Consider the following 424,090-nt stretch of genomic DNA (forward strand, 5'->3'; position numbering starts at 1 on the left):
CGACGATGCAGAGGTAGGCGTCGATCTCCCCTTTTTGCAAACGCTCGGGGGCGAGAGCCGTGGACTTCTCGGTGATGATCACCTCCCCCGGGTTGAGCCCCGACATCTGCAGAAACGCACCTGCGAAAGTGTTGTCGATGGAGCCGGGTGCGCCTATGCCGAGCCGCTTCCCCTTCAGGTCGGAAACGCTTCTTATACCGCTGTCAACCGCGGCGACGATGGTGACCGTCGCAGGATAGAGTCCCAGCACGGCACGCAGGTTTCCCCTTGATTTACCTTCCCATGGGCGCACCCCGGCAGCGGCACGCTTCAATAGTTCGGTCTCCGCGATGCCGAAGTCGGCCTTCCCCTCGGCTACGGCATCTACGTCGGCGACGGAACCGGCCGAAGCGGTGTTGGCCAGTCTGAAGCCGTACACCCTCGCCTTTTTGTCGAATACCTTTGCGACCGCGCTGGCGGCAGCGTAGTAGGAACTGGTGGTGGTACCTGAAGAGATGGTCAGGGACTGAAGCGGTGCGGCAAGAAGCCTTGCGGGTGAGAGCAGGAAAAACATTGCGGCAACTGCGAGGAGCGCCAGATTGGGCGCAGGCGGCCGGCGGAAATCCATGGGTCCCTCCTCCTTTGAGCCGGAAATCGGCAACAAGGCATAGTTATACCATCTTTTCGCTCCGCCACACGCGGACTCAGGCAGCTTGTGCGGTTAGGTACTTGCACTATCAAAATTGAACCGCTTCCAACTCTCCCCCTCCCTTGACGGGAGGGGGGCGGGAGGTGGGTGACGTTGCCATCAGCTCAAAATGGGGCGCCTCCCCCCACCCCCTAGCCCCCTCCCGCAAGGGGAGGGGGAATTTTTCGGCCATTGCGACATCCTAACCGGACAACGCTGGACTCAGGCCATGGTTCCGATCGTTTTGCGGAAACGGGAGAGCGATATGGCAAAGAGCACGCACCCGATGAGAAAGAGAGCGGCGAACTGGGGCCACACCACCTCGAAACCGGCGCCCCGGTAGAGGATCGCCTGGGCGAGCATGACGAAGTGCGTGTTCGGGGCGGCGAGCATGACGCCGCGCACCGGCGCAGGCATGCTCTCGCGGGGCGTCGTGCCTCCCGAGAGGATCTGCAGCGGCAGCAGCACCAGCATGGTCAGAAGGCCGAACTGCGGCATGCTGCGCGCCACGGTCCCCAGGAAGATGCCGAGCGAGGTGGTGGCGAAGAGGTGCAGCGCGGTCCCCGCGAGAAAGAGCGGCACCGATCCCTCTACCGGCACACCGAGCGCCCCCTCGACGACCAGGTATAGCGATGCGGTGGTGGCGCAAAGTACCACGAGGGCCATGGCCCACACCTTCGCCGTCATGATCTCGAAGGGGGTTACCGGCATGACCAGGAGGTGCTCGACGGTGCCGTGCTCGCGCTCGCGGATCAGCGCGGCGCCGGTCAGGATGATGGATAAAAGGGTTATGTTGTCGATGATCTTCATGACCGCACCGAACCAGGACTTGTTCAGCTCCGGGTTGAAGCGCGCCCTGAGCGCGAGATCCACCTGCTGTCCGGCGTCGGGGCGGTAGCGCCTCAGGAAGGTGCCGATCTCGTTGGAGACTATCGTCTGGATGTGGCTGTTGCCGGTGAAGGCCTGGCTCATCCTGGTGGCATCGATGTTCAGCTGGATCTCGGCCTGGCGCCCGGCGAGGAGGTCGCGCTGGAAATCGGGCGGGATGGCGAGTGCGAAGGTGTCGAGCCCCGCGTCCATCCGCGCGTCCATCTCCTCCCGGGTGATCAGCGACGGCGGGGAGAACTGCGGCGGATAGAAGGCGTCGACGATGCGGGTGGAGAGCTGGGAGCGGTCCTCGTCCACCACGGCGATGGGCGCCTTGTGGAGCGTTTCCGGCATCGCGGTCGCTGCCGCGTAGATGGCGAGCGAGAAGGCGTAGACGATCAACACCAGCATGACCGGATCGCGCAGCAGGCTGAAGAGCTCCTTCACACCGAGGTGTAAGACGTTCGCCATGCGCATGGTCAGGACTCCTGTTTTTTAAGGAGGGCGGTCCCGAGCAGGATGAGGAGCGGGACGGCAAGCGCCAGGGGGATGAAGAAGAGCTTCAGCTCTTCGAAACCGAGTCCCTTGCCGAAGGTACCGCGCGAGATCAGAAGGAAGTACGTGGTGGGATAGACCCTGCCGATCAGCGCCCCCACCCCCTCCAGCGAACGGACCGGCTCCAGCATGCCGCAGAACTCGACGGCCGGGAGGATGGTGAGCAGCGCGGTGCCGAAGAGCGCCGCGATCTGGCTTTTCATGAAAGTGGAGATGACCAGGCCAAGCCCGGTGGCGGTGCCGACGTAGAGGAGCCCCCCGAGAGAGAAGGCGGCGAAGCTCCCCTTCATCGGAACGCGGAAGATGAAGACCGCCTGGAGGGTTAAAAGCAGAAAGCTCGCCATGGACAGGAGCAGGTACGGCATCTGCTTTCCGAGCAGGAACTCGAGCCTCGTCACCGGGGTCACGTAGAGGTTCACGATGGAGCCGAGCTCCTTTTCGCGCACCACGGAAAGGGCGGTGACGATGGCCGGGATCATCATCAAAAGAAGCGGGATCACTGCGGGAACCATGGCCGGAAGACTCTTCACGTCGGGGTTGTAACGGTAGCGGGTCTCGATGCGCACCAGGGAAGCCGCGGGTGGCGAGGTGAGACGCTGCCGCGCCAGGGAGGCGAGCCAGTGCGCGTGCATCCCCTGGACGTAGCCGCTCACCGTCTCGGCGCGGGAGGGCATCGCTCCGTCGATCCAGGCCCCGACGCTGACCGGCCTGCCGTGCTGCAGGTCTTTAGCGAACCCGGGAGGAATCTCGATGGCGAGGGAGATCTCGCTTGCGCGCATGCGGCGGTCGAGTTCCCGGTAGTCGTGCAGCGGCGGGCGCTCGCTGAAGTAGCGCGAGCCGGAGAGGTTCAGCGCGTAGTCGCGGCTCAGGACGCTCTGGTCCCGGTCCAGGACCGCGAAGCTCAGGTCCTCCACGTCCATGGTGATGCCGTACCCCATGACGAACATGAGTATGACGCAGCCAAGAAGCGCCAGGCAGAGGCGGACCGGGTCGCGGATGAGTTCGAGGGACTCGCGGTGCGCGTAGCTTAGCAGGCGGCGCAGGCTGAAGTTCCCTGGGGGGGAGGCGCCGTGCTCTCCCTCATCCCCGATACCCGGGTCGCTCGCAGCACCGGGTGCGAAGGCGCCGTCCGCGGCGGCGGGCTCAACGGAAGCCTCTTCCAGGTAGGCGATGAAGGCATCCTCGAGGTTGGCGGCTCCCTTTTTTTCCACCAGGCGTGCCGGGGCGTCGCTCACGAGAACCCGCCCGGCATGCATCAGGGAGATCCTGTCGCAGCGCTCCGCTTCGTTCATGAAGTGCGTCGAGATGAAGATGGTGACCTGATCGAGACGGGCCAGATCCACCATGATCTGCCAGAAGGCGTCCCGTGCCACCGGGTCCACGCCCGAGGTCGGCTCGTCCAGGATCAGAAGCTCCGGGCCGTGGATCATGGCGACCGCCAGGGAGAGGCGCTGGCGCACCCCGAGCGGAAGCGACTCGGGAAGGGCGTCCATCACCTCGTCCAGCCCGAAACGCCGCGCCATCTCGGCGACGCGCGGCGGGATCGCCTTTTCCGGGAGGCGGAAGAGCCGCGCATGGAGCACGAGGTTCTGGCGCACGGAGAGTTCGGTGTAGAGCGAGAAAGACTGGGTCATGTATCCCACGCGGCGCCTGACGTCGAGGTCTCCGGGATCGACGGGTCGGCCGAAGAGGCTCGCCTCCCCTTCCGTCGCGGGAAGCAGCCCGGTGAGCATCTTCATCGTGGTGGTCTTGCCGCAGCCGTTGGAGCCGAGAAAACCGAAGATCTCCCCCTTGCCGATCTTGAAGCTGACCCGGTCCACCGCGGTGAAGTCGCCGAAACGCATGGTGAGCCCGGAGGCCTCGATGGCGGTTTCCGCGGCGGACTCTCCCTCCCTTTTGGGGATCCGCACCGGGCGGTACCCCGCGCGCTGCGACGGGGGGAGAAGCGCTATGAAGGCCTCCTCGAGCGACCGGCTCCCGGTCCCGGCGAGCAGTTCCGCCGGCGTCCCTGTAGCGAGGACGCGCCCCGCGTTCAGCGCCACCAGCCAGTCGAAGCGGGCCGCCTCCTCCATGTAGGCGGTGGCGACCAGCACGCTCATGCCGCGCCGGCGCTCGCGGATCCTTTCGATCAGTTCCCAGAACTGGCGCCGCGACAGCGGATCGACCCCGGTGGTCGGCTCGTCCAGGATGAGGAGGTCCGGGTCGTGGATCAGCGCGCAGCAAAGCCCCAGTTTCTGCTTCATCCCCCCGGAGAGCTTGCCGGCGGGGCGCCCCGCGAAGGGTTCCAGCCCGGTGGCGCTCAAAAGCTCGCCGATGCGGCGCTCGCGCTCGGTGCGGCCGTGGCCGAAGAGCCTCGCAAAGAAGTCGACGTTCTCGAACACGGAAAGGGTCGGGTAGAGGTTTCGGCCGAGCCCCTGCGGCATGTATGCGATGCGCGGACAGACGCTTCTTCTGTGCGCGGCATCCGCCATGCTTCCGCCCAGCACCTCCACCCTCCCCGTCTGCAGCCTGCGGGAGCCGGCGATGAGCGAGAAGAGGGTCGATTTGCCTACCCCGTCAGGGCCGATGGTCCCAACCATGCGCCCGGCAGGAACGGCAAGGGTGACCGAGTCGAGCGCAATGGTCTTTCCGTAGCGCAGGGTGACGCCATCGACGCTGACGGCGTCCGACCCTTGCGGTTCTTTTGGAGGCGCGGAGCGGTTCACCTGACAACCTTGCCAAGGCGCTCGGGCCAGGGGCGTTTTTCGTCGAGCCTTAGGTAGGCGACTCCCGGGAGACCGGTCTTGACCTGGGTGATGTGTCTTTTGAGCAGGTCGACCGGAAGCTGGGCTCTCACCCTGAACATGAGCTTCTCCCGCTCGCTTGCGGTCTCCACCGTCTTCGGGGTGAACTGGGCCACGTCGGCGATGAAGGAGACCCGTGCCGGGATCACGTACTGCGGCGCCGCGTCGAGCACGAGGCGTACCTCGGTACCGAGCGCCACCCTCCCGGCCGCCGCGGTGGGGAGAAAGAAGGTCATGTAGACGTCGCTTAAGTCGACGAGGCTCAGCACGCGCCCCCCCGCAGCCACCACTTCGCCCGGCTGGGCCACCCGGTACTGCACCCGCCCGTCGCGCGGCGACTTGAGTGCCGCGTCCTTCAGGTCCGCCTCGATGCGCTGCAGCGTGGCAAGCGCCGCCGCCACGTTGGAACGCTCCCCGAGCATCTTCTGCCTGGCGGTGGCCACTGCCGCCTCGGCCGCCGCCACCTGGGCGCGTGCCGCCGCGGTCGATGCCTTCGCGCTCTCCAGGCGGGCGAGGTCGTCGTCGGCCTCCTGCCTCGAGGTGGCCCCCTCGGCGGCGAGGGTGGAGGAACGCGATACCCTTTTCCCGGCGAGGGCGAGCTCCGCCTCCCGCTGCGCAACCATCGCCCGGGCCGCCGCCTTCTCGCTTTCTCGCTGCATCATCTCGCTTTTCGAGGTGAGCACCGCATTTTGCGCCTTGACCAACTGCGCACCGGCCTCCCGGTGCTGGGCTTCGAGCACCTCGGTATCCATGACGGCAAGGGTCTGCCCTGAGCTGACGAAATCCCCCTCGCGCACGCTTATCTCGCGCACCCGGCCGGGACTCTTCGGTCCGACATCGATCTCCACCGCCTCGATGCGCCCGTTGCCGCTCACGATCCCCTCATCCCCGCTGCTGCGGCCGAAGCGCTGCCACAGGATCAGGGCGAAGAGCACCAGTAGAACGCCCGACGCAACGATGAACCTTCCCCTCCCCCACCCTCTCATGGCATGGCCTCCTTCCCGCCCGCAGCACCAGCCGCACCGGGTCTCCCCTCGACGTCCCCCTCACCCCCTCCCCCCAGGGCGGCGTAGAGGTCCACCCCGGCGGAAAGGATGGCGCGCCGCGTCTGCACCAGGGCCTGCTGGGCGGCGAATCGGTCCCTTTCCGCGTCGAGCACCTCCAGGTAGGGAGCCGCCCCGGTGTCGTAGCGAAGGCGCGCAAGTCTCGTCCGCTCCGTCTGGGCCGCGAGGGTCGCCCGCTGCGCCTGTACCTGTTCGCCCAGCCAGCGCCGCTGCGCCAGCGCGTCGGACACCTCGCGAAAGGCGCGCTGCACCACGCGCTCGTATTGGGCGACCGCTTCACCCTCGCGCGCCCGGGCGAGCTCCAGGTTGGCGACGTTGCGCCCCCCCTGGAAGATAGGGACGGAGACGGCAGGGGCGAAGCTCCAGGCGCCGCTTCCCGAGGCGAAGAGCCCGCTTAACGCGCTGCTTGCGGTGCCGAAGTTGCCGGTGAGAGCGATGGTCGGGAAGAAGGCGGCGCGCGCGGCACCTATGGCCGCGTTGGCCGATTTGAGCTCGTGCTCGGCAGCGATGACGTCGGGGCGGTAAAGGAGGAGTTCGGAGGGAAGCCCTGGGGGGATTTCCGCGAGGAACCTCTCCTCCACGGCGGCAAGGGGAAGCGGATCGAGGTGTACCTCCGCTCCGATCAGCAGCCCCAGCGCGTTCAGGTTTAGATCACGCAGGCGCTTGATGGCGCTCAGTTCGGCCCGCGCCTGGTTCAAGAGGGTCTCGGCCTGCACCGCGTCGAGCTTGGAGGCGGAGCCGACCTCGTAGCGGCGCCGTGCGATGCGCCACGATTCCTCGCGGCTCGCGATGGTGGCCTCGGCGAGGGATACCCTTTCCGCCAGCTCGCGCTCCTGCAGGTAGCTCTGGGCGACCTGGCCGGTCAGGCTCACCTGCATGGCGCGGCGGGCCTCTTCCGTGGCGAGGTAATTCTCGAGGGCACCCTCCTTGAGGCTCCTCAAGCGCCCCCAGAAGTCGAGCTCCCAGGCGGTGAGGAAGAGACCGGCACTGAAAACGTCGGTTATCATCGCTCCCCCAGTCACCGAGAGGTCGGCGGGGGTACGCGAACGCTCATACCCCGCGCCCGCGCTGATCGCGGGGAGCAGGTCCGCGCGGCGGATGCCGTAAAGGGCGCGCGCCTCCTCGACCTTGGCGCGCGCGACGCGGAGGTCCCGGTTGTTGACGTGGGCAAGGAAAAGAAGGCGTTTAAGCTCGGGATCGGTGAAGAAGACGCTCCATGAGACGGGGGCGCCGGCGGCCGTACCGCGATCCGATACGCCGGGGTACTGCGGCGGGACAGGAAGCGCGGGGCGCTGGTAGGCGGGCTTTAGGGAACAGCCGGCAAGGACGGCAGCGGTAACGATAGCGGCCAGTGCGAAAAAGATACGGCGGGGGCGCATCGAGGTATTCGAAGCGTGCGGCGTGCGGGGGAGGCGGACGAGCGGCTGCGGGAGCCGCAGAGGAGGTTCAGGCTCCCGTTGGTCGCCCTCTTCTTTCTGTGCCATGAATGTGCTCCTCTGTCACAAGGAATTCTTCACAAGCTACAGCAAGCACCATGGAGCGGGAAAGTCTCTCATAGCCGCAAGAGGGCGCTTAGTTAAAACTATAAACCCAATCTAGTGTTTGAAAAGAAAATGAACCAGATTGATCGGCCAGTCGGGATGAGGCTCCGGTGCCAGGGTGTAATAAGCAACGAACAATGCCACGACGGCGATGATGCAGTAAATGGTGATGCGTAATCTGGACAACTGCGCTCCTTTCCGCAACGGGGGATTCGACACGGTTCGCCCCCCCGCGCGTTACCGCCCCCCCGGGCCGTGACGGCCCGGGGAAACGATGCTGCCTTACTTGCTCCCTCCGCCCAGCACCTTGTAGAGGGTGACCATGTTGTTGAGCCTTGCCAGCCGCGTGGTGATGAGCCCCTGCTGGGCCGCGTAGAGCGAGCGCTGCGCGTCCAGAACGTTCAGGTAGCTGTCCACCCCGGTCTGGTAGCGCGCCTGGGACAGGCGGTAGGTCTCGGAGGTGGCGCCGGTCAGGGACTGCTGTGCCGCCACCTGCTCGTCTATGGTGCCGCGCTGGGCGAGGGCGTCGGCCACTTCGCGGAAGGCGGACTGGATCGCCTTCTCGTACTGGGCTACCGCTATGTCGCGGTCCACCTTTGCCACCTCGAGGTTCGCCTTGTTGCGTCCCCCCTCGAAGATCGGCACCGAGATCCTCGGCGCGAAGTTCCAGGCGAGGTTCCCTCCCTTGAAGAGGCCGGTCAGCTGGTCGCTGCCAAAGCCCACGCTCGTGGTCAGGGTGATGCGCGGGAAGAAGGCGGCGCGCGCGGCACCTATGTTGGCGTTCGCCCCCTTCAGGTTGTATTCCGCCTGCAGGATGTCGGGACGGGAGAGAAGGACGTCGGAGGGAAGTCCCGGTGCGGCGTCCTTCACGGCGGTGAGGTTCTCGGTGAGCGACTTCGGCAAGAGATCCTGCGGCACGTCGGAACCTACCACCAGGGTAAGCGCGTTCAGGTCCTGCGCCACCTGGGTGGTGTAACGGGCGATGTCGACGCGGGCCGAGTCGACGCTCGTCTGGGCCTGCTGCAGGTCGAGCGCCGAGGCGACCCCCGCCTCGAAACGGCTCTTGGAGAGCCGGTAGGATTCCTGCTGGTTCGCCAGGGTCTCCTTGGCGAGTTGCACCCTCTCCAGGTCGGAGCCGAGCGTCAGGTAGGCGGTCGCCACCTGGGAGACCAGGGCGATCTGGACGCTGCGGCGGGCCTGTTCGGTGGCGAGGTACTGCTCCAGCGCCTGGTCCTTCAGGCTTCTCACCCTTCCGAAGAGGTCGAGCTCGTAGGAGCTGATGCCGACGCCGACGTCGTAGGAGTGGCTGACCCCTCCCCTGCCGCCTTGGGAGAGGTCGTCGGCGGTGCGTTTCACCGCGAGGCCGCCGTCCCCGGTGACGCTCGGGAAGAGGTCGGCGCGCTGGATCTGGTAGAGGGCGCGGAAGCGGTCCATGTTGAGGACCGCCACCCTCAGGTCGCGGTTGTTGTCCAGGGAAAGCGCGATCAGCTTCTGCAGTTGCGGCTCGACGAAGAACTCCTGCCAGGGGATCTCGGCAAGCGGCTTTTGCTGCGCCGCGGGCTGCGTCGCCTGGTAAGAGGGGCCTGCAGGCCAGGCGGCGGGAACCGGTGCCGCGGGCTGGCTGTATTTGGGAGCCATGGAGGCGCACCCTGCCAGGAACAGGAACAGGGTGGCGGCCAGGGGTTTAAAGGTCATGCGTGTCATGTCTATTGCACCTCCGAGACGGGTGCGGCAGCGGCCTTGGCCGTTGCGTGCTTTTTGGAGAACGTCTTCGTCACCATGACGAAGAAGAACGGGATGAAGATAAGGTCGATGAAGGTCGCCGACAAAAGGCCGCCGGTGACCGCGGTGCCGATGGCGTTCTGGGCGCCTGCCCCCGCCCCCTTGGTGAGCGCGAGCGGCAGGGTGCCGAAGAAGAAGGCTAGCGAGGTCATGATGACCGGCCTCAGCCTGATCTTCACCGCGGTGAGCGTCGCCTCGACCAGCTCGTGCCCCTGGTGCAACTGATCCTTGATGAACTGGATGATCAGGATCGCGTTCTTCGTGGAGAGGCCGACCGTGGTCAGAAGGCCGATCTGCAGGTAGATGTCGTTCGGGAGCACCCTGAGGGTGACCGCGGTGACCGCGCCGACCAGGCCCAGCGGAAGCATGAGCAGGTTGACGAACGGGATGCTCCAGCTCTCGTAGAGTGCGGCGACGGCCAGGAAGACGACGAGAAGCGAGATGGCGTAAAGGGCCGGGGCCTGCTTGCCGGCGTTCTTCTCCTCGTAGGAGAGACCGGTCCACTCGTAGCTGATCCCCTGCGGGAGCTTGGCGGCCATGGCCTCCATCTCGGCCATCGCCTCGCCGGTCGAGATCCCCTTGGCGGCGTTGCCCATGATCTCGACGCTCGGGATGCCGTTGTAGCGTTCGAGGCGCGGCGAGGCGTGCTGCCATTTCGCCGTCGCGAAGGCAGAGAAGGGAACCATCTCACCCTTGTCGTTTTTCACGTACCACTTGTTGATGTCCTCGGGGACCATGCGGTACGCCGCGTCCGACTGCAGGTACACCTTCTTGACCCTGCCGTTTTGCAGGAAGTCGTTCACGTAGGAGGAGCCCCACGCGGTGGCCAGCGTGTTGTTGATGTCGGCAAGCGAGACGCCGAGCGCACCGGCGCGCACGTCGTCTATGTTCAGCTTGAACTGCGGGGTGTCGTCCTGGCCGTTCGGACGCACCGCCATGAGTTTCTTGTTCTGGCTCGCCATTCCGAGGAGCTGGTTCCTCGCGTCCATGAGCGCCTGGTGGCCGAGGCCGCCCCTGTCCTGCAGCTGGAAGTCGAAGCCGTTCGCCTGACCGAGCTCGACCACGGCGGGGGGGGAGAAGGCGAAGGCCATGCCGTCACGGAACTGGGAGAAGGCGCCCATGGCGCGCCCGGCAACGGCCGGAGCTTTGAGGTCCGGGGTGGGACGCAGCTTCCAGTCCTTGAGCTTCACGAAGGCAAGACCCATGTTCTGGCCGCGGCCGGCGAAGCTGAAGCCCGCGACGGTGATGAGCGAGTCGACCGTTTTCTTTTCGTTCTCGAGGAAGTGCTTCTCCACCTTCTCGAGCACCTTGATGGTGCGCTCCTGGGTGGCGCCTGCGGGGAGCTGGATCTGGCAGATGATGAAGCCCTGGTCCTCGTCCGGGAGAAACGCCGTAGGAAGACGCAGGAAGAAGAACGCCATGGCGGCCACGAGGCAACCGTAGAAGACGAAGTAGCGCAAGGGCTTCCTGAAGGAGTTCCCGACGATGGACTCGTACTTGTGGCGCCCCTTGTCGAACATCTTGTTGAACCAGCGGAAAAAGCCGCAGTACCATCCCGACTCGCAGGGCTCATGCCCCTTGGTGACCGGCTTCAAAAGCGTCGCGCAGAGCGCCGGGGTGAGGATCTGTGCCGTCATTACCGACAGGATCATCGCCGAGACGATGGTGATGGAGAACTGGCGGTAGATGACCCCGGTGGAGCCCCCGAAGAATGCCATCGGGATGAAGACCGCGGAAAGCACCGTCGCGATGCCCCAAAGGGCCGAGGTGATCTGCCCCATGGACTTGACCGTTGCATCATGCGGCGATAGCCCCTCCTCGGTCATGATCCTCTCGACGTTCTCGACCACGACGATGGCGTCGTCGACCAGAAGGCCGATGACGATGACCAGGGCGAACATGGTCAGGGTGTTGATCGAGAAGCCGGCCGCGAAGAGGACGCCCAGGGTACCGAGGAGAACGACCGGCACCGCGATGGTCGGGATCAGGGTTGCGCGGATGTTCTGCAGGAACAGGAACATGATGATGAAGACGAGGAAGACCGCCTCCATCAGGGTCTTCACCACCTCCTCCATGGAGATCTTAACGAAGGGGGTGGTGTCGTACGGGTAGACGACCTTGGCACCGGCGGGGAAGAACTTCTCCAGCTCGGCCATCTTGCTTTTCACGCGGTCCGCGGTGTCGAGCGCGTTGGCGCCCGCGGCAAGCCTCAAGGCCATCGCGGCCACCGGCTTCCCTTTGTAGCGGGCGATCATGTCGTAGTTCTCGGTGCCGACGTCGATCTTCGCCACGTCCCGGAGCTTCACGGTGGAGCCGTCGGGGTTGGTGCGCAGCACGATCTCCTCGAACTGCTCCTGGTTCTGCAGAAGCGTCCGCGCCGTGATGGTGGCGTTCAACTGCTGCCCCTGTGCTGCGGGCATGCCGCCGAACTGGCCCGCGGATACCTGCGCATTCTGGGCCTGGAGGGCGTTGGAGACGTCGTTCGGGGTCAGCTTGTAGTTGTTCAGCTTGTCGGGGTTCATCCAGACGCGCATGGCGTTCTGGGAACCGAAGACGGTCACCTCCCCTACCCCCTCCACGCGGCTCACGAGGTCCTGAACGTTGGACACCATGTAGTCGGTGAGCTGGTAGCGGTTCAACGAGCCATCCTCGGAAACCATGCCGACGATGATCAGGAAGTTACGGGTGGACTTGACCACCTGGATCCCCTGCTTCTGCACCACCTGCGGCAGAAGCGGCGTGGCGAGCTGCAGCTTGTTCTGCACCTGTACCTGGGCGATGTTCGGGTCGGTCCCGGCCCTGAAGGTCAGGTTGATGGAGACCGCACCGGCCGAGTCGCTGGTGGAGGACATGTAGAGCAGGTTGTCGATGCCGTTCATCTTCTGCTCGATCACCTGGGTCACGGTGTCCTGCACCGTCTGGGCGGAGGCGCCCGGGTACATGGCGTTGATCGAGATCTGCGGCGGCGCGATGGGCGGGTACTGCGAGACCGGCAGCGACTTCATGGCCAGAAGGCCGGCCAGCATGACGGCTATGGCGATGACCCAGGCGAAGATGGGTCTGTTTATGAAAAACCTGGACATGGATAAAGCTCCTTAAACTCCGTTCAACGTTCAGCGTTCAGCGTTCAACGTTCGACTTAACGTCAACGGATGTGCCTGTTGTGGTCGTCGCGGCTACTTCTTCTGGGTCTGGGCCGGGGCCGCCGGGGCTGTGGGGGCGGCAGGCTTCGCGCCGGGGGCACCCTGGCCGCCCTGTGCTGCACCGCCGGGGCCGCCGTGACCTTCGGGGGACTGGAACGGCACCACCTTCACCGGAGTGCCGGGGCGCGCCTTCTGGATCCCCTCGAGAATCACCTTGTCGCCGGCCTTCAACCCGCCGCTTACGAGCCAGTTGTCACCCAGGGTGCGGGCCACCTGGACCGGACGCGGCTCCACCTTGTTCTCGGCGCCGACGACCATGACGATGGCCTGTCCGGCCGCATTCCTCGTCACACCACGCTGCGGCACCAGGATGGCCGCCTCGTTCACCCCCTCCTCGAGTACGGCACGTACGAACATGCCGGGGAGCAGGGTCTGCTTCGGGTTCGGGAAGACGGCGCGCACCGTGATCGAGCCGGTGCTCTGGTCCACGGTCACATCGGAGAACTTGAGGGTACCGGTTACCGGGTACTGGGTGCCGTCCTCGAGGAGGAGTTTCACCCGCGCCTCACCGGCCTTGTCGCGCTTCATGAGCCCCTGGGCCAGGCTCTGCTTCAGCTTCAGCATGTCCGAGCTCGACTGGGTCACGTCGACGTACATGGTGGAGAGCTGCTGGATGGTGGCGAGCGGCGCCGCCTGGTTCGCGGTGACCAGTGCACCGTCGGTTACGCTGGAACGCCCGATGCGCCCGGAGATGGGGGCGGTCACCCTCGTGTAGGCGAGGTTGATGCGCGCGCTTTCCACCTGGGCCTTGGCGGAGGCGACGTCGGCTTCGGCCTGCTTGAGGGCCGCGTAGGCGGAGTCGTAGTCCTGCTTGCTGACCGCGTTGATCTTCACGAGCTCACGAAAACGCTCTTCCTTCAGCTTCGCGGGAAGTACGTTCGCCTCGGCCCGCGCCTCGGCGGCCTTGGCGCTCGCGTAAGCCGCCTGGTAGGTGGCCGGATCGATCTGGTACAGCACCTGGCCTGCCTTGACGTCGCTCCCCTCGGTGAAGACGCGCTTCTGGATGATGCCGGTCACCTGGGGACGGACCTCGGCGATCAGGTACGGGGAGGTGCGCCCCGGAAGTTCGGTGGTCAAGGCAACGCGCTGCGGCTGGATCTCGATCACCCCGACTTCGGGGGGGCCCTGCGGCGGCCCGGCGGGCTGCTGCTTTTTGCCGCACCCGGCAAGGACCAGGGAGCCGCCCAACATGAGAACTACGGATAACAACTGTGCCCTGTACGTGATCTGCATATACACCTCGTTTGTTTTTTACTGCCTCGATAAAGGGTCTATGGCGGCTGAGCCACCTTACTTGCGTCTGAAGGAGACGATCAGAACGATGCCGCCCCAGGTCAGGGCGAACAGGATCAGACATAGTTTCATCAACATGACGTCAGTACCTCTTGCGAATGAACGGTCATTCCAAATTAGCGCCGCAGGGCGTCCCAGCAGGCGCCTACCACCTGCTCGATCAGGGCGTCGTCCAGCTTTATGAAGCCCAGGATGTGATCGCGGCAGATGTCGATCAGCGGCCCGAAGAAGAGCGAGAAGAGGATGGCGAGCTCCAGCGGCTTGAAGATCTGTTGCTGAAGCGCCTCCTGGAAAAGTTCGCTGATGACGTCCTTTCTACCCTCGCCGAAGATCTTCTCCCTCCTGTGGTCCACGCCGTACGGGGAGTTGTGGAACTGCTCCACGAAGCGCAGTTGCAAAGGCTCCCTGATCAGGTGGCGCACCAGCGCGGTCCCTATGTGCAGAAGGCGCTCGCGCACCGGACCGTTTTCGGGGTACCCCTGCATCATGACCTCGACGAAGCGCTCCTCTACGTTTTTGTAGATCCAGCGGATCAGGTCGTCCTTGTTCTCGAAGTAGCGGTAGATCGTTCCGGCGCCTACCCCCGCCTTCTCGGCGATCATCGCCATGGGGGCGCCGTGGAACCCCTGCTCGGCGACGAGTTCGAGCGCCGCCTGGATGATGAGCTCACGCTTGTCGCAACACTTCTCTGCCTTCTCACACTTTTCGGTCTTATCCATCGTCTTTCTCCCGCGGAATGAATCTTCATTCCTTATAGACCCGCACCGACGTGCCTGTCAATAAGGCAAAAGGGAAAATACGATTAAAAAGCCGTAAAGATCTGACAGTTGGCGCCCGCGACGCTCAGAGACCAACGGTTTGACTCCGCCTCGCTTTTGGAGTAGATTTGCGCCTTTGTTACAGCGCCACACGCAATGTCGCCTGAAAGGAAGAGCCATGATCGAACTGTTACGCAAACGCCGCAGCATACGGAAGTTTACCAGCGAGAAGGTTTCCGTCGAGGCCGTTGAAACACTCATAGAATCCGCTCTGAGAGCACCCGCCTCGCGCAGCATCAACCCGTGGGAGTTCATCGTCGTGGACGACCCGGAACTGCTTCAGAAGCTTTCCCTCTCCAAGCAGCACGGCTCGGAGTTTGTGGCACGCGCACCGCTTGCCATAGTGGTGTGTGCCGACGAAACCAAGTCCGACGTCTGGGTGGAGGACTGCTCGATCGCCGCGATCCTCATCCAGTGCACCGCCGTCTCGCTCGGCCTCGGAAGCTGTTGGGCCCAGATCCGCAACAGAAAGCACGACGCGCGGCAAAGCGCCGAGGCATACATCCGGGAGCTTCTCGCCCTCCCCGAAACGATCAAGGTCGAGTGCGTCCTGGGCATAGGGCACCCGGCCGAGCACCCGAGGCCGCTGCCGGCCGAAAAGCTGCAGCACGACAAGATCAGACGCAACCGCTGGGCCTGACAACTGCCACGCAAAGGGGGGCGCCGATTTGCGCGCCCCCTTCCTCCACTCCCTTTCCCACCCGAATTAAGAAAATCGCCTACAAGATAATCCGATGCATGCGGGCAGACCTCCAGCCCCCCTTCCTGCTAAATGTGACGCTACCACACATGCAGCAAGTCCTTATCAAGAAGGCGGTTTCGCCTCAGAAAGGGAGGGGTCCGCAGATGCCCGCAATGATTCGCGATCAAAAGGGGTTTACGCTCTTCGAGCTCATCGCCGTCATGCTCATCATAGGCGTTTTGGCCACGCTCGCCATCCCGCAGATGACCGCCTACCGGGAAAAGGCCTTCAACAGCGCCTCGGCGAGCGATTTGAAGAACCTCAAGGTCGGCATGGAGAGCTACGTTTTGGAAAACCAGGAATACCCTGCCGTAGTGGCATACCGGTAGGCCCGGGGAAAGGAGTGTGAGATGAAAAAGAGCATTGCCGTGATCTTTATGCTGTTCCCGTTCACAGCGGCGTACTGCGGCACCATGGGGAACAGCGATTTCAACAGAACCGGACTGACGCTCTACGGCGGCAGGGAAGGATCCACCGCGGACGTTGCCCTGCTGAAAAACTCGACCGGGGTGAAGCCGAGCATCAATACCACCAATGCAGGTTACGCGGCTATCATGCAGCACCAAAACGGTTCGCGTGCCTTCGGCATCGCATCAGACATCCAGACGGTTTACGCGAAGACGGTCGCGAAAGGGGTCTACGAGAAAGACCCTACTACGGCGGACGGTACTTTTTTCACCACCGGTTGTGCGTGGTCCGCAGACTGCAACCTGAAATAGCTCACCAACCAGATGCCCCCCCTTGTGGCGGCGGCCGTAAAAAAGAAAGGGGGGATGCCGCAGGCATCCCCCCTTTTATTGCTTCGAACCGAAAGCGGATCAGCGCCCCCTGAACTTGTAGGGCCACGCCATGATGCCGCCATCCATGAACTTCACGTTGGTGAACCCGGCGGCGTCGAGGATCTTCTGCGCCTCGTACCCCCTGAGGCTTATCTTGCAGAAGGTGACGATCTCCTTGTCCTTTGGGAGCTCCTCCAGCTTCTCGCGCAGCACGCCGAGAGGGATCAGCTTCGCCCCCTCGATGCCGATCTCGCCATGTTCGGCCGGCGAGCGGACGTCGAGCAGGATGAAATCCTCCTCTTCGTCGAGCTTGCGCTTCACCTCGCGGGCCGAAATACCGCGCGCGTGCCCGGAGAGCTTGTTCTTCATGATGTCGGCGGCGACGATAAGGTTGTCCATGGCGGCGCCGTACGGCGGCGCGTAGGCCAGGTCTAGCTGGGAGAGCTGCTCGGCGGTCGCCTTGAAGGTGATGGCGGCAGCAGCCGCGTCGAGGCGCTTGTCAACCGCCCCTTCGCCAGCCGCCTGCAGACCGAGGATACGGCCGGTGCTGCGGTCGGCAACGAGCTTCAGCATGATCGGCTTCGCCCCGGGGAAGAAGTGGGCCCGGTCCGGCGCCGGCGAGAGTACCGTTTCCACGTCGAAACCGTTTGCGCGCGCCTCGGTCTCGGTGAGCCCGGTTTTTCCCGCGTTGAAAGTGAAGACCTTCAAGATGCTGGTCCCGATGACGCCGGCGAAGGTCGCCTCGCCTCCGGCGGCGTTGATGCCGGCGACGCGCCCCTGCTTGTTGGCGGTGCTTCCGAGGGGAACGAAGACTTTCTTGCCGGTCACGAGGTGGGTCGTCTCGCAGCAGTCGCCGCAGGCGTAGATGTCGGGATCGCTCGTGCGCAGCATCTGGTCGACGGCGATCGCCCCGGTGGTGCCGATGGCGAGCCCCGCCTCACGGGCCAGCTGTACGTTCGGAGTGGCGCCTGGTGCCAGGACGACCAAATCGGCCTCGATTTCCCGCTCACCGACCATGACCTTGGCGACGCTACCTTCGCCTGCGAACCCGGTCACGGCGCACCCGGTGAGCACGGTCACCCCCTGCTGTTTCACGTGTTTTTCCACCGACGCGGCGACCTCGGCATCGAGCACACCAGGGAGCAACTGGTCACGCATCTCCACGAGGGTCACCTGCATCCCCTTTTGCCGCAACGCCTCGGCGGTCTCAAGGCCGATGAGCCCCCCACCGACGATGCAGGCAGCACGGCAGGAAAGAGCGCTTTCTTTCAGGAGTTCGGCGTCCTCGATGGACTTAACGGTGAGGATGTTCTTCAGGCCGACGTTTTCGATCTTGGGGACGAAAGGAGAACTGCCTGTAGCGAGGATCAGCTTGTCGTAGGGAAGCGATGTCTCGGCTCCGGCGCCCTCGCGCAGCCGTATCACCTTCGCTTCGCGGTCTATGCCGGTCACCTCGGTGTTGGTCTTGACCGACACCCCCTTCACCTTCTTGAAGAAGTTGGCGTCACGCACCACGCCGACCGGGGTGCTCATGAGTTCCTTCACGTCGGGAACCGTATCGGATACGTAATAAGGGATGCCGCAAGCGCCATAAGATATGAAGCTGCCGCGGTCGATCACGGTGATCTCCGCCCTCGGGTTGATCCTTCTGGCCTTTGCAGCCGCCTTGGCGCCGGCTGCGTTGGCGCCGACCACGACGATTCTCCTCTTCATCCACTTCTCCTTCTTTTACGACAATTCCAGGCCCGGCGATGGAACCGGACAAATCAACTACAGTCTGATGCTTTATGCGTTAGGTCGTAGCACCGCTAAGACGCGCCCCTTTTTCCCTTCAGGTCGATGACGATGCGCGCGAGCAGCAACGCAAACGGCCACGTATGCCAGAACAGGTCGAAAACATCCAGCGGCCTCGACAAGGTCCCTGCAAGAAGCATCCTCACCTTGCCGACCAGGTGCGGCTCCGGATAAAAGGGGGCAAAGCCGAGCAGCAACGCGACGGGAATAAGGGTTCCATAGCCGGGAAGACGCATTTTACGCACCCAAAATCCTCCGGTAAGAGACGGCCACCGTCCGCGGCGCCAGCCATTTTACCCGTTGTTTTGCCAACTCTCCTAGTGGAAATTGCACAATATACATTCGGTTTTCCTCATGTCAACAGATATTTACGGCACCCCCCTCCAAAATGCGCCGTATACGCTCCAGCGTTCGGCGGCCCCAGGAGACGTTGCCCCGGATATGCGAAAAAGGGAGGCCGAAGCCTCCCTTTTCCTTTGCAAATCGTCGCACCGACCGGCGCGATGCATCAGAACCTTCAGCCGCCGCTGAAACACTTGTTGTCCGAGCTCCCGGATGCGGCGAAGACGGACAACGCCTTTTTCACGTCACCGGACCCGCAGGCGGGGCAGTTTTTCTCCTCGACGGCGCTCCCTTTTTCCAGTTTCTCGAACTTCTGACCGCACGCGTTGCAGACGTACTCAAAGATAGGCATTTGCTCACGCTCCTTCTGTATACATTCAAACTTTCGAATATATTATATCCAGGGTAAGCAGGTGTCAAGGGTGATCTTACGAGGTCAGGCGCCGGCAGTCTCTCCAGGTATCGCCCATCGGCACGGTCGCCCCCCTCCGCTGCGCTCTCGTGGCGGCGCATGCGTGCGCAAGCAAAGGCTAGTACAAAACATTATTTTAGCTATGAGATTAATTTTAGTTGACCCAATCATTAAAAATGCTAGCATGGCCGATATTGCAAGGAATCGTGTCACGATAGAACGTTTTATTTCAATGTAATACAGTCACACTACACCCGAAGAGTAAGCTATCGCCAAAACCTAAAGCAGCAGAAAGAGGACCAGCCACTTGTCTTTGCAAATCCTCGTCATAAGCGATAACGATTCGTTCGCTGCTTATCTCTGCGGCCTGCTTCAGAGTGCGGGTCACACCCCACTCCCCGTCTGTCCTGCAGAAGAAGCGTTTCCGGCGGTCAGAAGACGGAAACCCGATCTGATCATCCTTGCGGTGGAGGCCTCAAGCGTCCCCTCGCTCGCGGTGGAACACAGGGTCCAGACCCCGCAAGGGCCGCGCTCGGTCCCGGTCATCGTCATATCAGACTGCCTGAGGCTCGAGGCGGAACTGCTCCAGGTGTTCGACTTCATCCCGACGCCGGTGGACGAGAAGCGCCTGTTCGACGACCTGGCCCTTGTCGCACTCAGAAAGTCCGGGCCCCAACAAGAGGAAGAACTTTCCTCCCGTCTGGCCTGCGCCTTCTCAAGACACATACTGAAGCATACCGGGCTGCACTTCGAGGCGCGCAACCAGGCGGCCCTGGCGCGCGGGCTGCGCAAGCGCATGGCGGCACTGCGCATGTGGAGCTTCGAAGAATACCTGCAGTACCTGAAGCTGCACGGCGAGGACCGTCACGAGCTCCAGCGGCTCCTGCAGTTTCTGACCGTGGGCGAGACGTACTTCTTCCGTTACCCGGCCCATTTCGATGTCTTGAGGGAGCGTCTCGCCCTTTTGAAGGACGCCCCTGCTCCGGTGCGTATCTGGTCGGCCGGTTGCTCCACCGGCGAGGAACCCTACTCCATCGCCATGACCGTGATGGAGGCGCTCCCCGACTGGAGGGAGCGTGACATTCGGATCATCGCCACCGACATCAACAACCGTTCGCTGAAGCGCGCCCGGGAGGGGGTGTACTCCCCGTGGTCGATGAGGATCACGAGACCTGATCAGGTGCAGCGCTACTTCAGGCGGGTCGGCGAGAGTTTTCTGATCCGGGACGAGGTGAAGCAGCTCGTGCAGTTCTCGCACCTGAACCTCTCCGCCCCATGCCACGAGCCGCTTTGCGAGGAGTTGCAGGGACTCGACGCCATCTTCTGTCGCAACGTCCTCATCTATTTCACCACGCAAAGCGCGGAGCAGATGCTGGAGCGCTTTGCCGACGCTCTTGCCCCCGGGGGGCTCCTCTTCCTCGGGCACTCCGAAACGCTCCTGCAGCATGAAGGGCTCCCCTTGAGCCTCAGGCGCCAGGAGCGGAGCTTCTATTACGTGAAGGGGGGGCAGCCGCAAAGGGAGCGCCGCGACCCGGGTACACCGCAGCCGGAGTGGGAGCTGACACCTGAGCAGATGCGGCTTGCCGCGGCCTGGCTTGCTGCGCAGGCGCCGAGCGTAGATACAGGTCCGACAGGTCCGACAGGTCCGACAGATCAGGCCGGTCTTGCGGTGCAGGCGGGGCAGTCACAGGACCAGCCGACAACCGACTCCGACCTCCCTATTCTCCCCCCAGCTTCCGCCATGCGCGACGACTCGGACCTCTGCCGCCAGGCCCGCGAGCTTTTCGACCGGGAGGAGTTCGAAGCCGCCCTGGCGCTACTTGAGCAGCTGCCTCAAGAGAAGCCGGAGTACGCCGAGGCGCTTGTTCTCACCGGGTTCATCCTTGCCGGCAAGGGAGAGCTTCCCCGTGCCATGGATAGCTGCGAGCGCGCCCTGAAGCTCAACGACCTCCTGGCGGAGGCGTACTTTCTCAAGGGGGTGCTCCTGGACGCCGAGGACCGTCTTGCCGAGGCTGCCGCCGAGTACCGAAAGGCGCTTCTTCTGGACCATGACTTCATCATGCCGCGCTACCACATGGGGCGGCTGCACCTGCGCCAAGGACGCGTGAACGACGCGGCCCGCGAGCTCAGAAACAGCATCAGGATCCTCTCCCGGTTGAGCGACGACCAGACCATCCCCTTCTCGGGGGGGCTGACCCGGGCGGTCTGCATGGTGCAGCTGCAAAACGAGCTGGCACGGGTGGCGTGACAAACGGCCGCAAGGCCCCCGCGAGGTAGACGATGGCAACCGGCAACGACAACGGATACGACATCCGCAGCATATTGAACCAGATGCGCGAGGAGTACTGGGAAGCGCTTTCCGAGGAGGAGAGCGAAGCGAAGCAGATGCTCGAATGCCTCGTTTTCACCCTGGGTGGAGAACGCTACGCCTTCGAGACACACTTCGCCTGCGAGGTGATCCGCATCCCGAAGCTCATCCGGGTCCCCGCGGTGCAAAGCCTCGTCACCGGGATTTTCAACCTGCGCGGCGACATCACCGCGGCGATCGACATCCGCCCCATGCTGGGGCTCGCACAGCCGGAGTTAGGCCCCACCGGGAGGATCCTCGTCGTGCGCGGCGACCTCTTCTCGACCGGCATCCTGGTGGAGGCGGCGCACGGGGTGCAGCCCCTCGACCTGGAACAGTTCGAGACCGCGACGGCGGGGCTCTCAGCCGAAAGGAAACAGTTCATCCGGGGGCACTTCAACCTCGAGGAGGGGGCGATCCTGCTCCTCGACATGGAGGCCCTCCTTGCCGCGCCGGAGCTTTTGGTGGGCGAGGCATAACCGCACTGGCTCCCTTTGAGGGGCCGATAAAATACGAGACCGGGGTTCGACATGTCCAACAAGCTATCGGTAAAAATCGTCAGCGTGCTCATCATGGTCATGGTGGTCATCATGACCGCCTTCTCGATCTACTTCGTCCGCTCGCGCCGCGCCAACATGGAGCAGGAGCTTCTCTCCAAGGGACGCATCCTCGCGCAGACCGGCGCGCGCTCCATGGAGCGGATCCTCGAGGAGGCGGTGGCGAACGGCAACCTCACCATGGAGCAGCTCTTCGACGAGCACTACGTGCCGATACCGAACACCGAGCCGCAGAAGTACCACACCCAGTTCGACCGGTTCATGGACCAGGCGGTGCAGCCCCTCGAAGACGAGTTCCTGCACGACGACCAGATCGTCTTCGCCGTCCTCACCGACCGAAACGGCTACATCGCTACTCACAATTCCAAGTACTCGGTGCCGCTTACCGGTGACCGGGAGAAGGACAAGATCAACAACCGCACCAAGCGTATCTTCAGCGACCCTGTGGGGATTGCGGCATCCAAGAACCGGGAGCCTTACTTTAAGCAGGTGTACCAGCGCGACACCGGCGAGACCATGTGGGACCTCTCCTCCCCGGTCTTCGTCAGGGGCAAGCACTGGGGCTCCTTCCGGATCGGCTTCTCCATGGTGAAGACCGAACAGAAAGGGGCCGAGCTCAGAAACCAGATCGTCGGGAGCATGGCGATCCTGCTCGCTGTTGCGAGCGTCACCATCCTCCTCGTGGTGAGCCGCGCGGTGCGGCCCCTTTTGCAGCTCACCGAGAAGGCGCACAAGATAACCGGCGGCGACCTGGACGAGACCATCCCCGTGGAGAGTAACGATGAGATAGGTGAACTCGCCGAGGCCTTCAACGTGATGACCACGGTCATCGTGCGCGACCTGAAAGACGAGATCGGCCGCAGCGGCCGCCTGATCGCCTCGGTCAAGGAGGCGGTGATCCAACTCTCCAGCGCCGCCAACGAGATGATGGCGATCAGCGCCCAACAGGCCTCCGGCTCGACCCAGCAGGCAAGCGCGGTCCAGGAGGTGACCACCACGAGCGAGGAGATCGCCATCACCGCCAAGATGATCACGGCCAACTCGAAGAGCGTGGAGACGGTGGCCGAAGACACCACGAAGAACTGCAACGGCGGTCGCGAAGACGTCGTGAACGCCATCGACGGGATGGGACAGGTGCGAAGCCAGGTGCAGAGCATCGCGAAGAGCATGCTGGAGCTTGGCGAGAACAGCCAGAAGATCGGCGGCATCGTGGAGATCATCGACGAGATCAGCGACCAGACGAACCTCCTCGCCCTGAACGCCGCCATCGAGGCGGCGGGTGCCGGCGAGGCGGGCAAGCGCTTCGCCATCGTGGCCCAGGAGGTGAAGCGGTTGGCCGACCGCACCGTCGATGCGACGCGCCAGATCAAGGGGCTCATCAGCGAAATCCAGCGCGCCACCAACAACACCATCATGGTGACCGAGGAGGGGACCAAGGCGGTCGACGCCGCTTCGCACCTGGTGGACAAGGTGCAGTACTCCTTCGCCACGATCCAGGCGACCGCACAGGAGACGGTGAGGACGGCCAAGGAGATCACCCTCTCCACCCAGCAGCAGACCTCCGCCTGCGAGCAGATGGCGGAGACCATGAGCGAGGTGCGCGACGTGGCGCAGCAGGTGGCGCTCTCCGCACACGAAACCGAGCGTGCCATCGCCGAGATCCTGGAACTCGCCCAGAGGCTCAAGGAGATCACCGAGGAAGAGGCCTAGATGGGAAACCGGTACCTCGAGATCTTCTGCCGGGAGGCGGAGGAACATCTCGCCTCGCTGCAAAGCGGCCTTTTGGTGCTGGAGAAGAACCCGGCGCGGACCGAGCTTTTGCACGAGCTTTTGAGAAACGCGCACACCCTTAAGGGGTCGGCGCGCATGGTGGGGCTTGCCGACATAAGCGCCATCACCCACACCATGGAGGAGCTCCTGAAGGGGATGGAGCAGGGCCTTCGCCGCGTGGATGCCGGGACGATCGACCTTTTGCTGAAGGGTGCCGACGCGGTGGCCCTCATCACCTCGGCTCTCATGCGGGGCGTTCCACCGGACATCGACGTGGAGCGCTTCGTCGCCGAGTACGAGCGGGGAGAATCGGGACGGCTTTTGCCGGCCGAGCCGCTCGAGGCGAAGGCGGAGGGAGCGGTCGCGGATACGGTGCGCGCCGACGTGAAGACCCTCGACAACCTGGTGAACCTGGTCGGCGAGATGATCATCAACAGAAAGCGCCTCGAGGCGAAGCTCGACGGGCTGAAGGAGCTCTGCTACGAGCTCCCCCCCGAGAAGGCGGCCCCCTTCACCGCCTTTCGCGGGGAGTTGGAGGAGGACATCCTCTACCTCGGCTTTTTGATCCAGGACCTGCACGAAAAGGCGATGGGGCTCAGGATGCTGCCGCTAAAGACCATCTCGGACGGTCTCGAACGGCTCGTGCGCGACCTCTCGCTGCAGCTTTCCCGCGAGGTGCAGTTCGAGATCGAGGGGCAGGGAATCGAGATGGACCGGGTGCTCCTCGACGGGCTGAAGCCCATCCTCATCCACCTGCTGACCAACGCCTTAAGCCACGGCATCGAGCCCCCGGAGGCGCGCGAAAAGGCGGGCAAGCCGCGCCGGGGGAGCGTCCTTTTAAGCGCGCGCCACGAAGGGAATTCGGTGCTCGTCGAGGTGCGGGACGACGGGCGCGGCATGGACCCTGCCGCAATCAAGGCCGCCGCGGTATCCCGCGGCGTCATCGAGGCGCGCGAGGCCGAGGGGCTAACCGACGAGGAGGCCCTCTACCTCACCTTCCGCCCGGGCTTTTCCACCGCCGAGATCGTCACCGACATCTCCGGGCGCGGGGTCGGCATGGACGTGGTCAAGAAGAACATCGAGCGCGTCAAGGGTAACGTGACGCTGTCGAGCGAGACCGGCCGGTTCACCCGGGTGACCCTGCAGCTGCCGCTCACCCTCTCGGTGCTGGACGCGCTCATCATCACCTGCGGCGACGAGACCTTCGCCGTCCCCGCCACCTATCTGCAGGAGATACTGAAGGTGCGCCCGTCGGAAATCACCACCATGGGGACGGACGAGGTGATCAAGGTGCGCGGGGCCACCACGCCTCTTTACAGCCTGGCAGGGATGCTGGGACTCCCGGCGCGGCGCGACGCGGGGGACGCCCCGCTGCCGGTCCTGGTGCTCAAGCACTGCGACCAGAGGATCGCCTGCATCGTCGAAAGCCACGTGGGGTACTCCGAGGTGGTGGTCAAGGGGCTCGGCAAGCAGTTCGGAACCGTCCGCTACCTCTTCGGCGCCACCATCATGGGGGACGGCAACCCCGCCCTGATACTGAACGTGCCGGACCTCTTCCAGCCCGGAGGGGGTGCGCCGCGCGCCGTCCTCTCTCCCGAGGAGGAAGCGGCCGCCAGGCGCCGTCCGAAGGTCCTGGTCGTCGACGACTCGATCACCACCCGCACCATGGAGCAGAGCATCCTCGCGGGCCAGGGGTACCACGTGGTGACCGCGGTCTCGGGCGAGGACGCCATGGAGAAGAGCGCGGCCGAATCTTTCGACCTCATCATCTCGGACGTGGAAATGCCGGGGATGAACGGTTTCGAGCTCACCCGGCTCCTGCGCGCCTCGGAGACGTACCAGGAGACCCCGATCATCATCGTGTCGTCGCTGTCGCGTGACGAGGACAAGCGGCAGGCGCTTCAGGCGGGGGCGCAGGCCTATATCGTTAAGGGCGCCTTCGACCAGGGGCTTTTGCTGGAAACGGTGCAGATGCTCATAGGGTGACCGGGAAGGGGCGCGGAAGCGCCCGATGAAAAGGAGCGACATGACCACGAGGATTGTGCTGGCGGACGATTCCCTCCTCGCGCGCCGGCTTTTGAAAGACATGCTGCACGGCGTGGACGGCATCGAGGTGGTGGCCGAGGCGGCCGACGGCGTGCAGGCGGTCGAGCTGACCCAGTCACTCGCCCCGGACCTCGTGGTCATGGACCTGCTCATGCCCGTTCTGGACGGGTTGGACGCCATCGAGGAGATCATGTCCCAGACCCCTACCCCGGTCCTCGTCCTCTCCGGCAACGTCGAGGCGAACGAGGTGGACCGCGCCTTCGCCGCCATCAAGCGGGGCGCCCTGGACGTCATGGAGAAACCGCTTTTGGAGGACGAGGCGTCGCTGGAACTATTCGCCCGGACGCTCAGGGAGAAGATCCTTTTCCTCTCGAGGATCCGAGTGATCCGGCACCCAAGGCGCAGGTTGCGGCTCCCCGAGGCGATCCCTCCCCCGCACGGCGGCGCCGGCCACACCATCCTCGCCATCGGCGCGTCAACCGGGGGACCGAAGGCGGTGATGCGGCTTTTGAAGTCGCTTCCCGCGGGTTTCCCGGGAACCGTCTTCGTGGTGCAGCACATAGCCCCCGGGTTCGCACGGGGCTACGCCAAGTGGCTGGACAGGGAGTGCGCCCTGCCGGTCACCACGGCCCGGGACGGTGCCTCGTGCAGCTCCGGCGAGGTACTGGTCGCGCCCGACGGCAGCCACCTCACCCTCGACAACGGCACGATCCGCCTGGTCGACACCCCCCCGGTGAACTGCTGCCGCCCCTCCATCGACGTCTTCTTCTCGTCGCTCGCCCGGCAGCGCTGCGATCAGGTCGTGGCGGTGCTGCTGACCGGCATGGGAAGAGACGGCGCGCAGGGGATGCTGCGCATCCGTGAGGCGGGGGGGACCACCATCGTGCAGGACGAGCCCTCCTGCGCCGTCTTCGGCATGCCCAAGGCCGCCATCACCCTGGACGCCGTGGATCGGGTGGTCCCGCTGGACCTGATCCCCGCCGTCCTGGAACGACTCTTCGGAGATGTACGCACCGCCCCCTCATCGGGCGCCCCAGCGCCCGTTACCTGACATAAAGGAGCCACCATGAACGAGAAGATCCTCATCATAGACGACAGCGAGCTCGTGCTCGCCATGGCGAAAGACGCGCTGGAGCAGGCAGGATACCTGGTGCTTACCGCCACCAACGGCATCGAGGCGAATCGGTACATCTTCTCCAAGGAGAGGCCGGACCTGATCATCATGGACATCATGATGCCGATGCTGGACGGGAACAAAAAGGCGAAGCTCTTGAAGGAGAACGAGGTGAGCCGCGACATCCCGATCCTGCTCCTCTCCTCGAAGAGCGAAGCGGAGATGCGCGCCTTGATGGCCGAGGCCGGCGCGAACGGTTACATCCTGAAGCCCTTCACCGCGGCGCAGATCACCGACACGGTACGCAGCTGTCTGGCCCAGGCCTGAGGGAGAGTGCGGTCCGGCGCGCGAGAGCTAAAGCGGCGCAGGTTGTAAAAAAACGAACAGTGCATTTTTTTACCCGGCCGCCGCAAAGGTGCGAAAGTGCGCGGTTTAGCAGAAGGGGCACCCTGAAGGTGTAAATTTTTTCACACTCCCGCCGCGCGGCGACCCCACCCGAGTGTCGCCATAACATGCCGTTTCCACATGATTTTTCCCGATCTCCGCCTTGGCATACATATTGGAATAAGGTCCCTGTTGTCGATGCCATCGTTACCGGGAGAGGATCATGGACCAACAGTACAGCATCATCAATCAGTGCCTCCAACTGCTGAAGCAAAGCGACATGCCTACCATAAAGAAGCTGCGGGTGGAGATCCAACTCATCCAGATGAAGAGGCTATTGCTGAACGACGCCCTGACCAACGAGGTAGTCAAGGGCTCCTGCGGCGAGGATGTCTTTGAGGGGCTCTTGAGCCAGATGCGCAGGATTTGCGGTGAAGGGTACCACGGCGATGCACTCACCGACCTGATGGAGCGGATCGGGGGTATGCTGACCGTCCTAGGCGGTGAACACGTCCACCACTAGCAGGAGGCGGCCGGGAGCGTCACGGTGGCGAGGGTCCCCTCGCCCGGGCGAGAAGTAAGCTCCAGACTGCCGCCATGCTCGGCGACGATGTACTGGGAGATGTAGAGCCCGAGGCCGCTGCCGCCGCGCTCAAGCTTCGTCGAATAGAAGGGCTCGAAAAGCCGTTCCATCGTTTCAGGCGCTATGCCGCTGCCGTTGTCACGCACCTCGACCAACACCTCATCTCCCCCCGCCTTGCAGCGGGTGGTAAGGCGGATCTCCCCCTGGCCGCCGGTGAAGGACTGCATGGCGTTCAGGATGAGGTTGATGAGCACCTGCTCGATCTGCTGCTGGCTGCCGGCGACGACCGGCAACCCGGTGCCCAGGGAGGTCTGGAGCTGGATGTCCTTGTTGGTCTGGCAGGCAAGCACCGACAACGCCGCGCCGACCGCCGCGTTCACGTCCAGCTTCTGGTGCTGCCGCACGGTGGAGCCTACCCCGTAGTCCCTCAGCCCCTGCACCACCATGGCGATCCGCTCCGAGTTCTCCACGATCTTTCCCGTGTTTTCAACCAGAACGAGCCGCGCCTTGTGGTACGGCACCCCTCCGAGGTAGAAGTCCCCCTCTTCCTGCCATACCCCGTCCAGAAGCGGCAGCGCATCAGCCAGCATCTTGCCGATCATGTGCCCGGAAAAGCGGATCGAAGCGTTCGGGTTGTTGATCTCGTGCGCCATCGAGGAGAGCAAAAGCCCGAGCGAGGTCATCTTGTTGGTCTGGATAAGCCGCGCCATGACCCGCTTCTTCTCCTCCTGCACCTCGAGTTTCATCGCTTTGAGGAGCTCCTCCTGCAGCGCGAGGTTCTCCAGCTCGCGCAACTCCAGCGACGCGGCCATGGCGTTTATGGCGTTAGCGGCGCGACCGAGTTCGTCGTCGCCATCAAGATCGACGCGTGCCGAAAGCTTCCCCGAGCCGATCTCCTCGATCCCCCCCAGAAGGAGATTGAAGGAACCGGTCACCCGCTTCAGGACGTGGTAGCTCAGCAGCGAGACCGCGACCCAGAAAAGGGTCCCGATACCGAGGGAGGCGCCTACCAGGGTGAGCACCCGCTCGCGCTCCCCGGTGGTATCGAGCCTCAGGCGCACCTCTCCGATGACCCGCTCCTCGTTCCCCTCCCGGTGACCAAGAAGCGCCGACTCGGGAGAAAGACCGCTCGGCAGGCTGATGGGCACCACCATGGTGACGGCGTCGTCCGGGATGCGGTCCGACTTCAACTGCCGTGCGCAGACCCTCCCCTCGCGGTCGCTGATCGAGACGGAGAGCACCGAAGGATAGCGAGCGGTACTCTCGGCAAGCGACTCGAGCGCCTTCACGTTCTCGGCGAAAAGCGGCAGCCGCGCGTTGTGCGCAAGGATAGTGGCAAGGAGTTTTCCCTCGCGTTCCAGGTTACTGCGGTACGCTCCCGCCTCGGTGACAACGTAGAAGGAAACGAAGGCGGCGGTAAGAAGCGCAATGGTCCCGGTGAAGATCAGGTAGAGACGGAAACGAAAGCTCTTCGCGTAGGGAGGGAGCCTGAGTTTTTTCCTCCTCATCTTCATCTCAATGCCCCCCCAGACCGTTTAGCTTCAGCTGGCGCACCACACCGTCGTTGGTCCTGCTCAGCACCTTGCGCGGGGGAACCATCCCGTCTTCCGGCTCTCTCCCCTCGAGCAGGTCACGGGCCATCTCTCCAAGTTGCCTTCCTATGTCGAACCGGTCAATGGTGAGCGCCACCGCCGCCCCCATGGTGAGGTAGACGTCGGCGAAGCTTACGACCGGAACCCTCTCGGACTGCGAGAACAGGAAGTAGGCCTCCGTCGAGGCGGCTGAAACCGCGGTGACGTCCGGAATCATCCAAAGCGCGTCCACTTTTCCCCTGAGCGACTGGAGCATGGCCGGGGTCTCCTTGGGCGCATGAACCTCACGCAGGACGAGACGGAGATGCCCCTTGGAGGCGGCCAGCGCCTTTTTCACATAGAGGCCGCTGCGCCCGGGGTCGTAGAGCACCCCTACCCGTTCGGTACCGAGCGATTGGAAGAGGGCGAGGTACCGGGTCGGATCGAAGAGCATGCTGATGCCGCTCACCGAGCGGCGCGGCTTCACGTTGAGCGCCATCATGCACAAAACGGGGGCATCCCCCTGCCTCTGTGCGAGTTCGAGGGCGCGGTCCCCGACGGCGATAACCACCTTGGGATGCTCCTCCCTCACGATCCTGACGAGGTCGAGGTCGGCGTAGTCGGCGAGGACGATCATGCGGCTTGAGGCGCGGCATTCCTTCCTGAACCCCCGGACCGCCTCCTCGTACCCCTTTTCATGCATGGACTGCAGGATGAGCACATCGTAGGCAAAAGCGGGCAAAGGACTGAGCAGCAACAACAGAAAAAGCAGGGACCTTAAAACTTGCATCTCACCCCCGCTTCGCCCCAACGTCCGGTGTTTCGAAAGATGGGGTCCAAATACTGCCGCCCATCGAATATGTTGCGCACGGAAAGAAAAATCTCGAGGCTGAAGATGTCGGTAGTGGCGATCCACTTTCTCAGGTGCACGTCCCAGATGACGCCCCCGGTACGGGAGTGCCCCGGGTCATTCCAGTCGACCAGGTTGCCGATCAGTTCCGCGTGCAGCTGCTCAGCGACGTCATACTTGAGTCCGATCTTCACGGTGTGCACCGGAATACCATTTAGGACATCACCGGTGGCCTTATCGGTGGCCCTGACATAGGTGTAACCTGCCGAAAGAGAGGTGTTGAGGACCGGGAGGGTTTTCGCCTCCACCTCCACCCCCTGCCTCAGTTGCCGCTGTTTTGGTCCCAATGGCCCATCGGACTGGACGTTACTGGTGTCGTTTCTGAAGAAGGTTCCCTTGAGCCAGAGGTAGGGGACGTCCCCGGTTTCGAAGCCGACCTGGGAAGTCCATACTTTTTCCGTGGAATCGGACCGGTTGAGGGAGGTGAGACTGTACCCTTTGGCGGTATACGCACGCAGCACGCTGTTTTCAGTCAGGGCGTAGGTGAGGCCTAGGCTCGGGCTGAAGTGATCCCCCCCGGATCCGGTCCTGTCGAAGCGGGCACTGGGGGTGATGGCGAAGGAGCCGAGTGTGATGGTGTCGATTGCGTAGACACCGACACGATCGGCGCGCCATACCGCCTCTTCTCCCGCGAGGTCCAGTTTGGCCTTCACGTGGTCGTAATCGACCCCACCGACCAACAGGTGCGTGTCCCCGAGCCACGAGAGTTTCACTCCCCCTCCACGGCTGGTCTCCTTCGTGAGGGTGGACAGGTACTGCAAAGCTTCAGTAGGATCGAGAACGGAGACATGCGACGAGTATCGTCGCCCCTGCAGCGACGCATCAAAGACAAGCCGGTGCGAAAGCGGGTAGCGCAGGGACAGCATCGAGATGACCTGTCGAGAGCCCTGATCTACGTGCACCATATCTGTAGCGGTCTGTCCGCTATCATTTTCGGTGAACCCGGAACTGAGGGTGATCGTTCCGTCTGCCGGCAGCTCGTAGCGTAATTTTCCGTACGAGCTGCCCAGGCTCACATCGTTGTTGGGAAGCAGGCCGTCGGAGCGAAGCTTTCCTGCGGTCAGATAGTAGCCAAAGCGATGTAAGGTCCCACCCGCCTCGACCCTGCCGTCAGCCGTTTCGCGGGTACCGGTGGAGCCGGAAACAAGCCCGCCGAAGGGTCTGTCGTCGTGAGGGTTCTTCGTTATGACGTTGATAACGCCACCCAGGGCGCTCCCCCAAGAAGAGGAGGCGGCCCCCTTCACTATCTCGACCCGCTCGATCATCTGCGCCGGGATGGAGCTTATGTCGGCGAAATTGTCGGCAAGGTTATTGATGGGGATGCCGTCGACGAGAACCAGGACATGGTTGAAGTTTGCGCCCTGCACGCGGGCGATGCTCACCGAGCCAGGCGTCCGGTTCATCTCAACCGGCACCCCGGTCACGATGTAAAGCACGTCGGTCAGGTTGTGCGCGTTTATATCCTCGATTTCCTTGGAGGTCACGACGGTTATGTTTTCGGCGGTCTGCGAGGCGGGGCGCGGCGATCTGCTGCCGGTGACTACGTCGGTATCGGGGCCATTGAAGAGCTCAAGAGAACTGAGATCATCGCTGGCACTTGCGACACCTGCAAACAGTATCAGTAATAGCAGCGCAGCCACCAACAAACCTCCCATATTGGCACAGCACCGCTCATGCAAGTCATTACGATTGCTCAACAGCACCCCCCTTGAATAATTTTTTTTAAAATTAGTTGCAATTAAGCTTAGACGGTGCTAACCTTAGCACGCGCTAACGCAGATTGCAAAACAAATTGACAAAACAAGGAGGGAATGGCAATGGCAAAAGAGAACCTGGCATTGGAAGTCCTCGAAACAGGCACGGACGTAGAAGTTCAATCCGAAGGCGTAAGCTGCTGCTATACGCTGTTTGTGTATTTCTACAACTCGCTGTAAGAACATCGTCTTGCGGCGTGCGCCCTGAATGCAGGGCGCACGCCGCAGCCGCTTTCAAAGCCATTACAGAAAATGCCATGACCACGTCGCAGAATGGAACCCAGCCATGCACATGTCACGCTACCTGAAGATCTACCCCGCTAAAAACCGTCCCGATCACTTCCTTCTCTACTCGACCCTGCGCCTTTCCGCCGCCATCCTCTCCGGCGCCGCCCTCGATCATGCCCGCAAAGGTACCCTTCCGGACACCTTGCGCGACAAGCTCGCGCACCTGGGCATGCTGGTGCCCGATCCAGACAGCGAACGGGAACAGATGCGCGGCTTGCTGGACCGGGTGAACGCGAAAAGCCGACGCTTCACCGCGATGGTGGTGCTGAACCTCGACTGCAACCTGAACTGCGGGTATTGCTACGAGGCGGAGTTTCGCGACGGCCGATATATGAGCGAGGCCACCGCCGACCTCCTGGTCGAGTACCTCTTGCGCGAGCAGATAACCCGGGGCTTCGACGCGGAGCTCAGCTTCTACGGCGGCGAACCCCTCCTGTCGCTCGACCTGATCCGCCGCATCTCCCGGCCCCTCAAGGAGCAAGCGGAGCGCCACGGGGTGGACTACCGGTTCTCCGTGGTCACCAACGGCACGCTTTTGAACCGGCGCTGCGCCGGGGAACTGGCGGAGCTTGGCCTCAAGGGGGCCAAGTTCACCCTGGACGGCCCGCGTCATATCCACGATATCGAACGTCCCTACGCCTCCGGGGCAGGGAGTTTCGACGCCATAGTGGACAACATCGCCGCCATATGGGACCTGGTCCCGATCCAGCTCGGCGGGAACTTCCGCAGCGAGAACTACCTGCACTTCCCGCGCCTGCTCGACCAATTGGTGGAACGCGGCATCACCAAAGAGAAGATCCAAAGCGTCCTCTTCACACCGGTGACGCCGAAGGCGGGATGTTCGGAGCGCAGTTCAGGGTGCGTCAGTTCGAGCGCGCCATGGCTGGTGGAAGCGCAGCTCTACCTGCGCGAAGAGATCCTGAAGAGAGGCTTCAAGACCTCCAAGCCGAAGGTCTCCGCCTGTATCGTGGAACTGGAAAAGAACCTCCTGGTCAACTGCGAGGGGGATTTCTACAAATGCCCGGCCCTCATGGGGTGGGACGGATTCTCCATCGGCAACCTCGCCGAGGGAATCAGGGATTTCCGCGCTTCGCACGCCGTCGGCAACTGGCGGGTGGACGCCTGCCTCGATTGCGCCTACCTTCCGCTTTGCTTCGGCGGTTGCCGCTTTCTGAACCTTTTGCAGGACAAGACGGTGAGCGAGGTCGATTGTCGGCGCGACCACTTCGACGCCGCCCTTGAGCGGATCGTGGAGCAGGACTTGGCGTACACGGGCACATCGGGGGAGGCAAGGAAGGTGCCCACAGCGCGCGGCGTATCCTCCCCCGCCCCTAGTGGCGCTCCTGCTTCAGCCTCTTGTTGAGGGTCGGGCGGGTCACCCCCAGAAGTTCGGCCGCCTGTGTCTGATTGCCGCTGGTAAGCTTCATCGCCTCGGCAATCAGATACTCCTCCACCTGCATGACAGTCGGAAACTTCCCGAAGAGCGCGAAGAGAGGGTTGCCGCAGTCCACCGGCTGCGGGGCACGGGCCGGGGCAGGTGTCACCCCGGGGAAGTCTGCAACCGACAACGGGGACCCGTCGTTGCAGGTGACAGCGTGGTGCACCATGTTGTAGAGTTCGCGAACGTTGCCCGGGAAGCTGCATTGCTGCAGCGCCGCGATCACCGCAGGCGGCACCCTGGGCACCGGCTTTTCCTGCTCGGCCGCGACCTGGCGCACGAAGTAGTCGACGAGCACCTCCAGGTCCTCGAGCCGCTCCCGCAAGGGGGGAACGCGGAACTCGTGGGCGCAAAGGCGGAAGTAGAGGTCGTTTCTGAAGGTTCCTGCGCCCCTTAACGCGGCGAAATCCATGTTGGAGGCGGCAACGATGCGGGCGTCGCTTTTGAGAAGGAGGTCCGACCCCAACCGGTAGTACTCGCGCTCCTGCAAAAGCCTCAAGAGTTTTATCTGCGAGGCGTGGTTCAGGTCGCCGATCTCGTCCAGAAAGAGGGTCCCACCAGCCGCAGCCGCGATCAGGCCGTCGCGCTTGCTGTCCGCACCGGTGAAGGCCCCCTTCTTGTGCCCGAAGAGGGTGTCGGAAAACATGAAATCGTCGAGACCGGCCGCGTTCAGCGAGATGAAGGGTCCCGACACCCCGGAGACCTCGTGGACCGCGCGGGCGAGGAGCTCCTTTCCCACCCCGGTTTCTCCCGTGATGAGCACCGGCAGACGCGAGGAGGCGATCGCCTCGATGTACTGGAAGATGCCGCGCATCTTCTTCGATTCGGTGACGATACCGGCGAAGGCGTCGGGGTTTCCGAGGGTGTCGGCGAGGAGGTAGTCCTTGAGCATCCGGTTCTGCTGCCCGAGTTCGCTCACCTGCATCGCCTTTTTGACGCTCGCCACCAGACGGTTCGGGTCGACCGGCTTGGTCAGAAAGTCGAAGGCCCCCTGGCGCATGCAGGCGACCGCGGTCTCCACGTCACCCATCGCGGTCATCACGATCACCGGGACTTCCGGGTGCTCCACGGTCAGGCTCTGAAGGATCTCCGCCCCCGAGACGTTGGGCATCACCCAGTCGAGAACCACGGCGCTCACCCGGCGCTCCCGCAGGTAAGGAAGCACCTGGCGGCTGTCGGAGATGGTCGCTACCTCGGGGATGTCGCTGGACGAAAGGAGCAGCGAGACCTCGTTGAGGATCCCCGGTTCGTCGTCCACGACAAGCATCTGTTGCTGGGCAACCGTTTTCACTCTCATCACACCACCCGGATAGACACAGTATGCTTAAAGGGCTCACATCATATAATGTTAAGCTTCGTTATTCAACCTTCTTCTCGTCACAGGCGGATATTTTCCTGACGCCAGCCCGCGTCAATCATGTTGCAATGACAGGCGTAATCGGCTTAATCTAGCCCTTGAGCAGGACCATAAACTACGGAGGCTGATATGAATCCCAGAGCGCTCCTGGAAAAATACTTCAACGACAACCCCCAGGGGCTGGAGATAGTGTACCGGCACAGCCGCATGGTGGCCGACAAGGCGCTCGCCATAGCGGAAGGGGTCAAAGGAAGGCAGCTCGACCTGCGCTTCATCGAGGAGGCGGCGCTTCTGCACGACATAGGCGTCTCACGCGTCTACGCGCCCAAGCTCAACTGCTTCGGCAAGGCGCCCTACCTAAGCCACGGCATCATCGGACGCACGATACTCGATGCCGAGGGGCTGCCGCACCACGCCATGGTCTGCGAGCGCCACATAGGCGTCGGGCTCACCGCGCGGGACATCGCGGAGCAAAAGCTAGCCCTTCCCGAGCGCGAGATGTCACCGGTCACCGACTGCGAGCGCATCGTGGCCCTTGCCGACCTCTTCTACTCCAAGAAAGGGGGCGAGCTGGAACGGGAAAAGAGCACCGAGCAGGTGCGCAGCGACCTCGCGCGCTTCAGCCAGGAAAAGGTCCGCATCTTCGAGAACTGGCTCGCCGATTTCGGCCTCGGCACTCCCGCGCCCCCCCTCCCCCTTGCCTAATCCTAATTAGCCTCCGGTCCGCACCGGACCAAGGAATATGCTATACTGCTAAAGGTGCAGCGTCACTGGGCATTTTTAGCGCCCTACCCCCAAGTCGGGTCTGCACCGATCATGTGTCCCTCTCTACAGGTGTTTTCATGGGAAAACCGCTCCGCGTGCTGATTGTGGAAGACTCCGAGGACGACACCCTGCTCCTCACCTTCGAGTTGCGCCGCGGCAACTACGCACCCGTCGCCAGGCGGGTCGAGACCGCGGAGGCGATGCGCCGGGCGCTGGAGGAGGACGAGTGGGACGTGGTGATCTCGGACTACGTCCTCCCCGGCTTCACCGGGCTCGAAGCCCTGCAGGTGCTGCGCGAGTCCGGTCTCGACATCCCCTTCATCATCGTTTCCGGCAAGATCGGCGAGGACACGGCGGTGGGCGCCATGAAGGAGGGGGCCAACGACTACCTGATCAAGGGGCACACCTCCCGCCTGATCCCGGCCATCGAGCGCGAGATGCACGAGGCGGAGGTGCGGCGCAAAAGACGCGAGGCGGAAGCCGCACTGGTCCGAAGCGAGCGGCGCTACAAAAGGCTCGTCGCCGCGGTCACCGACTACATCTACACGGTGAGCCTCAACGACGGCGAGGTGGTGCGCACGACACACGGCCCGGGATGCCTTTCGGTTACCGGGTACAGCAACGAGGAGTACGTCGACAACCCCTTCCTCTGGTACCAGATGATCCACGAGGAGGACCGCGCCGCGGTGACGGGACTCACCGAGGAGGTGAAGGCCGGCAGGGAGGTCCCCTCGCTGGAACACCGGATCCGCCACAAGGACGGCTCGCTGCGCTGGGTCATCAACACCATCGTGCCGCGCTACAGCGAGCGCGGGGAACTGATCGCCTACGACGGCCTCATCTCGGACATCTCGGAACGAAAGCGTGCCGAAGAATCGCTGCAGGTGCAAAGTGCGGCGCTCGAGGCGGCGGCGAACGCCATCGTCATCACCGACAGCTGCGGCATGGTGCTTTCGGTGAACGCCGCATTCACCAGGATGACCGGCTATACCGAGGACGAGGCGCTGGGACGGGATCTCAGCTTCCTGAAATCGGACCGTCACGCCCCCGACTTCTACGAAGACCTCTGGAGCACCATCATGTCCGGCAGGACCTGGCACGGCGAGATGGTGAACCGGCGCAAGAACGGCGAGCTCTACCCCGAGGAGCAGACCATCACGCCGGTGATCGACGAGACCGGGCGGATCAAGCACTTCATCTGCATCAAGCAGGACATCACCGAACGAAAACTCGCCGAGCAGGCGCTGTTGCAGAACACGAGTCTCCACAAGGAAATGGAGATCGCACGGCAGATCCAGCTCTCGCTGCTCCCCGCCTCCCCTCCCCTTTTAAGCGGCATCGACTGCGCCGGGCGCTGCGTCCCGGCAAGTCACATCGGCGGTGACTACTTCGACATCCTCCCCCACGGCGAACGGCTCGACTTGGTCATCGCCGACGTGTCGGGGCACAGCGTGGGAGCCGCACTCATCATGGTCGAGACTAGAAGCGTCCTGCACGCCCAGATGCCGGCCCTGGACGGCCCGGCCCAGGTGGTCGCGGCGCTGAACGAGATCCTCCATGACGACCTGAGCCGCGCGGAACTCTTCATCACCATGTCCTACCTGAGCTACCAGAGGGGCACCGGCAAACTGCGCTACAGCAACGCGGGCCACCCCCCTCCCCTTCTGTTCCGGCCGGCGGAGGAGCGCTTCTTCGAGCTCGACGCCGAGGGGCTCATCCTCGGGGTGCAACGCCGCGTCGCCTTCCACGAAATGGCGATGCAGGTGGAAAAAGGTGACCTGCTTCTCTTGTACACCGACGGCATCACCGAGACGGAAAACGGCGACGGCGAGTTCTTCGGCAAAGAGAGGCTGAAGGGGGTGCTGGCCCGCGAGCACAAAAAGCCCGCCGCAGGCATCATAGAGGCGATCCTCGATGCACTGCGCGCCTTCACCGGCAGCGCCACCTTCAACGACGACATCTCCATGCTCGCCCTCAAGTTCCTCCCCTGACCCCTTGCCCGATTACTTTTCTTGACGATGCACGCCGCGATGGTGTAAACATACGCCATTCAAAAGATTCAGGGGTGTGCATATGGCGAAAAAGATCTTCGTTGCGGCGACCGGACAAAACTGTGGCAAGACGACCATCAGCATTTCGCTCATGCACCAGGCGAGGAAGAAGTACAAGCGGGTCGGATTCGTGAAACCTTTCGGCCCGAAGGTGCTCCTCTACGACGATTTCATGGTGGACATGGACGCCCTCTTGATGGCGAAGGCCTTCGGCATGGAGGAGGACATCGCCCTCATGTCGCCGGTCGCCCTGCACCGCGACTTCACCAAGGACTACCTGGCGGGAAAACTGGACGACCTTTCGCTTTCCGACTGCATCCTCGAGGCGGTGCGGGAGCTCGAGAAGAAGTACGACTTCCTGATCATCGAAGGGGCCGGACATGGCGGCGTGGGTGCGGTGATCGGGCTTTCCAACGCAAAGGTGGCGAAGCTGATCGACGCGCCTGTGGTGATCGTAAGCGAAAGCGGCATCGGCAAGGTGATCGACGCGGTGCACCTGAACCTCGCCCTGTATGAGCGCGAAGGTGCGGACGTGAGGGGGATCATCGTCAACAAGATGATGCCGAGCAAGAAGGAAGTGACCTGCAAGTACCTGAAGCGTGCCTTCGAACCGAAGATAAAGGTGATCGACGGGTTCAACTACTCTCCGATCCTCGCCAACCCTACCCTCAGTCACATCTCCAAACTGTTCGACCTGCCGCTTCAAGGGGATATGACACAGAAGAGCCGGATCATCCACAACATCCAGCTGGGCGCCGCCTCCTCGCAGCGGGTGGTGGACGGACTTCTGGATTCCACCCTGATGATCGTGACGAGCTCGAGGGACGAGCTGGTCGTAACGCTCTCCTCGCTTTACCACATCCCGGCATACAAGGAAAAGATCGCCGGTCTTGTCGTATCCGGCCACGCCCCCGTTTCCGAGGTCACCCAGCAGATCCTCTTCGACTCGGGGATCCCCTTCATCAGGGTGGAGGAGACCACCGCCGACGTCTTCACCGCCCTATCCGACGACGTGGCGAAGATCACTTACGAGGACCAGGAAAAGCTCAACTGGATCATGGCCAACGCCGAGAAGGACGTGGACTTCTCCGCGATAGACGCTCTGCTGTAAAAAAAGAGGCGGGGACAGGTAAATCGATACCAGTCCCCGCCTCAACCTCAACCCGACCTTCCCCTCCCCTCAAAGCTTGGTCCCCGGCGGTTTCGTCGGCACTTCCCGATCCCTTTGACAGTCGATGCAGTACGCCGTAAAAGGCATGAGCTTCAGCCGGTCCAGGCCGATCGGCTCTCCGCACCCCTCGCACTTGCCGTAAGTCCCCGACTCGATGCGCCTTTGCGCCTCTTCCAGCTGGGTCAGTTGCTGCCGCCTGATGTCGGCTACGGCAAGTCCCGCGTCGGAGAGACTGTCGAGGATGCTCTTCTCGCCGGGGTCCTGCGGTATGTCGTACTGCGTGGCGAGATCCGCGCCGGTCTGCGCGAAGATCTCATCCCTCAACTCGGCCCACAGCCTGCGCTTGTGCTCGGCCAAGAGGTTTCTGAATTCCAGCTCGTCGCCTGTCAGCTTTTCCGGCATCTCGTCCTCCTTTGCACCTTGCGTCCACCGGGACGCCATGTACGTGCATGCACAAACGCGCCTCAGGGAAGGTTCTCGACATCGCACAAGGGGCAAAAGAGCTCGCCGCTCTCCTTGTCCCTCTCCAGTTGCGAGCCGCACAGTGCACAGACCTCGGTCCCCTCTTTGATGACGGAGCGGTCCTTCCCTATGTCCTCTTCCGTGCTCACTCTTCTCATATGGCCTCCTTGGCAAGAGCCGTTTTCAAACCAGCACCAGTATACCCCAAAAAGTCGAACCGGCTGGGGGGCGGCGTCCCTGCAGCGTGGGGCCTGCCCTTTACGAGAGAAAACACATAAAAAACACTAATAATAAAATAAGAATCTTCTTGAAACTTGATGTAAAAAATCGAACCGCAATCAATTATAGCAATGAAAGGCAGGAAATGAATCAGACACAAGACTTGATTGGGAAAAGAGAGTTTGTCGAGAGGGAATGGCGGGGTGTAAATACAGTGAAAATTATTTGACAGGAGACATGAAAGGCTGCTATAGATCGATCGTTAGCTGAAATTTATAAAATCAGACACAGGTGAAGCCCGAAGGGCTCGGTCTTAGCGAGCTTCAGTCACAGCGGCAGTGAAAACCGGAATGTGACACTTCCTCAACCGGAAACAGGAAAAGATATAGAGAATTCCCTGCAGCACTGCTATTACGCCCCGGATGCCGGCAGCTTCCGGGGCCATTTTTTGCCTGAACCTCAGCAGACGCGTCCCATCGGGAAGGACGCGCTGATGCACTCGAGAAAGCTCGATACTTCCTGGTCGTCCTTGCGCTCGGCATTTACGATCACGCTGCGCCTGCGCAACTGCTCGAAGCCGGGAACCGAGTGCTCGACGAGCTGGCCCGTTTCCAGCTCTTTGGTCGCAAGGCTGCGTGAAACGAAGGAGACCCCGCCGCCGCTCAACACCGTCTCGAGCGCCAAACGCAGGTCGTCCACTATCACGACCCTTTTAAAGTCCTCGACCCTGTGGCCGTGCCGGGAGAGGTTCACGTCGAGCAGCTTCCGTGAAGTGCAGTCGGGCTTGCGCGCGATGAGACAGTGCTGGAAGAGTTGCTCCAGTTCAACCTCCCTCTCCTGCAGCCCGAGCGCCGGCGAGCTCACGAAGACCAGCTCGTCCCGGGGCAGCTCCACGGTATGGAAACCGCCGACCTCGATCTCGTCGCAGTGCTCGATCACGGCCAGGTCGAACTCGTTTTCCTGCAGCTCCTTGATGGTCTGATCCAGGGAATGGAACATGAAGCGAAGGTCGACGCTGTCGGCCTCGCGGAGCATGAAACGCTCCATGACCTGAGGGAGGAAGGCGACGCCGAAGGTCGGGGTACAGCAGATGGAAAGGCGCAGCTTTTCCCCCTGCTGCTTCAGATCGTTCGAGAGCTGTGCCTCGAGGAGCAGGATCTGTTCGGCGCGGCTCACCACAAGCTTCCCGGCATCGGTTAAGAGCAGCACCTTCCCGCCGCGGTCCACCAGTTGCCGTCCGTAGTAGTCCTCGAGAAACTTGATCCTTTGCGACACCGCGGACTGGGTGATGGACAGATCCGTCGCCGTCTTCGAAAAGCTCCCCACCTGCCCCAGCACCACCAGCGTCTTCAGGTACTCAGTCTGCATTCAAAACACCTTATATATTAAAAATAGAATTTAGCGATTCTTATAGCACGATGGCAAGCACAAGGCAAGAGGTCTCCTGCCCACAGGAATTAACGTAACGCGGACGTAAAAAAAGCCGAATCGCGATTGATCCGGCTTTTGCTCAAGAAGATGCGCGATGCGCAGCTCAGGTTTCCCGGTATTCGATTTCCTCGCCCAGGTAGTTGGTCACCGTCAGGCGCCTGCCGTCCTCGCTGAAGCGCGCGGAAGAGACCTCGACCTTCCCCTTCCCACCCGGCAGGTCGATGACGTAATGCGGCACGGCAAGCCCGGAGGTGTGCCCGCGCAGCGCGGCGACGACCTTCATGCCGTCGGCCACGCGCGTCCTGAAGTGCGCGGTTCCCTGCACGAGGTCCATCTGGTGGATGTAGTAGGGGCGCACGCGGATGGCTAGCAGGCGCCGCATCAGCTCGCGCATTACGAGGGGATCGTCGTTCACCCCTTTCAAGAGGACGGTCTGGTTGCCGAGTTGGATGCCGGCGTCGGCCAGACGCGCGCATGCCTTGGCCGACGCCTCGGTAACCTCGCGCGGATGGTTGAAGTGGGTGTTCACGTAGAGCGGCTGGTAGCGTTTCAGCATGCGCGCGAGCTTCCAGGTGATGCGCTCCGGCAGGGTGACCGGGGTGCGGGTCCCGATCCTGATGATCTCCACGTGGGGGATGCGGTGCAGCGCGGCGAGGATCGCTTCCAGGCGCTCGTCGGAGAGAAGCAGGGGGTCGCCTCCGGACAGGATCACGTCGCGGATCTCGGGGTGCGCCGCGATGTAGGCCACCGCCTCGTCCACCGGGGCGGGGCTCATCCCCTGGCACCCGACGCCGCGCTTTCTCATGCAGAAACGGCAGTAGACGGCGCAGGCGGTGGAAACCAGGAACACGACCCGGTCCGGGTAGCGGTGGATGAGCCCTGGGACCGGAGAGAGGCGCTCCTCGTCAAGGGGATCGGGGGACTGGGCAAGATCGTGCAGCTCCTCCGGGTCCGGGACGCACTGGCGCCAGATCGGGTCCCCCGGCTCGCGGATGAGCCCCAGGTAGTAAGGGGTGATCCGCATCGGGTAGCGGCGCGCCACCTGGCCCAGTTCCTCACCTTGCGCATGAAAAAGCCCGGAAAGCTCCTCCGGGCTGGTGATGCAGTTTCTAAGGCTCTTCTCCCAGGCTTCCATCAGACCTCGAGGGCTCCGATCAGGGAACGGACCGAGGCGATGTCGTGCTCGACGAGATAATCCTCCATCTCGCGGGCGATCCTCTGCGCCGCCGAAGGGTCGAGGAAGCTCGCGGTGCCGACCTGGACCGCGGTGGCGCCTGCTAGCATGAACTCGAGGGCGTCACGGCCGGTCATGATGCCGCCGATGCCGATGATGGGAAGGGAAACCGCCTTCGCCACCTGCCAGACCATCCTGAGCGCAACCGGCTTGATGGCCGGGCCGGAAAGGCCGCCGGTCACGTTGGCAAGCACGGGGCGGCGGCGCTCCAGGTCGATCGCCATGCCGGTCAGGGTGTTGATGAGCGAGAGCGCGTCGGCGCCGGCGTCGGCGCAGGCCTTGGCCATTACCACGACGTCGGTCACGTTGGGGGAGAGCTTCACGATGAGCGGCTTCGAGGTGTTCCTCTTCACCAGGGAAACCACCTCCTGCGCGGCGCAGGGGTCGGTCCCGAAGACGATGCCCCCCTGCTTCACGTTCGGGCAGGAGATGTTCACCTCGATCCCGGCGACACCGGCCAGCCCGTCCAAACGGCTCGCCACCTCGCCGTACTCCTCGAGGGTGTTGCCGTAGAGGTTCGCGATCACCGGGGTGTTCACGTTTTCAAGGTAGGGGAGCTTCTGCTCGATGAAGGCGTCGATGCCGACGTTTTGCAGGCCGATCGCGTTCAGCATCCCGCCGGAGGTCTCCACGATGCGCGGCGTCGGGTTGCCCGCCTTCGGTTTGAGGGAGAGCCCCTTGGTGATCATCGCGCCGATGCTCTCGAGATCGAGGTAATCGGCGAACTCGGCCCCGTAGCCGAAGGTGCCGGAGGCGGTCATCACGGGGTTGCGCATCTCGATCCCGGCTATGGCCACGGACATGTCAGGTCGTTGCATTGTTAACTCCATTGCAGTTCGAAGCTGTCGAAGACGGGACCGTCCTTGCAGACGCAGCGGTAGTCGGGTGTCTCCTCGGTATGGTTCGCCCCCTTCATGACGCAGCCAAGGCAGGCACCGACGCCGCAGGCCATGTACGCCTCCATGGAGACCTGGCAGGGAACGCCGCTTTTCTGCGCCATTTTCGCCACCGCGTTCAGCATGGGGGTCGGGCCGCAGGCGAAGATGCGCGTCCCGGGGGCTAAGTGCGGTTCGAGCACCTGGGTCACGAAGCCGCGCTCGCCGAGGGTCCCGTCGTCGGTCGCCACGTAGGTCTCGACGCCGAGCCGTTCGAATTCCGTGATGCAGAGGATGTCGTCGCGGTTACGCCCCCCCGCGAAGAGGCGCACCTTCTCGCCGCGGCTTTTCAGCTCCTTCGCGAGATAGTAAAGCGGTGCCAGTCCCACGCCGCCTCCGACCAGCACCTTTTCCTCGCCGGCAGGCCCCAGGTCGAATCCCTTGCCGAGCGGGGCCAAAAGGTCCACCAGATCGCCGTGGTGCAGCGCGGAGAGGAGCTTCGTCCCCTTCCCCACCACCTTGTAGAGGATCTCGCAGTAAACCTGTGCGCCGCAGCCGGCGTACTCCGGGAGGAAGCTGCCGACGTCGAAGAGGCCGAAAGGACGCCTCAAGAGCGGGTCGATGGCGTCGTTCACCTTGAGCATGAGAAACTGCCCCGGCGCCGAAGACGCCAACTCCTGCGGAGCGGTCATCCGCATCCGGAAGTAACCGGGCGACAGCTCCACGTTCGAAAGAACCATAGCTTTAAACTGCATCGCACTCCTCTGTTTCACCGATATTCAGATCCATCAAAATGGCGTCGTCGCCGTTTTCATAGTATTTCCGGCGCCGCCCGACCTCGCGAAACCCCATGCTCTCGTAAAGTGAGATCGCCTCGAGGTTGCCGACCCGCACCTCCAGGGCCAGGACGCCCACCGCGTGCTCGCGGCAGAAGGAGGCGGCCCAATTGACCAGTGCGCGCCCGACGCCCCTCCCCCTTGCTCTTAAGTCGACGGCGACATCGAGGATCTCCGCCTCGTCCAGGACCTGCTTCAGACAGAGGTAACCGGCGACCGACATCTCGTCAGTCTCGGCCACCACCGGATGGCTCCCGGAGGCGGAAATTTCGTCCTCGAAGTGCTTTCTTGACCAGGGGCGGGGAAAGGAAGCTGTCTCGATTTGAAGGACACTATCAAGGTCATCGCTACGCATGCGACGCAGCGTTATTTTCTCCCCGGGGCCAGGCACAGCCCGGCATGATAAGCAATGCATAAGGCGAAGTAAACATTTTTTTCACTTTGACTTTTACGGGGATATGAGATAGATTTCTCCTTTAATTTATTGGAGGTTTCACCTTGGAAGAGACGAAAATCACATATAAAGATGCCGGTGTAGACATAGACGCCGGGAACACCTTTGTAAAGATGATCAAGCCGTTGGTCAAAGCCACTTCCCGTCCGGAAGTGCTTGCCGACATCGGCGGTTTTGGCGGGCTGTTCTCACTCAATACCGGCAAGTATAAGCACCCTGTGCTTGTCTCGGGCACCGACGGAGTCGGCACCAAGCTGAAAATCGCCTTCCTTGCCGATCGCCATGACACGATCGGCATCGACCTGGTAGCGATGTGCGTGAACGACATCATCGTGCAGGGCGCCGAGCCGCTCTTCTTCCTCGACTACCTTGCCACCGCGAAGCTCCACCCAGAGAAAGGCGCCTCCATCATCAAGGGTGTATCCGAAGGGTGCGTCCAGGCAGGCTGCGCCCTGATCGGCGGCGAGACCGCCGAAATGCCCGGTTTCTACACCGGCGACGAGTACGACATGGCCGGCTTCGCCGTGGGTGTGGTCGAGCGCGAGAAGATCATCGACGGCTCCTCCATCACCGTGGGAAACAAGCTGATCGGCCTCGCCTCCTCCGGCCTGCACTCCAACGGCTACTCGCTGGCACGCAAGGTGATCCTCGAGCACATGGGGCTCGGCATCAACGACAAGCTCCCGGGGCTCGACAAGACGGTCGCCGACGAACTCCTCACCCCGACCCGCATCTACGTCCGCTCGGTACTGAACCTTTTGCGCGACTTCAACATCTCCGGCCTCGCCCACATCACCGGCGGCGGTCTCCTCGAGAACGTGCCGCGCGTGCTCCCCAACGGCTGCAAGGCGGTGATCAAGAAGGATAGCTGGGAAATCCCGGCCATCTTCCAGACCATCCGCAAGGGTGGCAACATCGAGGAAAACGAGATGTACCGCACCTTCAACTGCGGCATCGGCATGGTACTGGTGGTGCCGGAGCGGGAAGCGGACGACATCATGATCAGGCTCTCCGGCCTGAACGAAACCGCGTACATGATCGGCGAAGTGGTCAAGTGCGATCCGGGCAAGGAGTGCGTGGAGCTGGTCTAGTCCGCGCGAAAGCCGTATGGGAAAAGAGCTTAAAATAGGGGTGCTGATCTCCGGCAGCGGCAGCAACCTGCAGTCCATCCTCGACGCCTGCGCCGCCGGAAAGATCGCCGGACGCGTCGTCTGCGTGATCAGCAACAAGGCGGACGCCTTCGGCCTTGAGCGCGCAAAGAAGGCGGGCATCCCGGCACTGCACCTGGACCACCGCGCCTATTCGGGGCGCGAGGCGTACGACGAGGCACTGGTGGCAAGCCTGCGCGAGTTCGGCGTGGAGCTCGTCGTCCTTGCCGGGTTCATGCGCATCATCACCTCCGTCCTGTTGGAGGCCTTCCCGATGCGGGTGATGAACATCCACCCGGCGCTCCTCCCCTCTTTCCCCGGGCTGCACGCCCAGCGCCAGGCGCTCGACTACGGCGCCAAGGTCGCCGGCTGCACCGTGCACTTCGTCGACTGCGGCTGCGACACCGGCCCCATCATCATCCAGGCCGCCGTTCCCGTCATCGAGGGGGATACCGAGGACACACTCTCGGCCCGCATCCAAAAGGAAGAGCACCGCATCTACCCGGAGGCGATCAGGCTCTTCAGCGAAGGCGCCCTCAAGGTGGACGGCCGAGTGGTAACGGTCGGAGCCTAGCAAAAGACAACCGTCATCAAGACCCCGCCGGACTCCGGCGGGGTCTTTTCGTTTTCCGGCCAGGCTTGATCCGCCGGACAGGTCCACATCCCCTCTCCCTCCGGGAGAGGGTCAGGGTGAGGGCGCTGCTGTCGGTCAAATCGCACTCCGTGGCGACTCCCTCACCCGCCCTCCGGGCACCCTCTCCCGAGGGAGAGGGGTTATCGGACGTCCAACATCTCAAGCAAGGGGGTCGCTGTGAGATCATTCCATTTCCTGCAATCCACGCCGCGCCATCTAGCCTTTAAGGCCCTCCTATTGTTTCTCTTCCTCTTCCTCCTCACCGGCTGTTCCATAAACAAGGCGCTCAAGGTTGAGGACCGGACCGTGGTGGAGGTCCCCGCCATGATCAGCGACGTTTCCGGCGCACGCATCATCTTCGTCGGCGAGGCCCACGATGCCGGGGCACACCACGAGCTGCAACTGCGGGTCCTCGAGGCGCTCAAGGCGCAGGGAAAGCATCTAGCCATCGGCATGGAGATGTTCGAGCAGACGAGCCAGCCGGCGCTTGACGCCTACACGGCGGGAAAGGTCCCCGAGGGAGCCTTCAAGAAGGTGTACGCGCTCAGTTGGCGCTACATCCCCTGGGAGATGTACGCCGACATCTTCCACTTCGCCAAGGACAACCGCATCCCGATCGTCGGCCTGAACGCGCCGCGTGAATTGGTGCAGGCGGTGGCGCGGCACGGTTTCGCAGACCTCACGAAGGAACAGCTGGCCCAACTCCCCCCTGGGACCAATGCCACGGTGAGCGAGAACTACCTCCGCTTCATGCGCGGCTATTCCCCCTCGCACGGAAAGGATGCCGAGGGGTTCCGCAACATAGCCGAGGCGCAGATGCTGAGAAACGTGGTGATGGCGCGGCGCATCGAGACCTACCTTGCCGCCGATCCGGACCGGGTGATGGTGGTGATCGCAGGGGGGGCGCACGTTAGGGGTGTCGGCGGGATTCCTTCGGAGCTGCGCGGCGGGCTTTCGTACCGGATCATCCTGCCTCCCATGCCCCCTTTGAACCAGGGGAACGTCACCAGGGAGGACGCGGACTACCTTTTGATCGAGCCGTTCTGATCGCTCGAATTGAGGCGGGGGGGAAACTTCAAAGGTGCTCGGTTCGCATCCCGGCCAGCCGCTCGTCCATCTGGTAGAGCCAGGCAAGGAGCTCGGCTACGGCCTGGTAGAGCTCGGGCGGGATCTCGGCGTCGAGATCCACCTGCATCAGCATGGAGACGAGTTCCGGGGACTGGTGCACGTAGACCCCGTGCTCGCGCGCGAGCGAAATCATCGCCTCTGCGCTGATGCCGGCCCCTTTGGCTATGACCCTCGGCGCACCCGCCTCGTCGGGGTTGTACACCATGGCCACCGCCCGCTTCATGTCGGACGGTTTCCTAGCCATCTTTCGCCGCCAGCTTGTTCAGGTGAAGTCCCTTCGCTGCGAACGACGAGCGGAGCTCGCCGCTGTTCTCCCGGAGCATCTCGGCCATTCCAGGATTCGCGCAGGCAAGCTCGACCGTGATCCCCTCCGGCGTGAAGCGCAGCTTCGCCTCCACCCCCCCGAGGCGCGGCAGCTCAAGGGAAAGGTTCGCCTCGATCCCCTGCTCCCACTGTTCGGGACTCCCCTCGCCTATGGTGAGCTTCATCTGCTGGCCGGGCCACGCCTCGCCCTGCCAGGCGAGGATGCCGGTGTTCAAAAGGTGGAGCTGCTCCTTTATGAGCGGCAGCGTCCGGCTGTCCGCTATCGCCCCCTGCCCCTCCCCTTCCCGCACGTCATCCCCATCCGACAGAAGCGGCGAGAGCTTTCCCTGTGGCTCTTTCAGGAGCTCCTTCACGGAAAGCCCCCCTACTGCCCACTGGGCCAGGTGCGATTCGTAGAAGAGGCCGTTTTGCGTAAGCCCCGCCTTGAGCTTTCCGGCTAGCTGCGTGGCCGCCTGTTCCGGATGCTCGACGAGAGGCTCCTGCGGAGGAGCGAGCGCCGGCGCGTCCTGCACCACGTCGGAGAGCCATTTCCCCAGCGAGCTCAGTTGTACCGTCTCCGTGTTCGGACGCTGCATCTGGAAAGTGATGCGGGGATCGGCGGTGACGAAGGTCATCTCCAGGGTCTCGCCCGGCTGCACGTTGAGCGGGATCTCCAGCTTGTAAAGCTCTCCCGCGACCCGGGCCATGTAGAGGTTGTTGGGGAGGTTCGCGATGATCTCCGCCTTCACCTGCTGCCCCGGGTTCAGCTGCAGGAGCGAACTCGCACGCTGCTGCACGTCGGCGGTCGGGGTGACCGCCGTCTTCGCCAGTATGGTCAGGACCTGTTTTTGTGATTCGTCGTTGATCAGCATGGTGCGTCCCTAAAGGGTCACTGCTGCGGCACCGGCGCCTTCTTCGCAAAGAGAAGCGCCGCCCTCTCCTTGGCCCGGTCCATGTAGTAGTACACCACCGGCGTGATGTAGAGCGTCAGAAGCTGCGACACCAAGAGCCCCCCGACCACGGCGAGGCCGAGCGGCCTTCTCCCCTCCGAACTGGCGCCGATGGCAAGCGCTATGGGAAGCGTCCCCATGAGCGCCGCCATGGTCGTCATCATGATGGGGCGGAAACGGATCAGGCATCCCTGGTGGATCGCCTCCAGCGGGCTCTTACCCTCGTTGCGCTGCGCCTCGAGCGCGAAGTCGATCATCATGATGGCATTTTTCTTAACGATGCCGACCAGCATGATGATCCCGACGAAGGCGTACAGGTCGAGCTCCTTGTTAAAGAGCATGAGGGTCAAGAGCGCGCCGAGCCCCGCCGCGGGAAGTCCGGAGAGGATGGTCACCGGGTGGATGTAGCTCTCGTAGAGGATGCCGAGCACCAGGTAGATCACCACCACCGCCGCGACGAGGAGCCAAGTGAGCCCGCTCGTCGAGGACTGAAACGCCTGCGCCGCCCCCTGGAAACCGGTGTTGATCGCGGGCGGCAGCGACTCGCGCGCCGTCTTCTCGACCGCCGCCACCGCGTCGCCCAACGGGACGCCGGGCTTCACGTTGAAGGAGACCGTGACGCTCGTGATCTGCCCCAGGTGGTTCACCGACAAAGGCCCGAGCGACTTCGAAAGCGAGGCCATGGTGGAAAGCGGCACCAGCGCCCCGGTCGAGGATCGCACGTAAAGGAGCCCAAGGGCCGAAGGATCGAGCCGGTACTGCGGCTCCAGCTCAAGGATCACCTGGTACTGGTTCGTCGGCGCGTAGATGGTGGAGACCTGTCGCGAGCCGTAGGCGTAGTAGAGGGCGTCCTCCACCTGCTGCTGGGTGACCCCGAGCGCGGTCGCCTTGTCCCGGTCTATCTTCACATCGACCTGCGGATTTTTCAGCTGCAGGTCGCTCGTCACGTCGATCAACTGCGGCACCTGCTTGAGCTTCTGCTCGAAGGCAGCCGCATTGTCGTAGAGAAGCTGCGTGTCCGGGCTCTGCAGGATGAACTGGTACTGGCTCTTCGAGAGCTGCGCCTCCAGCCGGATCGGCGGCGGGTTCTGCATGAAGGCGAGAATCCCCGGCACCTCGGAAAGTTTCGGGCGCAACTGCTGGATCACCTTGTCCACCGAGTCCTTCCTCTCACTTCTCGGCTTGAGCGTAACAAACATGAAGCCGGAATTGGAGCCGACCCGGGAACCGGAAGCGCCGACCGTCGACATGAACCCCTTGATGTTCGGGTTGGCCGCTATCCTCTTGGCGAGTTCCTGCTGGTGCGCGACCATCTCCTCGAAGGAGGCCCCCTGCGCCCCCTCGGTGGTGACGTAGAAGGAATCCAGGTCCTCGCTGGGGAGAAGCCCCATGGGCATCTTCCAGAAGAGATACCCGGTGAGAACCATCATGATCACGGTGAGGGCCAGGGTGGTGCGGCGCAGCCCCAGCACCTTGGTGAGGCTCTTGCTGTAGGCCGCGAGCATGGCATCGAAGAAGCGCTCGAGGAAAAGGTACATGCGGCCGTGGCGCTCCTCGGCGGGAGGGCGCAGGAAGCGGCTGCAAAGCATGGGGGTCAGGGTGAGCGAGACCACGCCGGAGATGAGGATCGCGCAGGTGATGGTGACGGCGAACTCGTGCAGAAGCCTCCCGAGCATCCCCCCCATGAAGAGCACCGGGATGAAGACGGCCACGAGCGATATGGTCATGGAGACGATGGTGAAGCCGATCTCCCTCGACCCCTTGAAGGCCGCCTGCATGGGACTCTCCCCAAGCTCCATGTGGCGCACGATGTTTTCCAGCATGACGATGGCGTCGTCCACGACGAAACCGACCGAAAGGGTGAGCGCCATCAAGGTGATGTTGTTCACCGAGAAGCCCAGAAGGTACATGGCTGCGAAGGTCCCGACGAGTGAAATCGGGAGGGCGAGGCTCGGGATCACCGTGGCGGAGAGGTTGCGCAGAAAGAGGAAGATCACCATGATCACGAGGCCTATGGTGAGCACCAGGGTGAACTTCACGTCCGCCACCGAGTGCCGGATCGCCTGGGAACGGTCGTAGAGCTCGTAGAGGGTGACCGAACCGGGGAGCTGCGCGCGAAAACCCGGGAGGAGCTTCTTGATGGCGTCCACCACCTCTATCGTGTTGGTGCCTGGCTGGCGCTGCACGGCTAAGATGATGGCCCGCTCGTTTCCGTTGAACCACCCCGCGATCTTGTCGTTTTCCACGGAATCGACCACGGTGCCGACATCGGAGAGGCGCACCGGTGCGCCGCCTCGGTAGGCGACGATCAGGGGGCGGTAGGCGGCGGCGTTCAGCAGCTCCCCCTGGGACTGGATGGCGAAGGAGCGGTCGGCGTCCTGAAGCGTCCCGGTGGGGAGGTTCACGTTACCCTTGGCGAGCGCGTCGGAGACCTCGTCGATGCCGATCTTCCTGGCTGCCAGCGCCGTCGGGTTCACCCGCGCGCGCACCGCGTACTTCTGTGCGCCGTACACCTGCACCTGCGCGACACCGGAGACCATGGAGATGCGCTGCCCCATCATGGTGTCGGCGTATTCGTGCACCTGGGAGAGCGGCAGGGTTTTCGAGGAGAGCACCAGGTAGAGGACCGGCTGGTCCGCCGGGTTCACCTTCTGGAAGGAAGGCGGGGCGGGCATGTCCTGCGGGAGCTGCCGCGCCGCCTTGGTGATGGCCGACTGGACGTCCTGCGCAGCGGCGTCGATGTCGCGCTCCAGGGCGAAACGCAGGGTGATCCGGGTCACCCCCTGGCCGCTCGTGGAGTTCATGCTGTCGATCCCCGCGATGGTGGAGAGCTGGCGCTCGAGCGGCGTCGCCACGGCGCTCGCCATGGTTTCCGGACTCGCGCCGGGAAGGTTCGCGGTGATCTGGATGGTCGGATAATCGACGCTCGGAAGATCGTTCACCGGCAGGAGCCGGTACCCCATCACGCCCGCAAGCACGATGGCGAGCATGACCAGGCTGGTCATCACCGGTCGTCTGATGAAGAGGTCCGCAAGGTTCATGCGGGGCGTCCCCCCTTGACCGCCACCTTACCCCCCGGAACGAGTTTCAACTGCCCGTCGGTCACCACCGTGTCGCCCGGGGCGATCCCCTTCTCGATCACGGTGACGCCGTCCTGCGCCGGTCCGACGGTGACCGGACGCACCTCGACGGTCGCATCGGGCTTCACCAGGAAGACGAAATCACCCTGCTGCCCGGTCTGCAGCGCGCGGGTCGGCACGACGACCGCCCCCTTCCTCACGTCGAGGCGGAGCGCCACGTTCACGAACTGGCCGGGCCAGAGTTTGCGCTCACGGTTGGCGAAGGTCCCCTTCACCTTGATGGTGCCGGTGGCGGGGTCGACGCCGTTGTCGAGAAAACTCACCGTCCCCTGCTCGGCGATCGGGCTCCCGGGAACGGTGGCCGTCACCGGGAGTTTGCCCCCCACCCTACCCTTGATGGCGGCGAGATCCTTTTCCGGCAGCGAGAAGGTGACGTAGAGCGGCGTGATCTGGTTGATCGTGACGAGCGGGGTGTCGTTTTCCTTCACGAGGTTTCCGGCATGGGTGGTGAGCCCGCCGGTGCGCCCGGAAAGGGGCGAGCGGATGTAGCAGTAATCGAGCTGGAGCTTCGCACTTTCGACCGCGGCGGATAGGGAGGCGACCGAGGCGGCGAGCGAATCGGCGTTCGCCTGCAACTGGTCGTACTGTTCGCGGGTGACGATCCCCTCCTGCCAGAGGCTCGCATAGCGGCGTGCCTGTTCCTTCGCGTTTTCGGCGCTTGCCCGGTCGCGCGCGAGGTTCGCCTTAGCCTGGGTGAGAGACGCCTGGAAGGGGCGCGGATCAATGGTGAAGAGGAGCGCCCCCTTTGCTACGTCGTCCCCCTCCTTGAAATGGACCGCGGTGATGATGCCGGCAACGCGGGACTTGAGCGCCACGGTGGAGTATGCCTCGACGTTGCCGATGGCCCGCAGTTCCACGGGAACGTCCCTGACCGCAGCCCGTGCCACGGTGACCGGCGCCGGAGCGTTCTGCTTGGTTTTTTCCTTTTCCTTGGCGCACCCCGCGTTTAACAGGCCCGTAACAAGCAAAGGCAGGAACAAAGCCGTGAAACGATGGATAAAGGACGTGGTAAACACTCTGATTCTCTCCTTTTCAGCCGCTGTGGCAGCAAGATTCATAGCACAAACCGCCCCCAAATAGTAGCCAAGAAACCGGGTTCCATATTCTTTCCTTTTTTCATAAAAATACTCGGTGCTGCTAAATATATCGGGAGGGGCGTCCGATAAGGAGGTGAAGGAACATCAGAGAACATATGCATGACGCGAGGTCACAGCCGGATGAAACATCCACTGCGCATCCTGATCGTAGACGATTCTGCCGAAGACGCACTGCTCATCGTGCGCGAGCTGCAGAGGGAGTTCGCTCCCGACTACGAGCGGGTGGAGACTCCCGAAGAGATGGAAGCGGCACTGGATCGCGGCGGCTGGGACGCCGTCATCTCCGACTACGTGATGCCCAGGTTCTCGGGCCTCGCCGCCCTAAAGCTCATGCACGAGCGCAGCATCGATCTCCCCTTCATCATGGTGTCGGGCCAAATGGGCGAGGACGCCGCCGTCGAGGCGATGCGCGCCGGTGCGCACGACTACCTGCTCAAGGACCGGCTTTCACGCCTCATCCCCGCCATCAAGCGCGAGTTGCGCGAAGCGGTGGAAAGACGCGAAAGACGCACGGCCGAGGAGGCCCTTTCCGCGACCGAGGCGCGCTTCCAAAGCCTCGTGGAGCAGTCGCTGGTCGGCATCTTCATGCTCCAGGACGACATCATCATCTACGTGAACCCGAAGTTCGGCGACGTCTTCGGTTACCGTCCCGAGGAGCTGATCGAGAAGAAAAACCTGCTCGAACTCGTGCACGGCGACGACCAGATCGGGGTGATCACGCGCTTTCTCCGCCCGCTCAAGGAAGGGAGCGAACCGCTGCACGTCTTCTTCCGCGGCAAACACCGCAGCGGCGTTACCATCGATCTCGAGGTGAACGGCACGAGAACCGTCATAAACGGTGCGGACGCGGTGATCGGCACCCTGCTCGACATCACGGAGCGCAGGCGGGCCGAAGCCGAGCTCAGCAAGCTGTGGCAGGCCGTGGAGCAAAGCCCGGTATCGGTGGTGATCACCGACCTGCGCGGTCTGATCGAGTACGTAAACCCGAAATTCATCGAGGTGAGCGGCTATTCCGAGGCGGAGCTGATCGGCGAGCGCCCGAGCATCGTCAAGTCGGGCAACATGGAAGACTCCTTCTACCGCGACCTCTGGGACACGATCTGCGCCGGCAAGGAGTGGCACGGCGAACTCCAGAACCGGAAGAAGAACGGCGAACTTTACTGGGAGAGCTGCTCCATCTCGGCAGTCAAGAACCCCGAGGGGGCCATCACCCACTTCGTAGCCCTCAAAGAGGATGTAACCGAGCGGAAGTTCGCCATCGAACAGCTGCGCCAGGTGCAGAAGATGGAGGCGGTCGGCCAGTTGGCAGGCGGTATCGCCCACGACTTCAACAACCTGCTCACCGTGATCAACGGCTACAGCACGCTCCTCATCCGGGCCATGGAGGAGAACTCCCCCATGCGCAAGGAGGCGGAACAGATCCTCAGGGCCGGGGAGCGCGCAGCGGACCTCACCAGACAGTTGCTCGGCTTCAGCCGGCGCCAGATCATGGAGCCCCGGGTGCTCGACGTCAACAAACAGGTGAAGTCGGTGCAGAAGATGCTGGAGCGGCTGATCGGCGAGAACATACGCCTCGCCACCAGCCTCTCCCCCGATACGGGCCTCATCAAGATGGACCCGGGGCAGCTCGAGCAGATCGTGATGAACCTCATCGTGAACGCGCGCGACGCATCCGACACCGGCGGGGTGATCACGGTGGAGACGGCCAACTGCGAACTGGACGATGCGTTCACCGGCACGCATCCCGGTTCGCAGGCGGGGAGCTACGTGAGACTCAGCGTCACCGACCGCGGCCAGGGGATGACCGAAGAGGTCAAGCTGCGGCTCTTCGAACCGTTCTTCACCACCAAGGAGATGGGCCGGGGCACCGGTTTGGGACTTGCCACCGTATACGGCATCGTCAAGCAGTGCGGCGGCTACATCCAGGTGACCAGCGAGCCGGGACAGGGGGCGCGCTTCGACATCTACCTGCCGCGCACCCTTGAGAGCAGAGAGGCGCAGTCAAGGCAGCAGCTCGACGAGACCATCGACACCGACTACACCATCCTGGTAGTCGAGGATGAACCAGGAGTACTGAATCTGGTGGTGCACACGCTCAGGATGCGCGGTTTCAAGGTGCTGGAGAGCACGGACCCCGAACAGGGAATCGCCCTGTTCGACAAGCACGAAGGTGACATAGACATGCTCTTGACCGACGTGGTGATGCCGTTTATGAGCGGCCCCACGCTCGCAGATATACTGCTAGGCAAAAAGCCCGACCTCAAGGTACTCTTTATGTCTGGACACATGGAGAACCGGGCCGGCTTTGAGAAGACACTGGAAAAAGGGATGCAGTTCCTGCCCAAGCCCTTTGCAGGCGACGCTCTCATCAGAAAGGTGCGGGATACGCTGCAGGGAACCGGGACGCAAGAAGCGTCAAGGGCGATTCTAGGAGGTAGCAATTGAAAGGGAACATACTGATAGCCGATGACGAGGATATGATCAGAGAACTGATCAACATCACTCTGTCGAAGGAAGGATTCACCTGCTTCCAGGCGGCAAGCGCGGAAGAAGGTATGGAGATAATCAACAACCAGCAGTTGGACCTCGCCCTGCTCGACATCATGATGCCGGGGCGTTCCGGGATCGACCTTCTTAAGGACATAAAGCAGATCACCCCCGACACCACGGTCCTCATGATAACCGCCATGAACGACATGGATACCGCCCTCTCCTGCATCCACAACGGCGCCGAGGACTACATCACGAAGCCGTTCAACCTGGACCGTGTGCTGCTCACCGTCAAGAACACGCTGGAGAAGCGCCGCCTGATCATAGAGAACAAGGAGTACCAGGCGAACCTCGAGTTGAAGGTACGCGAGCAGACCGAGGTGATCAGGACCGTTATGGGCGAGATCAACCTCGCCTACGAGCACACGCTCTCGGCGCTGATCCGTGCCCTGGACGCGCGCGAGAAGGAGGTAGGCTCCCACTCGGAAAGGGTGATGGCCTACACCTGCCTTTTGGCCGAGAAGGCGGGGATTCCGGAAGAAGAGCGCATCATCATGGGCAAGGGGGCGCTTCTGCACGACATCGGCAAGATCGGCGTATCCGACAACATCCTTCTGAAACCGGCGAAGCTGGACGACGAGGAGTGGAAGGTCATGCGCCAGCACCCGAAGATCGGCTACGACATCCTGGCGGGGATCAAGTACTTCACCGGCGCGGCGGAACTCGTTTTGTACCATCATGAGCGCTATGACGGCGCGGGGTATCCCCATCGCGCTGCCGGAGAACAGATACCGATCAGCGCCCGCATCTTCGCCCTCGTGGACACCCTGGACGCCATGACCTCGGACCGTCCGTACCGCAAGGCGCTCTCCTTCCAGGCGGTGCTCGACGAGGTGATTCGCTGCTCGGGTCAGCAGTTCGACCCGAAACTCGTCGACGTGTTCCTCTCCATTCCCAAGGAGGATTGGGAAAAGGCGGCGGGAAAGAAACTGTAGCAGTAAACCAAAACGACAGGACAACACATATCCCCTCTCCCTTCGGGAGAGGGTGCCCGAAGGGCGGGTGAGGGCGTTGCCATGAAGTGATATATCGCCTATCGCTGCGCCCTCACCCTGGCCCTCTCCCGAGGGGAGAGGGGATGAAATAAGAAGAGCCGGCGGACCATCGGTCCCCGGCTCTTTCTCGTTTCCGTTGCTGTCTGCAGCAGCCTTACGCCTCCGCAGCCATCCCGATCCGGTACTTCTCCAGGCGGTCGCGCAGCGTGTTGCGGCTGATCCCCAGGAGCTTGGCGGCGAAGACCTGGTTGTTGTTGCTCTTCTCCATCGCCATGTGGATGAGCGCCTTCTCGAGCCCCATGTTGACGCTCTCGTAGATGGCCCCCTTGTTCTTCTGGCAGATGCCGTCGAAGACCGGCTCCAGCATGCTCCAGAACACCTCGTAGTAGTCGTCCCCCGCCGCCTCGAGATCGACCTCCTTGAAGCCGGCCTTCGCGGTCAGGAAGGATTCGAAGTCCCCCGGAACGAGGATGTCGCCGCGGCAGAAGACCACGGCCGAGTTGATGACGTTCTTAAGCTCCCTGATGTTCCCCTCGAACTGGTGGGTCATGAGGAGCGCCATGGTCTCAGGCGCCACCCCCTTCACGTTCTTGCCGTACTTCTTGGAGAACTTCTTGACGAAAAGGTCGACCAGAAGCGGTATGTCCTCGGTGCGGTCCTTAAGCGGCGGCAGGAAGAAGTTCACCACGCGCAACCGGTAGAAGAGGTCCATCCGGAAGCTCTTCTCCTTCACGCTGTTCAAGAGGCTGCGGTTGGTAGCGGCGATGACGCGCACGTCCACCTTGATGGTCTCGTTCCCCCCCACCCTCTCGAACTCCTGGTTCTCCAGGACGCGCAGGAACTTCCCCTGGTTGGCGAGGCTCATCTCACCGATCTCATCGAGGAATATGGTGCCGCCGTTGCACTGCTCGAACTTGCCGATGCGGCGGGAATGGGCGTCGGTGAAGGCACCCTTCTCGTGACCGAAAAGTTCGGACTCGAGCAGCGCCTCGGGAAGCGCCGCGCAGTTCACCGCCAGGAAGGGACGGTTTTTGCGCTTCGAGTTGTTGTAGATGGCGCGGGCCAAAAGCTCCTTGCCGGTGCCCGATTCCCCCTGGATGAGAACGGTGGCGTCCGAATCGGCCACGGTCCCGACCATCTTCCAGATCTCGATCATCTCGGGGGAGGAGCCGATCATCAGGTCCTCGGTCAGATCCTCCTCCACCTGGGCGCGTTCCTTCGTGTAGCGCACCTTGCGGCTCAAAAGGTTGCACTCCAGCGCCTTTTTCACCGCCCCCTTCAGCTTGTTCATGTCGAAAGGCTTGGTGACGTAGTCAAAGGCGCCGTGCTTCATGGCCTCGATGGCGTTCTGAGTCGTCTTGTAGCCGGTGGCCATGATGACCGCGAGCCCCGGATCGATCTTCTTGGCCTCCTTGAGCACCTCTATCCCGGACTTCTGCGGGAGGCTGATGTCCATGATGGCCACGTTGGGGCGATCCGCTATGATCCGCTTCAAGGCCCCCTCGCTGTCGCTTTCCAGCAGGAGCTCGTACTCCTCGCCGGAGAAGATCGTCTTCAGCATGAGCAGGATGTCGTGATCGTCATCCAGAATGAGCAGTTTAGCAGTCATGAACAGTCCCCCGATGGGCTATTGTAATCCACCACGCCCAGTTGACAGGGGCGCGCGTGACAGAAATCAGTCGTGTGAATCAGGATGATAGTAAAAGAACCGCCCTTTTTTGGAGAAGCGGTTCTCTTGGTTGCTTCGGGGATTGGCTCCGCAGGTGCCTCTCCCCTTCTAAAGATCAAAGCTGTTACTGCTCGTCGTCTTCGTAATCATCGTCACCGAATGCATCAAGATCGTCGGCATCCTCCTCGCCTTCCTCGTCATACTCGTCGGCCAGGTACTGCGGGCGGTCGTCCTCCTCCTTGATCGCCTCGAAGCGCGCCAGTATGGCGGGGTTGGTGCAGAAACGCCCGTCTTTGCATGTGCAGGTGTCGAGGTCGCACAGATCGAAAAGCTGAATTTCGCTGCACAACCGTTTGGTACCAGTATCCATTCCTTACCTCTGAAAATAACTCGTTAATACAGTTATCGCCATGCTATGCGGCAACTTTAGAAAAAATCGCCGCCGGACGGGCAATAATACAACAAATTGCTAGGCGTTGACAAATGCCGCGTCGCCAGACGCCGCTTTCCCTTCCTCGAGGAAGTCGGTGGCCACCTTGACGTCCTTCTTGCAGCCGATGTAGATCGGCGCCCTCTGATCCAGGGACTCGGGGACGATGTCGAGGATCGGGATATGGCCGTTGCTGGCAGCCCCGCCGGCATGCTCGATGATGAAGGCCATCGGGTTCAGTTCGAACAGCACGCGCAGCTTGCCGTTGGGCGAGCCCTTGAGGGCGGGGTACATGAAGAGCCCCTTCCCTTTCATCAGCACCTGGTTGATGTCGGGAACGAAGCCGCCGGAGTAGCGCAGCTTGCACCCTTTCGCCTCGAGGTGACGGATGAATTTCTCGTCGCCGTCGTTGTACTTGTTCCTGAGACCGCCCGGTGCGTAGATGTTCCCCTCTTCCTGCATGGTGATGTTCTCGCGGGTCAGCGTGAACTCCATCAGGTTGTTCATGGTGAACTCGTGCACGCCGTCGCCCACGGTGTAGACGAGCGATACGCGCGGACCGTACAGGATGTACATCGCGGCCACCTGGTTACGGCCGGGCTGCAGCAGGTCGCAACCGGCGTAGATGCCGACGATGGTGCCGACGGCAAGGTTCACGTCGACAAGCGAAGAGCCGTCGAGGGGATCGTAGGCAACCGAGTAAAGCCCGTCGGCCGAGGCCTGCGCCTGGTAGATCTCGTCCATCTCCTCGGAGGCGATGTTGCAGACCACGCCGGAGTGGATGAGACGCTTCCTCATGATGCGGTCGGAGAGAACGTCGAGGGCTAATTGCTCCTCGCCGTAGAGGTTAGAGGTACCTGCGACGCCGAGGTCGCCGGTGCGCACGGCGTTGATGACGTACTTGCTCGCCTCAGCGATCTCACAAATCAGGTGAACCAGGTTGTCACTGATGTTCTGTCCGCGCAGGTGGCGGCGCAGATCTATCTGGAATTTCGAAGTTCCCGGTGCAGCTGGCATAGCTCCCTCCAAGATTAAATTAAAATTATTTTACGACCCGGTAGAGTAAGTCAAAACAAGCCACAAAGCAAGGAAAAAAAGGGGTGAAACGGTAAACCTGAAGAGGAAGTTGGTAAACAAAATTGACCACATAGTGAGAGCAATAGGTTATGTCTGGCGGCTACTCTTTCCACATCCCCTCTCCCTTCGGGAGAGGGTGCCCGAAGGGCGGGTGAGGGCGTAGCCGAACAGCAATTGTGTTGCTGTTTGCAAGGCCCTCACCCTGCCCTCTCCCGGGGGGAGAGGGAATATGGGCGTCTGAGACATAAAAAAGCGCCTGCACTCATGACAAGTACAGGCGCTAGATTGATCCCCGCCCCCGGAGGGGGAGGGTTAGGGAGGGGGACGCGTAGCGCCTCACTCAAACTGACTTCCCCACTCCCAACCTCCCCCCTCCGGGGGGAGGAGTGGCAGGCTTCACTTCCTTAAGCGACCCAGTCGTCGTCCTCCTCGACCGGTGCGAAGCCGCGACGCATGGTGTTCTCGGTGACCACCCTCGGATCCATGAAGTGCAGCAGGTAGTCGTGCCCACCCGCCTTGGTGCCGACGCCGGACATCTTGGAGCCGCCGAAAGGCTGACGGCCGACCAGGGCGCCGGTGTTGTTGCGGTTCAGGTACAGGTTGCCGACACGGAATTCGCGGCGCGCCTGTGCGAGATGCTCCGGGCTTCTGGAGAAGACGCCGCCGGTGAGGGCGAACTTGGTGGAGTTAGCCCAAGCGATCGCCTGGTCGAAATCCTTCGCGCGCATGACGGCGAGGACCGGTCCGAAGATCTCCTCCTGGGCGATCCTGTGCTCGGGCTTGATGCCGCCGATGATGGTCATCGGGACGTAGTAGCCGCCGTCCGCCGGGACCTTGCTCTCGTAGAGCACGTGCCCTTCTTTTTTGCCGATCTCGGCGTACTCCTTGATGGTCTTCATCGCTTTGTCGTCGGCGACGGCGCCCATGTAGTTGGCCGGGTCCTCGGAAGGACCGACCAGGGTTGCCTGCGCCATGGAGACCAGACGCTCGACGAACTTGTCGTACACAGCATCGAGCACGATGACGCGGGAGCATGCGGAACACTTCTGCCCCTGGAAGCCGAAGGCGGAGTAGAGGACGTGCGGCACCGCCTCGTCGAGGTCGGCGTCGTCGTCGATGATGATGGCGTTCTTGCCCCCCATCTCGCAGACGATCTTCTTGACGTTCTCCTGCCCCGGGTAGACCTTGGCGGCGCGGTCGATGATCCTGAGACCGACCTCCATGGAGCCGGTGAAGGCGATGAGGGAAACGTCCGGGCTGTCGACGAGGTAGTCGCCCATGACCGAGCCGCGCCCCGGCGTGTAGTTGAAGACGCCTTCGGGGAGCCCCGCCTCGCGGAAAAGCTCCACGATGTGGTAGCCGATCACCGAGGTGAGACCGGAGGGCTTGAACACGACGCAGTTACCGGCCACGATGGCGGCGGAGGTCATGCCGAGGCTGATGGCGAGCGGGAAGTTCCACGGCGCGATCACCGCGGCCACCCCTTTCGGTTCGTAGAAGTAGTGGTTCAGCTCGCCCGGTGCATTGCCGACGCGCTTGGGCGTGCCCAGGGTGATCATCTCGCGTGCGTAGTATTCCAAGAAGTCGATCGCCTCGCAGACGTCGGCGTAAGCCTGGTCCCACTGCTTGCCGACTTCGAGTACCTGCCATGCGGAAAGCTCGAAGATGCGACGGCGCGCCACGGCGGCGGCCTTGATCAGGTACTGCGCGCGATCCTTCGGGTCGGTGTCGCGCCATGCCGGGAAGGCCTTCTTGGCGGCGGCGATGGCGTCGCCCACTTCCGCGGTTCCGGCCTGGCAGATCACGCCGATGGTTTCCGACGGTTTATTAGGGTTGACCGACGGGATGGTGTCGGAGGTCTTAACTTCCTTGCCGTTGATGAAGAGCGGATAGGTCTTGCCAAGCTGCTTTCTTACCTCGGCGATTTCTTTCGGGAACGCGGCGCGGTGGTCGGCACGGGTGAAGTCGACCATCGCCTCGTTGTAGAACGGCTTCAGGCCTGCGGGTCCCTTAGCTTCCGGCTTCTTGTTGGCGGCACGTGCCGCACGCTCACGCTGCGCGGTGATCTCCGGGTCTTCGAGCAGGCGCTCGATCTGCGCGTCCTCGGCGAAGCTCTGACGCAGGAAGGACTCGTTCGCGGTGTTCTCCAGCAGACGGCGCACCAGGTAGCCCATGCCCGGCACCATGTCGCCGTACGGGCAGTAAAGGCGGATGCGGCCGGCAACCTTGAGGATGCCCCTTCTGACCGGCTCGGCCATGCCGTAGAGCACCTGGAACTCGTAGCGCTCGTCGGGAACGTTCAGCTCTTTTGCCATCTCCATCACGGCCGAAATGGTCCTGATGTTGTGGGAAGCGCAGGCGAAGTGGCAGATGTCGGAGCTCTCAAGGATCATCTTCGCCTGGCGCTCGTAAGCGGCGTCAGACTCGGCCTTGATGGTCCAGACCGGAATCTCCCAGTCGTTCTGCTTGGCCTTGACGGTCTCCATATCCCAGTAGGCGCCCTTAACGAGGCGGATGGAGATGTTCACCTTGTTCTGGCGCGCCCAGGAAAGAAGTGCCGGGAGGTCCTTGTCGGTGTCGACCAGGTAAGCCTGGAGCACGATGCCGAACTGGTCGTAGTTCGGGAACTCGAGCTTCAGGCGCTTGTACACCTCGATGATGATGTCCTTGTGACGGTAGGACTCCATGTCGATGCAGAGGAAGCCGTCGAGTTCCATGACCTTCTTGGCGATCTTCCTGACGCGGTCGAGGATGGCGACCACAGAGCCTTCGAAGTCCTGCGGGTTGGCGAGGCAGAAGAGCGCGGTCGGCTTGACGGCGACGTTGACCTTCGGAGCATGTCCCCAGTCGAGGTTCGGGTTCCCGCCCTTGCCCGGCAGCGGTTTCCAGTCCTTGTATTCCTTCTTGAGCGAATCGAGGAGCTCAAGGTAGGTGTTCATGTAGATGTCGGCTTCCTTCTCGGAGAGAGTCGCCTCGCCGAGCACGTCCACGACGAACGCGAAGCCGTCCTTTCTCAGGCGCTCCATGTTCTTGATGGCTTCCTTGGTGTTCTCGCCGACGATGAACTGGCGCGCCATCTCCTGGATGTTGGTGGTGAGGAACTTGTTGAGCATCGCCCCGCCGAAGGAGCCGAGCATGCCTGCGACCTTGGCGCCGGTGGAGAGGACCGGCGGCATGTCCTTCTCCTCGCCGAAGTACTCACGGATGTGATCGGTAAGGAGCTTGCCCGTGGTGAGGGACGGGAAGACGTCGACAAAGCGGAACATCTGGATCTTGAAGGTTTCGTTCTGCATGGACCAGTCCATCACCTTGCCCATCCAGGCCCCCTTGTTGAAGAGGGACGGCTTTTCGCCGGAGATGGTGGAGAAGAACTCCTTGCCCCGTGCAATGACTTTGTTGTTCAGTTCGGTGTTGTTCATCCAAAGGCTCCTTTATTACAGGTTGTTCCAAGAGGAAATCATAAACGTGTAAAGCTAGAGCACAAGCTGTGCCATCCGGTATACGATTTCGCTCATGGTGGAGACGCGGAAGCATTTGTCGGGATAGGGACAGGCATCGTAAAGGCGTGTAACTGGGCTAACATCCCGGAAGTATTATAGCAGAGCTGGTGAGAAAGGTAATGGGAGCGGAAGGATTAAATAGAACTGGATAAGGGAGAGACGCTGAAAAGGTAGTATTGGATCAGAGAGAGAAACAAATAAATATGCAAGCATGCATAGCACATCCCCTCCCCCGGAGGGGGAGGGTCAGGGAGGGGGACGCGTAGCGGCTCACTCCGGCTTCCCCCCTCCCAACCTCCCCCCTCCGGGGGGAGGAGCAAGCCGAGCGGCAGGAAGTGTTATGCTATCCCGTGCTTTTTCAACTTCCTCGCGATGGTCGATTGATTCACCCCGAGCGCCTCGGCCATGCGCACCTGGTTGCCGTGCTTTTCCAGCGCCTTTTCGAGAACCGCCTTTTCCACCTTGTCCAGCGTCTCCTGCAGGGTCACCTCGTCGTGCCACACGCCACCCACCCCGGTCGACGTCGCGCCGCCGGAGGCAATTTCGGCAGGCAAATCCTTGACGTCGATGAGATCCGTTTCGGTCATGACGACGAGACGCTCGCAGATGTTCATCAACTGCCGCACGTTGCCGGGGTAATCATAGGCAAGAAGCGCGTCGGAGGCGGCGCGGGTCAGGCGCTTGCGGATCGAATCGCGCGTGCCGAACAAGTCGACGTAATGCCGGACTAGCGGCAGAATGCAGTCCCGCCTTTCCCTGAGAGCGGGCACGTGGATCGGGATCACGTTCAGACGGTAATAAAGGTCGAGCCTGAAGGTCCCATCCTTTACCATCTGCTCGAGGTTGCGGTGCGTTGCCGCGAGTATCCTGACATCCAGCGTCCTCGCCTTGGTGCCGCCTAGCCTCACGACACGACCGTTTTCAAGGAAGCGAAGCAGCTTCACCTGCGCCGCCTGCGGCAGTTCCGCGATCTCGTCGAGGAACAGGATGCCGCCGTCGGCAAGCTCCAGGTACCCCGGTTTTCCGCTCGCCTGCGCGCCGGTGAAGGCGCCCTTCTCGTAACCGAACAGCTCGGATTCGATGAGCGATTCCGGAATCGCGCCGCAGTTGATCTCAATGAGCGGTTTGTCCGCACGGCTTGAATTCTTGTGGATCAGTTCCGCGATGAGCCCCTTGCCGACGCCCGACTCTCCCAGGATCAGCACCGTCGAGTTCACCGCGCTCACCTTGAGCGCCTGCTTGAGCGCGTTGACCATGAGTGGGCTGCGAGCGATGACGCTGCGCGAAGCGAGATCCGCCTGCTGCATCTCAAGCATGTGGCTGCGGAACTGGTCGCGAAGCGCCTCCTGCTCCTCCAGTTCGCGCTGCAAGTTGTCTATCTCGGTCACATCGCGCTCGCTCACCACGACTCGGATCACCCGGCCGTTGCCGTCCAGCACCGGGGTGCCGGTCGAGATGAGCTTGCGTCCCTGGCGGTTTTGCAGCTGGCTCACCACCTTGCCGGTAGTCAGTGCCTCGAGCGCAGCAGAGCGGTCGATGAAGCCCTGGTCCAGTAGTTCGTGCATGTTTTTGCCGATAACTTCCGCGGCAGTGATGTTGTTGATGCGCTCCGATGCCGGATTGATGCGGATGACCACGGCGTCCGCGTCGCAGATCCAGAGTCCGTCCGAAGAGGAATCGATGATCGCGTCGAGCTCACGCGTAATATCCTGGAAAGCGCGCATCTGCCGCGCCATCTCCGCCAGGTCGTGCCCCAAAGCCGCACCGGGAATTGCTTGTGTCATAAAAACCTCCGGCAAAAGTCTAGCCGGCGACCAGTATGCATATTTGCATTCAACTATGCAAGCAGGAATACACTCAACTTCATCAGGGAAAAATTGACGGTCAGGCAGACGTAATGATACCTTTTTCCTACGCTGATAAACGCGATAAATGAGGTGGTTATAAAATGCCTTCTATAAATGAAGAAGAGATTGAAGCGAATGGAATAACTGCACTAGAAGCAGCATTGATGACTGAGACAACTGCCATCATATCAGTTCACGGTAAAGGCCGTTTTGTCGTCATGCACCTAGATCATTTCCTTTACCTTAAAGAGTGCGAATTGGAGGCGGCCTTGGCACAAAATAAGGAGGATATCGCTGCAGGACGATTCGTCATATCCTCCACCGAAGAGCATTTAAAGAGGCTGAAAGAAGGTAATCTGCCGTAATGTACCAAGGGGACGCGTATTACGCCCTCATCGTGCGGTATGCGTGCACCGAGTAGAGCACCAAACCCGCCCAGATGAACATGAAGCTGATCAGGTGCGTGTGGGTGAAGGTCTCGCCGAAGAGTGTTATGGCGAGCAGGAAGTGCATCGTGGGGGTGATGTACTGGAGGAAGCCGATCGTTGCCAGACGCAGCTTCTTTCCGGCCGCGGCAAAGAGCAGCAAAGGAATCGCGGTTACCACGCCCGACATCGGGATCAGGATGTCCAGGGTGAGACCATGGGTGAGGAAGATGCCGGTCCCCTTCTGATTCAACTGCACCAGGTAGAAAAGAGCAATCGGCATGAGAAGCAGCGTCTCTACTGTAAGTCCGACAAGCGGCTCGACGTGCAGCATTTTCCGGATCAGCCCGTAGAGACCGAAGGAGAGCGCAAGCAGCAGGGAAATCCAGGGAATGGCGCCGTACTGGATGGCCAGGTACAAGACACCGGTGGCGGCGAGGCCGAGGCTGATCCATTGCGGGCGCTCAAGCCGCTCGTGCAGGAACAGAAATCCGAGCAGCACGTTCACCAGCGGGTTGATGAAATAGCCGAGGCTCGACTGCAGCACCTCGCCGACGCTGATGGCGTAGATAAAGACAAGCCAGTTGGTGGCGATGAGGATCGTGGTGATGAGTAGCACGCCCAGAGACTTGGGACGCTTGAGCACTTCGATGGTGCCGGGCCAGGCCCCCTTCCAGGTGATGAGCAGCAGCAAAAAGGCGAGCGACCAGACGATCCGGTGCGAGACCATCTCCAGGGGCGGTACGACCTTGACGGATTTGAAGTAGACAGGGAAGAAGCCCCAGCAAAGGTAAGCCGCCAGGCCGTAGATGACGCCCTGGCGGCTTTTTTGCGCGGCGGTGAGCTCGGTATGTTCGGATTTATCGCTCATGTAAGTGGGTCCATGCTCCTCCCCCCGGAGGGGGGAGGCTGGGAGGGGGGAAGACTGAAGCTAAGGACAGCTCCCTTCCCCCTCCCTAGCCCTCCCCCTCCGGGGGAGGGAACTGTTAGATGATCTTCAGCCCGCGCAGCAAAATGACGGTAATGGTAATCGGTGCCACGTATTTCACAAGGAACAGGAAGATGCTGATGATCGGCCCGTTCTGCAGTTGCCCGTCATTGGAAAGCGCCGCCCTCACCTTCTCCTCGCCCCAGACCCAGCCGACGAAGATGCAGATGAAGAGACCGCCTATCGGCATCAGGACGTTCGAAGTGAGGAAATCGTAGAAGTCGAACATGGTCATGCCGAAGAACTTGAAGTTCGCCATGGTGCTGTTGGAAAGCGCCGCGGTGGAACCGATCAGGGCCAGCAGGATCACGGTTAGTGCCGTCGATTTGAAGCGGGACACGCCGAAGCGCTGGTGCAGGTACGCTACGGGCACCTCGAGGATCGAGAGCATGGCGCCGGTGGCGGCGATGGCACCCAAGACGAAGAAGAGCACCACGAAGATGTTGCCGAACGGCATCTGCGAGAAGACGGCCGGGATGGTGATGAAGAGCAGCGACGGCCCAGCCTCGGGCTTGAAGCCGTAGGTGAAGACGGCCGGGAAGATCGCGATGCCCGCCAGGATGGACACGGTCAGGTCGGCAAGCATGACGCGCAGTGCGGTCATCGGGACGTTCTGGTCGTCACGGAAGTAGCTGCCGTAGGTGATCATGGTCCCCATGCCGACGGAAAGCTTGAAGAAGGCAAGGCCCATCGCGGTAAGAACGACGCCGCCGGTGACCTTTGAGAAGTCGGGGCGGAACAGGAACTCGAGGCCTGCGGCGGCGCCGGGGAGCATGAGGCTTCTGACGCCGATCATCACCAGGATGAGGAAGAGCACCGGCATGAGGCGCTTCGTGGTCTTCTCGATCCCCTTGGAAACACCGGCGACGATGATGGCGCCGACGAAGACCAGCACGAGGCACTGCCAGAAGACCGACTGCACCGGATCGGTGATCAGTTTCTCGAACCCCGCGGAGGTCACCTTGGGATCGGACGAAAGCACCGCCCCTGAGGCGGCCTTGAAGATGTAGGCGAAGACCCAGCCGGCGACCTCGGTGTAGAAAGCGAGGATAAGAAAGGCGGAGAGAACGCCCGCGGCGCCGATCAGCGCCCAGGATTCGTTCTTGGGATGCAGCACCTTGAACGTGGTGAGCGCGTCCGACTTGGAACGGCGCCCGAGCATGAGTTCGGCGACCATGACCACGAGGCCGGCCATGAGGGTCGAGAGAAGATAGACGATGATGAACGCAGCCCCGCCGTTAAGGCCGGTCAGCGCCGGGAACTTCCAGATGTTCCCCAACCCCACCGCAGAGCCGAGCGTTGCGGCGATTACTCCCAAACCGGTGGTAAAACTGTCCCGTGCCTTCGTTACTGTTACGTTTTGCATGAGTTCGTGCCCGAATACTTTGGGCTGCTCCCTTTAAAATAGCGGCGAAATTGCCGCGTGGTGTTGAATTGCCGAATCTATGGTAAATCATCTTCGCCCTGCGACACCGGCACTGCAGGCTCCCCCTCTCCCACCGGGAGAGGGTCGGGGTGAGGGCGCTGCAATAGGCGAGATTCTGCTAGCGGCGGCTCCCTCACCCGGCCTCCGGCCACCCTCTCCCAAAGGGAGAGGGAATGGACTGGGCACAGGAGAAGTCCACTATTTCTTAACGTGGGCGACCTGGCCGGATGTTATCTGGCAGAGTTGTTCCGGCGTCAGCGCGAAGACCGCATTCGGAGTGCCGGCTGCGGCCCAGAGCTCCTGGTAGCCGAGCAGGTCCTCGTCGATAAAGGTCGTAAGCGGCGCCGGATGACCGACCGGCGAAACGCCGCCGATGGCGTAACCGGTCTGCTCGCGCACGAAGTCCGGCGTCGCCCGCTCGATCTTCTCCCCGACCATTGCCGCCAGCGCCTTCTCGTTCACCATGTTGGAGCCGCTCGCCACCACGAAGACCGCCTTGCCGCTTTCCTTGCCGCGGAAAACAAGCGACTTCACGATCTGCCCCACCTCGCAACCGACGGCGTTCGCCGCGTCGACCGCGGTACGGGTGCTCTCACCCAGTTCCTTGACACGGCAGTCCACGCCGAAGCTGTTCAGTGCATCCTGTACCCTTTTCGCGCTCGCGCTCAATGCTGAATCCATTCCTGTCTTCCTCCTGCGAAAGTCGTAGAATCGGAAAACCGTTGTCCACGGAGAAAATCTGAGAAAATCGGAGAAAACCTTTAAACGGGTTAAAGCCTCTCTCAGATGTCCTCAGATTGTCTCCGTGGCTAATGGTTTATCGCTTTTAGCCGTAACCCTGGTGAACAGATACAGTCCCGCGAAGATGATCGATCCTCCCACCGTCTGGCGCGGTGTCGGGTTTTCACCTAAAAACACGGCAGCCCAGAGGATCGCTCCCAAAGGCTCGCCAAGTATGCTCACCGATACCACTGAGGCCTGCACGTAGCGGAGCACCCAGTTGAACACGGTATGCCCCAGAATGGTGCAGACCAGCGCCAACGCCACGAAGATGAGCCAGTCCTGCGCGGGATAGGGATAAAAAGCAACGCCGCCGACAGCTGCAGCACTACTCAGAGTCAGCGCGCTCGCGCCGTAGGTAACGAAGGTGTAGCCGGTAAGCGGAACGCCGTGACGCAGCCTGCGGCCGATCAGCAGGTAACCGGAGACCATGACCGCGGCGAAAAGCGCGAGAAGATCCCCGATGAACGCCTGCCGCCCGATCTGAAAATCGGTGGCACCTATGACCACGCTCCCCACGAAGGCGAGGAGACAGCCGTAAAGCGCCTTGCGCGGCACGCTTTCCCGGAAGAAGATCCAGGATCCGAGCACCACGAATAGCGGCTGCGTGGTCACGAGGACCACGGAACTGGCGATGGAGGTGTACTTGAGCGAGATGAACCAGGTGACGAAGTGCAGCGCGAGAAAGACGCCGCTCCCGGCGGAGAGGCCGATCTGGCGCGCGGACATGCCGCGCAGTGCGGGAGCACCTCCCCAAAGGGTGAAGGGCGCAAGAAAGCAGAAGGTGAAGATGAGCCGGTAAGCCGCGATCACCAGGGGGGGAGCCGTGCAGACCCTCACCAGGATTGAGGAGAAGGAGACAGCAAAAACCCCTACCAGGATGGCCAGGTAGGGGTTGATCCAAGGCTTGGTTGCGGCGGTTGGGGACACCCTACTCTCCCAGGTAAGCCTTTCTCACTTCGGGGTTGGACGCCAGTTCCTTGGCGTCGCCCTGCAGCACCACCTCGCCGGTCTCGAGGACGTAGGCGCGGTGGGCGATGGAGAGCGCCATGTTGGCGTTCTGCTCGACCAGAAGGATGGTGGTGCCGCTCGCGTTGATCTCCTGGATGATCTGGAAGATCTGCTCGACCAGCATCGGGGCGAGACCCATGGAGGGCTCGTCGAGAAGGAGCAGTTTCGGGCGGGACATGAGCGCGCGCCCCATGGCCAGCATCTGCTGCTCGCCACCGGAAAGGGTCTTCGCCGGCTGTTTCTTACGCTCGTTCAGACGCGGGAAACGCTGGAAGATCTTCTCCATGTCCGAGGCGACCTCGTTGTCGCTTCTCGTGTAGGCGCCCATCTCCAGGTTCTCGAGCACGCTCATCTTGGCGAAGACGCGGCGCCCTTCCGGTACCTGCGAAATGCCGAGCTTCACGATTTCGTGCGGCTGGAGCTTCGTGATCTCCTTGTCGAGGTAGGTGATCTTGCCTGCCACCGACGGGACGATGTTGGAGATGGTGTTCAGGATGGTCGTCTTGCCCGCGCCGTTGGCACCGATCAGCGCGACGATCTCGCCCTGGTTGATCTGGAAGGAAACGTTTTGCAGCGCCTTGATGGCGCCGTAATTAACGCTGATGTTCTCTACCTTAAGCATCCGCTGCTCCTTTGCCGAGATACGCCTCGATGACCTTCGGGTTCTTCCGGATTTCCTCCGGAGTCCCCTCGGCGATCTTCACCCCGTAATCGAGGACGGCGATGCGGTCCGAGATCCCCATGACGAACTTCATGTCGTGCTCGACCAGGAAGACGGTGACGCCGGTCTTGCTGATGGCTTTGACCATCTCGGCAAGTACCAGTTTCTCCTGCGGGTTCATGCCGGCGGCCGGCTCGTCCAGGAGGATGATCTGCGGCTTGATGGCGAGTGCGCGAGCGATCTCGAGACGGCGCTGTTCGCCGTACGGCAGGTTGCCGGCCAGCTCATACGCCTTGTGGGTCAGGTCCACCTGCTTCAGGCAGGCCATGGCCAGTTCCTTCAGCTCGGCCTCCTGGCGGCGTACCCAGGGCAGAAACTTCAGGGTGGCGCCGGTCAGGTCGAAGGTCCCCTGGGTGTGGGCGCCGATCAGGACGTTCTCCAGAACGGTAAGCTGGGTGAAGAGCCTGATGTTCTGGAAGGTCCTGCCGATGCCGGAACCGGCGATCTTGAAAGCGGGCTTTCCCGAGATGCTCTCGCCCATGAAGGAGATCTGCCCTTCGGTCGGGGTGTAGATGCCGGTGATCAGGTTGAACATGGTGCTCTTGCCGGCACCGTTCGGTCCGATCAGGGCCATGATGCTCCCCTTCTCGACCTCGAGGTTTACCTTGTCTACGGCGACCAGGCCGCCGAAGCGGATGGTGACGTTATCGAGTTTAAGAATGGACATGCTTTACTCTCGTTTCGTGAGTTATTTGTCTTGTTTCTGCTAGGCCTTGCCGGCCGGCTTCTTCCCGATGGCGCGCAGTAAAAGTTCGGTCACGTTCACGCCGCCCAGAAGCCCGTTGGGACGGAAGACCATGAGGAACACGAGAAGCGCGCCGTAGACCAGCATGCGGTACTGCGACATGAAGCGGAGGAACTCAGGCGCCGAGGCCAGAACCGAGGCACCGATCACCGAGCCGGGGACCGACCCCAGGCCGCCAAGAACGACCATGGACAGGATATCGACGGATTTGAGGAAGCCGAAATCCGAGGGGTTGATGTAGCTCAGGAAGTGGGCATAAAGGCCGCCGCCGATACCGGCCATGAAGGAGCCGAGCGCGAAGGCCTGGATCTTGTAACGTGCCGTGTTGATGCCCATGGCGTCGGCGGCGATCTCGTCCTCACGGATCGCCTTCAGCGCGCGTCCGAAGCGGGAGTTCTGCACGAAGGTCACCAGGACGATGGCGAGGATCGCTACGACCCAGACGTAGATCGGCATCGGGATGACGGTCTTGGCAGGAGGAACGGTAAGACCGAGCGCCTTGTTGGTCGGTTCGAAGTTCAGGAAGAAAACCTTCACGATCTCGGCAAAACCAAGGGTGCAGATGGCGAGGTAGTCGCCGGTCAACCTCAGGATCGGGAAACCGATCATGGCGGCGACGATCGCGGTGACCACACCGGTGACGGCAAGGTTGGCGAAGAAAGGAAGGCCGGTCTTGATGGTGACCATGGCGCTCGTGAAAGCACCGATGCTCATGAAGGCGGCGTGCCCCAGGGACAGCTGCCCGGTAAGGCCGGTGATGACGTTGAGCCCCAGCGCCAGCACGATAGCGATGCCGACGTTGACGAGGATCTGCAACATGTACGGGTCGATTGAGCCGACCAGGCTGTTCAGGAAGTCTGCCATCGAATCTATACCTTCTTTGTAATTTTTTGTCCGAGCAGGCCGGTCGGCTTGACAAGGAGGACCAACACCAGGATGGTGAAGGCGATCGCGTCACGGTAGGAGGAGTAGCCGATGGCTACGCCGAAGACCTCGGAGACGCCTAGCAGCAGGCCGCCCAACATCGCGCCGGGAATGGAGCCGATCCCGCCCAGGACCGCGGCGGCGAAGGCCTTGAGGCCGGCCATGAGACCCATGTTGAAGGAAACCGCGTTGAACAGAACCCCTACCAGCACCCCGCCCGCCGCAGCCAGCGCGGAACCGAGAGCGAAGGTGAAGGAGATGACGCGGTTTACGTTGATCCCCATGAGCGCGGAGGTGTTGTAGTCCTCGGAGGTGGCGCGCATCGCCTTGCCGATCTTGGTCTTCTGGACGATGAACTCGAGCCCCATCATGAGCGCAGCGGAAACCCCGATGATGAGGAGCTGCAGCGTCGAGATGTCAGCGGAGCCGACCTTGATCTGCTTGACGGGGAATGCGCCGTCGGGGAATCCTTTCGCGTCGGCGCCGAATACCATCAAGGCGAGCGAGCTTAAGAAGATGGAGACACCGATCGCCGAGATCAGCGCCGACAAGCGGGAGGACTTCCTGAGCGGGCGGTAGGCGATCAGTTCGATGACCACCCCCATGAGCATGCAGAAGACCATGGCGCCGATGATGGCGACGAATACGTTCACCTTGAAAGTGGCGACGAGGAGCAGGCCCACGAAGGCGCCCGCCATGAAGATCTCGCCGTGGGCGAAGTTGATCAGGGTGATGATACCGTAGACCATGGTGTAGCCCAAAGCGATGAGCGCATATACGCTACCTAAGGCCACGCCGTTTACTAACTGTTGTAGGAACATGTCGACTTCCTTCCGACTGGGATTGTTGGAGAGCTTTTCTTGCGGTATGACCAAAGCGGGATAATCCGCGTTCATCACCGGCGATTCACAAAAATAGAACAGCGGAATGCCATGAACGTATACCACAAAGTGCTTGAATTGTGCAAGGCATTGCTGTTCTTAGATCCAGGACGGTTGATGAGCGTTTGCTTAAAATAAAACACGACGCCCCGCACTTCCACTGGTCAGGCAACATGCCGCTGCGAGCGCCGCCGCTAGCTTTAATGAGCAGCGCGGCTCGACAGCGCGACACTTTACAACAGCTCCCCCTGTTTAGTAAAGGCAAACTTTTGATTGAATCGAAAATTGTTTGCATCTGTATCTTGACATCGCGCTTTGCGCCCGTTTTACACCCACTCTTTGTCAACTGCACCCAAAGGACGGTTACAGTCATAGCCATCCCTTGTTTAACCAAATCCAGGTACCACACGAAGCGCTGCACAAGCCTCAGCGTCCCCCCTTTTGCGAAGGTTCATAAGGGAATTCCGGGTAGCCAATGGTGTTACTTGTCTAGCAGAGAGCACGCCCTAACGTCCCCCCCTTTGCGAAGGGTGTATAGACCGGGGACATGGGTGACACATTTGAGATCGTTCCTACGGTCCTCCGTGGGAACGCACGTTAGGGACGCTCCAGCGTCCCTAAGCAGACGCCGGAGCGTCCGAGGCTTTGCGTTCCCACGCTGGAGCGTAGGAACGATGTGAATCTCCCCGTCCCCCCTTTGCGAAGGGGGAGCTCGCCCCCCATAGCCTTGACGAAGGGGGGACAGGGGGGATTTGCCTTTGATAGCTAACCCGATAAAAAAAACGCCGTGACACGAGGAGGTTGTCACGGCGCTAATTGCATTGAAAATGTTAGATTCTGTTTGTTTTACTATTCCGCTTCCGTCTTCTTTTCAAACCACCCGTACACGGCAGGGATGATCATGAGGGTCAGCAGCGTGGATGTGATGAGGCCGCCCACGACGACGGTTGCCAGCGGCTTCTGAATCTCAGAGCCGGTCCCACCGGCCAGGAGCATCGGCACCAGGCTGAAGATCGCGATCGATGCCGTCATAAGCACCGGCCGCAGACGATCGAGGGCGCCCTTTCGCACCGCCTCGTCCACCGAAAGCCCCTCCTCCCGCAACTGCACGATCCGGGAGACCAGCACCAGGCCGTTCAGCACCGCCACGCCGAAGAGCACGATGAAACCGACCGACGCGGGAACGGACAAGTACTGCCCCGAGAGGAACAGCGAGAAGATGCCGCCGATCAGGGCGAAGGGAAGGTTCGCGATCACCAGGAACGCGAGCCGAATGGACCGGAAGGTCACGTAGAGCAGAAGCAGTATGAGCGCCACCGCGACGGGACCTATGATCATGAGCCGGTTCATCGCCCGTTGCTGGTTCTCGAACTGGCCGCCCCAGGTGAGGTAATAGCCCGGCGGCAGCTTAACCTGCGAGCGAATCTTCTCTTTCGCCTCCGCAACGAAACTCCCGATATCCCTGCCGCTTACATTCATCTCGATGCCGATCCGCCGTACACCGTCCTGGCGGCTGATCTGCACCGGTCCTTCCATCATCTTCACTTCCGCCAGTTGCTCGAGCGGCACGTTCAACCCGGACTTGGTGGTGACGAGGAGGTTCCGGATCGCCTCGAGCGAGTTGCGCTTCTCCTCGGGGAGACGTACCGTGATGTCGAAGCTGCGGTTCGCCTCGTAGAAGGTGGAAGCGGCTTTCCCTGCCACGGCGATCTCGATCACCTTCTGCACGTCGCTTATGTTGAGACCGTAGCGTGCGATTTTCGCCCGGTCGATGGTCGCGGTCAGGTACGGCTGTCCCGAGACTTTTTCGGTGTTGAGGTCGGTGCCGCCGCGCACCTTGGCGAGCACCCTGGCGATCTCGGCGGATTTGTCGCGCAAGACGTTCAGATCATCGCCGAAAAGCTTCACGATGAGCTGCGCGCGCGTTCCCGCCACAAGCTCGTCGATGCGGCACTGGATCGGCTGGCTGAACCCGAAGCTGATCCCGGGGATCTTTTCCAGCTCTTCGCGCATCTCGTTGGTCAGCTCCTCCTTAGAGATGTCGCGTTTCCACCGCTCTTTCGGCTTGAAGACGCCTACGTATCCGGTCTTGTCGGGGCCGCGGGTATCGAGCGCCACGCCGGTCTGCCCGATGCGGCCGACCACCACATCGAGTTCCTCGAACTTCTTGAGCTTCTGCGTCGCCTGCTGGTTCACCTCGAGCGCCTTCGCAAGCGAGACGCCCGGGAGCATGGCGATGTCCATATCGAAGGACCCTTCATCCATGATGGGCATGAACTCGGTGCCTAGCCGCGTCACGAGGAAGAGGGAGAAGACGAGGAGTCCACCCGCGACGCCGAGCACCACTTTCCTGCGGTTGAGCGCGTACTCCAGAAGCGGGAGATACTGCTCCTTGGCGTACAGCATGATGCGGCTTTCCTTCTCGAGCTGCGGCTTGAGAAACAGGCTGCAAAGCACCGGGATGATGAAGATCGACAGAAGCAGCGAGGACAAGAGCGCGATGGCGACGGTGATGGCCAGGGGGCCGAACATCTTCCCTTCGATCCCCTCCAGGGTGAGGATCGGGATGAAGGTGAGCGCGATGATCAGCTCGCCGAAGATGCTCGGTTTGCGCACCTCCATCACCGCCTTCAGCACGGTAGCGAGTTTCGGCTGCCGCTCCCCCTCCTCGCTCAGGTGACGCTGCACGTTCTCTACCTGGATGATGGTGGTATCGATGATCATGCCGATGGAGATGGCAAGGCCGCCCAGCGACATGAGGTTCGCCGTGATGCCGGTTAGCTTCATCACGATGAAGGTGACCAGAAGCGACAGCGGCAACGCGAGCAATACGACGATGCTGCCGCGGATGCTGTTCAAGAGGAGGTACAACACGACGAGGACGAGGAGCGCCCCCTCGACGAGCGCCTTGTTCACGGTTCCCACACTCGCCTTCACGATGTCGCTTCTGTCGTAGTACGGCACCATCTTGATGCCGTCGGGAAGCATGTTGCTCTCGTTGATCTCCTTCACCTTGGCCGCGACGCGCGCCACGACGTCGCGGCTGTTCTCGCCCCTGAGCATCATCACGATGCCCCCGACCGCCTCGCCCTGTGCGTCCTTTATCGCGGCTCCCATGCGGACCGCCTCGCCGATTTTCACCTGGGCCACGTCGCGCAGGTAGACCGGCGTCCCCCCCTGCGACTTGAGGACGATGTTCTCGATGTCCGCAGTGGTCTGGATGAGGCCGACGCCGCGCACGATGTATTGGTCGGTGCCGCGCTCGAGGACGTTGCCCCCCACGTTGCTGTTGTTGTTCCCGATGGCGCCGTAGACGTCGTCCACCGTCACGCCGAACTTCAAAAGCTTCTCGGGAGAAACCTCCACTTGGTACTGCTTGAAGTACCCGCCGAACGAGTTGATCTCGTTGACGCCGGCAACCCCTTTCAGTTGCGGGGCGATGACCCATTCCTGGATGGTGCGCAGGTTGGTGAGGTAAGCGCGTTGCCCCTCGGGGGCCTTGGGCATCTTACCCTCGAGGGTGTACTGGTAGATCTCCCCCATCGCGGTGCCGATCGGCCCCATGGAAACCTCGACTCCCTTGGGAACCTGTTCGCGTGCCTCGGCCAGCCGCTCGAAGACGAGCTGCCTGGCGAAATAGATGTCGACGTTGTCCTTGAAGACGACGGTGACGATGGAAAGTCCGAACTTCGTTACCGAGCGGAGCTGTTCGATGTCGGGAAGCCCGCGCATCGCCGTTTCGATGGGATAGGTTACGTTTCTTTCGATCTCCTCCGCCGAAAGCCCGTCGGCGTGGCTCACCACTTCCACCTGGATGTTGGTGACATCCGGGAACGCATCTATGGGTAGTTTCAGATAGGAATAAAAGCCGAAGACGACGATCACCAACGCGAGGAAGATGACCATACCCTTTTGCTTCAGCATGAATGCGACTGTTTTTTCAAGCATGGGTGATGGTCTCCTTAGTGATCGTGCCCCTCGATTTCGCCCTTCTGCAGTTCCGATTTCAGGACGAAGCCGCCTTTCACGGCGAGCTGCTCCCCTTCCTTCAGGCCGGAGACGACCTCGACCATGCCGCCGGAGGCGCGACCGAGCCCAACCGCGCGGGGCTCGAACGCCCCCTCCCCTTCGGCCACGAAGATGAGCTTCTTCCCTTCCAGTTCCTGGACCGCCTCCTCGGGGACCGCAAGTACGGCGGGTGCATCCGCGGCAGTTGCGAGCTCCACCGTGGCGAACATCTCCGGCTTCAGCTTTCGTCCCGGGTTCGCCACTTCAACCCGCGCCTTTATCGTGCGGGTCGCCTCGTCGACCACATCGGCCAGGTAGGTGATCCGGCCGCGGAACTTCGCCGCAGGGAACGCGTTCACCATGACGGTCGCCGCCTGGCCGCGCCGGACCTTGACCAGGTCCTTTTCGTGGATGTCGACCAGCACCCAGACCGAGGAGAGGTCTGCGATGGTGTAAAGGCTCTTGGCGGGATCGGACAACTCGCCCACGATGGCATGCTTTTCCGTGATGACGCCCCCTATGGGGGAGCGGACCGGAAGCAACGGCTTCCTTCCGGCCTTCAGATCACCGGCGGACACGCCGTACAGCGCGAGCCGCTCCTGGTCGGTGTGCAGTTCCGTTTGTGCCGTCTTGAAGTCTGTCTCGGCCTGCAGGATCTCCTTGCGTGCCGCGATCTTCTTGTCCACGAGCGCCTTCACGCGCTCCATGTTCGACTGTGCGAGTGACAATCTGGTTTTGGACTGGTGATAACGGCTCAACGCCTCGCCCAGCTCGACGCTGTCGAGTGTGGCGAGCACCTGCCCCGCGCCGACGCTGTCCCCCAAGGACGCGCGCACGGCGACGATCTTGCCGGAAATGCGCGGCGAGACGTGGGCGATACGGTCCGCGTTGGCCTCAACCTTGCCGGTCGCGCTGATCACGCCGGGCATCTGCAGTTTCTTCGCGGCAGCGACGACCACGCCGTTCTTCTTTTGTATCTCGGCGGTCATCTTGACGAGCTTCTCTGCGTGCCCGTCATGGCCTCCATGCTCCTTATCCTCCTTGCCTTCCGCTTGTCCCTCTTTATTTTCGTCCCCGTGCCCCGCCTCGGCGTGCTCGGCGTGTTCGGCGCGCTCCCCTGCCGCCGGAGAGTTGGCGAGACGATAAGCTACGCCGCCGCCCAAGGCGATGGCGAGGATGAGTCCGATGATGATTCCCTTCTTGTTCACTGCGCACCTCCGTTCATGTCAGCGGCAACCGCCGATTCAAGTTTCGTAATGGCCATCTGCCGTGCATGCAGGGCGGTAAGGTAGCTTTCACTCACTTCGAAAAACTTCTTCTGCTCCTCGATCACCGCAAGGATGCCGACCTCGCCCAACCGGTACGCCTCCTGGGTAAGCTTCAGGTTCTCCTCGAGCTGACGCAGGACGCTGGACTTGTAGAGCGAAACCACCTTTTCCGCGTTGACGAGGCTAGCCCAAGCGCTCTCCACTTCGCGCTCGACACTGGCGACGGCGGCCTTGGCGCGGGTTTCAGCGCCGCTTTGCCTGGCTCTCGCCTCCTGCACCCCGGCGCGATTGCGGTCGAACAACGGAATCGGCATGGAAAACTTGAGGCCCACGGTGTAGGCGGTCTCTCTCCCCTCAACCCCGCTGATTTCCATGGAGCTTGCCTCGCGGGCCAGCGCAATCCCCGCAGTCAGGTTGGGAATCGCCTCGGCTTCGGCGAGCGTCACTTCTGCATCACTTTTAACTGCGGCTGCGCGAGCCGCCTTGAGGTCGGGACGATGGTCGAGGGCCAGACGCTTCAGCTCGGCGAGGGTTCCGATCTGCAGACGATCGTCGTCAAGGCTGCCGCTAAGGGACGGGGATTCCCCCGCAGGGAGAGCGAGCAGGGAGAAGAGCCTCGCGCCGGCTTCGATGAAGGTGCGCTCGGTATCGATGCGCGCGCCTTCGCTGCGGGCGAGTTCCACCTTGACGAGGTACATCTCCAGTTCGGGTATGTCCCCCGCGGCGAGACGGTCCTCGGCGACCTGGAGCAGTTGCTTGTTCAGTTCGATGGATTTATTGGTCAGGACTTGCCGCTCTCCTGCAAGCAGCGCGTCGTAATACGCCCCCTGAACCTGCTCTTTCAGATCGCGTTCGCGCTCGAGCACCTGCCAGCGGTATGCTGCCGCGTCACGCTCGACGACCATGCGGCGCTTGTTCCGCTTGTCGCCAAGCAGGAACTCCTGCGAGACGCCGAGAGAGAGGGTGCTGTCGGCGCGGCTGCCGGTCAGTGCTCCCGTCTCTCCCTCGATCTCAAGGGTCGGGTTGTGAAGAAGTCCGGCGCGCATAATTGAGGCATCGAGAATGCCTGACTCCTTGCGGAAGGAAACGATCTCCGGGTTGTTTTTGGTGGCGATTTCAACGGCCTGGCGCAACGTAAGGGACTGCGTATCGGCCAACACAGGTGCAGCTGCCAAAAGGCATAGGGCTACGGGCAGAAGAAGCCGCGCTCCCCTGAATGCTGTGGTTCCCAAAGGAAAAACCTCCTGGATCAGATTATGTAAAAGGTATGGCTGTGACGAAGCACGGCATGACGGTGCCGGCAAGGACGAGCCTCGGCGCGGGACGCATTACAGCCGCAAAGGGGAATTTAGGCGCGCAACTGAGGGGGGACGAACTTGGAGAGAAAGACTTCGGGAAGATGGACGAAACGATCAGTAGTCCGGATCTCGGAAAGTAGCGGGAGGTAAGCGAAGGAGAAATGTTCGACGTTCACGGAGAGATGACAGGCGCAATCGCAGCAGAGGTCGCAGCCGTCATGGTCGGAGTCTTCGGAGGGGCAAACGGGAGTGTCGCAGTCGCTGTTTTGCGGTGACAGGGATTGCTCGCAGCCCGCTTCGGCGACGCACCGCTGCATGGCATGTGCGCTGTCGAGTACGCCGCCCAGCAGGGTGCTGAAGGTCACGGCGAGAAGTAGTACGGAAAGGAATCTGATGGGGATGAAGGTTCTCATGCAGGGGTGAAAATAGCTAAGGCGCCGGAGCCGTGTCAAGGGAAAAGAAGGGAGGGGGCTGTCCCCTCCCCTGTTCATGTCGCAGGTTCCTCTACTTTATTCGTTATCGAGATGCGGTTCGTGCAGTTTGACCGGCTTGCCGCGCCGCATTCTCAGGTTGAGCATCTCGACCATGACAGAGAACGCCATGGCGAAATAGATGTAACCCTTGGGGATGTGCATCCCGAAGCCTTCGCCGATGAGCGAAACGCCGATCAGCAGCAGGAAGCTGAGGGCGAGCATCTTGATGGTCGGATGTCTTTCGACGAAGGCGCTGATCTTACCGGAAAAAAGCATCATGAATCCGACTGCGATTACCACCGCGGCGACCATGATGAAGAGCTGGCTCGCCATGCCGATCGCGGTGATGATGGAGTCGAGCGAGAAAACGATGTCCAGCAAGAGGATCTGCACGATGACGGCACCGAAGGTGGCGCCGACCTTGGAGGCGTGCACCACCTCTTCGCCTTCCAGCTTCTCGTGGATTTCCATCGTGCTCTTCCAGATAAGAAAGAGACCGCCGCTGATGAGGATCAGGTCGCGACCGGAGATCTCGTTGCCGAAGAGGCTGAAAAGCGGCGTGGTGAGCCCCATGAGCCAGGTAAGCGAGAAGAGAAGCGCCACGCGGATGAACATGGCGAGGCCGAGGCCGGTGAGCCTCGCCTTCTCCTGCAGGGCCGCGGGGAGCTTGCTTGCCTGGATGGAGATGAAGATGATGTTGTCGATGCCGAGCACGATCTCCAGCGCGGTCAGCGTGATGAGAGCCATCCAGACCTGCGGGTCGGTGATCCAATCCATTGTGTCTCCTGAAAAAAATCCTGATTAGCGATGACCTTCCGCTAGTCCCCCTCTCCCGGAGGGAGAGGGTGCCCGTAGGGCGGGTGAGGGCGTTGCGACGAAGTGAGTAGTTGCAACTGCCGATGCCCTCACCCTACCCTCTCCCGGAGGGAGAGGGAATGTGGACGTTGTGCAGCGGAAGATCATAACTAATCACGAAGGAATTGTTCGGACAAAGGAACGTCCCCTTTTATCCCCTCTCCCTGGTGGAAAGGGAGAATAGGCCGCCGTGTTAGCGCCTGACCGCCATCTGTTCGAGCCGCGCGATGCGCTCCTCCATGGGAGGGTGCGTCGAGAAGAGTTCCATCAGACCGCCACCAGTCAAGGGGTTCACGATGAACATGTGAGCCGTCGCGGGACTCGCCTCCTGCATCGGCAACTGGTGCGAAGCCATGTGCAGTTTCCTCAGGGCCGAGGCGAGCGCCAGCGGACGACCACAGATCTCGGCACCGGTGGCGTCGGCGAGGTACTCGCGCGACCTGGAAACGGCCATCTGGATAAGCATCGCGGCGATCGGAGCGATGATCGCCATGGCGAGCGACCCGACCAGACCGGCGATGCCGCCGCCGTCCTCGTCGTCGCTGCGGCCGGCGCCGAACATGGCACCCCACTGCAGCATGTTGCCGATCATGGAAATAGCGCCGGCGAAGGTGGCGGCGATGGTGCCGACCAGGATGTCCCGGTTTTGCACGTGGGCCAATTCGTGCGCCATTACCCCTTCCAGCTCCTCCGGCGAGAGGATGCGCAGGATCCCTTCCGTTGCGGCAACGGCGGCGTTTTGCGGGTTACGGCCGGTCGCGAAGGCGTTGGGGCTGTCGGAAGGTATGATGTACACCTTCGGCATGGGTAGCCCTGCGCGCATGGCGAGGTTACGCACGAGGTTGTAGAAGGTGGGGTGGTCGTGCTCGCCGATCTCCTGCGCGCCGTACATCTTGAGCACGATCTTGTCCGAGAACCAGTAGGAGAAGAAGTTCATGCCAAGGGCGATGACGAAGGCGGTGACCATGCCGGACCGCCCCCCCATGGCGCTACCCATGGTCACCATGAGAACGGTGAGAAGAGCCAGCAGAAATGTAGTTTTGAGTCTTTGCATAGTATTTACCTCTACGATTGAAGATGTCCCGAAGGACTTGTTTCGGCTGAGGGTAAATAAAAAGACCTTTACCCTCGGCATAGCTACCAGGATAAAGGTCTTGTTGACAGGATGTCTGCCCCGGTTCCGGGTCTTGCGACCGTATTGACGAAACTCGGGTCGGCCATGTCTCCGGCCGATAACTACTCCCCTTTAATGGTACGAAATATAATTTTTCCTATGACAGTTGTCAAGAGCAATCGGTAACAACAAAGACAGGGGAAAACCTAAAACCCAAACAAACAGGGATGAAGGGGATAAAGGGGATAAAACCAAAAACCATTTGGGTTTAAAACCCGCACGTATTTAAAGGTTTAAGCCTTTATCCCGTTCATCCCCTTCATCCCTGTTAAATGGTTTCAAGGTTTGTCTTTGCGCCTCCTCGTCTTTGCGTTGAAGATTTTGTTTTTGAGTGAAAAAAAAAGCGGCCCCGCCGAAACGGGGCCGCTTTGTGCTGCAAGGTCAGACGTTAGTCCATCTTGACGGGTACTTTCGCCTTGAGGACGAACTTGCCGTCTTTTACGTACAGGAGGGACAGCGGGCTCTTGATCGGCTCGCGGTTTGCCTGCATGCTGATGGTGCCGGAAACACCTTCGAACTTCTTGGTCTGTGCCAGAGCGGTCTTGAAGGTTTTCGCGTCAACGCTGTTAGCACGCTTCATGGAGTCGACGAGGAGCATCACAGCGTCGTAGCCCTGGGCGTCGAAGAGGCCCGGGAGCTCGCCGTTGTGCTTGGCTTTGAACGCCTCGATGAACTTGGCGGTAGCCGGGGATGCCTGCTCGGTGGAGAAGCCGAGAGCGGACATGGAGCCCTCGACGGCCGGGCCGCCCAGCTCGATGAATTTCGGGGAGAACAGGCCGTCGCCGCCGAACATCGGAGCCTTGAGGCCCTGCTTGCGCGCTTCCTTCATGATGAGGGCGCCTTCGGTGTAGTAGCCGGAGAACAGGATGACGTCCGGCTTCTTAGCCTTGATGTTGGTGATCTGGGCGGAGAAGTCCTTGTCGCCGTCCTTCACTTTCTCGTCAGCTACGATCTTGATGGACGGAACCTTGGCAGCCGCGTCGCGGAAGGTCTGGGAGAGACCCACGGAGTAGTCGTTGTTGTCGGAGGTCACGATGGCAACCTTCTTGAAGCCGAGGTCTTTCGCGAAGTACTCGATGCAGGCGGGAATCGCGATGGAGTCGAGCAGGGTGTCGCGGAAGATGTAGTCGCCTACCTCAACTACGCCCGGGCCGGTAGCGCCGGCGGAGAGGAGGACTACGCCTGCTTTCTGTGCGATCGGAGCGGCAACCTTGGTGATGCCGGTGGTCGGGTCGCCGACGATGGCGGTGACGTTGTCGCGGGAGATGAACTTCTGGGTAACAGAAGCGCCTTCCTGCTTGTCGCCGCGGTTATCAGCCTCGACGATCTCGATCTTCTTGCCGAGAACGCCGCCGGCAGCGTTGACCTCGTCGGCAGCCATCTTCATGCCTTCGAGAGTCGGCTTGCCGAACATGGCGACGTCGCCGGTGAGGGCGCCGAGGAAGCCGATCTTCACGGTGTTGCCGGCCGGCTTAGCAGCCTCGGGTGCAGCGGCCTCTTCCTTCTTCTTGCAGCCGAACGCGCCGACTGCGAGCATTGCGACGAGAAGCAATGCGCTCATCTTCTTAAAGCTCATGCAAGTACCTCCTTAGTTTGGTTGATTACATTGTGCCAAGCTACAGTACGTCAACAGAGTCTAGTAGTCACTATACCTTTGTCAAGACAGTGACATTGAATATTCCCTCCCCGGCACAGGTTGTACCGGGGAGGGATTATGAACTAGAAGCTGTAGTTAACGAGGGCTTTCATGTCCCAGAGGTTGTCGGAGCCTTTAGCGAAGTAATCACCCACGACGAGATAGCCACCGCGTGCACCCAGGGTGACGTTCGGGGAGACCTTGTAGTAGCACTCGGCGTTGAACTCGGTACCGAGGTAGTTGCTGTCGCCTGCATGCCTTGCAACGCCGGTGTCCTTAGCGGTAGCGGCGAAACCGACGTTAGCTGCTGCGGAGACCTTTTCGCTGAAGTCGTAGTCGTAACCGAGGGTGCCCATGATTACGCCTTCGTTGTTGTTGTTCACGTCGTAGATCAGGGCGTTGTCGATGGTGGTCGCCCACTTGTCACGGCCGAGCATGATCATCTCGGAGTCGTAGAACTGGCCGCCCTCGGTAGCAAAGTCCCCACCGTTGGTGGCTACGTAGAAGGCATCCTTGCCGCCGGAAACGTAGAGGAAGTTGGTGCGAGCGGTACCGCCGGCGAGAGCCATTTTAGCGCCCAGGTTGAAGGCATAACCTTTTGCGTCCATGTCAGCAGTGAGGTCGCCGAACTGCTTGGCAGCGAAGCCGCTGAGAGAAACCGGGCCGATCACACCTTCAGCATTGATCCCAAGGGTATGAACCTTGGTGTCGTTTTTGGTGGTCACAGTAGACGCGGGGACGAAGTTGGCGTTGTCGAGGAAAATCGGGTTGCCGTTGGCATCGACACCGGCAACATCGCCAGTGGCGTCGATGGTGGTGGAGTTGGTGCGGTTGTCCTTGATGAAGTAGTAAGCGGCACCGACCTTGAAGTTTTTGCTGACGCTGTACTTGGCGTCGAGGGAGACCATGTCCTCGGTGTTGTCGCCAAGAACGTTGCCTTTATCGTTGAAACGGAAGAAACCGGCAGACACGCTCGCGTTGGAGTAGTCATGCGAAACAAGGATACCAGCCATGTCGGCATCGAACAGAATGCCTTTGAGGGAGTCGGTGTTCGGCATCATACCGATTTTGGCGTTGATGGAGGGGTAGTTCAGGTCCAGATAGATGTTCTTGGTCTCCATGTTGACGGTGTCGGCACCAAGGGCGCCGCCGCCGCCGCGCGCGTTCACGTAGGAGCTGTTGCCCCAGTAGTTGTAGTCGAACTCGAACTTGGTAACCAGTTTGACATGGTCGTCGGCTTTCGCGGTGTAACCCAGACGCATGCGCTGAACGAAAAAGTTTGCGGTATCAGAGTTTTTTTCTACGACCCCGGTGCTGGCAAAGTTGCCGGTGTCGAAGAAGGTGGTGAACGAGCCGGTGAACTGGTTCTCCAGAGCGAGAGCCGGGACTGCGGATGCTGCGGTGAGAGCTGCTGCTACTGCAACTACAAGCTTCTTGTTCTTCATTACTGCCTCCTCGTTGTTTTAGTGAATTGCAATTCCAGCTTGTGAAACGGTGCTACGGTAAGTCAGAAAAAGACCTATCACCCCTTTCCTGTTGCTGAAGTAAATTACACCGGATACAAAAACTGGCCCCTACTGACGCAGGGGCCAGCGAAATTACAATATCTGGCTCAGGAACAACTTGGCGCGCTCGTGCGTTGGCTGCGTGAAGAAGTGCTCTGGCGTCCCCTCCTCCACGATGCGACCGGCGTCCATGAAAATGACGCGGTCCGCCACTTCGCGCGCGAAACCCATCTCGTGCGTCACAACGGCCATGGTCATGCCTTCTTTAGCAAGATCCTTCATGACGTCGAGAACCTCACCGATCATCTCCGGGTCGAGCGCAGAAGTCGGCTCGTCGAAGAGCATCAGTTTCGGCTCCATGGCGAGCGAACGCGCGATAGCAACACGCTGCTGCTGACCGCCCGAGAGCTTGCCCGGGTAGGACTTCGCCTTGGAAGCAAGGCCCACGCGCTCGAGAAGCGCCATCGCCTTCTCCTCCGCCTCATGCCTGGAGCGCTTGCGCACCACGATCTGGGCGAGGGTCAGGTTGTCGAGCACGGTCTTGTGCGGGAACAGGTTGAAGGACTGGAAAACCATCCCCACCTCTTCACGCACCTTGGTGATGTCCGTCTTCGGGTCGTAGAGATCCATGCCGTCGACGACGATGGTGCCGCGGTCGATTTCCTCGAGACGGTTGATGGAACGAAGCAGCGTGGACTTCCCGGACCCGGAAGGGCCGATGATGACCACCTTTTCGCCGTCGTACACATCCAGGGAGACCCGGTCAAGGGCGCGGAACGACCCGTAGACCTTGATGATCTCCTTTGCCTCTACCATTTTCCTGCGGTTATTTGTTGACACTGACACGCTCCTCCATAACGCCGATGATCTTCGAGAAGAACAAGGTGATGATCAGGTAAATCAGCGCGATGACCGTGTAGGTCTCGAAATAGGTGAAGGATTCGGAGGCGTACTCGCGGCCCCGACGCAAAAGGTCGGCAACTGCGATGATGGAGACGAGCGAAGAGTCCTTCAAGAGTGCGATGAACTCGTTGCCCACCGGCGGCAGGATGACCTTGACCGCCTGCGGCAGAATGACATGGATCATGGCCTGACGGCCGTTCATCCCCAGGGAAAGGGCCGCCTCGCGCTGCCCCTTGGCGATCGACTCGATCCCCGCACGGACCACCTCGCCCATATACGCGCCATAGCAAACGGCCATGGCGATAATGGCGGAAAGGATGGCGGGGACCTTCACGATATTGCCTAGTGCATAGTAGATATAGAAGATCTGCACCAAAAGCGGGATCCCGCGGATGATCTCGACATAGAGGGAAGCGATGCCGTTGAAGAAGCGGTTCTTGGAGATCCGGCCCAAACCGGTGATGAGGCCGATGACGATGGCCAGAAGGATCGCCCCGAGGGTCACCTTGAAGGTAACTGCGATGCCGTCGGGAACGAACTTGAGAATCTCGAGGTACGGGTCGGGTTTTGTGTAAGCGAGGTAAGAGATGGTGCCGATGGCGCCAAAGAACGCGATGCGCCACGCGGTGAAGAGGCCGCGGTCGCTCTTACGGGGGATGGCCGCGCCGTCCCCTACATCAATGATCTGCTTCTTTGCTTCAATACTCATGCTTTCTTCTGACCGTCCTGCGCCGGCATATCTTGTCGGCTTGTGTATTTGCTGCTAAGACCCTGCCTACCATTAATCGAAGAAAGCTCCTGCGGAAGCGGCCCAGCCGTGGGCCATTCATTCCGCAGGAGCTTTTGAGGTGTTACTTAAGCTGCCACTTCTTCTTGAGCTGTGCGTCGATTTTCTTCTTCTGGACGGCTGCGATGCCCTTGTTGAGCTGTGCGACCAGTTCCTTGTTGCCTTTCTTCACGACGATACCGTAGGCTTCCTTGGTGAAGGACTTGCCGACGATCTTGAACTTGCTGCTGTACTCTTTCTTCTGCAGCGCGTAGGTGATGGCGGTCGGCTCGTCGCAGACGACACCGGCGATGCGGCCGGCAGCCATGTCCTCAAAAGCCAGGCCGACTTCGTCGTAGGTCTTAAGCTCCACGCCGGCGACCTTCTTGATCTCCATTGCGCCGGTGGTGCCGATCTGGGCGCCGAGCTTCTTGCCCTTCAGGTCAGCGATCTTGGTCCCCTTCTCAGCCTTGGGAACAACGAGGATCTGACCGATCTGTACGTAAGGAATGGTGAAATCGTACTTCGCCTGACGCTCCGGGGTGATGGTGACCGAAGAGATGATGGCGTCGTACTGACCGGCTTCAACACCGGCGAAGATGCCGTCCCAAGCGGTGTTCTTTACGGTAACCTGGAGACCGGCCTCTTTGGCGACGGCGTTGATGAAGTCGATGTCGAAACCAACGACCTTCTTGTTGGCATCAACAAACTCCATCGGCGGCCAGGTCGCGTCGGACGCGACGGTGATCGCCTTCTTGGGAGCGGCGAATGCCGCGGACACAACGCAGAGCCCGAGAGCCAGTACTGCAGTCATAATACGAAGTGATTTCATGTTTCCTCCTTAATCTGGTTTAATATTAGGCGGAGTACACCATTCAGCTTTATCGCCGCATACTTTTAAAGGTATTCCACCCTCTTGTCAACCACTTATTAATTAGGGATTGCGCTGGTTTTAAGCTCATGTTAACTTGTCATACCACAATTAAGTGAATTCAAGGTTTTATGGGGTCAAAATTACTTTGGGATCTGTGAAAAAAATTCGGGCCGGTATACTTCTTTTGATAACGACGTTCTTCTGGGGCGTCACCTTCACTGTGGTGAAGGACGCGATCAGTCAGGTTGACGTATTCGTTTTTCTGGCTCAGCGTTTCCTTTTTGCGACGGCGATCATGCTTCCTCTTGCCTTGTTTCGGGTCAATAAGATCAACTCCAGAACCCTTAGCCATGGCGCCATACTTGGAGTCCTGCTGTTTGCTTCTTACGCCTTCCAGACCGTGGCCCTGAAGTACACCAGTGCATCGAATACCGGCTTTCTTACCGGACTAAGCGTCTTACTCGTGCCGATTTTCGGCGCAGCGATTTTCAGGCATTCCATCGACAGCGGCATCAGATGGGGTGTCGGTCTCGCCACGCCCGGCCTTTTCCTTCTCTGCACCGACGGCAGCCTCAGCTTCAACCGGGGTGACGTCCTAGGCGCCATATGCGGCGCCTGCGTCGCGCTGCACCTGCTTTACACGAGCCACTTCGCCCGGCATGCCGGTAACGACGTCTACCTTCTCACCACCTTGCAGCTCACCGTGGTCGGTCTGCTGAGTCTGGCCTCCGCGTCCTTTCGCGGCCAAGAGGTCTTCATCTGGCACCCGGAACTCCTCTGGACCCTGGTGGTCTGCGTTCTGATCGCCACCATCTTTGCCTTTCTGGTGCAGACCACCATGCAGAAGTTCATCAGCCCGGCCCACACCGCGCTCATCTTCTGCACCGAACCTGTCTTCGCCGCAGCCTACGCCTATTACGCCGCCGGGGAACGGCTCGGGATCTTCGGCATGATCGGAGCGGCCCTCATCCTTGCCGGGATGATCGTTTCGGAACTGCTTCCTGACGGGACCCAGAGCGATGACGCCGTTACGGTTGCCGCAGAAGGGTGAACCGGCACTTGGCTGTTGACAGAGTTTCGCGGTTGTAATAATTCTTTCAATCCGGCCAGACTTTAATCACATGCACGAGCGGCTTTGCCGCGCAAGAAGGGGAAAACATGATCAACTCGGGAGATCACAGCGAGCTCAAGCATCATTTTGCCAGCGATAACTACGCAGGTATCTGCAGCGAAGCGTGGCAGGCGATGGCCGAGGCGAACAGCGGGCTCGCCAGCTCCTACGGGGACGACCGCTGGACCGCACAGGCGTGCGAGAAGATCCGTGAAGTGTTCGAGAAGGACTGCGAGGTCTTTTTCGTTTTCAACGGCACCGCGGCCAACTCTCTCGCCCTTGCCTCTTTGTGCCAGTCATACCACTCCATCGTCTGCCACGAGATGGCGCACATCGAAACCGACGAGTGCGGCGCCACCGAGTTCTTCTCGAACGGCACCAAGGTGCTGCTGGTTCCGGGCGAAAACGGCAAGATCAACCTTGATGCCGTCGAGCATACCATCACGAAACGGAGCGACATCCACTACCCGAAGGCCCGTGCCCTGAGCATCACCCAGGCGACCGAGCTCGGGACGCTCTATTCTCTCGAGGAGCTGCAGGGGATCGGGGAGCTGGCCAAGAAGTACAACCTGAGAGTGCATATGGACGGCGCACGGTTCGCGAACGCCGTGGCGTCCATGAACGTCGCCCCCAAGGAGATCAGCTGGCAGGCAGGGGTCGACGTCCTTACCTTCGGGGGGACCAAGAACGGCTTCGCCGTGGGTGAAGCGGTGGTCTTCTTCAACAAGGAACTCGCCCACGAATTCGATTACCGCTGCAAGCAGGCCGGGCAACTCGCCTCGAAGATGCGCTTTCTCACCGCCCCCTGGATCGGCATGCTCGACAGCGGAGCGTGGCTCAGGAACGCGGCCCACGCCAACAGCTGTGCGAGGCTCCTCGCCAACGAGATCAAGAAGATCCCCCAGGTGCGTATCATGTTCGAAAGCCAGGCCAACTCGGTGTTTCTGGAAATGGCACCGGAAGCGTTGGAAGCCCTGCGCGCCAAGGGTTGGCACTTCTACACCTTCATAGGCTCCGGTGGCGCCCGGTTCATGTGCTCCTGGGACACCAAGGTCGAAGAAGTCGCCCGGCTCGTCGCCGACATCAAGGCCTCGGTCGCCTGATCCTCCATAAAGCCAGAAGGGACGCCGTTTGTTTCGGCGTCCCTTCTTTTGTTCATACACCCCGCAGCGCTTTCCCCTTCATACCGCCCCCTAGCTTAGAAAGAACATCTGCAAAACTGGGACATTTAAGGACGAATCTGTCGAGTTTTGGAAAAAGTTGTCAGATTAGAGCCCAAATCTATCAACTTTTTGGAAAACTCGTCAGATTAGAGCACAAATCTGTCAACTTTTTGGAAAACTCGTCAGATTAGAGCCCGAATCTGTCAGCTTTTTAAAAAACTCGTCAGATTAGAGCCCAAATCTATCAGCTTTTCGAAAAAGTCGTCACATTTCGGTCAAAGCCTATCGTCATCTCAGGGGGCACCGAGTCGAGAGGGAGAGGTACCAGAAAACTAGCTCAACTATCCCCCTGCTCAAAATCCAACTGGTGCGCTCTGGTGAAGTAGCGCCGGTAGCCCTGCAGGACTATAAGGTAGGCGGTTATGGCCACGGCTCCGGTGATGGCGCACATGATCGCAACCTGGTAACGCACCGCCACCATCGGTTCCGTCCCGGAGAGGATCTGCCCTGTCATCATTCCCGGCAGCGAGACGATTCCCATCGCTGCCATGGTGTTGACCGTGGGCATGATAGCCGCCTTGAAGGCGTTTCTAAGCGCAGGCTTCGACGACTGGCGTGCGCTCGCCCCCAGACAGAGGGCGGTCTCGATCTCCTCGCGTCGCTCCCGCATCTCGGCCCCGAGACGCTCCGCCGCGAGGCTCGCCCCGTTCATAGAATTGCCGATAATCATCCCGGCCAGCGGGATAAGGTAGCGCGGGTCGTACCAGGGCGAGTAATGCACCACGAGGGTGCAAAACAGAAAGGTGACGCTGCCGCAGCCGATGAGGAGCGAGACGCCGACCACGCGGTAAAAACGCGGCACCTTCGTTTTGATGCGGCCGCCTATCACCTGCAGGGAGAAGACTCCCATCAGAAGCAGTATGGCGAGAACCGGCAACGGACTCTTCACCGCGAAAATGAAATGCAGCAGATAGCCAACGGCAAGAAGCTGAAAGACCATGCGCAAGGAAGCCCACAGCATCTGCCCTTCCTGCCCTATCCTCTTCAACCGGGCGAGCACCACCGCAACGATGACCAAGCCGTAAGCCGCGAGCAAGTCCAGCAGGCTTAAATTCACCAGTCCCTGATTGTCCATTTACCCCTCCTGATCGAGCGGTTCAGAGAGAAAGGCCCTCAATGCCGCCGTATTCGGGTGAGCCAGGAGTTCGGCGGCCCTTCCCTCTTCAAGGATGCGCCCCGCCTCAAGGTAGAAACAGTAGTCGGCAACCTTTTGCGTCAGACGCAGATCATGCGTCACCATGATCATGGTGATGCTCTTCCCGTGGCTGATTTCTCGCAGGGTAGACGCCAGTTCGTCCGACGTTCTGCGATCGAGTGCACTCGTCGGCTCGTCCAAAAGAATAACTTGAGGTTTGGTGATCAAAGCCCGCGCAACCCCGACCCTTTGCTGCTGCCCAAGGCTCAAGGAACGGGCGTTTCGCTCCAGCAGTCCCGGGTCCAGCTTGGCGGACGACAACACATCCAGCACATCGGCGCTGCCAGCCTCGGGAGGAGTCGTCTGCCGATATTTGAAGGGCATCTGCAGGTTGTCCAGGACCGTCCCGTCGAACATGAAAGGCTTCTGCGGCACGAGAGCAACCAGGCGCCTAAGTTCAAGGGGGTCAAGCGTCGCTATATCCTTTCCGTCAAGTTCGATGCGCCCTTCACCGGGCTCGGTCAGGCGGTTGATCAGGCGGATGAGGGTACTCTTGCCGCCACCGGAAGGGCCGATGATGGCGGTGATTTGGCCGGGCTTCGCGCAAAAGGAAACGGAATCGAGCAACCGCACGCGTCCACCATCGGACCGCCGCCCGAAATACGACACATTTGTCAGTTGAATCGAACAAACGGGGAAACTGTCCACAGCTTTCTCCTTCCTTACAGAAAAAGCACGGAGTGCGGCGCACCGTGCTTTTCAAACCTCATCGTCAATGTCATCTCTCGGTGAGACTACCCGATAGAAGCGAGTTCCAGCCTGCCGCCCCAGCGCAGCATCAACTCTCCACGCAGCCTTTCGTGCCCCGGCATGCTCAGTTCCGGATCGTGTTCCACCAGCGCGAAGGCTTCCTTTCTCGCCTGTTCGAGGACACCGCCGTCACGCAGGATATCCGCCACGCGCAACTCGGGAAGCCCCGCCTGACGCGTTCCAAGGAAATCTCCCGGCCCCCGGATCTGCAGGTCCGCCTCGGCGATGACGAAACCGTCGGAACTCTTCACCATCACCTCGAGCCTCTTCTGCCCATCTTCGGAGAGCCTGTCCCCGGCGAGCAGGATGCAGCGCGAGCGCTCGCTGCCGCGCCCTACCCTGCCGCGCAGCTGATGCAGTTGCGACAGGCCGAAACGCTCGGCGTGCTCGATCACCATCACCGTCGCGTTCGGGACGTCGATCCCTACCTCGATGACCGTGGTGGAGACGAGGATGTCGGTCTCCCCCGCCTTGAATCCCTTCATCACCGCTTCCTTCTCGGCGGCGCTCATCCTTCCGTGCAGGACGGCCACACGCAGGTCAGGAAAAACCTCCTGCGCGAGATGCTCGGCCATCTGCACCGCGGCCTTCAGGTCGATCTTTTCCGACTCCTCGACGAGGGGGTAGATGACGTAGGCCTGCCTACCCTTTTGCACCTCCTCACGTACCAGCGAGTAGACCTCGCGCCGGCGCGATTCGCGCACCATCCGGGTCTCGATCGGGGTCCTGCCCGGCGGGAGTTCGTCGATGACGGAGAGGGAGAGATCGCCGAAAACGGTCATGGAGAGGGTGCGCGGGATGGGGGTCGCGGTCATGACGAGGATGTCGGGGTTGCCACCCTTCTTCTTCAGGAGGGCGCGCTGCACCACGCCGAAGCGGTGCTGTTCGTCGATGACACCGAGCCCCAGCCGGTGAAACTCGACCTTGTCCTGGATCACGGCGTGCGTTCCGACCACGATGCGGGTCTCGCCGGAAGCGATCTTGTCCAGGGTGTCGCTCTTTCCCTTGATGCTGGCGGTCAGAAGTGCGACCGATATGCCTAGCTGCTCGCAGAAGCGGTGGATGTTCAGGTAGTGCTGCTCGGCCAGAAGCTCGGTCGGGGCCATGATGGCCACCTGGTACTCGTTCTCGACGCTGACGAGCGCGGCCATGAGCGCGACCAGCGTTTTGCCGCAGCCGACGTCCCCCTGCACCAGACGGTGCATCGGGTGCGGCGCCATCATGTCCTCCTTGATCTCGGAGAGGACGCGTTTCTGTGCGCCGGTCAGGCTGAAGGGAAGAAGCTTCAAAAGCTCCTTGGTGTAACGATGGGTCACCTTGAAGCTGATGCCGTCCTCAAGTGCGACACCGCGCTTTTTCATGGCGAGCCCAAGCTGCAGGAAGAAAAGCTCGTCGAAGGCGAGTGAGCGGTGCGCCCTGGAGCGTCCGCTGTTCATCTCGGTTATCGCGGCCGAGGGATCGGGCTGGTGCGCCTCACGAAGCGCCACGGGAAGGCTCAAAAGGTGATGCCGGTGCAGCAGCACCTCGGGGAGCGCCTCCTTCACGTAGCGGCTGTAGCGCGGCACCGCCTCGCGCATGATGCGGCGCATCACCTTCTGGCTCACCCCCTCGGTGAGCGGATAGACGGGGAGGATGCGGCCGAAATTCTCGGGGTCGCGCGCCATAACCTGCTCGATCCCCTCCCCCTCCCCGGCCCATTCCACCTCGGGGTGGTGCATCTCGCGCTGGAAACCGAACTGGTGCACGTCGCCGATGAAGATGCCGCGCCGGCCGGGGGTGAACTGCTTTTTCAGGAAGTTGGGCTGGAAATTGAACCACTTGAGCGGCATGCTGCCGGTCTCGTCCCTGACGATCGCCTCGAAGTAGCGCCTCCCCCCCTTGGTGACCTGCGCCTCGGCGGATACCACGGTCGCGAAGAATGCCTCGCTGTTTCCAGGGCGCAGTTCCGCGATCCGCTTCAACTGGCGGCGGTCCTCGTAGCGATGCGGCAGCAGGTAGAGGGCGTCCTCGACCGTCACGATCCCCTTCTTGGCGAAAAGGTCGGCGAGCTTCGGCCCAACCCCCTTGATGGCGGTCATCGGGGTCTTCAACTCTTCCGGTTGTGATACTGCTGCAGGAACGGTTTTCAACGACGTGGCAGGCGCAGCCGTGGAGGCGCTTGCCCTGGATTTTGCAGAGTCCTGGGCGGGAGCGTGCCTGGTAATGTGCAGGGCGCCGTCGACGATCTCGACGCTGACCCGGTCACCCGGACACAGCTTGAGGGAATTCCTGAGCTCTTCCGGAAGTTGGAGTGACCCGTCTGGCGCGAGTGTTATGATCGGCATGGGAGGAAAAGGAAAGCGCCCGGCGGTTGCTTCCGCCGGGCGCCGTTTTGTTAGGCGAAGATCTGGTTGAGGTCGTTGACGATGTCGTCCACGTTGATGCCGTGGGCCGCGCATCCCTGCTCCAGGGACTCGTTCTGAGCGCCCATGCAGCCGATGCAGCCGAGGTTGTATTTGGCAAGCACCTTGACGACGTCCGGGTGCATCCTCATAACTGCGGCAAAAGTCATGTCCTTGGTTACCTGAGCCATGTAAATCCTCCTGTTACGCGCGAAGCGTTTGGTTTGCGTTGCCGACGGGAGCGTCCCGCCCTTTTGGTCAAGCCGTCTGCCGCGCGACGCCACGCTGCGCAGCGCGAGACAGCCGGTCCATCTATTCGTAGCGGATCTCGATGATCTCGTATTCCTTCATGCCGGAGGGGACACTGACGCGGACGGTATCGTCCAGCTTGTGCCCGATGAGCGCCTTGCCTACCGGGGAGGTACAGGAGATCTTGCCCAGTTTGATGTCGGCCTCGTCCTCGCCGACGATCTTGTAGGTGATTTCCTCTTCGGTCGCGGTGTCGTACACGGTGACAGTCGCGCCGAATACCACCTTGTCCGGCTTCAGGTTGGAGAGGTCTACCACATAGGCCCTCGCCAGTTTGTCCTGCAGCTCAAGAATGCGCCCCTCGATGAAGCCCTGACGGTTCTTGGCCGCATCGTACTCCGCATTCTCGGAAAGGTCGCCGTGCGACCTCGCCTCGGCGATATCCTGGATCACCTTCGGGCGTTCTTCCTTAATAAGGCGTTTCAGGTCCTCTTGGAGGGCCTCGTAACTCTCCTTGGTCAATGGAACGGTCTGAGACATCGCTTCTGCTCCTTGATGAACTTATAGGGGGGCCTGGTGGCCCCCCCGTTGCACTGCTAGCTGGATTTGCAAAGGGAGCGTCAACTCGACGCTCCCCGGTCAGTTACTTCAAATAATCCTGAATAGATTTCACTTCCAGCTTGGACTGCGACATCGCGATGATGCCGTCCACCGCGGCCCGTGCCCCGGAGGCTGTCGTGTAGTAGGCGACGTTGTTGATCAGGGTGTTCCTGCGGATCGAGTAGGAATCGGCCACTGCCTGGGCACCGTGAGTGGTGTTGATGACCATGCAGATCTCGTTGTTCTTGATCATGTCGACTATGTGCGGACGACCTTCTACCACCTTGTTCACCACCTGGACCTTTACTCCCCTGTCCTGCAGGTAAGTCGCGGTACCGCGGGTGGCGACCAGATCGAAGCCCTGATCATACAGTCTTTTGGCTGCGGTGACAATATGTTTTTTGTCCGTGTCCTTCACTGATATGAACACTTTACCGGCCGCGGGAAGCTTCACGTTGGCCCCCATCTGCGCCTTGGCGAAGGCCTTGGCGAAAGTCTCGCCGATCCCCATGACCTCGCCGGTAGACTTCATCTCCGGCCCGAGGATGGTGTCGACGCCGGGGAACTTGGCGAAGGGGAAGACCGACTCTTTCACCGAGATGTGCTCGGGGATGATCTCGTCGGTGACACCCAGCTCCGTGAGGGTCTTGCCGGCCATGACGCGGGCGGCGATCTTCGCGAGCGGCCTGCCGGTCGCCTTGGAGACGAAGGGCGAGGTGCGGGAAGCACGCGGGTTGACCTCGATGATGTAGATGTCGTTGTCCTTCACGGCGTACTGGACGTTCATGAGCCCCTTGACGTTGAGTTCCAGCGCCATCACCTTGGTCTGGCGCCTGATCTCGTCAGCGATCTCCTGCGAGATGGAGTAAGGGGGGAGCGAGCAGGCCGAGTCGCCGGAATGAATGCCCGCCTCCTCGATGTGCTCCATGATGCCGCCGATCACGGCGATGTTGCCGTCGCAAAGCGCGTCGACGTCGATCTCGATCGCTTCGTCGAGGAACTTGTCGATGAGGATCGGGTGTTCAGGGGAGGCCTGCACCGCGGTGTGCATGTAGCGGCGCAGGTTGTCCACGTCGTAGACGATCTCCATGGCGCGGCCGCCCAGAACGTAAGAGGGACGCACCACCACCGGGTACCCGATGCGCTCGGCGACCGCCTCCGCCTCCTCGAAGGAGCGCGCGGTGCCGTTTTCCGGCTGACGCAGGTTCAGCTTCTGCAGCATCTCCTGGAAGCGCTCACGGTCCTCGGCGCGGTCGATGGCGTCCGGCGAGGTGCCGATGATGGGAACGCCCGCCTTCTCGAGCGCGACGGCGAGTTTCAGCGGGGTCTGCCCGCCGAACTGCACGATGACGCCCGTCGGCTTCTCGACGTCGACGATGTTGAGCACGTCCTCGTAAGTGAGCGGCTCGAAGTAGAGGCGGTCCGAGGTATCGTAGTCGGTCGAGACGGTCTCGGGGTTGCAGTTGACCATGATGGTCTCGTAGCCGTCCTCGGCGAGGGCGAAGACGCCGTGCACGCAGCAGTAGTCGAACTCGATCCCCTGGCCGATCCGGTTCGGTCCGCCGCCGAGGATGATGATCTTCTTACGGCTCGTTACATCGGCCTCGCACTCCTCCTCGTAGGTCGAGTAGAGATACGGGGTGTGGGCGACGAACTCTGCGGCGCAGGTGTCGACCCGCTTGAAGACCGGCTTCACGCCGAGGGAAAGACGGAGCTCACGCACCTCCCCTTCCGTCACCTTCCAGAGCTGGGCGAGGTACTTGTCCGAGAAGCCGTAGCGCTTGGCGTCCCAGATGGTGTCACGCAGCACGTCACCGGACTTGTCCTTGATGTCGGCCTGCTTCAGGCACTCCTCCATCTCGATGATCTGGCGGATGTTGTGCAGGAACCAGGGATCGATGGCGGTGAGGGCGTAGATCTCGTCCACGGTCATGCCGCAGCGGAAGGCGTCGCCGACATACCAGAGGCGGTCGCAGTTCGGCGTCCTCAGCTTGTCGTTCAGAAGGGTGCGCTCCTTTTCGGAAAGGGCACGGCGGGTGTCGCCGCCGACGCCGAAGAAGCGGGACTCGAAGCCGCAGGAGCCGATCTCCAGGGAGCGGAGCGCCTTCTGGAAGCTCTCCTTGAAGGTACGGCCGATGGACATGACCTCACCCACCGACTTCATCTGGGTGGTGAGGGTCGCGTCCGCCGCCGGGAACTTCTCGAAGGTGAAGCGCGGGATCTTGGTCACCACGTAGTCGATAGTCGGCTCGAAGCAGGCCGGGGTCTCCTTGGTGATGTCGTTGGTGATCTCGTCCAGGGTGTAGCCGACGGCAAGTTTGGCGGCGATCTTCGCGATCGGGAAGCCGGTTGCCTTGGATGCGAGCGCCGAGGAGCGGGAGACGCGCGGGTTCATCTCGATGACGATGAGGCGGCCGTTTTTCGGGTTGATGCCGAACTGGATGTTGGACCCGCCGGTGTCGACGCCGATCTCGCGGATGATCTTGAGCGAGGCGTCGCGCAGGATCTGGTATTCCTTGTCGGTGAGCGTCTGGGCCGGGGCCACGGTGATGGAGTCGCCGGTGTGCACGCCCATGGCGTCGAAGTTCTCGATGGAGCAGATGATGACGACGTTGTCCGCGGTGTCGCGCATGACCTCGAGTTCGTACTCCTTCCAACCGATCAGGGACTCCTCGACCAGGATCTCGTCGGTAGGCGAAGCCTCGATGCCCGCCATGGACATGCGCTCGTACTCTTCCATGTTGTAGGCGATGCCGCCACCGGTGCCGCCCAGGGTGAAGGAGGGGCGGATGATGGCCGGGAAGCCGACGTGCTTGATCACGTCCATCGACTCCTGGTAGTTGTGCGCGAGACCCGACCTCGGGATATCGAGGCCGATCCTCACCATCGCCTCCTTGAACAGGGTGCGGTCCTCGGCCTTTTTGATGGCCGGGAGTTTCGCGCCGATCAGCTCCACCCCGAACTTGTCGAGGGTGCCGTTCTCGGCCACCGCTACCGCCGTGTTTAGTGCGGTCTGCCCGCCGAGGGTCGGCAGCACCGCGTCCGGGCGCTCCTTCTCGATGATCCTTGCGAGGACCTCCGGGGTGACCGGCTCGATGTAGGTTGCGTCGGCGAAGTCCGGGTCGGTCATGATGGTCGCCGGGTTCGAGTTGAGGAGGACAACCTGGTACCCCTCTTCCTTGAGCGCCTTGCAGGCCTGGGTGCCGGAATAGTCGAACTCGCACGCCTGGCCGATGACGATCGGTCCCGCGCCGATGATGAGGATCTTCTTGATGTCTGTGCGTTTCGGCATGTAAATCTCCTATTGAATCTAGTTCTACGTTCTATGTTCTACGTTCTACGTTAAAAACCAAAATCTTTGCATTGCTTTTAACTTAGAACCTAGAACGTAGAACGTAGAACCTGCTTTTAAGGTTCTTCCTGTACCCACCCGTTTTCCAGCTCCAGCTCTTCCAGGGCGTCTACCGCCTCGGTGTACTCTTCGCCGGTGATCCTTCTCTCAATCCCAGGCGTCTGCGCGGCGGCGTGTGCCGGGAAGTACTGACTCATCAGGGCGATGTGGGTTTCGGTCCCTAAGTTCTCCGCGATCCACTCGAGCGTTTCAGGACTCCCCGCCTGCCCCTCCGGCAGCACCAGGTGTCGCACGATCAGGCCGCTTACCGCGATGCCGTCATCGTCACACTGAAGATGGCCAACCTGCCTCAGCATCTCCGGAAGCGCCCGCCGGTTCACCTCGGTGTAACCCTTGGCGCCGGAGAGCCTTACCGCCACCTCGTTCGAGCAGTACTTCATGTCAGGCAGGTAGATATCCACCACGCCGTCCAGAAGCTGAAGTGTCTCAAGACTCTCGTAACCGCTCGTGTTCCACACGATGGGAATCCTGAACCCCTTGCGGATGGCGAGGTAGAGGGCGGCCAGGATCTGCGGCGTGAAGTGGGTCGGCGTGACGAAGTTTATGTTGTGCACGCCCTTTTTCTGCAGCCCCACCATCTTGTCGGCCAGCTGCCCCGCGGTAAGGTCGGTCCCGTTTCTAAGCTGGCTGATCGGGAAGTTCTGGCAGAACTTGCAGTTCAGGGTGCAGCCCGAGAGAAAGATGGTGCCGGAGCCATTGGTCCCCGAGATGGGAGGCTCCTCCCCCCGGTGCACGTTCGCTGAGGCGATACGCACCTCTTTGCCGCTTTCGCAAAGCCCAACTTCCCCGGCCAGACGGTTCACTCCGCAGGCGTGCGGGCAGATGTCGCAGGCGGCGAGACGGCCGTAGGCGGCCTTTATGCGCCGCGCGAGTTCGCCGCTTTCGTATAGTTCCAGGTACTTCATGCCTGCTTTAAACAATGTACACCTTCGACCAACTCTTCAATCTCCCCCTCCCCTCGCTGGAGGGGCAGGGTAACGATTTTCCACTACATGACGTCAGCATTCCCTCTCCCTCCGGGAGAGGGTCAGGGTGAGGGCGTCGGCAGCTACGACTCCTCACTCCGAGGCAGCGCCCTCACCCGCCCGTTGGGCACCCTCTCCCGGGGGGAGAGGGGACTGGGTGAAAGTGCGTCACTGATCGTTGTTATTTATGCTTCTCCATCAACTCCACGAACCTGTTGAACAGGTAGTGGGAGTCGTGCGGCCCGGGGGACGCCTCGGGGTGGTGCTGCACCGAGAAGATCGGCAGCGTCTTGTGCGCCATCCCCTCGACGGTCTGGTCGTTCAGGTTCTCGTGGGCGAGCCCCGCCACGTTCTGCAGCGAGAGGATGTCGACCGAGAAGCCGTGGTTCTGCGCGGTGATCTCAACCTTCTTGGTCGCGATGTCCATGACCGGAAGGTTGGAGCCGTGGTTGCCGAACTTGAGCTTGATGGTGCGCCCGCCAAGGGCCAGGCCGAGCAACTGGTGGCCCAGGCAGATGCCGAAAATCGGCTTCTTGCCCACGAACTTCTTGATGTTCTCGATTACTTCCTTCATCGGCTCCGGGTCGCCAGGGCCGTTGGAGAGGAAGATGCCGTCCGGGTTCATGGCGAGCGCCGATTCGGCCGGGAAGGTGGCAGGCACGACGGTCACGTCGCAGCCGGCGGAAACCAGGCAGCGCAGGATGTTCAGCTTGATGCCGAAGTCATAGGCGACCACCTTGTACTTGAGATCCTTGCGGTCCACCTCGGGGTAGCCGGTCTGCAGGTCCCAAAGGCCCTGGGTCCAGTGGTAGGGCTTGTCGCAGGTAACGCCGGTGGCGAGATCGAGGCCGGACATGGACGGAATGGCGCGCGCCTTTTTCACCAGGCTTTCCGGGTCGAAATCGACGGTTGAGATGATGCCGTTCTGGGCGCCTTTGTCGCGCAGGTGCCGGGTGAGCGCGCGGGTATCGATCCCCTGGATGCCGACCACGCCGTTTTCCTTGAGGTAGGCATCGAGGCTCATGGTGGCGCGGTAGTTCGAGTAGCAGTCGAGGTACTCGCGGACGATGAAGCCGGATAGGTAGAGCTGGTTGCTCTCGATGTCCTCGGGGTTGATCCCGGTGTTGCCGATCTGGGTATAGGTCATGGTGACCATCTGTCCCCTGTACGAGGGGTCGGTGAGCACTTCCTGGTAACCGGACATGGCGGTGTTGAACACCACCTCGCCGCTCGTTTCGCCCGTTGCGCCGAAGGCCTTCCCTTTGAAAATCCGGCCGTCCGCCAGAGCCAGTACTGCTTTCATGTATCTTCTCCCGAATCCGTTATATTTCTGCCGCGCCAAGAGGCGCGTATCTTCTCAATAGCCAGCCCCGCTTGAATCAAGGCCCCGCCCCCGGAGGGGGAGGGACAGGGAGGGGGTGCGCAGCATCTCCTTCCAATCAGCTTCCCCCCTCCCGACCTCCCCCCTCCAGGGGGAGGAGATTGGCTAGGCCTGGTAAACCACCTGTCCCTTGACGACGGTGTAGACCGCCTTCCCTTTCATCTTCCAGCCGATGAACGGGGAGTTCTTCGACTTGCTTTCAAGCTTCGCCGCCTCGACTTCCCACTCTTTCGCCGGATCGATGATGGTGACATCGGCCACCGCGCCGGCCCTCAGAGTGCCGCGGTCGATACCGAGGATTTTGGCGGGGTTGCACGACATTACCGAAACGAGCCCTTTAAGATCCAGCACCCCCTCCTCGACGAGCTTCAGGGAGAGCGGCAGCGAGGTCTCGAGCCCCACGATGCCGTTCAGCGCGAGGTTGAACTCGACGTCCTTCTCGTCCAGGTGATGCGGCGCGTGGTCGGTGGCGATGGCATCGATGGTGCCGTCGGCAAGACCGGCCTTCATCGCGGCGACGTCGGCGTCGCTTCTCAAGGGCGGGTTCATCTTGGCGTCGGTGTTGTAGCCGCGCACCGCCTCGTCGGTCAGGGTGAAGTAGTGCGGCGCCGTCTCGCAGGTCACTTTCACACCGCGCGCCTTGGCGTTTCTGATGATGCGCGCCGAGCCGACGGTGGAAATGTGAGCGATATGGATCGGTGCGCAGGCGAACTCGGCCAGGTACACCTCGCGGGCCACTGCGATGTCTTCGGCTGCCCAGGGGATCCCCTTGAGGCCCAGCTCGGTGGAGACGAACCCTTCGTTCATCACACCTTCGCCGACAAGGGAAAGGTCCTCGGAGTGGGAGATCACGGTGATGCCGATCCCTTTCGCGTATTCGAGGGCGCGGCGCATAAGCTCGGTGCTGCAGACGGGCTTGCCGTCGTCGGAAACCGCGACGCAGCCGGCCTCCTTCAGGTCGCCCATCTCGGCCAGGCTCTCTCCCTTGCTACCCTTGGTGATGGCGCCGACCGGGAAGACGTTCACCAACGCCTCGCTCTTGGCCTTGTTGACGACGTAGCTTGCCACCGCCTTGTTGTCGATCACCGGAGAAGTGTTCGGCATGCAGGCGACCGAGGTGAAACCGCCCGCCGCAGCGGCACGGCTGCCGGTGGCGATGTCCTCTTTGTACTCGAGGCCGGGATCGCGCAGGTGCACGTGCATGTCGATGAGTCCCGGGGTCACCAGGAGGCCGGAAGCGTCGATCACCTGGTACCCTTCCGGGGCGCCGAGCCCCTTGCCCAGTTCCAGGATGACGCCGTCCGCGATGAGGATGTCCATGGTCTCGTCGATCCCCTGCGAAGGATCGATCACCCGCCCGCCTTTTATCAGAAGATTCATCTTTATACCCTCCTAAACCCGTTCAAGGTTCAACGTTCAACGTTCAAGATGCCGCTCTGCCTTTGGCATCTAATACGGAACGGCTGCTTCACTCCAGGAAAGTTAAGATTCAACATCCGGTTCGACTGAGCCTAACGTCGAACGTTGAACGTTGAACGTCCTCTCGGTTCTATTCCACCGGTTCCCCGCCGCAGACGTGGTACAGCATGGCCATACGGACCGCTACGCCGTTTTCCACCTGCTTCAACACGTGCGACTGGTCACAGTCGGCAACGACGGAGGAGAGCTCCACGCCGCGGTTGATCGGGCCGGGATGCATGACGATGGCGTCCTTCTTCGCCAGGGAGAGAACGGCCGGGTTGAGGCCGAAGTAGCGGGCGTATTCACGCATGCTGGGAAGCAGCGTTTTACCCTGCCTCTCCAACTGGATCCTCAGCATCATCACGACGTCGGCCTGGTCGACCGCCTCACGCATGTCCTTGCAGACGGTGACGTTGCCGAGGCGCTCGATGCCGATCGGCATCATGGTCGGGGGGCCGGCGAGGAAAACATGGGCGCCCATGGTGGTGAGCCCGTAGATGTCGGAGCGGGCGACGCGGCTGTGGGTGATGTCGCCGACGATGGCGACCTTGAGCCCTTCGAGCTTGCCGAACTTCTGACGCATGGTGAGCATGTCCAAGAGCCCCTGGGAGGGGTGCTCGTGGGCGCCGTCGCCTGCGTTGATAACTGAGCAGGAGACCCTTTTGGCGAGGTACTCGTGCGCGCCGGAGATGGAGTGGCGCATCACGATGATGTCGGGTTTCATGGCGAGGAGGTTGTTTGCGGTGTCGGAAAGGGTCTCACCCTTGGTGACGGAACTGGTCGACGCGGTGATGTTCACGGCGTCGGCGGAGAGCCTTTTCGCGGCGATCTCGAAGGAGGTGCGGGTCCTGGTGGAAGCCTCGTAGAAGAGGTTGATCACCGTCTTGCCGCGCAAGGTCGGCACCTTCTTGATGTCCCGACGGTTGATCTCGCTGAGACTGTCCGCCGTGTCGAGGAGCAGCTGAATCTCCTCTTTGTTCAGATCCTTCAGGGCAATGATGTCTTTGTGCCGAAAACCCATGGTCCCCCCCAAGAAACAAGTTTTACGCCATGCACCGTGCGAGGCGCGTTGAAACGATCAGACAATCACATACACAGCTCCCCTCCCCCCTTGCGGGGGAGGGCCAGGGTGGGGGGGAAGGTGCCATCACCGTATCAATTGGCAGCTTCACCCACCCCCCTGCCCCTCCCGTCAAGGGAGGGGAGAGGAAATCGTTATTTCTGCAGGATTACTTCGGTCGGCTTGTTGTCGGCGTCGAAGGCAACCATGATGTTCTCGCTGCGGCTGGTCGGCACGTTGCGGCCGACGAAGTCGGCGCGAATCGGCAGATCGCGGTGCCCGCGGTCCACCAGTACGGCCAACTGGATGCAGGAAGGACGCCCCTGGTCGATAATGGCGTCCATGGCGGCCCTTATGGTGCGGCCGGTGAAGAGGACGTCGTCAACGAGGACGACCTTCTTTCCTTCCACGGAGAAGGGAAGCTCGGTCTTGCCCACCGGCAGGTGCTCGTGGTGTCCCTTGATGTCGTCGCGGTACATGGTGATGTCCACGGCGCCGACTGGGACTTCGACTCCCTCGATTTCGTTCAGTCGGTCGCCGAGTTCCTGGGCGAGGTAAATGCCGCCGGTCCTGATGCCGACCAGCACGAGCCCTTCGACGCCCTTGTTCTTTTCCAGCACCTCGTGGGCTATCCTGGTGAGCGCCCTTTTTACGCCGGTGCCGTCCAGTATCACAGTGTTTTCAGCCATAATAACCCCCTGTCATCGGCGTAAGCGCCTGTGGTGAAAGAGTTTGCGCCGGGGCGCGTAATTAAAAAAGAGCCTTTCCGCGCAGGTGGGCGAAAAGGCTCTTTCTTTAGATTGTAAAAGAGTGCTTTAGCTTCACCTTTGCTAACCTCACAGGGCTAATTTAAAAGGCAACGATAAATTTGAGACAAAGTAGCATCGAGGGTCCGCAGAGTCAAGGAAAAGAGGAGGCTTAAAGACGAAGATACAATTAAGTTTCCCTCACCGGCAACCTGGTATGAAATAGCCCAAGCATCGTTCCCACGGGGAGCGTGGGAACGATGCCATAAAACGGCAACCGATGAGGTCACATAGGGGCCACAGAGAAAGCATATGAGAGTGACTTCCTCAGTGTACTCTGTGAGCCTCGGTGTCCTCCGTAGTAATGCTTTTAAGGTGTCCATCCCCCTGCCCTTGCCATAGTCGCGGCAAAATGCTATAAGGCTCGGACCGTATGGGAATTTATTGACTCGTGCAGCCGCTGAGAGCGGCGTCCGCATAGAGGACAAAGGAAGACGTGATGTTGACAGGAAAACAGAAGAGATTTCTCCGGGCGCTCGGACACGGGCTGAAACCGGTGATACAGGTGGGCAAGAGCGACGTGAGCGAGGCGCTGATCCACGAGACGAGCGAGGCGCTGGCGGCTCACGAACTCATCAAGGTAAAGGTGCTGGAGAGCTGCCTCATGGACCGCCATAGCGTCGCGGAGGAGCTGTGCACCGCCTGTGAGGCGGAGCTCGCCCAGGTGCTCGGGCGCACCATGCTCCTTTATAAGCCGGCGAAGGAGCCGAAGCTGGAACTTCCCAAAGGGAAATAGCTTAGGCTGCCCCCCCAAAGAACAAGAAAAAGCCTCCCCGCTCCGGCAGGGAGGCTTTTTTGGTCTGGACGGGAAAAGGCTAGCAGACGCCGCAGGCGTTGAAATGGGAGGAGTACTTCATGTCCGTCCCCTGGATGTGATCCTGCAGCCAGCGCTTGAGGAATTCGAGAATTTCCGCGGTGAAGATGAGCCCGGCATTGTCGACCCTTGCCTGCAGTTCGAGCGCCTTCTCCGCGAATGCGGCATGCTCTTCCTTGTGCTCAGCGAGAGCCGGGTACTGCAGCTTGCGCATGTACTCCTCCTCCGCATCGAAGTGAGTTCTTGCGTAGCTGACCATACTCGAGATGATCTCCTTCTGCGCCTCCTTCCCCATACGCGCCATGTGCGCGTCATGCAGGGAGTTCAACATACCGACAAGTTTTTTGTGCTGTTCGTCGATCTCCTTCACTTTCACACTCAGTGAGTCGGTCCACTCGAAATACGCCATTGCCATCACCTCTGTAATTAGGAATTTTCAGATGGCATTAGATACCATATTTCCTACGAGGTTCAAGCACACTCACACAGTCGAAGCGTTTACACGAACGGCCCGGTCAACGTTTCAGCCTCACCGAAGTTTCCGCACCGCGTCACGCAGCGTGGCCATACTGTACGGCTTCTGTATGAAACCGATCACTTCTTCGCCGGTAAACTTCCTGGCCACCTCCTGCTCGCTGTAACCGCTTGCTATGATCACCTTCACCTCGGGATCAACGGTGTGCAGCTCGCGGTAACACTGCTCCCCGTCCATGCGCGGCATGGTGAGATCGAGGATCACGAAGCTGAAATCCCGGCTTTCGCCGAAACGACGCACAGCCTCCTCCCCGTCGGCAGCGGTGACGACGGTAAAGCCCAGCACTTTCAGGAGCTCGGCCCCTACGCTGCGCACCTCGTCTTCGTCGTCCACAAGCAGCACTTTCCCGTGTCCCTGCCAAAGACCAGCCCCCTCGGCTGGTTCCAAATCCTCGTGAGTTTCATGCGTTGCGGGAAGAAAGATGCGTATCGTGGTCCCCGCTCCCGGTTCACTGTGCACCTTGATACCCCCCCGGTGCCCCCTGACGATCCCCATGACCGCCGCCATCCCCAGTCCCCTGCCGGTGAACTTGGTGCTGAAGAAAGGATCGAACAACCTCCCGACGGTATCTTGGTCCATGCCGCAGCCGTTGTCGGAGACACCTATGAAAACGTAGCGTCCTTCGCCTCCCGGGTGTGCGGGCCAGGCATCCTGAAAAAAGCTGCCGTCACAATGCTGCACCCCGGTGGACAGCTCTATCGCGCCTTCCCTCCCCCCGATGGCTTCGGCGGCATTGCGCACGAGGTTCACGACGACCTGGCGGAGCTGGGTCGGATCCGCATCGACATGGGGAAGGGACGTCGCCAGGTGATAGCTTAGTGCCACCTGCTCCGGCACGGCGTCCCGGATCACTCCCGCCATCTCTTCGATCAGTCCGGAGAGGTCCAGTGACTGAACGACGAACCTTCCCTTGCCCGAATACGCCAGCATCTGTTTGGCCAGGTCGGCAGCCTTCGCGGCGGATTTCTCGATGCGCTGCAGGTTTTCCAGTACCGGAGATTCGGGAGGAAGCTGCATCAGGGCGAGATCGGCGTTGCCGATGATGGAGGTCAGGATGTTGTTGAAATCATGGGCGACACCACCGGCTAGGGTGCCCAAGCTCTCGAGCTTCTGGGCCTGAAGCCTTTGCCGCTCCCGCTCCGCCTGTTTGCGCTCGGCGATGTCCCTTACAAAGGCGCAGTTGAGCTCCTGGGTGTCGAAGTGAACGTAGTTCGCGACGATCTCGATCGGCACGACACGTCCATCTTTCGTTTTCTGCTGCGACTCGAACACCATGGTGCGGCTGCGGCGCAAATCCTCGAAGTGCTTGTTCCAGACTTGCTCGTCGTATTGGGGGTCGAGCTCCCATACCCGCATCCGCATCAGCTCATTGCGCGTATAACCTACGGAGCGGCATGCTGCGGGATTGACGTCTATGATACGGCCGTCGCCGCGGATCCAGTAGATGGCGTCGGAGGCGGCGTCGACGCTGATCCGGATCATCTCGAGCTTCACCTCGACCTCCTTCATCTCGGTCACGTCCCTCGACGCGCCGTACCGCACCAGCTCGCCTTCCGCCTCCCCGGCGACACAACTGCTCGTCTCGGAGATCCAGTGCACCTCCCCTTCTTTGCTGATCATCCTGAACTCTATGACATCCCGCTCCCCGGGGCGCATCGACATCATGTGTGCCATGACCCTTTCGCGATCGTCGGGATGCACCGCCGCCATCCAACAGCCGATCTCGCAGATCTCGCGGGGGGTGTAGCCCGACATGAACTTGAGGCCGCCTCCCGCCCAGGTTACGCGGTAGGGTTCGTCACCGGTCCGGGAACACTTGTAGACGAAGTCGGTGGTGATCTCCGAGATGCAGCGATAGTTCTCCTCACTCTGGGTGAGCTGTTCCTCCACTTCCTTGCGCTCGGTCAGGTCGTACAGAAAGACCACGCGGGTGCCGGTGAAGCTTTCCGGAAGAGAGATGGCGCTGCAGAGTGCGGTGCGGCTGGTGCCGTCCTTGCACGTTATCTTCGCCTCGATCGGAGCGAAAGGACGGCCGGAGGTCTGGACTTCATGAAGTTCACGCTCCCATGCCGACACCACCTGGTTGCGGTAGTCGAGGTCCGGGTATGCGCGGGGCCACCACTGCTCGAGGGTGGGGACGTCCTCGACCGTGTAGCCGAACAAGTCGCTGAAGCATCGGTTCAGGTAAAGGATCTTCCCGTTGTCATCGTTCATGGCGATCGGTATGGGGGCCGATTCGATGACGGCGCGGAACTTGAGGTCGCTGCGATGCAGCGCGTCCTGGACCTCCTTGCGGCGCATGTTCTGCACCCCCTGTTCGGCCAGCATCTGCGCCAGGGCGTGGATGAAGTTCAGGTTATTGTGCAGGTCCGCCTCGCTGAAAAGGGGAACCTTCCGGATCGCCTCCAGGTAGTCCGCTTCGTCAAAGCCGTAGTGCCTCGCCTGTTGGATGAAGCGGGACTCGTCCGGGGGGGAAGTGAAGAGCTGTCCGACGAAAACGTCCCCCAGATGGCGTCCGTCCACGACTATCGGGGCCGCTACATCTACGAGCCCCATCGGGCAGCGGTGCATCAAATGCCCCGCTTTTTGACGTGAAGCCTTCTTGCGCAGCTGTTCCTCGATACAGAACTCGCGCAGTTCTGGGTTCATGCGGTGAAACCTCCGGCATATGTCCTGCCAGGCGATAGAGGTGAGTATGGTGCCTTCAGCGTCGGCCACCGCGGAAGGCATATGGTAGATTTCGTTGAAGGAACGGAGCAGTTCGTGCAACCGCGGGACGTCAAGCAACTCTTTGAGAGAGTAGTCCATGGGTCACTCCATGCTCAATTGGAAGGTCTCAGTATCAGGGAAAGGGGCGGGTGCTTCGAACAAAAGCGTGACACAACACCCGGCATTTGCAAGGCTATCTTTCTGTAGGAACGACTTTTTTGTGTCAGAGCGGGGAATGTGATCAGGAGTAAAAATGGGAGCGATAGAGGCGGCAGCGCTCTCCTTTGACATGGAGAACGCTGCCTGTGACTGTGTGGAAGAGTATCAGACTCTTTCGTAGGGTTCGAAGAGCCTCTTGAACTCGTCCAGAGCGAAGCGATCGGTCATGCCTGCTATGTAGTCGCAGATGACCCGCTCGCGCCCTTCCCGATCCATCTTCAACTGGTGCTTCTGGGGAAGGAGCGTCGGGTGTTTCAGGTAGACCTCGAACAGCTCGGCCAGGTAACGCTCGGCCTTCACCCGCATCCGCTCCACCTTGTAGTGGCGGTATAGGTTCTGGAACAAAAAGCGCTTGAGTGCCGCGTTTCGCTCGGCCATGGCCGGGCTGAAGGAGACAACCTGGAGGTTCACGCGGCGCAGGTCCTCCTGGGTCTTAATACCGAGCTTTTCGATGTTTTGCGCGGTGGTCTCGACGAGATCGAGGATGAGAACGCCGATGAGCGCGCTCACCGTCTGGCAGACGCCGCGCTCGACGTCGATGGCGGGGTACTTCTCGAGGATCCGCTCATGCACCTCGTTCCAGAGGTCGACCTTCTTCAGCTGGTTCAGATTGATGTAACCGGACTTCAAGCCGTCGTCGATGTCGTGGTTGTTGTAGGCGATCTCGTCGGCGAAGTTGATGAGCTGCGCTTCTATGGCGGGTACCACGCCGGGAAGAAACTCGGCATAGGTGGCGCATGGGGTGTCGTACTGCGAAGAGTGCTTCACGATCCCCTCGCGCACCTCCCAGGAGAGGTTCAACCCGTTGAAGCCGGGGTAGCGCTCCTCGAGCTCGTCGACCACCCTAAGCGACTGCAGGTTGTGCTCGAAGCCGCCGCACCCCTCCATGAGCCGGTTCAAGACCTCCTCGCCGGTATGGCCGAAAGGGGTGTGTCCGAGATCGTGGGCAAGGGCCAGGGTCTCGGTCAGCTCCTCGTTTAGACCGAGCCTTCTGGCGATCCCCTTCCCTATCTGGGCCACCTCCAGGGAATGGGTGAGCCTGGTGCGGTAATAGTCCCCCTCGTGGTTCACGAAGACCTGGGTCTTGTACTCCAGACGACGGAACGCCGCGCAGTGAATGATGCGGTCGCGGTCCCTCTCGAAGGCGGGACGGTTGTCCCTGAAATCCTCCTGGTAACGCCGCCCTCGGGATGTGGCGCTCGTAGCCGCATACCCGGCCAGATCGGTGCGTTCCATGGCAATGCCGTCTCTCATCCGCCCCCCTGCTGAATCAGCTAAAAGTACGTAATTTATATACTGGTCGCCGACAGTGTCAACAGCAAAGTTGATTGACGTGGTGGTTGCATCGTGCTAATAGAGCTGCGTGCGACATACTGTCAGAACCGGAAGAAACCTCCGGAACAAAGGTAAGCCGTACCGACGAAAACGCCCGAAGGAGCGGCCATGATGTATCAAGACCAGTGGTGGTCCTCATGCGGGTGATCGCAGGGAGCGCACGCGGGCGTCAGCTGACGGCGCCCAAGAACATGCGGGTGCGGCCGACCGCGGACCGGGTGAAGGAGGCGCTTTTCAGCATCCTTACCAGCCGACTCGGCGATCTCACCGGCATGCGGGTTCTCGACCTCTTCGCCGGCACCGGAAACCTGGGCATCGAGGCGCTCTCCCGCGGCGCAGAGTTCGCCCTTTTCGTCGACGCGCACCGCGAGTCGGCGGAACTGGTCCGCAAGAACCTGGAGCTGACGAGGCTCGCGGAGCACGCGAAGGTCGTGGTGCAGGAAGCCGGCGCCGCGCTCAAGTGGCTCTCGCGCGGGGAGCCCCCGTTCCACCTCGTGTTTCTCGACCCCCCGTACGGCGAGGGACACACGCAGAGGCTTTTGGAGCTGCTCGCACAATCGCCGGTCGTCGACGGCGGCACCACCGTCATCGCCGAGTTCTCCGTAAAAGAGGATGTACCCACGCGCTTCGGCAGGCTGGAAGAAATCGAGCGCCGCATCTACGGCGACACCGCCCTCTCCTTCCTGACCATTACAGACAGAGGTGAAACGTGCCCCTGAGAGTAGCTGTCTATCCCGGTTCATTCGATCCCGTGACCTACGGGCACCTGGACATCATCGACCGGGCCCTCAAGATCTTCGACGGCGTAATCGTCGCCGTGGCCCGCAACTCAGAGAAGAACGCGCTCTTCACCGTGCAGGAGCGGATCGACATGCTCACCGAGATCCTCAAGGACCGCCCCCAGGCCCGGGTGGAGACCTTCGAGGGGCTCTTGGTCGACTACGTGCGCCAGGCAGGCGCCACCGTGGTCATCCGCGGTCTGCGCGCCGTCTCCGACTTCGAATTCGAGTTCCAGCTGGCGCAGATGAACCGCAACATCACCCGCGAAGTGGAAACCCTCTTCATGATGACCTCGGTCCCTTACAGCTACCTCTCCTCCTCCATCGTGAAAGAGGTGAGTCACCTGAACGGCCCCGTGGACAAGCTGGTGCCGCCGCTGGTTAAAAACGCCCTGGACGCGAAGTTCAGGCCGGCGGGTTAGACGGCGGAATCGATACACTTGATAGAGAGGCGTTTGCGTTATGCAGCGCCTTTTTTGTTACCGGGCTTTGCTATCAGCCACAGACCATCGGGAGGAAAACATGATCAGCAAGGAGATGACCATCAGCGATATCCTCAGACGCTACCCGCAGACCCTTCCCGTCTTCGAACGCTACGGCCTGGACTGCTACGACTGCCAGATCGCCGAGTTCGAGCAGCTCGAACATGGTGCGACGGTGCACAAGGTGAACCTGGACGCGCTGCTCGCCGAATTGAACCGCTGCATCTCCTAAGTCCCGTCTCGCTTCGCGACGACACCGCAGCCATCCCCAAAGGAGGCGGAGGATCTCCGCCTCGCCGTATCCGGCGCTCCCGCACCCTCCTGTTCATCATCAATAAACATCATTTTAAATCCCGGTAAACACCACTTCTCCCCTAGACACCACCTACATTGTGATGCCATAATGTCGCCCGCTCCAGTATCGGCGCAACCTTAGCCGAAAGATTAAATTTCCCTACCAGTTCATTATTGAATTGACTTTTTACCAAAACTGAATAATTTTAGCCGAAGTAAAACGCTGGATTATTCTGCAAGAGGAACGGCGAATGTCTGAATACAACATCGGTCCGCGACTTAAGAAACTCCGCCTCGCGAGAAAGCTGACCCTGCAGGCGGTGGCCACGGAGACGGGGTTCTCGCCGGCACTCATCTCGCAGATCGAGAACGATAACGTCTCCCCGCCTATCGCCACGCTCTCAAAGATCGCCAAGTTCTTCGACATCAAGCTGGCGCAGCTTTTCAGCGAGGACGAGGACGACCGCAAATTCGAGGTCGTACGCGCCGGCGAACGGCACATCGTGCCGCGCGTCATCTCCAAGGAGGGTACCAAGCAGGGGTACTTCTACGAATCGCTCTCCTTTTACAAACAGAACAAGAAGATGGACGCCTTCATGGTCACCCTGACCGAAAAGGCGCCCGAGGCGAACACCTACAGTCACGACGGCGAGGAATTCATCTACGTCATGCGTGGGAACGCCGACTTCATCCTCGACGACAACAAGATCACCCTGCACGAGGGGGATTCCCTCTACTTCGAATCGAGCATGGGACACCGGCTCTTGAGCCACGACGGCAAGGAGGTCAAGGTGCTGGTCGTGGTCACCAAGTAGAGGGACAACCGGAAGCAGACCGTTTCAATGGCGGGCATCCGCTCATCCAATGGGTCAAAGGAGAACGTACATGAGCAAGAAGTTAGGGGCACTGGACTATCACTCCAGCGGCAGGAAGGGAAAGATCGAAGTCATCGCCACCAAACCGTGCCAGACCGCGGCGGACCTGTCGCTCGCCTACTCTCCGGGGGTCGCCGAGCCCTGCCTCGCCATCCAGCAGAATCCGGACGACGCCTACAAGTACACCGCCAAGGGGAACCTGGTCGCGGTGGTGTCCAACGGCACCGCGGTGCTGGGGCTTGGTAACCTGGGTGCTCTCGCCGGCAAGCCGGTCATGGAGGGTAAAGGTGTCCTCTTCAAGCGCTTCGCCGACATCGACGTCTTCGACATCGAGCTTAACACGGAGAACCCGGACGAGATCATCAAGGCGTGCCAGCTCCTGGAACCCACCTTCGGCGGCATCAACCTCGAGGACATCAAGGCGCCGGAGTGCTTCTACATCGAGGAGACGCTCAAGAAGACCATGAACATCCCGGTCTTCCACGACGACCAGCACGGCACCGCGATCATCTCCTCGGCGGCCCTTCTGAACGCGCTGCAGTTAACCGGCAAGAAGATCGAGGAGATCAGGATCGTCGTGAACGGCGCGGGCGCCTCGGCGAACTCCTGCGCGAAGCTCGCCATAGCGCTCGGCGTGAAACCCAACAACATGATCATGTGCGACACCAAGGGTGTCATCTACAAGGGGAGAGTCGAGGGGATGAACCCCTACAAGGAGCTCTTCGCCGCCGACACGCCTTTCCGCACCCTGGAAGAGGCGGCGGCAGGGGCGGACGTACTCTTCGGCCTCTCCGCAAAAGGCGCCTTCACCCCTGAGATGATCCGGAGCATGGCGCCCAACCCGATCATCTTCGCCATGGCGAACCCGGACCCGGAGATCACCCCGGAAGAGGCGCACGCGGTGCGCGGCGACGTGATCATGGCGACCGGCAGAAGCGACTACCCGAACCAGGTGAACAACGTGCTCGGCTTCCCGTTCATCTTCCGCGGTGCCCTGGACGTCCGTGCCACCGCGATCAACGAGGAGATGAAGCTGGCCGCGGTACATGCGCTTGCGAAGCTTGCCCGCGAGGAAGTGCCCGATTCGGTCTCCAAGGCCTACGGCAACGAGAAGTTCACCTTCGGGGTCAACTACATCATCCCGAAGCCCTTCGACCCGCGCGTCCTTTTGCACGTGGCTCCGGCGATCGCCCAGGCGGCCATGGACACCGGCGTCGCGCGCCAGCCGATCGAGGACATGGCGAAATACATCGAGCAGCTCGAGTGCTCGCAGGGCAAATCCAAGGAAGTGATGCGCATGATCATCAACAAGGCGAAGAGCGACCCGAAAAAGGTCGTCTTCCCCGAGGGTGACAACGAGAAGATCCTGCGCGCGGCCCAGACCCTGGTCGAGGAGGGGATCGCACAGCCCATCCTCGTCGGTGACAAAAAGAAGATCCAGCAGAAGATGGACGAGCTGAACCTCGACCTCGACGTTCCGATCGTCGACCCGACCGAGAGCGAGCACACCGAGGAGTACGCCCAGGAGCTCTACCGCCGGCGCCAGAGAAAGGGGCTCACCCTCACCGAGTGCCAGCGCATCATGCGCAGGAAGTCCCGCGTCCAGTTCTCCACCATGATGGTGGCTCAGGGGCACGCCGACACGCTTTTGGGCGGCATCGACACCCACTACCCTGAGACGATCCGCCCGGCGCTGCAGGTGCTCGGCAAGCAGGCCGGTCTCTCAAGCGTGCACGGCCTGTACATGATGGTGTTCAAGAAGGAGGTCTACTTCCTGGCCGACACCACGGTGACCATCGACCCGACTGCGGAGGAACTGGCCGAGACCGCCATCCTCGCCGCCGAGAAGGTCGCCATGCTCGGCATCGAGCCCCGGATCGCCATGCTTTCCTTCTCTAACTTCGGCTCGGTGGACCACCCGCAGACGAGGAAAGTGAAGCGCGCCGTCGAACTCGTCAAGGAGCGCGCCCCCGGCCTCATCGTCGAGGGGGAGATGCAGGCGGACACCGCGGTGGTCCCGGAACTCCTCGAAGGGTTCACCTTCTCGAAACTGAAGACCCCGGCGAACGTCCTCATCTTCCCGGACTTGAACTCCGGCAACATCTGTTACAAGCTTTTGCGTCGCCTGGGAGGCGCCGAGGCGATCGGCCCCATCCTCATGGGTATGAACAAGCCGGTGCACGTACTGCAGCGCGGCGACGACGTGAATGACGTGGTCAACATGGCCGCCATCGCCGTGGTCGACGTGCAGAACGTCTAGACACGCACGCCCCCGCCCGTATACCGGGCGGGGGGCTCTTTTCCTTGACTTGCGGGGACTTTGGGCTTAGAAAAGTGTTTTGCACAAACGACAACCAAGGAACCGAAACCAATGTCTCTTCTCGAAAAAGTTCTTAGCCACAACAAGAAGTTCGTCAGACCGGGCGCGTTCCCTCCCCTTCCCAAGGATCCCAAGAAGCAGCTGGCCATCTTCACCTGCATGGACACGAGGCTCGTAGATTTCCTCGAACCCGCCATGGGGATCAAGCGCGGCGACGCCAAGGTGATCAAGAACGCCGGCAACACCCTGGTCGACCCCAACGGCGGCGTGATCCGCAGCCTCGTCGCGGCCGTCTTTCTCCTGGGCGTCGAGGAGATCTTCGTCATCGGCCACAAGGATTGCGGCATGGCGTCGGTGGACGTGGACCTGCTCAAGCAGAAGATGGTGGAGCGCGGCGTCGATCCCGCCGCCATCGAAGCCCTCGACCCGGATCTCGGCCAGTGGGTGGGTGCTTTCAGCTGCCCGGAAGAAAACGTGGAGCGGGTCACCTCGATCATCCGCAACAGCCCCCTCATCCCGAAGGACGTGCCGGTGCACGGCCTGATCTTCTGCCCGAACGACGGGCACCTGGACGTCGTCGTCTCCGGTTACTGAGCCTGACGACGATGCATTGATTGAAAAGACCCGCTCTCTCTCTGAGGGATGCGGGTCTTTCTTTTTGCCCTACGCCGCCCCGGCTTTCATACTCAAAGAGCCGGAAAGGCGCGGTTTTCACGCCTGGCCCCGCCGGTTTTGAGCTTGCAAAAAAAGATAAAACTAAATAAAGTGTTCGGCGTGAAACGAGGAACCCTCCGCATAGCTGCCGTCTTCATACTGATGGTCTCTCTTTTGACCCTGAGCGGCTTGACGGCCACCGCTGCCGCCATGGCGCAGCAGGCCCCGGGGATCACGTGCCTCGACAGCGGCTGCGACGACCACCCCGTTCCCGGTGCAGGGCACGGCGCCTCGCCCGACTGTCACTGCTTCGCCTGCATCACCATGATCCTGCAGACGTCCATCTCCGTCGCCCGCGTTACCGTGGACGCGGCTCCCCTCCCCCTGCTCCCGCCGAAGCGGCATCCCCTGAGCTCCTTTGTGCGCAGCATAGACTACCCACCCGAGGCGGCCTGAACGACGTTAAGTATCGCTTCGGCGCGCACGCAACCAACTTACTCAGGAGAAATGCATGCAAAAGGTAGCAATCACGGCAATATCGGTCCTCCTCGGAGCGGCCTTGATCTTCATGGTGGTAAAGATATTCGATGGAAAGACGATCGGTGTAAACGAGGTGGGTAGCCCGAAAACGCACACCGGGACCATCACCATCACCGGCGTCATGGCCGGCTCCTCCCAGTACGACAAGTCCGTTATCGGCATCATGGACACCAAGGAGGCGGAGTGCAAAAACGGCTGCGAGAAGCTCTACATCCCGGTGAAGTGCCCCGCCGGGGAGCAGCCGGTGGTCGGCGACGAGATCAAGGCGAGCGGCAAGTTCCAGAAACTCCCGGCAGGCTACGTCTTCGTGGCGAGAAAGCTCAAGGTCGTGAAACACCACGAGATCGCGCCGCAGCAGGCTCCCCCCAAGAGCTGATCCTTTCCGGGGAAGCCGCCCGCGCGATCGAACTAATAAAAGCCTGTCCGGTCGCGGACAGGCTTTTATTTTCGTGATTAGTTATGATCTTCCGCTGCACAACGTCCACATCCCCTCTCCCTCCGGGAGAGGGCCAGGGTGAGGGCGTCGGCAGTTGCAACTGCTCACTTCGCGGCAACGCCCTCACCCGCCCTACGGGCACCCTCTCCCGGAGGGAGAGGGGGGCTAGCGGAAGATCATCGCTAATCGGGTTTCTTTTTGGCGACAAGGACGGCGCTTACAGTATGGCGGCGCCGAAGGCCGAGGCGGCAAGCTCGACGGCGATTTTCGCGGTGCGGTTACTGTGATCGAGGATCGGGTTGATCTCGACGATATCCATCGAGCTTAAAAGTCCGGTATCGGCGATGATCTCCATCAACAGCTGCGCCTCCCGGTAGGTTATGCCGCCGGGCGCCGTGGTCCCCACCCCGGGCACCTCGAGGGGATCGAGCCCGTCCAGGTCGAGGCTCACGTGCAGCCGCGTCCTGTGGGCGAGCCTTCCCAGCGCCTCGCGCGCAACCGCCGCCATGCCGCGTTCATCGATGTCGCGCATGGTGTAGGCCATGATGCCGCTTTCGCGCAGGCGCACCCTTTCCTGCGGATCGAGCTCCCGAAGCCCGATGATGATGATGTCGGAGGCGTGAAGTTTCGGCCCGGGGCGCCCCACGTCGACCAGCTCTGGGAACCCCTCGCCCAAAAGTGCGGCGAGCGCCATGCCGTGGATGTTGCCGGTTATCGTGCTTTGCGGCGTGTTGAAATCGGCATGTGCGTCCACCCAGATCACCGCGGCCGGATGCTCGTCGGTGACCCCGCCGATCGACCCTACCGACATGGAATGGTCTCCCCCCATGAAAATGGGAAGATACCCCTGCGCCACGGCACTCGCTCCCGCCCGGTAGACGGTCTCGCAAACCGCCGTGATCGAGGGGAGGTAGCGCTGCTCACGCTCCGCGCCGAGGACGTCCCTGACCGGAACCGGCAGATTCCCCATGTCCTCGACCAGGTACCCAAGCCCCGAGAGGCGCGCCGCAAGGCCCGCGTAGCGAAGGGCACCGGGCCCAAGGTCCACGCCGCGCTGTTCCTGTCCCAGGTCGACCGGGACCCCTATCATCCTGATGCTGTTCTCCATCTTCATTCCTTTACAGGCTATCCCTGCTTTTTCAGGTGGTTCCAGAGGTTCACGACGAAGTCCTGCGCGTTGGTCAAAAGCCCGACCGCCTGCGCCGAGCCCCGGTTCGCCAGCTTGTCCACGGAAAACTCCGTCATATCCACCACGTAGAAGTAAACCGGGCGGACCGACCCGTCCTCCTCGACGCGGTAGCTCGGCACCATGTTCCCGAAGGCGATGGAATGGAGCTGCGTCGCGATGGCGAGCACGGTGGTCGCCTTCCTGGCGTGCACCCGCATGGCGTCCTGGGCCTGGTACGCATCCTGGATCACGCCCGGGAGCGGGCCGTCGTCGCGTATCGAGCCGGCGAGGACGTAGGGTATCCCCTTCCTCGCGCAGGCGCACATGACCCCGTCGTCAAGCCTCAGCTTGTCGATCAGCTGCGGAATCCCTCCCGCCATGCGCGCCTGGTTGATGATGTCGAGGTGGTTGTAGTGCCCCATCGGCATGATCGCCTGGGTGTAGATGTTCTGCCCGAGGCCGGTGCGGAAGCGGGCCGCCTCGAGGTCGTGGGTAGCGAGGGCGTTACCGGCAAGGAGGGCGTGGCAGTATCCCGCTTCGAAGAGCCCCTGCATGGCGTTACGTGAATCCATGTCGAAGGCGACCGCAGGCCCAAGCACCCAGACGATGTAGCCGTGGTCGCGGTCGTGGCGAAGCACCTGGTACAGCTCGTCGTAAGAGCGGGAAAACGGGGTCTCGCGGGTCCCCCGGCTTCGGAAGGAGAACTTGTCTGCGAAGGGCTCGGATAGGTTCAGAAATCCCCCGATGTGCAGGTAGATCCCCTCCTCGCCGTTCTCGGTCCGCCCCACCAACACCTGGTCTCCCTTTTTTACCCGGCGCGGTTCGACCACCTCGAGCCGTCTTCCGGATAGGACGATGACGCAGTCCATGCGGCTTTCCGGGGCGAGAAGCCACTCCCCTCCCCCCATATGCACGTATTCCGGGTGGTTCGAGGTGGCGTGGAAATTCTCCGGCAGGACTCCGTCCGCAGGTGCCGGGACCACCTTCGCCGCAGGTGCCGCTGCGAGCTTCGGACGGCGGAAGTCCGGCGGGTTGTAGGAAGGGATAACGCCACTTCTATCTGACATATGCACGCTCCTTCACTCTCATTTTCGGCAGGCATCTGCCTGGGGAAAACTGTAGCATGCCATTCATCAGTTACAACGGTTGCGGCCCACGGTTATAATAAAACAATACTAATCCCAGATACATTCAAGTATTCAGACGATGCGCCGAAAAGTCCAATAATGGATGTACTGCCGCTACAGAACAAAAATCCTGGCAGTATGAAGGAGCCAAGCATGAAATTCTGGATGGACCTGAAAGTGAAAACTAAGTGTCTCGTACTGGTAACCATCGCTGTGGCCACACTGATAGCCATCGTCGGAGCCGGCCTGCACAAGATGAAGCTCATGGCCGGAAACGAGCACGACATGAGCGATTCGGTGGCCCAGGTGGAGATCATCAACAACCTGAAGAACGATCTCCTAGCCATCAGGCTTGACCTGGTTTACATGATGCTGCTGGAAGACCCGGCCCTGATAAAGGAAAAAGCCGACGACCTTGCGCAACGCAAGAAGAACATCGAGGAGGGACAGGCCAAGTTCCTCAAGTTCAACCTGGAGCCCAAGGAGAAGGAACTGATCCAGCTCTTCAAGCAGGGGTACGAACAGTACCTCGCCCAGGGGAGCAAGCTGCAGCAGATGAGCCAGGATTCCCTGGGTAACGTCGAGGCGCGCAGGGCAACGGTCAAGTTCGCCACGGAGTCGGTGGCGCCGCTTTACAAGAGCCCGGCCGCCGCCGTCTCCGACCTCGTCGCCTTCAACTCCAAGGAGGCCGTGGACACCTACCAGAAAGACCTCGCCGGATACCACGCCTCGCAGGTGTTCCTGGTGGTGCTGACCCTCGCGGCGGCCCTGTTCATGGCGCTGGTCGGGTACCTGATCGCGAACTCGATCAGCGTCCCGCTGAAAAAGGTCTTCGACACCCTGGCGCAGGTGGCTGCGGGCGACCTTACCGCCCGTTCCGACATCAACACACGTGACGAGATGGGGATGCTGGCCGCAGAAGTAAACGAGATGGCCGGGAAACTGAACGACACGCTGACCCGGGTCGTGGAGAACTCGCACGAGGTCGCAGCGGCCGCGAACCAGCTTCACTCGACCTCGGAGCAGATCGCGACCGGCGCGGAAGAAGTGGCGGCGCAGACCGGCACGGTGGCGACCGCGAGCGAAGAGATGGCGGCCACCTCCTCCGAGATCGCGCAGAGCTGCCACATGGCCGCGACGGGAGGTGCGGAGGCGACCGGCCGCGCGCGGGACGGCAGGATGGTCGTCGAGCAGACCGTGCAGGTCATGAACCGGATCGCCACCCAGGTGAAGGCCTCCGCCTCCACGGTGGAGGGGTTGGGTGAGCGCAGCGACCAGATAGGGGCCATCATCGGCACCATCGAGGACATAGCCGATCAGACGAACCTTTTGGCCCTCAACGCGGCCATCGAGGCGGCACGCGCCGGCGAACAGGGCCGCGGCTTCGCCGTCGTAGCGGACGAGGTACGGGCGCTCGCCGAGCGCACCACCCGCGCCACCCGCGAGATCGGCGAGATGATCAAGTCGATCCAGTCCGAGACAAAAGCGGCGGTTTCCGCCATGGAGGAAGGGGTCCGCGAGGTGGAAAGCGGGACCCGCGAGGCGGCGAAATCGGGGCAATCGCTCGAGGAGATCCTGCGGCAGATCAGCGAGGTGACCGAGCAGGTGAACCAGATCGCCACAGCCGCCGAGGAACAGACCGCCACCACCGGGGAAATCACCAACAACATCCTGCAGATCACCGAGGTGGTGCAGGACACCTCCAAGGGCGCCCACACCTGCGCCACCGCGGCGAGCCACCTGGCCGGACTCTCGCAGGACCTGCAGCGCCTGGTGGGTCAGTTCAGGCTCGCCTGATCGGGTTACCAGGGGAAGCCTCCGCACAGGCGGAGGACGACGACACGACAGAAGGCGGCCGGCGCGAAAGCGCGGGCCGCCTTTACTTTACCCTCTCGGGGCGCCGCGCCTTTTTTCCAGCATGATGCTCAACATGGTGTCGTCGGCCCGGGACATGCCGTCGTCGGTGATCCGGCTCAAGTTGCGGATGGTCTCCTCGGCGCTCGCGCCCACGAAACCCTCCTCCTCGGTGATGCCGTGCCCGGACAGGGCCATGTAGGCGGCACGGATCGAGGCATCGGTAGAGCTCACCACCTTCAGGGCGCATCCCCCCTTGGCCCCGTCGCACAGCATCCCGCCGATGTCGCTTATGATGGTATTGACCGCGAGGTTCATCTTCTCTATGTCCGCACCCGCCTGCTGATAGACGATGGCGACGGCCGCGCCGACGCCCGCAGCGATGGCGCAGCCGCAGATGGGGGCCAGGTCCCCGGTGTGGCACTTTATGTAGGCGTTTACCAGGTGCGACAGGGCGATGCTCTTCAGGATGGTCTCTTCGGGGATCCGGAAGAAGAGCCCGACGTTGTAGGGGACGAGGATCGCCACGATCCCCTGGTTGCCGCTGCCGCCGCTGGACATGACGGGAAAGGAGAGCCCGGCCATGCGGGCGTCCGATGCGGAAGCGGTGAGGATCTTGCTCGACGAGACTACGTCGGAGAGCAGAAAGCCCTTCCTTACCAGTTCCTCGACGTAATACCCCACCTTGGTGAGCGCCTTCCCCGCCTCCGCTATGCGCAGGTTCATCTCCACGCCCCGCTTCAAGTAGGCGAGGTCGTCGTCATCCACCTCTTCGAGCAGGGATATGAGGCCGGAGAGGGTCATCTCCTTCAGTTCGGCGCGGTAGCGGTGGTTCTCCTCCCCTGCCGAGTCGCGCTCGACCTGTACGAGGACCTCCCCGTCGCGCTCCAGTCTGACCAGGTTGGTATGCCCACCCGCCAGCACGGCGCGAGCCACGCCGCCACCCTTGTGAACGGTGACGTCGATATAAAGCCCCCCCTCCCCTTCCGCGAGCGAGACGCAGACCTCGCCCCGCTCCACGAGGAGCTTCGCCTGCCGCAGGAGATCCTCGGTGGCGCCGGAGAGAATCTCCATCTTGAGCTCCGGTCGGGCGACGAGCGCTCCCAGTGCCGCGGCGATGACGTTTCCCTTGAGCCCGCCGGTCTCGGGCACGGTGACGGCGAAGCCGTTTTTGAAGACGCCGGGATCGGCGCGCACCGTGACCCGTTCCGGTTCGCCGTCCAGCAGTGCGGCGGCAAGGCTCGCGGCATAAGCCACGGCAATCGGCTCGGTGCACCCGAGCGCCGGAAAAACCTCGTGCTTTATCACCTCACGGTACATCCCCATATCCCCTCCCGAGACTCGATTCGTGGCCGCAACGTCTGCGCCGAACGGCATGGCGACTTGCGTTTTCGCGACGGGACTTTTATACCTTCAGCGGCGGTGGAAAAGCAAAACATTTCCACACGGAGAACGTGGAAATACCGCCGGCGAACAAAGGTTAACGGGCCAGAAATCCCTTTACAATTACAGGTCGCTTCTATATCATTCATGAGTTAATCTCCGCGTGATAAAGGACAATATGGTAATCGAGCATATCCGCAACTTTTCCATCATCGCCCACATCGACCATGGCAAGTCGACCATCGCCGACCGCCTTCTCGAATTCACCGGCACCCTCTCCTCCCGAGAAAAGCAGGACCAGTTCCTGGACAAGATGGACCTGGAACGCGAACGCGGCATCACCATCAAGGCCCAGACCGTCCGGCTCAACTACCGTGCCGATGACGGCAAGGATTACATCCTCAACCTGATCGATACCCCGGGCCACGTGGACTTCACCTACGAGGTCTCCCGCTCCCTCACCGCCTGCGAAGGAGGGCTTCTCGTCGTGGACGCTTCCCAAGGGGTGGAGGCGCAGACCCTCGCGAACGTCTACCTGGCGCTCGACGCAAACCTCGAGGTGTTCGTCGTCCTGAACAAGATCGACCTCCCCGCCGCCGAACCGGACCGCGTGAAGGCGGAGATCGAGGAGATCATCGGTCTCGACACCCATGACGCCGTGCTTGCCAGCGCGAAAGAAGGGATCGGCACCAAGGACATCCTGGAAGAGATCGTCAAGAAGATCCCGCCGCCGCAGGGTGACCCGGGCAAGCCGCTGAAGGCGCTCCTCTTCGACTCCTGGTACGACCAGTACCAAGGCGTCATCATCCTGGTGCGCATCGTGGACGGAACCCTGAAAAAGGGCGACAAGATCCAGCTCATGTCGAACCGCAAGTCCTACGAGGTGCTGAAGGCCGGCGTCTTCGCCCCGGACATGCGCGAGACCCCGGCACTCACCGCGGGCGAGGTAGGCTTCATCATCGCGGGCATCCGCGAGGTCGCCGACGCCAAGGTAGGCGACACGGTGACGCTTCTGCACAACCCCTGCGACGCGGCACTCCCCGGCTACAAGGAAGTGAAGCCGATGGTGTTCTCGGGGCTCTACCCCATCGACACCGCCCAGTACGAGAACCTGCGCGACGCGCTCGCGAAACTCAAGCTGAACGACTCCTCCTTCTCCTACGACCCGGAGACCTCGCTGGCGCTCGGCTTCGGCTTCCGCTGCGGCTTCCTCGGTCTTTTACACATGGAGATCATCCAGGAACGCCTTGAGCGCGAGTTCAACCTGGAGCTCATCACCACCGCCCCTACGGTCGTGTACCGCGTGCACCTGACCGACGGGAGCATGATCAGCATCCAGAGTGCGAACCAGCTCCCGCCGACCCAGGAGATCGCCTACGTCGAGGAGCCCTTCATCCTCGCCTCGATCCACGTCCCGAACGAGTTCGTGGGGGGGATCCTCGCCCTTTGCGAGGAGAAGCGCGGCGTGCAGCGCGAGATCAAGTACCTGACGCCGACCCGCGTCATGGTCGTGTACGAGCTTCCGCTGAACGAGGTTGTGCTCGATTTCTACGACCGTCTGAAGTCGATCACCAAGGGGTACGCGTCGCTCGACTACGAGTTACTCAACTACCGCCAGAGCGAACTGCAGCGCCTGAACATCATGATCAACGGCGAGGTGGTGGACGCGCTCTCGCTCATCATCCACAAGGACAAGGCCTATTACAGAGGCCGCGAGCTCGTCTCCAAGATGAAGGAACTGATCCCGCGCCAGATGTTCGAGATCGCGATCCAGGCTGCGGTGGGGACCAAGGTCATCGCCCGTGAGACGGTCAAGGCGATGAGAAAGGACGTCCTCGCCAAGTGCTACGGCGGCGACATCACGAGGAAGCGGAAACTTTTGGAGAAGCAGAAGGAAGGCAAGAAGCGCATGAAGAACGTCGGGAACGTGGAACTGCCGCAAGAGGCGTTCCTCGCCATCCTGAAAGTCGAAGGGTAGCCACGAAGAGGACGTTTTCGCCCTCCCATCATCCAAAAAGGAAGCAACAGCACATGGAAGATTACAAGAACGTCTGCGAAGAAAAGCCCGCCGAACCTGCAGCGAAACCGGCCAAACCCGTCAAGGCGAAACACGTAGTCCGGGAGTATGCCGAATCCATCATCATCGCGGTCCTTCTCGCCCTGGTGATCCGCACCTTCATCGTGCAGGCGTTTAAGATCCCCTCCGGCTCCATGGAGGACACCCTCGCCATCGGCGATCACCTGCTGGTCAACAAGTTCATCTACGGCACCAAGATCCCCTTCACCGACACGGAGATCCTCAAGCTGCGCGATCCGAAGCAGGGCGACGTCATCGTGTTCCAGTATCCGGAGGATCCGTCCAAGGACTTCATCAAGCGCGTCATCGGCGTTCCGGGCGACGTGGTCGAGGTGAAGAACAAGCGGGTCTACGTGAACGGGAAGCTTTACGCCAACCCGCACGAGGTGCACAAGGAAGCCGACCTCATCCCGAAGGAGATGAACCCGAGGGACTTCAGGGACCCGGTCACCGTCCCCCCCAACTCCTACTTCGTCATGGGTGACAACCGCGACCGTTCCTACGACAGCCGTTTCTGGGGCTTCGTGACGAGGGACAAGATCAAGGGTCTCGCCTTCATCAAGTACTGGTCCTGGGACAGCGAGAAGATGCGCCCGCGCCTGGGGGCGATAGGCAAGCTGATAGACTAAAAGACGTTCAACGTTCAGCGTTCAACGTTCGCAGCCTCAACTCAATAAGGGCCCTCTGCATTCCAGGGGGCCCTTTCTTGTTATACGGAACGATCTCCGGTAACTGGCGCCGGGGAGAGTCCTCATCCCCTCTCCCCTTGGGAGAGGGTGCCCGAAGGGCGGGTGAGGGCCTGGGCACAACGCTACATGTCACAGACAGCATCGCCCTCACCCTGGCCCTCTCCCGGAGGGAGAGGGGATGTGGACGCTTAGACCAGTGAATAAAAAAAGCCCCTGCGCGCAAGCGTCAGGGGCTTTTAAGTTTTAACGTCGAACGTTGAACGTTGAACGTCAGTTAGGTTTTAAGCCAGGTCCTGTGCACCTTTGTAGATGATGTCGAACAGTTCCGGGATGTCCTCCTCGGCGATGCAGGAGAAGGCGATACGGAGGTCGGTCTTGGTGGTGGAGATGGCGCCGACGCCGTACTTCTCGAGCAGGTGCACGCGCAGCTTCTCGGAGTCCACGTGCTTCAGCTTCAGACACATGAAATAGCCGGAGTTGAACGGGTAGTAATCCCAGGCGCTGTCGTACTTGCCGCTGTTGAGCACTTCCTTGGTCTTGAGCGCACGCCCTTTCATGATCTGGAACTTCTCCTCTTTCTGCTTGAGGAAGTCCGGGGAACGCAGCGCCTCGATGACGAAGGTCTGGGACGGATGCGGGCAGTTCGAGATGCGGGCACGGATGATACCCATCGCCTTCTTCTCGAGGGCGTTCATCACCGGTGCGTTCTCATAGTCATTGCCGTCGGCGAAGGTGACGAAACCGGTGCGGAAGCCCCATACGAACTCTTCCTTGGTGGCGCCGTCGAGCTTAACCGCGAGGATGCGCGGGTGGAGGTTGGCCAGCTTGCCGAAGAGCGACTCCTTCAGGCTGTCCTCGTAGAAGAGGCCGAAGTAGGCGTCGTCGGTGATGGCGACCACGTTGCAGCCGGCCTCGGCGACTTCCTTGATGGCGGCGACGAGAGCGTCGCCCTCGGCGACGGTCGGGGTGTAGCCGCTCGGGTTGTTCGGGAAGTTCAGGAGCACGATCACCTTCCCCTTCTCCTCGGCCGAGTTTTTCAGGACGGCCTTGAAGGCGTCGACGTCGTAGCCGCCCGCCGCGGTGAAGGTCGGGTACTTCTTGACGATGGCGCCGGAGCAGGTGCCGAAGGTCAGGTTGTAGTTGCCCCAGAGCATGTCCGGAAGGATCAGGTGGTCACCCTTGTCGACGAACATGTCGGCGACGATGGAGAGACCATGGGTGAGCGCGTTGGTGACGATCGGGTTGCTGAAATGCTTGCCGACCTGGCTCGGGTTCTCGCGCAGCATCTTCTCGCGCCAAAGCGCGCGGAGCTCGGGTTTGCCTGCCGGCGGAGCGTACGGGAAGATGTCCTTCGGATCGAAGGAGGTCAGCTTGTCCTGGATGCAGGAGAGGTACATCGGGCCGCCGTTCTCGGTGGCGATGCCGATGGTGGCATTGAACTTGTGGGCTTTTTCCTTGGCTTCAGCCGACTGGGTAAGGATTCCCTTGGGGAAGAAGAGGTTCTTGCCGAGATCGGACAGCATCTCCAGTACGTGGGGGCTGTGCTGGGCCAGAGACTCGTTTAACTCCGCGGCTAATGGATTCATCAAATTCCTCCTGAAGCTTAATGTGATATCGCCCGGGGGCATGACCGCGGGTCGGGGCGGTCATAGACTCGCCATTAAAACCCGACGCCGGGCGGTTGTCAACGCTTAATGTGAGTAACAGGATCCCCTCCCCCGGAGGGGGAGGGGCAGGGAGGGGGCGCGAAGCGTCTTGCACAGGCTCCCCCCTCCCAACCTCCCCCCTCCGGGGGGAGGAGTGACATCGCTATCTCCTCGAAGGGGTGGGGAGTAGAGCTCGCCGTTTACCGGTTCAGCAACATCTCCATCAGCTTATAGCCGGGGTCGACCTTGACGCCGGTCGCGGAGGCGGATACCTCGTCGTACCCTGCAACGCCTGCTTTCTCCTGTTCTTCACCGGCATAGATCACGAAGGGAACCGCCTCACCGGTGTGGGTCATGAGAGCTACCGGCGTGGGATGGTCTGGAGCGCAGAGGATGCGGTACGCGCCGTACTGCTTCACACCTTCCAGTACCGGGCCGACGATCTTCTCGTCGAAGAGTTCGATCGCCTTGATCTTGTCCGCGAGCTTGCCGGAGTGCGACGCCTCGTCGGGCGCCTCGACGTGCACGAACACGAAATCGCGCTCCTTGAGCGCCTCGACCGCGGCCTGGGCCTTGCCGTCGAAGTTGGTGTCCAGGTAGCCGGTCGCCCCGGGGACGTTGATGATGTCGAGGCCTGCGTAGACGCCGATCCCCTTGATGAGGTCGACGGCCGAGATCACCGCGCCGGAGAGGCCGAAGCGGGTGGTGAACTTGTCCATGGCGGGCGCCTTGCCGTGCCCCCAGAGCCAGATCGAGTTGGCGGGAGTCTCACCCTTCTCGGCGCGGCGCTTGTACTGCGGGTGGTTGTGGAAGACCATCTGCGCTGCGTTCATCAGGTAGATGAGGCGGTCGCTCCCCTCTCCCACCGGCATGTAGCCGGTGATGTCCTGGCCCGAGATGTCGTGCGGCGGGGTCATCTTGATCTGCGTCTTGCCGCCGTGCCACACCATGAGGTGACGGTAGCTGACGCCGGGGTGGAAGGAGAACTCCTCGCTGCCCAGATGGCGCTGCAGCTCCTCCACCAGCTCGCGGCCGTCCGCGGTGGAGATGTGCCCGGCGGAGTAATCCTCCATGATCAGCTTCCCGCCGCGCGGCTCCAGGTGCACCAGGTTGAGACGGAAGGCGACGTCGTCCGGCCCGAGGGATACCCCCATGCTCGCCGCCTCGAGAGGGGAGCGGCCGGTGTAGCAGTCGACCGGGTTGTAGCCGAACATGGCGAGGTTGGCCACGTCGGAGCCGGGGGGATACCCTTCAGGCACGGTCTGCGCGAGCCCGAGCGTTCCCCTTTTGGCCATGAAATCCATGTTGGGGGTCTTTGCCGCCTGCAGCGGCGTTTTTCCTTCCAGTGCACCGACCGGGTGATCCGACATCCCGTCGCCAAGCAATACCACGTACTTCATAGCAGTTACCCTTTTTATCGTTTTTATTTTTTCAGCCAAAGACGGACTTTGTGGACATGGTGGACCTTATGGATCTGGTGGACAACGGGAAGTTACTCCCTTTACTCCTCCGTGCCCTCTGTGTACCTCTGCGACCTCTGTGTTCCGGGTTTCGCCTCATCCCCTGGGATGGATCTTCTCGTGCAGCCTCTTGAGCCTTTCCCGCGTCACGTGGGTGTAGATCTGGGTGCTGGAGAGGTCGGCGTGACCGAGCATGATCTGCACGCTCCTCAGATCGGCACCGTTCTCCAAAAGGTGCGTGGCGAAGGAGTGCCGCAGGGTGTGCGGCGAGATCGCACTTCGCACCCCGGCCTGGAGCGCCCTCTTCTTGATGATGTTCCAGAAGGCCTGCCGGGTCATCCCCTCGCCCAGACGGCTTATGAAAAGAAGGGGCGAACTCTTCTGTTTCAATAGCTCCTGGCGCGCCTGGCCTAGGTACTCGCGCACATGCCGGCATGCGCTCTCCCCCATCGGCACCAGACGCTCCTTGTCCCCTTTTCCAACCGTCATCAGGTAGCCGGCGGAGATGTTGACGTCGCTCGCCTTCAACCCCACCAGTTCGGAAACCCTGAGCCCGGTAGCATAGAGAAGCTCAAGCATCGCCTTGTCGCGCAGTTCGATGGCGCCGGTGTCCAGGGGGGCGGCGAGGAGCGCCTCCACCTCGCGGGCGCTCAGAACCGCCGGGAGCTTCTTCACCCCCTTGGGAGCCTCGATGATGGCGGTCGGGTTCGTCTCGCAGTAACCTTCGCGGACCAGGAAGCGGTGCAGCATCCTGAGCGCCGAAAGGGCCCTCGCCCGGCTTCGCGGCGCGATCCCCTCCCCTTTGAGCCTCGTGAGGTACCCGGTCACGTCGCTTGGGCGGATGTCGCCGGGTTCCCGGTTGCCCAGGTGGGAGAGGTACCGCGTGAGGTCGCGGCTGTACGCCGCCACCGTGTTCGCCGCCGCCCCCTTCTCCACCAGGAGGTAGTGCAGGAAGAGGTCCAGGTAGCGGTCCACTAGCCGTCAACCGCCTCCAGGAGCTCCTTGCGGATCTCCTCGAGCTTCGCCGGGTCCGAGATCTTGTGGCCGAAGATGTCCTTCACGTAGAAGACGTCGGCGACCTGGTCCACCTTGGTGGAGATCTTGGAGACGCCGATGTAAAGCCCCAGGCGCGTCAGCGTACTGGTGATGCTGTACAAAAGCCCCACTTTGTCGTGGGCGTAGATGTCGATGACCGTGTAATCGGAGGAGACCTCGTTGTCGATCTCCACGCGCGCCGGCATGGTCGGCTTCGCCTTCTCGGTGAGGATGCTCGGGCGATGCCGTTTAGCCACAAGCTGCCCGACCCGGACCTTCCCTTCCAGCACCTGCCGCAGATCGGACTCGAAGCGTGCCCAGCGGTTCTCCTCGGTGATCACGAACCCCTGCGGCGAGTTGACCTGCAGGATGTCCAGCACCTTCTCGTTCGTGTTGGTGTGGATCTGCGCGCCGAGGATGTTCATGCCGTTGGCGGCCATCACGCCGGTGATCATCGAGAAAAGGCCGGGGACGTCGTAAGTGCAGACCGTGCAGTTGGTGAATCCCTTCTCCACCTCGTGCGACAGCTTGAGCACCAGCTGCTTCTTGGGCATCTCCAGCAGGATGCGCACATGCCCGGCGATGAGCTCGGGGGTGTAGGAAAGCAGGTGCCGCGTGGAGAGCGCCTGCAGCTCGTCCTTGATGAGCTGTCCCGGATAGTCGTCGGCAAGAAGATCGAATATGGTCCTCTTGACGCGGCGCACGCGTTCCCCGGACGCCTCCAGCTTGAAGTCCCCGCGCTCCAGCACCGTGAACGCCTTCTCGTAGAGTTCCTGCAGCAAAAGCGCCTTCCACTCGGTCCAGACCTCGGGCCCCACGGCCTTAATGTCGGCGTAGGTGAGGAGGTAGAGCATCTTTAAGTTCTCGCTCTTTTCCATCTGGCGCGCGAACTGGATGATCATGCGCTCGTCGTGCAGGTCGCGGCGCTGGGCGATGTGGGCCAAAAGGAGATGCTGACGCACCAGGAACTGCAGCCGTTCCGAATCTTCCTTGATGAGCCCCATGCGCCGGGCGATGGTCTTCGTGAGTTCGGCACCGATCTCAGCGTGTCCTCCCCCTCCCCCTTTCCCGATGTCGTGGAACAGGACGGCCAGGAGCAAAAGCCAGCGCTTGTCGATCTCCATGGCGAGCTGGGTCAGAAGCGGCAGGGTGTCCTTGTGCTCGCCGCGCCACAGCTTCGCGATCTCCTCGACGGCGAACAGGGTGTGGGTGTCGACCGTATAGATGTGGTAGACGTCGTGCTGCACCTTGCAGTAGATGCGCTCGAACTCCGGGATGAAGCGGTTTAAAAAGCCCAGGTGGTGCATCTGCTGCAGGGTGTCGTAGACCTTCTTCTCGGACTGCAGGATGTTGATGAAAGAGGCGTTTACCTCTTTGGAGCGGCGGAACTTGTCGTTGACGAGGTCGAGGTTGTTCCTGATCAGGGTCTTCGTGGCGAGTCCGAGTGCCACCCCCTGCTTCTGGGCGTGCTCGAAGATCTTGATGAGGCGGACCGGGTCCTTGGCGATCACGCTCTCGTCGGGGACCACGAGTTCCCCCTTCATGACGTAGAAGCCGTCGCCGACCGGCCGGCGCGTGAAGTAGCCGAGTATCTTCCGGGTGGAATCGTCGCGCTGACTGCACTTGGTGATGAGAAGCGAGCTGAAGTGTTCGACGCGGTTCGCGTGGAGGTAGAAGTCCTGCATGAACTGCTCTACGGCGAGGGTCTTCCCCTTGTCCTCGTAGCCGAAAAAGCGCGCGATCGAGGTCTGCGCCTCGAAGGTCAACTGGTCGTTCTTGCGGCCGGCCAGGTAATGAAGCTCGTTTCTGATGCGCCAGAGATAGGAGAGCGAGCTGTAGTACATGCCGATCTCCTCTTCGGAGAGGACACCCTTCATCACCAGCTCGCGCGGCTCGTCCACCTTGTACTTGATCTTGGCGACCCACATCGCGGTGTGCAGGTCGCGCAGGCACCCCTCACCCTCCTTGATGTTGGGTTCCAGGATGTAGACGCTCGAGCCGTACTTCTCGCGCCGCTTCCTCAACTCCTCAAGCTTCTCGCCGATGAAGGCGTCGCTTCTTTTGGCGAGCACCTGGGTCACCATCATCTTCTTCAGCTCGCCGAAGAGGTGCTCGCTGCCGGTGAGAAGGCGCGCGTCGAGAAGCGCCGTCTTCACCGTGATGTCGTTGTTCGCCATCTCGACACAGTCGGTGATGGTGCGCACCGAGTAGCCGACGTCCAGGCGCAGGTCCCACAGGAAGTAAAGCAGGCGGTTCGCCGCCTCCTCGACCACCTTGGACTCCTTGCCGCTGTAGAGAAAGAGGAGGTCGAGATCGGAGTACGGGTTCAGTTCGCGCCGGCCGTACCCCCCGACGGCGACCAGGGCCAACTGACCGCTTTTGTGCATCTGCAGGTCGTCCGAGAGCGCGGTGAAAAGCCGCGTCACCAGGGCGTCGGTCATCGCCGTTATCGACTGCACCACGGAAATGCCGTCCTCACCCTCCCGGTGCGAACGCTTGGACTCCTCCCGGAAATGCTCCAAGAACTCGCGCGCTGCCGCAAGGTAGGCGCCGCGCTTCTCCTCGAAGCTCTTGCCGTCTCCCTTCATCGACTCCGAGAGGTATGCGTTTATGTTGAGGCGCATCACTCTTCCTTGGCGATGCGGACCACTTGGAGGACGCCTGGAAACGCCTCGATATCCGCCTCGGGGATATTCTGGGTGTCGCCGATGACGCCTATGATGACCCGGTTTGCTCCGGTGGACTGGTGGATGTCGAAACCGCGTTCGATGAGGTACGACTTGATCTCTTCCTGGGCCCTTTCGTCGGCCGTTTTGCGCATTACGATCAGCACCTGCAAACCTCCCTTTAGTGTTCGCCCCGGGTCATGATCCTTTCCAGGCGACGCGACTCGTCGATCACCCTCTCGAAGAGGCGCACGATGGCCTGGTCGTCCAGGGGGCCGTCGTTCTCCGCCGTCATGCGGGAGAAGATCCGCTTCTCCCTGGCGGGGTCGTAGACCGGCAGATCGAGCCCCTTCTTGATCTCCCCTATCTGCAGGGCAAGTGAGGCGCGCTCGTTGAAGATGCGCAACAGTTCGCTGTCCAGTCGGTCGATACGGTCCCTGATGTCGTCTATGGTCATGGCGGCCTCAGAACTTCTTCTTGATGTAGGTGTCGCGTTTCCAGTTCACGTCGTCGACACCGGGATAGTCGATGTTGTAGTTCAGGCCGCGCGACTCCTTCCTCATCTGCGCGCAGGCGACGATCAACTGGGCCACGGTGGCGATGTTCCTAAGCTCGATGAGATCGGAGGTGACGATGAAGTTCCAGTAGTACTCCTCGATCTCGTCCTGGATGAGTTCGATGCGGCGCATGGCGCGCGCAAGGCGCTTGTCGCTTCTGACGATGCCGACGTAATTCCACATGAAGCGACGGATCTCGTCCCAGTTCTGGGAAACCACCACCATCTCGTCCGAGTTGGTCGCGGTACCGGCATCCCACTCGGGGATCTGGGGGAAGCTGAACTCGCCGTCTTTAAGGACCTGTACCGCGTGCTTGTAGGCGCGCCCCGCGTAGACGGCGGCCTCGAGAAGCGAGTTGCTCGCCAGACGGTTGCCGCCGTGCAGGCCGGTGAAGGCGACCTCGCCGATGGCGTAGAGGTGCTTTATGTCGGTCTCGGCGTTCTTGTCCACCGCGACGCCGCCGCAGAGGTAATGAGCCGCCGGGACGACCGGGATCATATCCTTGGTCATGTCGATGCCGTACTCGAGGCAGGTCTGGTAGATGTTGGGGAAACGCGAGGTGATGTACTCGGCGCCGCGGTGCGTGATGTCGAGGTAGACGCAGTCGTCGCCGTAGGTCTTCATCTCGTTGTCGATGGCGCGGGCCACGATGTCGCGCGGCGCGAGGTCTTTCAGGTGGTGGTACTTCTCCATGAAGGCGGTGCCGTCACGGCGCTTGAGGATGGCACCCTCGCCGCGCACCGCCTCGGAGATGAGGAAGGAACGGGCGTTCGGATGGTAAAGCGTGGTCGGATGGAACTGCATGAATTCCATGTTGGAGATGGTCGCCCCGGCGCGGTAGGCCATGGCGACGCCGTCGCCGGTGGCGACGTCGGGGTTGCAGGTGTAGAGGTAGACCTTGCCCGCGCCGCCCGAGGCAAGAAGCGTGATGCGCGCCGTGAAGGTCCTAACCTCGCCGCTCTTTCTGTCCAGCACGTGAGCGCCCAGGCAGCGGTTTTCCTCGAGGTTCTTCTTGAGCACCTTCGCCTCGGTGACGAGATCGATAGCGATGTGGTCCTCGTAGATGGTGATGTTGTCGTGCTTCAAAACAGCCTGCACCAGGGCGCGCTCGATCTCGCGGCCGGTGATGTCCTCGGCGTGCAGGATGCGCCGCGCGCTGTGGCCGCCCTCGCGGGTCAGGTCGTAGGCGTCGCCGCTTTTGGTGAACTGCACCCCCCAGTCGATCAGGTTGCGGATCACCTGGGGCCCTTCCTCGACCACCAGGCGCACCACGTCCTCATGACAGACACCGGCGCCCGCGACCAACGTGTCCTGCACGTGTGCGTCGAAGGTGTCCTCCTCGGAGGATACGGTGGCGATGCCCCCCTGGGCGTAGTTGGTGGCGGATTCGGAAATGTCCTTCTTGGTGACCAGGGCGACCCTGCCGTGAGCGGCCGCCTGCAGCGCGAAGGAAAGCCCCGCGATGCCGCTGCCGATCACAAGAAAATCAGTTTTCTCTTTCATTACTCCCCCCATAAGCTGGATTGGGCCCACATCGGGCCCGAAGTATGAAACGAAGCCGTGCAGCAGTCGCGAGTACGTAAAGGAAAAGCTTTAGGGGGGCTGGGCGGCAACGTTGGGCCTCGTGCCCTCAAAGGAGATCGCTTCGGGTGCGTCGCGGATACCTTGCGTTCTTCGCATGAACCGGTTCTGGAAAACCCGCAAATTATTGATCCCCCCAAGATTTTTGTCAAGACTTTTGACAGGTTATGCGTCTCTAAGGTTAGATTAGACCTTGAATTATCATGCTTATTAGTCTATATATTTCGGTGGCATAATTTTCTTTCCCATTAAAAAAGGAAGCACATGCTCCATTTGTCGCACCGCATTGCAGTGACGGCCGCCATGACGACGGCAGCCCTGTTGCTCGCCATCTCGGCGCCGGTCCGCGCCGACATATACAAGTACGAGGCTCCCGACGGCACCGTCCACTTCACCGACGCCCCGACCGACAAGCGCTTCAAGATCTTCATGCGGGACATCAAGAAGGACAAGAAGCTGCGCACGGCGTTCAAACTCCCCGGATATGCAAGGAATCCGGCCGAGTTCGAGCCGATCATCAACTCCTGCTCGCGCGAGTACGGCGTAGACAGCTCGCTCATCAAGGCGGTGATCCACGCCGAGAGCGGCTACAACCCCACCGCGGTATCCTCCAAGGGAGCCCAGGGGCTGATGCAGCTCATGCCGAAGACCGCCCAGGGGCTCAAGGTGGCCGATTCCTTCAACCCGCAGGACAACATCCGCGGCGGGGTGCGCTATCTCAGGTTCCTTCTGGACACCTTCAAGGGGAACGAATCGCTGGCCGTCGCCGCCTACAACTGCGGCCTCAACAACGTGGCGAAGTACGGCGGCATCCCCCCCTATCCCGAGACCCAGACCTACGTGGCGAAGGTGCTCAGTTACCGCAACAACTACCGATAGCGCAAAGGCAGACAAGAGCATGCCCTCTACCTCAGCACAGATCATGAACCTCCCGAACATCCTCACCATGGTGCGCATCGCTGCCATTCCGCTTCTGTGCGTCCTGCTGCTTTCGCCGGAGCGGGAGAGCGGTTTCTGGGCCGCGGCCCTCTTTGCCGCCGCCTCGGTGACCGACTGGCTGGACGGCTACCTCGCCAGGAAGATGGGCATCGTCACCGTGTTCGGCAAGTTCCTCGACCCGATCGCCGACAAGCTGATCGTCATGGCCGCGCTCATCATGATCCTCCCCTTCGACCGGGTTCCCGCGTGGATGGTGCTCGTGATCCTCGGGCGCGAGATGATCATCACGGGGCTGCGCGGCATCGCCTCCACCGAGGGGATCGTGATCGCAGCGAGCAACCTCGGGAAGTTCAAAACCATCTTTCAACTGGTTGCCATCATCGGCCTGTTGCTGCACTATGACTATCACTGGTTCTTCGGCATCGATCATCCGCTGCTCGTTGTGAACATGCACAACGTCGGCATGTTCTATCTCTGGATCGCAACCGTGATAACCATCTGGAGCGGTGTGGATTACCTGTACAAATTCGTTCGGGTGATAGCCAAATAAAAATTTCCCATTGACACCGAAGAGGGAATCGGGTTATATACGGGTTCCTTCGATGTACACGGCGGCATGGCCAAGTGGTAAGGCAAAGGACTGCAAATCCTTCATTCATCGGTTCAAATCCGATTGCCGCCTCCAATAAAGAAAAGGGCTTACGATCTCAGGTCGTAGGCCCTTTTTTCATTGCTGCAATTCGTGCCGTAGTGAATCCTTTCCTACTTACCGCGTTCACACCGCAACGAAGCTTCGGCCGATCTCGTTCATCCCTTCCGCCACGGAAACAGTCGGCACTCCAGCCAACGCCCCTCGTTGCTCCAGCTCCAGCGCCCCTCCCCGACAACAGCCCCGCCTTAATGCATCTCTCGTTATTTTTGTTATATTTCCCTGTCTTCGCAAAAAACCACCAACAAGGCCGGTGCGGAAAGGGGGTGAGCCAGGCGGAACGAAGCGGGATAAGCGAAGTTCACCAACGAGAAAAGGAGGCGTCACATGTGCAGAAGGTTCCTGTTTGCAGTTGCGGCTTTGCTGGTGTCCATGTCGCTCGCGGCTTGCGGCGACGATGACGAGCATGCATCGACGACGTATCGCCAGACCAACCTGATATCCAACATACCGGGGCTCGCGGCCACCACCGACGCCAACCTGGTCAACTCCTGGGGGATCGCCCGTTCGTCCACGAGCGGCTGGTGGGTAAGCGACAACGGCACCGGGGTTTCCACGGTCTACAACGGCTCGGGGCAACCGTTCCCCACCGCTACGCCGATCACGGTGACCATTCCGCTGCCGTCAGCTCCCGGCACGGCCACCGCCGCGACTCCTACCGGCGTTGTGTTCAACAACTACTCGGGATTCGACGTGACGCCCGGAGTGAACACCTCGGCGGCACGCTTCATCTTCGTCACCGAGGACGGTACCATCTCGGCCTGGAACACGGGAACCGACGCGACACTCAAGGTCGACAATCCGACTTTCGCGACGGGAACCGGGGCCGTCTACAAGGGAGCGACCCTAGCCACCACCGGTACCGTCAACTACCTCTACGTCGCCAACTTTCGCGCCGGGACCATCGACGTCTTCGACTCCACCTTCACCCCGGTCACCCTGCCGGGCACGCCGTTTATGGTACCCGCACCGCACATCGCGCCTCCTGCCGGTTACTCCCCTTTCAACATCGCCAACATCGGAGGCAAACTCTACGTGAGCTACGCGCTTTTGAACCCAGATACGCTGCTGGATGACGTCCCCGGACAGGGGCATGGCTTCGTCGAGGTTTTCAATCCGGACGGAAGCTACGTGACGAGTCTGCAAAGCGGGACCTGGCTCAACTCCCCCTGGGGCATGGCGCAGGCACCGGCGAATTTCGGCAAGTTCAGCAACATGATCCTCGTCGGGAACTTCGGCAGCGGCCAGATCGCCGCTTTCGATCCGGCGACGGGAGCATTCAAGGGCCTGGTGCGGGACGCGGACAACGCACCGATCGTCATCAACGGGCTGTGGGGCATAGGCTTCGGCAACGGCGGCAATGCCGGACCGGCCAACACCCTGTTTTTCGCTGCGGGTCTGAACGACGAAAACGACGGACTCTTCGGCACCCTGACCCCACGCTGATGCGGGGCCGGAAAGCAAGCCTCCGGAGCAACACCTCAAAGGCGAGAGATAGAGAAAGCCGATGCATTAAATTCAGAAAAACTAATTATTTCGTCTTTACAAAGTAAAACCTCTATGGTATTCACATTATCACCTCGTTGTTGCTTCACCTGGCCCCCCTGAACTACCTCCCAGGGGGGTCTTCTTTTTTTTCGACGTCCCCTCCCTCTTCCGAGCACCCTCTTCGTAACTACAGCCGAATTCCTGAAGGCCGCGAGCTCTCACCATTGTACCCCCACAGGATATCCATCCGCCCCCCCCGATGCACGCGGTGCGCAAATCCCGCAGACCATGGTGTTCAGGGTACGTCTGGATGGTTCCCCTGCGCGGCGTCGTACACATCGAGGCGCAGAAGCAGAGTCTCCTCGGGGAGATCACACGCAACGCCGCGGCGCTGCTGGTCCCGGGAAAGCAATCTGTAACCTCCACTCTCCCCAAAGCAGATCACCGCTGCCACGAGCCGAGGTCCGTATGGTCGATGCAGAATGTCATTCAGCTTGGATGGAGCTCCACATCGTGCGATGTAGCATGACCTTTGGCCTTAACGGAGCAACGTATCGCACGATGTGTCATGACCTATCGCACGATGTGTCATGACCTATCGCGCGATGTGCCACTACCTATCGGACGATATGCCACTACCTATCGGACGATGTGCCACGACCTATCGGACGATGTGCCACGACCTATCGGACGATGTGCCACGACCTATCGGACGATGTGCCACTACCTATCGGACGATGTGCCACTACCTATCGGACGATGTGCCACTACCTATCGGACGATGTGCCACGACCTATCGGACGATGTGCCACGACCTATCGAACGATGTGCCATGACCTATCGGACGATGTGCCACTACCTATCGCACGATGTGCCATGACCTATCGGACGATGTGCCACTACCTATCGCGCGATGTGCCATGCCCCTTCGCCTTAACAGAGGTGCAGCGGCTCAAAGGAATTTAAAAATTTATTAATTTTAATTGACACCACCCATTCATACTTTATACTGCACTACTCCTGCGCAACGAGTCACACGTGCCACGGCACGGAAGGAGTAAATAATGGGAATCTGCATGGACTGCAAAGGTAAAAGGACCGTCACCTGCCCCGAGTGCGGTGGCACCGGAAACAGGTACTATGTCGCGGTCCTCGACATATGGGAATCTGATTGCACTGCCTGTTTCGGCAGCGGGACTATCAGTTGTCAGTCATGCGAGGCGCGCCCCATGGGTTCAGTGATCACGAGGGGACCCGTAGCCTGGACCCCGCCCCCTGCCCCGCCGGGGCTGTAACTTAATAACTTCGATCCGAACAAGAAAGGGCCAGCGCGAAACGCCGGCCCTTTCATTTTGGCTCAGAAGAGTGGACTGGCTCCGCCTTTCAACGTAGAACCTGGAACACAGAACGCAGAACGTGTTTATTGATGTATGGATAGCTTTTTCATCAGGTCGTAGAGCGTAGGACGGCTGACGCCCAGTTCTTCCGCGGCCTTCAGTATGTTCCCCGACTGGCGTTCGATGGCGTTCAGGATCATCTCGCGCTCCATCCGCTCGCGCGCCTCGCGAAGTGACAACCCGTCGTTTGCGGGCACCGGCACCGGGGGGGGCTCGAAATCACAGCCTAGATCGAGGGGACCTATGCTGGTGCCGTCGCACATGATCACGGCGCGCTGGATCCTGTTCTTCAGCTCGCGTACGTTGCCCGGCCAGTCGTGCCGCTTCAAAAACGCGATGGCGGCCGGGGAGAGACGCACCTTCTTCTTGTTCTCCTTGCAGTAAAGACGCAGGAAGTTGTCGGCAAGCAGCAGCACGTCGTCACCGCGCTCCCTCAAGGGGGGAAGCTTGATGGTCACCACCCCGATCCGGTAGTAGAGGTCCTCGCGGAAGCGCCCCTCCTCTATCGCTTTCTGGATGTCGATGTTGGTCGCGCAGGTGGTGCGGGCATCGACCGGGATCTCCTCCCTCCCCCCGACACGCTGGATCAGTCCCTCCTGGAGAAAGCGCAGAAGCTTCACCTGCAGGTTCACCGGCAACTCCCCGATTTCGTCAAGGAACAGGGTCCCCTTGTGCGCGAACTGCAGCTTCCCGCGCACCGCTGTGTGGGCACCGGTGAAGGCCCCCTTCTCATGCCCGAAGAGTTCGCTCTCCAGGAGGTTTTCGGGAATGGCGCCGCAGTTGATCGCCACAAGCGGCCCCTTGCGGCGCTGGCTCGCCTCGTGGATCGCCGCGGCGACCAGTTCCTTGCCGGTACCGCTCTCGCCGGTGATGAGGATCGGTGCGTTTGAGGGGGCAACTTTCCTGATGGTGGTGTAGACCGCCTGCATCTCCGCGCATCGCCCGACCATCCCCCACTGTTCCTCCGGCTCGGCGCCGGAGGAGATGGAGCTGTTTTGCTCCTCCAGGGTGGCGATATGGAAGGCGCGTCCGATCATCACCTTAAGTTCGGTGAGCACGGGGGGCTTGGCGTAGAAGTCGAAAGCCCCCATGCGCATCGCCTTCAGCGCGTTCTCACGCTCGTTGTTTCCCGTTAGCATGATCACCTTGGTCACCGGGTTCAGCCCCAGCATCTCGTCCAGGCAGCGAAACCCCTCTACCGAGCTGTCCGGGTACGGCGGCAGCCCGAGGTCGAGGATCACGACGGCAGGGTGTTCGTTCCGGAAAAGGGAGAGCGCCTCGTGCGCATCTCCGGCGAGCAGCACCTGGTACTCCTGGGTCAGCCCCCACTTGAGCTGCTGCCTGATATCCTCGTTGTCATCGACAATAAGAAGCTTTTTCACAACTCCTCCTCTATGCGGCGGCGCTGCACCCTCTTGCCGGTTCGGCCTGCGCGACCGGAAGGTGCACGGTGAACACCGTCCCTTCCCCCTCGACGCTTGCAACCTCGATCCTGCCGCCATGCGCCGCGACTATTTGCCGCGACTGGTAAAGCCCGATTCCCAAACCGGTCCGTTTCGAGGTGCGGAATGGGACGAACAAATCGTTTCTGATGAAGCGCGGCGACATGCCGCAGCCGCGGTCGGTCACCCTGATGAAGGGGGAGGCGTTGCACCCTACCTCGGCGGTTATGGGGGTCTCCGGCGCGGAGGCCTCCACCGCGTTCAAAAACAGGTTCAAAAGCACCTTCTGCAACTCCTCCGCATCGCCAAGGACCATCTGGCAGCTCCCGGTGACATCTATCGTCCTTCCCGGCACCATCTCGGCGCAGCGCCGGGCGAGCGACAGGATCTCTACGGGACGCCTCTGCAAAAGCTCGCTTTCCCCCAGGTTACGCAGACGGCCGATGAGCCCCTGCATCTTCTTGGTGGTGTTGCCGAGGCTGTTCAGCATGTCCTTCTGGAATTCGGGGTTGTCGATGTGTTCACCCGCGTTTTGCAGGACTAGCGAAATGGTGGCTGCGAGGTTTTTCAGGTCGTGCGCCACGAAGGTGGCGAGGCTTCCGACCGCCTCCATCGCCTTCGCCTGGGTGAGCTGCTCGGAGAGACGCTGGTGCTGCATGGCGACCGAGACCTGACGTGCGATGGTCTTCATCAGGTCGAAGTCCTCGTAGCGGTACTGCTCGTCCGGGACGACCTGCGCACCCAGCACGATGAAGCCGGAGAGGGCCTCCCCTTCAGAAAGGGGGATCACGAAGGAGATGCCGTAGCGAGCAAGCATGGCGCGGTCGGCCTCGCTCAGGTCCGGATTCGCATCGGAGGAGCTGAAGACCCACTGTTTCTCGCGCAACGAGGCGAGGATGGGGCTGTCGTCCTCGATGGTCTCGGCCATCGGCTCCAATTCCAGAAGGCCGCCGACGCAGTACCAGCCGACCCCCTTCTGGTGCTGGTAAAGGGCCGCGCCGCGCACGCCGAAGATCTCGCAGTAGGCCTGGAGCACCCGGTGCACCAGTTCGTCGGCGCTGTCGAAGGTGGCGAGCCTCTGGGTAAGCCCCAGCCACTGCGAGCGGTAGTCGTACTTGCTCTGGTAGAAATGCTTGTGCAGGAAGACCTTGAACTCTCGGTTGGCGCGCTCGGAGAGAAGGAGCAGCAGCAAAAGGATGCCGCCTGCGAAGCAAAGGGCCAGGGTGAGCACCCGGGGGAACTGCGGCCCGAAGTACCTCATCCCTTCCCCCAGAAGCCCCAGCAGGATGAGATAGACGGCGATCACCGAGATGACGACCGATTTAAACAATACCGCCTGGGAAACCTTCACCCGGGCGCTGCCGCGCCAGTGGGTGCGGGCGTAGAGCATCATGAGGGAGGCGACGATGAAAACAAAAGAGCGCAGCGGGACGAGCTCCATGTTGATGGAGCGGTACAAGAGCGCGTTCGAGTAGTAGAACACGAGCACGGATAGCATCGCGAAGAGCGCGACGATGTCGAGCTTCACGCGCCACAGGGCCTCGGACGAGGCGTGCACCAGGGTCGACTCGAAGTTGGTGAGCGCCATCACGAGCAGTAAAAGGATGGCGATGTAGAAGTAGAAACCCGCGTCGGCCAGAAAAAGCAGCGGCTCCACCGGGAAATCCGGGGCGTAGTAAAAGGAGGCGACGGGGAGAAAAGCCGGCACCAACGGGAGCAGACAGCCGCAGACGAGGAGGGCCCGCGTCCGGACGGCGAGCCCGCGCTCCGGGAGCTCACGCGCATAAGTGAGACTCAGAAGGAGCCACAAGGGAGGCAGCAGCGCCTCCACGAATAGCCCCGTCCTTTTCCAGTCCGTCGCGGGCCAAAACGATTCGAGGGCGAACAGGTCGGTAAGCTCGAGGACCGCCAGGGCGAGGACGGGGAAGGCCAGAAAACTGCGGGCGGCGCTTCGCTTCTCCAACTGCACGATGCGCAGTACGGTAACAAGCAGCAACAAAACCGCGATCAGCGAAAGCGCCATGGCATCCCCTCGGCCGGCCGTCCCCTGTTACAACTTCCAGACCCGTATCCCGGCCCCGTTCATGAGCTCCCTGTCGAAGAGCCCCTTCACGTCGATGAGCACCGGGTTTGCCCCCATGAGCCGCGCAAGATCGGCGGGGGTGAGTTCCTGGTATTCGCGGTGTGCCACGGCCGCCACCACCGCGACCGCAGGCTTTAGCTGCGACATCGGCAGGATCCGGACGCCGTACTCGTGCTGCGCCTCTTCGGGGTCCGCCATCGGGTCGCACACCTGTACCTCGACGCCGTAGTCCTCGAACTCCTTAACGATGTCGATGACCTTCGAGTTCCTGAGATCCGGGCAGTTTTCCTTGAAGGTGAGCCCGAGCACGGTGACGCAGGAGCCGAGCACTTGGTGACCCGCCCTGATGATCTCCTTCACCGCGCGTTGCGCCACGAATTTCCCCATGCCGTCGTTGATGCGCCGCCCAGCCAAGATCACCTGCGGGATGTAGCCGTTCTTCTCAGCCTTGTGGGTCAGGTAGTAGGGGTCCACCCCGATGCAGTGCCCGCCGACGAGACCGGGGCGGAAGTTCAGGAAGTTCCACTTGCTACCGGCCGCGGCAAGCACGTCGCCCGTATCGATTCCCATCCGGTCGAAGATGAGGGCGAGCTCGTTCATGAGGGCGATGTTCAAGTCGCGCTGCGTGTTCTCGATCACCTTCGCCGCCTCGGCCACCTTGATCGAGGAGGCGCGAAAGACGCCCGCAGTCACCACGGAGCCGTACACCTGCGCCACGACCTCCAGGGTCTCGGCGTCCTGCCCGGAGACGACCTTCTTGATCTTGGTGAAGGTGTGCTCCCGGTCCCCCGGGTTGATCCGCTCCGGGCTGTAGCCGACCTTGAAGTCAACCCCTCCCCTGAGCCCCGAGACACGCTCGAGGATCGGGAGGCACTCCTCTTCGGTTACGCCGGGATACACCGTCGACTCGTACACCACGATGTCACCCTTTTTCAGGGCACGGCCTACCGTTTCGCTCGCGCGGTACATGAGGGTGAGATCAGGCTGGTTGGCCTCGTCGATGGGGGTGGGGACCGCGACGATGTGGAAGTCCGCCTTTTTGAGGTCTTCGACGCGGTCGGTGAAGAGTATGTCTGCTTCGGCCAGGTCCGCGGCCTCCACCTCGCCGGTGTGGTCGCGTCCCTCGCGCAGTTCCATGATCCTGTTGCGGTTTATATCGAAACCTATGGTGGTACGGCACTTCCCGAAAGCCACTGCGACGGGCAGGCCGACATAGCCCAAGCCCACCACCGAAATAATACGTTCTACCGTCAAGACATCCTCCAGGTAAAGATATAGCGGCATTCACAGAGCCGCACTGAACACAGCTATACCTATACAGCCTCAGGCACAAATTGACAAGTGCTAATTGTTTGTGATAAATCACCGATTAGCTGGGGTAAATTGCAAGCTGGAGGCGGTTAAATGACAGGACCGGCGTCACAAAGACAGAAACAGGATTCCTGCGTTATCAGCAGCATCCCCTTCTTCTCCTCTCTCACCCCTGAACAGGTGGAACAGGTCGAGAAACTGTTCAGGAAAAAGAACTACGAGAAGGAACAGATAGTGCTCTACGAGGAGGACACCTCGAACTACATGTACCTGATCTACTCGGGCAAGGTGCGGGTAGTGAAGATGAACGACGAGGGGAAAGAGCAGATCATCACCATCCACAAGAAAAACGACTTCTTCGGGGAGATGTCGCTTCTGGACAACAAGACCTCGCCGGCGACCATCATCGCGCACGAGGACTCGGTGATCGGGCTTTTGCACAAGGCCGACTTCGAGGAGCACCTGCTGCGTAACGACGAGGTCCGCAAAAAGATCATCGAGCTTCTGTGCAGCCGGCTGCGCGAGTCGTGGGAGATGATCAAGATCCTGAGTTTCAACGCCGAGAACGCACAGGACCGGGTGCTATCCCTGCTGGACCGGTTGGGGGAGCTTTACGGCGTGCGCGACGACCGCGGCGTCATCATCGACGTGAAGATGACGCACCAGCAGATGGCGAGCTACGCCTCGGTGACCCGCGAGACCATGAGCCGGGTTTTGCGCAGCCTGGAGAAGTCTCATGCGATCAGCATCCTGGACGGCAAGGCGATCCTCTTGAACAAGGGTTTCTTCGACGCGAGACAGAACCACAAGAGGCACTAGCGCCCCCTGCCCCACTTAAACTCCCCAAACCTTACTGGATCTGGGTCCCCCCGCCGTCAAAGACCGCCGACACGGCGACGGCGAAATCCCCCGACACCGCTCCGGCAGGAATATTGGTGAAGGAAAGCTTCAGGATCTCGCCGGAGGCAAGGGAGCTGCTGGCGAGTATGACGGCATTGCTGCCGGAGGTGCCGGCGATACCGCTCGCCGCGTAGGGTCCTGAAGTGACGGCACCGGCAAGAGTCGCCCCCGCCGGCATGCTCACCAAGAGATTCACCCCGTATGGAGCCGCCGCCGGGAGCCCGGCAAGAAACACCGTCCCCACCGCCGTGCTGCCGCTTAGCGCGGTGCTCATCGCCGCGTAGATCGGCACGGTTACCGCGACCTCGGCGGAGGTCTGCACGTTGCCGGCGGCGTCGTAGGCCTTTGCGGTCCAGTTGTAGCTCCCCTTGGCGACTCCCGACGGATCCCAGGAAAAGGAGTATGGGGCAGTGGTGGTGCTTCCCTGCAGCGCCCCGTCCAGGTAGAACTCCACCCGCGCAACCCCCACATCGTCGGAGGCCGCGGCCTTTATGAGGGTGACGCCGTGCACCACGGTCCCCTCCGCCGGAACGGTGAGCGCAACACTTGGAGCGGTGCGGTCCTGAGCGCCCGAATCGGCTCCCCCTACCGCACTCCCTCCTCCTCCCCCGCCACCGCAGGCAGCCAGAGTCATCACCATAAGGGCTACCCAAGCCCGCTTAACTAACCGCATCGTTTCCCTCCATAATCCAGTGTCCCCCATCTAGATCCTCCCCGTAAGCAGCGAGAGGATCACCACGATATCGCCGGTATCGATCCTGCCGTTGGGCTGCGACACGCCGTTCACGTAGGGGGCAAGGTCCAGGCGCAAAAGCTCCTCGCTCCCCGGGGCGACCTGGCTGGTGGCGATCTGCAGCGCGAGCTGGGCGTCCGCAATGGTGAGGGGTGCCGAGACCGTTGCCGGCGGGGTCGGGACGCTTGCCTGCGCTGCGTTGTAGACCGAAACGGTGACCGCTTTCGATAACGCCTCGTTGCCGGAGACATCGACGGCCCTGACGGTAAGCTCGTAGATTCCCTTGGCCAGGGAGGCGACGTCCCAGGTGAAGCTGTAGGGGGCCTTGGCCGTTTCGAAGACCGGCACCCCGTTCACCAGGAACTGCACCCTTGCGATGCCGGCGTTGTCGGTGGCCGAAGCGGTGACGGTCACCGTCCCGGAGACCGCATCGTTATCGGCCGGGGAGGTTATGTTGACGGTCGGGGGGAGCGTCTCCGGCACAGAGACGATGTTGGAGTAGACGCTCTCGGCTCCGGAAGAGTTGTAGGCGGTTACCGCGAAATAATAGGAGTTGGCCGGATCCAGCCCGCTTATCGTCGCAGTGGTGCTGTTTCTTCCGTCGACAGGGGCGTTACCCTCGACGGCTCCGGTCCCCTGAAACGGGACGGCGCCGGAGTTCGCCTGGTAATAGATGCGGTAACCCGCGAGGTCGGGGTCGGGGCTTGGGTCCCAGGCTAGCGAGACACTAGTGGCAAGAGAGGTGGCAGGGGCGACGATGAGTAGAATTGCAACAGACAACAAGGCGGAAAGGGCGGAAAAGGTGCTGGCTTTTCCATTTGATAGCATGCTCACTCCCAATGACAGGCCTCGGCCGTACGCCTTTTTCGGAAGGGAGTGATAGGGGAAATGAAAAAAGCCGGGACCGCGACACCAGTACTTGGCATTTCGGCGACCCGGCTGTCTCAGAGAGACCCAGTAGGCTTTCCGTCCCACCCTTGCGGATGGTTTAGTATTATCGTGTACCTGTATTCATTTTAGCTGGATGGGAAACCCACCATCGGGTGCGGATAGTATGTGATTCATAAGAGAAAAGCAACAGCTTTTTGAAGAAAGTGGCTGAAAACCGCGCCCTTAGCGGCGCAGCCTCGCCGGCACTAACGCGACACGCTCATCGCCTTGACCCCCTTGTTTCCGGCGGCATCATAGGCAGCGACCGTGACGGTATGGGATCCGCCGCCCACCTTTGTCGTGGCGCTTATGGAACCGGAGTTGGTCCCCAACAGCAGCACCCCGTCCAGGTAGACCTCCATCCGGACCACGGCCACGTTGTCCTGGGCCGACGCAGCGACCTTCAAACTGGAGCTCTTGAGATACGGAGAGGAAGGCAGGACCAGATTGACGGTCGGAGCAACGACATCGTTGGCGACGTTTACGGTCACGCTGGAGGAGCCCGCGTTTCCTGCGGCATCGGAGGCAATGGCAACCAGGGTGTGACTCCCGTTGCCGGCGGCTACCGTGTTCCAGTTGTAGCTTATGGCGCCCTGGTTCGCCGCGTATATGAGGCTCGAGTTGTCGTAAAGTGCGAAAGATGTGACGCCGATGTTGTCGGTGGCGCCGGCCGTCACGGTGACGGTGCCGCTTACTTGCTTGCTGTTGGCGGGAGCCGAAATGGTGACCGTCGGGACCGACGTATCACCCGCGACGTAGACGACCTTTTCCGTGGTCCCTACGTTGCCGGCGGCATCGTAGGCCTTGGCCGAGAGGGTGTACTGCCCCGGGGGCATGGAGGCGGTCTGCCAGTTGAACGCACAAGGAGCCGTGCTCCCGGTTCCCAGCAGCGTGTTGTCCACGTAGAGTTCCACCTTCGTGACGCCGACGTTGTCGTGAGCGTCGACGCCTACGGAAACCGTACCGCTCAGGGTGGTCGTTGCGGAAGAGACGGCGATATCCACCACGGGAGGGACCATCTCTTTTACCTGGACCACGTTGGAGTACGCACTTTCCGCGCCGCTCGAGTTGTATGCGGTGACCGCGAAATAGTAGGAACTGCCCGGGTCGAGGCCGCTTATGGAGGCGGTGGTGCTGCTGGAGACGTCCACGGGGGCCGCCCCTTCGACGGCACCTCTGCCGGCAAAAGGAAGCGCCGCTGAGTTGGCCTGGTAGTAAACCCGGTAACCGGCGAGGTCAGGATCGGTGGACGGGTCCCACTGAAGGTTCACCGTTGAGGGAAAAGCTGCGGCAGGAATCAAAAGCAGGGGTAGTAGGAGCTGCAGAACGCGCTTGGTTTTCAACACAGACCTCCACGAGAGGCGGAGCCCGTGCTCAAGACACAAAAAAACCGGGCACCGACCTGTAGTGCAGGCATTTCGGCGACCCGGCTGTCTCAGAGAGACCCAATAGGCTTTCCGTCCCACCCTCGCGGATGGTTTAGTATTGTCGTGTACCTTCAGTTGTGCCCAACTTTTATCAGAGCTGCGTGTTTTTTCTTGTGATCCAAATCACACTCAGCAACAGTTATAGCAAATATGTCATTAAAAAATTGACAGACCGTGCCGTATTCCTTCCGCTTGCCCCACCGAAGATCTGGGCTACCCTATAGCGGTGTCCGGTCCGGCAATCCTCCACTTTGGCCCGTCCAGAAGCTGTCCTCCCTGCGGTCCCGGTACCGGGATCAAAGAGAAATGCAGGGACATGAGTGACCGTTTTAAGGCGGACTGTCAATGACACTGGCACAGCAAAGGCTGGTGACTCCGCAGAAGCATTGACGTTTCTCACAAGGCACCCCAGCGCTTTCTAAACCCTTGACAAATAGGGATTAAAGGTCAAGAATTATGTCATTCGCAGGGCGCAAAGACACAATTGTCCCGCTGAAATCACTGTAATCAAGCAGGGAGGGACACCAGCCACAGTCGATTGACGCACTTCAAACCTGCCTAGTTGATCCTGTCCAAGTGTCGACCACAGCCACTGCTGGGATTCAGAATTTCCCGCAGAAAGGAGCTGATCATGCGGAGCTTTTTCAGACGAGCCTTAGGGCAGATCCTGGTAGACGGCAAATTCCTCTCGAAGCGCACCCTCAGCCGGGCGCTGGAAGAGCAAGATAAGACCCACGAACTTCTGGGAGCGGTGCTCGTGCGCATGGGCGTCCTCCGTCCCAGCGACGTAAGCGCGCCCCTTCTGATCCAGGAACACCTGTCGAACATAGAGGACGCGGCCAAACTTGCCGCTGGTCAAAGACAACTCCTTGGTGCGCTCCTGGTTCAATCCGGCAAGATCACGGCAAGACAGCTCGACGAGGCGATAGCGGAACAGCAAAGAAGCGGAGACAAGCTGGGCGAGGTTTTCATCCGCCTCGGCATACTTACACAGATGCAGTTGAAGGGGCTTTTGGAATTGCAGCACAACCAGGAAAGCCCCGCCAGCAACCCGCTGCGCTTGGGCGAATTGCTGGTCGCCACCGGGCAGATCACCAGGGAGCAGCTGGAACGGGCGCTGTCCAGGCAGAAGCAGACTGGCGGTAAACTCGGTGAAGTCCTCGTATCGGAAGGCTTCGCACACAAGCAGCAGATAAACCACGCGGTAAGGCTGCAAAAGCTCTGCGTGAACTCGGTGCTCGCCGCCATCCTCTCCATGGGCGCGCTTACCGCCACCGCCTCCGCCTCCACCGTGTCGCTGCAGTGGGATGCCTCTCCCGATACAGCCGTGACCGGCTACAAAGTCTATTACCAGCCCGATTCGACGGCCACCCCGTTCCAGGGTGCCCCGATGGACGTCCAGAACGTGACCGCCGCGACTGTCAACAACCTGGATCCATCCCACTCCTACAGTTTCGCAGTCACCGCTTACGACGCGACCGGCGCCGAGAGCACTTATTCCAACGTAGTGACGGTACCGGAGATGCAGCCCCCCACCACCGCCGTGACCTACCCGGCCAACGCGGCGACGGTCGCGGGAGTGGTATCCGTCACCGCGGACGCCACCGACAACGTCGGGGTGACCAAGGTGGAGTTCTACGTGAACGGGGCGCTGAAGGCGACCGACACGGGAACCCCCTACGTCTTCTCCTGGGACACCACCGCGCTAACACCAGGCACCTATACATTGACCACGAAGGCCTACGATGCCGCGGGCAACGTCGGGCAGTCGCAGAGCGTGACGGTCACTGTGGCGAACGACCTGCAGGCCCCCACCGTCTCTCTGACCTCCCCCGGCAACAACATCACGGTGAACGGCACGGTCAGCATCGCCGCGAACGCGACCGACAACGTCGGGGTGAGCAGGGTCGAGTTCTATCTCAACAACGCCCTGCTGGGAGCGACCAACATGGCCCCGTACGCCTACAGCTGGAACACGCAGAGCATCGCCAACGGCGTCTACAACGTGACCGCAAAGGCGTACGACTCGGCGGGCAACGTAGGGCTGTCGCAAGTCGTCACCGTCAACGTATCCAACGACGTCACCGCACCCGTCGTCACCCTCACCTCTCCGGCTGGAGGCTCCACGGTGAGCGGCACCGTGTCCCTGACGGCGAGTGCGACGGACAACGTGGGTGTGAGCAAGGTCGAGTTCTACCAGAACAACGCCCTCATCGGCACGAGCAGCACCGCCCCCTACAGCCTAAGCTGGAACACCGCTCTGGTCGCCAACGGCACCTACACCATCACCGCGAAGGCTTACGACGCCGCAGGCAACGTGGGGGCGTCGCAAAGCGCATCGGTCACCGTCTCCAACGCCGCAAGCGACACCATCGCCCCGTCGGCGTGGCTTACCTCGCCGGCCAACAACTCCATCGTCTCCGGCACGGTCACCATCAGCGGGGGCGGGAAAGACAACGTGGGCATCACGAGGATGGAGTTCTATCAAAACGGCAAGCTGATGGGTAGCGACAGCACGGCGCCCTACTCCTACAGTTGGAACACGACAGCGTACCCCGACGGAAGCTACATTCTGACAGCGAAGGCTTACGACGCAGCAGGCAACGTGGGGCAGTCTGCGAACACCTACGTCACGGTACAGAACGCGAAGGGAAAGAAAAAGTAGTACATTCTGCCGTGGCCGGATGCGGCGAAATAGAGGAACTGCTCGAGGCCTTTTATCTGTTTCAAAGGAGATGAAATATGAATCCCACAATCAATGGTGCTGCGAAAAAGATAATACAGCAAAGTTCAGCAGCTTTTTGTCTACTGCTTGTCTATAGCTCTACCGTCCTAGCGCTACCGAGCATTACCTCAGCCCCGCTAACGGCTAAAAACGGTTCGAGTGTGAAAATAGCGGGAAGCGCCTTCGGTGCCAAGGCGACGGCCGCACCGCTACGATTCGATACGTTCAGTACGGCTACCCCGGGTCAAACTATGAGTCAGGCTACTAATTGGTGGAGTGATGGCAACTATCCGTTGTATGTCACCAACCAAAACCCTAGATATAGCGGCAACCAAACTGCAAGGGCTGAGGCTAACGGCCCGTCTTACGGGAATGCCGCCCCTGACCCGGTTTCCCGCACTACGATTGCGTTCAGAAACAACGTCGGTTTTGCAAAGACCAAAAAGGTTTATTTGAATTATTGGTATTATTTCGATGCAAATGAGAAGGGATGCCCCGTAGGGTTTGCTGATGCTGCTGGCACTCCATACTGGCAGATCAAATCAGTGCGCCTTCTGACGGAGTCCCCTCTTGACGGCAACTTCACTGCCGACAACTACCCATCCATCAACTATGCGGTGCAGAACTTCCAGTGCGGCACTGTGAACAACAGCCAGCCAAACAATTATTGGGATCGCCGTTTGTACCTAGGTGGCGGCACTAACCTCTACTTTAACCCGGCTCCCATGGGGCAAACGGGGTGGTACAACCTGGCAATCCAGATCAAGATGGATAGTACCGTCGGGGCTGGAGATGGCGCGATAACGGCCTATATGTCAGCGGCAAATTTAGGTGCACAGTACAAAGTTTCCTCCGTATCCCCAGTTACTGTCATCGATGCTACCAACAAAAATGGTAAAGCCTATTATGACGGTATAAACATCGATAACTACATCGGAAACGTCCCACCTCCTCCTACATTTGATGCAACCAAGGTTGACGGCTACCCTCAGGATTACACTGTGAACTACGGCAGCACATGGTACAAAGCGATTCAAGGAAGTGCGAAGCCTGTAGTCCCAACTGACACTGCTTACTGGACAAAGGCACCCTATGGCTATGAGATTAATACGCATCTACAGTATGGCGACATCTACGTCGACAACTCATGGGCAAGGGTAGAGATCGGTGATGCTTCGACTTATTCAGCATGCACACATAGAGAAATTCAGGTTCCAATCACTTGGGGCACCGATGGTATAGAGTTCAAAGTGAATCAGGGAAGTTTCCCTGATTTGGCCACAGCCTATATTTATGTGGTAGATGAGAATGGATATGTAAGCAATGGAAAAGCTATCCAGTTCGAGAAAAGTGGGGCCGTTACCCCGCCTAAGAACCTGATTCAGATAAAACCCTAGCTCGCTGCGCGATTTGCCTGTCGACTGGCTCAATAACTGTCAAGGATCTGCAGCTGTGAGATTTCAAGCATACAGCCCGAGTCTGTGCAAAGACTACCTGACTTGAGAGCGCCTCCATTTACGACCTCCACAATCCCCTCTCCGTCTCGGAGAGGGGAACCAGCGTAAAATTATCTTTACGAGTAAAGCTCCCTTGGCATCCCTATCCCAAGAGTTGGATGAACAGGAACTGGCAGTGCAATTACTCACCTCGGCGGCCCTCCACAACGAAGTGCACTTTGTCCTTGATAGAACGCGCTTGGCGCACGTGCAGTTGATCAGGATCAGAAAACTAAGAGTTGGGCCAGCGGCCGCTGTTTCCTTATCTGATCAGTACCAATTAAAGCCGCTAGGTCAGGAGTAACGAGAGATGGCTTTGCCAAGATCAAGCGATTTCAGAGAGTCTATTTATGGTTTAAGCGTTACCGCTATCGTCCCGTGCTACAACTCTGCCTCCTACCTTGCGGAAACGCTTAACAGCATAATAGCGCAGAGTTACGAAAACCTCTGCATAATAGCAATAGATGACGGATCATCTGATGACACACGCAGGATACTGGAGAAATTCAGGGAATGCGGGAAAATCAAATTGCTCTGGCATGAGGGAAACTGTAACAGGGGGGTGGCGGCAACCATGAACCTTGGCGTAGAGGCGGCGGAGTCGGACTTGGTTGCCTTCTTAGACCACGACGACCTCTGGTACCCAGACAAGATCAAGAGGCAGGTCGAAGTCTTCTTGCAAAATCCGGAAGTTGATTTGGTCTACACAAATGGTGATGTTATCGATGAGCATGGCAATAGAAAATATGCCATTCTACAGCCCTCGCATATCGAGACGAACCTGCCAGAGCGGTTGCTTTTGGATTGCTATATCAAGAGCTGCTCCATGGTGATGGTCACCAGAAGCGCACTAATGAAGGTTGGATGCTTCAAAGCGCACATATTGACGACCGACCATGACATGTGGCTGCGCCTTCAAGAGAGTACAAATCTGTATTACTTGGAAGACCGCCTTATGGCCTATAGAGTGCACTCGACCCAGAGTTCGCATAAAAGAAGGCTATGGGAAGATGGTTTTCTCATTTTGACAGATGCCATGAAGAGGTTTCCCTATACTAGGTCCATTCGGAGGAAAAGACTAGCCGTGCTGCATTACCGTCTGGCTGAGCACGACCTAAAGAACGGTAAACGTTTTAAAACAGCAGGAAACCTTATTATGTCATGCTTCTACGATCCAGTACGGTCAGTAGATTATGTAATGACTTCTTGCCGAGAAAGCATGAAGCGTTTCTTGAAAAAATATAGGCATGCAAAGGTGCCCCACTCTTAGTTCAGGCGGCGGTCGAGTAGACAAGGGCCTTTGCGTTTCAGGCGCATCTTGATTTCATCTCCCAGGATTTCGAATGCCTGCTGCCACTCACGCTGTATTTTTGCTCTGAACTCTAACACCTCAGTTTCTAACTTCTCCTTTTGTTGAAGGCACAAGAGTATGCTCTCGTGAAGGGACTGGACAGAGTTGTCTGTGTAAACCGCCCCTTTTGTAAAATACAGTCTTAGTACTTCTTTGTCCGACAGGATCATGGCTTTTCCCAAAGCAACGGCCTCGTAGGCTCCGCACGTCAGGGTATTCTCGCTTTTTGTCAATACTATTACAGCATCAGCAGAATGCAGCAGGCTCTGATAATCCTTTTCAGGCAGGAAGCCGGTGAAATGCACGTTGCTCGAGAGGTTCTCTTTTCGGACCTTGTAAACACTGCTTTTACTGTAGTTGCCAGTGATGTACAGATTAATGTCGGAGGGCAATTTCTTCGCCACCTCAAGGATCTCTTCCAATGGCTCGTCTTTGCTGAAAGATGTCACGAAGACCAAGCTTCTGCTCTTCACCCACTCAAGCGGTTCGTACAAAGACAATTCGGGTATCTTGTCCTGAAGCACCATACCATACCCACCTTTGGTAGTTATCAATTCCTTGAGGTTCCTGTTGGTAACTATTGTCACGTCAGCCCTTCGGATGGTGTAGTCACTTATGTAGTTAAATATCGTATCTACAAAAGCGTTGGATGAACCATATCTAAAGTTGGAATGTCGATCAATCACAACCATAAAGCGGAAGGGTTTTTTCAGAATGACAAGCAGTAATGCTAATGCAATTGAGGGATTTTGACCGAAGACTAACCTCGGTTGTTCCCTCCATAAGAATGTTATTGTTGCTATAGATGCATCAATGTAACGCAAAAGCCTAAATGGATATCTTGAGTTGTACAGAAAGAGTTTGGCCGCAAAGGCCTTGGCCAATTCTAGTGATCTTCGCTGATTTTCCCATGTTATCCATACCGCATGCGACATCGTTCAACTCCGGTTTATCAAATTAGACAACACTATTTTTCGTTTTCCTGTTTTATCAAGAGGGATATTGTCAACTTTGTTAAAGTTTATCCTTAAAGCAGGATCACCTTTAGTGTGTATTTCAGCTTCAAGTGAAGCTAGTATTTTATCATCAAAGAAATCATTAGGAACAAATTCAACGGTAATTTTATCTGGATCAGTTTGAATGATCCTAAAATATTCTATGCCTTGATAATATTCGAAAATGCCTGTAAAAAAATGAACAATCAACTTATTGCCGCCCGGCGTGAATATAAAATCAGAATCTCGTCCATGGATTGCTGTCAACATATCGAAACCTCGTCCGCATCCGCATTTCGTTTCGACGGCTAACCTTCCAATGTCTCCTATCTTGTATCTAATCAATGGCATGGCTCCTGGCCGGAGGCGCGTCAAGAGGACGTTGCCCGATTCGCCCCTTTTGACAGGGACACCATCATCGTCAACTATCTCGACCGCAACATGAGGCATGAAGATATGGTATGCGCCCATCTCACACTGAGCAGCAACCTGTATTCCTTCTCCGCAACCATACGTGTCAGTAACCCTGCATCTGAACTGTCCCTCTATTTTCTGGCGATAGTTATGATAGAGGTTGTCACCCCAAGTAACTATACCTTTCATGCCTAAGGAAAAGCCTACTCGCTCAGCTCTATCAGCCAGAGCATAAATGCTGCCGGGATACCCCATCACATACTGGATACCGTGCTGTTCAATTATATTCAAGTAAGAGTCCAGGTTCTTGTCACTCAGATCGTAAGCCGTGACATAATGAACCCCTAGCAGCAGGTCTTTCAACCGCTTCACACCACCACGCTGCAGGCTCATCCCAGTTTGCAAGCACGGATCTTTCAACGTCCACCCGGAGAACTGCGCTCGTAGCAGCATCAAAGCTCGGGCCTCACCCATGGTGAGGCTATCCACTCGAGCGGCAAATGGAGCGCCTGAAGACCCGCTGGTGAAATACTCCCGACTAGGCCAAAAGGTACGCCGCGTGCAGAGGCTCGGATAGGCCCGCTTTAATAAGGACTTAGTTACGATAGGTAATTTCTTAAGGTCATCTACACAGCGTAATTCCGAGGCATTTATGCCTGCAGAACGATAAAGATCCCTATAGAAGGGAACACCTCCACAGGCTGTATGAAGCAATTCGCGCAGCCTATTATTCTGCAGGTCTTGCAGCTTTTCCAAGGGCCACCATTGGCACTCCTGATAAAACCGCAGGTATGAACTGATAGGCTGAAGTGAAATGATGTCTGCCAAGGTGAGAAACGGCTGGGACAGCAAGATGTCTTTCATAATCATACGTCACCGTTTAATACTTTTGCATATAGTGCTTCGATAGCCTCGAATTGGTGTTTGACATCAAACCGAGCCAAAGCACGCTCTCTGAATTTCACAAAAGACTCACGATTATCACTAATCATGAAGTGTTTGATGCCTTTTGCTATCATGGCACTGTCTTTAACCGGAACCACGTATGTTGGTGTCCCCTTTACTACCTCGCGCAGCCCCACACAATCAGTTGCTATTAACGGTGTGCCAACAGCCAACGTCTCCATTGGCAGCAATGGGCAAGCCTCCCACAGCGAAGGCATGACAACCACATCGAGTGCATTTATGGTCTCGGCAACATTTGGTACAAAAGGCAGGAACCGGAAATGTTCCTGCAGCCCTTTCCGTGTTAAAGCATCCTTTTCCTCCCGGACAAAACCTCCCCCCCCGAAAGAAACGACCATAGGTATCGAAGTCAGGTCTTTGTCAGAAAGAAGTCGTTCAATTGCCTCAACTAGATATACGAAGCCTTTCTGGGCCATAAAGCGCCCTAAGAAACCAATCAGGAATACATCTGAACCGACCCCAAGCTCTTGCCTCAACCCGCTTTCCTGAAGCATCTTGAAGCGGCTAGCCTCAATACCGTTGGCAATGACAACGCATTTTGAACTTTTAGACTTTAAGAAGGGAAAAGTATCCAGGAGGTTCTCCAACGCATCGTTGCTCACGCAATGGATAACATCCAGCAATTTGAAGACAACTGCCATAATGCTTCTTCTGCATTTCCCCTTCAATCCTTGGAACTGTTTGGGCGTGAAAACGTCATGAGAAGTCAACAGATGCGGAGTCCTTGTGACTGCGGCAGGCAAAGCTGCACAGAGAGCCGAAGTAAACCCCTGAGAATGTATGAGATCAAATCCCCCCTTAAACAGTAGCTTCGCAGTGACAAAAAGAATTTCGACTGCCGAAGGATTAGGAGAGAGCCGTTTGAATTCAAAGGGTAACCCTGACAGGTCCTTTTCCAGGACATCCATTTCAGCGTGATCCGGCCCAACAACGCAAAACGCATATATTTCAGGATCGAAATTGCGATAGACATACCTGATGAAGGTCCTGATCCCTCCCACAGGCCATCTGACAAGCAGCAGTACTCGGACCTTTCGGGACATCATGACACCTCCGATAGCTCCTCACGCCTTTTCGACGTCAAATTAGCACAAACGGCACATCCCCCAATGAAATACCACTCATAACTTGACAAACCGTAACTTGCAAAACCAAAGAAAAAGGTCGCTACTGCAAGAGCCGCTAGCGCCGCAGATATTTTTCGTGTTGGTATCTCAGCCGTCGTCAGGGCATCTGCCTTGAAGATTTCCCTAAAAACGGCCCGCAGATAGATGACCAGTGCAATCAAACCAATAAGGCCCAGTTCCTGAAAGGTCTCCAGAAAGATGTTGTGGGCAGGCTTAGCCTTGTCCCCGAAATTGGCGTTTGCTTCCGTGGACGTACCTATACCGTGTCCGAACAGAGGCCGCCTCATCCCTACGGCAAAATTATTTTTGAGGCCTGTAAGGCGGCCTTCAACGGTGGCTGAGTTCCGGGAATTGGTATCATATAAGGACCGGTACCGATCCTTCAATCCTTCATTCAGGAAGCTTAATATCAGTATCGCCCCTAGACCTATCAAGATAACGTGGACCATCTTGCGCTTTGAAAGCCATAGCATCGCTGCAGCGATAATTACTAGACCAACAAAACCAGAACGGCTTCCGGTCAACGTCAAGGCATAGAGCGACAACGGCATTATGGCAATGGCGAGCAGTTTGTGGAGTTTTGAAACCTCAAACAACATTATGAGAAAAGGTATGACGGTCAATATGACGTATGCAAGGCCATTAGGATTAATGACATCGTAGGGCGCCCCAGACAACCGCTCCATGAACTCCCAACCTGCTATGGAAGCTCGTGAGCCCCAGTATCCTTCGGTAACATGCAGATAAACAGGCTCAAATATCCTGAAGGACTGGCACAAGACGAAGGTCGTAACCAAAAGCAACAACTGTTTTTGCGTCTTGACGAACCAAATCGTGAAATAGAAGAAGACGATACCCTTAAGGAAATTGATCAACCCGTAATGGACTACGCTGCCAGGCCATTGTGCGAATGGCGTCAAGACTATAACTGTGAAGACCAGAGCCCTAAGTTTCCTGTAAGGCTCGGCTTCTGCATCGCTGGTTCTTTTTTGCAGCATGTGGATCAGAAACAGCAGCAACACCAGCACCAGATCAAATCGTATCGCACCAAGCCATGGGATACGGCTGGTCAAGTGCAGAAACCAGCTAATCATAAACAACAGATACAATGCCAAACCTATCGTATTCATAATGGTACCCTGCAGATGGAGAACCGGTACTTCCCCGAAGGCTCCGGGGGGATCGCCTTTTCCATCTCGTATGAAACGTTGCAGTCGGTGCCGAACACCGACCGGAAATAGGCGGTAAGATCCTGCAGCACCGCCGGATCGAACCCCGCTCCCTGAACCATCTTCACGGTAAGGTGGTCCAGGGTTTCCTGTATGATCTGCATCTGGTCCACGCCAGGGTATCTAGTCAGCGTGTTCTCTATGAGCGAAATCCCCGCGACGCTCTCGCCGTTTTTCTTCCTCAGAAAATCGGCGGTCCGTCCGGCTACCGAAGCCATGAGGGGAAGCCCCCGCCCGCAGGGACATGCGTCCGATGACGGCACCCCGACGTCCCCCACCTCATAGCGGATGAATGGCATCTCCATATTGAGGAGATCGGTCACCACGATCCTGCCGGGTACGCCGTCCCCGGCGTTATCCCCGGTCTCCGTTATGAACTCGACGAAGAGGTGCTCTATGTTGAGGTGCATGCCGTGATGCTCCTCGCATTCCGAGGCTATCAGCGAGACCTCCTCACAGCCGTACCGGTCGGTGACCTTGACGCTGAGCACCTCCTCGATGAACCGCCTTTCGTGCGGTAAAAGCATCATCGAGGTGGAGATGACGCCACGGGGCCTAACCCCGGAGACCCGCATCTCTTTCAGATGCCGGCATAACATGTATATCGAGTGCGCATGACCGAAAAGAAGCGTCGGCTGCACGCGACGCCATTCCGTCACGAACCGGCTCACGCTCTCAGGACCAAGACTCATGGTGTCGAGATAGATGACCGGGGCCAGAAGGGTGTTCCTGAGCCGCTCCTTCCAACCGGTCGGCAGGTGCGGGTTCCCCCATACCGCTGCGACCGGTTCGCCTACTTCCCATCCGGACCACCGGTCGTGACGTCTCGCACATGCGTTGCGCTGCTCACTGCAACGTTCGGTGATGAAGATGTCGAGTGCCCTGCCGGTGGAACCGCCGGTCTTCATGTACATCAGTTTGGCCCTGTCGACGCCGTCGCTGATCATCTCCGCCGTGTTTTGCCGCACCTCCTCCTTCGAGAGGGCCGGGATCATCTGAAAATCGCGAACCGATGCTATCTTTTCGACCTCCACACCGGCCGCGGCGAACCGTTCGCGGTAAAAGCGGTTGTGGCTCGCCGCATACCGCAGAAGTTGCGTGAGCCGTTCCCACTGCATCTTTCTGAGCGTTGCCTGCGGCAGGAACTGGGTGCGCTCCAGTTGCTGCCAATAACTTCTCAGGGGTGAACCGTTCCTCAGGCACGCGAGGGGATCGATGATGTTTCTGCGTAGCGGAGCAATCCACCTTCCCTCAAACATGGTCGCACCTCTCCACGATCTGCCGGTAGTACGTCTCCCACTGTGGCATAACGGTCTCCCATCCCGTTTCGGCCTCTACCCTCGCCTTCGCCGCCGCGCCAAGCCGCCTGCGCAAGGCCGGGTCCCCGGCCATGGTGCAGAGCGCGTCCGCAAGCGCGTCGCGATCCCCGGCCGGAACGACGAAGCCGTTCGTCTCGTCGACCAGTTCGGTGTTCCCTCCAACCTCGGTGACCGCTACGGGGAGGCCGCACCCCATGCACTCCATGAGCGCGTTGGAAAGCCCCTCGTTGTCCGAGCAGAGCACCCCGATGTCGCAAAAGTGGAGGTAGTCCGTCACCTTCTCGACCGCTCCTGGCAGATGCACCACTTCCTGAAGGCCAAGGGCGGCGATACGCGCTTCAAGCTCTGGGCGCAGCCTCCCTTCCCCGAGCACGATGCCCCCGACGCGCCCCTCCGGGAAACGGGCCGCCGCCAGGGCAAAGGCGTCAAGGAACAGGTCGACGCGCTTGATCGGCTTCAGGTTCGCCACCATCACCACCCATACATCGTGGGGGTGCTCCGCGAAGATGGTGGGGCGCTGCGCCGGCTGAGCCGGGATGGACATGCCGTTTCTGATCAGGCGGACCTTGCCGGGAGCCACCCCTGAAGCGACAAGCCACGCGGCTATCGCCCTCGCGTTCACCGCGACGCCGTCGGCTGCGCGGAAGATGAAGCGGTGCAGCCTCTTGAACAGCCGGTGGTAGCCCGGCTCGTCGGCACCGAGCCCCAGGTCCCTCCTGCTCACGACAAGGGCCTGCCCTCCCCCGCCGAGGAGCTTTCCAAAGAACCCCAGGAACATGGCGTCCTCGAAGAAGGTCTGCACGAGGTCGAAGCGGTGCTCTTTCAAAAGCCTCAGGTATCGGCAGATGACCAGGATAATGGAAGGATGCAAAAAGCCACGGTACCCGAGCGACAGGGTCTCGCACGGCTGGTTCAGTCGGGTCATGAACGGCGAGGAGTACAGGCAGACGACGGCGGGGAGAAAGCGGTCGCGGTCGATCCTCTCGATCAGTTGCAACAACTGTTTCTCAGTGCCCGCCTTGTCGGAGCTTATCGTGTCGATCAGGTAGGCTATGCGGATTTTTCCGTCTGATGCGGGCAAGTCGATACTCCTCGATTAGCTATCTACTGACCGTGAGCTTCAGCCCCCCCTGTACAGCATCAGGTCACGGGGTTCGCTCCTGGTTGTCCGCAGGTAGTGTGCGGATATGATCCGCAAACCTGAACTAGATGGCTCTGCTGCAGCGGCTATCAGGGCTAGCGTCCTTCCCTTGTCTGACTGACGCAGAAACGTGAAAACCTTTCAGTTTCCCTCCTGTGATGAGGCATCCTCCTGTGTTTCCAGATGGGTTATGGTGTTGACGACATATTCGCTCGAACCTTTCAACGAGACCACCTCACCCGGAATCCCGACAACGACGCCATTATCAGGCACAGATTTTGTGACAACACAATTAGCCCCTACTGCCGAGTGCCTGCCCAGCGTTATACCTCCGATGATCTTGCTGCCTGGCCCCAAATAAACATTGTCCAGAATCTCTGGAGTCCCTGGGTTCTTCCCACCATAGGCTGCACCAATTGTCACACAATGGTTGATGTTGCAGTTAGGGCCGATTTTTGCACAGGGATTAACGACAATGCCCCCAAAATGCCCGATATAGAGTCCGGGGCCGATGTCCGTATTGTACGGTATGGATATTCCATATTTATATTGATAGTGTGACAAGATAAAGCGTGACACGACATAGAGAGGATACAGTGATGCTCCCTTTGTCTTTAAAAATTTTGCTGTTCGCATATGAAACGAGTACTTGAATCCAGGAGTTATCAAGTAACACCGAACAAACGAGCGAAAACTGTTGTTTCCACTGTATCTAAAAAGATCGCTTTTTACAGCAAAGAGGTATTCACTCACTGTCATCAGTATCACCGTTACAGTATCGATAATAAGTTTTTAACAACTCCCTTATAGGCACCTAACTCAGTGGGATTTTTAAAAACAGCTTTCAAGAAAAATTTAGTCGAGCCCCACTTGTTCTTTGTACGCAGGTACTCACCCCTGCAACAATAAGTGTACGCAAAGGCCCGTCTTATCGTTCTCTTTGATAAAAGATGGCCATACTTTGACAGGAATACATTAGTTATTCGATCTGAGCAGCGGAACCGCTCCTCAAGATTCTTGGACATTTGGCCAGAATGCCCCATTCTGTAATAAAAGAGCTGCTCATCAACGTAGTCGAAGGCATATTTGGTCGATATTTTCAACCACATGTCCCAATCTATACCCATCTTGAGACTCTCATCAAACAGACCAAAAGACTCGATGCATTCCTTCCTCAGCACTACCGACGAAAACTGCACAAAATTGTCGAATATGAGCCAATCTGTGACGGTGCCACGTCTAGGCTGCAGATACCGGCCCGACATCACATACTCGAGCGGGGCGCTATCTGGGTCCAGGTATTTTGCTCTGCAAAAAACTACTCCAACGCTTGAATCGCAAAAGCGGTTCATCTGCTTTTCCAATTTCTCCGGGCACCACTGGTCGTCAGCATCAAGAAATGCAATGAACTCACTCCTGCAATGACTTATACCTACATTTTTAGCAACTGTCTGGCCTCTGTTACTCTGGAAAATGTACTGGATGCGTGGGTCAGGAAGGTACGCCAGCATAACCTCGTGCGTCTCATCAGTAGACCCATCATCAACAACAATGACTTCTATATTTGTATAGGTTTGACTTAAAACACTATCTAAACAACCACACAAGTACTTGCCATAATTGTAACACGTTATAACAACACTGACTTTAGGGTTATTCATTACAGCCCCCGTTTTTGAAACAAGACAAACTTGAGTTACACCACAGAGACCACACTCAGCTTTTGGTCCCTGCAGCGGCTTTAAACCAGTTTGATGACCTGAGCAGTTCCTGATAGGTCCCCTGCCCCACTATCCGTCCGCGCTCCATGAGATATATGACGTTGCACTCCTTCACTGTTGTCAGCCTGTGCGCGATCAGGATCACCGTCTTCGTTCCGGAAAGGGTCTGCAGCGCCTCCATGACAGCATCCTCGGTGACCCCGTCGAGCGCACTCGTCGCCTCGTCCATGATGAGCACCTCGGGGTTCGTGTACAGGGCGCGCGCGATGCCGATGCGCTGCCTCTGCCCGCCGCTAAGTCTCACCCCGCGCTCGCCTATCACGGTGTCGTAGCCTAGCGGCAGTTCGTTTTCCACGAACTGGTGCAGGTTCGCGATGCGGGCGGCACGGTACACCGCCTCCATGTCCATCTCCTGTTCCGGGACGCCGAAGGCGATGTTCCTCGCGATGCTGTCGTCGCTCAAAAAGATGTGCTGCGGCACGTACCCCAGGTTTCTCTGCCAACGCCGCACCAGTTCTCCCTCGATCTCCACGCCGTCCACCATCACCCTCCCCTTCTCCGGGACGAGGAGTCCGAGGATCAGGTCGACGACGGTCGTCTTCCCGGAGCCTGTGGGTCCCACTATCCCTACCGAGGTGTTGGGAAGGATCTCCATGGTGACCCCGTTCAGCACCGTTTCCCTCGCGCCCAGGTAACCGAAGTGGGCCTCGTCGACCTTGAGGAGCGTCCTGAGCGGCAGCGGCGGCACCGGCGCGACTGGCGGCGAAGCGGGCATGGAAGCGCCGCAAAGAAGATCCCCGTGTAGCACCCCGAGCCTTGGCAGTCCGACGCGCACCGTCGAGATGCCGGCGAAGATGGTCTGCAGGGCGGGAAGCAGCCGGTAACCCGCGAAGGCGTAGATGGAGAGGATCGGGACCACTCTGGCCACCTCCTGCTCCGAGCGCAGCGAGGAGAGGACGATGAGCAGGATGCCACCGAAGGCGATGGTCTCCAGTGCGTAACGCGGCAGTTGCGCTATCACTCCGGCGCTCACGTTGGCGGCGCTGTGCAGCCTCGCATGGTCGGAGTAGCGCTCCAGGAAGACCTCCTCCTTGCCGAGTATCTTAAGGTCCTTGATGCCGGAGAGGGCCTCGCCGGCCGCCTTGTACTTCATGGTGTTCGCCGCCACTTGCTGCTCCCCGATCTCGAGCAGACGCCGGCGCGCCAGGAGGTAGACCGCACCGTAGACCCCACCCAGAACCGCCGTGATGGCGAGCGCGATCATCGGGTCCACCACCATGAGAAGGACCAGGATGAAGACGCAGAGCAGCGAACTGGAGAGGACCTGCATCCCGGGGCTCAAAACGCCGATGATGACGTCGCGCACCTCGGCCAGCACGTTCTTCCCGAGTTCGGAACTGTTGCGGTTCAGGAAAAACTCGTAGGGGCGGTACAGGTATCCGCGCAGAAGCCGCCGCCCGAGGGTGTAGTTCAGATGGTTGTCGTACTTGAGGCTCGCCCAGGTGTAGAACGCCTTGAAGAGGTTGTTGAAGACCATGAGGACCAGGACGACCATGCCGAGAAAGAGCAGGTAGCTGTGCAGGCTCGTGAAGCCGAAATAGTCGTAGCTTAGCTTAAGCCACCTGTTTTTGTGCACGACGCCCGGGTTGGAAACTACCGCCATGAAGGGGAGGATCGAGGCGATGCCGACCATCTCGATACCGGCCATGAGGAACAGGGCCAGGAAGAGGAGGTAGAGCCTCGCCTTCTCCCCAGGAGAGAGGAGGTCGAACAGTTTTCCTACCGCTTCAGACATGTCGCTTCGCTCCTTCGCGCATCACTTCCCGGTACACCCCCAGGTATCCCCGTTCCATGGCTTGTACCGAATATCTCTGTGCGATGAGGGCTCGCGCCCGTTTCGCTTTCGCGCCTGCCGCTTCAGCCCCGTTCAGCACCAAGGACATCCCGCGCGCAAGCTCCTCCGGATCGGCGGGGGGCACGAGCACGCCGGTGTCGCCCCCTTGCAGCAGTTCCGGGATCCCCCCGACGCTTGTCGCCACCACGGGGACTCCCGCGGACATCGCCTCCAAAAGCACCATCGGGAGCCCCTCGGTAAGGGAGGAAAGGGCAAAGAGCCGACTGAAGGGGAGAAAGCTGCACAGGTCCGGGCAGTAACCGGGGAACCGCACCCGGTCTGCGAGCCCGAGCGCGGCGGCCCGCCCCTCCAGCGCCATACGCTCCCTCCCCTCCCCGAAAATGACCAGTTGCGAGTCCCCTTCCTCCCTCGAAAGGAGGGAAAAAGCCTCCAGCAGGTGGTGGAACCCCTTCTCCGGGGAGAGCCTGCCGGCGGCGCAGATGGTGGGGCGCTGCATCATGAACCGCGCCAGCACCGGATCGGACGGGGGTGCTGCGGGGAGGCGCTCCGCGATGCCGTTGGGCACGACCCGCACCCTTTCCCGCGCGATGGAGCGAAGCCGCGGGTGCGACGCCGCGGCCTGGGACACCACGACCACCCGGTCGACGAAACGAAGGGCTATAGCGTCCATGAACTCGTACATCCTCATCCTGCTCAAACCGGAGCCTGCGGTCCAGCCGTGCACGGTGGTGACCACCGGGGCCGGCCGCAGCCATCCGGGGATCATGCCGAGGAGGATGTTCCCCTTGTAGCCGTGGGAGTGGATCACCTCGACGCCAGCGCTTCTCGCGTATGAAAGGATGCGGCACGCACCCGGAAGGTTCGGCCCCGCCTGCATCCTGAAGGGGACCACGGTCGTCCCATTGCTGCGCGCTTCCCGCTCGAGCGGCTTTTCCCCGGCCTCGACGGTCCCTATGCTGGCCAGCAAAGGTTCCATACCCTGGCGCAGCTGTTCGGCCATGAGCCCCAGGAGCATCACCTCCGCGCCGTAGAGACCCGCGCTGTCCATCACGTGCAACACCTTCATATTTACCCCTTGCGTGGCTGCCACAGGACCTGCTTCTTCCCCATCAGGAACTTGAGAAAGGCGTGTCCCGCCGCTAGGTTCACCAGGCAAAAGTACCTGCTGAAGATCAATAACCGGCTCACAAGCCCCCCTTCTCCGGCGAAGCGGGCCGCCGTGGCGGCCAGATAGAAGAGGTTCTGCGCCAGAAAGAGCGCGAGGTACCACCCACCCGCGCCGCTCTTGATCGCGCTGGAAAGGTAGGCGAGCACGAGGAAGAGGAACACGAGGTAGCGCAGCACCTTGTGGGAGAAAAGCTGCCAGGCGAAAAGCGGGAACCGCAATGGGTTCAAGAGCCTGCGCATCGCGAACATGGCCCAAAGTGCCCGAAGCGAGACGCGCACCCGCATGCGGTACTCGTCGGCATCCTCCACAAGGGCCTGCTCGAACAAAAGGGCCTGCTGCTCGTACACCACCCGGTACCCCTGGTCCACCACCATGAGCGGGAGGACGAAGTCGGGCAACTGGTCCGGGGCCATGGGGCGGTACAGCGAGCGCCGCACCGCGTCGATGCCGCCGTCCACGCCGACCACCGACCCTATACCGGTCTCCAGAAGGCGCAGCCGGTTCTCGTAGCGCATGTACGCCCCGCACCCTTCGCCTGCGGGTTTGCCGTCCTTTCCCAGGTAGACCATCCGCCCGGTGACATACCCCACCTGCGGGTCGGCGAAGTTCGCCACCAGGGCGCGCAGCGCATCTGGCGCGTAGAGCGAGTTTGCATCGGAGAAGACAACGATCTCCCCCGTCACCGAGGCGAGAGCCAGGTTGAGGGCGCTGGTCTTGCCGGCCCTCGGCTCCTGCCTGATGAGCCGCACGCCGCGTGCGGCGAAACCTTCCACGACGGCGTCGGTACCGTCGCTGGAGCCGTCCGAGACGACGACAATCTCCAGTTTCCCGCCCGGGTAGTCGAGCGCCAGCTTGTTCTCGATGGTGGCGGCGATGACCGGTGCCTCGTTGTAGGCCGCGATGACTACGGAGACGGCCGGCTCCGACTCCCCTTTCCTAACTTCGCGTCGTAAAAGTCCCGCAAGACACGCAACGGCTGCGGGGTAGCCGAGGTAGGCATAAAGGACCAGCAACAGGGACAGGAAAAGGATGGCGTCCATCAGGTCTTTCTCTTTGTTTCCATCTGCTTCACGTAACGCACCAGTTCCGGGTAGAAGTCGTCTATGAAGGTGAAGATGCGCTGCCTGATCGCCTCCGGGGTTTCCGCTCCGACCGGGGCGCTAAGCCTCACGAAGGCGTTCTCCTCGCTGCGCCCCGAGATCCTGTCCATAAGCATGGCGAGCTTTTGGGCGTGGGTGCTCGGCGTGGTCTTGTCGTTCACCTGGAACCAGTAGACGATCACCTGCTTCTCCCCCTGCAGCTCGGCAACCATGGAGGAGTAGGAGACGGAGAATTCCGGGTGCTTTTGCAGCCGGTAGTCGCCGCTTTGACGGCTTCCGACGCTCCACCCCTGTCCCTGGAAGCAGACCAAGGGATCGTGGGCCGCGCCGACCTTCTTCGCGCTGTGATAGTAGCCTATGTACAGGTTCACTTCCCCCTTGTCCCTGCGGTAGGCCTGGTAGACGAAGTCGTCGAGCTTCAACGCCTTGACCACGTCCTCGCTGATGGGGAGGTTCTGGACGCAGCGCCAGGCGCCGACGTTCTGGAAGGCGGCGCTAAGAGGTGGCCGCGTGACACCGCTTTGTGCGGGCTTCGTGCCCCAGTTCGCCCCCAGCGCGGCCAGGGCGAGCGTGATGCTCAGGACGGCGATGCGTACCGGTCTTATCGCTCGCATAAGGAAAGCCCCTTACCGCAAAGTACGAAGAGTCCGAGGGCGGCCACGAAGACGGCGATGCCGAGCGTCGTGTGCGCTCCCCCGACCGACAGGTCGACGCCGGCGTAGTGGAACACGGTCACCAGGACGAAGACGCGCAGGATGTTGACGAGGATCGCGATGGGGACCGCGAGGGCGAAGAGGGTCACCCTTAAAAACGTCGAGCGCAGCGTCATGTAGGAAACCACCGCCCCCAGGGTGAGCAGCGCCATGATGGAGCGCAACCCGCTGCAGGCCTGCACCACCTCGAAGGCCCCGGTCGGGAGATGGATCACGTTTCCCTCGTGGTAGATGGGGACCCCGAAAAGCGAGGCGAGGGTGACGCTCGCCTTGGTTACGATAAGCTGCAGCGGCAGGGTGAGGGCCGCGATCAGTTGCGACGGCGCGGGGATCATGAAAAAGAGGAGGAGTAGCGGGAACAGGCAGAGCCTGAAGACCCGGTAGCCGAAGAGGTAAATGACTCCGCCCCAGATGAAGAGGACCATGGAGAGCGAGGCGGCAGTCTCCATCTCTGCCCTGCGTGCGACCACGTAGCAAAAAAGCGCGCCGATGGAGAGGCAGATCCCCCACGCCCCCCCGGTCCAGTCCACGGCGGCGAACTCGTCGCGTTTTTGCCAGACGAAGTAGAGAGCGATCGGCACGACGGCGAAACCGTGCGAGTAGTCGTCGGACCCGGCCCAGGCGTGCACGAGGCCCGAGACCACCGGGTAGTAGGCCAGGAGGAAGCACGAGGCGAGGATCCCCCAGGAGACGAGGTATGTCACTTCCGTTTTTTTCACCGCGATCGCACCCCTTGCCATGTCTCTCCCCCGGTCTCACCCCGCCACCGTTCGAGCGCGTCCCTTAGGGGGGTGAAGCTGAAGTCTTCCAGCAGCCTCGCGAAGCGCCCCTCGGTCTTGTGAAGGTTCAGGTAATGCCTAAACCGGCTCTTCGCCCCCGCCCCCTCCATCCTCGGCTGCCCTGGATCGAGCTCCCAGGGGTGGAGGTAGAAGATGAACGGGCGCCCCTCTTCACCGTTGATCCGCCCGAGCCCCCACCTGGTGAAGCGGTATGGGAAGAGGCGGAAATATCCCCCTCCCGCGATCGGGAGGCGCCCCCCGAAAAGCCGCAGCGTGGTGATGGGAAACTCCACGAGGGAGTCGCCGTCGTAATAGCCTCCCGGATCGGAGCCCGGCTCCCACCCTTTCCCACCCCGCCGCAGCAGAAACGGGAAGCGGGGCCAGTCCGGTATGCCGTACAGGTCGTGCCGGATCGGGAAGACGCTGGAGTCGTACCGGTAACCGGCGTCGACCAGCTCGTCGAAGGCCCAGAGGGTGGTCGGCGCGATAGAGTAACTGGGCGCGCGGTAACCGAGCACCGCCTCTCCGGTCAGCTCCTCGAGAAGCGCCTTGCTCACCCTCACGTCCTCGCGAAAGGCATGGCGCGAGAGCTGGGTCACCCTCTGGTGGCCGTAGCCGTGACAGGCGACCTCGTGGCCGCGCCGGTGGATCTCGCGGACGAGCTCCGGGCAGCGCCTCGCCACCCAGCCCAGGACGAAGAAGGTCCCCTTCACGCCACGCGCCTCCATGAGGTCCAGGATGCGTCCGGTGTTTTGCTCCACCCTGAGGGGATAGCAATCCCAGCGCTCCCGGTCCACGCAGCGCTCGAAGGCGGAGACTTGGAAGTAGTCCTCCACGTCGACGGTGAGGACGTTCATAACGGTCACAGCGACAGCCTCATCTCCACTATGGCGCGGTTCACCTCGACCGCGCCGCCGGCGCTATCCAGATGGTGCCGGTAACTTATGTGCGTGTAGTTCGCCCCGAGAACCAGGTGTTCGCTCAGCATGTAGTCCATCCCGAAACTGCCCGTCAGGTGGTACGGGTAGGTCACGGTGCCGCCGTTCGAGAGACGGTCGCCGGCAAGCCCGAGCATTAGGGTAAGGTCGGGACGCAGCAGGTAGCGCGCCGAGGCCTCGATGAGGGTCTTGTGCTCCACGTCGCGGATCAGCTGCTGCTTCTCGAACTTCTCGTACGAGCCCCCGAGGCTTGCGAAGCCGCGCGAGAAGACGCGGCTCAAGGTGGCGTAATGCCTCACGTTCCTGGTCGAGAGGGTCTGCGGGTCCTCGGTGTACTGCACCTTGGTGCCAGCTGTGGCGGTCAGGATCCCGAAGTCCCGCGACGCCCCCACGTCCCAGAAGGGGTCGCTCGTGTTCGCGCCGCTGTCGAAGCTCTGCCAGTCGTACCCGAACTTGCCGTAGATGAAGGTGGCGGTTGACCAGTCGTAGCGCAGCCCCAGGTACCCCTCGTGCCGGTCGAGCGCGCTTGCCTCGGAGCTTAGGTGCGCGAAGTTGTACGCGGCGGAGAGGGTGAACCCGGCGGTGAGTTCCCTGCTGTACTCGGCATAGCCGTCGTGCTCGATCTTGTCCAGGCCGTCGCCGCTCCAGTAGCGGGTGTCCCGGTAGCGGTAGCCGGTCTTAAGCGTCGCGGCGCCGGGAAGCCGCCAGTTCAGGTAGGGGGATATGACGGCGTTGTTCTGAAGGAGTTGGTCCACCACGAGGCTCTCGTTCACCACGTCGCGCGCTACGTCTGTCGATACGCGGCTGTAGGAATCGGAGAGGTCTAGATGGAGAAAGTCGTCGAAGAACCGGAAGCTCCCCTTCATTCCGGCGCGGTGGTCGAACTGGTCGCGCCTGGTGCCGTTGGCGAAGTAGCGGTAGTCCAGACCGTAGGTCACGTCGGTGCTGAAGCCCCCCCCCTCGGCACTGAAGGCCACGCCGGGCTGCACACGGGTCACGAAGTCGGTCTTTTGCCGGGAAGCGGTCTGCAGCAGGTTGTCATTGTACTCCTCGCCCAGGGTAAGCGACGGGACCAGGCGGAACTCCGCTGCGAGAGCGGGCGAAAAGGCGGTCAGCAAGACGGCCGAGAAAACGGCGGCGGTGCGCATGGTCCGAACGGGCACGCTCATTTTTTCACCCCCATGTTGCTCACTCCGTCCATTAAGCGGCGCGCGAAGCTCGCGGCGGCCGGACGTCCGGCGGAAGAGAGGACGAGGCTCTCGATGGCGTAGGCTATGGTCTCCACCTGCTCGGAAAGCGCGTCAACCTTTTTTTCGTCCCCATCCAAGCGCCTGGAGAACTCCCCCCGCATCAACTGCATGGTCTCCTCGACGCTCTGCAGGGCCTGGGGAAAGCGCGAGGCGAGGTCGTCCTCGATCTGCTCCAGGCGCCTTTCGATACGTCCCAGCGCCTCCCCACCGTCACCCGCCACGGGAGCTTCCCGCTCTGGGGCGGCAGCGCCGGCCTCGCGCTCACCTCCCCAGTAGGTCCGTTCGAAGTCGAGGTCGTCCGCCACCTCGCGCGTCATCGCGGCGGTCACGGTGCGCGTCTCGTCGGCGTAGGCGGCAAGAAGCAGGAAGTCGCAGATGATGTTGACGAGCCTCGGGATGCCGCGGCTGAACCGGTAGACAAGGTAGAGCGCCTCCTCGGTGAAGAGAACGGCCTCCCGGTTCCCAGCCACCTCCATCCTGTGCAGGATGTAGGCGGCGGCCTCCTCCCGGGCGAGCGCGGTCAGGTGGCAGCTCACGCTGATCCTCTGACGCAGCTGCATGAGGCCCGGACCCGCCATGGTGTCGCGCAGCTCCGGCTGCCCCACGAGGATGATCTGCAACAGCTTGTTGTGGGAGCTCTCGAGATTCGAGAGCATGCGCACCTCCTCGAGGAGCTCAGCGTCCAGGTTCTGCGCCTCGTCGACGATGAGAATCGGTGCGTTCCCCTTCGCGTACTGCTCCAAAAGGAAGTCGTTCAGGTCGCGGATCAGCCCTACCTTGTCCTTGCCGGCGGCTTCAAGGCCGAAGTCGTCGTTGATCATGGCCAAGAGCTGCTCGATGGAGACCCGGGTGTTGAACACCTTGGCGAGGACCACGCGCTCGTACTTCTTGCCGACCAGGTCCCTGATGAGGGTCGTCTTGCCACTACCCACGTCGCCGGTCAAAAGGAGGAAACCCGCCCGCTCCCTGATGCCGTAATCGAGGTAGGTGATCGCCTTCTTGTGCGACCGGGAAAGGAAGATGAAGTCCGGGTCGGGAACGAGCTCGAACGGCTTTCTGGTGAAATTGAAGAATGCCTCGTACATAACCGCTCCCGGACCTACTGTCCCTGCCCCTGGTAGTGCTTGTAGTAGGCGTAGCGCTCGTCATGCCCCGTGTCGCAGGCTGCGTTGTACACGACGCCCAGAAGCCCCGGCCCCTTGACCGCCTCGTACGCCTCCAGCACCTCGTCCTCGCTCGCCAGCCGCTCCATGACGACCAAAAGCACGCCGTCGACGATGTTCGCGAGGGCCCGGCTTTCGGCAAAGGGGAGCAGCGGAGGGGTGTCGAAGATGATGTAACGGTCCGGGTAGCGGTTTTTCAGCTCATCGACCAGGGCGCGCATCTTCTGAGACGAGAAGAGTTCCACCGGGTTGTCCACGTGGCTTCCCGAGCGGATCAGGGAGAGCTTCCCCAGACCAGTCTGCACGATGGTGTCCGGAATGGCGGCCTTGCCCGAGAGGATGTCGGCGAGCCCCGGTCCCTGCTCGATCTCCAGGTACCTGTGCAGCGATGGGCGGCGCAGGTCGGCATCGACCAGAAGCACCGTGTGGTCGAGCCCCTGCGCAAGGCTCGCGGCGAGGTTGAGCGCGGTGAGGCTCTTCCCTTCGCCCGGAACCGAGCTCGTCACCATGACCGCGTTTTTGAACCTTTCCCCGTCGGTGAGCTTCACGAGGACCGACTTCAGCTTTTTGTACTCCTCGGCCGCCGGTGAATGCGGATCGAGGATGTTGACCAGGAAGGGGTGCCTTGGCGTCAGCACCCGCTCCGGCGGGACGACCGGCGGCGCGCCGGTTGCGGGGCGCGCTTCATGCCCGGGCGGCGCCGTAGTGACCTCCTGGGGGGTGCCGGCCTCGACCGCCTCGCGGGGAGCCCCCTCCTCTCTAAGGCGCGCTGCCTTCTCCATCGCCATCTCTATTCTGCTCATAAAAACCTCGCTGCCGCTCTCCCGCACTCGTGCCGGGACGCGGCCGGTTCATCGTCGTTAGTGCAACATCCCGGAGATCCCATGGGTGATCGGGGCCAGGTGGTCCAAGAGCCTGTCCATGTAAGGCAGCTCCAAAAACTCCATGGCCGGGAAGACCATGAGGAGCAGGAAGTAGAGCGCGGCCACCGCGAAGATGCGGTGCGTCCTTCTGCGCAGTCTTAGCGCCTGCTGGGCGTCGAGCATCCTCGGCACGACGGCCAGGACCGGCGCTCCGAGGGTCTTCACAAAGGAGAGCTCCTTCACCGAGCCGTCCAACTGGTCGCGCAGCACGAGGAGGCCCAGACTGCCGGCGAGCCCGGCCAGGATACCCGCAAGCATGATCATGATGCGGTTGGGGCTCGAGGGTTTGAGCGGCAGGACCGCCGGATCGACGATACGGAAGGTGGTCGATTTGTCCTGCACCTCCATCTGTTTGGAGACCTCGGACTGCCCGTGACGCGAGTAGAGTTCATCGTAGAGCTTTTTCTGGTTCTCACGCTCCACCTCGAGCTTCGCGAGTCCCGCCTTCGCTCCGGGGATGCTCTGCAGGATCTCACGGTTCTTCTGGATGTGGCGGTTCAGCCCCTCCTCGACCACCTTGAGGGCCGACACCTCAGCGTCGATCTTCGCCAGCTCCTGCGGGTCGAGCGGCTGCGGCTCTCCACCCTTGCGGGCTTTCAGCTGCTCCTTCACCGTCTCGATGTCCCCCTTCACGGTGATCACCTCGGGATAGCTGTCGGTGTACTGCACCCTCAGGTCGTCGAGCCGCTTCTGCAGGGCGATCAGCTTCACCTGGAGGGGGTCGCCGCTCTTTCTGGTCACCTGGCGCATCCCCTCGAGCTGGCGCCTTCTCAACTGCAGGTCGTAGAGCTTTTGCTGGGCTGTGTTGATCTCCTCAAAGAGTTTCCCCTCGTCTATGGAGATGACCCCTCCCTTTTCGCGCTTGTAGGCGTTCACCTCGCTCTCGGCCTTCTCAAGCTTCGTGTTGAAGGTCTGGATCTGCTCGGCGAGGAATTTCGTGGCGTCGTAGGACTCTCCGCGCTTGGAGGATGTGTTCTGCTCGATGTAGAGCCTCACGAGCGTGTTGACGAAGTCGCGCGAGATCCTGGGATCGCTGTGGGTAAAGGAGATAATGAAGAGGTTGTTCTTCTCCTTCACCTTCACGGTGATGTTCTTCTGCAGGTCCTTGATGAGTTCCTCGTTCCCTTCCTTGCCAAGGTTCATGTCCAGGCTCTCCATCGCCTTGGTCAGAAGGGACCGGCTGGTGATGGCGTAGGTGAGGACGTTGATGGTGTCATCCATGGAAGGGGTCACCGTGATCCCCTTCACCAGTTCGCTGATCACGTTCTTCTCGATGAACACGGTGCTCGATGACTCGTACTTCCTGGGCAGCAGGTAGCTCACCAGAAAGACGAGGGTCATGATCAGCAGGGCCCACAGGACGTAGCGTTCCTTGTGCCTCGCTACGAGCTGCACGTATTTCCTGTACTCGGATTCCTGCACGGCTACCCCCTATGCCTAGAAAAAGGCTTCTTTGACGAGGACGTAGTCCCCGGCCTTCAGATCGATGTTCTGGGAGAGGTCCCCATCCTTGAAAAGCTTCTTCGCCTTGACCTCCAGGGAGCGGGACTTCTCCCCCTCCTTCCTGCGCACCACCACGTCGTTTTGGTCCGCGAAGCGGGTGAAGCCGCCTGCCTCAAGGATCGCCTCCATCACCTTCATCCCCTCCCGGTACTCGATAGCCTTCGGGAGGTTCACCGCACCCAGCACGTACACGCTGCGGTCGGTCAAAAGCGGTACGAACAGGGAGTCGTCAGACTCGAGCTGGAGGTCCTGGCTCGTGTCACCCTGGACGAACAGGCGGTGCAGGTCGACCTTGAGCTTCTCCCCCTTCCTCAGGAGATAGGCGTTGCGCAGGTCGGCCGTCTTCACCTCAGGGAGCGTGCACAGAAGCTGCAAAAGCGTGGTGCGCCTCGAGAGGTCGTAGACGCCGGCCTTCACGCCGGAGCCGAAGATGTACACCTTCGAGTTGGTGATCTCGCGCACCGTGACGGTGACGATCGGGTTCTTAACCAGCTCCTTCAGCCGCCCCCCAAGGTAGCCCTGGAGCTGGCTAGGGGTGCTGCCGCTCGCGGCCACCTCGCCAAGCCCGGGGACGGTGATCTTGCCGTCGGGGCGGACCCTGACCTGGAAGTTCAGGTCCTTCACCCCCCACACCGCGATGTCGAGAAGGTCCCCCTCGCCGATCTGGTAGTCGCCCCCCCAAAGGGCGGCGGGAAGGGAAAAAAGTGCAGCCGTTATCAGTACCAGCAGTCTGAGTCTCATGATGCCTCCTTTTAACTCATCTCCCGCGTCCGAAAAGCACCACCTTGACCGTCTCGAAGATGATCCTGGTGTCGAGGAACACGGAAAGGTTCTTGATGTAGTAGAGGTCGTAACGCAGCTTCTCGATGGCGTCCTGCACCGTGGAGCCGTACGGGTAGCGGACCTGCGCCCACCCGGTCACGCCGGGCTTGATGGTGTGGCGCTTGGAATAGTAGTAGATCTCCTGCCTCAGCTTCTCCACGAACTCCGGACGCTCCGGTCTTGGGCCTATGAAGCTCATCTCGCCGCGCAGCACGTTGAGGAGCTGCGGGATCTCGTCGATGCGCGAGTTGCGCAGGAAGGCCCCGACGCGCGTGATGCGCGCGTCGTTTTTCTGCGCCCAGACCGCACCGTCGCGCTCGGCGTCCTGCCGCATGGAGCGGAACTTGTACAGGGTAAAGGTCTTCTCCCCGAGCCCCACCCGCTTCTGCCTGAAAAAAAGCGGTCCCGGGGAGTCGAGCTTCACGGCGAGGGCTATGAACGGGAACAGGGGGGCGCTCAACACGAGACCGGTCAGCGACAGGAGGATGTCGACGCAGCGCTTGTACACGTTGATGAGGGCGGTGCGGTGGAAGCCGCTGGAGAAGATGATCCAGGATGGGGTCATCTCCTCCAGCAAGAGCTTTCCCTGGACCATCTCGTAGAAGCTCGGCGCGTCCAGGACCTCGATGCCGTTTAGCTTGCAGCGCATCATCTCCTGCAGGGGGAGCACCCCGCGCCGCTCGGCGAGCGCCACCACGATCACCGAGGCCTTGTGTTCGTGTGCGGCCTGCAATAGATCGTCCTGCGCCGGGACGATGAGCGACCGGAAGAGCTCCGGTTCGTGCACCGTCTGTTCCGGGCGATGCCCGGCGTCGCACTCGAGGTAACCAGCAAGGGTGAACGAGCCGCTCTGCGAGGTCAAAAGCCCCCCCAACTGGCAGGCTAGGTCGCCGGTGCCGAGGATCAGGACACGCTGCGAAAAGGGGACCCTGCGGGCGTTGATGTTGGTGAGGGCGTACCAGGAAGACTGGAACAAAACGAAGAAGCCAAGGGCGAAAAAGAGCACGCCGCGTCCTATCATCAGCTCCGGCCAGAGGTAGTAGACCACTGAGAGGAAGAAGAAGGCGGCGCAGCCCCCCTGGGTGCAGGCGGCGAGGATGTCGCGCTTGCGACTCTCTCGGGGGAGCGAGTAGACCTCCATGAGATACGAGGAAAACAGGGTGACCCCCACGAACAGGGCGCCCCCCGTCACCCCTTGCTCCGGGCGCCACTCTTCGTTGAGGACGAAGCCGCCGAACCGGACGCCGGCAGCGAGCAAAAGCGCCGCGAGGGCAAGCACCGCATCGGTGAAGATATAAAAGGCTGCACGCAGATCCATATACTTCCGTATTTCCTTCCCGCCGCGGCAGTCGCGCGGCGCGCATCTATTTTCTCAACTGCGCCAAAAGCGCCTGTGCCGCCTTCCGGTCCGGGTACTCGCCCATGGCGAGCGATTCCTGGAGCGCTTTCTGAGACCGCGCGAGGTCTCCGGTCTGCCGGTAGGCCAGCGCGAGATGATAGCGCACCGTAGGGTTGGCCGGAGCAAGCGTCGCCGCACGCTCGAGCACCTTGACGGCGTCGGCGTTGCGCCCGCTGCGGATAAGGGCGTAGCCTACCGTGTCGATGATCACTGCGTTGCCCGGCTCCAGCCGGTAAGCGGCGAAGGCGTAGCGAAGCGCCTCCTCCTTGCTGCCGTACCCATCGGCGCAGAGGTACGCCAGGTTGTTGAGGGCAGGGGCGAAGCTGCCGTGCTGCTGCACTATGGCGCGGTAGCGCGCGACGGCATCCTCTTTTTTCCCCTGCGTCTCCACGAGGTTGGCAAGGGCGAACTTCGCGGCAGCAGAATCGGGCTGCAGCTTGAGCGCCTCCTGGAAAGCGGCCTGCGCCGCGGGAAAATCCTTCCTGGCGAGGTTTACATCCCCAAGCATGAGGCGCGGCTCGGCACTCTTCGGGTCCGCCTTGACGGCGCGCTGGACCTGAGCCAAGGCCCTGGGGGTGTCGCCGGTCATCTGGTAGACGTTCGCCAGCACCAGGTAGCCTCGTGTCGAGGTGGGGTACCTAGCAATGAGCCTCTGGGCCTGCTCCACCGCCTTCCCCCCCTCCTTCATGGCAAGGTACGCCTTTATCTTCAGGGAGATGCCGCGGTCGGGATCGAGGGCTTCCATCTCTTCGGCCGCCTTAAGCGCCTTTTTGTAATCGCGCTGCTCCAGGAAAAGGCGCGCCTTGGCGTCCAGGGGAGCTGCGGCGCGGGGGTCGAGTCGAATCGCGTCATCGAGCACCTCGAGCGCCTTGCCGGGTGCCCCCTTCTTCTGGTGATATGCGGCGAGGGCGAGGTACGCCTCTGGAGCGCCGGTCTGCTTCGCCTTCTGGTAGTAAGCGAGCGCGTCGTTGTCCCTGCCCGCCAGCTCGCTCAGCGTGGCAAGCCCGAAAAGGGCGCGCAGGTTTCCGGGAACCCTCTGGTGCAAGGCGGAGAGCTCTGCGATCGCCTTTACGTAATCGGCCTGGGCGGCGTAGTAGCCGGCAAGGTTTAGGTAGGCCGCGGCGAAGAGCGGGTCGACGCGCTTCGCATCGGCGAGGCTTTTGGCGGCGCCGTTTCTGTCACGGCGGGCAAGCTGCAGCCCTGCCATGGCGTTGTAAAGAGGTGCGTCCTGCTTGCCGCCCTTGAGCCCCGCGCGCAGCAGTGAAAGGGCCTTGTCCGTGTTCCCCTGACGGTGGTAGAACGTGGCGAGTAAAAGCCGGCTGCTCAGGGAATCGGGAGAGGCACTGACCGCGGAGGCGAGTTCCTCCTCCCCCCGCGAGGTCTTGCCTTCGCTGAAATAGTAGGCCCCTTTTTTCAGATGGGCCTGGACAAGCTTCGGGTCAAGCTTCGTGGCGAGGTCCAGCTCGTGCATCCCCTCTTCGAAGAGTCCCTGCTGGATGTAAGCGGTGCCGAGGATATTGTGGGCTACGGCGTCCGAAGCGTTCGCGGCGATCACTTTCTTGATCTCGGCCACCGCGTCGTCGACGCGCTTTTGCGACAAAAGGACCTGGGCGGTCAGGAGGCGCGCCTGGCGCGAGGTCGGGATGCGGTCCAGGATGATCCTGAACTGGCTGAGCGCGCTCTCGAGATCGCCATTGCCGTAGTAGCTGAGCCCGAGAAACTGGTAGCCGTCCAGACTGGGCGCCAGCTTGATCGACTGTTGCAGCGCCGTGATGGCGTCGACGTAATTCCTGCGGTGGTAGCTGACCACCCCTTTCAAGCGGTACCCCTCGCCCCGCTTGGGGCTTTGCTTGATCATCTGGTCTGCCGTTTTCTCGGCGCGGTCCAGCTGTTTTTGCTCCACGTCGATCATGCCGAGTTTGTACTGGGCGTCCAGGCGCCCCGGGTCGAGTTCCAAGACCCTTTGATAAAGAGCGGCTGCCTTATCGGCGTGACCGGTGTCCTTTTCCACCGAGGCGAGCATGAAAAGGGCCTTGAAGTTCTTCGGCTCGTCCGTGATCACCCGGTTCAGCTGCTCTCTCGCCCGGTCCGTCTGCCCCATCACCACCTGCACGGAGGCGAGCTGGACGCGGCTCGTGCTGCGGTGCGGGTCCGCGGCGAGGGCACGCTCCAGATGATCGACCGCCTCCCGGTATTTTCCCTGTGCGGCAAATGCACCACCCACCGCCTCGAGCCCTTCTGCGCTCCCGGGGTGCCGGGCCAGGTACTTCTGTCCCATGGCATAAGCCTCGTCCCCCTTACTCATGGTGATGTACAGGCGTGCCAGTTCGATAAGGACTTCGTCGTGCTCGGGGCTCTGGGTGAGTACCTTGAGGTACTCCTTTTCCGCCTGTTCGTTCTTGCCAAGCGCCGCATAAGCCTTGGCGAGTTGCAGGCGCGCGTCGTAATAGTTTGCGTCCTTTTCCAGTGCGTTTTTGAAATAGACCACGGCACCGGCCGGGTTGGAGGCCTTCAGCTGCTTGACTCCCTCCTCATAGAGATTTTCCTTTGTCTTGCTGCCGCAGCCCGAAACACTCAGAGCAACCAACAGTAACAGCCAAGCTATCTTCATGGACGACCTCCGCCTCGGGTACATTCTGATGTAAATTTTTTAATTTTTTTCTTCTAACAGAACGGTTTTCTTTTTACAAGCTTTATTCTGGAACTAAGACGAGGATCGCAGTATTTCCGGGTACCCTTGGCACCCTTTTCCCCGATCCTTACGTTGCCAACCACTGCCTCTTCACCGTTTTCATGACCACGCGGTACAACGTGCGAGGCGCCGGAGGAGGCCTCATTGCCGCCCGTGGCTTGGAGCACGCGCCCCTTCTGTCGGACATTCTTACACATTGCATGGCTACTGCAAGTCGGGACCCTCTTTTTGTCCCCTATCCCCCCGTTTTCATGCATGTGGCACCCGTTTTGCTTCTGCTCGATTGTTGTTAAATAATTTTAATTGATTTTCGAAAAGGAGGTTGCAATGCGAAGATTGGTGGCCCTCGCGGCCGGAACCGCGCTGCTATTGGCAGCAGGCAGCGCAATGGCAGGCAGCATAACCCTGAGCACCTCGGAGTTGCTGCTCGCGCACGTGGTAACCAGCAACACCGACGCGTCGAACTGGGGGGATCTCCGCCGCGCCCTCACCACGGACGGCGTGCTCTTCACGCAGAACATGTCAAGGCCCCTCAACAGCACCCCCGACTACGTCTACAGCTATGTAGGGGTCAACGCCGGGGCGATCGGCAAAAGCGACCTGAGCGGCGTTGACAGCTTCCAACTGCAGTTGGCGAACACCAACAACAGCCCCTGGGACCTTGCTCTTTTCGTGCAGGCCGACGACGTCGCCTATTGCAGCGACTACCGCACCGTCCCGAACCAGCAGTCTCCAGTAAGCTTCGAAGGGTTCACCTTCGACCTTTCCTCGCTCGGCACCGGCATCTCAAGCATCGATTACCTCGGGTTCGCCGTACGCAGCACCCTGGACGGAGACCCGAGCAACCCGGACGCCTACCACGTGGTGGCAGCCCCGACACCTGAACCGGGGACTCTCCTTTTGCTGGGGGCCGGGGCCCTCGGGCTCGCGATCTTATTCAAACGCCGTGAAAACTCTTGAAACAGCGGACAACGGTCGGGGGAACGAGAGATGACCGCCGGTCCGGCACCAATGTAAAGGATGCCGACAGGAAGGAAACGGTCACCGGCTCTCCCCCCCTCCCCGCCTGGCCCTTTACGAATTTCCCAATGATACCGGGCAACGTCGCTGATGTCCCGTGCGCCTGGCCGCGCCCGACAAGACGCCTTTGGTGTCGCCATTTTTTACACACCGCCGCAACGCACGGGCACTGCATCCGCCTCAATCGTGTAATCCCGGTGAGTTGCAAGGTTGGCCCCCGTATTGCTTATCGATAACCAGAGCAATGTGGATGCAGACTTAAACGATGTTGGGACGATAAGGGATCAACAAAGGAGGTAAGTCATGAAAGCATTGAGAACGAAATTGACACATCTGACCATGCTCGGGGCCGCGCTTGTTCTGCTTTCCGGGGTAACGACGGCATACGCCGCCATGGTTGATCTGACCACAAAAGGGTCGTCAGGCACCGCTGAAGGCGCTTGGTTTTACCAGATCGACCCGAGGCCCACCGGCACCGGCTACATCGATCCGTTCCTCAGACTTGGCACCGGCAAGGACAACTACGAGCAGGGGTACAACACCAGCGTGAAACCGTTTCAGTACGATCAGAAAGACCCGACCGGGACCTTCGGTTACACCCGTGACCTGTACCTGAGCGAGGTTCCGCAGGTAGACCTCGGCGGTACGCTCTACCGTGAGTTCCTCTTGGACATCAACCAGATCAAGACCGAAGACGGGAGGATGCTCTCCCTTGACGTGCTGCAGATCTATCTGCGTGACGGCGCCTTCACCGCTGCGGACATCACCGGCCAGGGCAACAACCTGGTGTTCCCTAGCCTCGGCACCATGATCTGGAACCTCGACAACCCGGGCCAAAACATCGACAACTACGTGAAGATGAACTACTCGCTCAACACCGGCAGCGGTTCCGGCGACGTAAGGGTGTTGATCCCCGATGCGCTCTTCACCCTGGCCGGCGTACAAAACCCGGCGGTTTACCTCTTCTCCGGCTTCGGCGCGAACTTCGGCGCCAACGACGGCTTCGAAGAATGGTGGATCGGCAAGGCCGAGAACCAGCCGGTTCCCGAACCGGGCACCATGATCCTTCTTGGCGCCGGGTTCCTTGGGCTGGCCATCTACGGCAAACGCCGCAGAAACAACGCCTGACGGCAACATGAATGAGGAGGGAAAAGGCTGGACCGGAAACGGTCCAGCCTTTTTTTGCGCCCGCGGTAAGAGAAAGAGGGCGGATCTTTACGACGGACAGGACGCAAAAAGGGGGAAGTCTAGAACTTCCCCCACATGGGTCCTGTCAACTATCCCGACACGGTCAGAGCGACCGTGTTAAACAAACCGACAGCGCACTTTCAGGCGGCTGCGCTTCCGGGGTGTCTTCTCTCCGGCCCTGGATAGGGCTTCTGGCTCTTGGGTGCACGGACCGGATCGATACCGATCGTCACCCACCCGGAAGAGCGTAGAAATCTGGCAACCACTCCGGCTTCAATGAGACTGTCGAGCATGTAATCCTTCACGTAGTCGTACCTCTTGTTTGTCCAATGCACTTGAACCAGCATGACCGCCCCCCTCGAGTCACATCTTCCGTGACTGCAGGTATAAATGCAGGACTTCTGCCTATAACAGATTTGCAATATTCAGACCTTTGTTTGCAGAAGTTGGCCCGTCCGATGGACAGCACTCAAGAGCTGTGGTAAATACCAGCCACTATGATGGATATCGCCGCCAAAGCTTTGCGTGTGGAGCGCGCCGTTCTAAGCCGCGTCCTGCCGTTCGCCCTTTTCATGGCTTTCATAGCAGTCGAGGAGGGGCTGCGCCTGGCGGTGCAGCAACAGTGGCTTGCCACCCTGCCCGACCAGTACTTCTACCTTTTGTATCCGGTTAAGGCCTTCAGCGTGGCCTTTCTGCTTTATCTTCTGCGCTCGGACTACGGCGAACTGCACTGGCGGGAGCTTTTGCACCTCCCGGCTGCCGCTGCAGCCATCGGCGCGGGAGTGCTGACCTTCGTGCTCTGGATCAACGTGGGAGTCACCCTTCCCATGGTTGGGTCCTCACCCGGCTTCAACCCCATGCTCATTCCCGAGGCGACGGTGAGGCTTTTACTGACCGCAGCGCGGGTTGCGGGGGCCGTGCTCGTCGTTCCGGTGATGGAGGAGCTTTTCTGGCGCTCATTCCTACTGCGCTACCTGGTCCGCGCCGACTTCCAGTCCGTACCGATGGGAACCTTCACCTGGGCGTCCTTCCTGATCACGACCGTCCTGTTCGGGATGGAACACCACTTTTTCCTCGCCGGGATGCTGGCCGGCGCCATCTTCAGCTTCGTTCTTTACCGCACCCGCAGCCTCGCTCAATGCATCCTCGCCCATGCCGTCGCCAATTTTGCCCTCGCCATTTACGTCCTTAGCACCGGGAACTGGTATTTCTGGTAACCGTCCCCCACACTGACGCAGGCTGCAGCTTCTCCAAACGGGTCACGCCTGAACGGATCTAAGCGGACCACATTCATGTTCACCATGGTGCGGTTCGTGCCTGCCGCGAAGCGTCGGCATACTTTACAACTTCCCCCCTCGCGACACTGCCACTAATGTCGGGATCTTTTACACCCAGCACCAGGCGCTAGGTGCAACGTGCCGAATTACCGGCAGCTTCCCATCTTGGCACGTCAAGTGCTTTAATTAAAGCCAAAGTCTTTGCACCCATCATGTTGTACCAGGAGGCCTGTTATGAAGAAACAATTACTTGCGGCTATCGTCTTCGGACTTTTCAGCATCGCCAGCACCGGTTGGAGCTACATGCTCGTAAGCGATTCTACGAACGTGGGTGCCCAGGACACCCTGCTCCAGGCGGCAAAACTAAAAAACAGCGGTGAGGCAACGGAGCTGGCATGGGTCCAGACCTTCTTCCCTGACACGGATTTCATCCTGAAGCAGGACGGCCTCACCGGCACGGAATGGCAAAAGGTCAATTACGGCGATCTTTGGGCGCTGCCGCTGTTATCGGACGCCGACTACTTCCTCGTGAAGACCGGCAACACCGGAACCTTTACCCATTACCTCTTCAAGAACCTCGACGAGCTGTCGTGGGCTGTGATCAGCCTTGCAGACGTCAACATCACAAGCGTCGTCGGTGTTCAGAAAATCAGCCACGTCAGCGAATACGGCGGGGCACCGGTCCCCGAACCGGGAACCTTCCTGCTGCTTGGTACCGGACTGCTGGGGCTCGCCATCTACGGCAAGCGGCGCAGAAATACCTGAAAGAAAAGACTGCAATGCCGCTAACACAAACCGCTAAAACAAGAAGAGGGTGCCCCGCCGGACGCCCTCTTCGCTTATCTGCCCTCCCCCACGGTTTAATCCCCTTCAAACCACAGCGCTCAGCACCTACAGGCCTTTCTTCGATACTCCCCCGAGTCGGTAGAAGTCGGTACAGCTAGAACTGCCCAAGCACGGCGCGCGCCTGTCTTGATGACAGGCTGAGTGGGGTTTGAACTTCTTGCTGGGCCTCGGCAAGACGCAGCATGTTGGCACCCTCGCGCCGGAGGTCGCCGCACGCAGCTCGGCCCGCCACGGAAGGGGCCACTTCTGTCAATGCTGCCGGCTCGGAAGACGAAGCTGACTCGCCGCCCCGCTGCGAACGGCGCTGTTCCCTACAGGATTGCCTGCAGCCCGTTTTTTTCATGTCGGCTCCTTGAAGGATGGGATGGGCGGGACGGCGTGCGCCGCCCCGCCTTCATGGCTAGAACAGCCTGAGGATGGACTGCGCGGCCTGCGAGGAGAGGCTGAGCGAGGTGGTACCGAGCGACTGGCGCGTCTGCAACATCAGCATGTTCGCCCCCTCCTCGTTCATGTCGGCAAGGGTCAGGTTGTCGGCGCCGGTCTGCAGCGTGTTGATCATCTCGTCGGTGAAACTCTGGCGCGTGGTGATGATGTTCAGGTTCGCGGCCAACGCCTGCGTATTGACCCTCAGCGTCGAGATGGCGTTATCCATGTTGGCCGTATCGGTGGTGATGTCCGAGACGGTCTGCCAGTTGCCGCTCGCCGCTGTGAGGCTTAAACCGTCGGAACTGGCCAGGAAGCCGACCACGTCGAGGGTCGAGCTCGCATCCTCGTTGAAGTTCACCGTGAGCGTGTTGATCGAGCTCAGGAGGTTCAAGCCGCGGTACCCGGAGTCGGAGGAGATGTTGTCGATCTGGCTGCGGATGGTGTTGTACTGGGTGGCAAGCTTCGCCTGGACCGTTGTGTCACTCGTGGAGAGGGCGGACTGGGCGACACCCTTGGCGGCGTTGATGAGGCCGGTGATGGCGGTGATGCCCGCGTTGGTCGCACTCACCGTCTGCACCGCTTCGGACATCCCGTCCTTGCGGTCGGAGAGGTCGCTCGCCCTCTGGTTCGCGTTCTGGGCGGCGAAGTAGTTGGTCGGGTTGTCGAGCGCGCTGTTCACCCTTTTCCCCGAGGAGAGTCTCTGCTGGGTACGGTTCAGAAGCTGACTCGTGTTCTGCAGGTACAGAAGGTTGGTCCTCATCCCGGCGGTCAAAGAGATATCACTCACTGTCATGGCGTAGCTCCTTTTCTGGGCGACCCGGCGTTCTGCCGGTGGTTTTCCAACCGATCGTCGTCGCGACGGGAGGATCGCGGAGTGGCCGGTTCCGTGCCGCTTCCGCGCACGACATCTCTCTTTATCGACCGCGGGGAATTATAACTTAAATATTTTTTAATTCGTGAATACAAATAAAAATAGAGGCGGGATGGTGGCGAGGAGCAACCCTGGTGCCCAGGGCGGCTTGCAAGGCGCGGCGAGGGAGAGAACGAAAGCGAGGCGCCGCCCGCAGGTGACGGCACCATAAAGAGCTGAAACTAATAATTGTTTTGGGGCGGGAAACGAACCACCGCCCCGCCCCCCGCTGTAGCCGCGGTCCCCTTGCGGCGGTTGATGCCGCCCGCGAAGTACAGGGAGCCGTACTTCCCGTAGTGGGTTACCTTCGGCGCGTATTGGAGCGCGGCGCGCTCCGATCCCGGGAGAAACAGGGCGACCGTCCCGTTTTCCGGCGCGGCACGCATCAGCACCTGGAAGAGCAGGGAGTCTCCCTCCCCCTCCCCTACCGTGGTCGAAAGATCCGCGCCGGCCGGGATGAGGGACCGATCCGCGGGCATGCCGCAGATGACCAGATCGTGACCCGCCGCCTCGGTCGGCTTCAGGGCGTCCTCGTCGAGGATGGGGGCCGCCCCCTGGGAAAGGGAGGCCAGGAAGGTGCGGAAGGTTTCCGGCCGCGCCCGGCAGTCGCGCGCGACCACGCCCATAAGCCGCGTGGAGCCTTTCACGCTGTTCACCGTGGCGGGGATCTCGTCCTTTGCGAGGATTCGGAACAGCTCCGCGCCGGGATCGAGAAGCAGGCGCCCCGGAGCGGTCGCACTGCTCAGCGTGAACGGGGTCGCCTCACGCGCATCGATCCGAACGACCTCGGTCGTCGCCCCCCCCGCCGACTCGAGGCCAAGCGGAAGCTCCACGGCGAAAAACGGCGCCGACTGCCGCACCACGCCGCTCACCCGCCACCCCTTGCCGTCGCGGCGCAGCGTCACATCCGCCAGCGCGAGACGCGGGCCGCCGGGACGGGTGAGCCAGCTCCTGAAAAAGGAGAGATCGGCCCCGGAGCGCTCCGAGAAGGCGCGCAGGAGGTCGCTCCAGGAGGCATCCCGGTACATCCGCTCCCGGGCCACCTGCCTAAGTCCTGCGAAGAAGGCTTCGTCCCCGATACGGCGCCGGATCATGTGGAACACCATGGCCGCCTTGCCGTAACCGATGGCGCGCGAGGCGGGATCGCTGCGGCCGGCAAAAGAGGTGAGCGGGAAGTCGTTTTGCGGCGTGACCAGCGAGGCGTAGTCGATGAGGAGCTGCCTGCGGTAGTCGCTCCCCTCCGCCGCGGAGCGGCGCTCCTTGAGCAGGTAGTCCGCGAGATAGGTCACGAGCCCCTCGCACCAGTTCCCTTCCGCCGCGTCGACGTCGACGCCGTTGCCCCACCAGCTGTGGGCGATCTCGTGGGGAAGGCTCGTATCGACGATGAAGGGGAGCCTGATCACGGAGCCCCCGAGGAGCGTGAAGGAGGGGAAGCCGTAACCGGTCGGGAAGAAGTTTTCCACCACGGCGTACTTCTCGAAGGGGTATGGGCCGAAGAGTTCCTGGTACATGGGGAGGTACCTGGCGACGGCGTCCAGGTAGCGCGGGGCGAGTGCTGCGTTGTCGCGCGAGAGATAGCTGTAGAGCTTGATCCCTGCGACCTCCCGTTCCTCGATGACGTAGGGTCCGGCGCAGAGGGAAAGGATGCCGACCGGCCGCGCCTCGCGCCAGACGGAGCGGGTCACCCCGCCTAGGGTCTCCCGGGAGAGACGCACGCCGAAGGTGACCGCCTCGATCCCGGCGGGGGCCTCGATCCTAACCGTCCGGCTTTGCGGCACCTGCTCGGGCACCGGGTACCAGAGAGCGCCCCCCCCGAGGAAGGTCCCCTCTTCGCCTATGGACGCGTTCACCCCGTAGCTTGGGTCCTCGGCCGCCGGGTTGCGTGAGACTTCATCGTGGAGGCTCACCCGCCACGAAACGGTAACCGCTTTCGCGCGCCCGGCAAGATCGAGGGTGAGAGAGCCCGAGTCGAAGCGCCAGGGGACCTTCTCTCCCGCGGCGTCCCGTACCGACTCGATGCGCGCCGCCGGGGCGAGGCCGAGCCGGGCCTTTTTCGCCGCGCCGGTAAAGGTCAGCACGGTCGCACCACTCAGTTCGTGCCTTGCCGGGTCGAGGACGACCCTGATCTCCTGGCTCGCGACCTGGGGCGCCGCGTCCTGCGCGCAAAGGGCGAACAGCGGCTGGAACAGCATGACCAAAAGAAAGGAAAGTAACCCGATTCCCCTCACGCTTACCTCCGGGCGCCAGGCGCCGGCCCCTCCGCTGCCGGAGGAGCAATTATGTTTGTGATCTCGCATGCGTTGGTGTAACCTGCAGCGTGCCATTTCACGGGGCAACGCCCCACGGGAGCCGCATCATGTCCAAGTTAGCCGCTTGTCTGCTCTTCATCATCGTTTCACTGGTGCTTCCGGCTGCCGCACCGGCCGGAGAGAACATCACGCGCCTAAGCGACGGGAAGCCGGTCGCCATGCGGCAGGTCGTCGCCCAGGCCGCAAAAGCGGACCTGGTCCTCGTCGGCGAAGTGCACGACAACAAGGCGCATCACGCCCTGCAGCTCGAGGTGCTCCGCGCGATGAAGAAAGAGGGTATCCCCATCGCCATCGCCATCGAGGCGATGCAGGCGGACAGCCAGAAGGATCTGGACGACTTCATCGCCGGGAAGATGAGCGAAGAGCGGTTCAGAGAGGTCTTCGCCCGAAACTGGTCCTACGACTGGGGGCTTTACCGGGACATCTTCATCTTTGCGAAGGAAAACGGGATCCCGATGATCGCGCTCAACCTGCCTAAGGAGCTGGTGGTCAAGGTTTCGCGCCGCGGCTATGCCGCACTCACCGACGAGGAGAAAAAGAGCCTCCCGCAGGGGACGATGTGCGACCTGAACAACCCGCACACCGAGTTTCTCAAAAAATCTTTCGGCGAGGTGTTCAAACACGTCACCAACGGGCGCGTCTTCGAGTACTTCTGCGAGGCCCAGACCCTGCGCAACAGCGGCATGGCGACCAACATCCGCGCTTACCTGAAAAAGGCGCCCAAGACGAAGGTGGTTGCGTTCACCGGGATCTGGCACGCCGTGAAAAACGCCGTCCCGGAGCAGCTTTCCCGCAACGGCTCCCCCCTATCGAGCCTCGTCATCATGCCGGAGATCAACGAATTCAAGGGAGGCGAGGCCTCCCCCGAGGTGATCGACTACCTGGTCAGCTTCACCGCACCGTAACGCGTGCCACATTAAGTCCATTTCCCGCCGATTGCAAGCGCACTTCACAGCAGCTTGTTCCACATGAGCGTGAAGCCGCTGCCGGAGCGCCCCTCGCGCATCACCCCGGATTCGTAACTCCACGCGAGGTAGAGCGAGGAGTTCCACAAAAACGCGCTGTCGAGCGCGACCGTTGCCGCGCCACCCTGGCGGTCCCTGAAGGTCACCCGGTCCACCGCCTCGGCCCGGGAGCGATCCGCCCAGATGTACGACCCCAGGGCGCTCAGGTAGAGGAAAAAGGTGAGCTCACGGCGGTAGCCGGCAGTGGCGGTCGCGTACCCGCGGGCCGGCACCTGGTCGAACACGACCCCTCCGTAGTGCGGCCAGGCGAGGTCGTACTGCTCGCTGGGAAAGGGCGAGCCGTTGATACGGAAGGCGTTGAAGCGGTCGCCCCTCCCCGCACCGGTGATCCCGCCGTAAAGGGCGAAAAGGAACCGGTCCCGTTCCGAAGCTATCCCCGGCACGCCGTAAGCCCCGACCAGGTGCCCGCGAAACTGCGCGTAGTTGCGGTTACCGCTTCCTCCCTCCTCGCCGCGCCAGCGGTCGCGGTGCGTGAAGTCCGCATCGAATCCGGCAGCAAGCCCCTTGTGCGGGAGCTCCAGGAGGTTTCTGCGCAAACCGTCGAAGCGGCAGCGCAGCCTGGCGCCTAGCAGCGCCGTGTCCGGCGGAACCCAGAGCCCGGGGGAGGTGTCCCCCTCACGGTGCGCGTAAAAGTATCCGGCGCGGGCGAGGAGCTGCACCCTGAAGTCGTTGTCCACCTGGAAGGGGGACACGGGGGTCCGGTAGCCTATCCCAGCGGCACCGACGAGGGTGCCGAAGTAAAGCGAGGTCCCCCGCACCTCTTCGCCGTGGTTGATCTCACGCTCAGCCACCGGGAGGGTCTCGTTCTCGAACTGCGCCACCACGTCCAGGCCGCCTGCGTCGCGATCGTACTCGATCTCGTTCACGAAGAGCGCGATCATGGCGCGCGCATGCGAGCGGTCGGTGACGCGCCGGTGAAAGAAGGCGGCGATCGGCAGCGCAGACGTCTGTCCCTGCGGCGGGTCGAGAAGCGATGCGCCGAGGGTGATGGAGTTCATCCTGGCGCGGTCGACCGCCGGGATCTCGATCTCGTGCCCCATGAAGGTGACCCGTCCCGGCTCACCCGCCAGCGGGGTGTGGTACTCCCCGTCCCCGGCGGCGCGGCACGGGGAGGAGAGCGATAAGAGGACGCAGAAAGGGAGCACGCCGCGCAATAAAGCCCCTAGCCGGCTTCCCGACCGCAACGAGCACGCCGCGCCCCGTCCCGCTTCTTCCCCGCCCCCGTTTTCACCACCACTACTCAGACTTATCACCCGTCTCCATGCCCCTTTAGTCTTTCCGTCCACGCTCGTCATGGCAGCCTCCTCATACTCGTGGTTGACCTCCCCCGTACGAACAACCGCTACACTATAATTGGATTTTTCTAACCATCAACGGGACGAGCTTTTCAGTCTTGACAGGGCATGGTTACCATACGGTAAAGTTCTCATCAGATAACCAAGAGTAGGAGGTGGGCCAAATGGAAGAATTGACCTCGCGGCAAAAGGAAGTGCTGGAGATCGTGTCACGGCACATAGAGGAGTACGGCTACCCCCCCACCCTGCGTGAAATCGGTGCGAAGCTCGGGGTGAGCGGCACGCTCGGGGTCTTAAAGCACCTGGACGCCCTGGAGCGCAAGGGGTACCTGCGCCGGCAGGAGGGCAGCACGCGCGGCATCACCCTGAGTCAACAGGGACAAGGGGTGCCCCTTCCCATCGTCGGGCAGGTCCGGGCAGGCACCCTGCACCCGGCCATAGAGGACGTCGAAGGTCACTTCACCATCGACCGCTCACAGATGGACAAGGGGGGGGCCTTCTTCCTGCGCGTCAAGGGGGATTCCATGATCCACGCCCACATCGTGGAGGGGGACCTGGCGCTCGTGCGCCCGCAGCCAAACGCCCACAACAAGGACATCGTGGTCGCCATGGTGGGCGGTGAGGCAACGCTGAAGCGCTTTTACCGGGAAGCGGACCGGATCAGGCTCCAGCCGGAAAACCCGAACTACGACCCGATCATCGTGCGTGAGGGGGATGGCGAAGTCTCCATCGTAGGGAAAGTGGTTGGCATCTACCGGCAGATGGAGTAATTTCATGCAGCGCTTTTGTGAGAGCATCAGGGTGGCCGCGGTCTTCTCCCCGGGGACGCGGGTAAAGCCGGTCTGGTTCGAGTGGCGGCGGCAGCGGCGCGCGGTGACGCGCTGGCCCTACTTCTGGAAAGACACCCTCGGAGGCGCGACGAGGCTGCACTTCGCGGTCTGCGACGACAGCAACCTCTATGAAATCGTGTACGACACCTCGGACCAGAACTGGACCCTCGTGGGGGTCGAGGAGCAGTAAGACGTGGCAGAGCACCGGATCATCCTGCACATCGACATGAACGCGTTCTTCGCCTCGGTGGAGCAGCAGTCCAACCCCGCCCTGCGCGGCAAGCCGGTGGCGGTGATCGGTGCGGCCAAGCGCACCATCATCACCACCTGCTCCTACGAGGCGCGCGCCTACGGGGTGAAGACCGGGATGAACACCTGGGAGGCGCGGCAAAAGTGCAGGGAGCTGATCTTCGTGGTCGGCAACAACCGGAAGTACTCCTACACCTCCAAGCAGATCATCGGCATCATGCGCGAGTACACCCCGCTCGTCGAGGTGTTCTCCATCGACGAGGCGTTTTTGGACGTCACCGGGAGCTTGAGCCTCTTCGGCTCGCCGGAAAACATCGCGCGCCTCATAAAGGAGCAGATCAGGGAGCGTTTCGGCCTCACCTGCTCGGTCGGCATCGCCCCCAACAAGCTCCTCGCGAAGCTCGCCTCCGACATGCAGAAGCCGGACGGGCTCACCATCATCGCACCTGACCAGATAGCACGGGTCATGGATCGGGTCCCGATCCGCGACCTCTGCGGCATAGGGGCGAAGACGCACCAGCAACTCGCCAAGTTCGGCATCAAGACCTGCGGCGAGCTCGGGCGCTTTCCGCTGGAGGTGCTCAGGAAAACCTTCGGGGTGACCGGGGAGAAGCTGCACTACATGGGGCTTGGCGTCGACGACGCACCGGTCGTCGCCGAGGAGGATGCCGAGGAGGTGAAAAGCGTCGGGCACAGCACGACCCTCGACGTCGACATCACCGAGCGCTCCGAAATCCTCCTGTACCTTTTGCAGCTCTCGGAGATGGTGGGGAGAAGGGCCAGAAAGCACGGGGTGGCGGGGAGGACGGTGACCCTCACCGTACGCTACGCGGACTTCACCACCTTTTCCAGGCAGGCAAGCCGCGCCGAGCCTACCAGCAACAGCGACGAGATCTACCGCGACGCGGTGCAGATCCTCGACCAGCTCGACCTTACCCAGCCGGTGCGGCTTCTGGGCGTCAGAATCACCAACCTCACCTACCACACCGAACAGCTGCCGCTTTTCGATTCCGAGCGCAAAAAGGCGCTCGTGGCGAGCGCCATGGACCGCGTCAACAACCGGTACGGGGATTTTTCGGTGACCTTCGGGACCCTTTTGGGCAAGGAGTGCGGCGCGAAAGTGATCTCGCCGGCGTGGAAGCCGGAAGGGGTGCGCAACGTGGATGCGGATTGAGGGAGTCTAGAACCCGGGCACCCCGGTAGGTACCTGGTCCCAGTAGGTGACGGAACCGTTGTGCCAGCGCACGATCTGCACGGTCTCGTCCTGAGAGATCACGACGGCGATGGCCTGGTGCAGCTTCTGGCAGATCCGGTATGCGGCCCGGTGCCTCGTCCCCACCCCCTCGCTGAGTACCGGCTCGCACTTTTCCCCCTCGGTGTCCAGGGCATGCGACACCATGCCGACGCTGTCCAGGTCCCCCGAAATCACCCCGCCGAAACCGAGTAACTCCTGACGTTTGGTGATGACGACCGCACCGTCCACCGCCGAGAGTGCCGCAATGAAGTGCGCCACGTCGAAGATCGCCTCGTCGAGAAGGGCGATCGATTCGTTCTTGCTCGTCACGTACTCGTGCCACCCCACCTTCCGTTCGGGATGTTCAGCGCTGCCGTAGCTTTCGGCCAGGGTGTTCATGATGCGCAGGGTGAGAGAGAGGAAGCGCTGCCTGGAATCGAACTCGAGGAACTGGTACTTGACCGTGAGGTACTGGTTCTCCTGCATGATCTCCTCGGCCATCTCGGGGGGGAGGTAGACGAGCAGCCCCCCGTGGTTCGAGTTCCTGATCACGCTTATGATGCGCCTGAGAGCCTGCTGGCCAATGTTGCTGCCGAAGTCCGGGTCGAGCTCGGCCCAGGGGCGTTCGGCGCGCCTGCACGCGCTTCTGTGCAGCGCGAAGGTCTCCTCGTTCAAGGCGGCAAGGCTCTTTCCGAACCAGCGGGAATTGAAGACGTCGATGGTCGGACAGTTTATCTGCCCGCCGTTTAGGGAGGCGATGATTTCGTCACCGGCGCATACCGAGATCTGCCCCGGCCCGGTGACGTAGACCACCAGGCTCTGCGGCAAGGGCGGAGAGGTTTTCCTTCCGCCGTACACCGCGTGCATCCAGCGGGTCCCGGAATGGAGCAGCCCCCAGATCTGGGCCCCGTGCGCCGGGTCGATGCAGATGCCGATGAGGGTCCGGTAGAAGTCTGCGGCCGGGGCCAGGCGGTGCAACTCGTATTCGTTGAAGGGACGGGTCCTCGAGAAGATGAGCCGATGCATCCCGGTGGGGGGACCCTCGTGGGCGGCGAAGAGGTAGGAGTCCCGGATGATCAGGCGGAACATCACCGGGCGCTCCTCCTCACGCAGAAGGCTTGCCTGGTAACAGGTCGAGATCACCTGTTCGAAAATGCCCCGCGCGGGAAGCGTGAAGCCCCCAGGCTTGGCTTCGGGGCAGATGCGCGCCACGAAGGCCCGGTCCTGCCACCTCTCGAAGACGAAGGCGACGAGATCCTTGGGATAGCTGTGTCCGGCGGTAGGACTGTGGGCTGGGTTCCGTTTCATAGCGCCACCCAGGCTACAGGCACCAGACCCGAATACCGGCCGATGCCATCTGCCGGGCGTCGTAGATCCCCTTCACGTCGATGAGCACCGGGTTTTCCACCATGAGGCTCGCGAATTTCGCCGGCGACCAGTTTTGGTAGGCGTCGTGCGCCACCGCCACGATGACCGCGACCGCAGGCTGCAGCCGCTCAGGCTCTCTCAAGGTGACGCAGTAGGCGCTCTTCGCCTCCTGCGGGTCGGCCATCGGGTCGCAGACCTGCACGTTGAGGCCGTAGTCCCTAAGCTCGCCCAGGATGTCGACCACCTTGGAGTTCCTGAGGTCCGGGCAGTTCTCCTTGAAGGTGAGCCCGAGCACGGTGACGTAGGAGCCGAGCACGTGGTGCCCCGCCTTGATGATCTCCTTCACCGCGCGCTGCGCCACGAACTTCCCCATGCCGTCGTTGATGCGCCGTCCGGCCAGGATCACCTGCGGGATGTAGCCGATCTTCTCCGCCTTGTGGGTCAGGTAGTAAGGGTCGACCCCGATGCAGTGCCCCCCCACGAGCCCGGGCTTGAAGTTCAGGAAGTTCCACTTGCTACCTGCCGCGGCAAGGACCTCCCCCGTGTCGATCCCCATACGGTCGAAGATGAGGGCCAGTTCGTTCATGAGGGCGATGTTCAGGTCGCGCTGCGTGTTTTCGATCACCTTCGCCGCCTCGGCCACCTTGATGGAAGGTGCCCGGTGCACGCCCGGCGTTACCACCTCAGAGTAAACCTGCGCCACGATTTCGAGGGTGGCGGCGTCCTGCCCGGAGACGACTTTCAGTATGTTCGTGAAGGTGTGCTCGCGGTCCCCCGGGTTGATCCGTTCCGGGCTGTACCCCACGGTGAAGTCATCCGGGCTCCTAAGCCCCGACACCCGCTCGAGGATCGGAAGGCAGACCTCCTCGGTGACGCCGGGGTACACCGTCGACTCGTAGACGACCACGTCCCCCTTCTTGAGCGCCCGCCCCACCGTTTCCGAGGCGCTGCAAAGAAGCGAGAGATCCGGCTGGTTCGCCGGGTCGACCGGGGTCGGCACCGCGACGACGTGGAAGTCGGCCTCTTTGAGATCGTCGATCCGGTCGGTGAAGACGATGTCCGTTTCGGCGAGATCCGCCCCCTCGACCTCACCGGTGCGGTCCTTTCCGCAGCTCAGTTCCTCGATCCTCTTCGCGTTGATGTCAAAGCCTATGGTGCGCCGCACTTTCCCGAAGGCTACCGCCACCGGCAGCCCGACATAGCCCAACCCCACCACGGAAACCTTGCGTCCATGTCCCATAAAGCACCTCCCTTGCCGCCGACCGGCTTACCGACTTCGCGACTGCAGCTCCTGCGGCCTTTTTCACGCCGTGCGTGCCACCTATGACGGGCGGACCGCAAACATTAGGCGATTCTAAGTCATGTGAGTCAAAACTCCAGAGACGGGAGGTAAAAAATTCTGCCCCGGTCCCCTTACCACGCGAGGCTCTCGGACATCGGACCGCGCGACTGAGGCTGGTTACCCGGAAACGGACGCAAGCGACACCGGCTTCAAAGGCGAGCCTGCGAAGCTTTACATGGTGCCGCGATTTTGCTAAGATGCCCGCGTTTCTCTTCCCCGAAAAGGTTCCCAAATGTCTGAAATAACACCCATGATGCGGCAGTTCCTCGAGATCAAGGCTGAACATCCCGACGCGATCCTCTTTTTCAGATGCGGCGACTTCTACGAGATGTTTCTCGACGACGCGGTGAAAGCCTCCCGCATCCTCGGCATCACCCTCACCTCGCGCAACAAAAACGCCGACGGTTCCGAAGTCCCGCTTTGCGGCGTCCCCTACCACTCCTGCGCCCCGTACATCGCGAAGCTCGTCGAGGCGGGCGAAAAGGTGGCCATCTGCGAGCAGGCCGAAGACCCGAAACTCGCCAAGGGAATCGTCAAACGCGAGGTGGTGCGGGTCATCACCCCCGGCCTCGTCGTCGAGGACGCCTCGCTCTCCCCCAAGGAAAACAACTACCTCTTGGCCCTTTGCTGCGACGGCGAGTGCTACGGCCTTTCCTACCTGGACCTCTCCACCGGTGAGTTCCGGGTCACCGAACTGGCCGGGCTGCAGGCGGCGCTCGCCGAAGTGGCGTGCATCGCGCCGCGCGAGATCATCCTCCCCGTCACCTTCCGCGATGAGCCGAAGGCGAAGGATGTGGCGCATCTGAAAAACGACCGCAGCCTCACCTACTTCGAGGAATGGGTCTACGACGCCGACTACTGCAAGCGCCTGATCGGCAACCAGTTCAAGGGCGCCACCGCCGAGACGCTCGGGTGCGAGGGGCTCCCCACCGCCCTGCTCGCCGCCGGAGCGATCCTGCACTACCTGGTCGACACCCAGAAGGGAAACGCGCCGCACGTGACCGGGATAACCCCGTACAGCGAGAGCCAGCACCTCCTTCTGGACGAGTCCACGAGGCGCAACCTGGAGCTGACCGCAACCATCTCCGAGGGGAAACGCAAGGGGTCCCTTCTGGGGCTCATGGACCGGACCGTGACCGCGATGGGGGGGAGAAAACTCAAGCAGTGGATCAACTACCCCCTCATGGACCTCGCGAAGATCAGCCTGCGCCAGGATGCGGTGCAGGAACTGATCGAGGCGCCCGGGGTGCGTGCGGAGCTGAAGAATCTCCTTTCCGGGGTCTACGACCTGGAACGGCTGAACGGGCGCATAAGCCTCGCCTCCGCCTCGGCCAAGGATCTCGCCGCCCTCAACGCTTCGCTCTCGAGGCTTCCCGGCATCAAGGAGAAACTTGCCGAATGCGCCGCGCCGTATCTGAAGGAGCTTGACGCCGGCATCGACCCCCTCACCGAGATCTGCGACCTGATCACCCGCGCCATCGTCGAGGATCCTCCTTTCGTGCTGCGCGATGGGGGCATCATCGCCGACGGCTACAACGGCGAACTCGACGAGCTGCGCGCCATAAGCCGCGAGGGGAAAGGGTTCATCGCCCGGCTGGAAGCCCAGGAGAAGGCGCGCACCGGGATCACCTCGCTGAAGATCCGCTACAACAAGGTGTTCGGCTACTACATCGAGGTGACCAAGGCAAACGTCTCGTCGATCCCCGAGGACTACATCAGGAGACAGACCCTCGCCAACGCCGAGCGCTACATCACCCCGGAGCTGAAGGAATACGAGGAGAAGGTCTTGGGCGCCGAGGACAGGATCAAGGATCTCGAGTTCGCCCTGTTCCAGGAGGTGCGCGAGGCCGCGGCAGCCCAGGGTGAACGGATCGCCAGAAGCGCCGACCGCCTCGCCTGCCTGGACGTCATAGCCTCGATCGCCGAACTCGCCCACGACAAGGGGTACTGCCGCCCGGAGGTGCACGAGGGGACCGAGCTGTCCATCACCGAGGGGAGACACCCCGTCATCGAGGATCTCTACGCCGCCGAGCGCTTCGTTCCGAACGACACGCTCCTCGACAACGGCGAGAACCAGCTGATCATCATCACCGGCCCGAACATGGCGGGTAAATCGACCTTCATGCGCCAGGTGGCCCTCATCACCCTGATGGCGCAGATGGGAAGCTTCGTTCCCGCCGAGCGGGCGCGCATCCCGCTCGTGGACCGGATCTTCACCCGCGTCGGCGCCTCGGACAACCTGGCCCGCGGGCACTCGACCTTCATGGTGGAGATGATGGAAAGCGCCGCCATATTGCGGGGAGCCACCGCTAAGAGCCTCGTCATCCTGGACGAGATCGGCCGGGGCACCTCCACCTTCGACGGCGTCTCCATCGCGTGGGCCGTCGCCGAATTTCTGCACGACAACAAGGCGCACGCGGCGAAGACGCTCTTTGCCACCCATTACCATGAGTTGACCGAACTCGCCGTCACGCGCCCCGGCATCAAGAACTTCAACATCGCGGTCCGCGAGTGGAACGAACGCATCATCTTCCTGAGAAAGATCGTTCCCGGCGGCGCCTCGCACTCCTACGGGATCCAGGTCGCGCGCCTGGCCGGTCTGCCGCAGGCGGTGATCGATCGTGCCAAGGAGATCCTCCTGAACCTGGAGAAGGGTGAGTACGGCGAGGGGGGAGTGCCGCGCCTGGCGCGCGGGAAGAAGGCCCCCGCCCCGTCCCCGCAACTCTCGCTTTTCGATGCCGGCGAAGATCTCATCAGGGAAAGACTGAAAGAGGTGGAAGTGGCTCTCTTAACTCCGCTCGAGGCGCTCAACCTCGTGGACGAGCTGAAAAGGATGATGTGAGATGAAACGCAGGGAGTTCGTTAAATACCTGGGGCTTATTCCCCCCTACTACCGCTGGCTCGCCTGCCGGGCGCTGGCGGCCCAGGGTGGCATGCTGCTCTCCCCTTGGCTCGTCGAGGCGGGTGCCGCTTCGCTTAGCGGTCTTATCCCGGTGACCGAACTCAGGCACTGGTCCACTCCGGACTACACCCGCGTCTCCATAGCCGCCGACAAAGAGGTGGCATTCGAGCATCACAAGCTTCCAGGGCGGCTCTACCTGGACCTGCCGGGGACTCACCTGAACCCCGGCGTGAAGGATCTCTCCGTAGGCGACGGCCTTTTGAAAAGCGTCCGCATCGCCCAGTTCGCCCCCTCCACGGTCAGGGTCGTTCTCGACCTGGACAGCATCAAGGAATACAAGGTCTTCACCTTCTCGGATCCCTACCGCATCATCATCGACATCAAGGGAGACCGCAGGCAGGAGATTTCGGCGTCACGGGAGGTGATCGAGAGCGCCCCGGCCGAGCCGAAGCAGGCCGACAAACTCGCCCCGTCCGAGAAACCGCAAAAGGCAAAGGAGCCCAAAAGGTTCAAGCCGGGCAGGATCAGGAGGATCGTGGTCGACCCGGGGCACGGCGGGCACGACCCCGGCGCGGTCAGCCCCTCCGGCACGAGGGAGAAGGACATCGTGCTGCAGATCGGCCTGGACCTGGCGCGCAAGGTCCGCGAGGAACTCGGGATCGATGTCGTGATGACACGCTCCACCGACGTGTTCATCGAACTGCAGGAGAGAACCGCGATCGCCAACAAGGTGGGGGCAGACCTCTTCGTCTCGATCCACGCAAACGCCTCCTTGAACCACGGCGCGAACGGCATCGAGACCTACTACCTGAACCTCGCCAAGACCGAGAAGGTGGCGCAGTTGGCGGCTAAGGAGAACGGCACGAGCCTCGAGAAAGTGAGCACGCTGCAGGCGGTGCTTTTCGACCTGATGGCTAACTACAAGCTGAACGACTCCGCGCATCTCGCGGAGGAGGTGCAGAAGGCGCTGCACAAAAAGGCGCTCACGGCATACCCGACGGTGAAGAACCTCGGGGTGAAGCAGGGTCCCTTCTACGTGCTCGTGGGTGCTACCATGCCGAGCATCCTGGTGGAGACCGCATTTTTGAGCAACGAGCGGGACGAACAAAAGCTCAAGGACCCGCACTACCAGGAGGTGACCGCCGACGGCATCCTGGCCGGCATCAAGGGTTACATCACCGCACTGAACAAGGCACCCGCCTGAGAGAACAAGACACGCTCCAAACGCAAAAAGGCCGGCTTTCAAGCCGGCCTTTTCCATTTATCATCCCATAACCCTTCTACTGCCCGGCAGCCACCGTGGAGCCGACCACCTCGACGCCGAAATCCGCCGCTTCCTTGGGGACGTTGGCGATGGCGACGACGAAGCCGATGGACTGGTCCGGTTTCACCCCGAGGTTCGAAAGGGAGTCGCCGAACTGGTTGTTCATGATCGATTCGATCTTCGCGACGGGGAGCGTACCCAGTTGCTCGTCTGAGAGCCGGTTGCCGCAGTAGGCCGTCTTTTGCAGCAGCACCCTGCCCGATTTATCGAAGAGGCTCACCTTCACCTGGATCGAGGCACGCGCCTTGCGGAAGGAGTTCACCGCCTCGCCGGTCACGACGAAGAGCTCGCCCGCTTCCTTGTTCTGGTGGAAGGAGGCGAGTGGGTTCTTGATGGTGATGCGCCCTTCTTCCGGGACCTCCATGCCGAACCACTTGGCGACGAAGCCGATGCCGAGCTTGTCGAGCTTTTTAAGCGCGTCCGGCCCGCTTTGCAACACGTAAAGCCCTGCGCCGGTAAGGGCGAGCACGACGACCATGCAGATGGTCACGACGGCGATGGTGAGCACCGAGCGCCCCTTGCGCCTGGAAGATATGGAGAGAGGCGGAAGTTCGTCGTCAAAAGCCTCATCGGGAACCGAAGCGGCAAACGATTTATCCCCGAAGCTGAAATCAAGGGACGAGGATTTGGCGGCCGGCTTGGAGGGCTCGTCTTCGGCGGCCGCGGCACCTGCGGGCGCCACGGGCTCGGCAGGAGTCCCCTCCACGGCAGAAGCCTCTTCGGATTTCGCTCCGAAAGAGAACCCGCCCAAGGAAAACTCTCCGGCCGCGGCAGTGGGAGGTGCCGGTTCGGAAACCGCCGGCTGCTGCGGCACGGGGGCCTCCTCTTCAGCCGTGAAGGACTCAAAGCCTGCGGACGAAGGTCCGGCGGGCTCTTGAGCCTCGGCCGCCGCCTGCTCTTCGAAGGAGAAATCGCCGAAGTCGAACGACTCTCCGGCAGGGGCGGCGCTCGCTGCAGGTGCCGGAGCTTCCTCGAAGGAAAACTCCTCGGCATCAGACGCCGCGGCAACCGCAGGAGTTTCCTCCTTGGCAGCGGAAGGGGTCTCGTCGAAAGAGAACTCACCGAAATCGAAATCGTCGGCCGCGGCAGCGGGGGCGGGAGCGGGCTCTTCCTTCGCCGGAGCGGGCGTCTCATCGAACGAGAACTCGCCGAAATCGATCGATGCTCCGGCAGCCTCCGGGGCCTTTTCGGCAGGTGCCGCAGGGGTCTCGTCAAAAGAGAATTCGCCGAAGTCGGCCGAGGTGGACGTCTCCGCCGGGGCTGCCTCCTCTTTCGCCGCAGCGGGCGCCTCGTCGAAGGAGAACTCGCCGAAGTCGACCGATGCGGGAGCCGCCTCAGGAGCAGGCTCCTCTTTCACCGCCGCAGGCGTCTCTTCGAAAGAGAGTTCACCGAAGTCGAGCACGTTGGCTGCGGCAGCGGCAGCCGCCTCCACCCTCGGGGCGGCAGGCGTCTCGTCGAAGGAGAACTCCCCGAAATCCAGGTCCGCTGCAGCAGGGACCTTCGCGGCGGCAGCCACCGGTTCGGCGCTGAACTCGAACTCGTCAAGGGATGGTCCGGCGGCGTCGGCAGCGGGCTCTTCCTTGCCGGCAGGAACCCCGGTCTCGATGTTTATGGAGCCGAAATCCAGGCCGCCTTCATCTTCGGCGGGTTTGGGAGCCTCTGCTGCGGGCTCGCCCCCGGCTTGCGGCGCGGCAGCGGAGACCTCAGCGTCAGCCTCGGCCTGTGACGGCGCTGGAGCGCCCAACCCGGAGAGCAGGGCATCGAAGTCCGATTCTTCCGGCTTCTGCTCCGCTCCGGCAACGAAGACGTGGCGGCACTTGGAACAACGTACCTTCACGCCCCCAGGCTTTAGCTTAGAGTCGTCCAGCCTGAACTTTGTATTGCATTGGTCGCATTGGAGTATCATCGACCCCTCCGAACTTGTTCGCGTTGTGTCACATTAATTTTTCCAACGGTTTCCTATAACAGAAGCAAATTATAGTGTCAATCATTCTGGTCGCTGCTGCACCTTTGTGGTATATATCTCCGATGTGCTAAATCCCTCATATGATGAAGAGGTACCACATGGAATTGCGCCGTATCTTTTACGCCCTTCTTATTAATCTCCTCACCATCACCACGGCCTGGGCCGTACCGGAACTTATCGTCGACCAGGGAAAGTTCAATTTCGGCAGCGTAGCCCAGGGAAGAAAAGTACAGCGTACCTTCAAAATCAAAAACGGCGGTGACGCGCCGTTGCAGATAAAGAAATTGGAGGCATCCTGCGGCTGCACCGCGGTGAAACCGTCCACCACCGTCGTCCCCCCCGGCAAGAGTGCCACCATCGAGGTAACCTTCGATTCCGCCTCGTTTTCCGGGAAAGTGGTCAAGACGGTGGCCCTCACCACCAACGCCGGGAAGAGTCCGAACTACACCTTCATCATGGAAGGGACGGTGACCGAAGAACTGCAGGTGGTCCCGCGCCAGCTGAGTCTCGGGCCGGTGAGCAGCAGCTTCGCAACAAAAGGGGTTCTCAAGGTCACCAACAACGGGACAAGCGCGGTAAAGCTTCTCGCCGTGAACGTCACGTCGTCATCGCTGCAGATCAAGCCGGTGATCAGGAAGGGAGAACTGGATCCCGGAGAGACCGGGACGATAGAAGTTTCGGCACAGGCGAAACCGGAAGCTAAGGTGCTGAGCGGTTACCTGCACATAGTGACCAACAGCACGCAGAAAAAAGAGATCACCGTCCCGGTGTACGGAACGATGACCAAATGATTTTAAACTTTCACCTTGAGTTGGTTCCAGAAATAGTGTAGTAAATAGATCTTTCCCGGGCGGGTAGCTCAGTTGGATAGAGTACTGGCCTCCGAAGCCAGGGGTCATGGGTTCGAATCCCATCCCGCCCACCAATTTTAGTAATATCACAAGGTTATCTCCAAAGAAGTTTGTTGACAACAATTTGTCAACATTCAGAGGGGGTAACCTTTGTGCGTTCATATCCGAAAACGAGGCAAGCAATTCCATTACGTATGCCGGGTACCTTGCGACCTTAAGCACCTATTCCCAACAACGCAACTTACCCGAAGTCTTAAAACTTGCAACGAAAAGGATGCAAAGCTAGCTGCCACAACGATTGAGTACCGAACCCAGAAACTTTTTTTGCAATTGAGGACAGGCATGTTCAGCAAGGAACAAGAAAAACGGCTGGTTGCACTATTCCTTAAGGTCGGCATTGAGGAACTGGACTGCATGTGCTCCGGTGAACTCGATGAAGTCGACGAGGTACTTGACGCCTCAATGAGGTATGTTGCAAAACAGCGAGGCCTACCGCAAACAGAACATGTGGCCTATGCAAGCGACATCATAGCCAGAACCCGGAAAAAAATGCTCGCTGACTGCAACACAATTCTCACAGACGAGGTGGTTGAGCGCATTGCGTATGACCTGTGGAAACAGCAAGGTATACGTCTTTCAGGCCCTGAGAAAAAATCACTTGCGCTCAAGTTGCTTCATGTTGACTTGCAGGTCCAAGAGGCAAAAAGCGCCTTTCTCCGTGGGAACTGGTCCCCGATGGAACTCCTCAGGGAAAAAGTGACTAGGGACCTTGCAACACCCTACTTCGGCCTTGCAACCACCCTCGCCAAATACCAGGAGAACTACCTCTGCTCAAAGCCGAACGTGTCACAGGGGTCAAAAGACGATATGGCGGTTGAATGCCGCACCTTGCTTGAAATATTCGGCAACATAGGCATCACGGAGTTCAACACCATGGAATCCGTGACGAAATTGAAGCAGATCCTGCTAAAGTATCCCAAAAATAAAGTACAGCGGTTTGGCAACAAAACCATCCACAGCATCCTGAAGGGAAATCAGCTTTACGAGGTAATAAGCCCGAAAACAGCGAACCACTTCATTGACCGCGCTAGGGCCGTAGTTCAGTACGCCAACAAATGTCACATGCTTAACGCCGCCAACGTGTACGAGGGAGAACGTTTTAAGACCGAGAACGCCGCAGAGGAAGAGCGTCTTGCCTACGAAACTGCCGACATCAAGCGGCTGATAAACGCCATCTGCACGCACCCCCTGTCAATTAAGAACCCGCCTCACCCTGAGCGGTTTTGGCTGATCCTGATCGCCCTCTTCCACGGCTTTCGATTGGGCAACATAGTCGCCCTAAGAAAAGAGGATATCTGCCAAACCGACAAGGGGACCTGGATTTTCCTCCTCAGAACCGGCAAGACAAAGGCCACCATCAGGCCAGTCGCGATATGCGACTCCCTCTTGCTGCTAGGCTTCCTAGAATGGGTCGAGAACCTGCCCCGGCAGAAACTATTTCAGGACAGCGCCAAAACTTTCAGCGTTTGGTATAACCGAAACGAAATTCAGGCAAACGGAAAACCGAGCCTTGGGTTCGAGGCGAAGTACGTGACAACGGACAAAAGAAAGTGCCTATACTCGTTGCGGCACACCTTTGCTGGTAACGTGTTCGACGTCACCGACGACTTCAAAATCACTGCCGATATGATGGGGCACGCCACCGGCAGCAGCGTCACAGCACGATATACCAAGAGAACAAAGGCCGAAACCCTGAAAGAGATTTCGGAGAAAATGCAATTGCAACACATTGACCTGGACAGCCTGGAAACACGGGCCATCGAGTTGTTTAGCTAGCGCCATGCGTGCATAACTCTTACTGCGAATATTGCTATCATCTTTTTCCAGCTTTCTGCTGGTGTTTTACCGGGGATACGTCCCCTCTCAACAATAAACTGGATTAAATATTTCAACCCGCAATAAAAGGGGCGATCCATCTACACAGACGGATCGCCCTTTTTTTATTCATCCATAATTGGTTCAACATCCTACATTCCAGCATGAATTAATAAAAAGAACCTTCTCGCAGGTAAATAAAGACATAGGTACACGTATTTATTTTAAACTAGCGAGGGGAAAAATGGAAGTTAAAACCGGTATCGACCGATTGCATCTAACAGTTTCTACATCGTATTCACTGGAAACTGTAATATCAACCCTCTTTGAGGGGTTAACCCTTGAGACACATTTTCGAAAGGTGAAAAATAAATTAAATAAATCTGGAACCTGCAAGGGCAGAACAATTTCCTGGTACCGTACCAGCTACTATCTGGAAAACTCAGAAAATAACAAGCTAGTCGCTATCCACACTGACCATGTGTCTAAGTTAGGCAAGCGAAACCTTGTGCAGATCCATGGCCTGACCTTCAGTGAGTCTGCATTGAACTCCCTGCGGCCAATCAACCTAGAGAAACTTATTGGCGGCGCAATCACAATGGACGCCTCCATCAGCGCCTGTGATGTATACCTTGATGTCATCGGCGGAAAGATTCCCATCAACCAAATCCGCGTCCAATCGCTGCCCCACAATTACCGTAGTTTCATACGCAGCCCTTTCATAAGAGACCGAAAAAATGCCCGAACACTGCCCAGACCTATAGGAGACAGCAGCATCTACTATGGCGGGAAAGGCGGCAATATGTGCCAGATTTTGCTGTACCAGAAACATTTAGACCCGCATCAAAAAATCTATTCCGAAGATAACCCGCTGAAGTTCTCGTGGGTCCGCTTTGAACTCCGCCTACGAAAAGCAACCGCCAAGCGTCAAATGGATGTCATTCAGAATTTATTCCCGATATTTCCCGAAGATCAGAAAACCTTGGGGGAGATAGTGGCCGACCTCTTCACCAGATACTTCAATTTCGTAGAACCGACCAGCAACCGAGTTAGTCGTTGTCCTCCTCAGCCTTGGTGGGAAGCCCTGCTTGCCACAGCGAGAACTACCCCCTCTTGTAATACCATTATCTGACTCGCCACCTCAACGCTCTAACACACTGAACCTAAAAGGAGTTTACCGAAATGACAAAAAATAACCCAAAAGACCAAACCACCATCCTCGAATTACTACCTACCCTGCTGGACGACGAATTTGAGGAGATCAGGCAGGTAATCACAGCCATCCAAATATTACGACGAAGCTATGGTTTTTTTGAAATAAACTCGCTTTAACTGCAAAGTCCATTTACCCCGCCCCTTCACGGCCCGCTGCTGGTCCCCCCGCGCCGCATAGCGGAGCGCGGGGGACCAGGACCAGCGAGGGCCTGAAGGAGAGATTTCACCTCCACCTACTTAAAAATAAGCAGCCCGGCACTGCATGTAAATCCAACTAAAGGAAAATACTAAATGAAACCTATCAATGAATGTCACAACTGCCCCCCACGTATAATGAGCGAGAGAGACCATTACTCTTATAGCCAGAAACAGATAGTCGCTGGAGTGATAAAGGTAGCCAAGCGTAGCCGTACCGACTTTTCATTACTTATCATTGAAATACTTCCTGAACTCTCCGAAAATCAGTTATTTATGATGCAAAAATATATTTCTAGATTGTTATCCGAGTGTGCTCCAGAACGTAAACTTAAAAACAGGCAGATATCACATAAACCATGGAGGAGAGATGTATATTGAATCGGAAGATTTTCAAATAGGTAAAATGTACACAGCGCACCACACATCATACATACTGTTGGGCGGAACTGTGATAGCTCCAGAACTTGCCCCGATTAACGCAACGCCCTTAGTATGCCGGGGGAGTCGCGGGCCATCCACACGATGTTACGGGTATTCGCCTGAAATGGGGCTGCCGAAGTATGCCCAAGGGGAGCGCCCGCCCTATAAGCTACTGTCATGCATTGTTTTGTATCTAGACGCCGAGGTGGACATTGATATCGGTGACGAATTATGCCTTTACGCACCGGACGATGAAGATCGCTACACCGTCACAGCGACCAGTGAACCCCGCCCTGGCCTACGGCAGATCTTCGGCGAACTGGCAGACTCCCCCCCAATATGGCATCGGTTCCCGTCCGTCAAAACAGAGAGAGTCAACCGAGAGGACAAACATCAGGAGGTGCAGCAATGACACGCCCTTACTATGGCGCAATGGTAGCTGTGGCACGTGCCAACCTTAATGCCCTTCGACACTGCGGCATTCAGGCCGAGATCCCCGCCAAGGCATTGAAGTTCACTGGTTGGCTCCGTGAGTTGGATCTGCTAATTGTTGCTGATGAAACAGCCCAATTAATCCAGACCGGCGATGTAATTAACCTGGACTTCTACCAGCGGCCCTTCATGGTCACCGGCCCGCCTTCGCACGACTATGGCACCAGAGCTTTGCCGGTCGCTAGAGTAAGCAACTATGGTGTACTCCTAAGATCCGTAGAGACATCCTGCAACCGAATAGAGGGACTTGCTGCAAACACTGAAACAATTCTAGACCGCCTCCCGGTTGTCTGCCGGAATACATACACGTTCTTTGTACCTCCCACAGCCACAGTTCGCCAAGGGGACCTTATCGAGATTAACATGTCCCGCTTTCTGGTGTTGGGGGTGAAGTTACTCAACTCCGAAACTTTGTTACAGTTGCACGTAGCGCAGCAGTAGGAGAAAGCGAAGCGGATCTGGCAATCAACATTCAGCATTCCCGCTATGACAAAGTCCGTACATCGGCAAAATACAGAGCTTGGAGAAAAAGCAGAAGAGGTCCGAGAAATATTTTCCCGGCCCTCTTCTGCTTTTTAACAACAGCTCTTATGTTCCTTAGCGATTCGATACACAGAAGCAACCCCGATCTTCAACTTAGTTGCAATCGCCTCTTTCGTCATGCCCTGACCTAAAAGCTCAATCACCTCTGGGCTCTTTGCCTTGGCAGTAGCTTTTCGACCAATGTACTTACCGGCCTCCTTGGCTTTTGCGATACCGTCGGCTTGCCTTTCAAGCATCATCTCGCGCTCGAAAGTAGCGATTGCCCCCAGCATGGTCAGCATTAGCTTTCCGGTTGGGCTGCTTGTGTCTAGGTCTATGTTCAGCACCTTTAGCGTCACGCCTCTAGCGTTAAGCTTTTCGACAATTGATAGCAGGTGCGCTGTACTCCTGGCAATCCTGTCGAGCTTGCAGGCCACCACAGTGTCCCCCTCGCGCACGTAATCGAGCATCGCGGAAAGCTCAACTCGCTCAACATCTGCCCCACTCGCCTTCTCTGCGTACACCTTATCAACCCCAATCGCTGCGAGTTGGTCGAGTTGCACGTCCAGCTTCTGGTCGGTAGAACTGACTCTAGCGTATCCGATCACCTGCCCCTTCTTGTGCTCTTCCATTTCGCCCCCTCGACACCTATCAATGACATTTAGAGGTTTTGATAATACCATATCAAAAGCCTATTATCAACCCTTATGATAGGCTATTTCAAATGGATATCAAGCTATCACTAGAGCACGCCCTATTGATCCAACACTTCCGTCCTAAAATGAAGGTACAACAGAATCAGCCTTATGCCCTTAGCCGTAGACTTTTCTTATAAAAACATGTATATCCATCAACAAATAAATTCAAATGTCATAGAGATTGAGCAGGAGGATCAATGCAAGATTTTCTCAAAAATATCACATCTACTTCTTGGTGGGTTGGTGTGGTTATTGTTGGAATCGTAATAAACCTTGTGAGTTCATATTTAAAGCCATACCTAGATGAACAAATGTCAAAAATGTCAGCATCAAAAAAAGCTTTATTAGATATGAAATCTCAAGAATTGAAGCTATTAGTACTATCAATTCAAAATGATAAACATACATACATAGTAGAATCATTCAATGATCTAAGACACAGGAATAGAGCGTTGGCATTGTTTATAATGAGTGTCTTGCTATTCGCATTATCGCAACAATTAAAAGCTAACCCTGCTCTATATACTCGACCCTTTAATATTAATCTGGAGCTTTTATTTTCTATTGTAGACACTATTACAATGTTAATGGCATCCATATGCATGATGCTAGGCATTAATCATTATAAAATAGCAAATTATATCACGCGTGCCCTAAATCAAGCTAGAAAAAGTTAGATTAAAAATTTATCAAGCCATTGCAGCTCACCTTACATAAAAACCCTCAATCAAATCAATTATAATTGAAGTTTTATAAGCATCTGCCTGTCATCTCAACTAATCCACCAAGCACTAGCCTTGCTATGATTCTGCACACATGATTAAGGCTAGGCATCCACTCCAACTTCACTATCGACGGTTAGTTGCGCTATTAACCTACATTGAAATATCGCTGCAAAACACAAAGGCAAACTCGACCAAAGAACTCATTTTCAAAAGACACACCAGTAGCACTCAGAGAGACATGTGGTATCATTTATAAGACAGCTCTTACCAACACACAAAAGGAGGCAAGATGACAAGGAATATTAGCCTGTTAGTGTTAGCGTGCTTCATTTTATCTGGGTGTGCAAACAATGTATGGTTTCGCGACAACACAAGTGCGGAACAGGGTCGAAAGGATTTCAATGAGTGCAAGTACGACTCTAATAAGTCGAGCTTTGTACCATTTGGCGATGGCAGGTCTCCGATAAGCGCCGGTATCCAAGAAGGTTTCCAAAGCGCAGATCTCATGAGCCAGTGCATGCGAGCTAGGGGGTATTATCTCGTTAACAGGTATGAGCTTCAAGAAAAGAGGAACAGGAATAAAAAACTTTACGACAGTTACATCGAGGCAATGACTAACAAAAAATACACTGAAGCTTTAATCATAGTAGATTCTGCCCTACTGGCTAATCCAACTTCCTACGATTGGTATTATAGAAAAGCTGAAGTTAACTATGGATTAGGAGAATATACCGACGCAATCAAGGCAACTTCTAAGTCAATTGAACTTGGCAACAAAAATGCGAATGTATACAGCTTGAAAGCAAACTGTTTTTGCAGTCTTGCAGAATACGATATAGCGATTGAAACTGCAAACGAGGGGTTAAAATTAAACAACAATGCCCATCTTTATAATGTTAGAGGATATGCTTATAATATGAAAAATGAGTTTGACAAAGCATTAAACGATTGCAACAAAGCTATATCTATAGATGCTTCGCTTTGCAATGTTTATAAAAATAGAGGTTTAGCCTATGCTGGCATGGGTGAATATGATAAGGCAATTGACCAATTCAACAAATCAATTATGCTTAATTCAAATTATCCACTCTCATATCTTGGACGAGGGGACACATATATGAAGCTTGGTAAAGTAGACAGCGCACTGGCAGATTATAAAAAGGCCTGCGAGTTAGGTGACAAAATGGCGTGCAGCAAGATGAAGTAAGCAATTCAGCTAACAGGCTAGCGGCGGGGGTGGCCGGGTCAGTTTGCCTCAAATAGCCTAACCCTTGCTCACGCTTATGAAGTTACCAGCGTTTAAATAACTATATGACACCGTATTGCTCCGAATAGGATGATGTGGTATTGTGCCAAGGCTTCCTGACAACATTTCGTCAACATTTTAAAAAATACTCAAACGAGATAACCTTGTAATTTCAAATTGTTACAAAATTGGTGGGCGTTCCCATCTCGCCCACCAATCATTTGTAATCGTTAGGTTTTAGTGTTACTTGAAGCATAAGCTGTCAAAAATTGACAGCTTATGCTTCGCACCGGTTTTGACAACTTATGGTTTCATTTTTATCAAAACCGGGATTCCTGAGTAAAAAAGTCGGCTTTTCGCCTCTGCAAATTGGCAAAAGTTGGCTTTCGGGTTCCGCCCAGCACTGGTCATCACCTCCCCTCCAAATAGCATATGCTATTTCTCCTGGAGTTACTACGGCTGCCGGTCTGGCCACAATGTACCCCTGCGCTGCCTTCCAAGTTGCCCCTCTTCGTTCCGCCTCGTGCCAACATAGGTTTTACCATGTTTGAAAAAGTGATCCGCAGAGCAAAACAAAGCGTGACGAAGCTCTTCTGCGTCGGGAAGACAGCCAAGGAGGACGGGGTACGCGACTGGAAAATGCCGAACTTTCCGGCGCCGCCTGATTTGTATGAGGAGTGCTACTACGACCTCGGGCTCATGCCGTGCTGCGGCGCCTCCTTAATTCACAAGGGTGGCCGCGACGGGATCTATAAAAGTATTTATTGCGCACGTTGCGGCACCGGATGGAAAGTGTGCGTTTATGAGGGGGTGCGCTTCATCGAGCGCCTGGTCCCGAAGCCTGTTATCCTACCACTGCCCAAGTTGCAACAACCCGAGCCCGGCCCGGAGCCATCGAAAATGGTCGCCATGCCTGCGCTCGCCCCTATTCCCTTAAATAAGATTCTCACGATCCGAGGCAGATCGCTGCCGTTTCCGGCACCACCCGATCAATACGTCCACTACCTCTTTGAGCTTAATGTCCACCCGTGCTGCGGTGCAGGCGCCTGGGAGGGTGTAGAAGAACCCGAAACGGTGAGATGTATGGCGTGCGGCGCTTATTGGAACGTCTACCTAGACCCCAGGATGGTCGAGTTTCAGGGGTATGCCGCACCGTACAATTCCATTCGAGACTGGAAGAGCCGGATGCGCATGCAGGCGACCGGACGGATGATTTGCAGCTCTGCCACACCGCGGGCTGTTTGCGCAGACTCGGAGCCTCCAATGACTGACATTTAGATCCAGAACGCCTCCAACTTTTTAAGGTTTTCCTTATCGGGCTGCTATGCCCTATAGGTAAACCGCTTATCCAGCTTATCAAAAATTAGTAGCTCGCATAATCAATGCCCCCCATTAGTTGAAAATCGCACCACGGGGCGTAGCGGTGCCAAGCCTACGGTGCGGCACCGGCAAAACTCAGAAAACTTCACCGTTTCCTTTACCGACACCAACGCCACACCTGGTCCAGAAAGGTTCCTGCGAGATACCCTCCCATTCGGCACCTATGTCCCTGGTGTAGCATCGACTACCCACCAACTGAATCTGGCGACGCTAGTGGATAAAATGCGCCGACTGCCCCTCCCCTATCACGTGTTCCGCCGCCGACAGCCGCCACATTGTCCTGAGACAATTAAGGCCTTACGTTTCTAGTCCAATCCCGAAATAAACCCGAGAAAACCTGGTCCCTCCGTCATTTTTCTTTTTTGCGTCTTCCATTGAGCGTATTCCCCAGGTGAAATACGCTAGCAGCCCCAGTGGCGTCAAGTTGGTGCAAGCCTCCCTCGGTCTCCCGGCCCTCTAGAATTAGTAAAATTTACGTAGGGCTGGCTATCACTGCCGCCCTTTCAGAACAGGCCGATGATCCAGTAGAGATACTTTCAGGAACTTGTTCCAATCGACCAGTATCCTCGTAAGCCCCATTCAGTTGTCCCACTTGCGCTCAAATTGGCGGTGGCGTCAGACTCGCCGTATCCTTTTCGGAAACTATTTACCTTTGACAACTTTATTTAAAGATGGCATATTTTCCGCTCATACCTCTTGACACTGCCGAGTTGGATTCCCGTCAAGTGTTTTAATTAACCGTTTACAACCGCTCTCCTTCTAACCTCTGCTGAAGGTGCAATATGGCTATTACGTTAAAACGAGGGAAAGGCTATCTAACTTTGAAAAAGTCTGAAGACCTGATAGCCGTTAGGTCCAAAAATCACTATGATCATATTTCAAACGTGACGAAGTTAAAAAAATCAGGTGGCTTTGATCTTCTAAAGGTGATGGGCAATGCTGAATTGATGGAATCTACACTTAATGAAGCAAGATCAGATAAAGGTGTTGAGACTGGAACTCATGTTTATTTTGCCGATGGGGACTCGCACCCGCTAATCCCCAATGGAGAGCTTACTATCAGATTTACCACTGATGCATCTGATGATGAAAAGGCCAATATATTTTCTAAATATGCGCTGGAAGTGCTCGAAAAGCGTGACACGCCTCGTGAAACTTACATAGTTAAAGTGACCAACACCTCAGTAAACCCAATAAAAACGGCCCTAAATCTTCAAAATGAAAAGTGTATTGATGTTGCGGAGCCTGACCTTATTGTCGGCATCAACAAGTCGACTTTTTCTTTACCATCAGATCCATATTTACAGAAACAATGGTATCTAAAGAATAATGGCGAGGATGCAAATTTGATAAAAGGAGCAGACTCTGGAGTTGTGGATGCCTGGGCCGAGTACAAGGTACTAGGTGCAAATGATTGTATTATTGCCATCATAGATGATGGATTTGATTTAAAACATAAGGATCTATCAGGATCAGATAAGGTGGTGGCACCTTGGGATTTCGAAAATGATGTACCTGACCCCTCTCCTAAAAAGTACCCGCCTGATGGTGAAGATTGGCATGGAACAGCCTGTGCGGGAATAGCAATAGCTAACGCAAATAACTACGGGATTTCGGGCGCAGCCCCAGGCGCAAAGTTTATGCCTTTGCGCTACAGTGGAACCCTTGACGATGCGTCAATAGAAAGGTGGTTCCAATACGCCGCAAAAAATGGCGCATCTATAATTAGTTGCAGTTGGACGCCCGCTTCCGGAAAGTATATTTTATCAACGAGACAAGAAGAGGCAATCAAGGACTGCGCCACACGCGGCAGGAATGGTTTAGGATGCGTGGTCATTTTTGCTGCTGGAAATTCCAATGTAGATATCAATTCAGAATCTTACGTAAATGGCTTTGCCATACACGAAGACGTTATAACCGTAGCAGCATCTACTAGCATCGATACTCGGGCCGAGTACTCCAACTTTGGAAATGAGATTATGATTTGCGCACCTTCAAGTGGTAATGGTGGGAAAGGAATCTTCACCACAGATGTTACTGGAACTTATGAATATAATGGGACTACATTGCCCGCAGGTTACTCTGAAGGTGATTTTACAGAAGACTTTGGCGGAACATCCAGTGCAACACCGCTAGTCGCAGGTGTCGTCGGTTTACTTTTAAGCGTAAATTCAATGCTGACTGCAGCCGAGGTGAAAGAAATACTAAAAAGAACGGCAAGAAAGATAGGAGATCCTTCCCTATACGATCACGCTGGACATTCCATTTTTTTCGGGTATGGATGTATCAATGCTAGAGCTGCAATCAATTATGTTTTAAATAATAGTTTCAGCGGCCATTAAGGCCGAAATTCAAAAGGAGGTCTCAATATGTCAAGAAGAATTTGCATCACTGGCGACGACGCAACATTAGAGCAGTTCAAGAAAAGACTACACACGGACCCCACAATTTTGCAAGAACTTGAAACCGACCCAAAACAGACGTTCGCCAAGTACGGTATAGAAATCGATGACGATACAGCAAATACTATAAAACAGCACCTGCAAAAGAAACCTGGGGGTATCGCCCCTGCATTCGTTGTTGGCCCTACGATTGCAGTAGCTGTTGCAGTAGGCCCAGCAGTTGCTGTGGCAATCTGATTTCGTAGCGGGCAAAACCAAAGAAAAAAGAATTCTTACAGTTTGCCTAGTTGCCTCAACAAAAGTGGCAACTAGGCAAACAATCGGATCATGTGCTATGACTGACTACCGCGAATATTCTACCTCAAAATCGATAGTGGGAGAGGCCATATCCCCCTTTGTCCTGGCTTTTCATCTAACCTACAAATGTCCATTACAGTGCGAGCACTGTTGCTTCAATTGCAACATGAAAAAAAGCCAAAGGATCCATGAAGATATAGTAAAAGATGTTTTGTTGGATATAAATAAGGTCAAAAGCATAAAGTATGTCGCATTCACAGGTGGAGAACCTTTTTTATATGGAATACAGCCACTGGCTGAAATGGTTAACAAGGCAAAAGCTGGTGGCAAGACAACAAGAATTATTACAAGCGGTTTTTGGGCCGGAGTAGATTTATACGCAGAGAATGTATTAGATATATTGGCAAAAGCAGGTTTAGACGAACTTTCCTTATCCTACGACGACTACCACGCTAAATATGTGCCACATCACAACCTTATAAACATAGTCAAATTTTCTCTTGATAAAGGCATAAAGCTTTTTATAAGCACCACGACGACAGAAAACAATATCATTAACAAAAAATTCATAATTGACATACTTAATAAGGAAATTAAAGACATAACTGGCATCATTATTGAGGAAACAGGATTAGCGCATACCGGCAGGGCTTCAAAACTTCAAGAAAAAGTATGTACTGATAGGTATATAGGGCCATGCCCATTCGTCCTCAGGCATCCAACAATCACTCCGTCGCTGAGAGTCCTCCCTTGCTGTGGTACCTTGCCGTATCACAAGCATCATGAAATTGGCAATTTAAAAAAAGATTCCATCTCCAACATAATTGAGCAGTCTTACAATAGTTTGTTCTTTAAGTGGCTCGCTTTTGAGGGTCCAGTTAAACTCATTGAAAGGGTCAATAAAGCATTTGACACCCAATACACGTCTGCACATTCCAGTATATGTGACGCCTGCAATTATATATATTCTGCAAATGGGGTATATGCGGACATACAAAAATATGTCAGTAGCAATCCACAGGTTGTATCAATAGAAGAAATGGTGTTACAATCACTCAATAAATACTCAGGCCCTTCTGAATGGTTTGCGACTCTATGAGCACTGATGTTTTACTTATTGTACCACCGTTCGCCTCGATAACTCGCCCTCCTTTAGGCGTGGGGGTATTACAGGCCGCTCTGCGATCCCACCAAATCACATCAAAGGTTCTCTTTTCAAATATTGACTATTCACAGCGAATAGGTCCTGCTCTATATGAACTTTTATCTGAGCTGAATGTTAGACTTTTAATTGGAGAGTGGCTTTTTTCATCGGCAATGTACGGATTAGCCGATCAGTATCCTGAACTTGATCAATTTGTAAGTAACGACTTTTACGAAAAACTCAAAGAAATAAGAAATGGAATCCCTAAATTTATTTCAGAACAAAGTGAAAAGGTTTTGAGCTTTGACCCTAAGTTTGTGGGCATTTCCTCCATGTTCCAACAAAACATGTCTGCTCTAGCATTAGCGCGTGAAATTAAACTAGTTGCACCTGAAGTCAAAGTATGTTTAGGAGGGGCAAATTGTGAAGCAAACATGGGAAAAGCGTTGTTTGATAAGTTCCATTTTTTAGATTACGTTTTCTCTGGCGAAGCAGAAGAGGCCTTCCCAGAACTGGTAAAAATCAATTTTAATTCTACTTCGTCAACAGAAAGAACCTTTATTGATTGTGGTCCAGTGACCTCATTTTATTCTCCAGACTATAGTGATTTTTTTGAAAATGTAAAATTGAGCGGACTTGACCTATCACTTTCTATTCCATTCGAGACCTCTCGTGGCTGCTGGTGGGCTACTAAAAGGAAATGCAAGTTCTGCGGCTTAAATAGTTCGAATGCTCATTACAGAACTAAAAATAACGATTTAATCATAACCGAACTAATTTCTCAATACGAAAAACACGAAGTTACGAATTTCTCAGCTACTGATAACGTTATAGTACCTTCCAAGGCAATAGACTTCATAAGAACACTAAGGGCTAAGAAATTTGACTTTAGGTATTTTTTTGAGGTACGACCTGATATTTTGCCATCTGATTTGGAAGAGTTGGCAGAGCTTGGCATGGTATGGGTCCAGGCTGGGATTGAAAGCTTAAGCCAACAGGTTCTGAAAAAAATAAATAAAGGAGTCTCTGTTCTCCAGAATATTCAATTCTTAAAACACTGCGAAGAACTAGGTATCAACGTCAGTTGGAACTTTTTGCATGATTTTCCTAGCGATACAACTACTGACTATGAAACTGTAACCTCAATCATTGACCTAATAGAACATCTGCAACCACCTAACGGTTACTACACTTGTAGAATTGATAGATTTAGCGATTACTTTGACATGGCTTTGGATGGCAGGTTAATGGTTAAACCAATTCCAGCCTATGAGCGGATTTACCAAAACTGTGATCAATACGAGATCTCAGAGATGGCATACTTTTTTGATTTAATGCAACCGGACGCCAGCCTTTCCGATATCAACGTAGTTGTGAATGAAGCCGTCGTTAACTGGAAGGCCTCATACACCTCAGATTCTCCTGCAAATCTAGCTATGATTAAAATTGGAAATTCCTCTATTATCAAGGATACCCGACAGATAGCGTCTTGTGGATACAGAGTATTAGGAGAACATGAAACAAAAATCCTAGAGGATGCAACCACCGTAGTGAATTTTGAAGATCTCGCTACAAAGCACCCTGAACAGCTACTACGTAATCTGCTCGAGTATAATTACCTGATGTGCATCGATGAACAGGTAATTTCACTGGTATTAGGTTGCGTCAAAAAAACATTTCCACACTCTGATTATCCCGGGGGGCGCCTAAATACTAGCACAGAAGAATCAATTCCTATTTTGACGTTAGTTAAATGATCAATAACATGAACAACTCATCTAAACAACACGAAGAGGTGCTTTATGTCTCACAGCGAAGGCTAAAAAACCTTTGGCAGAAATATGTCATTTACTCAAATAGAATAGAGCTAAACTGTCTTTTGTGTAAGATTTTAATACCTTTTTCTGATCTTATAACCATAGAATTATTCGGCTCAATTCCATCAGACTTGCTTCACGGAAAAAGGAAAATTCACCATTTTCATCTGGCCCTTAAGCTGGATTTCGCTAGCATGGTTTCACATGTGGAAATATCCAGAAACTCCGGTTGCTTTAAATACATAATATTTGCACCAGATAATCCAACAGAATTTGTCGAGATTGTAACCAAAGCGATAAGCACCATCCCTCATCGCTAATACAGAACACATTTTTATTTTTTTATTTGCTCCTTTGAAAGCGGCTCACCGTGGTCACCTCTTCCAAACTTAAGGGAAACATAATTGAAGCCTGCTTTTTCCAAATGCTGCTAACCACGAGTTTGTTGTCATCCAAAGTGAGAGTATTGGTTTCAGTTGAGTATAATACTTCGCCGGGAGAGGTCCTACTCATTTTGGGCCTTAAATGGACTTCGCCATTGTTACAGTCAAAGTCACCATTTTTCATTGATAGTTGTCTAGAAATCCTTGGTTCCGATTTTCCTTTTTCCAACATTACGACAGTTATTAGATCTAACGTCGGCTGACCGAGTTGAATTTTGTCCCCGATAGATATCTCCTCCGCCTCCCGATAGGGATATGAGGATAATAGATATCTAGCGAGGAATACATCGCCACCGCCTGAATCCATACCCTTATTTTGGTATAGACCAGCAATAAGCGGGCACGAATTTACCTTAGTGTCCTTATTTTCGCTTGTAATTTTTTCTGAGGTTGCTACAGCCGCTTTACAGAAAAAAAACAGCAGCATTAGGCACATAATGTGCGGTCGCCAAGACAATCCCTTTCTAGGCTCACTCTTCATAATCCCTCCCTCTCTGAATGGCACACTCCCTGCGATGCCAATGACTACCAGACACGGTTCATTGAGAGTCAATTGCCAACTTTACGATCTTTCTAGAGCCCCTAGTCAAAGTTGTTTGTCTTTGCAGCGCCTTTTGCCGTTCATGCTGCCCCCCCCCGGTAGTGTAAAGAGTTTTTCGCTTTTTCTGGCAGTGCCCCCGTCGGAATCTAGATCGCCTCGGCCATTGAATGCCTCTGTTCCACTTCCTGTTCCTTGAGAAGGTCGATGTTCAGGTAGCGTTTCGTCCCCCACTGGGTCCCGGCGATGTGCCTGAGCCTTGCAGCGCAGAGCATGAGCGCGGAATGACCATCGGGGAAGGCTCCCACCACCTTCGTTCGCCTGCGGATCTCCTTCATGATCCTTTCCAGCGCGTTGTTGGTGCGGATGCGGATTCTGTGCTCCCGGGGGAAATCGTAGTAGGTCAGCGTCTCCGCGATGGAGTCCTTGACCTTCTTCGCGGCCTCTTTAAGCTTCATCGTTTCGAGCTTCAGGTAGACCGCCTCAGCCTTTTCCAACGCGGCCTTCTTGTCCTCCGAAGCGTGTATGGCCTTCAACATTGCGGCCACTTCCGCCATCTTCTTAGCCGGGGTGACACTGAAGACGTTGCGGTAGAAATGCACGGTGCAGCGCTGCCACTTGGTAGTCGGGTAGAACTCTGCTAACGACTCTACCAGCCCCATGCAGGCATCGGTGACGAACAACCGGACACCTGTCAGGCCCCGCTCCTTCAAGTGGCGGAGGAAACTGGACCAACCGGCTTTGTCCTCCTTGGCACCTTCGCAAACGCCAAGGATCTTGCGGTAGCCCTGGTGATTGACGCCGATCGCTACCAAGACCGACACATTGGTTACTTCGCCGCCCCAGGAGCGCTTAAGGACGATGCCGTCCAGATAAACGTAGGGATAGTCCCCGGTGATCGGGCGGTTGCGCCATTCTTCGATTTTGCTGTAGACCTTCTTGTTGAGGTTACTGATAGTACCAGGGCTGACTTTAGTGCCCCACAACGCCTCGGTGATGTCTTCTACGCGACGAACTGAGACACCAGCCAGGTACATCTCTATCAGCGCCTCCTCAACCGATGCTTCACGCCGGCGGTAGCGCTCGATGATGGCCGTTTCAAACGTCTGCCGGCGAAGCTTAGGAACGTTGAGTGTGACCTCTCCGGCCTTGGTGTGGAGTTTCCGCTGGTAGTGGCCAGCTCGGGTATCGGTCCGGGCCTCGTTTCTCTGGTACTTCTCTGCATTGCATAGTTGGTTTGCTTCGGCATCAAGCATGCGGTTGAGGGTGTCCTCAACGGTGCTGCGGACCATTTCTCCAAGGTGATCGCGAATGGCCCCTTCATTCAGTTGGATGATCTGTGCTTTTGGTGTAGAATCGCTCTCCACGGCAGTGTCCCTCCTTGGGTATGAATTGGTGTTTGGCGACTCAATTCTTAACCGAATGGGGCACTGCCGTGCTAGTTAAAAAAGCGAAAAATATTTTACGTTATCCCCCCCCCACATGACGGAGATGAACGCCTCGCCAGTGAACTGACAGCCATGGTCTCGGTTGAAGATACCAGGGGCAACATGTTGGAGAGGGCCTCCTTCAAATCCTCGACGCAGAACCTTGTATCGAGAGTGTTGAACAGTCGCCAGAACCTTCCTCCTCGCCGCTCGTGGCCCAGTCCATGAGGGCGATCAGGTACATGAAGTCCCTGCTCATCACCTGGCGATGTAGGTTATATCAGTCGCCCACACCTGGGTCGGACGAACAATGGTCAGCCCTCACAGAAGGAATGGATAGGCCGGGTATTTTGGCTGCCATTTGCTCGTTCCTGGCTTTTGGCTCCAGACACTTGATGGTGCGGCCGACCGAATTGCCCCGGTGGCAGTAGCTGGCGCGAGGTACGCCCAGAAGCTGGCAACGGCGTTCCAAAGAGACTTCGGGTTGGCCGATGGCGATCACCTTTTTGTTTTTGCGCCCGGCTGAGTTCAGTCCGGAGAGATTTGACAAAAAATTGTTCTCGAGTTTGAGGTTACCGATCTGCTGGTACAGTTCAGCCACCTCGGCGTGTGGTTCGCCTCTTTCTTCTTCGCCTTGCCGAAGACATCGGGGGCGCTTTGAATCAGCTCCTGTTTCCAGCGGGTGATCTGGGCGGGGTGGACGCCGTTCCAGTGGCGAGTTCGGCCAGAATCTTCGATTCAGGACATAGGGTCAGGCTACCTTGGCGTTGATTTCGCCGCAGTGACGGGTGCGATATTATGGCATCGGACTTCTCCTCTCCCGAAATGGGTAGGCCCATTGCTTATTCACTCTGTCTCAAAAACCGCAACCACTTCAGAATCCCCCGTCATGACCTGTTTTGCGATTTCATCTTCTCTTTGTTTGATCTCCTGTAGCTGCACCCAGAGGCGCTGACAAGTCCCTAAAGACAGCCCAGCAGCAACGATCCTTTCCAAGTCTTCCCTGAGGTCGTCGAAGGACTGGCTGTTTGACATACCCTGCAGGAGTATCGCCAGGACGTCTGTACAGCTCACGGAGAAAACCTGCCCCCCCGATGTCCAAAGACCGACCTGATCAGCGTCCCTATTATACCTCGTGAATTCTGAGTTAACGTCCAACCTCTTCAATTGCCTTGATTCGCATTCAATGGTACCGCAAGCATCAACCCGCAACATCCACTTGCTTTGCCCAATGTGAAAATGCACCCATCGCCCCCTCCACGGCAAGTCCCATCCGGGATCATTGGGTTGAGAACGACGCCTCACCTTCTCGAACACGCAAACCGCACCCTTTCCTCCAGTATGGGTAACACTGTGAGTACGGCCAGCTAGACAAGTGCTACGAAGCAGGTCTAGGATGGTCACCCGTTCAGGCAACAAGGTGATAATTCTGGCATTCATTTTAACCAACGTAGCAACCACTTCTACCTGACGCTGCGGTGCGCTGTCTCTAAGATAGGACGGGAAGTACACTAGGCATCCAAACCCACCGTCCGCCAACAAACGCACTGATGCCTTCGCGAAGTGTTGGCAATACTCTCCGGCCCATGGTGGGTCCGCAAAAACGACATCAAAGGGTCCTAATTGCTCAACGTGGGGGTGCTTCATGATGTCCAAATGAATGCACTGCACACTTTCGCACGTATTGCGCACTGCATCGAGAACCCCAACGTTATAATCAACAAGAAAGACGCTGCAGCGCACACGATGGATATCAAGAAGTGTCGCTATCGATGGAGTGCCCAGGCAACAGATTCTAGACGCACTGGCAAGAGCGAATCCCATCATCCTAACAAGATCACTCGCCGCCTCGAACGTGAACCGCCAGTCACCATCTAGTTGATGCGGAAGCGGAAATAGCGCCAACCGCCGCCAATACTCTGTTTCCACATCGCCTTGGTCCCAATCAACTGGTCCAAAAGCACTCTCCCTATACGCGCCCGCTTCGCATTGCTCAACCCTGCCCGCCGCACTGAGCTCATCTAGCACCAGTCCGATTGCCTTCGAATCGCAGGTTGTGAGCAACATAAGCTGATCAATGGTTGCTGGTCTCGTGGCCAAAATAGACAGAACCTTGTCCACCAACATGGATCCCGATCGACCTCTCAGACGCCCCTCAGCTATATCGGTCAACATTGGTCTCCTTGAGCACTGCGGGGTGATCGTGCCCGCAATTGTGCGAAAAAATATTCCACTGCCTCACGCGCCTGCGAAGTAGACTGACTCACCATGTGCACTCTTGGCGCTGCTTCAGCTGCCCCCAATCGGCCCAGAGCGTAGATCGCACGCACGCGGATTTCGTCTCGTGGATCCGATAAACAAGTGATCAAAATTGCGACCCCCTCCTTACCTCCCAATTCCGCCAGTGCATAGACTACCCGCTCACGAACATCCACACTTACATGGAATGCACATGCCTCAAAATGACTGATTACCTCCCGCCCACCGATTGCAGTGAGTGCAATTATTGCCTCACACACAATGGCAACATCATTAGAACGTAGTAGAGCCGCTATCGATGGAAGGCACATTTCGGCTCTACGCGCCCCCGCTGTCCTAAGAGACGCTAACAGCGTATCGCGGTCCACTTCCGGTGAGCATAGAACCTCATCGAGCGCTGCATTAACATCGTCGTTTAGCGCGTACAACAGCGCCTCAGCTGCAGCGACTCTTAGGCTTGGTGGACCACAACGAAGGTCGCTTATCGCTGTCGCGTGTTCCGGCAACGATTTTGCCGCCGCCATCAGCCGCATTGCTGCCTCTCTGACTTTGGGGGAGGGGTCACGAATTGCGTCCACGACCACAGTAGCGGCCTCAGCTTCTGGTAAAAGGTGCGCAAGTGCATAAATTGCGCTTTCCCGTACGAAGTCCACAGGATCATCAAGAGATTTCATCACCTCAGCCACGCATTTTTCAGACGTTGTTAGATGAGCGAGCACCTCTAAGCAGGCCTCTCGAACGAGAGGAGAATCATCAGAGCGAATCAGATGGAAAAGGGTGTTATCAAATGAGATCTTGCCAATTTCACCAACAGCGAAAACGCCCCGCCGTCGGACTGCCGCCTCTTTGTCCTGAAGGCAAGTATGAATCACTTCGACGCACACATTACCTTTAAGTACCGCTGCCACATCAGCAGCTGCGGCACGAAGGTACCCCTCCTCATTTTGCACACATTCAATCGTGAGGCGTTCGCCGTGTTTCGGGAATCGCCTTGCCACAAGACTCAAGAGCTCAGGTTTAATGGTCCGTGGCGATCGCTCCCAGAGTTTCCCAAGAACCGCACTGTCAATTGGTATCGTTGGTTGTTGAAGAAGAGCCCTTATAATGCACCGAAAAGCCCCCGCTGGAAATCGCCAGGTCTCCATTTCTGAGAGCCAAGCATTGAGCCCGACAGGAGCCGATATAAGGATGGCATCGCCATAATCTGCTTCTTTCCAGTTTGCACCAGGCCCCCCTGCAGCTGCGACAAGCCCTGTCATGGCCGTGGCTAAGGCGCGGGGATCCCCGGTTGCAGCAAGTACGAAGACCTCCTCCGGCCGAAGCGAAGGAGCCCTTCCATGGCGCGTTGCATGTTCAACTACCAATCGTATGATCTGCCGACTATCCGTCTGTGTCAGCGCAGCAACGGCTGCACTTTTCCAGTTTTGGTCGAGGTGTATGCGATCGCGAAAAAGTGACTGCGTAACAAGGAGAAGATGCGGGGTCGGTACACTTTGCTTAAGGTTAGCCTGGTAGTTCGCAGCAACCGCTGCAGGCAGGTATTCATCGCTCGCTCCCCATCGTGTAACTGCACGGTCCAGAAAACGAACCTCCTCCTCGTCCTGGACGGTATGCCTCAGACCAAAGACCGCCGCAGCCAGCGAATCATGTGCAAGCCTGATCTGGCCCGCACGGGGTTCCTCAATGAGCCTGAGGGCCTTCAACAGCCGCGTTATCCTAATTACATCCTCAAGAGGAAAAGCTGGAAGGGACTGCGCTAACTTCTCAAATCTCACCTCACCATCCCGTTGGCAAAGGTCAGAAAGAACATACAGGCCAAAAACAGCATCATCAGCGAATGGGGGGTCGGCGTTGCGAATGGCCGAGGCCACAACGTTGCCAACTATGCCGGATAAGTCACCAAGCGCTTCTAGGTCCCGAACAGAAACAGCCTTCCCACGGGCTTTACTGAGTTCCGCAAGAGGTCTGCAGCAGGCATGAAGGGCAACTGGCCACACTGTCCCCGATATCCCACTCAACCGACGAATGACGGTTGCAAGGAGCTTGTTGGAAAATGCTGCACCGAATCCTTTTAGAGCTACATCAACGAATTTACTTGCGTCTGCAGGTTCAAGGCCGGAAATCGCGACGATTCCAGAAGTAACACTCGGAAACGGTCCAGCGAGTACGATGAGATGGTGTAGGAACTCCTGACGGATCGCTACGGCGGCGCATACGCCGTTACGAGCAGGCGTTGCAGCAGCTCTAACCAGAGTCTCTAGGAGGAGAATTGCACTTCCTGTCTCAGATCCGAAGAACAGGTGCTCAGTCTGGTCGATAAGCAGAGCGAGGCGAGTATTCGCCAGCCGCGCCAACTCATGGAGTGCAGTAGCAGCCTGGAAAGAAGACCATTCCTTCCGGTCCTCGCCCCTGTGGCCAACATGAGCCTGCACAATTGCCACTGTTGAACTGTTCTTTATATACCCAGTACTTTGTTCAATCGTCCGTTGTTGAAGCCCAAGGCGCTCGAGAACACTCGAGACACCCAATCCCAGATCCGTGGCCACCTCAAGAAGCAATTCCTCGGTAGTTAGGTCTGCCGAGGCAACGACTACAACAGGGTGCCAACCCTCGTTCTGCAGGCGCGTCACAAGGGCTCCCCGCAAGAGCGTACTCTTGCCAACACCTATAGCTCCTGCCGCAACGGCAAACCCTGCCTGTGTATTACACAGTCGTTGGACTATCCTATCCACCAGGACCGATCTGTCGGCAGCCACGCCACGCAAATCATCGTTTAAAGGTGAAAAAGGGTTAAATGGATTTTCCATCCGCCACCTCATGTTTCACGCTCGAAGCACCTTCCCTAGCAAAGATGTTTAACACAGCATCAAGACTACTTGCGACTGCCTATCTCCGTTGACCTTCACGAATGCGCCTAGAGATCCTCAAGTAAATCTCACGAAGTTTGTCGCCCGCTAATAAACCCGTTACTCCCAACATCGCTGGTATGCCTATTGCCACAGTGGCCGGATCGCCAACCTGCCATAGGGCGACCGACCCTGAAACAGCGGAAATCATCGTAGCTAGGTCGCGGAAGGTGTGCCGCAGCACACTAGGGATATCTTCTTGTTCTTTTATGGCATTGAGCGAGACCGTGACCTGCTTCAGGGATAGCGGCTCAGCTAGAAGGTCTTCGACCAGAGCAACTGTGTCTCGGGCAAGTGAGGCAGCTTCGCTCTTTGACAAAGACGCTACTTCACGCGAGAGTGAAGCCCCCATTCCAAGAGCGTCCACGAGTACCTCGTCATTACAGAGAATCTGCGCTATCCGTACCCCCTCCGTATTTGTAATCGCACCTACGTCCTGTTCGCTGCTTGTTGTACCTTGGGAAAGAGTAGACGCTTGGGTAACAATGACGTTTTTCGACCCATTTATGTTACCAATACGCTGCTTCATTTAATCACCTCGTTCTTGTAGTTAGGAACTATCTCCGAGTGATTCTCTTGCGTTAGTGGTCCGCGAGTAACAAACATTATGGTACGAGGGACAAAGTAGTCCACGATGCTGGGGCTGACGTCAACGGCTCGCGGCTCCCTCATCTCCATGAGATAAAAACCATTCTTCGCAAAAGTATTAATGTAGGTGGATAACGGTCTATGGTATTCTGTGAGCGCCAGGTCTCCTAGTCTCTTCCCAAAGGTGTGTTCGTCAAAGTAACTCGGCAAAAGTGAGAAGGAAACAGATAGATTTGCTGGCGATATGCATTTTCGCGCTCGCCACTGCGACTCGTTGAACTGAAAGGCAGGGTGAAGAACTGTCCACACTTGCAGTGAGTTCGGGGCACTGCATTTTGCCGCCAACTCGACAACACCCTCGAATTCGTGTGTCGAGTTAAGGACCATGCAGCAGGCTACCAAATCAAATTTGCCTCGGTTTAAATCTGGAGGCAGTGTGGTAAATGAAACGTTGTCCGCGTCGTTTTTCTTCCTCGCAAGATCAATCGCCTCCTCAGATGGATCGTACCCAACGACATTGTCCGCGTACTTTGCCATTGCTTTAGTAAGGTTCCCAGCTCCGCATCCCAAGTCCAGGATATTAAGGAAATGATTCGAGCGTGCAATCTCGAGAATCGGCTCATAAATCAGCTCGGAGCGCAAAGTTTTGGCCCGATCATCATCAGCATGGAATTGCTCGAACGCGGCAATTGGGAAAGCGTTGGGCAGCAAAGGCCCTTTGGCAGGAAGGCATGCTAAATCCCCCGCGTCCCGCTCTCCGAGGTCAGGGATAACAAGGCCATCAAGATTCTCCTCCTCTGTAGAAACGCCCTCCAAGGACACTTCCTCGGTTCTCAAACTTCCCCTCACGTCGCGAGCAGCTGTTATCACACAAGCGACGTGCTTACGCGCTCCGTACCGATCCCGAGCTAACCGCGCAGCTCGTTCGATCGTGCCGCCAGTGCCAGCAACTGGATCCAAGAACAAAATAACCTCAGGTTGAATCCCCTGAGGCAAACTCTCGTAAATAACCTTTCGGCCCTCTCCCTCTCTTGCAATTTGAACTAGACCAACAGCTGCAGATCTGAATACTTTTGCAAAGGCCGGGTACATGAGCAGTCCGCCGCGAAGGATAGGAATCAACAAAACCTTATTTTCCGGGAAGACTCTGAGCTGTTCGTGTAGCCTCAAAGCAAGGTTAGTCGACAATGCTATGACAACATCCCGAACTGCTGCATCACCGAGGTTCGGCTCGCGAAGCAACTGGTACATCGGGTCAATTCCTAGACTTTCGTTCATTGTAAGTCCCTTCCCAAAGCCTGGATAGCTTCTAGCTGTAAATCAGCAAAACTCGCAGCTTGTAACTGGTCTAAGATAACATGCCGCGTCAAAGGATTTGCGAGGCCACTATTTATTAGGGCCTTAAGTGCTATTGCTGTCACGAATCCGCATATTCGAGCGTCAGATAACAGGGTCTCTACAAGAGAGCAGACATCGTTCCTTCGCAACGCATCGGCAACTAAGGAAGGGGCCACGGGTTGCAGGGTTTCACATAACCAGTAGGGTCCTTCTGAAAGCAACACGCGGGTAATTGGATCTCCATAGAACCACTTCAGTGACTCTGCGAATGTATGAGTCCGAATATTGCAGCGCCGATCCGGTGCGGTAGCCGTGAAGACATGCAACGAGCCGTCATAGTCAAGGGTTATGGAAACACCGTCGTACGGGTAGTACTTTGCCTTGACGGCGTCATTGATAGCTCGACTCAAGACCAACCTCTCAGGTGAATCTTCAAATGGGGCGAAGTACTGTTGCAGTGATAGAGTCCGATCGGCGAGTTTCTTCTGCAGTTGTGAGCCTTTTCCTGTGAATCTCAGAACATTGAAAGTGACAGGCAGCGTGACATGCCCAGGCAAAGATATGACCTTGTTGCAGGAATCGCGTGACGAGATGCCACCGCCCAGGGCGTCAGCCAGAGCCTCGACTGACCGGTCATCCTCAAGAATAAGGCCTCGAAAGCCCAACTCGATATGGTCGCGAAAGGGTAACCAAGCGTGAACAAGATTAACATAAGCCTCTAGTGGTACCGGGTTAAACGCGGTCATGTGGAACTTATCAATGCTAGCTCTAATTATCAGGCGGGGAGATGAAGGATTACGACGACTCGCGCTGCAAATTTGTTTAAGAATGCGTTTGGTTACTTCTGACGCCCCAGCCCAGTTCGCTGCCGTGTCGATTTCAATGTACGGACAGTGGGCTTTTTGTAGGAGCTGTAAAAGAGAGTCCAACTCCAAAAAAGGCTCCCCGCCACCGGAGATAGTGATTTTAGCGGGTGTAGAATCTATTATATACTGGAGAGCTAGTTCAATGTCGACGTCTTCGAGACGCATTCTGGCCCCAGAAGTATTTGAGCCATCCGAGGAATACATGCAATGATCGCAGACGACGTCGCATATTCTAGTAAGATGAACATAGAAGTGGGCCCCACGATTGGGCGGCTCGTAAGTGTATGACATCGGCAGAGCGAGCAGTGCCATCCGAAACGATCGGGGGGTGTCAAAACACGATGTCAGGGCGGAAGTCAATTCACCACCTCCTGGAACATGTGAAATCAGAGCAATGGGCTATCCTGCAACAAAATAGAATGCCTATAAGCGTTACTAGAGGAGCCCTTCATCCTCAACAAGGTCATTATTAGAATACACTAGCTCATATATCTGATTGGGCTCCGTCAGTATGTTACTAACCCATGTGATTTCAAAAGCGCGTCCAATTGAGGTGTTACAACTGGGGCCGGCAAATCAAGTTGCCTTACAAGCCGAATGATGCGCCCTTCTCTCGCCTGGGTATTGCTAGCCATGGAAATCATGCCGGTGCCATGTTTTTCTCTCCACCTCGATAAGAAAACTAGTTCTGCAGATGACGATTGCACTAATTCCGCATCAAGGGTGCAGATCAGTTTCAAAACTATCTCCCCAAAACCAACGACACCTCGAAGGCTGATCTTGACGTTGCCATTCGAGGTTTGGGGAACATAGCTTGGTACTTCTTTCACCCCCAACGAGGCAGACGTGAGGGTTAAATACTCTGCCTGAGCGTCCAGGAATGCTGTAGAAGTGGTGCCTCCTGAGTGCACTAAAGCATTTCTTAGCTCTTTAAAGTAACGGTAACACTTAAGGAGGTCCTCAAGATGAGGCTTTGAATACTTCAGGTTCCTGCATAGAACAGGATAAAAAGCTCCAATCATGGTCTGAGACAGCGTTCCATTAATAGAAGCAATACCATACCCAACCCCCTTTGTTGGAGAACCAGCTGTGAGAGTTGTAGGGAATTGAAATGATTTTGCAAGATTGGTTGGTTGTCCCAATTCAACCAAAGCACCTTCACACCATGTTTCATAAAGTGCACAAAATTCTACTAGTAGGAATCTTGCAAATTCCTGCTGTTGATCTTCCCAAGATGTATTCAAACAAGCACGATGAAGATTAGCACCTTTGATGCCACTTCCTGCCACAAACCTTCCAGAGACCTCAGCATGAGAAGCCGACGGATTGACTTGAAGGTAGCCAGTCACTTGCCACCGCAGGTTCCATATTGCTGCTGCAGTGGGCCACACAAAGTCGAAGACATTTGTCAGTCGAGCGGCGACACGCTTCGATGTAAGAAGAAATAGTTTCTCTCTCATCCCGCCCCCAATCTTGAAATAACAGACACATGCCAACGAATCCAAGCTTTTGCGACGCTAAGCCACCGCATGGGGGGTGGTTGAACCGATCCGGATTCGGCTCTCACAGGCCATCCCAAACTTGAGAATTCGTCCGCCGGCTGATAATACTGGGTTTATGAGAGAAATACAATAGGGTGTAGTTCTCAGTTTTGTCCTCCTTTTAGCCGAGGTGCGGGGTCCGTTGGTTTACAAATGCCTACAGGCATCAAAGCACTTAGTATTTAATAATTTATTACTAATCTATTTATGGGATCTGAAGTATGGAGACAGGCAGATCATCGCCTTTTTTAGATTATCTACACTTTCATCGCCTGCATTTGATTGCCGTAGAATTTCAAGTAAATCCTCCTGGTTTGGTTGGCCTAATACCATACGGTAAAGCCTACGCTGCTCTTTGAGGGTTTTTACTCGCTGCACCTCTTCACTCGCCGGTAGAGTAATTACATATCGATTGATCTTCGCACCTTTAGCAATCCACCATGGCGCCATCCCCGACTGGTCCTTCAACTCGGAATCAGCAACTTTAGCCAGACGCTCCCAAGGGCTTGTATTCCTTGTGAGCTGTGGGAAAACGCGGTCTCCCTTGTCGCGCATGATTGCCTTCCTTACGGAGAGGCAGGCAAACCGTTGTATTCTACCCTCGCGCTGCTCCAGATCTACTGGGTTCCGGCACAAATCCCAATGCACGAGGGTGTCGCACCAATAATGGAAGTCTAAACCCTCCTGACCAATGGAGGTCGTGGTCAAAACGTGTGGCCAGAACGGGGAATTAAATGCCTTCCTCAGATCTTCGGTGCGCAGAGGCTTCTCTTCATGAAGAGTGCCCTGAGGGGTCCCACCTTTGACTTCTTCACGCGGTCTTGCCTCTGAGTCGATGAATGGCATGGCGCAGTGAACCCGAAGAGAAAATGTTTTAGCTGTACCTCTTTGGACGGGATGTATAAAGAAATTACCGGCGTGGATCGTCAGACTCTCCAATAAGGAAGAAGCCAGACCTCTGCCTTCAATGCTATTGGTTTTCAGCAACCAAAGATGCTCATCAAGCGTGGCCTCCAGATTTCCCTCTACGACCAAACGCTGAATGGTTTGGGGATATTCCTCCCCCTTCTTTTGAAATCCCTTCTTGAACAGTTTCTGGTCCAAATACCCTCTGAGCCCCTCCCATGCCACAGCAAGGAGCATATCAAGATTATGAGGCTGGAGAGCATCGCTCCAATGCCTTAATAATGCGCGTCCCACCGCTACTGCCGGCGAGGACAACGCGATGCGAGCCAGGGACATCAGATCTGATCGCGACACGACAGTCAGCGTTTTTCGCGACTCCTCATCACATTGATCAAGAAGAGCGGCGATGCCGGCTTCTGCCGATTTTTTCACAATGGACTTTCGCCCGAGTAAGCGCCATGCCACAGCAGTTTCACGCCATCGCCCGGCTTTAGCCTCCAGCCGGACAAGGAGGGACCAAGGCTTGATCGGGTGAATTTTTTTTCCGCTCTTCTTGGAATCGATCTTGATCCCATATCGGATCACAGCTTGCTCTAATTGCCTGTAAATCAGCCGTAAAGCATCCTTGTGAGTGCCACATTGCTGCTCAAGTGGATTGGTGACCTGGATCAGAAAAGGAGATGGAAAAAACAGTTCGAGAGCCGGAGCGCGACTCCCCAAAAGCTTATCTCCAGAGATGCGGCCGTACTTCTCTCCCTTAAGGTGCTGCGATTCAACGTCGTAGCTCAGAAATGCAGAGACTGCCTGTGGCACCGCTCGAAATCGGCTAAAAATTAAGATTTTGGAGGGATCAGGAACCTGGTGCCAAGGCCCTTCTAGTTTCCACCATGGAAGAGTAGGTGGTAACCAAGGTAGTGAAAGCAGCTTGCTGGTGGCTATCTCCTGAAGGCCGCGAAACTTGGGATGTGGAAGAGTGGGAATTCTTGAATAACGGTCCCTATCCTTCTTGCTGAAGGTAAATACGTTTTTCAGAGACACCTTCGGATGATTTTGCCTCCAGGTTTTCCACGCAACATAGCGCGGTCCCATGGTTTGAATCGGCATCGGAATTGATTGCCAGTAGGGAACTGCCGCAGACTGGTGTTTACTATAGCACTCGGCCAAGTGCCTAAAAATCTGTAGATCACTGGGGTGCAGACTTCCTTTTTTCTCATCGAGCACAAATTCGGAGTTGGTAAGTGCATGTGAGATACGCTCTGTTCTGCCAATGACAGGAGACAGCAAAGCTTCTATCTGGTCACGGATCTCGCCAGCTTCTTTTGTTTTCCATTTATTTTTTACGATCTTCTCTTCAAGAATGGAAAGCAAATCCTCGGCTTGCTTCCTGATCCCCTTGCCTTTGGGCCCGTATAAAAACTCAATGAGCTCATGAAATTGGGCGTGATGAGAGATATTATCGCCTCGGCGTGCATAAAGAGTGTATGGAGTAGCTGAAAGCAATAGAAGCTTTACCTTTCCATTTTCTCCTCGGAGCCTATGAACAAGGCGTTCAGATTCTTTCTTCTGGTCAACCTGAACCAGATCTCTAAACCTCTGAAATTCGTCAAAAATTACTAGGTCAGGTTGGATTTTTTCAATTGCTGCCAAGGCCAGGGCATTACGAAACCGAGGAATCAGAGCATGCAACGCTTTTTTAGTCCCTGCTCCAAGAGCCACGGCCAACAAGTCAGACAACTTTCGAGGCATCTGCGCATGATGTCCTATTTCAAATTCCTGAAGAATTCCATGTCTGAATGCCGACACGATATGTTTATTCGCATCCAGATACTTTCTTGAACTAGAAACACTTACCTCCCAAGCATTTAATTTCCTCATTTGGAGAAAACTCCAGTCTATTTGCGGACAAATCCGCTCCAGCAACGCCTGGAGTAAAGCCCTTTCCGGCTTCTTCCCGAAATGTGATCTTGATTTATTCCTGATCGGAATGGAGGTATCTGGTGTCAAAGTATAAAGATGAAACTTCAGATCATTCGGCAAAGCTGGTGCAGTCAGAAGCATGGTGAGTCGATCTTCCGTGCTCTGAGCGGCCTTACGCGCTTTTTCAGGCAAAATTTCCAATAATTTCGTTCGGTTCTGCCTGGCGATGGTAAGGTTGCTGCAGACATAAAAGACAATCAGTGGCTGCCCCCGCTTTTTTCTGGAAGTTCTATCAACCACTTGCTGAGCCACCAGCGTCTTGCCGAGGCCAACCTCATCCGCAACCAAAAAGCGACGCGCTCCTTTCGACAATGCATCAAGAGCTGCGTCTACCGTTGCATGCTGAAAAGGCTTTAGTTTAGATGTCATTTCGTCAGAACCTGTTGAACTATTTCCCATGCCTCGATAAATTCTTTGATAGCACGTGATTCATCTTTAGACACAGGATGCTCGGCCAAACGTGCAAGCATACTTGGAAGATACTTTGAAACCCTCTCTTGTACCGAATTCAGGACACCAGGATTGCGACTCCATGCGCTTAACACCATCTCCAGAGTCGGGGCCCAAATCTGAAAACTGTCGTGGTTGCTGGTGTAGTCATTTCCTCCTCTCTTAGGGCCAAAGTTTTGGTCCTCATCTTCAAAATGGGTTTCTTGCCCCTCCAAAATTGCTCTAATCCACTCTAAGAAGGCCTTTGGTGATAGCAACCGGGCTATGGCCTGCTGATCCCTTTCTTCGCCCAAGGGTGCCTTGAACGGAGTTAGCTGGACCCATTCCAGGTGTTTGCCGAGCAAGGACAGACGGACCTTTACAAACTCCGTCTGTGCATACAACGGAACCGGCGCCAGGATGAGTTCCTTCGTATTCCTCAGCCAGGTGACGTATTCTGTGGAGAGTTGGGCAACCTCCAACTGTATGTTTTCATTGTCCGGGTGCGGCGCAACATTACCGCTAAGTCTATTGCCTTTCTCAAACATTTCATGTACCAGCCGCCATCGGGCTGCCACCTGATTGCGAGCGACTTTCAGTTCCTCCTCTATTGGGTCCGAGTCCGGAGGATCCACGATTTCGGCATCCTTTATAGGCGTACTCAACCCAACCAAGGCATGAATGCCCGCGCCAATCCCGGCTGTAGCACTGAGTTTTACAACTACTTCGAAATTCCGCCCGCCCCAGCCACGAGAAGTGGCGTTTGCACTACCCATCCAAAGTGACTCTCCTTTGGCGTGCCGTGCATAAATCAATTTTGCGTGTAGGCCTCTGGATTCAAGGACTTCATCGTCCGAATCAACAGTATCAAAAGAGGTATCTTCAGAGGACTCTGGCGAACCAAGGTATCCTGCACTGAAGGCATTCAGGCTCCCACCATGCGAACGAACCAATTTGGCGAAGGCCGGCCTGGTAGACAGAATCCATCTTTTTACCCCTCCCCCACCCCAAGTGCCGAATTTATTGACAATCCCCCTATCAAGAAACGGTGAAACAACTACGACTTCCTTCAGACCATCTGGTACTTCGGGGAAATATGACCGGAGGTCAGGGCCAAGCAGGCATACCTCTTCCACTTTTATGCGCGGAGGCACTATCCAATTCACCAGCCCTAGTTCCCGTTTCAGCTGGTTGACTTTCTTTGCGTCGATCCTAGCCTTCTCCATAAAAAAGCAGATTGTCTCGACGAGTCCGGGGATCGAATTCCCTGCTTTGCCCTTTTCCCCTGTAATTACAAGCCCACTATCCCAGGAGATGTCCCTTGTCAGGTTTCTGCTTCCGATCCAAACTCGCCATTCAACCTTTCGCGCTTTATCGTCCGACACATGACGAGCAACAGTGAACTTTGGGTGCCAGGATCTTTTCTCTTCATCACAATCTACCTGGACCATCATTCGGTCCAATAGGGATAACAAAGGGCCGCCGGACCTTGGAAGTGAAATGCGTCCAGATTGTGAGATAACGTGGAACTTTCCACGCAGCTCTTCGTAAGACCGGGCAAACCGCAAACTGGAAAGTTTCTGCCCTTTGTCGTCTACGTTTACGCCCGCCGCGGCCATCAGTGCAGCGGTTACTGCCACCAAATCAGCGGAGTATGTTGCGAGAATCGCCATCTCCACCTTCCATCGGTGCTGAGGTTTCAACAAATCGAGATAGGGAATTCCCGGCCAATGTTTATTCTCCACAGTCATTCGTGTAAGTCCCTCAACATCCTGGTAACGACACTCCAGCGATAATGAAGCGGTTCCCCTGTGGGATCCCCCTTTTCAACGGCCATGGGAACCTGCCATTCACGCCGTTTTTCCTTTCCCGAGAAGGAATCCGAAAGGCGGGAACGTGAAATCGTCTTCCTGCTTCTTTCTGCGTATTCGTATAGAGGCAACAAATCTCTCAGGGGAAAGGGCTTTCTTATCCAATTTTGAGTTTCCCTGAGTACGTTCACGAAATAATCGGCCAAAACACCTATGTCTTCATGAATACCATCTATATCTAAATCAAGGGCCTTTGCTGCGTGCACCCTCCGCACAGCTTCGAGGTGCTCTACACATGAATTGCTTTTGGTAAAACCATCCTCTTGTCGGCGAAGTTCTACCAGTGCATCGTAAACTGCTCTTCCAATCGCCGACATTGCCGACGCTTGCCCTGCTCGGCGTAAAGCCATCTTGTCATTCTTATCTGCATAATTGATTAAATCCCCGCTCCATGGGCTCATTTTACCTTCATCCCAGAAGATGCCCTGATGAACAAGGCGTGACAGAAAGCTATCGGCCCCATCACTGCGAGTCACGCACTTAAGACGTTTCCTTAGGAAGACGCGTTCGTCTAGCGTGAGGGTAAAATTCAAAGGTTCTCGAACATTTTTCCAATCTGGCGGCATCGGTACATCAACAAAAATCGGGTCGACCTCACTAAGAGGGGATTCGTCATCATCAGCCAATCGAGAGCCAATTGCCTGGGACCTGATCATTCCGCTCACAGCAGAACGCGTGGGCACCGATCCATCAAGCCTTCGGTAAAGTAGCCCCCACGTAGAAAGGGCTGTCCAGTAGATGCTTGACGGCGATTGCGCTGTCGGATCAGGCCATTTCTCTTTTCCGATTATGCCTGCACCTGGCGCCATGTTGGCGTCAATCAGACGCTTGGTTAATTTCTTCTCTCCATCCTCAATAGCTGCCGTAACATCACCTAATGCACGGGAGGAACAGATATTTTTATAAATGAGGGGAATAAAGATGGTGTAACGGATGCGGGTATGAAGAACGGATGTGCCTGGAAAAAAGCGATTTGAATAACCTTGATGGAGAAGCAAGAATCCTATTTCATCTCTAACGCCCTGTTCGGAATTAAGTTCTGCCTCAGCTCGTTTTAAAGCATCCCGCGAAAGTAAAGTCCATCCGAGCGAAGAATCCACGGCCCCTCCAATAAAATCAGTAAGTCTGGTAAAACCTACGTTTCGGACAAATCGCCTCCAGATACTGGGGGACTCGTTGCCGATTCAAGTAGGGACACATCACATAAAGAATCGGAATTGGTACGGTACGCTACCTAAGCCTCGCATGCGCTTGACTACGCGTGCTAGTACCTTTGCGTACCCAATTGTCACTGGTAAAGGATCATACAAGGCATCGTTGTTCCAGTTCATTTTCGAGAGCGCAAGAATGGCATGAGCGGTTTCATCCCACGGTCCGTGACCAGCGTGTCGAACCAATCGCAAAGGCCGAGGGGTGCTTCGCCCTCCCTGAAAAAAGGCTCCACGATCACTTATGCCTCGCACATCGCCATGCACCCACAGTAGCGATTCACGGGGGCTTAAACTTACAACGGTGCCACGGGAGACAGGATAAGCTGCAGGTTTGCCTTTTTGGGTTTCCTTATCCTTGTCTAATCGGGTGCCACGCCACCCTACATCTTCAACAACCTGGACCAAATCAACCGTTTCACACAGGGGAAGGGCTTCCATGCAACCGTCAACCTCCTCCCGTTTGAACTCGGTCGTTTTGTGCACCATTACGCGACGTGGGGAGCGCCCCGCATGCCGACGACGGTACAGATCCATTGAACGTGTGATAACGCGAAACATCTCAGTGCGTGAGAGAAACGGATTGTCTCTCTGAACTTCCACCTCATGGGCATCGTAAGCGACAAACTCGAGACCAGAACCCTCAGCGTCGAAAACTTGACTGCAGCATGTCACGAAACGAGCCCCTTCAGACTCAGGCGAACGGACAGCGTAAGAGATACCTATGTAGGCTGTCTCGGGATCTACCTCAGCCAATTTCCAGGGGACACCTCCGGCTTTTGTATATAGTGCCAGCCCAATACGCCACATAACACTAGCCCTATGTGGATAAGCCAAAGCCTTGTCCTCACGTACCAACTGGATGGGGAGTCGCCGTGCTGCTGTGGCGGCCTTCAGATGGTCGTGAAGATCGAAGTCATCACCTACCCCTCCAAAGTAGCCCGGCATCCAACGATGGGGAATGTATATGAACAAGACATCGAATTTGGACCGTTGCGCTTCGAGTCCCTGTATTGCACGAGTGATGCGATCAGCTAGGACTATGTGCGGAGATGGTGAGTCCCTGAATTCCGTCTCTAGTTCTTTGTCGAGCTCGATATGACAGCCAGCGCCAGCGCCACCCATATGGAGCCCAAAAACACTGTGAAATCCTGGCCAATCAGGGAGATAATCGGCACGTTCGGTTGCCTTAGCTTCTGTCTTCAATTCCTTAAGAAAACCGTAGAGGAGTTTTCCCTCACCAGCAGGAGCAATTGTGGCGACCCGGATTGGATCGGGAACCAGCCCTCGTGAGTAAGGGCCAAATCTCAGAAGGCCACGCAGGGGGTGTACGTCCTGGTCTGAGTTGCGGTCAGGATGGAAAGAGAGTTTAGGTTCCGGTAACCACAGGTGAGGTGAAATTTGACTGTTCATGCTCCGGCCCTCCATGAGAAACCCGTTATGCTGGAAAGTCGGAAGACCGCATCTATTCCGCCTCCGACATCCAGTGCACGCATGTCGCCGCCATCACCGGCAAGGAGGTCAGCCCAGAAGTCGATGAGATCATTGAGTTGTTTATTGTAACGCTTGACTGTGCGCTCGCGGGCAAAATCCGTTGCCGCAGCCCTGTTTTCCTCAGTTATTCCGTCGAATACCGTGCGAGGTTCAACCAGAAGCCACAGCCGATTACCGGCCCAGTCAAGCCGAGTACCAACACCTTCTCGCCACTTTAAATCGGGGACACCTCTTACAGTGCCATGAATAGCCCCAACAATGCGGGTCAGAGGTTTCCAGACACTTTCCCTTGGGTCAGATGGTGCTAGCAAATCAGAACTCCGCCGGCGAATCACATCCACCCGTCGGCAGCGTCCGATAGCACAGATTAGGGCACTTCGTAACAGGCCGCGCTCGCCAGAATCGTAGCGCAAGCGCTTATCAGCAATGGCGTGCAGGTCAAACTCAGAGATATTGTGGCCAGAAAAGGCTGCGCGTACATCGCTGTCGCTGCCAAAAGCTAACACTCCGGATCGAGTACGAGCTACTAATATGTCAACGCCAGCCTTTTCCACAGCTTCCCGCGTTTCTACCAGACCACCTATCTGACAAACCACCCGCCGACATGTGGTCGGGATCTGAATTACAGGTAAAGCGTTGAGACGCAGAACTGGCCAACCACGGCGCCCAGCTGGCTGAGGTGCTTCAGTCCATCGACGGCGGTCTGTAGCGAAAGAATCGAGGACCGATGTATCGGTATTTTTTATTAACCGAAGCAGGTCCCGCATTGCCTCATCAAAATTTTGAATCTTTACAAGAGCTGCTTCCACACCAACCTGACTTGCTCGTGCAAGCAATTCCTCAACGCGGGGAAGCGGTGGATCTTCTCCGCGATGCAACCAAAACAAACCTGAAGGATAAGCCCCCTTATTTTGCAGAACCTCTTCCAGCGCATCCATAATCGAGTCATCACGTCCACTGTAGCCAGCGACAACCAGCCCGAAGCGTCTACATGAGTCTACAAATACCTGCCTCAGATGCGCGTCTTGGTGGCGCAACTCCTCACCCGTGTTCTTGAGTCGCCGAGACCGAAAATCCCCGTGCAGTTTTACCTCAATAGGCCATCTGCCTTCACCGATACACTGAGCTGCCAAATCTGGGGCATCAAGAGCAACAGTCGTGAGTGGCCCGGTTCCCCCATAGACCTTGGCACAAGCATCGGCAATGAGCGGATCGAAGTTCGTCGTCCAAACGACACGTGTATGTTGAGCCTGCATCAAGGTGGCGAGAGCCAAGTGTCCATAGGACACTTTCGCTCCGGCCATCTTTCCATCTAAGTAGGCACGACGATCAGACTCTGCCGGGTAGACTGCTTCAAAAAGCGCAGCGTACTCGTCAGGGGCCCCGAGAGCGGGCAATCTCCCAGATGAATCGATATAATTTTGCAACTGTGCCCGTATCCTCTGGTTTGAAAGGTCTGCTACAGACTGATACGAGATCCGGCGTTGGCTGATATACAGTTGCTGTTTAAATTCCCAAATCATGTCCCCGGCAGTAGGAATCCCCGCCGAAGCCGAAGCACCGGCCCCTAGCAGCCACATTAGGTTTCCAGCACGCAATGAGAAGCGTCGGACGAAGTCATCCGCTTCTATTTGAGGCATACCTTTCTTCTCTTTTTTCATCACGAATTGTCCAGTCACAGTTACTCAGAAATGGTTATTTGATCTCAAAGATCATCTATCGTTTATAGTCCGTATCCTTGCAACATCTTGGTAGTAAATTCCTCGGTGATGATGTTTTTAAAAAGATGATCCGCTAAGTATGGGTTGTTTTTGTAAATGGTGAAGTTGCAATTTGCACACATTCCTCTGATTATGGAAATCGTCTTATGCTGGTGCAAAAACTCGAGATCAAATTCACTTGCAAAGCTTTGAGCTTCGTCACAAATTGGACAATCAAGGACTTCTTCTCGTTCGTCGCAGCCCAAATCTTCACAGATTTTTTTAAGGAATTCTGCTGTGTAATCCATCTTAGTCATGTGCTCTTCGGAAAGCATTTCATCCTGCCAATGCGACATGTTCCAGTGTTGAGTGCCCCAACGCAATTTATGACCAAATGCATTGAAACAATAGGTAAACTTCAGATCTTTACGATCTTTTACCATATTAAAAACTGCTATAGCAACCTGGAACTGGTCTGAAATTTCAGGTAGCAATCCACCATACATACTCCCGCGAGTGCAGAGAGAAAAGCCAAATAAGTGAAGATACAACTGTTCCAGCAATGGAAGACCCGTTTTCAACATTAACTCTGCAGACACCTCATCATCTTTGGTACTAAAACCATAATGTATGATTTTATTACGCTTTTCACGAAAATCATATAACTGCCCTCTAGTGAAGGCCTTCGGCTGCGGAAGGCGGTCTACACCTTTATCGAGAAGCTGGCCAAATTTCGACATATCGCCGACTGGAATGTTTAAGCCTGCCTTGAGTGCGCTTTCAATTGCAGATGCGCATGAAATCAAAGCATGCGGAAAACGTCTCATGGAGATTAGCAAGAAAGCAGTCTCCAAATGTTGAAAAGAGCTAGCCAAAGGTGGCTTGTCCAGGAGATCAGCAGGAGTCTCACGAAAGAATATAAGATGTGGCTTGCCAGTAATATCGCCTGTCATAATCTCTCCCTACCGGACAGTCACAAAAATCTCTGTCGGATGTAACGCCCCTTCCACGTGGGCCTTTAAGGCCGCGAGCCGCAAGCTTTGCTCTTTTGACGGCAAGTTGAAGTCGAACTTTACAGAGTCATAGCCACCAGTGCCCGAAGAAACGGCACGCCAGTACGATACACCTTGATCTAGCCGAAGTTTTATCTGTTGCCCGTTTTTGAAATTAACCTCAAGAAGGCGTCCGTGCTGTATTTCGGTTTTGCTGGCTACCTGCAGTTCCACCTTAAGGTCCATGGTTTCGAATAGGTCCCTTACCACTTGGTCACGCAGCTGAATATCCGGCCAATCTGCCCAGACCACACTTCGAGCTCTGTACTCCCCTGCCGATCTTTGTTGGGTGGTAGCAATGGCAAGTGCTGGAGTAGGCCACCCTTCACTACCGACCTGATTATGCAGGCCAGAAATGAGGTCAGCCAATAATGCGATTGAGGCGGGTGTAAACAAGTAGCGATCCTGGTAGCGGATGCTAACGATATTTTTATCACAGCTTGCGAGGAGAGCCTTTGTTGCGGGGTGTTGATTAGTTACCATGCTCCAGAAACGATCGCCGAACCCCTTAAGTGGCCCGTCAAGCTCATGGTGGATTACGATTTCCCGATCTCCACCATCAATGTATTTTGGACGCACATCAGCCGAGGAAACTCGCTGTCCGGCAAGCACAAGGGGATCCAAATTTGTGCCCTTGATCAAGGGGCCATTTGTCTTTCCCCAGTCCGGACCGAAGGTGGCCGCCGAACCATCTCCCGTTGCCCACCTCGTACTCCCCCACTTGCTCACAACTTCGGCAAGTACAACACCATCCCCGGCCTGCGGGACCTCTGGAAGTGAAAGGATATTGATTCGAGGGTGATCTGCCAAACTGGCAAGAAGCAACATATCTGTTTCATTGGCTGAGGAAAGACCAGCCTGCGGGATTACGACAACGACATCGCGCTCCTGACCAGCTAACCGATATGCAAGGTGCCGAAGAGCAGAGGCGCCGACATCCCACTCTTTAATATCTCCTCCTGCGAAGAGGAGAATTTTGGCCGACTCTTCACGAGTCGCTTCACGCCAAATTCCTTCTGAGAGTCTGCCGTACTCAGGCTGAGATACCGATCCGAAATATGCAAGATCCTCTGGCAACGCGAGGGCATTCATCCAGTTTTCTGTTAACACACGCAACGCTGCACGGCGATCGAGGTTGTCAGCTGCGAAACGCTGATCGAAATCCAGAACGCAGTGCGGACATGCACTGTCGCAGTTAGCCTCACAGTCAAGACGCTTTCGGGCTAATCTAAAAATCTTCTCCAAGTACCTATCTGCGCTGGAGGCATATCCTGCGGCAAATCGATCATAAATAAGGATGGACTGACATTTTACGCCATCTTCCGGCTTAGCCTCTTTGACGTCACAGCCCAGTTCACTCGTCTGGACACCCATTGCTTCGGCCAGACTATCCCGGAGTGCAACCGCCAGGGTAAGAGCCGCCGTTCTATCTTGCAGCCAAACTCCGCTCTCCGTCATGATCTGCAGCTCAAATACATCCGTATAGGATTCATGACCGAGAGTCAGGCCAGGCTTTATCTTCCAGGTTTCTTGGCTGCCGGGACAAATCGCATCACCCTGTCGAGCCCCGCGCAGTTTACGATGTGGGCGCTCAAAACCCGAAGGAAGTGCATGCCCGGGAACCATCGGCTCGGCTCTACCACATGCAAGGCATAGTGCATAACCTTCCCCGTGTACACCACGGGATTGGTTGAAGATATGGCCACGAGTGTTTACCCTGAAACGGCCGGACATCGGATTTGCGAGGGGCAACCAATCACCTTGGGCACTTATCCATGGGGCCTCGACTGGAACAAAGTGCTGTGTCGTAACGTCATTGTTGGGATCTTCATAGAAATCCACTGCAAATCCGGCGGGCTCAAGGAATTCACGGATGTCTTCCGCCCGAATCCCCTTCCCACACTCATGACAATGCCTGCTGGTTTCAAGACTATGGCTTGAACCACTTGCTCCGCAGTAATGGCAACGCCAGACATACCGGATGTCCTGGATTTCTCGTACATCCTGCTGTGCCGCCGGTACATGCCAGTTGAGAGTTATGCCGGCGGAGCGAAACACCAGTCCGTCTATCACGACCTCGGAACCCGGGGCGTATTCACGCAGGGCGGTGACCCGGTCACGGCTGGCAAGCTCTCGCCTCCGATAACGATTGTCTTCTCTGCTCCCGTTTTTTTTGTCAGACTTCATCCTTTTAAATTGGCCAACAGTCAGGTTGTCAAATGCAGCTATATCTGTTGGGAAACCATGTGCGGGTAAAAAACCATGAGTTGCCAGTTCACGCAACAGGTACTCGCCCGACATGCGCGTTTGGTGCAATTGAACTGCCCTGTAGGCAGGATTACTTTCACCCGCGCCTCTTAATTCTTGTTCCTGTAATGCTAGTGCATCCCACTCGGCGGACCAAACTGTACGAACTCGATCCATCATATCGGCGACCTGGCGTGCAAGCTTGGCGGGGGGATGCCCCTCGAACACGCTGTGGCGGGACAGTTGCCGCAGTCCCTCGGCAAGAGGAGACGCCGGTATTGGGTCGTAATCCCTGCACCAGGCCGTAAAGGCTAAAGCTGGGTTGGTCTGGTCGGCAAAAAACCATCCGCAGGTCATTTTAGTTTTTTCCTGGCTGCTAGAAGCAAGATGCTGAGACAAAAAGTGGGTAAGCAGGAATGCGTTGACATGCCGCTGCACGATTATCGCACTATCGAGAGATACCCGAGGTACCGGTAACACAGTGTCGAATGCCCAGCGACTATTACCGAATACCGCCTGATCATGGGGATTCGATTTGCACAGAGTCATTGCTACCGAATGCACTTCGCGCCGGCGACCTGCACGGCCGGCTCTCTGTAGATAGTTGGCCGGATGCGGCGGTACATTGTTCATAGCAACCATCCCAATGCCGCCGATGTCGATCCCCATCTCCATTGTCGTAGAACACGAAAGAAGGTTCAGGTCACCAGTTTTAAAAGCTCGCTCGTAACGGTCCAGGGTAATGGAATCCTGCTGTGCAGAGTGTTCAGCTGCAATGAAGAAAGGGGCGAGTTCAATGATCCGGTCGTTAAGGTTCGACCATAACCCTTCCTCGCGGAGACCTGCGATGGTAGGTTCCAGCGATAGCCATTCTCTCCCGTGTCGGACCCGATCAAGGTCGTCGGTCAGGCCACCGAATGGTTCATTATAAAGGGGCAAAGATACTTTTTGGCACACAGCCATACCTGCAGCAACTCGACGCGGCAGGTACGGAGTGACACATCTGAGCGTGGTATCTAAAAAGCGTCGTGTAAAGGGGCACACCCACGCACTCTCCATTGGAGCAAAAGCCAGTTGGTCTAAGGACACCATACGTCCATCTGCGGTCATCTGGAACAATCCAGCAGCAAGTAACGTTTCCCAGGCCGCTTGAAGAATGGCATCTATGCGGTCTTCTCCGTCAGGGGTTTCAATGTCTGCATTCAAAACATAGGACAAGATTTTCACTAACGTGCTTTGCTTTCCACTGCGCCTTGCACGAGGCCAGCGACGCTGGTGCCGCGCTGTGTAAACCTCGTCACGCGGCACAAGCTGTGTCGGCGGGAATGACATCCCAAGCCAATTCCGCCAAGCCGGTGGAATCATAAGCGACCCACCGGCTCGGACGAAGAAATCCATACACAGTTTGAGGAAACTGCGCCAATCCTCGATTGAGAAGCCCCCGGCTTGCACCACCACCGGTGGAACATCTCTTACCCGGTCAACAGCAGGATAGCAAACTGCTACCATTCCCATAGTCTCGAGGTTGTTCTGACGCTTTGGACGTCTTCCAAACTCTCTTACCAGGAACAAGCGAGCTAACTCCAGGGTCCCGCCAGCACTCCCGAACGTGTCTGGTGCAAAACGTCTATAATTTCTGAGCATGCGCTCGAAGTCCTGCCCTTGATTGGCAAGAAATTGGGCAAGATCATTGAATAATATAGGTGTCGGCTTGGCAAGCTGGACCAGTTCAGCTTTTTTCTGGTCAATAAGTTTGTTCAGGGCATCATTCCTCAATGAAAGAGGAATCTGCAGCAAGGTTTCAATCTCCTGGTTTAATGACACGGCCTGTTGACCAGCCTGTCCTTTTCCATGTTGGAGTGTAAGGTGATAAACAAGACTGCGCACCCTTGTCCGCTCTGCATCCTGCTGGAGTTTGGCTGCCATACGCGCTGTGCCCTGACGACTGTCGTTGAAGGTCAACAGGCGCCGTCCACGGTACGGATGGTCTGCAGGTTTATCACCGTCAGGGGCATACTCCAGCAACGTAGGCAGGATGTTACCCAGCAAAAAAGGAGCACCAATTCGACTCGACTGAAACAAACGATTTCGCGGTGACTGCTCCCCCTCACAGGCTGGGCAGATCAAGCCATCACCGTCTTCCTCGTGCCCCAATAGCTTCAATATCCCGGCATCATTCTCGGTTATCTTGCGAGTAACACGATCGAGATAGATTTCGCCCACACGTGGCAAAGGGCGATTGACGATTAGAACTTTACTCTGCGGACCCGTGATTAGTTCGTCTTCTTGAGACTCGTCGCCTGCCTCAGCGGTTTCCTCTACAGCCTCACCTTTCTCGACTTCTAATTCAAATTCGTCAATGGCATTTGGATTCTGAAGATGCGATAAAACCCCTCTCGCCTCGCCAGACATCAGGTAAACCTCACCGCAATCATTGCAGGTAACCACCTCATATGCGGGGCTTCCGCATTGGCAATGCTTTCGCGGCTCCAGATAGACCTGGCCAAATGGCCATTGCTTATCATCAAGGTGCAATCCAACCTTTTCCGGACAAGCCTGGTCGGAACATGCCCAGAGGCCGGAGAGGGTTTGATGAAAAAGATGAGCCCGCAAGGGTAGAAACGATGTACCGCTATCATCGCGTGTACTGGAAAGGAGATCCAACCAGCGCAATCCCTCCCGTTGATCCTCCAATGACAACAAATCAGTATCATTGCCGCGAATCGCGCCGCAAACTTGTGACAAACGCGCAACAGAGGGCTTCTGGGGAGCACCAATAAAAAGATGACGCAGTTTACGGGCGATTCGGTGACTGGAAAGCGCTTCGTAGCGTCCATTTGACAACGCCATGCCGGCATCCACAGTCTCTAGTGTTTCAACCGGATCGTTGTTGTCGGAATTTGCGGTCGGTAGGTCTGGCACTAGTCTTTCACCCGCCACCACGTGAACCCGTTCCTCTCCAACCCCTGCCAGTTCTGCCAAGAAACGCCGCAGGCCTTGCCCAGCCTCTCCTTTGGGATCACCTATAGTCGCTGATGTGGCTATGAATCTGACATTTTCAGGGGATACCCCAAAAGCCGCCAGTACGCGACGCAGAAGCAAGGCAACCTCAGCCGCTTGCGATCCCACATAGCTATGGGCCTCATCAAGTACGATCCATTCGAGTTTGCCTTGGGATTGATCGAGAATAGGCTTGTCGATGGTGCGCACAAGCATATACTCCAACATGGTCGCGTTGGTGACCAGAATCGGGGCAGGACTTTCGCGAAGGGTTTTCCTATCGATTACCTCATTGGGACGTTCACGTCGTATCTGCTCGCGAACTTCATCCTCAGTGTTACCGTTGTAAAGACAAAAACGGATGTCGCTGCCGAATGTATGCGTCCAGGCACTCAGGCGGTCGCGCTGGCTGTTAATCAGTGCGTTTAACGGGTAAAGGAAAAGTGCACGCACTCCAACAAGTCCACTAGATTTCTCCTGTTTGAGGCGTACAAGTCGATCGAGAATAGGGACCATGAAACATTCCGTCTTGCCCGAACCGGTGCCGCTCGCCACGACGACAGATTGAGGAGTCGGTTTTGAGAGGATTTCCCAAGCCTCCAGCTGATGCTTATATGGATATTGCTCCTTGGAAAATTTGTAATCGTCAGCCAACTCCTTGGGAGGGGAATCCATAGCATTCACCAACTCAGGTGACAATAGTCCACCGGCCAGTTGGCTCATCTTTCGGTCTGCCACCTTCCAACCGAACACCGCCTCAAAGGTTGGATCAGCTAGAAAACTACCCGTCTCGCCAAAAGGTCTCGAAAACACCTCCGCAAGGTGCCGTCTTAAAGGGATGTTAGCGCAACCCATTTGGCTGATAGTGGCTTGTTTAGCACGCTCCGACAAGTGAGGGAGAAGATCGGCAAAATACGCAGTGGTCATTGTTTCTCCTCAATATTCAGCAGGCCACCTGCCACGCAACGGGCAACGGTCCAGTAATAGGCTTCGGTAAACCAATCAGGATCAAAGGCGATATGTTTTCGTAACTCATGAACCAAGTCGGGGTCACCAAACCATTCCTCGCAATCATCGGTCGCGACCTGAGCTGCTAAAAAAATTGGAAGGTTCACAACTCCGTACTGAAAACCCAGATCTTGCTTACAAAAAAAAGATGAATAGGTTGCGTAATTGGGGGTACGCAATTTGCCATTTTTAAAGTAAGTCGGCCACTCGATGCAAGTGTTGTCGGTATCTGCATGGTTCCTCAGTAATTGCTGGAAAGGGCAATCATCTCCAGAGAAGAGAAATCCTCCCATCGAATCAACGCCGAGTTTTCGAAACAATTGGATTTCTGGAGGTGTGTCGCCAGTCGCAGCCGCACGGGCCACGCCAAGAATCGTATAAAGGGCCGGATGATACGAAGTCAATTCTGCTATCCGATTGTCAAGATGGGAGGTAAATACTGTGGCTCCAGCAGTTCCGTACCAGGCATCACATTGGCGTTTAAGATTTGTCATCGCCACGAGCCAGGCAGTAAACGGAACTGTCTCCCAGACGAAGGGTAGTTCAGAGGCAAAGCGTTCAACAAAGGAAATGGGAAGGGAACTAAACCGAATCACCAACGCCGCCATCCCATGTGCCGAACGTGCGAAGCACCGCCAAATGTCAAGAGTGACGAGTGGGAGGTGCCCTAATTGAGTGACCAACCGCTCCACATCGGCCCATCCATTATCAAGAAAATCTCCAGAAATAGTTTGAATGGCCTTATCCAGTGCCATGACCCGCGGAACCTCCTGAGGGATTCCGATTGCTGTCGCAATCAGGCCTTCAGTCGTCGCATAACCGTCAACAGGCCATATGGTGGGACGAAATGAAAGAGAAGCATCTTCACGGGGAAAGATAAGCCATGACCCTGGTTCGCGCTGCTGAGGGTTAAACTCCCATGCGCCGGTAGCTACCCCTTCAGAGGTAAAACCAGAGAGACGGACAGCATCCTCTCCAGGGAAATCCAATCTCATGGCCATTACAGGAAGCTCTATCAACGCATCCTCAGAGATGCCGCGGAAACCGCTGGCATCAAGTGAGACCCTACCATTCTCCCGAACTAGGCGAGATTCATAACGAGCTATACGCAGTCGCGCAGAGATCGCACTCCCAATCCGCACTATGGCCTCGACACTTGCATCCGGCCTGTCATCAGTGGCGAGCAATTGGGCGATCTCCGAGGCATAATCTTGGAGCCTGATTTCGACATGCAAAGACTGATCAGCCATTAGAAGGCTGAATAACGAGCCTTTACCGTTACCCGACAGTCGAAACTCCAAGGAGATGCGCTTTGAGCATGCCTGGCTTCCAGACAGGCAAAGGATTCTAACCCCGAGCAAACGATTGGCCGACAGCAGACTTCCTGACTGCAATTCACGGCCTTTTGCATCGAAGGCACGGGCTCCTTGGGCTGGATAAGGAAGGCGGACTCGCGCCGGGACCGGAGTCTGAGACCAAAAGACATCCAGTTCAACCCACTCTGGGACACTATCGCTTCCTGCTACCTTGAGCCCAATCGATAAATAATTAGAGTTCCGGATAACACTGGAACTTACTCCTGTAGTCACCAAAACGGCGCTGATTGCGCCCCAGTTCTCAAGCCGGATTTCCCCAGAACGTGCATCAGTAAAATCCATTGTAGTTTTGGCGTTGGGGGGCAGGATGACCATACGTGATCGGAATTTGACTTCGCCTGCCGCTGGATACCACATTTCTGCTGGGCCGGAGGGGTTGGTCCCGACCAGGCCCCGTGTACCAATAGGGCGCCACCCGAATGCGCCCGCCATTTGCTGAGCGCCACCATTTTCATCGATCTTGAATAATTTTGGTACACCCAGAAACGCCATGGACGGTCTAGTGAACTCTCCCCACAAGCGTTGACCTCGCCATTCGTAGGTTTCAAGTTTTGCATCAGCTCGGCCCGTTCGGACACGACAAACAGCATCATTCAAAGAAAAACAAGCGGTACCGCGCACTCGAAAGACTTTTCTTTCAAATTGATGAAGCACACCTTCAAAAATTGGAATGTCCTCTTCCATTGCTGAGACATCCCAACGTGGAGGAAGCGCAACAAAAGCCTCGCTTGTCGCTACCGCCCCGCTGCCCTGCCGTACTAACGCATTCACTTCGTCACCGGCATCAAATACCCATGGTAGATCCTGATCAAGCGACTCTCCGCGGAATCCTGTCGTCGACCACGAGCGGCCATCGGGAGCAGAGAGACGCAATACATGCTCTTCGGCCGAATCGGAATTTGAGACGTTCCATAGACAGCGGTCGATACGGTACTTGTCGTGCCCGGCAAGTTTACGCATCGTGGTAGTCTGTTCTGTACCATTAACCTCCAGCACAAAATCCATCATTCGCGGCAGCAAACTTGATTCCAGGCCGAAGAGGCTTCCTACCTTTGCCACGTCTGCAGAATCAGGAAGAGTCACTCGAGAACACAAATGCCAGCGGCCATCTTGCCCCTGTTCCAGAAAACGTTCAACCATGCAGAGGCGGGATTGACGCTCCACTTTGGCAGTGACAGCGTCCTGTATAAGCTGTTCTATCAATTTCTGCGCATCTGCATCACCAACAGGCAAAGGGAACCGTTCGCGCCACGAAGGGATTCGATTTTCCAGTTGAGCTATTGCACCTGCACTTTGGGTAAGGCCGGCCTCGTCCTTGAGTCGCAACACGGTGATGACCACTTCGGCCAGTAACAAATAAATTTCAGCCTGCCGATAAGTGCGAGGAAGATATTGATTCAGACTTATGACCCATCCTTGAATATCGGTAGAGCTTGCAGTCGATCTGGTCGCCTCCTTGAGTACAATCCGCAAGATTCTCCCCAAGTTTCCCCTCGCTTGGACAAGAAGATGCATAGGAAGACCACCCTGTAAGGCAATGGTGCCTAGATAACGAAGGCCTCCGGTTGTGCGCAGCGGCAACTGCCAATCCCGGATCCCTGTACTCACACAGGCACTTCGCTGGGTGTGTGACCAACAGTCCGAGTCAACGTCAAGATCGTGAAGGATAGGTTCCCAGGAGAAGCCGCTGCCGTTGTAACGACGCCGCCACCATTCTGCAGCGTACAATACAAACAAGGCAGGAAAACCAGAAGCGTCCTTAATTATGTCAAGAGGTGTATTTGAAAATCGTCCGAATTTTCTGAGATATTCTTTGAGAAAGGTTTCAAGTGTGGAAAATTCTTCATCGGTAAGTCGGTAATCATAGAGAGGACGGCCATCTGGGGCATTAAGCCCTCTAGAGTTAAGCAGGTTGGTAATATGGGATTGAAAAACGCTTGACATCGTTTCCCCCTATTAATTACTCAATTCATTGCACTTAACATCGTTACCGCTGCTGCCCGGATAGCTATGCAATAGCCACAGCACATGAGACTTGACAAGTGAGCATAATCACACAGACGTGAAAGATTTGCTACTGAAACCTGCTTATTCCGGCCACAATGCCGAGATATAGGCCAGTTCGGCTCCCAGCATCTCTGTGAGATATGGGATGGGCGCTTTCAAGGAAAACAGCTTTCCATTTCGAACGTCCAACACCGCCATTATTTCTCCTTCACTGCAATGTGGCCTAAGGCATTCCTCCATCAGATGGGTAGCAATACCGATTCTGTTCTTTGTCAGTTCGTCGGCCTTAAAGTAGAGTTTGATCAGGTATGGCACCCCGTTTATGAGCAGGCCCAGTTCTGGGTTAACGCTGACCGACACCCCGTGCCGTTCAAACGTGTCATTGGCAGGCTCAAACCACTTAAGGGTCTTGTTCCCCCACCATGCCGTGTATCCTTCTATGGCTGCAGGGTAATTTTTAATTTTTTTCTCATCCGTCAATAGTTGTTTAAGTTTGTAGAGACTGGCTTTGGGAAGGTTATTTTGGTGGGTATCTGTAATGCGGTCGCGAAGGGGTTTGTAGAAGTCGGTAGCGGGAGAATATTTTGGCCTATTGATCACACTGCGGACTTTGGTAGCCTTAGGCGTGCCACTCTTGGATACAACGTCAACGAAATCTGTCAATGACATTTTGCGCATGTAATTAGTCTCCTTGGCTTGATCGTTCGTAGGAAACAGTTACACGCTGCGTGCCAAAATCGTAAGCTACTGTCTTTAGGCTTTTTTTAGATATAGGAGGGTCCCGAGGGGTGAACAAATTGAGGGAATACAGGGGGAACTATATAACTTTAATTGTGGTAGGTACAAACTTTATTATCAGGTGGAGTTTTTCTAAAAAATGGCAGAATAAAACGTCCAACAGGTGAAGTTCTGGAAGTCAGACAAATACGCCCTGACACGGTTGGAATGCTGGCCACCCGGAGAGGGAAAAAGGGGACAGGCTTGAACAGATATTCTAGGAACGCACTGAGAGGAAGAGAGGGGGACAGAGGGGGGCAATGCCCCCCCTCCGTCTGGGTAGGAATTTCAATCGCCAGAATGCGATGGCAGGGGGTAAACAATCCGCATAAATTTAGGATCCAGCAACAATTAGTTCAGCCTTTGCAGTGTTTTTCAAATACAGGGATGTACTTCCGAGCACCCGCAACATATCGGATGTAACAGCATCTTTTCTTAACCCAGGCTGTATCACGTATACTTGCAGCTTGACTGAAGCGGTACGAGATCGACGTTTGATGTTTGAAAGGTCTGACAATGTCCCCTTCAAAAATCTGCTCGCTCCTTCTGACTTCCATATCCGTTCTCGTTCTTTCAAACGGTCATAAAGGCGGCTGATACCAGCATGCTTCCACCGAATGGATTTCTGAGCCTGGCCACACACCTCATAGAGATCCTTTACCCTACCACCAGGGTTGACTTCCCCAGAGTATTTGCAGTGCACCAGTCCAAGATGTATCTCATCACCAGTAACGTTTAAACCAACTAAATCTGCGGCTTCTCCGGATCCGTCGTCGTTGACAACAACGTCATACAGATCTCGTATCTGTTCAAAAGCACGCCACTGGACAGTTGCTGCATTGCGATTCTTGCCCATCGATTCCTTTTTAATGTCGACACCACTCCAATCCCAACGATCAATCAGGTCTGCAGTAAATTCTCCGACAGTTTCAGGAATTTCGATAAGAAAACGGTTGTAGGAATGGGAACCGTTCGCGTATTGGATAATCCATGGGTCTGTAGTCAGGTACTCGCCGATCGGTTTAGGATCTGCATTCCCTCTCTTGACAGAAACCGGCTTTCCTGAAAGCAAATCATAGCTGTACCCAGCGGGAAGAGTTCCATCGATAGTAAATTCATATATCGAGTTATCACCATCATCACTTACCGCAATGTGATATGGCAAGCCTGGCCCCTGGCTCACGATTTTAAGATCAACCAAATAGAGAGGGACCTCTCTTTCCCCGAACAGAATCATTACTCGATCTTCAGGATCTGCCTGGATGTGTTCTCCCCATTGAACAGCAATGGCATACTCTGAATATGGTGAAGAAAGCTTTTTAGGTCTTAGGAAATCACGGGTGATGTTAGCCTCGTCTACATCCCCTGCTGAAACCTTATCCCAAGCGATTTTCCCCCATACCAGCCAATCAGAAATGGATCCGCTGTTGACTGACCAAATCTTTCCCTTCTTTTGCGAACACCCCCAAATAACCTTATCACCATTGTCGTACCCTAATCCAGCAAGGTTACTGAGATACGATTGGGCTGATTCGATCAAAGAGAGACCTTCCGTCACATTGGGGCCAAAGTATTGGGTAAAACTGATTGCCCCCACCTGAGATGCTCCGAGATTTCTGACAAGGGGATATTTTAATCCATTAAAAACGTTAAACACCTTAGAACCAGAAACGATCTCGCACTGTCCATTACAGAGTAATTCGGCCAACTTCTCAACTCGGAACCACTTATAATCATTGGCATAGATGAATAAACCGGAACGAACTTTATCCCAATGCACAATTAACAACTTATAAACGCTGTCGCTGAGGTCTTTGTAATTACCCCACTTAACCGGTGCCTGGTAAATTACTAGAACAACAAGCATATTTTCTTCTTCGCTGATGGCAAACCAATGTTCTGTGTCTTTAGGGAGTATCTCTACAAAACGATCTGGTTCCCATGTGTTACAAGAAGTGTTGAATAACATGGCTGAAAAGGATGGCCGCAAGTTCCATAGGGACAGTTGGTGATGCAGGTTTCCTTTATTTTTCAACCGTTCAACGACTTCCTGCAAACGAATTTCGCGGCCAATACGGTCTTCAGATAAGCGTCGCAAAACCTTATCCCAATCTGCACCTTGGGCATAAAGATGTTCCAGGCCTGCTTCGACCTCTGGTTCAGCGACATTGACAACGACGGAGGCATCGCCGACATTTTGGCAATGTCTTGTGAACCTCCCAATGAATTGGAGCGTGATAGCAAGGCTTTTGTGAATATCATGAATCGCAGCGATCTTAAGGTTGGGCAGGTCGAACCCTTCTCCTAACATGTTTACGCATACAACAATACGAGATTGGCGAGAAAAAAGTGCGGACAATGCTTCGCCAATCCGATGACTACTCATTTCAGAGTAAACGATTAGAGGATTAAGGTCAGGAGCGAGTTGCTCATATATGCAAGCCACCACGTTGGCACGAGCCTTCGATTCAACGCGAGCCATTAGCAGATGGTCAAGACCAGCGGCCAGGTCGGCACGTAATTTCTCGACGGCCTTGTGAGCAATAGCATCGTCGCCCTCACCCATGAAATACTTTTCTATGGGAATGAGATTTATATTCCTGAAATATTTCGCTTTTTGTGCCTCACCCATAGTGAAATTAAAGATTACACGGCCCCCGAGTGAACTGCCATCATTGCGGAATGGGGTGGCTGTAAACTGAACTACCCTTTTGCCTTCAAATCGGTCTCTGATCTTCGTCCAGGTAGAAGCTGAAACATGATGTGCTTCATCAATGAAAAGATCAGAAATTCCGGCACATAATCGATCAACTGCATTCTGATCACTTGAATTTAACACACTTGCGGTCGCAACGATCACGTTTGAATGAAGCAAAATTTGTTCTGCTTCAGTAATGGATTTAATACCGGTTTTGATCAAGGTGACCCATGGCAGAGCAACTTCCAACGAGACAACCCCTAGTTTTGGCAGATAGCCCAGCCCTTGAAACTTTCCCGTGATTTGGTCCCGTAATGAGTTGGATGGAACTAGCACTAAGAGCTTGGGAAGTTGCCGATATACGAGTGTCGCCAACATCGTCTCGGTCTTCCCTGTTCCCGTAGGCAGAACCACAGTGGCAGGCTCTTGCTCACGAGGCATTGAAAAATATGCTGAAACTGCATGCAGCGCCCCTAATTGCGGTGTACGCAAACCTGGCAAATCCAATTCTGGTCGATCTTCACGAAAGTTAAATCCGTTTGTCCAACTGAGAACGACCTCGTCGGGACAGCGTGTATCGTTCAGAGATGGATGTTGAACCCAGCGCAGGGGGATCGAATGGTTCAATTCAGCGAGATTGCAGGACTTAGTAGGTTCCAGGCATAGTTGATTGGATGGAATGCTGCTCCGCGTGGAGGGTTTGCGGAGATACAACCGATTGTACGGACTCGGCAAATTTGTTTGCAGCAAGTACCACCCGTTTCTTTCAGAATCAAAGATCGTGACGTCCACGGGCTGGGAGACGAATCCAAAACGGTGCGCTGTATTGCCGCTGATTTTATGTGCCTTCAACTTTATGTCTGGCAAGGTCACAGAAGTGGCATGAAGCGGGATCAGGGTCATAGCAATACATGTCCTTTCTTGCAAAAGCGAAGAGAAAGCGATATTCGATGACTTACCTGTGTTGAAAAATTAAAATAACTGTCTGGCCCAAATATCTCACGAGGGTTGGACTGTAGTAAGAGATCTACGCTGTCGTATAACAATATTGCATAACAACCAGACTTTGGATAGCAATGTATTTCGCCCACTTGATGATTTAGAGTGGCTGAATAACAAAGTGATCTTGCCCTCGGAACCTCTTAAAATGTGCAGCTTCATCGAAGTCCTTTAGTACATTATCACGAACGGTCCTAGACATCCTGTTCCAAGTAGTTCGCCCCAAGTGATCGGTTCTTGCGGTTGTATCAAAGCCATAGGGCATGCTTATGCCAATAATGTCGGAGAGCAAATAGCGATCATGCATTTCGTCCCAAAGAAAAATATCAATCCTCACTCCCGTCGCTTTAACAATGGAACCGAAAGCCGTCTCGAAAACTGCTTGCCAATTAGTGCCGTCTAGCCCTTTTCGCCTATGAATTTGAATAAGCGGTAGTGGACGTCTACTGGTAGCTGCTTGGATCAGCTGGATGAAATCCCGATAATTGCACTCGCTTGGATCAACATATGGATCGATAAACGAGAGCAGATTTGCAGACATCAAAAGAGGGCGCAGATGGTCCAAATAACAGGTTATGTTACGTTCTACAGTTACCGAACAAGAGCGTTTCGACCACCACGGGGCGCTAGGCATTTTGCTGATGGCTGAAACCTGCTGGTGGGTCCGCGGATAATTTGTGGCAACGTCGTCGGTTGTTACGATTCCACAAAGAGCCGTTTGTTGGTGGGAAGCCAATGCTTCCTCGCACCATTCTTTCTCGGTGCTGGGAATTGACGTAAGGCACTGCGGCGCTAGTACCAGGCGGTTTTGCTCTATGAGCTTACGAAGAAGTTCCTTTCCCCTTGGATGCCAGTTAGTACTGCCATCTCTGAAAAGGCCTTGCCATGCACCGCTGCAAAGATTTCTGACCAGCCCCTCATTGATGAAGACCTCGCGCAATAACGCAAAGCTGTTGTAGATTATCTCGTCCCGCGTCGCTTCAGGAAACGAGTCCTCAACAAAAATTCCAGGTGTCAACGCATATTCGGCTAGCAATGGCATCAGAAAACCTCCCTGAGCCCTTCCTCGAAGAATCCGCCGGGCCAGGGCTTGATCAGTTTTCCAAATTCATTGAGTGGCATTTCCCGTACCATGGTTTGCCCATCGTCCGCGTCAACATACCACACACCCACTGCTTCAGGAGTGGGATGTAGGGAGGAAGGAGTATCTGATCCGCCGGAGGCATATTCTCTCATTCGCCGCATAATTCTTAGGAGAAGATGTTCAGAATGGGTTTCTATGATAAAGAAATTACCGGCATCTCTAAGAGCGGCTTCGAGAAATAAATCACCGAGTTCTGCCTGTAATCGGGGGTGGATATGCAATTCGGGTTGTTCTATAGCAACAAGCAGATCTATTCCAGCAAGAGCTGCAACAATGGCCGGCAACACCTGCGAGATACCGATACCGACATCTTGAGGCATAACATTAAGCTTGTCGTTCATTTTCAAGATGACTTGACCCTGTTCAGGACATTCTTCGTACATCCGACGTACCGTGTCTTCGTCCTCGTCGAGGAGGCCACCTGAGATAAGCAGACTGTGGAGTCTTGAGCCATATTCGATTTCCCTGTATCGTCGTAGGCCTACACTGTAGCCTGTATTCAGCCTTCCAGCCATCCAACTGCTTATCTTCTCGACAAAATTATCTCCAGCGTTATTAAGCACGTCCCAGGCAGCAAGGCCATTTGACCACCGAGCATGTTCATGGAATCGCGGAGCTTCGTAATTACGAGGAGGAATCTCCCTAATCGGGCCAAGATATCTAAATTTACGCAATTCGTTGAGTAAGAGTTCGCCAGTACCGACGACGAGCTGACTCAATATAGCAGCAAACTGAAGGACCGAAAGACTTTCAACCTCCATGTCCCTCGCTTCAGTGATAGATCTTTCCTGTCCAATTAAAAGCTCACGTCCCCAATTCGGAATTGCAAGCTTTTGTCCATACAACGGGATATCCACCTGGCTATAATCCCCTTTAAATTTATTTGGGAAAGCGAGGTCATAAATTTCCAAGAGTGGAGTCGAGGGGTTTCCAGTTCCGTAAGCATCGGATTGAAGGACGAAGAGTGGGTTAAGGAAGTTGATCTCTGAAATTTTTACCCATTTCCCGTCGGGGTCTGCCGTTATACAGGCAAACTCTTCACCATTTATCCAAGAACGATATTCACTTACGTATGGCCTTTTGAACTGGGCGCTCCAAGTGATGGTTAGCCCAATCGCCGCAGTTTTCACAAGGTAGCTTAGATCGCATTCCGGAATTGGGCCTTGGCCTTCTATGATATTGTCCAATGCAATATCGTGGTAGGTAGGAATCACAGCATTGGCAAGATTTAGCTCAAAGCTCAGCTTAACCTTTCGTTCAATCTCATGCCCGTGTACGAAATTTCTAAAACCTCCGAGATCGACGAATTCACCACCCTGCTGGGTAATGTCAGCGTCAATGTTGTTACGGTCAAGCACTTCTCGTGCATAATGGATAGCCTGGACTATAGTGCTTTTACCGGCGCTATTTGGTCCATAAAGCAGGGTTATTGGCTTAAACTCGATGCGCACTGGCTCACTGATGCCTTTGAAGTTTTCTAAAGTGAGAGCTTTGATAATCATGATCTTTTCCTTTTACGCCACTGTCTTGAAATTCTAGAGTTCTGCACGAAAAGCGCGGTAGGCGAGCGAGTTAAACAACTCATTAGAAGTGGCACTATCTTCCACAAGCCGGGTCTTGGCTTTGCATATTTTTTCTCTAATTTTCACAAACTCAAGCTGTCTATCGAGTGGAGGTAGGGGTATGGGGTAATCAAGAATCACTGATTGGTTAATAAATGGTAAATCCAACTTTTCGACATTACTTCGCAACGGAGATCTCTGTAGAGCTTCGGCGATATAGATGGGATGCAGTTTATTGTTATCTGTCACTCTAATGACGATTGCATTATCGGTAATCCAAGCCGGGCGGTCAGTTACATGCACGATCCCGCATTGTTGACCAACTCTACCAACAACAACAACATTTTCCTCAAAGAGCGGTTTAGTAGCCCATCCATTTATCCCATTACCGCCATATACTGGAATATCTGTCTTTATTTCAGAAAGCACTTGGTTACTTGATTTGCCACTTTGCGCAGAAACAAGCCCCCTTATCGTCCCGAAGTCATATATTGATTTCTTTGCTGGGATATCGCCGAACATTTCTAGAAAAGTGGAAGAGATTATTTCTTCCGTGAGTCGGATTGATTGTTGTCGCTTTCGACGAATATCATAGGCTTTGTCAAGAATAGCGGCGATCCTGCGCTGTTCTTCCAGAGGAGGAATAGGGATTTGAAACTCTGCTAAAGCCGATGGGCTTAGACGTGGCAGATTCGCCCCTGTTGTTCTGGAGTTGGCATAGTCCACCATCTTCGGTTGTCGTAAAAAATGGCAAAGAAAACTGCGGTCAAGCCTTGCCCCCGGGAGGACGGGCAAAATGTCCGTGCTACAGATTCCTTGAAAATCAGGACATGCGATTTTTGCAAGGTAAGGTCTCAGTTTCCCGTAGAGAAGGTGCCGTTCCGTGAACTTGAACTTAGAACTGGCCAGTTCCCCTTCGTCAACAGGCTTTGCACCAAGAATTACGCCGCCGCTCTCGATGTGCTCTAACCCGAGATAAGCCGTGCCCTTGGCAATATCCCCTGGTTGAATTGCTTTTCGTTCTATAGACGCTACTTCTCCAAGTGCGAAAGTCATCCATCGACTCATCCGAGCATTCCCTCCAACTCAATCAAGTCCCGCATAATCTCATTTTCAAGTCCCTTCATTCTCTTCAGGAGCTCTTTGGGGGGATCATACGTCACCTCCACGTACGCAGTCTCCTTGAAGCGGTTGAGGGAAAGATCGTAGTTCTTTTCCCGAATTTCGTGGGCTGGCACAAAGAACGCTTTTGCACTCCGGTCGGTGTCTCTTTTCGGATCTCTCCCTTTCCATCGGGAAAGACAATCGGGAAGATCGCCGGCAAAGGTGCTTTCAAAAAGCTGGTTCCGCTTGTCGTCTAGGGAGAAACCATCGTTCTGCAGGTCGTAGAAAAAGACATCCCCGGTCTTTCCCCCCTTTGTAAAAATCAAGATACCGGTGGAAACACCTGCATAGGGACGAAAGACACCGGACGGAAGCGAAACAACTGCCTCCAGTTGGTTCATTTCAACCAGCATCTCGCGTAGGGCCACATGGGCTTTCGATGACCCAAACAAAACGCCGTCAGGAACGATGGTAGCAGACCGGCCGCCCTTCTTGAGCATCCGTAGAATGAGGGCCACGAAGAGCAATTCCGTTTTTTTGGTCTTCACTTGGGCCAGAAGTGACGAATGGACATCCTCGTAGTCAAGGCTCCCCTTGAACGGCGGGTTGGCCAGAATGACATCAAAGAAGTTCTGGGCATGATTAGGGAAGTTGTCCGGGAAGCCGCTGCTCAGCGTGTCTTGATAGTGAATATCTGGGGCATCGATGCCGTGCAGCAGCAGGTTCATAGCAGCGATGCGGAGCATGGTGACATCAAAATCGAAACCGTGGATCAGATTAGCCTGGATATGTTCGCGGTGCGGCTCTAGCAGATCGCCCGAGTAGATCTTTTCGCCGTCGTGGTCGATGATCCCGTCTTGGGAGGTGTACTTGCGCTGGAGGAAGTGCATTGTCTCCACCAGGAATCCGCCAGTGCCACAAGCGGGATCGCCGATCACCTCGTTATGTTCCAGTGAAGGGTCCATCATCTCCACCATAAGGCGGATAATGTGCCGCGGCGTTCGGAACTGGCCGTTGATGCCGGCTGTGGTGAGCTTAGAGAGTAGGTACTCGTATAGGTCCCCCTTTGTGTCCCCTTCTGTAAGGGGAAGCTCGTCGATCATGTTCACGGCGGAAACCAAGAGATTCGCCTTTTGAACCATTAACTGGGCGTCCTTCATGTACTCGCCGAACCTGGCGCCTTCCACAGCTACACTTTTGAAGTGGGGGAATACCTTATCTCGCACGTGGTGGAGCATCTGCTCTGCACCCAGGTGCTTGAAATGATGCCAACGGAGCTTCTGACCCTCCTCGGTATCGGGAAAAATGCGACGGAAGGGCTTATCGGTCCTTTGGGCCTTTTTCTCATTGCGGGTTTCATTTATGTCCAAAAGCCGGGAAAACATCAGGAAGGAAATCTGCTCAATGACAGTGAGGGGGTTGGTTACCCCACCGGTCCAAAATTCTTCCCAGAGTTTGTCGACACGGCTTCTCAGTTCTCCAGTTATCATACGACGCTACTCTCCCTATAGTGATGCGGATTAAAAGTCTGAATGATGGCAAGCAGATCATCGATCTGCCGATCGTCGGTGAATACTCCATCAAGGCCGTCGCTGTTTATGCTCGTAAAAGGCGGCTCGTAAAGACGGTCGAGATCAACAGAGCCGTACTTACTGATATGGTTTTGAAGCATATTGAGAAAGAGGATCTGGTTCGCGGAGAGTTTTGGATAGCTCTGCACGAAACCGGTAAAGTGCCGTTTCACTAACTCCGCATCCATACCGATTATCGAACGGATAATTACGTCGAGGGGAGCAGCCGTATCCGCGTAGAACTCCTTAAGGACGGCAAGGTTCACGCCCGGGTTGTGGGTCAGAACAAGAGAAACTAGAGCAGTAAGGTCGTTTTCGCTGACAGGCTGCCCGGCTCTGATCTTCTTGAGAGTTGCATTGGTGTCAAATAGCTCCCGTAGCGTCTCTTCTACTCTGCGCCTGTAGGCCACCATATCCACTTCTTTGACATTCGTTGTACGTTGAGAGAATTCAATTTCCCCGTCGCTCACATCAATCACTCGGGGCCCGACACCAGGATCACCTCCCCCTTTCAGGCTGTGGTGCATGATGCCGCGCAACTCGCGACGAATTTCCTCAAGTGAGAGGACTGTTACCGATTCCCAAAATTTCGGATCCCGTACCCTTGCGATGGTTTCGGCCCTGGCACGTACTGGATTGAGGTGCATCAACAGTTGGCTCACCCAGCCAATGAGTTGACCCTTGAAATCATCGAAGCGTCCGCTGTTCTTAAGCAATGCGGTCTGCATGGTAGTGACAAGCAAGTCGAAGTCATAAGCGTCGGTATGATCTTGGATGTAGACCCATTGCATTAACGGCGCCATGTCGTCGCGAAGCACCCGAACTGTTGCCGGTGCGAACTGGGTCAGTATTTCCGGCCGCGACACGCTCCGTTTCTCTTTCCACCGCTCCCGAACCGCGATGGTTTGCTCTGGAAGGGACGCCAGGTCTTTGCCGATCAGTTCGGCAGCCTGGCTGAAAATCGCCAGTTCCGGTTTATTGAGAGCGGTTTCCGCTAGACCAATCCGCGCCTCGAAGAGCCTCTGCATGAGCGACTTGCCGGCAGTCGGTTCGACCTCTGGTCGATTCTGATCAAAATACTCGAAGTTGCCCCAGTGATCGAAAATTCTGAAAACAGCCTTATCTTTACCGGCCCCAAAGAGATTTTTGCAAAGACGGGTGCCGCGGCCGATCATCTGCCAGAATTTGACCTTTGACTTAACCGGCTTGGCGAAGGTCAGGTTCACGATCTCCGGCACGTCGATTCCGGTGTCAAGCATGTCCACCGAGATGGCAATAGTAAGTTCCTTATTGCTCCCCAACCCCTTGAAGTCGTCGATGAGCTGCTCTGCCCGTGGGTCATAATTGTCTATGACCTGGCAGAAGTTTCCTCCGTACTGTGGGTACATCTCGTCGAAGAGTTGGCTAAGCAGAACTGCGTGCTGATGACTGCGAGCAAAGATTATGCTCTTCCCCACATGCTGGCCAGATGGCTCCCGTATGCCATTTTCCATAAGATTACGCAGGATGGCCCGGTTGGTCTCTTTGTTAAAAATCTGCTTGTCGACACCCGTAGACTCATAGTTGAAGGTCTCGGGATCCTCTCCGTCTTCCTCAAGCTGCTGCTTCTGCTCATCGGTGAGCTGAGCGTACTTGACTCCTGTCCGTAGAAAGTTTGTGGTATGGGTGAAAACTTCGTAGGGAACCAGGTATCCTTCTTCGATCCCCCTCTCCAGTGGATAATAGGCTGTAGGGTCCTGTTCCTCGCAGTTGAACAGTCGAAAAGTGTTTCGGCTTATGAAGTCAACGGGCGTGGCAGTCAGCCCCACTTGGAAGCAGTCGAAGTACTGGAAAATGTCGCGATAACGGTTGTAAATGCTTCGGTGCGACTCGTCGGCGATGATAAGATCGAAGAAGCCAACGTCGAAAGTTTGGAATATCTTCGCCATAGCCGGATAGGTGGAGAGGTAGATCCGCTGGTTGCGGTCCTTGGCGGTCCGGGCACCGACAATTGCCATCGGCTCGTTAATGAAGTCGTTAAATGCATTTTTTGCCTGTTTCCGAAGTTCTTTCCTATCGCACAGAAAAAGCACCCGTTTGACCCAGTTGGCGCGGATCAGGAGATCAGTAATTGAGATGGCAATGCGGGTTTTACCAGTGCCAGTCGCCTGGACGACTAGGGTCTTGCGGTAGCCTGCGGTGAACCGTTCTGAAACGCGCTTGATCGCCTCCAACTGATAGAGCCGCCCAGCAATATCGGGATTCGGAGTAACCTCATCCAGGGGCTTTCGCGATGTTCGCTGGAAGTTGACCAGGTATTGTAGACTGTCTTTTGAATAGAAGCCATATACCTTGCGCGGAGGAGATTTTTGAGCGTCATCCCACATCCAGAGGTCAAACCCGTTGGTATAGAAGATAATCGGTCGTTGACCATACTCTTTTTCCAATCCGTCAGCGTAGAGCTGTGCCTGCTTCCGCCCAATATTGGGGTCCTTGGCTGTCTTCTTGGCTTCGACCACCGCCAGCGGTTTGCCGTTGTCGTCCTTCAGGACATAGTCGGCGCGTCCATTACCAGTTGTCGTCGGCTGCCATTGGACGTCGTGTTCCTGGACGACAAACTCGGTACTACCCCCCTTCGCACCTACCTGCCACCCTGCGTCGACCAGCATGCTGTCGATCAGCCGCAGACGGGTGGTTTCCTCGTCGAAAGCCAGGGCGTCGGCCGCCAGTTGACCTGACTTTTTAAGTACCACTTGGTCTGCAGGCTTCTTAGCAGCCACCTGAAGCGCTTCCCTTTGCACCTCAAGCTCCTGAAGAAGCTCCTGCATCCGGGCTTCCTGAGCAGCTAGTTTTTCAAGGATCGCTTTCCGTTCAGGCTTGGAGTTCCACTCAACTCCGCCATCATGGGTTGATGCTGTTGTTTCGAGGTAAGCGGGACAATTATCTGCGCTGCCATCGCACTGGGTCACGAAGAACCAACATCCAAGATCGTAGGCTTCTTTGAGAAGCCAAAGAGCTTTTTGTGAGTTTTGTGACTCGCCGTGGGCGGCCTTATTGCCGTGAACCCTGATGGCGTGAAATTTGTCGAGCACCACGGGCGGAATGAGCGAGGAGAATGCATGATTATTGAGAAGGTCGTTAAGGCTAGGTTGCCAGGGGCGCGGGATCCCATACGCGGTATAGATCCGGGAAACCATGGATTCCACATACGCCCTGAGCTTCACCAACGCGCTGGAAGGATCAGGGATAGCGTACTGCTCCGCAAACCCGCCCAGTTCAGCCAACTCAGGGCACTTCCCCCGAAGCATTTCAAAGTTTGTGGAATTCATGATTGCTGACATGCCCTCCATTTGAGCAACGGTTGTGCCATCATTCTCCTACGCCGTACTTTTCCAGCCAGTTGCTCAGGGTCTGGTAGTTAGGAAGCCCCAGAAGCTTGGCAGCTTTGGACTTATTGCCACCCGTATTCTTCATTGCCTTTTCGAGATAGATCCGAGCGGTACAAGCCAGTATTTCCTGCAAGTTGACCCCATCACCAATAGCCACTTCATCAACTTTATTTGCCGACGCACTCGGGTGGAAGACGAGGATATCTCGCATGTCCACCTCTGTAATTATTTCGTCGACTGCCCAGACAGCCGCCCGCTGGATAACATTCAACAACTCTCGTGCGTTGCCCGGCCATGGATAGGAAAGCATAAGATTTCTTGCCGATGCAGAAATTTTTTTACATACGTACCCTGGCTCCTCGGCACTTTCGCGGTTGACCTTATCAAGAATGTGATCGATCAGCAAGGAAAGATCCCCCTCGCGCTCGGACAGCTTTGGCAGATGTAGGACGGCGACTGCTAACCGATAGTAGAGATCCTGCCGGAATCTGTTCTCCGCTACCTCAACCATGAGATGCCGATTGGTTGCGGCCACGATTCTGACATCAACTGGGATCTCGGTAGTGTCCCCCACACGCACCACTTTCTTCTCCTGGAGAACCCGCAGTATCTTCACCTGGGCAGCAAGAGGAAGCTCGCCAATCTCGTCGAGGAAAAGGGTCCCGCCATGGGCAGCCTCGAAGTACCCCTTCCGATCAAAAGTCGCCCCGGTAAAGGCCCCTTTTTTGTGTCCAAAGAACTCGGACTCTACAAGGTCGGCAGGAATGGCACCGCAGTTGACCGCGATGAAGGGGTTTGAGTGGCGTGGGCTTGCCCGGTGAATAGCTCGGGCAAAAAGCTCCTTGCCAGTGCCCGAATCCCCCTCGATGAGAACCGGAACCGAGCGTAGAGCCACGCGGCGTGCACGGGCAACCACCTGCTGCATTACCGGGCTTCGGTGGATGATGTTATTAAATTCAGGGGCTTCAGGAGGGAGTCCGGCGCTCATCTTTTCCAACTTCTCGTCGGCACCTTTTAGGAGAGCCGGAATAAAGTCGGCAGAGATGTCAAACGGGATGATAGCGGTCCTAACGCCCTGCTCTCGGGACGATTCAAGAAGTTCGGCGGGATAGATGCTCTTGGCCAGTAGCATCCATACGGCCGCCATCGCGGGAGTACCAGGGCTCAGATGGAAAGTAAGAGAACAGTCGCTACCATGCTCGGTTTTGATGGCTTTGATGGTGGCTATGGCAGCTTGGTAGATCTCGCCAAAGTCGGTGGGGCTTGAAAGGTTGATAAAGCGCAGATTCGAGGTGATGGCCTTTTTGCCATTAAGCCAGGAGAGATAGTCTCCAACCCGAGACTCAGGGTAGTTGCAAAGAAGGACAAGCAGGTCAAAGTCACGGACGATCACCGCTTGAGCAACCGGACCAAGCCCCACCACATGTTCTTCGTCAACGGCCCGAAGGTCCGTATTCCCAAGCCAGGCGCATAAAACTTTTTTCATACACGGTATGTACAATATTTTTTATGCCAACACAAGCTCTTTTACTAACGTAAAGCAACCTGACCTTGGGCCAGGTGACGCGAGATCTTGAAGTGGATCATTTCCCCATGCACTAGGATCATACGCCAGCATTCGGAGTCGCAGCAGGGTCTGTACATCGTTTCCGCAGTAGGTGTGGCGGATAAGCGCGGTGATAGGAGCAACTGCCGGCTACAAACATCGGGCCAGTGCCAACTCGGCCGGCCGTCCTTTTTCTCCTCATTCCTAAATGGGCTTAAGGCAGCTTTAAGGTCAGCGGTCTTCGAAAGATCAAGATCACCTTGTTGCACATGTTGTACATGTTGTACAAGTTGTACTATATCAACAACAAGTATGTGTAATTATTATACTTTACAGGACAGCAAGCATCGTTTACCTTTTACTCATAGCGCGTATCCCAGGTTAGCTACATGTGGGTAGCGAAGCCACCGCAGGATCGGAATGGCATCTATGATCTCCATGATTAAACTGCTGGCACCATACGAGAGCCTTCAGGACTCTCTCAGACGGCCCAACTCTTCCAGGCTATCGAGTCTGCCCCCCCACTACAAAGCAGGGTAGCACAGGACGGTGCAATCGTTATGATTTTGAGGGATTAAGCGCATGCTGACCGATGATGAATTAGAAAAATGGTACTTAGCCAATAATATATCAGTTGAAGCCCAATCGGTTATTAATAACATTCGTGAGTCTGATCCTGCACGTATCGTTCAAGGCGGGACCAAAAATGTACCAGGCCTTTTTTCCAGCCAGAAGATGGGGTTAGAAATTCAATTTGAAAGTCACAAGGTTGAGTTACCTTTATTATGGGAATACGAGACTGATGATGACGTATTAGAATTTTATGACCAACCGCCATCTTTTAAACTTATTTACCACTCAAAAAGTGGAAAATTACTTGGCGTAATTCAGACCACTGACTTTTTCGTCATAAGAAAAAATAGTGCAGGATGGGAGGAAGGAAAACAGGAAAATGATTTGCCGATACTGTCGCAGAAAAGTCCTGAGCGATATGTAAAAGGGAAGAATGGTACCTGGCGTTGCCCACCAGGGGAGACTTATGCTCAAACCTATGGTCTTTATTACCGAATACGGTCAAGCGCTGAGATAAATTGGAGTCTTCAGAGAAATTTAAATTTTTTAGAGGATTATTTATTATTCGACACGCCAAAGGTTACGGAAACAGCGCGAGCTCATATTAATGGATTGGTAGCAGCCATTCCTGGTATAAAACTTTCAGAATTAATGGAAAATATATCTCCAGCTACAACAGATGATCTTTATATTTTGCTGGCAAACAACAAACTTTATGTTGATCTGTATGCACAATCTTTAGCAGAATACGATAGAGTATGTGTATACACATCAAAATCTCAAAAGGAAATTCAACCAACAAGTGAATCACAAGTATCTATTGATTACAGCCAAACTGTAAATATGATAGTTGGAGCAACAGTAGTTTGGGATGGAAGACCATTCGATATTGTAAATATAGGACAAAATACAGTTTGGATGAAGGATCAACTGGAAAAAGATTCTCAAATTGTAGAATTACCGTCTGGTACTTTCGAGAAATTAGTATACGACGGAATCATACTAAAATCTGTCGATGACACAAATACAAAGATATATAAATCATGGGGTGAAATAACTGGCAAAGCTAGTAATGAAGATTTTGCAGTTGCAAATAAAAGATGGGAAATGATCTCGCCATTTTTAAACCAGGCTGAATTACCAAAAAATTTAGAAAAGAGTCGAAATATCTATAGATTGTTGGCAAATTATAGGGAGGCTGAAGTAACTTACGGAATGGGATATGTCGGTTTACTGCCTAAACGAGGTAATAAAGGCAATAGATTGAGAAAATTACCGGATTTAACAATATCAACAATGATTAATTACATAAAGACAAAATGGGAAACGATAAAGCAAAAGAGGATAAGAGAGGTATGGGGTGAATATATAATAGAATGTGAAAGGTTGCAAACAATAAATGCCAGCTATAAGACTTTTTGTGACGAGGTAAAAAGACAACCTACCTACGAGCAGGAAGTAAAAATGAAAGGAGAAAAAGCTGCCTATTCAGTGGAACCAATCTACCTGGAACTAACACCGACAACACCACGCCACGGCGATCGACCATTTGAAATCGGCCACATCGACCATACAGAAATGGATTTAGAATTAGTAGATCCTGAGACCGGGAAAAATTTGGGGAAGGCCTGGGCAACCTATCTAACGGACGCATTTTCTCGGAGAGAATTGGCAGTCATACTGATCTTTGACCCACCAAGTTATCGCAGTTGCATGATGGTAATCCGGGAGTGCGTACGCAGACATGGCAGGGTTCCCAAAACGATTATTGTTGATTGGGGGCCTGAATTCAAAAGCATATATTTTGAGACACTCCTTGCCGCATTGGGTTGTATATTAAAAAGAAGACCAAAGTCCAAAAGTAGATTTGGCGGAGTGTGTGAAAGACTGTTTGGAACTTCAAACACCGAACTAGTATATAACCTTTTGGGAAACACTCAGATCACCAAAAATATAAGGCAGATGTCAAAAAAAGTAAATCCAAAAAAATTAGCAGTGTGGACTCTTACTAAATTTTACGAAAAATTATGCGGTTGGGCATATGAAACCTACGACACTATAGAACACCCGGCTCTTTTTCAATCTCCGAGGGAAGCCTTCAATTTGGGAATAAAGCGCAGTGGAGAAAGATTGCATCGTCGCATTGAATATAATGATGATTTTAAAATGTTAACCCTGCCAAGCACCAGCAAAGGTGTGTCAAAGGTAAACATTAACAAAGGTATTAAAATTCGTTATCTATTTTATTGGTGCGATAAATTCAACAATAAGGATATTAAATTTGTTCCTAATCGGTATGAGCCTTATAACAGAGGAGTCGCGTACGCTTACATAAAAGGAAATTGGGTAAAATGCATATCGGAGTACTACGCAACAATGAAAGGGCGCACCGAGCGTGAGTTAATGATTGCGGCAGCTGAAATCAGACGAAAGCAGACCTTGCACTCCCGTAAATTTGGAGTCGCTGCTAAACAACTAGCTGAAATGGTAATATCTGCCGAAAAGGACGAAAACTTGCTTATGCAGCAACGACGCGACAATGAAACTAAAAAGGTACTTGAAATCATAAACTCTACCACTTCAAGTGAAAACCTCAATGAAGCTAATGTGCAAAGCCATGAAAAAAACAGTGATAATGGCGTTGTTGTAGAGAAGAAGGATGATGGTTCACCCGTGAAAGTTGGAAACGACACTGCTGAAAACGATAATGAAGGTGAGGTAGAAGAAAAAGGTAAAAAAAGGATAAGTCCCAAAAAATACGAGGACTACGGTAGATTTTAAAATGGTGGAAAGATTCCCACATAAATTGTTGTCTCGTTCACTCTCAGAACGTCTTGACTATTTTGAGTCATATACTTTGGCACATCCACGTTTAAAGGAAGCCAATAAGGAAATCACTAGGTATATTAGAAATTCAAAAAACGGTACTATTATATATCTTTATGGGCCTAGCGGCGTCGGGAAAACCACTTTGCTAAAACGATTGAACGTGGAAACAATCAATGAAACATATTCGGCAGCAAAGGCAGATCAAGGTTGTATTCCTGTGATTTATGTAGAGGCACCTTTTCCCGAATCTCGCAATTTTGACTGGAGAGACTTCTACATTCGCTCTCTTACTGCCTTGGAAGAACCACTCATTGATTACAAAATCACATATGGTGTGCAAGGCGTAAGAAGGAACGAGGATGGAAAACTTAAGGTAGAAAAAGACACACCTATAAGGAGTTTAAGAATTGCCTTAGAAAATGCATTAAGGTACAGAAATACGTCGGTATTTTTAGTTGATGAAGCTCAACATTTTACAAAAATGACAAGCGGTCGCACTTACAAAGACCAGCTCAACTGTCTTAAGTCTTTCGTTAACTTAGCTGATGTTGTCCTAGTATTAGGTGGCACATATGAGCTTTTAACATTACACGATTTAAGTGATCAACTGTGCAGAAGAGGTAAGGATGTTCATTTCAAGCGGTACTTTGCAGCTGATTCAAAGGACATGGACAAATTTGAAAATTGTGTTTATTGTTTACAAAACCAAATGCCATTAAAGGGCGAAACAAATTTAGTGCAATACCTAGATTACCTTTATGAAAGGTCACTCGGCTGTGTAGGGATTTTAAAACCTTGGCTCGACAGCGCTCTTCACGACGCACTTTTTGATGGGACAGAGGTCTTGTTACTTAAACATTTGCAGGATAATGCGTTACCGGCCAGCAAATGCGAAAAAATATTATTAGAGGCTATAAGTGGTGAATCTGAGGTTGTAGAGAAAAAAGAATCCGTTGACGCATTACGAAAGAATTTAGGACTATCCTTGAAAAGTAATTTCCAAAGTGATGTAAAACCAACTGAGGCCTGTGCTGCTAGTAACTCAATCAAACCTAAGAAGAGTAAAAAAAGACGCGTGGGGCAACGAAAGCCCCATCGAGATCCTGTAGGGATACCGACCTATGAAGAGTCATGAAGAGTATGAAGCCTTGGATTTGACCGTACCCGTGACTCCACGACGGAGCCGTTTATATAACCTCAAACCTATCGGCATCGGCACACCATTTGTGGAAAGCCTCACAAGTTACATCGTAAGGTTATCAAATGCCCATTGTGTTAATGTATCAACATTGGTTGCCAAAGAGATCGCACCATTCATGACCCAAACGTATTCGAACCGAAGGGCGGTTAGTGGATTTTTTAATCGTTGTGCAGCCATAAATGAATTTGGAATGATCGCATCAACATTTATCAGGGCAATAGAGAATCTTACCCTCAGAAAGGACATTATATTTTTGACAATGTCACCATGGGAAAAGGTATTAACTACTTTAAACCTATCACGCCAAATCCAAGCATGGTGCCCTGTTTGTTATGCTGAATGGCGGAAAACAGGCCAAATAATTTATTTTCCTTTGTTATGGACTCTAGATTCGGTTACCGTCTGCCCTAGGCACTATCAAAAACTAGAGACCACATGCCCATTTTGCAATAATTATATGTATTTGATCGAAGGATTTTTGAGACCTGGTTTTTGCGCAAAATGTAATAATTGGCTAGGCACACTCGTAGACAAGCTAAAGTGCCAAAGCGACACACCAAGTAGTGAAACATTGGAACGGGTATGGTTAGCAGAAGAAATAGGAACTATGCTTGCGTTTTCACCTCAGTTCGTATTTTTACCCAACATCCATATTTTTGCTGAATCTTTACGTTTAGCAATAAAACATTTTTCAAATGGCAACAGCTGTGAATTTGCCAGATTGGTTGGAGTAGAATATTACACTTTAAGAAATTGGATACAGACTGGTTATTCAATACCCAGATTATGCCTGTTGGGCAAAATATGTCGTAGCTTAGGCAAAGGAATTATTGACTTTATATTATATTTTCAGCTTGAAAATCACAATGTTAATTCAAAAAATAAATATGATCACCGAAGAGAAATCACGGATACCGACAAACATATGCTCTTTAATTCAATGCAAAAAGCTTTGAAGCAGATTCCACCTCCAACTATAACTGAAATTGCCAAGAAAAACCGAATCAGTTCAAGCACTATCCACCACTATTTCCCGAATGAATGTAAACTGATAACCAAATTGGTAACTGCATACAAAAACAGGTGTGTACGCATGCCATGGGAAACAATCGAGCATAAACTTTTATCATCATTAAAGAATGGCCAACCTCCTTTACCCCTGAAAGAACTGGCTAAACAAATGTGTTGTAACAAAAACTCCTTATATAAGCATTTTCCTGAAATATGCTATTCAATTTCGAAAAAATTTCAAAATTACAAAAGAGCTGTAAATATACTCAAAAAAACTGAAAGTGTTATTGACATACGAGAAACTGCAACTAAACTTTACAACAATGGAATTTATCCATCTATTTCGACAGTTTCTAAACATCTAAACAATAAATACAGCGATAGATTGATAAATGAGACGCTAGCTGTATTGTTTACTGAACTACAAATACAAAAAAAATACATTGGTTAATATTGAGAAACAAATGTCAGTCAATGGCCACGGATTTGCCACCTCCACGCCAAGGTTATTTTTCCACTTCAGCCTTTCTTAGGGGAACGTTTCAGTTGTCGACTGATTGCTTCCGAGGTCGCGATTTCTTCCGGTACCGGGGTTGTCGTTGTGCGCCTTTCCCAGTCGTACCTCAAGGTTTTCCAGGATACCGGAGAGCTTCAGTGTCTTCAGCCGAGCAAGCAGTGTGCCCGAAGCTGTATGCCGGATAGAAGGATTGCCTTAAAGGGCCTCTTCTGGGTTTTCCGTGGGTAATACCATCACCCTTTGCCTACAGGCGGCAGAGATCAATCAAGTCATCAGCCACCGTGTCATAGACCCAGACACCTTCCTGGAAAGCGTTAAGGTTAATCCACGGAGGACCTTGGAAAACAGTCCCTTCCTTGATGGTCCAACTGTGGCTACGTTGAGGGAGGAGGACTGGGCTGTGACCAAATATCTGTGGCCCCGCGAGAGGACTTGGTTGACTCTGTTCAGCGCTACCGTCAAACCAGAATATACCACCGTAAGCATCCTCGCCCCCACGGCAGAATGCACGGTGGAATAAGGGGCCAGCCCCGTACCGTCCAAGATGACGAGGGTGAGGCGTCTGTAGTTGCCTGAGAAACTCGTTGTTTAACCAATCCGCAATATCTTGTGCCGAGTTGCGAGCCCCAGGTGGAATGATCTTCCCTAGACTCTGCGATACCCCCGCATGTGTAAGTAGCCAGGAATCCGCGGCTATCGCGGCTGAGAACCGCGATCTATTTCCATTGTAGATATCCCTAAAAGGCTGACACCCGAAGGCCCCGAAACACTCCCAAGGCTGCTCTGGTAAATAGCTCAGGTCGTGGTTTCCCCACACAAAATCTGTGGCAGAGTCCATCAACAGATTGAGACAGCGTAACTCCTCAGCCAAAGTGACTAGAGGCCTGCTGTCAACAAGGTCACCGAGACAGATGTGTCTCTCATTCGGCCTGTAGCAAAGAAAAATCTCTGCCTTTCTCAAGGATCCGTGAATATCACCAATTATCAGGGCCAATGTTGCACTCCAGTAACACCATCTGTGACGGTCGCCTTCATAGCCAACGTACTACACGTCCCTCTCACATCATCGTAGCGGACACCAGGAATAGCACCGTCTTTATTTTACCCACGGAAATCCCTGAAGAGCCCTTTGATGACATAGAATGGGCTTTAAACCACCGGTTACGGAAGTTTCACCACCAGAACGCAAAAGTCACGGTCCGTAATTTTCCAGGAAAGCTGGTCATGTCAGTCTCCGGCTCAGATCTGGATACAGTCAAACCGTATGGCGATCGGCATCAGAACACAATCGCGGTCGGCATCGGCCGGAATCCGCAGATGGACAGGAGGAGCTAACTGCCTACGTCTTTATGTTTTGCTGCAATAGCATGGCATAATTCAGGAAACTTTCGGTATAAAGCAGACTCATGGCATGAAAGTTTTTTGGATAAGGCTGCTATCGACACTTGCATATTAGTCTCGTTCAATGCAGCAACCATTTTAACTCTGATATTTTCCCATTTTTCGTTTAACATCCTGGATTTATTTTTTGCCACAAGAATCGAAATTGCTTTACACTGCTCAGGATAATTTTTGTACAGCTTTGATGCTGAATATCCGATTATTTTAGAAATATCTTTTATAGTAGCTGGCGGATGTTCTTTTACTGCATTATTAAAAGCCTTGAGAACATCCTCTTTATTCGGAATACATCTTTTAGCTTGCTTCCTATAAGATGTTTGTGTTGGTGTTGATATTTTTACCACTGGATCTTTCAAGAGAAATTCAGCCATCGACACACCTATCCGGTAACAAATTTTGGATAAATAGTTCACCTGTGGAATGTGCCTACCAAGTCGCCAATCACCCAGCATATTTTTATTTAAACCGACAAATCTAGCGAATTCATAAGTGTTTCCTTCTGTGACTTGTTGAATGCACCTAACAAGTGAAAATGAAATTTGTTCTCTTACTGGCAGCGAAACTGATATCGGGGCTGTTTTTAAAAGATCACCAAAAGAATTCGCGGTCCAGACTCTCTCAAGTAGGGCAGTCTCTTGTGTAATTGTAATGACCTTGTTATTACTATGACAGGTTTTTCCAAGCCAATAGCCGCATTTCGAACAAAATCCAGCGCGTGAATAGGAATCTATAAAATATAAATTACATTTACAGAATGGACATTCCATTATTAGCTCCCGAGAATGTACAGGACATATCGTAATCATATTTAATGCCCACAACAGTGGAAAATATATTATTTTCCCAGCGTCTTTCCACTCTTCATAGCATTCTGGACACCAAGCCTGACTCTGACGCAGCAGACACTTATTCGTCATCACCTTTTGCCACGGCAATAACGTCAAATACATAAGATCTTTCCGAAGAGTCAGAGATTCAAGTGCATCTTTAAATGTTGCTGCCACCACGCCGAATCCATTAATCATCCTTGAGAATTTGTTAAACCCTCTCAATTCTTTTTCACGTAGATAAGCAGCATTTGCCATCGGCGCTATCTCTTTGGCTATCAGTGTCATTACAGGCACACAATGAGCTTCAGCCAGCCTTACAATATATCCAGTGAGGCTCTCTACCTGTGCCGTTCCAACCCCTATTGGCAAGAGATGATACAGCCGACTCCTTTGAGTCAACTCTAAAGGGACCAGATTCCACACCCCATATTCATCTATGTCGGAGGAGATCATTGTGGGTTCACCACTTTTGTGATATGAACTGCATAAAGGGCTGTTCAAGGTTTTGTTTTTCGTCAGTACGTATTATAGCCTTGCTTGGAATGTAAGCGGACTCATGTGGCGTCCCCGAGATATAAGAGAGCGTTCAGCCTTGGCCCGGTTCATCATCAGGGTGCACGTCCCCAGGGAAGCGCCCGTGAGAGTAATAGTCCTCATTCTCCAATGCAAACACTTCGGCGGATTTCGGTGTTTTTTTCGGGTGCGCCTCCTTTATCACTGCGCGGAAGACGGCCTCCATTCCAGCCTTCTTTTGATCGAGGTTGAAAAGTAGGTTATTCAAAATACTTCTAGACAAATAGAGTTTTGTTCCGGTGAAATTGCCACCATATTCGACGGCAACAACAAAAACCCTCTTCATACTCTGGGGGTACTTTTTGTGTAGGTTGTCATTTTTGATAAGAGTGCACGCCGTCTCTTGGCCCTTTTTTTTACGGTCAAGCTTCGAGATTAAAGTTAGCAGGTTACGCCGGGTGAGGTAAACTTTAGCTGGCACATTTTCACCTTTCCCAACATTGGGATTTTTATTTATCTGTTACCAGTGCCTGGTGCCGTCAATAGCGAAAAAGAGCCATCTTTGAGACCAATTATGTTTCGGTTATCGTGTCATAGCCCCAGCCCCTTCCGTTAGCGGCCAAGTTGATCCATTCGGGACCTTCCAGATCTCCTCATTCCGAAGCTCGTAGTGGTTGTCGCGTTCAGGGCGCCGTTAGGGCTTTGACGGCCTTCTTACCGCCGCAGCCGGTTGCGTCTCCCCGGGCTGCATCGAACCCAAAATCCCCCAAACTCGTCGTATTCTCCGCGACAAACTGTACCCGGAACAAAGGGCTGTATTCGAAGCTGGTTTGTGTCTTTAGATTCCTGACCCGGAGCTGCTCGCCAAACTGAAAATCACCCAGGCGGCGATGCTCTCGGGGCCGCATGCTAGAACCTCCACGCCAGCCTGGGGCTCCACGCCGGCGTGAGTGAGAAGCCAATCGTTGACGGCTACCGCTGCAACGAAGCGATCCCGGTGCGCCTGGTACTGCTCGCGATGCGCCTAGATCAGCCAATGAATTGGCCACAGGTCCTCTCGTAACACGAAATCAGCCTGCTCGGCGATCGTGATTCACATTTTCGCTACGTCCCGATTCTTCAACTTGGCCCGCCCGCTTTGGTTGGAATTTTGCCCAACGTAAAGACTCAGCTGCATGGGGGCCATTTTCATGCACAGCCTTGAGCCAAATCCGTAATTCAGGAGGTTGCAACTGCCATATGCCGCTTTCCCGACCGACAAGGTCAAGTTTAATTAGTCGACGAAGTCCGCTTTCTATGCCACCTCGACTTAGATGAAACTCGGTCATGAACTGATTTGTATACAAATGGGCTGTGGGCGCTCGGCTGATCGCGTACAGGAGACGTTTTTGAGAGGAGGAAAGTGTTATCGTTAAAGCTTTATACAGGTCCTTCATATCTAGTTCAGTTTGCATAGTTGGCTCCAGCCAGGGCTGCTGCTACTTCTTGCCCCTACCGAGACATCGAGGGGCCTTCAAAGCATATCAGGTTATGTGAACCGGTGCAATACATAAACTCTAATGATTTCATTGACTTAATAGCCATCGATGGGTATTTTGTCAATATATTGGAGGGCTCTTCTGTGTCGGGGTTGGATAGCCCGCCCTCAGCGTTGTTGTTTTGGGCTCACATGGGCTCTGTGACAGAGTCTTCGCCACACGCCATCCACCTCCGTCTCACTTACCAAACCGATCTCATCATCCCAGCCCCCGAATCTACCCGCTTCTCCGACGCCGCCGTCGTTTTCAACTTGCAGCAAATTACCGCTCTCAGATAAGTGTAAAGGTCGCCGGCTAGTTGAGTTTTCTCTTCCCTTTAAGGCCGTGAAAGGTTAAATTACGCAATTTGCAGGAAGAAGGAGGGGGAATGACAAAGGCGGAAATTGCCGAGAGAATCGCAAGGATTGGGTACACGACGAAGGATTCGGTCGAGCTGATGGAGCAGGTTCTCGACATTGTTAAAGAAACCCTCATCACTGGGGAGGAAGTCAAGATCGCAGGCTTCGGCAAATTCAGCGTAAATGAGAAAGCCCCGCGCAGAGGCCGCAACCCGCAGACTGGTGAGGAAATTACCCTGGCGGAACGCAAAGTAGTGAGCTTCAAACCGAGTCAAATTTTAAAGGAAGAGGTGAATCGGTAGACGTGGTCCGTGTATACTCTTACTCAAAGCAAAATCTTCTCTAAAGAAATAACCTTCGGACTTAGCCCCCAAAGAAAAGGAGAGAAAATGGACTATAGAATTATTGTGATGTCGGCAGGCGGCAATATTATCGGTAAAGGGCGTCTCGCAGATGAGGATACTTTCGACCTCTATACGAGGATGCTGGGGTACAGAAACCATCAGGCTCTCTTTGACAATAGCTTTTATTTCATTCCTGATATTGAAAAGGGAAAGGACGGTTTCTTCAGACTACGTGATGTTGCGAATGTCTCTGTTGTGGAGGATGCCATTACTGTGGAAGTTTTTAAATTTTATATAAGCCCCTCCGATCGTGCCGGGGTACTTGACGTTTATGAGTGTGTCTCTGAGCCTCCAAAAGTGGTCGAAACTATAGCCCTCCATTAGCGAGGATCGACATCACCACTTGCCAATTTCAGGCAGAGCAGACCCAGTCGAGACAGGATGACCCCAGGGAAAAAAATGAAGCAAATGGTGCGATTCATCGCTTGAACGGTCGAAGGAAAACCTGGGAAGTCAGAGGGAAACGGATTCCCCGGCTACAAGGATACTCTGTTTCTCTTACACCGACCGATCGACTACGACGCCAGCGGGTGGACCATCTCGTAGGCGACGACGGGCCTGGAGATGTTTGGCGGCTAAAGAATAGGAAGCCAGAGCGGCACGGTTCCCTTCCTGATGGAGCCTGGAGCAAAGCCAACCTGGAGACCCTCCCCGGCAACTGGAACCACAGACGCAGCACCACAGGAAAGTGGAGAAGAGGCGGCAATTAGGGGAGAAGAGCGACCTGGGAGAAGTCAAGGCCAGGGCGAAACGTGAATACATAGAAGGAAGGCCGCTTCCAAGGTCGCAAGCTAGTCGCCCCTTGAGGAGCAGAAGCGAAGAGGAGCGCAACAGGCACCGATGCCTACCAGCTCTCACCGGTCCGGACGTCGATTCCAAATCAAATGGCAAGTTTCCACCGTGTGTGAGGCCAGATTAAGTCTGTGAAAACAAGTAGTTAAGTAAGCACATTATCATTTAGAACTCTTTGACATATTATGCCATCTTTTTTGTACTTTCTGACACATTATGCTTTTCTGTTCCCTTCGGGACGCTGTATAACCCCTTAAAATTCGGTCCAAGAATTGACAGCATATGCTTCCTCTTATTGACAGCATATGCTTCAAGTTTCATTTAGCCTCTTGCTCTCCAGAAGAGACCTCCTTTACCACACAAAGGAGAGCAAGATGGCGACCTACCTCCACTCCCGCAATGGACACTTCTACCTTCGGTTGAGAGTCCCTAGCGACCTCCCCAGCGTCTTCCCTTCACGCGAAATCCTCAAATCCCTCCACACCAAAGACAAGAAAACCGCCAAACTGACCGCTGCTGTTCTGCGTCCTCGACTCCTGGAGGTCTTTGCGCTTACTCGCTGTGGCTTCATCACCGAGGAGCAAGCAAGGGACCGGATACAGGTTGTCCTTGGAAAGCAACCTGCCCCTCTCCCATCATCGACCCGGCAGACTGAAGAACCTCAACATGTCCACCAGCCTAATGAGGACTCCTCCCCTACCCTTCAAGCCGTTATCCAAGAATACACGGAAGACCGCTCATCAGCCTGGACTGCGAAGACACGCCTGGAGTATGAGAGCTATTATCGCCTGATTCTGGATGTCGTGGGAAACCGGAAGGTATCCTTAATTGACCGCTCGACGGTAAGGGATCTCAGAGACACCCTGAAGCGCCTACCTGCCAACCTCTACAAGAAGCACCCCAAGAAGACCATCAAGCAGGTGCTGTCCCTTCCAGACATCAGACCAATGAGCACTACAACGGTCAACAAAATGCTCACCCTCTTCGGTGGTCTGATGATCCACTGCGTCAAGGAGGGATACCGGAAGAACAACCCTGCAGAGGGGCTGAAGGTCAAGCAGCACAGGAAAGCCCAGGACGAGAGGAAGGCGTACTCCCACGAAGACCTTAAAAGAATCGTCCAGGCTCTCCCCTCCCCTTCAAGTAAACCTGAACGGTACTGGGTGCCGATGATCGGGATGTACTCAGGAATGAGGCTGGGGGAGATTTGTGGGCTCCATGTCTCCGATGTGAAGCAGGTTGATGGAGTCTGGTGCTTCGATGTGAATGAGGAGGGTGATAAGAGGCTGAAGACGGAATCGAGCAACAGGATCATTCCCATACACCAACGGCTGATTGACTTGGGATTGCTTAAGTTCGTGGAGTCCATGAAGGAGAGGAAGTCAGTTAGGCTGTGGCCTGCTTTGTTCAGAAGGGACACTGATGGTTACTGCCCTGCTCTCGGAAACTGGTATGGGAGGTTCAACAGGAAGCACATCACGGATGATCCGCTCAAAACATTCCATTCTTTGCGTCACACTTTCGCCGACACTCTCAAGCAATTGGGCTGCCAGGAGTCGTTGATCTCAGAACTTATGGGACATGCCAATGACAGCATCACAACAGGGAGGTACGGCAAGAGGTATCAGCCCAAGGTTTTGCTTGAGGCAGTGTCAATGATATGTTATTAACCTATCTGTTTCATATCGCCAACTTAGGAAACTACAATGCCCACTGTCTACATTCCTGAAAATGAGGACTCAATAGTCCTTCATTTTGGTGGCGAATTCACGCGAATTAATGCATACACACTTGCGACAGCCCTAGTCAACATAGCTGACGCAGCCAAGGCTGCAAACAAGACGCTGAATCCCGGTTATGAGATTGAGATTGTTGTAGAGGCGTTTGGGCCAGGAAGCTTCAAGGCACTTGTTAGATCGATATACAAGAGTGCTGGCAACTTGTTCTCAAACGACTTGGTAAAAGGCTTCATCTTAGGTGTGGTGACCAACGTTTTTTGTCAATACGCCCTGCCTCCCAATAACGAGGTAACCGTCAACGTTGGGCCAGATGAAGTTTTAATACAGCAAGGGGATAAGAAAATTGTTGTGCCAAGGGCGGTACATGACGCCACCAAGCAGGTTGAGCGAAACTCGCAGTTTCGCAAAGGGATTGGTCAAGCGATTAAAGCAATCGAAACGGACCCGGCAATTGCCAGTTTCGGCATTTCCAGAAGCATGGCTGAACCACCGCCTTTTGATATACCCCGTGTACAATTCGCAGCTATTTCTGAGGACCTGAGCCAACCTGATGCCGATTCACGCGATCTGGAAGAAGTCACTGATGTGAGGATCGTTCGTGCTATTCTCTATAAATCGAAGAGAAGATGGGAGTTCGTTTGGAATGACATAAAAATTGCAGCGCCAGTTACCGACGATGAATTTTATAATAAGTTTTTCTCCCGACAGATAACAATAGCACCAGGAGATTCCCTACATGTACGTCTCAAAATTCATCAGAAATGGAATCAAGAGGCTGGGGTATTTGTAAATAAGTCGTATGAAGTTGTAGAAGTTATGATTCACAATCCACGCCCTTCCCAAGAGACTCTCGACCTTAATCCCACAGTGAGCCTACCACCGACGGGGGACCCCCTCGGGCAATTACAATTAAGCCAGCCTCCAAGGTTTCGACTGCAAATCGAGGAGGACACCGGCAGCTATAAAGGCTGAAAAAGGAGATAACTATCAAACTGGAACGTAAGGACGTCGAATTTCCATTATGGAGAAAGAAGGTAGATAAGTCCCTGTTCGATTACAAGGGAACCACTATCCCGACATGGGCTTGCAATATGTGGCAATTACAGGCTGATTTTGCAGATATCTCCAGTAAAAGAGATCCACGAGCTAAGGTTAAAATCACATTCAAATCAGCAAGTTATGACGGATGGCTCACCTCTGCAAAACAAGGACGGAACACCCCTGCATACCGTCTATGGTTTCCTGAGTCTCTCTCAGTTGAACTGAAGCACACCTTTCTGATGAGCTATATGAGAGCTTTAGAAACCAGCCTCAGTCCTCTCACAACTGCAGATATCGAAAAAGCCATCCCCTTCTGGGAATTTTTGGACATCGAATATGACAATACATGCAGAACCTTTAGGTTCACTGCCTACTACACCCAGGAACCAAGCTTTCCTGAACTATTCAAACGCTTGGTGCAATCATCAGCAATCAAACGAATCGATGACGAAATAGCGGGTAAAAGCGAAGCTAGAATCCACAAACAAGACTGGATGCCTAGAAGGTCTCTTCCGCTGCAGCAAGGCGTAAAAAATGTCATATATACCCTAATAGACACGCAAAACAAACTCCTCTACGTAGGAGAAGCCGTTGACCTGGTAAAACGACTCAGCGTCAACTACTCCGCAATCCCACACTGGGACCACTTCCGTTATGATGTTTTACCTGACATCATGGCACCACACAGGGTCACTCTTGAAAGAATGGTAATACGAGACTTGGCAGCTCTGCTTCCCAACCGGATGCATGAAGACAATATTTGCATTTCCGAATATCGTTTAGCAAACACACGGATAGATAAGTAAGGGGGAAGCGGAGATAGACTCACAACACGCAATAGCCCACAACAAAATAATGATCATAGATCGTGAGACCTTGATCACGGGGAGCTTCAACTTCACCGAAGCAGCAGAAGAAAAAAACGCAGAGAACCTGTTGATCATCAAAGGAAACCAGGCACTCGTTGAAAGGTATAGTAAAAACTTCTACCTGCACCGGGAGCATGCGGAGAGTTATAAGGGAAAGTGAATAGGAGCCGCCACAAAAGGGAGGTAAGGTCGTGAATCACTGGATATTCCAAGGTAATCCTGATTATTTCGATATCGACACCTATATCAAGAATTATGACAATGTCCGGTGGCTGGTCGGTCAGAAACATTTGGCAGACAAAATGGCACCGGGGGATGAGGTTTTCTTTTGGCGTGCGGCAGGAAAAAAAAGTGGAAAGATTCCAGGAATAGTCGCGTATGGAATCCTCACCAGCGCTCCGTCCCTAATAGAAGAGGACGAGGCTTCTATCCCACTCTACAAGCCAGGTACTCCTCCTCCAGGAATAGATCTGAGAGTATCTATTCAGATAAAACACAAATGCCTGGGAGCAAAGGAGATCATAAAGAAAGACTGGCTACTGGAGGATCCTGTCGTCCCCCATATGCGTATCCTCAAATTCTTCTCCGAAACAAACTACCTTATCACCACCAATGAAGCTCAAAGACTTTTCACACTGGTAAGGAATACCGGACGAGATTGGACACGTGAAGAGAGCATCGGCGGTTTGTGGGCGTATGCTCAAACGCTAAACTCTTCCATCTCAAGATTACCAGGCAGCCCGGTATCTGAAGTGGCTCTTGCAATTGGCCGCGCTCTTCCCGGCGTGTACAACAAAGTGATGAATTTTAGGGCGCTTGACCCTACTGATGAAAGGAAAGGGTTCTCCTCTGTCAGTCAGACTGATGAGGCTGTTTGGCATGAGTTCTTTGACCCAAGTTCAAAAGCTCTTTTGGTATCAAAACTGGACTCGGAGTTCTCACGTCTATGGGGGAAAGGGCAATACGAGCCAGAAGAAAAACTGAGATACAAAGAGTTCGGGGAGGCACCTGACGATGACCCACAAGAACTACAACGATTTGCAGCACGCGTTCGGAGGGGACAGCCCCTGTTCAGAAAGAATCTTCTGGAGGCATATGGTCCGTGCTGTGTCCTTTCAGGACATGGGCCAGCAGAAGTTCTTGAAGCAGTTCATATCCTGCCACATGCGAAGTCGGGTATAAACAAATTAGACAATGGGCTTCTCATGAGGGCAGATCTCCACTATCTCTTCGACGCTGACTTGATCAAGGTTAACCCAGAGACGCTTGAGGCTGAAGTTGACGCCACTCTGCAGAACACCCCATATTACGCCTTTCACGGCAAAAAACTGAACCCGCGTCAGAACGGCTCTCAAATCTCCTCAGATTTCCTAAAGCTGAGATGGAGCCACATAAAGCAGCAGTCTTGATGGCAATACATCTGCGGGGTGCATCTCCCGCAATAGCCTAGCCTTGGAAAGGAATACCTTGTGGATACTTGTCCCTTTTGCGGAACGGAAATGTACTTTCAGAGTCGGGGTGGCACGTCAGACGTTGAATGTCGGCGTTGTGGCAACTATTCCGTGACAAACACAGCATTGGGAATGGTACGGAACAAGACCTTTTCAGGAAGGCAACTCACCAACATTTCAGGGTGGCTCAAAGAGAATCCGGGATTCACAATTAGTAGTGAAAACCTAGTATCTCTAACCTCACTGGTTACACCTTCCTTCCACCAACGTGCGGATAAATTGCTTGTAGGCTTAGAAGCATTAACCACTTACGCAGGAGAACTCTTAGAATACTCTGATGATTGGCTTTCGATATGCTGGGCTTTGAACTTCGAAGAGTTTGTTGAACTGGTCGAGTACTTGGCATCCATCGAATATATTGATAACACCAAAAGCACTCTTAACATCATCCGCCTCAAAATCAATCCTGGAGGGTGGGCTTATCTCGATAAAACAAGAACTACAAACATGAATAGCGCACAAGGTTTTGTCGCGATGTGGTTTGCTGAGGATCTCCAAGATGTCTATCTACGAGCCATTGATCGGGGTATCAGGCAGGCAGGATATCATCCTCACCGCGTGGACCTAAGCGAACATAACAAGAAGATAGATGATGAAATTATTGCTCAAATACGCCGAAGTCGCTTTGTCCTTGCTGACTTTACCGGACACAGGGGGGGAGTGTATTACGAAGCAGGGTTCGCGAAAGGATTGGGTTTGGAGGTAATCTGGTCCTGCCGCAAAGACAATCTTGATGAACTTCATTTCGACATAAGGCAATACAACTGCATCGTTTGGGAGCAGGACAAGTTGGAGGAGTTTGCCAAGAGAATACAGGACCGTATCGAAGCAGTGTTAGGAGCAGGTCCACATGCCTCAGGTGTCAAAAGCGACGCAACAGGCACGTGACACGAAAAAATGGGGGGATCGCTTATCGATCCTAGTTTTAGAGGTAAACGGCTAAGAGAACAACTCCAGCCTCTTAGCCGCTTCGTCAAGGCTTGTCGACGCTAGGTGGCAGTACTTCATCGTCACCTCAATCGAGGAGTGCCCTAACCACTCCTTTACGACGAGTAGTGAACTGCCTGTCTCCAGTAGCCGTGAAGCACAGGTGTGGCGGTAGGCATGGGCAACGCAGTCCCTTTCAAGTCCCAGAGCATCTCGCATCTTTTTCCAGTTTCGCTCATACTTGTCCTTCGTGATGGTGAATGGGACTCGCCCCCTCACCTCCAAGATCTGACTTGCCCTCTGGGTCAGTGGGACTGTCCTTGGCTTTGCCCCCTTGTTTACCCAGGAAGTTACCCTGCGACTTGGAATGTTGGCCTCCGAAATCAGTCTCCCGTCTTTACCCCTCCTACCGATCCCTAGACACTCCGACAACCTAAAGCCTGTATCGATGAGCAATACTGAAATGTCAGCCATTTCTTCCATTTCATGCGAACGGAACCAGTTGATGATTGCATTCTCCTCCTGCCGAGTAAACACCTTGATCCTCCCGTCCTGATCCTTGATCTGCGGGAATTTTGGGACTGGCAATGCATATGATTCTGCGGCATGCCTAATGACGGTTCTGAAAGCCGTCAGGTAGCGGTTCACCGTGGATACATTGCTAATTGTTCCCTTGAGGTGTGCATGCGCTATACGTACCTTTTTGGTATCAATCTCCACTATGGGTATATCGCCTACTATGTTGAGGACGGCGCGAGCATACCGATACGAAGTTGTACCCGAAACATTGCCGACCCACCGCTCTTTATAGACATCCTCGATAGCTTGCGAAAACGTGATTGAAGAGGAGGAGGTCCTGTTGGGTTTGTTGCTGCCCTTTAGCTTCTTCGGGATGTCGCCGCCCTTTAGCTTCTGCAAATACAAATCTTTCTTGAGTTGCTTGATGGCTTCCTGCGCCAAATCTGGGTCAGTAGTTTTCGTACATTTGTTTACCTCACACCCTAAGTATGCGAATTTCATGTAAAGCATACCTTTCTTGCCACGACGGTACAGGTTTCTCATATTCGTATTTGCAATATCTTGCATAGCTACAGTACCTCCTGTTGAAACAGTTGAATCAATTGTAGCAAATGTTTTTGTTAGAAGTGCATTTTTTTTAGTTTCTATATCCTGATAGTTTCTATGTCGAAACAATTTCATTCAGTAACCAATTTTATTGTACTTACGAAGTATTACTTTCTTCCTTTCTTCAGTAATCGCGTCTTCAGTACCAAAGGTGTCGAAATATAATCTGTCCAGATGAGCCATGAAGCGCATACGATCCAGGTTTATACGCTCTCCTGCAGTTGGGTAGAACTCTGGAAAAGGGGTAGGCAGATGTGAGTAATCACGAGTTGGACCAAGGGAGGGTTCAGGATTTCCACCTTCAGGATCAGGAGGCGGGGTAAGAGCAGCCCCCACCTGAGATGTAGATTTTGGTGGTACCTCGACGTCTTTCTTCTTCGGAACGGTGTAGGTCCTGACAATGTTCTGGAGTCCGTCTGCCAAGTCTTTTATCTGCCTTCCTAGCGCTGCAAGGGGATGCTCTCCGATATTACCAGGAGGGGGAAGTTGGGAGAGAGCGCTGGGGCGGGCATTTTCTGCGACTTCAATTCTTAAGGACCGGGTCCAAGACATCACGAGACCTCCTTGAGAAACTTCTCCACCAGACGGTCAAGTACATCACTCCTGCCAAGGTAAAGTCTGTAGAGGAGAGAAGACTTCTCATGTGGAGACAAGGTGTAAGTAGCCCATACAAGGAACCGCCCACTGTCAACTCCATGGTTCTTGGTTATTGTTTGAATTAACCAGAAAGGCGTTTCCTCGCCTGTGATCGTCTTTGGACCTTCATTTGGGTGAGGACCTTCAACTGGCGGAAGAACGCCTAACGATTGGCGTAGATCCTCCTCCACCAGACACCTGAGAGCTAAGGGCGCCTGATACTCCTGAGGGACTGGCGCAGGTTTGTTGATCATGGTCATGTGTCGACTCCTTTCTGTAAAGGGTTCTTGAAGCTGGGCAAAGCTCCATGTAGTAAGACGCTCTGGTAAAATCGAGAATAAGGACATCCTTGATCAGTGTTGTGTGCTTGAAGATGATGTTGTTACGGGTGATTCTTACAGGGTCTCCACAGACAGGGCAGGAGACCCATTCGGCAACGTAATAGCGTGGCATACTAGATTGACTTTGATGTGATGATCATGAGGGAGAAGACTCAAGGGTGTACATTACCCCTTAAGAATAGAAGGGAAAAGATACACCCCTTATGAGATAAGTGTCTGGAAATACAAGCCTGAGGGTTTGGAGGCAACTTCAAGCTGTACGCTTGAAAGAGCTGCCTGGAAGGAGTCTGTGTAGAGCATCTTCTTGAAGGGGGTCGGTTGCATCATCAGCATGTTTCGAATCGGAGCACAAGGAAAGGACTCCAAGCCAGCTTTCAGTTGCTCCTGTACAAGGTCAAAAGCTGTCTGTTGCTTTCTTGTCAGGGTAAAGCTTTGGGTCTTCCAGTCCTGGACGGTGGCTTCTGGGAAGATCACAGGTAGCTCTTTCCGCAAGCCTGTCTTCGGGTGAGCTATGAGCCACAATCTGGTGGGAGGACAGGTGTCGCCTTCCGACTTCCTGACCATACTCCTAGTCACTCCTTGGAGTAAGTCGCTGGAGATCTCCCCTTTCTTGACCATGTTGATCTCTGCCTGACTGGGGAACTCGCCTTCCTCCGTGGACATCAAACCTGCTGCCCTGGTCATGGCGTCGTACGTTGAATCAGGGTACTGGTAGGCACTCAGACCAATGACGTTGGGGATCTCGCAGAACTCGTTGGTCGCTGTATGCTGCCCCCATGTGCAATACTGCAGCCGCTCCATGTCGGACAGCGGCAGGTACTTGCTCAGTGACTGCTGAAGAGGAAGGACTTGATCCTGATACAGCAAGAAGAGGAACCTTTCACCAGGAAACTCCTTGATGACCTTGACCAGTTCGGGAGTTACGGTCTTGAGGTCCGTGATGATCCCCTTCCCCGCAGATCGATCCCACACGCTGATGGTCAGGTTGCGATAGGATTTGTTGCTGTAAGGGAGATGCTCTAGGTTGTCCAGTCTCTTCCGCTGCACCTTGTAGGTTCCCTTGATCCGTCCTGAGGCATCCAGGATCAGACAGGGCGGGAAGTCTGATGGAATGCTCTGAATGCAGTCGATGATCAGATGGTTCCTCCGTTCCCTCCTCAAGGTGACAGACTGCCCAGAGAGCCTGAAGAACAACTCCAAAAGATCACGGTCATCCTTCTTCCTGACCTGGGTGAAGAAGTCTGGAGGGAGATCAGGTAGTATCGGCATCCGGTACACTGGCTTTGTCCACCTTGTTAGTTCATGTATCGTGTCCTGGACGATCAGGACCAACTCCTCGGATACCATAGCCAACGGAGTATAGAGTCTGCCGAAGTCATAGGGGTTGATGACGATATCCTTCCCCAGTAGCAACGACTCATCCCACACCTTTACCGCTCTTGGCTTGCCTTTGTAGTTGAAGGTTGACTGGGAGTCTATGCTGACTCCCTGACTCCTTTTCCGCACCTGCTCCTTGGTTGTGAATAGAACCAGAGCCTTATCGATGTTCTCAGAGCCAAGCCCCATCTGGTTGAGCTTCCACTCCTGCTTACCAGCCAGAACAGCATAACTGTCCTGAGGTAGCTTACAGTCTTGAACGTAGCGCTCAATCTCCGAGAGTCTATCGACACAGATTAGGATGCCATGGGGGTGGCCTCCTGTGGGGTACATCGTAATGTAGACGTTTAACCAAGATACGATAGCTGTGGTCTTGCCCACACCAGGGTCGAGCGAAGATAGGTAATACTTCGTTCCTGCTTCTTCCATCAGCATCGCTGTGAGGGTACTCTGAATGGCTTTCAAGGCGGTCTGCTGGTCAGCTGAAGGTCTGTGACCATATTGAGCAAACATCCCCATCATGTGGTCGAATGCCTTTTCCGTAATACTCATCCTAGATCACCCCTTTCTCTGCGCGTTTGAGCAGCAAGAGTTCCTGGTTGAGGTCGGGGTTGGACTTCAGGTAGGACGCATACAGGCGCACAGCCCTACGCATCACCACGGATTGGCTGATGCTCTGCTCCCGTTCCCTCAGGATCTCCTGAGCTTCAAGAAGCCTTGCATGAGAAGCCTCATCCAAGTTCGGGTGGACGCAGACACCAGAGCCACGCTTGATGTAGGTCTTCCTCGGTTGCTTGTTGCTGGTCATTGGGTTGTCTCCTTTTTGGTAGTAGATTTGGCTGCAAGAATTGCCAAAAATAGATCTCCAGAAGGACGCACGATTATTTCGGGTCCTTTAGGAAGGGAATAAGCCGGTACAAACGTCTTGGTGGTTGAAACATCACAAGCTAGTACCACTAGTTACCGCTGACCCAAGAGATCTAGTGGATGCTTGGGAGGCTACTCTTTAGAAGGGGAATAAGGTTTGGGGGTGCAGCCGCCTTTGGTGAGTGTTTGGGAGGCTGTTCTTTAGACGGGGAATAAGCAGGTACAGGCGGTTTGGAGGCGTATTAATCTGAGGCAAAACATGGAGTTACCGCAGCATCGAGGGGCTAGTGACGAGAGGGCTATTCTTTAGGCAGGGAATAAAGTCCACCTATCATTAGGGCAAGGTCTTTTGATCGACTCCAAAATCGCTTCTACCGCCTATCACAAGAGTTGACATCTGATTTTTGATAGTCTACTATCACACCATCTTTGACTTCTGTGATAGGAGGTAGAACATGGCAGTGATCGGCTACGCAAGGACCAGCACCACAGACCAGAACATAGAGCCTCAGCTTGAGGCTCTCCATGCTGCAGGGTGTGACAAGGTCTTCAGTGAGCAGAGGAGCGGGGTAGACTCCAAGCGTCCCGAACTGGCAAGGATGGTTGACTACTGCAGGGAGGGTGACACCATCGTCTGCACCAAGCTCGACAGGATCGGGAGGAGCACCAAGGATGTCCTGGAACTGGTGACCACCCTAAAAGCCAAGAGAGTCAGCTTCAAGTGTTTGAACATCAACCTGGACACCTCCACCCCGACAGGCAAGCTCATGCTGACCATGCTGGCAGCCATCGCCACGTTTGAACGGGAGTTGATGCTGGAGAGGCAGAAGGAAGGAATTCAGGCAGCAAAGGAAGCAGGGAAGTACAAGGGGCGCAAGCCGACTGCCAGGGCAAAAGCTGATGAGGTGATGGCTCTCCTCGACCAAGGCATGACGAAGCAAGCAGTAGCTGACAGGTTGGGAATAGGTGTGGCAAGTGTGTATAGGATCGCAGCAAGCAAGTAGATCACCTACACGAGGCTTTTGAGGAATCAACATCACGTATTCCCACCCTGTGGTCTGTCCATGCTGACCTTAGGAACCCAAATGACATCAGGGACAGCACGGCTCATGCCCCCCTCCCCAGAGGGGGAAAGTCGCTAAAGTCCCTTCCGACATCCCCTCACAGATTTTTGCGACATTTTTTGGTCCCTTCTGTCCTAGAGTCCGGCGGGTTACAACGCAGATACTTCTAGCGGTAACAGACTGAAATCACAGCGATTCAAAACTCTCGTAACGCCTTGGTGGACAAGCACGGACGGTACGTTTTCTTGCGTGAATGGCAAGGACCGTGCTAGATAAGAAGTGGCTGCTATCCTACAGCAAGTGGAGGGGACATGTCGGAGGAAGGTAAAGAGGATAAAGCGATTGAGTGCCTGCTGAACGCCGTGAATGAATGCCAGGAAACGATAAGAGGGTACGACACCAAGGCAGAAATACTCGGAATATTGATGACTTTAGTCGTTGGATTCCTTAATTTCAACTTGGTCTCTGACTACAAATGCGATAAGTTCGTAATGGGTTTTATTGCTGCTGCGACTGTTTTTGCTGTGACTACTCTGGCATTTATGCTTGGAGTCCTCTTCCCTTCAAAGAATCCGATTGAGGAGATCATCCTTGGAGAGTATGCGCCACGTAACACCTATTTCCTCACCAAACCCAATAAAGCCAAATTCAACTTCCAAGACATTCACTACAGGCTGTTAGAGACGGACTGGCAGAAAGAACTATTGCTTGAACTGATGAAGCTTTCCTCTATTCGCGACAGAAAACACAAGTGGTTTAACGCGGCAGTAATAGCTGCATCGGTGACATTCGGGACAATCGCTACTCTAGCCCTAAGGATAGGTTATTTATGTACAATAAAATAGAAACAATGCTGCAGAAACATTTGGAGGAGGCGGAAGCCTACACCGTTGCGGACACTGCCCCGTCAGCATTAAGGCGTGGAGAAGGCACACTGCGTGACTACTATATCTTCAAGATTGACCTTTGTGCCTCGACTCACTTCCTAGCTCGCAGGGAGCACAGCACCTATCTACGGCTTGTTCACACATACCTGTCCACCGTTGACCAAATCACCCAGCAATTCGGTGCAGAGAGCAGTCAGGTAGAATACGCTGGTGATGGCATCATTGCATACTTCCCGTGCGATACAGTAGATGCTGTAGATGTTCTACGTGCCGCTTATTACTGTCGTTATGCCGCGATGCAGATGAAAGGGCGGCACTCAAATTTCAGGGGATACGAGTTCAACACCAAGATAGTGTTGCACAAAGCTGAGTTGATCCTCGCTAAGATTGGACCGTGGGGTGGGACTCGGGTGACTGCAATCGGACGTGGGCTGCATTTCGCTTGCAAAATGGAAAGCTGTGTGCCTGCAGGAGAGGGACGAGCTAGTTTGGATTTCGGCAAGGCAGTTGGAAGAAGGTTTTCCCGCTTTCTTGCTGGAGATTATGAAGAAGAGTTAGTTCCAGTTATCCCTTCGACTCCGCCACCGCAGCGTACGCTGATGAAGCCTTCTGGGTTTGGGTTGGGGGCAGCACTGGCCCAACCAACAACAGTACCAAACAGCTTATTAGCACAGTTCCAAGTTCCCCCTCGACCAAGAAGCATAGCAGACATGGCGTCTGTACTGTACGATAATCCCACATCTGCTGTCGCAACTCCTGCGCTACCTATGGAGCGAAGGACGAAGATGGTACGGCATAAAGTGGCATGGGGGGTCATACAAGCAGTTGAGTGCGGTCGGATGAAGTTGTAATTTTTTTCAAATTTTGATACTTGGTAGCTCAGCAACTTTTACAACACCACACAGTGGAAATGAGGCTCTGAAAGCGGGACAAGATGCTCCCTAACGGTGAAATAATATTGGTGTAAAAGCGGGTAGTTATCTTGAAGAAGCTGGCCGAGAACCAGGGGTAAAACGGGTTCATGAGCGCAGCGAATACTGAATCCCATCTCGCCCACCAGTTTCAAAACACATACTTTGTGAACAAAAGGCCCTGATTCCTCAGGGCCTTTTTGTTTTTAAACGATTGCGCTCCGGGTACTGTCTGCATGTTTTACGGCACCATCGCGCCGAACTGCTTTTCGACCTCTTTGGGCGCATGGAGCAGCCCTTTGCGCACGTCGAGCGACATGGCATCGGGGAAGATGTACTCTTCGTCCTTCGCGATGCCGTCAAGGATCAGCGTGGCAACCTGGGACGGAGTCGCTTTGGACATCTCCTGCCCGGCGGTCATCCTCGTGTCGACCGGACCGGGATAAACGCCGTAAACCTTGACGCCACGCGGCGCGAGCTCGGCGCGCACCCCCTGCAGCAGCGAGTGCCCGGCCGCCTTGGAGGCTGAGTAGGTTCCGTTGACGGGGAGGTTCACGAGACCGAGGATGGAGCAGACGTTGGCTATCGCCCCGCCGCGTGCGGCCAGTACGGGCGCGAAGGCACGGCACATGGAAAGGGTGCCGAGGTAGTTAACCTTGATCTCCTGGCGGGCGCAGTCGAGCCCGTCCGGGTCGAGCAGGCTCTTGCAATGGTTGACCCCGGCGTTGTTGATGACGAGGTCGACGTCCTGGCATTGCGCAGCCGCCGTTGCCACGCTCGTCTCATGTGTCACGTCGATCCTCAGCGCGACCACGCGCCCCGGGTCGAATTTCGCCATTTCGGCTACCGCCTGGATGTTGCGGGCCGCCGCATATACTTTGGCCGCTCCCCGATCCAATAACTCCTGTACCAGCGCCCACCCGATGCCGCCGTTGGCGCCGGTGACCAAAACTACCTTGCCTGCCAAGTCCATTTTCTTCTCCTCTTACTGTTACTGTTTTTCCGCCCACAGCAGCCGATGCTGGTGCAGTCGCACGTCCCCTGCGTGACCGGCTGATCCTACCTCTGCATGCACCACGTCTTTCATCACCGCCCCCTCTTCCAAAACAGCGAAAAGCGCGCGTGCGGCGCGGCTCAACAGGTCCCGGGCATTTTCCGGTTGAGGGGCCAGGACGGCTATCGCCATCAGCGCCTCCCTTATGATCCGCTGCGAAGACGGGGCGAGATCCTCTCTTTCCAGTTTTTCCCGCAGTGATTTGATACTTGCGGCCATGCCGAGCGCGGTCACCCCGCCCTCGACGGTTCTTAGATGCTCCGGGTCGTGCCGCGCGGCCATGTCCACCAGACGGATCACCCTGTGGTGCAGCCTTTCGCGGGTGCGGGCCATGACCTGCGGCGACCCGTTCTGTGCCATGCGCACGAGGTCGCGGGAAACAGCCGCGAGAATGGACCGCATGCGCAGACCGGGGTTGATCGGGACCAGCAAGGTATAGGAGACCCATGCGGTTCCGACTCCCGCCACCATGGCTACGGCGCCGATGGCCAGGTCGATGTCGGCGACGTGGACCGCCACGCCGGGCTGAACCACGAAGATGAAGAAGAGGGTCGCGTCGGTCGCGGCCAGCACCGTTTTCCGGTACTGCATGGCGATGAACCCGAGCAGCACGAACGGCGCTATGACGGCGATGGTGAGGTACGGGTCGACCACACCCGGGAGCAGGAATATCCTGCAGAAAACGGCGGCCGCGGAGCCTATCGCCGCACCGACGAAGATGTTGCCGACGAAGTGGGCGGGATGGTCCTTGTTAGAAAAGATGGTGGTCATGATGGAAAGGGCCATCAGCATGAGCGGCCCCTTGCTCCAGCCGGTGGCGCTCCAGGTAAATCCGACGGCCGCGATGACGAGGCCCGAACGGAAGGCCGCCCTACCCGCTTCAACCCAGTCCCGGTGGCGAATGAGCCGATGGTGCGGCTCGTTTTCACCGCGGTCTGCAGCAGCCTCGACTCCGGAAAGTACGTCTTGCAGCGCAGCCACCAGCCCGTGCAGCGTCTCACCCAGAAGCGGCAGGTGTGAGCGCGCTTCCAAGGAGAGAGCGGTGAGCTCGGTGAAAATAGCAGCTCCTTTGGAAGACTCGAACGTCGCTGCGGCTTCGCCCAGACGCCGCGCCAGGAGCTCGCGCCACTGCGCGTGCCTGCCGTCCTCGTCCTTATGGCGCTCTAGGTGCTCAGCGGAAAGGCGCCCGACCGAGAGCAGGGAAAGCAGCGCAGCGATCAGGCTCTTCACCTGCCGCTTTCTTTTCGTGAAGCCGGGAGCTGCCGCCCCCGCCGCATCCAAAAGGACCTCCAGGTCGGCCAACTCAAGAAGCAGTGCATGCTCAAGTCTCGCGACCTCCTCCGTGCGTCCCTGACGGATCAATGCGGCAAGCCAGCACATGGCGTTCGAGACCGCCTCCCGAAGGCGACGCTCCAACTCCTCGCGCTGTGAAGACGGCGTGAAGAGAGCGGTCACTCCCGTAGAGACGATGATGCCGACGACGATGCAGGCGATCCGGCCGAAGGCGATCTCCTGCATACGAGAAGGGTTCATGAAACCGCTCATGACGATGACGGTGCAGGTGCAGCCTGCCATGAGAAAGGCGTAGGAGCGAAGGCCGTGGAAGAGGTTGCCGATGCCGACGCATGCGGCGATCCAGAAGACGAGGGCCAAGGTGAGCAGAAAGGGGGATCCGGTGTGCCGGAGGAGAAAAAGGGCGGCGAGCGAGCCGAAGACGGTGCCGACCAGGCGATAGAAGCTCTTCTCGAAGAGAAGGCCGCGGGTCGGCTGGATGACGATCAGTGCGGTCATGGCGGCCCAGTAGGGATTCTCGATCCCGAGGAACTGGGCTACGCCAAGCGCCGTCAGCGCGGACACCGTCCCGCGCAGTGCGACGATGAGTTTCAAGCGGTGGTGCGAATTCATCCTTTCAGTCTCGCGCGGGTTTCCTGCAGCCTCGTCTCCAGTCGCTCCACGAAGCTGCTCATCTGCTCGATTTCCGCGTCACCGAAGGAACTGAGGAGGTCGTGCTCGAGGGCCGCGACCTTCCCGGTGATCTCGGTGACCATCGCCCTACCCTGCGGTGAAAGCGCGAGCAGTTTCGCCCGCCGATCGCTGGCGTCTTCGCTGCGCTCGATGAGCCCTTTCGCAATCAACTGATCCAGGATGCGTGTGAGAGAGGGGCCTTCAATGCCGAGAGAGGCCGCAAGATCCTTCTGTCTGATGCCGTCACCCAGATGGTGCAGATGCAGCAATGGGCGCCATGCCGCGTCGGTGACCCCCAAAGACTGGAACGCCGAGTCGAGCACCTGCCGCCAACGCCTCGTCAGAAAGCCCAGACGGTAAAGGAGGTTGTGTTTGTCTACCTTCGTTGTTTCGGTTGTCATGCAATACAGATAGCATCCTATTTATTTTATTGCTATCTATTTTTTCCGGCTTCGGCAGCTCACAGCTCGGGGCTTTTGCGAGCCGCGGCGGCAACGCCCTGCTTGCGCGGCTTCCGATACGAGGCAGGCGGGAAGACTGTCAGGCGCCCCAAGGCTTCCCTCATCAGGTCGGAGAGGGTCATTTGTCGCCCGTCGATCAGGCGCAGCAGAAAGTTGCGTTCGTCATCGGTGATGCGAACCGATATGATATTGCGCTTAGAAGGCAGGTCTTGATAATGCTCCATACTTCACCCCAAAAGCCGCAGTGCCCTCATCCTGCTCAGGCTCAGATGAACTGCAGCAGATGTCCCATTTTCTCCCGCTTGGCCCGCAGATAATTGATGTTGTTGTTTCCTGGAGCGACCTCGAGGGGGACGCGCTCGACGATGTCGATGCCGTATCCCTGCAGGCCGACCAGTTTCTTCGGGTTGTTGGTCATGAGCCGGATCTTTTTGAGCCCCAGGTTGGCAAGGATCTGGGCGCCGATGCCGTAGTCGCGCATGTCGGCCTTGAAGCCGAGCGCCAAGTTAGCTTCGACGGTATCTTTCCCCTGGTCCTGCAGCGCGTATGCCTTCAGCTTGTTGGTGAGCCCTATGCCGCGCCCTTCCTGGCGCATGTAGAGCACCACTCCCCTTCCCTCCGCCTCGACCTGCTCCATCGCCTGGTGCAGCTGATCGGCGCAGTCGCACCGCACGCTGCCGAACACGTCCCCGGTCATGCACTCGGAATGGACCCGCACGAGAACCGGCTCGTCTCCGGCGAGATCCCCCTTCACGAGGGCTATGTGCTCGAGGTGATCGACGTCGTTCTCGAAGGCGATCGCCCGGAAGGAACCTGTCTTGGTCGGCATGGCGACCTCGACGGAACGCCGCACCAGGGACTCGTGTTTCAACCGGTAGGCGACCAGGTCGGCGATGGTGCAGATCTTGATGCCGTGCTGCAGCGCGAAGCGCTTCAGGTCGGGCATCCTCGCCATGGTGCCGTCCTCTTTCATGATCTCGCAGATGACTCCGGCTGGCTCGAGCCCGGCAAGCCGCGCCAGATCGACGGAACCTTCGGTCTGTCCGGACCGGACGAGGACACCGCCGTCGCGTGCGCGCAGCGGGAAGATGTGTCCCGGCCGCGCGAGGTCCGAGGCATGCGCGTCGGGCGCCACGGCGGTCAGGATGGTGTGGGCGCGGTCCGCCGCGGAGATCCCGGTGCTGACGCCGAGCCTCGCCTCGATGGAGACGGTGAACGCCGTACCGAAGGAGGAGGTGTTGTCCCGCACCATGGGGGGAAGCGCCAGGCGGTCGCAGCGCTCGGCGGTCATGGTGAGGCAGATGAGGCCGCGCCCGAAGCGGGCCATGAAGTTGATCGCCTCCGGCGTTACGCACTGGGCGGCCATGGTGAGATCGCCTTCGTTCTCACGGTCCTCGTCGTCCACCAGGATGACCATCCTGCCGGACCTGATCTCCTCGATCGCTTCCTCTATGCTTGCCACGGACATGACTCCTCCTTGATAAAGTCGCACCACGCGCAGGAAAACCAGGAGAACCTGCGCGTGGTGCTGCTGGTCCCAGGCCAATCGTCCCGAGCCATATCCTGCGCCGGAGCGAAATGCTCCGGCGATGCTGTCTGAATCTCCCTATCCATCCGGAATGTGGAGTACAAGCTGTTACACCCTTTCCTTCGGCTCTCCCTCTCCCCTGGGAGAGGGTCGGGGTGAGGGCGCTGCAATAAGCAATATCTACCTTCGTGGCAACGCCCTCACCCGGCCTCCGGCCACCCTCTCCCGGAGGGAGAGGGGTACAACCCGCTAAGGCACTTCCCTCAATAGACCTTGCGCCTTACGCCGCGCGCAGCTTCTCGGCGAGAACCGGCGCGAGCTGCAGGACGTCGGCTACCACCATGACGTCGGCGGCCTCGCTGATCGGGGCTTCCTTGTCCTTGTTGATTGCGACGATGAAGTCGGATTTCTTCATCCCCGCCAGGTGCTGGATGGCGCCGGAGATGCCGCAGGCGACGTACAGCTTGGGCGATACGGTCTGCCCGGTGGTACCGACCTGGTGGCTGTGCCCGACCCAACCGGCGTCGACCACGGGACGGCTCGCGCCGAGCTCGCCGCCGAACGCCTTGGCGAGATCGGCGATCACGGCTACGTTCTCCTTCTTGCCGACGCCGCGACCGGCGCTCACGATGATCTCGGCACGACCCAGATCGACCTCTTTCTTCTCGGCGGGCTCGTACCCCACGAACTGCAGCGGCGAGCTTCCCTGGGTGATCTCGATCGCCTCCACCTGCGGCGAGCCGGAGAGCTGCCCCGCGTAGTTGAAGGCGCCCGCCTGGACGGTGAGGACGGCGCGCGCTCCCTTCGGGGTCACGGTGCGGCGCAGCTTGCCGTTGCAGAGGCTCACCTCGAACTTGCCGTCCACGATGTTCACGACCTCGGAGACCTGCCCGACCCTGAGTGTTGCGGCGACCCTGGGCGCCAGGTCCCAGCCGTAGGAGGAGTGCGGGAAGATGATGTAGTCCGGATTCTCCTTGAGCACCGCGGCAACCACGATGTGCTTGTGCAGCTCCGGGTTGTACTCCCCGTATTTGTCGGCATCGGCCAGGTAGAGCTTCCCGGTGACCTTCGGGGCCTGCGCCTCCTTGCCGACGAGAACCAGGCTCACCTCCGCACCAAGACGTTCGGCGAACGCCACCAGTTCGTAGCTTGTATCGAGTAACTTCCCTTCCCGCTGTTCACAGACAAGCAGTGCTTTCATGGCTCACCTCCTATTTCATGACCGTGGTCTTTTCTTTCAGAATGCCGAGCAGGCGATCCGCCACATCGGAGAGATCCCCCTCGAGAACGATGCCGCCGCCGCTTTTCACCGGCGGGTAGAGCTTCTCGGTCCCCGTCGCCGCCTCCTCCTTCAGAAGGTTCGCTACCGGGACCAGCTGCAGCTCCTTCTTCTTCGCCTTCATGATGTTGGGAAGAGTCGGGTAGCGCGGCACGTTGAGGCCCAGCTGGCAGGTGACGAGCGCCGGAACGGGAACCTTGACGACGCTCTTGACGCCCCCTTCAAGCTCGCGCTTCGCGGTGACCACGCCGTCGGCGAACTCGAAGCCGACCAGGGTGCTCGCGCAGTTGTGGCCGAGCAGTTCCGCCACGGTGACGCCCACCTGCGCGGAGCCTCTGTCCTGCGACTGCATCCCGGTGAAGATGACGTCGAAGTGCTTGTCCGCGGCGAAGGCGGCGATGATGTTGGCGATCTGCCAGGGGTCCTTGCGGGCGCTGTCGTTGTCCTGGACCTGCACTGCCTTGTCGCAACCCATGGCGAGCGCCTTCTTGAGCGCCTCCCCGACGCGGTCGGCGCCGATGGAGAGGACCGTGATCTCGGGCTGGTTCCCCAGCTGTTCCTTGAGCTGCACCGCCTGCTCGACGGCGTACTCGTCGTATTCGTTCATCCTGTAAGCGAGATCGGCCTCGTCGTACCAATCCCCCGTCCCGTTCACTTTGAAGCGGGATTCCATGTCCGGTACCTGTTTGATGCAGACTAGAATGTTCATGTGCGCCTCCCTATCGGTCGTTTAATGCCTCGGCCATTACCTCTGCGATGTCCTTAACCCGTACCTTCTCCGCTCCCTGGTCCTTCAATCCGTCCTCCAGCATCGTCATGCAGTAGGGACAGCTGACGCAGATCGTGTCCGGTTGCTGCTTCAGGGCTTCCTGCACCCGCTCGTGGTTGATCCTCGTTCCGGTCTGTTCTTCCATCCACATCCTGCCGCCGCCTGCGCCGCAGCAAAAACCCTTTTCGCGGTTGCGCTCGAAGTCCCGCGGAGCCGCCCCGGTGGCCGCCTCGATGACGTCGCGGGGGGCCGAGTAGGTGTCGTTGTGGCGCCCTAAGTAGCAGGAGTCGTGGAAGAGGACCTTCCCCTGGTCGATCTTCTTCGGCGCCCCTAGTCTCCCGTCCTTCACCAGTTGGGCGATCAGTTCGCTGTGGTGCACCACCTCAAGCTCGACGCCGTACTGTTTGTAATCGTTTTTCAAGGTGCTGAAGCAGTGCGGGCACGCGGTGACGATCTTCTTCACGCCGCGCTCCCGGAAGAGTTCCGCGTTGCCGCGCGCCATCTTGTCGAAGACGAACTCGTTCCCCAGGCGCCGGACGCTGTCGCCGCAGCAGATCTCGTCCTTGCCGAGGATGCCCCAGCTGACGCCTGCGCGGTCGAGGGTGGTGGCGAGGGCGACCGTGGTCTGCTTGGCGCGGCTGTCGAAGGAGCCCGCGCAGCCGACGAAGAAGAGGTACTCGGTCTCACCCTTCTTGAAGGTTCGGTCACCAAGGGTCCCGGTCCACTTGCCGCGCTCGGAGGGGGCGATGCCCCAGGGGTTGCTGCGCTGCTCCATGTTCTCGAAGAGGTTCAAAAGCTCTTCCGGGAAACGCGCCTTCTCCTGAACGAGGTGCCTGCGCATCTTGACGATCTTCGGCAGGTGCTCGATGAGGACCGGGCAGACCGAGAGGCAGGCGCCGCAGGTGGTGCAGTCCCAGAGGGCCTCCTCGCAACTCGTTCCCTCCCCCTTCGCGCCGATGAGCGGCTTTCCGCCGTCGATCAGGTTCACCTTCAGGTCGTGGATGACCCGGCGCGGGTTCAGCGACTTCCCAGTGTTGTGGGCGGGACAGAGATCCTGGCAGCGCCCGCACTCGGTGCAGGAGAAGGAATCGAGGAGATCCTTCCAGGAGAACTGCTCGACATCGCTCACGCCGAACCTCTTGCCGGGCTCGAACACCTCGCGCGGCGGCACGGCCGGGTTTTCCAGGCTGCGGAAGTAGCAGTTGGGGATGGCGGTGAGGATATGCATGTGCTTGCTGCGCGGCAAGAAGTTGAGAAAAAGAAGCAACACCACGGCGTGCAGCCACCAGGAGACGTTGGCGACTGTTTCGAGCGTTGCCGCGGGCAGACCCCGCAAAAGCGAAGAGACCGCGAGGGAGACGGGCATCCATGCCGTCTGCCCCAGGGCAAGGTGCGCCGCGTTAAGGACGAAGTAGGCCGCCATGAGCGTCGCGATCATGCCGAGGATCAGGAGCGCCTCCCCGCTGCACGGCTTCGTGTAGTCGTTGCCGAGGTAGGAAGGGGCGAAGAAGAGACGCCGCGCGAGAGCCACGAGGACGCTCGCGAGAGCGGCGAGCGACACGAGATCGAAGACGAGCGAGAGTGGGTTCCTGATCGCTTCGGGAAGCGCCGACAAGCCGCTGCCGGGGAAGAGCCCCTCCCACAGGAAGTCGGCGTTCGCTACCAGAAGGAGCATGAAGGCCCAGAACAGCACGAAGTGGTTCACGCCGAACGGGCGGGCGAGGACCCGCTTCTGGCCGAAGGCGTAGGCGAAGACCCCGGCCAGGCGCTCGCCGGGACGGTCGAAGCGGTTCTCGGCGGCGCCCTCCCCGACCAGTTGCAGGCGCTGGTAACAGCTGTAGCAGAAGGCCAGGATGGCGACGGCGAATACGGGCATGAAATACTGGTGGCTTTGCATGTGATACCTCGCAAGCGGTTTATGGGGAGTGGCTCCGCAGGCGCCTGTCCCCCTCGCAACTGTTCATCAGACGGCGAGCAGGTCGGGAACTCTCCCGCCGCGCTGCTCTTTCATGGTGCGCACCCTCTTGGTCAGGGCCGGTACGATCTCGAAGACGTCACCCACGATGCCGTAGGTGGCCACCTGGAAGATGGGGGCCTCGGGGTCGCGGTTGATGGCGATGACGACGTCCGAGTCCTGCATGCCGACCAGGTGCTGGATGGCGCCGGAGATGCCGCAGGCGATGTAGATCTTCGGCCGCACCGTTTTCCCGGTCTGCCCCACCTGGCGGCTGTGCGGCATCCACCCGGCGTCGACCGCGCTTCTCGACGCGCCTACCACGCCGCCCAGTTCATCGGCAAGCTCGTGCAGCATGGCGAAGTTCTCCTTCCCCATAAGGCCGCGTCCCCCCGACACGATGATCTCGGCCCCGGCGATGTCGATGTCCTTGCCACCCTTGTCGCTCACCGACTCGATCACCTTGGCGAGCACGTCCTCCTCGCGCAGGTCGTACTCCTCGTTGATCACGACACCGGTACGTCCGGCGGCCCTTTCCGGCATCGCCATCACGTGGGGTCGCACCGTCGCCATCTGGGGACGGAACCGGTCGCACATGATGGTCGCCATGATGTTGCCGCCGAAGGCCGGGCGGGTCTGCATGAGGTTTCGCTTGTCGTCGATGCCCAAGCCCGTGCAGTCGGCGGTGAGGCCTGTCTTCACGACGGTGGCGACCGCTCCGGCAAGGTCGCGCCCCTGGCCGGTGGCGCCCATGAGGATCACCTCGGGGCGATGCTTGCCGATCAGGTGGCAGAGCGCATCGCAGAAGGGCTTGGTGCGGTAGTGCTCGAAGACCTGGGCGTCCAGCACGATGGCCTGCTCGGCACCGTAGCTGAAGGCCTCATCGCAGAGCTCTCCCACGCCGTAGCCGATGATCACCGCGGAGAGCGGGACCTGGAGCTTCTTTGCCAGGTCGGCGCCCGCGCCCAGAAGCTCCCAGGAGACCTTGGCGACTTCGCCCTCGTACTGCTCGATGAAGACCCATACGCCGCGATAGGTTGCGAGCATCTCACGCAGCTTCTTTTCCGCCGGATCGAGTTCCTCCTCCGCCTGACCGTGCTGCGCCTCCCACTGTTTCAGGAGCTCAAGCTCTTCCGGCGTGTAGAACATCTCCAGGGCCCCGGCCGCGCAGACCTTCACGCACTTCGCGCAACCGATGCACTTCTCGGCATGGATCGAAGGCTCCCCCGCCTCGTTCATCAGGATCCCGCTTACCGGGCAGGAACTCTCGCAGCGGGCGCCGCAGGCTATGCACTTGCCGGCGACGAGGCGCGCTATGCCGCGCGGTTTCTTGATCTTCTTGCTGTCCATGGCAACTCCTTGCAGGCTAAATCGCTAACAGGTCTTTGCTGAGCATCTTTTCGAGCAGCAGATGGGCGGTGCCGACGGGATCTCCGACCCCGTCCCCGATGATCTCACCCTGGTCGCGCTCGGGAGAGAAGATCTTGCTCACCCAGGTGGCCGACCCCTTGAGGCCGACGGTCTCGACGTCGAGCTTCAGCACCTGGTTGTCCCATACGGTCACCTCGGTGAGTTCCGCGGTGAGACGCATCGGCACGGTTGGGTAGCGCGGCCGGTTCAGCTCCCGGACCGCGGTGATCACCACGGGTAGCGGGGCCTCTACGATCTCGTGCCTCCCCTCGAGCTTTCTCCTGACCCGGATCCTCTTCTTGTCGAGGTCGAGCCATTCGATGCGGTCCACCAGGGTGAGCTGGGTGAAGCCCAAGCGGGTGGCGATCCCCGGTCCCACCTGGGCGGTGTCGCCGTCGATGGTCTGCTTGCCGCAGAAGACGATCCCCACCTCATCCTTTTCCGCGAGCCGCTCGATGGCCGCCGCGAGCACCTGGCTCGTGGCCAGGGTGTCGGCGCCGCCGAAGGCGCGGTCGGAGAGGAGGATGGCTTCGTCGACACCGAGGGCGCACGCCTTTTTGAGGGTGGCGACCGTGTTGGGCGGCCCCATCGAGAGGGCGACCGAGCGCAGCCCGTAGCGGTCCTTGAGCGCCAGCCCCTCCTCGAGGGCGTGGGTGTCGTAGGGGTTCACGATGAAGGGAATCCCCTCCCTCACCAGGGTGTTGGTGACCGGGTCGATCTTCACCTGGGTGGTGTCCGGCACCTGCTTGATACAGGAGATCACGAGCATGACCTTCTCCTTCGCTTTGAACTGCGGGTGTGCTGTCGGTTCTGAGGCAATTCCTGCCTGGTTGTTCAAAATCAAATCCGCAGCCCCCTCTCCCGGAGGGAGAGGGAGAGCTGGATTTAGTTGAAATAGCTGGTGCAAGGAACTAACCGTCCAACTCCCCCCTTCGCAAAGGGGGGGACGTGAGGCCGTGTGCTGCGCTTCGTTAGACGGCGGCGGCCGCGGGGGCGGTCACGTAGTGGTGCGTGTTCTTGATGCCGGGACGATAGATCTTCATGAGCGCCTGGGCCATCTCGGCGGGGGTCGCCGCGACGCTGATGCCACAGGACTCGAGCACCGCGACCTTCTCGGCCGCCGTTCCCTTGCCGCCGGAGATGATGGCGCCCGCATGCCCCATCCTCTTGCCCGGAGGGGCGGTGCGACCGGCGATGTAGGCCGCGACTGGCTTGGTCATGTGCTCCTTCACGAAGTAGGCGGCTTCCTCCTCGGCGTAACCGCCGATCTCGCCGATCATGATGACCGCTTCGGTGTCCGGGTCCTCCTCGAACATCCTCAGACAGTCGAGGTGGCTCGTGCCGTTCACCGGGTCGCCGCCGATGCCGACGCAGGTGGACTGCCCCAGGCCGTAGCCGGTCAGCTGCCAGACCGCCTCGTAGGTGAGCGTGCCGCTTCGCGAGACGACGCCGACCTTGCCGGGCTTGTGGATGTAGCCGGGCATGATGCCGATCTTGCACTGGCCGGGGGTGATGACGCCGGGACAGTTGGGGCCGATGAGCCGCGTGTTTTTACCCTGCATGAACTGCTTCACCTTCACCATGTCGAGGACCGGAATCCCCTCGGTGATGCAACAGACAAGCTCGAGGCCCGCGTCGACCGCCTCCATGATGGAGTCCGCGGCGAACGGCGGCGGAACGTAGATGACGCTCGCGGTGGCGCCGGTCTCCCGGACCGCGTCGGCGACGGTGTTGAAGACGGGGAAGCCGTCCACCGTGGTCCCCCCTTTGCCCGGGGTGACCCCCCCGACCATCTGGGTGCCGTACTCGCGGGCGCCCTGCGCGTGGAAGAGACCCGTGGACCCGGTTATGCCCTGGGTGATGACTTTGGTGTTTTTATCGACCAGGATGCTCATGCTCTACCCCCTTTGGCGGAAACGGCCATGATGATTTTCTGGGCGGCGTCGGCCATGCCATCGGCGGCGACGATGTCGAGCCCGCTCTCGGCTAAAAGCTGCTTCCCCTTCTCGACGTTGGTCCCTTCCAGGCGGACCACCAGCGGAACTTTCAGGGCTACCTGCTTGGCGGCCTGGATGACGCCGGTGGCGATCACGTCGCACTTCATGATGCCGCCGAAGATGTTGACCAGGATCCCCTCTACGTTTTTGTCCGAGAGGATGATCTTGAACGCCTCGGTGACGCGCTCGATGGTCGCCCCGCCCCCTACGTCGAGGAAGTTGGCCGGGTCGCCGCCGTAGTGCTTGATGATGTCCATGGTCGCCATGGCGAGCCCCGCGCCGTTCACCAGGCAGCCGATGTTGCCGGTGAGCGAGATGTAGGAGAGGTCGTGCTGGGAGGCCTCGATCTCGTTCGCGTCCTCCTCGTCGAAGTCGCGCATGTCGCCGATCTGCAGGTGCCTGAAGAGCGCGTTGTCGTCGAAGCCGAACTTCGCATCCAGGGCGAGGAGTTCCCCCGAGCCGGTAACGACGAGCGGGTTCACCTCGAGAAGCGAGCAGTCGCAGGCGATGAAGGTGGTGTAGAGCGCCTCGAACATCTTGGCCGCCTTCCCGATCTGTTTTCCTTCGAGGCCGAGCGCGAAGGCGAGCTTTCTACCCTGGAACTGGGTGAGGCCGACGAGCGGCTCGATCTTCTCGGTGAAGATCTTCTCCGGCGTCTTCGCCGCCACTTCCTCGATGTCCATCCCACCCTCGGTGGAGGCCATGACGGTCACCTTCGAGGTGGTGCGGTCGACGACGAGGCTCACGTAGAGCTCGCGGGCGATGTCGCAGCCGTTCTCAACGAGGACCCGGTGCACCACCTTCCCTTCCGGGCCGGTCTGGTGCGTGCGCAGCGTCATCCCGAGCATGTCGCGGGCGATCATCTGCACCTCGCTGGAGGTTTTGGCGAGCTTCACGCCGCCCCCCTTGCCGCGCCCACCGGCGTGGATCTGCGCCTTCACCACCCAGGGGCCGTCCCCGAGCCTCTTGGCCCATTCCCTGGCGCTCGCGCCGTTGTAGCAGACGTGGCCGTCCGGAACCGGCACCCCGAATTTCCTCAGTATCGCTTTGGCCTGATACTCGTGAATGTTCATCCTTTTATCCTCCCAGGCGCGCGGCGCCTCCTCATATCGCCTGCCGCGCTCATCACAGTTGCCTCAAGGTCCCCATGCCGCTTCCGGCCGGGGTTCTGCGCCTTTTGGCATCCGCTACGGGGGTTTCAACAACTGTATTGCTCGCCTGCTGCGGTTTCCGTCAGCCCCCCTGGGGCCTCTAACGCATCGTATTCGGTTCATCGGTGTCCTCCGTCAGATTTTCGCCTGCCCGGAGTCGGATGCGGTACCTGCCGCTACCGGCCCTCACTTTACCGTTGACTGCTTTGGTTGCCCTCTTCTCCTGCCGCCGCCCTCACCCTACCCTCTCCCGGGGGGAGAGGGGATTGCAGGTGCCGTGGACAGTTTTTTCGCCTACCCTGCCTGGGGGGAGAGCCTTTCCAGCAGGATCTCGGATACGTCGCGGGCTACGAGGAGTCCTTCGAGTTCGGCCCCCTTCACGCCGTCCTCGAACATGGTGAGACAGAACGGGCAGTTGGAGACGAGCACTCCGGCGCCGGTCGCGGCGGCCATCTGCACGCGCTTCACGCTGATGCGACTGCCGAGCTTCTCCTCCGCCATGATCCTGCCGCCGCCTGCGCCGCAGCAGAAGCTCTCCGCTTCCTTCCTTTCCATCTCCCGGATGTTGCCGCCCGCCGCCTGCACCAGGGAGCGCGGCGCCTGGTAGGTCTCGTTGTAGCGACCGAGGTAGCAGGAGTCGTGGTAGGTGCACTCGAAGGCGCCCTTGTCGAGCTTCAGCTTCCCTTCCGTCACGAGCCGCTCCAGGTAGGTCGTGTAGTGCTCGGTCTCGATATCGAAGCCCAAGTTGCGGTAGTCCTTCGCCAGGGTGTTGAAGCAGTGCGGGCAGGCGGTGACCACCTTCTTCACGCCGTACCCCTTGATGGTCTCGATGTTCTCGGTCGCCAGGGTCTGGTACAGGTACTCGTTGCCGAGCTTGCGCATCGGCTCGCCGCAGCACTTCTCCTCCTTGCCGAGGATGCCGACCTTGATGCCCGCCGCGGCGCAGAGTTTCACGAAGTTCGTGGCCACCTTGATGTTGCGCTTGTCGAAGGAGGCGTAGCAGCCGACGAAATAGAGGATGTCGACCTCGGCGTCATCGGAGAGCTGGGTCACCGGCAGTCCCTCGGCCCAGTCGCCGCGTGAGGCGAAGGACATGCCGAGCGGGTTGCCGTTCACCTCGACGTTCCCCATCGCGGTGACCACCTCGTCGCCGGGGAACTCGCCCTCCATGAGGACGAGGTTTCGGCGGATATCGACCACCTTGTTGACGTGCTCTATGGCGGCGGGACAGATCTCCTGGCAGGCCCGGCAGGTGGTGCAGGACCAGAGGGCGTCTTTGCCGACCGCCTCGACCAGGTTGTCCTCTACGGTCTCGCGGGCCACCTCGCCCAGTTGGGAGATCACCTTCATCGGTGAGAGCGGCTTCTCGGTCGCGTGCGCCGGGCAGCGGTCCTGGCAGCGCTTGCACTTGGTGCAGGCGTCGGTATCGAAGATGTCCTTCCAGGTCATATCGCCGATCTTCGCCGCGCCGAAGCTCTCGGCGTCACCCTCCATGTCGACGGTGACGAGCGCCCCCTTGGGGCCGAGCGGCGCGAAGAAGTAGTTGGCCGAGGTGGTGAAGATGTGGCGGAACTTGGTGAAGGGAATGGCGCAGATGAAGGCCGCCACCAGGGCGAAGTGGAACCACCAGAGACCGCGGTGCAACTGGGACAGGTTCTCCGACTGCAAGCCCGCGAGCGCCTTGGCGACCAGGAGTCCAACCGGCGACCAGAGCGCGAGGTCGGGCTGCTGCACCAGTTCGGTCGCCGCCATCCTGGCCCCCTCGATGAGGAAGCCGGTCAGGATGATGGCGAAGAGGAGACAGTGCATGACCGCGTCGTCGCGGGTCGGCTCAAGGCCGTCCGGGCGCACCAGGTAGCGGCGCACGAAGAGGCCCGCCAGGGTGATCAGGGCGGCCAGGCCCGCTACGTCGAGCACGAGCGAGAAGACCTTGTAAAAGGTGCCGGTCAGGAAGCGCACGCCGAAGAATAGGTCGGTGCCGTCGGCCTGCAGCGCAACCAGGATGGTCCCGGCGAAGAGTGCTGCGAAGGACCAGAAGAAGAAGCCGTGGGCGAAACCGGGTCCCTTCACCTTGAGCACCCGGCTCTGCAAAAGGACGTTCTTCACCAGCATCGAGATGCGGGCCGAACGGTTGTCGGTCCGGTTCAGGGGTTTCCCCTTTCGGTAGATCCGCAGCCGCTGGTAACCGTAATACCCGAGCAGCGCCAGGGCGGCGAAAGTGATCAGGTACATCGGGACCAGTACCGCGGCCCCGTGGCCTATGTTCCAATAGAGTTCGCGCGTCGCTTCCATGAATCACCTCGCTGTACATAGAACGTTCTACGTTCTAAGTTCTACGTTCTACGTTTCATGCTGCTCAGGCGCCGATGAAGGCGGGTTTCCTCTTCTGCACGAATGCGGTCATCCCCTCTTTCTGATCCTGGCTCGCGAAGAGGGAGGCGAAGCTGATCGCCTCGTGGTTCATGCCTTCGGTAAGCGCCATGTCCAGACCGCTTTTCACGGCTTCCTTGGCGCGGGCCACTCCGAGAATTCCGTTGCCTGCGATCTTCGCCGCGGTCTCGAGGGCCTCTTCCAACAGGCGGTCCGCCGGAAAGACGGCGGCCACCAGCCCCCAGCTCTTTGCCTGGGCGGCATCGATGACCTTGCCCAGGAAGATCAGTTCATTGGCGCGGTACCTCCCCACCAGACGGGGCAGGTTCTGCGTTCCGCCGAAGCCGGGCATGATGCCGAGGGTGACTTCGGGGAGACCGAGCTTCGCGTTCTCCGAGGCGTAGGCGAAGTCGCAGGCAAGCGCGAGCTCCAGCCCGCCGCCGAGGGCGAAGCCGTTCACCGCGGCGATCACCGGCTTTCTCACCCGGCCGATCAGCGCCATAAGCTGCTGCCCCTTCTTCGCGAAGGTGAGCGCCTGCTCCACGTTGTAGTCCGCCATGGCGGCGATGTCCGCACCGGCCACGAAGGCCTTCTCGCCAGCACCGGTAAGCACCACGGCGCGCACGGTTCGGTCCAGGTCGAGCACCTCGAAGGCGTGCAACAGTTCGTCGAGCACTTCCTCGTTCAGGCTGTTCAGCACCTTCGGACGGTTCACCGTGAGGAGCGCGACCCCTTCCTTTTTCTCCAAGAGCAGATTCTGGTATGGCATGGCGCTCCCCCTTAGGCGTAGTTGTAGAAGCCCCGGCCGGACTTCTTGCCGAGATACCCCGCCTCGACCATCTTGACGAGCAGCGGGCAGGGACGGTACTTGGGATCCTTGAAGCCCTGGTACAGGACCTCCATGATCGCGAGGCAGGTGTCGAGCCCGATGAAATCGGCGAGCGTCAGCGGCCCCATGGGCTGGTTCGTGCCGAGCTTCATCGCCTTGTCGATGTCCTCCACGGTGGCGATCCCCTCGAAGAGAGCGAAGGCCGCCTCGTTGATCATCGGGATGAGGATGCGGTTCACGATGAAGCCGGGGTAGTCGGCGGAAACCGCCATCTCCTTCTGCAGCCGGGCGACAAGCGAGGAAGTCGCCGCGAAGGTTTCGTCGCTCGTGGCGAGCCCGCGGATCACCTCGACCAGTTTCATGACCGGTACCGGGTTCATGAAGTGCATGCCGATCACCTTGTCCTGCCTGCCGGTCACCGCAGCGATCCGCGTGATCGGGATGGAGGAGGTGTTGGAGGCGAGGATGGCGTCCTTCTTGACCACTTGGTCGAGTTTGCGGAAGATCTCCAGCTTCAGCGATTCCTTCTCGGTGACCGCCTCGATGGCCATGTCGCAATCGGCGAGATCCTCGAACCTGTCGGTGACGACGATGCGCTTGAGGATCTGTTCCACCGCCTCGGCGCTAAGCTCCCCCTTCTGCACCTGGCGATCCAGGTTCTTGGCGATTCCGGCCCGCGCCTTGTCGAGCTGAGCCTGAGCTATGTCGTAAAGGACGACTCCGGTCTCATAACGGGCGAGCACCTGCGCGATGCCGCTTCCCATCTGTCCTGCGCCGAGAACACCAACCTTCCTGATCATATTGCCTCCTGGACCGACTCGATGATGACCGCGACCGCCTCGCCGCCGCCGATGCAGAGGGTGGCGAGACCGTAACGGGCTTTTCGTTTTTTGAGCTCCCTGACGAGGGTCGCGGTGATGCGCGCGCCGCTGGCGCCCAGGGGGTGGCCGATGGCGACGGCGCCGCCGTTAACGTTCACCTTCTCCGGGTCGATGCCGAGCTTCTTGCAGGCGATGAGCGGCACCGCGGCGAAGGCCTCGTTGATCTCGAAGAGGTCGATGTCGGCGACGGAGAGCCCAGCCTTGACGCACGCCTTCTCGATAGCGCCCACCGGAGCCTCGGTGAAGTCGTCCGGGTGGACGCTGTTGGTCGCGTAGGCGACCAGGCGCGCCTTGGGTTTCAGGCCGTACTTCTTGAGGGCTGCGGGGCCGGCAAGAAGCGTCATCCCGGCGCCGTCGTTGATGGTCGACGCGTTCCCGGCGGTGATGGTCCCCTCCTTCTTGAAGGCGGCGCGCAGCTCGGGGAGTTTCTTGAAGTCGACCTTGAACGGTTCCTCGTCGTCGGTCACCAGCGTCTCGCCGCTGCGGGTTTTCTTGGTGACCGGCACGATCTCGTCGGTGAAGACGCCGTCTCTTTGAGCCGCCTGCGCCTTCATGTAGGAGGCGATCGCGTAGGTGTCCTGTGTGGAACGGGTGAGGCCGTTCTTCTCCGCGCTCGCCTCGGCGATCACCCCCATGTGGCTGCCGCTGTAGGGGTCGATGAGGCCGTCGTGCACGAGAAGGTCGAGCATTTCGGCGTTTCCCATCCGGTAGCCGTAGCGCCCCTTGGTGAGCGCGTAGGGAGCGAGGGACATGTTCTCCATGCCGCCCGCAAGGACCAAGTCGGCGTCGCCAAGGCGGATCGAGCCCGCGCCTAGCATGATCGCCTTCAATCCCGAGCCGCAGACCTTGTTGATGGTGAGAGCCGGGACGTTGTCAGGGAGCCCCGCGTAGCGCATCGCCTGCCTTGCCGGAGCCTGACCGCTGCCGCCGGAGAGGACCTGTCCCACGATGACCTCGTCCACGGCATCCGCCGGAAGCCCGGTGCGATTCAGGATTTCCTTTATGACGGTTGCGGCGAGACGGGGGGCCTCGACATCGGAAAGAGCGCCACCAAACGATCCCAACGGTGTTCTCAGTGACTCGACCAGGTAGACCTCGGACATGGTGTTTCTCCTCTTGGTGCGGCGCCTAAAGCGACCCGCCCGGCATTAGTTGGTAAACAAGTACTACAATACCAATTTACAGTCAACAAAAAAAGAGAACGGTGTTACATAAAATTTTGTGTTTGGGATCCTAGTCTACAGCACGCGCGGACATGAGCCCTCCAGCCTACAGTAAAACGGGCATCCCTCCCTCCGGAGGGGGGAGGTCAAGAGGGGGGACCGACGAGCACTTCCCCCTCCCTGTCCCTCCCCCTCCGGGGGCGGGGACCCTGGGCGACGTCGTCCGAAAAAGCATCGTTCCCACGGTCCACCGTGGGAACGAAAGCCATGGACGCTCCAGCGTCCGCTGTACGAGACGCGGGAGCGTCTCCAGATTGCGTTCCCACGCTGGAGCGTGGGAACCATTTTCTTTTCGCTAACAGTTGATGCCGTGCTCACCCCTTCGAACCGCACCGGCCGCAAGGGATCATAGCTTAATCAATCCCTCCGTGAAGCGCGTTCCCCATGAGCCTGCGCGGATTCTCCACGCAGACCTTGCGCAGCACCTCTGCGGGGAGCCCCAGGTCGCATAGCGCATCCAGGTATTGCAGGGAGCCCGCGACCTTGTAGAGGATGGCGTCACTCCCGAAGCAGACCCGATCCTGATACTCCACGATGAAATCGCGGTAGCTCGCGGGATTCTCCCTCATGTGCGAAAGAAGACCGGAAAAGTCGGTAAAGACATTCGGGTAGCGGTCGAGGAACGGGGCGAACGCCTTCCTGCCGATCCCGAAATGGGGGATGTTAATCCGCACCTTGGGGAAGTCAGCCAGGAGGGCCGTCACTATGTCACCGTAACGCCTTGCATCGATGTGATAGAGGACGGTGAGATTGTTTCGCTCGGCAAAAGAGAAGATCTCCCACTCCCTCCTGCGGTACTGCGCCACGGTGATGCCGAAGGTGTCGGGCACCCCCTTCACGCCGAGGTCATTTCCTGAATCCGGGAGATAGATCCCCTTTATGCCGCAAAACCCCTCCTCCACGTACCGGGCCAGGGTAGCCTGCACGTCTCCCCAGAGGTAGCGGGTGTCGAGCAGCGGAACGATGGCCCCTTTGGAGTGTCGCGCGTGTGCGAGGAGGTCACTCGCCTCGTCAAAGAGGGCATCGCCGCGGTTGTCCACCCAGTCCGGAACCAGTCCCCAGATCTGCTCCGCATCGAAGCGGTCGTTGACCATCCCCGCCACGGCGACATGCCCGATCCCCCTCCCCCGAAGCCGCTCCAGTTGCTGAGCGACGTCCCCCGCGAGGGCCTTCGAGGTGAAACAGTGGGCATGAACGTCGATGATGGCGGACTCGATCCCCACCTCGCGCATCTTCGTCTCCGATCCGCCCATATCAGCGCCCCTTGTAGGTGGGGGGCCGTTTCTCGAGGAAGGCGTCGACCGCCTCAAGATGGTCCTCGGTGTGGTGTGCGAAAGACTGGAAGCAGGCGCAGAGATCGAGGAAGTCGGGGAGATCGCTTCGCTGGGCGAGCTTCATCATCCGCTTGGTCAGCCTGAGCGTGACCGGAGGTTTGGACGCCATCTCGCGCGCAAGTTCCATCACGCGCGGCATGAGCTCGTCGGGTTCGACGACCTCCAGGAAGATCCCGAGCTTCAGCGCCTCGGCGGCGTCGACCACCCGCCCGGTGAAGATGAGTTCGGCGGCCCTCTGGTACCCCAGAAGCCGCTGCATGAACCAGGCGCCGCCGTCGCCGGGGGTGATGCCGAGGTTTATGAAGGTCTCCCCCACCTTGGCGCGGGTGGAGGCGATGCGGATGTCGCACATGTTGGCGAGGTCGAAACCGGCGCCGATGGCCGGGCCGTTCAAAGCGGCGATGACGGGGATCTCTGCTTTGTGCAGCAGAAGCGGGATCTGCTGAATGCCGCGGCGGTACTTGTCCTGGACCTGCACGGGGGAGCCGCCGAAGGTGCCGCTTTGGGACTGCATCTCCTTCACGTTCCCGCCGGAGGAGAACGCCGATCCTGAGCCGGTCATGACCAGTACGGAGACGCGATCCTCGCGGTTGATCCAGTTGACGGTGGTGATGATGTCTTCGGTGAGGGCAGTTCCGGTGAGAGCGTTGCGAACATCGTCGCGTTGGAAGGTCAGTACGGCGACCCTATCCTCCAGGGTCAGGGTGCAATCCTTGAGCTGCGGCATGGCAGGACCCTCCTTTGGATTGGGTATGAGCGAAAAATTCCTGGCGGTACTTTTCATGGTGGACCTCCGTCCCTGCTGTAAAAATCATCTCTCCATAGTCGCTTGAAAAACCCCCTGCACCAGTTTGATCCGCTGTTCTTCAAGGTTTCGTAACTGATTCTCGGTCATGCGGGGAAAATCGTCCCCAAGGAGGAGCTGCAAGCCGAACGGGTTTCGCGGCGCGTCGTCCCCCTTTTGCCGCCTCGCCCGAAACCAGGCGAGCCCCTCCTCCGTCACGTCCTTCCACACGAGGCTTCTGAACCCGGCCTCCGAGAGGAGCCCGCGGAACTCCCGCTCGTCGACCAGGAAGCTCCCGGAGGGGTCCCGCGCCCACGGCACCGGGAAACATACCTCACCTCCCGGGCCGGAGAGCACCTCGTAGCAGGCGAGCCTGCCGCCAGGTGCGAGTACGCGACGGATCTCCCGGTAGAAACGGCGCTTGTCGTCGATGTTCATCGAGACGTGCTGGGTCCAGACCACGTCGAACACGCCGTCCCCGAAAGGGAGCGTCAGCGCGTTCGCCTGGAGGTAGGCCACTTTAGAGCTCATGCCGAGCCGCTCTGAGAGCATCCTCGCCCCCTCGCAGTAATCGGAGCTTTGGTCGATGCCGATAACGTGGCAGTCGAGAAGACGCGCTATGTGCCGTGCGGCGCCTCCCAGCCCGCAGCCGACATCCAGGACGAGAAGCCCCGCCCCGGGCGCCAGCGCCGCCGCGAGTTCCTTGGTGGCCGCGGCGCCGCGCACGTGGAACTCGTCGATGGCTGCCAGCTCTTCGGGGCGCAGCCGGTCCGGGTCCTTTCCCGCCGCGACCAGGGCCGCCAGGACCTTCGATTCAAGATCCGGGCAGCGGTAGTGCGCGGCGACGGCGCCAGTTGCTCTTGACTCGTGCGCGGGCATCATGGACGCCTCCTCAGGCTCCGGCGAAGGCCCCCTCGTATGAAAGGGAGGCGGTCGCCTTCTTCTTTGCCGATGCAGCGGCATCGGTGGCCTGTCTGCCGTTATTCTGCGCGTCGACCACGGCGATGGCGGCCATGTTGACGATGTCCATCACGTCGTCCCCCTGCTGCAGGATGTGCACCGGCTTGTTCATCCCCATGAGGATCGGGCCGATGGCGTCCGCCCCTCCGAGCTGCCGCAGCAGTTTATAGCAGATGTTCCCCGAGGTGAGGTCAGGGAAGACCAGGACGTTGGCGGCTTTTTTGAGGGTGGTGAAGGGGAAATTCGCTTGCAATAGTTCGGTGACCACGGCGGTGTCCGCCTGCATCTCCCCGTCGATGTCGAGCCCGGGCGCCCTCTGTTTCACCATCTCGACCGCGCTTCTCACCCGGTCGGCCTGCGGGTGCCGCACCGAACCGAAGTTGGACATGGAGAGCATGGCGACGCTCGGCTCGATCTCGAGCATGCGCGCCTTCTCCGCGGCGAGGATCGCCGTCTCGGCGAGTTCCGCGGCGTCCGGGTCGATGCAGACGGTCGTGTCAGCCAGGAAATAGATCTCCTGCTTGAAGACCATCATGTAGAGGCCGTGCACGCTGGAGAGCCCGTCCTGCTTGCCGATCACCTGCAGGGCGGGACGGATGGTGTCGGCGTAGTTGGCGTCGACCCCTGCGAGCAGCGCGTCCGCGTCGCCGCGACGGACCATCATGCAGCCGAAGTGGGTGCGCGACTTGCGCGCCATGAGCCTGCGGCTCTCCGAGAGGGTGAGTCCCTTTCTCTGCCTCAGCAGGAAGAGTTCGTTCGCGTACGATTCCAGGTTCTCGTAATTGGCGGGATCGATGATGGTGACGCCGCCGTTCAGGTCGATCTCCAGCGACTGGAGCGTGCAGCGGATCTTATCCTCGTTCCCAAGGAGAATGGGACGCGCGATCCCCTGTTCGACCAGCACGTGGGCCGCGCGCAGCACCTTCTCGTTCTCCCCTTCCGGGAAGACCACGGTCTTCGGATCGCTCTTCGCCTTGTTGATGATCTGGCGCAGCGTCTCCTTGGATTTTCCCTGCAGCGACTCCAGGTGCTCCACGTACTTGTTCATGTCGGCGATCGGCTGACGCGCGACGCCGGACTCCATGGCCGCCTTGGCTATCGCCGGTGCGACCCGCAAGAGGGCCCTCGGATCGAACGGTTTCGGGATGATGTAATCGCGGCCGAAGCTGAATTTTACGTTGCCGTAGGCGCGGCAGACCGAATCTGGGACCTCCTCGCGGGCAAGCTCCGCCAGCGCGAAGACAGCCGCCTTTTTCATCTCCTCGTTGATGGTCGTCGCGCGCACGTCGAGGGCGCCGCGGAAGATGAAGGGGAAGCCGAGGACGTTGTTGACCTGGTTCGGGTAGTCGCTTCGCCCGGTGGCGATCAAGACGTCGCCGCGCACCGCGTGCGCCTCTTCAGGTGTGATCTCGGGGTCCGGGTTCGCCATGGCGAAGATGATCGGGTTGGGCGCCATGCTGCGCACCATTTCCGGGGTTATGGCCCCCTTGGAGGAGAGACCGTACATGACGTCGCATCCCACCGCCGCCTCTTCCAGCGTACGGAGCTTTGTGTCGGCGGCGAAGCGCTCCTTGTACTTGTTCATCCCCTCCGTTCTGCCCTTGTAGATGACTCCCTTGGTGTCACACATGATCAGGTTTTCCAGCTTGAGGCCGAGCGACAGGGCGAGGTTTACGCAGGCGTTGGCCGATGCACCGGCGCCGTTCACCACCATCCTCACTTCTTCGATCTTCTTGCCGACGAGCTCCAGGGCGTTGATGAGACCGGCGGCCGAGATGATCGCCGTTCCGTGCTGGTCGTCGTGGAAGACCGGGATGTTCATGGTCTTTTTGAGCTCTTCCTCGATGTAGAAGCACTCGGGAGCCTTGATGTCCTCAAGGTTTATGCCGCCGAAGGTCGGCTCCAGGAGCTGGCACGCCTTGATGATCTCGTCCGGGTCCTCGCTGTTCAGTTCGATGTCGAAGACGTCCACGTCGGCGAAGCGTTTGAAGAGAACCCCCTTCCCTTCCATGACCGGCTTGCCCGCGAGCGCGCCGATGTTGCCAAGCCCCAGGACCGCCGTGCCGTTGGATACCACCGCCACCAGGTTTCCCTTGGCGGTGTACTGGTAGGCGTCCTCGGGGTTCTGCTCGATGGCGAGGCAGGGCTCGGCGACGCCGGGCGAATAGGCGAGTGACAGATCCTGCGCGGTCTGGCACGGCTTCGTGGCGATTACCTCGATCTTTCCCTTACGACCGGTGGCGTGATATTCCAGTGCATCGGACATCTTCTTCATAGCAGCATTCCCTCCAAGGCAAGTGACATTATATGTTTGGGGGAATTGGGGTTAGCTTCGTTCAGAAGCAAATCCCCCCTGTCCCCCCTTCGCAAAGGGGGGAACGTTGGGGCTTGTTCAGCACCGATGGGCCAGGCCCCATCAACAAAATGGTGGGCGTGGCTCGCTCGGTACTACTGCACGGTCAGCAGGAGCTGGCCGATGTCGACAGCGTTTCCTTCCTTGATCATGATCTGGGTTACGACGCCGTCCTTCTCGGCGAAGATCTCGTTCTCCATCTTCATCGCTTCGAGGATGAGAAGCAGATCGCCCTCCTGAACGGCCTGCCCCTGCTCGACCTCGATCTTCCAGACGTTCCCGGCCAGAGGGGCCACGACGCCTCCCTCGGCGGGAGCGGCTGCGGTCGCTGCTGCGGCGGGTGCCGATGCGACCTCGGCATCGTCGGCGCCGACGATGGTGACCAGCGCGGCGCCGATGTCGACGGCGGTCCCCTCCTCGATGTGGATGGAGGCCACGACCCCGTCGCGGTCGGCGAAGATCTCGTTCTCCATTTTCATCGCTTCGAGAATCAGGAGCAGATCCCCTTCCTGGACCTGCTGACCCGGCTCGCACTCGATCTTCCAGACGTTGCCCGCGAGGGGCGAAACGATGGTCTGGCCGGAAGCCGCGACAGGTGCCGCCGCCGGGGCCGTGCCGCCGACGGCTGAGGCTGCCGCTGCCGCGACTGCTGCCGCACCGGTCGCCTTCGCCACCTGCACCACGAAGGTCTGGCCGCCGCCGGTTACGGTATAGGTGTCGCCGCCGGTGATCTCGGCTGCCGCCGCTTTCTTGGGGGCCGCTTCCTCGCCGGTCGGTACCGGCTCGAACATGTCGGGGTTATCGCGATGCTCGAGGAATTTGAGGCCAACCTGCTGGAACAGCGCGTAAGTCAGCACGTCCTCCACCTCGTGGTCGCCGAACTTCAGGTGCTTCTCCTTGGAGATCTCGCGCAACTCTGCGGTTAGCTTGTCCATCTCGGCGTTCAAAAGGTCGGCCGGGCGGCAGGTGATCGGATCGGCGCCCGCCAGCACCTTCTGCTGCAGTTCCTTGTTCACCGGGGCCGAGGTCGCGCCGTACTCCCCTTTGAGGACCGCGGCGGTCTCCTTGGTCATCGACTTGTAGCGCTCGCCGGTCAACACGTTGATGACCGCCTGGGTGCCGACGATCTGCGAGGTCGGGGTGACGAGCGGGATCATGCCGAGGTCCTCGCGGACCTTCGGGATCTCGGCCAGCACCAGATCCATCTTGTGCCCGGCGTTTTGCTCCTTCAGCTGGCTCTCCATGTTGGTGAGCATGCCGCCCGGAACCTGCGCGGTGATGATGCGGGCGTCGACCCCCTTGAGGGAGCCTTCGAACTTCGCGTACTTCTTGCGCACCACGGTGAAGTAGTCGGCGATCTCCTGCAGGAGCACCGTGTCGAGGCCGGTCGCCTTGTCGGTGTCGGCGAAGATCGCGGCCAGGGTCTCGGTGGGGGAATGGCCGTAGGTCATGCTCATCGAGGAGATGGAGGTGTCGACGTTCTCAACCCCCGCCTCGATCGCCTTCACGTAGGCTGCGGTCGACATGCCGGTCGTCGCGTGGCACTGCATGTGGATCGGGATCTTGACCGCCTTTTTAAGCGCCTTCACGAGGTCGTAGGCGGCGTAGGGGGCCATGAGACCCGCCATGTCCTTGATGCAGAGCGAGTGCGCCCCCATGTCCTCGATCCTTTTCGCGAGGTCGACCCATTTGGGGATGGTATCCACCGGGCTCACCGTGTAGGAGAGCGTTCCCTGCGCGTGCTTGCCCTGCTTGATGACCGCCTTGATGGCGGTGTCCAGGTTGCGCGGGTCGTTCATGGCGTCGAAGACGCGGAAGACGTCGATGCCGTTCACCGCGGAGCGCTCGACGAACTTCTCGACCACGTCGTCGGCGTAGTGGCGGTACCCCAGGATGTTCTGACCGCGGAAGAGCATCTGCTGCGGCGTGTTGGGCATCGCCTTTTTCAGTTCGCGCAGGCGCTCCCAGGGGTCCTCGCCCAGGAAGCGGATACAGGAGTCGAAGGTGGCGCCGCCCCACATCTCGATGGACCAGTAGCCGACTTGGTCGAGCTTCGCGGCGATGGGGAGCATGTCGTCCAGGCGCAGGCGGGTGGCGAACAGGGACTGGTGGGCGTCCCTGAGGACGACTTCGGTGATGCCTAAAGGTTTCGTTGTCTTGGCCATTTCGAACCTCGCGATTGTTCGTGTATTTTGTGTTCCATAGAGAGTCATTGCTCCTCCCCCTCCGGGGGAGGGAACGGATCGTTACCCCCTGATGATCCTCGGCAGGAGCATCTGGTGCACCGGGGTGATCGATTTCGGGTTCTGGTAGTTCGCACCGGTGAAGGCCTGGATGTACCTGCGCAGCTCGGGAAGCTCGACGATCTCGTCGACGAATCCGCTGATGGCGCAGTAGGCGGGACGCGACTTCTCCTGGTAGTCCTGGATCATCTGGTTCATCTTCCCGATGACCGGTACGAGGTCGTTGCCGGAATCCTGCTCCTTCACCAGGCGGCGCGCGTAGGAGGCGGCGGCCGCGGTCTCACCGTGCATCACGTAGATCTCGGTGAGCGGGGTGCCCAAGGTGAAGGCGTTGTTGTTGTTCGCCTGCGGGCCGCACATGATATAGTGCGCCGCCGCGGTTCCCTTCCTCAGCACGACGCACATCATGGAGAGCTCGGTCTGCTCGATGGAGTAGACCAGCGACTGCCCGAGCGCCAGCAGTTCGGCTTCCTCGGCGAGGTCGCCGACGTCGATGCCGGTGGTGTCCTGGAGCCAGACGATCGGGAGGTTGTCGCGACCGCAAAGCGTCACGAACTCGGCCTGCTTGATGAGCCCCTCGCGGTAATGCTTGCCACCCACGGCCGGGTAAGCGCCCTTCGCGTACTCGGGGTACCCGGGGAAGACCCCCTGGCGGTTGCCGATGAAGGCGACAGGGAAGCCGTCCACCTTGGCGATGCCGGTATAGACCTCGCGCCCGTAGTCGGGGCGGTATTCCATGAATTCGCTGTTGTCGGTGAGGCGCGCGAGGATCTGGATGGCGTCGTAGGGGCGTTTCTGGTTGGCGGGGAGGATCATGTTGAGATCCTCGACCGGGAACCTGGGCGGAGCGGGGGCGGCGACGCGGAACATCGCCGGGTCGTAGGCGGGCATCATGCGCATGTAGTCCTTGATGCCGTCGAGGACGCCGGTCTCGGTGTCGTGCACCTCGCGGAAGTAGGCGGTCTGGTCGAAATGGGTCTCGACGCGGCCGGGGTCCTTCGCCTTGAAGGTGCGGGTGGCGTCGATCAGTGCCTGGGCGGCCTCCGCGTCGATATGCCCCTTGGGGTTCATGCCGCCGACGATGCCCGCGCCGCCGACGGCGATGTTCGCGCCGTCATGGGCAAGGAGGATGGTCGGGCTGATCCCCTGGTAGCCGCCGCCCGCTGGGTTGGTGCCGTAGATGCCGTTGAGGATCGGGATGCCCAGGTGGTTCAGGTCGGCGTGACGGTAGAAGGGAGCGCCGCTCGAACGGCGACCGGCGTACACCGTCTCCTGCTCCATCAGTTTCACCCCGGAGCAGTTGGTGAGCCAGACCAGCGGGACGTTCAGGCGCTTGGCCATGTCGGTGACCATGAGGATGTTCTCGGACTGCCCGGCGATCCAGGCGCCCGCCATCACCTTGTTGTCGAAGCCGATAATGACCGCCCATCTTCCCTCGATGCGCCCGATGCCGTTCACGACCCCGGTGCACCCTTCCTCGTTGTTCTTCGGGTTGTAGAGCGTGTGCAGCGGCGCCCAGGTCCCGGGATCGACGAGGTATTCCAGGCGATCGTAGATGGTCATCCCGCCGCGGTCGTGGACCTTCTTGGCCGGGATGCCAGCGTTTTTCACGCGCTCGGTCTCCCGGTTGAGCACCTCCACCTGCTCCTTGACGAGCTCCACGTTTTCCTGCGAACGCTTGACCTCCGCATCGCTCAGTGCCTTGCCGATATCGGCCATCTTCTCGAAATAAGGGCGCAGCGGTGTTTGCTTCCGTGCCATGGCAGATTCCTCTCATTGAATTTGAAAAGCGCGTTTGCGCTGATTGAATGCGGGACGGTCTGCGCTCCTCCCCCCGGAGGGGGGAGGCTGGGAGGGGGGAAAATCTTCAGGCTTTCGCCCTCTTCCCCCTCCCTAGCCCTCCCCCTCCGGGGGAGGGGATATCACACAGGCCTGTCTCTAGCGGCCGACCACTTACCGGTTGATCACGTCGCCCAGGGCGAAACCGGCGATGATGGTCTTCTGGATGTTGCTCGTCCCCTCGACGGTTCTGAGCGACATGGAGTCGCGCAGCCAGCGCTCGGCCGGGTACTCGGTGGAGAAGCCGTAGCTGCCGAAGATCTTCATGGTCTCGGTCGCCGCGTGCACGGCCGCCTCGGAGGCGAAAAGCTTGGCCATGGAGGTCTGGTACTGGTTCGGAAGCCCCTGGTCCTTCAGCCAGGCGGCCTGGTAGACGAGAAGCCGCGCCGCCTCGTGCTCGGCGACCATCTCGGCTATGGAGGCCTGTATCATCTGGTAGGAACCGATCTTCTTGCCGAACTGGGTCCTTTCGTTCGCGTAGCCGATGGCCGCCTCGATGGCGCCCGCACCGATCCCGAGTGCGCCCGCCGCGCAGCTGATGCGGGTGTTGTTCAGCTGCCACATGCAGATCTGGAAACCCTGCCCCACTTCGCCAAGCACCGAGTCCTTGGGGATCTTCGCCTGGTTGAAGGAGATCTCGCCGGTCGGGGCGCAGTGCAGGCCGACCTTGCTCTCGATGGCGGCGGTGATGATTCCTTCGTTCCCCTTCAGGTTGATGATGAAACAGGTGAGACCCTTGTGCTTCGCGGCGCGGTCGGTGACGGCGTAGAGAAGCCCCCAGTCGCCGACATGGGCGTTGGAGATCCACATCTTCTGGCCGTTGATCTCCCAGTGGTCGCCGCGGTCGGTGGCGGTGGTCCCCATGCTCACGACGTCCGAGCCGGAGTTCGGCTCCGTGATGGCGAAAAAGCCGAAGGATTCGGCGCTTACCCAGTCAGGGATGAAGCGTTCCTTCTGCTCCTTGGTGCCGAACTTGTTGACGGTGAGTGAGGGGCCGATGTTCTGCATGTTGAGCGGCAGCCTGGAGGATCCGCTCACGGTGGCGAGCTGTTCGGCGAGGATCACCGACTCGAGGAAACCACATCCGTTGCCGCCGTACTCCTCGGGAAGGGCGCAGCCGAAGAACCCGAGGGAGGCCATCTTTTTCACCAGTTCGGGACGGAAGGTGTGGTTCGCCTCGTCCTCCTTCAGGTTGGGAAGGATCTCCTTCTGCGCGAAATCCCTCGCCATATCCTGCATCATCTTTTGTTCATCCGTTAACCCGAACCGCATGACGGCCTCCTTGTTTATTGGTTTTCCTGATAACCAGGATCTTGAATGTTTCCCCTCTCCCTCCAGGAGAGGGTGCCCGAAGGGCGGGTGAGGGCGTAGCCACGAAGAGACATTCCGCCGTTTGCAACGCCCTCACCCTGACCCTCTCCCGGAGGGAGAGGGGAGGATGGACGTCGTTATAATTCCCCCGTCCCCCGGGGGGCGGCACGAAGGCCGGATGAAGATCCGCACCCCAACGAACTCCACCCACCAAACCTCCCGGGGGACGTGAGAACTTAGGGGCCGCACCCGGAACAGGAACCGGTGCAGGCACAACCGGCTTCCTGCGGCTCCTCGGGCGGCGTCGCCAGCGCCTCGGTCAGCACGTAGGCGGCTTGCAGTGCGGAGGTGGGACAAAGCGGGAAACATTCCTTGCAGTCCCAGCACTCCTTCCCGGCGACGTCGGGGATGAAGCTGATCTCGCGGCGCGGCCCGCGATCGATGTAGCCGATGGCGTTCTTCTTTTTCACCTCGTTGCAGTACCTGACGCAAAGGCCGCAGAGGATGCAGAAGGAGGGGTCCTTGTCGAAACGGTCCCGGTCCGCACCGTACTCGGCAGCAAGCTCGAGGAGCTGCGGCGCGTCGGGGGCGTGGGCCATCATCTGCTCGATAAGCACCTTGCGGATCTTCGCCAGCTTCTCGGTCTTTGTCTGCACCACCATCCCCTTCTCGGCGGGGTAGACGCAGGCGGCGACCAACTGGTTCCTGCCGTTCGCCTCCGCCTCCACGGTGCAGATCCGGCAGGCGCCGTAAGGCTCCAGCTGGTCGTGGTGGCAAAGGGTGGGGATCTTGATTCCCGCCGTTTTCGCGGCTTCTACGATGGTCATCCCTTCCCGGGCGGTGACCTCTTTCCCATCTATCTGCAGGACGAATTCGCTCATGTTCTGTTCCTTTCAAGGGGCCTTTCCCCCCCTCGCCCTTCGGGAGAGGGGCTGGGGGTGAGGGCGCTGCCACGAAGCTAGGTTTTGCCGGTTGCGACTCCCTCACCCCGGCCCTCTCCCGGGGGGAGAGGGAGGGTTGGGAGAAGGTTCTGAGAAGCTACGCCAGTGCCCGTTTTTCCTGCGGGACCGGGGCCGGGACGGGCACGCCGGAGAGCTTGTCGATGGCCTGGAAGGCTGCGGGACAGGCCTCGATGCAGGTGCCGCACTTGGTGCACTTCTCCTGGTCGATGACGTGGATCGTCTTCTTGCCCCCCTCGATGGCGTTCGCGGGGCACTTCCTCAGGCAGCTGCCGCACCCCTTGCATCTCTCGGGATCGATGTGGAAGGCGATCAGCTCCTTGCAGGAAAGGGCCGGGCAGCGCTTCTCCTTGATGTGGGCCTCGTACTCCTCGCGGAAGTACTTGAGGGTGGAGAGGACCGGGTTCGGCGCGGTCTTGCCCAGCGCACAGAGGGCGGCGCCCTGGGTCGCCATCGCCATGTTCTCGAGGAGTTCGATGTCCCCTTCCTTCCCTCTTCCCTGGGTGATGTCGGTCATCACCTTGAGCATCTGTCTGATCCCCTCGCGGCACGGCACGCACTTGCCGCACGACTCGTCGCTCAGGAATTCGAGGAAGTAGCGGGCGATGTCGACGAGGCAGGTGTCCTCGTCCATGACGATCATGCCGCCCGAGCCCATCATGGCGCCCATCTTCATCAGCTCGTCGAAGTCCACCTTGACGTCGAGGAACTCCTCGGGGATGCACCCGCCCGACGGTCCGCCGGTCTGCACCGCCTTGAACTTCTTACCCTTGGGGACGCCGCCGCCGATCTTGTAGATGATGTCCCTGAGCGGTATCCCCATCGGCACCTCGACGAGGCCGGTGTTGTTCACCTTGCCGACCAGGGAGAAGATCTTCGTTCCCTTGCTGCTCTCGGTGCCGACCGAGGAGAAGAACTCGGCCCCCTCGTTGATGAGGACCGGGATGTTGGCCCAGGTCTCCACGTTGTTGATGTTGGTCGGCTTGCCCCAAAGTCCCTTGTTGGCCGGAAACGGCGGCCTGGACTTGGGCTCCCCCGGTTTTCCTTCGAGCGAGGCCAGGAGCGAGGTCTCCTCGCCGCAGATGAAGGCGCCCGCGCCGCGGTGCACCTTGACGGTGAAGTCGAAGCCGGAGCCGAGGATGTTCTTGCCCAAAAGCCCGCGCCGCTCCGCCTCTTTCATCGCGACCGAGAGGTTGTCGACGGCGAGCGGGTATTCCTGGCGCACGTAGATGTACCCCTCGGTGGCGCCGATGGCGTAGGCCCCGATCATGAGCCCCTCGAGGACGGTGAAGGGGTTTCCTTCCATGAGGGAGCGGTCCATGTAGGCCCCCGGGTCCCCCTCGTCGCAGTTGACCACGACGTACTTCTGGTCTCCCGGCGCCTTTCTCGCGAACTCCCATTTCATGCCGGAGGGGAAGCCCGCGCCGCCGCGCCCTCTGAGCTTCGCCGCCTTCACCTCGCCGATCACCTCTTCCGGGGTCATCTCGAAGAGCGCCTTGGTGAGCGCCTTGTACCCGCCTACGGCCATGTAGTCCTCAAGGCTCTTCGGGTCGATCTTGCGGTTCAGCCCCAGGATGAGGCGCTGCTGGTTCTTGTAGAAGGGGATGTCATGCTCGTAGCTCGACTTCTCCCCGGTGTTCGGGTCGACGTAGAGGAGCCTCTCGACGAGCTTCTTCTCCTTGAAGGTGTGGGAGACGATCTCGCAGACGTCCTCCGGTTTCACCTTCAGGTAGCAGATCCCCTCCGGGTAGATCACCACGATGGGACCCTGCTCGCAGAAGCCGTGACAGCCGGTCCTTCTGATCTCGACCTGGTCGGTGAGCCCGTGGCTTTTAAGTTCGGCGACGATGGCGGTCGCCACCTTCTCGCTTCCGGTGGCGTGGCAGGCGCTGCCGGAGCAGAGGGTGATGCAGGGCCTGTCGTCGCTGCGCTTCGACAGGATGCTCCTCCTGAACTCTTCCAATTCCGCTGGCGAATTTATCCTTGGCATAAGCGCCCCTTACTCGTAGTTTTTCAGCACGTCGGCGGCCTGGGCAGGCGCTACGTTGCCGTGATACTCACCGTCCACTACCATGACCGGGCCGAGGGCGCAGCACCCGAGACAGTTGACCGTCTCGAGGCTGAACTTGAGCTCCGCGTCGGTCTCCCCGGCCTTGATGCCGGTCGCGTCGGAAAGGACGTCCAGGACCTTCTGGGCGCCGCGCACGTGGCAGGCCGTCCCCATGCAGACATGGATCTGGTGGCGCCCCTTGGGAACCTGGCTGAACGCCTTGTAGAAGGTTGTGATGTGCTGGATACGGTTCATCGGCACATCCAGCTTCTCGGCCACCCGGTCCAGCGCCTGTTTCGGGAGCCAGTGGTGCTCGGCCTGGATGTCCAGGAGGATCTGGATCAGCGAGCTCTGCTCGGCGTTGTGGTTGTCTATGATCTGGTCGATTCTCGTAATATCCATGCACATGGCGGCCTACCTCACTTGACTTCGTTTTCGACTAGATGGCCAGCGCGTAGCGCTTCTCCCCTTCGTCGTACCTAACCAAACCCTTCCGCGACGAATCCTTCAGGTGCCTGGAGACGTCCGCCGGTTCGAGGTCGAGAGCCTTGGCGATCTCGGCGCTCGTGAGCGGATTGTCCCTTAAAAGCAGGGTCATCTGGCTCACCGCGAGCTTGTCGACCACCAGGTCCTCGAAGATCCGCTTCAGCTCGTCGCTAGCGAAGAACTCGGCGTATTCCTCCTCGGTCTTGAAGCGCTGTCTGAGCCGCTCGCGCTCGACCAGTTTCACGTACGGGACCAGCCTGTTGGCGGCCTCGAGCCTGATCGCAAGGGCGCTCGGGTCGATCCCCTCCCCTTTGCCCAAAGGCCCCAGCTCCTTCAGCACCCTTCCGAAGTCGTTCATCACCTCGGCGTAGCGCATCCCCTCGGAGGCCGAGATCCACTCGAGCCTCAGGCGGTTCGGGTTGATGCCGAGGGTCTCCAGGATCTTCTTCGCGATGTGCGCGTTCTTCAAAACGTCGTAGTTCCCCTCGGTGACGTAGTGGCATTCACCCGGCCAGCAGCCACCGATGAAAACCCCGTCCGCCCCCTTCTGGAAGGCCCGCAGCACGAACCCTATGTCCACGCGGCCGGTACACATGACCCTGATGATCTTCGTCTCTGTCGTATATTGCAGTCTGGAAACTCCAGCCAGGTCGGCAGCGCCGTACGCTCACCATGTGCACAGGAAACCGACGACCCTGGGCTTTTGCTCGATTCCGGTTGTCATTGTTACCTCCTTCCCAGGTTCCCCTGGAGTTGTTCGTGAGATCTAGGCCCGGCTCGGCGGGAGCGCCGCGTCGATCTGGGCGTAGATGGCGTCGTCGGTGTAGTGCTTCAGGTAGATGGCCCGGGTCGGGCACTTGGCGTTGCACAGGCCGTCCCCCTTGCAGAGGATCGGTTCCACGTGCGCCTTCTTCCCCTTGGGGGTGTCCACGAAGCTGATCGCGCCGTACTTGCAGGCGGTGATGCAGGCGCCGCAGGCGACACAGCTCGACTCATCGACGTCGCAGACCGAACCCGACGCGGTCACCGTCTCCTTGGAGAGGATCCCCACCGCGCGTCCCGCAGCCCCGAGCGCCTGGCTGATAGTCTCGGTCAGGTGCTTCGGATAGTGTGCGGTGCCGCAGAGGAAGACGCCGTCGGCGCTGAAATCAACCGGCCTCAGTTTCACGTGGGCCTCCTGGAAGAAGCCGTCCGGGTTGTTGGAGACCTTGAAGAGTTTCCCCGCCTCCTGGCTCGCCTCGGACGGGATCACCGCAGCAGCGAGCACCACGAGGTCCGCCTCGAGCTCCATCATCTGGCCGAGCACCGGGTCGGGGACGGTCACCTTGAAGCCCGCGCCCGCCGCCTCCACCAACGGTTTCCCCTCCGGCTCGTAGCGGATGAACTTCACGTCCCGCTCCGCGGCCTCGCGGTAGTAGACCTCCTTGAGACCGTAGGTGCGCATGTCGCGGAAGATGATCTGGATCTCCACCTCGGGGTTGATCTTCTTGAGCTTCAGGGCGTTCTTGATCGCCTGGTTGCAGCAGATCCGGCTGCAGTAGTTGCGGTCGGCCTGGCGGCAGCCTACGCACTGGATCATGACGATGCTCTTGGCCGCCACCACCTTCTCGTCTCCCGCCACGATCTTCTCTTCGAGCTCCAGCTGGGTCAGCACGTTCTCGCTCTCGCCGTAGAGGTACTCGGTCGGCTTGTACTCGGCGGCACCGGTGGCGAGCACCGAGACCCCGTGCTTCACCTCGCGCACCCTCCCCTGGGAGGTAACACGGGTGGTGAAGTTGCCGACGTAGCCCGAGACGTCCTCGATGATCGCGTCGGTCCAGACGTGGATGCCGGGGTGCCGGTAGACCTTCTTCACCAGGTCGGCGAGATAAGGCTGCACCTCGGTCCCGTCGATGGTGTAGTGCAGGCGCCTCGCCATGCCGCCTAGATCGTCGTCCTTCTCGACCAGGTAGACCTCGAACCCCTGCTCGGCCATGTTGAGCGAGGCGGTCATCCCCGCGACCCCGCCCCCCACCACTAGGGCGGTGTGGTCGACCGGGAGCTGGAATTCCTGCAAAGGCTCCAGGTGTGCTGCCCGGGCCACCGACATCCTGACGATCTCCTTCGCCTTCGCGGTCGCGTTCTCCTTCTCGCGGGAATGGACCCAGGAGCAGTGCTCGCGGATGTTGGCGAACTCGAAGAAGTACTGGTTCAGTCCCGCCTCGCGGCAGGTGTCGCGGAAGAGCGGCTCGTGCGTCCTCGGCGTGCAGGCCGCGAGCACCACGCGGTTGAGGCCCTTGGCGACGATGGCGTCGGAGATCTGCTTCGCGTTCTCGGTGGAGCAGGCGAAGAGGTTCTCCCCCGCCCAGGAGACGTTGGGAAGCGTCGCCGCGTACTCGATCACCTCGGGGATGTTGACGACGCGGCCGATGTTCGCGCCGCAGTAGCAGACGACGACGCCGATCTTCAGCTCCTCCTGCGAGACGTCCTTCTCGACCGGGTAGACCCTCTCGCGCTCCAGCTTGTGGCGCCGGGTGGAGAGAAGCTGCCCGACGAGGGCGTCGGCGCCGCTCGCGGTCACGACCGACTCGGGGATGTCCAGGGGGCCCTGGAAGGCGCCGGAAACGAAGATCCCCTTCCGGGAGGTCTCGATCGGGTTGTAGGGGTTGTTCTTGCAGAACTTCTGGTCGGTGAGTTCGATGCCGAACTTCGCGGCGAGCACCTCGACGTCCTTCGGCGGGTTGAGGCCCACCGAGAGGACCACCATGTCGAACTCCTCCTCCTTGACCCCATGGTCGACGGTGGAGTAGCGGATGGTGACGTTCTTGCTGCTCTCGATCTCCTTTCCGACCGTCACGTAGCTTCTGATGAAGCGCACATCCGAGAGCTTCTCGGCCCTCTGGTGAAAACGCTCGAAATCCTTGCCGTAGGCGCGGACGTCGTTGTGGAAGATGGTCGCCTGCATGGTCGGGCTGTGGTCCTTCGCGAGGATCACCTGCTTTTGCGAGTAGGCGCAGCAGACGGCGGAGCAGTAGTTGTTGCCGCCGGGGGTCACCTGACGGGAGCCGACGCACTGGATCCAGGCGATTTTATGCGGGTGCTTGCCGTCCGAGGGGCGCAGCACCTCACCCTCGTAGGGGCCGGTGGCGCAGAGGATGCGCTCGAAGTCGAGGCTCGTTACCACGTTCTGCATGCGGCCGTAGCCGAAATCGCCACGCAGCTTCGGGTCGAAGGTCGAGTAGCCGGGGGAAAGGAGGATGGCGCCGACCTCGATCTGGAAGGTCTCGGGCTTTTGGTGCAGGTCGATTGCGTTGGTCTTGCAGGCGCCGACGCAGATCTGGCATTTCCCTTCCTTGAGATAAAGGCAGGTCTCCGGGTCGACGTAGGTGACCAGCGGCACCGCCTGCGAGAAGTAGATGTGCACCGCCTTGTTCTCGGAGAGCTCCTGGTTGAACGGGTCCTTGATCTTCACGGGACAGTAGTCCACGCAGATGTTGCACCCGGTGCACTTCTCCTCCGAGATGTAGCGGGGCTTCTTGGTGAGGGTCACCTTGAAGTCGCCCGCCTCCCCTTCCACCCGGTCGACCTCGGTGTAGGTGATGATCTCGATGTTCGGGTTCCTCGAGCACTCGATGAACTTCGGGCTCTCAATGCACATGGAACAGTCGTTGGTCGGGAAGGTCTTGTCCAGCTGGGACATCTTGCCGCCGAGCGCCGGGGATTTGTCCACCAGGAAGACCCTGAAGCCGGAGTTGGCGAGATCGAGCGCGGCCTGAATGCCGCTGATCCCTCCCCCCACGATGAGTACGTCGCCAATATTTCTCTCTGCGCTATTCATAGAAGTTATCCTTCCCCTGGGGTTGCTTGCCTCAGATCACCTCGGCGATGATCTCCGTCAGGTCCTTCACCTCCACCTTCTCGTGGTCGGCCAGATCGAGGCTCGAATCGGTGAAGTTGGTGATGCAGTAGGGACAGGAGGTTGCGAGCACCTCGGCCCCGGCGTCGACCGCCTGCCTGAGCCTCAGATCGGCGAAGCGCTCCTCCTTGGGAGTCTCCATCCAGATCCGGCCGCCGCCACCGCCGCAGCAAAGCGAGAATTCACGGTTTTCGGCCATCTCAGTGAACTGAAGTCCCGGGACCTTTTTCAGCACGTTCCTCGGCTCCTCGTAGACGCCGTTGTGGCGCCCGAGGTAACAGGGATCGTGGTAGGTGACCTTCTTCGCGAACTCACCCTTGATGGTGAGCCTCCCCTCCTCGATCAGCTGATCGATGAGCTGGGAGATGAAGACCACCTCGAAGTGAACCATGAACTCCGGGTACTCGTTCTTGAAGGTGTGGTAGCAGTGCGGCGAGGAGACGATCACGCGCTTCACGCCGCGGTCGATGAAGGCCCGGATGTTGTCCTTGGCGAGCTTCTTGAAGAGTTCCTCGTTGCCGGTCTTTCTGATGCTCTCGCCGCAGCAGCTCTCCTTGTCGCCGAGGATTCCGAACTTCACCCCCGCCTTGTTGAGGATCGTGGCGGTCGCCTGGGCGACCCTCCGCATCCTGGGGTCGTAGCTCAAGTAGCAGCCGGTGAAGTAGAGGGCTTCCATCCCCTCCTCGTACGGCTTCACCGGAAGATCCTTCGCCCATTCTCCCCTCTTCGCGCGCTCGCCTCCGATGGAGTTCCCCTCGCTGGTGAGGCTCGCCACCACGTTCCTGATGGTCCCGACGTGACCTGGGTAGACGTCGTACTCGGCGCCCATGCTCCTAAGCGCCACCCCCGCCTCGATCTGGTTCACCCCTCTCGGGCAGCGGGAGGGACAGGTCCCGCAGGTGCTGCAGCGCCAGATCTCTTCCTGCTCGATCTCGGTGAGCCCGAAGACCCCCTGCCTGACCACCTTGCGCATGCTGAACTGCCGCACCCGGTTCCAGGGGCAGACCGAGTCGCACAGGCCGCACTGGTAGCAGTACTTGAGCGAGTCGCCCCCCTTCTCTTTGATGACATCTATGATCTCTTTGAATGGAGTCACGGTTTCCACGATGCACCGTCCTTTCGCGTCAGCGTCCTTTAGTTATCTGGGCAACCGTGTCGAGGAGCTTCTCCTGGCCGAACCTTTTCACCAGCGACTCGAGGCCTATCTCCAGCTCGCCCTGCTTCGTCTCCTCGGAAGGCTCCTCGATCTCCCTCTCGGTCACCGAGAGCGCACCCACCAGGCACCACTTGACGCAGAGCGGTTCCGGTTCGCCGTCGCAGAGGTCGCACTTGAGCGGAAGCCCTGAGTCCGGCTCGCGGAAGAGGTCGCGCGAGGGGCAGGAGGTCCGGCAGAAGCCGCACTCGTCGTACTCCTTGCCGTCGATGATGAACTTGTCGCGCCCCATGCACTCGCTCTCGGTGTAGTCACCGGCGTAGAGCGGGATGTAGATGTCGCGAAGGGGATCGCGCACCACGCGCACCCTGGAGCGCGCCGGGTTGTTGCTGCTGTACTTGGGGGCCGCGTGGAAGGAGGAGCAGATCACCTCGCAGGCACGGCAGCCGTTGCATTTGTCCGCATCTATGTTGATGGTTTTTATCGTTCTCTTCCTGGTCTCGGTGCTCACGGCTGTACCCCCCCGACGTTAAGTGTCTCAATCCGGCGCGGCGCCTGGGCCGCCTGAGCGCCGCCGTACACGCCGGTCCTTTCGAACTCGGCGGCGACGTAGCCAAGCCCCAGTTCCTCGAGGGTCTCCTTGGTCGGGATGCCGTCCTCGTTCCACCCCTTCAGCTTGTAGTACGAGTCGAGGAGCTCCTTCTCCAGTTCCGGGAACCTGTTCTTCCAGTGGTTCGCGGGGGGCTGCTCGTCCACCCTTCTCATGCCGCGGCGGATGTTGTTCGCGCGGACCAGGGTGCGGTAGCGCTTGGCCGCCTTCTTGAGCTTCTCCTCGTCCATCTCGATCCCCGCGCCCGCGGAGATGAATTTCGGGTAGTTGTGGATGTGGTACGGCGGTTTGAGCGGGAAGGAGGAGAGCCCCGCGCACTGGCCGAGCGCGTCGTCGATGTAGTGCATCATCTCCTGCCAGTCGACGATGTCGCAGCACATGTCCACGGTCGGGAAGTGCGGCATCGACTTCTCGCCGCGCGGCTCCCACTGCAGGAAGATGTCCTTGAACTTGTCGTCCGGGACCTGGATCCAGTCCTTCACGAAGGCCTCGCGCTGCTCCACCGTGGGGTAAGGCGCCTGCGGGAACTGCCCCTCGATCTGGGTGATGTTGATCTTCTCCCCGGTGCAGTACATGAGGTAGTAGATGGGGTTCAGCATGGAGAGCTTCAGGGGAAGCTGCTCGTGCTTCTTGATGTTGTTGTGGGCGTACTCCTCGGCGCCGTTGCCGATCTCGCGCGAGGCCCAGTAGGTGCCGTTGGCGAGCACGTCGCCGATCCCCTGGCGGTTCACGATCATGTCGAGGAGGTAGAAGAACCTTCCCTCGGTGTCCTGCGGCATCCCCGGGAAGTCGGACTCCTTAAGGATCCCCTTCTCCAGGAGCTCCAGGGCGAAGGCCATGACCTGCGGCGCGGAGAAGCCGTCCAGGCCGTACTCGGTCGCCTTCTGCGCGATCCTCAGGCCAAAGTCGAGGTCCGAGAAGGCCGCCATGGTGTAGGTGAGCTTGGTGAAGCACTTCATCATGTAGGTCGGGAGCCCCTCCATCGAGATGGTGGCGCCGCACTTCATGGGACAGTTGTAACAGCTGATGAGCCTGGTCCTCGCCTTCTCCATGGTCTCGCCCCAGGCGTGGTCAACCTCCTCGGTCCAGAAGTCCTTGCGGCGGGTGCGGGCGTTGCCCCAGTTGAAGTTCTCGGTGTGCCACTTCTCGTCGTGCACCTTCATCTCCTGGGGGCTGCCAAGGCCTGCCAGGATCGGCATCACGTCGGGGATCGGGTTGTCCTCGCGGTGCTTTATGTAGTCGAGCACCTCGCTGCAGAGATCCATGTACTCCTGGGGCTTGGCGACGACGACGTCCTTCGTGCCGCGCACGACCACCGCCTTAACCCCCTTGTCCCCCATCACGGCGCCGATGCCGCCGCGCGAGGCGGAGGATCTACCCTGCTCGATGGAGGCGTAGAAGACCCGGTTCTCTCCGGCGAGGCCGATGGCCGCCACCTGGGCGCGCGGCTCGTTCAGCTCCTTCTTGATGATCTCGGCGGTCTCGATCGCCCCCTTCCCCTTCAGGTGGGAGGCGTCGCGGATCTCGACCTTGTCGTTGTTGATGTAGAGATAGACGAGGTCCTTGGACTTGCCGCGCAAGACCACCTTGTCGTATCCCGCGTACTTGAGCTCCGGCGCCCAGAAGCCCCCCATCATGGAGAAGGCCATCAGCTTCGTCTGCGGCGAGATGGTCGAGACGATGGTGCGGTTGCACCCGGTGGCGGGCGTCCCGCACAGAAGGCCTGCGGCGAAGATCAAAAGGTTGTCCGGCGAAAAGGGATCGACATCGGCGGGGACCCTGTCCCACAGCATCTTGGCGTTGGTGCCGAGGCCGCCGAGGTAGAGCTCGGTATCCCTCGGGTCGGTCGCCACCCGTTCGATGTTCCCCTTGGTCAGATCGACTTCCAGCACATATCCTGTCTCTGCATACCTCATAGTGTTACCCCTTGGTTGGTTACCTTGAGTTCGGGCTCCGACGATCGGGACCGGTGCTGCATGCTCTCCCGCGGCAGGCTTGAAAAGCGGTGCCGGGGCAGCGGTGTCCGGGCTTCTTGCTGCGCATCAACTTCCAGCTGTTTCGCGCTCCCCCTCTCCCTCCGGGAGAGGGTTGGCCCTTTTCTACTTGGCCGCCTGCGGCATGAGACTGTCCACCAGCTGCTCGGTCCACGGGGTGCCTACGGCGAGCCCCTGGCGCAGCTTCACGAAATCGATCTCGCGGCCGGTCTCCTTGGTCCCTTCGTTGAAGGCCCGGAAGCCGGTCCTCGCCTCGTTCATCATGTTGAGGGCAAGCCATGCCCTGGAGTTTTCCTTGTTCTGGTTCCAGGCGTTCAGCTTCGGCTTTCTCAGCTCCTCGAGGCTCTTGGTCATGCACTCGGGGAAGGTGTCGAGGAGTTTCGCGCAGAGTTCCTCAACCTTCTGGTCCAGAAGCGACAGGTCGATCTCGCCTTCCTTGATCATCGCCTGCCCTTCCTTGAACTGGGAGCCGGTCCTGAACTCGCCGTGCACGACGCGGCCGTACTCGTCGAGGAAGCGGTCGGTGACGACGGTGGGGTTAGCGACGAACTTGCCGCCCACCTTGAGGGCCGGGACCACGTCGGCGATGATGCCGAGGCGCGCCGCCTTGTGCGCCGAGAACGGCTCGCACAGGGTGCCGGAGACCATCGCCTGCTCGCAGCCGATCATGACCGGGAGGAAGTCGGTGGCGCCGCCGATGGCGGCCGAGCCGTGTTTCGGGCCCGCCTGGCCGAAGTTGGCGAGGTCGTGGGCGACGGAGAAGTCGCAGGCCATGCCGATCTCCTGGCCGCCGCCGATCCTCATGCCGTTCACGCGGCAGATGACCGGCTTGTCGCAGCCGAGTATCGCCGAGACCATGTCGTTGAAAAGGCGCATGTACTGGCGGTATTCCTGCGGGTTTCCGGCGTAGTACTCGGCGTATTCCTTCGTGTTGCCGCCGGTGCAGAACGCCTTCTCCCCGACGCCGGTGAAGACCACCGCGTTAACCTGGCGGTCTACCGAGGCGCGACGGAAGGCGAGGATGGTGGCCTTGACCATGTCGGTGGTGTAGGAGTTGAACTGCTTGGGGTTGTTGAAGATGATCCAGGCGTTGTACAGGCCGTCCACCGCGCTGCCGTCGCGGCGTTTGGCGGGGCGCTTCTCGTACTTAACCATCCCGTCGCACAGGCTCTCCACCTCGCGGTCGATCAGGTTGTGGTCGATGAGATGGGACGGTGCGGTCGTCTTTATGATTTCGTCTGTAGTTGCCACGGCTTCCCCCTTTGTTTGTCTGTTGTTTTTGAGATCGGTCTTTTATCCTGCATTACGGTACTTCAATACGATTTTATAGTGAAAAAAAAGACTACGTTTTAGGAAAAGACGATGTCGTCCATATCAAGGTAGCCCGCGTGATCGATGACCACATCCGGCGCTCCCGCTTTCAGCACCTCCCGCACGTCGTGAGGGATTCCCATTTTCTCCATGGTCGCGGCGTCCACCACGACTCGAACCGTCTCCGCCGAAGCGATCACCGCGTCGGACCCCGCGATGCGGAACTCCGTGGTGATGGTGACCGAGCTGCGACCGAGTTGCTTGACCGCGACCGACACCTCCAAAACCTCGTCGTACCTGGCCGGAGCGTGCCATTTCATCTCCTGCTTCACCACCTTGTAGTCGAGGTCACCGTGCAAGAGATCCCGGCCCGGCAGGGCCCGTAAGAACTCGGTGGTGGCGACGCTGACGTAGTTTCCGTAGTTGGCGTTGTACACGACCTTCTGAGCATCGCACTCGTAGTAGCGCACCCTCATGTAGTAGCGGAAACTGTCAGTCATCGGAAACCTCGCTCTCGTCTACAAATTATCAGAACAACGTTTCAGTGGTTAAATTGGTATCACTATACCAAATTAGTGTCAAGATATTTTTAGCCTGCCGCTGCTATTTTTTTCCGGCACTTGCCATGTCCCGGCATTTATGGTACTAAATTACCACTTTACCAATCCTGCACCTTGGCAGGCACCTCATCCATGATCGCGCCGCCCGGTATATCGGCGCGATCACAAGCGAGAAAACATGGACCAGCAGATAAGCATCGAAGATGCCGTGCAGGGCGACCTGGAGGCGGTCATTGCCCTTGACCGCGCAGGGTTGAAGGAAGACAAGATCGGCTACTGGCGCGGCGTGTTCCAGCGCTACGTCGAAAGCGGCCGCGATGACCGGGTGTTCTTGGTGGCCAAGCAGGGGGGTACCCCCGTCGGGTTCATCATCGGCGAGGTCCGCGCCTGGGAGTTCGGCTCCCCTCCATGCGGCTGGGTCTTCGCGCTCACCGTTTCCCCTTCCGTCCGCGAAGGGGGCATCGGCAAGCGGATGTTCGACGAGATATGCCAGAGGCTCAAAAAGGCCGGGGTTTCCACGGTCCGGACCATGGTGGACATCGACAGCAAGCTCACCCTCTCCTTCTTCCGCGGCATGGGGATGCGCACCGGCCGCTACATCGAACTGGAAAAGCAAATCGACTGAGGGTGCAGACGGCCCACTGGAGCGAACAAACATGAAGCTGAACAAGGCAAGCCTCTTCGGGCTGATCTCCGTGCTGGAACTGGCAAGCGAGCCGGAGCGCCAGCTTTCCACCGCAGACATCGCCGACAAATACGGCATTTCCTCGCACCACCTGGCCAAGGTGATGCGCAACCTGGTGCATGAGGGAGTGGTGCAGGCTATGCGCGGCGTCGGCGGCGGCTACCGCTTCGCCGGTAACGTGAACCGCACCACGCTGCTCGACATCATAAAACTCTTCGAGACGATGGAATCCGACCTCGACATGCCGCACTGGAACAAGGCCGCCGATCCCGTCGTCGAGGAGTTGCAGGCGATCACCAACGAGATCGACACGGTGACCCGCGCCATCCTCGACACCATCACCCTCGCCACCGCCCTCAAGAACACCCGCCTGCGCGCCGAGCTCGCCTCACAGAAGGAAGTTTCCAAAGGCTGAGCACACCCGGCCGCCTGCAAAAGAGCCAGTTGCAGCGCCCCTCGCTCTAACCACCGACGCCCCCTCCCATGTCCCCTCGCCCTCCGGGAGAGGGTCAGGGTGAGGGCGTCGGCAGTGGCAATTCCTCACTTCGTGGCAGCGCCCTCACCCGCCCTCCGGGTACCCTCTCCCGGAGGGAGAGGGGATCCTTCACTGATGTCGCCCTGAGAGGGGGATTCTAGATCCTGTTCATCCTCCGCGCCGCCTCCATCAACTCGCCGCGGAAATCCGGGTGTGCCACGTTGATGAGGTTCATCGCGCGCTGCTTGGCGGTCTGCCCGCGCAGCTTCGCCACGCCGAACTCCGTAACCACGTGGTCCACGTCGTTTTTGCTCGTCGTGACGGATGAACCCGGCGTGAGGGTCGGCACGATGCAGGAGACGGTCCCCTTCTTCGCGGTCGACGCCGTCGCTATGAATGCCTTTCCTCCGCGGGAGCGGTTCGCGCCGCGCGCGAAGTCCGCCTGCCCGCCGGTCCCGCTCCACTGCAGGTGCCCGAACGACTCGGAACAACACTGCCCCAAAAGGTCGACCTGGATGGTCGCGTTGATCGCCACCACGTTGTCGATGGAACCGATCACGGCCGGGTCGTTCACGTAGTCGACCGGATGCATCTCAATCATCGGGTTCTCGTTCATGAAATCGAAGAGGCGCTTCGTGCCGAGGGCGAAGGTGGCGAGCGCCTTGCCGCGATGGATGTTCTTCCTGGAGTTGTTGACCGCGCCGGAGAGCATCAAGTCGACGATGCCGTCCGACATGAGCTCGGTGTGGATCCCCAGGTCCTTCTTGTGCAGGAGCGCCCTTGTCACGGCGTTGGGGATGCCGCCCCAACCGAGCTGCAGGCAGGAGCCGTCCGGGATCATCTCCGCGAGATACCCGCCGATCGCCTCCTCCACCGGGGAGACCTCGGGGATCTGCAGCTCCTTCAGAGGCTCGTCGCACTCGATGATGTGATCCACCTCGGAGATGTGGATGTGGCAGTTGCCGTGGGTGCGGGGGGCATGCGGATTCACCTGCACCACCACCTTCTCGGCCTTCTTCACCGCCTCCATGGTGTACCCCACCGAGAGACTGCAGGTGAAGTAACCGAACTCGTCCATCGGCGAGACGACGGTACCGGCCACGTCCACCGGCCAGTATTCCCTCAGAAGCTTCGGAACCTCGTGGAAGTGGTTCGGCACGAAGTCCGCCCACCCCTTCTGCACCGCCTCACGCGAGACGTGGCTGGTGAACCAGGCGTTCACCTTGATATGCGGCACCGAATCCTCCGTGAAGTAGTCGGGACAGAGATGATGCTGCTGGTTCACCACCACCCCCTCGAGCTCGCGCTTGCGCGCCGCAAGCGCCTTCACGAAAAGGGTCGGCTCCCCCACGCCGAGCGGGAAGCAAAGGTGATCTCCTGATCTCACGACCGAGGCTGCCTCAGCGGGCGTACAACGTTTCTGCCGGTATTCCTGCTCAAAACTGCTTTTTGCCAGAGCGATACTCTTCACGGGTGGTACCTCCATCCTTTAGGGTTGACGTCCTGACGACAGGCTCGTGTTTGTGACGGAGATATAGCAACGTGAGTACCAAAAATCCGGTTTTCCTGACAAAAGCCAATTTTTTTGCGCAAGTCCGCAATAAACAACAAAACAGTGTTCGTATATTTCCACAACACTGCTCAAACGACGCGAAGCGACCTGTCAACGGATGTTGACAGCATCCGGCGACACTGTGAAATTTATCCTTTCATTTCAACCCTTTGAAACCATATACACGGCGCATCCCGCCGTTATCCAAATTGTTTACACAAAGGCGGCTAACCTTCACGTAAACAAAAAACGTCCTACAGAACGGCCGTAAGGGAAGAAAAACAGCCTATATCAAAACGAGGTTATTGGATTGCCGGGGGATTGGTGCGGGTAAAAAAGGGAGGAAGCGGCGTCGGAAGGCGGCAGCCCGGCTAGAGGTCTTCGCCCGGGTCGGCGCCGTATTTGTGCAGTTTCTTGTAGAGCCACTGGCGGGAAATACCCAGGAGATCGGCGGCTTGAAGCTTGTTGCCGCGGGTCGTCTGTAGAGCCGCCTCCAGGAGAAGTTTCTCGAACTCGTCGATGATCTCGGGAAGCGGCGCCGAGCCCAACCTCTGACGAATGTACCCGCCGATGTCCTGGGCGGCGGAAGCTTCTATCCCGGATTCCGTGTGCATCCGGGCCAGCTGTTCCGGGAGATGATCGCGCAGGATAAGGGGACCGGTGACGAGGTTGAAGGCGCTTTCCATGACGTTGCGCAGCTCCCTCACGTTGCCGGGCCAGTCGTAGCGCATGATGATTTCCCGCGCCTCGAGGCTCAGCCCCTGCACCTCCAGCCCGAACTCCTCGTTGAACTGCCGGATGAAGTTGACGGTGAGGGGGCGGATGTCCTCCTTGCGCTCCCTAAGCGACGGGATACTGAGCGTGACCACCTTCAGGCGGTAGTAGAGGTCCTGCCGGAACTTCCCCTCCCGCACCAGGCACTCCAGGTTGCAGTTGGTTGCGGCGACCACCCTCACGTCGACCATCTTTGGGGTGCCCCCGCCGAGCGGGGTCAGTTCCCGCTCCTGCAGGACGCGCAGCATCTTCGCCTGCATGTAAAGCGGCATGTCGCCGATCTCGTCCAGGAAGATCGTCCCGAGGTGCGCCTGCTCGAACTTGCCCAGCTGACCGCCTTTTCTGGCGCCGGTGAAGGCCCCCTCCGAGTAGCCGAACAGTTCGGATTCGAGGAGGTGCTCGGGAATCGCGGCGCAGTTCACCTTGACGAACTGGGCGTAGCGCCGGTTGCTCGCGGCATGTATCGCGTGCGCGAAGAGCTCCTTGCCGGTGCCGCTCTCCCCCAGCAAGAGGACGTTGGAATTCTTCCCCGCCACGCGCAGCAGGGACTCCTTGAGGTCGAGAATCTTTTTGCTCTGGCCGACGATGCTGTTCACGTCGTAACGCGAACTGGTTTCTTTTCTGGTCACGCTACCGGCCAGGGCGCGTGTCTCCGGGGCCGTCTGCAGCCGGTTGGCGATCAGGGTGATCTCGCGGATGTCCTTGAAGAGGATCTTGCCGATCCCCCCCACCACCTTCCCGTCCTTCTGAATGGGATAGAGGGAGGCGTACACCTGTTTGCCGTTCAGGTAGTGCGTGATGCCGATCTGCGGAGAGGCGGTCTCCATAACGCCGGGAAGGCGCGACGGTTGGGAATTGGGATAGGCTTCGTCGAGGTGCTTGCCGATCATGGCGTGGGGGGTGGAGTCGAGGAGTTCTGCGAAGGCCTGGTTGACCATGACGATGATGCCTGCACGGTCGCAGATGACGATCCCGTCGTAGTTGAGGTCCAGGTAGGCGCCCGCCGACTGGAGCAACTCCTTCAGGTCCACCCGGGAGTCGTGAGCCTCCGGCAAAACCCGCTGCAGCGAGAGTACCCCACCGACCACCTGCTCGGACTCGACAGTCGGTAGGTAGTCGCAAATAATCCGGCGCCCTTGGACCGCGATCGGTTGCCCGTTGAAGACGGTGCCGCTCTTCATGAGGGTGCCGAGATCCGCCAGATCGGCGATCTCGTCCAGCCTACGCCCGAGCAGAGTTTCGGGTGCGGCGCCGAGCATGGCACCGGCGGCCTCGTCCAGCGATACGACGCAGAGCTGTGCATCCAGATGCAGGATCCCCGAGGGGCTCCAGTCGTCAGCGGCGTTACCTGCAGCCGGGCCGGCTATGTCGATGGCCTGGTCCATATTCCCTTTTCCCGCTTATGCCAAAGGGCAAGAAGAGCCGGCCGGAACGGTGCGAAAATCCCGACCGCACGGCAAGGCGACGCATTGTGTATACGAAATATCACATACCTATGTCAACCTTCTTGACGAAAAGGGTCAGGCAGCCCCCACCAGATCCAACCGGTCCGGGTGGGAATAGGCCTCGAAGCGGTCGGCCTTGACGTAGCCGATAACGGTGACCCCGGCCTCCTCGGCCATCCGGACCGCCGTCGATGTCGGCGAGGTGCGGGAGGCCACGAGACCGATGCCGAGAAGCGCCGCCTTCGCCACAAGCTCTGATGAGATCCGCCCGGAGGTGACGAGCATCATGCCGCAGAGATCGATCCCCTTTAAAAGCGCCTCTCCTGCGATCCGGTCGATGGTGTTGTGACGCCCGAGGTCCTCGGAGAATAGGGTCACGCTCCCGTCCCCCACCGCGGCCGAATGTATGCCGCCGTGGCTTTGGTAGGCGCCTGCTTTTTGCGCCAGGGCGTCCATCATGGCGAAGACCGCCGCGGGACGGTAGCACTTCCCGGCGCTCCCTTCGGCGTTCACCTGGCGCGCCTTCGGGATGGTGAAGCTGATCCCGGTCCCGCATCCAGAGGTGAGGACCGGCTTGAGGCTCTCCGGAAGTTCCCCGCGGATCTCGACTTTCGCCATGCCGAAATCGCTGCATACCGAGAGGAGATGAAAATCCTCCACCGCATGAACGAGTCCCTGCATGCGAAGAAATCCCGCCACCAGGAAACGGAGGTCGTGCGGAGAGGCGATCAGCGTCGCGAGTTCCCTTCCGTTCACGTTGAGGACGACCGGGACCTCCTCGACCACCTCCCGCTCCCGCGCCGACAACGTCCCCTTCTCATACCTGTAGACCCACGTCATGGCTCCTCCGCTGCAGTCGTTGCTCGCATCCCGATCATCTTCAGCCGCCTATGGCGGACATGTGGAAGGAAACGGGAGGGAAAGCGCGGCCTCCCCTCATCTCGTGCCCCGCAGGCTTTGCCTGCACGATGTTCCGTATCTCCTGCCTGAGCAAGGCGTCGGTTCCGCTCGCCAGGGCGGGTCTCAAGTCGACCCCTTCCCCCGAGAAAAGGCAGCCCCGCGCCACTCCCGACGCGGTCACCCTCAGCCGGTTGCAGCCGTCGCAGAAGTGTCCGGTCACGGCCGAGATGATCCCGAGGGTACCCGATGCTCCGCGCACCCGGAAATTGCTCGCCGGGCCGGAGTGCTCGGTCGGCTCAACTTTCTCGATCAGGTGGCGCTGCGCGATCCGCTCCAGTACCTCGGAGCCGGGGATGGAAAGGACGCGCCAGTTGCCGGAGTGGCCGGTCGGCATGTACTCGATGAACCTGACGTTGTAGGCCCGCTCCCGGGTCAGCTCGACGAAGTCCATGATTTCGTTGTCGTTGACGCCCCGCATCAGTACCACGTTGATCTTGTGCGGCGGGAAGCCCGCCTTCTCCGCCGCCTCGATGCCGGAAAGTGCGTCGGAGAGACGACCGCCGCGGGTGATCCTCGCGTAGGTTTCGGGCTTCAAGGAGTCGAGGCTTATGTTGAGCCGCTGCACTCCCGCCTCTCTCAGTCCCTCGGCCATCCCGCCAAGGTAGGTGCCGTTTGTGGTCAGCACCAGCTCCTTCAGATCGGGGAGTCGGGAAAGTTTCGAGAGGAAGGGAAGGATCCCCTTGCGCACCAGCGGTTCGCCGCCGGTCACCCGTATCTTCCGGATTCCGGCGAGAACCGCCTGTTCCGAGATCCTCAGGAGGTCCTCGAAGGAGAGGATCCCGTCTTGCGGGAGCAGTTGCACCCCCTTGGCAGGCATGCAGTAGCGGCAGCGCAGGTTGCAGCGGTCCGTCACCGAGAGCCGGAGATAGTTGATGCGCCTGCCGTAGGAATCGATCAGAGACATGCCGTGCTCCTTGTAGCCGCTATTCCTGCCGCTTATGCCGCCACTCCTCCCCCAGGAGGGGGGAGGTCCGGAGGGGGGAAGCCGGTGTGAGAGGCTGCGCCCCCCCTCCCTGACCCTCCCCCTCCTGGGGAGGGGATCCACCGCTACTCCGGCCACTACCCCTCCAGGGGAGGGGATTACAACTTGAGGATGCGGGCCGCGTTCCCTCCGAGGATGGCGTCGACGCCTTCGGGAGGGAGCGGCAACTCCGCGATCGCATCCATGTTGTGACGGATGCGCGGCATGCCTGGCCAGTCGCTGCCGAAGATGGTCTTGTCCGTGTTGCGCGCTAACTCGGGGAAGTAGGTCAAAAGCTTCGCCGGGGGAAGCCCGGAGAGCTCCATGTAGACGTTTTTGTGCAGCTTGGAGAGGAAGAAGGCGCGGTCGTACCAGAAGCCGCGTCCGGAATGGGCCATGACCAAGGGAAGCTCCGGGAAGTCGACCGCGACGTCGTCCAGGTGCAACGGGTTCGCGTACTTGAGCCGCGTCTGCTTGAAGACGGAGGAGCCGGTATGGATCAGGACGGGGATGCCGAGTTCCTGCGCGACCTGGTACAGCGGGTACATCCTCGGCTCGTTCAGGTAGTAGTGCTGGTAACTGGGATAGAGCTTGATGCCGCGGAAGCCCTCATCCTCCACCTTGCGGCGCAGCTCTCCCCCCAGGTCGGTATGCAGGTAGGGGTTCAGGTCGCAAAAGGGAATCAGCCTCTTCCTGCCGCGGCAGAATTCGCGCACCTGGTCGTTACTGCAGACACCGGTGGTGATCGGGTTCAGCTCGGCGAGGAGGCAGGCGTAATCCACACCCTCCTCCTCGAGGAGCGCCTCGAAGGCGCCGGGGTCGCTGTAGCGGGCGACGTACCCCTCGTATCCCCACGGGTGCGACGGCCGCATCCAGTCCACCACCCAGGGGTGCAAGGAGACGTCGTAGGAGGCGAGGTGCACGTGAAAGTCGATCCTCAAAGGCCGCGGTTTCTGTTCCCCTGGCGCGGTCATGGCTTCCTCCTTACCTTCAGACCCGTTCCACGATGGTGGCGATCCCCTGCCCGAGGCCGATGCAGAGCGAGGCGATGCCGTAGCGTGCGCCGCGCCTTCTCATCTCGTGCACGAGCGTCGCGGTGATGCGCGCGCCGGTGGAGCCGAGCGGATGGCCGATGGCGATGGAGCCGCCGTTCACGTTGACCTTTTCCGGGTCGATGCCGAGCTCCCTCATGCACGGGATAGCCTGGGCGGCGAACGCCTCGTTCAGCTCGAAGAGATCGATGTCGTCGATGGTGAGCCCGGCGCGCTCGAGCGCCTTCCGGATGGCGGGGATGGGACCTAACCCCATGTAGGAGGGGTCGCAGCCCGCCACGGCGCTCGCCACCACCCGGACCATCGGGCGGTAACCCAGAGCCCTAGCGCGTTCCGCTTCCATGAGAAGCACGGCGGCGGCCCCATCGTTGATGCCGCTCGAATTGCCCGCGGTGACGGTGCCATCCTTTTTGAAGGCGGCGGAGAGCTTCCCGAGCTGTTCGATGGTCGCGTCCGGGCGCGGGAACTCGTCCCGGTCCACGATGATGGGATCACCCTTTCTCTGCGGGACGGGAACCGGCACCAGCTCGTCGGCGAACTTCCCGGCCGCCTGCGCCGCGCTCCACTTTCGCTGCGTCGCCAGGGCGAACTCGTCCTGCTCCAGCCGGGTGATGCCGTAGCGCTGGGCCACGTTCTCCGCGGTGTCCCCCATCCCCTCCTTCGCGTACGGCTCGGTCATCCTGGGATTGGTGAAGCGCCAACCGATGGTCGAGTCGAAGATCTTCATGTCGCGGGAGAACGGCGAATCGGCCTTGGCGAAGACGAAGGGGGCGCGGGTCATGGACTCGACGCCTCCGGCGATGAAGACGTCCCCCTCCCCCGCCTTGATGGCGAGCGCCGCCGCGTTGACCGCGTTCAGTCCCGACCCGCAGAGGCGGTTCACGGTCTGGCCGCCCACGCTGTGCGGCAGCCCAGCGAGGAGCGCGGCCATGCGTGCCACGTTTCGGTTGTCCTCGCCCGCCTGGTTGGTGCAGCCGAGGATCACGTCCTCGATGAGGGAGGCGTCGAGCCTGTTGCGCTCCACCAGTTCCGAGATGCACAGCGCCGCCAAGTCGTCAGGCCTCACCTTTCCCAAAGCGCCGCCGAATTTCCCCACCGGCGTCCGCACCGCATCGATAATCACCGCTTCACGCACATGAACCTCCATGCCCCCTGGAGTTTCTCCGGCAGGGCTAGCTTTTAATCCGCCTCTTCTTTCAAGTTACCGATCAGGTCCCGCAAGCCCCATCGCGCCACCGCCGTCCATCCCCTCTCCCCCTGGGAGAGGGTGCCCGAAGGGCGGGCTTGCCCCCCGTAGCTTTTTCACTGCGAAGGGCGGGTGAGGGCGTTGCCCAAAGCAACATTCTGCTACCTTGCGACGCCCTCACCCCTGCCCCTCTCCCGGAGGGAGAGGGGGGTGGACGACTAGATGTACTGCCCGGAATCCACCCTTATCACCTCGCCGGTTATCTTTCCGGCCGCGTCGGAGAGGAGGAAGGCGACCGCGTTGGCGATGTCCTCCGGTCTCGCGAGATCCGGGAGCAGGCACTCGTTTCTCGCCTTGTCGAGGATCTCCGCGGGGAGGGCGAGCGCCATGTCGGTTAAAACCATCCCCGGCGCCACCGCGTTGACCGTGACCCCCTTCGGCCCGAGTTCGCGGGCGAGGGTCTTGGTGAGCCCGATGAGGCCCGCCTTGGAGGCGGCGTAGTTGGCCTGGCCGAACTTGCCGCGGATGCCGTTAATCGAGGTGATGTTCACGATGCGGCCGTACCCCGCGTCCCTCATGCCGGGAGCGAAGGCCCTGACCACGTTGAAGGCGCCGGTCAGGTTGACCCCGAGCACCGACTGCCACTCGTCGTCGGACATCTTTAGGACGCTGCGGTCGCGGGTGATGCCCGCGTTGTTGACCAGAAGGGTCACCTGTTCCGGGATGGTGGCGACGGCGGCCGAGACGCTCGCGGGGTCGGTGATGTCGACCTTGTGGAACTGGTAGTCGCCTCCCGCTTCCCCCTCGGCCACGTCGAACACGTGCACCTTCGCGCCGTGCGCGAGGAGCGTGCGGGTGATGGAAAGTCCCAGTCCGCGCGCGCCACCGGTCACCACCGCGGTCCGTCCCTCGAAATTCAGAAAGCTGCTCATGTCGCCCCCTATAAAGAAGTAGGATCCCCCCCACCACACCAGTGTTCCCTCGAAGGGGCCAAGCGCGGCGCTACGTCCCCCCTTTTGCGAAGGGGGAGCCTGCCCCCCGTAGCCTTGGCGAAGGGGGGACAGGGGGGATTTGATTTTGTCGTGCTTTCTACCACCGGCCCACCTGTGCACGAATAAGAAATCCGCGCCGCGTCTGCCCCTCCTGCTTGAGTTGCAGGAACAGGCAAATCCCCTCTGTCCCCCCTTCGCAAAGGGGGGAACGCGAGTTCACCTGCGGCGCTTCGTGGAGACAGTTGTCGCCGTTCCCCGGAATTTCCTGAAGAACCTTCGCAAAGGGGGAACGTTAGGGCTCATGCAGCGCTTCGTGGCCACAAAGTGGACATTTTGGACTCAGGGGGATTGCCGCCTGTCCGAGAGAACGGCAATCCCCCCTCCCCCCTTGCGGGGGGTGAGTACGTTATCGCACGGCTAACGGTCGAGCCAGGTCGGCTGACGTTTCTCGACGAAAGCCATGAGCCCTTCGACCGAGTCGTGCGTCTTCATCATTTCTTCCAGGTAGAGCTTCTCTACGAACTCGATCTTCGCCCTGACCCGCTGCGCGAACTGGGTGCGGGCGGCCTTGACGGCGAAGCGCAGGGTGCTCGCGCTCACGGGTGCCAAGTGCTTGTCGAAGTAGTCGTAGGCCGCCTGGTCCGGGTCCTCCGCGACCACCGAGACGAGACCCATGAGGAGCGCCTCCTCGGCGCTCACGCTGCGACCGGAGAAGAGGAGATCCTCAGCCTGTGCCTGCCCGATCCGCTCCGGCAACAGGCAGGAGGCGGCAGGTGCGAAGACGGCAAGCTTGATCTCGGGCTGCCCCAGCTGGGCATTCGGGGCGGCGAAGATGAAGTTCCCCGCCGCGACCACCTCGAGCCCCCCTCCCAGGCACTGGCCGCGCACCGCGACCAAGACCGGAACCGGGCTCTCGACAAGCCTCAAGACGAGCGCGTGCAGCGATTTGAGCATCTGCGCACAGGAGTCGGGCATGTGCTCGTCGACGCTCGCCCCGAAGCTGAAGTGCGGCCCCTCGGCCGTGAGGAGCACGGCTCTAAGTTCCGGACGGACTAAGTGCTCGTCGAGAGCGGCCTGCAACGCGGCTATCATGGCCGCGTCGACGATGTTCGCCTTGGGACGCGCAAGGGTGAGTTTCAGCAGACGACCGTCGCGCTCGAGGCTCACCTTGAGCGGCGAGGCGGCCTGCGCCGTCGCGTTCTGTGCAGCAGCGGCCTCGCTCATCACGCACCTCCCTGCGCGCCCGGAACCAGGATGGCGCGCCTTGTGAGCTTGTGGGCGTGGGCCGAGGCGAAGACCTCGTTGATGTTGTCCAAGGGGTGCTTCTCGATGAAGGGGCCGAGGTTGACCTTGCCGTCGAGAACGAGGTCGAGCGCCGCCGGGTAGAGCTCGGTCAGGCATCCCCAGTTCCCGAGCGCCCGTGCATGGAAGGCCATCAGGTTCGAGAGGCGCAGTTCGATCTTGTCCATGGTGAAGCCGACCACGGAGAGGGTGGCGCCGTAGGTGAGCAGGCCGAAGGCGGTATCCTGGCCGGGAGCGGTCCCCGAGCATTCGAAGATCTTCCAGCAGGTCTCCTTGAGCCCCTTCTCTTTCACAAAGGAGTTGATCGCCTTCTTGAGCTCCTTACCCTGGATTTCGCGGGAGTTCAGGGTGAGCGCCGCGCCGTGCTTGGCCATGTTGTCCAGCTTCACCTGGTCGACGTCGATGGCGATGACGGTAGCGCCCAAAGCGTTGGCCACTTGGACCGCGTAGCCACCCACCCCGCCGATGCCGATGACGATGGCGACGTCACCGGGCTGCACCTCGGCCTGGACCGCGGCCTGGTACGGCGTAGTCACCGCGTCGGCCACGACGGAGATGTCGGCGAGGTTGAGGCCTGCCGCCGCGAGGCGTTTCTCGTCCACCGGGCAGAGCGTCTTCGCCGGGACCACGATGTGCGAGGCGAACCCGCCGTGGATGTCGTTGCCCGGCATCTGCTGGGCGCGGCAGATGGTGCCGTGGCTCGATAGACAGAGGTCGCATTCGCCGCAAGGCATGACCGCCGGGATCAGGACGGCCTTACCCGCCCAGGCGCCCGCCCCCTCCCCGGTCGCCACCACGCGGCCGCTGATCTCATGCCCCAGCGTGAGCGGAGCGGGATGGTTGAAACGGACGCCGCTGTAATAGAACCCGAGATCGGTGTGACAGACGCCGCAACCGGCGACCTCGACCACGACCTCGCCTGCTCCCGGGGTCGGGGTGAATTCGCTCTTCGCCATAGGTTCACCAACGGCCGTCATGGACCAGCGATACGCTTGCTTGGACATAAAACCTCCTCCTTAGTTAGTAGCCGCCCGAGCAACACCCAAACAGCAAAACTTTGTTTTGTGTAAACAGGTACCACAATACCATTTTAGGTGTCAAGCGCATTTCTTTAAAAAAACATCCGCCTGCACCATCAAGAAGGGGAAAGGTATTAAATAAAGGATATTTCTAGATTAGAGGTGGATTTGAGGACTAACGTGAGAAGAATGCTACGGGGGCTGAGACGGCGTGGCACAAATGAGTAACGGCGTTATTTCCGGTATCCGGCAGGGCGTCGAACTCACAAAGGCTTGTTTCGCTCGCCCTACCGGATGAAGGAAGTACTTACCCGCTTAGCTTATTTCCGGTCGAGCGCCACGCGCACCTCCGGGTGAAGCTTGTCGAGACAGCTCTGGCAGATGCCGTGGGAGAAATCGATCCCGACGTATGCGTTGAAATATTCTTCTACGCTGTGCCAGTAGTCCTGATCGTCACGGATCTTCTTGCAGTGCATGCAGATCGGGATGATGTTCTTCAGCATGGTGAACTCACTGATGTCTTCAAGCATAAGAAGAACCAGTTTCTCGCCGTTCAGCTCAACGGGGCTGGTCGTTATCAGCAGTTCCAGCTCTTTTTTGCAGTCGCCGACTTGGATCTCGAACTTGGTCCTGCTCTTTGAAACGGTCTGGCCGCCGAAACTAAGCTCAACCGAGTTTCTGACCACGCAGCTCTTGCAGATCGGCGCCCTTCCGCATCCCTCCGGAACGTCGTGGGAATGCAGACAGTGAAAAACCTCTCCTCCGCGCTTGTTGTAGATTGCGTCTTTGTCGAGACCGAAGGTAGTTGCCGCCGTCTTGTTCAGATCGCGTATCCTGACGTCTTCGTCCACCACAAAAATTATGAGCGGTATCGAGTTAAGCACTGACAAACAGCAGGCGCTTATGTTTTCCATGGCTTCTCCTTTGACGCCTGGAAGCCTGTGGCTCCTCTACGGCATGCGTGGCTTCGGGCTCATGGATATCGCACGTAACCCGCCATGTGTCAATGCTTTACAGCATCCTCGACCACCAAAACTGTTTTCCGGCTCACCTTCGTGGGACCGCGGGGAGGAAGGCATGAAAAAATACCGCCGTCTAGGACATGGCTGGTGCCGTGACAAGATACGATGCCCGGGGCTCTACCGTCTCCTCCAACGCCCTGTAATCATTGTCCCGTTGCCCGATCCGGAAGCGGCTCACTACAAGCTTCAGTTCTTCGGCGATCGCATGCATATGCGCTGCGGCGTTGGCGAATTCCTGGGCTCCGGCGCCGCTTTCTCTGATGACGCCGGTGACGTGACCGATGTTCTCGGTCACCGCATGCACCGACAGGCTCTGCTCCTCTGCGGCCGTGGCGATCTGGCTCACTTCTCCGGATATCGTTTCGATGGTCGCCGTGACGGCATTCAAGGCCTCCCCCGTGGAAAAGGCCTTGGCGACGCCGCGCTCGGCCTCGCCGACTCCTTTTTCCATGGCATCCATGGCGCGCCGCGTCTCCCGCTGAATCGCCTTTATCATCTCGGAGATCTCGCGCGTGGCTGCCGTGGTGCGCGAAGCTAGGGCGCGGACATGGTCGGCGACCACCGCGAATCCCCTCCCCTGCTCTCCCGCGCGGGCGGCCTCGATGGCAGCGTTCAGCGCCAGCAGGTTGGTCTGGTCCGCGATGTCGTTGATGGTGTCGGTGATCTCGCCTATCTGCAGGGAGCGTCTGCCGAGTTCCGCAACGACGAGTGAGGTTTCCCGGGAATGCTCCCCTATCGCCTGCATGGTCTCGATGGTTTCCCCCATGACAACGCGGGCCGATTCCACGGCGCGATTGGCGATGGTGACGTTGTCGGCGGCAACCGAGCAGTTCCGGGCGATTTCGGATGCCGTGCCGTTGATTTCGACGCTCGAACCGGCCACCAGATCTATTTCCTTGCCGGCCAGCTCGGCGCGCTGCACCATCACCGCGGATCTCCCGCTCAATGTGCCGGAGGCGCTGGAAAGGCTCTGCGCTTCAGTGGCGATGCAGGAAACGACGGAGTGCAGCGTCTGCGCCATGTGGTTCACGTGGCAGGACAGGAGGTGCAGTTCGTTGCGGGAGCCTTCTTCCGCGTGCGCCGCGTCGACACAAACGGTGAGATCCCCCGAGGCGATCTCGGCGACCTTCCCGCCGACGACGGCGAGAGGTGCGGTGATGCTGCGGGATAAGAAATACCCCGCGACAAGTGCGGCCGCCGCTCCCAGCGAGAGAAAGAACGCGCTCACCCCGAGTGCCAGCCGCGCCATCCGGTCGTTGTCGGCGAAACTCTTTTGCGCCTGTGTCCGGTTCAGGGCGACCACCGCGGCGATCCCCTGATCGACCCTCGCGATGACGTCTCCCCCCTGGTTGCGCATGATGTTGATCGCTTCCTCCCGGCGTCCGTCGGCGGCGAGGTCGACGATCTTGCCCCTGAAGAAGCCGTACAGCTTGAGGTCCTCGGCGATGCTCTTTTGCAGCTCACTCCCCTGCGGGGTGCGGTTCGAGGCGAAGAACTCCGCCAGCCCCTGCTCCACTTTTTGCGTGCAGCGGTTCAGCTGTTCCCGGTGCTCCTGCCGCTCCTGTTCGGAAGGGTCCATGATGATGTCCCGAAGCAGGTACAGGGAGGTCTGGTAGTCCCTGACCAGCTCCGGGAGTTTGCTCAGGGGAACCAGATTCCCGGCGTACATCCTTTCGGCGCGCGCCCCGACCTCGTAGATGCTCCCGGCCGCCACCATGCCGCTCACCCCGCAAAGGCCCGCCACCAGCAAAAAGCCGGCGAGAATCTTCCTTCCCAGCGGAAGTCCCGCGTACCAATGCACGGTCACCCCTTTTCTGCCCGCCCCGATCGCGCCGCTCAAAGACAGCTTTCTCATAGCAACTCCAACCCTCTCCGCCCTCTCGTGGCCATCACAGGCTCCGGTCTGCCGGAAGACGGGAAGCTCTTGTGGCAGGCCGCGCAGCAGACTTCCTTCTCACTCACTCTCACCCAGGGCGTCACGTTCTTCGTGTCGCACCAGTCGCAGTACCAGATGTAACGATCACCCACCGGCATAAGATCCATGTTTTAGCTCCTTCTCTTTGTCGTCTTTTTTTGAAGCCAAGGGTAGCGCCGGTATGTTGCAGCTCTGTTGCAGTCACGTTAATTCGATCAGAAGATTTTGAGCCGGGCCTTGACAGCAGCGCAGGCGATCCGGTTTTAACGCTTTCTTAATGCCTACGGGGCTGTTTTTGACGCCGTCTTAAGGTTTGGAAGACTATCTTTGACAGTGAGGTAAACTGAAAGGCTGTAGTGGAGAGAGATAATGAACAACTACGGATGGATGCAAACCATCGTCTTTTTCGCGGTACTCCTGGCGGCGGTCAAACCGTTCGGGGCCTACCTCGCCCGGGTGTTCCGCGGCGAGCGGACCTTCCTGTCGCCTCTGCTCGTCCCGTGCGAAAACCTCCTGTACCGGGTGTGCGGCGTGGACAGGGACGAGGAGATGCCCTGGCGGCGTTACGCGCTGTCGCTTATCCTTTTCAACCTGGCGGGTGGCGCAGTACTCTTCGCCATCATGCTTTTGCAGGGCGCACTGCCCTATAACCCGCAAAAGCTCGCGTCCTTTCCCTGGCAACTCGCGTTGAACTCCGCGGTGAGCTTCATGACCAACACCAACTGGCAGGCCTACTCGGGTGAGACGTCGGCCAGCTACTTCACCCAGATGTTCGGCTTCACGGTGCACAACTTCCTGTCCGCCGCAACCGGGATAGTGGTGGCCATCGCGACGATACGCGGTTTCGTGAGGCACAGAACCGACCTCATCGGCAACTTCCACGTCGATCTCACCCGGTGCATCCTCTACGTGCTCCTCCCGGTCTCGCTGCTCGTCGCGCCGCTCCTGGTTTCCCAGGGGGTGATCCAGAACTTGAGCCCCTACAAAAAGGTGCCTCTGGTCCAGCCGCTCACTTACGAAAAGGCGAAGGTGGACGACGGGGGCAACGCAGTGCGTGACGCGCATGGTAACGCAGTCACCGAAAGGGTTACCGTGCGGGAGGTGACGGTACCGATGGGCCCTGTGGCCTCGCAGGAGGTGATCAAGGAGCTCGGCACCAACGGGGGCGGCTTCTTCAACGCAAACTCGGCACACCCCTACGAGAACCCGACGCCGTTCACCAACCTGATCGAGGCCTTCCTGATGCTGCTGATCGGCGCCTCGCTCACCTACACCTTCGGCGAAATGGCGGGGAACACGCGCCAGGGGTGGGCCATCCTCGCGGTGATGCTCGCCATCCTGGTTCTTGCCGTCGGGATCAACTACGCGGCCGAGTCCGCGGGGAACCCGCTCGTTGCGAAGCTAGGCGTGCACCAGGTCAACCTGGAGGGCAAGGAAACGCGCTTCGGCCTGGCCGGGACCGCTCTCTTCAGCAGCGCCACCACAGGCACCTCCTGCGGCGCGGTGAACGCCATGCACGACTCGATGACCCCGCTTGGCGGCATGGTCCCCCTGTCGCTCATCCTCCTCTCCGAGGTGGTGGTCGGCGGCGTGGGAACCGGGCTTTACACCATGATCGCCTTCGTGGTGATCGCGGTATTCGTGGCCGGCCTCATGATCGGGCGCACCCCGGAGTTTCTGGGGAAGAAGATCGAGGTGCGCGAGATGTGGATGTCGATCGTGACCGTGATGACCTCCGGCGTCCTGGTGCTCTTCTTCACGACCCTGGCCCTTTGGACCCCTCAAGCGATCGCCTCCATGGCGAACCCGGGCGCCCACGGCCTTTCCGAGATCCTTTACGCCTTCGCCTCCATGTCCAACAACAACGGCAGCGCCTTCGCAGGTCTCGCCGCGAACACGCTCTTTTACAACCTGACCGGCTCCCTCGCCATGTTAGTCGGGCGCTTCGCCCCCATCGTCGCTTCGCTCGCCATGGCGGGGTCGCTCGCCGGGAAGAAGTACGTCCCGCCGAGCCTCGGGACGCTCCCGACGGACAAGGTCCCCTTCGCCCTCTGGCTCTCCCTGGTCATCCTCGTCGTCGGCGCGCTCACCTTCTTCCCCGCCTTGAGCCTTGGGCCCATCGTCGAGCACGTGACCATGCTGGGAGGTAAATAGCCATGTCCAAACACGCACCGGCACCGGTTTCCATGTTCGACCCGCGCATACTGAAACCCGCGCTCGTCGAGTCCTTCAGAAAGCTCGATCCCCGCGCGCTCTGGCGCAACCCGGTCATGTTCAGCGTGGAGCTGGCAAGCGTCGTCACCCTCTGCACCTTCGCCATGTCCCTCGCGGGCAAAAACGGCGAGCCCGCCTGGTTCACCGGCCTCGTCTCTCTCTTTCTCTGGCTCACCGTGACCTTCTCGACCTTCGCCGAGTCCCTCGCCGAGGGGCGCGGCAAGGCGCGCGCGGCATCCCTCCGTAAAAGCCGCACCGAGGTGACGGCGAAGCGTCTCAGGCGCCCGGAGCTGGACGCCCCCTACGACACGGTCCCGGCGGAGGCGCTCAGAAAGGACGACTACATCCTGGTCGAGGCGCACGAGATGATCGCCGGCGACGGGGACGTGGTGGCCGGGGCGGCCCTCGTGAACGAGGCGGCGGTGACCGGGGAGTCGGCCCCGGTGGTGCGCGAATCCGGCGGCGATCGGAGTGCCGTCACCGGCGGGACCGAGGTGATCGCGAACAACATCGTGGTGCGCATCACCGCGAACCCCGGCGAGACCTTCCTGGACCGGATGATCTCGCTCATCGAGGGGGCGAAAAGGAGGAAGACGCCGAACGAGATCGCGCTCGAGGTGCTCCTCATCGCGCTCACCCTGGTCTTTTTCCTGGTCTGCGTGAACATCCGTCCGCTCTCGCTCTACAGCGCGGGGGCCGCGGGGCATGGCGCGCCGGTCTCCCTCACCGTGCTCGTCGCCCTCTTCGTCTGCCTGGCCCCCACCACCATCGCCGCCCTCCTCCCCGCGATCGGCATAGCGGGGATGGACCGGCTCTTCCAGAAAAACGTCATCGCCCTCTCCGGGCGCGCCATCGAGGCGGCCGGGGACGTGAGCGTGCTCCTCCTCGACAAGACCGGCACCATAACGCTCGGCAACCGCGAGGCGGTGGAATTCGTGCCGGTAGGCGGCCACACGGAAACGGAGGTGGCGCAGGCGGCGCTCATGGCCTCGCTCTCCGACGAGACCCCGGAGGGGCGCAGCATCGTCGCCCTCGCCCGGGAAAAGCACGGCCTTAGTGCCGAGCTCCCGGCCGACGGCAGGAGCGTCCCCTTCTCCGCCGAGACCCGTCTCTCGGGGCTGGACACGGCGGGAGTGAAGTACAGAAAGGGCGCTTCGGACTCGGCGATCGCCTTCGTCAGTAGCCTCGGCGCTTCCGGCGTTCCGGCGGACCTCCCGGTCCTGGTGGACCGCATCGCCCGCGCCGGGGCGACGCCGCTCGTGGTGTCGCGCGACGCCGACGTGATCGGGGTGATCAACCTGAAGGACATCATCAAGGGGGGGATCCAGGAGCGCTTCCAGCAGCTGCGCAGCATGGGAATCAAGACGGTGATGATCACCGGGGACAACCAGCTCACCGCAGCCGCCATCGCCGCCGAGGCACAGGTGGACGACTTCCTCGCGCAGGCCAAACCGGAGGACAAGCTCCGCCTGATCAGAGAGCACCAGGAGGCGGGCTTCATGGTGGCTATGACCGGAGACGGCACCAACGACGCACCGGCCCTCGCGCAGGCGGACGTGGCGGTCGCGATGAACACGGGTACGCAGCCCGCGCGTGAGGCGGCCAACATCATCGACCTCGACTCGAACCCGACGAAGCTTTTGGACATCGTCGAGGTGGGGAAGCAGATCCTGATGACCCGCGGCAACCTGACCACCTTCTCGATCTCCAACGACGTCGCCAAGTACTTCGCCATCGTCCCCGCGATGCTCCTCTCCATCTACCCGCAGCTGGGGGTGCTGAACGTGATGCGGCTCGAGAGCCCGCTCTCCGCGATCCTCTCGGCGGTCATCTTCAACGCCCTGATCATCCCGTTCCTCGTGCCGCTGGCACTCAAGGGGACGAAGTTTCGCCCCATGCCCGCCGAGAGGCTTTTGATCCGCAACCTGCTCGTTTTCGGCGTCGGCGGGGTCGTCGCCCCCTTCGTCGGCATCAAGCTGATCGACATCCTGGTCGGGATGATGCTATAGGAGAACCAACATGAAAGACATGCGCCCGACGCTTATGCTGTTCATCGCCTTTACCCTCATTTTGGGCGGCGCCTACCCGCTCATCGTGACCGGCATCGCGGAGCTCGCCTTCCCGAGCCAGGCAAGCGGCAGTTTCGTCGCCGATGCCGGGGGAGTAAGCGCAGGTTCCCGGCTGATCGGCCAGCACTTCACCGGGGCGAAATACTTCTGGCCCCGCCCCTCGGCGACGGAGGACTTCCCCTACAACCCGATGGCCTCGGGGGGCTCCAACGCGGGCCCCACCAACCCCGATTACCTGAAGACGGTGGCGCAAAGGGTACGGGCCTACCGGGAAAGCGGCGTGACGCATACGCTCCCCTCCGAGCTGGTGCAGGCCTCCGCGAGCGGCCTCGACCCGGACATCTCGCCGCAGGGGGCCGCCATCCAGGCGGAGCGGGTGGCGCGGGCGCGCGGGATGAAGACGGCCGACCTGGGGCGCCTGATCGCCGCACACACGCAGGGGCGGCAGCTCGGGTTCATCGGTGAGCCGCGGGTGAACGTGCTGGAACTTAACCTCGCCCTTGACGCGATGAAGTAGGAGCCTTGATGCGAGACGACGAGACCCAAAGACCGTCACCGGAGACCCTGCTCAGGGTGGCGCAGGCTGAGGAGGCCCAGGCAGCGAAGGGGAAGCTGAAGATCTTCCTCGGTTACGCCGCCGGTGTCGGCAAGACCTACGCCATGCTTCAGGCCGCGCACGAGCGCCTGCACGACGGCCGGGACGTGGTGGTGGGATACGTGGAATCCCACGACCGCAGCGAAACCGACCTCCTGCTCGAGGGGCTCGAGGTGGTCCCGAGGGCCCTGGTCGAATACCTCGGCGTCGCCCTTCCCGAGCTCGACCTCGACGCGGTGCTCGTCAGAAGACCGCAGATCGCTTTAGTCGACGAACTCGCCCACACCAACGCCCCCGGAAGCCGTCACCCGAAAAGGTGGCAGGACGTCGAGGAAATCCTTTCCGCCGGGATCGATGTCTACACCACGGTGAACATCCAGCATTTCGAGAGCCTGCGGGACGTGGTGGCGCAGATCACCGGGGTCGTGGTCAGGGAGAACGTTCCCGACTCGATCCTCGACCAGGCCGTGGAGATCCGGCTGGTGGACATCCCCCCCGAGGACCTTCTGCAGCGCCTCAAGGAGGGGAAGGTCTACATCCCGGAAAAGGCGGCGCACGCCGCGGAGAACTTCTTCAAGCCCGGGAACCTGATGGCGCTGCGCGAGCTCTCTTTGCGCCGCGCCGCCGCACGCGTGGACGACCAGGTGCGCGCCTACATGGAGTCCCGCTCCATCGCCGGGCCCTGGCCGGTGGCGGAGCGTCTCCTCGTCTGCGTGAGCGGCAGCCCCTTCAGCGAGACCCTGATCCGCACCACGAGGCGCCTCGCCGACGACCTCAAGTCCACCTGGCACACGGTCTACGTCGAGACGCCCGGCGGCGGAAAGCAGATCCAGGAGAACCGGGAACGGGTCTGGAAGGACCTGCGCCTGGCCGAGAGCCTGGGAGCCCAGGTGGCGAGCCTCACCGGCGCCTCCGTTCCCGAGGCCCTCATCGACTACGCGCGCAAAAACCACGTCACCAAGATCGTGGTCGGTAAACCGACCAAAGCGAGGTGGCGGGAGTTTCTCCGTCCTCCCCTCGTGGACCAGGTGATCCGCCTTTCCGGCAGCATCGACGTCTACGTGGTGAGCATCGCGCCGGCCGAGACGGTGAAGAAGGAGGGGGTGCCGCACGCGGCTGGCAAGCGCCCACCGCTGTCCGGTTACCTGAAGAGCCTGGTGCTCGTGCTGGCCGCCTCGCTCGTGTGCCAGCCCGTCCACGCCTTCCTCGCGCCTACGAACCTGGTGATGATCTACCTCCTCGCCGTGGTGCTCGCGGCGCTGCGCCTGGGGCGCAAGGAGGCGACCTGCACCGCGTTTTTAAGCGTCCTCGCCTACGATTTCTTCTTCGTCCCACCGAGGTTCACCTTCGCCGTCTCCGACACCCAGTACCTGATCACCTTCTTAGCGCTCTTCGTGGTCGGCGTCGTTATAAGCACCCTGGTCTCGCAGACCCGCGAGCGGGCCGAGGCGATCCGCCAGCGGGAGGCGCAGACCGCGACCCTTTACTACCTGAGCCGGGACCTCGCCGCGGTCTCCGGCCTCGACGCGATCCTCGATGCGCTGGTGCGGAACATCGAGGAGAGCCTGCAGGCGCAGGTGGTCGTGCTTCTCTCCGAAGGGGAGCGCCTCGAGGTGCAGGCCGCAAGCGGCGGCTTCACCCTGGGCGCCAAGGAGGCCGCCGTCGCGGATTGGGCCTTCAGAAACCGTGCGGCCGCCGGCAGGGGAACGGAGACGCTTGGTTCCGCGAAGCTCCTTTATCTCCCCTTGCAGGCAAGCGGCGACGTCTTGGGCGTCATCGGCATCAGGTTTCGCGAGGAGCGTGAATTCACCTCGCCGCAGTGCCGTCGGCTGGTGCAGGCCTACGCCGCCCAGGCGGCCCTCGCCGTGGAACGGGCGCAGTTCGCGAGACAGGCGGAACAGGCGCAGATCCTGAAGGCCCGTGAGAGCCTGGAGCGCGCCCTTTTGAACTCGGTCTCGCACGACCTGCGTACCCCGCTCGTAACCATCACCGGCGCGCTCGGCGCCCTGCGCGAGAAGGGTGTGGAACTTGCCGCCGAGGCGAAGAGCGACCTCCTGGAGGCGGCGTGGGAGGAGGCGGGACGGCTGAACCGTTTCGTCGGGAACCTCTTGGACATGACACGGCTGGAATCGGGCGCCCTGAAGGTTAAGGAGTCCCCCACCGACGTACAGGACCTGGTGGGGTGCGCCCTGGCCGTGCTGGAGCCGCACCTCGGACGGCGCAGCGTGGAGATCGCGGTTCCTGCCGGGCTCCCCCCGGTTCGCATGGACATGGTGCTCATGACCCAGGTGCTGGTGAACCTCTTGGACAACGCGCTCAAGTATTCACCGCCTGCAAGCCAGGTCGAGGTCAGCGCCGACGTCGTCGGGGAGCGGCTCATCATCGAGGTCTGCGACCGGGGGCGCGGCGTCCCGAGCGCCGACCTTGCCCACATCTTCGACAAGTTCTACCGTGTGCCGGTACCGGAAGGCGCGGGAGGGACCGGGCTCGGGCTCTCCATCTGCAGGGGTATCGTCGAGGCTCACGGTGGCACCATAGAGGCGCACAACCGCTCGGGCGGCGGCCTGCGCGTCACCGTCTCGCTCCCCGTCAACTGAAAAGGAAGGTGAAAACATGCAAAAGGTGAAAACCGACGGCGGCCGCCCCCGCATCCTCGTGGTCGACGACGAGGCGGCCATACTGCGCTTCCTGAAGAGCGCTTTGCCGGGCGAGGAGTACTCGCTGCACTTCGCAGAGAACGGCCACGCCGCGCTTGCCGCCGCCGCTGCGGCGCGTCCCGACCTCGTCCTGCTCGATCTCGGGCTTCCCGACCTGGACGGCGTGGAGGTGATCAGGCGGATCCGCGAATGGTCCACGCTTCCCATCATCGTGCTCTCGGTGCGCGACCGCGAGGACGACAAGGTGGCGGCACTAGACGCAGGCGCCGACGACTACCTGGTGAAACCGTTCGGGGTGGCGGAACTGCAGGCGAGGATCAGGGTGGTGCTGCGCCGCTCGCTGCAGCAGGCCCCCGAGCCGGTCTACCGCTTCGACGAGCTGGAGATCGATCTGCAGCGGAGAAAGGTCACGCGCGCCGGGACCGAGATCCAGCTCACCCCCACCGAGTACGACCTGCTGCGCCTGTTGGCGAACCACGCGGGAATGGTGCTCACCCACGGCCAAATCCTGAAAAAGGTATGGGGTAGCGCCTACGCCGACCAGCAGAACGTGCTCAGGGTGACCATGAGCAACCTGCGCCAGAAGATAGAGCCCGTCCCCTCCCGCCCCCGCTACATCATCACCGAGCTCGGCGTCGGCTACCGGCTGAAGTCGGCGTAACAGCCCTCCGCCGGTCGCCCCGCCCGAAGTCTCACCAAAACTTTCACGTCTTCGTAACACAACCACAAGAATTCTCACTTATGCTGCGGCCATCTCTAAGGAGGAGGCCACATGCAGCAAAGCCGTGCCAGGCTGGCCGACATAAGCAGGCGTGCCGTCGGCGCCCCGCCGCACCTTCCGGTGCAGGGAGTGCTTACCCTGTTTCAAAGGGACCCCGATCTGCTGAGCGTAGTCATCGAGGATGGGGGGGACTTCCGGGGGTGCGTGAACCGCAAGGAGCTACTGACCCTGTTGAGCCGCCCCTTCGCCATGGAACTCTACGCGAAGAAACCGGTGCTCACCCTCATGCAGGACCTGAAGGGGAAACGGATCGTGCTCCCGCCGGAGCTCGACGTGAACGAGGCCGCGGTGCGGCTCCTATCACTCGACCCCACCCTGCAAACCGACGCCTTCGCCCTGGTGGACGAAACGCGCTGCCGCGGCGTCGTCTCCGTTTCCGACCTGATGATGGCGGTGGCCGAGCGGCAAAAGGAGCTGCTGGGCGCGCTTGACCGCCTGAGTTCCCGCCTGCGCGAGGAGGTTGCCCTCGGCATGAAGATCCAGCAGGACCTCCTCCCCCCGCCCGACTATCATTTCGGCAGCCTGACCGTCGGGGCCGGGATAGCCACCTGTTCCGAAATCGGCGGCGACTTCTTCGATTATTTCAATGCGGGAGACCAGGTGCTCGGCATGGTGATCGCGGACGTAAGCGGCCACGGCGTGCAGGCCGGCATGGTCACCACCGCAGCCAAGGCGAGTCTCCACACCCTGGTATCCCTCGGCGTAACCACCCCTTCAGGGCTTCTTTCCGGCATGAACAGGGCGATTCTCGCCACGGCGCGCCGCAGCATCCTGATGACCTGCCTGATCGCCTGCGTGGACATGGGCCGAGGGGTGATCACCTTCGCCAACGCCGGACACAATTACCCGCTTCTGCTGCGTGAGGGGGTGGCGCGCGCCGAGCTGCTGGAGACGGAGTCCGGGTTCCCGCTCGGGTTCGACCGCAAGGCCTGCTACCCGGAAACGAGCACCGCGTTTTCCCCCGGCGACCTTCTTTTTCTTTACACGGACGGCCTGGTGGAAAGCGCGCCCCCAGGGGGGGAGGAGTTAGGCTACGGGCGGCTGCAAGAGCTGCTGGTCCGCGGCAGGGAGCTTGCCGTGGGGCGGATGCACGACTACCTCATGAGCGCCGTGGCGGGCTTTACCGGGAGCGGAGCGTTGGAGGACGACGTCACCACCCTGGCCGCCCGCTTCGACGGCTAAAAACCGTTCAACCGTGCCCTCTCCCTCCGGGAGAGGGTGCCCGAAGGGCGGGTGAGGGCGCGGCCACTCCGTAAGGGGATTGCATCTGCCGACGCCCTCACCCTAGCCCTCTCCCGGGGGGAGAGGGAACATGGACCTCCATAGCGAAAGACGATGACCGACTACAGGGAGAAACAAATGCAAAATGTCACCGTGCTATACAGCGATGAGACGGACCGCAAGGGATGGAACGAGGCTTTCCGGGGGATGTCGCACGTCATGACCGTAACCGCGGAGAACGGCCTGACCGGGGTGCTGGAAGGCCTGCGCGCCATGAGGGAGAACCTGCGCGTGGCGGTGATTTCCTCACGGCTGTACCCGTACCCACACCCGGGACTGGTCGGCTTGCTGCGCGAGCTGAACCCGGACCTGGAGGTGCTCCTGATCTCGCGGGAGGCTTGTGCACCGCCGCTTAAGCCCCTGCTCGAGGACCGTATCAGACACCTCTGCATTTTGCCGGGACAGGAAGGGGTGCACGAGGACCGACTCCCGGCGGTGATCGACATGCTGCTCAAGCAGCGTGGCTGGGACATCTCCTGCTGCCTCAAAGAGGGAACCGTGCTGCACTCCTACCGGTTGAGCTCCAGCGACGACAAGGAGGACCTGATCGCGAAGCTCGAAGAGCTCCTTTCCGGCGAGGGCGAAGAGATGGAACTGCTCAGGCAAAAAGGTGCGCTGCTCGCCGACGAGCTCCTGGAGAATGCAATGTACGACGCCCCCCGAAGCGGCTGCGGGGACCGTCTTTTCAGCAAGGGAGAGCGGCGCAGCATGCTGCCGCGGGAGGACATCGTCTTCAGCTTCGGCTTCGACGGCGAGACCCTGTCGCTCGCCCTCACCGACAACTGGGGCAGCCTGGACCCGGACGAGGTGCTCGAGTACCTGACCCGAAATGAAGAGGATGTGCTCGATTGCGGGGACCCCGGCGGCCGTGGCCTCTTCATCGTTTGGCGCTTCCTGGATCGCTTCCACGTCGCCGTGACGCCGGGCCACTTGACCAGGGTCGGCGGCCAATTGCATCTAAGGTCAACACTTACCCCCGAAGCGCCGCGGGGGTTCCACATCATGAACGGTTGTGAGGAGGTAGCTGCATGAATCTGGCAAATTACGTATCAAACGGAGAGGACTGCTTCATCCTGGAGGGGATCATCGACGCGCACGCCGAAGACGCGCTGAAAGAGATCCCGAAAAAGGTCAAACACCCGGTGGCGCGGTTCGACTTCAGCCTGGCCGGCCGCATCAACTCCATGGGGATCGCCCTCATCCTGCGCTGCTTCAAGGAGATCAGCGACAAGGCCGAAATCCGCATCGAGGGGCTGAACCAGACGCACAGCATGCTATTCAAGATGACCGGTGTATTCCTGCTGGCGGCACCGGTAAAGGCCCCGGTTGGGCGGAAGGAGGGGACGGCGTGAAGGTGATCAACTACTTGTTCGGAAGGCTCTTTCACGACATGGACCGGCCGCTCGAAAGGCTGCGGGAAATTCGGGACTCTTACAGGGAGCTCAACGTGGAAATCTACGGCGAGCAGTTGGCCCGCATCCTGAACGAATGGTAACTGCATCCGCAGCCCGCACCGACGGACGGTTCATCACGGAGAACGAACAAATGATGCAAGAGCGGTCAACGGACTGCCACGACAATTACAGCACCGACAGGGGCAGCATGCCTTTGGACGACATCGCTCCCGTACCGATCCGGCGGCTGCGCAGCTTCACCGGTCTTTCCAGTCGACGCAATGACGTGAGTTCCATGCTCTCCGCCACCATCGAAACAACCCTCGACGGCATCATGGCGGTCGACGCCGGCGGCGAAATCATCGCTTGCAACCGGCGCTTTCAGCAGATGTGGGAGATCGACGAGGAGATCCTGGCATCGGGGGACTCGAACCGGATGCTGATCTCCCTGCTCGGCCAGGTGCACGACCCGGTGCTCTTCTTCGAGAAGGTGACCGAGCTCTACTGGCAGCCCGACCTCGAGAGCTACGACCTGGTGGAATTGCGGGACGGCCGCTGGCTGGAGCGCTTTTCCAGGCCGCACTACGAGGACGGGAAGCTCGCCGGCAGGGTCTGGACCTTCCACGACATCACCGAACTGAAGAAGATGGAAAGCCAGTTGCTCCACGCGCAGAAGATGGAGGCGATCGGCACCCTCGCCGGCGGCATCGCGCACGACTTCAACAACATCATGACCGCCGTCATCGGCTACACCGATCTGCTGATGATGGAATTCAACCCTCCCGCTCCTTTCAGGGGATTCCTCGAGAACATCCACAGCGCTTCGAACCGGGCCATCGCACTGGTGAGAAACCTGCTCGCCTACAGCAGACAGGAACCGGTCTACACCGCGCGCATGGATGGCAACACCCTGGTGGAAAACATCGTGGTGCTGCTGGAAAGGCTGTCGGGCCAGTCCGTCACCTTCGAATGGCGTCCTTCCGGCTCACTGCAGACGGTGCTGGTGGATCAAGCGCAGATGGAGCAGGTACTGGTGAACCTGGTGACCAACGCCCGGGATGCCATGCCGGAGGGTGGCAGGCTCACGGTGACGCTGGACGGTGCGCTCCTTGGAGCCGATGACGTGGACGCCCACGCGAAACCGGGCCACTACGTCCGCATCTCCGTCTCGGACACGGGTTCCGGCATCGACGAGGCCACACGGGCCAGGATCTTCGACCCCTTCTTCACCACCAAGGAGGTGGGCCAGGGAACGGGTCTCGGGCTGTCCATAAGCTACGGCATCGTGAAACGCCACGGCGGCTTCATCAAGGTGGAAAGTGAAACCGGCAAGGGGACCACCTGCACGATCTTCCTCCCCAGGGCCGATGCCGCATGCCCGGAACATCATGAGGGGCGCCAGGGCGTACAGGACCACCAAACGACAGGGGGACAGGCCCCTGCGGAGCCAGTCCCCACCCCCATTTAGACCATCATCCTTACCCGCCTGAGCTCCTTTCGAACCGACCAAACAGCAGTAAAAGGTTCATAAACATTTAGCCAATCTGTAACAACGCTGTAACATTTCTCCGGCATCCTAGGACGCATTGAAGGTTCGAGCATGACGCGGCGGCCGCCCCCTTACCGGGGCATGCGGCAGCCCTTTACGGCTCGAAACGCTCCCGGAGGCAACACTTGGACATTGACGTACGCAGTTCCTACTGCACCAGTGAAACGGAGAACGACGTGGCGCGAGCGACGACGAAAAGACGTGAGCCGGACACGGCGAAGAGGCTGAACGGGGACGCGGTATTCCGCTACCTCACCACCTTTTTCGCCTTCAGCATCCTAGCGATACTCGCCCTCATGCTTTACGAGATGGCCGGTGAGAGCATGCCCGCCATCAAGGCGTTCGGGTGGAAATTCGTAAGTTCGAAGGACTGGGATGCCGTACAGGAGACCTTCGGCGCCCTCCCCTACCTGTACGGGTCGGTGGTTTCCTCGGTGCTGGCCCTTCTGCTCGCCACCCCCTTGAGCATCGGGGCGGCCCTCTTCATCACCGAGATCGCACCGGGGCGCCTGGGCTCCATCGTGGCGCCGCTCGTGGAACTGCTCGCGGCGATACCGTCGGTCATCTACGGCCTCTGGGGGGTGCTGGTCATGGCACCCTGGCTGCAGACCACGGTGCAGCCCTTCCTGATCGAGCACTTCGGCTTCATCCCGCTCTTTGAAGGAGCCCCTTACGGGGTCAGCATGCTCGCCGCCATCTTCATCCTGATGATCATGGTGGTCCCGATCATCACCTCGATCACCCGCGAGGTGCTCCTCGCCGTACCGCAGAACCAGAAGGAAGCGGCGATAGCGCTCGGCGCCACGCGCTGGGAGACCATCAAGATCGCCATCCTCCCCTACGGCAAGTCCGGCATCCTGGGCGCCGCGATCCTGGGGCTCGGCCGCGCCATCGGCGAGACCATGGCGGTCACCATGGTGATCGGCAACGCCCCGAACATCTCGCTCTCTCTTTTATCCCCGGCCTACACCATGCCGAGCGTCATCGCGAACGAGTTCGCCGAGGCGACGACCAAGCTGCACGCCTCCGCACTCATGGAGATCGGCCTCATCCTCATGGTGGTCACCCTGATCGTGAACGCACTGGCGAGACTTTTGATCTGGAGCGTCTCGCGTGAAGCCAAGGGAGGTGCGGCATGATGAACGGCATGGCTTTCCGCAAAGTGAAGAATCACCTGATGAGCTTCGTCATGCTCGCCTGCACCCTGGCGGTGCTCATCCCGCTCGCGCTCATCTTCGTACACATCGTGAAGATGGGGATCAGTTCGCTCTCGATCGACTTCTTCACCCACATCCCGGCCCCCACCGGTGAACCGGGGGGCGGCATGGCCAACGGGATGCTCGGCTCGCTCATCATGATCGGCGGAGCGTCGCTGATCGGTCTTCCCATCGGCATCCTGGGCGCCATCTACCTCTCCGAGTTCGGCGGCTCGCGGATGTCGACGACGATCAGGTTCGCCGCGGACGTCCTCTCCGGCACCCCCTCGATCATCACCGGCATGGTCGCCTACACCCTGCTCGTGGTCCCGATGAAGGGCTTTTCCGGACTTGCCGGTGCCGTGGCGCTCGCCATGATCATGATTCCGATCGTGCTGCGCACCACCGAGGAGCAGTTGAAGATGGTCCCGGGGTCGCTCAGGGAGGCCTCGCTCGCCCTCGGCGTCCCCTTCTGGCGCACGAGCCTCAAGGTGACCCTTAGAAGCGCCATGTCCGGCGTGCTCACCGGCATCCTGCTCGCGGTGGCTAGGATCGCGGGCGAGACCGCGCCGCTTCTTTTCACCGCCCTCGGCAACCAGTTCTGGAGCAAGAACGTCCTGCAGCCGATGGCCGCACTTCCCCTGCAGATCTTCAGCTTCGCCATAGCGCCCTACGAGGACTGGCACAAACTGGCCTGGGCCGGGGCGCTGGTACTGGTAAGCGTCATGTTCGGCTTGAGCCTCACCGCCCGCTACTTCAGCAGAAGCAGACAGGCGCACTAGTTCCACCCACGTTTTGACGGAAAAGACAGAGGATACGATGAACAACAAGGTAAAACTGGAACAGGTAAACATACACTTCGGCAAGACCCACGCGGTGCGTGACATCAACATGAGCTTCCCGGAGAACAGCGTCACCGCCATCATCGGGCCGTCCGGGTGCGGCAAGTCGACCCTTTTGCGCTCCATGAACAGGATGCACGACCTGGTCCCCTCGGCACGGGTCACCGGCAAGATCCTCGTCGACAACGGCGACATCTACGACAGGGGTGTCGATCCCGTCGCCATCAGGCGCCGCGTCGGCATGGTGTTCCAGAAGCCGAACCCGTTCCCGGCGATGTCGATCTACGACAACGTCATCGCGGGCTACAAGCTGAACGGAAGGCTGCCGCGCGAGGAAGCGGACGAGATCGTCGAGAGCTGCCTGAAGCGCGTGGCGCTCTGGGACGAGGTTAAGGATCGCCTGAAAAGCAACGCGATGATGCTCTCCGGAGGGCAGCAGCAGCGCCTTTGCATCGCGCGCACCATCGCGGTGAAGCCCGAAGTGATCCTGATGGACGAGCCCGCCTCGGCTCTCGACCCGATCTCGACCCTGAAGATCGAGGAACTGATCGAGGAGCTGAAGGAGCGCTACACCATCATCATCGTGACGCACAACATGCAGCAGGCCGCCCGCGTTTCCGACTACACCGCCTTTCTCTACATGGGGGACCTGGTCGAGTGCGGCGAGACGAAGAAGATATTCACCACCCCGGAAGAAAAGCGCACCGAGGACTACATCACGGGCCGTTTCGGCTAACACATAAGAGCGCCACCAAGGAAAGCGGAGAAGACATGGAGAGAGAACATTTCAGCAGACAGTTCGACAACGAGCTGAATCAGATACGCGAGAAGCTCCTTGAGATGGGGGGGAAGGTCGAGGCGATGATCGCCAACGCCATGAAATCCCTCGTCGAGCGCGACACGGAACTCGCCGAGCGGACCATCGCCTTCGATCACGAGATCAACACGCTCGAGATGGTGATCGACGAGAAGTGCCTGGAGGTTTTGGCCCGCCGTCAGCCCGCAGCGCGGGACCTGCGCTTCATCACCCTGGCGCTCAAGATCGTGACCGATCTGGAGCGTATCGGCGACCAGTGCGCCAACATCTGCAAGAGGGCGCGGGAGTTGAACCAGGAGCCGTCCCTGAAGCCGTACATAGACCTACCGCGCATGGCGCAGGCGGCTTCGGACATGGTGAAGGAGGCGCTCGACGCCTTCGTCCGCGGCGACGATGCCCTGGCCATCAAGGTCTGCCAGGACGACCAGTGCGTCGACGAATTGAACGAGCAGATCCAGCGCGAGCTTTTGACCTTCATGATGGGAGATCCGAAGTGCATCAGCCGCGCCATGAAGATCATCCAGGTCTCCAAGGGGCTCGAGCGCATCGCAGACCACGCAACCAACATCGCGGAGATGGTCATCTTCATGATCAAGGGGAAGGACATCCGGCATACCATCGCGTAAGAACTTGAAAAAAATCTAGGCAAATCCCCCCTGTCCCCCCTTCGCAAAGGGGGGGACGTTAGGGCCCATGCAGCGTCTGCTTCGGGCTTGATGGCTGGGCGGAATGGACTCATTGACAGAGTCGCCGAAGCGTCCCCGCCCCCGAAGGGGGAGGGACAGGGAGGGGGCGCGTAGCGTCGTTCTCCGGCGTCCCCCCTCCCAAACTCCCCCCTCCGGGGGGAGGAGTGAATAAAAAATGCCACGGCGGCTGCCGTGGCATTTTTCTTTAATGCCGCTGTTTTCGAGACGGCTATTCCACGTGGTGTTCGCCCGGCACGAGCAGCGCCGGAACTTCGATGCGGCGGGTGACCTGTTCGGCGGTGCTTCCCACCATCACCCGCTTCAGTGCCCCCTTACCCTGGCACCCCATGACGACTAACGAATAAAGCCCTGTCTTCCCCCTTGCAATGACTTCTTCCGCCGCATCGCCGCGTACCAGCTCGATGCCTACCTCGCTTGCCCTAAGCCGCTCCAGGCGTCTCTTCTTCGCTTCAAGCAGATACTGCGCATCCTCTTCGGTTCGTCCGTCCTCGGCGTCCTCATCCTTGGGAAGAACGTGCAAGAGCGTGATCGCCGCGCCGTGCTGCTCCAGTGCGATCTTGCCGAGGTAGTCAAGGCCACGCTCCGACGCTTCCGAGAAATCGGTGGGGAAAAGGATATGCCTGAACAGGCTGCCGCACCCATCCTCCCCTCCCCCTTGCGCGGCGACGTCGACTCGGTAAAGCAGCAGCGGCCGCAGGGTACGGGCCAGGAGAGCCGCGGACACGCTCCCCAAGGTGGCAAGCGCGATCACCGCCTTGCTGTGCGAACCGACCACGATCCCGCGCACATCATGCTTCACCGCAGCCGCGTCCAGGACCGATGCAGGCATGCCGTGAAGCACCTCGGCGGCAACGTTGATGCCATGCTCTTCGAGCATCTCCTTCTGTCTCCGAAAAACGCCCTCTTCCTCGGATGACAAAAGTGTTCCAGCAGCGGTTGCAACGGACTCTACCACGTGTACCAACACGATGTCTTTTGTGCCGATTTGCTGTAACTGGGCGGCACATGCGATGAGGGAAAATGAAGCAGGAGTCAGATCGGTGCAGACCATCATTTTTCTGAACATGATTGCCTCCTTTAGTACTGCTTGTTACATTCTCCAAGCTCTTAGGCAAATATCAAGTAAAGATGCACTCAATCACAGTGCGCGGATGAAGCAAGTTCTTGTTTTACAGAGATAAAAAAATCCGGGTGACGGCAAATGCCATGCACCCGGATGGATGGTTGTTTCTATTTTCGCTGCGGACTACTTGATGGTCTTTATCGTCTTCTGCACCATCTTAACCACGCTCTCCGGCAGCGGTGCGTAGAGCATCGGTGCTGCCATCTTCTGTCCCCTGGTCATGGCCCAGTTCAGGAACTCGACCATGTGTTTCCCCTTGGCGGCGTCCTTCTGTTTTTCGTAGACGAGGAGCCAGGTGAAGCCGACCACCGGGTAAGCGTCCTTGCCGGGCTGGTTCACCAGCGAGATGCGGTAGTCGGCCGGCATGTTCTTAACCGCCCCTGCTGCGGCGGCGCTCGTCGACTTGATGGAAGGCGCCACGAAGACACCCGCCTTGTTCTTAAGCGATGCGTAGGGGAGCTTGTTTTCGAAGGCATAGGCAAGTTCGACGTAGCCGATGGAGTACGGGGTGGTCTTGATCTGGCCTGCGACACCTTCGTTACCCTTGCCTCCAAGACCCACAGGCCACTTGACCGCAGCGCCCGTGCCGACCCTGCTCTTCCACTCCGCGTTCACGCCGGAGAGGTAGTCGGTGAAGATGCTGGTGGTACCTGACCCGTCGGAGCGGTGCACGACGATGATCGGTTTTGCGGGGAGGTTCACACCCTTGTTGTCGTCGGCGATCCTCGGATCGTTCCACTTGGTTATCTTGCCGAGGTAGATATTGGCCACGTCCTCGGAGTTAAGCTTGATGCCTGAGGGAACGCCGGGGAGGTTGTAGGTGACGACGACGGCGCCCATCACGGTCGGGATGTGGATCAGTTTGCCCGGAGCGCCCTTCAGCTCCGCGTCGGAGAGGAACTTGTCGCTTGCACCGAAGTCAACGGTCTGCGCGGTGATCTGTTTGATGCCGCCGCCGGAACCGATGGACTGGTAGTTGAACTTGACGCTCTTGTCCACCTTGGCGTACTCGGTGAACCATTTGGAGTACAGCGGATACGGAAAGGTTGCGCCCGCTCCGTTTATGAGTGTTGCTGCGTTTGCCTGGCCTGCGCCGCTCACAGCGGCTACCAGAGCGAGAGCGAAAAATGCTTTTTTGATGGTCTGAATCATTCATTTCCTCCTTTGTCGTTTGTGCAAACTATAGGAGACGAATGTTGCGGTTTCGTTACAGCCTCAGCAAGAATCTGTGAAGAAGCATCATTCACCATTGACTACATCCGCCGAGGCGGATATAGTGCCCACCCATGAACGACATCCTGCTTCTCTATAAATCGCTGGCCGATGAGACCCGACTGCGCATCCTCGCGTTGCTTCTTGGTGAGGGTGAGCTCTGCGTCTGCGACATCATCGCCGCATTGAAACTCCCACAGTCTACCATCTCGCGCCAGCTTGCCATCCTGAAGAGGACCGGGTGGGTCAACGACCGCCGCTGCGGCCTCTGGATCTATTACTCCGTGCGTGAGAACGCGGGACCGCAGCGAGAGCTCATCCCGCTTCTGAAAAAACAGCTCCTGAAGACCAGCACCTCGGCGGACGACCGTGAAACCCTCGCCGGTTTCGGTTGCGACAACAGCTGCGCATAAAAAAATTTGTCCTGATATATCCGCCGGAACGGATATTGGAGACCGCACATGCCCAGGAAGAAGATCCTGTTTCTCTGCACCCACAATTCCTGCCGCTCCCAGATGGCCGAGGGGCTTGCGAACCATTTCCTCCGAGATGCTGTGGAAGCCTTCTCCGCCGGAACCGAAGCGACCCGCGTGAATCCGCTCGCGGCGAAGGTCCTCTCCGAAATCGGCATCGACATCTCCGGCCAATACTCGAAGACCGTGGTGGAGTTCGAAGGGAAAAGCTTCGATCACGTCGTGACCCTCTGCGGGGACGCCAACGACAAGTGCCCCCTCTTCATCGGAGGAGTCACGCGCACCCACCACGGCTTCGACGATCCCTCGCGTGTTCAGGGAAGCGAGGAGGAAGTCCTGCCGCAGTTTCGCCGCGTGCGGGACGAGATAAAAACCTGGATCATGGAAACCTTCGGAGGCGCCAAGTGAGCGAACATCTTTCCCGCAAACTATCTTTCCTCGACCGCTGGCTGACCCTCTGGATCTTCGCCGCCATGGCGCTCGGCGTGGGGCTCGGCTACTTCGTCCCGGGCGTCGAGTCCCTGGTGAACCGCTTTCAGGTCGGCACCACGAACATACCGATCGCGGCGGGACTCATCCTGATGATGTATCCCCCCTTCGCGAAGGTTAAGTACGAGGAGATGCCCGAGGTCTTCCGCAACAAGAAGGTCCTCGCCCTGTCTCTCATCCAGAACTGGCTGATCGGGCCGGTGCTCATGTTCGTCTTGGCGGTGCTCCTTCTGCCTGACAAGCCGGAGTACATGGTCGGCCTCATCATGATCGGTCTCGCACGCTGCATCGCCATGGTGGTGGTATGGAACGAGCTCGCTAAGGGGAGCACCGAGTACGCCGCGGGCCTCGTCGCCTTCAACAGCATCTTCCAGGTCCTCTTCTACAGCGTCTACGCGTGGTTCTTCATCACCGTGCTGCCGCCGCTCGTCGGTCTTCAGGGGGTGGCGGTGGACGTGAGCATCGGCGACATCGCGAAAAGCGTCTTCATCTACCTCGGCATCCCCTGCATCGCCGGCGCCCTGACCCGCCTCTTCGGCGTAAAAATCATGGGCAAGGAGCGTTACCACCGGGAGTTCGTCCCGAAGGTCGGTCCCGTCACGCTGATCGCCCTCCTCTTCACCATCGTGGTGATGTTCAGCCTGAAGGGACAGCTGATCGTACAGCTTCCCATGGACGTCGTGCGCATCGCAATCCCCATGCTCATCTACTTCATCGTCATGTTCCTCGTCTCCTTCCTGATGGGGAAACGGATGGGAGCCGACTACAGCAAGACCACGACTCTTGCCTTCACCGCGGCGAGCAACAACTTCGAACTCGCCATAGCCGTCGCGGTGGCGGTCTTCGGCCTGAACTCCGGGGCCGCCTTCGCCGCGGTCATCGGTCCCCTGGTCGAGGTGCCGGTGATGATCGGTCTGGTCAACGTCGCCTTCTGGTTTCAGCGCCGGATGACGGCGTAACGGGGGCGAAACGATGCTGAAACAGACGGCGGACTACCTCACCTTCGACCTGCTCGGACTCGTTCCCGGGTCTACAAGCGGCGAGGCACTCAACTTCTTTGTCTACGACACGGTGAAGATCTTTCTCCTGCTCACCTCCATCATCTTCGTGGTGGCGGTGATCCGCTCCTCGTTCCCCCCGGAGAAGACCAAGCGCATGCTCGCGCACAAAAGGGAATATGTGGGCAACGTGCTGGCCGCCCTTCTGGGCATCGTCACCCCATTTTGTTCCTGCTCGGCGGTCCCCCTCTTCATCGGCTTCGTCGAGAGCGGCGTGCCGCTCGGGGTGACCTTCTCCTTCCTCGTCTCCTCCCCGATGGTCAACGAGGTGGCGCTCATCATGCTCTGGGGGCTCTTCGGCTGGAAGATAGCGGCCATCTATATCGGGACCGGGCTGCTGGTGGCGATCGTGGCCGGCATCGTCATCGGGAAACTGAAGATGGAGCGTTACGTCCAGGACTACGTCTGGCAGATGCAGGTGGGACAGGCCGATCTCGTCATACCGAACTTCAGGGAGAAACTCGATTACGCCCGCGAGTACACGCTCGGGCTCCTGAAAAAGATCTGGCCCTACGTTGTAGTGGGGATCGGGCTCGGCGCCTTCATCCACGGCTACGTTCCCGCCGATTTTCTGGCGCGCTTCGCGGGTCGCGACAACGCTTTCGCGGTGCCGGTCGCGGTGGCACTCGGCGTGCCGCTTTACAGTAACGCCGCCGGGGTGATCCCCATCGTGCACGCGCTCATGGAGAAGGGTATGGCGATGGGTACCGTACTCGCCTTCATGATGGCGGTGACCGCCCTTTCGCTCCCGGAGGCGGTGATCCTCAGTAACGTCCTCAAAAAGCCGCTTCTGGCAACTTTCTTCGGCATCGTCGCCGTAGCGATAACCATAGTGGGGTATCTCTTCAACGCCATCCTCTAAACACCCAGAAAAGGAGAACGACATGAAAATCGAAGTGCTCGGAACCGGCTGTGCAAAATGCAAGACCCTCTACGAACACACCGTTACCGCGGTCGCCAACAGCGGTAAGGACGCCGAGGTCGTGAAAGTCGAGGACATCCCCTCCATCATGAAATACGGCGTCATGAGCACGCCCGCCCTCGTCATCGACGGCAAGGTCGCCTTTTCCGGCAAGGTCGCCTCGATCATAGAAATCATGGCGCTTTTGTAGCCGCCGACAAAACGGAAAGGAATCCGCCATGAAAATCGCCACCACCCTCGCGCTTTTACTCGCCTGCGCCACCCTCGCCCATGCCGAGCTTCCCTCCGCAACGGATGCCGCGGTGGCGAACGCGCTTCACTCAGGAAAGCCGACCGTCATCGACCTAGGTGCCCGTACCTGCATCCCTTGCAAGAAGATGGCGCCGATCCTGGAAAACCTCGCCGCCGAGTACCGCGGCAAAGCAGCCGTCCTCTTCATCGACGTCAACGCAAACCAGGCGGCAGCCGACAAGTTCCGCGTGCAGATGATTCCGACCCAGATCTTCTTCGATAAGAACGGCAAGGAGATCAAGCGGCACATCGGGTTCATGGAAAAGACCGAAATCGTCCGGGATCTGAAGGCGGCGGGGCTCAAGTGACCATGCTTGAGGACATCGAGCGCATCATCGCACTCTACCCGTTCGCGGCATTCGGGGCGGTGTTTCTTGCCGGCGTGCTATCGTCGGCCTCCCCCTGCGTCCTGACCACCATCCCACTGGTGGTCGGGTTCACCGGGGGATACGCCGACGGGGACCGGGTGAAGGCGTTTAGTTACTCGCTTTGCTTCGTCGTCGGTCTCGCGCTCACCTTCACCGCCTTCGGGGCGGCTGCGGGCCTTCTGGGCACGATGTTCGGCACCCTTGGCGGAAAGTGGTACGTAATCGCGGGGAGCATCGCCCTTCTCATGGGACTGCAGATGATGGAGGTGTACCGGTTCGAACTGCCGTGGCGCAGCGAGTGGCGCCCGCGGCAGGCCGGACTTTTCGGCGCCTTCATCCTCGGCCTTTTCTTCGGCATCGTCTCTTCCCCCTGTGCAACACCGGTACTCGTAGTGCTGCTCACCCTGGTGGCGAGCAAGGCACAGGTCCTCTACGGTATCGCCCTGCTTTTTTGCTACGCCATCGGGCACTGCCTCCTCATGCTCTTCGCGGGAACCTGCACCGGGTTCGTCGAATCCTTCGCGAAGTCCAAGGGGATCCAGGGGCTCTCCACGTGGGCCAAGCGGTCAAGCGGCGCAATCGTCGCCCTAGCGGGTGGATGGTTCGTCTGGCAGGGGCTTGCCTCCTTGCTGTGAGCGTCCGGCATGTAAAAGCAAATCCCCTCTGTCCCCCCTTCGCAAAGGGGGGGACACGACGTCACCGGCTGCGTTTCATGGACACACTGTCCCCTTTCCCGGGAATTTACTGAAGAACCTTCGCAAAGGGTGGAACCTAGGGCTCATACAGCGCTGCGTGGACAGCCGGACTACGCAGGGCAGTTCCCTGAAGAACCTATAAAACGCCGTCGACAGCGTCGCAACTGCAGGCGCGGCTGTTATATCTTGACATTCATATTTCTAGATGATAAAACGCCGACCTGTCCGACGCACCTAGCTATGGAGGTATGATGGCCGAGCTGTTCAGCACCAAGATCTGGGATCACGCCAGGAACCCGCGCAACCTCGGGTTCCTCACCGACGCGGACGTGCTGGTGCAGGCGGGAGATCCCTCACAGGGAGACGCCTTCCTCTACCTGTTCAAGATCCGTGACGAGCAGATCGAAGCGGCGCGTTTCCTCGCCAAGGGTAACCCTGCCGCAGTAGCCGCCTCCTCGGTGGCGACCGAACTTGCCGTCGGCAAGTCACTGGACGAAGTGCTGGCCATAGGGTCCGCCGCCATCGCAGGTGCCCTCGGCGGAATGCCGGAGGAGAAGATGTACTGCTGCCGCATGGCCGCTACCGCGCTCCACACGGCGGTGCACCAGTATCGCAGTTCCGAAGAGGACCCCATCTTTTGCTTCGCGACCGGCGCCTGAGGCGCACTCGCCTCAGCCAACTTACTCAAAACAAAAAACTCCGAGAACGCTCAAGGCGCTTTCGGAGTTTTTTTTTGCGGCATTTGTTTAAAGAATCAGAGGATGTAGTCGGTGGAGAGGAAATGGGACTTCCTCTCCTTCACTATGCCGGTGATGATCTCACGGTTCGCGTCGGTTTCCCTGGCCGCCACAACGATGCGGATCGAGAAGACGCGCAGCGCGTCGGCGACGGACTGGGTCCCCTCGGCGGAGTTTTTCCGGCCGTTGAAAGGGAAGCTGTCCGGGCTTCTCTGGCACTTGCTGTTGATGTTGATGCGGCAGACCTGGTTCACCAGCGCGTCGATCAGCTGGGCCAACTGGTCCTCGTTGCGGCCGAAGATGCTCGCCTGCTGGCCGTAGGGGGAGCTGACCACGTAGTCAATGGTCTCCTTCAGATCGTCGAAGACCACCACCGGGACCACCGGGCCGAACTGCTCCTCGTGATAGACGCGCATCTGCGGCGTCACCGGGTAAAGGAGCGCCGGGTAGAAGAAGGAGCCGCTCCTGGTCCCCCCGCAGTCGTTCACCACCTGCGCACCGTGCTTCTCCGCATCGCGCAAAAGCCCTTCCAGGTACTCCGGCTTTTCCGGCTCGGGTAGCGCGGTGATCGCCACCTTGTCCTGCCAGGGAACGCCGCATTTAAGCCGGCCGATCCCCTCCGCCATCCCCTTCAGGAATTCCTCCGCGATGCTGCGGTGCACGAAGATGATCTTCAGCGCGGTGCAGCGCTGTCCGTTGAAGCTGAGCGCTCCCGAGAGGCACTCCTCTACCGCGAGTTCCAGGTCCGCGTCCGGAAGGACGATGGCCGGGTTCTTCGCGTCCAGCCCGAGCACGCAGCGCAACCGGTGCGGACGGGGATGACTCGCGCGCAGCGCATCGGCCACGCGGCTCGTGCCGATGAAGCCCAGGACGTCGACGCGGCCGGTCGCCATGAGCGGCGGAAGGATCTCCTCGCCGTCGCCGTACACCGTGTTGACGACACCCGCGGGAAAGCAGTCGCGGAAGGCTTCAAGCAGCGGCTCGAAGATGAGGACACCGAAACGGGGAGGCTTCAGCACGATAGTGTTGCCCATCACGAGCGACGGGATGAGGGTGGTGAAGGTCTCGTAGAGCGGGAAGTTGTAGGGGCCCATGCAGAGGACGACCCCGAGGGGGGCGCGCCGGATCTGGCCGATGATCCCCTGCTGGATGACGAATCGGGACGAAACGCGGTCCAGTTCCTTCAGCGCGTCGATGGTGTCCTTCACGTAGGCGAGCGCGCGGTCGAACTCGGCCTCCGCCTCCTTGATCGACTTGCCGATCTCCCACATCAGAAGCTTCACCACCTCGGTGCGCCGCTCCTTTACCGCTGCGGCGAAGCACTGCACGCACTTGATCCGCTCGCCGACCGACATGGTGGGCCAGGCACCCCGGCCGTTATCGTAGGCGGCCACCGCGACGTCGAGCGCTTCCAGTGCCGCGCCGACCGTCAGTGCCGGGGCCTCCCCTACCCGCTGCGGTTCAGGATGCTCTCCCGTTCGCACCTGCACCGGCGAAAGGACCTCCTGCATCGCCCCTTCCCAGCGGCGCAGCTCGCCGCCGATCAGGTAGAGTTCCTGGCGGATCGGGTTCTCGATACGGTACTGGGGGGGGATTTCCTGCGGCGACGGGGACAGTCCTGCGAGCTTCTTCTTCACGTTGCCTTCCTTCCGACAGAGGTTATTACGGGGTGGACGTCGCGCGCTCCCGGCGATGCATTGGAAGTCACGAGATCATCGAAAAGCTATACGCCAACTGGGAGCGAGGGTCAACCTGTTAATGAGTCAAAGTCTTTCTGCTTCAGCGATAATTGCGCATTAACAAAGCGCCGCTATACTCGTTTGAGCCTTGGCTATTGACGCAGCCTCTTCCTGGCGCTGACAGGATCAGGCTGGAAACTTCTTGCATAAAGGGAGAAACAAGATGGGATCTAGGGGACGTGAAATTGTCGGCATGGATGTGGAAGAGCTCCTCACTCTGTTGAACCGCGCCTTCTGCGATGAGTGGTTCGCCTATTACCAGTACTGGCTTGGGGCAAAGGTGGTGAAGGGACCGATGAAGGATGCCGTCGGCGCCGAACTGCTGGTGCATGCGACCGAAGAACTGGCGCATGCCGACATGGTGGCCCTGCGCATCATCCAGTTGGGTGGGACGCCGGTAACGAAACCCGAAGAATGGTACAAGTTCAGCAACTGCGGCTACGATGCGCCGGACGACCCGTTCGTCAAGAAGATCCTGGAGCAGAACATAAAGGGAGAGCAGTGCGCCATCAGCGTGTACAAGAAGCTTCTCGACCTGACCCGCGAGAAGGATCCCGTCACCTACAACATGGTGCTCACCATATTGCAACAGGAGGTCGAGCACGAGGAAGACCTGCAGTCGCTTCTGGAAGACTACGAGCTGATGATCGGCGCGCTGAAGGGATAGGCGGCCTCAACCACTCCGTGGAACAAGAAAGCCCCTTCCGGATGGAGGGGGCTTTCTATGTTTAATCTCATGCCGCATTGCGGTGTTTGATCGTCTCCCACCCGATGCAGGCAAGCCAGATGTTCCGTGGAATCGGCTTGCTGCCCGTCCTATAGTGGGTGATCATCCTGCGGGTCATGCCTAGGGCGTCCGCAGCGGTAGTTAAGGAAAGTCCATTGCGATTCATCCAGTCATTAAACTCTGCGGGAGAGGGTTCACCTGCCTGCGCCTTGCAGCGACTATATAACTGGTCGGCTCCCAACTCGACATCGTCCCCCCAATCGATACTGTGCCCATACCAGCCGACCTGCGCCTTTGCAAAGACTTCCGGATCACGAATAGGCAGCAGTAGGGCAAAACGGGTCATCCAGTCTCCTATGTCTGCTTGCATTGTCTCACCAGTTGTCCATCGGATGATAAGACTGGCGGGTACTACAGCAGTCACTTCTTCAATACGTGGCGGTTTGTTCATCGGGTTATTTCCTCCCATTTCGCAAGCAACAAAGCCTTATTCTCGGCAGCCCACTTCATTGCCTCAGCCAGCTTCTTCGACGGATTGATATCCCCAACAGCATTTCGATTGCTATAGAGCAACGGTCGCCATCCACAAATTCCAAATGAAAATGAGGGATGCCGTGTTCGTTCGGGTAAATGGTCAACCGGCTCGTACTGAATCGGATTATCGTGGGCATGGCGTCAAGAATAGCGAAACTATTTCACCAGGTCAAGTTCAGCCTGCTACTCTGAAATGGCCACATCGGACATAACTGCCGTCCATTCCCTTACCTGCACCGATATTGGCAGTATCTGCCGGTTCGTTGTCATTGAACCAGGCGGGCGGTTGTGCAATTATCTGCGCCATGGAGAGGACCATGAAAAAGAGAGAGATAAAGGATGCGGCGCGCACCGTGGCGGTGGCGGCCTACGAGGGGGCGGAACTGCTCGACGTGACCGGACCGATCGAGGTGTTCAACATGCTGAACCGCTGTCTTTCGGAAACGGCACCGGAAAAGCCGGGGTACCGGATCGTGCTGCTCGCCGAAAAGAGCGGTCCCTTCACCACCTGCCCCGGGGTGCGCATCGTGGCGGACCACGCCTGGGATGAGTTTCCCGAGACGGCGGACACCGTCCTTGTTCCCGGAAGCCCGGACGCGGCGCTGGAGGTGGCGCTCAAGAACCGGCGGCTGGTCGAATGGCTCGCGCAGGTCGGCCCGCGCACCCGACGCCTCGTCTCGGTCTGCACCGGCGCCTTCCTGCTCGCCGAGGCCGGACTTCTGAACGGCCGCCGCGCGACGACGCACTGGCTCGACCTGGAGCGGCTGCGCCGCGAGTACCCGGAGGTGGAGGTGGAGAACGACGCCATCTACACCCGCGACGGTTCGGTGGCCACTTCGGCCGGGGTGACTGCGGGGATGGATCTGGCGCTCGCGCTCGTCGAGGAGGATTTCGGCAGGAAGATGGCGCTCGCCGTGGCAAGACGCCTGGTGATGTTCCTGAAGAGACCTGGGGGGCAGGCCCAGTTCAGCACGCAACTGAGGGCGCAGATGGTCGAGGGAGGGCAGCTCGCGCCTCTTCTGTCGTGGCTTAAGGAAAACCGGTGCGGCCGGGTCACCGTCGAGGAGCTGGCGGACCGGGTGGCGATGAGCCCGAGGAACTTCGCCAGGGTCTTCGTCCGCGAGACCGGCACGACACCGGCCAAATACCTGGACCAGTTGAAGCTGGAGCGCTCCATAGCCCTCTTGGAGGAGACCACGCTGCCGCTCGAGCGTGTGGCGCGTGACAGCGGTTTCACCGGCGCCGAACAGATGCGGCGCGCCTTCATCCGCGAGGTCGGCGTCACCCCCGTCGCCTACCGGACGCGGTTTTAAAAGAGGAGGTTGTCATGCGCTGCGAGTTGCAAAAAGGAGAGCTGCTCACCCTGCAGCCAGGCGACGCGATCGCGTCGATCACCCTTACCGCCGGGGAACTCTGGCTCACGAGAACCGACGACACACGCGATTACTGCCTGTCGGCGGGGGCTCGTATCGAGGTACGCAACGGCGAGACGCTCTTTCTGGAAGCGCTCGCCCCTTGCGCCGTCATCATCCAGAGCCTCCACTCCCGCGGTGCGCTCCGCGTCGTCACACCCTGCCCGATCTTCCGCCCCGCCTGACCGCAAGCCGCCGACGCTACCCTTTCACGGCGGGAGGAAGCGGCCAACTGATGATGACCACGCCGAGCACGCAGGTGGCGATGCCGACGAGCCTCAGCCAGTGCATCTCCCCACCGAGGAACCACCAGGAAAGAAGCAGCACCAGGGCGGACTGGCAGCCGATGATGGCGAGGGCGTATCCGGCGTTCGCGCTCGACGCGGTGGCGAGAAACATCGCCCAGTTCCCGAGCACGCTGCAGGCGCCAGCGGCAACCAACATTGGAACGGCGGGCTTCCACGCATCCCACATCCCCCAATCTCCCGCCGACCAGACGGCGAACGATACCGTCAGCACCAGCGAGAGCACCAGCATGGCGAAGGGTACGGAAACGCCACGTTTCACGGCCGCGGTCATGAACATCACCATGAGCGCGAAACTGACCAGCGCGGTGAGCGCCTGGGTTACGTAGTTCCACATGCCTGACTGACCTCCTTTTTCACAGCAGAGACCGGGTATCCAGCACCTGCCTTATCGTATGACCGAGCACCTTCATGGTGTAGGGTTTCATGAGGCAGGCCCGGATGCCAACCTCGCGGTCCGCCTCCTCGAAGGTCTCCTTGAACCCGGTGCAAAGGATGATGGGGATGCCCGGCCGCAGGGCGGTGATCTCGCGGGCGAGCGCTTTCCCGGAAAGTCCCGGCATGGTGAGATCGGTGATCACCAGGTCGAAAGCGGCGGGATTGCTTCGGAAGAGGTCCAGGGCTGCCATGCCGCTGAGGGCGGTGACCACGCTGTAACCCAGGTTCTCCAGTATTCCCCTGCCAAGGACGGTGAGGGATTCCTCGTCATCCACGAACAGGATGCGCTCACGCCCCTGGAGCATCTGCTCCGGCACGTCCTCCTCCCGCACGATCTCGTCCACCACCACGGGGAGTAGGATCTCGAAACAGGTCCCTGCCCCGACCTCACTGTGCACGGAGATGGCGCCGCCGTGGTTCTTGACGATCCCCTGCACCACGGCGAGTCCTAGCCCGGTCCCCTGCCCCGCCGGTTTGGTCGTGAAGTACGGGTCGAAGATGCGCTCCAGGATCCGGCTTTCGATGCCGGGGCCGGTGTCGCGCACCGACAGCCTCAGGTGGTCAACGGGGTCGAGAAAAGGAAATGGGAGGAGCAACGGCGAATCGGCAGGGACCGATTCCAGGGAAACGGTCAGAAGCCCCCCCTGAGGGAGCATGGCGTGGTAGGCGTTGGTGCAGAGGTTCATCAGCACCTGGTGCAACTGCGTAGCGTCGGCGCGCACCTTGTCGGCTTCGGGGGGGACCGAAACCTCCTTGCGGATGGCGATCGAGGCTGGAAGCGAGGAACGGAGCAGCTTCAGGGCGTCGTCCATCACCGTCAGCATATGCACCGGTTTTCGTTCCTGTTCGGTGCGCCTGCTGAAGCTCAGTATCTGCCGCACCAGGTCCGCCGCGCGCTGGGCCGCCGTGAAGACCTGTTCCATCTCCGGACGCCCCGCCCCGTCCTGCGGCAGCTTGTGCAGCACCATGTCGGTGAAGCCCAGAATAGAGGTGAGGATGTTGTTGAAATCGTGGGCGATACCTGCGGCCAGCGTCCCGATCGCCTCCATCTTCTGGGCCTGCCTGAGCTCCTTTTCCGTCCTTCTCAGTTCCGCGGTCCGCTCCTCGACCCGCTGTTCCAGGAGTTCGTTCGCCTCGAGGACGGCGCGCGCCGCCACCTCGGCCCGTTCCTTGGCCACGACCAGTTCGGCGGTCCGCTCCCGAACCACTTCCTCCAGGTGGTCGCGGTACCTGATCATCTCGGCCTCGGCGACCTTCTGCTCGGTGATGTCGGTGCCGCTGCCGATCCAGCGCACGATCCGTCCGGACTCGTCGCGCTGTGCCACGGCCCGCGAGAGCACCCAGCGGTACTCGCCGTCGAACCTGCGGTTTCTGTGCAGGCAGCTGTAGGGCTCGCCGGTTTCCAGCGAGTGTTTCCACTTCTCGGCGGTCATGACGACGTCGTCGGGATGGATGATGCTGCGCCACGGCTCCGGGTCCGGCTCGCCGGGGACCAGCCCGTTGAACTCGTACCAGCGCAGGTTCGCGAAGTCCTGCGCCCCGTCGGGCGTGGCGGTCCATACGATCTGCGGAATGGCGTCGATGATGAAGCGGTAGAGTGCGGTTTCTTCGCTTTCCCTTGGCTTGTCGATCACTCGGCCCTCTATAAGGTCACATCGCATTGTAGTGACACCATTGCGCGTAGCAATGTCGTCAAATAAGCTTGTAATACTTTAGGGAATACGTATGTAGGAAAAATATACAGATCTATGCTAACAGTTCAAGAAAATCTTATGACAGTAAAATCCGCCATTACTACTGTGCATCGAGCACCTCGCGCACCTTACGCAACAACTGCTCTCCGCTGAAAGGCTTGGATAGGAGCGCGGTGCCGTGATCCAGGATGCCGCGATGGGCAATGATTTCCTCCCCGTATCCCGACATGAACAGGGTCTTCACGCCGGGCCTGACCTTCAGCACCTGTTCCTGCAACTCCTTGCCGTTCAGCATCGGCATGACCACATCGGTCAGAAGGAGGTGGATCTCGCCTTGGTAACTTTCGCAGGTGGCGAGGGCATCAGCCCCGCTACGGGCCGGAAGGACCTGGTACCCCGCCTCCTCGAGCATAACTCGGGTGAGGTTCAAGACCTGTTCCTCGTCCTCGACGACGAGCACCGTTTCGGTGCCGGCGGCTTGCGTCTGGTTCCTGTTTTCATGAGTCGTTACCGCCTCCTCGGCTGTGCGCGGGAAATAGATGCGGAACGTGGTGCCTGCGCCGGGGGCGCTCTCCACCTGGATCGCGCCGGCATTTTGCCGCACGATGCCGTACACCGTTGAAAGTCCGAGCCCGGTCCCCTTCCCTTCCTTCTTCGTGGTGAAGAACGGCTCGAAGATCCGCTCCCTGGTCTGCGGGTCCATCCCGGTGCCGGTGTCGCTGAATGCAAGCAGAACGTACTCGCCCGGGGTGAGTTGCAGATGCATGCTCTCGCCCGGATCAAGGGTGACGTTTGCGGTGGCTATGGTCACCCTTCCCACCCCCTGCACGGCGTCCCGCGCGTTCACCGCCAGGTTGGTGAGGATCTGGTGCACCTGGGACGGGTCGATCCTGATGTTCCACAAATCAGCCGCTGCCTGGAAATTTACTTCCAGGTCTTCCCCGATGAGCCGTGAGAGCATCTTGCGCTGGTCCGAGATCACCTCGTTCAGATCCACCACCTTAGGCGCCGCGGCCTGCTTGCGCGAGAAGGCGAGGAGCTGCCTGGTAAGTTCGGCCGAGCGTTCTCCCGCCTTTCTGACCTGCTCCAGATTCCCGTACTGGGGATCCTCCGGATCGAGACGCGCCATGGCAAGCTGGGTGAAACCGACGATCACGCTCAGCATGTTGTTGAAATCGTGGGCGATGCCCCCGGCAAGCTGGCCGATCGCCTCCATCTTCTGCGCCTGGCGCAGCTCCGCTTCGAAACGGTCGCGCTCGTCCTGCATGCGGACCCTCTCCCGCCCCTGTTCGATGTTATGGATGGCGAAGGCGACGTCTCCGGCAAGCCCCGCGAAAAGCTCGGTCTCCTCGCTGTCGCCCCCCTCGTGGCCGTTCAGGGAGACCACCATCAGCCCGTGCAGGTCCTGTTCGTAGCGCAGGACGATGCACATGGTCCTTTGCTCCCTAAGCCCCTTGGAAAGAGGACAATCGACACAGATGTGCCCCCCCTCCGTGATGCTGAACACCCCGGTCCGGCCGATCTCCTTGCGGCAGCATGACGGGATGCCGTCCCGCTCCAGCATTTCGGCCACCCCCGGGAAGGGGTCGCCCGCGCCGGACTGCGCCACATGGAGAACGCCTCCTGCCCGGTCGGTGAGCACGATGAGGGCGCTGCCGTAACCGCGGTGCTCGACGAGAAGCTGACACACCCCCTCGGTCAGACGCAGCGGGTCCCGCTCCCTCACGATGAGCTGGTCCACCGTGCGCACTGCGCGCAGCACCCGGTTCAGGTGCTCGATGCGCGCCTCCACCAGTTTGCGCTCGGTTATGTCGGTGGCGACGCCGTCCCAAACGACGATTCCGTCAGAACGCTTCCTCGGGCGGGAACGCATCTGCAGCCAGCGCCACTCCCCGTCGGCGCGCCGCATGCGCAACTCCATCTTGAAATCCGACAGTGATGCGCCGCTTAACTGCTCCTGTTCGGCAAGTTCGGGCAGCTGTTCGGGGTCGATCTGACCGTGCAGCACCCAGGGGTCCGCGAGCGCCGCCTCCCTGGTGACGCCGTGCACCCGTTCCACTCCGGCGCTCAGGTGGACGAAGCGGACCTTGCCGTCCGGTTCGTGGTGGTACTGGTACACGTAGCTTTCCGGCAGGTTGTCTCCTAAAAGGCGCAGACGTTCCTCGCTTTCACGCAAGGTCGCCTCGGCCTTCTCCCTGGCGGATGCCGCCGAGAGAAGCATCCCCCTCACCTCCTCGACCTCCGCGATGGGGGAACCAGCGTCCGCGCTTCCCGGCGTCTGCGCCAGCGCCTCCACCGACCGCGCGAGACGGCGACCGGCTAACATCGCACCGGTCAGGCTCACCAAGGTGGCGGCGGCGATGGCGGCGAACATGGCGAGCACGGCGCCGCGCATGGGAGCGCCGTAGGTCTTTTCAGGGACCTCGACCACGACGGACCAAGGGGCTAGGGTAGCTCCGGCCCTGAAACGCCCATGCCCGCTCTGCGACACCTTTTGCGGCTGCCCCTTTGGCGCCCGTCTGGCGATGACGGCGTTGCTGCCGTCCACTACGGAAACCGCCCAGTCCGCAGGGATGACCAGTTCGTCGAGGCGGTGCTGGAATTTGCTCGCTTCGGTGAGGCAGAGAAGGACCTCCGTGGTGCGCCCGTTGCGGACCACGGGGACGGCGATGGACACAAGCGGCGTCCTGGCGACAGGGCCGAAAAAGAGGTCGCTTACCGCGGGCCTGCCCGTAGCCATGACGGCGCCAAAAGAGGAACGCCCCCGCACCACGGGGAGATGGGGCAGCGGGGCTCCGAGAGGAACCCGCGTATTGAGGATCATCTGTTTTTGTAGGTCGGATAACAGGACGTGACTGTCGAAGGTGCGGTGGAAAAGCTGCGCCTCCTGGTACAGCTCGCCAAGGCGGGCGGGGTCGCCGACCGAGGACGAAGCGGCCAGCACTTGCAGCCCGGACACCAACGATTCAACCTGGCGGTCGAGAGCGATGGCAACGTTGCGGGTGAGGGTTTTAGCCTGGAGTTCGTACTGTCTTTTGAGGGTTCGGACGTTGTCGGCAGCAAGATAGGCGGCGAGCAGCACAAGTGGCAGCACGCAGATCAGAATCAGCCGGGTTAGAAAGGTTCTCAGCGACATGCCGGCATCCTTGCGCAGGTTCTAGCAGGACATGGCTGAAAACGGTGGCCACTGGATCACGCGGGGTGAAGTGACGGGCGAAAACGCACCCGATATTTCAAAATTCCACATGAAAGCGTATCGACATACGCCCCGGTGACTTTAGCCGATAATGTCTGAAAAAGGTATTGGGGATCAATGATGGGACGGCGCATCATCGACGCTATTTCAGCAGCGTGTGTTCAAGAAGGATCTTGAGTCCGATGAGGCAAAGGACCACCCCGCCGCAGACCTCCACCCTCTTTCCCCAGTTGTCGCCCAGCTTTCGCCCCAGGAGCATGCCGGTTACCGTGAGGACGCCCGCGACGATGCCTATGACAACGGAGGGTACCCAGACGCTGACGCCCAGCATGGCGAGGGAAAGACCGACCGCGAAGGCGTCGATGCTGGTGGCTATGGAAAGCATCACCATGGTGAGTCCGCGGGTCGGATCGGAGGGGTCCCCATCCTCTTCGTCATCGAAGGCCTCGACGATCATCCTTCCGCCCACATAGGCAAGAAGGCCGAAGGCGATCCAGTGGTCATAGGAGGTGATCCATTTCTGGACCGTGAGCCCCAAAAGCCAGCCGGCGATCGGCATGAGGGCCTGGAAAAGGCCGAAGTGAAAGCCGAGGCGGAAAAGGTGCCGCCCGGTGATGGGGTTCAAGACCGCGCCCGCAGCGAGGGCGACGGCGAAGGCGTCCATGGCGAGGGCCACGGCGATCCCCATGATGCTGATCCAATCCATTGATTCTCCTGCTGATGTGGCCTTAGTACCCGTAGTCGAGGCTCTGGATCCGGCAAACGCGGCCGTCCTGAAGCTCGAGCTGGTACTGGAATTCATTGGGGCCGAAGTTGAAGATCCAGTTGTCCACGACGATGGTGGTGACGGTCGCGGTCTTGGTCCCGTAGGTCCCCTTCTCCACTACCTTTTTAGAGCTCTGCGTCGCGGTCGCGGGCTCCCCGCATTTCGCCACCACCTCGCCTGCCGAATTGCCGATGGAGACGATCCCCCCCTTGCACCGCATGCTCTCGGAATCGGCGGCGGAGGCACAGTCAAACGCCGCCAGGGTCACGCAAAGGGCCGCAAGAAAACCGAAGAATGCTTTCATAGCCGTTCCTCCCTCAGGTGTAGTCAGAGCAGGACTATATAGCGGAAGCCTGCTTTTGAAAAGGATATTACGCCGCGCGTCTGCCGATTACGTGCACCGAGGTGGCCTTGAAGGAGGCGAAGATCTCCTTACCCTCGAACAGGGCAAGCTCCGCGAACGATTCCCGGGTGACGTAGGCTGTGAGCGGGAAACCGCAGTCAAGACGCAGCTCGAGGAAGGGGCCCATCGTGGCGATGCCTACGACGCGCCCTGCGAAATGGTTGCGGGCACTGCTTTTCTCCTCGGAATGGCCCAGGCTCACGGTGACGTTCTCGGGACGGATACAGCAGTAGACGAACGCGCCGAGCTGCGCCTCCCCCACCGTATCTATTTCGCTTCCCGCCACCCGAACCGTCATCCGCTGGTCCCGGTTGTCAACCACCTCTCCTTCGAGGATGGTCTCCATCCCGACGAAGTTGGCGACGAACTCGTTCACGGGATGGTTCATCACCGCGGCAGGGGTCCCTTCCTGGACGATGCGCCCGCCGTTCATCACCACGATGCGCTGCGACATCCTGAGCGCTTCGGACTGGTCGTGGGTGACCAGGATGGCGGCGATGCCGCGGTCGCGGATGATGCCGTCCATGTCCTCGGTGAGCGCCTGTCTCGTGGGGGGATCGAGGTTGGCGAAAGGCTCGTCGAAAAGAATCACCTCGGGTTCCACGGCAAAGGCGCGGGCGAGACTCACGCGGCGCGCCTCGCCGCCGGAGAGCTTGCGCGCCGAGCGCTGCGCCATGTCGGCAAGCCGGAAGCGCTCCAGGTAGGACGTGACCCGGCTCTTGATCTCGCCGCGCCCCATCCCCCTGATCTTCAGCCCGCTCGCCACGTTGTCGAAGACGGTGGCGTCGAAGAGAAGCGGTTCCTGAAGCACCATGGCGATGCTGCGGCGTACCTTGAGCCAATCGGCGGAATTCGCTATCTGACGCCCCCGGTAGGAGACGGTGCCGCTGCTACGCTTGATAAGACCCAAAAGGGAAAGAAGCAGCGTAGACTTCCCGGCGCCGTTTGGTCCGATCAGTGAGACGAATTCGTTTTCCGACAAAGAAAAAGAGGGTATATCGAGCACCGGCACGCCGCCTCGATCCACCCTCAGCCCTTTCAGGTCGAGCACGTTTTGTTGCTGTGTCATCTAGGCCTTTCTCGCTGCTGGATGTAGGTAAGGATGTAGTTGACCGCGAAGCAGAATAGCAGAAGGATCACCGACAGGGCAATGGCGATGTCGAAATTGCCCCGCCCGGTCTCCATCACCGTCGCCGTGGTGAGGACGCGGGTATAGCCGCGCACGTTGCCCCCCACCATGATGGAGGCGCCCACCTCGGAGATGACCCCGCCGAAACCGGCCATGACGCCGGCCATAAGCGGCAGCCTCGCCTCCCGGACGAGCATCATGACCATCTGCTTTCTGGTGGCGCCGAGGGCGAGGATCTGCAGCCTCAGGTTCGCCGGGAGGTTCTGCATGGCGCCGATGGTGATCCCCATGACGATGGGGGTGGCGATGACGGTCTGCGCGATGACGATGGCGGTCGGGGTGTAGAGAAGTTCCAGGTAGCCCAACGGGCCGTTTCTCCAGAGCATGATGGAAACGAACAGGCCCACCACCACCGGCGGCAGGCCCATCCCGGTATTCACCACGCTCACCAGGATCTTCTTGCCGGGGAAGCTCGTCAGGGCGACCAGCGTCCCCGCCGAGATGCCGATGACAAGCGAGAAGAGCGTGGCGAGTCCGGAGACCTTGAGCGAAAGCCAGGCGATGCCCAGCACCTCGCTGTCGAGCGAAGCGAGGAGCTGGGCGGCCTTTAAGATCCCTTCAAGGATTACGTCCATTAATTACAGCCCCAGGCTCTTCGGGTCTTTGCCGGCATCCGGGAAGAAGAGCGGGGAACCGAACTCCTTCTTGCCGAAGGTGGCGATGATCCCCTGGACCTTCTTGGAGACCATGAAGTCGGCGAACGCCTTGGCGCCGGCGTTGTTCACCTTGGGCCACTTGGCGGGGTTCACCTCGATGACGTGGTAGACGTTGAGGAGCTTCGGCTCGCCTTCCACCATGATCTGCAGGCCGAGATGCGCCTTCTTGTTGAGGGCCAGATAGGTGCCGCGGTCGGAGAGGAGGTACCCCTTCTTCTCGGCGGCGACGTTCAGGGTCTCACCCATGCCGAGACCGGTCTGCTGGAACCACTTCTGCCCTTCGGGGTTGATGCCGGCGGCCTTCAAAAGCCCCTTCTCCTTGGCGTGGGTCCCGGAGTTGTCACCCCTGGAGAGCCAGAGGGAGCCGGTCTTTGCGACGGTCTTAAGCGCCTCGGCGGCGGTCTTCGTGCCGCGGATCTTCGCGGGATCGCCCGCCGGACCGAGGATGATGAAGTCGTTGTGCATGACGAGCTTTCTGTTCTGCCCGAAACCGCCTTCCATGAACTTCTTCTCGGCCTCCGGGGAGTGCACGAGGAGCACGTCCGCCTCACCCTTCTCCCCCATCTTCATGGCCTGGCCGGAACCTACCGAGATGGTCTTGACGAAGTAGCCGGTCTGCTTCTCGAAGATCGGGATCAGCACGTCGAGAAGACCGGAATCCTGCGTCGAGGTGGTGGTGGCGAGGATGAGGTTTTTCTGCTCGGCGGCCCAACCGGTGGAGACCGAGGCGACCGCGCTCACGAGGAACAGGGCGACGAACAGGGGAAGCATTCTTAGGATTCGATTCATGCAGGGCTACTCCTTTTTTAGTGATTTTTTCCGCGTGCCGCCAAGCGTCATAGTGCTCCGAATATAGCGACACGCCTGGAAAAAGGGACGGGGTGTCCGTCCCCTTACTTGGTTTCAGCTTACGCCGAGGATGACGCTCGAGGCCTTGAAGAGGGTGCAGGCGTGTCCGCCGACCTTGAGGGCCAGGGTGGTCCCGCTTTCATGCGTGATCACGGCGCTTATCGTGTTGCCGCCGCCCACCTCGACGTCGACTTCCGTGGAGACGGCTCCCTCGATCACCTTGACGACGGTGCCGCACATGACGTTGCGGGCGCTGATTTTCGCGTCGTGCAGGTCGGTCCCGACCATGACGGAACTCGCCTTGATGATGGCATAGGCGGAGCCGCCTTCCCTGAGGGCAAGGTTATCGACGGCGCCGTTGGTGATGACGGCGACAAGCGGGGCTCCGCCGGTGAGGGTGAGGGTGACCTCGGCGTTGACCGGCCCTCGGGTGATCCTGGTGATGGTTCCGGACAAAACGTTGCGGGCGCTGACTTTCATGGAAATCCTCCTCAGGAGCTGGTACAGGCTTGCCGTGTCGCCGAGTCTCCCCTCGAGATTCTCCAGGAATTTACGGTGCTCTTCCTGGAGCACTCCGTACTGCTTCACAACCTCTTTGCCGTATGGGGTGAGGGTCGTTCCACCGCCGCCCCTGCCGCCGGTGACGCGTTCGACGAGCGGCTTTTCCGCCAGGTTGTTGATCATGTTGACCAGGTCCCACGCGTTCTTGTAACTGATCCCCACCGCCTTCGCAGCCTTGGTGATGGAGCCTAGCTCGTCTATCGTCTCAAGCAGTTTGATCCGGTCCAGCCCAAGGAACTTCTGGTCGTCCTTGTGGAACCAGAGAGCCCCTTCGAGCTCAATGCCGCGTTTTACGCCCTGGCTCAAAATCTCACCTCGATGCACCCAATGACATAGATACTTCATTCACTGTCTCAGCGCAGAATTCGAGTCAGTATACGTCGAAGACAGTCAGTGTAAAGTTAATCACCAATAGAAATACGATTGGGCAGCCGTTATATCACAAACAACATAGCGTAAACAAGAAAAGTAGGAAGGTGGGGGCGTATACATTTTTTCGGTCCCGGGACTACCGATGCTCTCACGTAGCCGCGTTTGTGGCCGATAGAAACTCCGCCCGGTTCCAGGTGGTCATGCAGGAGGGATGCAGGGGATCGGGCCGGCAAAGGTAGGTTTCGTCGCCGGGATGCTCGGTTATGCGCAGCCCAGCGGAGCGGAGCATCGCCTCGATACCGGCGTGGTTTGCGATCCACCAGTTGGTCGGGTCGCCCGCGAAGCGCTCCTCGATGAAGGACATCTTCGGCCACCCAGGCTCGAGGAGGGCGTCGCGTTCGTTGATCCAGAAATCGTGCTGCCCCGCCACCTCTCGGCCGGGCATGGTGATGGTCTGGAAAACGAGCATCCCCGCCGTCTTCTGGGCCACGATATCGAGGGCGAGCATCGGGTAGCGCAGGTGGTAGAAGACCCCCATGAAGAGGACGAGGTCGAACTTCCCCTTGATGCGCGCCAAGTCGTACACCTGCATCTGCCGGAATTCGACCCGGTCGCGCAGGCCGTACTGCTCGGCCGCCCAGTCCGCCTGCTCCAGGTAGTGACCATCGCAGTCGATCCCCAGGACGCGGGCTCCGCGGCGCGCCAGTTCGAAGGAGTAGAAACCGGCATTGCAGCCGATGTCGAGCGCGCTCCAGCCGTTCAGGTCTTCGGGGATGCAGTCGGAGATCTCGCGCCATTTGAAAGACGGAAAGTCTCCCAGGAAGTGGTCCGGGGCCGTTTCGGTTCCGTCCGGCAGGTGCAGGTTGTGAAACCAGGGGGAGAGTTCCTTGATGTCTTCTTCCAGCGTTCTCGGTTTCGCGTGGTTCATGCGGCTACCTTTCGAAAAGAATTTGACTCCCGGGGGACTTGCTCCGCAGGTGCCAGTCCCCCTCCGGAGGGAGGACTACAGAGCGGTCAGGTATTCCTCGAGTTCCTCGGCGCGACAGGCGGCGGAGTGGTGGCCGAGCACCCGGGCGCGTGCTCGCTCTCCGATGGCGCGACGCTCCTCCTCCGGAAAGCGCTGCAGGAAACGAAGCATCTCTTCGGCACTGGAGGCGACGAGGATCTCCTCGCCCGGTGTGAAGAACTCTTCCAGCCCCGGCCAGCGGTCCGACACAACTGGAACGGCGCAGGCGGCCGCCTCGAAAAGACGCACGCTCGGAGAATACCCCGCAACGAGCATCTGCCTCCGGGTCAGGTTGAGCGTGAAGCGCTGCGAGCTGTAGAACTCGCTGTGACACTCGGGAGGAAGATGCTCGATGTGATGCGTGTTCTCCGGCCAATTGAGCGAGGCGGGATACTGGGCGCCGGCGACCACGAAGCGCCCCTTGCGCCAGTGGGAGGCGGCCTGGAAAAGGAGCTGCTCCAGACCGGGCTGCCGGTCGTCACTGTAGGTTCCGAGGTACCCCAGATCCCAGCGCGGCGTAACCGGCATCGGGAAATGCACCAGCGGATCGACGGAGCAGTAAAGGGGGCGCGCGGCACGGGAGCCGTAGTGACGCTCGAGATGGTCGAGGGTCGGGCCGCCGGTGAAGGAGAGATAGAGGTCGTAGCAGGGAATCAGGTCCTCGCTCAGGTACTGGCACTCCCCCCTGGCAAGGGCGGCCAGGGTCACCGGGGTGTCGATGTCGTAGAATGCCTTGATTCCCTTCGCGTGCCGGCTCACCCACTTTCCGACCTCGATCCCCTGGTAGACGTAGGAGCCGACGATGACGCAATCCGCATCACAGATCTCGGGGCCGTATTCCGAGAAAAGCTCGTCCAGTGAGCCGTAGAGAAGCGTCCTGCAGAAGGGGGGCTCCGGGAGGTCGCGGTGCGCCTCGTACCAGCGTGCGTCGCGCTCAAGGAAGAGGATCTCGTGCCCGCGGCGGTCCATTTCCCGCAAAAGGCCGCGGTAGGTGGTGGCATGACCGTTTCCCCAGGAAGAGGTGATCGAGAGCCCAAGGACGACTATCTTCATGACCACCTCCCGGTGCGCCGCGCCGATCCGGCAGAAAAGATCTCCTCGAACTGCCTGGCCCGATGCGCGTAGGTGTGCTCGGCGCGCACCCGCGCCCGCGCCTTACGCCCCACCTCCGCGGCAAGCGCAGGGGTAAGCCGATCCAGGATCTGCGCCACCTCCTCGCCGTTGGCCGCGACCAGGATCTCGCGCTCCGGCTCGAAGAACTCGCCGATTCCCTCCCAGAGGTCGGTGATCATGCAGGCGCCGGCACCCGCTGCCTCGAAGACGCGGGTGGCAGGTGAAAAGCCGTTTCGCGCCATGCCGTCGCGGCTCACGTTCAGAACCGCCATCGGGCTGCAGTTGAACGCGTTGTGGTCGCCGGTTCCGAGGTGACCGATGTAACGAACGTTTTCGCTTTTGGATTTATCCTCCCAGCCGCTGCCGGCCAAGAGGAAGCTGCGCCGGGGGAGGCTTTGGGCGACGGTCAGGAAGAACTCCTCGACGCGCCGTTCGCGGTCGGGCAGACGGTTCCCCAGGAAGGAGAGGTCGGCACGCAACCGCTCGTCGGGGGGGACCGGGTGATGGGTGTCCGGGTCGAGTGCGTTGTAGATGGGAACGCACTCCCGCGCACCGAAGCCCTTGTAGGCGCGCACGACGGGATCGCCGCCGCCGTAGGTGAGGATCATGTCGTACTGCGGCACGAGGGGGAGAAAGGGGTCTGCAGGGTCGGTTCCGATCCGCTCCAGGGTCGCCGGTGCGTCCACGTCCCAGAGGATCACCAGGGTCCCTTCCCGTTTCAGGCGGAGCACTTCGGCCTCGAGCAGCGCGTCGAAGACCCCGACGCCGCTTGCCTTCACCACGAGGTCCGAGCCGCGAGCGGCCTCGAGGGATCGGAACACCCCCTCCTCGGTAGCCGGGTAGACCACCACGGTCGCCCAGTCCGGGTCCTCCATGTCGCGGTGCGCCTGGCGGCCGTAGGCGTCGGGCTCGTAGAAGGTGACACGGTGCCCGAGGCTAGCAAGCGCCCGGACCATGCCGCGGTAATAGGTGGCGGCACCGTTCCAGTAGGCGGAGACCAGGCTCGAGGCGAAGAAGGAGATGTTGAGCGGTGCGGCCATGGGGGTTTTCCTTTCTATGCGGTTCTTCGAAGCGTCCCGAGGTTGACCGGGAATTCCGGGAAACCAATGTGTGTTCCCTCAAAGCAGGAAGCTGGCCCAGCGTCCCCCCCTTTGCGAAGGGGGGCAAGGGGGGATTTGCCTTGGTTATGCCAGACCATTCCCGCACAGTGCGCAGTCAGACGGCAGATGCTGAGCGACTTCTGTTCGAACCTGCCAATAAAATGCAAATCCCCCCCGTCCCCCCTTCGCAAAGGGGGGAGCGCGAGTTCACATGCGGTGCTTCGTGGAGACCCTTGTCGCAATTCGCCGTCCCCCAAATCCCCGTCCCCTTGGACCCCCCGGAATAACCCGCTAATCGCCGCCCCCCAGCTCCCGGCAGATGGCGAGCAGTTCCTCAACCCGGTGCCGGCAGGTGTGCCGTGCGAGTATGGTCTGCCGCCCGTGCGCGGCGAGCCGGTGCGCTTTGCCGGGGTCCTCGAGCAGCGCCTTCATCCTGGCTTCCATCTCCCGCCCGTCCCGGGCGTAAAGAAGGTCCTTGCCCGCCTCGAAGAGCCTGTCGCTGTCGACCCAAGGGGCGGAAACGAGCGGGATGCCGCAGGCGAGCGCCTCGAAGGGGCGGATGGTGGGGATCCCCGGGAGCGCCTCCACGTAAGGGCGACGCGGTATGTGAACGGTGAGTCGGAACCTGCTGAAGACCCTGGGGACGTTGAAGTTCGGGAGCCAACCGCCGTAGCCGATCCCGCTCTCGGCAAGGAGCTGCAGCGCCTGGCGCGGATAGCGCACCCCGTACACCGCCGCTTTGAGATGGAGACGTCTTACCGGCTCGACGAAGAACTCGCGGATCTCCTCGCTGCGCTCGTCGTCGCCCCAGTTGCCGACCCAGACGACGTCCCCCACCTTGTCCGCCCCTTCTACCGGCGCGAAGACCCGCACGTCCGCCGCCTCGTGCCAGACCCACACCTTTTTCGCCCAGCCGCGGTCGAGGTAGATGTCGCGGATCTTTCCGCCGTAGGCAAGGACGCCGTCGAAGCCGGAGAGGTCGCAGGCGGCCATCGCTTCGGCATCGGTCACGCTTCGGTGATGCGTGTCGTGGAAGAGGAGCCGGTAGCGCCCGCCCCCCTTGCGGTGCAGGCCGATCAGCCGGACGAGTTCCGGGTCGTTCCATTCGTGCACGATCACCAGGTCCGCCTGCGCGAGGGCCCGGTCCAGATCGAGTTCATCCAGCCGGTAACGTATCCCGACAAGCCCCGGGTAGACCTGTTCGAACTCCTGCAGCGCGTACTCGCCGCTGTCGCGCAACATGTTCCGGTAGCTCCACCCTTCGTCGGGCTCGTACACCGCGACCTCGTGCCCCATGAGGCGCAGTTCGGTAGCCACGCCGCGCAGGAAATGGGCGTTGCCGTGGTTCCAGTCGGAGACTATGGAGTGGTAAAACATTACGATGCGCATGGGTCCTTCCGTTGTCGCGTGATTTGTCACGCCTGCCCCCGGAGCCGGTCGTAGAGGTCCAGGTAGCCGGCGGTCATCCTGGCGGCGGAGAAGCTGCGGCTTCGCTCCAGCGCCTTTTCCCCAAGACGCGCCTGCCGGTTACGGTCGGCGCAAAGGGCGCAGAGTTCGGTTTGCAGTTGCCCTGGGGATTCGGGATCGACAAAAACGGCCGCCCCATCCCACAGTTCGCGCAGGCTCGGGATATCGCCTAAAACGAGGGCGCAACCGGAGAGGGCCGCCTCCAAAACCGTGAGACCGAAAGGCTCGTAGCGTGCGGGGAGCGCGTAGACCGACGCCGCCGCGTACCAAGGGGCAAGCGCGTCGGGAGCGAGAACGCCGAGGCGGTTCACCCCCTCCACAGCAGCGGACCCGCCGTCCGGGCGGTTGATCTCGCCCGCCACGTACACCGGCCACGGCAGGTCGTATGCGTTCTTAACCAGCGCGGCGATGTTCTTCGCGTCGTCCCATACCCGCCCCACGGCGAGGATGAAATCCTCCTTCCTACCCGGGCGGAAGCGGGTGCGGGCCCGCGCGTTGTAGACCACCTGCGCGTCCGGCAGCGGGAGGTAGATGCGGCGGATCGCTTCCAGCATCGCCGCCGAAGGGGCGGCCACGAGTCCCGCCGCGGCGAGTCCTCGGGTTACCCTGTCGCGGTATTCGTGCAGGCGCTGCGGCGCCTCTTTGCCGCGCACCGCCTGATACCAGGAAAGGACGCAGGAGTGGGCGACGACGAGGCATGGGCTTTGCCATGGGAGCGCGGCATGGACGTAGCCGTTCAGGTGCACGAGGTCGGGCTTCAGCTCCGCCTCGAGCGATAAAAGCCACTCCCCGCTCAGCTCGACGTCGTGCCAGGGGTCGTCCATCCACTCGAGACGGTATTCGCTTTCGTAAAGCGTGACGTTCCCCTCCTCGGCCACTTCACGCCGCTGTTCCTGTGAGAGGGGCTGCCCCATCGTCGCCAGCGCCACCTGCACGCCATGGATCGAGAGCCCGCGCACGAGTTCGAGGACGTAATTCCAGACCCCGCCGATGGGGTCCGCCGTCATCAGTACGAGCCCCGGCGGCGTCACTTTGCCGACCATTCCCCGGGATGGCGCCTTCAATTGGTGGTTGTATGGTCGGACCAAGGCAAATCCCCCCTGCCCCCCCTTCGCAAAGAGGGGAACCTAAGGCCACATTCTGCGCTTCGTGGGCAACCGCTTCGCCGCTTCACCGCTTCACCGCTTCACCGCTTCCCCGCTTCCCCGCTTCCCCGCTTCACCGCTTCCCCGCTTCACCGCTTCCCCGCTTCACCGCTTCCCCGCTTCACCGCTCGACCGTTCCCGCAACTCACGAAACTCACGGGAACCTCCGGGAGACTACCTACCGTATGCCTGGTCCAACACCTGGGCGACGCGCACGAGGTGCTCCGCCTGCGGGTCGAAGGCGCCTTTGCTGAGCCGCAACTGCCTCGCCCAGGCGACGGCGCATCGCCCACCCCACTCGTCGGGAGGCGAGGAGATGGTCTCCGAGGCGGTGCCGCGGAAGCGCTCGGCGACGAAGTCGTAGAAGGAGCCCTGGACGTTCTTGAAGCTGACACCGCCGCGGGTGCCGTAGAAGCTCGATTCGATCACGGCGTCGCGCCCCGCGGAGACGTTCCACGAGCAGGCAAGGCGGACGGCATGCCCCTCTTCCAGCACCAGGGAGACCACCGCGTAGTCCTCGACCTTGCCGCTCCCAGTCTTCAACCTCTCCCCGCCGGCAAAGATCGAGCTGGAGACGCTGCGCACCTCGGGGTAGCCGAAAAACCAGAGCGCCAGATCGACAAGATGGCTGCCAAGGTCCATGAGACACCCCCCGCCGGAAAGCTCGGGATCGTAGAACCACGGCTTGTCCGGTCCGTAGGCGTTGTGGAAGGTGAGGTCCGCGGCGTAGACCTGCCCGATTTCACCGGAACTGACCAACTGGTGGATCTTCATGATGCCGTCGGCGAAACGGTAGGAGAAATCGACCCCCAGCAGCCGGTTCATCGACCGGGCGGCATGCACCACGAGCTGGGCCTCCTCGGCGTTTCTTCCCAAGGGTTTCTGGCAGAACACGGCAAGCCCCCGGTCCAGGGCGCGCAGGGCCTGGTAGCAATGCCCGGCGGAAGGTGTGGCGATCACCACCCCGTCCAGGTCGAGCTCCAACAGGGCATCCAGATCCTCGACCAACACCGCCCCGGGCGCCAGCTTCGCCGCCTCACGCGCGTTCTCCTCGCAGGGGTCCGCGATCGCCGCGACCTCCGCTTCGCCGCTCAAGGCGATGGCCTGCATCCTGTGACGGCCGATCCAGCCGGTCCCCAGAAAACCAACCCTCGGCAATGCCGTTTTCTTCTTCATCATTTCCCCTTTCCCTTACTGGCCGATGCGGATCATCCCCTTTAAGAAACCGTCGGGGCGCTCCTCCATGATCCGGTAGGCGCGTGCCAGCCCCTCGAGCGGAAAGCTGTGCGTGATGAGTTCACCGAGCGGGAACATCCTCGACTCGACCGCGGCGATCCCCGCCCGCATCCCCTCCAGGTAGACCCGCGCGTCGCGCTCGTGCGCGTTGATGACGTCGATCCCCTTCCAGTTCCAGAGCTGGAGGTTCACCTGGCGCAGGCCGTCCTGGTGGTACCCGGCGATGATGATCTTTCCCCCCTCGCGAACCAGCTCTCCGGCGAGATCCAGCGGCCACTGGTGCCCGGTCGCCTCGACGACGCGGTCGCACCCCCGCTCGCCCGCTATCTCGCGCACCCGGTCCATCACCCGCTGGTGGTCGTCGAGCAGCACGGTCTCCTCGGCGCCGCAACGCCTGGCAAGCTCGAGCGCAAAGCTGCGGCGCGAGATGGCGATGACCCGTGCGCCGCGCGCGGCGGCAAGGGAGGTGAAGATGGCACCCAAGAAACCCGCGCCGATCAACGCCACCGTCTGACCGGGCTCGATTGAGCTGCGGCGGAAGACGTTCATGGCGCACCCGACCGGCTCCCCCGGAAAGGGCTGGTCGTCCAGGGACGCCGGGATCTTCACCAGAGCGTCGGAGCGCACCAGGTCGAATTCGGCGTAGGCGTTGTTGGAGAGAAAAGCGATGCGATCCCCCACCTTCACCCCCTGCACCCCGTCCCCCAGCGCCCGCACCCTTCCCCACCCTTCGTGACCGGGGGCGCCCGGAAGGGCCGGATAGTTGAACCAGGGGCGTCCTTGCCAAAGCGGAAGGTTCGAGGCGCAGACGCCGCACCCTTCGAGGGCGACCAGTACTTCCCCCGCTCCAGGCTCCGGGCGGGGTACCATTTTCACCGCCGCCTCTCCCGGTCCCGTGATCACCGCCGCTTCCATCGTCTCGCCCATCACAAAGCCTCCACACCCGAAACCGGGTACCCTTTTCTTCCCGCCTTGCCCGAGGTCCGCTCGGGCTCAAGGCGCATCGAGGCGCAGAGCCACCGGTACAGCCGCTCCACCCCTTCCTCGACCGAGTGGCGCGGCGTCCATCCGCAGGCGCCGTTGAACTTGCCGATGTCCGACACGTAGTAGCGCTGGTCGCCGGTGCGCCATGCATCGAAGAAGACCTGCGGCAGTCGGCCGTGCAGCCCGCGCAGCAACTCCAGAAGTTCCAGGAGGCTGATGGTGCGCTCGGGGCCTCCCCCGATGTTGAAGGCCTGCCCGGTGAGGCGCGGCATCTCCTCGCGGGCCCGGCACATCGCCTCCACCAGGTCCTCCACGAAGAGGAGATCTCGCACCTGGCAGCCGTCGCCGTACAGGGTGATCGGCTCTCCCTTCAGGGTACGGATGGCGAAGTGCGCCACCCACCCCTGGTCCTCGGTGCCGTACTGGTGCGGTCCGTAGATGCAGCTCATCCTGAAGACGGCGGCGTGGATCCCGAAGCTGCGGGCGTAATCGAGCACGTACTGGTCGGCGCACCCCTTGGAGCAGCCGTACGGGCTCAGGAAGTCGAGCGGGGTCCCCTCGCCGAAACCGCGTTCACGCAGCGCGGGGTCGACCGGCTCGTAGCGCGAGCCGCTTTTGCGGATGCGGCACCCGTCGATCCCGCCGTACACCTTGTTGGTCGAGGTGAACAAAAGCGAGGGTGGCTCCTTCGCGGTGCGGATCGCCTCTAGGAGCGCAAAGGTCCCCTGACCGTTCACGGCGAAGTCGGCGGCCGGGTTGTCGACGCTCGTCGTGACCGCGACCTGGGCCGCGAAGTGGTAGACGTGCGACGAGCGGGCGATGGCATCTTGCAGCGCCAGGTGGTTTCGGGTGTCGGCGATCCTTACCTCGAGCCGGTCGCCGCAGTTCTCGGTGAGCCAAAGAAGGTTCTCCTCCACCCCTTCGCGCGAAAGGTTGTCGTAGACGATGACCCGATGGCCGTCCTGCGTCAGGCGGTGCACGAGGTTCGTCCCGATGAACCCCGCGCCGCCGGTGACGAGGATCGCCTTCTCAGGACCGGCCGGGGCGCAGGTGCGGGCCGCCTGTTCAATCCCCTTGAGCGCGGTGACGCTCCCCTTTTCCAGCAGCCGGTAGAGGAGCTTCGGCGTGCCGTCCGCCTTTTTGAAGCCGAAGAAGTACTCCCGCTCGTCCAGGTGGAAGCGGTTCACGGCGGCGAGCGCCGGGTCGAGGTCGTCGGCGCCGTACCAGTAGATGCGGCTCGCCGGGGCACCGAGGAGATCCAGAAAGACCTGTGCCTGCTTGAACTCGTCGTGCTGCCAGGTGGAAAAGCCCGCCTCCGTAACCCAGATCTCGCAGGCGGCGCCGCGCTCGTCCAGGATCTCCCGCACCATGGCGATGTTGCGCGCCCACCCTTTCCAGGTGTAGTCGAAGATGTCGGGAAAGCCGTGGATCCCCACCACGTCGATGTAGTCCATAACGCCCAGGTCGAACATGCGGCAGAGCCAGTGGCCGTCGATGGGGCTCATGCCCCCGAGCACGGTTTTCTTGCCGCGTTTTTTAGCCCAGTAGGCGGCGGCCCCGATCATCTCGCCGAAGCCGCTCCAGTGCGGGTCGAGGGTCCAGTCCCACTCGCTCAGGTTGTTGGGCTCGTTCCAGAGTTCGACGTACTCGAAGTGCTCGCCGAAGGAGTCGATGAATAGATCGATGAAATCGGCGTAGTCCCGGGCGCGCTTGGGCGGGGAGGAGGTCTTGGGCTCGATGCCGATGGAGGGTGGCGTGTACAGGACGCAGGGGAGGAGCTCCACGACGCCGGAGAGGCGCGGGATAAGCCACTCGTACCAGCTTTTCCCCTCGCTCGTGTACCAGTCCGCCCAGGATATGCCGGTTCTGAGCCGCTTCACGCCGAGTTTTTCGAGGTCGGCAAGGACCCGCTCCACCCGGTCCCGCTCCCCGGGGCGAAACCACTCGACCAGCCCCAGGTGCTCAGGCAGCCGTTCCACGGACGCGCGGCTCATAGCGTAAGTCCCCGCTGGGCAAGCTCGGCGTGCGCCTCGGCCACCCTGTCGACCGCCACCTCCCCTTCGAGCCACGAGGCGAGCTCGGTGAGCCCCTCCTCGAAGCCGACCCTTGGAGCGTAGCCAAGCACCTCGCGCGCCGCGGTGATGTCGGCGAAGCAGTGTCGGATGTCGCCCGCCCGGTAACTTCCGGTGATCTCCGGTTCGATGGTGGTGCAGTTGAGCACCCGGCAGAAGCGCTCGAGCAGTTGCAAAACCGAGATGCTCGCGCCGCTGCCTATGTTGAAGAGCGACTGCTTCTTCGAGTCGACCTCCATGGCGAGGCGGCAGGCGACCGCCACGTCGCGCACGCTCACGAAGTCGCGCTGCTGGAGGCCGTCCTCGAAGATGCGCGGGGCGTTGCCGTTCATGAGGCGCGAGGCGAAGATGGCGAGCACCCCGGTGTACGGGTTCGAGAGGGCCTGGCGCGTGCCGTACACGTTGAAGAAGCGAAGGGCCACCACCGGTATCCGGTAACAGTTGCCGACGATGAGGGCCATCCGCTCCTGGTCGTACTTCGAGAGCGCGTAGACCGAGGCGAGCGAGGGGACCTTGTCCTCCGGGGTCGGGACCGGGACGAGCGGCTCGCGGTTCGCCGCGCACGGCTCCCAGCTCCCGCAGCGCAGCTGTTCCATGTCGCGCATGATGTCGTCGTAGCTGTTTCCGCTCCCGTCGCGGTAGCGCCCTTCCCCGTAGATGCTCATGCTGGAGGCGACGATGAGTTTCCGAGATCCCCGCGCGCGGGCCATCTCCTCGAGGAGCACCGCGGTTCCGCAGTTGTTGACCGAGGTGTACTGCTCGATCTCGTACATGCTCTGGCCGACGCCGACCATGGCGGCGAAATGAAAGACCGCCTCCGTTCCGGCGAGCGCCTTTTTCACCGCCTTCGCGTCCCGTACGTCTCCCTTGATCAACTCGACTTCGGGATCCAGATAGGCCGGGCGCCTGCCGTCGGGGCCGTGCACCTGCGGAACCAGGCTGTCCAGGACGCGCACCCGGTAACCGTGACGTAGCAACTCGTCCGCCAGGTGGGAACCGATGAAACCGGCTCCACCCGTTATGAGAACGGTTCCTGCCATGGAGTCCTCCTTGGAGCGGTGGGATGTTTGCGTCGCTCGTCTAATAAACCAAGAATTAATCCGTACACATTAGCAGTACCCAATACTATCAGTGACGGATTTTCTGTCAAACGATTTGCGAAAAAAAGCGCTGTTTCTCCCAATAAGATGGAGGAGATGGGAAGGTCACTCCCCTCGAGCGGTGTAGCAGTTGCGTCACTTTCGCCGCCGCCCTCATCCCCTCCGCCGCCAAATGAAAACCGCCCCGCCCCGATTCGGTTTTAAAATTTGGGTTATGTGTTATTTTTAGAGCCTGTTAATTTCAGGACTGCGTCACCTGCTGCACCTATTCTTTTTCCCGATTAGTGATGATCTTCCGCTGAGCAACGTCCACCTCCCCTCTCCCTCCGGGAGAGGGCCAGGGTGAGGGCGTCGGCAGTTGCAACTACTCACTTCGCGGCAACGCCCTCACCCGCCCTACGGGCACCCTCTCCCGGAGGGAGAGGGGGACTAGCGGAGGAAAATCCCTGATCACGTTCTTTTTTGAGAAGCGGAGGTTATCGTGACAGCAGTACAGCGAAGGATGCCGGTAGGCGCCGAGTTGGTGCCGGGCGGCGTGAATTTCAGGGTGTGGGCGCCTCGGTGCAAAAAGGTCTCGATACACCTCGAAGGCGCGCCGCAGCCCCAGGGGATCACCCTGGAACGGGAGGAGAACGGTTACCATTCCGGCACCTGCCCGGTGACGCGCGCGGGAACCCGCTACCGCTTCCATCTGGACGACAAGGATAGCTACCCCGATCCCGCCTCTCGCTTCCAGCCCGAGGGGCCGCACGGTCCCTCCCAGGTGGTCGCCCCGGACAGCTTCCCATGGAGCGATGCCGGCTGGCAGGGCATCGAGCCGGAAGGGCACGTCATCTACGAGATCCATGTCGGAACCTTCACCATGGAAGGGACCTGGAAGGCCGCGGAAGATCAGCTCCCTGCTCTGCGGGACCTCGGCATTACCCTGGTCGAGGTGATGCCGGTGGCCGATTTCCCGGGGCGGTTCGGCTGGGGGTACGACGGGGTGAATCACTTCGCACCGACGAGGCTCTACGGCAAACCGGACGACATGCGCCGCTTCGTGGACCGCGCCCACTCTCTCGGGATCGGCGTCCTTCTGGACGTGGTCTACAACCACTTCGGGCCGGAGGGAAACTACCTGGCGCAGTTCTCCGATCACTACTACGGCGAACAGGAGAGCGACTGGGGTAAGATGATCAACTTCGACGGGAAGCACTGCGAACCGGTGCGGGAGTTCTTCATCGCCAACGCGTGTTACTGGATCGACGAGTTCCACATGGACGGGCTGCGCTTCGACGCCACCCACGCCATCGTCGACCGTTCGCAGATCAACATTCTGGGGGACATCACCACCCGTGCCAGGATTGCGGCGAAGGGGCGCAAGGTGCTCCTCATCGCCGAAAACGAAAGCCAGGACATCCGTTGCATGCTCCCGAGGGACGAAGGGGGATTCGGCATGGACGGCGTGTGGAACGACGACTTCCACCACAGCGCCCACGTGGCCCTGACCGGATACCACGACGCCTACTACTCGGAGTACTTCGGCTCACCCCAGGAGATGATCTCCTGCGCCAAGTGGAGCTACCTCTACCAGGGGCAATTCTACTTCTGGCAGGGAAAGCGGCGCGGCTCCCCCACCCTCGGGCACAGCCCGAACCGCTACATCAACTACCTCCAAAACCACGACCAGATCGGCAACTCCGCCTGGGGTATCCGCATCGACAAGCTCACCAACCCCGCAGCCCTGCGGGCGATGACCGCCCTTTATCTCCTGCTCCCGCAGACCCCTATGATCTTCCAGGGACAGGAATTCTCGGCGAGTTCCCCGTTTCTCTACTTCGCGGACCTGAGCCCGGAAATCTCGCACCAGGTGCACGCAGGCCGCATCGAGTTTCTAAAGCAGTTCACCAACATCGACTCCCCCGAGGTGATCGATACCATCGACAAGCCGTACGAGCTGGAGACCTTCCAGCAGTCGCGCCTCGATCTGAAGGAGCGCGAACGCCACGGCAAGGTCTACACGCTCTACTGCGACCTGATCAGGCTGCGGCGCGAGGACCCGGTCTTCAGCCGCGGCTATGCCTGCCACATCGAGGGGGCGGTGCTCGGGCAGGCGGGCTTTCTGCTGCGCTATTTCATCGACGATGAGCAGCGCCTTCTGCTCGTGAACCTCGGACGCGAGTTGCACCTGATCCCCATCCCCGAGCCGATGCTGGCCCCTCCCACCTGCTGCCGTTGGGAGATCCTCTGGAGCAGCGAGAAGATGGAGTTCGGCGGTTCGGGGACGCCTAAGCTCGACACGGAGAAGTTCTGGCGCCTGCAGGGTTACGCGGCGGTGGTGCTGGTACCCGTCCCGGAAGGAGAGACCCCATGACCACGGTGACAAGAGAATTCCACTTCGACAGCCACGACGAGGAAGCGAGGACCCGGCAACTCCTGGAGCAGGAGTGGCTTCTGACCAACGGCTTGGGCGGTTATGCCTCCGGCACGGTCTGCGGCGCGCTCACCCGGCGCTACCACGGCCTTCTCATCGCAGCCTACCCCTCTCCTCTCGGGCGCATGGTCCTTTTGAACCGGCTGACCGAGGCGATCCGTTTTCCCGACGGGACCATGGTCCGCTTCGGTGGGGACCAGAAGGAGGCGGGGCTCGAATTTCACGGCATGGAGTATCTCTCCGGCTTTCGCCTGGAGGACGGGCTCCCGATCTGGCGCTACGACATAAACGGGACCGTGATCGAGAAACAGCTGGTCATGGTGCATCGGCAGAACACGGTGCACCTGATCTACCGTCTCGTCTCCGGAGAAAAGATGGTGCGCCTGAAACTGCAGCCCTTCCTGCAGTTTCGCCCCCACGACGCCTCGGTCGACGTCGCTTCCGAGGATCCTTACATGTTCACCGCGGTGCAAAACCGCTACCAGATCTCGTCCGGGCCGAACTCCCCGCAGCTGCGCCTGGTGATCAACGGCGGCCGGGGCAACTTCACCCTCGAGGAGAAGCACAGCACCGACATCTTCTACGACGTGGAGAACGCGCGCGGCTACGATTCGCTCGGGACGCTCTGGACCGCCGGTTACTTCGCAGTCGACCTTGCTTCCGGCCAGGACGCGGCGCTCAGCGCATCCACAGAGACCTGGGAGACCATCGCGGCGCTCTCCCCCGCCGGCGCCCTGGAGATGGAGCGAGAGCGGCGCAGGCTTTTGCTCTCGGCGGCCGACCCGCGCGCACGACAGGGGATGCCGGCCGAGCTCGTCCTCGCCACCGACCAGTTCATCATCACCCCGGCCGGACGCCACAAGGACGCCGTGCGCGCCCACGCCATGGGAGACGAGGTCTGCACCGTGATCGCCGGTTACCACTGGTTCACCGACTGGGGGCGCGACACCATGATCTCGCTGGAGGGGCTCACCCTCGCCACCGGGCGCCACACCGAGGCGGGATGGATCCTGCGCACCTTCGCGCACTACGTGAAAAGCGGCCTGATCCCCAACCTCTTCCCCGAGGGGCATAACGAGGGGCTCTACCACACCGCGGACGCGAGCCTCTGGTTCTTCCATGCCCTGAACCGCTACCTCGAGTACACGAACGACCGCGCCACGCTGCACATGATCATGCCCCAGATGCGCCAGATCATCGACCATCACCTCTCCGGCACGAGTTTCGGCATCGGCATCGACCCTTCCGACGGACTCCTAAAGCAGGGGGCGGAGGGTTACCAGTTGACCTGGATGGACGCGAAGGTGGGTGACTGGGTGGTGACGCCGCGCCGGGGCAAGGCGGTCGAGCTGAACGCCCTTTGGTACAACGCGCTGAGGCTCATGCAGCAATGGACCGAACAGGAAGGTGACGAGCAGTACGCCAGGCAGTTGGGATCCTTCGCCGACCAGGCCTACCGCTCCTTCAACCAGCGCTTCTGGTACGAGGAGGGGCGATACCTTTACGACGTGGTGGACGGCGAACAGGGTGACGACAGCGCCTGCCGCCCGAACCAGCTCTTCGCCATGGCGCTCCCCTTCCCGATTCTCGAGCGGGACCGCTGGCCGCAGGTGGTGGACACGGTGCGCCAGCGCCTTTTGACCCCGGTCGGGCTGCGCACCCTCGCCCCGGGGCACCCGGACTACAAGGCGACCTACCACGGCGACCTGAGGGCGCGCGACGCCGCCTACCACCAGGGGACGGTCTGGCCCTGGCTCATCGGCCCCTTCATCGACGCGTGGCTTAGGCTCCACCCGGAGGAGATCGCGGAGGCACGCGGCTTCCTCGAGGGACTTGCGCAGCAGATGAACGAGCAATGCATCGGCTCCATCAGCGAGATCTGCGACGCGGAGGCCCCCTACAACCCGCGCGGCTGCATCGCCCAGGCCTGGAGCGTCGCCGAACTGCTCCGGTGCTGGCTCAAGACGGCGCAGTAATCGATGCGAGGCTTTCAGATCACGGCGCTTTTGACGACGCTTACGGCAACCTTCGCCTACCTGAACCACCGTTTTCTCAAGCTGCCGCCGACCGTGGGGCTCATGTTGCTGAGCCTCCTCTTCTCCCTGCTCTTGTGGAGTTCCATAGCGGTGGGCGTCGACGTGGTTACCCCGGCGCGGCAGTTGATGGATCGCATCGACTTCGACGTCCTTTTCCTGCAGGGGATCCTGAGCCTTCTGCTCTTCGCCGGGGCGCTCTTCGTGAAAGTCGAGGAACTCCTCAACGTGAAGCTCAGCATCGCGCTCTTCTCCGTCGCCGGCGTCCTGGTCTCGGCAGGGGTGATCGGCGGAGGCTTCTACCTCCTCGCGCTCCTTTTGGGGCTGCCGGTCCGACTGGAGTACGCCCTGCTCTTCGGCGCCATCATGTCCCCCACCGACCCGGTGGCGGTGCTCCCAACCCTGCGCCGGCTCGGCATCCCGGACCGGCTGAACGCCTGGATCGCGGGAGAAGCGCTCTTCAACGACGGCATCGGCATCGTCTTATTCCTGGCCCTTCATGCCGCGGCGGTGAACGCCTCCGCGCCGGGCGTCATGTCCGTTTTAAGAACCTTCGTCATCCAGACCGCCGGTGGGCTCGCCTTCGGGTCGCTACTCGGGTGGCTCGGCTTTCTGCTCATAAAAAGCATCGACAACTACCGTCTCGAGATCCTGATCACCCTGGCCCTCGTTCTAGGCGGCTACTCCCTCGCGCTCCTCATAGGAGTATCCGGCCCGCTTTCCATGGTGGTCGCCGGCCTTTTCATAGGCGGGCGCGGCCGCAAGCTCGCCATGTCGGAGCACACCCGCATGCACCTGGACCAGTTCTGGGACCTGGTGGAGAAATACCTGAACGCCATCCTTTTTACCCTGATCGGGCTGGAACTCCTGGTGCTAAGCGACCGGCTGAGCCTGATCCACCTCGGCACCGGTCTCCTCGTCATCCCGGTGGTGCTGCTCGGAAGGTTCCTGTCGGTGCTGGCGGTTGGGGGACTGGTGCGGATGCGTGAGCCTTTCTCCCTTAAGGACGCCTCCATCATGACCTGGAGCGGACTGCGCGGGGCGATCGCCATAGCGCTCGCCATGTCGCTTCCCCAAAGCGAGGGACTGCACATCCTGCTCGTTACGACCTACATCGTGGTGCTCTTCTCGATCCTGGTGCAGGGACCCACCCTAGGACTTCTGCTGGCGCAGACCTCGAGCGAGGGGGGAGGCTCCCATGAATAGAAGCAGCGTCGGCACCGCTGTCGTGATGTGGCTTTGAGGGGGTTTTTTATTCCTACTTCGTAATGAGGTCGTTCTTCACTTCCTCGACACCCTTCACGCGACGGGCGATCTCGCCCGCTTTCCTCGCGTTCTCCGCCGAATCAACGAAACCGCTCAACTGCACCACGCCGCGGTAGGTGGTTACGTTGATCTGGAACGTCTTCAGGGCCAGTTCGTCGAAGAGGGCCGCCTTGACCCTGGTGGTGATCACCGAGTCATCCACGTACTCTCCTGTCGACTCGTGCCTTGACGTGGCAGTGCAGCCTGTGAACGAGGCGAGCATGCAGGCACAGAGCAGGACGGTAACGATGCGTCTAATCTTAGCCATAATGATCTCCTTTGTGCTGGATTGGGTTCGGCCGAAGCCGGTTAAACATATCTAACCGACAGGTGCACTGCAAGAAGATAAATTTGAATTTGTTAATCGCACCACTATACTTGGCGATGGCTTTAAGGAAACCGCTGCACAGGAGGTCAATCATGAAGCGCGCTCTGTTACTACTTGCTCTGCTGGCGTCCGGTGTGAGCGACGCCCTCGCCGTTGACGCGTCCATCTGCAATCCGGGATCGACCGCAATCTACTACCCTAACGGCGACCTGAAGTCGTGCAATCTGAAGGACATCACCGTGCTGAGCGGGGTCAGGTGCAACCTGTTGTCCGAAGCGGAGTTCTACGAGTTGGGGATGTTGAAGAGTTGTGTCACCAAGGACTTCTTCTACTACGAGGGGTTGGTCTGCAATGAGTACGGGGCGATCAGCTTCTACCAGTCCGGCAAGCTTGAGGGGTGCGTCCTTGCCACGCGGGTGCAGGTGGACGACAAGATATGCGTGGAGCAGCAGCCGATCTCGCTATTCGAAAACGGCCGTTTGAAGTCATGCAGTTCGCCGCGCTAGCCTCTCCCCAGGCGGCGCATTACGAGTTTCATGTCTTCCCAGACGTGGCGTTTTAGTCCCTCGTCCGAAAGGAGCGCCTCCGGGTGCAGAGTCGGCATGACCGCCATCCCCTTAAGCTCGTGAAAACGACCACGCAACCGAGCCAGGGGGGTCCGGTCGTTCAGAAGCAGCGAGGTTGCTTCCTCTCCGAGGGACACGACCACCTGAGGAGCAAGCCCGGCCACTTTAGCCGCCAGCGCCCGTGCCATCGCCTCCTGATCCTGTCCCGCTTCAAAGCTCACCAGGCAGACTTCATCCCGCTTGAACTTCATCCCGGCGATGATCTTGGCGAGGAGTCCTCCCGGCGCTCCGGCAAAACCTTCCCCGGACATCAGGAAAAGAAGACCGGAGCCGGGCTCCCCCTCCTGGCGTAGGGAGGGCTCTGCGGCAGCGGCCACAGGGGCAGACGGGGAAGGTTCCGAGGTTGCCGCGACCGCACCTGCGCCGTCGTCCGTTGCCGGCGGCATGTCGCCAACCGTAACAGCAGCCGCAGCCGGAGTTGTACCGGCAGAAGCCGCAGGGAGCTCCTCACGCGGAGCGGCCTCGAAGAGAAGCTCGTCGACGCCGCTCTCGGCCAGACCGGTCAGATACCCCTTGAGCGAGCGTAAAAGCAGTTCCCGCTCCTCCATCTCCGCCATGGCAAACCCCTTTACATTTCCCGTTTCATTAACTATGCTCGAAAGCATGCCGCTACTGATTCTCGCCACATCCCTGCTGGTTCTGGCGCTCCCCGAGCAGGCACTCGCCTGGGGGGCCGGGGTGCATCTTCAACTCGGCATGAACGTTCTGAATAACCTCGACGTCCTCAAACCCGCAGTAGCCGCCGTTATAGCAGCACACCCGTACGATTTTCTCTACGGCACCATCGCGGCCGACATCACCCTGGGGAAGAAGTTCACCCACTACCTGCAGCACTGCCACCGCTGGCGCATCGGGCACCGGGTCCTCGACAAGGCCGGCGACCCCGCACAGCAGGCATGCGCCTACGGCTACCTTAGCCACCTGGCCGCCGACTGCATCGCGCACAACTACTACGTCCCCTTCAAGGTGATGCGGAGCTTCTCATCGCTCACCCTGAAGCACGCTTACTGGGAGATGCGCTTCGAGAACTACGTGGAGAAGGAGATCTGGGACACCGCGAAGAAGGTGGCGCAGGAGCATTTCAGCAGCAACGACGAACTGCTGCGCAAGGTGCTTTCGGATACCATCTTCTCCTTCGGCACCAACAAGCGGATCTTCAATTCCATCCTGCTGGTGAGCCGCCTCGAGAAGTGGCAGAGCCTTCTGTCGACCCTGTCCGATACCTCGCGCTATCAACTCGAAGAGGACGACCGGGAGGAGTACATGCGCCTCGCCCAGGAAGCGGTCTTTGACTTCCTCAACAACGACGACTCCTCACCCTTCTTCCACGCCGACCCGACCGGCGAGCGGGCGCTCGCCGCCGCCGAAGCGGTGCGCAAGAACCTGCGCCTTCTCTACCGCACCGGGAAGATCACCAAGGACCAGGCGTACGCCGAGCTCGACGAGATCAAGCTGAAGCTGAAAGAGGCGATCTGCGAGCCGGAACTGCTGCTGCAGATCCTCTCGAAATAACTCGCCCTATCCGCGCTCCCCGCCGCGCAGATGTTCCACGTGCTCCAGGATCACCCCGGCGAGTTCCTCTTTCTCCATGATGGGGAGTTCCTCCACCCGGCCGTCGCGGAAGAGAAGCTTCGCGATGTTGGTGTCCACGTTGAACCCCGCCCCTTCCTGCGAGACGTCGTTCGCCACCACCATGTCCAGGTTCTTCTTCTCCAGCTTCACCCCCGCGTTGCGCACGAGGTCCTGCGTCTCGGCGGCGAAACCGACCAGGATGCGTTTCCCCTTGCACGCCCCGAGTTCCGCCAGGATGTCCGGGTTCTTCTCGAGCTCTATGGAGAGGCTCTCCGTCTCCTTCTTCACCTTGTTCCCGGCACGCAGCTTCGGGCGGTAATCCGCGACCGCTGCCGCCTTGATGACGACGTCGGTTTTCTCGAGGCGCTCCTGAACCGCGTCCCGCATCTGCTCGGCACTCTGCACGCGGACCACGTCAACACCTAGCGGCGGCGCGATACAGGTCGGCCCGGTCACCAGGGTCACCTCGGCGCCGCGCAGGCGCGCCTGCCGGGCGATGGCGTACCCCATCTTCCCGGAGGAGTGGTTGCTGATGAAGCGCACCGGGTCGATCTCCTCGAGCGTCGGCCCGGCCGTCACCAGGATGCGCGTCCCCGCAAGCCGCTTCGGGGTCAGTGCCGCCACCGCCTCCTCGAGGATCACCTCGGGCGCCTGCAGTTTCCCTTCACCCTCGTAGCCGCATGCCAGCATGCCGCAGGCGGGGGCCACGAAGCGGTAGCCGTGCGCCTTCAGGCGCGCCTCATTCTCCTGGTAGATCGCGTTGCGGTACATGTTCACGTTCATCGCGGGCGCGATCAAAACCGGCGCCCTCGTCGCCATCACCGTGGTGGTGAGGAGATCGTCCGCGATGCCGTGGGCGATCTTCCCGATGCAGTTGGCCGTGGCCGGAGCGATGATGAAGAGGTCGGCGCGATCGGCGAGCGAAATGTGACCGATTTTCTCCTCGGAGATCAGGTTGAAGAGCTCCAGATGCACCGGGTTCCCGGAGAGGGTCTGGAAGGTTAGCGGCGTCACGAACTCGGTGGCCGCTTTGGTCATCACCACCTGGACATGGGCTCCCGCCTTTACCAAAAGACGCAGCAGCTCCACAGCCTTGTAGACGGCGATGCCGCCGGTCACTCCGAGAACGATCTCCTTCCCCTTGAGCATGGCGTCCCCCTAATCGTTGAGGTACGGGTTGAAGCGCCGCTCCTGCCCGATGGTGCTGGAGGGGCCGTGTCCGGGCCAGACGATGGTATCGTCCGGTAGCGGCATCAGCTTCACGCGGATCGAGTTGATGAGCTGATCGTGGTTACCTCCCGGCAGGTCGGTACGCCCGACCGAATCGGCGAAGAGGGTGTCCCCGGTGATCACCAGCTTTTCGTTGGCGAGATAGAGGCAGCAGCCGCCCTGGGTGTGCCCCGGGGTGTGCAGCACCTCGATGACGCGAGAACCCAGCTGAAGTTGCATCCCGTCGGTGAGAAAGAGATCCGGCTCCGGCGAGTCCTCAACGGTGAGCCCGTATTTCGCGGCGGAGCGTGAGGCGTGCACCAGGAAGTTGAGGTCCTCCTTGTGCGCGAGAAGCGGCGCCCCGGTCTTCTCCTTGAGCTTTTTGTTGCACCCCATGTGGTCGAAGTGGCCGTGGGTGTTGACGATGTACTTCACGTTGATGCCGAACTGGGCGACCGTGGCGAGGATGATGTCGCAGTCCGCGCCCGGATCGACCACCATCCCTTCCTTGCTCTGCTTGTCCCCGAGGATGAAGCAGTTCACCCCGAGGGGGCCTACGACTATGGTTTCAAATAGCATGGCTATTCCTCCCGTTACTTCTTCAGGATGGCGAACGGGTTGTTGCTGAAGCTCTTCCGCTCGCGCTGTTCTTGCCGTTGTTCCTGGCGCTGTTCCTGGCGCTGCTGCGGGGCCGTTTCGGGCTGGTGCGGCGGGCTCGGCGGCACCGGAGCGGTCACCGTCTCCGCGAGCAGCTCGGACGGCTCGAGATCCCCCACCGCTTCCCCCTCGGCAACGGCCGGTTTCTCCTTGAAGAAATAGCGGTCGTAGAGGCGGTGGTAAGCGGTCCAGCGGGACGGGTTGTCCGGCTCCTTTTTAATGTGGGTCCGGATACCGTTGATCTTCGAGTCGAGATCGTCCAGGTAGTTGAGGATGGTCGCCTCCAGGGTCTTCGGACGCTTGGGCGAGCCGTACTCGTACTGACCGTGGTGCGACAGGATCATGTGTTTAAGGAGCATGGCGAGCTCGGCCGGGAAATCCGGGAGCGTGGCGATCCGCTCATGCAGCATCTCGACCCCGATGGAGATGTGACCGATCAGCTTCCCCTCGTCGGAGTAGTCGAAGCAGCGCAGATAGGTCATCTCGCGCACCTTGCCGATGTCGTGCAGGAGCGCACCGGCGACGAGAAGGTCGCGGTTCAACCCCTGGTAGAGCGGCACCATGGCGTCAACGAGCCGCGCCACGGCAAGCGAGTGCTCCAAAAGCCCCCCGAGGTAGACGTGGTGCATCCCCTTGGCCGCCGGTGCCGTGCGGTACTGCGCCATGAGCTCCGGGTCCTCGAAAAAGGAGCGGAGCAGCCGGGCGAGGTCCTGGTCGGCCATGCTTGCGATGAGGGCGTGCAGTTCGGCCTCCATGGCCTTTATGTCGCTGTCCGTCTCGGGAAGAAAATCCGCGAGCAGCACGCTTTCCTCGGGAACCCGCTTGAGCTCGGAGATGATGAGCTGCATCTTGCCTAAGTAGACGCTCGCCTTCCCCTTCACGGCGAGGAAGTCGTTTCTGTCGAACAAAGAGCCGACCTGGTCCGCGTTGTCCCAGATCTTGGCATCCACCTCCCCCGTCTTGTCCATAAGCCTCAGGGTCAGGTACGGCTTGCCGTTCTTGGCCATGGCGATGATCTTTTCCTTGACCAGGAAGACCGCTTCTACGATGTCGCGGTCCTTTATTTCGGCAACGGTCTTTTTCAAATAAGGCTCCTTGTAATTACTAGTACTGCCGCCAAGCGGCGTCCAGAGCGTGCCCCTCCCCCTCCGGGGGCGGGAGGCCGCGGGAAGCGGGTGTAAAGTTGCGCAGTAGCTCTAGCGCCCTGCGGCGATTCTGGCCGCGATGGCGTCGGCCACCCGGATGCCGTCGAGAGCGGCGCTCATGATGCCGCCGGCGTAGCCTGCCCCCTCCCCGGTCGGGTAGAGGCCGCTATGGCTTGTCGACTGCAGATCTTCCCCTCTCACGATGCGCAACGGGGCCGAGGTCCGCGTCTCCACGCCGGTAAGCGTCGCCTCGGCCGAGATGAAGCCGCGCATCTTGCGGTCGAAGTACTCGATCCCTTCCCTTAAGGTCGCAGCGACCGGCGCGGGGAGCAGCGCTGCCAGGTCGTAGTCGGTAACGCCCGGTCGGTAGCTCGCGTGGATCCGCCCCTCCCCCCTGCCTAGAAAGCCCATGAGGCTCTGGGCCGGGGCGAGGTACCCTCCCCCGCCGGCGTGGAAGGCGCGCCGCTCCAGTTCACGCTGGAACTCGACCCCGGCAAGCGGGGAAGCCCCGGCGAAGTCCGCGGGGCCGACGGTCACCACGAGGGCGCTGTTGGCGAAGGGGCCGTTTCTCAGGTAGCCGCTCATGCCGTTCACCACCACACCTCCCTCCTCCGAGGAGGAGGCCACCACGACACCCCCCGGGCACATGCAGAAGGAATAGGCGGAGCGGCCGGTCCGCTCGTTGTTGTAGGCCTGGAAGTACTCCGCCGCGGGTAGCGATGGGTGCGCGTTCCGGCCGTACTGGATCTCGTTGATGAGCGCCTGCGGGTGTTCCACCCGGAGCCCCACCGCGAACGGCTTTTGTTCCAGGTTGACCCCGATCTCGTGCAAAAGGGCGTAAGTGTCGCGCGCGCTGTGCCCCGGCGCCAGCACGAGCGTGTCGCACGGCTCCTCGCCGGTCTCATTCACCACGACGCTCGCCACCCGGCCGGCGGCCGTCCCGATCCCGGTGAGCCTCTGCTCGAAGCCGACGGAAAAGCCCGATGCGATGAGCCGCTCGCGGATGCCGCGCACCACGGCGCGCAGCCGGTCGGTGCCGATGTGCGGCTTCGACGCGTAAAGGATCTCCGGCGGCGCCCCGAAGTCGACCAGGCGCTGGAGCACCCAGCCGCAGTTCGCGTCCTTCACCCTGGTGGTGAGTTTGCCGTCCGAAAAGGTGCCGGCGCCCCCTTCCCCGAACTGCACGTTGCTCTCTGCACACAGCTCGCCCAGGCGCCAGAAACGGGAGACGTCCTTCGCGCGCCGGTCCACGTCGCGCCCGCGCTCGAGGATCCTGGCGGTGAGGCCGTACTCGGCGAGTCTCAGGGCGGCGAAGAGCCCAGCCGGCCCCATGCCGACGATGACGATCCGCCCGGAACTGGAGAGCCGCGGGAAGCGGGGTGCCGCAGGCGGCTCCACCCGCGTCACGTCACCCTTGGGCTTCACCCGCGACTCGTCGGCGAGCGAGACCCGGACCGTGTAGACCAGCTTGATGGCCCCCTTCTTCCGGGCGTCCACACCCTTTTTCACCAGGGTGAGCTCAGTGATCTCGGATTCGCGCACGCCGAGGCACACAGCGGCCAGAGGACGCAGCGCACTCTCCTCGACGCCCGGGCTCAGGGTGAGGTTGCGTAACAAAAATGGCATGGGGTTTCCGTCAGGCGGCGCCGGCGCCGCGCCGTTTTCTATCCAGGAGCTGCTCGACGATGATGACGATGTCCAGAGGAGAGGTTGATTTCGGAATGTGCACCTTAGCCCCCATCTCGGGGATCGGGTGTTCGTGCGGGGCGCCCTGGAACATCGAGGTCAACAGGATGAAGATCGGCTCCGGCTCCCTAGCCAGGCGCCCCATCTCCAGGGAGGCGCTCACCCCTCCCATGCGGGGCATGATCAGGTCGAGGATGACGACGTCGAAAACGCCGGCGGCGTAGGTCTCGACGCCGAGAAGGCCATCCTCTGCGGTCACTACGGCGAAGCCCGCACCCGTGAAGGCGTCGGACATCACCTTCAGGAAGAACTTGTCGTCGTCTACCAGGAGGATGCGGCCCCTGCTCTCTGCTGTCATTTCGACCTCAAGGCGTGATGGAATGCGGCATCATACAAAAATCCGGTCGAAAAGAAAAGCGGAAAGCACCCTTTTATCTCGGCGCGTTAAGCGGCAGGCGCACCGCGAAGGTGGTGCCGGCGGGGTCGCTCTTTTCCACCTCGATCTTGCCCTTGTAGGTCTTGACGATGCGCAGCACCACCGAGAGCCCCAAACCGGTGCCGCGGCTGTTCGTGGTGAAGAAGGGATCGAAGATGTTGGGAAGGTTCTCGGGGGGGATGCCGGGACCGGTGTCGGCGACACGCACGGTGAGGAAATCCTGTTCCTCTTCAAGCGATACGGTGAGGGTCCCCTCCTCAGGCATGACGTGGATCGAGTTCAGAAAGAGGTTGGTGAAGATCTGCTCGATCTCCATCGGGTCGGCCTTGATGGCGGGAGGAAGGCTCCTGAAGTCGCGCACCACCTTGATCTTTTTTTGGCGCAGTTGCGGGGTGAAGGCATCCAGGGTGTGCTCGAGAACCCGGTCCACGCGGACCTCGCTGATCTCGAACTTCGGGCGCTTCGCTGCGTCGAGGAGCTTGCCGAGGATGTTGTCGATCCGGTCCACTTCCTTCAGGATCTTGTCGACGTACTCCTCGCGCTCCGGTTCGTCAAGGCCGCTTTTGATCAACTGGACGAAGAGCGCGATCGAGTTGAGCGGGTTCCTGATCTCGTGCGCCATCCCGGCGGAGAGGTAACCAAGCGAGGCGAGCTTCTCGGACTGCACCACCTCGGCCTGGGCCCTGGAAAGCGCCTCGCTCTTTTCCTGCACGCGCGCCTCGAGTTCCCGGTTCCAGTCCGCGATCTCGGCCAGAAGCCGCTCACGCTCGCTCAAGAGGGCGCGGTTTTGCAGCTCGATGCCGCGCAGTTTGAGGACGCTCTCGATCCGCTCGACGAGGTCCTGGTTGTTGAAGGGCTTCAGGATGTAGTCCGACGCCCCCGCCTTCATCAGCTCGACGGCGATTTCCTCGCTCCCCTTGCCGGTGAACATGATGACGTAGGTGTCGCTGTAGAGCCGCTTGATCTCCCTCAGGGCGGTGAGACCGTCCATGTTGGGCATCATGTAGTCCAAAAGGACCAGCTCCGGACGCTCCCGCTCGATGGTCTCCAACCCCTCCAGCGCGCTGAGGGCGGTGTAGACCTGGTAGCCGCGGTTTCTCAGGATGATGCCGGTAAGATCGAGGATGACCTTCTCGTCGTCGACGATCAGGACGCGGCCGCGCGGCTCTTTTTCCACATCGCTCATTTCAGGTCCTGCTCCTTCCGTATAGGATCAAAACATCAAAAAAAAGGGGCAGCCAACGCTGCCCCGCATGGATGTATGCCGCTTTAATCAGGGAAGCCTCACCGTGACCACCGGGCAATGCGCCTTGCGCACCACGCGCTCGGCGGTCGAGCCGAAGAGCAGGTGGTCGATGCCGCTTCTGCCCTGGGTGCCCAGGATGATGCAGGAAGAGCCGTCGGTTTCGGCCCGTCTAAGGATCTCTTCCCAGGGAACCCCGGTGACGATGGCGGTCTCGTAATTGGCGAAGCCGGCTATGTTTTGGGTGATAAAGGTGCTCATCATCTTCTGCGCACCCTCCTCGATCTCCTTCTCGAGGTTCTCGAAGGAGACGTGGGGTACGTAGAAACCGCGCAGGTCGACCGGCTCGTTGATCACGTGCATGATGGTCAGGCGGCTGTTGAACTGCTTGGCAAGGGTCAGCGCGTAGGTGAAGGCGTGGCCGGAGCTTTCGGAAAAATCGGTGGCGAAAAGTATCTTGTCGAAGTTTGGCATCTGGACCCTCCCCGGTTTTCGGCGATCAGAGTCAGTGGCTCGTTTCCTTGAAGATCTTCTTGAGGATCGACTTCAGTTCGTCGATCTTCACCGGCTTGTTGATGTATTCGAAGGCCCCAAGGTTCATCGCCTCGATATATGATTCAACCCCGCCGTAAGCGGTGATCATGATTACGTTGCTGGACGGATAGCTCCTGTTCAGCTCCTTCAGGAAGGTAATGCCGTTCATCTCGGGCATATTGATATCGGTGACGATAAGGTTCACTTCCTGCTCGCGCAAGTAGTTGAGCGCCTCGAACCCGTTCGCCACACTGTCTACCAGGAAGCCTTCCTTGGCAAGTAGTCGGGAGAGGCCGATGCGCGCGTTCTCCTCGTCGTCTACCACCAGTATTCTCTTCGGCTGCTTTGGCAAGATCGGCTCCATATTCTTATTAAAATCTGCAGGATTGATTCTAACACTAGGGGACCCGCTGTCAAGGGCGCGCGTCCCGTCTTCACAAGATTCCATAACTGGTCGTAGTGAAAGGTCTTACGCGGCTAAGACGAAGCGGGGGCATCCCCGCGCAATCCAACTCGCAGCTGCCCCCTTCCCATTAACGCCAGTCACAGTCACTTCTTACCGTCTTCCGACCCGAACCTGCCGTGCCAGAGGAGGGGGATCGTGTCCGGTCTCACGGAGCCGCTTCGCGACCGGTCAACTCCACGTGCGCGGGTTTTCCCGCCTCGCCCAAAGCCTTAAGGGGGCGGCCGTTCAACTCACCCTCAACCGCCCCACCGTCACCGAGGTCGAGAACGAAGGAGCGCTCACCTTTCCACTCGATGATGTCGCCCGCCTTCAGGTCATAGCGCTGCGAGATGCTGTCGTCGATGGTGATGCTGAGCCAGCTGTCCTGGGTGAAGCGCAGCTTCAGCACGATGCCTCCCTTTTTGCCGGGGGGCGTCGTTGCGCTCTCCCCTTCCGCAGGGGGGGTGGGAAGCACGCCGCGGCTCGAGCTGAGCGGCTTTTGAACGGCGCCGGCAAGCGGCGCCGGCGCTGGAGCGGCTGCCGGCGCTGGGGGCGCGGCTGGCGCGGGGGGAGCCGGTCGCTCGTCCTCGGAGATGAAAATCGCCACGACAACCACAGCCGCGAGCAGAAGCACGGGCACCGCCCATCGCCCGGGGGCGGCGACCCGAACCCGCTCCACACTCCCCATGCCCGGACCTTTCGTCTCGGCTTCTTCCTTCTGGGCGGCGGCGGGAGGCTGCGGGCCGGGAGGAGGAAGGAGCGCGTTCTCGTACCGCGCAACGATCTCGTCACCGGAAAGGGAAAGGTACCCGGCATAAAGCCGCAGGAAACCCTTGATATACGCCGCGTTGGGGAGCTTTTCGAACTGTCCCGCCTCGATGGCGGCCAGGTAGTTCTTCCCGATCTTGGTGACGCGGGCGGCGTCCTCCAACTGAAGCCCCTTCTCCTCGCGTGCCCTGCGCAGGTACTCCCCTACCGGGAGCTCCGCGCCGTTTTCCAATTCCGGCTCAGCCACTTTACCTCACCTTGAGCAGGTCCAGGTACTCCCTGGAGAGCTGCCCGATCTCGGAATCCGGGGCCAGGCGCACGACGTCCTGGAACGCGTTCCTGGCCGCGTCGGCATTCTTGAGCTTCATCTGCGCAAGTCCCATGTGGTAATGGGCGCTCGCGTAGGTCGGCGCAAGCCTGAGCGCCTTCTGGTACTCCTCTACGGCAAGCTCGGTCTTGTCCATGGCGAAGTAGACGCGTCCGAGGTTCAGCCTGGTACGGGGATCGCTGCCGTTTTTGCCGACCTGGCCGCGCAGCACCTCGAGGGCCTGGGGGTAATCCCCCTTCCCGAGGTAGGCGAGCCCCAGGTTGATGGCGGCGTTGTCCTGCCCCTGGTAGAAGATGTCGTCCTGCACCACCTTGAACTGGTTGATGGCGTCATCCCAGCGCTTCATCTCCAGATAGTCGACGCCCAGGTTGTTGCGCGCGTCGGAGAAGTTCTTCCTGAGAGAGACCGCCTTCAGAAACTTCTCCTCGGCGAGGTCGTAGTGCCCCTTGCGGAAATAGGCGAGCCCCAAAAGGTTCAGGAGTTCCGGGTCTTTTGGGGTGAGCTTCTCGGCGGCGGTCAGCTCCTTCAGGGCGCCGGGGAAGTTGCTCTCGGCGTAGAAGGACTGCCCCATCTGGAAGTGGTAGACGGCCAGGTTCTTGTCGGCCTGACTCAGGGCGCACCCCGAGGCGAGAAGGACGGTGACGGCAAGCATGAAGGGCGTGGGACGGATCATATACCTCACAGGAAACCCGCGAAATTGCACCAGGAAAAATTAACAGATGTGATGATCATTGTCAATGAGGAGCCGGTAACCGGCGGCGCGCCAGATGCGGCGCTACAGCTCACCTACGCCCTGAAAATGGGTCATGTTCTTGAAGCTGCGGTAGCGCGCCTCGATCTCGGGGTAGCTGAGGGTCTTCAGACGCTCGAGGCTGAAGTCCTCCACGTTGAAGGAGGCCATCACCGAGCCGAAGATGATCGCCTGACGGATCCCCTCGTCGGAAAGGTTGCCGGTGTTGGCCAAATACCCCATGAAACCGCCGGCGAAGGTGTCGCCTGCGCCGGTCGGGTCGAAGACCTCCTCGAGCGGGAAGGCCGGGGCGGCAAAGACCGAGTTCCCGTTGAACATGAGCACCCCGTACTCGCCGCGCTTCACGATGAGGTTCTTGACGCCGAGGCCTATGATGGCGCGGGCGGCCTTTACCAGGTTCGCCTCGCCGGAGAGCTGGCGCGCCTCCCCTTCGTTGATGATCAGGAAGTCGACGCGGCTGATCACCTTCTTGAGCGCCTCAGGCTTCGACGAGATCCAGAAGTTCATGGTGTCGCAGGCGACCACGCGGGGGCTCTTCACCTGGTTCAGCACCTCCATCTGCAGCTCGGGGTCGATGTTGGCGAGGATCAGGTACTGCGCGTCCGCCCAGGAGGCGGGGATCACCGGCTTGAAGCTCTCGAACACGTTCAGGTGGGTTTCCAGGGTCTGCGCCTCGTTGAGATCGTAGCCGTAGCGCCCCTTCCAGTGGAAGGTCTCGCCGGGGACCCGTGAGAGGCCGGTGAGATCGATGTTGCGCGAGGAGAGAAAGCGGGTGTGCTCCTCCGGGAAGTCCTCACCGACCACGGCGACGAGGTTCACGTCGGTGAAGAAGCTCGCGGAAGTGGCGAAATAGGTGGCCGAGCCCCCGAGGACGCGGTCTCTTACCCCGAAGGGGGTCTCTACGGAATCTAGTGCCACGGAGCCGACGACAAGTATGCTCATGAAAGCCTCCGGTTGGTGCGGGATGGGTGTGCGACTGCGGATAAGAAGAAGCCGCCGGGAAGCCCCGGCGGCACGTTGTCGTTCTACAGGTATTTCCCGAGGATGAGCTCGAGGTTTTCGCGGGTCTCGACGGGGATGACCGAGGTATCGCTGATCACCGCGTACTTGAGCGCCTCGCCGCAGGCACAGCCGCGGCCGGCGGCAACCTTAGCCACGGCCTGGCGGATGATCTTTTTCGCGGTAGCCACGTTGTTCTTGATGATCTCGATGATCGCCTCCACCGAGACGTCGTCGTGGGACTCGTGCCAGCAGTCGTAATCGGTGGAGAGGGCGATGACGCCGTAGCAGATCTCGGCCTCGCGGGCGAGTTTCGCCTCGGTGAGGTTCGTCATGCCGATGATGGAAGCGCCGAAGGAGCGGTACAGGTGGGATTCTGCGCGGGTGGAGAAGGCCGGGCCCTCCATGCATACGTAGCAACCACCCTTGTGCACGGTAGCCTCCACCTCTTTGGCCGCCCCGTAAAGGATGTCGGAGAGTTCGCCGCAGACGGGATCGGCGAACTGGACGTGGCCGACCACGCCGTTGCCGAAGAAGGTGTCCTTCCGGAAACCGCGGGTGCGGTCGATGAACTGGTCCGGAACGACGATGTGCCCGGGGACGATCTCCTCCTTCAGGCTCCCTACCGCCGAGACGGAGATGATGCGGGTGACGCCTAACTTCTTCATGCCGTAGATGTTGGCGCGGTAGTTCACCTCGGAGGGGGTGAAGCGGTGCCCCTTGCCGTGGCGCGGCAGGAAGACCATCTGCACGCCGTCAAGGGTACCGGTGACGTACTCGTCGCTGGGCCTGCCGAAGGGGGTATCCACGATGACCTGGCTCACCCCGGTCATCCCTTCCATCTCGTACAGTCCGCTGCCGCCGATCACACCGATTACTTCGTTAGCCATAGCTTCCTCCCAGCGTCATTGAATTTAATATAGTCCCCTCTCCCTCAGGGAGAGGGCCAGGGTGAGGGCATCGGCAGACGCGATCTCCTCGCCTCCAGCTAATCCCTTTTATCCAACTTCCCCTTCAGTTGCCCGCAGGCGGCGGAGATATCCCCACCGCGGCTGGAGCGGGTGATCACGGTGACGTTCTTGTCCAAAAGGTACTTGTGGAACCGGTCGATGCTCTCCTGGGTCGGCGTCCTGAAGCCGCACCCCTCGTGCTCGTTGAACGGGATCAGGTTCACCTTGGAAGGGATGTTGCTGATCAGGCGCACGAGCCTTTTCGCGTCATCCAGCGTGTCGTTCAAGTCCCGGATCATGACGTACTCCATGGTGATCCAGCGCCTGGAAGGAAGCGGGAACGCCTTGCAGGCGGCCAGGAGTTCCTTCAGGGGGTAGCGCCGGTTGACCGGCATGATCCGGTCCCGCACCTCGTCCGTCGTAGCGTTCAGGGAGACGGCGAGGTTCACCGTGCAGCCGCGTCCAAGCTCCGCCATCTCAGGGACGAGCCCCGAGGTGGAGACGGTCACCTTCCTGGTGGAGAGCTGGAAGCCGTCCGGGTCGGTGAGGATCTTCACCGCCGGGATGACGCCTGAGAGGTTGTGCAGAGGCTCACCCATCCCCATGAAGACGATGTTGTTCACCGGGTGCTCGCGCTTCACCGCGCAGACCTGGTTCACGATCTCTGCCGTGGTCAGGTTCCTGTCGAGGCCGAAGGTGCCGGTCAGGCAGAAGGCGCACTTCATGGCGCAGCCGACCTGGCTGGAGATGCACAGGGTGTTTCTCCCCTCGTCCGGGATGAGCACGCTTTCCACGGCGGAGCCGTCTTTCAGGCGGAAGAGGTACTTCCGCGTGCCGTCCGCGGATGCCTCGACCGCCTCGGGGATGAGGTTGCTGATCTCGGCACGCTCTTTCAGGACGGCGCGGAACTCCTTGGAGACGTTGGTCATCTCGTCGAAGTCCATGGCATCCATCTGGTAGAGCCACTTGAAGATCTGTTTCGCGCGGAAGCGTTCCTTGCCGAGCCCGGAGATGTACGCCTCGAGCTCCTGCAGGGTCAAATTCTTGATATCGGTCTTTTCCATGCCCTTTTGATACTAAAAAAGCCCTTCTCGCGAAGGGCTCTTGGTCTGTCCTGAACCGGCTTCGGATTAAACCAGTTCCAGCTGGTTGAAGAAATACGGGATTTCGAAGGAAGCGGACTCGGGGGAATCGGAGCCGTGCACGGTGTTCTCTTCGATGCTGACGCCCAGGGACTTGCGGATGGTACCTTCCGCGGCGTTGGCAGGGTTGGTTGCACCCATGAGGGTACGCCAGTCGGCGATGGCGTTTTCCTTCTCCAGCACCAGGGTGATCACCGGGCCGCGGGACATGAACGCGCAGAGGTCGCCGAAGAACGGACGCTCTTTGTGAACGTAGTAGAAGCCTTCGACCTGGCTCTTGGAGAGCAGGATCTTCTTCATGCCGACGATCTTGAAGCCGCCTTCTTCGATCATGGCGATGACCTTGCCGGTCACGTTTCTCTCGACTGCGTCAGGCTTTATGATGGCAAATGTTCTTTCCATTGTTTCCTCCGAGATTATTTATAGTAGACGATCCATCTAATTAGCATTCCGGCTCCGCCGTTGTCAAGGCAAATGGCCGGATAGAGGCACAAAAAAAGCCCACAGAGCGATCTGTGGGCTTCGCGAAACAGGGCGACCCTGTTTCAGCTTACTTCTTCTCAGCCGGAGCCTGAGCCGGAGCAGCCGGAGCAGCCGGAGCAGCTTCCGGAGCTTTAGCGGAGGACATCGGAGCCTGAGCCGGAGCAGCCGGAGCAGCCTGCTCAGCGGCCGGAGCCGGAGCCTCTTCTTTCTTCTTGCAGCCAGCAGCGAAGGACAGGGCCAGAGCCAGGCAAAGTGCGAAGGAGATCAGTTTTTTCATTGACGATATCACCTCTTTTCTTTTGGATTTACCATTACTGCGCAAAGCGCATGGTTTTTTTCGTACGACAACAAAGGGCGAATATACTAGCATTCCTGCAAAAGTCAACACTTTTTAAAGCTGGGGAATATAAAAAATTATTAGAGCAGGCTTTGTAAACTTTTGATCAGTCCGGCTAAACATATCAACTCTACAATATTGCAATAAATGCGGAGCGAAGTCCCCTGATGCAGGTGACTCCCAACCCGAATACGGGGTCATGGGGCAACCGCATTGGTAAGAAATGCATCCGACAGAAGGCCAACGAAAGAGCGTTTCGCCCCGTCGCCCGCCGACATGTCCCTCCCGGTCCTGGTCGTGTTTGATAAAGGTGAAAAACGGTGCGTGAAGGGTCGCTTAGTTCTTGTAAACAGAGACTGAATATATTACTTTAAGCCAATCTCTCTCCGCCCCGCGCCGGAGCTACGCCATCAAGGGGGACCTAGTGAACGAAACGCTCAACTCTTCCGACAAGAAACTTCTTCTTCAGCTGGCCCGCGAAGCGGTAACGTCGACGGTCCGGACCGGCAAACTCAAGATGCAGATGGTGACCGAGGAAAGACTGCTGGCGCTCCAGGGGTGTTTCGTTACCATCAAGAAACAAGGGACGCTCCGAGGCTGCATCGGCAACTTCATCTCCGACAAGCCCTTATATCAATTAGTCCAGGAAATGGCCGCCTCCGCTGCGACCAGGGATCCCCGCTTCTACCCGATGAAGGAGGACGACCTGGCCGAATTCGAGCTGGAGATATCGGTGCTCTCGCCTCTCAACAAGATAGAGTCCCCGGAAGAAGTGGAGGTCGGCAAGCACGGCCTGTATCTGGAGAAGAACTTTTCGCGCGGGGTGCTGCTGCCCCAGGTGGCAGTGGAGCACAAATGGGATCGCGAAACCTTCCTGACGCAGACGGCGCTGAAGGCCGGTCTGAAGAGAGACGACTGGAAAGAGGGAGCTGATCTTTACGTCTTTAGCGCCGAGGTTTTCGCAGAACAGTAACGGACGGTCCGGGGCCGCCCCGCCGGCGGTCCCACCTTCCCCACCTTCCCCACCTTCCCCACCTGCATCCAAAACTTACCAAGCCCTTACCAAGCCCGGCCCATCACTCCCATCACTCCCATCACTCCCATCACGCCCATCCGCCCCCCCAGCCGCAGGCCAAAAAAAAAGGGGGCGCAAACGCGCCCCCTTCCTGTTCAACTTTGCCGTGAAGCGGCGAATTACATCTTCCTGCCGCCCTCTGCAGCCCACTTCTCGAGCATGTCGGTGGTAACGGACTTCGGACGCTCGATCGCGTAACCAAGACCGCGGTCCCAGGTGATGTTCGCCATGCAGCCGAGCGCACGACCAACACCGAACAGAACGGTGTAGAAGTCCCACTCCTTGAGGCCGTAGTACCACTGGATGACGCCGGACTGTGCGTCGACGTTCGGCCAGGGGTTCTTGGTCTTGCCGTGCTCGGTGAGGACGCCCGGGGCGGTCTCGAAGATCATGGCGACCAGCTTGAACAGCGCGTCGTCCTTGAGGCCCGGGGTCTTGAGGCAGAACTCGCGCTGCGCGGTGTAGCGCGGGTCGGTCTTCCTGAGAACGGCGTGGCCGTAGCCCGGAACGACCTGGCCTGCGTTGAGGGTATCCCAGAGAGCCTTGGTGACGTTCTCTTTGGTCGGCTCGGCGCCGTTCAGTTTCTTCTGGAACTCCATGATCCAGCCGAGAACTTCCTGGTTGGCAAGGCCGTGCAGCGGGCCGGCGAGGCCGTTCAGGCCTGCGGCGTAAGCGTAGTACGGGTCGGAGAGAGCGGAGTGCACCAGGTGGGTGGTGTGAGCCGAAACGTTGCCGGACTCGTGGTCGGAGTGGAGGATGAAGTACATCCTTGCCACATCCTTGTACTGCTCGCTCTGGCCGATCATGTGGGCGAAGTTCGCACCGAGGTCGAGTTTCGGATCGATGGCGATCTGCTTGTCGCCGCGATACTTGAGGTTGTAGATGAAGGCCGCGAGCACCGGGATACGGGCGACGATGTCGCTGGCATCCTCATACACGTACTCCCAAGCGTCCATCTTGTTGAACTTGCCGCCGCTGTAGAAGGCAGCGAACTTGGACTCTTTCTGCATCGCCATGATGCCGACGGAGAGCATGACCATCGGGTGGCTGTCCCTCGGGAGGGAGCGCACGACGGTGTACACGTACTCGGGCACGACCTGGCGGGTCTTGAACTCGGCCTCGACTGCGGCGACCTGCTCCAGGGTCGGAACCTCACCGGTCAGCAGGAAGTACCAGAAGGACTCGACGGTCGGGTACTCGGAGCCTGCGGCCTTCGGCAGCGCCTCGAAGGTCTCGGGGATGGTCTTGCCGCGGAAACGGATGCCTTCCTGCGGGTCGAGGTAGGAGATGTCGGTGACGAGCGAGCGGATGTCGCGTGCGCCGCCGATGCACTGGCCGATGTCCACCTTGTCGATGACGACGGAGCCGAACTCCTTGGTCAGCTTGGTGATACGGGGGCGGTGTGCCTGGATCTTCTCAAACAACTTCTCTTTCAATTGCGTCATGTGCCAGATCTCCTTTTCTGTTGGGGTTGAGGTACATACCGATCGTGTAACAGATCAAATCGCCCGCTGACACCGTGCCTTTTGACACTGACTTTCGGCCGGTTGCGTGAGGTAGGTATACTGTATACAAAGATTTTTCAAATGTATACCATTGAGCCGAGTCAATTTCAATACAAAAAAATCCCGTTTTACTATTTTGCATACATTTTAATCCAACCTAAAGCAGTACCAGATCCTGATCCGAGAAGGTGAGTCGTTTAAGCCCCTGTTCTGACAGATAAAAGGAATTTTCTACGCCGACGGCCCCCTCCCCGGGAAACACCAGTTTCGGCTCGAAGGCGAAGGCCATCCCCACCTCCAGGGTTTCCTCGTCGAAACCTCTGGCGATGAACGGATATTCGTCGATTTCGATCCCGAGACCGTGCCCGATGAAGGATATCCGGCCGCCCGGGGTGCCCATGAACGCGTCGGCGTACCCCATGGCTACGGCACGCTCCAGACATGCGCGATAGATACCTCCCCAGCTGGCGCCTTCAACGGCCATCTCCATCATAAGTTCCTCGATGCGGAGCATGTCCTCGTAACCTCTGCGCATCCGGTCGGAAACGGAACCGATGGCGAAGATCCTCGTCTGATCCACGAGGTAGCCGTCGAAACAACTTGCGAAATCAACCACCACAGGCTCGTCGCGCCGTATCCTGTTGTAACTTGCGCCGTGGCCGAAGGCCGGGGTGAGCCCCATCCCCCCGAGGGCGGTGTTGGTGCAGGCGGGAGCGGCGGCATCGGCACCGGAGAGGACCTGTACGCTGGAGAGCTCCCCGTTGAAGGCACGCATCCTTACATACCCCTGGTGCCCCTCGACGCGCATGACATGTTCCAGCTCGGCGGCGAGATCAACCTCGCTCATCCCCTCGCGGATCACCTCCCGCGCGCGACGGTAGGCCTTGTCGGCCTGGCCGGCCGCGTCCTGCAGGATGTGGATCTCGTAGTGGGTCTTGCACATGCGCACGCGCCTTATGAGAGGCGTGGCGTCCACGGGTTTTGCGTCGGGGAAAAGGGAAAGGTATCTGTGGTAGAGGTTGACCGGCAGGACGTCGAGTTCGAGCCCCAGACGCTGCGGCGCCGAAGCGCCGTGCTCGGCGATCAGGGAAGGGATCCGGTCCGGAGAGGGAAGCGGCACCACGTGTTCCAGGGCGCTCTCCATGCGTGCGCGCATGAAGTCCCGGCGCACGAGAAAGACCGGTTTCCCCGAGACGGGAAGGTAGAGAACACCGGTCTGTACGGTACCGGTGAAATAGAAAAGGTCGGCGTTTTGCACCATGAGCACCGCGTCCATGCCCGCGGCCGCCATCTCGACTTGCAGCTTCCTGTAGCGGTATTCCAGTTCGTTCTTCGGCGTAAGCCGCATATCCCCTCCTCTCTCCCCATGATGCTCATGAGGAGGAGAAGGAAAGATAACTCACAATCGGGACCGCGTCAACCTTTGCACGCCAATAAGATCAATGAGTTATTAGCGAATCTGCGGATCGGATCAGACATTTTCCTCAAGCTGCAGTTCGCGTATCGCCATCTCGCGCAGCTTGAATTTCTGGATCTTGCCGCTTGCCGTCATGGGATAGGAATCGACGAAGCGGACGTATTTGGGGATCTTGTAGTTGGCGATCCTGCCGCGGCAGAATTCCTTCACCTCGTCCTCGGTCATCTCGCTCCCCTGCTTCAGCACGATGGCCGCCATGACCTGCTCGCCGTACTTTCGGTCCGGCACGCCGTAGACCTGGATGTCCGAGATCTTCGGATGGGAGTAGAGGAACTCCTCGATCTCACGCGGGTAGATGTTTTCGCCGCCGCGGATGATCATGTTCTTGATGCGCCCGGTGATCTTGCAGTAGCCGTTTTCGTCCATGACTGCAAGGTCCCCGGTGTGGAGCCAGCCGTCCGTATCGATCGCCTTCGCGGTCTCCTCGGGCATCTTGTAATACCCCTTCATGACCAGGTATCCGCGGGTGCAGAGCTCCCCCTGCTTGCCCGGCGGGAGTTCCGCGCCGGTTTCGATGTCGACGATCTTCAGCTCCACGTTGGGAAGCACGCGGCCGACGGTGGAGACCTTGAGTTCGATGGGATCGTCGGTGCGGGTCTGGGTGATGACCGGGGAAGACTCGGTCTGACCGTAGGCGATGGTGATTTCGCTTGCGTGCATGTCGCGGATGACGCGGCGCATCACCTCGATCGGGCAGTTGGAGCCGGCCATGATGCCGGTCCTGAGCGAGGTAAGATCGAATTCCTGGAAACGGGGATGCTCCAGCTCGGCGATGAACATGGTCGGCACGCCGTGCACCGCGGTACAGCGCTCCTTCTCAATCGCCTGCAGCACCTTCAGCGGATCGAAGATCTCCACGGGGACCATGGTCGTGCCGTGGGTGACGCAAGCCATGACCGCAAGAACGCAACCGAAGCAATGGAAGAAGGGAACCGGGATGCAGAGACGGTCGTTCTCGGTGAAGCGCATGCACTCACCGATATTGAAGCCGTTGTTGATGACGTTGTGGTGGGTCAACATCACCCCCTTCGGGAAACCGGTGGTGCCTGAGGTGTACTGCATGTTGATCACCTCGTTCACGTGCAGGGTCGCCTCCACGGCCGCGAGTTCGGCGTCGGACACCTCGCGCCCGAGCTCGACGATCTTCTCGAAGTTGATCATCCCGTCAGGGGCTCCCTCCCCTATGAAGACGACGTGCTTCAGACAGGGAAGTGCCGCGCTTTTCAGCTCACCGGGCTTGCTCGTCGCGAGCTCCGGAACCACGCTCGACAGCGTTTCGACGTAGTTGGTATCCTTGAACCCCTGTACCATGAAAAGAACGCTGGAGTCGGACTGCCGAAGCAGGTAGTCGAGCTCGGCGGACTTGTAGCTTGTATTCACGGTAACGAGCACCGCCCCGATCTTCGCGGTGGCGAACTGCAGGGTCACCCACTCGGGGACGTTGTAGGCCCAAATCGCCAGGTGATCGCCCTTTTTCACCCCCAACCGTAAAAGCCCCTTCGCCACTTGGCGGCAGCGCTCATTGAACTCGCGCCAGGTGTAGCGAAGACCGCGTTCGACGTAGATCAGCGCCTCGTTGTCGGGAAATTTGCCCGCTATGTCGTCCAGTAACGCTCCGACTGTCAGATTGATCTCTTGCGTCATGGGCACCCCCCTGTGTTTCACAGTATCAAACGGTTGTTAAACCGAAAAAAGTCATTATAAAAAAAAGGTTTGTCCAATTAACATAGGCACCTGCGGCATGTCAAGATTTATGGCTCGTGAGCCTGCCGCATCTTTGGGCAGGGAGAGGACCGCGCCCGAAACAGGCGTCCCTCCGGCGTAAAAAAAGCTTGACACGATTTTCCGGCGCCACTCCGCCACCTTACGCTAAGCCATTGAAATCATTACTACTATGTTTGGAACGTCGTTAGCGGCAACCTGATTATTTTTTAGGCAAAACGCAGAGACCGGCAATTTAAAAAGCATTTCTCCCTCCTTCAACGTCTTTTCCACAGCGCTTTCCACAAAAGGTGTGGAGCGGGCCGGAAAAACTCATTTTTACGCGGTGAAACGGGTAGTTAAACAGAAGGGAAGGACTCTGGTTCTCTTCACCGGGAGGCGGTTATGCCGTAAACGCCAAAGAGGCAGAAGTCCTGGGGACTGCTCCGCAGGTGCCTGTCCCCTTGTCATACCATCGCAAAGACAAAAAACTGTTCAAAACCTTTCTCACGCAAAGACGCAAAGGCGCAAAGTAAAACACGAGAAACCAATTTAACAGGGATGAATGGGATGAAGGGGATAAACCAAAGACAAAGGCTTTTTGGGGTTAAACCAAAATCCTTTGTCTCCGCCTGTCTTTGCGACTTTGCGTCTTTGCGTGACAGAGAATTTTGTTGTTGGTTTTATCCCTTTTATCCCCTTCATCCCTGTTAAAAAAGTTTTTGTCTTTGTTTTTCTTTGCGTCTTGAGTAAGCGCAGCGAACGGGCGTGAGAAGATTACGGTTTTTGGTTCACTACGTTTTGAGGGGAACCTTCGAGGAAGAGGGCGATGTTTTGCGCGGTGGTCGCCATGAGCCTCTTGCGGGCAGCCAGGGTGGCCCAGGCGATGTGCGGGGTGATGATGCAGTTTCTTGCGGTGAGAAGCGGGCTGTCGGCGGGGATCGGCTCCGAGGCGGCAACGTCGACGGCGGCACCGGCGATGACGCCGCGGTTCAGGGCATCGGCCAGGTCCCGCTCGTTGACAAGCCCCCCCCTCGAGGTGTTGATGAGAAGCGCATGGCGCTGCATGTGCGTGAGCAGTTCCGCGTTCACCATGCCCGCGTTATCTTCGGTGAGCGGACAGTGCAGGCTCACCACGTCGGAACGCCCGAAAAGCTCGTCGAACTCGGCCCAGGTGACCGGAAATCCACCCGGCGCGGTACGGTGACGCGGGTTGTACGCGACGACCTGCATGCCAAGGGCATGGGCGACGGCCGCGACGCGCGCGCCGATGCGTCCGAGCCCCACGATCCCGATCGTCCTGCCGCAGAGTTCGGTGAGCGGCTCGCCGACGAGGGTGAAGTCCGCCGAGCGGGTCCAATCCCCCCTGTGCACCGCCTCGTTGTAACGCGCCACCCGGTTGGTGAGTTCCAAAATCAGGGCGATGGCGTGCTGCGCCACCGAATCGCTGCCGTACTCCGGCACGTTCACCACCGGGATGCCCAGCCGCGCCGCGGCCGCGAGGTCCACCACGTTGTAGCCGGTGGCAAGGACGCAGATGAGTTTAAGCTCGGGGAGCTCGGCCAGGGTGGCAGCCTTGAGCGGCGTCTTGTTGGTGAGAACGATCTGCGCGCCGCGGGAGCGCTCCACGACAAGAGGCTCCGGGGTGCGGTCGTGCACGGTAAGCTCGCCGAAAGCAGCGACCTCGTCCCACGGGTTGTCACCGGGGTTCAGGGTATGTCCGTCCAGCACCACGATCTTCATGACCACCTCCACAAGACCTTTTGTCACGCAAAGACAAAACCCATCCACAAATCTCCGTCACGCAAAGACGCAAAGTCGCAAAGTAAAACACGAAAAAACAATTTAACAGGGATGAATGGGATGAAGGGGATAAACCAAAGACAAACAACTTCGGGGTCAAACCAAAATCCTTTGTCTCTACTTAATCTTTGCGCCTCTGCGCCATTGCGTTACGCAGAATTTTATCGTTTGGTTTTTCCCTTTTTCAAAAGAGTTTTTGCCTCTGTTTTTCTTTGCGTCTTTGCGTTACAGAGGATTTTATCGTTTGGTTTTATCCCTTTTATCCCCTTCATCCCTGTTAAAAGAACCAGACCTTTTGCCTTTGTTTTTCTTTGCGTCTTTGCGTGAGCCGGTTTTGGGTCAAAGGTTCTTTTCAACGACGACGCCGCCGGAAACCACGAACTTGACCGCGTCCTCCACCGTCATGCCGCAGTCCTGGACCTCGCCCTCATGGAAAAAGAGCGCGAATCCGGAGGTCGGATTCGGCATGGTCGGCACGTACACCACAACCAGCCTCTCGCCGTCATGCTCGACCTCAGCGGTCACGAAGCCGACGGCGCGCACCCCCTTGCGCGGCCACTCAACGAACACGGCACGACGATAGGAGGTCTTGCCGTCCTTGAAAACCTGGGTGAGCTGCTTGCTCGAGCCGTAGATCGACTTCACCAGGGGGATGCGGGAAAAGAGGTCGTCCCACCACCTGAGGATCCTGGTTCCCATCACGTTGGTGGCGAGAAGCCCGGAAAGGTAGATGACGATCACCCCGGTCAGCATGCCGAGGCCGGGAATGTAAGTGTGGTCGTTGATCAGGGCGGTGAGCAACGAATCGAGGTACGAACCGAGGATACCGTCCGCGAAGTTGAACAGGAACTTCAGGATGAAAATGGTGATGCCCAGGGGAACGACCACGAACAGGCCCGTGATGAAGCGCCCCTTGAAATGTTTGATGAGTTTTTCCATTGCGCCTCCTATCTTCCGTCTGCGTTATGCTACAAAAGCGGCTGAAATGTCAACGACCTTTCCCCCCGTGGCGGATCTTCATCCCGGAATTCCGTGGAGCCGACGGCCCCGGCGTCCCCCCCTTTGCGAAGGGTGTATAGACCGGAGACATAGGTTACACATGTTCGGAGACATGGGTGACACTTATTACCAAGAAGTGACTTTCCTCTTTGGAGGTGGGCATGCCTTGGCAAGAGGTGACAACCATGACCCTCAGGGCA

The 424,090-nt window shown here is 59.0% G+C and carries 342 protein-coding genes, 2 tRNA genes, 2 pseudogenes and 2 riboswitches (1 of these 348 only partly in view); of the genes and pseudogenes, 112 read left to right on the forward strand and 234 right to left on the reverse strand.

What is annotated here, in order from left to right; all coding sequences use genetic code 11:
• The 9 genes from D6Z24_RS06505 to D6Z24_RS06545 all read right to left on the reverse strand — a co-directional run.
• A protein-coding gene (locus D6Z24_RS06505; RefSeq protein WP_129125756.1) for a TAXI family TRAP transporter solute-binding subunit crosses the window boundary here: on the reverse strand, positions 1-607 show its 5' portion. Its footprint begins 386 nt before the window's first position; 607 of the gene's 993 nt are visible here — the first part of the coding sequence; it begins with the start codon at positions 605-607; its stop codon lies beyond the left edge, outside the window.
• Positions 608-889: 282 nt separating this feature from the next.
• Positions 890-2,011 carry an ABC transporter permease gene (locus D6Z24_RS06510; RefSeq protein WP_129125757.1) on the reverse strand — a complete coding sequence of 374 codons (1,122 nt, stop codon included), beginning with the start codon at positions 2,009-2,011 and terminating at the stop codon, positions 890-892.
• 2 nt (positions 2,012-2,013) lie between these two features.
• A complete protein-coding gene (gene rbbA / locus D6Z24_RS06515; RefSeq protein WP_129125758.1) occupies positions 2,014-4,794 on the reverse strand; it encodes a ribosome-associated ATPase/putative transporter RbbA in 2,781 nt (926 codons plus the stop codon).
• Positions 4,791-5,858, reverse strand: a complete 1,068-nt coding sequence (locus tag D6Z24_RS06520) for an HlyD family secretion protein (RefSeq protein ID WP_129125759.1) — start codon at positions 5,856-5,858, stop codon at positions 4,791-4,793. Before D6Z24_RS06520 ends, rbbA begins: the two co-directional genes overlap by 4 nt.
• On the reverse strand, positions 5,855-7,420 hold the full coding sequence (locus D6Z24_RS06525) for an efflux transporter outer membrane subunit (RefSeq protein WP_198419513.1): 1,566 nt from the start codon (positions 7,418-7,420) through the stop codon (positions 5,855-5,857). The genes D6Z24_RS06520 and D6Z24_RS06525 overlap by 4 nt, the downstream gene beginning before the upstream one ends.
• Positions 7,421-7,759: 339 nt before the next feature.
• The gene (adeC, locus tag D6Z24_RS06530; protein ID WP_129125760.1) at positions 7,760-9,181 is read right to left on the reverse strand and encodes an AdeC/AdeK/OprM family multidrug efflux complex outer membrane factor; all 1,422 of its coding nucleotides are present in this window, start codon (positions 9,179-9,181) and stop codon (positions 7,760-7,762) included.
• Positions 9,182-9,183: 2 nt separating this feature from the next.
• Positions 9,184-12,342: an efflux RND transporter permease subunit gene (locus D6Z24_RS06535; protein ID WP_129125761.1), complete on the reverse strand. Its 3,159-nt coding sequence runs from the start codon at positions 12,340-12,342 to the stop codon at positions 9,184-9,186.
• Positions 12,343-12,435: 93 nt separating this feature from the next.
• Positions 12,436-13,695: an efflux RND transporter periplasmic adaptor subunit gene (locus D6Z24_RS06540; protein WP_129125762.1), complete on the reverse strand. Its 1,260-nt coding sequence runs from the start codon at positions 13,693-13,695 to the stop codon at positions 12,436-12,438.
• Positions 13,696-13,871: 176 nt separating this feature from the next.
• Positions 13,872-14,474 (reverse strand): TetR/AcrR family transcriptional regulator, encoded by a 603-nt coding sequence (locus D6Z24_RS06545; protein ID WP_129125763.1) that lies wholly within the window; start codon positions 14,472-14,474, stop codon positions 13,872-13,874.
• Between the two features lie 217 nt (positions 14,475-14,691).
• Here D6Z24_RS06545 and D6Z24_RS06550 point away from each other — a divergent pair, with 217 nt between their 5' ends.
• From D6Z24_RS06550 to D6Z24_RS06560, 3 genes are all read left to right on the forward strand, one after another.
• On the forward strand, positions 14,692-15,213 hold the full coding sequence (locus D6Z24_RS06550) for a nitroreductase family protein (RefSeq protein ID WP_129125764.1): 522 nt from the start codon (positions 14,692-14,694) through the stop codon (positions 15,211-15,213).
• 206 nt (positions 15,214-15,419) lie between these two features.
• Positions 15,420-15,644 (forward strand): type IV pilin protein, encoded by a 225-nt coding sequence (locus D6Z24_RS06555; RefSeq protein ID WP_129125765.1) that lies wholly within the window; start codon positions 15,420-15,422, stop codon positions 15,642-15,644.
• A 21-nt stretch (positions 15,645-15,665) separates the two neighbouring features.
• On the forward strand, positions 15,666-16,034 hold the full coding sequence (locus tag D6Z24_RS06560; RefSeq protein WP_129125766.1) for a hypothetical protein: 369 nt from the start codon (positions 15,666-15,668) through the stop codon (positions 16,032-16,034).
• Positions 16,035-16,133: 99 nt separating this feature from the next.
• Here the strand turns inward: D6Z24_RS06560 and D6Z24_RS06565 are convergent, their stop codons facing one another.
• The 3 genes from D6Z24_RS06565 to D6Z24_RS06575 all read right to left on the reverse strand — a co-directional run bounded on the left by D6Z24_RS06565 (position 16,134) and on the right by D6Z24_RS06575 (position 18,582).
• Positions 16,134-17,807, reverse strand: a complete 1,674-nt coding sequence (locus tag D6Z24_RS06565) for an FAD-dependent oxidoreductase (RefSeq protein ID WP_129125767.1) — start codon at positions 17,805-17,807, stop codon at positions 16,134-16,136.
• A 95-nt stretch (positions 17,808-17,902) separates the two neighbouring features.
• A complete protein-coding gene (locus D6Z24_RS06570; protein ID WP_129126093.1) occupies positions 17,903-18,124 on the reverse strand; it encodes an RND transporter in 222 nt (73 codons plus the stop codon).
• A 281-nt stretch (positions 18,125-18,405) separates the two neighbouring features.
• The gene (locus tag D6Z24_RS06575; RefSeq protein WP_129125768.1) at positions 18,406-18,582 is read right to left on the reverse strand and encodes an FmdB family zinc ribbon protein; all 177 of its coding nucleotides are present in this window, start codon (positions 18,580-18,582) and stop codon (positions 18,406-18,408) included.
• 367 nt (positions 18,583-18,949) lie between these two features.
• Here D6Z24_RS06575 and D6Z24_RS06580 point away from each other — a divergent pair, with 367 nt between their 5' ends.
• The 7 genes from D6Z24_RS06580 (at position 18,950) to D6Z24_RS06610 (ending at position 27,383) form a co-directional block, all read left to right on the forward strand.
• Positions 18,950-20,890, forward strand: a complete 1,941-nt coding sequence (locus tag D6Z24_RS06580; RefSeq protein ID WP_129125769.1) for a CheR family methyltransferase — start codon at positions 18,950-18,952, stop codon at positions 20,888-20,890.
• A 32-nt stretch (positions 20,891-20,922) separates the two neighbouring features.
• On the forward strand, positions 20,923-21,468 hold the full coding sequence (locus D6Z24_RS06585) for a chemotaxis protein CheW (RefSeq protein WP_129125770.1): 546 nt from the start codon (positions 20,923-20,925) through the stop codon (positions 21,466-21,468).
• Between the two features lie 51 nt (positions 21,469-21,519).
• The gene (locus tag D6Z24_RS06590; RefSeq protein WP_129125771.1) at positions 21,520-23,256 is read left to right on the forward strand and encodes a methyl-accepting chemotaxis protein; all 1,737 of its coding nucleotides are present in this window, start codon (positions 21,520-21,522) and stop codon (positions 23,254-23,256) included.
• Positions 23,257-25,302: a hybrid sensor histidine kinase/response regulator gene (locus tag D6Z24_RS06595; protein ID WP_129125772.1), complete on the forward strand. Its 2,046-nt coding sequence runs from the start codon at positions 23,257-23,259 to the stop codon at positions 25,300-25,302.
• A 40-nt stretch (positions 25,303-25,342) separates the two neighbouring features.
• Positions 25,343-26,413 carry a chemotaxis-specific protein-glutamate methyltransferase CheB gene (cheB, locus tag D6Z24_RS06600; protein WP_129125773.1) on the forward strand — a complete coding sequence of 357 codons (1,071 nt, stop codon included), beginning with the start codon at positions 25,343-25,345 and terminating at the stop codon, positions 26,411-26,413.
• 15 nt (positions 26,414-26,428) lie between these two features.
• Entirely contained in the window at positions 26,429-26,803 is a 375-nt protein-coding gene (locus tag D6Z24_RS06605; protein WP_129125774.1) for a response regulator, read from the forward strand.
• Between the two features lie 280 nt (positions 26,804-27,083).
• The gene (locus D6Z24_RS06610; protein ID WP_129125775.1) at positions 27,084-27,383 is read left to right on the forward strand and encodes a hypothetical protein; all 300 of its coding nucleotides are present in this window, start codon (positions 27,084-27,086) and stop codon (positions 27,381-27,383) included.
• Here the strand turns inward: D6Z24_RS06610 and D6Z24_RS06615 are convergent.
• The 3 genes from D6Z24_RS06615 to D6Z24_RS06625 are packed head-to-tail and all read right to left on the reverse strand — an operon-like array spanning position 27,380 to position 31,564.
• A complete protein-coding gene (locus D6Z24_RS06615; RefSeq protein ID WP_246014588.1) occupies positions 27,380-28,957 on the reverse strand; it encodes a sensor histidine kinase in 1,578 nt (525 codons plus the stop codon). The two genes, D6Z24_RS06610 and D6Z24_RS06615, sit on opposite strands and share 4 nt — an antisense overlap.
• Position 28,958: 1 nt before the next feature.
• Positions 28,959-29,804: an ABC transporter substrate-binding protein gene (locus tag D6Z24_RS06620; protein WP_129125776.1), complete on the reverse strand. Its 846-nt coding sequence runs from the start codon at positions 29,802-29,804 to the stop codon at positions 28,959-28,961.
• Complete coding sequence (locus tag D6Z24_RS06625; RefSeq protein WP_162605081.1) at positions 29,792-31,564, reverse strand: TonB-dependent receptor plug domain-containing protein; 1,773 nt, start codon at positions 31,562-31,564, stop codon at positions 29,792-29,794. Before D6Z24_RS06625 ends, D6Z24_RS06620 begins: the two co-directional genes overlap by 13 nt.
• A 400-nt stretch (positions 31,565-31,964) precedes the next feature.
• Here D6Z24_RS06625 and gptM point away from each other — a divergent pair, with 400 nt between their 5' ends.
• A complete protein-coding gene (gene gptM, locus D6Z24_RS06630; RefSeq protein WP_129125778.1) occupies positions 31,965-33,329 on the forward strand; it encodes a geopeptide radical SAM maturase in 1,365 nt (454 codons plus the stop codon).
• Here the strand turns inward: gptM and D6Z24_RS06635 are convergent.
• Positions 33,298-34,701, reverse strand: coding sequence for a sigma-54-dependent transcriptional regulator (locus tag D6Z24_RS06635; RefSeq protein WP_246014589.1), 1,404 nt, complete (start codon positions 34,699-34,701; stop codon positions 33,298-33,300). The genes gptM and D6Z24_RS06635 overlap by 32 nt on opposite strands.
• 189 nt (positions 34,702-34,890) lie before the next feature.
• Between D6Z24_RS06635 and D6Z24_RS06640 the strand changes: the two genes are divergently transcribed.
• The 3 genes from D6Z24_RS06640 (at position 34,891) to D6Z24_RS06650 (ending at position 38,688) form a co-directional block, all read left to right on the forward strand.
• Positions 34,891-35,466: an HD domain-containing protein gene (locus D6Z24_RS06640; RefSeq protein WP_129125779.1), complete on the forward strand. Its 576-nt coding sequence runs from the start codon at positions 34,891-34,893 to the stop codon at positions 35,464-35,466.
• Between the two features lie 137 nt (positions 35,467-35,603).
• Positions 35,604-37,517 (forward strand): SpoIIE family protein phosphatase, encoded by a 1,914-nt coding sequence (locus tag D6Z24_RS06645; RefSeq protein WP_129125780.1) that lies wholly within the window; start codon positions 35,604-35,606, stop codon positions 37,515-37,517.
• Between the two features lie 82 nt (positions 37,518-37,599).
• Positions 37,600-38,688 (forward strand): AAA family ATPase, encoded by a 1,089-nt coding sequence (locus D6Z24_RS06650; RefSeq protein WP_129125781.1) that lies wholly within the window; start codon positions 37,600-37,602, stop codon positions 38,686-38,688.
• A gap of 69 nt (positions 38,689-38,757) precedes the next feature.
• On the opposite strand, the gene D6Z24_RS06655 is transcribed toward D6Z24_RS06650, so the two are convergent.
• The 7 genes from D6Z24_RS06655 to rimI all read right to left on the reverse strand — a co-directional run bounded on the left by D6Z24_RS06655 (position 38,758) and on the right by rimI (position 44,220).
• Positions 38,758-39,150 (reverse strand): TraR/DksA family transcriptional regulator, encoded by a 393-nt coding sequence (locus tag D6Z24_RS06655; protein ID WP_129125782.1) that lies wholly within the window; start codon positions 39,148-39,150, stop codon positions 38,758-38,760.
• A 62-nt stretch (positions 39,151-39,212) separates the two neighbouring features.
• Positions 39,213-39,368: a hypothetical protein gene (locus tag D6Z24_RS21610; RefSeq protein WP_198419514.1), complete on the reverse strand. Its 156-nt coding sequence runs from the start codon at positions 39,366-39,368 to the stop codon at positions 39,213-39,215.
• A gap of 520 nt (positions 39,369-39,888) precedes the next feature.
• Complete coding sequence (locus tag D6Z24_RS06660; RefSeq protein WP_129125783.1) at positions 39,889-40,797, reverse strand: LysR family transcriptional regulator; 909 nt, start codon at positions 40,795-40,797, stop codon at positions 39,889-39,891.
• A 166-nt stretch (positions 40,798-40,963) separates the two neighbouring features.
• Positions 40,964-41,995, reverse strand: a complete 1,032-nt coding sequence (locus D6Z24_RS06665) for a KamA family radical SAM protein (protein WP_129125784.1) — start codon at positions 41,993-41,995, stop codon at positions 40,964-40,966.
• The gene (locus tag D6Z24_RS06670; RefSeq protein WP_129125785.1) at positions 41,995-42,912 is read right to left on the reverse strand and encodes a dihydroorotate dehydrogenase; all 918 of its coding nucleotides are present in this window, start codon (positions 42,910-42,912) and stop codon (positions 41,995-41,997) included. The genes D6Z24_RS06665 and D6Z24_RS06670 overlap by 1 nt, the downstream gene beginning before the upstream one ends.
• 2 nt (positions 42,913-42,914) lie before the next feature.
• On the reverse strand, positions 42,915-43,724 hold the full coding sequence (locus tag D6Z24_RS06675; RefSeq protein WP_129125786.1) for a dihydroorotate dehydrogenase electron transfer subunit: 810 nt from the start codon (positions 43,722-43,724) through the stop codon (positions 42,915-42,917).
• Positions 43,714-44,220: a ribosomal protein S18-alanine N-acetyltransferase gene (gene rimI / locus D6Z24_RS06680; protein ID WP_342782623.1), complete on the reverse strand. Its 507-nt coding sequence runs from the start codon at positions 44,218-44,220 to the stop codon at positions 43,714-43,716. Before rimI ends, D6Z24_RS06675 begins: the two co-directional genes overlap by 11 nt.
• An 83-nt stretch (positions 44,221-44,303) precedes the next feature.
• Here rimI and purM point away from each other — a divergent pair, with 83 nt between their 5' ends.
• The 3 genes from purM (at position 44,304) to D6Z24_RS06695 (ending at position 47,088) form a co-directional block, all read left to right on the forward strand.
• The gene (gene purM / locus D6Z24_RS06685; protein WP_129125788.1) at positions 44,304-45,350 is read left to right on the forward strand and encodes a phosphoribosylformylglycinamidine cyclo-ligase; all 1,047 of its coding nucleotides are present in this window, start codon (positions 44,304-44,306) and stop codon (positions 45,348-45,350) included.
• Between the two features lie 16 nt (positions 45,351-45,366).
• Positions 45,367-45,981, forward strand: coding sequence for a phosphoribosylglycinamide formyltransferase (purN, locus tag D6Z24_RS06690; RefSeq protein ID WP_129125789.1), 615 nt, complete (start codon positions 45,367-45,369; stop codon positions 45,979-45,981).
• A 237-nt stretch (positions 45,982-46,218) separates the two neighbouring features.
• A complete protein-coding gene (locus D6Z24_RS06695; protein ID WP_129125790.1) occupies positions 46,219-47,088 on the forward strand; it encodes a ChaN family lipoprotein in 870 nt (289 codons plus the stop codon).
• 28 nt (positions 47,089-47,116) lie between these two features.
• Here the strand turns inward: D6Z24_RS06695 and D6Z24_RS06700 are convergent, their stop codons facing one another.
• From D6Z24_RS06700 to D6Z24_RS06715, 4 genes are read right to left on the reverse strand one after another with little or no spacing between them, the layout of a single operon-like run.
• Positions 47,117-47,413 carry an EscU/YscU/HrcU family type III secretion system export apparatus switch protein gene (locus tag D6Z24_RS06700; RefSeq protein ID WP_129125791.1) on the reverse strand — a complete coding sequence of 99 codons (297 nt, stop codon included), beginning with the start codon at positions 47,411-47,413 and terminating at the stop codon, positions 47,117-47,119.
• On the reverse strand, positions 47,406-48,344 hold the full coding sequence (gene fliK / locus D6Z24_RS06705; RefSeq protein WP_129125792.1) for a flagellar hook-length control protein FliK: 939 nt from the start codon (positions 48,342-48,344) through the stop codon (positions 47,406-47,408). Before fliK ends, D6Z24_RS06700 begins: the two co-directional genes overlap by 8 nt.
• Positions 48,345-48,361: 17 nt before the next feature.
• Entirely contained in the window at positions 48,362-51,463 is a 3,102-nt protein-coding gene (locus D6Z24_RS06710; RefSeq protein ID WP_129125793.1) for an efflux RND transporter permease subunit, read from the reverse strand.
• Positions 51,460-52,578 carry an efflux RND transporter periplasmic adaptor subunit gene (locus D6Z24_RS06715; protein WP_246014590.1) on the reverse strand — a complete coding sequence of 373 codons (1,119 nt, stop codon included), beginning with the start codon at positions 52,576-52,578 and terminating at the stop codon, positions 51,460-51,462. The genes D6Z24_RS06710 and D6Z24_RS06715 overlap by 4 nt, the downstream gene beginning before the upstream one ends.
• A gap of 201 nt (positions 52,579-52,779) precedes the next feature.
• On the opposite strand from D6Z24_RS06715, the gene D6Z24_RS06720 reads away from it, so the two are divergent.
• Together D6Z24_RS06720 and D6Z24_RS06725 are read left to right on the forward strand one after the other, a co-directional pair.
• Positions 52,780-55,104, forward strand: coding sequence for a PAS domain-containing hybrid sensor histidine kinase/response regulator (locus tag D6Z24_RS06720; protein ID WP_129125795.1), 2,325 nt, complete (start codon positions 52,780-52,782; stop codon positions 55,102-55,104).
• Positions 55,101-56,144 carry an HD domain-containing phosphohydrolase gene (locus tag D6Z24_RS06725; RefSeq protein ID WP_129125796.1) on the forward strand — a complete coding sequence of 348 codons (1,044 nt, stop codon included), beginning with the start codon at positions 55,101-55,103 and terminating at the stop codon, positions 56,142-56,144. Before D6Z24_RS06720 ends, D6Z24_RS06725 begins: the two co-directional genes overlap by 4 nt.
• A gap of 214 nt (positions 56,145-56,358) precedes the next feature.
• Here the strand turns inward: D6Z24_RS06725 and D6Z24_RS06730 are convergent, their stop codons facing one another.
• The 5 genes from D6Z24_RS06730 to D6Z24_RS06750 all read right to left on the reverse strand — a co-directional run bounded on the left by D6Z24_RS06730 (position 56,359) and on the right by D6Z24_RS06750 (position 64,664).
• On the reverse strand, positions 56,359-57,813 hold the full coding sequence (locus tag D6Z24_RS06730) for a sigma-54-dependent transcriptional regulator (RefSeq protein ID WP_129125797.1): 1,455 nt from the start codon (positions 57,811-57,813) through the stop codon (positions 56,359-56,361).
• Positions 57,814-57,997: 184 nt separating this feature from the next.
• On the reverse strand, positions 57,998-58,243 hold the full coding sequence (locus D6Z24_RS06735; RefSeq protein ID WP_129125798.1) for a hypothetical protein: 246 nt from the start codon (positions 58,241-58,243) through the stop codon (positions 57,998-58,000).
• A 99-nt stretch (positions 58,244-58,342) separates the two neighbouring features.
• The gene (locus D6Z24_RS06740) at positions 58,343-59,320 is read right to left on the reverse strand and encodes a class 1 fructose-bisphosphatase (RefSeq protein WP_129125799.1); all 978 of its coding nucleotides are present in this window, start codon (positions 59,318-59,320) and stop codon (positions 58,343-58,345) included.
• 464 nt (positions 59,321-59,784) lie between these two features.
• On the reverse strand, positions 59,785-62,799 hold the full coding sequence (gene pruA, locus D6Z24_RS06745; RefSeq protein ID WP_129125800.1) for an L-glutamate gamma-semialdehyde dehydrogenase: 3,015 nt from the start codon (positions 62,797-62,799) through the stop codon (positions 59,785-59,787).
• Between the two features lie 419 nt (positions 62,800-63,218).
• Complete coding sequence (locus D6Z24_RS06750; protein WP_129125801.1) at positions 63,219-64,664, reverse strand: sigma-54 interaction domain-containing protein; 1,446 nt, start codon at positions 64,662-64,664, stop codon at positions 63,219-63,221.
• Between the two features lie 164 nt (positions 64,665-64,828).
• Here D6Z24_RS06750 and D6Z24_RS06755 point away from each other — a divergent pair, with 164 nt between their 5' ends.
• A complete protein-coding gene (locus tag D6Z24_RS06755; protein ID WP_129125802.1) occupies positions 64,829-65,092 on the forward strand; it encodes a type II toxin-antitoxin system Phd/YefM family antitoxin in 264 nt (87 codons plus the stop codon).
• Between the two features lie 19 nt (positions 65,093-65,111).
• Here the strand turns inward: D6Z24_RS06755 and rarD are convergent, their stop codons facing one another.
• The 19 genes from rarD to D6Z24_RS06850 form a co-directional block, all read right to left on the reverse strand.
• Positions 65,112-66,023, reverse strand: a complete 912-nt coding sequence (rarD, locus tag D6Z24_RS06760; protein ID WP_129125803.1) for an EamA family transporter RarD — start codon at positions 66,021-66,023, stop codon at positions 65,112-65,114.
• 115 nt (positions 66,024-66,138) lie between these two features.
• Positions 66,139-67,506, reverse strand: coding sequence for a sodium-dependent transporter (locus D6Z24_RS06765; protein WP_129125804.1), 1,368 nt, complete (start codon positions 67,504-67,506; stop codon positions 66,139-66,141).
• Positions 67,507-67,764: 258 nt separating this feature from the next.
• A complete protein-coding gene (locus D6Z24_RS06770; protein WP_129125805.1) occupies positions 67,765-68,247 on the reverse strand; it encodes a YbaK/EbsC family protein in 483 nt (160 codons plus the stop codon).
• 111 nt (positions 68,248-68,358) lie between these two features.
• Positions 68,359-69,276, reverse strand: coding sequence for a DMT family transporter (locus D6Z24_RS06775; protein ID WP_129125806.1), 918 nt, complete (start codon positions 69,274-69,276; stop codon positions 68,359-68,361).
• A 1-nt stretch (position 69,277) separates the two neighbouring features.
• Positions 69,278-69,979: an ABC transporter ATP-binding protein gene (locus tag D6Z24_RS06780; RefSeq protein ID WP_129125807.1), complete on the reverse strand. Its 702-nt coding sequence runs from the start codon at positions 69,977-69,979 to the stop codon at positions 69,278-69,280.
• Complete coding sequence (locus D6Z24_RS06785; protein WP_129125808.1) at positions 69,972-70,745, reverse strand: ABC transporter ATP-binding protein; 774 nt, start codon at positions 70,743-70,745, stop codon at positions 69,972-69,974. The genes D6Z24_RS06780 and D6Z24_RS06785 overlap by 8 nt, the downstream gene beginning before the upstream one ends.
• 39 nt (positions 70,746-70,784) lie before the next feature.
• A complete protein-coding gene (locus D6Z24_RS06790; RefSeq protein ID WP_129125809.1) occupies positions 70,785-71,687 on the reverse strand; it encodes a branched-chain amino acid ABC transporter permease in 903 nt (300 codons plus the stop codon).
• Positions 71,688-71,692: 5 nt separating this feature from the next.
• A complete protein-coding gene (locus D6Z24_RS06795) occupies positions 71,693-72,568 on the reverse strand; it encodes a branched-chain amino acid ABC transporter permease (protein WP_129125810.1) in 876 nt (291 codons plus the stop codon).
• Positions 72,569-73,477: 909 nt separating this feature from the next.
• Entirely contained in the window at positions 73,478-76,576 is a 3,099-nt protein-coding gene (locus tag D6Z24_RS06800) for an efflux RND transporter permease subunit (RefSeq protein ID WP_129125811.1), read from the reverse strand.
• Between the two features lie 14 nt (positions 76,577-76,590).
• On the reverse strand, positions 76,591-77,844 hold the full coding sequence (locus D6Z24_RS06805) for an efflux RND transporter periplasmic adaptor subunit (RefSeq protein ID WP_129125812.1): 1,254 nt from the start codon (positions 77,842-77,844) through the stop codon (positions 76,591-76,593).
• Positions 77,841-79,136: a TolC family protein gene (locus tag D6Z24_RS06810; protein ID WP_129125813.1), complete on the reverse strand. Its 1,296-nt coding sequence runs from the start codon at positions 79,134-79,136 to the stop codon at positions 77,841-77,843. Before D6Z24_RS06810 ends, D6Z24_RS06805 begins: the two co-directional genes overlap by 4 nt.
• 116 nt (positions 79,137-79,252) lie before the next feature.
• A complete protein-coding gene (locus D6Z24_RS06815) occupies positions 79,253-79,615 on the reverse strand; it encodes a hypothetical protein (protein ID WP_129125814.1) in 363 nt (120 codons plus the stop codon).
• Between the two features lie 96 nt (positions 79,616-79,711).
• Positions 79,712-80,452, reverse strand: coding sequence for a TerC family protein (locus D6Z24_RS06820; RefSeq protein ID WP_129125815.1), 741 nt, complete (start codon positions 80,450-80,452; stop codon positions 79,712-79,714).
• A 271-nt stretch (positions 80,453-80,723) separates the two neighbouring features.
• A complete protein-coding gene (gene htpX, locus D6Z24_RS06825; RefSeq protein WP_129125816.1) occupies positions 80,724-81,584 on the reverse strand; it encodes a zinc metalloprotease HtpX in 861 nt (286 codons plus the stop codon).
• 508 nt (positions 81,585-82,092) lie between these two features.
• The gene (locus D6Z24_RS06830; RefSeq protein ID WP_129125817.1) at positions 82,093-83,280 is read right to left on the reverse strand and encodes an ABC transporter substrate-binding protein; all 1,188 of its coding nucleotides are present in this window, start codon (positions 83,278-83,280) and stop codon (positions 82,093-82,095) included.
• A gap of 143 nt (positions 83,281-83,423) precedes the next feature.
• Entirely contained in the window at positions 83,424-84,785 is a 1,362-nt protein-coding gene (locus tag D6Z24_RS06835; protein WP_129125818.1) for an alginate export family protein, read from the reverse strand.
• Between the two features lie 153 nt (positions 84,786-84,938).
• Complete coding sequence (locus tag D6Z24_RS06840; RefSeq protein WP_162604569.1) at positions 84,939-85,685, reverse strand: amino acid ABC transporter ATP-binding protein; 747 nt, start codon at positions 85,683-85,685, stop codon at positions 84,939-84,941.
• Positions 85,672-86,457, reverse strand: coding sequence for an amino acid ABC transporter permease (locus D6Z24_RS06845; protein WP_129125819.1), 786 nt, complete (start codon positions 86,455-86,457; stop codon positions 85,672-85,674). Before D6Z24_RS06845 ends, D6Z24_RS06840 begins: the two co-directional genes overlap by 14 nt.
• Positions 86,458-86,599: 142 nt before the next feature.
• Positions 86,600-87,346: a basic amino acid ABC transporter substrate-binding protein gene (locus tag D6Z24_RS06850; RefSeq protein ID WP_129125820.1), complete on the reverse strand. Its 747-nt coding sequence runs from the start codon at positions 87,344-87,346 to the stop codon at positions 86,600-86,602.
• Positions 87,347-87,572: 226 nt separating this feature from the next.
• Here D6Z24_RS06850 and D6Z24_RS06855 point away from each other — a divergent pair, with 226 nt between their 5' ends.
• Together D6Z24_RS06855 and D6Z24_RS06860 are read left to right on the forward strand one after the other, a co-directional pair.
• A complete protein-coding gene (locus D6Z24_RS06855) occupies positions 87,573-88,439 on the forward strand; it encodes a DMT family transporter (protein ID WP_246014591.1) in 867 nt (288 codons plus the stop codon).
• A gap of 107 nt (positions 88,440-88,546) precedes the next feature.
• On the forward strand, positions 88,547-89,602 hold the full coding sequence (locus tag D6Z24_RS06860) for a threonine aldolase family protein (RefSeq protein ID WP_129125822.1): 1,056 nt from the start codon (positions 88,547-88,549) through the stop codon (positions 89,600-89,602).
• 397 nt (positions 89,603-89,999) lie between these two features.
• Here the strand turns inward: D6Z24_RS06860 and D6Z24_RS06865 are convergent, their stop codons facing one another.
• The 11 genes from D6Z24_RS06865 to pyrR form a co-directional block, all read right to left on the reverse strand.
• Positions 90,000-90,797 (reverse strand): ABC transporter permease, encoded by a 798-nt coding sequence (locus tag D6Z24_RS06865; protein WP_129125823.1) that lies wholly within the window; start codon positions 90,795-90,797, stop codon positions 90,000-90,002.
• Positions 90,798-91,565, reverse strand: coding sequence for an ABC transporter ATP-binding protein (locus tag D6Z24_RS06870; protein ID WP_129125824.1), 768 nt, complete (start codon positions 91,563-91,565; stop codon positions 90,798-90,800). It abuts the gene before it with no gap.
• Between the two features lie 86 nt (positions 91,566-91,651).
• Complete coding sequence (recG, locus tag D6Z24_RS06875) at positions 91,652-93,991, reverse strand: ATP-dependent DNA helicase RecG (protein ID WP_129125825.1); 2,340 nt, start codon at positions 93,989-93,991, stop codon at positions 91,652-91,654.
• Between the two features lie 50 nt (positions 93,992-94,041).
• Entirely contained in the window at positions 94,042-94,239 is a 198-nt protein-coding gene (locus tag D6Z24_RS06880) for a DUF1858 domain-containing protein (RefSeq protein ID WP_129125826.1), read from the reverse strand.
• A 121-nt stretch (positions 94,240-94,360) separates the two neighbouring features.
• The gene (gene greA, locus D6Z24_RS06885) at positions 94,361-94,837 is read right to left on the reverse strand and encodes a transcription elongation factor GreA (protein ID WP_129125827.1); all 477 of its coding nucleotides are present in this window, start codon (positions 94,835-94,837) and stop codon (positions 94,361-94,363) included.
• Positions 94,838-94,940: 103 nt separating this feature from the next.
• Positions 94,941-98,189, reverse strand: a complete 3,249-nt coding sequence (gene carB, locus D6Z24_RS06890) for a carbamoyl-phosphate synthase large subunit (RefSeq protein ID WP_129125828.1) — start codon at positions 98,187-98,189, stop codon at positions 94,941-94,943.
• 116 nt (positions 98,190-98,305) lie between these two features.
• Positions 98,306-99,214: a radical SAM protein gene (locus D6Z24_RS06895; RefSeq protein WP_129126097.1), complete on the reverse strand. Its 909-nt coding sequence runs from the start codon at positions 99,212-99,214 to the stop codon at positions 98,306-98,308.
• 241 nt (positions 99,215-99,455) lie between these two features.
• Positions 99,456-100,577: a glutamine-hydrolyzing carbamoyl-phosphate synthase small subunit gene (carA, locus tag D6Z24_RS06900; protein WP_129125829.1), complete on the reverse strand. Its 1,122-nt coding sequence runs from the start codon at positions 100,575-100,577 to the stop codon at positions 99,456-99,458.
• 183 nt (positions 100,578-100,760) lie between these two features.
• Entirely contained in the window at positions 100,761-102,035 is a 1,275-nt protein-coding gene (locus D6Z24_RS06905) for a dihydroorotase (RefSeq protein WP_129125830.1), read from the reverse strand.
• A gap of 169 nt (positions 102,036-102,204) precedes the next feature.
• On the reverse strand, positions 102,205-103,137 hold the full coding sequence (locus D6Z24_RS06910; RefSeq protein ID WP_129125831.1) for an aspartate carbamoyltransferase catalytic subunit: 933 nt from the start codon (positions 103,135-103,137) through the stop codon (positions 102,205-102,207).
• A gap of 194 nt (positions 103,138-103,331) precedes the next feature.
• Positions 103,332-103,865 (reverse strand): bifunctional pyr operon transcriptional regulator/uracil phosphoribosyltransferase PyrR, encoded by a 534-nt coding sequence (gene pyrR / locus D6Z24_RS06915; RefSeq protein WP_129125832.1) that lies wholly within the window; start codon positions 103,863-103,865, stop codon positions 103,332-103,334.
• Between the two features lie 556 nt (positions 103,866-104,421).
• On the opposite strand from pyrR, the gene yhbY reads away from it, so the two are divergent.
• Positions 104,422-104,718 (forward strand): ribosome assembly RNA-binding protein YhbY, encoded by a 297-nt coding sequence (yhbY, locus tag D6Z24_RS06920; RefSeq protein WP_129125833.1) that lies wholly within the window; start codon positions 104,422-104,424, stop codon positions 104,716-104,718.
• A 79-nt stretch (positions 104,719-104,797) separates the two neighbouring features.
• Here yhbY and D6Z24_RS06925 read toward each other — a convergent pair whose 3' ends face one another.
• The 3 genes from D6Z24_RS06925 to D6Z24_RS06935 form a co-directional block, all read right to left on the reverse strand.
• Positions 104,798-105,205, reverse strand: coding sequence for a bacteriohemerythrin (locus D6Z24_RS06925; protein WP_162605083.1), 408 nt, complete (start codon positions 105,203-105,205; stop codon positions 104,798-104,800).
• 120 nt (positions 105,206-105,325) lie between these two features.
• A complete protein-coding gene (locus D6Z24_RS06930; protein ID WP_129125835.1) occupies positions 105,326-108,139 on the reverse strand; it encodes a PocR ligand-binding domain-containing protein in 2,814 nt (937 codons plus the stop codon).
• A 225-nt stretch (positions 108,140-108,364) separates the two neighbouring features.
• On the reverse strand, positions 108,365-109,513 hold the full coding sequence (locus D6Z24_RS06935) for a deoxyguanosinetriphosphate triphosphohydrolase (protein WP_129125836.1): 1,149 nt from the start codon (positions 109,511-109,513) through the stop codon (positions 108,365-108,367).
• 218 nt (positions 109,514-109,731) lie between these two features.
• On the opposite strand from D6Z24_RS06935, the gene rsmD reads away from it, so the two are divergent.
• The 8 genes from rsmD to D6Z24_RS06975 all read left to right on the forward strand — a co-directional run bounded on the left by rsmD (position 109,732) and on the right by D6Z24_RS06975 (position 115,914).
• On the forward strand, positions 109,732-110,313 hold the full coding sequence (gene rsmD, locus D6Z24_RS06940; RefSeq protein ID WP_129125837.1) for a 16S rRNA (guanine(966)-N(2))-methyltransferase RsmD: 582 nt from the start codon (positions 109,732-109,734) through the stop codon (positions 110,311-110,313).
• Positions 110,304-110,795, forward strand: a complete 492-nt coding sequence (gene coaD, locus D6Z24_RS06945) for a pantetheine-phosphate adenylyltransferase (protein WP_129125838.1) — start codon at positions 110,304-110,306, stop codon at positions 110,793-110,795. Before rsmD ends, coaD begins: the two co-directional genes overlap by 10 nt.
• A 100-nt stretch (positions 110,796-110,895) precedes the next feature.
• A complete protein-coding gene (locus D6Z24_RS06950; protein WP_129125839.1) occupies positions 110,896-111,087 on the forward strand; it encodes a DUF1858 domain-containing protein in 192 nt (63 codons plus the stop codon).
• A 313-nt stretch (positions 111,088-111,400) separates the two neighbouring features.
• Complete coding sequence (locus D6Z24_RS06955; protein ID WP_129125840.1) at positions 111,401-111,964, forward strand: helix-turn-helix domain-containing protein; 564 nt, start codon at positions 111,401-111,403, stop codon at positions 111,962-111,964.
• Between the two features lie 70 nt (positions 111,965-112,034).
• Entirely contained in the window at positions 112,035-114,284 is a 2,250-nt protein-coding gene (locus D6Z24_RS06960) for an NADP-dependent malic enzyme (protein ID WP_129125841.1), read from the forward strand.
• A gap of 111 nt (positions 114,285-114,395) precedes the next feature.
• Positions 114,396-114,938 (forward strand): beta-class carbonic anhydrase, encoded by a 543-nt coding sequence (locus tag D6Z24_RS06965; RefSeq protein ID WP_129125842.1) that lies wholly within the window; start codon positions 114,396-114,398, stop codon positions 114,936-114,938.
• Between the two features lie 180 nt (positions 114,939-115,118).
• A complete protein-coding gene (locus tag D6Z24_RS06970) occupies positions 115,119-115,454 on the forward strand; it encodes a hypothetical protein (RefSeq protein ID WP_129125843.1) in 336 nt (111 codons plus the stop codon).
• A gap of 55 nt (positions 115,455-115,509) precedes the next feature.
• Positions 115,510-115,914 carry a hypothetical protein gene (locus tag D6Z24_RS06975; RefSeq protein WP_129125844.1) on the forward strand — a complete coding sequence of 135 codons (405 nt, stop codon included), beginning with the start codon at positions 115,510-115,512 and terminating at the stop codon, positions 115,912-115,914.
• 277 nt (positions 115,915-116,191) lie between these two features.
• Here the strand turns inward: D6Z24_RS06975 and rocF are convergent, their stop codons facing one another.
• Complete coding sequence (gene rocF, locus D6Z24_RS06980) at positions 116,192-117,082, reverse strand: arginase (protein WP_129125845.1); 891 nt, start codon at positions 117,080-117,082, stop codon at positions 116,192-116,194.
• Between the two features lie 17 nt (positions 117,083-117,099).
• The gene (locus D6Z24_RS06985; RefSeq protein ID WP_129125846.1) at positions 117,100-118,209 is read right to left on the reverse strand and encodes a putative NPN-dependent ornithine cyclodeaminase; all 1,110 of its coding nucleotides are present in this window, start codon (positions 118,207-118,209) and stop codon (positions 117,100-117,102) included.
• A gap of 213 nt (positions 118,210-118,422) precedes the next feature.
• Here D6Z24_RS06985 and D6Z24_RS06990 point away from each other — a divergent pair, with 213 nt between their 5' ends.
• Positions 118,423-120,066 (forward strand): methyl-accepting chemotaxis protein, encoded by a 1,644-nt coding sequence (locus tag D6Z24_RS06990; RefSeq protein WP_129125847.1) that lies wholly within the window; start codon positions 118,423-118,425, stop codon positions 120,064-120,066.
• A gap of 87 nt (positions 120,067-120,153) precedes the next feature.
• On the opposite strand, the gene D6Z24_RS06995 is transcribed toward D6Z24_RS06990, so the two are convergent.
• Positions 120,154-121,449, reverse strand: coding sequence for an L-cysteine desulfidase family protein (locus tag D6Z24_RS06995; protein ID WP_129125848.1), 1,296 nt, complete (start codon positions 121,447-121,449; stop codon positions 120,154-120,156).
• Positions 121,450-121,684: 235 nt separating this feature from the next.
• On the opposite strand from D6Z24_RS06995, the gene lepA reads away from it, so the two are divergent.
• Both lepA and lepB read left to right on the forward strand, forming a co-directional pair.
• On the forward strand, positions 121,685-123,484 hold the full coding sequence (gene lepA / locus D6Z24_RS07000) for a translation elongation factor 4 (RefSeq protein WP_129125849.1): 1,800 nt from the start codon (positions 121,685-121,687) through the stop codon (positions 123,482-123,484).
• Between the two features lie 53 nt (positions 123,485-123,537).
• A complete protein-coding gene (gene lepB, locus D6Z24_RS07005; RefSeq protein ID WP_129125850.1) occupies positions 123,538-124,212 on the forward strand; it encodes a signal peptidase I in 675 nt (224 codons plus the stop codon).
• A gap of 341 nt (positions 124,213-124,553) precedes the next feature.
• On the opposite strand, the gene D6Z24_RS07010 is transcribed toward lepB, so the two are convergent.
• The 7 genes from D6Z24_RS07010 to nadB all read right to left on the reverse strand — a co-directional run bounded on the left by D6Z24_RS07010 (position 124,554) and on the right by nadB (position 133,139).
• Positions 124,554-125,858, reverse strand: coding sequence for an aminotransferase class I/II-fold pyridoxal phosphate-dependent enzyme (locus D6Z24_RS07010; RefSeq protein WP_129125851.1), 1,305 nt, complete (start codon positions 125,856-125,858; stop codon positions 124,554-124,556).
• 260 nt (positions 125,859-126,118) lie between these two features.
• Positions 126,119-127,318, reverse strand: a complete 1,200-nt coding sequence (locus D6Z24_RS07015; protein ID WP_129125852.1) for a cofactor-independent phosphoglycerate mutase — start codon at positions 127,316-127,318, stop codon at positions 126,119-126,121.
• A gap of 156 nt (positions 127,319-127,474) precedes the next feature.
• Positions 127,475-128,353, reverse strand: a complete 879-nt coding sequence (xerD, locus tag D6Z24_RS07020; protein WP_129125853.1) for a site-specific tyrosine recombinase XerD — start codon at positions 128,351-128,353, stop codon at positions 127,475-127,477.
• Complete coding sequence (gene glnD / locus D6Z24_RS07025) at positions 128,353-131,037, reverse strand: [protein-PII] uridylyltransferase (protein ID WP_129125854.1); 2,685 nt, start codon at positions 131,035-131,037, stop codon at positions 128,353-128,355. The genes xerD and glnD overlap by 1 nt, the downstream gene beginning before the upstream one ends.
• Positions 131,037-131,246 (reverse strand): hypothetical protein, encoded by a 210-nt coding sequence (locus D6Z24_RS07030; protein ID WP_129125855.1) that lies wholly within the window; start codon positions 131,244-131,246, stop codon positions 131,037-131,039. Before D6Z24_RS07030 ends, glnD begins: the two co-directional genes overlap by 1 nt.
• Before the next feature lie 14 nt (positions 131,247-131,260).
• Positions 131,261-131,536 (reverse strand): chorismate mutase, encoded by a 276-nt coding sequence (locus tag D6Z24_RS07035; protein WP_129125856.1) that lies wholly within the window; start codon positions 131,534-131,536, stop codon positions 131,261-131,263.
• Positions 131,537-131,543: 7 nt separating this feature from the next.
• Positions 131,544-133,139, reverse strand: a complete 1,596-nt coding sequence (gene nadB, locus D6Z24_RS07040; RefSeq protein ID WP_129125857.1) for an L-aspartate oxidase — start codon at positions 133,137-133,139, stop codon at positions 131,544-131,546.
• A 381-nt stretch (positions 133,140-133,520) separates the two neighbouring features.
• Here nadB and D6Z24_RS07045 point away from each other — a divergent pair, with 381 nt between their 5' ends.
• From D6Z24_RS07045 to D6Z24_RS07060, 4 genes are all read left to right on the forward strand, one after another.
• Entirely contained in the window at positions 133,521-134,096 is a 576-nt protein-coding gene (locus D6Z24_RS07045) for a lytic transglycosylase domain-containing protein (RefSeq protein ID WP_246014609.1), read from the forward strand.
• 19 nt (positions 134,097-134,115) lie between these two features.
• Positions 134,116-134,706 carry a CDP-diacylglycerol--glycerol-3-phosphate 3-phosphatidyltransferase gene (pgsA, locus tag D6Z24_RS07050; RefSeq protein ID WP_129125859.1) on the forward strand — a complete coding sequence of 197 codons (591 nt, stop codon included), beginning with the start codon at positions 134,116-134,118 and terminating at the stop codon, positions 134,704-134,706.
• Between the two features lie 60 nt (positions 134,707-134,766).
• Positions 134,767-134,841: transfer RNA gene (locus D6Z24_RS07055), tRNA-Cys, on the forward strand.
• 351 nt (positions 134,842-135,192) lie between these two features.
• Positions 135,193-136,311: a TIGR03118 family protein gene (locus D6Z24_RS07060; RefSeq protein WP_129125860.1), complete on the forward strand. Its 1,119-nt coding sequence runs from the start codon at positions 135,193-135,195 to the stop codon at positions 136,309-136,311.
• Positions 136,312-137,773: 1,462 nt separating this feature from the next.
• Here D6Z24_RS07060 and prsR read toward each other — a convergent pair.
• Genes prsR through D6Z24_RS07075 form a run of 3 tightly spaced genes read right to left on the reverse strand, consistent with a single transcriptional unit; the run spans position 137,774 to position 142,529 of the window.
• The gene (gene prsR, locus D6Z24_RS07065; RefSeq protein ID WP_129125861.1) at positions 137,774-139,132 is read right to left on the reverse strand and encodes a PEP-CTERM-box response regulator transcription factor; all 1,359 of its coding nucleotides are present in this window, start codon (positions 139,130-139,132) and stop codon (positions 137,774-137,776) included.
• A gap of 10 nt (positions 139,133-139,142) precedes the next feature.
• Positions 139,143-141,215, reverse strand: a complete 2,073-nt coding sequence (prsK, locus tag D6Z24_RS07070; protein WP_129125862.1) for an XrtA/PEP-CTERM system histidine kinase PrsK — start codon at positions 141,213-141,215, stop codon at positions 139,143-139,145.
• Positions 141,216-141,242: 27 nt separating this feature from the next.
• On the reverse strand, positions 141,243-142,529 hold the full coding sequence (locus D6Z24_RS07075) for a nucleotide sugar dehydrogenase (protein WP_129125863.1): 1,287 nt from the start codon (positions 142,527-142,529) through the stop codon (positions 141,243-141,245).
• A gap of 150 nt (positions 142,530-142,679) precedes the next feature.
• Between D6Z24_RS07075 and D6Z24_RS07080 the strand changes: the two genes are divergently transcribed.
• Positions 142,680-143,405, forward strand: coding sequence for a Crp/Fnr family transcriptional regulator (locus tag D6Z24_RS07080; RefSeq protein ID WP_129125864.1), 726 nt, complete (start codon positions 142,680-142,682; stop codon positions 143,403-143,405).
• Between the two features lie 31 nt (positions 143,406-143,436).
• On the opposite strand, the gene D6Z24_RS07085 is transcribed toward D6Z24_RS07080, so the two are convergent.
• From D6Z24_RS07085 to D6Z24_RS07095, 3 genes are all read right to left on the reverse strand, one after another.
• Positions 143,437-144,126, reverse strand: coding sequence for an Ig-like domain-containing protein (locus D6Z24_RS07085; protein WP_162605084.1), 690 nt, complete (start codon positions 144,124-144,126; stop codon positions 143,437-143,439).
• 63 nt (positions 144,127-144,189) lie between these two features.
• Positions 144,190-145,047 carry an Ig-like domain-containing protein gene (locus tag D6Z24_RS07090; protein ID WP_129125866.1) on the reverse strand — a complete coding sequence of 286 codons (858 nt, stop codon included), beginning with the start codon at positions 145,045-145,047 and terminating at the stop codon, positions 144,190-144,192.
• Between the two features lie 98 nt (positions 145,048-145,145).
• Positions 145,146-145,222, reverse strand: a riboswitch (cyclic di-GMP riboswitch).
• A 133-nt stretch (positions 145,223-145,355) separates the two neighbouring features.
• Positions 145,356-146,492 carry an Ig-like domain-containing protein gene (locus D6Z24_RS07095; RefSeq protein WP_129125867.1) on the reverse strand — a complete coding sequence of 379 codons (1,137 nt, stop codon included), beginning with the start codon at positions 146,490-146,492 and terminating at the stop codon, positions 145,356-145,358.
• Between the two features lie 74 nt (positions 146,493-146,566).
• A riboswitch (cyclic di-GMP riboswitch) is annotated at positions 146,567-146,643 on the reverse strand.
• 564 nt (positions 146,644-147,207) lie between these two features.
• On the opposite strand from D6Z24_RS07095, the gene D6Z24_RS07100 reads away from it, so the two are divergent.
• From D6Z24_RS07100 to D6Z24_RS07110, 3 genes are all read left to right on the forward strand, one after another.
• Positions 147,208-149,241 (forward strand): Ig-like domain-containing protein, encoded by a 2,034-nt coding sequence (locus D6Z24_RS07100; RefSeq protein ID WP_162605085.1) that lies wholly within the window; start codon positions 147,208-147,210, stop codon positions 149,239-149,241.
• Positions 149,242-149,318: 77 nt separating this feature from the next.
• The gene (locus tag D6Z24_RS07105; protein ID WP_129125868.1) at positions 149,319-150,698 is read left to right on the forward strand and encodes a hypothetical protein; all 1,380 of its coding nucleotides are present in this window, start codon (positions 149,319-149,321) and stop codon (positions 150,696-150,698) included.
• A 409-nt stretch (positions 150,699-151,107) separates the two neighbouring features.
• Positions 151,108-152,067: a glycosyltransferase gene (locus tag D6Z24_RS07110; protein ID WP_129125869.1), complete on the forward strand. Its 960-nt coding sequence runs from the start codon at positions 151,108-151,110 to the stop codon at positions 152,065-152,067.
• Here D6Z24_RS07110 and D6Z24_RS07115 read toward each other — a convergent pair.
• The 21 genes from D6Z24_RS07115 to prsT form a co-directional block, all read right to left on the reverse strand.
• A complete protein-coding gene (locus tag D6Z24_RS07115; protein ID WP_129125870.1) occupies positions 152,064-153,083 on the reverse strand; it encodes a glycosyltransferase in 1,020 nt (339 codons plus the stop codon). The genes D6Z24_RS07110 and D6Z24_RS07115 overlap by 4 nt on opposite strands.
• Before the next feature lie 3 nt (positions 153,084-153,086).
• A complete protein-coding gene (locus tag D6Z24_RS07120; RefSeq protein WP_162605086.1) occupies positions 153,087-154,421 on the reverse strand; it encodes a phenylacetate--CoA ligase family protein in 1,335 nt (444 codons plus the stop codon).
• Positions 154,422-154,423: 2 nt separating this feature from the next.
• Positions 154,424-155,569 (reverse strand): glycosyltransferase family 4 protein, encoded by a 1,146-nt coding sequence (locus D6Z24_RS07125; RefSeq protein ID WP_129125872.1) that lies wholly within the window; start codon positions 155,567-155,569, stop codon positions 154,424-154,426.
• A complete protein-coding gene (locus tag D6Z24_RS07130) occupies positions 155,566-156,780 on the reverse strand; it encodes an O-antigen ligase family protein (RefSeq protein WP_129125873.1) in 1,215 nt (404 codons plus the stop codon). Before D6Z24_RS07130 ends, D6Z24_RS07125 begins: the two co-directional genes overlap by 4 nt.
• Positions 156,777-158,138 (reverse strand): phenylacetate--CoA ligase family protein, encoded by a 1,362-nt coding sequence (locus D6Z24_RS07135; protein WP_129125874.1) that lies wholly within the window; start codon positions 158,136-158,138, stop codon positions 156,777-156,779. Before D6Z24_RS07135 ends, D6Z24_RS07130 begins: the two co-directional genes overlap by 4 nt.
• On the reverse strand, positions 158,131-159,279 hold the full coding sequence (locus tag D6Z24_RS07140; RefSeq protein WP_129125875.1) for a glycosyltransferase: 1,149 nt from the start codon (positions 159,277-159,279) through the stop codon (positions 158,131-158,133). The genes D6Z24_RS07135 and D6Z24_RS07140 overlap by 8 nt, the downstream gene beginning before the upstream one ends.
• Positions 159,280-159,480: 201 nt before the next feature.
• Entirely contained in the window at positions 159,481-160,098 is a 618-nt protein-coding gene (locus tag D6Z24_RS07145; RefSeq protein ID WP_129125876.1) for a serine O-acetyltransferase, read from the reverse strand.
• Between the two features lie 11 nt (positions 160,099-160,109).
• A complete protein-coding gene (locus D6Z24_RS07150; protein ID WP_129125877.1) occupies positions 160,110-161,000 on the reverse strand; it encodes a glycosyltransferase family 2 protein in 891 nt (296 codons plus the stop codon).
• 55 nt (positions 161,001-161,055) lie between these two features.
• Positions 161,056-162,855: an ABC transporter ATP-binding protein gene (locus tag D6Z24_RS07155; RefSeq protein WP_129125878.1), complete on the reverse strand. Its 1,800-nt coding sequence runs from the start codon at positions 162,853-162,855 to the stop codon at positions 161,056-161,058.
• Positions 162,848-163,981, reverse strand: coding sequence for a glycosyltransferase (locus D6Z24_RS07160; protein ID WP_129125879.1), 1,134 nt, complete (start codon positions 163,979-163,981; stop codon positions 162,848-162,850). Before D6Z24_RS07160 ends, D6Z24_RS07155 begins: the two co-directional genes overlap by 8 nt.
• Positions 163,982-163,983: 2 nt before the next feature.
• Complete coding sequence (locus tag D6Z24_RS07165) at positions 163,984-165,123, reverse strand: glycosyltransferase family 2 protein (RefSeq protein ID WP_246014592.1); 1,140 nt, start codon at positions 165,121-165,123, stop codon at positions 163,984-163,986.
• Entirely contained in the window at positions 165,123-165,797 is a 675-nt protein-coding gene (locus D6Z24_RS07170; RefSeq protein WP_129125881.1) for an exosortase C-terminal domain/associated protein EpsI, read from the reverse strand. The genes D6Z24_RS07165 and D6Z24_RS07170 overlap by 1 nt, the downstream gene beginning before the upstream one ends.
• Complete coding sequence (gene xrtA, locus D6Z24_RS07175) at positions 165,785-166,636, reverse strand: exosortase A (protein ID WP_129125882.1); 852 nt, start codon at positions 166,634-166,636, stop codon at positions 165,785-165,787. Before xrtA ends, D6Z24_RS07170 begins: the two co-directional genes overlap by 13 nt.
• On the reverse strand, positions 166,612-167,532 hold the full coding sequence (locus D6Z24_RS07180; protein ID WP_129126099.1) for an XrtA system polysaccharide deacetylase: 921 nt from the start codon (positions 167,530-167,532) through the stop codon (positions 166,612-166,614). The genes xrtA and D6Z24_RS07180 overlap by 25 nt, the downstream gene beginning before the upstream one ends.
• Positions 167,533-167,537: 5 nt before the next feature.
• Positions 167,538-168,782: a TIGR03016 family PEP-CTERM system-associated outer membrane protein gene (locus D6Z24_RS07185; protein ID WP_129125883.1), complete on the reverse strand. Its 1,245-nt coding sequence runs from the start codon at positions 168,780-168,782 to the stop codon at positions 167,538-167,540.
• A complete protein-coding gene (locus D6Z24_RS07190) occupies positions 168,779-169,948 on the reverse strand; it encodes an XrtA/PEP-CTERM system-associated ATPase (RefSeq protein ID WP_129125884.1) in 1,170 nt (389 codons plus the stop codon). Before D6Z24_RS07190 ends, D6Z24_RS07185 begins: the two co-directional genes overlap by 4 nt.
• A gap of 14 nt (positions 169,949-169,962) precedes the next feature.
• Positions 169,963-170,829: an XrtA-associated tyrosine autokinase gene (locus D6Z24_RS07195; RefSeq protein WP_129125885.1), complete on the reverse strand. Its 867-nt coding sequence runs from the start codon at positions 170,827-170,829 to the stop codon at positions 169,963-169,965.
• A gap of 57 nt (positions 170,830-170,886) precedes the next feature.
• Positions 170,887-172,371, reverse strand: a complete 1,485-nt coding sequence (locus D6Z24_RS07200; protein ID WP_129125886.1) for an XrtA system polysaccharide chain length determinant — start codon at positions 172,369-172,371, stop codon at positions 170,887-170,889.
• A 15-nt stretch (positions 172,372-172,386) separates the two neighbouring features.
• Entirely contained in the window at positions 172,387-173,193 is an 807-nt protein-coding gene (locus D6Z24_RS07205) for a polysaccharide biosynthesis/export family protein (protein WP_129125887.1), read from the reverse strand.
• Positions 173,194-173,209: 16 nt separating this feature from the next.
• Complete coding sequence (locus tag D6Z24_RS07210; protein ID WP_129125888.1) at positions 173,210-174,592, reverse strand: TIGR03013 family XrtA/PEP-CTERM system glycosyltransferase; 1,383 nt, start codon at positions 174,590-174,592, stop codon at positions 173,210-173,212.
• Positions 174,593-174,638: 46 nt separating this feature from the next.
• Complete coding sequence (gene prsT / locus D6Z24_RS07215) at positions 174,639-177,284, reverse strand: XrtA/PEP-CTERM system TPR-repeat protein PrsT (RefSeq protein ID WP_129125889.1); 2,646 nt, start codon at positions 177,282-177,284, stop codon at positions 174,639-174,641.
• A 408-nt stretch (positions 177,285-177,692) separates the two neighbouring features.
• Here prsT and D6Z24_RS07220 point away from each other — a divergent pair, with 408 nt between their 5' ends.
• A complete protein-coding gene (locus tag D6Z24_RS07220) occupies positions 177,693-178,325 on the forward strand; it encodes a PEP-CTERM sorting domain-containing protein (RefSeq protein ID WP_246014593.1) in 633 nt (210 codons plus the stop codon).
• A gap of 363 nt (positions 178,326-178,688) precedes the next feature.
• The gene (locus tag D6Z24_RS21800) at positions 178,689-179,513 is read left to right on the forward strand and encodes a PEP-CTERM sorting domain-containing protein (protein WP_246014594.1); all 825 of its coding nucleotides are present in this window, start codon (positions 178,689-178,691) and stop codon (positions 179,511-179,513) included.
• Between the two features lie 200 nt (positions 179,514-179,713).
• Here the strand turns inward: D6Z24_RS21800 and D6Z24_RS07230 are convergent, their stop codons facing one another.
• Positions 179,714-179,920: a GSU3473 family protein gene (locus D6Z24_RS07230; RefSeq protein ID WP_129125890.1), complete on the reverse strand. Its 207-nt coding sequence runs from the start codon at positions 179,918-179,920 to the stop codon at positions 179,714-179,716.
• A gap of 150 nt (positions 179,921-180,070) precedes the next feature.
• On the opposite strand from D6Z24_RS07230, the gene D6Z24_RS07235 reads away from it, so the two are divergent.
• Positions 180,071-180,790 (forward strand): CAAX prenyl protease-related protein, encoded by a 720-nt coding sequence (locus tag D6Z24_RS07235; RefSeq protein WP_246014595.1) that lies wholly within the window; start codon positions 180,071-180,073, stop codon positions 180,788-180,790.
• Positions 180,791-181,084: 294 nt separating this feature from the next.
• A complete protein-coding gene (locus D6Z24_RS21805; RefSeq protein ID WP_246014596.1) occupies positions 181,085-181,615 on the forward strand; it encodes a PEP-CTERM sorting domain-containing protein in 531 nt (176 codons plus the stop codon).
• 481 nt (positions 181,616-182,096) lie between these two features.
• Here D6Z24_RS21805 and D6Z24_RS07245 read toward each other — a convergent pair whose 3' ends face one another.
• Positions 182,097-182,915: a flagellin N-terminal helical domain-containing protein gene (locus tag D6Z24_RS07245; RefSeq protein WP_129125891.1), complete on the reverse strand. Its 819-nt coding sequence runs from the start codon at positions 182,913-182,915 to the stop codon at positions 182,097-182,099.
• Between the two features lie 299 nt (positions 182,916-183,214).
• The gene (locus D6Z24_RS07250) at positions 183,215-185,260 is read right to left on the reverse strand and encodes a M1 family metallopeptidase (RefSeq protein ID WP_246014597.1); all 2,046 of its coding nucleotides are present in this window, start codon (positions 185,258-185,260) and stop codon (positions 183,215-183,217) included.
• A 128-nt stretch (positions 185,261-185,388) separates the two neighbouring features.
• Here D6Z24_RS07250 and D6Z24_RS07255 point away from each other — a divergent pair, with 128 nt between their 5' ends.
• On the forward strand, positions 185,389-186,246 hold the full coding sequence (locus D6Z24_RS07255; RefSeq protein ID WP_129125892.1) for a ChaN family lipoprotein: 858 nt from the start codon (positions 185,389-185,391) through the stop codon (positions 186,244-186,246).
• A 44-nt stretch (positions 186,247-186,290) separates the two neighbouring features.
• Here the strand turns inward: D6Z24_RS07255 and D6Z24_RS07260 are convergent, their stop codons facing one another.
• Positions 186,291-187,511 (reverse strand): porin, encoded by a 1,221-nt coding sequence (locus tag D6Z24_RS07260; protein ID WP_246014610.1) that lies wholly within the window; start codon positions 187,509-187,511, stop codon positions 186,291-186,293.
• Positions 187,512-187,825: 314 nt separating this feature from the next.
• Here D6Z24_RS07260 and lexA point away from each other — a divergent pair, with 314 nt between their 5' ends.
• Genes lexA through dinB form a run of 3 tightly spaced genes read left to right on the forward strand, consistent with a single transcriptional unit; the run spans position 187,826 to position 189,914 of the window.
• On the forward strand, positions 187,826-188,431 hold the full coding sequence (gene lexA / locus D6Z24_RS07265; protein ID WP_129125894.1) for a transcriptional repressor LexA: 606 nt from the start codon (positions 187,826-187,828) through the stop codon (positions 188,429-188,431).
• A 4-nt stretch (positions 188,432-188,435) separates the two neighbouring features.
• Positions 188,436-188,681, forward strand: coding sequence for a hypothetical protein (locus D6Z24_RS07270; protein WP_129125895.1), 246 nt, complete (start codon positions 188,436-188,438; stop codon positions 188,679-188,681).
• A gap of 3 nt (positions 188,682-188,684) precedes the next feature.
• Positions 188,685-189,914: a DNA polymerase IV gene (gene dinB / locus D6Z24_RS07275; protein ID WP_129125896.1), complete on the forward strand. Its 1,230-nt coding sequence runs from the start codon at positions 188,685-188,687 to the stop codon at positions 189,912-189,914.
• A gap of 6 nt (positions 189,915-189,920) precedes the next feature.
• On the opposite strand, the gene D6Z24_RS07280 is transcribed toward dinB, so the two are convergent.
• The gene (locus D6Z24_RS07280; RefSeq protein WP_129125897.1) at positions 189,921-191,282 is read right to left on the reverse strand and encodes a putative sensor domain DACNV-containing protein; all 1,362 of its coding nucleotides are present in this window, start codon (positions 191,280-191,282) and stop codon (positions 189,921-189,923) included.
• A gap of 13 nt (positions 191,283-191,295) precedes the next feature.
• Positions 191,296-192,582: a nucleotide sugar dehydrogenase gene (locus D6Z24_RS07285; RefSeq protein WP_129125898.1), complete on the reverse strand. Its 1,287-nt coding sequence runs from the start codon at positions 192,580-192,582 to the stop codon at positions 191,296-191,298.
• Between the two features lie 334 nt (positions 192,583-192,916).
• Between D6Z24_RS07285 and mutS the strand changes: the two genes are divergently transcribed.
• Positions 192,917-195,526: a DNA mismatch repair protein MutS gene (gene mutS, locus D6Z24_RS07290; protein WP_129125899.1), complete on the forward strand. Its 2,610-nt coding sequence runs from the start codon at positions 192,917-192,919 to the stop codon at positions 195,524-195,526.
• Position 195,527: 1 nt separating this feature from the next.
• Positions 195,528-196,790, forward strand: a complete 1,263-nt coding sequence (locus D6Z24_RS07295; RefSeq protein ID WP_129125900.1) for an N-acetylmuramoyl-L-alanine amidase — start codon at positions 195,528-195,530, stop codon at positions 196,788-196,790.
• A 76-nt stretch (positions 196,791-196,866) separates the two neighbouring features.
• Here D6Z24_RS07295 and D6Z24_RS07300 read toward each other — a convergent pair whose 3' ends face one another.
• Entirely contained in the window at positions 196,867-198,816 is a 1,950-nt protein-coding gene (locus D6Z24_RS07300) for a DUF3426 domain-containing protein (protein WP_129125901.1), read from the reverse strand.
• A gap of 158 nt (positions 198,817-198,974) precedes the next feature.
• On the opposite strand from D6Z24_RS07300, the gene D6Z24_RS07305 reads away from it, so the two are divergent.
• The 6 genes and pseudogenes from D6Z24_RS07305 to D6Z24_RS07325 all read left to right on the forward strand — a co-directional run bounded on the left by D6Z24_RS07305 (position 198,975) and on the right by D6Z24_RS07325 (position 204,368).
• Positions 198,975-199,667, forward strand: coding sequence for a DUF1573 domain-containing protein (locus D6Z24_RS07305; protein ID WP_129125902.1), 693 nt, complete (start codon positions 198,975-198,977; stop codon positions 199,665-199,667).
• A gap of 57 nt (positions 199,668-199,724) precedes the next feature.
• Positions 199,725-199,801 (forward strand) — tRNA-Arg (locus D6Z24_RS07310).
• 76 nt (positions 199,802-199,877) lie between these two features.
• Positions 199,878-200,054: pseudogene (locus D6Z24_RS22065) on the forward strand (DUF6538 domain-containing protein); the annotation flags it as partial.
• Positions 200,055-200,069: 15 nt separating this feature from the next.
• Positions 200,070-201,563 carry a tyrosine-type recombinase/integrase gene (locus tag D6Z24_RS07315; protein WP_129125903.1) on the forward strand — a complete coding sequence of 498 codons (1,494 nt, stop codon included), beginning with the start codon at positions 200,070-200,072 and terminating at the stop codon, positions 201,561-201,563.
• Positions 201,564-201,846: 283 nt separating this feature from the next.
• Positions 201,847-202,734 carry a replication initiation factor domain-containing protein gene (locus D6Z24_RS07320; protein WP_129125904.1) on the forward strand — a complete coding sequence of 296 codons (888 nt, stop codon included), beginning with the start codon at positions 201,847-201,849 and terminating at the stop codon, positions 202,732-202,734.
• A 1,109-nt stretch (positions 202,735-203,843) separates the two neighbouring features.
• Positions 203,844-204,368 carry a hypothetical protein gene (locus D6Z24_RS07325; RefSeq protein ID WP_129125905.1) on the forward strand — a complete coding sequence of 175 codons (525 nt, stop codon included), beginning with the start codon at positions 203,844-203,846 and terminating at the stop codon, positions 204,366-204,368.
• A 134-nt stretch (positions 204,369-204,502) separates the two neighbouring features.
• Here the strand turns inward: D6Z24_RS07325 and D6Z24_RS07330 are convergent, their stop codons facing one another.
• Entirely contained in the window at positions 204,503-205,081 is a 579-nt protein-coding gene (locus D6Z24_RS07330) for a recombinase family protein (protein ID WP_129125906.1), read from the reverse strand.
• Between the two features lie 263 nt (positions 205,082-205,344).
• On the opposite strand from D6Z24_RS07330, the gene D6Z24_RS07335 reads away from it, so the two are divergent.
• The 7 genes from D6Z24_RS07335 to D6Z24_RS07365 all read left to right on the forward strand — a co-directional run bounded on the left by D6Z24_RS07335 (position 205,345) and on the right by D6Z24_RS07365 (position 214,098).
• A complete protein-coding gene (locus D6Z24_RS07335; protein WP_129125907.1) occupies positions 205,345-205,824 on the forward strand; it encodes a hypothetical protein in 480 nt (159 codons plus the stop codon).
• A gap of 337 nt (positions 205,825-206,161) precedes the next feature.
• A complete protein-coding gene (locus tag D6Z24_RS07340) occupies positions 206,162-207,079 on the forward strand; it encodes a tetratricopeptide repeat protein (RefSeq protein WP_129125908.1) in 918 nt (305 codons plus the stop codon).
• 582 nt (positions 207,080-207,661) lie between these two features.
• A complete protein-coding gene (locus tag D6Z24_RS07345) occupies positions 207,662-208,396 on the forward strand; it encodes a hypothetical protein (RefSeq protein WP_129125909.1) in 735 nt (244 codons plus the stop codon).
• Positions 208,397-209,280: 884 nt separating this feature from the next.
• Complete coding sequence (locus D6Z24_RS07350; protein WP_129125910.1) at positions 209,281-210,840, forward strand: S8 family peptidase; 1,560 nt, start codon at positions 209,281-209,283, stop codon at positions 210,838-210,840.
• 27 nt (positions 210,841-210,867) lie between these two features.
• Entirely contained in the window at positions 210,868-211,137 is a 270-nt protein-coding gene (locus D6Z24_RS07355; RefSeq protein ID WP_129125911.1) for a hypothetical protein, read from the forward strand.
• A gap of 97 nt (positions 211,138-211,234) precedes the next feature.
• The gene (locus tag D6Z24_RS07360) at positions 211,235-212,296 is read left to right on the forward strand and encodes a radical SAM protein (protein ID WP_129125912.1); all 1,062 of its coding nucleotides are present in this window, start codon (positions 211,235-211,237) and stop codon (positions 212,294-212,296) included.
• The gene (locus D6Z24_RS07365) at positions 212,293-214,098 is read left to right on the forward strand and encodes a RiPP maturation radical SAM C-methyltransferase (protein ID WP_162605087.1); all 1,806 of its coding nucleotides are present in this window, start codon (positions 212,293-212,295) and stop codon (positions 214,096-214,098) included. Before D6Z24_RS07360 ends, D6Z24_RS07365 begins: the two co-directional genes overlap by 4 nt.
• Before the next feature lie 402 nt (positions 214,099-214,500).
• Here D6Z24_RS07365 and D6Z24_RS07370 read toward each other — a convergent pair whose 3' ends face one another.
• The 25 genes from D6Z24_RS07370 to D6Z24_RS07490 all read right to left on the reverse strand — a co-directional run bounded on the left by D6Z24_RS07370 (position 214,501) and on the right by D6Z24_RS07490 (position 261,048).
• A complete protein-coding gene (locus D6Z24_RS07370) occupies positions 214,501-215,082 on the reverse strand; it encodes a hypothetical protein (protein WP_129125914.1) in 582 nt (193 codons plus the stop codon).
• Positions 215,083-215,288: 206 nt separating this feature from the next.
• On the reverse strand, positions 215,289-216,506 hold the full coding sequence (locus D6Z24_RS07375) for an IS256 family transposase (protein WP_129125915.1): 1,218 nt from the start codon (positions 216,504-216,506) through the stop codon (positions 215,289-215,291).
• 340 nt (positions 216,507-216,846) lie between these two features.
• Positions 216,847-217,167, reverse strand: a complete 321-nt coding sequence (locus D6Z24_RS07380) for a hypothetical protein (RefSeq protein WP_129125916.1) — start codon at positions 217,165-217,167, stop codon at positions 216,847-216,849.
• A gap of 245 nt (positions 217,168-217,412) precedes the next feature.
• Complete coding sequence (locus D6Z24_RS07385; RefSeq protein ID WP_162605088.1) at positions 217,413-218,738, reverse strand: hypothetical protein; 1,326 nt, start codon at positions 218,736-218,738, stop codon at positions 217,413-217,415.
• Positions 218,735-221,632, reverse strand: a complete 2,898-nt coding sequence (locus tag D6Z24_RS07390; protein ID WP_162605089.1) for a HEAT repeat domain-containing protein — start codon at positions 221,630-221,632, stop codon at positions 218,735-218,737. The genes D6Z24_RS07385 and D6Z24_RS07390 overlap by 4 nt, the downstream gene beginning before the upstream one ends.
• Before the next feature lie 79 nt (positions 221,633-221,711).
• Positions 221,712-222,260, reverse strand: a complete 549-nt coding sequence (locus D6Z24_RS07395) for a hypothetical protein (RefSeq protein ID WP_129125919.1) — start codon at positions 222,258-222,260, stop codon at positions 221,712-221,714.
• Positions 222,257-223,597, reverse strand: a complete 1,341-nt coding sequence (locus tag D6Z24_RS07400) for a uracil phosphoribosyltransferase (RefSeq protein WP_129125920.1) — start codon at positions 223,595-223,597, stop codon at positions 222,257-222,259. Before D6Z24_RS07400 ends, D6Z24_RS07395 begins: the two co-directional genes overlap by 4 nt.
• Entirely contained in the window at positions 223,594-224,688 is a 1,095-nt protein-coding gene (locus D6Z24_RS07405) for a hypothetical protein (RefSeq protein ID WP_342782624.1), read from the reverse strand. Before D6Z24_RS07405 ends, D6Z24_RS07400 begins: the two co-directional genes overlap by 4 nt.
• 341 nt (positions 224,689-225,029) lie before the next feature.
• Positions 225,030-225,983 carry a hypothetical protein gene (locus D6Z24_RS07410; protein WP_129125922.1) on the reverse strand — a complete coding sequence of 318 codons (954 nt, stop codon included), beginning with the start codon at positions 225,981-225,983 and terminating at the stop codon, positions 225,030-225,032.
• Between the two features lie 282 nt (positions 225,984-226,265).
• The gene (locus D6Z24_RS07415; RefSeq protein ID WP_129125923.1) at positions 226,266-229,346 is read right to left on the reverse strand and encodes a DEAD/DEAH box helicase family protein; all 3,081 of its coding nucleotides are present in this window, start codon (positions 229,344-229,346) and stop codon (positions 226,266-226,268) included.
• On the reverse strand, positions 229,313-231,049 hold the full coding sequence (locus tag D6Z24_RS07420) for a phospholipase D family protein (RefSeq protein ID WP_129125924.1): 1,737 nt from the start codon (positions 231,047-231,049) through the stop codon (positions 229,313-229,315). Before D6Z24_RS07420 ends, D6Z24_RS07415 begins: the two co-directional genes overlap by 34 nt.
• Before the next feature lie 74 nt (positions 231,050-231,123).
• Positions 231,124-232,347, reverse strand: a complete 1,224-nt coding sequence (locus D6Z24_RS07425) for a DUF6361 family protein (RefSeq protein WP_129125925.1) — start codon at positions 232,345-232,347, stop codon at positions 231,124-231,126.
• A 99-nt stretch (positions 232,348-232,446) separates the two neighbouring features.
• A complete protein-coding gene (locus tag D6Z24_RS07430) occupies positions 232,447-233,868 on the reverse strand; it encodes an argonaute/piwi family protein (protein WP_129125926.1) in 1,422 nt (473 codons plus the stop codon).
• Entirely contained in the window at positions 233,865-235,610 is a 1,746-nt protein-coding gene (locus tag D6Z24_RS07435; protein ID WP_246014598.1) for an SIR2 family protein, read from the reverse strand. The genes D6Z24_RS07430 and D6Z24_RS07435 overlap by 4 nt, the downstream gene beginning before the upstream one ends.
• A gap of 62 nt (positions 235,611-235,672) precedes the next feature.
• On the reverse strand, positions 235,673-236,602 hold the full coding sequence (locus D6Z24_RS07440; RefSeq protein ID WP_129125927.1) for a hypothetical protein: 930 nt from the start codon (positions 236,600-236,602) through the stop codon (positions 235,673-235,675).
• 9 nt (positions 236,603-236,611) lie between these two features.
• Positions 236,612-242,875: a DEAD/DEAH box helicase gene (locus D6Z24_RS07445; RefSeq protein WP_129125928.1), complete on the reverse strand. Its 6,264-nt coding sequence runs from the start codon at positions 242,873-242,875 to the stop codon at positions 236,612-236,614.
• Positions 242,872-246,276, reverse strand: coding sequence for an STY4851/ECs_5259 family protein (locus D6Z24_RS07450; RefSeq protein WP_129125929.1), 3,405 nt, complete (start codon positions 246,274-246,276; stop codon positions 242,872-242,874). Before D6Z24_RS07450 ends, D6Z24_RS07445 begins: the two co-directional genes overlap by 4 nt.
• Positions 246,277-246,420: 144 nt before the next feature.
• Positions 246,421-247,017: a hypothetical protein gene (locus tag D6Z24_RS07455; protein WP_129125930.1), complete on the reverse strand. Its 597-nt coding sequence runs from the start codon at positions 247,015-247,017 to the stop codon at positions 246,421-246,423.
• 433 nt (positions 247,018-247,450) lie between these two features.
• Positions 247,451-250,717: a DEAD/DEAH box helicase gene (locus tag D6Z24_RS07460; protein WP_129125931.1), complete on the reverse strand. Its 3,267-nt coding sequence runs from the start codon at positions 250,715-250,717 to the stop codon at positions 247,451-247,453.
• A 196-nt stretch (positions 250,718-250,913) separates the two neighbouring features.
• Positions 250,914-251,855: a hypothetical protein gene (locus D6Z24_RS07465; protein WP_129125932.1), complete on the reverse strand. Its 942-nt coding sequence runs from the start codon at positions 251,853-251,855 to the stop codon at positions 250,914-250,916.
• Positions 251,855-253,459, reverse strand: a complete 1,605-nt coding sequence (locus D6Z24_RS07470) for an AAA family ATPase (protein ID WP_129125933.1) — start codon at positions 253,457-253,459, stop codon at positions 251,855-251,857. The genes D6Z24_RS07465 and D6Z24_RS07470 overlap by 1 nt, the downstream gene beginning before the upstream one ends.
• A gap of 33 nt (positions 253,460-253,492) precedes the next feature.
• Positions 253,493-254,575, reverse strand: a complete 1,083-nt coding sequence (locus D6Z24_RS07475; protein ID WP_162605091.1) for a restriction endonuclease subunit S — start codon at positions 254,573-254,575, stop codon at positions 253,493-253,495.
• Between the two features lie 8 nt (positions 254,576-254,583).
• Positions 254,584-256,113 (reverse strand): type I restriction-modification system subunit M, encoded by a 1,530-nt coding sequence (locus D6Z24_RS07480; protein WP_129125935.1) that lies wholly within the window; start codon positions 256,111-256,113, stop codon positions 254,584-254,586.
• Positions 256,110-259,514, reverse strand: a complete 3,405-nt coding sequence (locus D6Z24_RS07485) for a DEAD/DEAH box helicase family protein (protein ID WP_198419515.1) — start codon at positions 259,512-259,514, stop codon at positions 256,110-256,112. Before D6Z24_RS07485 ends, D6Z24_RS07480 begins: the two co-directional genes overlap by 4 nt.
• A gap of 28 nt (positions 259,515-259,542) precedes the next feature.
• Positions 259,543-261,048: a sigma-54 interaction domain-containing protein gene (locus D6Z24_RS07490; protein WP_129125936.1), complete on the reverse strand. Its 1,506-nt coding sequence runs from the start codon at positions 261,046-261,048 to the stop codon at positions 259,543-259,545.
• Between the two features lie 642 nt (positions 261,049-261,690).
• Here D6Z24_RS07490 and D6Z24_RS07495 point away from each other — a divergent pair.
• Genes D6Z24_RS07495 through D6Z24_RS07505 form a run of 3 tightly spaced genes read left to right on the forward strand, consistent with a single transcriptional unit; the run spans position 261,691 to position 267,173 of the window.
• Positions 261,691-264,462, forward strand: a complete 2,772-nt coding sequence (locus D6Z24_RS07495) for a DDE-type integrase/transposase/recombinase (protein WP_129125937.1) — start codon at positions 261,691-261,693, stop codon at positions 264,460-264,462.
• 1 nt (position 264,463) lies between these two features.
• Positions 264,464-265,645 carry an ATP-binding protein gene (locus D6Z24_RS07500; protein ID WP_129125938.1) on the forward strand — a complete coding sequence of 394 codons (1,182 nt, stop codon included), beginning with the start codon at positions 264,464-264,466 and terminating at the stop codon, positions 265,643-265,645.
• Entirely contained in the window at positions 265,632-267,173 is a 1,542-nt protein-coding gene (locus D6Z24_RS07505) for a TniQ family protein (protein WP_129125939.1), read from the forward strand. The genes D6Z24_RS07500 and D6Z24_RS07505 overlap by 14 nt, the downstream gene beginning before the upstream one ends.
• Positions 267,174-267,483: 310 nt before the next feature.
• Here D6Z24_RS07505 and D6Z24_RS22070 read toward each other — a convergent pair whose 3' ends face one another.
• The 4 genes from D6Z24_RS22070 to D6Z24_RS07525 all read right to left on the reverse strand — a co-directional run bounded on the left by D6Z24_RS22070 (position 267,484) and on the right by D6Z24_RS07525 (position 271,437).
• Positions 267,484-268,233: a metallophosphoesterase family protein gene (locus tag D6Z24_RS22070; RefSeq protein ID WP_129125940.1), complete on the reverse strand. Its 750-nt coding sequence runs from the start codon at positions 268,231-268,233 to the stop codon at positions 267,484-267,486.
• A gap of 337 nt (positions 268,234-268,570) precedes the next feature.
• Positions 268,571-269,923 (reverse strand): TniQ family protein, encoded by a 1,353-nt coding sequence (locus D6Z24_RS07515; protein ID WP_129125941.1) that lies wholly within the window; start codon positions 269,921-269,923, stop codon positions 268,571-268,573.
• Positions 269,924-270,056: 133 nt separating this feature from the next.
• Positions 270,057-270,464, reverse strand: a complete 408-nt coding sequence (locus D6Z24_RS07520) for a hypothetical protein (protein WP_129125942.1) — start codon at positions 270,462-270,464, stop codon at positions 270,057-270,059.
• 589 nt (positions 270,465-271,053) lie between these two features.
• Complete coding sequence (locus tag D6Z24_RS07525) at positions 271,054-271,437, reverse strand: hypothetical protein (protein ID WP_129125943.1); 384 nt, start codon at positions 271,435-271,437, stop codon at positions 271,054-271,056.
• A 451-nt stretch (positions 271,438-271,888) separates the two neighbouring features.
• On the opposite strand from D6Z24_RS07525, the gene D6Z24_RS07530 reads away from it, so the two are divergent.
• The 8 genes from D6Z24_RS07530 (at position 271,889) to D6Z24_RS07565 (ending at position 279,103) form a co-directional block, all read left to right on the forward strand.
• Positions 271,889-272,161, forward strand: a complete 273-nt coding sequence (locus D6Z24_RS07530; RefSeq protein ID WP_129125944.1) for an integration host factor subunit alpha — start codon at positions 271,889-271,891, stop codon at positions 272,159-272,161.
• Between the two features lie 87 nt (positions 272,162-272,248).
• A complete protein-coding gene (locus D6Z24_RS07535; protein WP_129125945.1) occupies positions 272,249-272,587 on the forward strand; it encodes a hypothetical protein in 339 nt (112 codons plus the stop codon).
• A gap of 842 nt (positions 272,588-273,429) precedes the next feature.
• Positions 273,430-274,725, forward strand: coding sequence for a site-specific integrase (locus D6Z24_RS07540; protein ID WP_129125946.1), 1,296 nt, complete (start codon positions 273,430-273,432; stop codon positions 274,723-274,725).
• A 36-nt stretch (positions 274,726-274,761) separates the two neighbouring features.
• The gene (locus D6Z24_RS07545) at positions 274,762-275,766 is read left to right on the forward strand and encodes a hypothetical protein (protein ID WP_129125947.1); all 1,005 of its coding nucleotides are present in this window, start codon (positions 274,762-274,764) and stop codon (positions 275,764-275,766) included.
• A 119-nt stretch (positions 275,767-275,885) separates the two neighbouring features.
• On the forward strand, positions 275,886-276,641 hold the full coding sequence (locus tag D6Z24_RS07550) for a GIY-YIG nuclease family protein (RefSeq protein ID WP_246014599.1): 756 nt from the start codon (positions 275,886-275,888) through the stop codon (positions 276,639-276,641).
• Positions 276,642-276,672: 31 nt separating this feature from the next.
• Positions 276,673-276,864, forward strand: coding sequence for a phospholipase D-like domain-containing protein (locus D6Z24_RS07555; RefSeq protein WP_407925413.1), 192 nt, complete (start codon positions 276,673-276,675; stop codon positions 276,862-276,864).
• A gap of 31 nt (positions 276,865-276,895) precedes the next feature.
• Positions 276,896-278,113, forward strand: a complete 1,218-nt coding sequence (locus D6Z24_RS07560; RefSeq protein ID WP_129125950.1) for an HNH endonuclease — start codon at positions 276,896-276,898, stop codon at positions 278,111-278,113.
• Between the two features lie 174 nt (positions 278,114-278,287).
• The gene (locus D6Z24_RS07565; RefSeq protein ID WP_129125951.1) at positions 278,288-279,103 is read left to right on the forward strand and encodes a hypothetical protein; all 816 of its coding nucleotides are present in this window, start codon (positions 278,288-278,290) and stop codon (positions 279,101-279,103) included.
• Positions 279,104-279,154: 51 nt separating this feature from the next.
• Here the strand turns inward: D6Z24_RS07565 and D6Z24_RS07570 are convergent, their stop codons facing one another.
• The 5 genes from D6Z24_RS07570 to D6Z24_RS07590 all read right to left on the reverse strand — a co-directional run bounded on the left by D6Z24_RS07570 (position 279,155) and on the right by D6Z24_RS07590 (position 283,429).
• On the reverse strand, positions 279,155-280,228 hold the full coding sequence (locus D6Z24_RS07570; protein WP_162605092.1) for a tyrosine-type recombinase/integrase: 1,074 nt from the start codon (positions 280,226-280,228) through the stop codon (positions 279,155-279,157).
• A 114-nt stretch (positions 280,229-280,342) separates the two neighbouring features.
• On the reverse strand, positions 280,343-280,819 hold the full coding sequence (locus D6Z24_RS07575; RefSeq protein WP_129125953.1) for a hypothetical protein: 477 nt from the start codon (positions 280,817-280,819) through the stop codon (positions 280,343-280,345).
• Entirely contained in the window at positions 280,819-281,163 is a 345-nt protein-coding gene (locus D6Z24_RS07580) for a hypothetical protein (protein ID WP_129125954.1), read from the reverse strand. The genes D6Z24_RS07575 and D6Z24_RS07580 overlap by 1 nt, the downstream gene beginning before the upstream one ends.
• A gap of 282 nt (positions 281,164-281,445) precedes the next feature.
• The gene (locus tag D6Z24_RS07585; RefSeq protein WP_129125955.1) at positions 281,446-283,173 is read right to left on the reverse strand and encodes a hypothetical protein; all 1,728 of its coding nucleotides are present in this window, start codon (positions 283,171-283,173) and stop codon (positions 281,446-281,448) included.
• 1 nt (position 283,174) lies between these two features.
• The gene (locus D6Z24_RS07590; protein ID WP_129125956.1) at positions 283,175-283,429 is read right to left on the reverse strand and encodes a ribbon-helix-helix domain-containing protein; all 255 of its coding nucleotides are present in this window, start codon (positions 283,427-283,429) and stop codon (positions 283,175-283,177) included.
• A gap of 514 nt (positions 283,430-283,943) precedes the next feature.
• On the opposite strand from D6Z24_RS07590, the gene D6Z24_RS07595 reads away from it, so the two are divergent.
• The 3 genes from D6Z24_RS07595 to D6Z24_RS07605 all read left to right on the forward strand — a co-directional run bounded on the left by D6Z24_RS07595 (position 283,944) and on the right by D6Z24_RS07605 (position 286,290).
• Positions 283,944-284,492 (forward strand): recombinase family protein, encoded by a 549-nt coding sequence (locus tag D6Z24_RS07595; protein ID WP_129125957.1) that lies wholly within the window; start codon positions 283,944-283,946, stop codon positions 284,490-284,492.
• 371 nt (positions 284,493-284,863) lie between these two features.
• Positions 284,864-285,397, forward strand: a complete 534-nt coding sequence (locus tag D6Z24_RS07600; protein WP_129125958.1) for a hypothetical protein — start codon at positions 284,864-284,866, stop codon at positions 285,395-285,397.
• Positions 285,382-286,290 (forward strand): adenylate/guanylate cyclase domain-containing protein, encoded by a 909-nt coding sequence (locus D6Z24_RS07605; protein WP_129125959.1) that lies wholly within the window; start codon positions 285,382-285,384, stop codon positions 286,288-286,290. Before D6Z24_RS07600 ends, D6Z24_RS07605 begins: the two co-directional genes overlap by 16 nt.
• Positions 286,291-286,591: 301 nt before the next feature.
• Here D6Z24_RS07605 and D6Z24_RS07610 read toward each other — a convergent pair whose 3' ends face one another.
• From D6Z24_RS07610 to D6Z24_RS07770, 33 genes and pseudogenes are all read right to left on the reverse strand, one after another.
• The gene (locus tag D6Z24_RS07610) at positions 286,592-287,323 is read right to left on the reverse strand and encodes an SDR family oxidoreductase (protein ID WP_129125960.1); all 732 of its coding nucleotides are present in this window, start codon (positions 287,321-287,323) and stop codon (positions 286,592-286,594) included.
• A gap of 18 nt (positions 287,324-287,341) precedes the next feature.
• The gene (locus tag D6Z24_RS07615; protein WP_129125961.1) at positions 287,342-289,309 is read right to left on the reverse strand and encodes an FUSC family protein; all 1,968 of its coding nucleotides are present in this window, start codon (positions 289,307-289,309) and stop codon (positions 287,342-287,344) included.
• Positions 289,306-289,770, reverse strand: a complete 465-nt coding sequence (locus D6Z24_RS07620; protein WP_129125962.1) for a MarR family winged helix-turn-helix transcriptional regulator — start codon at positions 289,768-289,770, stop codon at positions 289,306-289,308. Before D6Z24_RS07620 ends, D6Z24_RS07615 begins: the two co-directional genes overlap by 4 nt.
• 59 nt (positions 289,771-289,829) lie before the next feature.
• Positions 289,830-290,054: a hypothetical protein gene (locus tag D6Z24_RS07625; protein WP_129125963.1), complete on the reverse strand. Its 225-nt coding sequence runs from the start codon at positions 290,052-290,054 to the stop codon at positions 289,830-289,832.
• Positions 290,055-290,095: 41 nt separating this feature from the next.
• Complete coding sequence (locus D6Z24_RS07630; RefSeq protein ID WP_129125964.1) at positions 290,096-291,298, reverse strand: bifunctional 3,4-dihydroxy-2-butanone-4-phosphate synthase/GTP cyclohydrolase II; 1,203 nt, start codon at positions 291,296-291,298, stop codon at positions 290,096-290,098.
• Between the two features lie 340 nt (positions 291,299-291,638).
• Positions 291,639-292,559, reverse strand: a complete 921-nt coding sequence (locus tag D6Z24_RS07635; RefSeq protein ID WP_129125965.1) for an electron transfer flavoprotein subunit alpha/FixB family protein — start codon at positions 292,557-292,559, stop codon at positions 291,639-291,641.
• A 10-nt stretch (positions 292,560-292,569) separates the two neighbouring features.
• The gene (locus D6Z24_RS07640; RefSeq protein ID WP_129125966.1) at positions 292,570-293,346 is read right to left on the reverse strand and encodes an electron transfer flavoprotein subunit beta/FixA family protein; all 777 of its coding nucleotides are present in this window, start codon (positions 293,344-293,346) and stop codon (positions 292,570-292,572) included.
• A gap of 10 nt (positions 293,347-293,356) precedes the next feature.
• Positions 293,357-295,303, reverse strand: a complete 1,947-nt coding sequence (locus D6Z24_RS07645; protein WP_129125967.1) for a (Fe-S)-binding protein — start codon at positions 295,301-295,303, stop codon at positions 293,357-293,359.
• 66 nt (positions 295,304-295,369) lie between these two features.
• Positions 295,370-296,710 (reverse strand): FAD-binding protein, encoded by a 1,341-nt coding sequence (locus D6Z24_RS07650; RefSeq protein WP_129125968.1) that lies wholly within the window; start codon positions 296,708-296,710, stop codon positions 295,370-295,372.
• A 16-nt stretch (positions 296,711-296,726) separates the two neighbouring features.
• Positions 296,727-297,539 (reverse strand): electron transfer flavoprotein subunit beta/FixA family protein, encoded by an 813-nt coding sequence (locus D6Z24_RS07655; protein WP_129125969.1) that lies wholly within the window; start codon positions 297,537-297,539, stop codon positions 296,727-296,729.
• Positions 297,540-297,741: 202 nt separating this feature from the next.
• Positions 297,742-298,665: a succinate--CoA ligase subunit alpha gene (gene sucD, locus D6Z24_RS07660; RefSeq protein ID WP_129125970.1), complete on the reverse strand. Its 924-nt coding sequence runs from the start codon at positions 298,663-298,665 to the stop codon at positions 297,742-297,744.
• Positions 298,662-299,846 (reverse strand): annotated as a pseudogene (gene sucC / locus D6Z24_RS07665) (ADP-forming succinate--CoA ligase subunit beta); the annotation flags it as partial. The gene sucD and the pseudogene sucC, both read right to left, overlap by 4 nt.
• Before the next feature lie 366 nt (positions 299,847-300,212).
• Positions 300,213-302,210 (reverse strand): heterodisulfide reductase-related iron-sulfur binding cluster, encoded by a 1,998-nt coding sequence (locus tag D6Z24_RS07670; RefSeq protein ID WP_129125972.1) that lies wholly within the window; start codon positions 302,208-302,210, stop codon positions 300,213-300,215.
• A 64-nt stretch (positions 302,211-302,274) separates the two neighbouring features.
• Entirely contained in the window at positions 302,275-303,057 is a 783-nt protein-coding gene (locus tag D6Z24_RS07675) for an enoyl-CoA hydratase/isomerase family protein (RefSeq protein WP_129125973.1), read from the reverse strand.
• Between the two features lie 11 nt (positions 303,058-303,068).
• Positions 303,069-303,917 carry a 3-hydroxybutyryl-CoA dehydrogenase gene (locus tag D6Z24_RS07680; protein ID WP_129125974.1) on the reverse strand — a complete coding sequence of 283 codons (849 nt, stop codon included), beginning with the start codon at positions 303,915-303,917 and terminating at the stop codon, positions 303,069-303,071.
• A complete protein-coding gene (locus D6Z24_RS07685) occupies positions 303,914-305,101 on the reverse strand; it encodes a thiolase family protein (protein ID WP_129125975.1) in 1,188 nt (395 codons plus the stop codon). Before D6Z24_RS07685 ends, D6Z24_RS07680 begins: the two co-directional genes overlap by 4 nt.
• A 473-nt stretch (positions 305,102-305,574) precedes the next feature.
• Positions 305,575-306,474, reverse strand: a complete 900-nt coding sequence (locus tag D6Z24_RS07690; RefSeq protein ID WP_246014600.1) for an amidohydrolase family protein — start codon at positions 306,472-306,474, stop codon at positions 305,575-305,577.
• A 1-nt stretch (position 306,475) separates the two neighbouring features.
• On the reverse strand, positions 306,476-307,339 hold the full coding sequence (locus D6Z24_RS07695; RefSeq protein ID WP_129125976.1) for an enoyl-CoA hydratase-related protein: 864 nt from the start codon (positions 307,337-307,339) through the stop codon (positions 306,476-306,478).
• Between the two features lie 27 nt (positions 307,340-307,366).
• On the reverse strand, positions 307,367-308,221 hold the full coding sequence (locus D6Z24_RS07700; protein ID WP_198419516.1) for a class I SAM-dependent methyltransferase: 855 nt from the start codon (positions 308,219-308,221) through the stop codon (positions 307,367-307,369).
• Between the two features lie 10 nt (positions 308,222-308,231).
• Entirely contained in the window at positions 308,232-310,574 is a 2,343-nt protein-coding gene (locus D6Z24_RS07705; RefSeq protein WP_129125977.1) for an NADP-dependent malic enzyme, read from the reverse strand.
• A 173-nt stretch (positions 310,575-310,747) separates the two neighbouring features.
• Positions 310,748-312,817: a sodium-extruding oxaloacetate decarboxylase subunit alpha gene (gene oadA, locus D6Z24_RS07710; RefSeq protein WP_129125978.1), complete on the reverse strand. Its 2,070-nt coding sequence runs from the start codon at positions 312,815-312,817 to the stop codon at positions 310,748-310,750.
• Between the two features lie 81 nt (positions 312,818-312,898).
• Positions 312,899-314,656, reverse strand: a complete 1,758-nt coding sequence (locus D6Z24_RS07715) for an acyl-CoA carboxylase subunit beta (RefSeq protein ID WP_129125979.1) — start codon at positions 314,654-314,656, stop codon at positions 312,899-312,901.
• Positions 314,657-314,848: 192 nt separating this feature from the next.
• On the reverse strand, positions 314,849-316,006 hold the full coding sequence (locus tag D6Z24_RS07720) for an acyl-CoA dehydrogenase family protein (protein WP_129125980.1): 1,158 nt from the start codon (positions 316,004-316,006) through the stop codon (positions 314,849-314,851).
• A 275-nt stretch (positions 316,007-316,281) separates the two neighbouring features.
• Positions 316,282-316,926, reverse strand: coding sequence for a 2Fe-2S iron-sulfur cluster-binding protein (locus D6Z24_RS07725; RefSeq protein WP_129125981.1), 645 nt, complete (start codon positions 316,924-316,926; stop codon positions 316,282-316,284).
• A 157-nt stretch (positions 316,927-317,083) separates the two neighbouring features.
• Complete coding sequence (gene nuoF / locus D6Z24_RS07730) at positions 317,084-318,994, reverse strand: NADH-quinone oxidoreductase subunit NuoF (protein ID WP_129125982.1); 1,911 nt, start codon at positions 318,992-318,994, stop codon at positions 317,084-317,086.
• A 9-nt stretch (positions 318,995-319,003) separates the two neighbouring features.
• A complete protein-coding gene (locus D6Z24_RS07735) occupies positions 319,004-319,456 on the reverse strand; it encodes a complex I 24 kDa subunit family protein (protein ID WP_129125983.1) in 453 nt (150 codons plus the stop codon).
• A 37-nt stretch (positions 319,457-319,493) separates the two neighbouring features.
• Positions 319,494-320,264 (reverse strand): hydrogenase iron-sulfur subunit, encoded by a 771-nt coding sequence (locus D6Z24_RS07740; RefSeq protein WP_129125984.1) that lies wholly within the window; start codon positions 320,262-320,264, stop codon positions 319,494-319,496.
• A gap of 42 nt (positions 320,265-320,306) precedes the next feature.
• On the reverse strand, positions 320,307-323,357 hold the full coding sequence (locus D6Z24_RS07745) for a CoB--CoM heterodisulfide reductase iron-sulfur subunit A family protein (protein ID WP_129125985.1): 3,051 nt from the start codon (positions 323,355-323,357) through the stop codon (positions 320,307-320,309).
• Positions 323,358-323,388: 31 nt separating this feature from the next.
• A complete protein-coding gene (locus D6Z24_RS07750; protein WP_129125986.1) occupies positions 323,389-324,540 on the reverse strand; it encodes a (Fe-S)-binding protein in 1,152 nt (383 codons plus the stop codon).
• Between the two features lie 19 nt (positions 324,541-324,559).
• Positions 324,560-325,099: a 4Fe-4S dicluster domain-containing protein gene (locus D6Z24_RS07755; RefSeq protein WP_129125987.1), complete on the reverse strand. Its 540-nt coding sequence runs from the start codon at positions 325,097-325,099 to the stop codon at positions 324,560-324,562.
• Positions 325,096-327,114 (reverse strand): aldehyde ferredoxin oxidoreductase family protein, encoded by a 2,019-nt coding sequence (locus D6Z24_RS07760; protein ID WP_129125988.1) that lies wholly within the window; start codon positions 327,112-327,114, stop codon positions 325,096-325,098. The genes D6Z24_RS07755 and D6Z24_RS07760 overlap by 4 nt, the downstream gene beginning before the upstream one ends.
• A gap of 183 nt (positions 327,115-327,297) precedes the next feature.
• Positions 327,298-328,443, reverse strand: coding sequence for a 6-oxocyclohex-1-ene-1-carbonyl-CoA hydratase (gene oah, locus D6Z24_RS07765; protein ID WP_129125989.1), 1,146 nt, complete (start codon positions 328,441-328,443; stop codon positions 327,298-327,300).
• A 98-nt stretch (positions 328,444-328,541) separates the two neighbouring features.
• Positions 328,542-329,003 carry an acyl-CoA thioesterase gene (locus D6Z24_RS07770; RefSeq protein WP_129125990.1) on the reverse strand — a complete coding sequence of 154 codons (462 nt, stop codon included), beginning with the start codon at positions 329,001-329,003 and terminating at the stop codon, positions 328,542-328,544.
• Between the two features lie 238 nt (positions 329,004-329,241).
• Here D6Z24_RS07770 and D6Z24_RS07775 point away from each other — a divergent pair, with 238 nt between their 5' ends.
• Positions 329,242-329,688, forward strand: a complete 447-nt coding sequence (locus tag D6Z24_RS07775; protein ID WP_129125991.1) for a GNAT family N-acetyltransferase — start codon at positions 329,242-329,244, stop codon at positions 329,686-329,688.
• 31 nt (positions 329,689-329,719) lie between these two features.
• Positions 329,720-330,163: an Rrf2 family transcriptional regulator gene (locus tag D6Z24_RS07780; protein WP_129125992.1), complete on the forward strand. Its 444-nt coding sequence runs from the start codon at positions 329,720-329,722 to the stop codon at positions 330,161-330,163.
• A 217-nt stretch (positions 330,164-330,380) separates the two neighbouring features.
• Here D6Z24_RS07780 and D6Z24_RS07785 read toward each other — a convergent pair whose 3' ends face one another.
• The 12 genes from D6Z24_RS07785 to D6Z24_RS07840 all read right to left on the reverse strand — a co-directional run bounded on the left by D6Z24_RS07785 (position 330,381) and on the right by D6Z24_RS07840 (position 344,531).
• The gene (locus D6Z24_RS07785; RefSeq protein WP_407925410.1) at positions 330,381-331,709 is read right to left on the reverse strand and encodes an acetyl-CoA hydrolase/transferase family protein; all 1,329 of its coding nucleotides are present in this window, start codon (positions 331,707-331,709) and stop codon (positions 330,381-330,383) included.
• Positions 331,710-332,146: 437 nt separating this feature from the next.
• A complete protein-coding gene (locus D6Z24_RS07790) occupies positions 332,147-333,934 on the reverse strand; it encodes a sigma 54-interacting transcriptional regulator (RefSeq protein ID WP_129125994.1) in 1,788 nt (595 codons plus the stop codon).
• Between the two features lie 135 nt (positions 333,935-334,069).
• On the reverse strand, positions 334,070-334,834 hold the full coding sequence (fdhD, locus tag D6Z24_RS07795) for a formate dehydrogenase accessory sulfurtransferase FdhD (RefSeq protein WP_129125995.1): 765 nt from the start codon (positions 334,832-334,834) through the stop codon (positions 334,070-334,072).
• 40 nt (positions 334,835-334,874) lie between these two features.
• Positions 334,875-335,858 (reverse strand): GTP 3',8-cyclase MoaA, encoded by a 984-nt coding sequence (gene moaA / locus D6Z24_RS07800; RefSeq protein ID WP_129125996.1) that lies wholly within the window; start codon positions 335,856-335,858, stop codon positions 334,875-334,877.
• Positions 335,859-336,034: 176 nt separating this feature from the next.
• A complete protein-coding gene (locus D6Z24_RS07805) occupies positions 336,035-336,889 on the reverse strand; it encodes an amidohydrolase family protein (RefSeq protein WP_129125997.1) in 855 nt (284 codons plus the stop codon).
• Between the two features lie 16 nt (positions 336,890-336,905).
• Positions 336,906-338,102, reverse strand: a complete 1,197-nt coding sequence (locus D6Z24_RS07810; RefSeq protein WP_129125998.1) for a thiolase family protein — start codon at positions 338,100-338,102, stop codon at positions 336,906-336,908.
• 269 nt (positions 338,103-338,371) lie between these two features.
• Complete coding sequence (fabG, locus tag D6Z24_RS07815) at positions 338,372-339,085, reverse strand: 3-oxoacyl-ACP reductase FabG (protein WP_129125999.1); 714 nt, start codon at positions 339,083-339,085, stop codon at positions 338,372-338,374.
• A 477-nt stretch (positions 339,086-339,562) separates the two neighbouring features.
• The gene (locus D6Z24_RS07820; protein ID WP_129126000.1) at positions 339,563-340,369 is read right to left on the reverse strand and encodes a cyclohexa-1,5-dienecarbonyl-CoA hydratase; all 807 of its coding nucleotides are present in this window, start codon (positions 340,367-340,369) and stop codon (positions 339,563-339,565) included.
• The gene (gene had, locus D6Z24_RS07825) at positions 340,369-341,451 is read right to left on the reverse strand and encodes a 6-hydroxycyclohex-1-ene-1-carbonyl-CoA dehydrogenase (protein ID WP_129126001.1); all 1,083 of its coding nucleotides are present in this window, start codon (positions 341,449-341,451) and stop codon (positions 340,369-340,371) included. The genes D6Z24_RS07820 and had overlap by 1 nt, the downstream gene beginning before the upstream one ends.
• A 335-nt stretch (positions 341,452-341,786) precedes the next feature.
• Positions 341,787-342,380 (reverse strand): PAS domain-containing protein, encoded by a 594-nt coding sequence (locus tag D6Z24_RS07830; protein ID WP_129126002.1) that lies wholly within the window; start codon positions 342,378-342,380, stop codon positions 341,787-341,789.
• 181 nt (positions 342,381-342,561) lie between these two features.
• Positions 342,562-344,343 (reverse strand): HAMP domain-containing methyl-accepting chemotaxis protein, encoded by a 1,782-nt coding sequence (locus D6Z24_RS07835; protein WP_129126003.1) that lies wholly within the window; start codon positions 344,341-344,343, stop codon positions 342,562-342,564.
• The gene (locus tag D6Z24_RS07840; protein WP_129126004.1) at positions 344,340-344,531 is read right to left on the reverse strand and encodes a hypothetical protein; all 192 of its coding nucleotides are present in this window, start codon (positions 344,529-344,531) and stop codon (positions 344,340-344,342) included. The genes D6Z24_RS07835 and D6Z24_RS07840 overlap by 4 nt, the downstream gene beginning before the upstream one ends.
• Before the next feature lie 241 nt (positions 344,532-344,772).
• On the opposite strand from D6Z24_RS07840, the gene kdpA reads away from it, so the two are divergent.
• The 14 genes from kdpA (at position 344,773) to phoU (ending at position 360,424) form a co-directional block, all read left to right on the forward strand.
• Entirely contained in the window at positions 344,773-346,557 is a 1,785-nt protein-coding gene (kdpA, locus tag D6Z24_RS07845) for a potassium-transporting ATPase subunit KdpA (protein ID WP_129126005.1), read from the forward strand.
• A 2-nt stretch (positions 346,558-346,559) separates the two neighbouring features.
• Entirely contained in the window at positions 346,560-348,626 is a 2,067-nt protein-coding gene (gene kdpB / locus D6Z24_RS07850) for a potassium-transporting ATPase subunit KdpB (RefSeq protein WP_129126006.1), read from the forward strand.
• 10 nt (positions 348,627-348,636) lie between these two features.
• Positions 348,637-349,203: a potassium-transporting ATPase subunit KdpC gene (gene kdpC, locus D6Z24_RS07855; RefSeq protein WP_129126007.1), complete on the forward strand. Its 567-nt coding sequence runs from the start codon at positions 348,637-348,639 to the stop codon at positions 349,201-349,203.
• Between the two features lie 8 nt (positions 349,204-349,211).
• Positions 349,212-351,878 (forward strand): sensor histidine kinase, encoded by a 2,667-nt coding sequence (locus tag D6Z24_RS07860; RefSeq protein WP_129126008.1) that lies wholly within the window; start codon positions 349,212-349,214, stop codon positions 351,876-351,878.
• Positions 351,879-351,894: 16 nt separating this feature from the next.
• Positions 351,895-352,599 carry a response regulator gene (locus D6Z24_RS07865; RefSeq protein ID WP_129126009.1) on the forward strand — a complete coding sequence of 235 codons (705 nt, stop codon included), beginning with the start codon at positions 351,895-351,897 and terminating at the stop codon, positions 352,597-352,599.
• Between the two features lie 111 nt (positions 352,600-352,710).
• On the forward strand, positions 352,711-353,901 hold the full coding sequence (locus D6Z24_RS07870; protein ID WP_129126010.1) for a PP2C family protein-serine/threonine phosphatase: 1,191 nt from the start codon (positions 352,711-352,713) through the stop codon (positions 353,899-353,901).
• Between the two features lie 177 nt (positions 353,902-354,078).
• Complete coding sequence (locus D6Z24_RS07875; protein ID WP_129126011.1) at positions 354,079-355,032, forward strand: hypothetical protein; 954 nt, start codon at positions 354,079-354,081, stop codon at positions 355,030-355,032.
• Positions 355,029-355,352 (forward strand): STAS domain-containing protein, encoded by a 324-nt coding sequence (locus D6Z24_RS07880; protein ID WP_129126012.1) that lies wholly within the window; start codon positions 355,029-355,031, stop codon positions 355,350-355,352. The genes D6Z24_RS07875 and D6Z24_RS07880 overlap by 4 nt, the downstream gene beginning before the upstream one ends.
• The gene (locus D6Z24_RS21615; protein WP_198419517.1) at positions 355,349-355,495 is read left to right on the forward strand and encodes a hypothetical protein; all 147 of its coding nucleotides are present in this window, start codon (positions 355,349-355,351) and stop codon (positions 355,493-355,495) included. The genes D6Z24_RS07880 and D6Z24_RS21615 overlap by 4 nt, the downstream gene beginning before the upstream one ends.
• 50 nt (positions 355,496-355,545) lie before the next feature.
• On the forward strand, positions 355,546-356,862 hold the full coding sequence (locus D6Z24_RS07885) for a two-component system sensor histidine kinase NtrB (protein WP_246014601.1): 1,317 nt from the start codon (positions 355,546-355,548) through the stop codon (positions 356,860-356,862).
• A gap of 257 nt (positions 356,863-357,119) precedes the next feature.
• Positions 357,120-358,082: a phosphate ABC transporter permease subunit PstC gene (gene pstC / locus D6Z24_RS07890; RefSeq protein WP_407925414.1), complete on the forward strand. Its 963-nt coding sequence runs from the start codon at positions 357,120-357,122 to the stop codon at positions 358,080-358,082.
• A complete protein-coding gene (gene pstA, locus D6Z24_RS07895; protein ID WP_129126014.1) occupies positions 358,079-358,921 on the forward strand; it encodes a phosphate ABC transporter permease PstA in 843 nt (280 codons plus the stop codon). The genes pstC and pstA overlap by 4 nt, the downstream gene beginning before the upstream one ends.
• A gap of 37 nt (positions 358,922-358,958) precedes the next feature.
• Positions 358,959-359,717: a phosphate ABC transporter ATP-binding protein PstB gene (gene pstB / locus D6Z24_RS07900; RefSeq protein ID WP_129126015.1), complete on the forward strand. Its 759-nt coding sequence runs from the start codon at positions 358,959-358,961 to the stop codon at positions 359,715-359,717.
• A 35-nt stretch (positions 359,718-359,752) separates the two neighbouring features.
• Positions 359,753-360,424, forward strand: a complete 672-nt coding sequence (phoU, locus tag D6Z24_RS07905) for a phosphate signaling complex protein PhoU (RefSeq protein ID WP_129126016.1) — start codon at positions 359,753-359,755, stop codon at positions 360,422-360,424.
• Between the two features lie 289 nt (positions 360,425-360,713).
• Here phoU and D6Z24_RS07910 read toward each other — a convergent pair whose 3' ends face one another.
• Both D6Z24_RS07910 and pstS read right to left on the reverse strand, forming a co-directional pair.
• Positions 360,714-361,571, reverse strand: a complete 858-nt coding sequence (locus D6Z24_RS07910) for a universal stress protein (protein WP_129126017.1) — start codon at positions 361,569-361,571, stop codon at positions 360,714-360,716.
• Between the two features lie 180 nt (positions 361,572-361,751).
• Positions 361,752-362,780, reverse strand: coding sequence for a phosphate ABC transporter substrate-binding protein PstS (pstS, locus tag D6Z24_RS07915; protein ID WP_129126018.1), 1,029 nt, complete (start codon positions 362,778-362,780; stop codon positions 361,752-361,754).
• Positions 362,781-362,914: 134 nt separating this feature from the next.
• Here pstS and D6Z24_RS07920 point away from each other — a divergent pair, with 134 nt between their 5' ends.
• From D6Z24_RS07920 to D6Z24_RS07955, 8 genes are all read left to right on the forward strand, one after another.
• Positions 362,915-363,253, forward strand: coding sequence for an ArsR/SmtB family transcription factor (locus tag D6Z24_RS07920; protein ID WP_129126019.1), 339 nt, complete (start codon positions 362,915-362,917; stop codon positions 363,251-363,253).
• 48 nt (positions 363,254-363,301) lie between these two features.
• Positions 363,302-363,721 carry an arsenate reductase ArsC gene (locus D6Z24_RS07925; protein ID WP_129126020.1) on the forward strand — a complete coding sequence of 140 codons (420 nt, stop codon included), beginning with the start codon at positions 363,302-363,304 and terminating at the stop codon, positions 363,719-363,721.
• A complete protein-coding gene (arsB, locus tag D6Z24_RS07930) occupies positions 363,718-364,761 on the forward strand; it encodes an ACR3 family arsenite efflux transporter (RefSeq protein ID WP_129126021.1) in 1,044 nt (347 codons plus the stop codon). Before D6Z24_RS07925 ends, arsB begins: the two co-directional genes overlap by 4 nt.
• 13 nt (positions 364,762-364,774) lie before the next feature.
• A complete protein-coding gene (locus tag D6Z24_RS07935) occupies positions 364,775-365,722 on the forward strand; it encodes a permease (protein ID WP_129126022.1) in 948 nt (315 codons plus the stop codon).
• A gap of 22 nt (positions 365,723-365,744) precedes the next feature.
• Positions 365,745-365,972, forward strand: a complete 228-nt coding sequence (locus D6Z24_RS07940; protein ID WP_129126023.1) for a thioredoxin family protein — start codon at positions 365,745-365,747, stop codon at positions 365,970-365,972.
• 28 nt (positions 365,973-366,000) lie between these two features.
• On the forward strand, positions 366,001-366,381 hold the full coding sequence (locus D6Z24_RS07945) for a thioredoxin family protein (protein ID WP_129126024.1): 381 nt from the start codon (positions 366,001-366,003) through the stop codon (positions 366,379-366,381).
• Entirely contained in the window at positions 366,378-367,076 is a 699-nt protein-coding gene (locus D6Z24_RS07950; protein WP_129126025.1) for a cytochrome c biogenesis CcdA family protein, read from the forward strand. Before D6Z24_RS07945 ends, D6Z24_RS07950 begins: the two co-directional genes overlap by 4 nt.
• 311 nt (positions 367,077-367,387) lie before the next feature.
• On the forward strand, positions 367,388-367,795 hold the full coding sequence (locus D6Z24_RS07955) for an iron-sulfur cluster assembly scaffold protein (protein ID WP_129126026.1): 408 nt from the start codon (positions 367,388-367,390) through the stop codon (positions 367,793-367,795).
• A 95-nt stretch (positions 367,796-367,890) separates the two neighbouring features.
• On the opposite strand, the gene D6Z24_RS07960 is transcribed toward D6Z24_RS07955, so the two are convergent.
• On the reverse strand, positions 367,891-369,510 hold the full coding sequence (locus D6Z24_RS07960; RefSeq protein WP_129126027.1) for an NADP-dependent glyceraldehyde-3-phosphate dehydrogenase: 1,620 nt from the start codon (positions 369,508-369,510) through the stop codon (positions 367,891-367,893).
• Between the two features lie 265 nt (positions 369,511-369,775).
• Between D6Z24_RS07960 and D6Z24_RS07965 the strand changes: the two genes are divergently transcribed.
• Positions 369,776-370,279 (forward strand): ferritin-like domain-containing protein, encoded by a 504-nt coding sequence (locus tag D6Z24_RS07965; protein WP_129126028.1) that lies wholly within the window; start codon positions 369,776-369,778, stop codon positions 370,277-370,279.
• A gap of 67 nt (positions 370,280-370,346) precedes the next feature.
• On the opposite strand, the gene D6Z24_RS07970 is transcribed toward D6Z24_RS07965, so the two are convergent.
• Complete coding sequence (locus D6Z24_RS07970) at positions 370,347-370,790, reverse strand: DUF2442 domain-containing protein (protein WP_129126029.1); 444 nt, start codon at positions 370,788-370,790, stop codon at positions 370,347-370,349.
• Positions 370,791-371,190: 400 nt separating this feature from the next.
• On the opposite strand from D6Z24_RS07970, the gene D6Z24_RS07975 reads away from it, so the two are divergent.
• Together D6Z24_RS07975 and D6Z24_RS07980 are read left to right on the forward strand one after the other, a co-directional pair.
• Complete coding sequence (locus tag D6Z24_RS07975) at positions 371,191-372,186, forward strand: GlxA family transcriptional regulator (protein WP_246014602.1); 996 nt, start codon at positions 371,191-371,193, stop codon at positions 372,184-372,186.
• 14 nt (positions 372,187-372,200) lie between these two features.
• The gene (locus D6Z24_RS07980; RefSeq protein ID WP_129126031.1) at positions 372,201-372,470 is read left to right on the forward strand and encodes a DUF2917 domain-containing protein; all 270 of its coding nucleotides are present in this window, start codon (positions 372,201-372,203) and stop codon (positions 372,468-372,470) included.
• Positions 372,471-372,486: 16 nt separating this feature from the next.
• Here the strand turns inward: D6Z24_RS07980 and D6Z24_RS07985 are convergent, their stop codons facing one another.
• The 18 genes from D6Z24_RS07985 to D6Z24_RS08075 form a co-directional block, all read right to left on the reverse strand.
• Positions 372,487-372,927 carry an EamA family transporter gene (locus tag D6Z24_RS07985; RefSeq protein WP_129126032.1) on the reverse strand — a complete coding sequence of 147 codons (441 nt, stop codon included), beginning with the start codon at positions 372,925-372,927 and terminating at the stop codon, positions 372,487-372,489.
• A gap of 19 nt (positions 372,928-372,946) precedes the next feature.
• Positions 372,947-374,662 (reverse strand): hybrid sensor histidine kinase/response regulator, encoded by a 1,716-nt coding sequence (locus D6Z24_RS07990; protein ID WP_246014603.1) that lies wholly within the window; start codon positions 374,660-374,662, stop codon positions 372,947-372,949.
• Between the two features lie 160 nt (positions 374,663-374,822).
• The gene (locus tag D6Z24_RS07995) at positions 374,823-377,858 is read right to left on the reverse strand and encodes an ATP-binding protein (RefSeq protein ID WP_129126034.1); all 3,036 of its coding nucleotides are present in this window, start codon (positions 377,856-377,858) and stop codon (positions 374,823-374,825) included.
• A gap of 202 nt (positions 377,859-378,060) precedes the next feature.
• On the reverse strand, positions 378,061-378,624 hold the full coding sequence (locus D6Z24_RS08000; protein ID WP_129126035.1) for a manganese efflux pump MntP: 564 nt from the start codon (positions 378,622-378,624) through the stop codon (positions 378,061-378,063).
• A gap of 22 nt (positions 378,625-378,646) precedes the next feature.
• A complete protein-coding gene (locus D6Z24_RS08005) occupies positions 378,647-378,988 on the reverse strand; it encodes a DUF2845 domain-containing protein (protein ID WP_129126036.1) in 342 nt (113 codons plus the stop codon).
• Positions 378,989-379,055: 67 nt separating this feature from the next.
• Entirely contained in the window at positions 379,056-380,156 is a 1,101-nt protein-coding gene (locus D6Z24_RS08010) for an ABC transporter ATP-binding protein (RefSeq protein ID WP_129126037.1), read from the reverse strand.
• The gene (locus D6Z24_RS08015) at positions 380,153-380,851 is read right to left on the reverse strand and encodes an ABC transporter permease (protein ID WP_129126038.1); all 699 of its coding nucleotides are present in this window, start codon (positions 380,849-380,851) and stop codon (positions 380,153-380,155) included. The genes D6Z24_RS08010 and D6Z24_RS08015 overlap by 4 nt, the downstream gene beginning before the upstream one ends.
• Positions 380,852-380,854: 3 nt before the next feature.
• A complete protein-coding gene (locus D6Z24_RS08020; protein WP_129126039.1) occupies positions 380,855-381,721 on the reverse strand; it encodes a substrate-binding domain-containing protein in 867 nt (288 codons plus the stop codon).
• A gap of 114 nt (positions 381,722-381,835) precedes the next feature.
• The gene (locus tag D6Z24_RS08025; protein WP_129126040.1) at positions 381,836-382,648 is read right to left on the reverse strand and encodes a TOBE domain-containing protein; all 813 of its coding nucleotides are present in this window, start codon (positions 382,646-382,648) and stop codon (positions 381,836-381,838) included.
• Between the two features lie 214 nt (positions 382,649-382,862).
• Positions 382,863-383,642 carry a TIGR04290 family methyltransferase gene (locus tag D6Z24_RS08030; protein WP_129126041.1) on the reverse strand — a complete coding sequence of 260 codons (780 nt, stop codon included), beginning with the start codon at positions 383,640-383,642 and terminating at the stop codon, positions 382,863-382,865.
• A 75-nt stretch (positions 383,643-383,717) separates the two neighbouring features.
• Entirely contained in the window at positions 383,718-384,773 is a 1,056-nt protein-coding gene (locus D6Z24_RS08035) for a CgeB family protein (protein ID WP_129126042.1), read from the reverse strand.
• Positions 384,770-385,873 (reverse strand): CgeB family protein, encoded by a 1,104-nt coding sequence (locus D6Z24_RS08040; protein ID WP_129126043.1) that lies wholly within the window; start codon positions 385,871-385,873, stop codon positions 384,770-384,772. Before D6Z24_RS08040 ends, D6Z24_RS08035 begins: the two co-directional genes overlap by 4 nt.
• A gap of 351 nt (positions 385,874-386,224) precedes the next feature.
• On the reverse strand, positions 386,225-387,322 hold the full coding sequence (locus D6Z24_RS08045; RefSeq protein ID WP_129126044.1) for a CgeB family protein: 1,098 nt from the start codon (positions 387,320-387,322) through the stop codon (positions 386,225-386,227).
• A 26-nt stretch (positions 387,323-387,348) separates the two neighbouring features.
• On the reverse strand, positions 387,349-388,488 hold the full coding sequence (locus tag D6Z24_RS08050; protein ID WP_246014604.1) for a glycosyltransferase family 4 protein: 1,140 nt from the start codon (positions 388,486-388,488) through the stop codon (positions 387,349-387,351).
• A 231-nt stretch (positions 388,489-388,719) separates the two neighbouring features.
• A complete protein-coding gene (locus D6Z24_RS08060) occupies positions 388,720-389,721 on the reverse strand; it encodes a Gfo/Idh/MocA family protein (protein ID WP_129126047.1) in 1,002 nt (333 codons plus the stop codon).
• Between the two features lie 15 nt (positions 389,722-389,736).
• Positions 389,737-390,708 (reverse strand): MDR/zinc-dependent alcohol dehydrogenase-like family protein, encoded by a 972-nt coding sequence (locus D6Z24_RS08065; protein ID WP_129126048.1) that lies wholly within the window; start codon positions 390,706-390,708, stop codon positions 389,737-389,739.
• A complete protein-coding gene (locus D6Z24_RS08070) occupies positions 390,708-392,759 on the reverse strand; it encodes an NAD-dependent epimerase/dehydratase family protein (RefSeq protein WP_129126049.1) in 2,052 nt (683 codons plus the stop codon). The genes D6Z24_RS08065 and D6Z24_RS08070 overlap by 1 nt, the downstream gene beginning before the upstream one ends.
• On the reverse strand, positions 392,756-393,877 hold the full coding sequence (locus tag D6Z24_RS08075; protein ID WP_129126050.1) for an NAD-dependent epimerase/dehydratase family protein: 1,122 nt from the start codon (positions 393,875-393,877) through the stop codon (positions 392,756-392,758). Before D6Z24_RS08075 ends, D6Z24_RS08070 begins: the two co-directional genes overlap by 4 nt.
• 541 nt (positions 393,878-394,418) lie before the next feature.
• On the opposite strand from D6Z24_RS08075, the gene treZ reads away from it, so the two are divergent.
• Genes treZ through D6Z24_RS08090 form a run of 3 tightly spaced genes read left to right on the forward strand, consistent with a single transcriptional unit; the run spans position 394,419 to position 399,592 of the window.
• A complete protein-coding gene (gene treZ, locus D6Z24_RS08080; RefSeq protein ID WP_198419519.1) occupies positions 394,419-396,293 on the forward strand; it encodes a malto-oligosyltrehalose trehalohydrolase in 1,875 nt (624 codons plus the stop codon).
• On the forward strand, positions 396,290-398,329 hold the full coding sequence (locus tag D6Z24_RS08085; RefSeq protein ID WP_129126052.1) for an amylo-alpha-1,6-glucosidase: 2,040 nt from the start codon (positions 396,290-396,292) through the stop codon (positions 398,327-398,329). The genes treZ and D6Z24_RS08085 overlap by 4 nt, the downstream gene beginning before the upstream one ends.
• Positions 398,330-398,332: 3 nt before the next feature.
• Positions 398,333-399,592 (forward strand): cation:proton antiporter, encoded by a 1,260-nt coding sequence (locus D6Z24_RS08090; protein WP_129126053.1) that lies wholly within the window; start codon positions 398,333-398,335, stop codon positions 399,590-399,592.
• A 52-nt stretch (positions 399,593-399,644) separates the two neighbouring features.
• Here the strand turns inward: D6Z24_RS08090 and D6Z24_RS08095 are convergent, their stop codons facing one another.
• A complete protein-coding gene (locus tag D6Z24_RS08095) occupies positions 399,645-399,959 on the reverse strand; it encodes a BON domain-containing protein (RefSeq protein WP_129126054.1) in 315 nt (104 codons plus the stop codon).
• Positions 399,960-400,111: 152 nt separating this feature from the next.
• On the opposite strand from D6Z24_RS08095, the gene D6Z24_RS08100 reads away from it, so the two are divergent.
• Complete coding sequence (locus D6Z24_RS08100; protein WP_129126055.1) at positions 400,112-400,525, forward strand: hypothetical protein; 414 nt, start codon at positions 400,112-400,114, stop codon at positions 400,523-400,525.
• Here D6Z24_RS08100 and D6Z24_RS08105 read toward each other — a convergent pair.
• Entirely contained in the window at positions 400,522-401,202 is a 681-nt protein-coding gene (locus D6Z24_RS08105; protein WP_129126056.1) for a uracil-DNA glycosylase family protein, read from the reverse strand. The two genes, D6Z24_RS08100 and D6Z24_RS08105, sit on opposite strands and share 4 nt — an antisense overlap.
• Positions 401,203-401,248: 46 nt before the next feature.
• On the opposite strand from D6Z24_RS08105, the gene D6Z24_RS08110 reads away from it, so the two are divergent.
• Positions 401,249-402,157 (forward strand): zinc dependent phospholipase C family protein, encoded by a 909-nt coding sequence (locus D6Z24_RS08110; protein WP_407925411.1) that lies wholly within the window; start codon positions 401,249-401,251, stop codon positions 402,155-402,157.
• Between the two features lie 6 nt (positions 402,158-402,163).
• Here D6Z24_RS08110 and coaBC read toward each other — a convergent pair whose 3' ends face one another.
• The 15 genes from coaBC to D6Z24_RS08185 all read right to left on the reverse strand — a co-directional run bounded on the left by coaBC (position 402,164) and on the right by D6Z24_RS08185 (position 415,270).
• Positions 402,164-403,366 (reverse strand): bifunctional phosphopantothenoylcysteine decarboxylase/phosphopantothenate--cysteine ligase CoaBC, encoded by a 1,203-nt coding sequence (coaBC, locus tag D6Z24_RS08115; RefSeq protein ID WP_129126058.1) that lies wholly within the window; start codon positions 403,364-403,366, stop codon positions 402,164-402,166.
• 9 nt (positions 403,367-403,375) lie between these two features.
• Positions 403,376-404,005, reverse strand: a complete 630-nt coding sequence (locus D6Z24_RS08120) for an MBL fold metallo-hydrolase (RefSeq protein WP_129126059.1) — start codon at positions 404,003-404,005, stop codon at positions 403,376-403,378.
• A gap of 14 nt (positions 404,006-404,019) precedes the next feature.
• A complete protein-coding gene (locus D6Z24_RS08125) occupies positions 404,020-405,168 on the reverse strand; it encodes a 3'-5' exoribonuclease YhaM family protein (RefSeq protein ID WP_129126060.1) in 1,149 nt (382 codons plus the stop codon).
• 111 nt (positions 405,169-405,279) lie between these two features.
• Entirely contained in the window at positions 405,280-406,854 is a 1,575-nt protein-coding gene (locus tag D6Z24_RS08130; protein WP_129126061.1) for an NAD(P)/FAD-dependent oxidoreductase, read from the reverse strand.
• A gap of 10 nt (positions 406,855-406,864) precedes the next feature.
• Entirely contained in the window at positions 406,865-407,272 is a 408-nt protein-coding gene (locus tag D6Z24_RS08135; protein ID WP_129126062.1) for a response regulator, read from the reverse strand.
• Between the two features lie 73 nt (positions 407,273-407,345).
• On the reverse strand, positions 407,346-408,536 hold the full coding sequence (locus D6Z24_RS08140; protein ID WP_129126063.1) for a hybrid sensor histidine kinase/response regulator: 1,191 nt from the start codon (positions 408,534-408,536) through the stop codon (positions 407,346-407,348).
• An 87-nt stretch (positions 408,537-408,623) separates the two neighbouring features.
• Entirely contained in the window at positions 408,624-409,067 is a 444-nt protein-coding gene (locus D6Z24_RS08145) for a universal stress protein (protein WP_129126064.1), read from the reverse strand.
• Positions 409,068-409,098: 31 nt separating this feature from the next.
• A complete protein-coding gene (locus D6Z24_RS08150; protein ID WP_012530095.1) occupies positions 409,099-409,479 on the reverse strand; it encodes a response regulator in 381 nt (126 codons plus the stop codon).
• Positions 409,480-409,738: 259 nt separating this feature from the next.
• Complete coding sequence (locus D6Z24_RS08155) at positions 409,739-410,587, reverse strand: helix-turn-helix domain-containing protein (protein ID WP_129126066.1); 849 nt, start codon at positions 410,585-410,587, stop codon at positions 409,739-409,741.
• 1 nt (position 410,588) lies between these two features.
• Positions 410,589-411,341: a tetratricopeptide repeat protein gene (locus D6Z24_RS08160; protein WP_129126067.1), complete on the reverse strand. Its 753-nt coding sequence runs from the start codon at positions 411,339-411,341 to the stop codon at positions 410,589-410,591.
• Between the two features lie 102 nt (positions 411,342-411,443).
• Positions 411,444-412,361, reverse strand: a complete 918-nt coding sequence (locus D6Z24_RS08165; RefSeq protein WP_129126068.1) for a PfkB family carbohydrate kinase — start codon at positions 412,359-412,361, stop codon at positions 411,444-411,446.
• Positions 412,362-412,444: 83 nt separating this feature from the next.
• Complete coding sequence (mtnP, locus tag D6Z24_RS08170) at positions 412,445-413,308, reverse strand: S-methyl-5'-thioadenosine phosphorylase (protein ID WP_129126069.1); 864 nt, start codon at positions 413,306-413,308, stop codon at positions 412,445-412,447.
• A 98-nt stretch (positions 413,309-413,406) separates the two neighbouring features.
• Positions 413,407-414,432: a 23S rRNA (adenine(2503)-C(2))-methyltransferase RlmN gene (gene rlmN / locus D6Z24_RS08175; protein ID WP_129126070.1), complete on the reverse strand. Its 1,026-nt coding sequence runs from the start codon at positions 414,430-414,432 to the stop codon at positions 413,407-413,409.
• Positions 414,433-414,498: 66 nt separating this feature from the next.
• On the reverse strand, positions 414,499-414,912 hold the full coding sequence (gene ndk, locus D6Z24_RS08180; protein WP_129126071.1) for a nucleoside-diphosphate kinase: 414 nt from the start codon (positions 414,910-414,912) through the stop codon (positions 414,499-414,501).
• A gap of 148 nt (positions 414,913-415,060) precedes the next feature.
• On the reverse strand, positions 415,061-415,270 hold the full coding sequence (locus D6Z24_RS08185) for a hypothetical protein (protein ID WP_129126072.1): 210 nt from the start codon (positions 415,268-415,270) through the stop codon (positions 415,061-415,063).
• 484 nt (positions 415,271-415,754) lie between these two features.
• On the opposite strand from D6Z24_RS08185, the gene amrA reads away from it, so the two are divergent.
• Positions 415,755-416,303 carry an AmmeMemoRadiSam system protein A gene (gene amrA, locus D6Z24_RS08190; protein ID WP_129126073.1) on the forward strand — a complete coding sequence of 183 codons (549 nt, stop codon included), beginning with the start codon at positions 415,755-415,757 and terminating at the stop codon, positions 416,301-416,303.
• Between the two features lie 221 nt (positions 416,304-416,524).
• On the opposite strand, the gene D6Z24_RS08195 is transcribed toward amrA, so the two are convergent.
• The 6 genes from D6Z24_RS08195 to D6Z24_RS08220 form a co-directional block, all read right to left on the reverse strand.
• Complete coding sequence (locus D6Z24_RS08195; protein ID WP_129126074.1) at positions 416,525-417,850, reverse strand: citrate (Si)-synthase; 1,326 nt, start codon at positions 417,848-417,850, stop codon at positions 416,525-416,527.
• Between the two features lie 217 nt (positions 417,851-418,067).
• Positions 418,068-419,258 (reverse strand): M24 family metallopeptidase, encoded by a 1,191-nt coding sequence (locus D6Z24_RS08200; RefSeq protein ID WP_129126075.1) that lies wholly within the window; start codon positions 419,256-419,258, stop codon positions 418,068-418,070.
• 123 nt (positions 419,259-419,381) lie between these two features.
• A complete protein-coding gene (locus D6Z24_RS08205) occupies positions 419,382-421,031 on the reverse strand; it encodes an AMP-binding protein (protein ID WP_129126076.1) in 1,650 nt (549 codons plus the stop codon).
• 834 nt (positions 421,032-421,865) lie between these two features.
• Positions 421,866-422,831, reverse strand: a complete 966-nt coding sequence (locus D6Z24_RS08210) for a D-2-hydroxyacid dehydrogenase (RefSeq protein WP_129126077.1) — start codon at positions 422,829-422,831, stop codon at positions 421,866-421,868.
• A gap of 221 nt (positions 422,832-423,052) precedes the next feature.
• Positions 423,053-423,247 carry a hypothetical protein gene (locus tag D6Z24_RS08215; RefSeq protein WP_129126078.1) on the reverse strand — a complete coding sequence of 65 codons (195 nt, stop codon included), beginning with the start codon at positions 423,245-423,247 and terminating at the stop codon, positions 423,053-423,055.
• The gene (locus tag D6Z24_RS08220) at positions 423,231-423,830 is read right to left on the reverse strand and encodes a DUF502 domain-containing protein (protein ID WP_129126079.1); all 600 of its coding nucleotides are present in this window, start codon (positions 423,828-423,830) and stop codon (positions 423,231-423,233) included. Before D6Z24_RS08220 ends, D6Z24_RS08215 begins: the two co-directional genes overlap by 17 nt.
• Positions 423,831-424,090 lie beyond the last annotated feature (260 nt).

Origin of the sequence: Geomonas oryzae, assembly GCF_004117875.1 — a bacterium.
Taxonomy (GTDB): Bacteria; Desulfobacterota; Desulfuromonadia; order Geobacterales; family Geobacteraceae; genus Geomonas; species Geomonas oryzae.

What these genes read in the sequence shown, in the direction of transcription:
- D6Z24_RS06510 (WP_129125757.1), bottom strand. Translation starts at nt 2,011, where the DNA reads ATGCGCATGGCGAACGTCTTACACCTCGGTGTGAAGGAGCTCTTCAGC.
- D6Z24_RS06520 (WP_129125759.1), bottom strand. Translation starts at nt 5,858, where the DNA reads ATGAGAGGGTGGGGGAGGGGAAGGTTCATCGTTGCGTCGGGCGTTCTA.
- D6Z24_RS06525 (WP_198419513.1), bottom strand. Translation starts at nt 7,420, where the DNA reads ATGGCACAGAAAGAAGAGGGCGACCAACGGGAGCCTGAACCTCCTCTG.
- adeC (WP_129125760.1), bottom strand. Translation starts at nt 9,181, where the DNA reads ATGACACGCATGACCTTTAAACCCCTGGCCGCCACCCTGTTCCTGTTC.
- D6Z24_RS06535 (WP_129125761.1), bottom strand. Translation starts at nt 12,342, where the DNA reads ATGTCCAGGTTTTTCATAAACAGACCCATCTTCGCCTGGGTCATCGCC.
- D6Z24_RS06540 (WP_129125762.1), bottom strand. Translation starts at nt 13,695, where the DNA reads ATGCAGATCACGTACAGGGCACAGTTGTTATCCGTAGTTCTCATGTTG.
- D6Z24_RS06545 (WP_129125763.1), bottom strand. Translation starts at nt 14,474, where the DNA reads ATGGATAAGACCGAAAAGTGTGAGAAGGCAGAGAAGTGTTGCGACAAG.
- D6Z24_RS06550 (WP_129125764.1), top strand. Translation starts at nt 14,692, where the DNA reads ATGATCGAACTGTTACGCAAACGCCGCAGCATACGGAAGTTTACCAGC.
- D6Z24_RS06555 (WP_129125765.1), top strand. Translation starts at nt 15,420, where the DNA reads ATGCCCGCAATGATTCGCGATCAAAAGGGGTTTACGCTCTTCGAGCTC.
- D6Z24_RS06560 (WP_129125766.1), top strand. Translation starts at nt 15,666, where the DNA reads ATGAAAAAGAGCATTGCCGTGATCTTTATGCTGTTCCCGTTCACAGCG.
- D6Z24_RS06565 (WP_129125767.1), bottom strand. Translation starts at nt 17,807, where the DNA reads ATGAAGAGGAGAATCGTCGTGGTCGGCGCCAACGCAGCCGGCGCCAAG.
- D6Z24_RS06570 (WP_129126093.1), bottom strand. Translation starts at nt 18,124, where the DNA reads ATGCGTCTTCCCGGCTATGGAACCCTTATTCCCGTCGCGTTGCTGCTC.
- D6Z24_RS06575 (WP_129125768.1), bottom strand. Translation starts at nt 18,582, where the DNA reads ATGCCTATCTTTGAGTACGTCTGCAACGCGTGCGGTCAGAAGTTCGAG.
- D6Z24_RS06585 (WP_129125770.1), top strand. Translation starts at nt 20,923, where the DNA reads ATGGCAACCGGCAACGACAACGGATACGACATCCGCAGCATATTGAAC.
- D6Z24_RS06590 (WP_129125771.1), top strand. Translation starts at nt 21,520, where the DNA reads ATGTCCAACAAGCTATCGGTAAAAATCGTCAGCGTGCTCATCATGGTC.
- D6Z24_RS06595 (WP_129125772.1), top strand. Translation starts at nt 23,257, where the DNA reads ATGGGAAACCGGTACCTCGAGATCTTCTGCCGGGAGGCGGAGGAACAT.
- cheB (WP_129125773.1), top strand. Translation starts at nt 25,343, where the DNA reads ATGACCACGAGGATTGTGCTGGCGGACGATTCCCTCCTCGCGCGCCGG.
- D6Z24_RS06605 (WP_129125774.1), top strand. Translation starts at nt 26,429, where the DNA reads ATGAACGAGAAGATCCTCATCATAGACGACAGCGAGCTCGTGCTCGCC.
- D6Z24_RS06610 (WP_129125775.1), top strand. Translation starts at nt 27,084, where the DNA reads ATGGACCAACAGTACAGCATCATCAATCAGTGCCTCCAACTGCTGAAG.
- D6Z24_RS06615 (WP_246014588.1), bottom strand. Translation starts at nt 28,957, where the DNA reads ATGAAGATGAGGAGGAAAAAACTCAGGCTCCCTCCCTACGCGAAGAGC.
- D6Z24_RS06620 (WP_129125776.1), bottom strand. Translation starts at nt 29,804, where the DNA reads ATGCAAGTTTTAAGGTCCCTGCTTTTTCTGTTGTTGCTGCTCAGTCCT.
- gptM (WP_129125778.1), top strand. Translation starts at nt 31,965, where the DNA reads ATGCACATGTCACGCTACCTGAAGATCTACCCCGCTAAAAACCGTCCC.
- D6Z24_RS06635 (WP_246014589.1), bottom strand. Translation starts at nt 34,701, where the DNA reads ATGAGAGTGAAAACGGTTGCCCAGCAACAGATGCTTGTCGTGGACGAC.
- D6Z24_RS06640 (WP_129125779.1), top strand. Translation starts at nt 34,891, where the DNA reads ATGAATCCCAGAGCGCTCCTGGAAAAATACTTCAACGACAACCCCCAG.
- D6Z24_RS06645 (WP_129125780.1), top strand. Translation starts at nt 35,604, where the DNA reads ATGGGAAAACCGCTCCGCGTGCTGATTGTGGAAGACTCCGAGGACGAC.
- D6Z24_RS06650 (WP_129125781.1), top strand. Translation starts at nt 37,600, where the DNA reads ATGGCGAAAAAGATCTTCGTTGCGGCGACCGGACAAAACTGTGGCAAG.
- D6Z24_RS06655 (WP_129125782.1), bottom strand. Translation starts at nt 39,150, where the DNA reads ATGCCGGAAAAGCTGACAGGCGACGAGCTGGAATTCAGAAACCTCTTG.
- D6Z24_RS21610 (WP_198419514.1), bottom strand. Translation starts at nt 39,368, where the DNA reads ATGAGAAGAGTGAGCACGGAAGAGGACATAGGGAAGGACCGCTCCGTC.
- D6Z24_RS06660 (WP_129125783.1), bottom strand. Translation starts at nt 40,797, where the DNA reads ATGCAGACTGAGTACCTGAAGACGCTGGTGGTGCTGGGGCAGGTGGGG.
- D6Z24_RS06665 (WP_129125784.1), bottom strand. Translation starts at nt 41,995, where the DNA reads ATGGAAGCCTGGGAGAAGAGCCTTAGAAACTGCATCACCAGCCCGGAG.
- D6Z24_RS06670 (WP_129125785.1), bottom strand. Translation starts at nt 42,912, where the DNA reads ATGCAACGACCTGACATGTCCGTGGCCATAGCCGGGATCGAGATGCGC.
- D6Z24_RS06675 (WP_129125786.1), bottom strand. Translation starts at nt 43,724, where the DNA reads ATGCAGTTTAAAGCTATGGTTCTTTCGAACGTGGAGCTGTCGCCCGGT.
- rimI (WP_342782623.1), bottom strand. Translation starts at nt 44,220, where the DNA reads ATGCATTGCTTATCATGCCGGGCTGTGCCTGGCCCCGGGGAGAAAATA.
- purN (WP_129125789.1), top strand. Translation starts at nt 45,367, where the DNA reads ATGGGAAAAGAGCTTAAAATAGGGGTGCTGATCTCCGGCAGCGGCAGC.
- D6Z24_RS06700 (WP_129125791.1), bottom strand. Translation starts at nt 47,413, where the DNA reads ATGGCTAGGAAACCGTCCGACATGAAGCGGGCGGTGGCCATGGTGTAC.
- fliK (WP_129125792.1), bottom strand. Translation starts at nt 48,344, where the DNA reads ATGCTGATCAACGACGAATCACAAAAACAGGTCCTGACCATACTGGCG.
- D6Z24_RS06710 (WP_129125793.1), bottom strand. Translation starts at nt 51,463, where the DNA reads ATGAACCTTGCGGACCTCTTCATCAGACGACCGGTGATGACCAGCCTG.
- D6Z24_RS06720 (WP_129125795.1), top strand. Translation starts at nt 52,780, where the DNA reads ATGAAACATCCACTGCGCATCCTGATCGTAGACGATTCTGCCGAAGAC.
- D6Z24_RS06730 (WP_129125797.1), bottom strand. Translation starts at nt 57,813, where the DNA reads ATGACTGCTAAACTGCTCATTCTGGATGACGATCACGACATCCTGCTC.
- D6Z24_RS06735 (WP_129125798.1), bottom strand. Translation starts at nt 58,243, where the DNA reads ATGGATACTGGTACCAAACGGTTGTGCAGCGAAATTCAGCTTTTCGAT.
- D6Z24_RS06740 (WP_129125799.1), bottom strand. Translation starts at nt 59,320, where the DNA reads ATGCCAGCTGCACCGGGAACTTCGAAATTCCAGATAGATCTGCGCCGC.
- pruA (WP_129125800.1), bottom strand. Translation starts at nt 62,799, where the DNA reads ATGAACAACACCGAACTGAACAACAAAGTCATTGCACGGGGCAAGGAG.
- D6Z24_RS06750 (WP_129125801.1), bottom strand. Translation starts at nt 64,664, where the DNA reads ATGACACAAGCAATTCCCGGTGCGGCTTTGGGGCACGACCTGGCGGAG.
- D6Z24_RS06755 (WP_129125802.1), top strand. Translation starts at nt 64,829, where the DNA reads ATGCCTTCTATAAATGAAGAAGAGATTGAAGCGAATGGAATAACTGCA.
- rarD (WP_129125803.1), bottom strand. Translation starts at nt 66,023, where the DNA reads ATGAGCGATAAATCCGAACATACCGAGCTCACCGCCGCGCAAAAAAGC.
- D6Z24_RS06765 (WP_129125804.1), bottom strand. Translation starts at nt 67,506, where the DNA reads ATGCAAAACGTAACAGTAACGAAGGCACGGGACAGTTTTACCACCGGT.
- D6Z24_RS06770 (WP_129125805.1), bottom strand. Translation starts at nt 68,247, where the DNA reads ATGGATTCAGCATTGAGCGCGAGCGCGAAAAGGGTACAGGATGCACTG.
- D6Z24_RS06780 (WP_129125807.1), bottom strand. Translation starts at nt 69,979, where the DNA reads ATGCTTAAGGTAGAGAACATCAGCGTTAATTACGGCGCCATCAAGGCG.
- D6Z24_RS06785 (WP_129125808.1), bottom strand. Translation starts at nt 70,745, where the DNA reads ATGTCCATTCTTAAACTCGATAACGTCACCATCCGCTTCGGCGGCCTG.
- D6Z24_RS06790 (WP_129125809.1), bottom strand. Translation starts at nt 71,687, where the DNA reads ATGGCAGACTTCCTGAACAGCCTGGTCGGCTCAATCGACCCGTACATG.
- D6Z24_RS06795 (WP_129125810.1), bottom strand. Translation starts at nt 72,568, where the DNA reads ATGTTCCTACAACAGTTAGTAAACGGCGTGGCCTTAGGTAGCGTATAT.
- D6Z24_RS06800 (WP_129125811.1), bottom strand. Translation starts at nt 76,576, where the DNA reads ATGCTTGAAAAAACAGTCGCATTCATGCTGAAGCAAAAGGGTATGGTC.
- D6Z24_RS06815 (WP_129125814.1), bottom strand. Translation starts at nt 79,615, where the DNA reads ATGAGAACCTTCATCCCCATCAGATTCCTTTCCGTACTACTTCTCGCC.
- D6Z24_RS06820 (WP_129125815.1), bottom strand. Translation starts at nt 80,452, where the DNA reads ATGGATTGGATCACCGACCCGCAGGTCTGGATGGCTCTCATCACGCTG.
- htpX (WP_129125816.1), bottom strand. Translation starts at nt 81,584, where the DNA reads ATGCAAAGACTCAAAACTACATTTCTGCTGGCTCTTCTCACCGTTCTC.
- D6Z24_RS06830 (WP_129125817.1), bottom strand. Translation starts at nt 83,280, where the DNA reads ATGAGCTTTAAGAAGATGAGCGCATTGCTTCTCGTCGCAATGCTCGCA.
- D6Z24_RS06835 (WP_129125818.1), bottom strand. Translation starts at nt 84,785, where the DNA reads ATGAAGAACAAGAAGCTTGTAGTTGCAGTAGCAGCAGCTCTCACCGCA.
- D6Z24_RS06845 (WP_129125819.1), bottom strand. Translation starts at nt 86,457, where the DNA reads ATGAGTATTGAAGCAAAGAAGCAGATCATTGATGTAGGGGACGGCGCG.
- D6Z24_RS06850 (WP_129125820.1), bottom strand. Translation starts at nt 87,346, where the DNA reads ATGAAATCACTTCGTATTATGACTGCAGTACTGGCTCTCGGGCTCTGC.
- D6Z24_RS06860 (WP_129125822.1), top strand. Translation starts at nt 88,547, where the DNA reads ATGATCAACTCGGGAGATCACAGCGAGCTCAAGCATCATTTTGCCAGC.
- D6Z24_RS06865 (WP_129125823.1), bottom strand. Translation starts at nt 90,797, where the DNA reads ATGGACAATCAGGGACTGGTGAATTTAAGCCTGCTGGACTTGCTCGCG.
- recG (WP_129125825.1), bottom strand. Translation starts at nt 93,991, where the DNA reads ATGCCGATCATAACACTCGCGCCAGACGGGTCACTCCAACTTCCGGAA.
- D6Z24_RS06880 (WP_129125826.1), bottom strand. Translation starts at nt 94,239, where the DNA reads ATGGCTCAGGTAACCAAGGACATGACTTTTGCCGCAGTTATGAGGATG.
- greA (WP_129125827.1), bottom strand. Translation starts at nt 94,837, where the DNA reads ATGTCTCAGACCGTTCCATTGACCAAGGAGAGTTACGAGGCCCTCCAA.
- carB (WP_129125828.1), bottom strand. Translation starts at nt 98,189, where the DNA reads ATGCCGAAACGCACAGACATCAAGAAGATCCTCATCATCGGCGCGGGA.
- D6Z24_RS06895 (WP_129126097.1), bottom strand. Translation starts at nt 99,214, where the DNA reads ATGAAGTACCTGGAACTATACGAAAGCGGCGAACTCGCGCGGCGCATA.
- carA (WP_129125829.1), bottom strand. Translation starts at nt 100,577, where the DNA reads ATGAAAGCAGTACTGGCTCTGGCGGACGGCCGGATTTTCAAAGGGAAG.
- D6Z24_RS06905 (WP_129125830.1), bottom strand. Translation starts at nt 102,035, where the DNA reads ATGAATCTTCTGATAAAAGGCGGGCGGGTGATCGATCCTTCGCAGGGG.
- D6Z24_RS06910 (WP_129125831.1), bottom strand. Translation starts at nt 103,137, where the DNA reads ATGGGTTTTCGGCACAAAGACATCATTGCCCTGAAGGATCTGAACAAA.
- pyrR (WP_129125832.1), bottom strand. Translation starts at nt 103,865, where the DNA reads ATGGCTGAAAACACTGTGATACTGGACGGCACCGGCGTAAAAAGGGCG.
- yhbY (WP_129125833.1), top strand. Translation starts at nt 104,422, where the DNA reads ATGTTGACAGGAAAACAGAAGAGATTTCTCCGGGCGCTCGGACACGGG.
- D6Z24_RS06925 (WP_162605083.1), bottom strand. Translation starts at nt 105,205, where the DNA reads ATGGCGTATTTCGAGTGGACCGACTCACTGAGTGTGAAAGTGAAGGAG.
- D6Z24_RS06930 (WP_129125835.1), bottom strand. Translation starts at nt 108,139, where the DNA reads ATGGACTACTCTCTCAAAGAGTTGCTTGACGTCCCGCGGTTGCACGAA.
- D6Z24_RS06935 (WP_129125836.1), bottom strand. Translation starts at nt 109,513, where the DNA reads ATGAGAGACGGCATTGCCATGGAACGCACCGATCTGGCCGGGTATGCG.
- rsmD (WP_129125837.1), top strand. Translation starts at nt 109,732, where the DNA reads ATGCGGGTGATCGCAGGGAGCGCACGCGGGCGTCAGCTGACGGCGCCC.
- D6Z24_RS06950 (WP_129125839.1), top strand. Translation starts at nt 110,896, where the DNA reads ATGATCAGCAAGGAGATGACCATCAGCGATATCCTCAGACGCTACCCG.
- D6Z24_RS06955 (WP_129125840.1), top strand. Translation starts at nt 111,401, where the DNA reads ATGTCTGAATACAACATCGGTCCGCGACTTAAGAAACTCCGCCTCGCG.
- D6Z24_RS06960 (WP_129125841.1), top strand. Translation starts at nt 112,035, where the DNA reads ATGAGCAAGAAGTTAGGGGCACTGGACTATCACTCCAGCGGCAGGAAG.
- D6Z24_RS06965 (WP_129125842.1), top strand. Translation starts at nt 114,396, where the DNA reads ATGTCTCTTCTCGAAAAAGTTCTTAGCCACAACAAGAAGTTCGTCAGA.
- D6Z24_RS06975 (WP_129125844.1), top strand. Translation starts at nt 115,510, where the DNA reads ATGCAAAAGGTAGCAATCACGGCAATATCGGTCCTCCTCGGAGCGGCC.
- rocF (WP_129125845.1), bottom strand. Translation starts at nt 117,082, where the DNA reads ATGGAGAACAGCATCAGGATGATAGGGGTCCCGGTCGACCTGGGACAG.
- D6Z24_RS06985 (WP_129125846.1), bottom strand. Translation starts at nt 118,209, where the DNA reads ATGTCAGATAGAAGTGGCGTTATCCCTTCCTACAACCCGCCGGACTTC.
- D6Z24_RS06990 (WP_129125847.1), top strand. Translation starts at nt 118,423, where the DNA reads ATGAAATTCTGGATGGACCTGAAAGTGAAAACTAAGTGTCTCGTACTG.
- D6Z24_RS06995 (WP_129125848.1), bottom strand. Translation starts at nt 121,449, where the DNA reads ATGGGGATGTACCGTGAGGTGATAAAGCACGAGGTTTTTCCGGCGCTC.
- lepA (WP_129125849.1), top strand. Translation starts at nt 121,685, where the DNA reads ATGGTAATCGAGCATATCCGCAACTTTTCCATCATCGCCCACATCGAC.
- lepB (WP_129125850.1), top strand. Translation starts at nt 123,538, where the DNA reads ATGGAAGATTACAAGAACGTCTGCGAAGAAAAGCCCGCCGAACCTGCA.
- D6Z24_RS07010 (WP_129125851.1), bottom strand. Translation starts at nt 125,858, where the DNA reads ATGAATCCATTAGCCGCGGAGTTAAACGAGTCTCTGGCCCAGCACAGC.
- D6Z24_RS07015 (WP_129125852.1), bottom strand. Translation starts at nt 127,318, where the DNA reads ATGAAGTACGTGGTATTGCTTGGCGACGGGATGTCGGATCACCCGGTC.
- glnD (WP_129125854.1), bottom strand. Translation starts at nt 131,037, where the DNA reads ATGCGCCTCAACATAAACGCATACCTCTCGGAGTCGATGAAGGGAGAC.
- D6Z24_RS07035 (WP_129125856.1), bottom strand. Translation starts at nt 131,536, where the DNA reads ATGACCATAGACGACATCAGGGACCGTATCGACCGACTGGACAGCGAA.
- nadB (WP_129125857.1), bottom strand. Translation starts at nt 133,139, where the DNA reads ATGAAAGAGAAAACTGATTTTCTTGTGATCGGCAGCGGCATCGCGGGG.
- D6Z24_RS07045 (WP_246014609.1), top strand. Translation starts at nt 133,521, where the DNA reads ATGACGACGGCAGCCCTGTTGCTCGCCATCTCGGCGCCGGTCCGCGCC.
- pgsA (WP_129125859.1), top strand. Translation starts at nt 134,116, where the DNA reads ATGCCCTCTACCTCAGCACAGATCATGAACCTCCCGAACATCCTCACC.
- D6Z24_RS07060 (WP_129125860.1), top strand. Translation starts at nt 135,193, where the DNA reads ATGTGCAGAAGGTTCCTGTTTGCAGTTGCGGCTTTGCTGGTGTCCATG.
- prsK (WP_129125862.1), bottom strand. Translation starts at nt 141,215, where the DNA reads ATGGCGCTTTCGCTGATCGCGGTTTTGTTGCTGCTTGTTACCGTACTG.
- D6Z24_RS07080 (WP_129125864.1), top strand. Translation starts at nt 142,680, where the DNA reads ATGACAGGACCGGCGTCACAAAGACAGAAACAGGATTCCTGCGTTATC.
- D6Z24_RS07085 (WP_162605084.1), bottom strand. Translation starts at nt 144,126, where the DNA reads ATGGTGATGACTCTGGCTGCCTGCGGTGGCGGGGGAGGAGGAGGGAGT.
- D6Z24_RS07090 (WP_129125866.1), bottom strand. Translation starts at nt 145,047, where the DNA reads ATGCTATCAAATGGAAAAGCCAGCACCTTTTCCGCCCTTTCCGCCTTG.
- D6Z24_RS07100 (WP_162605085.1), top strand. Translation starts at nt 147,208, where the DNA reads ATGCGGAGCTTTTTCAGACGAGCCTTAGGGCAGATCCTGGTAGACGGC.
- D6Z24_RS07105 (WP_129125868.1), top strand. Translation starts at nt 149,319, where the DNA reads ATGAATCCCACAATCAATGGTGCTGCGAAAAAGATAATACAGCAAAGT.
- D6Z24_RS07110 (WP_129125869.1), top strand. Translation starts at nt 151,108, where the DNA reads ATGGCTTTGCCAAGATCAAGCGATTTCAGAGAGTCTATTTATGGTTTA.
- D6Z24_RS07115 (WP_129125870.1), bottom strand. Translation starts at nt 153,083, where the DNA reads ATGTCGCATGCGGTATGGATAACATGGGAAAATCAGCGAAGATCACTA.
- D6Z24_RS07120 (WP_162605086.1), bottom strand. Translation starts at nt 154,421, where the DNA reads ATGAAAGACATCTTGCTGTCCCAGCCGTTTCTCACCTTGGCAGACATC.
- D6Z24_RS07125 (WP_129125872.1), bottom strand. Translation starts at nt 155,569, where the DNA reads ATGATGTCCCGAAAGGTCCGAGTACTGCTGCTTGTCAGATGGCCTGTG.
- D6Z24_RS07130 (WP_129125873.1), bottom strand. Translation starts at nt 156,780, where the DNA reads ATGAATACGATAGGTTTGGCATTGTATCTGTTGTTTATGATTAGCTGG.
- D6Z24_RS07135 (WP_129125874.1), bottom strand. Translation starts at nt 158,138, where the DNA reads ATGTTTGAGGGAAGGTGGATTGCTCCGCTACGCAGAAACATCATCGAT.
- D6Z24_RS07145 (WP_129125876.1), bottom strand. Translation starts at nt 160,098, where the DNA reads ATGACAGTGAGTGAATACCTCTTTGCTGTAAAAAGCGATCTTTTTAGA.
- D6Z24_RS07150 (WP_129125877.1), bottom strand. Translation starts at nt 161,000, where the DNA reads ATGAATAACCCTAAAGTCAGTGTTGTTATAACGTGTTACAATTATGGC.
- D6Z24_RS07155 (WP_129125878.1), bottom strand. Translation starts at nt 162,855, where the DNA reads ATGTCTGAAGCGGTAGGAAAACTGTTCGACCTCCTCTCTCCTGGGGAG.
- D6Z24_RS07160 (WP_129125879.1), bottom strand. Translation starts at nt 163,981, where the DNA reads ATGAAGGTGTTGCACGTGATGGACAGCGCGGGTCTCTACGGCGCGGAG.
- D6Z24_RS07165 (WP_246014592.1), bottom strand. Translation starts at nt 165,123, where the DNA reads ATGGACGCCATCCTTTTCCTGTCCCTGTTGCTGGTCCTTTATGCCTAC.
- D6Z24_RS07170 (WP_129125881.1), bottom strand. Translation starts at nt 165,797, where the DNA reads ATGCGAGCGATAAGACCGGTACGCATCGCCGTCCTGAGCATCACGCTC.
- xrtA (WP_129125882.1), bottom strand. Translation starts at nt 166,636, where the DNA reads ATGGCAAGGGGTGCGATCGCGGTGAAAAAAACGGAAGTGACATACCTC.
- D6Z24_RS07180 (WP_129126099.1), bottom strand. Translation starts at nt 167,532, where the DNA reads ATGAACGTCCTCACCGTCGACGTGGAGGACTACTTCCAAGTCTCCGCC.
- D6Z24_RS07185 (WP_129125883.1), bottom strand. Translation starts at nt 168,782, where the DNA reads ATGAGCGTGCCCGTTCGGACCATGCGCACCGCCGCCGTTTTCTCGGCC.
- D6Z24_RS07190 (WP_129125884.1), bottom strand. Translation starts at nt 169,948, where the DNA reads ATGTACGAGGCATTCTTCAATTTCACCAGAAAGCCGTTCGAGCTCGTT.
- D6Z24_RS07195 (WP_129125885.1), bottom strand. Translation starts at nt 170,829, where the DNA reads ATGAGCAGAATAGAGATGGCGATGGAGAAGGCAGCGCGCCTTAGAGAG.
- D6Z24_RS07205 (WP_129125887.1), bottom strand. Translation starts at nt 173,193, where the DNA reads ATGAGACTCAGACTGCTGGTACTGATAACGGCTGCACTTTTTTCCCTT.
- D6Z24_RS07210 (WP_129125888.1), bottom strand. Translation starts at nt 174,592, where the DNA reads ATGGATCTGCGTGCAGCCTTTTATATCTTCACCGATGCGGTGCTTGCC.
- prsT (WP_129125889.1), bottom strand. Translation starts at nt 177,284, where the DNA reads ATGAAGATAGCTTGGCTGTTACTGTTGGTTGCTCTGAGTGTTTCGGGC.
- D6Z24_RS07220 (WP_246014593.1), top strand. Translation starts at nt 177,693, where the DNA reads ATGCGAAGATTGGTGGCCCTCGCGGCCGGAACCGCGCTGCTATTGGCA.
- D6Z24_RS21800 (WP_246014594.1), top strand. Translation starts at nt 178,689, where the DNA reads ATGAAAGCATTGAGAACGAAATTGACACATCTGACCATGCTCGGGGCC.
- D6Z24_RS07230 (WP_129125890.1), bottom strand. Translation starts at nt 179,920, where the DNA reads ATGCTGGTTCAAGTGCATTGGACAAACAAGAGGTACGACTACGTGAAG.
- D6Z24_RS07235 (WP_246014595.1), top strand. Translation starts at nt 180,071, where the DNA reads ATGATGGATATCGCCGCCAAAGCTTTGCGTGTGGAGCGCGCCGTTCTA.
- D6Z24_RS21805 (WP_246014596.1), top strand. Translation starts at nt 181,085, where the DNA reads ATGAAGAAACAATTACTTGCGGCTATCGTCTTCGGACTTTTCAGCATC.
- D6Z24_RS07245 (WP_129125891.1), bottom strand. Translation starts at nt 182,915, where the DNA reads ATGACAGTGAGTGATATCTCTTTGACCGCCGGGATGAGGACCAACCTT.
- D6Z24_RS07255 (WP_129125892.1), top strand. Translation starts at nt 185,389, where the DNA reads ATGTCCAAGTTAGCCGCTTGTCTGCTCTTCATCATCGTTTCACTGGTG.
- lexA (WP_129125894.1), top strand. Translation starts at nt 187,826, where the DNA reads ATGGAAGAATTGACCTCGCGGCAAAAGGAAGTGCTGGAGATCGTGTCA.
- D6Z24_RS07270 (WP_129125895.1), top strand. Translation starts at nt 188,436, where the DNA reads ATGCAGCGCTTTTGTGAGAGCATCAGGGTGGCCGCGGTCTTCTCCCCG.
- D6Z24_RS07280 (WP_129125897.1), bottom strand. Translation starts at nt 191,282, where the DNA reads ATGAAACGGAACCCAGCCCACAGTCCTACCGCCGGACACAGCTATCCC.
- D6Z24_RS07285 (WP_129125898.1), bottom strand. Translation starts at nt 192,582, where the DNA reads ATGGGACATGGACGCAAGGTTTCCGTGGTGGGGTTGGGCTATGTCGGG.
- mutS (WP_129125899.1), top strand. Translation starts at nt 192,917, where the DNA reads ATGTCTGAAATAACACCCATGATGCGGCAGTTCCTCGAGATCAAGGCT.
- D6Z24_RS07295 (WP_129125900.1), top strand. Translation starts at nt 195,528, where the DNA reads ATGAAACGCAGGGAGTTCGTTAAATACCTGGGGCTTATTCCCCCCTAC.
- D6Z24_RS07300 (WP_129125901.1), bottom strand. Translation starts at nt 198,816, where the DNA reads ATGATACTCCAATGCGACCAATGCAATACAAAGTTCAGGCTGGACGAC.
- D6Z24_RS07305 (WP_129125902.1), top strand. Translation starts at nt 198,975, where the DNA reads ATGGAATTGCGCCGTATCTTTTACGCCCTTCTTATTAATCTCCTCACC.
- D6Z24_RS07315 (WP_129125903.1), top strand. Translation starts at nt 200,070, where the DNA reads ATGTTCAGCAAGGAACAAGAAAAACGGCTGGTTGCACTATTCCTTAAG.
- D6Z24_RS07320 (WP_129125904.1), top strand. Translation starts at nt 201,847, where the DNA reads ATGGAAGTTAAAACCGGTATCGACCGATTGCATCTAACAGTTTCTACA.
- D6Z24_RS07325 (WP_129125905.1), top strand. Translation starts at nt 203,844, where the DNA reads ATGACACGCCCTTACTATGGCGCAATGGTAGCTGTGGCACGTGCCAAC.
- D6Z24_RS07330 (WP_129125906.1), bottom strand. Translation starts at nt 205,081, where the DNA reads ATGGAAGAGCACAAGAAGGGGCAGGTGATCGGATACGCTAGAGTCAGT.
- D6Z24_RS07335 (WP_129125907.1), top strand. Translation starts at nt 205,345, where the DNA reads ATGCAAGATTTTCTCAAAAATATCACATCTACTTCTTGGTGGGTTGGT.
- D6Z24_RS07340 (WP_129125908.1), top strand. Translation starts at nt 206,162, where the DNA reads ATGACAAGGAATATTAGCCTGTTAGTGTTAGCGTGCTTCATTTTATCT.
- D6Z24_RS07345 (WP_129125909.1), top strand. Translation starts at nt 207,662, where the DNA reads ATGTTTGAAAAAGTGATCCGCAGAGCAAAACAAAGCGTGACGAAGCTC.
- D6Z24_RS07350 (WP_129125910.1), top strand. Translation starts at nt 209,281, where the DNA reads ATGGCTATTACGTTAAAACGAGGGAAAGGCTATCTAACTTTGAAAAAG.
- D6Z24_RS07355 (WP_129125911.1), top strand. Translation starts at nt 210,868, where the DNA reads ATGTCAAGAAGAATTTGCATCACTGGCGACGACGCAACATTAGAGCAG.
- D6Z24_RS07360 (WP_129125912.1), top strand. Translation starts at nt 211,235, where the DNA reads ATGACTGACTACCGCGAATATTCTACCTCAAAATCGATAGTGGGAGAG.
- D6Z24_RS07365 (WP_162605087.1), top strand. Translation starts at nt 212,293, where the DNA reads ATGAGCACTGATGTTTTACTTATTGTACCACCGTTCGCCTCGATAACT.
- D6Z24_RS07370 (WP_129125914.1), bottom strand. Translation starts at nt 215,082, where the DNA reads ATGAAGAGTGAGCCTAGAAAGGGATTGTCTTGGCGACCGCACATTATG.
- D6Z24_RS07390 (WP_162605089.1), bottom strand. Translation starts at nt 221,632, where the DNA reads ATGGAAAATCCATTTAACCCTTTTTCACCTTTAAACGATGATTTGCGT.
- D6Z24_RS07395 (WP_129125919.1), bottom strand. Translation starts at nt 222,260, where the DNA reads ATGAAGCAGCGTATTGGTAACATAAATGGGTCGAAAAACGTCATTGTT.
- D6Z24_RS07400 (WP_129125920.1), bottom strand. Translation starts at nt 223,597, where the DNA reads ATGAACGAAAGTCTAGGAATTGACCCGATGTACCAGTTGCTTCGCGAG.
- D6Z24_RS07405 (WP_342782624.1), bottom strand. Translation starts at nt 224,688, where the DNA reads ATGCGTCTCGAAGACGTCGACATTGAACTAGCTCTCCAGTATATAATA.
- D6Z24_RS07410 (WP_129125922.1), bottom strand. Translation starts at nt 225,983, where the DNA reads ATGAGAGAGAAACTATTTCTTCTTACATCGAAGCGTGTCGCCGCTCGA.
- D6Z24_RS07415 (WP_129125923.1), bottom strand. Translation starts at nt 229,346, where the DNA reads ATGGGAAATAGTTCAACAGGTTCTGACGAAATGACATCTAAACTAAAG.
- D6Z24_RS07420 (WP_129125924.1), bottom strand. Translation starts at nt 231,049, where the DNA reads ATGGCGATTCTCGCAACATACTCCGCTGATTTGGTGGCAGTAACCGCT.
- D6Z24_RS07430 (WP_129125926.1), bottom strand. Translation starts at nt 233,868, where the DNA reads ATGAACAGTCAAATTTCACCTCACCTGTGGTTACCGGAACCTAAACTC.
- D6Z24_RS07435 (WP_246014598.1), bottom strand. Translation starts at nt 235,610, where the DNA reads ATGAAAAAAGAGAAGAAAGGTATGCCTCAAATAGAAGCGGATGACTTC.
- D6Z24_RS07440 (WP_129125927.1), bottom strand. Translation starts at nt 236,602, where the DNA reads ATGACAGGCGATATTACTGGCAAGCCACATCTTATATTCTTTCGTGAG.
- D6Z24_RS07445 (WP_129125928.1), bottom strand. Translation starts at nt 242,875, where the DNA reads ATGACCACTGCGTATTTTGCCGATCTTCTCCCTCACTTGTCGGAGCGT.
- D6Z24_RS07450 (WP_129125929.1), bottom strand. Translation starts at nt 246,276, where the DNA reads ATGTCAAGCGTTTTTCAATCCCATATTACCAACCTGCTTAACTCTAGA.
- D6Z24_RS07455 (WP_129125930.1), bottom strand. Translation starts at nt 247,017, where the DNA reads ATGCGCAAAATGTCATTGACAGATTTCGTTGACGTTGTATCCAAGAGT.
- D6Z24_RS07460 (WP_129125931.1), bottom strand. Translation starts at nt 250,717, where the DNA reads ATGACCCTGATCCCGCTTCATGCCACTTCTGTGACCTTGCCAGACATA.
- D6Z24_RS07465 (WP_129125932.1), bottom strand. Translation starts at nt 251,855, where the DNA reads ATGCCATTGCTAGCCGAATATGCGTTGACACCTGGAATTTTTGTTGAG.
- D6Z24_RS07470 (WP_129125933.1), bottom strand. Translation starts at nt 253,459, where the DNA reads ATGATTATCAAAGCTCTCACTTTAGAAAACTTCAAAGGCATCAGTGAG.
- D6Z24_RS07475 (WP_162605091.1), bottom strand. Translation starts at nt 254,575, where the DNA reads ATGACTTTCGCACTTGGAGAAGTAGCGTCTATAGAACGAAAAGCAATT.
- D6Z24_RS07480 (WP_129125935.1), bottom strand. Translation starts at nt 256,113, where the DNA reads ATGATAACTGGAGAACTGAGAAGCCGTGTCGACAAACTCTGGGAAGAA.
- D6Z24_RS07485 (WP_198419515.1), bottom strand. Translation starts at nt 259,514, where the DNA reads ATGTCAGCAATCATGAATTCCACAAACTTTGAAATGCTTCGGGGGAAG.
- D6Z24_RS07490 (WP_129125936.1), bottom strand. Translation starts at nt 261,048, where the DNA reads ATGAAAAAAGTTTTATGCGCCTGGCTTGGGAATACGGACCTTCGGGCC.
- D6Z24_RS07495 (WP_129125937.1), top strand. Translation starts at nt 261,691, where the DNA reads ATGCTGACCGATGATGAATTAGAAAAATGGTACTTAGCCAATAATATA.
- D6Z24_RS07500 (WP_129125938.1), top strand. Translation starts at nt 264,464, where the DNA reads ATGGTGGAAAGATTCCCACATAAATTGTTGTCTCGTTCACTCTCAGAA.
- D6Z24_RS07505 (WP_129125939.1), top strand. Translation starts at nt 265,632, where the DNA reads ATGAAGAGTCATGAAGAGTATGAAGCCTTGGATTTGACCGTACCCGTG.
- D6Z24_RS07515 (WP_129125941.1), bottom strand. Translation starts at nt 269,923, where the DNA reads ATGATCTCCTCCGACATAGATGAATATGGGGTGTGGAATCTGGTCCCT.
- D6Z24_RS07525 (WP_129125943.1), bottom strand. Translation starts at nt 271,437, where the DNA reads ATGCAAACTGAACTAGATATGAAGGACCTGTATAAAGCTTTAACGATA.
- D6Z24_RS07530 (WP_129125944.1), top strand. Translation starts at nt 271,889, where the DNA reads ATGACAAAGGCGGAAATTGCCGAGAGAATCGCAAGGATTGGGTACACG.
- D6Z24_RS07535 (WP_129125945.1), top strand. Translation starts at nt 272,249, where the DNA reads ATGGACTATAGAATTATTGTGATGTCGGCAGGCGGCAATATTATCGGT.
- D6Z24_RS07540 (WP_129125946.1), top strand. Translation starts at nt 273,430, where the DNA reads ATGGCGACCTACCTCCACTCCCGCAATGGACACTTCTACCTTCGGTTG.
- D6Z24_RS07545 (WP_129125947.1), top strand. Translation starts at nt 274,762, where the DNA reads ATGCCCACTGTCTACATTCCTGAAAATGAGGACTCAATAGTCCTTCAT.
- D6Z24_RS07550 (WP_246014599.1), top strand. Translation starts at nt 275,886, where the DNA reads ATGTGGCAATTACAGGCTGATTTTGCAGATATCTCCAGTAAAAGAGAT.
- D6Z24_RS07565 (WP_129125951.1), top strand. Translation starts at nt 278,288, where the DNA reads ATGGTACGGAACAAGACCTTTTCAGGAAGGCAACTCACCAACATTTCA.
- D6Z24_RS07570 (WP_162605092.1), bottom strand. Translation starts at nt 280,228, where the DNA reads ATGCAAGATATTGCAAATACGAATATGAGAAACCTGTACCGTCGTGGC.
- D6Z24_RS07575 (WP_129125953.1), bottom strand. Translation starts at nt 280,819, where the DNA reads ATGTCTTGGACCCGGTCCTTAAGAATTGAAGTCGCAGAAAATGCCCGC.
- D6Z24_RS07580 (WP_129125954.1), bottom strand. Translation starts at nt 281,163, where the DNA reads ATGACCATGATCAACAAACCTGCGCCAGTCCCTCAGGAGTATCAGGCG.
- D6Z24_RS07585 (WP_129125955.1), bottom strand. Translation starts at nt 283,173, where the DNA reads ATGAGTATTACGGAAAAGGCATTCGACCACATGATGGGGATGTTTGCT.
- D6Z24_RS07590 (WP_129125956.1), bottom strand. Translation starts at nt 283,429, where the DNA reads ATGACCAGCAACAAGCAACCGAGGAAGACCTACATCAAGCGTGGCTCT.
- D6Z24_RS07595 (WP_129125957.1), top strand. Translation starts at nt 283,944, where the DNA reads ATGGCAGTGATCGGCTACGCAAGGACCAGCACCACAGACCAGAACATA.
- D6Z24_RS07600 (WP_129125958.1), top strand. Translation starts at nt 284,864, where the DNA reads ATGTCGGAGGAAGGTAAAGAGGATAAAGCGATTGAGTGCCTGCTGAAC.
- D6Z24_RS07605 (WP_129125959.1), top strand. Translation starts at nt 285,382, where the DNA reads ATGTACAATAAAATAGAAACAATGCTGCAGAAACATTTGGAGGAGGCG.
- D6Z24_RS07610 (WP_129125960.1), bottom strand. Translation starts at nt 287,323, where the DNA reads ATGGACTTGGCAGGCAAGGTAGTTTTGGTCACCGGCGCCAACGGCGGC.
- D6Z24_RS07615 (WP_129125961.1), bottom strand. Translation starts at nt 289,309, where the DNA reads ATGAATTCGCACCACCGCTTGAAACTCATCGTCGCACTGCGCGGGACG.
- D6Z24_RS07620 (WP_129125962.1), bottom strand. Translation starts at nt 289,770, where the DNA reads ATGACAACCGAAACAACGAAGGTAGACAAACACAACCTCCTTTACCGT.
- D6Z24_RS07625 (WP_129125963.1), bottom strand. Translation starts at nt 290,054, where the DNA reads ATGGAGCATTATCAAGACCTGCCTTCTAAGCGCAATATCATATCGGTT.
- D6Z24_RS07630 (WP_129125964.1), bottom strand. Translation starts at nt 291,298, where the DNA reads ATGTCCGTGGCAAGCATAGAGGAAGCGATCGAGGAGATCAGGTCCGGC.
- D6Z24_RS07635 (WP_129125965.1), bottom strand. Translation starts at nt 292,559, where the DNA reads ATGAAAGCACTGCTTGTCTGTGAACAGCGGGAAGGGAAGTTACTCGAT.
- D6Z24_RS07640 (WP_129125966.1), bottom strand. Translation starts at nt 293,346, where the DNA reads ATGAACATTCTAGTCTGCATCAAACAGGTACCGGACATGGAATCCCGC.
- D6Z24_RS07645 (WP_129125967.1), bottom strand. Translation starts at nt 295,303, where the DNA reads ATGCAAAGCCACCAGTATTTCATGCCCGTATTCGCCGTCGCCATCCTG.
- D6Z24_RS07650 (WP_129125968.1), bottom strand. Translation starts at nt 296,710, where the DNA reads ATGGACAGCAAGAAGATCAAGAAACCGCGCGGCATAGCGCGCCTCGTC.
- D6Z24_RS07655 (WP_129125969.1), bottom strand. Translation starts at nt 297,539, where the DNA reads ATGCTCGTGATCTCCTGTATCAAGCAGGTGCCGGACACCACCCAGGTG.
- sucD (WP_129125970.1), bottom strand. Translation starts at nt 298,665, where the DNA reads ATGAGCATCCTGGTCGATAAAAACACCAAAGTCATCACCCAGGGCATA.
- D6Z24_RS07670 (WP_129125972.1), bottom strand. Translation starts at nt 302,210, where the DNA reads ATGGAAGCGACGCGCGAACTCTATTGGAACATAGGCCACGGGGCCGCG.
- D6Z24_RS07675 (WP_129125973.1), bottom strand. Translation starts at nt 303,057, where the DNA reads ATGCCATACCAGAATCTGCTCTTGGAGAAAAAGGAAGGGGTCGCGCTC.
- D6Z24_RS07680 (WP_129125974.1), bottom strand. Translation starts at nt 303,917, where the DNA reads ATGATCAGGAAGGTTGGTGTTCTCGGCGCAGGACAGATGGGAAGCGGC.
- D6Z24_RS07685 (WP_129125975.1), bottom strand. Translation starts at nt 305,101, where the DNA reads ATGTCCGAGGTCTACCTGGTCGAGTCACTGAGAACACCGTTGGGATCG.
- D6Z24_RS07690 (WP_246014600.1), bottom strand. Translation starts at nt 306,474, where the DNA reads ATGGGCGGATCGGAGACGAAGATGCGCGAGGTGGGGATCGAGTCCGCC.
- D6Z24_RS07695 (WP_129125976.1), bottom strand. Translation starts at nt 307,339, where the DNA reads ATGAAAAGTACCGCCAGGAATTTTTCGCTCATACCCAATCCAAAGGAG.
- D6Z24_RS07700 (WP_198419516.1), bottom strand. Translation starts at nt 308,221, where the DNA reads ATGATGCCCGCGCACGAGTCAAGAGCAACTGGCGCCGTCGCCGCGCAC.
- D6Z24_RS07705 (WP_129125977.1), bottom strand. Translation starts at nt 310,574, where the DNA reads ATGAAGAAGATGTCCGATGCACTGGAATATCACGCCACCGGTCGTAAG.
- oadA (WP_129125978.1), bottom strand. Translation starts at nt 312,817, where the DNA reads ATGGCCAAGACAACGAAACCTTTAGGCATCACCGAAGTCGTCCTCAGG.
- D6Z24_RS07715 (WP_129125979.1), bottom strand. Translation starts at nt 314,656, where the DNA reads ATGGCACGGAAGCAAACACCGCTGCGCCCTTATTTCGAGAAGATGGCC.
- D6Z24_RS07720 (WP_129125980.1), bottom strand. Translation starts at nt 316,006, where the DNA reads ATGCGGTTCGGGTTAACGGATGAACAAAAGATGATGCAGGATATGGCG.
- D6Z24_RS07725 (WP_129125981.1), bottom strand. Translation starts at nt 316,926, where the DNA reads ATGAGCGAATTCGTCCTGCAGATAGATGGGAAAGAGGTCACCGCCCGG.
- nuoF (WP_129125982.1), bottom strand. Translation starts at nt 318,994, where the DNA reads ATGCCAAGGATAAATTCGCCAGCGGAATTGGAAGAGTTCAGGAGGAGC.
- D6Z24_RS07735 (WP_129125983.1), bottom strand. Translation starts at nt 319,456, where the DNA reads ATGGATATTACGAGAATCGACCAGATCATAGACAACCACAACGCCGAG.
- D6Z24_RS07745 (WP_129125985.1), bottom strand. Translation starts at nt 323,357, where the DNA reads ATGAATAGCGCAGAGAGAAATATTGGCGACGTACTCATCGTGGGGGGA.
- D6Z24_RS07760 (WP_129125988.1), bottom strand. Translation starts at nt 327,114, where the DNA reads ATGAGGTATGCAGAGACAGGATATGTGCTGGAAGTCGATCTGACCAAG.
- D6Z24_RS07770 (WP_129125990.1), bottom strand. Translation starts at nt 329,003, where the DNA reads ATGACTGACAGTTTCCGCTACTACATGAGGGTGCGCTACTACGAGTGC.
- D6Z24_RS07775 (WP_129125991.1), top strand. Translation starts at nt 329,242, where the DNA reads ATGGACCAGCAGATAAGCATCGAAGATGCCGTGCAGGGCGACCTGGAG.
- D6Z24_RS07780 (WP_129125992.1), top strand. Translation starts at nt 329,720, where the DNA reads ATGAAGCTGAACAAGGCAAGCCTCTTCGGGCTGATCTCCGTGCTGGAA.
- D6Z24_RS07785 (WP_407925410.1), bottom strand. Translation starts at nt 331,709, where the DNA reads ATGGAGGTACCACCCGTGAAGAGTATCGCTCTGGCAAAAAGCAGTTTT.
- D6Z24_RS07790 (WP_129125994.1), bottom strand. Translation starts at nt 333,934, where the DNA reads ATGGACCAGGCCATCGACATAGCCGGCCCGGCTGCAGGTAACGCCGCT.
- fdhD (WP_129125995.1), bottom strand. Translation starts at nt 334,834, where the DNA reads ATGACGTGGGTCTACAGGTATGAGAAGGGGACGTTGTCGGCGCGGGAG.
- moaA (WP_129125996.1), bottom strand. Translation starts at nt 335,858, where the DNA reads ATGTCTCTGATCGATTCCTACGGCAGGCGCATCAACTATCTCCGGCTC.
- D6Z24_RS07805 (WP_129125997.1), bottom strand. Translation starts at nt 336,889, where the DNA reads ATGACCGCGCCAGGGGAACAGAAACCGCGGCCTTTGAGGATCGACTTT.
- fabG (WP_129125999.1), bottom strand. Translation starts at nt 339,085, where the DNA reads ATGAGCAGCTTTCTGAATTTCGAGGGACGGACCGCGGTGGTGACCGGT.
- D6Z24_RS07820 (WP_129126000.1), bottom strand. Translation starts at nt 340,369, where the DNA reads ATGAGCGAGGCCGCTGCTGCACAGAACGCGACGGCGCAGGCCGCCTCG.
- had (WP_129126001.1), bottom strand. Translation starts at nt 341,451, where the DNA reads ATGTCCAAGCAAGCGTATCGCTGGTCCATGACGGCCGTTGGTGAACCT.
- D6Z24_RS07830 (WP_129126002.1), bottom strand. Translation starts at nt 342,380, where the DNA reads ATGGAAAACATAAGCGCCTGCTGTTTGTCAGTGCTTAACTCGATACCG.
- D6Z24_RS07835 (WP_129126003.1), bottom strand. Translation starts at nt 344,343, where the DNA reads ATGAGAAAGCTGTCTTTGAGCGGCGCGATCGGGGCGGGCAGAAAAGGG.
- D6Z24_RS07840 (WP_129126004.1), bottom strand. Translation starts at nt 344,531, where the DNA reads ATGGATCTTATGCCGGTGGGTGATCGTTACATCTGGTACTGCGACTGG.
- kdpA (WP_129126005.1), top strand. Translation starts at nt 344,773, where the DNA reads ATGAACAACTACGGATGGATGCAAACCATCGTCTTTTTCGCGGTACTC.
- kdpB (WP_129126006.1), top strand. Translation starts at nt 346,560, where the DNA reads ATGTCCAAACACGCACCGGCACCGGTTTCCATGTTCGACCCGCGCATA.
- kdpC (WP_129126007.1), top strand. Translation starts at nt 348,637, where the DNA reads ATGAAAGACATGCGCCCGACGCTTATGCTGTTCATCGCCTTTACCCTC.
- D6Z24_RS07860 (WP_129126008.1), top strand. Translation starts at nt 349,212, where the DNA reads ATGCGAGACGACGAGACCCAAAGACCGTCACCGGAGACCCTGCTCAGG.
- D6Z24_RS07865 (WP_129126009.1), top strand. Translation starts at nt 351,895, where the DNA reads ATGCAAAAGGTGAAAACCGACGGCGGCCGCCCCCGCATCCTCGTGGTC.
- D6Z24_RS07870 (WP_129126010.1), top strand. Translation starts at nt 352,711, where the DNA reads ATGCAGCAAAGCCGTGCCAGGCTGGCCGACATAAGCAGGCGTGCCGTC.
- D6Z24_RS07875 (WP_129126011.1), top strand. Translation starts at nt 354,079, where the DNA reads ATGCAAAATGTCACCGTGCTATACAGCGATGAGACGGACCGCAAGGGA.
- D6Z24_RS07880 (WP_129126012.1), top strand. Translation starts at nt 355,029, where the DNA reads ATGAATCTGGCAAATTACGTATCAAACGGAGAGGACTGCTTCATCCTG.
- D6Z24_RS07885 (WP_246014601.1), top strand. Translation starts at nt 355,546, where the DNA reads ATGATGCAAGAGCGGTCAACGGACTGCCACGACAATTACAGCACCGAC.
- pstA (WP_129126014.1), top strand. Translation starts at nt 358,079, where the DNA reads ATGATGAACGGCATGGCTTTCCGCAAAGTGAAGAATCACCTGATGAGC.
- pstB (WP_129126015.1), top strand. Translation starts at nt 358,959, where the DNA reads ATGAACAACAAGGTAAAACTGGAACAGGTAAACATACACTTCGGCAAG.
- phoU (WP_129126016.1), top strand. Translation starts at nt 359,753, where the DNA reads ATGGAGAGAGAACATTTCAGCAGACAGTTCGACAACGAGCTGAATCAG.
- D6Z24_RS07910 (WP_129126017.1), bottom strand. Translation starts at nt 361,571, where the DNA reads ATGTTCAGAAAAATGATGGTCTGCACCGATCTGACTCCTGCTTCATTT.
- pstS (WP_129126018.1), bottom strand. Translation starts at nt 362,780, where the DNA reads ATGATTCAGACCATCAAAAAAGCATTTTTCGCTCTCGCTCTGGTAGCC.
- D6Z24_RS07920 (WP_129126019.1), top strand. Translation starts at nt 362,915, where the DNA reads ATGAACGACATCCTGCTTCTCTATAAATCGCTGGCCGATGAGACCCGA.
- D6Z24_RS07925 (WP_129126020.1), top strand. Translation starts at nt 363,302, where the DNA reads ATGCCCAGGAAGAAGATCCTGTTTCTCTGCACCCACAATTCCTGCCGC.
- D6Z24_RS07935 (WP_129126022.1), top strand. Translation starts at nt 364,775, where the DNA reads ATGCTGAAACAGACGGCGGACTACCTCACCTTCGACCTGCTCGGACTC.
- D6Z24_RS07940 (WP_129126023.1), top strand. Translation starts at nt 365,745, where the DNA reads ATGAAAATCGAAGTGCTCGGAACCGGCTGTGCAAAATGCAAGACCCTC.
- D6Z24_RS07945 (WP_129126024.1), top strand. Translation starts at nt 366,001, where the DNA reads ATGAAAATCGCCACCACCCTCGCGCTTTTACTCGCCTGCGCCACCCTC.
- D6Z24_RS07955 (WP_129126026.1), top strand. Translation starts at nt 367,388, where the DNA reads ATGGCCGAGCTGTTCAGCACCAAGATCTGGGATCACGCCAGGAACCCG.
- D6Z24_RS07965 (WP_129126028.1), top strand. Translation starts at nt 369,776, where the DNA reads ATGGGATCTAGGGGACGTGAAATTGTCGGCATGGATGTGGAAGAGCTC.
- D6Z24_RS07970 (WP_129126029.1), bottom strand. Translation starts at nt 370,790, where the DNA reads ATGAACAAACCGCCACGTATTGAAGAAGTGACTGCTGTAGTACCCGCC.
- D6Z24_RS07975 (WP_246014602.1), top strand. Translation starts at nt 371,191, where the DNA reads ATGAAAAAGAGAGAGATAAAGGATGCGGCGCGCACCGTGGCGGTGGCG.
- D6Z24_RS07980 (WP_129126031.1), top strand. Translation starts at nt 372,201, where the DNA reads ATGCGCTGCGAGTTGCAAAAAGGAGAGCTGCTCACCCTGCAGCCAGGC.
- D6Z24_RS07985 (WP_129126032.1), bottom strand. Translation starts at nt 372,927, where the DNA reads ATGTGGAACTACGTAACCCAGGCGCTCACCGCGCTGGTCAGTTTCGCG.
- D6Z24_RS07995 (WP_129126034.1), bottom strand. Translation starts at nt 377,858, where the DNA reads ATGTCGCTGAGAACCTTTCTAACCCGGCTGATTCTGATCTGCGTGCTG.
- D6Z24_RS08000 (WP_129126035.1), bottom strand. Translation starts at nt 378,624, where the DNA reads ATGGATTGGATCAGCATCATGGGGATCGCCGTGGCCCTCGCCATGGAC.
- D6Z24_RS08005 (WP_129126036.1), bottom strand. Translation starts at nt 378,988, where the DNA reads ATGAAAGCATTCTTCGGTTTTCTTGCGGCCCTTTGCGTGACCCTGGCG.
- D6Z24_RS08010 (WP_129126037.1), bottom strand. Translation starts at nt 380,156, where the DNA reads ATGACACAGCAACAAAACGTGCTCGACCTGAAAGGGCTGAGGGTGGAT.
- D6Z24_RS08015 (WP_129126038.1), bottom strand. Translation starts at nt 380,851, where the DNA reads ATGGACGTAATCCTTGAAGGGATCTTAAAGGCCGCCCAGCTCCTCGCT.
- D6Z24_RS08020 (WP_129126039.1), bottom strand. Translation starts at nt 381,721, where the DNA reads ATGAATCGAATCCTAAGAATGCTTCCCCTGTTCGTCGCCCTGTTCCTC.
- D6Z24_RS08030 (WP_129126041.1), bottom strand. Translation starts at nt 383,642, where the DNA reads ATGAACCACGCGAAACCGAGAACGCTGGAAGAAGACATCAAGGAACTC.
- D6Z24_RS08035 (WP_129126042.1), bottom strand. Translation starts at nt 384,773, where the DNA reads ATGAAGATAGTCGTCCTTGGGCTCTCGATCACCTCTTCCTGGGGAAAC.
- D6Z24_RS08040 (WP_129126043.1), bottom strand. Translation starts at nt 385,873, where the DNA reads ATGGCCGCACCGCTCAACATCTCCTTCTTCGCCTCGAGCCTGGTCTCC.
- D6Z24_RS08045 (WP_129126044.1), bottom strand. Translation starts at nt 387,322, where the DNA reads ATGCGCATCGTAATGTTTTACCACTCCATAGTCTCCGACTGGAACCAC.
- D6Z24_RS08060 (WP_129126047.1), bottom strand. Translation starts at nt 389,721, where the DNA reads ATGAAGAAGAAAACGGCATTGCCGAGGGTTGGTTTTCTGGGGACCGGC.
- D6Z24_RS08065 (WP_129126048.1), bottom strand. Translation starts at nt 390,708, where the DNA reads ATGGGCGAGACGATGGAAGCGGCGGTGATCACGGGACCGGGAGAGGCG.
- D6Z24_RS08070 (WP_129126049.1), bottom strand. Translation starts at nt 392,759, where the DNA reads ATGAGCCGCGCGTCCGTGGAACGGCTGCCTGAGCACCTGGGGCTGGTC.
- D6Z24_RS08075 (WP_129126050.1), bottom strand. Translation starts at nt 393,877, where the DNA reads ATGGCAGGAACCGTTCTCATAACGGGTGGAGCCGGTTTCATCGGTTCC.
- D6Z24_RS08085 (WP_129126052.1), top strand. Translation starts at nt 396,290, where the DNA reads ATGACCACGGTGACAAGAGAATTCCACTTCGACAGCCACGACGAGGAA.
- D6Z24_RS08090 (WP_129126053.1), top strand. Translation starts at nt 398,333, where the DNA reads ATGCGAGGCTTTCAGATCACGGCGCTTTTGACGACGCTTACGGCAACC.
- D6Z24_RS08095 (WP_129126054.1), bottom strand. Translation starts at nt 399,959, where the DNA reads ATGGCTAAGATTAGACGCATCGTTACCGTCCTGCTCTGTGCCTGCATG.
- D6Z24_RS08100 (WP_129126055.1), top strand. Translation starts at nt 400,112, where the DNA reads ATGAAGCGCGCTCTGTTACTACTTGCTCTGCTGGCGTCCGGTGTGAGC.
- D6Z24_RS08105 (WP_129126056.1), bottom strand. Translation starts at nt 401,202, where the DNA reads ATGGCGGAGATGGAGGAGCGGGAACTGCTTTTACGCTCGCTCAAGGGG.
- D6Z24_RS08110 (WP_407925411.1), top strand. Translation starts at nt 401,249, where the DNA reads ATGCCGCTACTGATTCTCGCCACATCCCTGCTGGTTCTGGCGCTCCCC.
- coaBC (WP_129126058.1), bottom strand. Translation starts at nt 403,366, where the DNA reads ATGCTCAAGGGGAAGGAGATCGTTCTCGGAGTGACCGGCGGCATCGCC.
- D6Z24_RS08120 (WP_129126059.1), bottom strand. Translation starts at nt 404,005, where the DNA reads ATGCTATTTGAAACCATAGTCGTAGGCCCCCTCGGGGTGAACTGCTTC.
- D6Z24_RS08130 (WP_129126061.1), bottom strand. Translation starts at nt 406,854, where the DNA reads ATGCCATTTTTGTTACGCAACCTCACCCTGAGCCCGGGCGTCGAGGAG.
- D6Z24_RS08135 (WP_129126062.1), bottom strand. Translation starts at nt 407,272, where the DNA reads ATGACAGCAGAGAGCAGGGGCCGCATCCTCCTGGTAGACGACGACAAG.
- D6Z24_RS08140 (WP_129126063.1), bottom strand. Translation starts at nt 408,536, where the DNA reads ATGAGCGATGTGGAAAAAGAGCCGCGCGGCCGCGTCCTGATCGTCGAC.
- D6Z24_RS08145 (WP_129126064.1), bottom strand. Translation starts at nt 409,067, where the DNA reads ATGCCAAACTTCGACAAGATACTTTTCGCCACCGATTTTTCCGAAAGC.
- D6Z24_RS08160 (WP_129126067.1), bottom strand. Translation starts at nt 411,341, where the DNA reads ATGATCCGTCCCACGCCCTTCATGCTTGCCGTCACCGTCCTTCTCGCC.
- D6Z24_RS08165 (WP_129126068.1), bottom strand. Translation starts at nt 412,361, where the DNA reads ATGAGCATACTTGTCGTCGGCTCCGTGGCACTAGATTCCGTAGAGACC.
- mtnP (WP_129126069.1), bottom strand. Translation starts at nt 413,308, where the DNA reads ATGGCTAACGAAGTAATCGGTGTGATCGGCGGCAGCGGACTGTACGAG.
- rlmN (WP_129126070.1), bottom strand. Translation starts at nt 414,432, where the DNA reads ATGGAAAAGACCGATATCAAGAATTTGACCCTGCAGGAGCTCGAGGCG.
- ndk (WP_129126071.1), bottom strand. Translation starts at nt 414,912, where the DNA reads ATGGAAAGAACATTTGCCATCATAAAGCCTGACGCAGTCGAGAGAAAC.
- D6Z24_RS08185 (WP_129126072.1), bottom strand. Translation starts at nt 415,270, where the DNA reads ATGAAAAAACTGATCTCCTTCGCACTTTGCCTGGCTCTGGCCCTGTCC.
- D6Z24_RS08195 (WP_129126074.1), bottom strand. Translation starts at nt 417,850, where the DNA reads ATGACGCAATTGAAAGAGAAGTTGTTTGAGAAGATCCAGGCACACCGC.
- D6Z24_RS08200 (WP_129126075.1), bottom strand. Translation starts at nt 419,258, where the DNA reads ATGCGGCTTACGCCGAAGAACGAACTGGAATACCGCTACAGGAAGCTG.
- D6Z24_RS08205 (WP_129126076.1), bottom strand. Translation starts at nt 421,031, where the DNA reads ATGACGCAAGAGATCAATCTGACAGTCGGAGCGTTACTGGACGACATA.
- D6Z24_RS08210 (WP_129126077.1), bottom strand. Translation starts at nt 422,831, where the DNA reads ATGAAGATCGTGGTGCTGGACGGACATACCCTGAACCCCGGTGACAAC.
- D6Z24_RS08220 (WP_129126079.1), bottom strand. Translation starts at nt 423,830, where the DNA reads ATGGAAAAACTCATCAAACATTTCAAGGGGCGCTTCATCACGGGCCTG.